This is a genomic window from Streptomyces sp. NPDC050508 (assembly GCF_040655155.1).
Classification (GTDB): Bacteria; Actinomycetota; Actinomycetes; order Streptomycetales; family Streptomycetaceae; genus Streptomyces.
The window spans coordinates 1-411,716 of sequence record NZ_JBFAJJ010000008.1 but is presented as its reverse complement, the minus strand read 5'-3'; the positions used below and the strand labels follow the sequence as shown (position 1 = coordinate 411,716).

Below are 411,716 nucleotides of genomic sequence, written 5' to 3'. Positions count from 1 at the left end.
AGCCGCCAGCCGCCAGCCGCCAGCCGCCAGCCGCCAGCCGCCAGCCGCCAGCCGCCAGCCGCCAGCCGCCAGCCGCCAGCCGCCAGCCGCCAGCCGCCAGCCGTCAGCCGCCAGCGCGCACGTCCGTCCGCCCGCCGAGCCGACAACCCGCGCCCGTCACCCCCGGCAACCCACTGACCTGCATATTCGTCCAGTCGCTCGCAAGTCCCCGCCCCGCCCGACCGCTCGCCCCGCCCATCCCTCCTGGAGCCTCTCCGAAACCGACTGGCGCGCACGAAGTTTTACGTATAACCTCACCCGTCAATCCCATCGAACGGAACCGCACGGAGACCCCCCGATGAGCCGTATCGCCCTGGTCACCCTCGTCGTCGACGACTACGACGAGGCGATCCGTTTCTACACCGAAGCCCTCGGCTTCCGGCTCGTCGAGGACGCGGCCCGCCCCGACGGCTCCCGCTGGGTCGTCGTGACTCCGCCGGGCGCCGACGACTTCGGTACCGGGCTGCTGCTCGCCCGCGCCAAGGGCGAGGACCAGCGTGACCGGGTCGGCGACCAGACCGGTGGACGTGTGGGCTTCTTCCTGCACACCGAGGACTTCGCCCGCGACCACGCCCGCATGCTCGCCGCGGGCGTGACCTTCCTGGAGGAGCCGCGCCATGAGCCGTACGGCTCGGTCGCCGTCTTCCAGGACCTGTACGGAAACCGCTGGGACCTGCTCCAGCCCGCCGCCTGACCCGCCGCACCCCTCACTCCGCTCACCGAACGACGACCGAGGAACGACCGCACATGTCATCTACGCGCATAGACGCCGACACCCTCCGCCGGCTCCCCAAGGCCGTGCTGCACGACCACCTCGACGGCGGTCTGCGCCCCGCCACCGTGGTGGAGCTGGCGGAAGCGGTCGGGCACACCCTGCCCACCACCGACCCGGACGAGCTCGCCGCCTGGTACTTCGACGCCGCCAACTCCGGTGACCTGGTGCGCTACATCGCCACCTTCGAGCACACCCTCGCCGTGATGCAGAACCGCGAGGGCCTGCTGCGCACCGCCGAGGAGTACGTCCTCGACCTGGCCGCCGACGGTGTCGTCTACGGAGAGGTGCGCTACGCCCCCGAGCTGAACACCAACGGCGGGCTTGCGCTTGCCGAAGTCGTCGAGACCGTCCAGGAGGGGCTCGCGGCCGGTATGGCCAAGGCCGCGGCAGCAGGGACACCGGTTCAGGTACGGACGTTGCTGTGCGGGATGCGGATGTTCGACCGGGTCGGCGAGGCCGCCGACCTCGCGGTGGCCTTCCGGGACGCCGGTGTCGTCGGCTTCGACATCGCCGGTGCCGAGGACGGTTTCCCGCCCGCCGACCACCTCGCCGCCTTCGAGCACCTGCGCCGCGAGAGCGTCCCGTTCACCATCCACGCCGGCGAGGCGCACGGCCTGCCCAGCATCCACCAGGCCCTCCAGGTGTGCGGTGCCCAGCGCATCGGGCACGGCGTCCGCATCACCGAGGACATCGTCGACGGCAAGCTCGGCCGCCTGGCCGGCTGGGTCCGCGACCGCCGTATCGCCCTGGAGATGTGCCCGACGTCCAACCTCCAGACGGGCGCGGCCAGTTCGATCGCCGAGCACCCCATCACCGCCCTGAAGGACCTCGGCTTCCGCGTCACCCTCAACACCGACAACCGCCTGGTTTCCGGTACGACGATGACGCGCGAGATGTCCCTCCTGGTGGACGAAGCGGGCTGGACGGTCGAGGACCTGCGCACGGTCACGGTGAACGCCCTGAAGAGCGCGTTCATCCCGTACGACGAGCGCAAGGCCCTCATCGAGGACGTCGTCCTGCCGGGTTACGCCTCCGCGCTCTGAAGCAACCCGCGTACATACGCGGCCTGTCCGACGTGCTGCAGATCGTCGGACAGGACGCTGACCAGCCGTACGCCCAAAGTGACCGGCGGATCCCAGCGCTCGTCCACGATCCGCTCGTAGTCCTCCGGGGCAAGCCCGCGCAGATACTCCAGCGACTGCTCGTGCACGGCGTCGTAGTACCCGGTCAGCTGTCCGGCCGACTCGACCCGTACCTTGGCGACCTTCGCGGAAGTGTGGCCGTATCCGATGTCCCGGGGCGGCAGATCGAGCCCGAAGCGCTTCTCCCAGCCCTGGGTGAGCCACACCTGGTCGAGGCCGGCGGCGTCGGCGACATGGTCGTCCTGGACCCGGGCGAGATGCCAGATGAGCCAGGCGATGGAGTTGGCGTCGGCGGCCACGCGCGCGTGCAGTTGGTCCGGTGTCAGGCCGTCGACGGCGGCATGGACTTCTTCCTGGATACGGCCGTACGCGTCAATGAGGATGTCGTTGGCATGCATACGACCACCATCGCGCATCGCCCTCCGTCATGCGGCCGGAGCCCCGGATTCGAGCAGAGCCATCAGCGCCCGGGCCGCCGGACTGGTCGCCTGGGGAGGCGGCAGCAGGGCCACCGTCTCGTACACCTCCTCGCCGGTCCCCTTGAGGGGGAGCGCGGTGAGTGCCTCGTGCTTGTGGCGGAAATGCTGGGGGACCACCGCGATGCCGAGGTTCTCGTCGACCAGGTCGAGGAGGCTGTGCACGTCGTTGACCTCCAGCGTGACCGTCCGCCGTACGCCCGCCGCCGCGAAGACGGCGTCCGTGGTGCGGCGCGAGGCCCAGTCCGGGTGGAAGTCGACGAAGACCTCGCCACCGAGGTCGTCCGGAGTGACCGCCGCGCCGGTCTCCGCGAGCCGGTGGCTGGGATGGCACAGCACGGTCATCGGCTCGCTGGTCAGCGATACGGAACGGAGCTGGTCGGTGTCCGCCTGGGTGCGGTAGGCGAAGGCCAGGTCGAGGCGACCGGCCGCGACCTCCTCCGCCAGCGCGCCGGAACCCGCCTGCCGCAGCCGGATCTCCACGTCGGGATGCCGGCGCCGGAACGCGGCGAGCAGCCCTGCAACATGCACCCCGGCGATGCACTGCTCGGTGCCCAGCGACAGCGTCCCGCGCAGCACGCCCTGCACCGCGGCCACCGCCTCGTGCGCCGACCGCACCTGCGCCAGAATGCGTTCCGCCTCGCCGAGCAGCGCCCGGCCGGCCTCCGTGAGCGTGACCCGGCGGGTGGTGCGCACGAACAACGGGGTCTGCAACTCCCGCTCCAGGGCGCGGATCGACGCCGACAGACCCGACTGGGACACCATCAGCCGCTCGGCCGCCCGCGTGAAGTGGTGGTCCTCGGCTACGGCGATGAAATGCTGGAGATGGCGCAGTTCCATGATTGAGAAGCGTAGCCGCTGAATTCCATCGGATTCTTCTGTTGGACCACTGCCCGCAGGTCGGACAGAGTGGAGAGCGGTTCCCTGGAACCGGTATCCCGTGTACCAACCCCTCTGGAGTCGCGTTGTACACCGCACACCCCGACCGCTACGCGGACCTGCCCTACCGGCGCACCGGACGCAGCGGTCTGAAGCTGCCCGCGATCTCGCTCGGCCTGTGGCACAACTTCGGACCCGACCGCCCCGTCGACACCCAGCGCGCCATCCTGCGCCGCGCCTTCGACCTCGGCGTCACCCACTTCGACCTGGCCAACAACTACGGCCCGCCGCCCGGCGCCGCCGAGTCCGCCCTCGGTGAGGCGCTGAAGGCGGACTTCGGGTCGTACCGCGACGAGCTGGTGATCTCCACCAAGGCCGGCTATCTGATGTGGCCCGGCCCCTACGGCGAGTGGGGTTCGCGGAAGTACGTGCTGTCCTCGCTGGACCAGAGCCTGACGCGCATGGGCCTGGACTACGTCGACATCTTCTACTCGCACCGCCCGGACCCGGAGACTCCCCTGGAGGAGACGATGGGCGCCTTGCACTCCGCGGTCCAGCAGGGCAAGGCGCTCTACGTCGGCATCTCCAACTACTCGGCGGAGCAGACCCGTCAGGCCGCCAGGATCCTCGGCGACCTTGGCACCCCGCTCCTCATCCACCAGCCGCGCTACTCGATGCTCGACCGCCGCCCCGAGGACGAGGGCCTGCTCGACGCCCTCGACGAGCTCCAGGTCGGCTCGATCGTCTTCTCCCCGCTGGAGCAGGGGCTGCTCAGCTCCCGCTACCTCGACGGCATCCCGGAGGGTTCCCGGGCGGCGAGCGACAGCCCGTTCCTGAACTCCGACGCGGTCACCGAGGACCTGGTGGGGCAGCTCCGCGCCCTCGACGACATCGCCAAGGGACGCGGTCAGACGCTGGCCCAGCTCGCCCTCGCCTGGGTGCTGCGCGGTGGCCGGGTGACCTCCGCGCTGGTCGGCGCGAGCAGCCCGCAACAGATCGAGGACAGCGTCGCGGCCACCCGCAACCTGGACTTCGACGCCGACGAACTGGCCCGCATCGACGCGATCGTCAGGCCGTAACGAGCCGCTCGCTGACCTCCCAGAGGCGGGCGGCCGCCTCTGGGTCGACGGCGTAGGGCAGCACGCCCGGGGTGTTCTCCCCGGCGTACCAGGCGGCCTCGTTCTCGGGGGCGACCAGCGGGCTGATGTCGACGTTCTCGCAGTAGACCCCGCCGAGACCGTCGAGTTGCGGGCTGGTCGCGCACCAGACGCTGGTGGCCGCGCCCTGCTGCACGGTCTTCATCTGGCGCTCGGGGTCACGGACGGGCTTGCCTTCGCCGTCGAGCGCGCCCGCGGCCTGGAGCATCGCCGGGTCGATGTGCTTGGCCAGGCCGGTGTCGATGATCAGGCCCGGGTGCACGGCGAAGGCCCGGATGCCCTGCGCCTGTCCGCGCCGGTCCACCTCGACGGCGAACAGAGCGTTGGCCGTCTTGGACTGGCCGTAGGCGAGGAACGGCTCGTAGGTCCGGTGCTCGAACTGCAGGTCGTCGAAGTCGACGCCGGCGAAGCGGATGCCCCGCGACGACAGCACCACGACTCGCGCGCCGTTCGCGGCGACCAACGCGGGCCACAGCCGGGTGGTCAGCTGGAAGTGCCCGAGGTGGTTGGCGGCGAACTGCGCCTCGTAGCCGCGCGCGTCCCGCGCCAGCGGCGTCGCCATGATCCCGGCGTTGTTCACCAGAAGGTGCAGCGGACGCCCGGAGGCCAGGAACTTCTCCGCGAAGGCGTCGAGCGACGCCGGGTCCAGCAGGTCCATGTACTCGACCTCGGTTCCGGGGAGGACCGCGAGCGCCGTCCTGGCCCGCTCCACGTCCCTCGCCGGTACGACGATCTGGGCGCCCGCGCCGTGCAGTACCCGAGCCGTCTCCAGGCCGATGCCGGAGTAGCCGCCCGTGACGATCGCGACCTTGCCGGTCAGGTCGATGCCCTTGATCACCTCTTCGGCGGTGGACGGGGCGCCGAAGCCGGAATTCAGGGGCTGCTGTGCGGTGGTGGTCATGTCTGCTCTCTCCTCGTCAGCTTGAGCTGTTGAGACCACCGTAGGTCGGCCGATCCGTACGATGAATAATTGAAAATCCGCATTACTTGCGTGATAGTTCGAGCATGACCGTGGATCCCCTGTCCGATGCCCTCGCCGTCGCCGACGCCCGCAGTGTGTTCTCCGGCGGGTTCACGGCTGGCGGTGACTGGGCCATCCAGCTGCGCGGACGCGACCGGCTGAAGGTGAACGCGGTGGTGCAGGGCAGCTGTCTGCTGGTCCGGGACGGCGGCGGCGAACCCCTGCGTCTCGCCGAGGGGGACGTCGTGATCTCCGACGGCGGCCAGCCGTACACGCTGTGCAGCCGGCCCGGCGTCGAGCCGACCGACTCCGCGGACGTCGTCATGGACCCGGCGACCCGGATGGGGCGGCTCGGGCAGGGCGAGGCGGTGGACGTCGCCTGCGTGTCCGGGCACATCGACCTGAGCCGGGACCGCGGCGACCTGCTGCGCCGGGCGCTGCCGGAACTCGTCCACGTGCGGGCCGACTCGCCCGAGGCCGGTGTACTGCGGTGGCTCATCGGACAGTTGGCGGCCGAGATGCGCACGCGCCGGGCCGGGGTCGAGTTCGTCTCGGCGCAGCTCGCGCAGCTGATGTTCGTCCAGGTGCTGCGGGTCTGTCTGGTCGAGTCGGACGGGCTGCCGCCCGGCTGGCTGCGCGCCCTCGCCGACGAGCGGCTCGCCCCCGCCCTGCGCCTGATGCACGGCGACCCGGCCCACCCCTGGCAGCTGGAGGAGCTGGCCCGGGCGGCGGCGATGTCCCGCACCACGTTCGCCGTGCGGTTCAAGGAGGCGGCCGGTGTGCCGCCCCTGACCTACCTGCTCAACTGGCGGATGAATCTTGCCGCCCGGGCCCTCCGGCAGGACGCCGCCCCGGTCGGCGCGCTGGCCCGTTCCGTCGGCTACACCTCCGAGAGCGCCTTCAGCAACGCCTTCAAGCGGACGGTCGGGGTGGCGCCGCGGCGGTACCGCGAAGAGGCCGCCGCTAGGAGCTGAGCCGCTCTTCGAGCCGCACGGTGACTTTGTCCCCCTCGCCCTTTTCGATGGCCTTTCGAAGATCGGCTTTCACGGGGAGTTTGTGCATACCGTCCCCGAGGGCCATGAACGAACTGCGGAAAGGGTGTCCGTCGATCGTGCCGCGGACCTTGACCAGACCGCGGGTGCCGAAGAAAGCGACGGAATCGGGCCAGACGAGATAGGTCCAGCCGCTGTCGTTCGGGCTTTTGATCAATTCGGCGGTGAATTCCTCGTTCAAAGGGGTGCCGGTGCTCATGGTGCGTCCTCCGCTCGGGGTGACCTGTCGTAGAAGGGACCGCCCCGAGCGGGGAAACTCATCGCGGACGCCGGCCTCAGGCCCCGGCGGGCACCCGGTCGAGGAAACCGAGCACGGAGCGGATACGACCGTCCGCGTCGAGCGTGATCACGTCGAACCCGGCGACGGGCGCCGAGCCTCCCCCAGAGGGGGTGCCCTCAGCCTCACTCACCAACTCCCAAGAGAAGCGCGCGGTGTTGTGATGCCCGTCGACGGCGCCCAGCGGACGGAAGGCGAACCCCGGGAACTGCTCGTGCGCCCCGGCGATCAGGCCCGCGATCTCCGTGTGGCCGGTGACTGTCGCCAGCGGGTCGGTGTACGTACCCTCGACGGACCAGGCGGCGGCGACCGCCTTCGCCAGCGCCTCCGGGTCGCCCGCGTTCCAGGCCTCGAAGTAGCGGGCGACGGCACTCTCGTATCGGTCGGTGTTCGCGGGCATGGTGAATCAGCCTCCATCGAGGTCGTTCGTACTGGTCAGGGCCCGGATCCCGATGCGTGCCGACCCGGTGCCTCCACCATGCCGGGGCCCGCGAGAAGCGTCGATTACCCCTCGGGTAATGGCGGCGGGAGATCACCGCAGAAGGGGCTCCGAAGCTTTTCGGCCAAAGGGGGCTGTGAATATGCCAAGAGACTGGCTAAAAAGTCGTGGTGACAGTGTTTCAGGAGTGAACATACTCGTCTGCTAGGGCATAACTTCCCGAATGCCAGGGCATAGCTTCACGAGGCAAATCCGCCATCGTGCGCACCACCTGAGCCACCCGAGCCGCCATCAGAGCCGCATGGAAAGCGAGGCCCGACCGGCAATCGACACGCGACGGGGGAGTGATCGTGCACGACGAATTCCTGTGCCATGTCACCGCGTACGGTACCTGCGGCGGACAGCGCGTCGGGGTGCCTCTGGGAACCTACCGTGCGCCGACTCTGGCACTCGCCTTGTGGTGGTTACGGGACCGGGCGGTCTGGATGGCCGACCGGCTCGACCCGCAACCGGAGAACCCGCGCTTCCCCAGGGGTGCCCTGGTACCGGTTTCCGACACGGCCCCGGACGTGCCCCGGGCGTTACGCACCTGGTCGCGTGACGTCGGCCAACAGGAGCAGGTCGCCTACGAGTTGGCGGCCGGCCGGCTGGTGCAGATCGCCATCAGCGACGAGACGACCGAGTACGAGCTGCTCGCCGAGTCGGTCGACGCCCTCCGGATGCAGCGGACCGTGCCGGCACTGGTCGTCCCTGTCGCCTGACACGTGTCGCTCACCGCACACCCCTGACCGCTGACCGGGCGCACGGGTGAACGGATCGGTAGAATTCGGGGTATGCCAGAGCGGCCGATCGCGCCGACTGCGCCCGAACTCCTCCTGAAGACGGAGTCGGGCTCCACGGTCATGACCCCGGGCCGCGACTACCACGTAGGCCGCGATCCGCTCAGCGACATCGTCATCGACGACGCCCGGGTCTCGTGGCACCACGCGGTTCTGCGGCCCGACGCCGGCCACTGGACGCTGGAGGACGAGCACAGCACGAACGGCACCTACGCCGACGGCCGCCGCGTCCACGCCTGGGGCGTCGGCCCGGGGAGCGTGATCCGCTTCGGCAATCCGGCCGACGGCCCGTGCGCCGTCCTGGCCGACCGTCCCGCCCCGGCCCCGGAACGTCCCTCGGCCGTGTCCATGCCCGCCTTCACCGGCACCTTCCGTCAGCCGACCACCGTACGACCGCTGCCCAGCCGCACGGTCCGTATCGGCCGGGCCGGCGACAACGACCTCGTCGTCGACGACCTGATCGTCTCCCGCCGCCACGCCGAACTACGGGCCGTGCCCGACGGGACGTACGAGATCGTCGACCTCGGCAGCCACAACGGCACCTACCTCAACGGCCAGCCCGTCGCCCGCGCCCCGGTCGGGCCGGGGGACATCGTCGGCATCGGGCACTCCGCGTTCTGTCTCGTCGGCGACCAGCTGCAGGAGTACGTCGACACCGGCGAGGTCTCCCTCGACGTACAGGACCTCACCGTCGCTGTCGACCGCGGGCGCAAGATTCTCCTCGACCAGGTGTCGTTCCCGGTCGGCGAGAAATGTCTGCTCGCCGTCGTCGGACCCAGCGGCGCCGGAAAGTCCACCTTGCTGAACGCGCTCACCGGCCAGCGCCCCGCCGACCGCGGCACCGTCCTGTACGACGGCCGAGACCTCTACCGCGACTACGCCGAGCTGCGCCAGCGCATCGGCCTCGTCCCGCAGGACGACATCCTGCACGCCCAGCTGACCGTGCACAGCGCCCTGTCCTACGCGGCCGAGCTGCGCTTCCCGCAGGACACGGCGAAGGCCGAACGGCGGGCCAGGGTCGACGAGGTCGTACGGGAACTGGGCCTGGAACAGCGTGCCGGGCAGCCCGTGCACAGCCTCTCCGGCGGCCAGCGCAAGCGGGTCAGCGTGGCCCTCGAACTGCTGACCAAGCCGTCGCTGCTCTTCCTCGACGAACCGACCTCCGGCCTCGACCCGGGCATGGACCGCTCGGTGATGCACATGCTGCGCGGCCTCGCCGACGACGGCCGCACCGTCATCGTCGTCACCCACAGCGTCCTCAGCCTCGACGTGTGCGACCGACTCCTCGTGCTCGCGCCCGGCGGCAAGGTCGCCTACTACGGGCCGCCCGCCGACGCCCTCGCCTTCTTCGGATTCGAGCACTGGCCGGAGGCGTTCGAGGCCTTCGAGCGGGACCAGGACCGGGACTGGGCAGGGGAGTTCAGGGAATCGCCCTTCCAACGCCAGTACATCCGCAACTCGACCGCGCAGCCCCACCAGGTCGGCTCGGGCCCGGTCGCCGTGGCTCCACCGCCCCGGCCCCGCAGCCGTGGCGCACAGCTCGGCACCCTGGTCCGCCGCTACACCGCGGCCCTCGGCGCCGATCGGACCTTCCTCGCCATCATGATCGCGCTGCCGTTCGTGATGGGTGCGATGGCCCGCGCGCTGGCCGGGAGCAAGCTGACGCAGGAGACGGCGATGAACGCGTTGCTCATCCTGTGCGTCGGCGGCGTGCTGACCGGCGCGGCCAACGCCGTGCGCGAACTCGTCAAGGAACGCGCCATCTACCGGCGCGAGCGAGCCGTCGGCCTGTCCAGATCGGCGTACCTGCTGTCCAAGGTCGTCGTCCTGGGCACGATCACCGTGGCGCAGGCCGTGGTGCTGACCCTTGTCGGCCTGTTCGGCGTCGACCTCAACGCGCCCGGCGGCAAAGGGGTGTTGATGCCCCCGCTCATCGAGATCGCCGTGGCCGTCGCGCTGTTGGCCTTCACGGCGATGATGCTCGGCCTGCTCGTCTCCGCGACGGTGCGCAAGGAGGAGGTGACGATGCCGCTCCTCGTGCTGCTTGCCATCGTCCAAGTGGTGTTCTGCGGCGCCCTGTTGAAGCTGCACGGCGTGCCCGGTCTGGAACAGCTGTCCTGGCTGGTGCCCTCCCGGTGGGCGCTCGGCGGCATGGCCGGCACCATCGGACTGGCCCGGATCGTGCCGGGCGAGCTGACCGGCGATCCGATGTTCCGGCACTCGGCCGGGGTGTGGCTGCTCAACATGGGCATGCTCGTCGTACTGTCGCTGCTCTTCGGCTTCCTGGTGTCCCGGCTGCTGCGGCGGCACGAACCCGCCGTGATGCGGAAGTAGGGGCCGCCACGATGACGACCTCGACCCCCGGCTTCCGGCCCACGCACGTCGTCCCCGAGCACGGGATGCCCGCCTGGGAGGCCCCGGACCCCGCCCGCCCCACCGTGCCGCTCGACGCCCTGCTCCCGGTCCAACTCCTCGAACGGCGCGGCGACTGGGCCCACGCCCTCTGTTCCAACGGCTGGTCCGCCTGGGTCGACGGACGCCATCTGATCTCCGTCTCCCAGGACCCGCCCGCGGCCGGCGGCCCCCTCACCCGCACCGCCGACCCGCGCCCGCTGCTCGCCCGCGCCGAACAGGCCCTCGCCCGCTACCGCAGCGCCGTCGAGGAGCTGGCGGGCGGTGGCCTGGACGGCGCGTCCTTCGAGGCCCGCACCAAGGGCCTGCGGATCGGCGTGGTCGTCGACGGCGAATCCGTCTGGCTCTACGACTCCGACCACGAGCGCTGGGTCCACGGCGACGGCACCCGGCTCAGCACCTACGCCTCGGACGACGGACCCCACGCCGAACCGGCCGACCCCGGCCACGCTCCCACCCAGGTCGTGAGCCCCGATGGCCCGTGACGCGAGCCTCTTCTCCGGCCGTCCCTCCGAGCTGATCGGCCAGCAGATCGCGGGCTACCGCATCGAGGACGAGATCGGCCGCGGCGGCATGGCGGTCGTCTACCGCGCCCACGACCTGCGCCTCGACCGCACCGTCGCGCTCAAGCTGCTCGCCCCCGAACTGGCCCGCAACGACACGTTCCGCAAACGCTTCACCCACGAGTCCCGGGTCGCCGCCGCGATCGACCACCCGCACATCGTGCCCGTCTTCGAGGCGGGCGAGACGGACGGCGTCCTGTACATCGCGATGCGCTACGTCTCCGGCAGCGATCTGCGTCATCTCCTGGACCGGGAAGGTCCGTTGGCGCTCCCCACGGCCGTGCGCATCGCCACGCAGGTCGCGTCCGCGCTGGACGCGGCCCACGAACACGGGCTGGTCCACCGGGACGTGAAACCCGGCAACATCCTCGTGGCCCGCGGCACCGACAGCGACCACCCGGAGCACGTGTACCTCACCGACTTCGGTCTGACGAAGAAGTCGCTGTCACTCACCGGGTTCACGACCGTGGGGCAGTTCGTGGGCACGCTCGACTACGTGGCTCCCGAGCAGATCTCCGGGCGGCCGGTCGACGGGCGGTGCGATGTGTACGGGCTGGCGTGCGTTGTGTACGAGAGTCTGGCGGGGCGGCCGCCGTTTCGGCGGGACGACGACATGGCTCTGTTGTGGGCGCATCAGTACGACGTGCCTCCGGCGGTCAGCGAGTCCCGGTCCGATCTGCCGGGACATGTCGACGGGGTTTTCGCGAAGGCGTTGGCGAAGAGTCCTGATGATCGGTACGAGTCCTGTCTGGCGTTTGTGACGGAGTTGCGCGGGGGTGAGTCCGGGCATGCGCCGACCGAGGTGGACCTGAGGGTGGTCCGGGGGAAAGACGATCGGCCTCCTGCGCCGCCGCGGTGGGCGGAGCCGGTGTTCAGGCGGCTTGGCTAATGGTTCGTCTGCGGGTTCGTGGGGGCTGGTCGCGCAGTTCCCCGCGCCCCTGAAAGGGGCGCTGCCGTCCCCGGCGTCAGGCCGTTGAGGGGTACGCGTCGTGCCGTGACCTTGCGACGTGCGATCCGCCAACCCGACCCCACTCGCACCGCCGTGTCCACGTACGTCACCGATCCGCACGAGCCGTCTGCCCTGATGCCCAGCCCCTTCGACCGCACCCGGACCTGGCCGTCCGCCAGTTCCTCCACCACCACGTTGGTGACGTGATGCGCGACGGGGTTTCCGGCACCCAACGCGAAGGCCGCGTCCACGAATTGGGTGAGGTCGGTGAGTGTGCCCTGGCCGAAGTCGGTGAGGTCGTACTCGACGTCCGGGGTGAACACCTCGGCCATGCGGTCGAGTTCGCCCTCGTCGGCCAGGTGGCCGTGCAGTGCGATCAACTCCCTGATGGCCAGGCGGTCTTCGAGAGGCAACGCCATGTCTGTCCTTCCCTGGGCTGCGCGCACACTCTCACGCCGGGCGCTGCGGCTGCTCGGGAATTTCGGTCTCGCCCCGCCGATGCACCGGCCTCGCCAGCAACCCGCCGAGGAAACCCGCGACCAACCCCCACAGCGCGGCCAGCCCCACCGCCGACCACAGCCGGGGCTTCAGGAACAGGTCTCCGGACAGGCCGCCGCCCACGTCGCCGATGCCGAGGAGGGAGAGGCCGTAGTGGGCGGAGACGCGGCCGACGAGGCAGATCATGAGGACTGCCAGGGCGAAGGCGATTCCCAGGTGGACGGCGTGCTGCCAGGCGCGTACGCGGGCCGGTGAGCGGACGGCCATCAGGAACGCGGCGGCCAGCAGCAGGACCGCGTCCGCGACCAGGAGCCACCACACCCTGCCGTCGTGGGCGGCGAGCGAGTGCAGGTTCAGGGTGGAGACGTCCGGGGTGCGCAGGACCTCGTCCAGGAGGCGCGGGACGGGCAGGCCGAACGGGCCGTCGACCCGGCCGTTCCAGGTGGCACCCAGGCCGATGGTGAGCGTGAGCCAGACCAGGTTCGGCATGCCGAGCAGGATCAGCGCGAAGGTCTGGGCGGCGTACCCGCGTGTCACCGCGACGACCAGGGCCATGACGACGCCGAGCGCGACGTACGCGAGCAGCAGGGCGACCACGGCGTACGCGGCCGGGCGCACCGACGCGTGGAAGCGGAGGAGGCGGGCGGGCAACGGGGCGCCCGGCGACACCAGGAGGGCCAACACCAACACCCCTGCCAGCCACAGCAGTCCGAACAGCACCGTCTGCGGTACGTCCGCCTCGAAGCCGACCTCGGGGGAGGCACCGAGCAGGCTGCCGATGTCGCCAAGCGTTCCGGTGCCGAGGGAGATCGAGAACTTCTGGCGCGCCCCCAGGGCCAGGCCGATCAGGCCGAGCAGCCACAGGACGGCGATGCGGGCGGCCCAGCCGGCCAGTTCCGCGGCCGAGGCGACCGCGCGGTGCCGCAGGGGCCGTAGGAAGCCCGCTGCGGTCGTCAGGGCGCCGGTCAGGGTCACCGACAGGGGGATGACGGTGAGGGCGGCTTTTGTGTCGGCCAGTGAGCCCGCGTTCCCGGCGAGTCTCACGGTACCGCCGACGGCCGTCACCACCGTTGCCGTGACGACCCGGGGGAACGCGCCGTCCGGGAGGTCCGTCGCACCCGCCGCCCACAGGCCGAGCGCGGCGACGACGCCCATGGTGAGCAGTCCGGCCAGCACCGTGCTCAGGGCCTGGAGCCAGCCGTGGCGGGCGACTGCCTGGTCAGAGGGGGTTCGCGGGGTCACGCTGCCACGCTAAGCAGCGCCCGGGGAGCGCGCCCGCCGGGAGGGCCGTCCGCGTCGGCTTGCGAGCGGGGCGGGATCGGAGCACACAATGGGTGCGTTGTGGATAAAAGCGGCATAAGCCATCAAATGCCGCGAGAGCCCACGTCGGGAAGAAGAGCTCGTGAGCGTCGAACCGCCGTCTTCAGGCCGCCCCACAGGACCGCCCTCCGGCCCGCTGTCGGGACCCTCCCAGCCGCCTTCGGGCCCACCCTCGCAGCCCTCGGGCAGCGGCGGCGCCGGGGCACCGGAGCCGCACCGCCCGTGGTGGAGGTCGGCGCCACGCGTCGCGATCCTCACCACCGCCGTGGTGGCCGCCGTCGTCCTGGCACTCGTCTTCACCCGCTCCGACGGCGGCTCGTCCAACACGGCGAGCAAGGGCGAGGTCTTCCTGCAGTCCGCGGCCAAGACCGGCCCCGATCCGTTCACGGGCTCCACGGCGACCGAGAACTCCGCCCCGCCCGTCTCCGCCTCACCCACCGCCTCGGAACCGGTGAACGCGGTACGCGGCGTCGACGGCGGCGCACCCGGCCTCTACGGCGGCACTCAGAACGTCTCCAGCTGTGACGTGGAGAAGCAGATCAAGGCCCTCCAGGCGGCCCCGGCGAAGGAAAAGGCCTTCGCGTCCGTCGTCGGCGTCCAGCCCGCCGGAGTCCCCGCCTATCTGCGCTCACTCACCCCCGTACAGCTGCGCATGGACACCCGCGTCACCAACCACGGCTACCGCGACGGTGTCGCCACCAGCTACCAGGCCGTCCTCCAGGCGGGCACCGCCGTCCTCGTCGACGGCCACGGCGTGCCCCGCGTGCGCTGCGCCTGCGGCAACCCGCTGTCGCCGCCCGTCGCCCAGCAGACCACCCCGAAGCGGACCGGCGACACCTGGTCGTCGTACCGGCCGCAGAACGTCGTCGTGGTCACCCCCGCACCGCAGATCATCAACATCTTCGTGATCTACGACCCCGACCACGACGACTGGTTCGGCCGCCACCACGGCGACACGGGCAAGCACGACCACAAAACCCCGCCGCCGGTGAACCCGGCCAGCCCCTCGGTGACCGTGTCCCCGCCGACCTCACCGTCCTCCAACTCCCCTTCGCCGTGCGCCTCCTCGGCCCCTGGTACACCGGGAACGCCGGGAACACCCGGCCCGTCCACGAGCCCGTGCCCGCCGACGTCGAGCGCTCCGTCCTCCTCCTCGCCGTCCTCGTCCTCCCCGAGCTCGGAGTCGCCGTCCTCCGAGCCGCCGTCGACCGAGTCGTCAGCGGCCTCCTCGGCCTCGTCGTCCCCTCCCGAATCGGTCGCCTCGGACACGACGACGACGTCCGCGTCGACTTCGGCGTCCACCTTCAGCGCGCCGGTTTCCCCGGCGACGAGTTCACCGTCACTCTCATAGGGGGGACTGCCGGGCGTGGGGCTGGGTACGAGCACTGGTGCGAGAGCATCAGTCCGGCGCCTGCTTCCGAGAGAGACACGCATGATCGACCACCGGGACGGGGTAGTGATACCGACTCGTTTCGACGTGCCCGTGGAACCGCTGAGGCGGGCGGCGCACTACACCGGAGAGCCGGGCTGCATCGCTGCGGCCCGGCACTTCACCCACCAGTTCCTGGAGCAGCTCAGGACCGAGTGGTGCGCCACGATCGACGACCGGGCCGACGGTGAACTGCTCCTCGTGGTGAGCGAGTTGGTCACCAACGCGGACCGGCACAGCAACGGGCCGTACATCCTGGAGCTGGAGGGCACCGACGCCGCGGTGACGGTGTCGGTCTGCGACAGCAGCGTCGCCCTGCCCCGGCTCTTCGCCCGGGACCCGGAGCGCATCGGCCGACACGGCCTGGAGATCGTGCACGCCCTGGCCGCCAAGGTGTCCGTCGAGCGGGTGCCGGTCGGCAAGCGGGTGCGTGCGGTGGTGCACCTGGGCGGTGAGGCGGGCTAGGGCTTCATGCCCCGGTCCGGGTGGCCGTGATCAGCTCGTGGAGGTACCGCTTGGTGACTCGGCCGCCGTACCGGTCCTCCAGCAGCTCCCGGAGGCACGCCAGGAGGCCGTGGCGCGAGGGCTCGTCGAGGGCGAGATGGTTGGAGTACGTGAGCACGACATCGAGGTACTCGTCGGTCGTGTACGTGATCTCCTGGGCGCCGCGCCACACCGTGACGTCCTCGAAGTGCGCGGAGCGCTCGAACTCCCCGGTGTCCGTCGCCGATTCGTCTTCGGTGGGACTTCTGAATCCCGGCGTGGTGGTCGGATCCCACCGCTCGTAGCAGCGCTGCATCCGGTCGAAGAAGTCCTGGGTGCCGCCCGCCACATGGTGGGTGGTGACGAGCGCGAACGTCCCGCCGGGACGCAATGCGGCCGCGACTTTCGCCACGCGCGTCCCGGGGTCGAGCCAGTGGTACGCGGTCGCGACCGCCACCAGGTCGAACGGCTCGGCCGGCAGCTCCCACCGCTCGAAGTCCGCGACCTGTACGTCCACCCGTGGGAACGCGCTCAGATTGCGCCGGGCCACCGCCGCCATCGACGGCCCCAACTCCACGGCGGTCAGCCGACAGCCGAACTCGGCCAGGGGGACGGTGAGTTGACCGGTTCCGGGGGCGATCTCCAGAACCCGGCTGTCCGGGCCGAGGCCGGCGGTGCGGGCCAGTGCGTCGATCAGGGGTCGCGGATACCGGGGCCGGACCCGGTCGTACCTCTCGGCCACCCCGTCGAACGTGTCGCGCAGCACTGTTCCCGCACCCTTCGCATCGGCGATTCCACCCAGGGCAGAATGCTGATCCCTTGCCCTCACGTCCAACGCTTTTAGTCTGAGGGGGTGAGCAACCAAGCGCCGAACCAAGCCCGCGTGATCCCCCTGCGCCCGCACGAGCCGGCACCTCACCTGCCGGAGCCCACGGTTCCCGCGCCCAAGGAACCCCTGTGGCGCGACCTGGTCGGTGACGTCCTACGACGCGAACGCCTCGCCCAGGAACGCACCTTGAAGGACGTGGCCGACGCCGCCCGGATCTCCATGCCGTATCTCTCGGAGGTGGAGCGGGGCCGCAAGGAGGCCTCCTCGGAGGTCCTCGCAGCCGCCGCCCACGCCCTCGGTCTCGACCTCGGCGACCTGCTGTCGCTGGCCCGGAGCGAATTCACCCAGCATCGCAACAGGCGTCAGAGCAGGGTGAGTTCGCCGTACAACGGGCTGTGCCTGGTCGCCGCCTGACGGCGCCGCTCAGGACGGGCCGAGGCGTCGGCTGACCACCTCGTCGGCCAGGCCGTACGCCACGGCCTCCGGCGCGGTGAACACCTTGTCGCGGTCCATGTCGGCGCGCAGCGTGGCGATGTCGTGGTGGGTGTGCCGGGACAGCACCTCCTCGACCTGGGAGCGGATCCGCACCATCTCCTTGGCCTGGAGGGCGAGATCGGAGACCATGCCGCGCTGCCCGCCGCTCGCCGGCTGACCGAGCAGCACCCGCGCGTGCTCCAGGACGAACCGCCGTCCGGGGTCCCCGCCGGCCAGCAGCACGGCCGCCGTCGACGCGGCCTGACCGACGCAGAACGTCGAGATCGGGGCCTGCACGTACGTCATCGTGTCGTAGATCGCCATCAGTGAAGTGAACGATCCGCCGGGCGAGTTGATGTAGATCGCGATCTCGCTCTCCGGCGACGACGACTCCAGATGGAGGAGTTGCGCGATGACGACGTTGGCGACGCCGTCGTCGATGTCGGTGCCGAGGAAGATGATCCGCTCGGACAGCAGCCGGCTGAACACGTCGTACGACCGCTCGCCCTGCGAGGTCCGCTCGACGACGTTCGGAATCGTGTACGTCCCCATGTCAGAGCCCCATCCGTCGCTTCGAGGCGGCCGGGCGCACGTCGTCCAGCGAGGCGACGACCCGGTCCACCATGCCGTACTCCTTGGCTTGTTCGGCCGTGAACCAGCGGTCGCGGTCGCCGTCGCGGGAGATGGTCTCCTCGCTCTGACCGGTGTGCTGTGCGATGAGGCGCTCGACGGTCCTCTTCGTGAAGTCCAGGTTCTCCGCCTGGATCTCGATGTCGGCGGTGGTGCCGCCGATGCCCGCCGACGGCTGGTGCATCATGACCCGCGCGTGGGGGAGGGCGTAGCGCTTGCCGTGGGTGCCGACGCTGAGCAGGAACTGGCCCATGCTGGCCGCGAACCCCATGGTCAGGGTCGAGACGTCGTTCGGGATCAGCTGCATCGTGTCGTAGATGGCGAGGCCCGCCGTCACCGAGCCGCCCGGGCTGTTGATGTACAGGCTGATGTCCGTGCGCGGGTCCTCCGCGGACAGCAGCAGCAACTGGGCGCAGACCCGGTTCGCGGAGACCTCGTCGACCTGCGTGCCGAGGAAGACGATCCGCTGTCCGAGCAGCTGGGCGGCCAGGTGGTCGTCGAAGCGGGAGGACGGGGTGTCGCCCTCCTCGGCGCGGGGCATGAGGGCCGGTGCGAAACCGGCCGTGAGCGGAGACATGGGCACTCCTTGTCGAGGGTGTCGAAGGTGTCGTGACCTGTCTCCACTGTCGGCCGACAACGCCCCGGCCTGGGGATTTCTAGGCTTTCAGCAGATTCGCCGTGAGCAGACGGGTCAACTGGCGTCCTTCTCGCGCAGCTGTCGGAAGAAGGCCCGCACGTCCGCGGCCAGCAGGTCCGGTTCCTCCATGGCGGCGAAGTGGCCGCCCCGGTCGAGCTTGGTCCAGCGGACGATGTTTTCGGTGCGCTCGGCCTTGTGGCGGAGCGGGATCTGGAGCTCGGCCGGGAAGAGGGCGAGCGCGGTCGGGGCGGTGGACGGGAGGGTGGGAGCGGCGGCCCGGGCGCCGGTGGCGTGGGCCCGCTCGTAGTAGATGCGGGCGGCCGAACCGGCCGTCCCCGTCAGCCAGTACAGCATCACATTGGTGAGCAGCCGGTCCCGGTCGACGGCCTCCTCGGGCAGCTCCTCCGAGTCGGTCCACTCCCTGAACTTCTCGACGATCCAGGCGAGTTGGCCGACCGGCGAGTCCGTGAGGCCGTACGCCAGGGTCTGCGGGCGGGTGGCGTGGAGGACGGCGTATCCGGTGCCCTCGCGCGACCACGCGGCCCAGCGGCGCCAGGACTCCTGGGTGTCCTCCCGCTCCTCGGGGGTGAGTGCGGCCAGCTCCTCGGGAGTGGGCTCGGTGAGTGCCTGCGCGCCCGGCAACAGGTTGAGGTGGACGCCGATGACACGGTCGGGGTGGGCGCGGCCCAGCTCGCGGGAGATCGCCGAGCCCCAGTCGCCGCCCTGCGCGCCGAACCGCTCGTAGCCGAGCCGCCGCATCAACTCGGCCCACGCGTCGGCGATCCGGCCCGCCTCCCAGCCGGTGTCGGCCGGTGGCCCGGACAGCCCGAAGCCCGGGATGCCGGGCACGACCACGTGGAAGGCGTCGGCGGGATCGCCGCCGTGGGCCGCCGGATCGGTCAACAGGCCCACGATGTCGACGAATTCGACGATCGAGCCCGGCCAGCCGTGCGTGATGATCAGCGGGGTGGCGTCCGGTTCCGGGGAGCGGATGTGCGCGAAGTGGACGTTCGATCCGTCGATGGTGGTGGTGAACTGCGGCCACGTGTTCAGCTCGGCCTCGGCCGCACGCCAGTCGTACTCGTGCCGCCAGTACCGCACCAGCTCGCGCAGATAGTCGGCCGGTACGCCGTACGCCCAGCCCGTGCCGGGCAGCTCGTCGGGCCAGCGGGTGCGGTCGAGGCGGGCGTGCAGGTCGTCGAGGTCGGCCTGCGGGATGTCGATGCGGAACGGGTGGACGCTGTCTGCCTGCGAGGACGTCATGGAATCGCAGCCTAAGCGCTCCGCTGGTAGTGCCGCGATGTGCCGTCTGACGGCTGCGGCGCCATCGTGGCTGGTCGCGCCCACGCGGCGGTAGCCGCACATCGATACAGCCCCGCGCCCCTTCGGGCGCTGCCGGACCGCGGCGGACTTCGCCCGACCTGCTTGGTTCGGGGCCGGGGATCGCCCACCTGGATTATTCGACGGGCCGACCGATGAGTTTCGCGGCGCGGACCGGTCGATACAGATGACTGTGTTCGATGCCCCCGGAGCCCATGGAGGAGCTCATGACCACCGACGGATTCACCACCTGCCTCTGGTTCGACGGACAGGCCGAGGAGGCCGCCGAGCACTACGTCTCGATCTTCAAGAACTCCAGCATCGGACGTGTCGGCCGCAACGTGGAGGGCGGCGCGGGCCCCGCCGGATCGGTGCTGGCGGTGGAGTTCACGGCCAACGGCCAGAAGTTCGTCGCGCTGAACGGCGGACCGCAGTTCAAGTTCAACGAGTCGGTCTCCTTCCAGATCTTCTGCGCCGACCAGGAGGAGATCGACTACTACTGGACGAAGCTCCTCGACGGCGGCGGCGAGCCCGGCCCGTGCGGCTGGCTCAAGGACAAGTACGGCCTGTCCTGGCAGGTCGTCCCCGAGCACCTCATCGACATGATCAACGACGCGGACCCGGAGAAGGCGGCCCGCGTGACCAAGGCCTTCATGGCGATGGGCAAGTTCGACATCGCCGCGCTGGAGAGGGTGTACGCGGGCGAGTGACGGCCAAGTCCTCGACGGCGCCCTGCAGATACGGATCGGGGGGGAGGAACATGTTGGCCGAGACGCCGGTACCGAGGTCGACCATCCGGCTCCAAGCCCCCGGCGGTCCGTCCGACTGGGAGACGGGCGTTGCCCGTGGGGTCAGTCCTCGCTGTCCAACAGCAGCGCGTGCAACTCCGCTGCCCGGCGGGCCAGTTGCTCCGCCTGATCGGGCTTGGCGCGGGTGCGTGGCCGGGGCAGGGTGATGTCGAGGACCGTACGGATCCGGCCGGGGCGGGGCGTGAGTACCACCACCCGATCGGCGAGCATGACCGCCTCGTCCACGGAGTGCGTGACGAGGACGACGGTGGACGGATGCTCGCGGTGCGTCCGCTGCAACTCGGCGCACAACTCGTCCCGGGTGAGCGCGTCGAGCGCGGAGAACGGCTCGTCCATCAGCAGCACCCGGGGTCGCTGCATGAGCGACCGGCACAGCGCCACCCGCTGCTGCATCCCGCCGGACAACTCGTGCGGCAGGCGTTGTTGGAAGCCGTCGAGGCCCATTGTCTCGATCAGCCCGAGTGCCAGTTTCCGCGAGCCGTCGCGCCGCTCGCCCGAGATCTCCGCAGGCAGCAGCACGTTGTCCAGCACCGACCGCCATGGCAGCAGCGCCGGCCGTTGGAAGAGAACGGCACAGTTGCGGCGCGGCCCGGTGACGGCACGGCCGCCCATCAGGACCTCGCCCCGCGTCGGCGGCACCAGCCCGGCGATCAGCCGCAGCAGCGTCGACTTCCCGCAACCGGAACGCCCGACGACCGCCACGAACTCACCGTCGGCCGCCTCCAGTTCGATGCCCTGAAGCGCTTCGACGGAGCCCCGCCGATGCGTGAACTCCTTGGACACACCCCGTAGTTGGATCACGCGTCGACTCCCGTCGGCCGCCGTGCGCGGAGTACCGAAAATCGCTCTGCTGGATTGTGACATGCGCGCGTACGATTTTCCGGATCGCGACCCCGGCGATAAAGCCCCACCGAGTGCCGCCGTCCCCCCACCCATTCCCCCTCCGGGGAGGTCGCATGATCCGCTCATACCGCACAGCGACGGTGTTCTGTACCGCGGTCACGCTACTGGCCGCCGCAGCCTGCGGCTCCAACTCATCGTCCAAGAGCACGAGTTCGGCCAAGGACCACATCACCTACGTCACCGCCTTCGGCGCGGCGGGACGGGACGCCTTCGCCTGGGTGGCCGAGCAGAAGGGCTATTTCCGGCAGGCGGGAATCGACGTACAGATCGAACTCGGAAAGGCCACCGGCGAGAACCTCAAGGCCCTCGCCTCCGGAAAGGCGCAGTTCACGAGTTTGGACCTGACGGGCGCGATGATTTCTGCGGGCGCCAAGAACTCCACCGCCTACCGCGACTTCCGTGCCGTGCTCGCCGTCCATCAGCGCACCCTCGTCTCCATCATGGCGATGCAGGGCTCGGGCATCACCACCCCGAAGGACCTCAAGGGCAAGCGGATCGCGGCCGCCGCCAACTCCGTGAACCAGTTGCTCTTCCCCGGCTATGCCAAGCTCGCCGGCATCGACACCGCCGGAATCCACTGGATCGCGGTCCAGCCCGTCCAGCTGGGCCCGGCCCTCGCGAGCGGAAAGGCCGACGCGCTCAGCACGTTCCTGATCGGTCGGCCCACCATCGAGAAGGCCACGGTGCAGGCCAGGTCGAAGCATGTCGTGGTGTTCCCCTACAGCACCTACCTGCCCGACCTGTACGGCAACGCGACGGTCACCACGGCCTCCCTCGCCGCGAAGAAACCGGACCTGGTCAAGCGCTTCCGCGCCGCCCTGCTCAAGGGGCTGAAGTACACGATCCAACACCCCGACGAGGCCGGGAAGTTGTTGCACGCCAAGCACCCGGAGACGGACGCCACGGCCGCGACCGCGGAGATCAAGCTGATGACACCGTCCGTGACGGCCGAGGGCGAGTCGTCCATCGGCCTGATCACCGAGGCACGGATGCAGCGGGCCCTCACCAGCCTGCAGAACGCCGGTGTCATCCAGCTAGGCATGACACCGCAGGACCTCGTCGACTTCGCCGCCATGAAGACGAGTTGACGGCCGTGGAGACACCGCTCTCGTACGCCTTCGACAACGACGACCCGGAGGCCGCCGCGCGGCACGGCCAACTCCCGGCGATCCTCGACGAGTTCACGATCTCGCGGTTGTCGTCCCTCGGCGACCTGACCGGCCGGCGCTGTCTGGAGACCGGCGCCGGGGGCGGCAGCATCGCCGACTGGCTCGCCCTCGCGGCGGGACCCGCGGGACGGGTGCTGGCCACCGACGTCAACACCCGGCATCTGCCGCCGAGTCCGCCGTACGACGTGCTGGTACACGATCTGGAGCAGGAACCGGTGCCCGACGGGCCCTGGGACGTGATCCACGCCCGGCTGGTGCTGGCGCACCTGCCCGGACGGGAGGCCGTTCTCCGCGGGCTCGCCGCCGCGCTCGCGCCCGGCGGCGCCCTCGTGGTGGAGGACTTCGCGTCCGTCTTCCGCAGGCTCGTGCTGGCGGCCCCCACCCCGCAGGCCGCCGAACTGGTCGACCTCTACCACGAGTTGCTCGTCGAACGCGTCCTGCCCGCCCACGGCAACGACCCCACCTGGGCCGGGCGGGTACCCGCCGCCATGCTGGAGGCGGGCCTGACCGACGTCGACACCGTCATCCATGCGCGGTCCTGGCGGGGTGGCACCGCGGGCGCGCTGCTGATCGGCGCGAACATCGCCCAGGCACGGGAGGACTTCCTGGCGGCAGGCATGACGCAGGCGCAGCTGGACGAGCTGGGCAGACTGGTCGCCGATCCCCGGCTGATGGTCCGTGACCACTTCACCTACTCGACCATCGGCCGCAGGCTCCCGGCGTGAGACGCCTCCTGTCGGCGGGACCGCCGGTCCTGGCGGCCGTGTGCGCCCTCGCCGGGTGGTGGCTGGTGACCGTCGCCTTCGACATCCGGCCATTCCTGCTGCCTGCGCCGCCCGATGTCGTCGACGCCTTCGAGCGGCTGCCCGGTTATCTGCTCCGGCAGACCTGGCAGACGTTCACCGAGACGGCCGTCGGCTTCGGCCTGGCCGTGGGCGCGGGACTGGCGACCGCCGTGCTGCTCACCGCGTCCCGCGGCGTGGAACGCGCGGTCATGCCGCTCCTGGTCGCCGTGAACGCCGTACCCAAGATCGCGGTGGCACCGCTCCTCGTGGTCTGGCTCGGCTTCGGGACCGCCCCGAAGGTGTTCATGGTGGCCCTGCTCGCCTGGTTCCCCGTGGTCGTGTCGACGATGGCAGGACTGACCTCCGTCCCCCTGGAACTGACCGAACTGGCCCACTCGCTCACCGCGTCCCGCTGGCAGACCTACCGCAAACTCCGCATCCCCTGGGCCCTGCCCCAGGTCTTCACCGGCCTGCGCCTCGGCGTGACCCTGGCCGTCGTGGGCGCGGTCGTCGGCGAGTTCGCGGGCGGCGACCAGGGCCTCGGCTACGTCATCGTGGCCTCCGGCGGCAACGCCGACACCCCCCTCGCCTTCGCCGCGATGGCCCTGCTCAGCGCGATGAGCGTGCTGCTCTTCTACGTCGTCGTCCTCGCGGAGCGGGCGCTGCTGCCCTGGGCCCGCGAGATCACCGGCTGAGCGACCGCACGGGCCGTACCGGCAACCCCTGCGCGACGCCTCCGCGTAACCAGTGCGTTTCGGACGTTAATTTCCGGGCCCAAAGGGTTGGCGGGAAACCATCCCCTCGTTATCGTTCACGCACTTCACTCAATCGTTCCGCTGAACGAATAGCTGAACGAATAGCGACAAGGACGGTCGGTACATGTCCGACATCCACCACCCGGGCCGCCGGTCGGTGCTCGCCGCTGGCGCCGCCTCGGCCGCCGCGCTCGGCGGGTCCTGGCTGCTGACCGGCTGCAGTGGGGCGGAGGCCGCCCCCGTCCTGCCGGCCGCTGCCCAGAAGGGCGCCCCCGACCGCGGCGGCACCCTGCGCATCGCCCGGCCGCCCGCCTCCGACGCCGAGACCCTCGACCCGGCGAGCTCGCTGTCCGCGTACGAGTACCTGGGCGCCCTCTACAACCGGCTTGTCCGTGTCGCCGCGAACGGCGAGCTCGCCCCCGACCTCGCCGAGTCCTGGGAGACCGACGCCAAGGCCCGCACCTGGACCTTCCGGCTCCGCAAGGGCGTCGCCTTCCACAACGGCCGCGCCTTCACCTCCGCCGACGCCGCCTACACACTGCGCCACATCCTCGACAAGGCGACGGCGTCCCCGCAGGCCGCGGTCCTCGCCCCCCTGATCGACCCGGCGAAGCTGGGCACGCCCGACGCCCACACCCTCGTCGTCCCGCTGAAGAGCCCGAACGCCGAGTTCCCGAGCCTGCTGACGCACTACAACTGCTACGTCATCCCCGACGGCAGCGCGAAGTCCATCGGCCGCACCGGCATCGGCACCGGCCCCTTCAAGCTGGAGTCGTTCGCACCGGCGGGCCCCGGCCGCGTCACCGCGTACAAGGACCACTTCGCGGGCCGCCCCGTCCTCGACGCGATCGCGTTCTACTCGGTCGCCGACATGTCGGCCCGCTCAAATGCCCTGCTGGCAGGACAGGTTGACCTGCTCTCGCAGACCAACCTCGACTTCGCGACCGCCCGCGTGGTCGCCGCCTCGGACCGCGCGACCATCGCCCGTGTGAAGAACGCCCAGTGGTACGTGCTCCCGATGCTCACCACCGACAAGCCCTTCACCGACGTCCGCGTCCGCCAGGCGATGAAGCTCGCCTACGACCCCGAGCACGTCGTGAAGGTCGCCCTCCAGGGCGCGGGCACGCCGGGCTGGGACAATCCGGTGCCGCCGAGCGACCCGGCCTACATCTCCGCGCACCCGAAGCACGACCCGGAGAAGGCCAAGTACCTGCTGAAGCAGGCGGGCCACGAGGGCCTTGCCATGGACCTCTACACCTCCTCCTACGACCCGCTGTTCACGCCGATGGCGCTCGCCTACCAGGACTCGGCGAAGCGGGCCGGCATCCGGATCAAGGTCAAGACCGCCTCCGCGGACTCCTACTACACACAGATCTGGATGAAGAAGCCGCTGATGGCCACCTACTGGTTCACGGGCCGGCCCGTCGACCAGCTCTTCACCCAGATCTTCCGCAGCGGCTCCTCGTACAACGAGACCGCCTGGTCCGACAAGCAATTCGACGCGGTGCTCGACAAGGCCCGCGCCGAGATCGACGACACCAAACGCCGCGAACTCTACGGCGAGGCGCAGACGTTGGTGATCGAGAGAGGCGGGGCGATGACCCCGATGTTCGCCGACCGGCTCGTCGGCATCTCCCGCAAGGTGCGCGGATACGCCGAGCACGGCTTCGAGTTCGACTACCTCAACATCGGCCTGAAGGGAGCCTGACCATGCTCTCCTTCATAACCCGCCGTATCGCGGCCGCAGTTGGCACCCTCTTCCTCTCCTCCGTCCTCGTCTTCCTCGCCGTCCAGGCCCTGCCCGGAGACGTCGCCACCCAGATCCTCGGCAAGGACGCGACCCCGGACGCCGTGGCGGCCCTGCGCGAGAAACTGAAGCTCGACCGGCCGGCCTGGGAGCGGTACTGGGACTGGGTCCGGGGCGCCCTGCACGGCGACTTCGGTACCTCCCTCGTCTCCGGCAAGGCCGTCGGCGGCGAAGTGTCCATGTACCTCGGCAACTCCGCGCTGATCGCCGTCGTCACGGTCCTCTTCGCGGTCACCGGATCGATCGTCCTGGGCATCCTCGCGGGCCTCTACCGCGACCGCTGGCCCGACCACGTCATCTCCACCGTCAGCCTGGTCGGCATGAGCGTCCCCGAGTTCGTCGTGGCCACCGTGCTCGTCCTGTGCTTCTCGGTCGCCCTCCCGTGGTTCCCCGCGGTCGTCCTCTACGGCCCCGACGCCACTGTCGGTCAACTCCTGCCCGCCGTATGGCTTCCCGCACTCGCGCTCGCCGTGGTGATGGCCGCGTACATCGTCCGCATGGCCCGCACCTCGGTGATCGACGTGATGGCCACCGAGTACGTCACGACGGCCCGCCTCAAGGGCCTGTCCACCTGGCGGGTTGTCACCCGACACGCCCTGCCGAGCGCCCTGTTGCCCACCCTGCACGTCATTGCGCTCAACGTCGCCTGGCTGGTCGGCGGGGTCGCGGTGGTCGAGAACGTCTTCAACTACCCGGGCATCGGCAAGCTGATGCTCTCCTCGGTGCAGAACCGCGACCTGCCCACCATCCAGGCCATCGCCCTGATCAGCGCGGTCGTCTACGTCGTCTGCAACCTCGCGGCCGACCTCGCCACCATGGCCCTCAACCCGAGGCTCCGCACCCGAGGGAGGACCCGATGACCACGCTCGACACCGTCCCGCCGACGACCGTACGAGGCGCCCGCACCGTCCGCGCCTGGCGCACCCTGAGCAGCTCCCGCACCGCACTCGTCGGCCTCGCGATCGTCGCCGTACACGTCCTGATCGCCCTGCTCGCCCCCCTCCTCACCTCCTACGACCCCATCGCCAACGACGCCAACCACGCCCTCCTCGGCCCGAGTTGGAGTCACTGGGCCGGAACCGACCAGTACGGCCGGGACGTCCTCGCCCGCGTCCTCTACGGCGGCCGGTACGCGCTCGGCGTCTCCGTCACCGCCACCCTGCTGACCGTCGCCCTCGGCACGGTCATCGGCTGCGCGGCGGCACTGCGCGGCGGCTGGTTCGACGACGTACTGGGACGAGTGCTGGACGCGATCCTGTCCATACCCGCGGTCCTGGCCCTGCTCGTCGTCGTGACCGCCCTCGGCACCGGCCCCGCGGTCATCGTCCTCGCCGTCGCGATCGTCTACGTCCCGCAGGTCGTCCGCGTCGTACGCGGCGCCGCCCTCGCGGTCGTCCCCGCCGACTACGTGACCGCGGCCCGCGCCCGCGGTGAGAGCACCTGGTCGATCCTGCGCCGGGAGATCCTCCCGAACATCACGGACGTGGTGTGCGTGGAGTTCGCGATGCGGGCCTCCTGGGTCGTGCTGCTGATCTCCTCGCTGTCCTTCCTCGGCTTCGGCGCCGACCCGCCAACTCCGGACTGGGGCCTGATGGTTGCCGAGAACCGCACCGCCATCACCGTCGTCCCGATGGCCAGCCTCGCCCCCATCATCGCCCTGGCCACCCTCGTGGTCGGGCTCAACCTCGCGGCCGACGGCCTGTCCAAGGCGTGGGGCGTCGACCGGATCAGGGAGGGCTCCTGATGGCCTCGATCGTTACCGTCAACTCCCTGTCCGTGGCCTACCGTTCGGGCGGCCAGGACGTCCCCGTCGTGCACGAGGTGTCGCTCGACGTCGCCGAGGGACAGACCCACGCCCTCGTCGGCGAGTCCGGCAGCGGCAAGTCGACCATCGCCGCGACCCTCCTCGGTCACCTGCGACACGGATCGCGGATCACCGGAGGCTCGGTCCAGGTGTCCGGCGCCGACGTCTTCGCCCTGCCCGCACGGGCGTTGCGACGACTGCGCGGCGGAACGGTCGCCATGGTCGGCCAGAACGCCGGCCACGCCCTCACCCCCTCCATGCGCATCGGACGGCAGATCGCCGAGGCGGGCGGTGACGTGCCCGTCGTCGACCTCCTCGAACAGGTCCGGCTCCCGCGCCCGGCGGAGTTGGCCCGCCGCTATCCGCACGAACTCTCCGGCGGCCAGCAACAACGCGTCGCCATCGCCATGGCCATCGCGGCCCGCCCCAAGGTCCTGGTCCTCGACGAGCCGACGACCGGCCTGGACGTCGTCACCCAGCGCAGCGTCCTCGACCTGATCGCCGCCCTGCGCGACGAACTCGGCCTCGCCGCGGTCCTGGTGAGCCACGACCTCGGAGTCGTCGCCCACATGGCCGACGAGGTGACCGTCCTGCGGTCCGGCCGCGTGGTGGAATCGGCGCCCACCAGGCAGCTGTTCGCCCAGCCCCAGGACCCGTACACCAAGCGCCTGTTGGCGAGCGTGCCGCGCCTCGACGACACCGGGCTCGCCGTCGTCGGCGAGACGGGGGAGCGGGAGGTCAGGCCCCGGGCGGAAGTCCCCGCCGACGCCCCCGTCGCCGTCTCCGCACAGGACATCACCATCGACTACGGCAGCACCCGAGCCGTGCACGGTGTCTCCTTCGACGTCCGGCGCGGCGAAGTCCTCGCCCTCGTCGGCGAGTCCGGCAGCGGCAAGACCACCCTCGCGTGGAGCCTGGCCGGACTGCGCACCCCGTCCGGCGGCACGATGAACCACGCGGACGGCGACCTGGCCCGCCCCGCACAGCAACGACCGCTGTCCCTGCGCCGCCGGGTACAGCTCGTCTTCCAGAACGCCGACACCTCGCTCAACCCCCGCCGCTCCGTGGGCGACGCGGTCCGCCACCCCCTGCGCTTCTTCGGCACGGTGCCGGACCGCACGGAGGCGACCGAGCGGGCCCGCCAGCTCATCGCCGACGTACGCCTCGACCCGGCCCTCGCCGACCGCCTGCCCGCACAACTCTCCGGCGGCCAGCGCCAACGCATAGGCATCGCAAGGGCGTTGGCAGGCGAGCCGGACGTGCTGATCGCCGACGAGATCACCACCGCCCTGGACGTGTCCGTCCAGGCCGACGTACTCCGGCTCCTCGACGACCTGCGCCGCGAACGCGACCTGGCCTGCCTGTTCATCAGCCACGACCTGGCCGTCGTACGGGGCATCGCCGACCGGGTCGTCGTCCTGCGCCACGGCGTCGTCGTCGAAGAGGGCCCGACGGAAGCCGTCTTCGCCGACCCCCAACACCCCTACACCCGGCAACTCATGGCCGCCGCCCTCGAACCCGACCCCGACGCACAGCCCTACGTCGACGACACCGCCGACTGGGCCGACGCGGCGGACGGGGACGACATCTGGACCGGCCACGCCGACGACGGCCACCGCGTCCGACGCTGGCGACCCCTCAACGCCCCTGTGGCGGAAGGAGCTTTGTGAAGTACCGCGAGCAGTTCGAGCGCCGGGTCGTCCGGGAGGACGTCTGGATCCCCACCCGGGACGGAAGGACCCGGCTGCACGCCCGCATCTGGCGGCCCGCTGACGCCGAGTCGGACCCCGTGCCCGCGCTGCTCGAATACCTCCCGTACCGCAAGAGCGACTGGACCGCACCGCGCGACGCCCAACGCCACCCCTGGTACGCCGGACACGGCTACGCCTCCGTCCGCGTCGACATCCGGGGCCACGGCGACAGCGAGGGCCTGCCCGGCGACGAGTACGACGCGCAGGAACTCGCGGACGGCGTCGACGTCGTCAACTGGCTTGCGGCGCAGGCCTGGTGCACGGGCAAGGTCGGGATGTTCGGCATCTCCTGGGGCGGCTTCAACTCCCTCCAGATCGCGGCTCTCGCACCCGAGCCGCTCAAGGCGATCGTCACCGTCTGCTCCACCGACGACCGCTACGACAACGACGTCCACTACATGGGCGGAGCCGTCCTCGGCATCGACATGCTCGCCTGGGCCGGCACCATGCTCGCCTTCGCCTCCCGGCCGCCGGACCCTGCGAACGTCGGCGCGGACCGCTGGGTGCCGATGTGGCGCGAGCGCCTCGACGCCCTCGACCCCTTCCTGCACACCTGGCTCGCACACCAACAGCGCGACGACTACTGGAAGCACGGCAGCGTCTGCGAGGACTACACCGCGATCGACGCGGCCGTCCTCGCGGTCGGCGGCTGGAACGACCCGTACCGGGACACGGTGTTGAGGCTCGTCGAGCACCTGCCCGGCGACCGCGTCCGGGGGATCGTCGGTCCTTGGTCGCACCAGTACCCCGACCGTGGTCTGCCGCCCGGCCCGGCGATCGGCTTCCTCCAGGAGACGCTGCGCTGGTGGGACCAGCACCTCAAGGGCATCGACACCGGAGTCATGGGGGAGCCGCTGCTGCGGGCCTGGATCACCGACCCGGTCCCGCCGGCGACGTCGTACGACGTGCTGCCGGGACGTTGGGTGGGGGACGCCAACTGGCCCTCCCCGAAGGTCGGTTGGAGCGAGCGCCCGCTGGGTACGACCGCCGCCCCGATCGTCGTACGCTCCCCGCAGCACACCGGCCTCGACGCCGGACGCTTCTTCCCCTTCGGCAACGCGAGCGACCTGCCGCCGGACCAGCGCGAGGAGGACGGCCGTTCGGTCTGCTTCGACTCCGAGCCGCTCACCGCACGCGTCGAGATCCTCGGCCGACCGCGCGTCCGGCTCCGCCTCGACAGCAGCACCCCGCGCGCCCATGTCATCGCCCGCCTGTGCGACGTGGCGCCGGACGGCTCGTCCACGCTCGTCACCCGAGGCGTGCTCAACCTGCTGAGCAGGCACGGCCGTGACCGGGCCGTCGAATGGACACCGGGCACGTACGAGGACGTCGAGTTCGAGCTGACCGGCATCGGCTACGCCGTCCCGCCCGGCCACCGCATCCGGCTCGCCGTCTCCGACACCTACTGGCCGTGGGTCTGGCCGCACGGCGAGCGCGGAGAGCTGCGCGTCGTACCGGCCGACAGCGCCGTACTGCTGCCCGTCCGGGAAACCGGGGCCGAGCCGACGATCGGTTTCGAGGAGCCCGAGCAGGCCACCCCGCTCGCCGTGACCTACGACCGGCCCGCCGAGCCGACCCCCGAGCGACTCGTCACGCACGACGTCGCCAAGGGCGAATGGACTCTGGAGGTCGACCCCAACTACGGGGGATCGCGGACGTATCCGGACGGGCTGCGCTACGAGGAGAGCGCGCGGGAGACCTACCGCATCCGCGGCGACGACCCGCTGTCCGCGAACGCGGTGTCGGAGTGGCGCATCCGGTTGCGGCGCGGGGACGACTACGACGCTGAGATCATGGCGCGGACGGAGCTGCGCGCCACGGCCGCGGACTTCGTCATGGACAGTCGTGTCGAAGCACGGGCGAACGGAGAGACAGTGGCCAAGCGCGCATGGCACCGCACCACCCCGAGGACGTCGGGATGACGGCCGCCAAGCAGCCTCAGCCGGCCGCCAAGTCCCCGCGTCGCGCCGTCGCCGCCGCCGACCGCACCCGGCAGCCCACCGAGGTGCGCCGCCGGCTCATCGTCGAGGCGGCCGTCCCGCTGATAGCGGAACGCGGCTACGCCTCGGTCGGCGTCCGGGACGTGGCGGCGGCTGCCGGAGTCTCCGTCGGCACCGTCACGTACCACTTCGGCAGTGTGCAGGAGATCCTCTCCGAGGCCATGGTCCTGCATATCGAGCGCTACTACGCCGAGTTGAGCGAGGCCGCCGAGCAGGCGACGAGCGGTGCCGAGGCGCTGCGGCTGCTCGTCGACGCGCTGTTCACCGAGGACACCGACCGGCACTGGCGGATGTGGTTCGACTACTGGAACGCGGGCGAGCAGGGCACGGACGAGGCCTTCAGCGGCGGGCAGGCCCGGCGCTACGAGACCTGGCACCAGCAGATCCGTGCGTTGGCCCAACGGGGCGTCGCCGACGGCGAGTTCGGCTCCGACGACCTCGACGGCTTCACGGTCCGCTTCGCCGCCCTCGCCGACGGCCTCGCCCTCCAACGGCTGCGCCAGGCACCCCCGTTGAGCACCGAGGACGCCCGCCGACACCTCAAGCGGCTCATCGAGACGGAGCTAGGTCGCCGATCACCCGAGTGATCTCCCGGGCGATCCGCAGGATCCCGGGGGAGCGGACCGGGCACGGCCTGGGCGTCGATGTCGTCGGCGCCAGGCAGAAGTGCAGGTAGTCCTTGTCGAGGTGCAGGGCCGTGCGGCCGTTGCCCGGCTGGGTGCAGTAGTCGGGGTGGGCGCGTTCGTAGGCGGTGCAGGGCAGGTACTGGGTCCAGGTGTAGCGGGCTCCGGCGGGGCTCACGGTCCGGCCGGCGTCGGCGACGATGTCACCCGTGGACTTGGCTTCCCTCTTGTAGAGCGCGTTCACGGCCTCGACCCGCTCGGGGGTGATCGGGTCGGGCCCCTGCAACACCCAGACGATCGTGGGCCGTTGGGCGCCTCCGGCGGTCGCGATCTGCGCGGTGAGCTTGCTGAGGTCGGCCCTGTACCGCTGGAAGTACGTCGTCCGGTCGGCGGTGTAGGTGATCCCGTCCATGCAGGGGGTGTAGGCCCAGGCGTTGCCCCAGAACTGCAGCACCACGAAGTCCGGGTGCAGCGAGCGCACGAGGGCGGCCGCCTTGTCCCCGTCCGGGACCAGCGAGTTCACCTTGGTGCCCTCCAGGTAGTCGCACAGCGTGGTCCCCGAGTACGGGGCGCTCGTATACGTCGCGTCCAACGTGCCGCGAAGCTCCTGGCCGAGCACGTTCTGGCTCTCCATGGCGAGGGAGTCCCCGAGATACAGCACACGGGGCGCCGACTTCACCGGGGCACTCGGCGAGACGGGCGCCCGCTGTCGCGTGGTGGTGGCCGACGCGCCCGGCACGGAGGGGGTGGGCGGGGCGGCTTGAGGCCCGGACGCCGGGTCCGTGCACGCGCCGAGCAGCACTCCGGCCAGCAGTACGCTCACGATCCACGGTTTCCGCATACGGCAACTCCCGCCCCGGGCACCGGAAAACGGCTCCCCAGGCAAGCACAGCCGGGCAGCAGGGGGAAGACACCCGACTACTCCAGACGCGCCAGCAGGTCCAGCAGATCGGTCAGTGGGAGCGGCTTGGCCAGATGGGCGTCGAAACCGGCCGCCCGGGACAGCGAGCGGTCGGTGCCCTGACCGAAACCGGACACCGCGATCAGGCGCGGCCGGTCGCCGTGTGGACGGGCACGCACCGTACGGGCCACCGTGTAGCCGTCGGTGTCGGGCAGACCCAGATCGCACAGCACCACGTCGAAGACGTCGGACTCGGTCGCGGTGAGCGCGTCGGCGCCGGTGTGGACGGCGGTGACGCGGTGGCCCTGCCGCTCCAGCAGGGTGTGGTAGGTCGCGGCCAGGTCGGTGTTGTCCTCCACGATCAGGATGGCCAGTCGACGCCGTGCCCGGGGTGGCGCGGACGGCCGTACCGGTTCCGGCGCCGCCTCGTCGGCCGTCGGCAGCAGCACGGTGAACACCGCTCCCTTGCCGGGCCCCTCGCTCCACGCGCTGATCCGGCCGCCGTGCAGTTCGACCACCGTCCGCGCGACCGCGAGCCCCAGACCGAGCCCCTCGGGCGTGTTGGGGCCCGCCGGTGCCGCCCGCATGAACACCCCGAACAGGTCCTCGGCCTGGGCGGGTTCGAACCCTGTGCCGTCGTCCCGCACGGTGAGCCGGACCTGCCCCTCCTCGACCGCGAGCCGCACCTCCGTACGCCCGCCGGGCGGGGTGTACTTGAGCGCGTTGGACAGCAGGTTCGTCAACACCTGCGCCAGCCGCAGCCGGTCCCCGTCGACCACAACGGGCGTGTGCGGCAAGGTGACTTGGAGCGTTCGGTCCTCATGTCCGAACAGGCTCCGGATGTCCGCGCACGCGCCCTCGACCACGGACCGCACGTCGACCCGCTCCGGCACCAGCGCAAGGCGCCCGGTCAACGCCCGTGTCCCGTCCAGCAGATCGTTGCTCATCCGCACGAGCGTGCCCAACTGCCGTTCCAGGACGGACAGTGCCGGATGGCCACCGATCGGCAGGTCCAGTGCGAGCAGTTCCACGGCCGCCGTGGCGGCGGCGAGCGGGTTGCGCAGCTCGTGCGAGAGCGTGGCGATGAACTGGTCCTTGGCCCGCTGCTCCTCTCTCAACTGCCGCCCTGCAGCGTCGAGTTCGGCGTTGGCGCGGCTCAGCTGCTCGTTGACCTCGTGGATCTCCCTGGCCCGGACGAACAGGTCGATCTCCATGCCCTCCGCCCGCATCTGGGCCTCGGCGACGGCCCGTTCCTGCTCCCGGCCGACCCGGCGCAGATGGACGAAGTCCGTGACGTCCTCCACCCGGTGGATGATGTGCGTGACCCGTCCGTCGGCGTCCAGGACGGGGGAGTTGACGGGACTCCAGTACCGCTCGTCGAAGGTGCCGGCCTCGCCGCCGGGGATGTCGTAGCGCTGCAACGCCATCGTGTCCTTGCGGCCCGTCGCCACCACGGACTCCAGCGAGCGGCGCAGATTGGCGACCCCGTCGGCCGACGGATCGTCCGGGTTGTCGGGGAACACGTCGAAGATCCGCTGCCCGACGATCGCGCGTTCCGTACGAGTGGCGGCGAGGTACGCGCGGTTGACCTCGACGATCGTGAAGTCGGGGCTGAGCACCAGCAGTGGGGACAGCGAGGAGTCGAAGAGCAGCCGGAAGTCCGGGGTGGCGAGGGGCGGCATGACGGCTCTCAGGGGTCGAGACGGTAGCCGTAGCCGCGGACCGTGGTGATCCGGGGCGCGGGCGTGGGGAGTGCCGCGAGCTTGCCGCGCAGGCGGTACACGTGCTCGATCACGGTCGCGGGCTGTTGCCAGGAGGCGCCCCAGATCCGTTCCAGCACCTGCTCGGTGGAGAACACCCGGCCGGGCGCCTCGCCGAGCATCTCCAACAGGGCGTACTCCTTCGGCCGTAGCGTCAGGAAGACGCCGTCGGCGGACGCCTGGCGGGCCGCCGTGTCGATCCGCAACGAGCCGACCTGCAACACCGCAGGGACCTCCGGCGGCTGCGACCTGCGCAGCACGGCCCGGATGCGGGCCACCAACTCCCGTTGCGAGAACGGCTTGACGAGGTAGTCGTCGGCGCCGATCTCCAGTCCCGCCACCCGGTCGGCCTCCGCGCCGCGCCCGGTGACCACGATGACCGGGAGGCGGCTGGTGGACCTCAGTGCCCGCAGGAGTTCGAGGCCACTGCCGTCCGGCAGGCCCAGATCGAGTACGGCGAGATCGACGCGGCTCTCGTAGAGGACGGACTTTCCGGCGCGGGCGTCCATGGCCCAGGTGACGGTGAATCCCTCGCGTTCCAGATAGGAACGGCACATCAGTGCGAAATCGGGTTCGTCCTCGATCAGGGCGAGGTGCGGACGCATTCCGGATCACCTGGCCCAACTGCTGCCCGCTCGTTGTGTCGCTGATGAGCGGGCGTTGATGCCCCGACCATGTGGCGAAGGTAGAACAGTAAGCACCCACGGTTCAAGGGGGAGCCGCTCGGGGGGAGTTCCGGCGCGGGCTCGTGCGGTGCGGGGATGTCGAAGCCGCCGTACGAACCCGCGCCGGATCGCGCGCCCGCGCGCGGAAGGCACGGAACGGGGACGGAACACCTTGCACGAGAACAGCCTGTTGTCCGAGAACGGCCTGTCGCACGACAAAAGCCTGGAGCCGGTGCCCACCTCGGCCTGGCCCGCGCCCGGCGAACACGCCCTGCTGGGCGCACGGGACGGCCTGCTGGTCGTCGACCTGCACGGCGACCTCGACCTCGCGACCGCCACCCCGCTGCGCGAGTGGCTGGACTCGGTGGTGGCGTTGCGTGCGCCCGCCTACGTCGTCGATCTGCGCCGCACCACGTTCATCGACTCCACCGGGCTCAACCTGGTGCTGCGATTCCGCCGCCGGGTGCGGGAGGGCGAGGCGGGGTTCGCCGTGGTGTGCGCCCCGCGCACCGTGCGCCTGTTGCGGGCGCACGGCACGCTGGACGTACTCGATCCGGTACCCGGCCTCCCGGAGGCGGCCTCCAGGATCGCCGGGCGCTGAGACTCAGACCCGGTCGGCCGCGATCAGCAGATACTGGAAACTGCCATTGCGATAGGCGGTCAGGAAGGTGTCCTCGATCCCGGTGACCAGATGGTCGGCCTGTCGGCGCAGCGCCCAGTAGGGGATCGTGTCCTCGGTGAGGTCCCGGACGTGGACGGGCACCAGCCGGTTGCGGGCCATCGCCCGGAAGTACTCCGACCTGGGGTGGATGTCGCAGATGTAGTGGGCGTTGATGAGGGACACCTCGCGCGAGGCCCGGCCGTAGGTGTCGTTGTAGCAGCCGGTGATCACCACATAGCGTCCGCCGCGGCGCAGCAGCCGGGCGTGCTCGGCGAACAGCAGGTCCAACTCCACATACATCGTGGACTCGTTGTTCCACGACGCGGCGAACTCACCTGTCGGGAAGCCGGTGTCGAGCATGTTGCGGTGGTGGTAGCGCACCTCGCCGTCGATGCCCCGCTTGCGCGCCTGCGCGTTGGCGAACTCGGCCTGCTTCGCGGAGATCGTGACTCCGTCGGCCCGGCAGCCGTAGCGCAGATGCGCCACCACGCTGCCGCCGCCGCGCCCGCAGCCTGCGTCGAAGACCCGGTCGGCGGGGGAGAGTCGGCCCAGGTGGGAGGCGAGGAGGTCGGCCTGCGCGTGTTCCAGGCGGTGCAGTTCGGCGGTGAGCCGCTCCCGGCGCCGGACGGGGTCGGGCTCCTCCAGCACGGACTCGTCGGCCCCGCCTATTCCGTAGTGGTGGTGGTACAGGTCGTCGAGCTGTCCGAGGTCGAGGTTGACCGGGTTCTCTTCGGCGTTCCAGTAGTCCGCGACACGGTTCTGGTACGTGGACTGGGTCGGCACCGGTGCTGCTGTGGTGCCGGCGTCGGCGGTGGTCAACGGTGACTCCTAGCGTGGTACGTCTGACAGGACGTCAGGGGCCGGTCTGTTACCAGTAGTTGGGCAGGTGGTAGCGGTGGGTGTTGGTCGCGTGCCACTCGTGATTGCCGGCCACCCAGGCAGCAAGGCCCTGGGTGTAGCGCTCGACGAGGGGCGAGGCGGCGGACAGCACCGCGGACTCCTCCTCGAAGGCGTCCATGATCCGGTTGTGGATCTCGACGGACCTCAGATAGGCGGCCTTCAGCCCGCACCGCTCGTTGGCGGCGACGACCTGCGGAAGGTTGAGGTGGTCGGGGTCGGCCAGCTCCTTGGTGAAGGAGTAGAGGTCGTTGACGACCGTGGTGGCGTTGCCGGCGAGGGCCGTGATCCGCTGGATCTCGGGCCGGGCGTAGACCTGCTCGGGCAGTTCGTAGCCGTCGACGGCGTCGACGACCGCCAGACAGGGCCGGAAGTTGTTGAACTGCCGCATCACCAGGTACTCCCAGACACGCGGTACGTACCGGATCTCCATCCAGGCGGCCTCGCCCAGGTAGCCCAGGTGCAGTCGGGCGAGGTCGTGCACGAGCCGGTCGGTCTGGCTGGGGGTGGCGACGAGGGCGTAGTCCTTCAGCGCGAAGTGGTACGAGCGCAACGGCCCGTCGGCCTGCACACCGTGCCGCCACTCAGCCTCCAGCTCGGGGGTGCTGTGCAGCGGGTCGAGAGCCGACTGGGCCATGACCAGCGGGCCGCCCAGCCCGCGGTGCGAGCCGCCTCTGTCCTCGTCCTCCTCGCAGTAGCAGTTGTCGACGATGTTCTCGGCGAGCAGCAACTTGCCGGCGGCGGTGAGCCGTTCCAGGTCCGGCGCCGCCGGGTGCTGGAGCACGATGGCCCGGCCGAACTGGAACCCGGCGAAGTCCCCGTCCCACGCGGCGGGGAACAGTTCGTGCCCGCGGGCCCAGGCCTCCAGTCTGCGGTCGATCTCCGCGGCCTTCTCCGGGTCGGCGGGTGCGGCCGGTCGGTACTTGAGCCCGGGGATCGCCCCGGTGCGGCGGGCCCGCACGGTGCTCGCCAGGTTCGGCGGGCCGGGCAGCGATAGGGATGTGGTCATGGAGTGCTCCACGCCGTCATTCGGCGGTCCGGCCGATCTGGACGTTCTCCAGGATTCCCGCCGCGTCGGGGACCAGGATGGCCATCGAGTAGTACGCGGTGACGAGGTAGCGGATGATCGCGGCGGAGTCGATGCCCATGAAGCGCACGTTCAGACCGGGCTGGAACTCCTCGGGGATGCCGGTCTGGAACAGTCCGATGACACCCTGGTCGGCCTCACCGGTACGCAGCGCGATGATGCTGCTGGTGTGCTGCGGGGTGATCGGAATCTTGCCGCACGGGAAGAACGGGACACCGCGCCAGGCGGGGATCTCGTGCCCCTCGACGTTCACCGTGCCGGGCACAAGACCCCGCCGGTTGCACTGCCGGAAGAAGGCCGCGATCGCCTTCGGATGGGCCAGGAAGAGCCGGGTCTTGCGGCGCATGGCGAGCAGTTCGTCGAGGTCGTCCGGGGTCGGCGGTCCGGTGAAGGTGCTGATGCGCTGGGTGTAGTCGACGCTGTGCAGCAGCCCGAAGTCCCGGTTGTTGACCAGCTCCCACTCCTGGCGCTCGCGGATCTCCTCGATGGTGAGCCGCAGTTGCTGCTGGGTCTGGTCCATCGGGTCGTTGTAGAGGTCGGCGACCCTGGTGTGCACCCGCAGCACGGTCTGGGTGAGGGACAACTCGTACTCGCGCGGGGCGAGTTCGTAGTCGACGAAGCCGCCGGGCAGCGTCGGCTCGCCCACATGACCGGCCTGCACCGGGACATCGGCCTCGCCCCTGCGGTTCATCGGCAGCCGCTGCCGCTCGGCGTACGCCTCCAGATGGGCGGCCAACGACGGTACACGGGCGGTGAGTTCGACCACGACGTCCCAGGGCAGCACGAGGAGGACGCCCGCGGTCTCGGCGCGCACGGAACTCAGCCACAGCGGGTCGGACTGGCCGATCGCCTCGTCCCCCATCTGGTCGCCGTCGGTGACGACCCCGAGGACCTCCTCCTCGCCGTACTTGCCGGCGGTGTAGCGGGTGAAGCGGCCGTGGGCGACCAAGTAGGCCTCGGTGACGGGCTGTCCGGCCTCGAAGAGGATCTGTCCGGCCCGCACCTCCCGGACCCGGAACCGGCCCGCGACCTCCTTCAGGACCTCCGTGTCGGAGTACCCGCGCAGCACGGGCAGTTCGGTGAGGGTCTCGGGGATGACCTTGATGTCGTCGGCGCCGTTCTGCTCGAACCGCACCCGGCCGCGGCCGATGCTGAGCTGGAGCCGCCGGTTGACCCGGTAGGCACCGCCCCGCACGTCCACCCAGGGCAGCATCTTCAGCAGCCATCGCGAGGTGATGGCCTGCATCTGCGGTTCGGACTTGGTGGTCGTGGCGAGCTGACGTGCCGCCAGGGTGCTGAGACTGGTGGGTAGTTGACCGTTGCCGGGGGTCGCGGGGTCGGGTTCGTCGGTGGCGGGTCCGTGGGCGCTTTCCGGAGTGGACACATTCCCTCCCGGGAGGTGAACAGGGGTGAGCGCGTCGTCGGTGTACAAGCCAAACAGTCCTGCCCAGGACCGGTAACCGCGCGAAAGGGGCGGCTTCACGCCCCGGTGGTGTAAACCCGCCGATCGAGGCGGGGAGAGGAAGAGAGCGTTCCCGCACCCCGGCGCACAGGGCGTGGAACCGCCTCACCTGCGCGAACCCCCGCGCGCCGCCTACCCGTTGAGGTCGTTCACCAGCACCGCGGCCCCGTCGAAGCGGCCGGCCTTCAGATCCGTCAGCGCCTGCGCGGCCCGCGACAGCGGATACGTGTGGGTGGTCGCGCGCACGTCATACCGGGCGGCGAGATCCAGGAACTCCCTCGCGTCCGCACGGGTGTTGGAGGCGACGCTGCGCAACTCCTTCTCGTAGAACAGCTCGTGCTCGTAGTTCAGGGGCGGTGTGTCGCTGAGGTGGATGCCCGCGACCGCGAGGACCCCGCCCCGGTCGAGCGCCCGCAGCGCCACCGGCACGAGATCACCGACGGGCGCGAACAGGATCGCGCTGTCCAACGGCTCCGGCGGCGCCTCGTACGCGTCACGCGCCGAAGCCGCCCCCAGGTCGAGCGCGAGCCGCTGCGCCGCCCGGCCCCGGGTCAGCACATGCACGGTGGCCCCCTCGGCGAGCGCCACTTGGGCGCACAGATGGGCGCTGCCCCCGAAGCCGTAGAGACCTAGCCGTCCGCCCGGCGGGAGCGCCGCCCGGCGCAGCGCACGGTAGCCGATGATGCCGGCGCACAGCAGCGGTGCCAGGGCCACGTCGTCGAGGCCGGCGGGCAGCCGGTGGGCGAACGCGGCCGGTACGGTCGTGTACTCCGCGTAACCGCCGTCGGCGTCCCAGCCCGTGTACTCGGACCGCGGGCACAGATTCTCGGCCCCGCGCAGGCAGTACACGCAGGTGCCGTCCGTACGACGCAGCCAGGCGACGCCCACCCGGTCACCGACCGCGAACCCGCTCACCCCGGCCCCGAGCCCCGCCACCACCCCGACGACCTCGTGCCCCGGCGTCACCCCCGGGCGGCGCACCGGCAGATCCCCCTCGGTGACATGCAGATCGGTACGGCACACCCCGCAGGCGCGCACGTGCACCAGCAGTTCGTCGTCACCCGGCACCGGGACCGGCTTCTCCACCCACCGCAGGGAGCCCTCCTCGACCGGTCCCGGCTCGCCCACCGCCCACGCGCGCATCGTTGTCGCATCCGCCATACGTCCAGTGTGGAACGGACCCCGGCGTTCGGCGCGCGCCTCGCACTTCAGGTGACTAGCGTGAGAAATCGGACAACCCGACCTACCGGAGAGGGCCGCAGCCATGGCCGTACAACCTGAGGGAACCCCCTGTTGGGCCGACGCGATGTTCAGCGACGTCGAAGGAGCCAAGCGCTTCTACGGCGAGGTCCTCGGCTGGACCTTCGGCGACGCGTCGTCGGAGTACGGCAACTACACCCAGGCCTTCGTCGACGACAAGGCCGTGGCGGCCATCGTGCCGCCGATGCCCGGCCAGGAGGGGCAGTCGCAGTGGTGCCTGTACCTCGCGTCACCGGACGCGGCGGCCACCGCGGCGAAGATCCGGGAGAACGGCGGCCAGGTGCTGATGGAGCCGATGAAGGTCGGCGACTTCGGGACGATGTGCCTGGCCAGTGAGCCCAGCGGCGCCGTCTTCGGCGTCTGGCAGGGCGGCGTCCACGAGGGCTTCGAGGCCACGGGCGTGCCCGGCGCCTACGCCTGGGCCGAGTTCTTCACCCGTGAGCCCGCGAAGGCGGACGGGTTCCTCCCGGCGGTCTTCCCGTACTCGGCACAGCAGGTGGACGACAACAACGTCGACTTCCGCGTCTTCAAGCTCGGCGAGAACCCGGTCCTGGGCCGGATGAAGATGGGCGACGAGTTCCCGCCCCAGGTGCCGTCGTACGTCAACGTGTACTTCGCCGTCGACAACTGCGACGACGCCGTGGCCACGGCCACCAAGCTCGGCGGCATCCTACGCTTCGGGCCCATGGACAGCCCCTTCGGACGGTTCGCGGCCCTGAGCGACCCGCAGGGCGCCTCGTTCTCGGTGATCGACATGACCGCGACGCAGGGAGAGATGCCGTCGATGACGGACGTCTAGCCGAGCAGGCCGTACGTCATCGGCCGTCGGCCGCCCACCAGGCGGGTGCGCAGGCGACGGCCGCGTCGACCATGTCGTCCTTCGTGACGGACGCGTCCTTCAGCCATGCCCTGATGGCACCCGCGAAACCGTGTGCCATGAACTGCGCGATCATCCGCCGGTTGGCCTCGGGCAGCCCCGGGTGGTCGCCCTCGGCCATGAAGGTGAGGGCGTAGTCGCTGAAGTGGCGCACGAGCGCGTCGTAGACACCACTGTCCGCGGGGTCGTCGAGGGCGTGCCGGTATATCGGCAGATACCGCTCGACGTGGTCGGCCACCTCCGCCGTGGACATACGCAGCAGTTCGTGGGCCGAGTACCCGCCCCGCGCACGGTGCTCGGCCTCCCGGCGGTGGCCGCGCTCCAGGTCGTCGTAGAGCACCTGGATGAGCAGGTCCAGGGGGGAGCTGTAGCGGTTGTAGAACGTGGCACGGGTGACCCCGGCGCGGTCGGCCAGTTCGCCGACGGTGATCTGCGAGACGGGCCGTCGGCCGGCCAGGTCGACGATGGCCTCCTCGAAGGCACGGGTCGTGCGGGTGATGCGTGGATCGATCCGCTGGTTCAGCGCTCCGCCCTCCTCGGGTCCACGTTGCACTCTGCCATGAGGAGTGATTTTATACACATGTAAAATAGTGCGGCGAAAGGGAAAGTCATGGCCTCGCACAGCGAGATCTCACCCCGGGAAGCCGCCGACCGGCTGGCCATCCGCGAGCTGGTCGACGCGTACGCGCACTGCGCGGACCGGCGGGACGCCAAGGGCCAGATGAGCCTGTTCACCGAGGACACGCGCTTCCTGGTGTTCATGGACGCCACGGCCGCCGAGCCGACGCAGACCCTGCACGGGCGCGAGTCCCTGGCCCCGGTGTTCGACAACCTCAACACCTACCGGGCCACCACACACTTCAACGGGCAGAGCACCGTCTCCCTGGACGGCGACCGGGCGACGGGCGAGAGCTACTGCCTGGCGCACCACATCGGGGTCGACGAGTCCGGGCAGCGCACGCTGATGATCGCCTCCATCCGCTACCTCGACGAGTTCGCCAAGCAGGACGGCGACTGGTACTTCGCCGAACGCCGGCTGATGGTCGACTGGACCGAGACGCGCCCCTCGACACCCTGACGCCGGTGCGCGGTCACGTGGCCGGCTCTTCCTCGTAGTGGGACACGCGGTTGGCGACGGCGACTCCCCAGGGGATGCCGAAGAGCAGCACGAGCGCCAGGCCGAGGACGAGCGGGGCCGGGCGCAGGGCGCCGACCGCCACACACAGGACGGCCATGGCGACACACGTGCGGGCCAGGGGCCGGTAGAGCCCGAGGTTCTCGTTCCAATGGCGCAGGGACGCCGCGAGCACCATCGTCGCGCAGAGCACGACGGCCGCGCCCCCGCAGAGCACCCAGGCCGTGGCCGCGGGGGTCCGGCTGTCGTGGGCGTGCTCGACGAGGCCGACCATCGCGGCGCCCATGGCCGCCACCGCGGCCGTGATCGGCAGATGGACCACCATCCATTGCAGGGCACCCGCGCGCGTGGGCTTCGGCAACCGGTGCCCCGCGAAGTCGAAGTAGGTCCACCAGGCGCCGAACCCGACGACCACGGCGACGAGCCCGACGGCGAGGGTGAGCGCGTTCGTCGGCTCGTGGGCCAGCCCGTCGACGACCCCGGTCACGTTCTCGCCGAGCACGATGATGATGAACAGCCCGAACCGTTCCGTGAGCGCGTCGGTCACGCTGAACGCGACCACCCGCTCCGGGATGGCCCGCCCGATGACGACCACGAACCCCACCAGGTAGACCACGGCCAGTACACCCCACGTCAGCACGCGGGCGTCCGCGGGCAGGGCGGAACTCGCCGCCAGCACGACCGCGCAGCCCGCCGTCCCCGTCACGTACAGCATGCTGGGGCGCCGGAATTCGGGCGTGTCACTGCGCGAGGCGAGCAGCCACAACAGCGCCAGGACCCCGAACAGCACGCCCGCGTCCACGGCGAACGCGGCACCGCGCGCGTCGCCCGCCCCAGGAATGAACGCGCCCAGCGGGACGAGCACGAGGATCTGCAGCAGGAACATGCTCCGGCCGCGGGCGTCCTCGTGACCGTGCAGTTCGTGGTGCAGGCTGCCGTTGAGCCAGGCGATCCACACCAGCGCGAACACCGCCGCGAACAGGCCCAGTCCGCGCCAGTCGAGTTCGCCGGACAGGTGATGCGCGGCCTGCGCGACCAGGACGACCACGACCAGGTCGTAGAAGAGTTCCAGCGGCCCGACCACCCGCTCCCGCGGCTGCTCGCCGTGGGGGCGCGGAGGTCGCCACAACTGGTGGCGCACCCGGGCCCATTGCTCTTGTCGCGAGGTCATGCGCGCAGCGTAGAGGGCTAGTGGACGAGATCTTCGGATACGGTCCACAGCCGGGCCGTGTTCTCCCGGTCCAGGGCGTACGGCGCGACGCCGGCGACGGCACCGGCCCGCTCGGTGACCGGCTCGGACGGGGCGCAGTCCTCGAAGTAGCGGCCGGTGACGCCCTCGACGGTCGGCGAGGCGGCCAGCAGCACCGAGGTCGCGGCGCCCTGCTCCACCGACTTCTGCGGCGGCAGGGCCAGTTCGCCCGAGGCCATGAACGCGGCCACCTGGTCCATGTCCATGTGGCGGGCCAGGGACGTGTCCGCGATGTTGCCCGGCATCAGCGCGTTGGCGGTGATGCCGTCGTCGGCCCAGCGCTCGGCGGCACCGACGGCGAACAGGGCGTTGGCGGTCTTCGACTGCCCGTACGAGGTCCAGGGGTCGTAGGGGCGGAAGCGGTAGTCCAGGTCGTCGAAGACGACGGGGGAGAAGAGGTGGCCGATGGAGCTCACGGACACGACCCGCGCGCCGTCCGCCGCTGCGAGGGCCGGGTGGAGGCCGGTGGTGAGGGCGAAGTGGCCCAGGTGGTTGACGCCGAACTGCCATTCGCGGCCCTCAGGCGTGCGGGTGAGTGCAGGCGTCGCCATCACTCCGGCGTTGTTGACCAGGATGTGCAACGGGCCCTGCCAGGCCGCCACGAACGCCGCGATCGTGGACCGGTCGGCCAGGTCGAGCCGCCCGACCGTCAACTGCCCCGATCCGGGCGGCAGTTCCTTCTCCAGGCGCTCCGCGACCCGGGCACCCGCGTCGGTGTCCCGCACGGCCAGCGTGACATCGGCACCCGCCGCGGCGAGCGCCCGGGCCGTCTCCACCCCGATCCCGGAACTGGCCCCGGTCACCACGGCCCGGCGGCCGTGCAGGTCGACGCCGTCGATCACTTCGGCGGCGGTTGTGTTCGCGCTGAACATCGGGCACCCCACAAGGTGGACTAATTGACACTTGTATATTAGCAGGCATGGCATGATCGGGCGCATGCGTGAACGTGTGGTGGCCGCGTGTGACGGGGCTTCGAAGGGAAATCCCGGGCCCGCTGCCTGGGCCTGGGTCGTTTCGGACGACAAGGAGAGCCCGGCCCGCTGGGAGGCCGGCCCGCTCGGCAAGGCCACCAACAATGTCGCCGAACTGACCGCGCTGGAGCGCCTGTTGACGGCGACCGCACCGGACGTGCCGCTGGAGATCCGCATGGACTCGCAGTACGCCATGAAAGCGGTCACCACCTGGCTGCCCGGCTGGAAGCGCAACGGCTGGAAGACATCCGGCGGAAAACCCGTCGCCAACCAGGAGCTGGTCGTCCGCATCGACGAACTGCTCGACGGCCGCTCGGTCGAGTTCCGTTACGTCCCCGCCCACCAGGTCGACGGCGACCCGCTGAACGACTTCGCCGACCGCGCGGCCAGCCAGGCCGCCATCGTCCAGGAGCCCGCGGGCAGCGACCTCGGCTCCCCGGAGCCGCCCCCCTCGCCCGACACCCCGAAGAAGTCCTCGCGGCCCGCCGGTGCCAAGTCGCCACGCAAGAGCGGCAGTTCGTCGGCGCGCACGATCAAGGCGAAGTTCCCCGGCCGCTGCCTGTGCGGTCGCGCCTACGTGGCCGGCGAGCCCATCAGCAAGAACGCCCAGGGGTGGGGCCACCCGGAGTGCCGTACGGCGGAGTCCCAGGTCTAGGCAGTGGAGCCGCGCTGCTCGATGCCGTCACCGGACTTTCCTGTACGGAGGCGGGTGATGTGAGTGCCAGTCAGGGCGCCTGTGAAATAGCGGAGATCGCCCGCACCCGCCTGCCCTCCAGGCTCGGACCCGTTCCTGCACCGTGGTCGTCACCGGCACCCCGGGCATCGAAGGCCTGCTGCTCAGGTCGGGCCGGATCAGCGAGGAGGCGTGGTCGACGGTCCGCGCCTGCGACACCACCCACGAACACCTCGCCACCGAACTCGTCGACCGCGGACTCGTCGGCACCGGCGAACTCGAAGTCATCAGCCTGAGCGCGCTCCCTCGTCGCACCCGACTCCGTTCGCTCCCGCGTCGCCGCCCCGGCCGGACCTCCGCACCGGCGTACCGGCCCCACGGCTGAACCACCTGCCCGCCGGCCCCGAGCCGCCCGACGGACACACCCGCCCCGACGTGACCGGACCGGCCGCACCCCAACTGGCCTGCCCACCCGTCCCGTTGCGCGCGGTGCAGCACCGGACACGTGATCGTGACGGCCGTCGGAGAGCGCGCGCTTCATTCCTCCCCTTGGCAGGAGTGTTTCCGGTGTTCTCTCCCGACGGGCGTCCAGGCGGGTGGCGTGGCTCCCGCGCCCCGGTCGACGCGAATTGTCCTGTCGCCCCATCCTGCTACTCTGCGGTTCCACTTGACCACTTTGAGTAAAACCCAGGGGTGTGCGCGTGAAGGTCGCCTGTGTCGGAGGCGGGCCCGCAGGCCTGTATCTCTCGATCCTGTTGAAGCGGCAGGACCCGTCCCACGACATCACCGTCTACGAGCGCAACCCCGAGGGTTCGACCTACGGCTGGGGCGTGACGTACTGGAGCGGACTGCTCGACCAACTCCGGGAGTACGACCCCGAGTCGGCGCAGGCCGTCGACGAGCACTCGGTGCGCTGGAGCGACGGCGTCGCCCGCATCCGGGACCTGACGACCACTCAGCCCGGGGACGAGGGCCACGGCATCGGCCGCCACCGCCTCCTCAAGATCCTCGCCGAGCGGGCCAGATCCCTCGGCGTACGGCTGGAGTTCGACCACGACATCACTGCGGAGGACCTGCCCGACGCGGATCTGGTCGTGGCCGCCGACGGCGTCAACAGCGCGCTGCGCACCCGCCACGCCGACCACTTCGGCAGCGAACTGAAGCCCGGCCGCAACCAGTACATCTGGCTCGGCACCAGCAAGGTCTTCGGCTCCTTCACCTTCGCCTTCGTGGAGACCGACCACGGCTGGATCTGGTGCTACGGCTACGCGTTCGGCCCCGAGGGCAGCACCTGTGTCATCGAGTGCGCCCCCGAGACCTGGACCGGCCTTGGCCTCGACAGCGCGCCCGAGGCCGACGGACTCGCCCTGCTGGAGAAGCTCTTCGCCGACCTCCTGGACGGCCACTCCCTGATCGGCCGCGCCTCGGCCGACGGCAGCGCCCAGTGGCTGAACTTCCGCACCCTCACCAACCGCACCTGGCACCGCGACAACCTCGTCCTGCTCGGCGACGCCGCCCACACCACCCACTACTCCATCGGCGCCGGCACCACCCTCGCCCTGGAGGACGCCATCGCGCTCGCCGACGCCCTGCGCGACCACACCGAACTGCCGCAGGCCCTCGCCGCCTACGAACTGCGCCGTAAATCAGCCCTGTTGTCCATCCAGAGCGCGGCCCGCTACAGCGCCCAGTGGTACGAGAACCTGCAGCGCTACATCCACCTGCCCCCGCACCGCATGTTCGCCCTGCTCGGCCAGCGCCACTCGCCCCTGCTGCCGTACGTCCCGCCCCAGGTGTACTACGGCATCGACAAGGCAGCCGGACGGCTGGAGGCGCTGCGGCGGTTCAAACGCTGGCTGGGCCCCAAGGTCGCGCGGACCGTGCACGCGCGGGCGCTCGCCTCCCGCAAGTAGGGCGCCTTGTCTCCCCAGCACGTTGGGTGAATGGCTATTCACCGGATAGGGTGAATAGCCATTCACCTTCTTTTACGTGTCCGCTGGAGTGCCAATGGGCCAGCCCGTCCCGATACCCGACCAGCCCGGCACCACCGGACGGTCCCCCTTGCGGGACCGGCTCACCGTTCCGGTGCTGGCCTTCGGCGGGATCCTCATGGCGGTCATGCAGACCGTGGTCGTACCCCTGCTGCCGTCCCTGCCCCGGCTGACCCACTCCTCCGCGGGCGCCGTCTCGTGGATGGTCACCGCGACTCTGCTCTCGGGCGCCGTCCTCACCCCCGTACTCGGCCGGGCCGGCGACATGTACGGCAAGCGGCGGGTCCTGACGGGCGCCCTGAGCCTGATGACCGTCGGCTCGGTCATGTGCGCCCTGTCCTCCGACATCCGCGTGCTCATCACGGCCCGCGCCCTCCAGGGCGCCGCCTCCGCCGTCGTCCCCCTGTCGATCAGCATCCTGCGGGACGAACTGCCCGCGGAACGCAGGGGCAGCGCGGTGGCGCTGATGAGTTCCACCGTCGGCATCGGCGCCGCGCTCGGACTGCCCCTCGCGGCACTGATCGTCCAGTACTCCAACTGGCACGTCATGTTCTGGGCGACCGGCGCCCTCGGCGCGATCGGCGTCGCGGCGATCTGGTGGGCGGTGCGCGAGTCGCCAGTCCGTGAACCCGGCCGCTTCGACGTGCTCGGCGCGCTCGGCCTGGCCGTCGGGCTGGTGAGCCTGCTCCTCGGCGTGTCCCAGGGCGGCCAGTGGGGATGGGGCAGCCCGCGGATCCTGGCGCTGTTCCTCGGCGCGGTCGTCGTGCTCGCCCTGTGGTGGTGGCAGCAACTGCGCACCGAACTCCCGCTGGTGGACCTGCGGTTGGTGTCCCGGCCCAGGGTCGGCCTGTCCCACGTGGCGGCCCTGCTGACCGGCTTCGCGTTCTACGCCAACTCCCTGGTCACCGCCCAGCTGGTGCAGGCGCCCAAAGCCACCGGGTACGGGCTCGGACTGACCATCGTCCAGACCGGCCTGTGCCTGCTGCCCGGCGGCATCACCATGCTGCTGCTCTCGCCCGTCTCGGCCCGGATCTCGGCGGCCCGCGGCCCGCGCATCACGCTCGCCCTCGGCGCCGCGATCATCGCGCTCGGCTATGTGGTGCGCATCGCCGACAGCCGTGACCTGTGGACGATCATCCTCGGCGCCACGATCGTGGCCACCGGCACCACCTTCGCCTACTCGGCGCTGCCCACGCTCATCCTGCGCGCCGTCCCGGCCGGCCAGACCGCGTCCGCGAACGGCGTCAACGTCCTGATGCGCACCATCGGCCAGGCCGCCTCCAGTGCCGTGGTCGCTGCCGTACTGGTGCACCACACCAGCCTGGTCGGCGGGCTCCCGCTGCCCACGCTGCACGGATACCTGATGGCGTTCGCCATCGCGGGCGTGATCGCCCTGGTGGCGAGCGCGGCGGCACTGACCATCCCGGGCGACCCCTCGCCCGACGACACGCGGCGCGCCGGGGACCGTACGGAGGGCGCGCGGGACGAGGCGCTGGAGGGAGCATGAGTGCCGTGAGCACCACTCCACCCACCGCGTCCCCGCCCGCACGCCGGGACGCCGAGGCGACCAAGGCAGCGATCCTCAGGGCCGCCCGCTACCTCCTCGCGCGGAACGCGCACGCCGACATCACCCTCAAGGCCGTCGCCGAACGCGCCGGTGTCAGCGCGCCGTTGATCCTCAAGTACTTCGGCAACAAGGACGCCCTCTTCGCCCGCGTCATGTCCTTCGAGGCCGACGCGGAGAACCTGCTGGACGCCCCGCTCGACGAACTCGGCCGCCACATGGTCCGCCACGTCCTGGTCAGCCAGCGCGAACGGGGTGCCGACCCGCTGCTGCGGATCGCGTTCGCACCCCTGCACGGTGACCACGGCGACATCCTGCGCGTCAACTTCCGCGCCCACGTGGTCGACCGCCTCGCCGAACGGCTCCCCGGGCCGGACGCCGCCCTGCGCGCCGAACTCGCCGTGGCGACTCTCCTCGGCCTCGGCGTCATGTACGGCATCGCGCGCGGCACGCGGCTGCGCGCGACCGCGATCGACACCATCGTGGACCGCTACGGACCCACCGTGCAGGCCCACTTGACGCCCCGCTGAGCTTGGCCCTGTCGTCAAATTCCCGCCTGCCTCGGGGCGGACGACGGGAATGTGACGACAGGGCCTAGCGCGCCCGACGTCGCTCCGCACGCGCGCGACGGTACCCCCGGGCCAGGACACGCAAGGAGGCGAAGGCCGCCGGGCCCGCCCCACGCAGCAGGAGCCTCCCACCCGCGCGACGCACCGCGCGCAGTCGCAGTTCCTGGACGGCGATCAGGGCGTCGAGAAACGGCCGGTACTCGGCCGCGACGAGACCGGGAAGCAGACGGCCCTCCGTGAGCGTGGCCTCGGCGAGATCGGCCTGTGCCCGGACCAGCCGCTCCAACGCGGGCACGCACCCCTCCGACCGGTTCCGCAGATCCTCGAACTTCAGCCCGTGCCGGACCAGTTCGTCCTCCGGGATGCCGATACGGCCGTTCGCGGCATCCTCCGCGAGATCGGCCAGGAAGTCGGCGCGCTGCAACCCCTCGATCAGGGCACGGCACCCGCTGACGAACGGGTCATCGGCTCCGGCGTCGGGATCGGGCGCGAGCAGCGACGCGGTGAGCATCAGGGCAGGCAGCGCGTAACTGTCCACGTACGCCTGGAAGTCGGCCTCCGTCTCGAAGCCCGTCCAACTCGCCTCGACCCGAGCGCCGTCGAGGAAGGCACGCACCCGGGCCACCATGTGCGGGTACCGGCGCGCGGTGTTCCGGAGCGCCAACAGGGTGTCCTGGTCAGGCGGTTCGCTGCCCGCAAGGGCCGCCGTGGTCTCGGCGTCCCAGGAGGCGAGGGTCGCCGTACGGACATCGACGTCACCGGTGTCGATCAGCTCGTCGGTGGCGTGCATGTAGGCCACCGCTGCGACGGCCGGCGGATGCAGCTCCGCCGGCAGCAACAGCCGTACCGCCACGTACTCGTGCGGCGCGAACCTGCGGACGAGCCCGCGCTGGGCGTCGTAGGCGCGCCGCAGTCGCGGGTCGGCGATACCCGCCGTCTTCAGAGCGGTGGACCAGCGGGTCACGACTCTCCTTGTTCTTCCGTCCTCGACCGTCCGGCACGGCGAGCCACTCCGGAAGCCTAGCCAGTGCCGGGACGTGACCCCGCTATGCCAACTAGCGCCGTCGTCCGCGTCCGCCCTGGTGCTTGCTGGGGCGTCTGCCCTTGGCCTTGCCGCCGCGTGTGTCCGGCGCCTGTACCGGGCGCCCCTGCCAGTCGACGCTGTTGTCCTTCGACAGGCTCGCCGCATACGACAGCGCATGCTGGACCAGCAGCGACAACAGGCGCTTGGACTCCGCCGAAAGAAGCTCGCTCTGCCAGGGGCAGACCGAATACCAGCCCTGGCCCGGATCCGTCAGGGGCGGACAGGGCCCCGCGGGCTCCAGGGGTTCGGGCGGCGCTTCGGGAAGACGCACCAGCAGCACGCCCGTGCCCCGGGCGACAACCGCGGCGATGCCCTTGGCCGCAAGCACCGGCACCCCGAAAGTCGCCAGGACGGGCCAGCGCGGAGCGAGGTCCTCAAGTCTCTCGACCAGATCGGGGTGGGTATGCAGCTCCCACCCCTCGTAGGCGTAGGCACCGTGCACCTGCCCAACACCCTGCTCCCGCAACAGGCCCAGCAGCGCGGTGTTCTGAGGCAGGTCCGGCAACAGCGTCATGCCCCGACACGCTACGCGCCGTCAGGCGGAGGCGGAGGCCACGAAGAACGGAACGCCGCGCACGCTGCCGTCGGCGAACGGTAGTTCCTCCGCCCCCGCCTCGCGGAACTCGACCTCCGGCCGGACCGGCCCCCGAATGGCATCAACCTCTTGAGACGCCATACCTAGCCGAACAACCGGTCCAGGAAGGCGTTCCCGAACACCCCGTGCGGGTCCAGCCGGTCGAAGGTCCCCGCCGCCTGTCCCCACACGGACTCCCCGAACGAGCCCGGGATCGCCGTGCCCAGCACTTCCTCGTCGCTCCACGCGGCCTTCTCCGTATAGGCCCAGCCCTTCGACCACTCGACCCGCGTCAGGGCGTCCGTGCCGTCGTAGGAGCGGTACAGGAACTGCTCCAACTCCCGTAGGAACTCCTCCGCGTACGGCGTCCCGGGCAGCGTCAGGACGTCCAGCCAGACCGCCGTGTCCCACTCGGGGTGTTCGGTGCTCGGGCGCAGCGCGGACAGCAACGGGGCGCGGGCGTCGGTGAGTTCGGTGTCGGTGGGGTGGTCGAGGCCGGTCACCCGGATCTCGACGGTGCCGTTGACGGGGAACCGGCCGAGCGCGGCGTACGCGGTGAGCCGCTCCTGGTAGAAGTCGGTGAACTCGTGGACCACGCGCTGCACTTGGGCCCGCGAGGTGAGCACCGCGTAGCCGTTCGCGGTCTCGCGCAGTGTCGTCGGCTTGATGTAGAGCAGCGTGTTCTTCGACGGCCCCCAGATGTCCGCCGACAGCGTCGTCGTCAACCCCAGCGCGGCGACGTCGAGTTGGGCGTTCCCGAGCACCGGCGCCAGATACCACGCGCCATCGGACAGGATCCGCCCGACGAGATCCGCCACCGGCGTCGGCACGTTGTCGGAGAACGGATAGTTGTACGGCGACGAGACGCGCCGCGAGGTCAACGGCCGGGTCGGTGCGACGCTCCACACCTTCAGCCAGGGGAACTCGGTGAACGCGAACCAGATCGCCTCGGCCCGCCCCGACTCGTCCAGGAAGCTCGCGAAGGTCCGCCCGCCGGACCCGGGCGCCGCGAACAACTCGGTGGCCGGGATGTCCGTACGGCTCAGGCAGCGCAGGTTCGCGTTGGCCCCGACCCGCAGCACGACCTCGGTGACCAGCGCACGCCCCAGATGAGTGAGCAGCGCCGCGCAGTCCGCCTCGTCTCGGGTGTAGGTCCGCAGCACGTACGCGCCGGTGTCCGTGTCCCACACCACCGCCGTCAGCGACAGCACCAGATTGCTGAGCGACCCGAACGTGTGCCCGGCCGTCCGCTCCTCGCCGTTCGCCGGTACGGCGGTGCCGTGCGCGTCGATGGCCAGGGCGCCGCCGAGCGTCAGGTCGCCGGGTGCGGGCGAGGCGGTGACACCGAGGCCGTGACCCTCCAGGAACGTGAGCAGCGCCTCCAGGGTGACACCCGTACCGGCCCGCACGGCGGAGGTGGAGTCCAGGGTCAGGGCGGTGAGGTACGGGGCGGTGTCGACCAGCAGCACCGGCGCCTCGGACGTCGTACCCGACTCGATCGTCAGCGGCGACCAGCCGTGCGAGGAGCCGCGGGCGCGGACCCGCCAGCCGTGCTGCCAGGCCCAGTTGACGACGGACACCACCTGGCCGGCGTCGGTCGGCGCGCACGCCCACAGGCCGTCGGCGGTGATCTCGCCGACCCAGTTCCGGTACGCCGAGCGGTAGAGGTCGACGTCCGCCGGGAAGTCGGGCAGCTCGGCCGCCGCGACGGCCGGATCGGCCGTCAGGAGTACGGGTACGGCGGCCAGGGCCGCCGCCGAGAGGAGGAAGCCGCGACGGGTCCAGGGAGCGGAACTGCCGTTCCCCGACTGGAGGTTGTTCGCCACTTGATCGGTCACGCGCACACGCTAGGCGGGAGTTGACACGAGTAGGCATCCTGTCGAACCGGTTCACTCGTGTGAGTGAAAGATTCACAGGTCGCGACCCTGAGGAGCCCGATCCGCGCATGTCAGTGGCGGATGACAGACTGACGGCATGGACGAACGTGTAATCGGCAGGTCGAATCAGCAACTGTCCGTCGTAGGTCTCGGTACCTGGCAGCTGGGTGCCGACTGGGGAGACGTCGACGACAAGGAAGCCCTCGCCGTGCTGGAGGCGGCGGCGGAGTCGGGGGTGACCTTCTTCGACACGGCCGACGTGTACGGCGACGGGCGCAGCGAGCAGACCATCGCCACGTTTCTGAGCGGTCGGCCCGATCTGCATGTCCTGGTCGCGACGAAGATGGGCCGCCGCGTCGACCAGATCCCCGAGAACTACGTCCTCGACAACTTCCGCGCGTGGAACGACCGTTCGCGCCGCAACCTCGGCGTCGACCGCATCGACCTGGTGCAGCTGCACTGTCCGCCCACGCCGGTCTACTCCTCGGACGAGGTGTTCGACGCCCTCGACGCCCTGGTCGCCGAGGAGCGCATCGCCCGGTACGGCGTGAGCGTGGAGACCTGCGAGGAAGCCCTCACCGCGATCGCCCGGCCGAACGTGACCAGCGTGCAGATCATCCTCAACGCGTTCCGTATGAAGCCGCTGCTCCAGGTGCTCCCGGCCGCGCAGGCGGCGGGCGTCGGCATCATCGCGCGCGTGCCGCTCGCCTCCGGCCTGCTGTCGGGCAAGTACACCAAGGACACGGTCTTCCCGGAGAACGACCACCGCACCTACAACCGGCACGGCGAGGCCTTCGACCAGGGCGAGACCTTCTCCGGCGTGGACTACGCGACGGGCGTCGAGGCCGCCGCCGAGTTCTCCGCCCTCGCCCCGGAGGGGTACACCCCGGCCCAGTTGGCCCTGCGCTGGATCATCGACCAGCCCGGTGTCACCTCGGTGATCCCCGGCGCCCGCTCACCCGAACAGGCCCGCGCCAACGCTGCCGCCGCCAAGCTGCCCGCCCTGTCCGAGGACACGCTCACCGCGATCCGGGACCTCTACGACCACCGGATCAAGGACCAGGTGGAGGGCCGCTGGTAGACCCCGGCCCCGCTGTGCCCCGGCTGGTCGCGGGCGGGGTGGTCACCTGGCACCCGCTGTGCTGGTTCGTACCGCCGCTGTGGGCGCGGCAGCGGCGTACGAAGAGGACCCGATGACCTCGAGCCGCGCCATGTGCCGGTCGTGGACCCGGCTGAGCACCAGCACTGACACCGTGGCTCCGATCAGCGCGCAGAACATGTCCCACTGCGTGTCCCACACATCCCCCTGCGTGGCCAGGAAGGCGTCCGCGCCGTGCCCGCCGATCACGGCCGCCGCCCACTCGAACAGCTCGAACAGGGCGCTGAAGGCGAGACACGCGCACACCGTGAGCGGCGCCAGCCAGCGGCTGCCGGGCAGCGGTGAGGTGCGGGTGAGCAACTCCCGTACCAGGACCGCCGGTACGAAGCCCTGCATGAGGTGGCCGAGACGGTCGTAGGGATTGCGGCTGAGACCGAACGTGTCCCGGACCCAGTCGCCCGCCGGTACCTCCGCGTACGTGTAGTGGCCGCCCACGGCGAGGACCAGCGCGTGCGCGGCGAGCAGACAGCACAGCAGGCCGGTCATGGGGAAGCGGCGCCAGGTCAGGACGATCACCGGGAGTCCGACGAAGACCCACACGGTCTCCAGGAACCACGTCGTGCGATCGTGCGGATGCCAGGCGGAGAGGGCCATGCCGACGACCACCAGCGCGACCATGGCGGCGGGCAGACGGCGCCGCGGTGCGGAAGCAGGAACGGACACGATGGGGCTCCCTTGTCGTGGGGAGGCCCATCGTGTCCGAAGGCCGAAGTCGCTACATGAGTACGGCTACTCAGCCGGAGTGGTGGTCTTGCGCAGCGCGGTGAGGCAACTGTCGATGGCCTGCTGGAGCTCCTCCAGACGCTGCACCATGTCGTCCTCGTAGAAGTCCTGGGCGTCGTCGAAGGTCAGCTCCTCGAACGCCTTCGTGGCCTTCTGCAGGCTGCTGTAGAACTTGGTCCGCTTCTCCTGGACGCGCAGTTCGGGGTCGGCCTCGACCGCCTCGACGACCAGGTTCTTCATCGTGTCGTAGGCCTCGGTGGCCCACCCGCCGGTGTCCTCGCCGTCCTCCAGTTCGTCGAGGAGCGACAGGTGGCGCTCGGCCTCCTGGCGCAGGTCGACGGGTGCGTCGACGGTCTGGCCGGCCGGGGTCTTGATCTGGCCCGACTCGGCGATCTGGCGGACATAGCCGATCCGGTCCGCCGAGCGGCTCTCCGTTGCCACGGCCTTCTTCAGGTCGTCGGTGCGTACGACGTCCCGGGCCAGCTCGGACTGCAGCTCAGGGTCCTCGCGGACGCGATCCAGCAGAGCCTGCCGGGCGGCCCGCGCGGTGGACGGGTCGGCGAGGATCGCGGCGCGCAGCGCGGTCGGGTTCTCCGCGACCTCCAGCGCCTTGGTGGGCCGGATGCCCTCGGCCTCGGCGGCCTCGGAGATGGCGGTGCCGCGCTCGGAGGTGGCGCTGGAACGGGAGACGTAGTAGTTCAACCACACGTCGGCGTCCGGGAGTTCGACCTCCTGGCCGGGGGCCAGCTCCTCGAAGTGCGGGACGAGACCGTCGTCCGCGGCCCGGTCCCAGGCCTTGTAGTAACGCATGACACGCTCGGGGGAGCAGTCGGCGAGTTCGGCGAACTCCTTCGCGGACACCTTCTGTGTCTCGTCCGCGCTCTGCCCGCCGGGGCGTACGCTGCGCGCCACCTTGAGGCCGAAGGCCCAGCCGCCGGTGCGGGCGTAGGCTCCGAACTCGTGCGCGTCCCGGGCGACGAGGCCGGCGTCGTCGAGGGCGGTGAAAGACGTCTCGGCCTGGTCGATCACTACGGTCAAGGCGGACTCTCCTGGGCTTGTGATGAGGCATGGTGCGAACAGGCAGCCTATATCCACCCATTGCCGTTGGTTTGAGTGCCCGGCCCTCGCGTCGCCGTCAGTTCGACTCCCGCCGGAAGGTCTTGAAGAAGGTCTGCAACGCCTGGCGGTTGGCCGCGTCGTTCCATTCGTCGGCGGGCGTCGTCCACCGTAGCGAGAAACTGCGCCCGCCGCCGATCAGGAAACCGCGCCCGAGCGTGCGCACCCGGTCGTCGCCCGTTCCGGAGAACCACTCCAGGTCGGCCGCCTTGTCGCCCTGGAACGTCGTGGCCCGGATGTCGCCGATCTGCTGGAAGCCCTCGGTCTGCTTCAGCCCCGGCAGGACGTCGTCGCGCCAGATGGCGACCGGGTCCGGACCCGCCTGTGTGCTGTACGTCACGGCCAGCGTGCGCGGGTCGCCCGTCGCGCCGAAGGTGACCCGGTAGGCGTTGGACACCTGCTGGGTCTCCAGCACCTTCCAGCCCTTGGGGAGCGCGACGGAGAAGCCCTCCGGAGCCTTGAACACGCGGAAACCGGCGGGCAGTACCGAGGTAGTGGGGGAGGGGGACGAGGTGGCGGAGGGCGTGGCGGACGCGGAAGGGGAGGCGGGCGAGGTGGGCGAAGGTGTGGTGGACGGGGTGTAGGCGTGCCCGTCGACGTTCTCGCCCGGCGTGCTGACCGGGGCCGAGGCCGAGGCGGACGGGCGGGGCGAGGGGCTGGTGGCCGCCGAGGACTGGGTGCCCGGCAGTTGGTGAGTGGCGGCGAGGACGGCGACCGTGACGGTGCCGACGGCCAGGGCCGTCCCGGCGGCCATGCCGCGTCCGCTCCAGGTGGTCCCCGCCCCGAGGAAGGCGTCGTAGGCCCGTCGCAGCCGGGGCAGCGGGATCGGTTCCCGGTCGGCGTAGGGGTCGTCGTTGAGGATGCGGGTGAGGGACTCGCGGACCACCGGGCGGGTCAGCCGCTCCCGCGAGTTCTTGCGCAGCAGTCCCTGGATGACCTGTGCCAACGGCCCGGCGCGCGACGGGCTGCGCATCGGGAGCCGGTCCACGCCCTTCAGGGTCGCCTCGGGCCGGCCCCGGTCGCGGAACGGCGGGTGTCCCTCGACCAGTGTGTAGAGGATCGCGCCCAGCGCCCACAGGTCGGCGGCCGGCCCGATGCGCTCGTCGCGGGCCTGTTCGGGCGAGGCGTACGACGGCGCGGTGATCCGCGGGGCGAGGGTGGCGCCCGCGAGTCCGAAGCCGGTGAGGACGACACTGCCGCGGTCCGGTACGAACACCTGGCCGGGGCTGAGTTCGCCGTGGGTGATGCCCTCGTTGTGCGCCTCTTCCAGCACGTCGAGCAGTTCGAGTCCGATGCGGGCCGCCCGCACGTAGTGGAACGTGCCCTGCTGGGCGAGGAGTTGGCCCAGTGGTGTGCCGTCGATCCAGTCGGTGACGGTCCACAGGGTGCCGGACTCCTCGACGGCGTAGACGACCGGGGCGACCCGGGTGGGACAGAGCAGCACCATGATCTCGGAGGTGCGCAGGACGCCGGCCGTGATCCGCTGGGAGCTCTCCCCGTCGAGAGTGGCGGGGAGGGTCACCTGCGTGAGGAGGCAGGGACGTTCGGCGATCGTGTCCTCGCCGTACCAGGAGACACGGTTCGTCTCGCGATGGGCGACCTCCATGAGCCGGTACCGGCCGCCGACTGACTCGTGTACGGAGACGTGCGTCTCGACCATGGCCATCCCTCGCGCTGAAACCCTGGCTCTCACCTTTCCCAGAGGTACGGGGGCTGTGATGGCGTGGTTCAAAGGAAACCCAATTCCCCACTGGTTCTTGCCTTTTATTCAATCGCGCCGAGCAGGTGTGCGAGGAAATGGAGCCATGGAGGAGGCCCCCAGGTCGCGGCTCATGTACCGGGGGCGACGAATTCGCCTCGGAGCCTTCCGTGCCGAAATCCCCACGTTGACCTGGTGGTAACCGGAGGTAAGACAGAACGCGCTTCCTGTCTCCACCCGCGAGTTACCGGGAGTTTCCGTGGATGTGTGCGCGGGTTGTGTGCACTGGAGCCGGGGCGGCCGGTGCGCATCGTGATCTGCGGGCTCCCGCCTGTTCCTTCGGAGGCCTTGCGCAAGAAGCCGCGTGTGGGGGCGAGGCGGGCGCGCCGCGGCTGGGCTGTCGGGCCCATGCCGCGGCGGTGGTCGGTGCTCCGGTCAGGCGTCGCCGGCGGCGAGCGCGGCCAGTTCGCGGTCCACGGCGTCCTGGTGGGCCTGGGCGTCCTCGCGGGCCTTCTTCGGACTCCAGCGGCCGGCCATCACGAACACGAAGGGCAGGAAGAGGAGTTGCCCGCCCACGCAGATCCACCACCAGGTGCGCCACTCCCCGGGACCGTCCTTCACGGCCTTCTGCACCTTCGGCCCGTACTCCTTGAGCACCTTGAGCTGAGGCTGCGCCTTCTGTACGACGGCCAGGTCGGCGGCGCCGACTTCCTCGACCGCTCGGGCGGCCAGGGCGGGAGGCGTCGTGGTCGGCGTGTACTTGCCCAGTTCGGCGAAGAGTTGGGGGTGGGCGTCGACGACGGCCAGCGCCGGGGCGGCCTGCTGCTGTGCGACTGCCACCTGGGCGCCGTGTTCGACGAGCGGGGTCACCGAGGTGACCAGTACCGGAATGAACGCCGCCGACACGGCGACCACGATCCGTACTGTCCAGCCCCAGACCGCGAGACCGGCGGCGGTCGCGGCCGGGTTCCGTTTCTCCACGGTCTCGGTGAAGCTCGCCATCCAGGGGGCGTAGGCGACTCCGCTGAACACACCGATCGCGACGAACAGCCAGGCGAAGGTGTAGTAACCGGTCGTCGCATGGGTGGCCAGCGAGGCGAAGACGGCGGTCGCCACAATCGCCCCGATCCCGCCGACGATCATGAAGGGCTTGCGCACCAGCAGCCGGTCCGAGAGCAGACCGGCCACGATCAGCGCGAGGGCGTTCGCGGCCCAGTACCAGTTGGCCAGGCCGTTGGTGCGCTGCTCGCTGTAGCCGAAGGTGGTCGAGAAGTAGACGACGAAGTTGCCGACCGCGGCGTAGTAGAGCAGCAGGAAGACCGCGATGGCGAAGGCGGAGCCGAGGATGTCCAGGCGCAGCATCTGCCGCCACTCGCCGCGTCGTACCGCCTCCGTGTCCAGCCCCTTGGCGCGTGCCTCGACCAGCGCCCGGTCGTGCAGGCTCACCATGATCTGGTCGCGCAGTCCCGGCGACAGCTCGCGCAGGGCGAACAGGGTGACGACGAACACGACCAGCCCGGCCGCCCCGGAGTAGCGCAGTTCGTCCTGCCAGCCGGCGGTGTCGAGCGTGCTGCTGGTCACCGACGTGACGACCAGGCTGCCGATGACCGGGCCCATCGTCCAGTAGCCCATCGCGGTGGCCCGGCCGAGCTGCGGTGAGAAGTCCCGGATCAGCGCGGGGGTCGCGACCAGCACGATGCCCTCGATGAGGCTCACGACGGCGAACAGCACCAAGTAGGTCGTCTTGTCACCGGCGTTGGGCAGTCCGAAGAAGACGAGGAGCGCGGCGACGAGCAGGCCGTAGACCACGAGGTTCGCCCGCCCCCACCGGTCCGCGAGGCCGGCTACGAGCGAGGCGAAGGCCCCGACCGCGTTGCCGATGACCGAGACCCACACGAAGTAGCGGTAGGTCATGTCGAAGTGCGTGATGATCGACGTCGCCACCGCGTACTGGATGTAGAGCATGTAGTAGAGCACGACGGTCGTGACCACCACGATCGCCAGATACGACATGCGTCGCCCGGTGGCCGGATATGCCGCCAGGTCGCGGCGGTACAGCCGGGTGAGCGAGCCGCGTGCGCCGGCGCCGGGCGCGTCGGCACCGGGGCCTCGCGTGTCGAATGGTGCGGAGGCGGAAGACATACGACTCCCTTTGGAACGGCCGGGGACGGAGTGGGCGGCGGGAGGTGGGGGCTCCTTCCGTTCGAGCGGAGGCTAGTACCGACTGGTCGGTATGACTAGATGTGCGACACGACTTCGGTGACGTGGGCATTGTCGGCCGCGCGAAAGGGCGGGACGTCGCTGACCACCGACGACGTCCCGCCTCACACCCGACAGGGCGGCAGCCTCAAAGGCAGGGGCCGCCTTTCAGTTCAACGCGTCCGGCGCAGGAACTCGACGACCAGGTCCGTCGTCGCCTGCGGCTGCTCTTCCGTGATCCAGTGCCCGCAATCCGGGATGACCGCGTCTTCGACGTCCTCGGCGACACACCGCAGCACCTCACCGATGCCGGGGCCGAACGTGGCCTCGCCGCCGAAGGCCAGGACCGGCATCCGGAGCTTGCCCTGGGCGAGGAACTTGCTGTTGTCGGCGGCGTCCTGACTGAACGTCAGGAACTGCGCGAAGCTCGCCCGCATCGCGCCGGGCTGCGCATAGAGCGCCGCGTAGTGCTCGCGCTTCGCTTCGTCGAACCGCTCCGGGACCACGGAGAGCTCGTTCCAGAAGCGGTCGAGATAGATGCGCTCCCGACCGTCGACCAGGCGCTCCATGTCGTGACCACCGAAGCCGAAGTGCCACATGGCCGGATCCTGCGTGATCTGGTCCCAGGGACCGATGCCGGGCAGCGGCGCGTCGATCGCCACCCATCGGCTGACGCGCTCGGGGTGGGTGGCGGCGACCGCGTAGCCGACCATGATGCCGATGTCGTGCGTCACCAGTTCGATCGAGCCTACGCCCAGGGCGTCCAGGACGCCCCACACGTCCGCCGCCTGGTTCTTCTTGTCGTAGCCGCCGTCGGGCTTCGACGAGAGACCCAGCCCACGCAGGTCGGGTGCGACGACTGTGCGGTCTTCGACGAGGGCGCTCGCCAGATGCCCCCACATGTCGCCCGTCGTGCCGAAGCCGTGCAGCATGACGACCGCTGGACCGTCCCCGCCGACGCGTACGTGGATCTTGGCGCCGTTGGTCTCGATCTCACGTGACTCCACGCCGGCAGGGAAGGGGTGGATGCCGTCCTGACGTCCGTTGTCGTTCATCGCTGTGCTCCGGGTTCGAAGGGGACGGGGCTTCAGGGACTGGATCGGATGCGGATCCGAACCATGCCTCTGAAGCTAGCCGACCGGTCATCTAGGTTCCATCGCGCGCCGGACGCCGTTCCCAGCGGGGCAGACCGCTGACCTGTGATGGAAGGAAGGGGCTATCAGCAGAGAGGAAGCCGGTCGTGAGGTCGACCCGTCCGGAGCGCAAAGAAACGCACGTGCTTCGCGCCCAGGACGATCAGCACCGTGGTCATGATCGCGGTGTTGTGCGTGGCCGGTTCGGCTCCCGCTGGTCGACGAGCCGCGTCAGGGCAGGATCGAGTCGATGTATCCGCCGTCGACGCGCAGGGCTCCGCCCGTCGTGGCCGAAGCCTGGTCGGAGCTGAGGTAGACGACCATGTGGGCGATCTCCTCGGGCTCGATCAGCCGTTGCAGGAGGGACTGCGGCCGGTGCTTCCGCATGAACTCGCGCTGGGCCTCGTCCCAGGGCAGGTCGCGGTCGACGAGTTCGTGGACGAAGTCCTCGACGCCGCCGGTGTGGGTGGGGCCGGCGATGACCGAGTTGACCGTCACCCCCGTGCCCGCCGCCTGCTTCGCGAAGCCGCGGCCGACGGCGAGGAGCGCGGTCTTGGACATGCCGTAGTGGATCATCTCGGCCGGGACGACGACCGCCGAGTCGCTGGCGATGTACTGGATCCGGCCCCAGCCGCGTTCCGTCATGCCGGGCAGGTACATACGGGTCAGCCGTACCGCGGCCAGCACGTTCACCTCGAAATAGCGCCGCCACTCCTCGTCGCTGATCTCCAGCGGGTCGGCGGAGCCGAAGATCCCGAGGTTGTTGACGAGGATGTCCACCTCCGGCAGCGCCTCCAGGACGCGCTGCGCGCCCTCCTCGTTCGCCACGTCGGCGGCCACGGGAACGAAGTCCGCACCGGGGACCTCCACCGCGAGCCGCGCCACGCCCTCCGCGACCCGCTGCCCGTTCCGGCCGTTCACCCCCACACGGGCGCCGGAGCGCGCGAGTCCGGCGGCGATGGCCGCGCCGATGCCCTGCGTCGAGCCCGTGACCAGGGCGGTGCGTCCCGTCAGATCGATCTGCATGTGGAACCAGTCCCCTTGTCGCGTCTGTCCGTCCTGCGTGCCGGTACGCCCCCCTGCCAGCCTGGCGGCAGGGCGATCAGGCCGCCACTCCGCTCGAAGCAACACCTGAGCCCCTAGATGTGCATGGCGACGACTTCACGAGCTCGAACCCCCGCGTCGAATTCGGTGACCGTAGACCGCTACGGGGCGTTCGACGACTTGGTTCACCGCGGGAGGGGGGTGTACGGACCCGGACCGCTTGTCCCGCGACGCGCCGACAAGCCCCTCGGGCCGTTCGACCGCCCACGGCACAATGGCGGCCATGCGTTTTCGACTGCTCGGCCGCCTGGAGCTGGTGAATGGCAACGGCGCCGTCGTCCTTCCCGGCGCCGTGTCCCGGGCGATCGTGGGACGGCTGCTGCTCGCCCACGGTGCGGTCGTACAGCGCGACACCCTCGTCGACGAGTTGTGGGAGGAGCGACACACCAAGAACCCGGTCGGTGCGCTCCAGGTCCAGATGGCCAAGCTGCGCGCCGCCTTCGCGGCGCAGGGCGAGGAGGCTCGGCTTCTGTTCGGCCACGGCGGCTATCGGATCGTCCTGGGACCGGATGACGAGGTCGATGTGCCCGCCTTCGAGGCCGCGGTCCGGGACGGCCGTGAGCACCTGGCGGCGGGGGAGTACGAGAAGGCAGAGAGCGAGCTGCGGCTGGGGCTGTCGATGTGGCGCGGCCGTGCCTTGGACGGCTTGGAGGGACGGGTCTTCGAGATCGAGCGGACGCGCCTTGAGGATCTGCGGCTGGGCGCTCTGGAGGACGTCGCCACCGCGGGCCTCGAACTCGGTCGTGCGGCGGAGCTGATACCCGAGCTGAAGGTCCTTGTGTCCCTCGCACCGCTCCGCGAGCGGTCCAGGGCCCGTCTCATGCTCGCGCTCTACCGCTGCGGGCGGTTCACGGAAGCACTGGAGGTCTACGAGACGGGCCGACGGCTCCTGAAGTCGGAGCTCGGCGTCGTGCCCGCGTCGGAGCTGCGCGCCCTGCACGCCGCGATGATCCGCCACGATCCGTCCCTTCAAGGGGCGGCCGGGGACTCCGACCATCTGGCATTGATGCGCCCGGATGCCCGGCCGGCATCCGGCGAAGGCAATCTGAGCCGGCCACTGGGCCCGTTCGTCGGCAGGCGCAAGGATCTGAACGCGCTGCGTGAAGTCGTCGACCGCGAGCGGCTGGTGACCGTACTGGGACCGGGAGGCGTCGGCAAGACACGCCTCGCGCTGGAGGTGTGCGCGTTGGTCCCACCGTCCCGCGGCACCGTCTGGTGGGTCGACCTGGCACCGGCCGACGACGCGAACGTCCTCGCGGTGGTCGCCTCCGCGCTCGGGCTGTCCGACACCTCCGTACGGCCGGACCAGCCGCCGCACGACTACATGCACCGGCTCACCTCGTTCCTGGCCGGACGGTCGGCCGTACTCGCGCTCGACAACTGCGAGCACCTGCTCGACGCCGTCGCCCCGCTCGTGGCGACGCTGCTGGGCCGCTGCCCCGCGCTGACCGTCCTGACCACCAGCAGAGCACCGCTGGAGGTACCGGCCGAGGTGCTGTACCCCTTGGCGCCGATGCCGGACGAGGAAGCCGCGGACCTGTTCGGTACCCGTGCCGTCATGATCGACCCGTCGTTCGCCCCGGACGCGGTGGCGCTGCACGACATCCGCCGCCTCTGCCGCAGGCTCGACGGCCTGCCGCTCGCGGTGGAACTCGCCGCCGCGCACGTCCGGCTCCTGACCGTCCGTGAGATAGAGGCCCGCCTCGACAACCGCTTCACCCTGCTGATCAAGGGCGAGCGCACCGCGCCGGCCAGACACCGCACCCTGCGCGCCGTCCTCGACTGGAGCTACGCCCTCCTCGACACCACCGAACAGAGAGTGCTGACGGAACTCGCCCTGTACGTGGGCGGCTGCTCCCTCGAACTCATGGAAGCAGCCGCTCCGCTGCCCGGGGCGGACAGTGCCGAACTGCTCCATGTACTGGGGCAGTTGGTCGACAAGTCCCTCCTCGTCCCCGTCTCCACGCCCGACGGGAACCGCCTGCGGATGCTGGAGACGGTCCGCGAGTACGCGCTCGCCCGACTCCGGGAGGAGGGCCGGGCGCCGGAAGCCGAAGAGCGCCTCATGGCATGGGCCGCACGCTTCGTCCGTGAAGGCAGTGCGGGAATCTCGTCCCGCGACCAGCGGGAGTGGGCCAGGCGGCTCACGGAGGAGTCCGCCAACATCAGGGCGGCGTCGGACCTGATGACGGCCAGGTCCAGGCTGTCCGAGGCCCTGTTGCTGGAGGCACGGCTGGGCTACTTCTGGTTCATCAGCGGTCGCGAGGAAGAGGGAATCGACCGACTCCAACGCAGTCTTCAGGCCTACGACGCGACGGCGGGCCGCCGGACCGCGGAGCCCACCGAGGAGGACGAGTGGGCACTGTTCTACACAATCGCCTGGCTCACCTGGCTCAACCACGTCGCCGGACATCACACGGAGGCCAGTTCCTACGCGGAGAGGCACAGGGCGGCGTGGCAGTCCGCGAAGAACCCTGATCTCGCCGTCCTGGGCCTCTGCTACGACGCGCTCCACGCGATGCTCAACGGGCACGACGACGTGGAGGAACTCTTCGCGGTGGCGGAGGCCGCCGTGGTGGGCACGGAATTCCACTGGGACCGGGCGGTCCTGCAGACGAACTGGTCGACCTACTGCCTGCAACACGGGGACATCGAGGGAGCCCGCCGCCACGGTCTGATCGCCGTGACGGCGTCACGCGCGGCCGACGACGACTTCGCCCGGGTCTTCTCACTGACCCTCTGCGGCGACGCGGACGAGAGCGACGGCCTCCGTACCCGGGCCCGCGAGCAGTGGGCGGAAGCGGCCCGGATCCTCCGCGCTGTCGGGGCGCGTACCCGCTGGGCGTATGTGCTGCTCAGGCTGGTCTGCCTGGACATCACCGAGGGAGAGCACGCCCTGGCCGAGCAGCGGCTGGCGGACGTGAGCCGGCTCGCCGACGAACTGAGTGCGGACGATCTCCAGGCGGCCGTGGCCAACCTGCGCGGCGTGCTGGCGGTCCGGAGCGGTCGCTTCGCGGACGCGGAGCGGATTCTCCACGGTGTCTGGCGCTGCCCGGGAGCGCCGCCCGACCGCAGGGCGGTCTCGGCCGTCGGGCTGGCCGTCCTGGCGACGTTCGGTCCGCCGAGCCCCACCGCCTCGGGCGACGCGCGGCACTGGATCGACCGGGGGCGTGAGACACACGCCGGACTGCTGGAACCGCTCGCCCGACACGCGGTGGGTGTGCTGCTCGACAGACTCGACAGCCACCACCGGTCCGGGGCGAACGAGCGGGGCGGGACGGACCAGATGTGCGACTGGCTCGCGAGCAGCCCCTCCGTGCTGGCCGCCTTCTCCTGAGCGCTCCCGGCCGCGCCCGGCGACAGACCGTGCGCGGACGGTGAACCTCTTCGGGTTGTGCGCCGTAGCAGCGACCAGACGGCACCTGGTCCTGCGGGATGCCTCCGCCACCGTGTCGCGTCGCGGAGCCGTGTCCCCTGTTCTCCCGAGTGACCGTCGGTCAGGGCCACCTCTCCGACGAAAGGCACAGCACCATGACCGAGCACCAGGGGCGGATCGTTCTCGGAGAGGACACCGTCACCGAACTGGCGGGCCGGATCGAGGGATCCGTGTTCGCCCCGGACGACACGGGCTACGTGGGGGCGATCGCGGGGTTCAACCTGCGCTCGCAGCAACGGCCTTGCCTGGTCGTCGCGGCGGCCGGCGCCGCCGATGTGCAGGCTGCGGTCGCGTTCGCCGCCGCTCGTGACATACCCGTCGGAGTCATGGCCACCGGCCACCAGCCGTTCCCCGCCGCGGACGGCTTCCTGCTCGTCACGACACGTGCGATGCGCACGGTCGAGATCGACACCGAGCGTGGCGTGGCCCGGGTGGGTGCGGGCGCGATCTGGTCGGACGTCGTGGAACCCGCTCAGGCGGAAGGGCTGGCACCGCTGAACGGGTCCAGTCCGCTGGTGGGAGTCGTGGGCTTCACGCTCGGCGGTGGACTCAGCCCGTTCCTGGGCCGGTCCTACGGCTGGGCCGCCGACCACGTCGTAGCCATCGAGGTCGTCACACCGGACGGTGAACTGCGCCGCGTCTCCCCGGAGTTGGAACCGGAACTGTTCTGGGGCCTGCGCGGCGGACGCAGCAACTTCGGGATCGTGACCGAGCTGGAGATCGGCCTGTTCCCCGTGACCTCCTTCTACGGCGGCGGGATCCACTTCCCCGCCGAACACGTCGAGGCCGTGCTCCGCGCCTTCCCCGAGGTGGTCCGCGACGCGCCCGACGCCTTCACCTGCTCCGTGGCGCTGCTCAACTTCCCGCCGGTCCCGGAGATCCCCGAACTGCTCCGAGGCCGGTTCCTCGCCCACGTCCGGGTGACCCACCTCGGCTCCGACGAGGAGGCCGAGAAACTCATCGCGCCCCTCCGGGCCATCGGCGAGGGCATCCTCGACACGGTCGGCCGCCATCCCTACGGCGCGTTCGCCCTCGTGCACACCGACCCGGCGGATCCCTTCCCGTACGAGGAACAGGGCGCCCTGCTGGCCGAGTTGTCGGCCGCGGCCGTCGACTCCCTCGTGGAGAGCGCCCAGGTGGCCGCCGGGGGACTCGTCACGGTCCTGGAGATCAGGCATCTCGGCGGGGCGCTGGCGGATCGGCCGGTCGCGGCGAGCCCGGTCGCCGCCCGGGACGCCCTGTTCAGCGTGTGGGGAGCGACCGTCGGGCCGCCGGAGGTCGTCGACGCCGGTACGGCCATGCTGGGCGGGATGGTCGAGCGCCTGAGCCCCTGGTCCACGGGTCTCGCGTACACGAACTTCGCCGGACGTGACGACCGGGCGGAGAACGTCTTCACCGCCGACGACCTGGAGCGGCTGCGCCTCCTGAAGAGGCACTACGACCCGCGCAACCTGTTTCGGGTCAACAACCACAACATCGCTCCGGAATAGGACTCCGCCGGCCCGCCGGCGCACAGCAGTCGAGTCGTGGAGCAGCCGAGCCGCCGGGATACCGACTTGATTCCAGGAGACCGCCCAGTGAAATGCGAGCAGGAGAGAACCCGACTGGCCGCCTATGCCATGGGAGCACTCGATCCCGGAGAAGCGGCACCCGTCGACGGTCACATACAGGATTGCGCGGCCTGCGCGGCCGACGTGGACGAGATCCGTACCGCTGTCGCCGCCGTCCGGCAACTGCCCGCGGAGGACATCGTCGGCAACTGGTCCGGCAAGCTTCCCGAACTGCGGGAAGCAGCGGTCCGAGCCGCCCTGACCAGGACGCGGGGCTCCGGCTGACGGAGCCCGTCACAGGCGGGAGCCGGTGCCGCAGACGCACCGGCTCCCGCCCGTTCGGCAGACCTGCGTGCCTGCCGTCGGCGCCCTTTCCTACGCCTGTCCTCGCAGGTGCAGGTCGGGCAAGCGGAGATTAAGCGGCCGGCAAGAGGGTCCCCCTGAAGGTTTCCCCGTTCAGCTTTCAACGAATTGGCGCGCCGTGTATCGACCCACGGCGCATCGGGGGAACGTGGCAATGAGGCACAGCGCAGGAATCCGGGACACACAGCCGGGCCGGACCGGCGGAACCGGCGACAGGGCACGTGACGAGGCGTTCATCCGCGCCGTCTACGACAAACACGGTGTGTTCCTGCTGAGAGTGACCACAGGCCTGCTCTGGGGCGACAGCCACCAGGCCCAGGACCTGGTCCAGGAGGCCGTGCTGCGCGCCTGGCAGAACGCCGACATCCTCGATCCCGAGGCCGAGGGCATACGGCCGTGGCTCATCACCGTCGTCCGCAACCTCGTCATCGACGGCTACCGTGCCCGGAAGGCCCGCCCGCCGGAGACGATCGACACCCCGCTGAACGACATGCCCGGTCCGGAACACATGGACTCCGCCCTCACCAAGAAGATCGTGCGCGAAGCCCTGGCCGACCTGACGGTGCAGCATCGCGAGATCCTCGTCCACGTCGAGTTCCTGGACCAGTCCGTGGCACGGACCGCGAAGACGCTCGGCATACCGCCGGGCACGGTCAAATCCCGGACCCACCTGGCCCTCAGGGCCCTCCGCGCCGCGCTGGCCGAACGGGGATACACCCCCTGAGCGAAGAGGGAGTGCCGACAGCCCGGCACTCCCTTCCTCGGCACACAGCCCGTCCGGCACATAGCGCTCGGACACACCTCGTTACTGGGCTCTCAGACTCCCCGCGGTCTCGCGCCGAGTCGCCCGCCGACGTGCCGCGTCAATCGCGTTTCTCTCTTCCGCGGTGAGGCGATTCATGAGTCTCTCGTTGTTGACCCAATCGTTCAGAAGGGCGTGAGAACCCCCCAGACTCAGGGAGTACGCCCACATACTTCGTCCTCGCCTCGTTCCGTTCCATTCGCTTGCCCAGCTGAGCAGATGGCCTGTTCTCTGCTCCGGCGTGAACCTCATAAAGGGCATGCCCGTCACCTTTCGATGATTACGAGAAGGCCTGGCCTTCATCCGCCCTGTAAACGGGGCGGAGAAGAAAGAGGTTCACAGCAGGCTCAGAATCCAGTGAGCGTCACCTTGCCGATGGCGCTGCCGGACTCCAGGATGCGATGCGCCTCGCGCAGATGGGCGGCGTTGATCGTGCCGAGGTCCTGGGTGGCCGTGGTCTGCAGGGCGCCCTCGTCCACGAGCCGGGCGATCCGGTCGAGGATGTGGTGCTGCGCCACCTGGTCCGGGGTCCGGAACAGCGAGTGCGTGAACATGAACTCCCAGTGGAAGGAGATGCTCTTCGACTTCAGCAGTCCGATCTCCACGGGACCGAAGTCGTCGATGGCCACCAGCCCACCGAACGGCTTGAGCATGTCGGCGTACGCGGCGAGGTTCCGGTCCGTACCGGCGGTGCCGAAGATGTGGTCCACCCCGCCGGGCGCCACCTCGGCCACCTGGGCCGGCAGCGGGCGATGGTGGTCGACCACGTGCGTCACGCCCATCCGGCGGGCGAACTCGACGGTCTCCGGGCGGGACGCGGTGCCGATCACGGTCAGACCGGTGAGGGCCCGGGCCAGTTGAGCCACCATGGCCCCTACGCCGCCGGCCGCCGCGGTCACCAGCAGCGTGCCGGTCTCCTCCGCAGCGCCCTCGCGCAGGCCGAGGCGCTCGAACAGGCCCTCCCAGGCGGTGATGGAGGTCAGCGGCAGCGCCGCCGCTTCACCGAAGGAGAGCGTGGTGGGCTTACGGCCGACGATGCGCTCGTCGACGGTGTGGAAGCGCGAGTTGGTGCCCGGTCGGTCGATCGCGCCGGCGTAGAAGACCTCGTCGCCGACCTCGAACAGCTCGACCTGCTCACCGACCGCGACGACCGTGCCGGCGGCGTCCCAGCCGAGCACCTTGGGCTCGCCGCCCGGGTCGTTGCTCTGCCGGACCTTGTAGTCCACGGGGTTGACGGCGACGGCCTCCACCTGGACCAGCAGATCGTGCGGACCCGGCTGCGGCACGGGCAGTTCGACGTCCACCAGGCTCTCGTCGTCATCGATCGGCAGGCTCTTGCGGTACGCGACGGCGGGCATGGTCGTCGCCTTCAAGGTCTCGCTCATCATGGATCTCCTCGATGTGCACGATCGGCCGACGAGGATCGGCGGCCACGATCCGCAAGGTACCCATCAGGAGGTAGTAACCATCAAGGGATCCTACTTCCCAAGAGGAAGTGTCGAGGTGGGGGATCTGGAAGGAGTCCAAGAGGCCGCGGAGTCAGTCGGATTCCGGGAACCGGTCGATGTTCTCCTCCACCCAGGTGCGCAGGTGGGAGAGCGGGGCGCAGGCGTCCTTGCCGAGAGGGGTCAGGCTGTACTCGACGCGGGGCGGAACCTCCGCGTAGATCTGACGGTCCACCAGGCCGTAGTCCTCCAGGCGGCGCAGCGTCTGGGTGAGGACCTTGGGGCTGACCCCTTGCAGTCGGCTGCGCAGTGCTCCGAAGCGCCGCGGCCCGTCCTCAAGGGCGCCCAACGCGAGGGCGCTCCACTTGTTGGCGAGCAGGTCTAGCATGTCGCGGCAGGGGCAGGCGGCGGAGTACACACTCTTGGGATCGTCGCAGACGCCCGATGTCTTGGTCATACGGCAATAGTACCTAATGGGTACTAGCATCCCTTGCGGGTAACCACCGCTTGCCTCATACGGTCACGGACGTGCCCGGAACCCGGGTTTCGAGCATCGGAACCGCCGATGAAGGCTGAGACATGAACGACGACGCCCTGCACCTCCGACTGCTCGGCCGCCTGGAGTTGGCCGACGGGAGCGGTGCCGTCGCTCTGCCGGGCGCTGTCTCCCGCGCGATCGTCGGCCGGCTGCTGCTGGCCGGGGGAGCGGTCGTGCACCGCGACACCCTCATCGACGAACTGTGGGCGGAGCGCGAGGCGAAGGACCCGGTCAACGCGCTCCAGGTCCAGGTGGCGAAGCTGCGTGCGGCGCTCGCGACACGGGACCAGGGTGGGCGTCTGGAGTCGCGGTACGGGGGATACCGGTTCGTACTGGCGCCGGAGGACGAGCTCGACACGGTCCGTTTCGAGGCGACGGTCCGCGAGGGGCGTGAGCACCTGGCGGCGGGTGCGTACCGGCAGGCGGAAGGTGTTCTTCGACAGGGGCTGGCGCTCTGGCGGGGCCGCGCGCTGGACGATCTGAAGGGCCGGGTCTTCGACGCCGAGCGGCTGCGTCTTGAGGAACTGCGCCTGAGCGCGCAGGAGGACGCGGGTGCCGCGGGTCTTGAGCTCGGCCGCGCGGCGGAACTGGTCCACGAACTCACGGCACTCGTCTCCGGCGCACCGCTGCGCGAGCGGTCCCGGGCGCGTCTGATGCTCGCGCTCCACCGCTGCGGGCGGGACGCCGAGGCGCTGGACGTGTACGAATCGGGCCGGGTAATGCTGAGGGCCGAGCTGGGTGTCGATCCCTCCCCGGAACTGCGCTCCCTGCATGACGCGATACTCGCGGGAGATCCGTGTCCGGCAACGGCGACCACGGACTCCGCACGGCTGTCCTCGGCGCACGCCGCTTCCCGCCCGGCGCCCGGCGAAGGCGGTCCCGACCACCCGCTCGGCCCGTTCGTCGGACGCGGTCAGGAACTCGACGGGTTGCGTGCGGTCCTCGACCGCGAGCGGCTGGTCACCGTCGTAGGACCGGGCGGTGTCGGCAAGACCCGCCTCGCGCTTGAGGCCTGCGTGCTGACGCAGTCCTCGTACGACGGTGCGTGGTGGGTCGACCTGGCCTCGGCCGACGACGCGAACGTCCTCGCGGCGACGGCCGGAGCCCTGGGTCTGTCGGACGCCTCGGTGCGGCCGGACCAGCCACCGCACGACTACGTCCACCGGCTCACCTCGTTCCTGTCCGGACGCCGGGCGATCCTCGTGCTCGACAACTGTGAGCACCTGCTCGACGCGGTCGCCCCGCTCGTGGCGGTCCTGCTCGGCCGGTGCCGCTCACTGACCGTCCTGGCGACCAGCAGAGCACCGCTGGCCGTCGCGGGCGAAGCGCTGTACCCCCTGGCGCCGATGCCCGACGGCGAAGCCGCGGATCTGTTCAGAACCCGGGCCGTCATGATCGACCCGTCCTTCACCGCGGACGAGACGGCGATGCACGAGATCCGTTCGCTGTGCCGCAGGCTCGACGGTCTGCCGCTCGCGGTCGAACTCGCCGCCGCTCACGTGCGGTTGCTGCCCGTACGCGAGATCGAACTCCGCCTCGACAACCGCTTCGCCCTGCTGGCCAAGGGCAAGCGGACCGCTCCCGCCCGGCACCGCACCCTGCGTGCCGTCCTCGACTGGAGCTACGCACTCCTGGACACCACCGAGCAGCGGGTGCTGACGGAACTCGCCCTGTACGTCGGCGGCTGTTCCCTCGACGTGGCGGAGACAGCGCTCCCACTGCACGCGACGGACCGTCACGAGATCCTGCAGGTGCTGGCCCAACTCGTGGACAAATCCCTCCTGTTCACCGTCTCCACGCCCGACGGAAGCCGGCTGCGGATGCTGGAGACGGTCCGCGAATACGCGCTGGACCGGCTCCGGGACGAACGGAGGGCTCCGGAGGCGGAGGAACGCTTCATGGCATGGGCCCTGCGTTTCGTGCACGAGAGCACCGACGCCCTCGCGCCCGGCGACCAGGGGGAGTTGATCAGGCGGCACACCGCGGAGTCCGCCAACATCAGGGCGGCCTCTGATCTCATGATGGCCCGGTCGAGAACAGCTCAGGCCCTGTCGCTGGAAGCGCGACGGGGCAGCTACTGGATCATCAGCGGCCGTGAGGAAGAAGGGGCCGACCGCCTCCAGCGCAGCCTGCGGGCCCATGACGCCGCAGCGGGGCAACGGGCTGCCGTGGAACCCTCCGAAGAGGACGAGCGGGCACTCTTCTACGCCCTCGCCTGGCTCGTCTGGCTCAACCACGTCGTCGGCCGGTACGCGGAGGGCAGCTACTTCATCGACCGGTACAAGTCGGCCTGGCGGCAGGCGAAGAACCCCGACCTCGCTGTCCTGGGGCCCTGCTACGAACCACTCCACGCCATGCTGAACGGGCAGGACGACGTGGCGGAACTCTTCGTACGGGCAGAAGAAGGCATCGCGGGCACCGAGTTCCACTGGGACCGAGCGATCCTCCTGACCAACTGGACGACGTACTGCCTCCAGGTCGGCGACATCGAAGGTGCCCGCAGCCGTGGCGAGGCTGCCGTCTCGGCGGCACGAGCCTCCGGCGACGACTTCGCCACGGCGTGCACCCTCACGCTCCGCGGCGACGCCGAGGAGAGCGGCGGCCTGCGCGACCGCGCCCGCGCGCACTGGAGCGAAGCGGCGCGCATCCTCCGTTCCATCGGCGCGCGTGGGCAGTACGCGTACGCCGCACTCAGGATCGTGGGCCTGGACATCGCGGACGGAGCGGTCGAGACGGCCGAGCACCGGCTCTCGGAGGTGGTGCGGCTCGCGGACGAACTGAGTGCGGACGACCTCCGAGCCGCGGCAGCCATCCTGCGCGGAGCACTGGCGTTCCACGCGGGTCGCTTCTCGGAGGCGCAGACGATCTTCACCGGCGTCTGGGACAGCCCCACAGCACCGCTCGACCGCCGAGCGATGTCCGCCGTCGGCCTGGTCGCGGTCGCGACGTTCGGCCCACCCACCCCCTCGGCGGCCGGCGACGTGCGGATGTGGATGGACCGCGCCGGGGAGGCGCTCGACCGGGTACGTGAACCACTGGCCCGCCGAGCGGTGGGCGTCCTGCTGGACAAGCTGGACGCCTACCTCCGCTCCGGTCCGAGCGGCGCGATCAGGGCGGACCATGTGCAGGCATGGCTTGCCGACAACCCTTCCCTGCTTGCCGGTTTCACCGGGGTGCTGAACGGCCCCGGCCGGCATCGGTGATACCCACCTTCCTCAACAGAAGGCGGCCGGCACGGACGACCAGCCCTCGCGGAAGACGGTCCCGGCCTCGTCGAATCGTGCCTGGGCGCGTTCCTCGGTGTCGCCGCAGGTGAGCGAGTAGTCGGACCAACCGGAGGCCGTACGAGCCTCGGCGCCCCGGACCCCTGTGTTCCCGGTGACGAGTGAACCGAGTCCGGGAGCGGCGCGTAGACCGCAGTGCGACGAGCCCGGTGAAGGGCCGTCGCCGCTGACAGGCATCCGCAGGACGCGGGTCGTCCCGGCCGAGGCTCCCTGAGCGTTCGTCTTCTAAGGAATGACATGCCGAGCATTTCCCCAGACCAGACCCTGGCCGTCCGGGTCGTCGACAGCATGGAGCGCATGAGCGGGAGGCACCCGGGATACCGCCGGTCCAGTGCCCGGGGAGCCTGCTTCCGGGCCACGTTCACTCCCACCGGGGACGCCGCCGCCCTGACCACGGCCGCGCACCTGCAGACGCGGACGGTTCCGGTCACCGTGCGGTTCTCGAACTCCGAGGGAAATCCCCACACGCCCGACACCGCCCCGGTCACCCGTGGCATGGCCGCCCGCTTCCACCTGCACGACGGCAGTGACACCGACCTCGTCGCCCTCACCGTCCCCCGATTCGTCGCCTCGACGCCCAGGGAGTTCCTGGAGTTGACCGAGGCCCTGCGCCCCGACCCGGTGACCCACCAGCCCGATCCGGCCCGGGTGCATGCGTTCCTCGGTGTCCACCCCCACCTGACCGAAGCCGTCGCGCAGCAGCCGCCCATACCCGTCAGCTACGCCTCCGCCGCCTACTGGGCCATCCATGCCTTCATCTGGGTCGACGCGGACGGCGGCAGGCGGCCCGTGCGGTACCGCTGGGAACCGGAGGCCGGACGCACCGCCCTGACCGCCGCCGAGGCGGCCACCCGCACCGCCCACTACCTGACCGACGAACTGCACCAGCGCCTGGAACACGCACCGGTGGCGTTCGACCTGCGGATCCAACTCGCCGAACCCGACGACCCCACCCACGACCCCAGCACCGTCTGGCCCGATCACCGCAAGGAGTTCACCGCCGGCCGACTGGAGATCACCGCACCCGCCGACGACCAGGATCCGTGGCACACACAAGCCTTCAACCCCACCCGTCTCACCACCGGCATCCACCTCTCCGACGACCCGGTCCTCGCCTTCCGAGCACACGCCTACGCCGAATCCCACCTCCGGCGCAGCCACAACCAATAGGCCTTACCGCGTGGGTTGTCGGCCGCACGGCTCGGGCCGGTCGGGGGCGGAGCGGTCGCCACCGGGACCGCCGTAGAAGCGAACGACGCGCAGCAGCCGGGACGCGCTCCTGAGTGAACCCCCGTGGTACGCGCGCCGTCTGACGTCTCGCCAGCACAACGCCCCCGCACCCGACACCTGTTGTCGGAGCGACGCGACCAGCGCTTCGGGGGCCCGACAAATGGATGGAATGGACTTGAACAAGCAGAGCAAGAGATCTCTCGGCCGGCGGGGCCTGCAGCGAGGCGCCGTGGTGGCGTGTTGCGCGATGGCCCTCTCCACCGCGGGGGCTACGGCCGCGAGCGCCTCGATACCCACCGCGCGCAGCGTGAACTACGCCGCGCTGGGCGACTCGTACGCCGCAGGCCCCGGCATCCCGACCCAGGTCGACTCCGCGTGCGCGCGGTCCGACCAGAACTATCCGTCCCTCCTCGCGGCGGCGAGGAACTGGCAGTTGACCGACGTGAGTTGCTCGGGCGCGACCACGACGGCCCTCGCCGGAACCCAGGGTTCGCAACCGCCGCAACTGGACGCACTCGGCGCGGACACGGACGTGGTCACCCTGACCATCGGAGGCAACGACCACGGCTTCTCCAGCAATCTGGCCACCTGCGCCGGACTGACGTCCAAGGACCCGACGGGCAACCCGTGCCAGGCCTTCTTCACGAGCGACGGCACCGACCGGCTGGCGCAGCGCGTCGACGACATCGCTCCCAGGATCGCCGCCGCGCTGGACGCCGTACGGCAGCGGGCCCCGCACGCCAAGGTCCTGGTGGTCGGCTATCCCGACCTGTTCCCGGACGACGGGGTCGGCTGCACCAGCTCCGCCGTACCGCTCGCCGCCGGTGACTTCGCCTATCTGCGGGACACCGAGAAGAAGCTCAACGCGATGATCGCGGAGCAGGCGTCGGCGAACGGCGCGCGCTACGTCGACACCTACACCTCGACGGTGGGGCACGACATGTGCAAGCCGGCCGGCGAGCGCTGGATCGAACCCCTGGTCGCGGTGGCCCCGGCCGCACCCGCGCACCCCAACGCCCAGGGCCAGCAGGCCATGGCCGCCGCAGTGGAGCATGCCCTGCACTGCGGCCCGCGCCGCCGCTGAGCCGATGACCTGAGCGCAACGGGGGCACCGGCCGCCCTGGGGAGCGCCGGTGCCCCCCTTCTACGACGGCCCAGGCCGGTACCGAGGACGCCGTCACGCGGTCCTGAAGTGCCGGGCAGACAGGGCGTGATCAAGGGCCTGCGGCGCCGTCCGGTTTCGTCCATGAGCTCGTCAACGAGCCCACGGACGTGAAGTCAGCGCAGTCCGAAGCGCTCCGACCAGGCCGCGATGTCCCCGACCGTCGAGTTGCCCCCGCACACCACGAGGCCCAGCCGCGCGCCGTCGCCGACCCGCTCCAGCACCTGCCGGGCGGCGGGCAGCAGACAGCCCGCGGCGGGCTCGGTCCACACCTTGGCATGGTCGGCCAGGTCGAGACAGCCCTGCACGGCCTCCCGGTCGGAGACGGTCAGCACCTCGGTGACCAGGGCCGACACATGGTCGTACGTCAGCTGCGACACGGTCGGCGCGCTGAGCGTGGTCACGATCGACGACGGCGTGACCGGCACCGGGCCACCCGCCGCGAGCGCCGCGGACATGGCCTCGGCGCCCTCGGTCTCCACACCCCAGACCCGGATCCCGGGCCGCCGGGCGTGCAGGGCGGCGGCGACCCCGGCGATCAGCCCACCGCCGCCGATACTGACCAACACGTCCGTCAGTTCACCGGCGTCGTCCGCGAACTCCAGCCCTACGGTGCCCTGTCCGGCGATCACCACCGGGTCGTCGAACGGGTGGACCAGGGTCAACCCCTCGTCCCGCAACCGGTTCACCAACTCGAACGCGCTCGGCATGTCGTCCGTCAGCCGCAGCGACGCACCCGCCGCCTCCACCAGCTCGACGGACCGCGCCGGCGCCGAACGGGGCATGACCACCGTCGCCTTCACATCGAGCGCCGCCGCCATGACCGCGAGCGCGATCCCGTGATTGCCGCCGCTGACCGCCACCACTCCGGCGGCCAGCTCGGCCTGGCTCAGCGACAGCAGCTTCGCCGTCGCCCCGCGCGCCTTGAAGGAACCCGTGCGCTGCAGCAGTTCCAGCTTCGTGGTGACCGGGACCCTGAGCAGCTCCGAGAGCCCGGGGCTCGGCACGGTCGGAGTGCGTACCACGTGTCCGGCGATCCGCTCGGCGGCGGCTTCGATGTCCGAGATGCCGATCAAGGCAGTCATCCTTCCGGCACGGGGACAGGTGTTCCGTGCCGCTTCGACCCTGACTCGGAAACGACGTGCAGGTCAACACGTTTCAGAGATCACGGCGCACCAGGAAGTCCAGCAGTGACCGGAGGTCGTTCGCGGGGCCCGCCTCCAGGGGAACAGCGGCGAGAGCCGTCTCCACGGCGGCCGTGTGCCGACGAGCCTCGTCCAGCGCCGCCGTACGGCCACCGGCGTCCTCGATCAGCTCCGCCGCCACGGCGGGTTCCGCGTCCGACTCCAGAACGGTGGCGAGGTGCCGGGCGCCGGGGCCGGGGGAGGAGAGCGCGGCCAGCACCGGGAAGGTCTTCTTGCGCTCCCGCAGATCGCCGTGCACGGGTTTGCCGGTCACCGCCGGGTCGCCCCAGATCCCCAGCACGTCGTCGACCAGCTGGAAGGCGATTCCCAGATGCCGTCCGGCACGGTCGAGCGCGGTGACCGTCGGCGGCGGCGCTCCGCCGAGCACGGCACCCAGTGCGGCCGCGCAGCCCAGCAGCGCACCCGTCTTCCCCTCGGCCATCGCCCGGTACTCGTGGAGCCGCACCCGCTCGGGTCCCGTCCAGGGACGCGCCGCGAACAGCAGGTCGTCCGCCTGCCCGTGCACCAGGTCGCCGAGTGCCGAGGACAGCAGGCGCACCCCGCCCGCTCCGCCGGGGGTCTCGGCGAGCGTCTCGACGGCCAGCGCGAACAGGGCGTCGCCCGCGAGAACCGCCGGTCCCGTGCCGTACGCCTTCCACACCGTGGGGCGGCGGCGCCGGGTCGAGTCGCCGTCCATGATGTCGTCGTGCAGCAGCGAGAAGGTGTGCACCAGCTCCACCGCGACGGCCGCGGCGACTCCGGCCCGCCCGGGCGCACCGGCCGCCTCGGCCCCGAGCACGGCGAGGGCCTGCCGTACGCCCTTGCCGCCCGGCGCGGCCACGGGCGCACCGCCCACCTCGCACCAGCCGAAGGAGTACGCGGCCATCTCGCCCATCCACGGATGCAGCCGTTCCACGGACTTCACCAGCGCGGGGCGTACCAACGCCCGGCAGCGGTCGAGGACTTGGGGAGCGGTCGGGGCCGCTACGGCCGAGGGGAGCGCCGTCATCGCCCGACCTCCGTCGTGATGCCCAGCTCGTCGTGCGCCCGGGCCACCATCTCCCGCGCGTGCCGCAGGCCTATCCGCTCCAACGTCTTTGCGAGATCGGCCAGTTCGGTCGCCGTCTCGCTGCGGTCGCGGCCGAGCCGGGCCAGGGACTTGGCCAGGCCGAGCCGGGAGAGCGCCTCGCCGCGCGGCTCGCTCATCGCGTGGAACTCGGCGAGCGCCTGCTCGTAGAGGTCTCGCGCCTCCGGGTAACGCCCGGCGCGGTAAAGGACGTTGCCGCGCATCTTGTGGTTGTAGGCGAGCGCGCTGGACAGGTTCATCGCGCGGCAGGTCTCCTCCGCCTCGGAGAGCAGACCGAGCGCCCGCTCGGTGTCCTGGTCGCGCACGGAGACGATGTCGGCGAGTCCGCGCAGCGCCCAGGCGTGCCCGCGCCGGTCGTCGGCGCCCGCCGCGATCTCGGCCGCCTCCTCGAACATCGCGTACGCGGTGTCGTAGGAACCGGTGTTGCGATGGATCTGTGCGATGCCCTCCAGCGCCCACACGGTGTGCCGGGCCTCGCCGCGCTTGCGGGCCTCGGCCAGCAGCTGTTCGTGCAGCCGGGCGACGGCCTCGTAGTCGCCCTGGATACGGCCGGTCTCCGCGAGGCCGGCCAGTGAGTAGCCGCGGACGACGATGTCGTCGCCGCGCTCGCCGAGTTCGGCTGCGAGCCCCAGCAGCCGCCAGGCCAGCGGGAACGCGCCGCGCTGCCGGGCCAGGGTGCCGCCGCTCCACAGCGCCCAGGCCATCGCGGCGGTGTCCCCGGCCTCCCGGGCCGCGCGGTAGCTGGCCTTCCACGCCTGGTCCGCCTGCCGCACCTGCCCGAGCCTCCGGTGCGCCTCGGCGACCGCGAGTCCCGAACGAGCCGCCTCGCCTCGCTGCCCGGACCGCTCGGCCGCCTCCAACTGCTCGGTGCCGGCGGCCAGTACGTCGACGAGCGAGGAGTTCACGGACAGGGTGGTGAGGGCGCCCTGGTATTCCGGGGCAGATGCCTTGCCGTACATGGATGCCTTTCTGTCCCTATACCTTCCGTGTAGACACTGTGTGTATACATGGAAGGTATAGTGCGTCGAAAATCAGCCCTGGCCGTGGGGGCCAGGGCATCGTCAGTTGTTGTGGATCAAGACGTCGACGCGGACGGCGAGGTTGCCTGTGAGGCGCAGATCACTTGCCGGGACCTCAGTGCTGCTGCACCTTCTGCGGGGTCACCTCGCTGGGCCGTACGACGACGAACCCCTCGCCCTGAAGCATGAGTTGGACGGCTTCGCCGGAGCCGCCGCGCAGCATCGAGCCGATGGACTGCGAGCGGTGCAGCGAGGTCTGGAGGTTGGCCGACCAGCCGACCACCGCGTCCGTGTCGACGAACACCGGGTACTGCGGCGAGACCGGTATGACCAGCGGGTTGCCCTCGCAGACCAGGCCCAGCTTGCCCTGCCCGGTGAAGACGCTGTTGAAGAGACCGCCGCCCGCGATGCCGGAGCCCTTCACCGTCTTGATCGCGTACGACAGCGAGGCGTCGAAACACAGCACGTTGCGGCCGTTGACGGTGAACTCGTCGCCGGGGTCGATCTCGACCACGAAACAGTTCTGCGCCTCGTGCGCGAACCACGCCTCGCCCTGACCGCGCACCGCCATCAGCGGCAGGCCCTCACCGGTGACCGCGCGCTTGAGCATGCCGCCCACGCCCTGGCCCTTGCGCTCGAACTGGAGGTTGCCGCGGTAGGCGATCATCGCCCCCTGGCGGGCGAGCATCTCGCCGTTGACCGCGTACCTGATGCACTTGGCATTCTCGACGGTCATGCCCGGCGCGGTGGCCGGCTGCACCATGTGCTCACTGGAAAACAGATCACCCTTCATGCGGGCATCCTGACCCGGAAGATCTCATTCCGCCAAGATCGTGGTGGGGGTTGACCGTCCTGAGCGGTCAGGCGCCGAAGAGTTGCGTCCAGTACGTCCCCATCTGTCCGCCGCCCGCGAAGCCGATGCCTATGTGGGTGAAGTCCGGCTTGAGGATGTTGGCGCGATGGCCGGGGCTGTTCATCCAGCCCTCCACGACCTCGGCGGGGGAGCGCTGACCGCAGGCGGTGTTCTCGCCGATCGTGCGCCTGCGCGAGCCCGCGGCGGCGGCCCGGTCCCAGGGCTGGGAGCCGTCGGGGGAGGTGTGCGAGTAGAAGGCGCGGGCCACCATGTCCGTGCTGTGCGCCTGCGCGGCGGCGGCGAGCAGCGGATCGACGGCCAGGGGAGGCAGTCCGGCCCCGGCCCGCTCCCTGTTGGTCAACTCGACGACCTTGTCCGCCGTCCCGGCCAGGTTGCCTGCGGTCAGCGGCCTCGCCCACAGCGCGGTCCAGTAGATGTCGCCGGAGCGGGGGTCGACGGCCTGGGCGAGGCCCGCGTGGGTGAAGACCCGTTCGAGCAGTGTGTGGCGGGCCTGTTCGGTGCGGAGGCAGTAGGCGACGAACTCGGCGGGGGAGCGTGGGCCGGAGACCAGGTGTTCGCCGACGGTGAGATAGGCGTATCCGGCATGGATCACGCGCTGGTACACGGAGGTGCCGTCGCGGCTCTCGGTGCTGAGGTGTCCGGCGGCGGCCATGTCGGCGACGTGCGCCTGCGCGGCGGCGGCGAGCCGGGCGTCGAGGGAGACGGGTGGCGAACCGGCCTTGGCGCGGGCCGAGTTGACCAGCGCGAGGAAGCCGGTGGGGTCGGGTGCCGGGGAGCCGGGAGCGCCGGGGCGCGGGCCGGTGGGAGACTCCGACCGGGGTGCGGGGACGGACGCCGGTCGGTGCGGGTCGGGTGCGGCCGAGGGGCGCGGGCCGGTGCCGGGGCGGTGTGGGGGCGGGCCGGCCGTGGGGCGGGGAGAGGTGCCCGGTGTCGGTCGTGCTGGGGCGGAAGCCGCTGCCCGTGACGAGCCCCTGGCGGTCGGGCCGCCCGGCCCGGTGGAGCTCGCCCCTGCCGTCCCTCGTGCGGGAGCGGGACTCGCGTCCTCGACGATGTCCACGCCGAAGTCCCGCGCGACACCGGCGAGTCCGTCGGCGTAGCCCTGCCCCAGTGCGCGCAGCTTCCAGCCGGTGCCGCGTCGGTAGAGCTCGGCGAGGAGCAGCACGGTCTCCCGCTCGGGGCGGGATGGGGTGAAGCGGGCGAGCGGCCGGCCTCCCGCGTCGGTGACGTGCAGGGTGGGCGCGGGCAGCCGGCCCAACGGGGTGCCGGGATCGGCGGGGCTGATGGCAACGGTGACCCGGGCCGCGCCGGTGCGCAGGCGGGCCGGGTCGACGGTCAGGGTGTCGCCCCGGAGACGCACTCCGGGCGCCGTCGGCTGGTTGTAGAACACGAAGTCCACGTCGCCGCCGACCTTGCCGCTCTCGTCGGTGACCAGCGCCGACACGTCGAAGGGACCGGGCACCCGCAGGGTCAGGGCGCCGCCGGGGAGGGGCAGATTACCGCCCGGCACCAGCTCGTTCATGGCACCGCCCTTGCTGTTCGTACCCGGTGGGGAGTCCTGGGGAGTCCGTCGCCCACTCAACGTCCCGCCGGGGCGGGAGGGTTCCCGCAGCACGCGGTGGGGACCGGTGAGTGCGTCCGCCCGGTCCCCAGCGCCGCACGCACTCAGTCCCGGGCCGGGATCGCCTTCGTCCGCTTGCCGCAGAACGCCGACTCCAGGGTGCCCGCCATCGCGTTCAGCACCGCCCCGTTGTTGGAGGTGTTGGCCAGCGCGGTGAGGCTGCGGCGGCCGTCCTTCGAGGTGAAGGAGTAGGTGTAGAAACCCTGGACCGCGCCCGTGTGCCCGTACACGGAGATGCCGCAGGACAGATCGCGGCGCCGCAGCCCGAGGCCGTAGCGCGTCGTGCTGTTGACCGGAGTCCACCGCTGCATCTGTGCGAGCTGGGCGGCGGAGGTGAGCCTGCCGCGGAGCAGCGCGGAGAAGAAGGTGTTCAGGTCGCGGGTGGTGGAGATGACCGCCCCGGCGCTCTGCGCCCAGGACACTGTCTGGTCGGTCGCGTCGATCAGCTTCGCGCCCGCCCGGTCCGGGGTGAGGTAGCCGTGGGCGTGGCGGCCAGGGATCTTCGTGGCCGGGTGGACGTAGAGGGTGTCGCGCAGCTTGAGCGGCCTGACGATGCGGTCGCGGTACTCGGTCCCCACGGAGTGGCCCGTCAGCTTCTCGATGAGCATCCCGGCCACGACGAAGTTGGTGTTCGAGTACGAGTAGGCGGCGCCCGGCGCGTTGGTGCGCGCGTGCCGCAGCGACAGCTGCACCAACTGCCGGTAGGTGAAGACCTTGTTGCGTACGGCCTCGAAACCGGAGACCGAGCCGGCGAACATGGTGTTCGTGTAGTCGTACAGACCGCTGCGATGGCTCAGTACGTGCCGCACGGTGATCCGCCTGTCCGGCAGCAGGCCCGGCAGGTAGTGGTCGACCGAGGTGTCCAGGTCCACCTTGTGCGCGTCGACAAGTTGGAGCAGGACGACGGCGGAGAACGACTTGGTGATGCTGCCGATGCGGAAACGGTCGGCGTTGCCGATGGCCCGGCGTGTCGTGCGGTCGTCGATGCCGACGGCCGCCGTACTGACGGTTCCGTGGTCGTCGATCCGGGCGATGGCCCCGGGCGCGCCCTGCGTCGTGAGCGTGCGCAGCACGGCACGGAGACCCGCCATGTCGGGGGCCGGAAGCGCGGCTGTGCCGCTGTTCCTCGTGGTGTCCGACCCGTGGGTCGCGGCATGCGCCGGTACCGCCGCGAGCGTCAGCAGCGCCGCCGCCGACGCCGTGGCCCTGCGCACCGTTCTTGAGACCATGCGGTTCCCTCTCCCGTTTCTGTGTATGCGAGATCCGTCACAGTCGCGCGAGGCAACCTTCTCGCAGCCCGTCACATCTCCACAGCTGACGCACAGTTGGTCACTCGCTGATCACTGAGCGATGCGGATTCGCAAAGTATTGCCATGAAAGCCACGAAAAACGATCATTTCGGGTTTACATGCGCATGACCGATCCATAAGGGTTTCGTCTCGGGGCCCGACCAGCCCCCTGGGCACGTTCAACCGTGCCCGGTCTCAAGGCGGTTGGTGATCCCGGCCGTCTCGAAACGAGGAGCCCTCATCCATGCGTAGACCCCACATACGCAGCCTGGCCGTCGCCGTCGCCGTGACGACGGCCGCCACGGGGCTGGCCGGAACAGCCTTCGCGGGACCGGCCGCGGAGACGGACCACGCGGTGGCGGCCACCGGCACCACCGCAGCATCGGTGGTCACGGCCGCGCGCGCCGCGGCCTTCGCCCACGCGTCCGCGACGGGTGTCACCCAGAGCGACGAACTCCGGGCCCAGGACGTGATGATCGACCCAGAGGGCGCGCGCCATGTGCGATTCATACGCACGCACCAGGGCATGCCGGTCCTCGGCGGCGACCTCGTCGTCCACCTCTCCCACCGGCTGGCCTACACCGGCGTCACCCGGGCGGCCGACCAGGGCGTCAGGCCCGCCACCACGCAGGCCAGGCTGACGGCCGCTCAGGCCGAGGCGAAGGCCGCCACGGTCGCCAAGGGCGACGCGGGCACCGCCGAACTCGTCGTCGACGCCCGGGACGGGGACGCCGCCCTCGCCTACCAGGTGCCCGTCAGCGACAGCACCACCGCCGAGGCCGCCGGCACCCGCACGGTCGTCATCGACGCCGTCACCGGCAAGGTCCGCAGCAACACCCCCAACAGCGACGAGTTCCTCTCGCCCAAGCTGATCGACACCCTCCGCGAGCGCGGCGAGACCCTGGACCCCGCCACCGGCACCGCCGCCCAGACCACGGCGCTCACCGGGATCGCCGCCGTGAAGCGCGCGGTCCACTACCCGGTCACCGCCGTGGGCACCGGCGCCTCCCTCTTCCTCGGCAAGGTGCCGCTGACCACCACCCGCACGGCACGCACCAGTTACCTCCTCAAGGACCCGACCCGCTGGGGCACCGAGACCCGCGACGCCAAGGGGCAGGAACTGGAGAACTTCGCGCAGGGCAAGAAGTTCACCACCACCGACAACAAGTGGGGCAACGGCGCCGTCTCCCACCGCGACAGCGCCGCCGTCGACGCCCAGTACGGCATCACCCAGACCCTGGACTTCTACAAGAAGACCTTCGGCCGCAAGGGCATCGAGAACAACGGCAAGGCCGCCCGCGGCATGGTCCACTTCGGCGACAAGGTGGCCAACGCCTTCTGGGACTCGACCTGCGACTGCATGCTCTACGGCGACGGCGACGGCGACATGTTCAAGAAGCCCCTTGTGGTCCTCGACGTCACCGGCCACGAACTCACCCACGGCGTCGTGGACGCCACCGCGAAGCTGGAGCCGACCCGCGTCGACGCGGACGGCAACCAGTACGGCGAGGCGGGCTCCCTGAACGAGTCGCTCGCGGACATCTTCGGCTCCAACGTCGAGTTCAGCGCCAACAACGCGAAGAACCCGCCGAACTACCTGATCGGCGAGAAGCTCGGCCTCGCCCAGAAGTTCCTGCGCCGACTCGACCACCCCTCCCTCGACAAGCTCGAAGGCACGATCGACTACTGGTCACCCCAGACGTTCGACGCCGAGGTGCACGCCGGTTCCGGTGTCTCCTCGCACGCCTACTACCTCCTCGCGGAGGGCAGCGGCCGCAAGACCGTCGGCGGCTTCGCCTACGACTCGCCCACCTACGACGGGTCCACGGTCACCGGCATCGGACGCGCCAAGGCCACCGCGATCTTCTACCGCGCGCTCACCCGCTACATGGTGTCCACCACCGACTTCCACGACGCGCGCACCGCGACGCTGAAGGCGGCGGCGGACCTCTACGGCGCGAGCAGCACGGCGTACCAGACCGTCGACCAGGCCTGGGCCGCCGTGAACGTCACGGTCGCCAACACCCCTGCCGCCGGGCGCTGATGAACCTCCGGGTGCCCTGCCACGAGCGGGGCACCCGGACGCCCGGTCTCAGATCCACTGCTTCTCGACCTCCTCGGACACGGTGAACACGGCCTCGCAGGAAGGGCAACTCGCCTTCCCGAACACGTACGTCAACGCCGTCGCGACCTCCGTCTGCCCGAACGCGACCGCCTCGCCGTGCAGTCGCGCACCCATGCCGTCGAGCCGGTCGGGCGTGGCCGGCACGAGCTCCGTCCGGCCCTCCACGTTCTCCTTGCCCGCGCCCGTCACATAGTCGCCCGCCGAGGTGAAGACGCCGTAGGAGCCGAACGCGACGAACAGGCCGTCCTCGCACTCGGGGCATTCGAGGTCGTACTCCTCGCTGTTCACGCCCTCCAGTGCCTCGGCCCACACCCCGCCGTCCTCGAAGGCGAGCACGGCCATCTGCAGGTAGACGAAGGTGTGCGCGTCCTGCGTGGGGTCGGCGCGCAACACCCGTGCCACATCGAGCAGTTGGCCGATCTCGCGCGCGTACCGCGCACGGCACTCCTCGTCCGGGTCCGTGGTGATCAGCCCGGCCATCGTGACCGCCTGTATCGCCCCGCCCGGCGCCCGGCCCAGTGCGATGTCGACGAGCACGGGCATCGCCGCCCAACTCGCGTCGTACACCGACCCCTGGTGGCACAGCGAACCCCACAGCTCCTGCCACACGGCGTCGTCCTCGGCGCCGCCGAGCCGCGCGAACAGGCCCGGAATGTTCTCGGCGCTGCCGTAGGCGTGGGTCAGCCCGGACCAATCGATCGTCGTCATACGGCGATTGTGCCGCCCGGCACTGACAACGAGGCCTCGGCAGACATCAACTCCGCTCAGGCGACCCACAACTTGTGTTCGACAAATCCTGCTTCTTTTATTGACGACGGAAAAGAAGGGATCTAGGTTCCCGCCATGCGCTCGATCCCCCGTACCGAGACGTTCCCGGCCCACACGCCGGCCGTCTCACAGGTCTTCACGACCGTGCTGTCCCACGGCCCCCTCACCCGTCTTGAGGTGGCCCGCCGGGCAGGGCTGTCGGCGGCAGCCGTGACCAAGGCGGTCCGGCCGCTGATGGAGGCCGGATACCTGGCGGAGGGCGCCGACCAGGACGCGCCCCCGGCCCTCGGGCGGCCCGCGAACCTCGTACGGGTCGACGGCGGGCGCGCGTTGTTCATCGGGGTCAAGGTGACCGGCGACGAGATCATCGGCGTCCTCGCCGACCTGTGCTGCCGCATCCGCGTCGCCCGCCATGTGCCGCTGACCGACCACGACCCCAAGGCGGTGCTGGCGTCGATCGCGGACCTGGCCCAGGAACTCCGCACAGTGGCGGACGACTTGGGGATTCGGGTGCTCGGCCTTGGCCTCGCCGTCTCCGGGGACGTGGACCGCGGTGAAGGCGTCGTCCGCTACTCGCCGTTCCTGGAGTGGCGGGACGTACCGCTCGCCGAACTGGCCGCCATGACCACGGGGTTGCCGGTCACCGTCGACAACGACGTGCGCGCGCTGACCGTCGCCGAGCAGTGGTTCGGCGCCGGCGCGGGGCTCACGGACTTCGCCGTGGTGACCGTCGGCGCGGGCATCGGCTGCGGACTGGTCGTGCACGGCCAGGTCGTCGCCGGCGCCCACGGGGTGGCCGGTGAGATCGGGCACGTGGTCGTCGATCCCGCCGGACCCCTGTGCCACTGCGGCAACCGCGGCTGCGTCGAGGCGATCGCCGGGGACGCCGCGATCGTCGCCCGCGTCCGGGAGGTGACGGGGGTTCAGGTCGCCGACACCTCCGAGGCCGTTGCCCTAGCCCACCGGGGCGACGCCGGAGCCCGCGAGGTGTACGCGCGGGCCGGTGAGGCCATCGGCCGGGGCATCGCGACCGTGGTCAACCTGTTCGGCCCCGAACGCGTGATCATCTCCGGCGAAGGCCTGGCCGCCTACGACCTGTTCGCCGAGCAGATCCGCGACTCCTTCGCCGCCGCCGCCTTCGGCTCCGCCGCCCGCTGCGACGTACAGACCCGCCCCCTGCCCTTCGACGAATGGGCGCGCGGGGCCGCCGCCACCGCGATCCAGTCCTTCATCCGAGCCGCCGACTAGCCCGCCCGACCGCACTCGACCCCCGCCACACTCCTAACCCGCACGAGGAGCCCGACGATGTACTCCCTCACGCCTGTCCGCGCCCTGAGAGCCATGGTGGTCCTGGCCCTCACCGCCGGCTTCGCCACCCACCTCCCCACCGCACACGCGGCCACTCCCACCGCGGACACGTCCACGGCCGTCGCCGCCAAGCCCTATATGGGCTGGTCGAGTTGGAGCATGCAGTCGTCCAAGTACCCCGGTCTCAACCCGGACGGCGACTACAGCTACCTCACCGAGGCGAACGTCGACAAGCAGACCGACGCGCTCGCCACCAAGCTGAAGAAGTACGGCTACGACCACGTCAACATCGACGCCGGCTGGTGGATGGACAAGACCTGGAAGACCGGATACGACCAGTACGGACGCCAGAAGGCCGACCCGGTCCGCTTCCCCAGCGGCATGAAGGCCGTCGCCGACCGCATCCACTCCAAGGGCCTCAAGGCCGGCATCTACCTGCCCGCCGGCCTGGAGAAGGGCGCCTACGGCGACGGCAGGACGCCCATCTGGAACGCCGACGGCTGCACCACCGCCGACATCGTCTACAGCGACCTGCGCACCACCAACGGCTGGGACAGCGCGTACAAGATCGACTTCTCCAAGCCCTGCGCCCAGAAGTACATCGACTCCCAGGCCCAGTTGATCGCCGGCTGGGGCTACGACTTCCTCAAGCTCGACGGTGTCGGTCCCGGCTCCGGAAAGAGCGGCGACCAATACGACAACGTTGCCGATGTGGCCGCCTGGAACAAGGCCATCACCGCCACCGGACGCCCCATCCACCTGGAAGTCTCCTGGTCCCTGGACTACGGACACGCCGCCGACTGGCAGAAGTACTCCAACGGCTGGCGCATCGACACCGACGTCGAGTGCTACTGCAACACCCTTGTCACCTGGGAGAACTCGGTCGACGACCGCTGGGACGACACCCCCGCCTGGACCGACAAGGCGGGCCCCGGCGGCTGGAACGACCTCGACTCCCTGGACGTCGGCAACGGCGCGATGGACGGCCTGACCAAGGCGGAACGCCAGAGCTACGCCACTCTCTGGGCCGTGGCCAAGTCCCCGCTCTTCACCGGTGACGACCTCACCAAGCTCGACGACTACGGCGTCTCCCTGCTGACCAACCGCGAGGTCATCGGCGTGGACCAGAGCGACGCACCGCCCGCCCGCCCGGTCACCCCGTCCGACGCCCAGCAGGTGTGGGCCGCGAAGAACCCCAACGGGACATACACCGTCGCCCTGTTCAACCTGGCCGACTCTCCCGCCGCCGTCTCCGCGAACTGGACGACCCTCGGCTTCACCGGCAAGGCCGCCGTCCGTGACCTCTGGAACCACGCGGACCTCGGCACCTACACCAACAAGGTGACCCAGGCCCTGCCGGCCCACGGCTCCCGCCTCTTCACCGTCACCCCGCACGGCAGCGCCGTCACCACGACCGCCTACGAGGCCGAGGCCACCGGCAACACCCTCTCCGGCAACGCCTCCGTCGCCGACTGCTCGGCCTGCTCCGGCGGCCACAAGGTCGGCAACCTCTACGTCGGCGGCAAGCTCACCATCAACAACGTCGTCGCCGCCAAGGCCGGCACCTACCAGGTGAAGATCGCCTACGTCAGCGGTGACTCCCGCTCGGCGAGCATCTCCGCGAACGGCAACGGCGCCACCAGCCACAAGTTCCCGTCCACCGGCGACTGGGGGACCGTCGGGACGGTCAGCGTGCCGGTGACCCTGAAGGCGGGCGCCAACACGATCACCTTCGACAGCGGTTCGGGCTACGCGCCGGACATCGACCGGATCGACGTGCCCACCTCCTCCTCCTGAGCCGACCTTTTCGGAGACCGCCATGTCCAGTGCACCGTTCGACCTGCCCAGACGCAACCTGCTCGCCCTCGCCGCGGCCACCGGCGCCCTCGTCGGCCTGCCCGCCTTCACCGCCTCCGCCGCACCACAGCGGCCCACCAACACCTCGTACGCCAGCGGTACTTCACGCAACACCCTGTGGTGGCAGGCCCCCGCCGACGGCAAGTCGATGATCGAACAGGGCCTCCCCGTCGGCAACGGCCGGCTCGGCGCCCTCGCCAGCAACGACCCCGGCCACGAGGTCCTGCTCGTCACCGACGCCACCATGTGGACCGGTGGCCTCAACGACACCCTCGACTCGGACGGCCAATTCCCCTACGGCCGCGACGACTTCGGCTCCCTCACCCTGCTCGCCCGGCTCACCGTCGACATCCCCGACCACGACCTGGGCGCGGTCTCCGGCTACCGCCGCACCCTCGACCTCGAACAGGGCCTGGCGACCACCTCGTACGTGCGCTCCGGAGTCACGTACCAGCGGCAGCTGTTCGCCAGCCGTCCCGACGACGTGATCGTCCTGCACTTCACCCAGAACGGCGGCGGACGCTACACCGGCACCGTCGACCTGGCGGGCACGCACGGCGAACCGGCAGATGACGCCCGCTCGTTCGGCGGCACGCTGGGCAACGGTCTGCGCTACGGCGCGGCCGTCACGGCGTACGGCAGCGGCGGCAGCGTCACGGTGAACGGCACGCGCGTCGCCTTCTCCGGCTGCAAGGACGTCACCGTCGTGCTCAGCGGCGGCACCAACTACGCGCCCGACGCCGCCGCCCGCTACCGCGACACTTCCCTCGACCCGTTGAAGCTGGCCCGCGCCAAGGTCGCTGCCGCCGCCAAGTACACGGCGGACACCCTGCTGCACACCCATGTCGCCGACCACGGCGCGCTGTTCGGGCAGTTGGACGTTGCGCTCGGCACCTCGTCCGACGACCAGCGCGCCCTGGACACCTGGGAACGCATCCAGGCCCGCGCCACGGACGGCGAGCCCGACCCCGAACTCGAAGCCTCCTACCTCCAGTTCGGCCGCTACCTGATGATCGCCGGCTCCCGCGGGAGTCTGCCGATGGGCCTGCAGGGGAACTGGCTCGACGGCAATGACCCCGACTGGATGGGCGACTACCACACCGACATCAACATCCAGATGAACTACTGGATGGCCGATCGCGCCGGACTCTCCCAGTGCTTCGACGCGTTCACCGACTACTGTGTCGCCCAGCTCCCGGACTGGACCGACCTCACCCGCAGACTCTTCAACGACTCGCGCAACCGCTACCGCAACTCCAGTGGCAAGAACGCCGGTTGGACCGTCGCCATCTCCACCAACCCCTACGGCGGCGGGGGTTGGTGGTGGCACCCGGCCGGTAGCGCCTGGCTGAGCAACACCCTCTGGGAGCACTACGAGTTCACGGGCTCGCGCGCCCACCTCGCGAAGATCTACCCGCTGCTCAAGGGAGCCGTCGAGTTCTGGGAGGCGCGGCTGCTCACCACCACCCTGCCCGGCAGCTCGAAGGAGGTGCTCATCGCCGACAGCGACTGGTCGCCCGAGCAGGGCCCGCTCGACGCGAAGGGCATCACCTACGCCCAGGAACTGGTGTGGGCGCTGTTCGGCAACTACTGCGTCGCGGCTGCCGAGTTGAAGAAGGACACCGGTTACGCGGGCACGATCGCGGGACTCCGCAAGAAGCTGTACCTGCCGGTGGTCAGCCCCAAGACGGGCTGGCTGGAGGAGTGGATGTCCCCGGACAACCTCGGGGAGACCACGCACCGGCACCTGTCCCCGCTCATCGGACTCTTCCCCGGCGACCGCATCCGCCCCGACGGCTCCACCCCGAAGGACATCGTCGACGGCGCCACCGCCCTGCTCACGGCCCGCGGCATGGACAGCTTCGGCTGGGCCAACGCCTGGCGCAGCCTGTGCTGGTCCCGGCTCAAGAACGCCGACAACGCCTACCAGCTGGTCATCAAGAACCTCCGCCCGTCCACCAACGGCACCAACGGCAGCGCACCGAACCTCTTCGACATCTACCAGGTCGAGGAGGGCCGCGGCATCTTCCAGATCGAGGCCAACTTCGGCACCCCCGCCGCGATGATCGAGATGCTGCTCTACTCCCGCCCGGGCCACCTGGAACTCCTCCCCGCCCTCCCCGACGCCTGGGCCGCGTCCGGCTCCGTCAAGGGGGTCGGCGCGCGCGGCGGCTTCGTCGTCGACCTCCACTGGCGGGACGGGAAGCCGACCGAGGTGAAGATCCGCAGCATCAGCGGCCGGACCACGACGGTCGCCTTCGGCGACACCTCCCGGACGGTGCGTCTGACGCCGGGCGCGTCCGTCACGCTGAGGGACTTCGCCGGATGACGGCCCGACGGGCACGACTGCGCCGTACGGCGGCTCTCCTCCTGCTCGTTGCCGCCGTCCAGGCCGCACCCGCGCACGCACAGACGCAGGTGAAGTCCGTGAACGACCAGAAGGACGTCATCGCCCAGAAGGACGTCATCACCTGGGGCGCGAGCGCCGACCACCTGGGTGACGGAGTCGCCGACCGCAGCTACCGGCTGATCGTGCACACCAGCGTCGCCGGCGGCGATCTGCGGATCCGGCTCTCCAACGCCTTCGGCGACCGGCCGCTGACCTTCGACGACGTCTACGCCGGTGTGCAACAGACGGGCGCCGCGCTCGTGCCCGGCTCCAACCGGCGGCTGACCTTCGGCGGCGCGGGGTCGGTCACGATCCCCGCCGGCGCGGTCGCCTACAGCGACCCGCTGTCCGGCAGGCTGCCCGCCGCCAGCAACCTGGTGGTCAGCATCCACACCCCGGACGCGGCGGGCCCGGCGACCGGTCACGGCATGGCCATGCAGACGTCGTACGCCACCCAGGGCGACCACACCGGCGAGGAGGGCGCCACCGCCTGGACGGACACCACCGGTTCCTGGTACTACCTCGACGCCGTCTCCGTACGGCCGAGCGCGGGAACCGGAGCCGTGGTCGCACTCGGGGACTCCATCACGGACGGCTGGGACTCCACGAGCGACCTCAACCGGCGCTGGCCCGACTACCTGGCCCGACGCCTCCAGCGCTCCGACACGGCCGTCAAAGGAGTCGCCAACGAAGGGATCTCCGGCAACAAGGTCCTCGCGGACGGCGCCGGGCAGAGCGCCCTCAACCGGCTGCAACGCGATGTGCTCTCCCAGCCCGGCGTCCGCACCGTGTTCCTCTTCGAAGGCGTCAACGACATCAAGGCCCACTCCGGCGTCACCGCCCAGGACCTGATCGCCGGCTACCGCCAGATCATCGACCGGGCCCACGCGGCCGGGAAGTGTGTCGTCGGCGCCACGGTCGGCCCGTTCGAGGGATGGCCCGAATGGGACGCGGCGGGCGAGGCGGTACGCCAGGAGGTCAACCAATTCATCAGGAGCAGCGGGGAGTTGGACGCGGTCACCGACTTCGACCACATTCTCCGCAGCCCCTACGACCAGGAGAGGATGCTCCCCTTCTTCGACAGCGGAGACCACATTCACCCCAACGACAAGGGGATGGCGGCCATGGCCGACGCCGTCGACCTCAAGAGCCTCGACTGCGCGAAGTGAACCTCAGCCGGACGCCGTGGCCTCCGGGGTGATCAGCCCCTGGCGGTAGGCCACCGCCACCGCCTCCGTGCGGCTCGCGGCGCCCAGCTTCGCGAGGATGTTGGAGACGTGGACGCTCGCCGTCTTGCCGGTGATGAACAGCTCCTCGCCGATCTGGCGGTTGCTGCGGCCGAGCGCGAGCAGCCGCAGCACGTCCTGCTCGCGGGCCGTCAACGGCGAGGGGCGGTCCCCGGCGTCCTGCGCCGGGTCGCCCAGGCGGCCACGGCGCACGAGCGTGTCCACCTGCGCGAGCAGGGGCGCGGCACCGAGCCGGACGGCCGTCTCCCGTGCCGCACGGGCCTGGGCGGCCGCCTCGTCACGGCGGTCGGCCGCCAACAGGGCCTCGGCGAGCCGGAATCGGCAGCGCGCCAGTTCGTAGACATCGCCGTAGTCGAACGCGGCCACCACCTTCTCCCAGGCCGCCGCGTCCGGTCCCGTGGCCGCGCGTATCCACTCGGCCTCGGCGCGGGCCAGCCAAGCGAGGCCTTCCGGCCCCTGTGACCGGCCGTCGCCGCCCTTGTCCGCCACCGACCGGGCCAGCTCGACGAGTTCCGTCGCGGTGTCCGTCCAACGGCGCACCCCCGCCTCGTCGCCGGTCAGCCGCAGTGCGACGGCCCTGTCGGCGACCGCGGCGAGGGCGAGGGCGGCGAGCCGGACGGTGAGGTCGGGACGGCGGCCGGAATCATCGGTGAGCGCGGCGACCGAGGCACGCACCCGCTCCACGGCCGCCTCCGGATCGCCCTGGAAGGAACCGGCGTCGGTCAGCACGATGCCCGCCACCATCGCGGCCATCCAGTCGAACGGCCCGTCCAGCAGGGCACGGGCCCGCTCCACCGCCCCCAAGTCGCCGCGCGCCAGCGCCACATACAGCGCGGGCCCCCTCGTGAAACCGCCCGCGTGCGGCAGCGACACCGCGTCGCTCGCGACGGCCTCCAGACACTCGTCCCAGCGGCCCAGCGTGTACAGCACCAGGAGTTGGAGATAGCGCATCTCCAGCGGATACGGCGACGACAGCAACCCGGCGCGACGGGCCCGGTCCAGCCCCTCGGTGAGCCAGGGCAGGGACTCCGCCAGCTCCCCGGACTCGAAACTGCCGATGGCGAGGTGGAACAGGGCGCGCATCTCCACGGGCGCGTGCCCGGCCCGCCGGGCCAGCTCGCGTGCCTCCGCGAGCCGCTCCCGGCCCTCCCGGGTGCGCCGGCCGCCCTTTTCGAGAGTGGCCAGCGAGATCAGCAGATCGGCCCGGGCGTCGGTCAGTTGAAGTTCCTCGGCGGTGCGCAGGGCCTGGCGGGCGACCCGTAGCGCGATCTCGTCCTCGCCGACCTGACGCGCCGCCAGCACATGCGTGGCCGCCGCCCACACCCAGGTCCGCGAGGGTGGTTCGGCGGGGATCATCGCCAGGGCCTCGCTGCTGTACGCGAACGCGGCCGTGAGGCTGTCGACGCCCATGAGATTGCCGGCCAGCGTGTAGCGGACCCGGGCGGCCAGCTCGGAGTCCGTGTCCTGGCCGATGCCGGCGAGTGCGGACCGGGTGAGGGAGACCGCGCGGTGCGCGTCCCCGGCGTGGGCGGCTGCCGCCGACGCGCGCAGGGTGAGGGTCACGCTGTCGGTGCCCTCACCGGCGGGCCGGGCGGCCGGGTCCACCGACGTCCACAGGTCGAGGACGGTCTCCAGATGCCGTAGCTCCTCGGCGGGTGCGCCGACGCGCTGGGCGTGGTCGGCGGCCTCCAGCGACGCGGACAGCGCCTCGGCCAGGTCGTGGCTCTCGCGGTAGTGGTGGGCGCGCTCCGCCGCGCTCTCGGCCGGGTGCCCGCGCCCGGCGAGGAGGCGGGCGAACCCGCCGTGCAGCCGGGAGCGCTCACCGGGAAGCAGATCGGCGTACACCGCCTCGCGGGCGAGGGCGTGCCGGAACGAGTACGTGTCGCCGTGCCCGGGCACGAGGAGCTGTCGCTCGACGGCCTCGCGCAGTGCCGACTCCAGCTCGTCCTCCGGGAGTTGGACCGCGTCATGCAGCAGGTCGTACTCGACGCGGCGTCCGGCGACGGCGGCGGTGCGCAGTACCTGCTGGGCGGTGTCGGAGAGTTGCTCGAAACGGATCAGCAGGACGTCGGCCAGCCCGCTCGGCACACCGCCCGCATCCATGTCGCTCGCCGCGAGCAACTCCTCGGCGTAGAAGGCGTTTCCCTCGGCGCGCTCGACGATCCGGCGGACCGTGCCGTCCGGCACCGGACCCGTGCGCAGCGCGCGCACCAGCCGGGCGACCTCCGCGTCCCCCATGGGCCGCAGCTCCAGGCGCTCCACGGCGGGCAGCCGGACCAGCTCGGCCAGCAGAGGCCGTAGGGGATGGCGGCGGTGGAGGTCGTCCGCGCGGTACGACGCGAACACCGCGAGGCGGTGGGTCGGCGCTCCGCCCGCCGGACGCTGGAGGATGCCTCGGCTGAGCAGGAAGCGGAGGAGGTCGCGGGAGGACTGGTCGGCCCAGTGCAGGTCCTCCAGGACCAGGAGCAGGGGAGCGATGTCGGAGAGGTCGGCGAGGAGTCCGGCGATGCCCTCGAAGAGCCGCAGCCGCCCGCCCGCGTCCCGTGCCGCATCCGTGCCGGCGCCGAGCAGCCGGTCGACCGCCGGATGCGCGGCCAGCGCGCCCGCGAAGCGTTCGTCGTCGGCGAGCACACCGAGGATCTCGGTGAAGGGGAGATACGGCAGACCTACGTCACCGAGGTCGACGCAGTGCCCGGTGAGCACGGTCATGCCCGCGCCCGCCGCCCGCGCGGCCACCTCGTCCAGGACTCGTGTCTTGCCGACGCCCGCGTCCCCGGCGATCAGCACGGCCCCGGCCGTACCCCCGCGGGCACGCTCCAGCACACCGGCGAGGCGGGTGAGTTCCTCGTCCCGGCCGATGAGCGGCGCTGCTGCTACGGATTGCGACACGCCCCCATCCTGGCACGCGCCACTGACAACGCACCTGGCCACCGGGCGGGAGACGCCTCCCGCCCGGCACGCCGGTTCAGCGCAGTGTCTCGGCCCAGTTCGCCGGAACGCGTCCCGCGGGACCCGGCACCGGCTGGTCCTTCGGGTGGCTCACCGGGGCGGCGAGCTCGGGACCGGAGTCGTACAGCTCGGAGGTGCTGAAGTTCCAGAACCAGTCCTCGCCCGGCTCGTAGCTCTGGATGAACGGGTGTCCAGTGGACTGGTAGTGGGCCGTGGCGTGCTTGGCGGGGGAGTCGTCGCAACAGCCGATGTGACCGCACTGCGCACACCGCCGGAGATGGAACCACCAGCCGTCGGCGGCGTCGCACTCCACGCACCCGGCGCCGCTCGGCGGGACACTGGGGTCGATTCCGGTGATGTCGTTCATGCGGACTCCTCGGGCGTCTCGTTGTCGGTAGCGGTGAGGGGGAGCAGGACCTGGAAGCGGGTGTCGCCCGGCACCGACTCCACCTGGAGGGTGCCGTGGTGCTTGTTGACGACGATCCGCCAGGAGATGTCCAGACCGAGTCCCGTGCCCTCGCCCACCGGCTTGGTGGTGAAGAACGGATCGAAGATACGGCTGCGGATCTCCTGCGGCACACCGGGCCCCGTGTCCCGGAACTCCACCATGAGCTGGTCGCGCACCAGCGCCGTGCGCACCGTCAACGTGCCTTCCCCGCCGGTGCTGTTGACGGCCGAGACCGCGTTGTCGATCAGGTTCGTCCACACCTGGTTGAGCTCGGCCGGATAGGCCGGGATCTTCGGGAGCGTACGGTCGTAGTCCTTCACGACCTTGATCCGGTCGCCGATCTTCGCGCCGAGCATCAGCAGCGTGCTGTCGAGGAGTTCGTGCACATCGGCGACCTGGTAGGGTGCGCGGTCCAGCTGCGAGTACTGCTTCGCGGCGCCGACCAGGTTGGAGATACGGGTCGTGGAGTCCTCGATCTCCGTCATCAACAGCTCTGTCTCGACCGTGTAGTTGAGCCAGCCGATCGCCCCCGGCAGGATCTCCTCGTCCACGGCCGCCGCGACCTGGTCGAGCCACTCGACGTCGAGACCGGCCTGCACGAAGGTCGGCGCGATCTGCCAGGACTCCGTGACACCGTGGTCGTCGAGCCAGTCCGTGAGCTGGTCCTCGCGGTCCGAGGCCTCCAGCGGGCTCAACGTCTGTGCCTTGGCGACCCGTTCGGCCGTGCGCTCCTGGATGTCGATGAGGTTGGCGAGGTCCTCCCGCGAGTACGGGCCGGAGGAGATGACACGAAGCTTGTGCCGCATCTTCGCCACCCGCTCCCGCAGCGTCGAGGTGGCACGGACGGCAGCGGCGGCGGGGTTGTTGAGTTCGTGGGTCAGCCCGGCGGACAACGAGCCCAGCGCCAGCAGCCGTTCACGCTGGCTGATCGCCAACTGGCTGCTCTTCTGGCCGAAGAAGAGCCCCTCCAGCAGATGGACCGCCATCGGGAACCACTCGCTCATGATGGCCGCGAACGTCTCGGCGGGCAGCACGAAGAACCGCGTCGTCTCCGTCACCCGCATCGAGTTGAGGTACACCTGCTGCACCCGGTCCCCGATGTAGGCCTGCATCGCGCCCGTGTACACCCCGCGTTGCGAGGTGCGTGCGACCTCCACGTCGTCCTCGCCGACGCGGCGCGAGAGCACCACGGTGCCCTCGATCATCACGTAGAAGCAGGTGGCGGGATCACCTTCGGTGTAGACGGGCCCGGCCTCGAACTGCTCCACCTGCCCGTCGCAGCACAGCCTGCCGAGTTGCTCCGGCGTCAGCTTCTCGAACAGGAACAGGGTGCCGATCTCCTGCGGGCTGCACGGCAGCACTTTCCCGCTCATGACTGCTCCAGGTAGCGGTGGACGAGCATCACGGCCATTGCTCCCTCTCCGACGGCGGACGCGACACGTTTCGCGGACTCGGCGCGCGCGTCGCCCGCCACGAACACGCCGGGAATGTTGGTCTCCAGGTGGTACGGCGGCCGGTCCAACTCCCAGCTCGCGGGCGGCTTTCCGTCCGGTGTGAGGTCGGGCCCGGACAGGATGAACCCGCGCTCGTCCCGCAGCACCGACCCGTCCAGCCAGTCGGTCAGCGGGGCCGCGCCGATGAACACGAACATCCACTGTGCGTCGACGAGTTCGGTGTTCCCGCTCGCGGTGTCCCGCAGCGTGAGCTGCTCCAGGTGGTCGGAGCCGTGCGCGGCCTCGACGACCGTGCCGGTGCGGACCGCGATGTTCTCCGCCTCGTTGATCTGCTGGATCAGGTAGTACGACATCGACGCGGTCAGCGAGGGCCCGCGCACCAGCAGCGTCACCGACTTGGCGCCCCGGGACAGGTACATCGCCGCCTGCCCCGCTGAGTTGGCGCCGCCGACGATGTACACGTCGTGCCCCTGGCAGGAGGTCGCCTCGGTCAGCGCGGAGCCGTAGTAGACCCCGCAGCCCGTCAGATCGGGCATGCCGGGCGCCTCCAGCTGTCGGTACGACACACCGGTCGCCAGGATCACGGCGTGCGCGGCGACCGCCGAGCCGTCCGCGAACCGTACGACGCGTGCGGAGCCGTTGACCTCAAGTCCCGTGACCTCGCGGGCGGTCAGGATCTCGGCGCCGAACTTTCCGGCCTGCCGCCGTGCCCTGTCGGTGAGTTGAGCCCCGGACACGCCGTCGGGGAACCCGAGGTAGTTCTCGATCCGCGAACTCTGCCCGGCCTGCCCACCGGTCGCCGACCGCTCCACGAGAACCGTCCGCAGCCCCTCCGAGGCCCCGTAGACGGCCGCGCCGAGCCCGGCCGGACCACCGCCGATGACGACGAGGTCGTAGAAGTCGGCCGTGGGCGTGGTCGCGAGCCCGACCTCGGCGGCCAGTTCGGTCGCCTCCGGCTCGACCAGCACGTTCCCCTCGGCGGTGATGACGAGCGGCAGCCGCTGCCCGTCCTGCCCGGCGGCCGACAGCAGCCGCAGCCCCTCCGGGGTGTCCGCCGAGTACCAGCGGTACGGCACCTGGTTGCGGGCCAGGAACTCCCGCACGTCCGAGGAGCGCGCCGACCAGCGGTGCCCGACCACCTTCGTGGCGGGCACGGGCCGGTAGTCGCTGTGCCGCCAGGCCTCCAGGAGGTCGTCCAGGACCGGGTAGAGCTTCTCCTCCGGCGGATCCCAGGGCTTCAGCAGATAGTGGTCGAGGTCCACGACGTTGATCGCGTCGATCGCCGCGTCCGTGTCCGCGTAAGCGGTCAGCAGCACGCGACGCGCGCCGGGATAGACATCGAGGGCCTGCTCCAGGAACTCGATGCCGTTCATCTGCGGCATGCGGTAGTCGGCCAGGATCACGGCCACGAGATCGCCCCGCAGTTTCAGCTCGCGCAGCGCGTCCAGCGCGGACTCGCCGGACTCCGCGCGCACGATCCGGTACGACTCGCCGTAGCGTCGCCGCAGGTCACGGGCGACGGCACGGGAAACTCCCGGGTCGTCGTCCACGGTCAAAATTACACTTACGGTGGAGTTGGAAGCGGACCTCGAAGGCGACATACGAAAACCCTAACGGCGTAGTGAGGGGCGGGCCATGGCAACAGTGGTGGGGACCCGGACAGCGCGTGAGTACCTGCGGGTCAGCAAGGGCAAGGGCAAGACCGCGCGCAGCATCACCGACCAGCACACCGACAACCTGGCGGCCGAGGCCGACCACGGCCCGTGGACGTGGGGCGAGCCGTACAAGGACACCGGCTCGGCCTCCAAGTTCGCGACCAAGGTCCGCGACGACTTCGAGAAGCTGCTGGCCGACCTGACGTCCGGCGCGTTCGGCGAGCCGGGTGACGTGCTGGTGCTGTGGGAGGTGTCCAGGCTCGCCCGTGAGACCGGCCGGGGCGTGGCCCTGGTGGACGCCTGCGAGACGGGCGGCTACCTGATCCACATCACCAGCCACGAGCGCACCTACAACCCGGCCAACTACCAGGACCGGCACTCCCTGATCTCCGGCATCAACGACGCGGAGAAAGAGGCCCGGCTCCTGTCGGCCCGTACGCTGCGAGGTGTGAACTCCGCAGTCGGCGACGGTCGCCCCCACGGCAAGATCCCCTTCGGCTACTGCCGCACGTATGAGCTGAGCGACGGTCGCCCCCGCCCCGTGTCTCAGGAGCCGCACCCGGCCGAGGGCCCGCTGGTGGTCGAGCTGTTTGAGCGGGTGGCCGGGTGGAACGGTCGCAAGCGCGAGTCGATCCGCGCCGTGGCCGTCGACTGGGAGAAGCGGGGCATCCGCAGCCGCGAGAAGGGCGTGGTGCTCACCCGCCAGAACCTGGCACAGACGCTGAAGCGCAAGGCGTACGTCGGCATCCGCGTGCACGGCGACAGCGAGACGCCCGGCAACTGGAAGCCGCTCATCGAGCGCGAGCTGTGGGACGCCGTACAGCGTGTCCTCGCCGACCCGAGCCGCAAGACCCACACCGGCACGCAGATCAAGCACGTGCTCACCGGCGTGCTCCGATGCGCCACCTGCGGCGGCAAGGTGTCGCTGCGCCCCGGCGGGAAGGCGTACGACGGCCGCCTGGTCTACAGGTGCTACGACCGCGACTGCTTCACCGCCGACAAGGCGCAGACCGACGCCTACCTGATCGGCACCGCCGAGCAGCCTGGCGAACTGCTGACCTACCTGTCCCGGCAGGACGTGGCCGAGGCGCTGGCCGAGTCCGGCGACGACTCGGAGGTGTCGAGCGTGCGCGCCGAACTGGCGAGGCTACGTGGCGAGTTGGAAGAACTGGAAGCCGCCCCGGCACCCAAGACCGCACGGGCCCGCATCCAGCGGACCAACGACCTGGAGGAGTACGAGACGGACATCGCTGTCCTGGAGCGCAAGGAGGCGGACCTCATCGCACCCGACCCGCTGTCCGACGTGTTCGAGACCGGTCCCGGTGCGGCGCAGCGCTGGGCCGCCCTGGACGTGACCGCGCAGCGTGCTGTCGCGTCGATCATCTTCGCTCCGGCTGGGCCGCTCGGCCAGCCTCGGGTGTGCCGTGTCGCCGACAGTGTGTCCACGGACGTCCGGGACCGCATCCGCTGGTATTCCGAGGGCTGATCCACCACGCACACGCGACGAAGCCCGGCCGGTGAAGCTGCCCGGCCGGGCTTCGTGCTGTCTACCGCGTGAGCCGGGTCAGGAAGCTGTCCACGAACTTCTCGACCTCGGCCCGGCTGCTGACTTCCTCGACGTTCAGGCGGTCGACGTACCTCACCCCTGCGTTCAGGAGCAGACGACTTCGGCTGTGGTCCCGCCCGGCGTGGCCTTTGTGGTGGGGCCCGTCGATCTCGATCACTCCGGCGTACCCGCGATACGTGATCAGCAGGTCGGGCTCGAACGTCCAGCCCCTCACCCGCATGCCACCCAGAGGCACGATCCCGATCGTCTCGTCGTCCGGCAGGGACTCCTGCCGTTCCCGGAGCACCCGGTACACGTCCAGCTCCCACTCGTTGGTGAAGCGGAGCTGGTCCTCAACCGGGTGGCTCGGTTCGAGCTGCACCTTGCGCCCCTGGTTGCTCGGCTTGGGGCCGTCGGCGGTCTTGATCTGCCTGCGCCAGTCCGGGCCGAGCCGAGGGATCGATGGCCGGGCGACGAGGGTGTCGACCTGCTTTGCCGACCCCCACAGCACCTCGCGCATCACCTCGACGATGCCCTCCATGGCATCGTCGTCATACATCGGGTACAGGCCCGGCTCCACCACGAGCACGATCCGGTAACCCTCCTCGTTGTACTCGGTGTTCCAGAGCCGAACCTCCACCGACGACGCATCGGCGATCATCCGGGCGACGTCGGTCTTCCCGAGGTGATACGCGAGCACAGCGCTCGTGCCGAGCAGCCACTCACTCACCAGCGGGGCGTTCTCTGGTGTGTCGAGGGCACGGGACATGTCAGGCGACGGCAGCTCATCACTCATGCACGAGATTGTGACAGTCGCTGCTGACAACGGAGGGGCCCCGGATCGCGCGGGGCCCCGTCAACTTGGTCAGCCGGCAATGAAGTTGAGGGCTACGCCGCACGCAACGAAGCCCGGCCGGGCGTCATCACCGGCCGGGCTCCGTGCTGTTGGGGACTACTCGGGCCTGTGGCAGGTGCATCCGCAACGCCGTTGGAGTAGCAGGCCGCCGCCGTGGGGCAGGGGGATGTCCTGGGTCTGCCTGCACTGGTCGTGCAGGTCCTCATAGCCGGGTTGCTGGGCGACCGCGCACTCTGCGGACATGGCCGACGTGTCCACAGCAGGCGCGCTCACGGTGTCTCACCCCGGCTGCGGGCGTTCGCCAGGGCCACGCCTGCCGACAGCCCCTCCGCCGCCGTAGCGGGCCGCAGGGGGCCGTGTGCATCCCACTCCAACCCGCCGCCGACCGGCCTCAGTTGCCAGTACGGCCCCTCGTTCCCCATCACTCGGCCGACCTTGCGCGTGGCTTCGTCGTACACCAGCTCGCCGGGCTCCGGCGCGTACGTGTTCATGCACACCCCCGCTGGATCACGTCGGCCAGCCGGAGGGCGACGTCTGCCCGCACCCGGCCGAGGGTGATGAGGTTCAGGGCGGGCGACGCTGCGTCTGCTCCCAGGGACGGCAGGACGATCCCCGCCGACGTCAGTGCTTCCCGCAGAGTTTCGACCGCCGCTGTGACATCCGAGGTGCCGGGCTCTTGCTGTGCTGTGACCATGAACTCAGCGTTCTGGTGGGCCAGTTGAGAGGGCTAGCGCCTATACCTGATTATTCTCGGGTAGGGACTGTCTATAGCCGTTTATATCCACGAGGACCCAGCGAACCCGTACCGCCCACCCCCGGGCACGGTGATCATGAAGGCGTCAGTACCCGGCGAAAGGAACTGATCATGGCGCGACGGCTGCGCTTCAACGGCACAGGCAGCGGCGTGAACGGCTGCCCGGCCGTGCACGAAGACCTCGACACCGGTGAAGTGATCATTCACGGACCGGCGCTCACCGACCCCGACGACATCGCCCGCCTGCGGCACCTCGGTGACGGCGAGGTGCCCATCGTCGTCCCCCGCGAACTACTGGTCGACTTCGGCCCCAAGGAGGTCGTACGCGTGCCGGACATCATCGGCCTGGATGAATTCGACCGGCTGTTCACCCAGTTCCAGCACACGGCGTGGAGGCTGGAGACCCGGCGCCGGTACGCCTCAGACGAAGTCACCGACACCTACACGCAGTTCCTCCGGGGCGAGTCCGTCGACTGGGAGGGCAGGGACCCCGAGTGGTGTGCCGAGCGCCGCGAACAGACCGCCCTCGGCAAGCGGTTCGAGCGCGTCCGCGTCGTTGACAACCCGCCGACCCCGGGGCAGCTCTACCTGCTCGACAACGCCCGGCGGAACAGCTCCGTCGGTGAGGACATTCGGCAGATCTGGCGGCCCGAGGCCGAGCGCCTCCAGCTTCCCGACGAGGACTTCTGGCTGTTCGACTCCCGTCTGGTGGCCCGGCTCAACTTCGACGACGCCGACGACCTCGTCAGTGTGGAACTCATCACGAAGCCGGTGGAGGTCAACCGCTACGCACAGGCGCGCGACGCCGCCACGCACTACGCCGTGCCGTACGAGGAGTTTGCGGCGAGGCTCGCCGCCAGCGAGTAGCAGGGAGCGGAACCGGTGACCACCGACTACCAGCAGGCGCGCGAAGCGCTCGGAGTCCGGCTGCGTGAGCTGAGGCTCACCGCGCCGGACGGTCGACTCACCGGTTCCGCGCTCGCCCGGCGGCTTGGCTGGCCACAGCCCAAGGTCTCCAAGCTGGAGAACGGTCGCCAGACCGCCACCCCCGACGACCTCCGAGCCTGGGCCGAGGGCACCGGCCAGCCAGACGCGTACGACGAACTCCTCGCCCGGCTGAGGGGGTTCGAGTCCCACATCCGCTCATGGCGGCGGCAACTCGCCTCGGGGCACAAGCCCGTGCAGGACACACACCTGGCCGCCCACGGTGACGCCTCCGTGTTCCGAGGCTGGGAGTCGTCCATGGTCTTCGGGATCCTCCAGACCCCCGACTACGCCCGGTCGATCTTCACTCGGTACGCCGAACTCCAGCAGTCGCCCCGGGACACGGAGGAAGCTGTCCGCTCCCGCATCAAGCGGCAGGAGGCGCTGTACGACCCCACCAAGCGCTTCCACCTCCTGTTGTGGGAGGCCGCGCTTCGGGCCCTGGTGTGTCCGCCGTCGGTCCTGGCCGCGCAGCTCGACCGGCTGTCCGGAGCCGTCGGCCTGGACACGGTCGAGCTGGGCATCGTCCCGCTCAGTGCCTCGCTCAAGATCCCGCCCGCCACAGCCTTCTGGGTCTACGACGACAGCCGCGTGATCGTCGAGACGTGGCACTCGGAATTCTGGGTGGAGGACGAGACCAGCGTCAGCACCTACCTCCGCACCTGGAACACCCTGCGGGAGTCGGCCGTCTACGGGGCCGACGCGCACCGGCTCATCAGTGACGCGCGCCGGGCGCTCAACGTCTGACCCGGGCCCACTGCCGGCGGTTTAGCTAAATCGGCTGAAGTCCCAGCTCAGTTGGGTTGCAACCGGACTCACCGGAATCCCCGAAACCACCCGAACTGTGGCAGACTGGTGCTGACCACAAGACCACGGACCAGCAACACGGTCCGTGGTCTTTTCCGTGTGCTGAGCCGGGTCATGACCTGGAGGAGCACACATGGCCCCAACCCCCACCGACCTGATCGGCCTCACCGAGGCCGGGCGGCGCCTCGGCATCAGCAGGTGGTCCGTCCGCGCGATGATCGGCCGTGACGAGCTGGTCGGCTACCGCGTCGGCCGCCTCATCAAGGTGTCGGCCCGTGACGTCGACCGCTCCGCCCGGCGCATTCCTCCGGCGGGCGGTGCGTCCTCGTGAGCCTCGCCCTCGTGCTCGTCGCCGTCGTCGGCTTCTTCTACGTCCGGGCCCGGTACCGGGCGTGGCGCCTCATGCGGCGCGAGGCCGCCAAGCTCCGTGCCCAGGGTGCCGCGAAGACCCGCCGCCCCGTCCTTCAGCGGGTGCTGAGCGTGCTCCCGCTGACGCTCAGCCAGAACCTGTTCCGGTGGCGCTCCGAGGTCCGTACGCGCCCGTTCACGGCCCCCGTGGCGCTTGCCCGGCGGGGTCCCCTCGGCCGCAGGGAGCGCATCCGCCTGACGCAGCACATCCTGCTCGCCGGACAGACCGGCTCCGGCAAGTCCAGCACGCAGCGGGTCATCGCCGGGCACGTGCTCCAGGCGCCGGATGCGTGCCTGGAGGTGTGGGACCTCAAACGGATCTCTGCCCTGCGGGACTATCGGGGCCGGGCCCGTACGTGCGTTACGGCGGCCGAGGTGTCCGCCCGGCTGAGGGATCTGGTCGGCCGGGAGTTCACCGAGCGGGCCGACCGGCTGATCGCTGGTGAGGACGTGGCGTATCTCGTCGTGCTCGTGGACGAGGCCGCGACGCTGCTGCGAGAGCTGGACGCCTACGCCGAACGGGACTTCTTCGGGGCCGTGGAGATGGGCCGGGAGCTGCGGGTGTTCTTCGTGCTCGCGGTACAGCACCCGCTCGCCCTCACCATCCCGACTCAGCTCCGCTCGCAGCTCGCCTGCGTCATCAGCCACCGGCTCAAGTCGGCCAAGGAGTCCGAGGTCGTGTTCCCGGGCCTCGGGTCGGCCGGGTGGGCGCCGCACCTGCTCGGAGGGCCGGGCACCTGCCTGGTCTGGGAGCACGACCGCAGCCCGCGCACCCTGTACGGCCTGTGGCTCTCGCCGGGCCGTTTCCGGGCGCTGCGGGTGCACGGACAGGTGACCGCGCTGGGCTCACCCGTCAGCCTGCACAAGCGCGTTGCGCCCGTTGCCGTTGCCCGTCCGGACACGCGCCTGACCTCGCATGATGCGCCCGCAACGGCAACACGCAACACGCGCACGGACGCCTTCGCCGAGGAGATCGAGCGTGCGCTGCTCGGGCGTCCGGCGGGCGTGCGGGAGATCGCCCGCGCCACCGGCCGCAACCCCGGCTCGGTCCACCGCAAGATCCGCCAACTGGCCGTCCGGGGGCTGGTCGAAGAGACCCCGGACGGCTTCACCCTCCCCCACGTGAACGCACAGGAAGAGGACTACTCATGAAGCTTCGCACCCCGCCGCCCGAGCGGCGTCGGGTGACCGTCGCCCGGCCGGACGGCTCCACGTTCGAGACGCTGAAGACGGTCGAGTTCGCCCCCGAGGCCGTACCGCCCCGGGACTGGGACGTCATCAGCACGCGCGCCGGGGTCGGCCTCGTGCTTGCCCTGACCGCCGTGGCCGTGGCCTGGTCGACCTGGAGCATCGGCAGCCTGCTGCACGGTGGTCTCGGCTTCCTGGCCGCGACGGTGTTCGACCTGAGCTGGGCCACCTGCCTGATCCTGGAGTGGAAGGCCCGGTACGACCCCGACAAGCGCGCCTTCCCCCGGGCGCTGGGGTGGGCGCTGCTGGTCGTGACCATGGGCGCCATCTTCTGGCACGGGGCACCTGACTGGCGGATGGCCACAGTCGGCGCCCTGACGAGCGCCATAGCCAAGGTGCTCTGGCTCGGGATCATGAAGCACATCGAGCGGGAGCTGTCCCAGCAGGACCGGGACGACCTCGCCGACCGGCTGAGCAAGGCGCACGTCCGGCAGGCCGTGGCCCTGGTGGACCGGCAGACGCTCCGGGTCGACGCGCACACCGAGGCGCTGCGCCGCTCCCTGGAGGGGGCCCGGCCGACCGTGCTGGAGCTGTCGGCCAGCACACAGGACACCGACCGGGCCGAACTGGCGAGCGCGGGCGAGCAGTTCGCCGAGCAGCTCACCCAGGCTGAGCCCCGGCTGAGCCGCGTTGAGCCGGTGGCTCAGGTCACCGCGTCCGTGCAGGCCGCACCCGCTGAGCCCGAGCTGAGCCCGTCCGAGCCGCACCCGCCCTTCGGGTTCAGCGCGGCCTCGGCACAGCGGGTGCAGCGCACCGAGGCGGTGACCGAACTGCTCAGGGCTGAGCCGGGGCTCACGGGGGCTCAGGTGGCTGAGCGGCTGGGGGTCTCCCTGGCGAGCGGCAAGCGCTACCTGGCCGACGCACGCAAGGAGGTCCAGTCGTGATCGAGTTCGCCGCTCTCGTCGCCCTCGGGGTGATCATCGCCGTCGCCAAGCAGCACCGCGTGCCCGTCCTGATCGCGGCCGCCGCCGTGGTGATGCTCATGGGCGGTCCGCAGGAATTCGTTCAGGCGGCCGTGGCCGCCGTACCTGGTCTGTAGGAGGACCCCATGGGAAAGGGAAAGCTCAGCCCGTCCACCGTGATCTGCCTCGGGATCATCATCTGGGCTCTGGCCGGGGGTGTGCTCGGGGCGAACGTCCCCGGCTACTCCAAGGTCTTCTGCCCGCACGCCAGCACCCGAGCGCACTGGTCGGCGGACGACCAGAAGGTGGCGCAGGACCCTCGCTGCGCGTCCATCTCGCACAAGTAGGCCGACCGCACAGGAGCCCCGCCGGGTACGTCCCCGGCGGGGCTCCTTCGTCACCGACCAATGTTGCGACGCTCCAGCCTATTGAGCTGGGTGAGGGCCGCCTTCAGGTGATCCAGACCCGTATGCGCGGACGCGACCTGCTCGGCGAACCGGCGCTGGTCCGACTCCCTCTCCTGCCTCAATTCCGGTGTGACTTCGATGCCCGGAAACCAGTCACTCATGCGCATGGGTGGTGCCACGGCGAACGCCTTGTCCCAGGCGTCGGCCACCGCCCTCAGCTCCCGGCAGAGGATGCGGTCCTTCCGGCGCTCGGCGAGGTCCCGAAGCGTTCGACTGGTCTCACGGCGCCCCTCGTCCTCGAACCAGTCGACCGTTTGGTGTCCGTTCGAGGTGATGTCCTCAAACAGCGTCCGCGTTATGGTCAGAGCCTCGCGCAGCACGTCGTCTGCGGCCCCGAGGGCGACGTGGTGTCGGCGTAGCCAGACCTTGCGCGCCCCGATGCCGAGGGTCCAGGCGAACGCGAGCCAGCCGGGCAGGAACTTGGGCCAGTCGGCCAACCAGGGGTCAGTAGCCGCAGCAATCATGCGGAGAGTGTGGCCGATCAGCCCGCTGACGACGCCGATTTAGGTTAATCGGCCGGCAAGTCATTCCCTCAGCTCAGGCGGGCCAGTACCGCCCGTCGTCGTCCTGGCGGACCATCGACCTGTGCACCACCTCGGTCAGGCCGTCGGTGATGAGCATCCGCATGCGGACGCGGTCGGCCTCGGCCATCAATTCGGGCCGGGTGAGGCCCGGATGCTCCGTGACGAAGGCGGCCAGCATCTGCCGCTGTCCGGGGTTGATCCGAGGGGTATGAGTGCTCAACTGATCCCCGCCTTAACGAAGTTGTCCGCGATCTGCTCCCGGACGTCCTCGGGCAGGTCGGGCATCAGCTCCCCGAGTGTCCGGGCGTCGCCCCAGTGCCACCTGCGGATCAGCTCCACGGCGGCGAGGGCGTGACGGGCGCGGCGCTCCGCGTCGGCTATCTGGTCGGGCGTCGCGTCCATGATGCTCGGGCCGACCGGGGGCCCGAGGGTGACGCCGGTCTGCTGCTCGATCACTCGCACCACGGCGGCCGAGGCGTCGGCCGAGACACGCTGGATGTCGGCCAGCGCCTCCCGCCCCGCCTGCACGAACCGCTCGCGTTCTCGGTCCAGTTCACCGGCCATCGTTCGCCCTCCTCGCCCGAGTGATCCCGAGCCGTATGCGCGCGGTTCTGCTCGGCCGCCGACAGGAAACTGAAGTGGTACAGGCAGGGCCTCCAGCCCTGTCCCTCGCCGATGCAGGCGCACACCGACGGGGCGCTCACCGGTGGGCCTGGGAGCGGTCGTAGGTGCCGAACGCAGCGGCGTGCTGCGGGCAGTAGACGGTCTGGCTGCACCCGCACGCGAGGTCACCCGAGGCCGTGAACCCAGCCTGTCGGCGGGGCTGGACGGCCGCCTGACGGGCGACCGCAGGGTCTACGGCCGCTACCCGCCGGGCGGCGCTCCGGACGCGGGAAGCGGCAGCCTCCGCAGTCGTACGGGCCACCTGGAACTCTGCCCGAGCGGCTGAGCGTTCGGCCTCGGCCCGGCGGGTGTTCTCGGCCGCCCGCAGCCGAGCCATGGCGACCCGGTTCGTCTCGGTCTCGGCCCGCCAGCGCTCGCGGTCGGCCGGGCACGGCTGCCCCAGCAGGATCTTGTACGGGGCCGAGTCGCGCGGCGGGTGGGTCTGGTGCACCTGCGCGCTCATGTGCGCCCAGCAGGTGGGGCAGCCGCCCTCGTGCTTGATGCGGTCCCGGCTGGCCGCCGCCTCCAGCACGTCCCGGCCGAAGAGGGCGAACGTGTCGGCGGACAGGGCTCGGAGCGCTCCCCGGCCTGCCGGGGGCAGGTACTCGCTGCCCGGCGGTGCGTGCAGGATCGAGTCGGCCTGCCGGGCCAGCGCACACAGGTCGCTGTGCCGTCGCTGCGCCTCGGCCCGCCGGTCGGCCGCCATCCGCTGCACCGACGCCAGCGTGACCCGGGCCGGACCGGAGACAGGTGCCCTCTCCAGACGGCCTGCCCTCATTGCCTCGTAGACGGCGACGTCGGAAATGCTGAGCCGCTGCGCAGCCTCGGCGACTGGAATTATGTCCATGCTTTCGCCCCTCATCTGCGGGCTCTGGTTTGTTAAGGAAAAGGTACAGTGGAAATGGCTCCGCCCCTAGTGCCGACCGGCACCGGCTGATCACTGGACAGGGGGCGGGGCCCTTTTATTAAATCGGGACCCGATTCGAATAAATAGGGAGCTGCAAACTTCGCCGCCGGGCCTATCGGCATGTTTGTATCGGTATCCCGTACGGGTAAGCTGAAAGCAGACCAACGACCAAGGACCAGCCCCGCAGGGGTCTGGTCCTTTCTGCGTTCCGAGGAGGACGAATGGCCCGGCTGATCAAGCTCCAGAGCCTGGAACTCGGGCGGCTGCGCACGGCCATGGCCCGCAACGACTGCCCCGAGACCCGGGCCGCGTACTGGAAGGCCGTTGCCGACCAGGCCCGGCGCGAGGCCGACCGGCTCGACGCCGAGGCCGAGGCGCTGCTGACCGGCGGCCCGGTCGCGTAGCCGATCAAGCACCACCGCCGGGTGATCCAGGCGCCCCGCCCGGCGCGCACCACGACCAGAGACCACGGAAAGGAGGCGCACGGCACCCAGTGTGGAAAGGGGCCCGGAGATGGCCCAGGAAAAGCCGATGCGAGCGGAAACGGCACGGCCGCTGACCGCCGCCGAGGCGGAGAAGATCCGCAGCCTGTACCGCTCGGTCGGGGGTGCGTCGGAATGAGTGAAAACAAAACCCTCCCGGTGACCGGCCGGGAGGGCTCAGAGACGTTGGAGGCAACCAGTTCGTCTGCTGTCCAGGATACCCACCCTGAGGGCGGAACAACCGGTGCGAGTAATTCGGCGCCGCGTATCGACCCGTTCACCGAGCTGCCCATGACGGAGCCGACAGGCGGTCTCCGCATTCCCGACGTCGCCGGGCTCAGCACCCTGGAAGCGGCCCTCGCCTACGCCGAGGCGGGCTGGTACATCGTCCCCCTGAACACCTCCACATCCGAGACGGCCAAGAACCCCGGCGGCGTGGTCGGCAAGGGTTGGCCCCAGAAGTCATCCCGCGACCCGGACCAGATCCGGCGCTGGTTCCGGGTCGCGAACCGGGGCATCGGCCTGCACGTCGGCCGGTCGGGAGCGGTCGCCTTCGACGTGGACGACGCGGCGTCCCTGCCGGACACACTCCGGGAGATCCTGACGGACGACGTCCCGTTCCAGTCCAGCCGCAGCAACGACCCCACGCGCGGCGCCTACGTGTTCGCGCTGCCCGAGGGCGTCACGCCGGGCAACGGGCAGGGCGGGTTCAAGGGCGACTGGGGCGACGTCCGGGGCTACAACGGCATCATCGCCGTGGAGCCGAGCAGGCATCAGAAGGCGGACACCGGCGGCCGGTACGCGTGGGTGCGCGGGGGAGTGCTGCCGGTACTGGGTGACGATGCGGCACGGAGGCTGAGCGAGGGCGGAGAGCGTGGCTCAGCGGCCTCTCACGCGGTCGTGGCGGAGTTCCTGGAGGAGCACACCGGGAACCTCCGTACTGCTTGGCTGGGGGCCGCCCTGCGCCGTATCGAGGAGGCTTCGCCGGGCACGCGGCACACCGTTGCTTCGGGGGTCACGCCGCAGCTCGCCCGCGAGGCGGCGGCCGGTGCGTATCCGCCTCAACTGGCCTACGCCGCAGGGCTGTCGGTGTTCTGCGCAGCGCTCAACGGGGAGGCTGGACGCGACCCCGAGGGCGAGTGGGACAGTCTGTTCGCCTGGGGAGTGGGGCAGAAGACCGACGAGCGTGTGGCCGAGGTGCGCGCGAGGCTGGAGGCAGCCCCCGCTGCCGTCACCCCTGCGGCGCCGGTCCTGTTGCCGGAGGAGTTCTGGACGGCCCGGCCGGTGCTCGCGCACATCCGGCAGGCAGCACACTCCCGGCTGGAGTCCGCTGACGGCGTGTTCTACGGCGTGCTGGCACGGCTGGCGTCGATGGTGCCGCACACGCTGCGGGTGGACACCGGCATCAAGTCCCCGCTGAGCCTGAACCTTCAGGTGATCCTGCTGGGGCCGTCGGGTGCGGGGAAGTCGTCGGCCTCGGGCCCGCCGCGCGTTCTGCTGCCGGTGCCTCCGCACCTGGACCGGCGGGACGACGACGGCAACCCGCTGTACCGGGACGGCCTGCCGCTGGGCAGCGGCGAGGGCATCGCCGAGGCGTTCATGGGGTCGCAGACCCGGGCGACGGCCGAGACCTACAAGAGCGGGGACAAGAAGGGCGAGCCCAAGACGGAGAAGGTCCGCACCCAGGTGCGGCACAACGTGCTCTTCTACGCCGACGAGGGCGAGGCACTGGCCAAGCTGATGGAGCGCTCCGGGGCGACCATCGGCGAGACGCTGCGCCGCGCCTTCACCGGCGAGACCATCGGCCAGCAGAACGGCCGCCAGGACACCACGCGGCTGATTGAACGGGGCACCTACGCAATGTCGGTCGTGGTGGGGTTTCAGCCGGATACGGTTCTGCCACTGCTGGCGGACAGGGCGGGCACACCGCAGAGGTTCCTGTTCAGCTCCGTCCGCAAGGATCTCCCCGCCATACGGGCGGCGTGGCCGGGTGAGCTGCCCGCCGACCCGTGGACAGCGCTACGGGGCCTGAACGGACAGGACCCGTTCGGTCCGATCGGCTCCATTCCGGCGGGCGCGGTGATCACCTGCGTAACGTCCGTGCTGGACGAGATCTACGCCTTCGAACTGAACCGGCAGCCGGAGAAGGAACACCCCCTGGACGCGCACAAGCCGACCGTGCGGGCCAAGGTGGCCGCCCTGCTGGCGCTGCTGGACGGTCGTCTGGAGGTCTCCGCCGAGGACTGGGAACTGGCCCTGGTCGTATGGGAGACGTCGTGTGCGGTCCGTGCCTCGGGCGTGGAGTACGGCCGGTCGCTGTCGGCGGCCGAGACCGAGGCGCGGACGGTCCTGCACGTGCAGCGGACCGCACGGGCCGAGGTCGCCAAGGTAAACGCCGTGGCCGACGACGGCGCGGAGCGGGTGGCCCGGCTCATCGGAGACAAGGTGCACAAGGCGGGCGGGCCGGTGAGCCGGTCGGCGTTGCGCAGGCAGATCGCCGCCGCACGCCGGGGCTCCTTCGACGACGGGCTGGCGCTCGCGGAGAGCCGGGGATGGGTGGTGACCGACGCCGAGGGCAAGACCGCCCCGGGTGCTTCGAGGCCGTCATGACCGCCGGGGTGTACATACACGCCCTCCAGGGGTGTACGGGGTGTACGTACACCCCTCCGCCTTGGAATCGCTCTAAACGCGTGAGTCCTTTGAACTCCTTCTCTTCTCTATATATGCAGGTCAGAGACCTGAGCCGTGGAGAGGGACAGGCACCGAAAAAGTCCATCGACACGGCGGAGGGGTGTACGCGTACACCCCGTACACCCCCTCAGCAAGATCGAGAAGACAGGAGACGATCATGACCGCAACCCCCGTCCTGCCCGCCTACCGCTCGCCGGGCGGAGCCCAGCTCTGGGCCTGGTGTGAACACGAGAGCCGGTGGCACTACCACGGAGCCGTCGGCCCCGAGCCGGGCGACGGCGACGGCGAGCGCTTCTCGCACTGCGCCTGCCCGTGCTCCCCGCTGCGGGACGGCTACGAGCTGCGCGAGGTCGGCCCGCTCACCCGGCAGATCGAACGCGAACACCGCCAGAGCCGGAGGCAGCACGCCTGCCCCGAGCCCTGCCCGGCCGCCGCATGAGCCCCACCAGCCCCAACTGACCGAGCACTGAGAGGCAAGCATGAGCGCACCACCCCAGCGCCGCCCCAACACGGCGGCCCACGCCGAGCGGGACGCTGCGATCTACCGTGCGAAGGTTGCCGGGCTGACCGAACGGGCCATCGCCGACCGGTTCGATCTCTCGCCCGCCCGCGTGCACGAGATCATCGACCGGGGCCGCCGGGACCTGCTGACGCCGGGGGCCGAGGCCCTGCGGCAGATGGAGGCGGACCGGCTGGACGACGCCCGGCGGGCCGCCTCGGTCGTCCGCTCGCGCGTGCACTGGGTTGTGCAGGGCGGGCAGGTCGTCACCGGCCCCGACGGCGAGCCGCTCCGCGACGACGCCCCGACCCTCAAGGCGAACGAACAGCTCGTCCGTATATCGGAGTCGTGGCGGAAGCTGTTCGGACTGGACGCCCCGGAACAGCTCAACATCGCCCTTGAGCGCCGGGTGGACGAGGAGTCGGCCGACATGGCCGAGGTGCTGCTCAAGGTGATCCCGGAGGTGCTGGAAGCAGTCGACCTGGACGGCGCCTTCCGCGCCCGGCTGACCACCTACGCCCTGGAACTGGCCGGGTGGCACCTGCGCTCCATCGACGGGGAGGACCCCGGCGCACCGCGCCCCGAGGCGCCCCGGCCGCAGCTCGCCCTGCCACCGGGCCCGTCGGCTCCTGATCCGTCCACGCCCCGGCGCTGGCGTGAGCGGGACGGCGTGGATGACGTGCTGACTCAACTGGCGAACTTCGAGGAGGAGTTCGGAGACCTGGAGGACGACGATGAAGGCTGACAAGAAGGGCATCCGTGCCCGGCTCCGCGAGCTGAAGGCGCACCCTGACCGGCCGGGCGCAGCCGCCGAGGCGCAGCGCCTGGCAGCCGCGTACAGGCGCCTTCAGTCGGCCGGGCGGAGCAGTGGACCCGAGGCGCATGAGGAGCCCGCACAGGGACGCTCACGGGCCCCCGTGCCGGTGCCCGACGGCCTGACCGAGGCCGACCAGGCTGCCGTGGAGACGTGGCCCCCGGAGCTGCGCGCCCGGTTGAACGAGTCGGCCTTCAACCAGGTGGTCGACCGGGCGTCCTCGGTCAGCGATCCGGACAACTGGGGAGCGAAGAACGACCTGCGGCGCCGGGGTGCCCGCCCCTGAACTGGGCTTCTGTGCTTCGTGGGTGCTGCGGCCCGTCCGCCTGTGTTTCCTGGCAGGCTGGCGGGCCGTGATCATGCCCGATTAGCGACCGTAAATCTGCCTGACCTGGGGCGATGCGCCTAGGAATCAAAGGCCGGAGGTGACACCTTGTCCACTGTCATGATGACGGTCCGCGCGGCTTCGGCGGCCTGTGCCATACGTCTCCCACCCCGAGTGGTCGGCTTGACGGCACGGCGGCGCCGTTGTCACCGCGCCGGCTCCCGACCATCGTATGTTCGATCGCCCCGTCGCGCTCCGCTACATCCGAGACGGGGGACTCAGGGGCGCCGGGAGCGCAACACGCAGAACTCGTTGCCCTCCGGGTCCAGCAGCACCACCCACGACTGCTCGCCCTGCCCGACGTCCGCGGTCCGCGCGCCCAGGGCCAGCAGCCGGACCACCTCGGCCTCCTGGTCGTCGGGCCGGAAGTCCAGATGCAGCCGGTTCTTTACCGTCTTGCCCTCGGGCACCGGCACGAACAGCAGCCCCGGCAGCCGGTCCGGCTCCGGCCGGATCTCGAACTCGTCCGGTGCCTCGCCCACCACCACCCACCCGAGGGCCTCGGCCCACCAGCGTCCCAGCGCGACGGGGTCGGCCGCGTCCACCACTACCTGCTCCCACTCCAAGGTCATGCGGGCACCGTAGTGAAGACTGGGCCCGACGCACGTGACCGCACCACCGGGAGGCCACCGCATGACACGACCGATCACCGCAGGGGTCGACGGATCGGCGGAGAGTCTCGCCGCACTCGCCTGGGCGGGCCGGGAGGCCGTACGGCGGGGGCTGGCGCTGCGTGTGGTGCATGTCTGGCGGTACGAGGAGCACCAGGCTCTCGACGCGGGGGACCGGGACACTCAGGACCGCTGGGTGCGGGACGCGGCGGCCGAGGCCGCCCGGGAGGTCGCCGAACGCCACCCCGGGCTGGACATCACCACCGACGTCCTGGAGGGCGACCCCGTCGACGCGCTGACCGCCGCCGCTGCCGACGCCGAACTGCTGGTCCTCGGCTCACGCGGCCACGGACCTGTCGTCGGCTTCCTGCTCGGTTCCGTCGGGCAGCAGGTCATCGCCGAGGCTGTACGGCCGGTCGTGCTCGTGCGCGCCGGGGACGAGGCCTCCGTGGAGGCCGCCGGCCGGGAGATCGTCGTGGGTCAGCACGGCGACCCCGAGGACAGCGCCGCCGCACTGGGCTTCGCCTTCGAGACGGCGGCGGCGCGTGGCGCGACGGTCAGGGCCGTACGGGCGTGGACACTGCCGCCGGTGTTCGCCTACAGCCCCGGCTCCATGAAGCTCCTCGACGAGGCCGGCGGTCTGGAGCCGTACGAGAAGAAGGGCCTGGCCGAGGCGCTGGAACCGTGGCGGGTGCGGTTCCCCGACGTGCCCGTGGTCGAGCACGTGGAGATCGGCAGCGCGGGGCAGGTGCTGCTGTCGGTGGCGGGGCGCGCTCAGTTGATGGTCGTCGGGCGTCGCGCCCACCGTACGGCGGTGGGCGCGCGGATCGGCTCGGTCGCGCACGGGGTGCTGCACCATGCGGAGTGCCCGGTTGCCGTGGTGCCCGCTCCCTGAACTCAGGCGGACTCGGTGCGGATGTCCTCAATGCGCACCGGGATCCCCTTCTCCACCGACCGGATGGCCGCCAGCGCGATCGTCAGCGCGGCGCGTGCGTCCTCGCCGGTGGCCGACGGGGTGCGGCCGGTGCGGACGTTGTCGGCGAAGTCGGCGAGTTCGGCGACGTACGCGTCGTGGAACAGGTCCTGGTCGTAGGTGACGGTGTCGGCCGCGATGCCGTCCGCGCCGTAGGACGTCAGATGGGTGCGCCGGATGTCGCCCATCGTCAGCATGCCCGCCGAGCCGAAGACCTCGCCGCGTACGTCATAGCCGTACACCGCTTGGAAGTTGGCCTCGGCGGTGGCGAGGGCGCCGTTGTCGAAGCGGATCGTGACGACGGCCGTGTCGAGGAGACCGCGGTCCTTGAAGTCGGGGCGGACCAGGGCGTCGGCCATGGCGAAGACCTCGACCGGTTCGGAGCCGGGGTTGAGGTGGCGCAGGGTGTCGAAGTCGTGGATGAGGGTTTCCAGGAAGATCGTCCACGGCGGGATCGGAGCCGGGTCGGCCAGCTTCGGGTCACGCGTGAGCGAGCGCAGGAGTTGGGGGGTACCGATCGCGCCCGCGGCCACCTTCTCGTGCGCGGCCCGGAACCCGGCGTCGTAGCGGCGGTTGAAGCCGATCTGGAGCGGTACGCCCGCCTCGGCGGCTGCCGCGATGGCGCGGTCGGCGTCCGCGAGGGTGATCGCCATCGGCTTCTCGCAGTAGACGGCCTTGCCCGCGCGGGCCGCCGCCTCGACCAGGTCGGCGTGGGTGCGGGCCGGTGTCGCGATCACCACCGCGTCGACCCGCGGATCCGCGAACAGGTCGCCGATCTCGGTGTACGCCGTCGGGCAGTCGAGCCGGTCGGCCAGGCGCCGTGCGGCGCCCGGGGCCGGGTCGGCGACGGCGGCGAGACGGACACCGGGCAGGCGGCGGGCGAGGGTCTCGGCATGGAAGGAGCCCATGCGGCCCGCGCCCACGAGGCCGATGGCGAGGGGCAGTTGGGTGGTCATGGGGGTTCTCCTCAACGCCGTGTGATGCCGGGGCGGGTCAGACCGTGAACGCGGTGCGGAAGCGGTCCAGGGCGCGCTCGCTCTCGCCGTTCGAGGCCCACGCCTCCATCGCGACCGTGCCGTCGTAGCCGATGTCGGCGAGGGCGCGGGCGATCGCCGGGTAGTTGATCTCGCCGGTGCCGGGCTCCTGGCGGCCGGGTACGTCCGCCACCTGGATCTCGCCGATCAGGTCCAACTCGTGGGCCTTGCGGACGAGTTCGATGAGGTTTCCCTCGCCGATCTGCGCGTGGTAGAGGTCCAGGTTCATCCGCAGACCCGGCCGGTTCACCGCCTTGACCAGGGCCAGGGTGTCGGCGGCTGTCGCGAACGGTACGCCCGGGTGGTCGACCGCGGCGTTGAGGTTCTCCAGCGTGAAGGTGACCCCGGCGCTCTCGCCCAGTTCGGCGAGGCGGGTCAGGGTGCGGTGCGCGGCGATCCACATCGGGCCCGTGGGCTCACCGGTCACCGGAACCACCGGCAGGCCCTCGGAGTCCAGCCCGGTGCCGTGCAGGTTGAGCCGGGGGCAGCCCAGTTGATCGGCGGCCTTCACCGACTCCTCGGCGGTGCGCAGGAGTTCGGCGGCGCCGTCCTCGTCGGTGAGGCTGCCCCGGATGTAGCCCGTCATCGACGAGAACTCGGCCGGGGTCCGCGTCAGCGCGTCCAGATCGTGCCGGGTCCAGTCCCAGATCTCGACCTGGAAACCGGCCTCGTGGATGACCCGCGCCCGCTCGTGGATGGGTAGGTCCCGGAAGACCATCTCGGCACAGACCGCCAACGTGTACATGACTGCTCACCCTCTTCTAGAACGTTCTAGATGGCAGTAGTACCCCACTACTGGATTCCCGTGTCAAGCCTTCGCCGGGCATGTTTCTAGAACGTTGCAGTACCTTCGGAGCAGCGACGTTGCACGCTTCTCGGAGCGGCTACGATCCCGGAGCCGAACGACATCCCGACCGGAAGGACAACCGTGCCGACCACCCCCGCGGTCCCCGACGGCAAGCGGCCCACCCTGGCCCATGTCGCGGCCCGGGCGGGCGTGTCCGTCGCGCTGGTCTCCATCGTGATGCGCGGGGCCTACGGCGCGAGCGCCACCACCCGCGAGCGGGTGCTCAAGGCCGCCGAGGAGATCGGCTACCGCCCCGACACCCGGGCCCGGGTGCTGCGCAGCAACCGCTCACGCCTCCTCGGCGTGCAGTTCGGGCTGCGCCATCCCTTCCACACCGACCTGGTGGAGGGCATCTACGCCGCCGCCGAGCCCGCCGGCTACCAGGTGGCCCTGAGCGCGGTCGCCCCGTCCCGCAGTGAGCGGCAGGCAGTGGAGGCGCTGCTCGCCGACCGGTGCGAGGCCCTCGTCCTGCTCGGCCCCGAGATCCCGGCCGCCCGCCTCGCCCAGCTCGCGACCCAGGTGCCGGTGGTCTCGGTGGCCCGGCGGCTACGGCCCGCTCCGCCGGCCGTGGACGTCGTCCGCACCGCCGACGACGAGGGCGCCCGGCAGGCCGTGGACCACCTGGTCGCGCTCGGCCACCGCGCCGTCGCCCACGTCGACGGCGGCAAGGCGCCCGGCGCCGCCGACCGCCGCCGCGGCTACCGCACCGCGATGCACCGCCACGGCCTCGACGACCACGTCCACGTCCTGCCCGGCGGGCTCACCGAGGACGACGGCGCGCGGGCCGCCCGCACCCTGCTCGCCGCAGCCCGGTCCGCCCGGCCGAGCGCGGTCCTCGCCTTCAACGACCGCTGCGCCACGGGCGTCCTCGACACCTTCTTGCGGGCCGGTGTGTCCGTCCCCGGCGAGATCTCCGTGGTCGGCTTCGACGACACCAGTCTGTCCCGGCTCGCGCACATCGACCTCACCACCGTCGCCCAGGACATCCCGCGCCTCGCGGAACTCGCCGTCGGCCGGGCCATCGCCCGCCTGGACGGCGAGACCGTACCGGACGGCGAGAGCGTCGTCCCGCCCCACCTCGTCGTCCGCGGCACCACGGCCCCGCCCGCCCCGGACTGAGCACGGACCGAGCACGGACCGAGGCGGGTCACTCCGGTGTGGTCGGCTCCAGCGTCTCGCGCGCCTTCGGCAGGATGTTCTTGAGGTAGTCCTCGACCGCCGTGTCCAGACCGATGTCGTGCTGGGCGTGTTCGGACATGTACCAGCGGTGTTCGAGCAGCTCGTGGTAGATCTCGGCCGGGTCCATCGAGCCGCGCAGTTCGAGCGGTACGGCGCGCACGGTGGGCCGGAACACGTCCCGCACCCAGCGGTGCGCGAGCACCTCGGGCCGGGCGGCGAGAGGATCGCCCGGGGCGTAGTCGTCCTGGGTGGCCATCCAGGACTCCAGGTCGTTGAGCAGCCGCCGCGCCTGGTTCTCCTCGGCGTCCAGGCCGGTCAGGCGCAGCAGTTGACGCTGGTGGTGGCCCGCGTCGACGACCTTCGGCACGAAGGTGACCGTGTCGCCGTTGGAGGAGTGCTCGATCTGCATCTCGGCGACGTCGAAGCCGAGTTCGTTCAGGCGGCGGATCCGGCGTTCGATGAAGTGGTACTTGCCCACCGGGTACACCGAGACGCGGGTCAGCTCCTCCCACAGACCCTGATAGCGGGCGCAGATCTCCATGCCGAACTCGATCGGGTCGACGGACGGGTGCAGGGCCCCGGACGCCTCCAGGTCGAGCAGCTCCCCGCTGATGTTCACGCGGGCGAGGTCGAGGTCGTAGTCGCGCTGTCCGTCGCTCAGCCGCGGGTGCAGATCGCCGGTCTCCGCGTCCACCAGATACGCGGCGTACGCGCCCGCGTCCCGCCGGAACAGGGTGTTCGACAGCGAGCAGTCGCCCCATGCGAACCCGGCCAGGTGCAGCCGCACCAGCAGCACGGCCAGCGCGTCCATCAGCCGGTGCATGGTGGCCGGGCGCAGTGTCGTCTCGAACATCGAGCGGTACGGCATCGAGCCGCCCAGGTGCCGGGTGATCAGTACCGGTTCCAGCGGCTCGCCGTCGGCATCGGCGCGTCCGGTGACCACCGCAAGGGGGTCGACCGCGGGGATGCCGAGCCGGTCCAGGTCGCGCAGCAGCTCGTACTCGCGCAGCGCGGGCCGTTCCGCGAGCTCCTTGACGGCTATGACCTCGCTGCCGGCCCGGGCGTAGCGCACGACGTGGCGGGAGATACCGCGCGGCAGCGGCACCAGGTACTCGTCGGGCCACTCCTCCAGGGGAACGTCCCACGGCAGTTCCAGCAGGAGGACCGGATGCTCCGGGTTGGTCGCGTTGATCTGCAGTGCCATGGGGTGACCTTAGATCGCGTGTTCGCGGGCGCGCCGCGCCGCCGCACGGACCGGACCGGTGTGCAGGGGGCCGTGGCCGGGCAGCAGGGTGTCGGCGTCGAGTGCTTCGAGGACGTCCAGCGAGGCCACGGCGCGGTCGCGCTCGTGATGGAACATGTCGGGCAGCAGCTGCGGTCCCGTGATCCGCGAGGTGGGGTGGCCGCTCACCAGGGCGTCCCCGGAGATCACGATCCCGCTGTCCGGGAGATGGAAGGCGCAGTGCCCGCTCGTGTGGCCGGGGGTGTGCACGGGGACGGGCCGGCCGGGCAGGTCGAGCGGGCCGTCCGCGGCTGGGAACGCCTCGGCCGCGGCGACGGGATGCTGCTCGGTGCCGCCGACGCGAATCGTGTGCACCATCCATGGCAGCACTCCGGGACGCCAGACGTTTTTCAATACGCCCCCGACGGTCACCTGTTGGAGGAACTCCCGGCGGGCGTGCGGCACTTCGGTCTCGTGCAGCAGGATCGGCGTGCCGTAGGTGCTGTGCAGGTACTCCGCCGAACCGAGATGGTCGTTGTGCGCGTGGGTGATCAGCACCGCCGTGACCGCCTTCGGTGAACTCCCCACCTGTTCAAGGGAGTCGAGCACCAGCTGACGGTCCCCGGGATACCCGGTGTCCACCAGCGTGGCCGCGTCGCCGTCCGTGAGGATCACCCAGTTGGTGTTGCTGCCGTGCACCAGATAGGTGCCGTCGGCGACTTGGCGTACTTCTGCCCGCATGATCGTCCCTTGCGTGGTGGTGCTGTTCGAGGAACAGCCAACCAGACGCGTTCGGTCATGGCGCGCGCGGGGGAAGCCGCCTCCGGCGCCGTCCGCCGGGGGCGGCCCCCGCGCGCATCCGAAGCGGCCGCCTCTCCGCCTCAGTGCACGCCGTGCGGGCGGAACTGCACGCTGATGCGCGGTCCCGCGGCGCGGGTGGTCTTGGGGACGCAGTGCTCCCAGGTCCGCTGACAGGAGCCGCCCATCACGATCAGGTCGCCGTGCCCGAGCGGGCGCCGTACCGACTCGCCGCCGCGCAGCGGACGCAGCAGCAGGTCACGGGGTGTGCCCACGGAGAGGATCGCCACCATCGTGTCCTCACGGGCACCCCGCCCGATCCGGTCGCCGTGCCAGGCCACGCTGTCCCGGCCGTCCCGGTAGTAGCAGAGCCCGGATGTGGTGAACGGCTCGCCCAACTCCCGTGCGTAGTGCTCCGAGAGCGCCTCCCGGGCCTCGGCCAGCACCGGGTGCGGCAGCGCGTCGCCCGCGCCGTAGTACGCGAGCAGTCGCGGTACGGCCACGACCTGGTCGTACATCTGACGGCGCTCGGCGCGCCACGGCACCTCGGTGGCCAGCTCCTCGAACAGGGCGTCGGCGCCGCCGAGCCACCCGGGCAGCACGTCGATCCAGGCGCCGAGCCCCAGTGTCGTACGGCGTATCCCGTCGAGGGGGGCGAGGCGGAGCTGGTCGGTCTGGTCGAAGAGGGAGCCCTGGAGGTGGTGCGCGGTCATGGGACCAGCGTACTCCTTATTCGAATATCTGTTCCAATTCGAAGTGAACCCCTTTGGATACACCGATGTATCGGATACATTCACGTATCTAACGAAGGACGCGGAGGTCCGGACATGGTGGCGGAGGCGACGGCCAAGCGGGTTACCAGGCGCCGGGTGCGTACGCGCGCCAATCTGCTGGACGCCGCGTTCGTCGTGTTCGCCGCGAAAGGCTTCGGGCGGGTCTCCATCGAGGAGGTCTGCGAGGCCGCCGGCTACAGCAGGGGCGCCTTCTACTCGAACTTCGACAGCCTGGACGGGCTGTTCTTCGCGCTCTACCAGGAGCGGGCCGACCTGATCGCCGAGCAGGTGGCCGGCGCGCTCGCCCTCGACGGTCCCGACCTCGACGTCCCCGCCGCCGTGGACCGCGTCACCGACGTGTTGCTCCTCGACCTGGACTGGCTCCTGGTGAAGACCGACTTCCTGGTGCACGCGGCCCGCGACACCGCCGTGGCGCAGACCCTGCTGGGACACCGGGCCCGGCTGCGCGGGGCGATCGCACACCGCCTCGCCCGCGCCGAACTCCCCGCTGTGCTCGGTGACTTGGACACGGCGGCGTACGCCGTGGTCGCCGCGTACGACGGCGTCACCACTCAACTGCTGCTGGACAAGGACGTGGAGCACGCCCGCGTCTGGCTCAAGCAACTCCTCACCGCCCTGCTGACGGACGGCAGCGGCGCCCCCGGGCAACTCCCTTGAGAAATCCCCTGATTACCAGCTGCACCCCCAACTGAACTCAACGAGAAGGGCAATGGTCGCCATGGATGCGGACGTCATCGTCGTCGGAGCCGGTCTGGCCGGTCTGGTCGCGGCCCATGAACTGACCAGCCGGGGACGCCGGGTCGCGCTCGTCGACCAGGAGAACGCCAACAACCTGGGCGGGCAGGCGTTCTGGTCCTTCGGCGGACTGTTCCTCGTCGACTCGCCGGAACAGCGTCGCCTGGGCATCAAGGACTCCTTCGACCTGGCCTGGAACGACTGGCAGGGCAGCGCCGGCTTCGACCGCGTCGACGACGAGGACTCGTGGGCGGTGCGCTGGGCGCGCGCCTACGTCGAGTTCGCGGCCGGCGAGAAGCGGACCTGGCTCGACGGCCACGGCATCAAGCTGCTGCCCACGGTCGGCTGGGCGGAACGCGGCGACCTGCGCGCCCACGGACACGGAAACTCCGTCCCGCGCTTCCACGTCACCTGGGGCACCGGCACCGGAGTCGTCGAACCCTTCGTGAACCACGCCAGGCAGGCCGCCCGCGACGGACTGCTCACCTTCTACTACCGCCACCAGGTCGACGAGTTGGTGGTGGAGGAAGGCGAGGCACGCGGCGTACGCGGCACGGTCCTCGCAGAGGACAACGCGGCCCGGGGCGTCCCCTCAAGCCGTGAGGCGATCGGCGAGTTCGAACTCACCGCGCAGGCCGTGATCGTCACCACCGGCGGCATCGGCGCCAACCACGACATCGTCCGCCAGTACTGGCCCGAGCGCCTGGGCACCCCGCCCGCCGAGATGGTCACCGGCGTACCGGCGTACGTCGACGGACGGATGCTCGACATCAGCGCCGAGGCGGGCGCACGACTGGTCAACCGCGACCGCATGTGGCACTACACCGAGGGCCTGCAGAACTGGGACCCGGTCTGGCCCGGCCACGGCATCCGCATCCTGCCCGGCCCGTCCTCCCTGTGGTTCGACGCCCTCGGCCGCCGCCTGCCCGACCCGTGCCTGCCGGGCTACGACACGCTCAACACCCTCAAGTACCTGCGCACCACTGCGGACTTGGCGGAGCACGACCACTCCTGGTTCATCCTCACCCAGAAGATCATCGAGAAGGAGTTCGCGCTGTCGGGCTCCGAGCAGAACCCCGACATCACCGCCAAGGACAAGAAGGCGGTGCTGCGCGACCGGTTGCTCGGCAAGGGCGCCCCGGGTCCGGTGGACGCCTTCCTGCGCAAGGGCGCCGACTTCGTGACCGCCGGCAACCTGGAGCAACTGGTCGAGAAGATGAACCAGTTGACCGACAAGCCGCTCCTGGACGCGGCCGTGGTGCGTCGCCAGATCGAGGCCCGCGACCTCCAGATGGCCAACCCCTACAGCAAGGACTCCCAGATCCAGGGCATCCGCAACGCCCGCCGCTACATCGGCGACCGCCTCGGCCGCGTGGCGACGCCGCACCGCATCCTGGACCCGGCCGCCGGCCCCTTGATCGGCGTCAAACTGCACGTCCTCACTCGCAAGACCCTCGGCGGCATCCAGACGGACCTCGACTCACGGGCCCTGGCCGCCGACGGCAAGCCGATCGGCGGACTGTACGCGGCGGGCGAGGTAGCCGGCTTCGGCGGCGGCGGCGTGCACGGCTACAACGCGCTCGAAGGCACGTTCCTCGGCGGTTGCCTCTTCTCAGGGCGAGCGGCGGGCCGAGCGGCGGCGAAGCAGACGGCCTGACGGAGCGGCATGACTCGTGGGCGCTGCGGCCCGTCTCCTCACCCCTCTCATCCCTCCAGGAGGCGGGCCAGCACCGAGGCGTGACTCTGCTCCGGCGACCTGACCGCCGTCACCAGGGTCACCGATCCCATACGAACCAAGTTCCGCAAGGTGTGCAGGAGTTGAGCGGCCTCGGGCTCGGCGAGCTCGGCTTCGTAGCGGCTGCTGAACTCGTCGTAGGACCCCTCGCTCGCGTGGTACCAGCGGCGGAGTTCGGTCGACGGGGTGAGTTCCTTGGGCCACTCGTCGACCCGGGCCGCGTCCTTGGACAGGCCACGCGGCCACAGCCGGTCGACCAGGACGCGCACGCCGTCCTCCGGCTCGGGCGGATCGTAGACACGGCGCACACGAACGGTCACGGGCAGGGCTCCCTCGGGCGGCGGTGGTGCCGCGAGCCTACGTCCGGACGGGCGCCTGGGGCGGGGCGACGCGGCGTGCCCTATGCCCAGCAGCCGTTGACCGTGGCGGCGAGGCCGTCGAGGGCGTCCTTGGTGGCGTCAGGGGCGGCGGTGGAGTTGTTCTCGATGAAGGAGAAGATCTTCCACCGTCCGTCTCCGGCCTCGGTGAGTCCGCTCAGTGCGATCACGCCGGTGAGCGTGCCCGTCGTGGCGCTGACCTTCCCGACGGCGCACTGGGAGTTCACGGTGTCGAACCGGCCCCACTCGGGGCCCAGTGTCGAGCCCGCCTCGCTCGCGACGGGCAGTCCGTCCACGATGTACTTCAGGGTCCGGCTGTTGGCGGGGTCGTCCGCCAGGTGGAGGATGTCGGCGATGGTCTGGGCCGGGATGCGGTTGGAGCGGGACAGCCCGCTGCCGTCGTGGATCGCGAGGTTGTCCAGCGACACGCCGTACCGGCTGAGGACCTGACGTACGACCGCCGTGCCGTCCTCGAAGGTGGCCGGGCGGCCGGCGGCGAGCGCCGTCATCCGCAGCAGCGTCTCGGCGATATCGTTGTCACTCACCTTGAGCATGTGCTCCACGATGGCTGACAGCTTGTCGGACTCGTGCTGTGCCACGGGGACGGCTCCGGTGCCCGCGGTGCCGTGTGCGACGGTCCCGGTGACGGTGACACCTTGCTGGGTGAGGAGCCTCGCAAAGGTCTGGCCGGCGTCCAGGGAGGTGTCCGTGACGTGGCGGCCGTCGACCACCAGTGCCCGTACGGGCGCGATGGTGTCGGGGTAGTAGCCGTCGTTCCAGCCGGTGGCCAGGGTGGGCGCGGGGAAGAGGCTGTCGTCGACCGCCACCTTCACCGAGGTCAGGCCCGCGTTCTTCAGGCCTGCGACGGCGGTCGTGGCCATCGTGGTGAGGTCGGCGGAGGTCAGGGTGCGGTCCCCGCCTCCGACCAGGGTGAACGTGCCGTTGTCGTGGACGACCTTCGTGGTGAAGCGGTGATCCGGGCCGAGGATCGTCAACGCGGCGGTCGAGGTGGCGAGTTTGGTGTTCGACGCGGGCAGACGGGTGTCCTGGACGCGGGAGTCGAGGTTGTCCGCGATCTTCTGCTCGGCGGTGTCGAGCGTGGTGGCGGTGGTCTTGGAGACGGTCTTCTCGGCGGCGAAGGCGGAGCTGCCGAAGAGGATCCAGGGAATCTTGAAAGGGAAAGCAACAGCTTCGAGTTGTGTTGCTCATGGATTCGCTGTGAAGGGTCGGAGCGTGGTGGTTTGTGACGGTGCCGTACGTCTGGGCGAGACCACGGTGGGCGCTTTCGACGCGGTGGTTGGACGTCCCTTTGCTCAACGGGGAGGGATTCCGAGGGAGTGGGCGGCCTAGTCTCTGAGGCGAATGATCACCCCCCTCATTTTGTAGGAGCGCATGTGACGCAACCCAGGCAGCAGTCCACAAGACGCATCGCTGTCCTCCGCCGCAGCGCCGTCGTGGCCACCGTCCCCGTCGCCGTCGCGGCCCTGCTCGCAGCCGCCGCGCCCGCCGGCGCCACGACGATCGGCTCGGCCGGCGCGGGCGACCCGTACTTCCCGCTCTCCGGCAACGGCGGCTACCACGTCGCCCACTACGGTCTGACGCTCCGTTACGACCCGACAAGTCGACACCTCGACGGCAGGGCGGTCCTCACCGCCCGCGCCACCGAGAAGCTCACCCGCTTCGACCTCGACTTCAAGGGCCTCAAGGTCACCGGTCTCACCGTCGACCGGGTCAAGGCGGACTTCCGCCGCGACGGACAGGAACTCGTCGTCACCCCGCGCCGGGCCCTGCGCAAGGGGCAGCGGTTCCAGGTCACCGTCACCTACAACGGCACCCCGAAACAGGTCACCGACCCGGACGGCTCGGCGGACGGCTGGATCGCCACCGACGACGGCGCCTTCGTGGCCGGCGAGCCGCAGGGCGCGATGACCTGGTTCCCGGCGAACAGCCACCCCAAGGACAAGTCGTCGTACGACTTCACGATCACGGTCCCGCAGGGGCGCACCGCGGTCGCCAACGGTGTGCTCCTCGGGCAGAAGACGGCTCACGGGAAGACCACGTTCCGCTGGCACGCGCCGGAGCCGATGGCCGCGTACCTCGCCACGGCGACGGTCGGAAAGTTCAAGGTCGAGCAGTACACCACCCGCGACGGGATCAAGGTGTACAACGCCGTCGACCCCCGCGAAGCCACCGCCGCCGCGCCCGTGTTGAAGAAGCTGCCCTCCGTCCTGGAGTGGGAGAGCAAGCTGTTCGGCCCGTACCCGTTCCGCTCGGCCGGGTCGATCGTCGACCACGCCCCGGACGTCGGGTACGCCCTGGAGACCCAGGGACGGCCGATCTACGACTCGGCGCCGGACCTCAGCACCCTCGTGCACGAGAACGCCCACCAGTGGTTCGGGGACTCCGTGTCCCTCACCTCCTGGAAGGACATCTGGCTCAACGAGGGCTTCGCGACCTACGCGGAGTGGCTCTACAGCGAGCAGCACGGCGGCAAGACCGCCCAGCAGACCTTCGACGCGCTGTACGCCCGCAAGGCGACCGACGGCCTGTGGGCGTTTCCGCCCGGCGACCCGGGCAGCGGCGCGAACATCTTCGGCACGCCGGTGTACGCCCGCGGGGCCATGGCCCTGCACGAACTGCGCCTGGCCGTCGGTGACAAGACCTTCTTCGCGATTCTGCGGGCCTGGGCGGGCGGGCACCGCTACGGGCACGGAACCACCGCACAGTTCATCAGCCTTGCGGAGAAGATGGCGGGGCAGGGGTCGGTGAAGGAGGTGGACGTCATGTTCCACATCTGGCTGTACACGAAGGGCAAGCCGGCCCAGCCGTAGGAGCTGACGAGTTCCTCACATGTGTCGGTCATCGTCGACTCATGATCACTCGTTTTCCCTCGGTCGCACTGGTCGCCGCATCCGTTCTCCTCACGGGATGCGGCGGCGGTGCGGTGGCGGCGACGGACCACACGTCCGCCCCCTCTCCCGCCTCCTCGTCCGTGCCGTCGCCATCGCCGTCGTCGGAGATATCCGCCGAGGCGGCTCCCCGGCAACTGCCGGGCGTGGGGCGCAAGATGCTGGCCCGCATACCGGCCGGCACCGAGCAGGTCGTCCTGGTGACCGGCCGGGGCGAGGACTCGCCCCTCTCCACCCTCGCCCTGTACGAGCGCGCCGACGACGGCTGGGAGCAGACCGCGAGCTGGGCCGCGCACAACGCGCTCAAGGGCTGGTCGGACCACCACATGGCCGGTGACCTGCGCTCGCCGATCGGTGTCTATTCGCTCACCGACGCGGGCGGACTGTTCAAGGACCCCGGCACCAAGCTGTCGTACGACCACGGGACGGGCTTCGTCTCGCCCGGCACCGGCTTCGAGGGCGAACCGCTGTCCGGTTCCTTCGACTACGTGATCGCCATCAACTACAACCGGCAGCCCGGCACTTCGCCCCTCGACTGGACCCGCCCCCTCGGCTCCTCACGCGGCGGCGGCATCTGGATCCACGTCGACCACGGAGGCCCCACCCACGGCTGCGTCAGCATCGCCGAGGACCACATGAAGGAACTGCTGCGCACCCTGGACCCCGCCCGGCACCCCGTCGTCGTCATGGGCGACGCCGCCGCCCTCGACCACTGACCGCTTAGGATCCGCCAGGTGTGCGCACATGTGCTGGTCGCCGAGGACGACGAGATGCAGGCCGAGCTGATACGACGCTCCCTGCTGACGGAAGGCCACACCGCGACCGTGGTCCACGACGGAGCCGCCGCCATCGCGGCGGCCCGGAAACTGAGACCCGACCTCGTGGTGCTCGACCTCATGCTGCCCGTGGTCGACGGCTTCGGCGTGTGCCGGGCGCTGCGCGGTGAGGACGACATCCCCGTCCTGATGCTGACCGCCCGCTCCACCGAGGACGACGTCCTGCTCGGCCTGGAACTCGGCGCCGACGACTACATGACCAAGCCCTACAGCCCGCGCGAGCTGATGGCCCGCATCCGCACGGTCCTGCGGCGCAGCGGCCGGACCACCGAGGACCGCCAGGAGGACACCGTCCTACGGGCGGCAGGGCTGTCCGTCGACGCGGTACGGCACGAGGTGCGCTGCGACGGGGCGCCGGTGGACTGCACACCGGCCGAGTTCGAGATCCTCCTCGCCATGACCGCCGAACCCGAACGGGTCTTCTCCCGGCGGCAGTTGCTCCAGTACACCCGGGGCCTGGACCGGGCGTCCACGGAACGGGCCGTCGACGTCCACATCATGAACCTCCGCAAGAAGATAGAGGTAGACCCGCGCCGCCCGGTCCGGCTGCTGACCGTGTTCGGCGTCGGCTACAAGCTGCGCGGCGGTCGGACGTGAGGCCCCGGATACCGCTGCGCAAGCGGCTGTTGGTCCGGCTGCTCGTCGCCACCGTGCTGATCGCGCTCTGCTCGGTCGGGGCGACGGCCTGGCTGGCGGTGCAGACCACCACCCGGGCCATCCGGGAGGAACAGGGCCAGGACCTCGCCGACGACATGCGCATCCTCGCGCAGCTCAGCGGATACGCCGCGACACACCCCGACTGGAAGGGCGTCGCGCCCACCGTCCGCGCGCTGTCGAAGAAGATGGGCCGCCGCATCGCCCTCACGACCTCCGACCGCGCCCTCATCGCCGACTCCGCACCGCACGGCACCTCACTGCCGCCCCGCGCCGCCGCGAACGTCGACCCGCTGCACACCGACACGTACACGGAACCGGGCGCACAGCTCAGCGGTCTCGACCCCCGGGTCGTCGGACCGTACCGGGTGACCGCGAAGGAGCGGGTCCGGCTGGCGGGGCTGGCGAAGGACCGTCAGGCGTGCTTCAAACAGAGCGGCATCGACACGACCATCACGATGACGCCGAGCGGCCGTCCCGTCCTCACCGACGCGGACGGCAACAATGCCAATGATTCTGTGCCCACGCCGTGCGCCGACGGGAAGCTCAACACCCCGACCGCCACCGAGAGCAAGGCGTTGAACAACCTGATCGTGCGCGCCCAGCCCTGCCTGCTGCAGGGAGGCGTGAGCTTCAAGGTTCCGTACTTCGGTGTCGACGTCTTCGACAAGAGCCTCGGCTCCCGCTACGTCACGGGCGCGTACACCAAGCTGGGCGACGCGGCCGCCATACGAAAGGCCGAGACCTGCACCGACAACGCCCGCCGCGCCCAACTCGACCCCTACGTAGCGCCGGTGGCCGAACTCTTCCTCGGCGGCGGGGACACCACCGCACCCCGCTTCGACGTCTCCCCGGCGAACAAGGCCAAGGTCGTCGGCGCGGCGGCGGCCGTCCTGGCGCTCACGGTCCTCGTGACGGCGGTCGTCGCCACGAGACTCGTACGACCCCTGCGCGCGCTGACCGAAGCGGCCCAGCAGCCACCGGAGTTGCACGTCCGCGTGCCGGTGCGGACCCGGGACGAGACCGGCATCCTGGCCGAGGCGTTCAACGACCTCACCGAACGCCGGGAACGCATGGAGGCCCAACGCAAGGCCATGGTCAGCGACATCGCCCATGAACTGCGCAGCCCCCTCACCAACATCCGCGGCTGGCTGGAGGTCACCCGGGACGGCTTCGTCGAACCCGACCCGGCCCTGCTCGGCTCCCTGCACGAGGAGGCGATGGTCCTCCAGCGGGTCATCGACGACCTCCAGGACCTCGCGGCGGCCGACGCCGGCACCCTGCGCCTGCACCGCGAACCCGTGCACGTCGAGGACCTCGTCGACCAGGTCGTCGCCGCGCACCGGGTCACCGCCGACACGGCCGGGGTCGCGCTGACCGGCAAGGCGGACAACTCCCTCTGGCTGGAGGCGGATCCTGTCCGTATGCGCCAGGTCCTCGGCAACCTGGTGTCCAACGCGCTGCGCCACACACCGGCCGACGGCACCGTCACCCTGACCGCGTGGCGCGACGGCGACGACATCGTCCTGACCGTCGCCGACACCGGTATCGGCATCGCGCCCGAGGACCTTACGCACGTCTTCGAACGCTTCTGGCGCGCCGACCAGTCCCGCAGCCGCCGCACCGGGGGCAGCGGCCTGGGCCTGTCCATCGTCCGGGACCTGGCCGCCGCCCACAGCGGCACCGTCGAGGCGGCGAGCGAACCCGGCGCGGGGTCCGTGTTCACACTGCGGCTGCCCAACTCCGCGGCACCGGAAGGGGATTAGCGGCTTCTCGTTCGCGTCCGCTGGGCTGGGTTGTTGGTGACGGCTCGACCCGCGTCCACCGGACGGAGATCGTCGACCGCTCAACCCGCTTCCGCCGGCCGGGAAATTGGCGACCGTCCAACTCCAGGCCGCTGGAAGGGGTTTGGTGACCGACCGACTCGCGTCCACCGGCCGGGGATCGGTGCCAGTCCAACTCCCGTCCGCTCGGTGCTGACTGACGCCCCCTCAACTGCCCGCCGCCCCCTCCGGTGATTGAGCGGGATCACTGCTCCCGCAGCCCCCACGGCGACCCGTACGCCGTCAGCAGGTCCAGGAACGGCCCGGCCGGGAACGCCTCCGGGCCCAGCACCCCCGAGCCGGTCCACGCGCCCGTGGCCAGCAACTCCAGGGCGATCACCGGGTTGATGGCGGTCTGCCAGACCACGGCCTGGGAGCCGTACTCCGTCATCGACCACTGGTTGTCGACCACGTGGTAGAGGTACACCTCGCGCGGCGCCCCGTCCTTCGTGCCGCGCACCCACGTGCCCGCGCACGTCTTGCCGTGCATGCGGTCGCCCAGCGTCGCGGGGTCGGGGAGACAGGCGGCGACAACATCCCTCGGCGACACGGCAGTCGGCCCCGACGCGCTCGGCACGGTGACCGGTTCGGTGCGGTCCAGGCCCAGCAGGTGCAGGGTCTTGAGGGTCTCTATGAAGTCCCCGCCGAGGCCGTACTTGAAGGTGACGCGGCGTGCGTCGACCCAGCGCGGGACCAGCAGCACCTCCTCGTGCTCCACGTTCACGCACTCGACCGGACCGATGCCCTCGGGGAAGTCGAACACCTCGGGCTCGCTGAACGGCTCGGTGGTGAACCAGCCGCGGTCGGCCTCGTAGACGACCGGCGGGTTCAGGCACTCCTCGATCGTGGTCCAGATGCTGAAGGACGGCGCGAAGTCGTAGCCGTCGACGGTGAGGTTCGCCCCGTCGCGGACGCCGATCTCCTCGATCTCGTCGAAGAGTTCATCGGCCGCGTACCGCGCGAACAGGTCCGAGAGCCCCGGCTCCACACCCATCCCGACGAGCGCCAACGCACCCGCCTTCTCCCACTCCTCCGCCTCCGCGAACTGCGCGTCCCCGAGCTTGACCCCGCACTCCTCGTACGGCCGCTCGGGATGCGGCCGGGACAACGACATGGCCATGTCGAGGTAGTTGGCCCCGGCGGCACGCGCCGCACGGAACAGGGGCAGGACGAAGCGCGGGTCGGTCGCGTTCAGCAGCACGTCGCACTCGTGCGTCCGCAGCGCCGCCACGACGGCCTCCTCGTCACTCGCGTCCAGCCGCTCGGCACGGAACCGGACGCCGTCGGCCCCGAGCGCCGCGACCGCCGCCTCCGCCCGGGACAGGTCGTAGTCGGCGACCACCATCGCGTCGAAGAACGGACGCCGGGCCGCGATCCGGGTGACCGCGGTACCCACACCACCGGCTCCCACGAGCAGTACACGCATGACAAGAACTCCTTCACTGCCGAGCTACGAACGTCAGCGGGCCCCGCCGGAGATACAACGCCGGTCGCGCGGATAAGGTCAATGGCGTTGGCATAAGGACGCACAGGGACGCGCAAGGGGGCCGTGATGCCGAAACCGGTGGTGTCCGAGGAGAAACGGCGACGGCGCCGTCCCACCAAGAGCGGCACCGTCCTGTCCGAGGAGCTGATCGTCGACACGGCCCTGCGCATGCTGCGCGAACACGGCAGCGCCGGCCTGACCTCCCGCCGCCTCGGGCTTGCCCTGGACGCCGACCCCAGCACGCTCTACCGCTACTTCCACGGCATGGACGACCTGACCCTGGCCATCGGCGACGCCCTCGTCGGACAGGCACTGCGGGGCTGGGAGGCGACGGGGGAGTGGCGGGCCGACCTGCGCGCGATCGGCCTGCGCATCCACGCCGCGTACGTCGCCCACCCGCAGGCCGCCCAGCTCACGGCGAGCCGGGTCACCGGCCGCCCCAACGAACTGGCCGCAGACGAGGCTGTGTTGGACGTCCTGCGCACGGCCGGGTTCGCACTCCCGGACACCGTACGGATCTACCACGCGTTCATCGACCAGACCCTGGCCTTCGCCGCCCTCGACGCGGCCTCTCTGGCCCTGCCGAGCGCGTCGCTCCGCGCCGACGAGGCGATGTGGCGCTCGACCTACGCCCGCCTTCCCCGCACCACCCATCCCCGCATCGCCGAGGCGGCCCCACTCCTGGCCACCCGCATGGTCGACAGCGCGTATCCGACGGCCCTGGAGATGCTCCTGGACAGCGCGGCCCTCCGGCTGACTAACCTCGCAGCGTCTCCGCCGCCGTCTCCGTGACCGCCCCCGCCACGGCCGCGAGCGCCGGCGAGTCCAGCTTCCACTGCTGCCAGTACAGCGGTACGTCCACCGACCGCTCCGGCGCGAAGTTCACCAGCCGCCCGGCACTCAACAGCGGAGCTGCCTGCATCTCCGGCACCATGCCCCACCCCAACCCCGCGGCGACGGCCTCGACGAAGCCCTCTGAGGTCGGCACGAGATGCCGTACCGGACTCGCACCGCCCTGCCCGCGCCGCAGCCGCCGTACAAAGGAGTCCTGGAAGTCGTCCCGCCGGTCGAAGGTGATCACCGGTGCCTCGGCGAGCGCGTCCCGCAGTGGACCGTCGACCAGATACGTCTCCCTGAACTCCGGGCTCGCCACCGGCAGATAGCGCATTCGCCCCAGCGCCCGCACCGAGCACCCCGGCACGGCGTCCGGCGACGAGGTCACCGCCGCCATCACCAGCCCCTCGCGGAGCAGGGCCGCCGTGTGGTCCTCGTCCTCGCGGCGCAGTTCGAAGCAGACCCGGAGTGCGCGCGGGACGCGGGTGAGCGCGCCCAGGAACCAGGTGGCCAGGGAGTCGGCGTTCACGGCGACCGACACCCGGGTCGGCTCGCCTGCGCCGCTCATCCCGAGCTCGGCGCGCGCGTCCCGTTCCAGGCGGGCCAGTTGGCGGGCGAACCGTACGACCACCTCGCCGGACTCGGTCGTCCGCACCGGCTTCGTGCGCAGCAACAGGACCCGGCCCGTGCGCTGCTCCAGGGCCTTCACGCGCTGGCTGACCGCCGAGGGCGTCACATGCAGCGCGGTGGCCGCCGCGTCGAACGTGCCCTCGTCCACCACGGCGAGCAGCGTGCGGACCTGGTCGAGGGGCAGCTCGGAAATCATCACAAGCACTAATGTTACGTAAGAATCTTTAGCTGTACTCCTGATGCTGGCGTCCCTAGCGTCGACGTCGTGACCAACGCACTCTCCGCCGCCGCCGCGGGATTCGGCACCGGCCTCTCGCTCATCGTCGCCATCGGCGCCCAGAACGCCTTCGTCCTGCGCCAGGGCATCCGCCGCGACGCGGTCCTCGCCGTGGTCGGCATCTGCGCCCTCTCGGACGCGCTCCTCATCGCGCTGGGCGTCGGCGGGGTCGGCGCGGTCGTGGTCGCCTGGCCGGGCGCGCTGAAGGCGGTCGGGCTCATCGGCGGCGCCTTCCTGCTCGTGTATGGCGTTCTCGCCGCCCGCCGGGTCTTCCGGCCCGCCGCCCTGCACGCCGAGGGCGAGTCGACCGGCTCACGCCGCCGGGCCGTCCTCACCTGTCTGGCGATGACCTGGCTCAACCCGCACGTCTACCTGGACACCGTCTTCCTGCTCGGCTCGATCGCCGCCGCCCGCGGCCCGCTGCGCTGGACCTTCGGACTCGGCGCCGTCTGCGCCAGCCTGTGCTGGTTCGCCGCACTCGGCTTCGGCGCCCGACTGCTGAGCCGCTTCCTGGCCAAGCCCTCGGCCTGGCGGGTCCTGGACGGTCTGGTGGCCGCGACGATGATCGGTCTCGGCGCAACGCTCGCCGCCGGGGCGTGAGATGGCGGATTCGGCAGCCACAGCCGGTGCTGCGATAGTGAACCCCGGTCGATTAGATGTAGCGAGCAACCAGGAAGCCAGTGGACACCAGCGAGAGCACCGACAGCGGCACGGAACCCGATTCGGAGAAGGACCGGGAACCGGCGACGGGCCCCCGGCGCGGCTGGCGCCGCTGGGCGATGGACACCCGCCCGCTGCGCATCCCCGCCTACCGCCGCCTGTGGTCCTCGACCATCGTCACGGCCGTCGGCAGCCAGCTCACCGCCGTCGCCGTACCCAAGCAGATCTACGACATCACCGGCTCCTCGGCCTGGGTCGGCGCCGCCAGCATGGCCGGCCTGGTGCCGCTCATCGTGTTCGCGCTGTGGGGCGGCTCGCTCGCCGACAGCATGGACCGCCGCAAACTGCTGCTGATCACCAACAGCGGCATAGCCGTGACCTCGGTGCTGTTCTGGGTGCAGGCCGTCACCGGGCTCGAATCGGTGGCCGCGCTGATGGTGCTGCTCGCGATGCAGCAGGCCTTCTGGGGCCTCAACGCCCCCGCCCGCAACGCCTCCATCGCCCGCCTCGTCCCCGCCGAGCAGCTGCCCGCCGCCAACGCCCTCGGCTCGACCGTCATGCAGACAGGGCAGGTCCTCGGACCGCTCCTCGCGGGCGCCCTCATCCCGGTCATCGGCCTGCCCGAGCTGTATCTCATCGACGCGCTGGCCCTGTGCGTCACGCTCTGGGCGGTCGTCCGGCTGCCCTCGCTGCCGCCCCTGGAATCCGCGACACCTCGGCGCGCGGGCTGGCGGGAGATCGTCGCCGGGTTCCGCTACATCTCGCTGCACAAGGTGCTGCTGCTGTCCTTCCTCGCCGACATCATCGCCATGGTCTTCGGCATGCCCCGCGCCCTGTTCCCCCAGCTCGCCGCCCAGACCTACGCGCCCTACGGCGAGGGCCTCGCCCTCGGCATGCTGTTCGCGGCGATCCCCATCGGGGCGGTGGTCGGCGGACTGTTCTCCGGCACGTTCTCGCGGGCGCGCCGCCACGGCTGGATGGTGATCGGCGCGGTCGTCGCCTGGGGCGCGGCCATCACCGGGTTCGGACTGAGCAGCAACCTGTGGATCGGCGTGGTGTTCCTCGCCGCCGCCGGAGTCGCCGACATGGTCTCCATGGTGTTCCGCGGGGCGATCCTGCTGTCCGCCGCCACCGACGAGATGCGCGGCCGTATGCAGGGCGTCTTCACCGTCGTCGTCGCGGGCGGGCCCCGCCTCGCCGACGTCCTGCACGGCACGGCGGGCTCGGCCCTCGGCCCGCGTACGGCGGTGGCAGGCGGCGGCATCCTGGTCATCGTCATCATGCTGACCCTGGCCGCCACGGTCCCGGCGCTGCGCCGCTACCGCATCTGAGGGCGCGCTCAGACAGGCCGGTGGAGCGAGTAGTGCTCCATCAGCTTGCCCCGGGTCAGCTCCAGCCGGTGCGCCAGGATCTCCGCGACGATCCGCACCAGGGAGAGCCCGAGCAGCGGATCCTCCACGCACAGGGCGAGGACGGCCGCCGCGTCGAACTCGTAGGCCCGCACGGCACTGAACGCCTCCGCGCCGAAGTCCCACTGATATGGCGGGAACAGCCACGACCAGCCGAGCAGGTCGCCCGCGCCGAGAGTGCCCACCGTGATCCGTTGCTGGGGTGTCACCCGCTGGTCGAGCGAGACCGCGCCCGAGCGGATCACCCAGAAGCGGTCGGCCGTGCCGCCCGCCTCGAAGATCCTGGAGTCCTCGGCGAACGAGACCTCCTGCGCGAGCTCCATCAGCCGCTCGCGCTGGGTCTGGGGCAGGGCGGTCAGCAGTTTTATCGCTTTGGTCATCGCTCGGGGCTCCTCGCCGGCAGCGGTTCCGGAATTCTCCCTACGCCCATTTCAGCCTCTGCCGACGTCCCAGGCACCTCGGGGGACCGAATCGGGGCATGAAAAAGCCCTGGCTGGACGGGGGAGACCAGCCAGGGCCGTTAAGCGGTGGCGCCGGAGGACGGTACGGTCGACTCCGTGACCACGTATGAATGAACCGTAAACCATCAGCGGGCATTTCGTACCCGGCTGAACCGGTCGCGTGACCGGTTTCACTTCGCGGCATGCCGTCCGGGGGCCACGATCTCGTCCAGCACCCGCAGAACGGCCTCGTAGGCCACTTCCCTCACGGCGTCGCCCTGTACCGACCACGTCTGTACCTCCTGGGCGGCGAAGGCCCGGGCCCGCTGGATGCGCCGCAACAGTTCGTCCGAGTCCACGACATCAGTCATGTCCCTCGCCTACCCCGGCTCGCGGAGTTCACCGCGCCGGGGCGGCGATCGGTACGCCGAGCGGCCGGGCCAGGCCGACCACGGCCTCGTCCAGGCGTTGCAGATGCCGTAGCACGCGGTCGGTGACCCGCCCGTAGCGCGGGGTCCCCGGCGTCCCGGGCCGCAGCAGGGACGCGATGCTCGGCCCGGTCTCGATCTCACCGACACTGTCCCCGTCGCCGACGTACGCGCCGATCACCCCGATGTTGCGCACGATCCGGCGACCCGCCTCCCGCAGCCGCGGATCCGCCGCTATCGACGGATGCGTGGGCAGCAGTTCGGCGGTCGCCGCCAGATACCGCGCGTGATAGGCGCAGGTCTCCAGGAGCGCGACGACGTACCGTGCCGTGTCCCGGCGCGCCCGCAACGGCGTGATCGGGTGTGTCAACGGCTGTGTCGAGGCGCTCAGGTCGGCCAGCGCCTGGTCCAAGTCCCTTGCCTTGTCGAGCAGTTCGGCCGGGGCCCCGCCGCTGAGCTGGTCGACCGCGGCCTCGGTCACGTCCGTGAGCCGCGCCAGCACGGTACCGAGGAGTTCGTTCGTACGGCGGTCCGTGTGCACCGGCAGCACGAGCGCCGCGGCGACCACTCCGCAGGCCGCGCCGAGCGCCGTCTCCTCGATCCGCAGCACCAGCACGGACGCGCTGTAGGTGTGCAGCAGCGTGTAGAGCAGGCCCAGCATCGCGGTGACGAAGAAGGACATCAGGGTGTACGACAGCGGTGCCGTGTAGAACATCGCGAAGATGAACAGCAGCACCAGCGCGAACGCCGTCCAGGTGTGGTGCCCGACCAGGCCCGCGAGTCCGATACCGGCCACGACACCCAGGACCGTGCCCAGCAGCCGCCGGTAGCCCTTGACGAGGATCTCGCCGGTGGACGAGGTGTTGATGAACACGATCCAGCAGGTCAGCACCGCCCAGTACCAGCGCTGACTGGACAGGAACTCGCCGCCGATGATGGCCAGCGAGGACCCGACGGCCACCTGCACGGCGGCCCGTGTCGTCGGGCGCCGCAGCCCGGTGCGCTCCGCGTCCTCCCGCTCGGTCTCCTCGCTGCCCGCGATGGCGACGTCCTCGGCGTCCAGCTCCTCGCGCGAGCGGGTCGTCGCGGGCGTGTCCTCCGACTCGTCCTGCGGCCCGTCGACGGCGATCCGCAGCCCCAGCACCGCACGCCCGGCCTCACCGATGCCCCGGAACACGTCTTGGACGGCGTCCGAGGCGGGCGGCAGGTTCTCCTCCTCGCGATAGCCGAGCAGCCGGTTGCGCACATGGGCCAGCGCGGTGCCCGAGTCCGAGCCCGAGGGCCGCAGCACGAGCAGCCGCAGTGCCTCCAGATCGCGGCGCAGCGTGTCCGTCGCCTCGTCCCGCTCGGGCAGCAGGTCACCGGCGGGTACGGGTGCGCCCGGCAGATGCAGGGTCAGCGTGTGGCCGCGCTCGGCGCTGCGCACGGTCAGCAGCAGAAGCCCCAGCCGCTCGGCCGCGACCTCGGCGTCCGCGATACGGCGTTGCACGAGCCGCGCCACCGTTTCGTCGGAGGTCCCGTCCTCCAGTCGGCCCTGGATCAGCAGTGCCGTCTCGTGCAGCCGTGCGGTGCCCTCCCGTACGTCGTCGAGGGCCTTCTCCATGTCGTCGGGACCGGCGTCGAGCAACGCGAGCTGCGCGGTGACGAGTTGGGCGAACCGCGCCCGGAACGCCCGCCGCAGCCGGTCCAGCATCCCCGTGGGCGTCTCCGGCACGAGCGCGAACCGCACCAGCGCGCTGCACACGAAGGCGACGCCCAGCACGCCGTACAGCCGGGGCAGCGCGGAGAGCGTCACGCCGACGAACAGGGACAGGAAGTAGATCTGGAAGCCGATCAGGCCGAGCGCCGTGCCGCGGTCGCCGAACCGGCGGCTGTAGACGGCACCGAAGATCAGCAGGACGAAGAAGACGTCACCGGCGACCACCCGCGAGTTGAGCAGCGCGCTCAGCGACACGGAGGCCAGGGCGACCGGCAGACCCAGCGCGAGCGTCACCGCCTGCCGGCCACGCTGCTTCTCGCGGATGGCGAACGTGGAGACCATCGCCGACATCGCCCCGGCCACCAGATGCGGCACCGAGGCACCCAGCAGGGAGAGCACGGCCAGCGTGAGCGCGATCGCGGACACCGTCCGCAGCCCGGCCGTCAGCCGCAGCAGTCCGGGATCGGACGCCGCGACCCGATCCCTCACTCGTGCCCACGCCGCCCGTCCCGCTGCCCTCACGCCGCCGTACTCTCCCCAGGTTCACGCCAAGATCCGTGACACCGATGCTACGGCTCCTGGGTCCCGGTCCCTTCGATGCGGTCCCGCACCTGCTCCGGCGACAGATACGAGTCGGTGTACTCGAAGTCCTTCAGCGTGGCCGGTTTGCGGGCCTGGAAGCCGGTGCGCACGAAGTCGTCGCCGGCCAGCGCGTTCAGCGTCCAGTTCGTCGCGACGCGGACCTTGGCGACGTTGGTGCGCAGCGCCGACCAGTGGTAGCCGCGGGCCACGACCTGGGCGGGAAAACCGCGCAGTTCGATGCCCAGCGGCTTGGACACCGCGTCCGTGCCGCCGAGGTCCACGACGAGCCCGAGGTCCTTGTGGACGTACGGCTTCAGCGGCTGGTTGCGCAGGGTCGCGATCACGTTGTCGGCGACCACCTTGCCCTGCCGCATGGCGTGCTGCGCGGTCGGCGGGCAGATCGCGCCGTCCCCGCCCTTGGCCTCGTCCGGCACCGCGCCGGCGTCACCGAGCGCGAAGACCCCGTCGTGGCCGGGCAGGTTCATGTCGGCGGTGACCGCGAGCCGCCCCCGCACCGTCTCCGCGCCCAGCGTGGCGATCAGCGGGCTGGCGACCACACCGGCCGTCCAGATCAGCGTGCGGGTCGGCACCACCCGGCCGTCGGTGAAGGTGACCTCCTCCGGCCCCGCCTTCGCGATCGAGACGCCCAGGGAGATGTCGATACCGCGCCGGGTCAGGATCTCCTGCGCGCTCTTGCCGAGCTTGTCGCCCAGTTCGGGCATCAGCTTCGGCGCGATGTCGATGAGGTGCCACTTGATCAGACCCGGGTCGATCCGCGGGTAGCGCTTGACCGCGGCGTGCGTCAGCTTCTGCAGACAGGCGGCCGTCTCGGTGCCGGCGTAACCGCCGCCCACCACCACGAACTGGAGCCGCGACGCCTTCTCCGCCGGGTCGTCGCTCGCGTCCGCGAGGTCCAGCTGCGTGATGACGTGGTCGCGGATGTACGCGGCCTCCGCGAGGGTCTTCATCCCGAAGGCGTTGTCGGTCAGCCCGGGGATGTCGAAGGTGCGGGTGATGCTGCCGGGGGAGAGCACGATGTAGTCGTAGGGCTCGTTCACGATCTCGTCGTTGATCGTGCGGATCACACAGACCTTGGCCTTGATGTCCACACCGATCGCGCCGCCCGGGATGATCCGGGTGCGGTACTTCTTGCTGCGGCGCAGCGAGACGGCGATCGACTGCGGGGTCAGGACGCCGGAGGCGACCTGGGGCAGCAGGGGCAGATAGAGCTGGTAGGAGAACGGCGTCACCAGCGTGACGTCGGCCTCCTCCGGGGTCAGTTTCCTCTCCAGGCGGCGAACGCACTCCACTCCTGCGAAGCCTGCGCCAACCACCAGGATCCTCGGTCGTGTCACGGTGTTCATCCCTTCTGCGGCTCCAGGCGGTCTGCCTCGACGCCGTACGCCTGCCCTGGATCGCTGCCTCGCACCACATCGATCCCACCGTGCCGGGAGCCGTTCCGCCAGCTGAGCGCGGCAGGCAGACGAACGCGTGGGCACCAGCATGCCCCGCCGACGCCCTCCGTACGCCGCGGACGTGTGAACAAATGGCGTACCTGAATGACCTTTGACCGACCCGACGACGATCGCTCCGGACCGTAGAGTGCACGCCATGTCGCACACTCAGCCCGAGCCGGGGTCAGGCTTCCGCACCCAGAACATCGACGCCGGCAACGTGACCCGGCTGGTGGCCGCGCTCGACATCCAGGAAGCCAATCCCGGCGTACGACGACTGCGCGCGTGGGCGCACGAGGCGCTCGCCCCGGGCAGTGGCGAACGTGCCCTCGACATCGGGGCCGGTACCGGCTCGACCACCCGTGAACTGGCCGCTGCCGTCGGCTCGAACGGGTCCGCGCTCGGCGTCGAACCCAACCCCGGCCTGCGCGCCGTCGCCGAGGAACGGGCCGCGTCGGCCGGCAGCCCGGCCCGCTTCACCGACGGCGACGCGCTCTCCCTGCCCGTGCCCGACGCCTCCGTGGACGTCGTCTGGTGCGAACGGGTGCTCCAGCACCTCGCGGAACCGGACAAGGCGGTCGCCGAGATGGCCCGCGTCCTGCGCCCCGGCGGGCGCGTGGCGCTGCTCGACACCGACTGGGCGACCACGATCCTGCACCCGGGCGACCCCGAGGTCACGGCCGCGTTCACCGCCGGCGCCCTCACCGGCGCGGCCAACCCCTACTCGGGACGCCGGCTCGTCGGCCAGCTCAGCGCCGCCGGACTCGTCGTCGACGACCGCGGCTCGCAGGCGCTGCTCCAGGACCACCGGTCGGTGGCCTGGCCGCTGATCCGCATGCTGGGCGAGTCCGCGGTGCGCCGCGGCGCACTGACCGAGGCCCAGCGCGACCGCGCCTACGCCGACCTCACCGAGGCCGCCGAGCAGGGCGCGCTGCACATGTCCGTGACGATGTTCGCGGTCGTCGCCCACCGCCCGGAGTGACCCCCGGCCGGTGACGTGACGTCACCCGAACACGTTGTCCGCGTCGTCCCAGCCCGCCAGCTGCTCCTCCGCCGACTGCTGGGGGACACGCGCGCGTGCCTGGTACATCGCGTCGAGCTCGAACGCGTAGTGCCGCACGATCGCGTCCCTGCGCAGCTTCATCGACGGCGTCAGCAGCCCGCCCTTGACGTCGAACGGCTGCGGGAGCACCCGGAACACCCGGATCGACTCCGCGCGCCCCACAGGGCTGTTGGCGGCCGCGACGGCCCGCGTGATCTCCTCCCGCAGCGCGTTCTCCTCCCGCGCCTCCCGGCCCCGCGCGTCGCTCTGCAGCGCAAGACCGGCCCGCCAGTGCGCCACGAACTCCGGGTCCAGCGTGAGCAGCGCCCCCACACAGGGACGGTCGTCGCCGACGACCACCGCCTGATGGATCAGGGGATGCATCCGCAGCCGGTTCTCCAGCGCGGCCGGCGCGACGCTCTTGCCGCTGCTGGTGATGATGATGTCCTTCTTGCGGCCGGTGATCGTCAGATACCCCTCGGTGTCCAGCCGCCCGATGTCCCCGGTGGCCAGCCAGCCCGCGTGCAGCGCGGCCCGGGTCGCCCGCTCGTCGTTGATGTAACCCTGGAACACCGACGGGCCGTGCACCAGGATCTCGCCGTCCTCCGCGACCCGGATCTCCGTACCCGGCAGCGCCTGCCCCACGGTGCCGATCTTCTCCCGGCCCAGCGGCTGCATCGTGATCCCGCCTGCGGTCTCCGTGAGGCCGTAGCCGTCGTGCACGAGGATGCCGATACCCGAGAAGAACAGGGACAGTTCACGGCTCAGGGGCGAACCGCCCGACGTCGCGCCGACCACCCGGCCGCCCAGCCCCGCGCGCAGCTTGCGGTACACCGTCCGCTCGAACAGGGCGTGTTGGAGCCGCAGGTCGAAGCTGGGGCCCGAACCCCGGCCGAGTCTGTGCCGCTCCTCGGCCGTGGCGAACTCCCGCGCGGTCGACGCGGCCCGCTCGAACACGGCGCCCCGGCCGGTCTGTTGGGCCGTACGGAGAAATGTCTTGTAGATCTTCTCGAAGATCGACGGCACGGCGTACAGGTAGGTGGGCCGGAACGAGCGCAGCGCCGACACCAGCGCCGCCTCCGTCATCTCCGGCTCGTGGGCCATCAGCCAGCCGCCGCGCATGCACAGCCCCTGGACCATCAGCCCGTACACATGGGAGAAGGGCAGGAAGGCCAGCACGGCCGGCTGTTCCCCCGGCGGCGCCGCCGTGTGCGACCAGCCCGCGAGCAGCGTGTCGCAGGGGTTGGCCAGGCTGCGGTGGCTCAGCGCGCAGCCCATGGGGCGGCCCGAGGTGCCCGACGTGTAGGCGATGACCGCGGTCGAGTCCGGCATCACGATCCGGCGCAGCGAGTCCACCGTGGTCTGCGGGATGTACGTGCCCCGCTCGACGATCTGGGCCAGCGCCCCGGAGTCCAGCTGCCAGACGTGCCGCAGCAGCGGCAGCGCGGCACACACCGTGCCGACGGTCATGATGCCCTGCTCGTCCTCCACGACCACGGCCACACAGTTGGCGTCCCGCAGTATCCACTCGACCTGCTCCCGCGAGGACGTCGGATGCACCGGCACGACCTCGGCGCCGACCGCCCACAGGGCGTGGCTGAGCACCGTCCACTCGTAACGCGTACGGGCCATGATCGCGACCCGGCTGCCCGGTGAGATCCCGCAGGCGATCAACCCCTTGGCCAGATCGACGACTTCGTCCCGCAGCTCGACGGCCGTCACGTCCTCCCACACCGGGGAGGAGGGGTCGGGCCGACGTGCGATCAGCGGAAGGGTGGGATTGACGACCGCGGTCTCGAAGATGCTGTCGGCGAGGCCGCCGGTCAGGGTGGAGGTGGGGGGTGGAGCGACGGCGAAGTCGCGCATGCGCTGCTCCTGGGTTGTACGGGGCGTGACTCCGCCGATCATTACTGTTATCGACGGTGCTCGAATCTAGCCCAGGTGTGAGTGTTTGGTGAGGGGAACAGGGAAGTGCCCTTGCGGAGTTTGGTGGTTGAGTGGAACAGACCTGGCGAAGCGGGGGGTACGAGGACGTGAGCGCGGTGGATCTCGGCGAGTTGAGGGCACGCGACTTCGGCTGTCTGGACGCCGAAGGCCACACCTATCTCGACTACACGGGCGCGGGACTCGCCCCGAGTTCCCTGGTCCGGGCCAGCGCAGAGCGGATCACGGGAGGCGTCTTCGGCAATCCCCACTCGGAGAGCCCCGCCTCCCGGGCCTCGGGTGACCTGCTCGCCCAAGCCCGCGCCACGGTGCTGCGGCACTTCCACGCGGACCCGGCGGAGTACACGGTCGTGTTCACCGCGAACGCGACGGCCGCACTGCGCCTGGTCGGCGAGTCGTACCCGTTCGCACCAGGCAGCAGGCTCCTGATGCTGCTCGACAACCACAACTCCGTGAACGGACTACGGGAGTACGCCCGCGCCGGCGGCGCCAGGACCGAGTATGTCCCCATCCACGGCCAGGAGTTGGCCATCGACGAGGAGCGGCTGCGCACCGCGCTCACGGCCCGCAGACGCCGCCGCGGACTGCTCGCCTATCCGGCGCAGAGCAACTTCACCGGCGTACGGCACTCCCTGGACTGGATCGCCACAGCCCAGGAACACGGCTACGACGTCCTGCTGGACGCCGCCGCGTTCGTACCGGCCAACCCCCTCGACCTCTCCCACCACCACCCGGACTTCACCGTGGTCAGCTGGTACAAGGTGTTCGGCTACCCCACCGGCATAGGCAGCCTGATCGTCCGCCGCGAGGCACTCGCCCGGCTGCGCCGGCCCTGGTTCTCCGGCGGCACCATCTACGCCGCGAGCGCCCAGGCGCAGTGGCACGTCCTCGCGGACGGCGAGGCGGCCTTCGAGGACGGCACCGTCAACTTCCTCTCCATACCGGACATCACGGCAGGCCTGGAGTGGATCGACGCCATCGGCATGGACCGGGTGCACGACCACGTGGCCCGACTGACCGGCCAACTCCTCGCGGGAGTGGCCCAGTTGCGACACAGCGACGGCTCCCCGATGGTGCGGGTCTACGGCCCCACCGACAGCGGACCCGCACGCGGCGGCACCGTCGCACTCAACCTCCTCGGCGTGGACGGCCGGGTGATCGACGAACGGGTCGTCGCCCAGGACAGCGCCGAGCGCCGCATATCGCTCCGCTTCGGCTGCTTCTGCAACCCGGGCGCCGGGGAAGCCGTGTTCGCCCTGCCCCTGCGCAGCCTGCGCTCGGCGGCCCGTAAACCGCTGGGCTCGCTGGAGGACTACCTGGACGTACTGGGGCTGCCGTCCGCAGGCGCCGTCCGGGTCTCGGTGGGCGTCCCCTCGCAGCCCAAGGACGTGGAAACGTTTCTGGAGTTCGTCGCGGACACCTACCGCGACCGCGTACCGACGGTGGCGGGCCTCGCGGACCGGGCAGGGTGCTGAGCGACGGCGTGACGCCTCACCGCCCGGAGCGCGCCGCGGCCACCCCCTGACGGCACTTGCGCACCAGCACCACCCAGGTCGCCGCGAGAAACAGCACGGCGAACCCGGCCAGGATCAGCCAGCCGCGCCCGGCCGGATGCGCGAACGAGTCCCCGTACGACCGCAACAGCGGTGGTCCCGCAGGGGAGTTGCCGTCGCGCCACAGGCTCTCCAGGCCGATCGCACCGCCCAGTGCCTCGAACGCCCAGCGGTTGGTCATCGCCCAGCTGATCGCCTCCCCGGCCGACGCCATCCGCGGCACCGGCACGAACGCCCCCGAGAACAGCACCTGGGGGAAGCAGAGCAACGGCAGCATCAGGGTCGCCTGGCCCGGATCCGTGACCGCGGCCGAGGTGAGCAGCCCGAGGGCCAGTGCGGCGGCCGAGGCCAGCACGCTGGTGAGGAACAGCGAGGCGTACGTGTCCCAGCCCGCCGCCGGCAGCCGGTCCAGCGCGCGCAGCACCGCCAACAGCAGCGCGTCCGCCGCGGCCAGCACCGGCAGGACGGTCGTCAGCTTGGACGCGACGTACGGACCGATCCGCACCCCGGCCAGCCACTCACGGCGCAGCACCGCCAACTCCGTGCAGATCTGCAGCAGTCCGTACGTCAGCCCGAAGAAGAACGCCCCGAACGCGATCCAGAACATGATCATCGCCGTGGACCCCGGATCGGGCGCCGCCGGATCGAACGCACCCGCCCGGAACAGCACCGCGAACATCGCCACGATCATCACAGGCGAACCCACGAACACGGCGACCGACAGCCAGTTGTGCACCAACAGGGCCGTCGTACGACGGGTCAGCAGCGCCCACTGGCGTACGGCACCGACGCGCGGCGGGAGTTGGGCGAGAGGCGCCGGTACCCGCTCCGCACGCGGCACCGCGGCGGCCCGCTCGGCACGCTTCCCGTCCGCCACCGCCGCGTACACGTCCTCCGCCGTCTCCGCACCGAACGCTCCGAGCAGCGCGTCCGGCCGCCCCACGAACGCGACCGCCCCACCCGGAGACAGGAACACGACCTGATCGCAGCGCGGCAGATCGGCCAGCACATGGGTCGTCAGTACGACGGTGGTACCGGCCTCGGCGAGCGCGCGCAGGGTGGCCAACAGGGCGGCCCCCGTGACCGGGTCGAGGCCGGAGGTGGGCTCGTCGAGAAAGAGCACCCGGGGCCGGGTGAGCAACTCGGCGGCGATACAAGCCCGTTTGCGTTCTCCGCCGCTCAGCGCGCGCACGGGAGTGTCGGCACGCTGAGCCAGCCCGAGGACGTCGAGCACCTCCGTCACCCGCGCCGGAACCGCCTCACCCGGCATCCGCAACCGCCCCGCGAACTCCAGCGTGCGCCGCAACGGCAACTCACGGTGGATGACATCCTCCTGCGGCACGAACCCGAACTCCGGCCCGGGCGGCCCCGGTCGGGCACCGTCGTGCAGTACGTCCCCCGCGGTCGGGCTCTGCAGTCCCGCGAGGGTCTGCAACAGCACCGTCTTGCCCGCACCGCTGCTGCCCGCGATCACGGTCAGCTGCCCGGCGCCGACCTCGAACGACACCTCGTCCAGCACCCGTCCGGCGGCCCGCACTTCCTGCGTGACGCCCCGCAACTCCAGGTGCAGGCCCGCTACTTGGGGTGCGGCAGCGGTGGTGTCAGGGCGTATGGGGGTAGACATACGAGCAGGATGTCACCCCGGTGTCAGCCACACCGTGGCGAGGGGCGGGAGCGTGAGCCGGATGTGGCCGTCCTCCGGTTTGACCGGGTCGGGATTGACGACATCGCTGCCGCCGTAGACCGCGGCGTCGGTGTTGAGGGTCTCGTGCCAGGCGGGAATCTCGCCGGAGACACCGAGGCGGTAGTCGTGCCGCACGACCGGAGAGAAGTTGCTGACCGCGAGGAGCGGCGAGCCATCGGCATCGAACCTCAAGAACGCGAAGACGTTGTCCTCGGCCGCGTCACCCGTCACCCATCGGAAGCCGCCGGGGTCGGTGTCACGCTGCCAGAGGGCGGGGGTCGCCCGGTAGGCGGTGTTGAGGTCGCGGACGAGGTCCTTGACGCCCCGGTGATCGGGTGCGGCCTCGTAAGCGGGGTCCAGGAGCCACCAGTCGGGGCCGTGGGTTTCGGACCACTCCGCGCCCTGGGCGAACTCTTGGCCCATGAAGAGGAGTTGCTTGCCGGGGTGGGCCCACATGAAGGCGAGGTAGGCGCGGTGGTTGGCGCGTTGCTGCCACCAGTCGCCGGGCATCTTCGACACCAATGAGCGTTTGCCGTGGACTACTTCGTCGTGGGAGATGGGGAGGACGTAGTTCTCGCTGTAGGCGCACACCATGGAGAACGTCATCTCGTGGTGGTGGAACTTGCGGTGGACGGGCTCGTGCGACATGTAGTCGAGCGAGTCGTGCATCCAGCCCATGTTCCACTTCAACCCGAAGCCCAGCCCGCCGGTGTCGGTCGTCCGCGTCACCCCGTCCCAGGCGGTCGACTCCTCGGCGATCGTCACGACACCGGGCACCCGGCGGTACACGGTCGCGTTCATCTCCTGGAGGAAGGCCACCGCGTCCAGGTCGTCGCGCCCGCCATGGACGTTCGGGGTCCACTGGCCCGAGTCGCGTGAGTAGTCGAGGTAGAGCATCGAGGCGACCGCGTCCACGCGCAGGCCGTCGACGTGGAACTCCTGGCACCAGTAGACGGCGTTCGCCACAAGGAAGTTGCGCACCTCGGTCCGCCCGAGATCGAACTCGTACGTCCCCCAGTCCGGATGCTCGGCCCGCCGCGCGTCCCCCGGCTCGTACAGCGGCTCCCCGTCGAACCGGGCCAACGCCCAGTCGTCCTTGGGGAAATGAGCCGGAACCCAGTCCATGATCACGCCGACACCGGCCTGGTGGAACGCGTCGACGAGGAACTTGAAGTCGTCGGGGGTGCCGAGGCGGGCGGTCGGGGCGTAGAAGCCGGTGACCTGGTAGCCCCAGGAACCGCCGAAGGGATGCTCGGCGACCGGCATGAACTCAACATGGGTGAAGCCCAGTTCGTTCACGTACGCAGGGAGTTCGACAGCGAGTTGACGGTACGTCAAGCCAGGTCGCCAGGAGGCGAGATGGACCTCGTAGACGGAGAAGGGCGCCTCGTGGACCGGGGTCTCCGTGCGCCGTGCGAGCCAGTCCTCGTCGCCCCACTCGTAGTGCGAGGCCGTCACGATGGATGCCGTGGCGGGCGGTACTTCCGTGCGACGTGCCATCGGGTCGGCCTTGAGGAAGCGCTCGCCACCCCGGGAGGTGATCTCGAACTTGTAGCGCGCGCCCTCGCCCACACCCGGCAGGAACAGCTCCCACACCCCGGACGAGCCGAGTGACCGCATGGGGAAAGCCGTCCCGTCCCAGGAGCTGAAGTCCCCGGCGACGCGCACTCCTTGGGCATTCGGCGCCCACACCGTGAAACGGGTGCCCGTCGCCCCGCCGTGCGTCATCGGCTCCGCGCCGAGCGCCTTCCACAGCTCCTCGTGCCGCCCCTCCCTGATGAGGTGCAGATCGAGGTCGCCGAGGGCGGGGAGGAAGCGGTACGGGTCGTCGGCCTCGTGCTCGTCGCCCTCGGTGTACGACACCAGCAGCGTGTACGCCGGGACTGCGTCGAACGGCAGCACTCCGGAGAAGAGGCCGCCCCCTTCCGAGGTGAGCGGGCTGTGGAAACCGTCGATCACGACGCTCACGGCACGGGCGTACGGACGCAGCGTCCGGAACGCGATCCCGCCGGGCACCGGGTGCGCGCCGAGCAGCGCGTGCGGGTCGTGGTGGGCGCCCGCGAGCAGGCGGTCGCGGTCGGCCGGGTCCAAGGAGGCGGATGCCATCGGCCAACCCGCGCCCAAGGGAACCGGAACGGTCGTGGGCGAGCCGCTCGTCTCCGGTGCGGTGGGTCCGGTCGGTTCGCCCGTCTCCGGGCCGGCGGTCGAAGGCGGACCGCCCGCCTCCTGAGGTGAAGTGTCGCGCAGGGCCACGGAGTTCAACCTCCTCGGACGGCGAGACGCTCGATCGCCGCCATGGGTACGGGAAGCCAGTCCGGACGGTGCCTGGCCTCGTACAGCACTTCGTAGACCGCGCGGTCCGTCTCGTAGGCGCGGAGCAGGGCGTGTTTGGCGCGGGGGTCCCAGCCGGCCCGGGCCGCATAGCCCGCGCAGTACGCCTCCCGGCAGCGGCGAGCCCACTCCGGGCGCCAGGGGCGGCGCTGCCGGGCCGCGTAGTCGAAGGAACGCAGCATGCCCGCGATGTCCCGCACCGGGGACTGCGCGCTGCGCCGCTCGGCCAACGGCTTGGACGGCTCGCCCTCGAAGTCGATGACGAACCAGTCGCGGCCCGCCCGCAGCACCTGCCCGAGATGCAGATCGCCGTGGATGCGCTGGGCGGGCGGCCCGGCATCGCGGCCGACGAGCCCGCCGAACGCGGTCCGCAGCCCCGGCACGAACGGCCGCAGCGCGGACACGGAATGCGCGGCGGCCTCCAGACGCTCGGTCATCGCAGCCGCCGTACGGTCGTTCTCGGCGAGGGGCCGGCCGTCGGCCGGAAAGGCCGCGGCCAGCGCGAGATGGACATCGGCGGTGGCCTGCCCCAACTCATAGGCCTCGGTGGTGAATTCGTCACCGTCGGCGAGTGCGCGCAGCGCGAGCGCCCAGCCGTCGGAGGCATCCGGAAGGAACGGCTGGAGCACACCGAGCGTCGCGGCCCGCGGCTCCGCCGTCCGGAACCACGCCACCGGCGCCGGGACCCGCTTGCAGCCCTGCGCGGCCAGCGCCCCCGGCAGCTCCAGATCCGGATTGACGCCCGGCTGGATGCGCCGGAACACCTTCAGAATGAACCGATCGCCGTACACCAGCGAGGAGTTGGACTGCTCGGCGTCCAGCAGCCGAGGCGAGAGTCCTGCGGGCACGGACGTCGACGGGTCCGCCTCGAAGTGCAGGGGACCCGCCGCACCAGGATGGCGCAGCCGCTCCAACAGCAGCTCCGCCGACCGAGGATCCTGCAGCGCGTCGTAGACCGCGAGCCCGGCCAACGGACCTTCCTGCACACGGCCGATGTAGGCACGAGCGAGGCGCGGGGAGACGTGTTCCCTTACGCCGAGCAGGAGTTGATAGCAATCGCCGGGCGGGGGAGCGCCACCCGGCGAGGGAACCGCCGTATGCGAGGCGTGGACCAGCAGATGAAGGCAGCCCGGGAAGAGTTCCGTCGTGGACAGCACATCGAGGTCGGCCACCGGCCGGTCCTTGCCGGCGAACCAGCGCTGCCCGGGCAGCCATTCGCGCAGCAGCCCGGCGAGCGTGGCCGGAGGCCTGTCGACGCCAGGGCTGCTCAGTCGGAGGGGTGCGGTCTTCGGCATGGTGACGCGTCCTTTCTCCGGCACATCCTCAAAGTCGTCGGCCGATGCGGGAAGCGGCTCGCGAGAGCCGGAACCAGTAGAAGCCGTGCCCCGCGAGCGTCAGCAGATACGGCAGTTCACCGATGGCAGGGAACCGCACCCCGCCGATCAGCTCCACGGGATGCAGGCCGTCGAACTCCCGCAGGTCCAGTTCCGTCGGCTGCGCGAACCGCGAGAAGTTGTGCACACACAGGACGAGATCGTCCTCGTACTCGCGCAGGAACGCGATCACCGCCGGGTTCGACGAGGGCAGTTCCGTGTACGAGCCGAGGCCGAACGCCGGGTTCTGCTTACGGATCTCGATCATGCGGCGGGTCCAGTGCAGCAGCGACGAGGGCGACGACATCGACGCCTCGACATTGGTGACTTGATAGCCGTAGACGGGATCCATGATGGTCGGCAGGAAGAGACGGCCCGGGTCGCAGGAGGAGAAGCCCGCGTTCCGGTCGGGCGTCCACTGCATGGGGGTGCGGACGGCGTCGCGGTCGCCGAGCCAGATGTTGTCGCCCATGCCGATCTCGTCGCCGTAGTAGAGGATCGGCGAGCCGGGGAGGGAGAGAAGCAGGGCTGTGAACAGTTCGATCTGGTTGCGGTCGTTGTCGAGCAGGGGGGCCAGGCGCCTGCGGATTCCGATGTTGGCGCGCATACGCGGGTCTTTGGCGTACTCGGCCCACATGTAGTCGCGTTCCTCGTCGGTGACCATTTCCAGGGTCAGCTCGTCGTGGTTGCGCAGGAAGATGCCCCACTGGCAACCCGAGGGAATGGCGGGGGTCTTGGCGAGGATTTCCGAGACGGGGTAGCGGGATTCGCGGCGTACGGCCATGAAGATGCGAGGCATCACGGGGAAGTGGAATGCCATGTGGCATTCGTCCCCGCCGCTCTGGTAGTCGCCGAAGTAGTCGACGACGTCCTCGGGCCACTGGTTCGCCTCCGCCAGCAGCACGGTGTCCGGATACATCGCGTCGATGTCTCGGCGGACGCGCTTCAGGAAGTCGTGACTGGCGGGCAGGTTCTCGCAGTTGGTGCCCTCGGACGCATAGAGATAGGGGACGGCATCGAGACGGAAGCCGTCGATGCCGAGGTCCAGCCAGAAGCGGAGGGCGGCCAGGATCTCTTCCTGGACGGCCGGGTTCTCGTAGTTGAGGTCCGGTTGGTGGGAGAAGAAGCGGTGCCAGAAGTACTGCTTGCGGACCGGGTCGAAGGTCCAGTTGGAGGCTTCGGTGTCGACGAAGATGATGCGGGCGTCGGGGTACTGCTTGTCGTCGTCGGCCCACATGTAGTAGTCGCCGTACGGCCCGTCGGGGTCTTTCCTGGACTCCTGGAACCACGGGTGCTGGTCGCTGGTGTGGTTCATGACGAAGTCGATGATGACCCGCATGCCCCGCTGGTGGGCGGAGTCGACGAACTCCACGAAGTCGGCCAGATCCCCGAACTCGGGGAGGACGGCGGTGTAGTCGGAGACGTCGTAACCGCCGTCGCGCAGCGGTGACTTGAAGAAGGGGGGCAGCCAGAGGCAGTCGACGCCGAGCCACTGGAGGTAGTCGAGTTTGGCGGTGATGCCCTTGAGGTCACCGACGCCGTCGCCGTTGCTGTCCTGGAAGGAGCGGACCAGGACCTCGTAGAAGACGGCGCGTTTGAACCACTCGGGGTCCCGGTCCTTGGCGGGAGTGTCCTCGAAGGTGTCGTGGACCGGTTCGTTGACTGTCATGAAGCTCTTGACCCTCCGCTCTGAGTGGACCGCCGGACGTGGAGCACGTGCGCGGGTGCCCGACCGGGTTCCAGGCGCACATAGTTGGTCCTGCCCCACTGATAGGACTCACCGGTCAGTTCGTCGTACACCGACATGGATTCGTTTGATTCCAGGCCGAGTTGCGGCATGTCCAACGAGACCGTGGCCTCCTGGGTGTGGTGCGGATCAAGGTTGACGACCACCAGAACCGTGTCCACGCCCGTGGTCTTGCTGTACGCGATCAGCGCGTCGTTGTCCGTCCGGTGAAAGCGGAGATTCCTGAGCTGGTGCAGCGAAGGGTGACGGCGCCGGATGTCGTTGAGCTTGCCCAGCAATGGCGCGATGCTACGTCCTTCTCGCTCGGCGGACTCCCAGTCGCGGGCGCGGAGTTGGTACTTCTCCGAGTCGAGATACTCCTCGCCGCCTGGCCGGAGAGGGGCGTTCTCACATAGTTCGTAGCCACTGTAGACACCCCATGTCGGGGAGAGCGTCGCGGCGAGCACCGCTCGTAGTTCGAAGGCGGGTCGGCCGCCGTCCTGGAGGAACTCGTGGAGGATGTCCGGGGTGTTCACGAAGAGGTTGGGCCGCATGTAGGCAGCCGCCTCGCCCGACAACTCGCTCAGGTACTCGGTGAGTTCGTCCTTCGTGTTGCGCCAGGTGAAGTAGGTGTACGACTGCTGGAACCCGACCTGCGCGAGGGTGTGCATCATCGCGGGGCGGGTGAAGGCCTCGGCCAGGAAGATGATGTCCGGGTCGGTGCCGTTGATGTCCGCGATCACCCGCTCCCAGAACATGACCGGCTTGGTGTGCGGGTTGTCGACGCGGAAGATCCGCACCCCGTGGTCCATCCAGTGCCGCAGCACCCGGACGGTCTCGGTGATCAGGCCGTCGAGGTCCCGGTCGAAGGCGATCGGGTAGATGTCCTGGTACTTCTTCGGCGGGTTCTCCGCGTACGCGATCGTCCCGTCCGGGCGGTGGTGGAACCACTCCGGGTGCTTGTCCACCCAGGGGTGGTCCGGCGAGCACTGGAGGGCGAAGTCGAGCGCGATCTCCATGCCCAGTTCGGCGGCCCGGGCGACGAACGCGTCGAAGTCCTCCAGGGTGCCCAGCTGGGGGTGGATCGCGTCGTGGCCGCCCTCCGGCGAACCGATCGCCCACGGGACGCCGACGTCCTCACGCCCCGCGGACAGGGTGTTGTTCGGCCCCTTGCGGAAGGTGCTCCCGATCGGATGGATCGGCGGCAGGTAGACGACGTCGAAGCCCATCGCGGCGATGCCGTCCAACCGCCGTGCGGCCGTACGGAACGTGCCGTGCGGGATCTCGACCGTCCCCTCGGAGCGCGGGAAGAACTCGTACCAGGCGCCGTACAACGCCCGTTCCCGCTCGACGAGAAGCGGCCGGGGCTCGGAGGCCGTCACCAACTCCCGCAACGGATATCGCTCCAACACCCCCTCCACCTCCGGCGTCAACGCGGCCACGAACCGTGTCCCCACCGGCAGCGTGTCGTCGCGCAGCGTCTCCGCGGCGGCCAGCACCGTGGCGCGGGCCGGTACGTCCGGCACTCCGGTGGCGGCTCGGGCGTACAGCTCCGCGCCCTCCTCCAGCATCAGGCCGATGTCGATGCCGGCCGGGATCTTGATGCGGGCCGCCCGGCGCCAGGTCGCGATGGGGTCGCCCCAGGCCTCCACGACGTAGGACCAGCGGCCTGTCGTGGTCGGGGTGACCTCGGCGCCCCAGCGGTCGCTGCCTGGGGCGAGTTCGCGCATCGGGGTCCATGGACCCGGGCGGCCGTCCGGGTCGTAGAGGACGACGTTGGCGCCGATCGTGTCGTGGCCCTCGCGGAACACGGTGGCGGTGACCTCGAACGTCTCGCCGACCACCGCCTTCGCGGGGCGCGCGCCGCTCTCCACGGCTGGGCGTACGTCACGTACCGGAATGCGGCCGATGGCTGCCGGGGTCGCGTTCATGGGTCTCACCTCCGTCGTGCCGGAGGCCGGGCTGTTCGCCCGGCCGTGGGTGCGAGCTGCGCCGGAAGGGGGACTACCTTCCCGCCGGGGAACGCCGGTCGACGGCGACGGGCGGCCCGCGGTGCACGACGGTCGTCGTACGGGGGCGGGCGTTCTGCTCCTGTTGGTACGTGCCCTGGCTGCCGCGCAGATAGCGTTCGGCGGCTTCCGCGGCCTCGCGCGCGCAGCGTTCGCCCATCAGCACGCACAAGGTGTAGCCCGAGTCCTCGAAGGTGGCCCGCACCGTCCGGTCGCCCGGCGACGCGAGCATCACGCGTTCCCACGCCCGATAGCGCCGCAGTTGGCGGGCGACTTCGGCTTTGGCGGGTAGCAGCATGGCGCTGTTCACCTTTCGCCTCGGCGGACCGCGGTTCCCGACCGTCGGGTGGCGGCCGTGCCCGGAGCGTCATGGCTCCGTCACGGCAGTCGAGGCTTTCACTCATGGTGCACAGGTGATGACCAAGCGTCTTGTTGGTTCTTCAACTACCTCACTCGTCGCTCGTGTTGCACGAATGGCCTAGCGCTCGCACTCTGGAGCTGACTCAGAAGCGATCAGTGCTCACGCTTCGTGTTCGGGGCCGGGCCCCGCAGGGGCAGAGGTGAAGTGAAAGCTTCGCCGGTGAGGAGCCAACGAAGATGAAGACCGCAGTGCCGTGCTACTACCACCTCGATGTGGACGTCAGTCCGGAACGGGTCGGGCAGGTCAGGCGCATCCTGGCCGCCCACCTCCGGCTGTGGGACCTGGAGATCCTCGTGGAGCCCGTCTGTCGCGGCGCCGAGCTGCTGCTGCGGGCCATCGACGAGCACGCCACGGACAAGCAGACGTCCATAGAGCTGTGGTGGAACGGCCAGCACCTGATCACCGCCATCGGCGACAACGACCGCGATCTGCGCCCGGACCAGGACCTGCGCGCCTGCCTCGCCCGGATCGCCGCGATGAGCGACGGCTGGGGCTGCTGCGCCACCGACACCGGAAGCAAGGTCATCTGGTTCTCGCAGCGCGCCCGCAGCGGCGAACGCGTCCCGCGCGTCCCCAGGACGCCCGCGCCGCGCCTGCGGGAGACGCTCCAACTTCCCCGCGAGGTACCGGCCGCCCTGCCGGCCCGCCCGACGCACGGGGTCCTGGAGGACGCCAAGTGACCGCGCGCCCGTCCCGGAAAGGGGTGCCCGTCTGGAACGGGCACCCCTTTCCCTTGGGGGCCGCATACGACGGGACGGGCACCAACTTCGCCCTGTTCAGCGAGGTCGCCGAACGCGTCGACCTCGTCCTCGTGGGCGACGACGGCCGACACCACGACATCCGCCTCACCGAGGCCGACGGCTTCGTGTGGCACTGCTATCTGCCGGGCGTCGGGCCGGGACAGCGCTACGGCTACCGGGTGCACGGTCCGTGGGCTCCGGCCGCCGGACACCGCTGCAACCCGGCGAAGCTGCTCCTCGACCCGTACGCCAGGGCGGTGGACGGACAGATCGACAACGACCCCTCACTGTACGAACGTTCGGCCGGCCCGGCACCTGGTGACAGCGCCGGGCACGGCATGCTCGGCGTGGTCACCGACCCGGCCTTCGACTGGGGCGACGACCGGCCGCCCCGACGCTCGTACGCCGACACCGTGATCTACGAGGCGCATGTGAAGGGGCTGACCCGCACCCACCCGGAAGTCCCCGAGGAACTCCGCGGGACGTACGCGGGACTCGCGCACCCGGCCGTCGTCGGGCATCTCGTCCAACTCGGGGTGACCGCCGTCGAGTTGATGCCGGTGCACCAGTTCGTGCAGGACGGGGTGCTCCAGGACCGCGGCCTGTCCAACTACTGGGGCTACAACACCATCGGCTTCTTCGCGCCCCACAACGCCTACGCCGCGCACCGTGAACGCGGGCGGCAGGTCACCGAGTTCAAGTCGATGGTGAAGGCGCTGCACGCCGCCGGGCTCGAAGTCATCCTCGACGTGGTCTACAACCACACCGCCGAAGGCAACGAGAAGGGCCCCACCCTGTCCTTCCGCGGCATCGACAACGCCTCCTACTACCGTCTGGTGGACGGCGATTGGGGCCACTACTACGACACGACGGGCACCGGCAACAGCCTGCTGATGCGGCACCCCTACGTCCTTCAGCTGATCATGGACTCGCTGCGCTACTGGGTCACCGAGATGCACGTCGACGGCTTCCGCTTCGACCTCGCGGCCACGCTGGCCCGGCAGTTCCACGAGGTGGACCGGCTGTCGGCCTTCTTCGACCTCATCCAGCAGGACCCGGTGATCAGCCGCGTCAAACTCATCGCCGAACCGTGGGACGTGGGCGAGGGTGGCTACCAGGTGGGCAACTTCCCGCCGCTGTGGTCGGAGTGGAACGGCAAGTACCGGGACGCCGTACGGGACTTCTGGCGGGGCGGCGAGCACACGCTCGGCGAGTTCGCGTCCCGGCTCACCGGGTCCTCCGACCTGTACCAGCACAGTCGGCGCCGACCGCGCGCCAGCGTCAACTTCGTCACCGCGCACGACGGGTTCACCCTGCGCGACCTGGTCTCGTACAACGACAAGCGCAACGAGGCCAACGGGGAAGGGAATCGGGACGGTGAGAGCACCAACCGGTCCTGGAACTGCGGAGTCGAGGGGGAGACGGACGATCCCGCCGTGCTGGAGCTGCGTGCGCGTCAGCAGCGCAACTTCCTTGCCACGCTGCTCTTTTCGCAGGGCATCCCGATGCTGAGCCACGGCGACGAACTGGGCCGTACGCAGGGCGGCAACAACAACGCCTACTGCCAGGACAACGAAGTCTCCTGGATCGACTGGGAGTTGAGCGCCGAGCAGCGTGAACTCGCCGACTTCACGCGGTATGTCATCGGGCTGCGCGCCGCGCATCCGGTGCTGAGGCGCCGCCGGTTCTTCCGGGGCGAGACCGCCGTGCACGCCGGACAGCCGCTGCCCGACCTGGTGTGGCTGCTGCCCGACGCGCGCGAGATGGCCGACCTGGACTGGCAGCGCTCCGACGCGCACTGCGTGGGCGTGTTCCTCAACGGCGACGCCATCGCCGAACGCGACCCGCACGGCGGGCCCGTCGTCGACGACTCGTTCCTGCTCCTGCTCAACAGCTACTGGGAGCCCGTCGACTTCCGTCTCCCCGACGTCACCTACGGCGAGCGCTGGACGACCCTGATCGACACCGCCGAGCCGCAGGGCACCCCGGACGAGACGGAACACAAGGCCGGCACCGAGATGGCCGTAGCGGCGCGCAGTCTGGTGTTGCTGTCGCGGCCCGCCAGGCAGGGCGGCGAGGTCAGGGGGCGTCGCGCGAGGTGACCGTGAAGCGGGCGCCGTCGGGGTCGCGCAGGACGGCCTCGGTGCGGTTCTCCCGCAGGACACTCCCGCCGTACGTCTCCGTGGCCCGTGCGCACGACCTGATGTCCGAGACCGCGAAGTGGACCTGCCAGTGCGGCCGGACCGTCGGGTCGGGGGCCGCCTCCAACGCGCCCGACTCGATGCGGGCCACGACGTTCCCGCCGCTGCGCAGGACGACCTCGCCGCCCTCGTACTGGACCTCGCAGCTCGCCGGGTCCGCCGAGGCCCAGTCGAGGACCTCGCCGTAGAAGATCGCCGCGTCGAAGGCGTCGCGGGTGCGGAGCCGGACGAAGGCCGGGGCCGAGCGGCGCCAGGTCTCCCAGCCGCGCACGAGGTCGCCCTCCCAGACCCCGAAGGTCGCGCCGTCCCGGTCGCCGAGCAGGGCCGCGCGGCCCGGCGGGAAGGAGAGCGGTCCCACGGCGACCGTGCCGCCGCGCTCCCGGACCCGGGCCGCAGCCACATCCGCGTCGGGTACGGCGAAGTACGGCGTCCAGGCCACCGCGACCTGCCACATGGAGGCGACCGCGGCCAGGCCGGCCACCGGAGTGTCGTTCGCCGTGGCGATCCGGAAGCGGTCGCCGAGGCTGGCCGAGCGCCACTTCCAGCCGAACACGGCCTCGTAGAACGCCTCCGTGGTCTCCACGTCACGGCTCGTGAGACTCACCCAGCAGGGGGCGCCGAACACCGAACGCGTGGAGACGGCGTCCGGCTCACCGGGGGACGGATTCCAGTCGTGGTTCATGGCAGTCGCGTTCCGATCTCGTGGACCGGCGGCCACCGGTCTCCACCCAGTGTCCAACCGGAAGCGGTCCCGCTGCCTCCCGAGCACGGGTCTTGACCATCCTTTTGGGTTAGTTACCTCTGCTAAAGAGGTAATCTCCGCATGTGGAGACGGAGAACTTCCCGGAAGAGCTGGCCGACGCGCTCGTCGGTGTCCAGCGGCTGATCCGCAGGCGACTGCGCAGCGAGATGACCATGCCGCGACTGCGCGGCGCCGAGGTGGAGCTGCTGCGCCTGGTCGAGGTCCGGCCCGGAATCGGCATCTCGGACGCGGCCAAGGAGCTGTTCCTCGCGAGCAACTCGGTGTCGACGCTCGTCAACCAGCTCGTCCGGGACGGCTTCATGATCCGCGAGACGGACCCCGCCGACCGGCGTGCCGCCCGCCTCCAGCTCACCGAGACGGCCAAGACCCGCCTCGGCGACTGGCACGCACGGCGCGCGGCCCTCGTACGAGGACAGGTGGACCGTCTCGACCAGGCGGACCGGGACGCGCTGCGCGCGGCGATCCCGGCCCTGCTCCAACTGGCCGTCAATCTGCACGAGGAGGCCGAGGAGTCATGACGACGCACACCGACACCGCCACCGGGCGGTCCGCGGCCGTCAGCTGCACCCGGCTCGCCTATTCCTTCGGCGAGACGACCGCGGTGGACGGGCTCGACCTGTCCGTGGGGGAGGGCGAGGTCTTCGGACTGCTCGGCCCCAACGGCGCCGGAAAAACCACGGCCATCCGCTGTATCACCACCCTCCTGCCGGTCCCGGCGGGCATGGTCCACGTCTTCGGCCACGACACGGCCAAGGAGCAGATGTCCGTACGGCGGATGCTCGGCTACGTCCCGCAGCAACTGTCCGCCGACAGCGGGCTCACCGGCCGCGAGAACGTCGCTCTCTTCGCCCGCGTCTTCGACGTCCCGCGCAAAGAACGCGCCGCACGCGTCGCCCAGGCGCTGCGCGCGGTCGACCTCACCGACGCCGCCGACCGGCTCGCCAACACCTACTCCGGCGGCATGGTCCGCCGCCTCGAACTCGCGCAGGCCCTGGTCAGCGCGCCCCGCCTGCTCATCCTCGACGAGCCCACCATCGGCCTCGACCCGATCGCCCGCACCAGCGTGTGGGAGCACATCAACGCCGTGCGCGAGGCCACCGGCATGACCGTCCTGGTCACCACCCACTACATGGACGAGGCCGACCAGTACTGCGACCGCGTCGGCCTGATGCACCGCGGCCGGATCCGCGCCCTGGGCACCCCGGAGCAGCTCCGCGAGGGCCTCGGCGAACGCCGGCGCGCCGACGGAGCGCCCGCCACCGATCCGCTGCCCACTCTCGAAGACGTCTTCCGGGACATGGCCGGCAGCGGTCTCGAAGACCAGTCAGGAGGTTTCCGCGATGTCCGAAGCACCCGCCGCACCGCGAACCGCGTCGGCTGACCCCGCCGTTGAGAACGACCTGAACCTTCTCCTGACCCCGCCCCAACCCCGGGCAGGCTGGCGACTGATACCCGCCCGCGTCATCGCGATGTGCGCGGTCGAACTCCAGAAACTCCGCCACGACCGCACCGAGTTGTACACCCGCGCCGTCCAACCCGCCCTGTGGCTGCTGATCTTCGGCCAGACCTTCACCCGCATCAAGGCGATACCCACCGGCGGCATCCCCTACATCGACTACCTGGCCCCGGGCATCATCGCCCAGTCCGCGATGTTCATCGCCATCTTCTACGGCATCCAGATCATCTGGGAACGCGACGCGGGCATCCTCAACAAGCTCCTCGTCACCCCCACCCCGCGCTCGGCACTGATCACCGGCAAGGCCTTCGCGGCCGGTGTGAAGTCGCTGATCCAGGCCGTCGTCGTGGTGGCCATCGCGGCGATCCTCGGAGTGGCGCTGACCTGGAACCCGCTGAAGCTGATCGGCGTCGGGGCGATCGTCATCCTCGGCTCGGCCTTCTTCTCGTGCCTGTCGATGACCATCGCCGGCATCGTGCTCAGCAGGGACCGGCTGATGGGTTTCGGGCAGGCGATCACCATGCCGCTGTTCTTCGGATCGAACGCCCTCTACCCGGTGGCGATCATGCCGGGCTGGCTCCAGGCGGTGAGCAAGGCGAACCCTCTGAGCTACGAAGTGGACGCCCTGCGCGGGCTGCTGCTCGGCACCCCGGCCCATCTGGGCACCGACTTCGCCGTCCTGCTGGTGGCCGCCGCACTGGGTATCGCCGCCGCGTCCTCCCTGCTGGGACGGCTGGCCCGCTGATCTTGCCGGGGACGTGATGTGCGGCACGCCCGCGACTGCGGTTCGGCGGCCGGAACGCGGATTCTTCCTGCGCACGGCTTGATCAGTGATCAAGCGGACGAAAACGCTGGCCACAGCGCATTCTGCTCATTTGACAGTGCGCTGAGCACACAGATAGGAAGCAGCTCTCTGAGGTCGAGAGGGTGCACTGTGTACGAGCCGAACGTGGTCGGGGACTGGCACGAGTACGACGAACATGCCGGTCTGCGTGTCCGCGTCCACAGCCTGGCCGCCGCCGAGCCGCCACGCGGACGCGACGACGCCGCCGAGGGGCTGACCTACTTCACGCTCCGTGTCACCGTCGAGAACCGCGGCGCGCGGCACTACGGCATCCACCTGGAGGACGGCCAGATCGACGTCAGGGTCGGCCCGGACGGCGAGAGCGCCTTCATCGACTGGCGCAGCTCGCAGTTCATCGAGGGCTTCGACGTCCATCCGCTGCGCCGCGCCACCGCCGTCGTGTACGCGGCCGGTCCCGAGGCCTCCCTGACGCAGGTGGACGTGCAGGTCCAGCTGCGGGTCGAGGAGGAGTGGACCGACCGGCGCCTGTGGGCGGGCGGCATCGGGCTGTGCGAGGAGACCGTCGCCACCTGTGCCGGGCGGGACGGCCTGGCACACCAGGTGAGCAACTTCCTCAGGGACCAGGCGGAACCCGGCACCCCCTGAGACTCCCGGGTCAGTGCGGGATGCCGTCGATGATCTCCCGGGCACCCTGCCGCAGCAGCGCCACCGCCACCGACGTGCCGAGCGTCGCCGGGTCCAGTCGGCCCGCCCACTCGTGGGCGTTGAGCCGGGTCTTGCCGTCCGGGGTGAACACACAGGCGCGCAGCGACAGTTCACCGCTCCGGTCCACCTGCGCGTACCCGGAGATCGGGCTGTTGCAGTGCCCCTGGAGGACGTGCAGGAACATGCGCTCCGCGGTCGCCTCGCGATGCGTCTCCGGGTGACCGAGCGCGCTGACCGTGTCGATGACGTCGGTGTCGCCCTCGCGGCACTGCAGGGCGAGGATGCCCGCGCCGATCGGCGGCATCATCACCTCGGGGGACAGCACCTCGCTGATCACGTCGCGCCGGTCGATGCGGTCCAGGCCGGACATCGCGACCAGCAGCGCGTCGGCCTCACCCGCCGCCAGTTTCTCCAGCCGCCGGTTGACGTTGCCGCGGAACGGTACGCACTCCAACTCCGGGTGCGTGGCGGCGAGTTGCGCGACCCGCCGGACCGACGAGGTGCCGATCCGCGTCCCGGCCGGCAGCTCGTCGAGGGTCAGCCCGCCCGGGTGGACCAGGGCGTCGCGGATGTCGTCGCGCTTCAGGAACGCGGCGAACGTCGTACCGGCGGGCAGCGGACGGTCGGCGGGCACGTCCTTCACGCAGTGCACGGCGAGATCCGCCTCACCGGCGAGCAGCGCGGCGTCCACCTCCTTGGTGAACGCCCCCTTGCCCTCGACCAGGGCCAGATCGCCCATCCACTTGTCACCGGTCGTCTTCACCGGCACGACTTCGGTGCGCACGTGCGGATGAAGGACGGCCAACTCGGCGCGTACACGCTCCACTTGGGCCAGCGCCATGGGCGAGTCGCGGGAGACGATACGGATCAGTTCGGGCACGGACATGCGGACACGATAGACCGTCCGGCACGGCGCCGTTGACCGATGTGCGTACCTGGCAACACGTTCAGGCCTGCCCTCGGACAAGGGGCACGCTGATCTCCACGGCCCGCAGAGCGGCGGCGAGAGCCTGCTCGTCCCCGACATCCAGGGCCGTGTCCGTCAACTTGATCACGTGCTCGTCCCCATGCTCCAGGGCCCGCTCCATCACCTCTTCGGCCGAGAGCCGCACGGGCGGAACGTAGTCGATCGCCTCCTTCGGGGCGTACATCGCGGTGACCGCCGCGGACGCCGTCCACGCCGCGTGCAGGCTCGGTGCCCACAGCTCGCGGGGGAGCGCGTCCAGGGCGCGCAGGACGGCGTTGGGGGCCGTTGCCGCGTGCACCAGCATGGTCGGCTCGCCGTGACCGTGGGTGGCATAGCGATGGGTGGCGGCGCGCACCAGCTCGGTGAGCCGCTCCCGCGCCGCGTCCGGCTCGGTCACCTCACCCGCCCAGACGGGCAGTTGACGTACGGCGTCCAGCCGGGCCCGGAAGCCGACCACCCCTCCGGCGATCGGCGGCACGGCGTCGAGGGCACCGGCGGCGGTGGGACCGGCGGGCAACGCCGCGATGCCGGCCACAGGTTGGTGCCGCGCCGCCCAATAACCCAGCCCGTGGGCGAGTTCGGTACGACGGGGCTCGTTCTCGTCCACGCCGAGGGCCCGTACGGCATGCCCGACGCGGATGACCGGATGCGTCGCTCCCGCAGCGATCCCGGGCAGCAGCCGCGGCCACCACACGGCGAGCACGTCCTGCCAGGGCCGTTCGGCGAGGGCCCGCGAGAAGTAGCCGATCCAGTCGGCGGCCCGGCGTGAATCGCCCAGCGCGGCAGGCCAGTTGGCGTCCGTCACGGGAGCCACCGGATCGGGGAAGTCCTCCAGCTTGTCCCGGTAGAGGTCGAGCCAGCGGTGGACGGCCCCCGCCTGCCCGTGTGCGGCGAGCGCCTCGGCGACCATCGGGGCGTGGTTGCTGAGCCACCCCTCGCGCTCGGGTCCGGTGGAGTGCAGCCGTTCGAATGCCTCTTCCAACGTTCCGCTCGTGTCCATGCCCAACACGCTAGGCGCGGGGCTGCGTCCGCAGAACAGACCGGAGGAGGAAGAGGCACCCACCTCCGGACCTAGTCCCGAGGACCGAAGCGGGCCGGGCGCGGGGCTGTGTCGTTTTGCGGCTCCGCCGCATGGGCGCAAGCAGCCACGATGACGCGGCAGCCGCCCGCGGACCGAGGCGGCCCAGGTGAAGCCGGCCGCGCCTCGGCAAATCCCTGGACCATAAGGGGCGCGGGGAACTGCGCGACCAGCCACAACGGCGCGGCACCCGAACGGCGACCCATCAGGGCCCCGCGGCGGAGCCGCACATCACCCCCCAACCAGTGGATCGCTCACTCCGCCAGCACGATCGAAATCACCTGCCGCCCCCGCCCGCCCGCGGCCACGACCGGTGAGCCCGGCGCCCCGTCGACCGTGCACGACTGCACCCGGCTCCCGCCCCCGCTCAGCGTCACGTCGAGCGTCATGCCCCGGTACGGCAGCCCGCGCAGACTCACCGCCCCCCAGTTCGCCGGCAGACACGGGCTCAGCCGCAGGGCGTCGTCCGTGAGCGTCAGGCCGAACAGGCCGTCGTGGACCAGGCGCAGATAGGCCGTCGCCGACCAGGTCTGGTCGGGCTGGGACACGAAGTGGTCGGCGTGTCCGCTGCTGCCGCCCTGCCAGCCGCCGTCCACGGTGCCGGTCGCGGAGTCGTACAGCTCGTAGAAGCCGCCGCTCGCGGTGATCAGTCCGGCGAGGGTGTCGACGGCGAGGGCGAACGGCTCGGTGCGGCCCGCGTCGGCCGCGGCCTGGCCGTACAGCCCGTGGACCATCGGCCAGACCATCACGTTGTGCCGTCCCGGATGCCGGTCGTCGAAGCGCGGGAAGTGCGGCCAGACGTTGACGATGCCGTACGGCTGCCAGTGCGTGGAGTCGAGGATCCGGCCGGCGCGTTGGCCGTCGGCGACACCGAGGAGGATCGCGAGGGCCAGTCCCGCGCCCTCCTGCGAGGTGTCGACGTGTCCGGCATGGGTGCCCTCGCCGTGCACGAGATAGGCGTAGGTGCCGGCGTCCGCGCGCCACAGGTGGTGGTCGATCGCCGTGCGCAGGTGCTCCGCGTCCGAGCGGAACGAGGCGGCCTGCACCGGGTGGCCGAGGGCCTCGGACATGGCTGCGAGGGCGAGATGGGCGCCGTAGTAGAGGCAGTTGGTCGACAGGCACATCAGCTTGTCGGTGTGCGGGTGGTCGAGGACGAAGGAGGAGTGGACGGACGTCGAGGCGGGCGGGCTCGGGTAGCCGGAGATGCCGTCGTTCATGAAGCCCGGCCCTTCGAAGAGGCCGAACGACGGGTTGAAGTGCTCGGCCCGGCGCGCTGCGAGGGTGTGCGCGGAGGTGTCGTAGGCCTGGGTGAGGAAGTGCCGGTCGCCGGTGACCAGGTAGTGGTGGTGGGCGGCCAGGACCCACACGATCTGGTCCCACCACTGGTTGTCCTGCTGGACGACGAGCCCGCCCTGCTCGCGGTCGACCACGGACCACAGGGTGTTGCGGCCGACGTCCGGCGCCAGCAGGCTGACCCCGCTCCACGCGTTGACGGCCGCGTCCCGTGTCCAGCGCTGCGGCGCGGGATAGCCGCCGCCCGCCCGGACGACGGTGCCGGGCGGGTAGCTGAGCAGGCCCGCCTTGTCGTACACCGAGCGGTCGGCGCCGATGGTGTTGGCGCCGGACACGGATCCGAGCGCGGACGCGTAGACGCTGCCGAGGCGGCGTTGGACGGCCTGGTCGTCGAAATCGAGGGTGGGCATGGTGTATCCGTTCCCGGGTGCCGGGCCCTGCGCACCCGCCGGGATGGCCGTCGCCCCGGCGATACCCAGGGCGATGAGCAGAGCCCTGCGCGAGATCCCGCGTTCAGCTGCCACGTTCCGTCCTCTCGGCTCCCGGGGTCGAGATGACTCCGGGAGCCCTGAGAACGATGGTGCCCCCTGGACGGTTCGGTCAGGCGGCCGGGTCGAACGTGATTCCGGACGGCTCGGCCGACGTGAGGTGTGCCACGAAGTTCGCGTCCTTGAGTCCGAAGTTGGCGCTGCCGAAGTCGTAGGCGCTCAACTTGTCGCGCAGGCCCGCCGGGTAGCCGTTCCAGCCGACGAGCGGCGGGTACTGCCAGGTGTGCTTGTCGTTCTCCGGCGGCTCGTCATTGGCGTTCGCGAGGCGGAAGTCGTGCGTGCCGATGCCGTCCTTGTGGTAGACGATCTTGGCGTGCGTGCCGTCGAAGCGGACGTCGGACGCCGCGTGCACGGTGAACGAACCGTGGTTGGACGTCGACACGTACTGGATCGTGCCGTTCTGCACCCACACCACGACGTGTTCCCAGTCGTTGCGGTGCCCGCCGATGCTGGAGTTGGCGACGGCCTGGTCCTTCTCGAAGTACAGGCCGTACATGTACGCGCACCAGCCGTTGTTGCACTTGTAGCGCGAGTAGCTGTTGGTGTTGTCGAGGTCCGAGGCGTCATGGCACTCGCCGCTGAGCGAACCCGTCGGGTTGAGACCGCCGTTGATCGTCCCGTCGGGGCCGATCGCCGGCGTCGGGTAGCAGCCGTCCGTGTCGTAGTCGAAGGCGGGCAGATACGTCTGCTCCGCCGCTTCGGCGTTCGCGGGCAGCGCCGTGGGCGGGGCGGCGAAGGCGGCGCTGGGAAAGGCGATGACCAGGGCGGCGGCACCGCCGAGACCGGCGAACCACCTTGTACGGCGGGTTCGGGACTTCGGGGACGACAATGCGTCCTCCTCTCGGGCGCAGCCCGACGGCTGTGGGGGGAAAGGGCTTTCATGGTGCCGACTTTCCATGTACGCGCCAAGGGGGTGGGGTGTCACTCCGGTAACGGATCACCCAATACTTGATCTACGCAACTTCCTCAGTTCTCCGGCATGTCCTCCGGTACGTCCGCCGCCGACTCCTCCGGCGCGAGGTCCGGCCGCAGCCGCAGCCAGGACGGCTGGCGCAGCATCCCGGCCCGGGTACGGGTGCTGTAACGGACCTCGCCGACCAGCCGGGGCACCACCCAGCGGGCCTCGGCCACCGGCGGCACCGGATCGAAGGGGCACACGTCGGTCCCGGCGGCCCGCAGCAGTACGGCGAGTTCGGCGCGCTCGGCCTCGCTCCAGCCGGTGCCCACATTGCCGACGTACCGCAGCCGCCCCGCCGCGCGCTGCCCCACCAGCACCGCGCCCGGCAGGCCCGTGAGGCGCCCCTTGCCGGGCACCCAGCCGCCGACCAGCACGTCCTCGCTGCGCAGGTTGCGGATCTTGATCCAGGCGCGGGAACGCACCCCGGGCTCGTACACCGAGTCCAGCCGCTTGCAGACCAGGCCCTCCAGTCCGTGCTCGCGGGTTGCCCGCAGCGCCTCGGCGCCATGTCCGGTGAGTGCGGCGGGAGTCGACCAGTACGGGCCGTCCAGACCGAGCTGTTCCAGCGCGGCGCGTCGGCGGGCGTACGGGAGGGCGAGGAGCGGCCGTCCGAGGTGGGGAATGTCGAACAGCACGAGATGAACGGGCGTGTCGGCGGCTCGGCGTGCCGCCAGCGCGGGCGACCGGGCCAGGCCCATCCGGCCCTGCAGCAACTGGAAGTCGGCGCGCCCCTGTTCGTCCAGGGCCAGCACCTCGCCGTCCAGGATCGCCGCAGTGGTGCCCAACTCGCCGCCCAGGGGCCGCAGTTCGGGATAGGCGCCGGTGATGTCCTCGCCGGAGCGGGCGAGCAGCCGCACACTGCCGTCGCCGGGGAGGTACGCCAGCACACGCTGGCCGTCCTGCTTGGTCTCGTAGGCCCACTGGGAGTCGTGCGCGGCGGGCGGGAGAGCGCCGGGGGTGGCGAGCATGGGTGGGATGTGGGGGAGGGGCGGTGGTGGGGTCACGGCAGAGATGTCGACGAGGTCGGGCGGTGGCACGCGTGGTTCGGGGCGGGTTCGCCTGAACGGCCGCGATCCCCATGGGTGGCCGTCGGCTCAGAACTCGGGGACGGGTGTGGGCGGTGCCTGCACCAGCCCCGTCTGGTAGGCCATCACGACGAGTTGGGCGCGGTCGCGGGCGTCGAGTTTTGTCATGGCGCGGTGCACGTGGGTGCGTACGGTCAGCGGGCTGACGTACAGCTTCTCGGCGATCTCGTCGTTGGAGTGGCCCTCGGCGGCCATGGCCATGATCTCGCGCTCCCGGGCGGTGAGGAGGCCGAGCCGCTCGGGCGCGGCCAGCCGGGCGCCCTGTGCGGGCGTGGCCAGGAAGCGGGTGATCAGGGTGCGGGTGGCGAGTGGGGAGAGGAGCGACTCGCCGGAGGCGACGGTGCGGATGCCGGACAGCAGGGCCTCGGCGGTGACGTCCTTGCCGAGGAAGCCGCTCGCGCCCGCCCGCAGTGCCTGCGCCACGTACTCGTCGATCTCGAAGGTGGTCAGGATGAGGACGCGCGTGTCGGACAGCGCCGGGTCGGCGCAGATGGCGGTCGTGGCGGTCAGGCCGTCGGTGCCGGGCATGCGGATGTCCATCAGGACGAGGTCGGGGCGGTGTTCACCGGCCAGCAGGATCGCCTCGGCGCCGTCGGCCGCCTCGGCGACCACCTCCATGTCCTCGCAGGTGTCGATCAGGATCCGGAAGGTGGCCCGCAGGAGGGCCTGGTCGTCGGCGAGCAGTACGCGGATGGTCATGGGGTTCTTTCTTGCGGTTGCGGGGCGCTGGGGTACAGCGGCAGATCGGTGGTGACTTCGAAGCCGCCCTCGACACGGTGCCCGGCCCGGAGGGCGCCGCCGACCGACCGGGCGCGCTCGCGCATCCCGATCAGGCCGAAGCCGTGGCCCGGGGTGGGGGCAGGGGTCGGGTTGACCGCCGGCGCCGTGCTCGCCCCGTCGTCGGTCACGGTGACGGTCAGCCGGTCGTAGGCGTAGCGCAGCCGCACGTGCGCCGACCGGGTCGTGGCGTGCTTGCTGACATTGGTGAGGGCCTCCTGCACGATCCGGTACGCCGTCAGGTCCACCCCGGGTGAGAGCGGGCGCTTCTCGCCCTCCGTCGTCACGGTGACCGTGAGACCGGCGGCTGCGAACGCGCCGGTGAGTTCGGCGAGTTGGGCCAGCCCGGGGCTCGGGGCGAGAGGTGTGCCGGGGTCGTCGGACTGGCGCAGCAGACCGACCGTGCCCTTCATCTCGCACAGTGCGGAGGACGTCGTACCGGCGAGTTCCGTCAGGATCCTCTGCACATGGTCGGGGTGCGTGCGCGCGAGGTGGGCCGCGGTACCGACCTGGGCGTGGGCCAGGGCCAGATGGTGGGCGACGACATCGTGCAACTCCCGGGCGATACGCATCCGTTCCTCGGCCACCCGGTGCCGTGCCTCCTCCTCCCGGCTGCGCTCGGCGTACTCGGCCCGCGCCTGCACCGCCTCCAGATAGGCGTCCCGCAGCCGGACCGCGTTCCCGGCGACGACCGGCAACAGCAGCCAGGCCGCCGGGCCGACGGTCCTGAACGGCCAGGGGTGATGCGCCGGGTCCACCGCCGTGGCCGTGGTCACCACCAGCACGACCGAGGCGAAGAAGTAGCGGCGGGCCGTTCCGCGACCGGTGTGAACGGCCAGCCGGTACAGGGCCAGCATCAGCGGCCCCAGCATCAGCGGGGTGAGCAGGTGGCCCAGCGCGCCGGCCCATGCGGCGGCCGACGCCGTGACCGTGACGACCGTACGAGGACGGCTCCGCTGCCAGAACAGGGCCGCGCAGGACACCGCGGCGAGCGCGATCGTGGGGCCCACCGCGTCCGGCCGGGGACCGTCGGGGATGCCCAGCTCGCTGCCGAAGAGGAACATGGCGAACAGCAGGACGGCCGACATGGTGTCGACGGTGCGGATGTGCTCGTCCGCGTAGCGCTGCCAGCTGTCGTTCATGGTTGTCTCCGATGAGGCCCGGTCAATCGAGGGAAGTGGCCACGGGACCGAGTACTCCACATCTGCGGCTGCTCTCGGGGACCGCCCCAGACTCCCGTGCGGACCCCCGTCCCGTCGTCGTACGGCTGCCGACAATCGCGACTACTGAGAACGCGGTACGCACCGCAGGTCGTGTCATCCCTGAGTACGACCGGCGGTGCGCGTGTCACACGTTCTGCAGATACGCCAGCACGGCCAGCACCCGGCGGTGCCCGCTGTCGCTCGGCGGCAGGCTCAGCTTCAGGAACACGTTGCCGATGTGCTTGCTGACCGCGCGTTCCGTGACGACCAGGGTCTTGGCGATCGTCGTGTTGTCGTGGCCCTCCGCCATCAGCTTCAGCACCTCGCGCTCGCGCGGGGTCAGCGAGTCCAGCGGTGAGTTACGGCGCCGGGTGAGCAGCTCGGTCACCACCTCGGGGTCGAGCGCCGTACCGCCGGCGGCCACCCGGTCCAGCGCGTCGAGGAACTCGTCCACGCGCCCGATCCGGTCCTTGAGGAGATAGCCGACCCCGCTCGCCCCGACCCCCAACAGCTCGGCGGCGTACGACTCCTCGACGTACTGCGACAGCACCAGCACCGGCAGCCCCGGGATGCGCTCTCGCGCTTCGAGCGCGGCCCGCAGGCCCTCGTCGCGGAAGCCCGGCGGCATTCGCACGTCGAGCACGGCCACGTCCGGCCGGTGTTGGAGCAGCGCGGGCAGCACCTCGGGTCCGCTGCCGACGACGGCCACCACCTCGTGCCCCGCTGATGTCAACAGGAGGACCAGACCCTCCCTGAGCAGGGCGTTGTCCTCGGCGAGCAGCACTCTCACGACAGTTCCGCCTCAACTACGCTCACCAGACGCACGGCAGCTCCACTTCGATCACGGTAGGTCCCCCCACGGGGCTGGTCACAGTCACACTGCCGTCGAGCGCGGCCACCCGGCGCCGCATACCGAGCAGCCCCGATCCGCCCGCCTCTCCCCCAGAGCCAATAGCCTGGGAGGGGCCCCCAGCTCCGCCCCGCCCCTCGTCGCGCACCCGGACGTGCAGTCCGGTGCGGGCGCGGGCGAGATGGACGTCGGCGCGGTCGGCGCCGCTGTACTTGGCCGCGTTGGTCAGCGACTCGGCGATCACGAAGTAGGCGGCAGCCTCCACCGCCGCCGGGGCGCGCGGCCCGTGGTGTCCGTCGGTCAGCCCGTCCACGGTCACGGTGACGGAGAGCGCGCTGCTGGCGGCGAGCGCGCGGACCGCGCCGACCAGGCCGCGGTCGGTGAGGATCGGCGGATGGATGGCGCGTACGACATGCCGCAGATCCGTCAGCGCCTCCTCGGCCAGCGTCTGCGCGTCGTCGAGCATCCTGCGCGCCGCCGTCGGGTCCTGGTCGTAGGCCCGCTTGGCGAGACCGATACGCATGGAGAGTGAGACCAGCCGGGCCTGGGTGCCGTCGTGCAGGTCGCGTTCGATCCGGCGCAGTTCGGCCTCGTGCGCGGCGATGGCGCCCGCCCGGGTCTGCACCAACTCCTCGACCCGTACGGCCAGTTGGGCCTTGGGTGAGGGTTTCAGCAGGACGGTGGACCAGTGCGCGTCGAGGTCCGCGAGCCGGCTGATCAACGGCAGGACGACGGCCCGGCGGCGCAGCAGCCCGCACCACACACCGTCGACGACCAGACCCAGCGGCCACAAGGGCAGCATCAGCACAGGCAGCGTGCCGTAGGCGTAGTAGGCGATCATCCAACGGAAGTCGGTGAGCGTGCCCGGGTCGCGGACCGCGGTGCGCACCCGCTCCCGCACGGTGCCGGTGAGCGGCTGGTACGCCTCCGGGATCTTCCGGCCCGTCCACGCGCCCGCCTGCTGCCGCTTGGCCCCGGCGATCCGCCGTATCAGCAGCACCGTCTCGGGCAGCATGAAGGCGCCGACCACCGCGGCCGTGGCGATCGCGGTGATCAGGAGCACGGTGACGAAGATGTACGACCCGAAGGTCATCGCGGCGGAGACGACCAGCTGGACTGTCGCCCGGGCGGCCTGCCGCACGGTGGCGCGCATGAAGATCAGGTTAGGCGCATCTGTCCGGGTGTGGGGGAGCGGACCGCCCGGCACGGGTGTAGCCCGCTCCACCACGGGTCCGGGAGATCGCTCCCTCGTGGCGTCGGGCGGACGACGGAATCGTTGAGGCAACACGTCAGCCAAGATCCAAGTCTTCTCGATCCGGAGGAACCACCCATGACGCCGCTGCTCGCGTCGAGACCCGTGCTGTGGTTCCTGTTCCTGTTCAACCTGCTCGTCGCTGTGGCCGCGCCCTTCGTCGCCGACGGCGCGCAGGCCGTCCTGACCGCCGTGGGCATGGGTACCGTCGCGATCGGGGCGGGCGTAAGCCTGTACCGGACCCGCAGGCGGACGGCCTGACGGTCGCCTGCCCGGCGGGGCGGTACGTGGCCGGAACGCGACGATGTTTAAGTCAGCTGCTCGACCTGAATGAGGTATTCCGTTTGCCTGGAGTCCGTGTCCGGGAGAACGGCGATGACGGACAAGGCGACAGCACAGGCCGAACAGGTCGGCAGTACCCGGGAGTTGATCCTCACCACGGCAGAGCGGCTGTTCGCCGAGCTCGGTGTCCACGCCGTCTCCAAGGTTCTCCGGGTGCGCGACCCGCACGCCGGGCGCGGGAACGGGGTTTGTCCACGGACCCGGCGCCGATCCGGGGGAGTGGCCGGCGGCCGGGTCCGGGACAGCGCCGACCCCCGTCCCCACGGGTTCGGCGCGGGAGTCGCCTTCCGCTCAAGGCGACCCCGGCTCTGGTGAGCGAGAGGCTCAGCTGTGCTCCTGACTCCTGGCGGCCCGTCCTCAGGGCGAGCTTCCTTGAGTTAGGCAAGCGTATCTGACTTACTTGAGTCAAGCAATCGAATGTATATTGCTTGAGTCAGGCAAGCAGGACGGTAGGGTGACGCTCATGTCCACGTACGGCAGCATCGGTGAGACACGCTCGCTCGCCCGCGGTGGCGGGCAGCACCTGCTCGTCGCCGTGGACGAGCCGGACAACGCCGAACTCCTCTCCACGACACTGGAGTTGGCGGGCTACCACATCAGGACGGCCGGCAACGGCACCGAGGTGGTGTCACGGCTCGCGGAGCAGCGGTTCGAACTGGTCGTCATCGACGCGGAGTTGCCCGAGATGGACGCCCTCGCGCAGGGCCGCCGACTCGTCACGCACCGCCCGCCCGTCCTTCTGCTCACCGGCTGGGACGCCCTCGACAAGCTGCTGCCCGAACTGGGCGCGGGGGAGCGGGACTACGTCACCAAGCCCTTCCGGATCGCCGAAGTGCTCGCCCGTATCCAGGTGTTGCTGCGCGGCCGGGGCGGCGGACGCGACGGCGCGCTGCACTACGCCGACCTCGTCCTGGACGACACCACCTGCCAGGCGCGGCGCGGACGGCGCACCCTCGACCTCACGCCCGCGGAGTACCGGCTGCTGCGCCACCTCCTCGTCAACGCGCACAAGGTGCTGTCCAAGGAGCAGATCAGCCGGTATGTCTGGGGCGACTTCCGCGGTGACAACGCGATGGAGCAGCTCGTCTCCCGCCTCCGGCGCAAGGTGGACCAGGAAGGCGCGGCGCTCATTCATACGCGCCGGGGCTTCGGCTACTGGCTCGGGCGGGCGGCCAATGAGGTGTGAGCGCGCTAGTGCCCGCCGGGGGAGTTGCAAGGGATTCGCGGAGCAAATATGTGCACCCTGTGAAGCGGGGTGTGGGGCGGTGTCACGGTGACGTGGTGCCGCCCTTCTTTTGTTGCGTTCGCGAGTCGGTGGCGTCACGTCCCTGTCGGTCAACTCGCTTGTAATTCACCTGAGTTGACCCTCCCTGGCATCTCTGTCCGGTTCATGGCAACAGCGTCGACATGTGATCTGAGCCACGTCAGGTTGTTGTCAGGAAACCGACCGGAAGGAGTCAGCCCGCTCTGTTTGCATGTGCTCATCGAGGCCTCGATCCCAGTACCCCGGCGCTCCGCCCCCACGCAGAGCCCCCCACCACCGAGGAGAGACATGGCCGACACCCCGACCGACACCGCGCCCGACACGGCGACGGCGGTCCCCGAATACCCGATGCAGCGGGACGCGCGCTGCCCCCTCGCCCCGCCGCCCGCCGTGCACGGGCTGCGCGACGGGAAACCGATCGGCCGGGTCCGCATCTGGAACGGCAGCACGCCTTGGCTGATCACCCGCCACGCCGACCAGCGCGCCCTGCTCACCGACCCCCGCGTCAGCGACGACGACCTGGAAGCCGGCTTCCCCTACGTCAACGCGCACCGCGCCGACATCGCCCCGCACACCCCGCGGATGATCACCAACACCGACGCGCCCGAGCACACCCGGCTGCGCCGCACGGTCAACGCGCCGTTCGTCGTCAAGCGGATCGAGGCCATGCGGGCCCCCGTCCAGAAGATCGTCGACGAGCTGATCGACGACATGCTGGCCGGCCCCAACCCCGCCGACCTGCTCACCGCGCTCGCCCTGCCCGTCCCCTCGCTGGTCATCGCCGAACTGCTCGGAGTGCCGTACGAGGACCACGACTTCTTCCAGCGCAACAGCAGCATCGCGCTCGACAGCGCCGCGTCGCCCGAGGAGGCACGGGCGGCGAGCGGCGCGCTGGCCGCCTATCTGGACAAGCTCATCGGGCTCAGGCTGGAGAACCCGGCCGAGGGCGTGCTGTCCGAGATGGCCGGGCGGGTCAACAACGGTGAGATGACCCGCACCGAGGCCGTCCACATGGGCGTCGCCATGCTCATCGCCGGGCACGAGACCACCGCCACGATGATCAGCCTCGGCACGCTCGCCCTGCTCCAGAACCCCGACCAACTCGCCCTGGTGCGCGACACAGACGACCCCAAGGTCATCGGCGGCGCGGTCGACGAACTGCTCCGCTACCTCACCATCGTGCAGACCGGCGTCCGCCGCGTCGCCAAGGAGGACATCGAGATCGGCGGCGTCACCATCCGCGCCGGCGAGGGCATGATCTTCGACCTGCACGCCGCGAACTGGGACCCCGAGGCGTTCCCCGAGGCCGACCGCCTCGACATCACCCGCTCCGCCCGCCAGCACCAGGGCTTCGGCTACGGCCCCCACCAGTGCCTCGGGCAGAACCTCGCCCGCCTCGAACTCCAGGTCGTCTACGGCACCCTCTACCGCCGCATCCCGACCCTCCGACTGGCCGCCCCCGTCGAGCAGTTGGCCTTCGACCGCACCGGCACGACCTACGGCGTGGCCTGCCTGCCCGTCGCCTGGTGACCACCCCCTCACGAACGAACACGAACGAACAGAGAGCAGAGGACACAGCCATGAAGGTCGAACTCGACGAACCGAAATGCGTCGCCTCCGGGCAGTGCGTGGTCGCCGCCCCCGACGTCTTCGACCAGCGTGACGACGACGGCGTGGCGATCCTCCTGGAGGAACAGCCCGGCGCCGAACTCCTCGACGACGTACGGGAAGCCGTGGCGGTCTGCCCGGCCGCAGCGATCCGACTGGTGGAGCAGTGACCCGGATCGTCGTCGTCGGAGCCTCGGCCGCCGGACTCGCGGCGGCCGAGACCCTCCGCCGCGAGGGCTACACCGGCACGCTCACCCTCGTAGGGGACGAACCTCACGCGCCCTACGACAGGCCGCCGCTGTCCAAGCAGGTCCTCGCCGCCGAGTGGGAACCCGACCGGGTGGCCCTGCGCACCCCGGCCGACCTGACCGGGCTCGACCTCGACCTGCGTCTCGGTGTCGCCGCGACCGCGCTGGACCTCGCCGCGCAGGAGGTGTGGCTGTCGGGCGGCGTACGGGTGTCGTACGACCGGCTCGTCATCGCCACCGGGGTGCGGCCCCGGCGGCTGCCGGGCGAGGGCGCGCATGTGCTGCGCACGCTCGACGACGCGCTCACCCTGCGCGAACGGCTCGGTCCCGGGCGGAAGTTGGTGGTGGTCGGCGCCGGGTTCCTCGGCGCGGAGGCCGCCGCCGTGGCCTGGCGCCTGGGTGCTGAAGTGACCCTGCTGGAACCGGCGCCCGTGCCCCTGGCGCACGCCGTCGGCGAGCAGGTCGGGCGGGTACTGGCGCAGGCGCACGTGGACCACGGCGTGAACCTGCGCACCGGCGTCTCCGTCACCGAGGTGACCGACGAGGGCGTACGGCTCGGGACCGGCGAGGAGATCGAGGCCGACGAGGTGCTCGTCGCGATCGGCTCGCTGCCGAACACCGAGTGGCTCGCCGACAGCGGACTCTCCGTCGGTGACGGCGTGGTGTGCGACGAGTACTGCGAGGCCGCGAAGAACGTATACGCGGCCGGTGACGTCGCCCGCTGGTACAACCCGCTGTTCAGCACCTCGATGCGCATCGAGCACCGCACCAACGCCGCCGAACAGGGCATGGCCGCCGCACGCAACCTCCTGAACTCCGAGGCGCGCAAGGCGTTCGCACCCGTGCCCTACTTCTGGTCCGACCAGTACGACATGAAGATCCAGGCCTACGGCTATCTGCGCGGCCACGACGAAGTCGCCATGGTGGACGGGGACTTGGGCGAGCGGCGGTTCGTGGCCGCCTACCGCACCGGCGACCGGCTCACCGGTGCCCTCGCGGTCGGCATGCCGCCCAAGGCGATCCGCGTATGGCGACAGGCCATCGTGGCCGGAGCGAGTTGGCAGGAGGCCGTCCATGGCGCAACGACCGTCTGAGGAACCCCGCGACGTCGTCGTGGTCACCGGCGCCGGAGGCATGGGCACGGCGATCGCACGCCGTATCGGCAGCGGCCGGACCCTGTTCCTCGCCGACGCCTCACGCGGCCAACTCGACCGCACCGTGGCCGCGTTGACCGCCGAGGGCTACCCGGCGCACGGCGTCCTCACCGACATCTCCGACCGCGCGGCCGTCGACAAGCTCGCGCGGACGGCGGCCGGCGAGGGCCGGATCGTCGCCGTTGCGCACACGGCCGGGGTCTCCGCCTCGATCGCCTCGGCGCGGACGATCCTGGAGGTCGACCTGCTGGGCACGGTCCATGTGATCGACGCCTTCGAGCCGGTGGCGGGGCGCGGCACCGCGCTGGTCGCCGTCTCCAGCATGGCCGGGCACTACGCCTCACTCAGCCCCGAGGACGAGGCCGCCCTGGCGAGCGCCCCGGCGGAGGAACTCCTCTCCCTGGACGTCGTCAAGGCCGTGGGGGACGACTCACTGCGCGCCTACATGGTCGCCAAGCGCGCCAACCACGTGCGCGTGGAGGCCGCCGCGCTCGCCTGGAACCTGCGTGGCGCCCGCATCAACACCGTGAGCCCCGGCGTCATTTCGACCGCGATGTCGAAGGCCGAGGCCGAGTCGCCGCACGGCGGGCACATGCTCAAGATGCTCGACGACTGCGGTTCGGGACGCACCGGGACACCGGGCGAGATCGCCGACGCGGTGGCCTTCCTGACCGGCCCGCAGGCGCAGTTCATCACCGGCACCGATCTGCTCGTCGACGGCGGGCAGGCCGCCTGGGTCCGCCGGCACATGCGGCACTGACGTCCCCGCCCCGGACGCCGGCCACCCCACGGACACCGGCGTCCGGGCCTGTCGTACCGCATCACATCTCTCGACGACCGCAGAGACGACTGCAGAGAGGACCAGCATGTCCGTCACCCCCCACACCGACCTCGGCTTCGACCCGGAGACGCTGCGTGCCAAGTACCGGGCCGAGCGGGACCGCCGTATCCGACCGGACGGAAGCGCCCAATACCGGGGCGCCACCGGTGAGTTCGGCTACTACGCGGACGACCCCTACGCCGGCACCGCGCTCACCCGTGAACCGCTCGACGACCGCGTCGAGGTCGCTATCGTCGGCGGCGGCTTCGGCGGACTGCTCGCCGCCGCACGGCTGCGCCAGGCCGGAGTCCAGGACATCCGGGTGATCGAGAAGGGCGGGGATTTCGGGGGCACTTGGTACTGGAACCGCTACCCCGGCATCCACTGCGACATCGAGTCGTACATCTACATGCCGCTGCTGGAGGAAGTCGGCCACGTCCCCGAGTGGAAATACGCGCCGGGAGAGGAGATCCGGCAGCACGCGCGGGCCGTCGGGCGCCACTTCGACCTCTACCGGGACGCCTGCTTCCAGACCCAGGTCACTGAACTCACCTGGGACGAGGACGAGTTGGAGTGGGTCGTCGCGACCGAGCGGGGCGACCGCATCAGGGCCCGGTACGTCGTCGTCGCGCTCGGCACGCTCAGTCGTCCGAAACTGCCCGGCATCCCGGGGATGGAGACCTTCCGGGGCCACACCTTCCACACCAGCCGCTGGGACTACGACTACACCGGCGGCGACGCGAACGGCGGTCTGACCGGGCTCGCCGACAAGCGCGTCGGGCTCATCGGCACCGGCGCGACCGCCATCCAGGTCGTACCTCATCTCGGGCGCGACGCCCAGCAGTTGTACGTGTTCCAGCGCACCCCGTCCTCCGTCGACGTACGCGGCAACCGGCCCACCGATCCCCAGTGGGCCGAGGCGCTCAGCCCCGGCTGGCAGCAGCGTCGTAGGGACAACTTCCTTGCCCACGTGGCCGGTGGGGGCGCGGCCGAGGACCTGATCGACGACGGCTGGACCACAAGTGCCGCCCTGCTGCGGACATTTCTGCCGGGCAGTGGCACAGTCGTTGCGGGAGAGACGGCCGAGGTCGCCGACTTCCGGAAGATGAACGAACTGCGCGCCCGGGTGGACGCGCTCGTCGAGGACCCGGCGACGGCCGAGGCGCTCAAGCCCTGGTACCGGTACATGTGCAAGAGGCCCACGTTCAGCGACAGTTACCTGCAGACCTTCAACCGGCCCAACGTCACGCTGGTCGACACGGCCGACCAGGGCGGCGTCGAGAAGGTCACCGAGAACGCCGTCGTGGTGGGCGGAGTGGCGCACGAGGTGGACTGCCTGATCTTCGCCACCGGCTTCGACCTCAGCGTCGGGTCCGCCCAGCGCATGGGCATCGGCATCCGGGGCCGGGGCGGGGTGTCCCTCGCCGAGCGGTGGGTGGACGGGCCGCGGACGCTGCACGGGGTGACCGTGCACGGCTTCCCGAACCTGTTCCAGTTCGGCGCGGTGCAGGGCGCCTCCGCGGTGAACATGGTTCACATCCTCGACGAACGCGCCACACATGTCGCCGGGGTCGTCGCCGAGGCCCGCAAGCGCCAGGCACGGTACGTCGAGCCGACGGCCGACGCGGAGGCGGCCTGGATCGCCACGATCCGTGAAAAGGCGCCGGACACCTACGCGTTCCTCGCCGAGTGCACGCCCGGGTACTACAACAACGAGGGCAAGCCGTCCGAGCGCAGCGAGTCGTACGGCGGTGGTCCCATCGAGTTCCACGCGCTGCTCAGGCAGTGGCGGGAGAACAGCGACATGGGCGACATCCTCGCCGAGTGAAAGGGTGGGCGGGCTTCCGCAGTTCAGTCCCGCGTCGTGAGGATGCTCAGCGCGTTCGCGGCCACGACGGCACCGATGCCCGCCCACTCCGCCCAGCCCAGCCGCTGCCCGAGGCCGATCCACCCGACCACGGCGGCGAGCACGGGGTTGACGCTCATGAACAGCCCGAACGCCGGAGCCGGCACCCGGCGCAGCGTGAACAGATCGGCCAGATACGGCACCGCGGAGGAGAGCACCCCGGCTGCCACGGCGCACCCGGCCGCCGTGAGGGTCGGCGGGTGGCGGACCGCGACGACGATCCCGACCGGCAGGAACATCAGCGCGGACACTCCGGCCGCTGCTGCCGGACCCTGCGCCCCGGGGATGCGCCGGCCGACGGTCCGGTTGAGCAGGATGTACGAGGCCCAGCAGGCGGCGGCCAGCAGCCCGAGCCCCATGCCCGGATAGTCGGCCGAGGGGCGTGGCCGCATCAGCGTCACCACGCCCGCCGCCGCGATCAGGGCGCAGCAGGCGTCCACGCGGCGCCGGGTCGCCGCCAGGGCGATGGACAGCGGCCCCAGGAACTCCAGCGTCACCGCAAGACCGAGGCCGACGCGGTCTATCGCCGTGTACAGGGACAGGTTCATCGTCCCGAACACCACGGCCAGCAGCAGCACCGGCCACCACTGCCGCCAGACGAACTCCCGCAGCCGTGGCCTGCCCACGGCGAACAGGACGGCGGCGGCGACGTACTGGCGTACCGCGACGACTCCCACCGGCCCGATCACGGGGAAGGCGAGGGAGCCGATCGCCGCACCGGTCTGGTTGGACAGCCCGCTGCCGGCCATGGTGGCGATCCCGGTGAGTCCCACCCGGGACTGGCGCGGGGTGCCATGTGACGTGGTGGGCAAGGGAGTTGTGGTCGCTGAAGCTCCAGGCATGGTCCGATCGTGCTCCCCGCCCGCACTTGCGCAAAATGCAACAGTGGGACGATCCATACGCTTGAGTCATGGATATGGAGCTGAGGCAGTTGCGGTGTCTCGTCGCGATCGTCGACGAGGGCACCTTCACCGACGCCGCCGTCGCGCTCGGCGTCTCCCAGGCGGCCGTCTCCCGCACCCTCGCCTCGCTCGAACAGGCCCTGGGAGTAAGGCTGTTGAGGCGCACCTCCCGATCGGTGACCCCGACGAGCACCGGACTGCGGGTGGTCGCCCACGCCCGGCGGGTCCTGGCCGAGGTCGACGAACTGGTCCGGGACGCCACCTCGGGCCACGCTCATCTGCGCATCGGCTACGCCTGGTCGGCGCTCGGTCGGCACACGCTCCCCTTCCAGCGCCGTTGGGGCAGGGCGCACCCGGAGACCGACCTGCACCTGGTCCGCGTCAACTCGGCCACCGCAGGACTCGGCGAAGGCGCCTGCGAACTCGCCGTAGTCCGCAGGCCGTTGGACGACCGGCGGTTCGAGTCGGCCATCGTCGGGCTGGAGCGGCGGTTGTGCGCCATGGCCTCCGACGATCCCCTCGCCCGGCGCCGATCGGTCCGGCTGGCCGACCTCGCCGGGCGCACGCTTCTCGTCGACCGCCGTACCGGCACCACGACCGCCGACCTGTGGCCGCCCGACTCCCGCCCGGCCACCGAGGACACCCACGACGTGGACGACTGGCTCACCGTGATCGCCACCGGCCGCAGCGTCGGTATGACCGCGGAGTCGACCGCCAACCAGTACCCACGGCCCGGGGTCGTCTACCGGCCGGTGCGCGACGGCGAGCCCGTCGCCGTACGGCTCGCCTGGTGGAAGGACGACCCGCACCCCGCCACCCAGGCCGTACTGGAACTGCTCACCGCGCTCTACCGCGAGGCCTGACCGACGTCACCCACTCGGCCCACGGCGGTGGCCTCCCGCCGGGGCCGACTCGACGCTGAGGCCATGAGCTCTGGTCATGCCCGCTCGTCGAAGCGGACGAGGATCGTCATCCTGGTGGCCGTCGTCGCCGCGGCCCTCGTCACCGGCCTCGCGCTGCTGCCCGACACGTTCTCGGCGGACGCCGGCGCGAACGTAACAAAGGTGTCCATCGGCCACACTGCCGCAGGAGACGTGGGCAAGAACCTGCCGGTCACCAAACCGAGGATCTCCTGCGCCGACCTGCTCCAGAAGGACTTCGGCGGCCTCGACGACGCGGCGACGTCCGTCGCCTCGGCGAGCGTGGTGGCGAAGGGCGACGCGAACGCGTACGAGTACTGCGACGTCAAGGGCACCGTCGCCCCGCAGATCCAGTTCGAGCTGCGGCTGCCGACCCAGACGTACCGGCAGCGCTACCTCCAGGAGGGCTGCGGCGGCTACTGCGGCATGGTCGGCGTCAGCGCCCAGCCCGCCGCCTCCACCGGCTGCGCCCCCGTCACCGACGGGTCCTTCGCCCTCGGCCAGGACAACCAGGGCCACGTCTCCACCTCCGGCATGGGCGGCGGTTCCGCCGAGGTCTGGGCGACCGACCCACAGCTCAAGGTGGACTTCGGCTACCGCTCCGAGCACGCCTTCGCCACCGCCGCCAAGGCGATCACCAAGACGTTCTACGGCGCCGAGCCGACGTACTCCTACTACGACGGCTGCTCGGACGGCGGACGCGAGACGCTGATGGAGGTCCAGCGCTACCCCGGCGACTTCAGTGCCGCCCTGGTCGGCGCCCCGGCCTTCAACCAGACCGCGCTCAACGCGATGCAAGAGGCGTACCTCTCGACGATCGACTTCCGTGCGGACGGCTCGACGATCCTGCCCGCCTCGAAGCTCGGGATGCTCCACAAGGCCGTCCTCGCGAAGTGCGCCGACCTTAAGCTGAACAACGACCTCATCCAGGATCCGGCGACCTGCGCCTTCGACCCGGCGAGCCTCAAGTGCGGCGACAACAAGGACAGTTCGAGCTGTCTGACCTCCGAGCAGGTCGACGTCGTACGAAAGGCGTACGCGGGTGTGACCGCCCCGGACGGCACCCACCTCTACACCGGCGGGCAGCCCTACGGCTCCGAGACCGCCTGGGAAGGCCTGTTCATCCCGAAGGCCGGTCAGGGGCAGAGTTCGGTCCAGCTGTACGGGATCGGGCTCGGGTTCCTGCGCTGGGTCGGGAAGTGGGAGGCCGATCCCACGCTGAAGCTCGACGCGTCGCTGTTCACCGTGGACACCTTCAAGGCCTACCAGCGGGAGGTCTCCGGGATCTACGACGCCACCGACCCCGACCTCACCAAGTTCCACGAGGCCGGCGGCAGGATCGTCCAGTGGCACGGGCTGACCGACCCCAACATCCCGCCCACCGGTACCCGCGTCTATCGCCAGGCCATGATCGACAGCATGGGGCAGGACAAGGTCGACGACTTCTACCGCCTGTACCTGTTCCCCGGCGTCAACCACTGCGGTGGTGGTGACGGGCCCGACAGCTTCGACCTGCTGAGCAAGCTGATCGACTGGCGGGAGACCGGGAAGGTACCGGGCGCCGTCATCGCGTCGAAGACCAGCGGCGGCACCGGGCCCGGGGGACCGGCGGGCGGTCAGCTCGGCGGTGGCGACACGAAGGCCTCCGCGAGCAGCAGCGCGCCCACCGTCGAGTACACGCGGCCCGTCTACCCCTACCCGCAACTGGTCGCCTACGACGGCTCCGGCGACAAGAAGGACGCGGCCAACTACCGTGCCTACACGCCCGACAAGCTCTCCGACGATCATTACAATTGGGCCGGATCCTTCACCTCCGGCTACCAGGAGTGGTGCGGGACGAAGGACGGCAAGTCGATGAGTTGCACCCGTCACAAGCCGTAGAAGAAGCGGGTTCACCGCCCGTCCATGGCCGGTCCATGGGCGGGCGGCGGCATGTCTGGGGTAAGTATGGGCGGAAGCATGCCTGCAATACGGCGGACAAAATTGTTGACAATCTTGTTTGGCTAGATTTAGGTTCGACAGGCACTCACTCAGGGAGGGCAACGATGCCGAAAGAAGCCCGTCCGAGCACCGGGGAGCAGGCCAAGCAGCATGCGCTCACGCAGCTGCGGCAAGCGATCCTGCACGGCGACATGGCACCGGCACAGCGGCTGGTGGAGAACGAGCTCGCCGAGCAACTCGATGTGACGCGGGCCAGCATCCGCGCGGCGTTGATCGATCTGGCGGCCGAAGGACTGGTCGAGCGGATCCGCAACCGGGGTTCCCGGGTGCGGGTGGTGACCGTGGAGGAAGCGGTCGCCATCACGGAGTGCCGCATGGTCCTGGAGGGACTGTGCGCGGCCAAGGCGGCCGTCGCGGCCGGCGACGACCAGCTGACCGAACTGGCGGACCTGGGCCGGGCCATGACCAAGGCCGTGGCCGACGGCGAGCCGGTGACCTACTCCGAGCTCAACCACGAACTGCACGACAAGGTGCGGGAGTTCTCCGGCCAGCAGACGGCCGTGGCCCTGCTGGAGCGGCTCAACGCCCAACTGGTGCGGCACCGCTTCCAGTTGGCGCTCCGGCCGGGGCGTCCGCAGCAGTCCCTGAGCGAGCATCTGGCGATGATCGAGGCGATCACGGCCAGGGACCCGCAGGCGGCCGAGGCGGCCGTCCGCGCCCATCTCACCAGTGTGATCGAGGCGTTGCGCGACTGACGCGCGGCCGATCGGCGCACCTGGGGCGGGCGCACACCTGTCCACCAAGGAGATTCCAGTCATGACGCACGGCAACGCGCCCGCCACCCCACGATCGACACTCGTCGTCACGGCGCACGCCGGGGACTTCGTCTGGCGGGCGGGCGGAGCCATCGCCCTCGCCGCCGCCCGCGGCGAGAAGGTCACCATCGCCTGTCTGACCTTCGGCGAACGCGGCGAGTCCGCCAAGGCCTGGCGTGAGGGCAAGCAGTTGGACGAGATCAAGGCGATCCGCCGGGACGAGGCCGAGCGCGCCGCGGCCACCCTCGGCGCCGAGGTCCTCTTCTACGACGCCGGCGACTACCCCCTGGTCGCCACCGCCGAGCTGACCGACAAGCTCGTCGAGGTCTACCGCGCCACCCAGCCGGACGTAGTGCTCACCCACCCCACCGAGGACCCGTACAACGGCGACCACCCGGCCGCCAACCGGATGGCGCTGGAGGCCCGCGTCCTCGCCCAGGCCATCGGCTACCCCGGCGAGGGCGAGATCATCGGCGCCCCGCCGGTGTTCTACTTCGAGCCGCACCAGCCCGAGATGAGCGGCTTCAAGCCCGAGGTCCTCCTCGACATCACCGAGGTCTGGGACACCAAGCGCAAGGCGATGGAGTGCCTCGGCGCCCAGCAGCACCTGTGGGACTACTACACCGACCTGGCCGTCCGCCGCGGCGTCCAGCTCAAGCGCAACGCCGGCCCGAACCTGGGCCTGGCCCACAAGACGATGGCCGAGGCGTACATGCGCCCGTACCCGCAGATCGCGAAGGAGCTGGCATAACCATGGGCGGCGTGATCGTCACCAACCCCCCGAAGGCGGACGCCAAGGACGTCGAGGCGCTGGCGGCCTTCGGTGTGGCCACCGTCAGCGAGGCCATGGGCCGCACCGGTCTGCTCGGCCCGTCAATCCGCCCTGTCCAACAGGGAGTTCGGGTCGCCGGCACCGCCGTCACCGTGCTCAGCTGGCCCGGCGACAACCTCATGATCCACGCGGCCGTCGAGCAGTGCGGCGAGGGCGACATCCTGGTCGTCACCACCACCTCCCCGTGCACGGACGGCCTCTTCGGCGAACTCTTCGCCACCGCGCTCCAGAAGCGCGGGGTGCGCGGAGTCGTCCTCAACACCGGCATCCGCGACACCCAGGAACTGCGCGACATGGGCTTCGCCGCCTGGTCCCGCGCCGTCTCCTCCCAGGGCACCGTCAAGGCCACCGGCGGATCGGTCAACGTGCCGGTCGCCATCGACGGCCAGGTCGTCCGCCCCGGTGACGTGATCGTCGCCGACGACGACGGTGTGGTGGTCGTACCGCGCGAGAAGGCCCGCGAGACCGCCGAGAAGTCGGAGGCTCGCGAGGCCAAGGAAGCGGCCACCCGCGCCGCCTTCCTGGAGGGCCAACTCGGCCTGGACCGCTACGGGTTGCGCGACACCCTCAAGCAACTCGGCGTCGAGTACCGGTCGTACGAGGAGTACACCGGAGCCGGGTCGTGACCGGGCCCGCGGAGGTGCGCTGCATGCTGATGCGCGGCGGCACCTCCAAGGGCGCCTACTTCCTGGCCGAGGACCTCCCCACCGACCCCGCCGCACGCGACGACCTGCTGCTGCGTGTCATGGGCAGCCCCGACCCGCGCCAGATCGACGGCCTGGGCGGCGCCCACCCCCTGACCAGCAAGGTGGCCGTGGTCGCCGCCTCGGACGATCCCGAGGCCGACGTCGACTACCTGTTCCTGCAAGTCGCGGTCGACCGGCCCGAGGTGACGGATCGTCAGAACTGCGGGAACATCCTCGCCGGCATCGGCCCGTTCGCCGTGGAGCGGGGGCTCGTGGCCCCCGGTGACGGCGAGACGTCCGTCCGGATCCGGATGCTCAACACCGGGGAACTGGCGGTAGCGAGCTTCCCCACCCCGGGCGGGCGCGTCGACTACACCGGTACCGCCGAGATATCCGGCGTGCCCGGCACCGCCGCACCCGTGGTGATCGAATTCCCGCAGGGCGGAAACCCGTTGCTGCCGACCGGCCGCGTCCGTGACGTGATCGCCGGCACCGAGGTCACCTGCGTCGACAACGGCATGCCGGTCGTCCTGATCCCGGCCGCCGCACTGGACATCACCGGCTACGAGAACCCCAAGGACCTGGAAGAGAACCTCGCTCTCGCCGACCGGCTCCGGGAGATCCGCCTGGAGGCAGGCAAGCTGATGGGCCTCGGCGACGTCGAGGGCACCACCGTGCCCAAGCTCACCCTGCTGGCACCCCCCAGGGACGGCGGCGCGGTGATGACCCGCACCTTCATCCCCGTGCGCTGCCACACCTCGATCGGCGTCCTCGGCGCCGCGAGCGTGGCGGCGGGACTGCTCCTGCCCGGCGGGGTGGGGGAGGGCATCGCGGAGCTTCCCGCACAAAGTGACCGAATTCGCATCGAGCATCCCAGCGGATTCCTAGACATCGAAACTAGCGTGAGCGCCGGAGCCGAAGGTTCGGCTCCTGTGGTCCGCGGCACCGCCGTGGTGCGCACCGCACGCAAGATCTTCGACGGCACGGTCTTCCCCAGGTCTGCCGACCCCGCCCCCACACCCGCACTCGTACGACCCCTTGGAGGCAACGATGGCTCCGCCGCTCGGTGACATCGCCCATATCGGCCACGCCCAGCTCTTCACCCCGGACCTGGACGCCAGTGTCGCCTTCTTCACCGACTACCTGGGTCTCACCGTCAACGGCCAGGACGGTGACACCGTCCACCTGCGGACCTACGACGACTACGAGCACCACAGCCTGGTCCTCACCGCCCGCGAACAGCCCGGCCTCGGCCGCCTCGCCCTGCGCACCTCCAGCGAGGAGGCCCTCCAGCGCCGTATCAAGGCGGTCGAGGAGGCAGGCGGCACCGGCAAGTGGGTCGAGGACGAACCCGGCCTCGGCAAGCTCTACGTCACCACCGACCCGGACGGCCACGAGCACGCCCTGTACTGGGAGAGCGAGTACTACCAGGCCCCCGACGAACTGAAGCCGGCCCTGAAGAACCAGCCGCAGGCCAAGCCCAACCGGGGCGTCGGAGTTCGGCGTCTGGACCACATCAACTTCCTTGCCGCGGACGTGCTTTCCAGTGCCGAGTTCCAGCAACAGGTGCTGGGTGCCCGGCCGACGGAGCAGATCCAGCTCAACAGCGGCCGGATCGCGGCGCGTTGGCTGACGTACACCAACAAGTCGTACGACGTCGTCTACACCGAGGACTGGACCGGTTCGACCGGGCGGCTGCACCACATCGCCTTCGCGACCGACACCCGCGAGGACATCCTGCGCGCCGCCGATCTCGCCATCGACACCGGTGTGTTCATCGAGACGGGCCCGCACAAGCACGCCATCCAGCAGACGTTCTTCCTCTACGTCTACGAGCCCGGCGGCAACCGCATCGAACTGTGCAACCCGCTCACCCGACTCGTCCTGGCGCCCGACTGGCCGCTGATCACCTGGACCGAGGACGAGCGGCAGAAGGGGCAGGCCTGGGGCCTGAAGACCATCGAGTCCTTCCACACCCACGGGACTCCGCCGGTCGCCTGAGCGACGCGCAGGGCCCACCGGAGCCACCCTCACGCGATTGTCGATGAGATTGTTGACAAAAACGTTGACTATCCAGGGGGTGGCTCCTTAGCGTCTAGCGCACCAAGCACGAGAGGTAACCAACGATGTCTTCCTCCCCCTCCTCATCCCCGTCGCCCGCCCTGTCGGCGCGCGCCAGCAGACTGGCCCTCCTGGTCATCGGTCTGTGCTGGCTGGCCGTCCTCTTCGACGGCCTCGACATGTTCATCTACGGCTCGGTGCTGCCGCACCTGCTGGAGACGAAGACCTTCGGTCTCACCGCCGACCAGGCCGGTGACCTCGGCAGCTACGCCACCTTCGGCATGCTGGTCGGCGCCCTGACCGCGGGCACGGTCGCGGACCGGATCGGCCGCAAGCAGCTGATGATCGGCTGCGTGACGCTGTTCTCGCTCGCCTCCGGCATCTGCGCGGTCTCGGGCAGCGTCGAGGTCTTCGGCCTCGGCCGCACCCTCGCCGGAGTCGGCCTCGGCGGTCTGCTGCCCACCGCGATCAGCATGGTCTCCGACTACGCCCCGCGCGGCCGTACCGCCCTCACCATCGGCATGCTGATGACCGCCCACCACGCCGGCGGCATCCTCTCCGCCTATGTGGCCAAGTGGCTGGTGGACCCGGTCGGTTGGCGCGCCGCCTTCTGGGTCTGCGTCCTCCCGCTGGTCTTCGTCCCGGTGCTGCTGAAGTTCCTGCCCGAGTCGCTGAGCTTCCTGGTCGCCAAGGGCCGCACCGACGAGGCCCACGCCCTCGCCGAGCGCTTCGAGGTCCAACTGCCCGCCGCGGCAGGCAAGAAGACGGCGGCCGACCGCTGGGACGCCCTGCTCGGCCTCTTCCGCGGCGGCGAGTGGCTCCAGACCCTGCTGTACTGGTTCGCCTCCTTTGGTGGCCTGCTCCTCGTCTACGGTGTCGCCACCTGGCTGCCCACCCTGATGCGTTCCGAGGGCTACGCGCTCGCCGACGCCCTCACCTTCGTCGTCGTCTTCAACCTCGGCGGCATCGTGGGCATGCTCGCCGCCGGCCGCGCCGCCGACCGCTTCGGCGCCCCGCGCATCTCGTCGATCTGGTTCGCGCTCACCGCCGTCGGAGTCTTCCTGCTCGGTGTCCACATGAACCAGGCCGTGACGATGCTGGTCGTCTTCCTCACCGGCGTCTTCCTCAACAGCGCCCAGACGATGATCTACGCGACCGTCTCCATCCGCTCCACCCCGGACAACCGTGCCACCGCGGTCGGCTGGACCTCCGGCATGGGCCGCTTCGGCGCCGTCTTCGGCCCGTGGCTGGGCGGCCAGCTGCTGGCCTCGGGCAACGGCGACTGGGGCTTCACCTCCTTCGCCATCGCCGGTCTGTCGTCGATGGTGTTCATCGGCATTGCGGCACTGCGCAGCTCCAAGCAGGCCGAACGGACCGGCGTGGAGCAGGAGTTGGTCGCCAGCCACTGAGGCAGGACGCTCGTCCCGCGTGCGCGGGGGCAGGACCGGACGCCGGCCACCGCAGGGGATGCGGGGGCCGGCGTCGGTCTGTCGTGACACACGAAAGCGCCCGCGTCGAGGGGCGCGGGCGCTGGTGTGCCGTGGGTCAGTCCTTGCCCATCTGGTCCTCCGCCGACAGGTGTTCCACCGTCTTCCCCGTCTCGGTGAACGTCCGGGTCACATACCCCGACGAGTACACCCACAGGATGCGCAGCGGGGTGTCGCCGATGTTCCGGAACAGGTGCGGGATCGGCGAGGGGACGTACGTGGTGTCGTACTGCTCCAGCTTCGTCACCTCACCGTCGACCACCACCTCCGCCCGGCCCTCCAGGATCGTCACGTGCTCGTCGCAGTTGTGCGAGTGCAACGGCGCTCCGGAGCCCACCGGATACACGCTCATCCCGCTGGTGATCCGGTTCTCCCCGCCCGCCGACGGCGTCGTGACGAGGGGTGTCGTGACGACGGCACCGCCCCGGTCGAGCACGGGCACGGACGCGACCTTGATGATCGTGGTCATCCGGTGTTCCTTTCCACTTACACGCTTCTGCGTCGCACGACGTTAGGCGCCGCGCGCGGGAATGGGTGCCCTCTGGCGTGCAGTTTTACCTTGCATTTCAGGAGGGGTGAGCTTCCCGAACGCGGATGTAGCGTCGGCACGCATCGCACGGATTCACGAACCGTGCACGTAACGCGCCGGAAAGAAAAGGCAGGTACAGGCCCCATGAGGCTCCCCGTTCTCACCGAAGAGGAAATGGACCCGCGCCAGCAGGAACTGGCCGCCCGTATCGCCGGCCGGCGCGGTGCCGTCCGCGGACCCTTCCGGGTCTGGCTGCACAGCCCCGAGATGTGCGAACGAGCCGAATCCCTCGGCGCGTTCGCCCGCTTCGACTGCAGCCTCCCCAAGCACCTGCGGGAACTCACCCTGCTGATGGCCGCCCGCAACTGGGACGCGCAGTACTCCTGGAACGCCCATGTGCACCAGGCGATCGAGGCCGGCATCCCGGAGGCCGCCGTCAAGGCGATCGCCGAGAAGCGCGACGCCGTCTTCGACAACGAGGCGGACCAGGCCTTCTACCGGTTCTGCCGGGAGATCCTCGACGAGCACTTCGTCACCGACGAGACCTTCGCCGACGCACTGGCGCACTTCGGCTCCAAGGGCCTGGTCGACACCATCGGCGCACTCGGCAACTTCACCATGCTCGGCATGTGCCTGAACACCTTCCAGGTGGACCTCCAGGCCGACAAGGAACCCCCGTTCCCGGACATCCGCGGCTACGGCCGGGTCTCCCCGGACGGTTCCGTCGGTTCCGGGCCGCGCCCGTGACAACCCCGGGGCAGGACGCGGTACTTCGCGTCCGAGGGGTCACCAAGAGCTTCGGTGGCGCGGCTGCGCTCAAGGGCGTGGACCTCGATCTGTTCCCGGGCGAGGTCCACGCGCTGATGGGCATGAACGGGGCCGGCAAGTCCACGCTGGTGCAGGTCCTTTCGGGGGTCCACCAGTCCGACGCCGGCACCGTCGAGGTCAACGGGCAGGCGCAGCACGGACTTACGGTCCGCAAGGCACGCCGGCTCGGCATCGCGTCGGTACCCCAGCGCCGGGAGCTGGCGATGGGGCTCACCGTCGCCGAGAACGTGATGCTGGGCGACCTGCCGACCCGCGGCGGCGCCGTGCGCTGGAAGGCGGTCAACTCCGAGGCCCGCAAGGCCCTGGAGGGGCTCGGCATCGACATCGACGTGAAACGGACCGCGGGTTCGCTCACCGTCGCCGAACAGACCATGGTCGAGGTGGCCCGCGAGGTCCGCCGCGGCGGCCGCATCCTCGTCCTCGACGAACCGACCGCCTGTCTGAGCGCCGAAGCGGCCCATCAGATAAGGGAGTTGGTCCGCACCCTGCGTGACGAGGGCGTGGCCGTCGTCTACATCTCGCACTACATCGACGAGGTGCTGGCCGTCGCCGACCGGATCACGGTGCTCCGCGACGGAGCGGTCGTACGCAGCGCCCCGGCCGCCGAGTTCGACGCCCCCGGTCTGGTGCGCAGCATGGTCGGCCGGGACGTCGTATCGCAAAGGTCCCAACGGCCCGCCCCCAAGGACGAGATCGGGCTCACCGTGCGCGGCCTCACCGACGGCCGGGCCGTACGGGACTTCACCGTCGACGTGCACAAGGGCGAGATCGTCGCCGTGCTCGGACCGGCCGGGGACGCGCAGTCACGCCTCTTCGACCTGCTCTCCGGCCGTCGCCGCCCCGACACCGGTCAACTCGCCGTGGACGGCGCCCCGGTGGCCTTCGGCCGGGTCCACGCCTCGCTCTCCAGCGGCCTGCGCTGCGTCACCGGCGACCGCCGCGCCCTGGGCCTGGTCCCGGAGTTGTCCCTGGACGAGAACCTGATGCTGGCCGACGACCGCTTCGCCCGCCGCCGCACGCACCGACGCGCCCAACTCGCCCGCCGGGCAGCCCCGTTGCGTCGCAGCTACGGCGTGGTCTCACTCGCCGGGAACCCGCCCGTGGGCGCGCTGTCCGGCGGCAACCAGCAGAAGGTGCTGCTCGCCAAGTGGCTGCAGACCGAGCCGGTCGCCTGCTTCCTGGAGGACCCCACCAACGGGGTCGACATCGCGGCCATGGCCGACATCCACGCCCTCGTCGACGACCTCGCCTCGCGCGGCGTCGCCGTACTGCTGGCCTCCTCGTCCGCCGAGGAGGTCATGCGCCTCGCCGACCGGGTCGTCGTCGTCAGCGCCGGCCGGACGGTCGCCGAGCACGACATCGACGCCATCACCCACGACGAACTCGTCGCCACCGCCCTCGGAGGTCAACCGCAGTGAGCGTCAAGACACTTCCCGACGCCCCCGGCGTCTCGGACCCGCCCGAGAAGGCGCGCCCCCGCCTCTCGTTGGCCGCGCTGCGCGGCGCCCCGCACACCGGCCTGATCGCCGTCCTCATCGTGGTGATCGTCGCGACCTCGATGCAGACCGACTCGTTCGCCACCGACACGAACGTGATCAACATCCTGCGCCAGGTCAGCGTCGTCGCCGTGATCGCGGCCGGCCTCACGCTGCTGATGACCGCGGGCGGCATGGACTTCTCCATGGGCAGCAACGTCGGTGTGACGACCGCGGTCGGGGCGCAGCTGCTGGCCCACGGCCACTCCACCCCGTTCACCGTCGTCGTCTCCCTGGTGCTGGCCACGCTGATCGGTCTGGTCAACGGCGTGGTCGTGACGTTCACGAACGTGGCCCCCTTCGTCGCGACCCTGGCGTCGGCCACCCTGCTCGACGGTGTCGCCCTGCTCGTCCTCAACAGCGTCAGCGTGTCCATCGGCACCAAGATGTTCGCCCTCGGCAACAACAAGATCCTCGGGGTGCCGTACCTGCTGGTCGTGGCGATCCTCGTACTGGTGGCGACCGCCCTGGTCATGCGGTTCACCGTGTTCGGCCGCGATGCCTTCGCCATCGGCGGCAACGAGCACGTCGCCCGGCTCAGCGGCATCAACGTCACAGCCCGCAAGCTCTCGCTCTACGCCCTCACCGGCGCCCTCTCCGGCCTGGCCGGCCTGATGCTGCTGTCCCGGCTCAGCGGCAGCAGCCCCGGCACCGGCGGACTCTCGCTCCAGCTCCAGGCGGTCGCCGCGGTCGTCATCGGCGGCACCGCACTGGCCGGAGGCTACGGCACGGTCATCGGCACCGCGCTCGGAGTGGTCCTTCTCGGCGTGGTCGCCAACGCGCTGAACCTGCTCCAGGTCTCCAGCAACTACCAGTCGGTCTCCGTCGGCGCGGTGCTGCTCATCGCGGCCATCGCCAACGAGATGCACAAGGCACGTTCCGCACGGCACTGACCGGCCCTGCTCACTTCTTCCTTACTCACTTCCTCCTTGAATGGCGGTTCACCATGAGAATTTCGGTCCGTTCCCGCGGAGCCATGCTCGCCGCGCTCGCCGGTACCACTCTCGTACTGAGCGGTTGCGGAACGAGCGACGACAGCGGGAGTTCCGGCGATGTCACCCTTGGGTTCGTCAACGGTGGTGACACCGAGTTCCACAGCTGTCTCCAGAAAGCGGTCGAGCAGGAGGCGAAGACGGAGAACGCCAAGATCTTCACCGCCGACTCGCACCAGAATTCCACCACCGAGCTGTCCAACATCGAGGACATGACCTCGCGCAACGTGAGCGCGCTGATCGTGCAGACGGTCAACGTGGACGCCTTGAAGACCGACATCGCCAAGGCGAAGGCCGCGAACATACCGATCTATCTGACCTCCGTGGCCACCAGCGACGTGAACGACATCCTCGGCGCGGCCGTCGTCGACCTGGGGAAGCTCGGCGCCCTGGACGCGGGCTGGATCGCGCAGGACGCGGGCGGCAAGAGCGTCCAGGTCGGCGTCATCGCGGGTGCGCCCGGTGCCGCCTCCGACCTGATGGTGGGCGGCTTCACGAAGGCGTTGCCGAGCACCGCGAAGGTGGTCGCGAACCAGCCGGGGATGTTCAACCCCGTGAAGGCGCAGGACGTGGCGGAGAACATGATCCAGGCGCATCCCGACCTGCAGTACGCGTTCGTGGCCTCCGAGGACATGGCCCTCGCCGCCCGTAAGGCGTTCGACGCGGCCGGCAAGAAGGACGTGAAGATCGTCACCGCCAACGGCACGGACGAGGGCCTGGCCGCCGTCAAGGACGGCCGACTCTCCGCCACCGTGGCGAACTCGGCCATGTTGATCGGCCAGACCGCGGTGAAGAACGCGGTCGGCCTGTTGGCCAAGAAAAAGGTTGACAAAATTGCCAACATTCCTCTTTTGTTGGTGACCAAGGACAACCTGAGCAAGGCCCCCCAGTACTGCCCGAAGTAGACGGAGTCCGGTGCCGGGTGCGACACCTGCCTCATTGTTGACCGAGCCGCCTGTCCGCCACATCGCCGGAATGTCCAAGTGGAGCCGCTACAAGGACATCCCGGCAGGGGTCGGACCCATCAGTACGACCGGCACCGCCGCCGGGGCCCACCCCTGGCATACGTGGGCCTCCGGAGGAATCATGGATCGACTGCTCCTCATGCACAGCTTCGTCACCGTCGCGCAGGCCGGGAGCTTCAGCGGCGCGGCGAAGAAGCTGGGCTCGTCGGGCTCGCTGGTGTCGCGGCACGTCGCCGAGCTGGAGCGACAGGTGGGTGTCCGCCTGGTCAACCGCACCGCCCGCTCGGTCAGCCTCACCGAACCGGGGCTGAAGTACGCCGAGTTCGCGGCCCGCATCCTCGACGAGATCGAGGCCGAGGACGCCGTCATCTCGCACCTCCACGACCGCGCCGAAGGCACCCTCAGCATCATCTGCCCGAAGTGGATAGGCAGCCTGGACCTCGGAGACGCGATCGCCGCCTTCTCCGCCGCCCACCCCAAGATCCACGTCCGCTTCGAGCTCGGCGGCATGTCCGACCGGACGTACGACTTCCTGGACAGCGGCTTCGACGTCGCCTTCCACACCCGCGACCTGCGCGACTCCAGCGTCCGCCTCAAGAAGATCGCCTCGCTGCCCTTCGTGCTGTGCGCCTCCGAGAAGTACCTGGAGCGCGGCGGCCCGCTCACCGAGCCCAACGGCCTCGCCCACCACGACTGCCTCGTCCACGTCAACGACCCGGTCTGGCGCATCGGCCACGGACACGCCTCCACCCTGCACAAGATCCGCAACATCGCCTTCTCGTCCAACTCGTACATCGCCCTCCAGAAGGCCGCCGTCCACGGCCGAGGCATCGCCCTGCTGCCCCAACGCCCGGCCTACGACGACCTGATGACCGGCGCCCTCCAGGTCCTGCTCCCCGAACTCGCGGTCCCCGACCGCCCCCTGTTCGCGATCTACGGCCCCGGCCAGGCGACCCCGCGAAAGGTCAGCGTGTTCCTGGACTTCCTCTCCGAATGGTTCTCACAGAATCCCATTCCGGCCATCGAGTCGTAGGGCCCGTCCGGCGGATCAGGTCGCAAGAAACGATTGCGAATTAAGACGAGCCCGGACCATTGAACGCTTCACGACCCGAAATCTAGGCTCGCCGGGCGACCCGCGAAACGAGGCATCCATGGGAATCCAGAGAATCGAATCCGTCACCTACGGGATCGACGACGTAGACGAATGTGTCCGTTTCTTCGGCGACTTCGGGCTGTTCCTGCTGGAGCGGACCGAGGAGCACGCGGTCTTCGAGACGCTCACCGGGCAGACCCTCCACCTGGACACCGTGCCCGGCCCCCTGCTGCCGCCGCCGGTGGAGGCCGGGCCGACGATCCGCGAGGTCGTGTGGGGCGTCGACACCCCGGAGGAACTGGCCCGGCTGGTCACCGCCGCGGGCCGCGACCGCAAGGTCCACGAGAGCGCCGACGGCGTCCACCACACCGTGGACGAGAGCGGCTTCGGCGTCGGACTCACCCTGGCCCGCCCGAAGGACGCGGACGTCACCCCGCGCCCCGCCAACGCACGCGGCAGTGTCGACCGCTGGAACACCGCGCTGGAACCACTCACCCGGGCCTTCCCGCTGCGCATGTGCCATGTCGCACTGAACATCGTCAAGGAGGGCCGCGAGGAAGCCGTCGCGTTCTACACCGAGCGGCTCGGCTTCCGGCCCACCGACATCGTCGAACCGATGGGCGTGTTCATGCAGGCACCCGGCGACGACGACCAGCACACCATGCTGCTGTGCCACCGCCCCGACCGCGCCGGCGTCAACCACATCGCCTACGAGGTCCCCGGCTTCGACGACGTCATCGAGGGCGGCAACTACATGATCGAGCGCGGCTGGCGGGAGGCCCGCAAGCTCGGCCGCCACACCGTCGGCTCGAACGTCTTCCGCTTCGTCCACGCCCCGTGCGGAGGCCGCGTCGAGTACGCGGCGGACATGGACCGGGTCGACGGCACCTACGAGACCCGCGTCCACGAGACCACCCCGCCCCACCACATCTGGGCGCTGCGCTCCAACCGCGACCAGCAGGACGCCCCCGCCAACTGACTCTCCTCCCGCCTTTCCAGCCTGAGAGGGCACCCACTCATGACCTCCGACCACGGCTACCCCGCCGTCCGCATGTACATCGCCGGCGAGTGGTGCCAGGGCGGCACCGGACGGACCGCCCCGATCGTGAACCCGGCCACCGAGAAGGTGATCGGCGAAGTACCCCTCGCCACCACCGCCGACCTCGACCGCGCCCTCGACGCGGCCACCGAGGGCTTCCGCACCTGGCGCGCCACCCCGATCGCCAAGCGCTCCGCGATCCTGCACGCCGCCGCCGACCTGATCACCGAACGCGCCCCCGACATCGGCCGGATCATGGCCCAGGAACAGGGCAAGCCCCTCCGCGAGGGCACCACCGAGGCCCTGCGCACCGCCGACACCCTGCGCTGGCACATCGAGGACGCCCGCCGCGCCTACGGCCGGATCATCCCGTCCGCACCCGGCACCGTCCTCACCGTCCGCCGCGAACCGGTCGGCCCCGTCGCCGCGTTCGTGCCCTGGAACTTCCCCGTCGGCGGCCCCAACCGCAAGCTCTCCTCCGCCCTGTCCGCAGGCTGCTCGATCGTCATCAAGGCGTCCGAGGAGACCCCGGGCACGGCTGCCGCGCTGGTCGCCTGCTACGCCGACGCCGGACTCCCGGCCGGTGTCCTCAACCTCGTCTTCGGTGAACCGGCCGAGGTCTCCGCCCACTTGATCCCCTCACCGAAGATCCGCCTGGTCGCCTTCACCGGCTCGGTCCCCGTCGGCAAGCTCCTCGCCGCCCAGGCCGGCGAGGTCATGAAGCCCACCCTGATGGAACTCGGCGGCCACGCCCCGGTCATCGTCTGCGCCGACGCCGACCCCGTGAAGTCCGCCCGCAAGGCGGCCCAGGCGAAGTTCTTCAACGCCGGCCAGGTGTGCACCTCCCCGAGCCGCTTCTTCGTCCACGCGAGCATCGTCGAGGACTTCACCGCCGAGTTCGTGAAGGCCGCCCAGGAGATCACCGTAGGAGACGGCCTCGACGCCGACACCACCATGGGCCCGCTCGCCAACGAGCGCCGGCTGCAAGCCATGGAGACCCTGGTCGCCGACGCCGTCGAGCGCGGCGCCAAGGTGCTCACCGGCGGCCAACGCCCAAGCCGCGACGGCTACTTCTACGCCCCGACCGTCCTCACCGACGTACCGGCCGACGCGAAGCTGATGCACGAGGAACCCTTCGGCCCGCTCGCCCCGATCGTGCCCTTCACCGACCTCGAAGAGACCCTCGCCATCGCCAACTCCCTTGCCTACGGCCTCGCCGCCTACGGCTTCACCGAGTCCGCCGCCACCGCCGAGAAGCTCTCCGGCACGCTGGAGGCCGGCATCCTCTCCATCAACCACTGCGGCGGCTCTGTCGCCGAGGCCCCCTCCGGCGGTGTCAAGGAGAGCGGCTACGGCAGGGAGGGCGGCCCCGAAGCCCTCGACGCCTACCTGATCACCAAGCGCGTCTCGCACCAGCTGGCGGGCTGAACCGCCATGAGGTACACGCGCGTTGCGGTCGGCGGCCGGGCGGTCTGGGGCCGCGTGGGGGAGGAGGACATCGAGCTGCTGTCCGAGTCCCCGATCGACGGTGACCCGTCCGTGATCGGCATGGTGGCGATGGCCGACGCCCACTGGCTGCCCGTCGTCGTGCCGCCCGTGTTCTACGCCGTCGGCATGAACTACCCGCGGCACATCGCGCACGTGCACGCCGAGACTCCCACCCGCCCCGAGGTCGGCTACCGGGCCAACAACGCGCTCACCGGCCACCGTTCACCCATCGTCAAACCGGCCGAGGTCGAGGGCCGCTTCGAGGCGGAGCCGGAACTCGTCGCGGTCATCGGCCGCACCCTGAAGCACGCCTCCTACGACGAGGCCCGCAAGTCGGTCTTCGGCTGGACGATCGGCAACGACGTGAGCGCCCGCACCTGGCAGCACCAGGACCGCTCTTTCTGGCGCAGCAAGAACAGCGACACGTTCAAGCCGATGGGCCCCTGGATAGAGACCGACGTCGACGCGCTCGCGCAGACCACGACACTCCGTGTGAACGGGGAGGTCCGCGCCTCGTTCGCCACCGGCGACATGGTCTTCGACCCCTTTGACCACATCGTCGAACTCACCAAGCACATCACCATGCACCCGGGGGACGTGCTGTGGATGGGCGCCGAGTCCACCTGCCAACTCGAACCCGGGGACACCGTGGACATCGAGATCAGCGGCATCGGCGTCCTGTCCAACCCCGTACACAGCGAAGGGAATCCGTCATGAGCAGCGCACCCCGCTACATCCACCACGTCAACTTCCCCACCACCGACCCTGACCGGACCGCCGAGTGGTACACGAAGGTCTTCGGGATGAAGCGCATCATGCCCAAGTCCAACTCCCGTGTGGTGCTGATGACCCGCGGCAACTTCGACCTCCACTTCACGCCGGTCGAGGAGATGGAGCGCATGGCGCCCTATCACTTCGCCGTCGAGGTCGACGACTGGGACGAGTTCCTCGCCCACATCACGGACCTGGGTATCCGGCACACCAGGCCGATCGAACGCCCCGAGAACCAGTCGAAGTTCTGCTACATCCACGACCCCGACCACACCATGATCGAGCTCGTCTTCCACGGCCGCCGCCCCAACTAGCCACGCGCGTACAGGAGTTCACCCCCATGCCCCTCGCCGACTCCGACGGCACCTCCATCTACTACGAGCGCCACGGCAGCGGTCCGGTGATCCTGTTCGTGCACGGCAGCGGCGGCCACCACGCCGCCTGGTGGCAGCAAGTGGCGGCGCTGCGCGAGGAGTTCACGGTCGTGACCGTGGACCTGCGCGGCTTCGGCAAGTCCGACTCGTCCATGCCCGAGTTCGACGGCCAGGACTTCCCCGGTGACGTGGTCGCCGTACTGGACCAAGAGAACCTGACCGACGCCATGCTGGTCGGCCAGTCCATCGGCTCCGTCGCCGCCCTGCGCGCCGGACTGCTCCGCCCCGAGCGCGTCGGCTCCGTCGTCCTCGGCCACTCGCTGGGCGGCATCAGCCACCCCGAGCTGAAGGAACTCGCCGCCGCCGACCGCGCCGAGGCCGTCAAACTGCCGGTGATCGACCGCCTGTTGACGAAGCGGTTCCAGCAGGAACGGGCCGATCTCACCTTCCTCTTCCAGCAGATGGGCACGTTCAACGTCGCCAAGATGCAGGACCTGCGCAACCTCGACACCGACGGTCCGACCCTGGACGACATCCAGAACTCCGGCGTGAAGGTCGCGTTCCTGGCCGGCGAGAAGGACGCGGTGCTCAGCGTGAAGACCGTGACCCGCGCCCACGAACTGCTGCCCGGCTCGCACCTGGAGATCGTCCCGGACGCCCCGCACTCCATGTACTGGGAGACGCCCGCGAAGTACAACGCCGCCGTCGCCCACCTGCGCCGCACCCTCACCGCACCGAAGGAAGCAGCATGAGCAGCCTCACCCTGGACGCCGCCGAGGAGATCATCGACGCCGCCCACAAGCGCGCCCAGTCGATAGGGAAAGCGGTGAGCGTCGCCGTCGTGGACGCCGGCGGCTTCCCGATCGCCATCCGCCGCCCGGACGGCGCCCGCCCGCTCACCCCGGACATCGCCCGCGCCAAGGCGTACACGGCGGCCATCATGCAGCGGCCCGGCAAGATGCTGAAGAAATGGCAGGAGAGCCAGCCGGTCTTCTTCTCCCAGCTGTCCCAACTCCCCGGCGCCGCCATGCCGATCATGGCCACCGAAGGCAGCCTCACCATCAAGAAGGACGGCGAGATCATCGGCGGCCTCGGTATCGCGGGCGGCACCGCGGACGAGGACCAGCAGATCGCCGAGGAGGTCCTCGCCTCCCTCGGCTACGAACTGGAGTTCGCCGCCTGGGGCGTCGCGGGCAAGCCGGCCTCGCCCTCGTCCTCGTCCGGAAAGGACGCATAACTCATGGCGGACACGTTCAACTACCGCATCGACCACCAGGGCAGCCTGGTCCGCCCCGTCGAGCTGACCGCCGCCCGGGCCGCCGGAGACCCCGAGGCACTGAAGGAGGCGGAACTCCAGGCGGTCAAGGACGCGGTCGTCTTCCAGCGCAAGCTGCGCTCCACCGTCGTCACCGACGGCGACTTCCCCCGAGAAGACTTCCGCAGCGCGATTCTTGACGGAGTGTCAGGTTTCCGGCGCACTGACGAGACCGACGCCGACGGCCTGGTGCGCTGGGTCGCGGAGTCCCTCCCCAAGGCGAACGGCCCGCTGCTCGCGGACTGGGCCGCACGGCTCACCGAACTGACAGTGATCGCCCCGAAGGCCTCGCTTCCCTCGCCCGCGTACCTCGCGGCGACCACCTTCCAGCCCGGCCACGGCCCCTCCTCCGCACGGGAGTTGGGGGAGGCGCTCGCGGAGATCGTCCGCGCCGAGACAGAGCTGCTGGTCTCCAGGGGCGTACGCCTGATCCAGCTCAACAACCCCCTTCTGCTGGGCCAGTTGGCCACCGACCCGGCCGACCCCGGCGCCCTCTCCTTCGAGGACGCACTCGCCGTCGACGCCCTCGCGGTACGCCTGGACGAGCGCCCCGAGGGCGTACGGATCGGTCTCGCCCCCGGCCCGGTCGCTCCCGCCGCCGTGGACTGGTCCCGCGCCGAGAAGCTCTACGGCGGGATCGGCGCCGACCGCTGGATCCTGCCCTTCGACCAGGGCACCCCGGCCGAACTCGCCCTGGTCAAGGCCCTGCCCGAGGACCGTGACTTCTGCCTGGGTGTCGTCGACGCGACCGTGGCCGCGCTGGAGGACATCGACACGGTGATGGCGAGGCTCGACGCGGTGGGGGAGTTCAAGGACCTGGAGGACGGGGCCGTAGCACCGTCCCGAGGTTTTGCGGACGTGGCGAGCAGGCCGCTGCTGACCACCGAGGAACAGCGCCGGAAGATCGAGCTGGTGGAGACGATCGCCCGGTACGTCTGGGGCAACGAGTTCTGACGAAGACCGACGAGCCGGGAAGCGCTGCGACGTGCTTCCCGGCGGGATCCGTCAGAGGACCTCGGCGAACGTCACCCTGCGATCGGTCAGCAGCGGCCAGATCGTCTGCACGATCAGCTCGTTGAAGTGCTCGGCCGCCTTGTGCGCGTCGAAACCGGCCCGGTCGGCGTACTGCTCGTACAGCACGAAACTCCCCGGTGCCTCCGTCTCGGCGTGCACCTCGTACGCCAGGTTCGCCGGCTCGGCACGGGTGTGCTCGCGCACCTTCAGCAACGCGGCGCGCACCGTGGCCTCGTCGGCGGGCTCGCAGAAGTAGTGGGCGATGACTGCGTAGGCCATGTCGTGTCTCTCCTCGACGAATCCTCGATCGGATCCTCAGCGGATCCTCGGCTCCCGGCGGCGTGTCACATGCCGTCCGGCCTGGCGATTCCAGCACGGATCAACCCTCCGCCGACCTGCGCGCGGCGCAAGCAATGCCTGCCTCCGCAGGGCTGGTGGCACGGCCCCCACATGGTGTGTTGTCGCATCCGGCCCACTGCGGCCGCTGACTGTGCAGACCGCGGACCCGCACCGCGGCGGACGAAGGAAGTGATCTTCATGCGAAGCCTGGAAACCCTCTCCGGTGGAGAGTGGGTGACGACCGGCGAGTGGATCGAGGTGCACAACCCCGCCGACGTCCGCACCCCCCTCGCGCGCATCCCCGCCCTCGCCGCCAAGGACGTCACCCGCGCCTACGACCACGCCGAACGCGGCTTCGCCGTATGGAAGCGCACCAGCCCCTTCGAGCGTGCCCGTGTCTTCACCGAGGCCGCCAGGCTGATCCGCGACCGGGTGGACGAGATCGCGGCCGACGTCACCGCCGAGAACGGCAAGACCGGCGCCGAGGCCCGCGGCGAGACCCTGAAGGCCGCCGACTTCCTCGACTACTACGCCGGCCTGGCCCGCCAGGGCTACGGCACCCTCCTGCACGACGCCCGCCCCGACACCCGCGTCCACACCCAGCGCGAGCCGATCGGCGTGATCCTCGTGATCAGCCCCTGGAACGACCCTCTGATCACCCCGGCCCGCAAGCTCGCCCCGCTGCTCGCCACCGGCAACGCGGCCGTGTTCAAGCCGGCCACCGAGACACCGTTGTCGGGCCTGCACTTCGCCCGCGCCCTGCACGACGCGGGCCTCCCCGCCGGTGTCCTGAACGTCGTCACCGGCCGCACCGCCGAGATCGAGGAAGCCCTCCTCGACGACCCGCGGATCGTCGGCATCACCTTCACCGGCTCCAACGAGATCGGCAACCGCATCCGCCGCCGCCTCGCCGACCGCAACGTCCGCTTCCAGGGCGAACTCGGCGGCAAGAACGCCTCCGTGGTCCTGGCGGACGCCGACCTTCCGTTCGCCGCGAAGACCGTCGTGGCCGCCTCCTTCGGCCAGGCCGGACAGCGCTGCACCGCCACCAGCCGTGTCGTCGTCGAGCGGCCCGTGTACGACGAGTTCACCCGGCTCCTGGTCGCCGAGGTCGAGGCGCTGAAGATCGGCCCGGGCAGCGACCCGGCGACCACCCTCTGCCCGCTCTCCAGCCCGAAGCAACGCGACAGCGTCCTCGCCCACCTCGCAGGAGCCGTGGAACAAGGCGCCACCGTCCTCACCGGCGGCAGCGCGGACACCGAGGGCGACCACGCGCACGGCTGCTTCGTCCAGCCGACCGTGCTGGCCGACGTCACCGCCGAGACGGCGATCTGGCGCGAGGAGGTGTTCGGACCGGTCCTCGCCGTGCGCGCCGTGGACGACTTCACGCAGGCCGTCGTCGCGGTCAACGACTCTCAATTCGGCCTCGCCGCCGCCGTGTTCACCCGCGACCTCGCCTCCGCCTACCGCTTCGCGGACGAGGCCGAGTGCGGGCAGATCGCTGTCAACGCCACCACCCCCGGCTGGGACGTGCACCTGCCCTTCGGCGGGTTCCACGACTCCGGCACGGGCTACAAGGAGCAGGGTGACGAGGTCCTGCGCTTCTCCACCCGCGTCAAGACCGTTGCCATCCACTTCGGCGCCTGAGCAAGTCGGTACGACAGAGATTCGGTACGACAGAGAGGAGGATGCCGATGGCTGACGAGACGATCGGCATCGTCGGCGCCGGCATCGTGGGACTCGCCACCGCCCGTGAGATCGCCCTGCGCCGCCCCGGTACCCGGGTCGTGGTCCTTGAGAAGGAACACGAGGTCGCCGTCCACCAGACCGGCCACAACTCCGGCGTCGTGCACGCCGGCATCTACTACGCGCCGGGCAGCCTGAAGGCCGACCTGTGCGTACGGGGCGTATCGATCCTGCGCGAGTACTGCCAGGACCGCGGGCTGCCGTACGAGGAGATCGGGAAGCTCGTCGTGACGGTGCGCCCGGACGAGCTGGGCCGGATGGAGAGCCTCTACGAGCGGGCCAGGAACAACCACGTGCCCGAACTCCGGAAGATCTCCCAGGAGGAGATCAAGGAGCTGGAGCCCCACGCGGGCGGCATCGCGGCCCTGCACTCACCGCGGACCGCGATCACCGACTACCCGGCGATCGCCCGGGAGTTCGCCAAGGACATCGAGGCCTCCGGCGGAGAGGTGCGGCTCGGTTTCCCGGTCACGTCCATCACCAATGTGCCGGGCGGTATCGAGGTCGCCTCGGGCCAAGTACGCGTCCGTGTCGACCGGTTGATCCTCTGCGCGGGCCTCCACTCGGACGCCGTGGCGAAGCTCGCGCAGGACAAGAGGGAACCGAAGATCATCCCGTTCCGGGGCGAGTACATGCTCCTGAAACCGGACCGCACGAACCTGGTGCGCGGGCTCATCTACCCGGTGCCGGACCCCCGTTACCCCTTCCTCGGCGTGCACTTCACCCCACGTGTCGACGGCAGCGTCGAGGTCGGCCCGAACGCCGTCCTGGCCCTCGCCAGGGAGGGCTACCGGCTCGGCCGCGTCTCCCTGAAGGACCTCGCCGGACTCGCCGCGTACCCCGGCTCCTGGAGGATGGCCGCCCAGCACTGGCGGACCGGCATCAAGGAGTACCGCGGCTCGCTGTCCGCGACGGCCTTCATGAAGGACGCGAAGCTCTACGTCCCCGGAGTCGGCGCCTCCGACGTCGTACGCGGCGGAGCGGGCGTCCGCGCCCAGGCACTCGATCCCGACGGCACGCTCGTGGACGACTTCCGCATCCATCAGGTGGGCCGGATCACCGCCGTCCGCAACGCGCCCTCGCCGGCCGCCACGGCCTCCATGGCGATCGCCGAACACATCGTCGGCGCGGTGTTCGACACTCCGTCCGCAAACTGAGAATGCCCTGCGTACAGCGGTGTTTCGCGCAACTAGTGCTTGCGCTCCCGGGGCTCGGCAAGGCCCCGCGGCCCGCCTAGCGTTCCTTCCGCAACACCACCGCACGACCCCCTTCCCCAGACCTTCCAAAGACCTTCGATGGACCTTCGAGAGAAAGAGCTCAGGACATGTTCGTTGTCGACACGCAGATCCACATCTGGAAGGAAGAGACCCCGGACCGCCCCTGGGTCCCGGGCGCGCGGGAGCGCATCCGCCTCAACGGACACCGCGAGGACCCCTTCTCGTACGAGGAGGCCCTGGAGCTGATGGACGAGGCCGGCGTCAACCGGGCCCTGATCCTGCCGCCGTCCTGGGAGGGCGACCGTATCGACTACGCCCTGGAGGCCTGCGAGGCGCACCCGGACCGCTTCGGGATCATGGCGCGCATTCCGCAGAACAAGCCCGAAGAGGGCAAGGCCATGCTGACGGACTTCGCGCAGAACCCGCATGTGAAGGGCACGCGCCTCACCTTCCACCGGCCGCAGGACCGCAACTGGATGATCGACGGCACCAACGACTGGTACTGGCCGATCGCCGAGGAGCTGCGCGTTCCGACCATGGTCCACGCGCCCATCTGGAAGCGGGAGTTGGGCGAGATCGCCGCCAAGCACCCCGAGCTGAAGATCATCATCGACCACATGGGCATCATGGCCCGCTGCGTGGACGACTCGATCGGCTACTGGGTCGCGGAGACCGCCGACCTGGCCGCCCACCCGAACATCTACGTGAAGCTCTCGGCGCTCCCGGGCTACTCCACGCAGCCGTTCCCGAACAACAACATCCAGAAGTACGTGCGCGAGATGGTCGACAAGATGGGCCCGCAGCGCTGCTTCTACGGCACCGACATCACCCGGCTGCTCGGGCACGGCATTACCTACACCGACACGATCGAGCAGTTCACCAAGCACTGGGAGTTCACGCCCGAGGAGCTTGAATGGATCATGGGCCGCGGTATCTCCGAGGTCCTGAACTGGCCGATCGAGGGCTGAGGAAACACGAGAGATGACCGACACGACCAACACCCCGGGCGCCGACGGCGGCGATGCTCTCGTTACCGCCTTCAACGCCGTCGGCGCCGACTACATCTTCTGCTCGTCGGGCTCAGAGTGGGCCCCCGTCTGGGAGTCCCTCGCCCGCCGCCACCGCGACGGACTGCCCTGCCCGCGGTACCTGGACCTGACCCACGAGACCGTCGCCGTCGGCATGGCCACCGGCTACGGACTCATCGAGCGCCGGCCGCAGGGCGTGCTCCTGCACGCGGCCCCCGGTCTGCTCCAGGGCTCGATGGCCGTACACGGGGCGCTGCTCGCGGGCGTCCCGATGGTGGTCAGCTCCTCCGAGTCGACCACCTACGGCGACGGCCCCGGCCAGGACCCGGGCGGCCAGTGGTACCGCAACCTGTCCGTCGTCGGCGGCCCGCACCAGATCGCACAGCCCTTCACCAAGTGGTCCAACGAGGCCGCCAGCGTCCACACCCTTCCCACGATGGTGACGCGGGCGGCGGAACTGGCCTGGCGGGCCCCGGCGGGACCGGCGTACCTCAACATTCCGCTGGAGATCCTGCTGGAGGAATGGGACGGGCGTGAAGCCAAGCCCATTGTGCAGCCCGGCTCCACGCACAGCTCGCCCGAAGAGGTCGACCCGGTGGCCCAGTTGATCCGCGAGGCGGCCAACCCCGTCATCGTCACGGAGACAGCGGGCCGCGAGGCAGGCGGCTTCGAGGCGCTCGTCGCCTTCGCCGAGGCGTGGAACATCCCCGTCGTCGAGCCCGACTCGGCAGTGTGCAGCAACTTCCCGCGCACCCACCCGCTGCACGCCGGCAGCGACATCGGCCCATGGATGGACGAGGCGGACCTCATCCTCCTCGTCAACTGCCGCGCACCCTTCTACCCGCCCTCGCGCCGCCCCTCCAAGGCGACGATCGTCGTCATCGACGAGGTACCGCAGCGCCCGCACGTCGTCTACCAAGTCCTTTTCGCCGACAGGTACTTGGAAGGCAACGTCACCAACACCCTGCGCCAGCTGGCCAAGCGGGCGAAGGACCTGGACGCGGAGGCAGTCGCCGTACGCCGTACGGCCCAGGAGCAGCGGCACGCCGACGAACAGGCCGCCATCGCCACCGCCGAGGCCAAGGCGAGGGAGACCGAGGGCATCGACCCGGTCCTCGTCGCCGCGACCCTGCGAGGGCTCCTGGAAGGCCGCGGCGGAATCGTCGTCGACGAGACCATCACCCACAGCCGCGTCGTCAAGCGCCACGTCCAAACCGCCGACCCCGACTCGTACTTCTACGTACAGGGCGGCCTCGGCCAGGGCATCGCCGTCGCCCTCGGCGTCAAACTCGCCGCCCAGGAACGCCCGGTGGTGCTCACCATCGGCGACGGCGCGTTCACGTACAACCCGGTGATCCCGTCGTACGACGCGTCCAACGCCTACGAACTCCCGTTGCTGATCGTGGTGTTCAACAACCGCGTCTACAAGTCGATGAACCTCAACCACCGCAGGTTCTACCCCGAGGGCGCCGCCGCCGACACCGGCGAGTGGCTCGGCACCGATCTGCACCGGCTGCCCCGACTCGCCGCGTTCGCCGAGCCGTTCGGGATGCACACCGAGACCGTCGACGCACCCGAGGCCCTCGCCCCCGCGCTGGAGCGAGCGCTCAAGGCCGTGGCCGAGGGCACCACCGCCGTCGTCGACGTCCTCGTCACCCGCTGAACCAGGAAGGCACCCGCCACCATGTCCGACACCGCAACGCCCAAGCCGGGCAAGGTCCTTGTCGCCGCCGACGATCTGCGCACCTTCTCCGCCGCACTCCTGGAGAAGGGCGGCCTGAACGCCGAGCAGGCGCGCACCACCGCCGACGTGTTCGTGTGGGCCGCGCTGCGCGGCGTCGACTCGCACGGCATCGCCCGCGTCCCCGCCTACCTGGAGCTGCTGGCCAAGGGCGTGGCCAACGCCGACGCCGACATCAAGATCGAGTCCACCGCCCCGGCCGCAGCCGTCCTTGACGCCGACCGCGCCCCCGGCCCGGTGGCCCTCAGCGCCGCCGCCGACGAGGCCGTCACCCGGGCCAGGATCAGCGGCGTCGCCGCCGTCGGAGTCCGCCGTACCGTCCACACCGGTGCCATCGGCTACTACGTGTCGAAGATCGCCGAGCAGGGCCTCGTCGGCATCGGTTACGTCGCCGGGATGCCCAACATGGGCTACACCGGCGTCAAGGGCGCCGCCGTGGCCACCAGCCCACTGGCCATCGCCGTACCGGCCGCATCGCACGCACCGCTGCTCCTCGACATGGCCACCGCCACCATCGCCCTGGGCAAGATCCGCCAGGCGAAGGCGAGCGGCACCCCACTGCCCGAGGGCGCGGCGGCCACCGCGGACGGCACCCCGACCACCGACCCCGAACAGGCCGTCATGCCACTGCCGTTGGGCGGTGCCAAGGGCTCCGGGATGTCCCTCGCCTTCGAGCTGCTCACCAGCGTGCTGGTCGGTGCGCCGATCTTCGCCGCGTTCCACTCGGACGACCCCCAGGGCCGCAAGCACCGCCAGAACGCCCTGCTCATCGCCCTGGATCCGGCGGCCTTCGGCGACCCGGCCGCCTTCACCCGGGCGGTCGACGAAACACTGGACACCCTCAAGCAACTGCCGCCGGCGGACGGCGCGGAGGGAGTCTTCTACCCCGGCGAGCGCAGCGCGGCGGTGGCCGAGGGGCGCGGCGCGAAGGGTATTCCCGTGGCGCCCAAAGTGTGGCGTGAACTGACCGAGGCCGCAGGGAAGTTCGGCCTCACGCCGCCGGAGCCGGTGCCGTCGGCGTGACCCAGCAGCACTTCGCCGACCGTCCGAGGGGGATGGCCGGCGAAGTGCGTTGTCCGGGAAGGGAGTTCAGGCGGTGCCCACGGCTTCCCGTATCTGACGGGCAATCAGGGAGTAGGTCCGCAGGGCCCGTTCGTCGTCCTTGCCGTCGTAGCCGTGGTCGGCTCCGGCGACGTCGACGTACTCCACCAGGGCCCCGGCCGTACGCAGCCGGTCGGCATAGCGCACGCCCTCCGCCTTGAGCAGGTCGTACTCGGCCGTGACGACCAGAGCCGGAGCGATGCCCTTCAGGTCCGCGGTGTCCGACGGATGGGCGGGCGACACCAGCCGGTCGCCGCGCACCTTGGGATCCGGGACGTACGACGTGTCGAAGACCTCGGCCATCCAGGGCCGCAACACGGGCTTGGCGATGGCGGCCTGCTTGTCCTTGGCGCTGGTCGCGAGGTCCAGCGGCGGATAGTGCAGCACTTGGAGCGCGATGGAGGGACCGCCCTCTTCCAGCGCCTGCCGGGCCACCGCCGCAGCGAGTCCACCTCCGGCACTCTGCCCGCCCACGGTGAGCCGGTCGCCGTCCCAGCCCTGCTCACCGCCGTGCTCCGCGATCCACCGGACCACTTCGAAGGCCTGCCGGGGCGGCGCGGGGAACGGGTGCTGCGGTGCGACGACGTAGTCGACGTTGACGACCACGACGCCCGCCTCCGCGGCGAGGAAGCGGCACAGCGGGTCGTCCAGTTCGGTCAGCGGCACGACATAGCCGCCGCCGTGGAAGTTCACGTGCACCGGCGGAGGCGGGCCCTCGCCGGCGGGCAGGTACACGGTGACGCGCGCCGGGGCGATGCTCGTCGGGATCGTCAACTCCCGTGTCCGGCGCGGAAATTCAGGCAGCCGCTGATGCGAGGACGCGGCGGAGCCGCGCCCGCTCGGGCGCCGGTCGGCCATCACGGCGAGACGCTGGAAGGACTTGGCGGCGAGGGCGGCCACCGCCGGCCGGGCCAGAACAGACATGCCGCTCCATTCGTGGAGTGCGCGCGACGGGGGTTCCCTTCCGATCACCAGGGTCAATCAACAGGAATCCTGGCGATGGGTAGGGCGACGATAACACGGGTGCATGTGGGGTGGATTCCGTGATCGGCGCTGTTCAGGGGTGTTGGGGGATTCGCCCGGCGATGCAGTCGTGGGGTCGGCCTGCTGGTCAGCGCCGCTGGAGGGGCCCGTCCGGTGGTCCGTGTTCACAGCACAGCCCGTGCGACGGGACCGACGACGCCGACACGGCCGTGGCCTCCGCCGCTTCGCACGCCGCATGCTGGGCCGTCTCGATCATCTGCTCGCTGTCGTTCGCGGCGTCGGCCAGGCTCGCGCAGCACACGACGAGCAGGGCCGCGCCCGCGACGAACGGCAGGGCCCGGCGCGGGGGAGGGGGCGCCAGCAGCGCCCGTACCCGCTGCGGCACCGCCCCGCCGGTCGCGGCCAGCGCCGGACGGGAGCGGTTCGCCGAAGTGGCGAGGGCGGCCCGGCCCACGGCGCGGGCGACGACCGTACGATCGCCGACGCGCACCGCGGCCTCCTCGTCGGCCCAGCGCTCCAGGGCGAAGCCGCCGGCGTCGGACAGCGGTCGTAGCAGCGGATTCACGGCGGCGGAGAGCCGCCAGAGGGTCTGGAAGAGATGGTGCCGACCGCGCAGATGCGCCCGCTCGTGGGCGAGAAGCGCCTCGCGTTCGCGGTCGCCGAGGCAGCGCAGCATCCCGCGTGACACCACGATCCGCCCCGGCGCCCCGGGCAGCGCGAACGCCTCCGGCAACTCCATGTCCAGGACGGCCAACTCCGTGTCGCCGGGCAGCAGTCGGCATTCGCGGCGGGCCCAGCGCAGGTGTTGTAGCTGACGTGTCGCGGCGACGGCGAGGCCCGTGAGGGACGCGAGGAGGGCGAGTGCGGCGACCCCGGCGACCGTGAGGTACACCGGGTCGGAGGCGCGCACGGCGGCGACCGACCACCGGCCCTCCTCGGCGACCTGGGGGATCTGCGCCAGCCCGGCGAAGGCCAGCAGCGCCAACGAGCCCAGCCAGCCCAGCGACGCCACCAGCGCGGCGGAGGCCAGCGACCGGGCGGCCGGGCGCGGGGCCAGTCGACGGGAGGCGCGGGGCGCGAACACCGCGACGACCATGGTGATCAGGAGGGGGACGTACACACTGATCAGCACCGGCTCACGGTCCTTCGTCGGTGCGGCCGGAGAGCAGTCGCTGCAGCAACTGCTCGTCCTGTTCGGACAGTTCGGAGACGAAGCGGGTGAGCACCGCCTCGCGGTCGGTGCCGTGCTCCAGCAGCGAGCGCATCCGCTCCGCGGTGTGGGTGGCCTCGTCCCGGGCCGGCGCGTACGCGTAGCCGCGGCCCGCGTGGTGCCGGACGAGCATGCCCTTGTCGTAGAGGCGCGACAGGATCGTGAGCACGGTGGTGTAGGCGAGGTCTCCCGGCAGCCGGTCCCTGACCTGGCGTGCGGTCTGCGGCTCGTCGGAGTCGTAGAGCGCGGCGAGAACACCGCTCTCCAGCTCGCCGCGCGCCCGCCTGCCCGATGTCGAGCCGGGTTCGTCGCTCGTCCGGTCGTGCACTGTTCACCCCACCGCCTTTCACCGCTCGGCGTCACAGCCTACCCGCCGACCTACTACGCCCTGTAGGAAGTGCGCCAAGGGCTCGAAGGGATCGGTCGAGGGGCTGGTCAAGGGCTTTGCGAACGCGACCTACTACATGTTGTACGACCTTACCTACTACATGTTGTAGAGTTTCGCCGCTCCACTCCACCTGCGGAGGAAAAAGCCCATGCCCTACCTCGGAAGCACGGTGCATCTGCGCGCCCTCGCGGCCGCCACCCTGCGCCCCAAGCAGACGATCCCGCCCAGCCGCCCGTCGGCGGCCGAGCGTGTCGTGATCGTCTCGGCGAGCGTCGGAGCCGGTCACGACGGCGCCGCCGCCGAGTTGGAACGGCGCCTGGTGGCGGCCGGACTCACGGTCGACAGGTTCGACCTGCTGGACGTACTGCCCGCGCGGCTCGGCCGGCTCGTACGGGACGGCTACCACCGCCTGCTCGTCCGGGCGCCGTGGGCCTACCAGCGGATCTACAGCAGCACGGAACGCGCCGGTGGCGGCGGCCCCGTCGCGCGGGCGTTGCTGCGCTCGGCCGAGGAACGGCTGCTCCGCGCGCTGCCCGCCGACACGGGCGTCGTCGTCTCGACCTACCCGGGCGCGAGCCGGGTCCTGGGCAACCTCCGCCTCTCGGGCCGGCTGACCGTCCCCGTCCTCACCTACCTGACCGACTTCTCGGTGCACCCGCTGTGGGTGGCCGACGGCGTCGACATCCACCTCGCGCTGCACGCCGTGCCCGCCACGCAGGCCCGGGCCGCCGGCGCGCACGACGTCCGGGTGTGCGGCCCGGTGGCCGACCCGCGCTTCCACCCGGTGGACGCGACACAGCGCGGCGCCGCCCGCGCCCGCTTCGGTCTGCCCGCGAACGCCCCGCTGGCCCTGCTGGTCGCCGGCTCCTGGGGCGTGGGCCCGGTCCGGCAGGTGGCCCGTGACCTGCGCGACTGCGGTGCGGCCGTACCGGTCGTGGTCTGCGGCCGCAACGAGGCGCTGGCCGACCAGCTCCGCGCGGACGGCGTCGAGCACGTCTACGGCTGGGTCGACGACATGCCCGGCCTGATGCACGCCGCCGATGTCCTGGTCCAGAACGCCGGCGGACTGACCTCACTGGAGGCCTTCGCCGCGGGCCTGCCCGTCGCCAGCTACGGCTGCATACCCGGCCACGGACTCACCAACGCGGCTGCCCTGGACGAGGCGGGCGTGGCCGCGTGGATCCGTGATCCGGCCCAACTCAAGTACGTGCTGAGCGAGTTGATAGACGGCCCGCGTGGGCTGTTGCAGCGGGAGGCGGGCCTCGCCCTGTTCGTGGGCGAGCCCGTCGGCTCGGACCGCGGCCCGGCCGCCGAGACCGCCCGGGTCTGCCGGGCGGGCGTCGGCCCCACCCCACCAGCCGCCGCCCGGCGGGTCGCCCGCCCGGCCGCCCGACGGCTCGCGACCACCACCGCCCTGGCCTGCGCGGTCTGGGCAGGCGCGGTCGGCACGGCGGTGGCCACGACCGACGGCGCCCCGCACCTGATACACGTCATAGGACAGGGCCTCGACCTCGACGACCTGGGCCACGGACACCATGAGGGTCACGCGTTCCACGTGGCTCACGCGGGCTATGCGAAGGGCGGCCACCAGTGACGGCCGTACGCCTTCCCCTTCCCTCTACGACCGCCTGCGTCGCGCTGCCGGTCCCAGCCGCCGCGCACACCGCGTCCGTCGAGTCCGTCGCATCCGTCGCGGGCTTTGCGAAGGGCCGCCGCTCATGACCGCCGTACGCCTCCTCCGCGCAACCGCCCGCGTCGCGCTCCCCGCGCTCCCCGTACTCGCCGCCGTGTACGCCGCCCCCGTCCTCTCCACCTACGGGCCGCTCCGCAACCGCGTCATGCCCCGCCTCTCCGGCCGCGGCCGGACAGACCACGTGGCGCTCACCTTCGACGACGGCCCGGACCCGCTGTCCACCCCGCTGTTCCTGCGCCTGCTCGACGAGCGCCGGGTGCACGCCACCTTCTTCCTCCTCGGCAACCAGGCCGTACGCGCCCCGGGCCTGGTCCGCGAGATCGCCGCCGCCGGACATGAGATCGCCGTCCACGGCTGGCTCCACCGCCCGCTGCTGCTGCGCGGCCCCCGCGCCACCCACGACGACCTGGCCCGCGCCCGCGACACGGTCGGCGACCTCACCGGACGCACACCACAACTCTTCCGCCCGCCCTACGGCGTGATGTCGACCGCCGCCCACCTCGCCGCCCGCCGCCTGGACCTCACCCCGGTGCTGTGGACGGCCTGGGGCGAGGACTGGAGGGCCCGCGCCACACCGGAGTCCGTCCACCGGACGGTCACCGCGGACCTGCGCGGCGGCGGCACCGTCCTGCTCCACGACTCCGACTGCACCTCGGCACCCGGCTCCTGGCGCGCCACCCTCGGCGCCGTGCCCCGCATCCTCGACACCTGCGCGATGCGCGGGCTGTCGGTGGGGCCACTGCGGGAGCATGCTGTGGATCTGCTCTGAAGTTCACAATATTGTTGGCACTCCTGGTCGGCGGAATTTACGTTCGCAAGTACCTAGACCAGGGAGCCCCCCATGCTGTCGAACGCCATGAACCGCCGCACCTTCCTCAACGGGTCGCTGACCGTCGCCGCGACGGCCGCACTCGTCGGCGCAGGAACGAGCGCCGACGCGGCGGATCGCAAGACCTCCGGAACCCCACTCACCGGCCCGCTCCGGATCGACACCGGCCGAGTGTCCGGTGTGGCCTCCCTGGTCTCCGGCGTCACCGTGTTCAAGGGACTGCCGTACGCGGCGAACACAGCGGGCGACAACCGCTGGCGCCCGCCGCAGCGGGCCAAGTCCTGGACGGGCGTGCGCGTCGCGGACACCTTCGGAGACATCTGCCCGCAGCAGATGATGGGTTCGGCCTCGGTCACCATGAGCGAGGACTGCCTCAACCTCAACGTCTGGACCGGAGCGGCGAGTTCACGGGAGAAGCGCCCGATCCTGGTCTGGATCTACGGCGGCCGGTTCACCGGCGGCTACGCCTCCGACCCCGGCTTCGACGGCGCGGGCCTCGCCGCCAAGGGCCTGGTCGTGGTGACCCTCAACTACCGCACCGGCGTGTTCGGTTTCCTCTCCACGCCCGAACTCAGCGCGGAGTCCGGCCACCGGGCATCCGGCAACTACGGTCTCCTCGACCAGATTTCGGCCCTGCACTGGGTACGCCGCAACATCGCCTCGTTCGGCGGCGACCCGGACCGCGTGACCATCGCCGGCCAGTCGGCGGGCGGCGCCTCGGTGATGCACCTCATCTACTCCCCGCTCGCCAAGGGCCTGTTCCAGGGTGCGATCTCCGAGAGTGCCGGCGCCCGCGCCACCGGTGACCCCGAAATCGCCGCGCTGGCAGCGTCGTACCGCACGCTGGAAACAGCCGAGAGCCAGGGCACCGCGTACGCCGAAGCACTCGGGGCCACCTCGCTGACCGCTCTCCGGGCCCTGGACAGCGCCAAGTTGATGGCGGGTCAGAACGCCAACGACACCACGGTCGGCGGACCGGTGAACGGCAACCCGCCGGAGTTCCGCCCGGTCCTCGACGGCTGGGTCAAGCCGTGGACCTACGAACAGGCCCTGGCGGGTGGCCACTTGAACGACGTGCCCGTCCTGGCCGGCGGGAACAAGGACGAGAACGGCGCCTCCCCGAGCCCGACCGTGAAGCTCGCGGACTACGAGAGCGTCGCGGAGAAGGAGTATGGCACTCTCGCCGACGAGTTCCTGAAGCTCTACCCCGCCACCACCGACACGGAGGCGGGCCAGGCCCGCAACGCCTCCGCCCGCGAGGGCTCACGCGTCTCCGCGAACCTGTGGGCGGCGGAGTGGGCGAAGACGGCGAAGAGCCCGGTCTTCACGTACTACTGGGAGCACGTCCCGCCGACTGCGACCGGCGCCAACTCCCGTGGCGCCTACCACGGTTCGGAGATCAACTACGTCTTCGACAACCTCTACGCCACGAACCTGCCCTGGACCGACGCGGACCGCATGGTGGCCGACACCCTGTCCGACTACGTGGTGAACTTCGTGACCCACGGCGACCCCAACGGCCCCGGCCTCACCCGCTGGCCCGCGGCGAACCACCGCTTCGCGACCACGATGGAACTCGGCGACCGGTTCGGCCCGCTGTCCCTCGCGGACGCGACCAAGGTGGACTTCTTCGAACGGTTCTTCGCGAGCCAGAAGCCTTGGTGACCGGAGGACGTAGGCTGTCGGCAGTAGGCGTGGTAAACGTCGGCAGTAACTTACTTGAGTTACGCAACAATATGGTAAAGTGGGTTCCATGCCCACACCATCGGTCCCCACCACCCCCGCCTCCCCGGAGGTGACCGAGATCGAGCGAGCCCTCACTCGGATCACCTACCTGAGCACCCGAGCCCGCCAGCACGACCGGCTCATGGCCCTCGCCGGTGTGCCCCTGGACCGTGCGGCGGTGGCGTTGCTGCGGCAGGTCGCCGACTCCGAGCCGCTGCGCCCAGGGGAACTGGCCAACCGCCTCGGGGTCGAGGCCTCGCATGTGACCCGGACGGTGCAGCAGCTCCAGAAGTCCGGCTACGTCACCCGAGTGCCCGACCCCGACGACCGCCGTGCCCAGCGGATCGAGCTGACCCAGGCCGGACAGAAGGCCGTCGACAGTGTGCGGGACGCCGGTGCGCGCGGAATGCAGATGGCCCTCTCGGAGTGGTCGACGGACGAACTGCAGCAACTGGCCACGCTGTTCCACCGCATGGTCGACGACTTCCTGAACTACGCGATCGACGAGGACGGCGAGCCGGAGGTCGCAGCGCCGGCCGGCACCGCCTGAGTGTCGGGTACGGGTCGGGCCGGCTTCATTCGAGGTCGGCGACGATCTGGGGAAGGTCGGCCGTGGTACGGATTCCGGGGGGTGCCGCGCAGACGAACGGTACGGCGTTCACCGCGCGGTTCGCGGTGTAGGACGGGGACATCGCGGCCATCCGGTCGAGGGGCACGGGGAAGCGCAGGTCGATGTCGAGTGGTGCGTCCCCTTCTACTGCGACATGCCAGCCGGTGGCACGGAGGTTCCAGGCGGGGTCGAGGTCCGTGGTGCAGTACCAGTTGGCCCGGAACCGCAGCAGGGGCTGGCCTTTCCGCAGTCCGGAGACCGTGATCCGCTGCGCGGCCACCGTGCCCACCGGCAGTGTGCCCGCGGCGATGCGGGTGGTGTGCCGGGCGGTCGCGACCTCGCCGATCGCCTCCACCGAGTCGAGCGGTGTCCTGAGCGCCTCGGCGAGCAGACGCAACGACGGGCCGAAGCTGTCACGCAGTCCCGCCAGCCGCTGCTCACCGAATGCGGTAGGGGGCTGTCCGAAGCCCATCACCTCGAACAGCAGCCCGGGGGAGTCCCGTTGGGAGAGGTCCGCGAACTCGTCGATCGTCAGCGCGTCGAGCCGCCGCTGGATCGAGGTGAGCGCGAGAGGCAGGGCCTCCGTGATGAATCCGGGGCTGCTGCCCGTGCTGTGGACCGAGGTCCCGCCGCGCTCGCACGCGTCCTCGATCCGCTTCCGCGTGGCCGGTTCGAGACTGGGCGCGTGATGGAACTCGGCCCGCGTCGACACTACGTTCACACCTGACGAGAGCAGCGTGCACACCTCGTCGAAATCACAGCTGCGCGGGGTGTAAAGGACACAGTCGGCGCCGAGCGCGAGGATCTCGTCGACGTCGTGGGTGGCTACGACTCCGGTCGTGCCGAGCCCGCCCCCGCTCAACTCGCCCGCGTCCAGGCCCGCCTTGGCCGGTGCATGGACATACACACCGGCCAAGGTCAGGTTCGGATGCTCCAGTACTGCACGCAGGGTGCGGGCACCGATGTTCCCCGTGGCCCACTGCACGACCCGGTAGCGCTGCACGTCACGCCGTAGCGGCTCGGTCATCGCCCACCTCCCGTTTCGGTGGGCGAGAACCGTACTCTCCGCTATGGGGAGCGTCAATTACGCAGGGGAACCCTCAACTACGTACCGGGGACCGTCAACTGCGCACCGGGACGCCCGAGAGGCCGCCGAGACAGAACTGCCAGACCTCCTCGGCGTTGACCGCCGCCGCGTGGCTGCCGGCCGGAACGCCGTTGCCCTGCGCGACGAACATGACCGTCTGCATCAGGATCGAGGCCTGACGGCGAGGCTTCCCGGCGGGGATGACACCGGCGTCCTCGGCCTGCTCGACCAACTCCGTGAACACCTGGTGCAGGGGGAGATGAGCGGTCGCCACCTGTGCGGGGTGCTTCACGAGGAGTTGGAGTGCGAAGTCGCTGAACAGCGGGCGCTCCACACCGGGGTTGGACAGCGACTGCTCGAAGAGCATCGTCACGGCGAGCCGCAGCGCCTGGAGCGGATCCGACTGGGCGCCGGCGGCTTCGCGGATCTCGGCCGCCGACTTGGACAACGCATCCTCGAACAGGGCGAGCAGCAGCTCGTGTTTGCCGTCGAAGTGCTGATAGAAGCTGCGGAGTGACTGTTTGGAGCGGTCCACGACCTCCTGGACGGTGAAGTCCGTCGTCCGCTTCTCCGCGATGAGTTCCTGCGCCGCGTCCAGGAAGCGCTGCACACGTTGTTCGGCGCGGAGCTTGGCGGCGCGGGTGGAACGCTCAACGGCGCGCTGGCGCCAGGCTGGTTGTTCTTCGGGGACAGCTGTCACATGAAGAACGATACTCCACTTCAGCGGTAACACCTCGGCTTCCCCTACCGAAGCCCACACTGCAGGTTTCGAGACCCTTACTTGCGTGAGATGAGAATGATATTCTCATCGGCATCCGTCCGGGTTGGCAGGAGGTTCGTCTGACATGGCATGGGACTTTTCCACCGAGCCGGAGTTCGAGGAGAAGCTGGAGTGGATCAGGCAGTTCCGCTCCGAGCGTGTGGAGCCACTGGACCTGCTGTATCCGGACCGGGCCTACCACCCCCTCGACGACGAACTCGGCCCGATTGTCCGGGCATTGAAGCAACAGGTCCGCGACGAGGGCCTGTGGGCACCGCACCTCGGCCCCGAGCTCGGCGGGCGCGGCTTCGGCCAGGTCAAGCTGGCGCTCATCAACGAGATCCTGGGCCAGTCGAGTTGGGCCCCCGTCATCTTCGGCACGGCCGCACCCGACACCGGAAACGCCGAAATTATCGCCCGTTACGGCACCGACGAACAGAAGGAGCGCTACCTCCAGCCGCTACTGGAGGGTGAGTGCTTCTCCTGCTTCTCCATGACCGAGCCGCAGGCCGGCGCCGACCCCACGATGTTCACCACCCGCGCCGTGCGCGACGGTGGGGGCACCTCCCGCTCGAGCGGAGCCGAGAGTGGGGGAGACTGGGTCATCACCGGCCGCAAGTTCTTCTCCTCCAACGCCCGCACCTCGAAGTTCGTCATCGTAATGGCCGTGACGAACCCCGACGTCAGCCCCTACAAGGGCATGTCGATGTTCCTCGTGCCCAGCGACACCCCCGGCGTCCGCATCGAGCGCCACCTCGGCATCATGGGCGAGGCCACCGACGAGGGAATGCACGCCCTCATCGCCTACGACGGCGTCCGCGTCCCCGCCGACGCACTGCTCGGCGGCGAGGGCCAGGCCTTCGCGATAGCCCAGACCCGGCTCGGCGGTGGCCGCGTCCACCACGCGATGCGGGTCGTGGGCCAGAGCCAGAAGGCGCTCGACATGATGGCCGAGCGGGCCCTGTCACGCGAGACCCAGGGCGAGCGGCTCGCGGACAAGCAACTCGTGCGCGCCGACCTCGCCGACTCCTACGCCCAACTCGCCCAGTTCCGGCTGTTCGTCCTCTACACCGCCTGGCAGATCGACCGCTACCAGGACTACAAGCGGGTCCGGAAGGACATCGCCGCCATCAAGTTCCTCACCCCGAAGGTGTTGCACGACATCGTGTACCGCTCGATGCATCTGCACGGCGCCCTCGGCGTGTCGAACGAAATGCCGTTCGCCGACATGTGGAACGGCGCTGCCGTCATGGCGGTCGTCGACGGCCCCACCGAGGTCCACAAGATCACGGTCGCCCGTGACGTGCTGCGCGGTTACGAAGCGGCCCCCGGCCTGTGGCCCACCCAGCACCTGCCCACCCGCCGCGAATGGGCCCGGAAGCAGTTGGAGGACCTGCTGTGACGCTCGCCAACACGGAATTGCTCGCCCGCTGGCTGGACGACCGGGGCATCGCCTCCGGCGAACCCGTCGAGACGTCGTACATCTCCGGAGGCACCTCCAACGAGATCTACGGCATCCGGCGCGGCGAGATGAGCATGGTGCTGCGCAAACCGCCGGAGAAGGTTCCGCCGGGGCGCAACGAGACCATGCTGCGTGAATACCGCGTTCTCAAAGCCCTCAACGGCACGGACGTCCCGCACCCCGAGGCGATCGCCGTCTGCGACGACACGAGCGTGCTCGGCTCCTGCTTCTATCTCATGGCGCACGTCGACGGCTGGTCGCCGATGAACTCCGACGGCTGGCCCGAGCCCTTCCTCAGTGACCTGTCGCTGCGTCCCGGCCTCGCGTACCAACTCGTCGAAGGCATCGCCAAGTTGGGCAACGTGGACTGGCGGGCCCAGGCACTGGAGGGCTTCGGCCGCCCCGACGGCTTCCACGACCGGCAGGTCGACCGCTGGCTCGCCCACCTCGCCAAGTTCAAGTTCCGCGAGATACCCGGCCTGGAGAACGCCGCAGCCTGGCTGCGAGAACACCGTCCCGCCCACTGGGAACCCGGCATCATCCACGGCGACTACCAGTTCGCCAACGTCATGTTCCACCACGGCGCACCCGCCGAGCTCGCCGCCCTGGTCGACTTCGAAATGGCCACCGTCGGCGACCCGTTGCTCGACCTCGGCTGGGTCGTCATGGGCTGGCCGGACGCCGACGAGGACCGGACCCAGAAGGGGTACGTCGACTACACCGGCATGCCCGACCGCGCCGATCTGCTGGAGCACTACGCCAAGGTCAGCGGTCGCGACGTCAGCGAGATCGACTACTACGTGATCCTCGCCCGGTTCAAGATGGCCGTGGTCCTCGAAGGCGGCTACGCCCGGCATGTGAGGGGCGAGGGCGGCAACCCGAAGATGGCCCACTACGGCGACGTCGTCCTGCAGATGGCCGCCCAGGCGGCCGAACTCGCCGCGACGACCCGGCTATGAGAGCCGCCCGCTGCAACACCGTCGGCGGCCCGGTCGTCGTCGAGGACATCCCCGAACCGGCCCTCCCCGGACCGGAGTTCACCGAGGAAGAGAACGGCATTCCGGTCGACGTGCACTACGCCGCCGTCAACTTCGCCGACGTTCTCGTGATCGACGGCGCCTATCAGGTGAAGGCGGAACCGCCCTTCACCCCCGGCAGCGAGTTCGCCGGCGTCGTCGCCGCCTCCGCGAGCGGATTCGAGAAGGGCGAGCGGGTCTTCGGCTCGATGTTCGTCGGCGCCTTCGCCGAACGCGTCACCGCCCGCCCGGCCGGCCTGAGCCGCATCCCCGACGGCATTCCCACCGAGCGCGCGGCGGCCTTCGGGGTCAGCCACGCCACCGCCTTCGACGCACTCCGCCTGGTCGCCGACGTACGCCCCGGCGAGCGGGTCGCCGTCCTCGGCGCGGCCGGTGGCGTCGGCCTCGCGGCCGTCGAACTCGCCGCGCTGCTCGGCGCGGAGGTCGTCGCCGTCGCCTCGACGGAGGAGAAACGGACGGTGTGCGCCGAGCAGGGCGCGCGCCTGACCCTGCCGTACGACGATCTGAAGCGGACCCTGCGGGACGCGGGCGGCGCCGATGTCGTGATCGACCCCGTCGGCGGGCCCTACGCGGAAGAGGCGTTGCGGGCCATGCGCTGGGGCGGACGGTTCGTGAGTGTGGGGTTCGCGAGCGGGGAGATCCCGCGTATCCCGCTCAACCTCCCGATGCTCAAAGGGGTCAGCCTGCACGGCTTCGACCTCGGCGGCTGGGCGCGGCATCAGCGGGACGACCTGGTCGCCGCCCGCACCGAACTCCACGGACTGTTCGCCGCCGGGAAGATCCGGCCCCGCGTCCACGCCGTGTATCCGCTCGCCGAAGTCGCCGATGCCCTCAGCCTGGGGCGCCGCGCCATCGGCAAAGTCCTTCTGGAGGTCGCGCATGGAGTTTGAGTTCGACGACGACCAGCGGCTGCTCCAGCGAGTGGTCCGCGAGACGGTCACCAAGTCACGGTCACTGCCCGAGAAACAACTCTGGGACACCTACCTGGAGTTGGGCTGGCTCGAAGCCCCTCCGGTCGAACTGGCCATCGTTCTGGAGGAGTTGGGCTACGCCGCCGATCCGACGCCCTTCCTCGCCACGGCCACCTGGTTCGCGCCGCTGGCCGGGCGGCTGCCACGCGGCTCCGGCACCGGGGTCTTCGACGGGGAGGGACGGTTCGTCCTCGACGCCGACCGTGCGGACGAGATCGCTCTTCTCACCTCCGACGGCGTCGTCGTACGGGACGGAAAGGAGCTGGCGGCCGAGCGGCTGTCCGTCTTCGACCCGACCCTGCACATCGCCCGGGTGGACATCCCCGACCTGGTCGCCGGTGTACCGGACCTGGCCCTGATGGGCCTCGCGGTCACCACCGTCGGCAGTTGCCGGCGCATCCTCGACCTGGTCGTCGCCCATGTGAAGCAGCGGCACCAATTCGGTGTTCCCATCGGCTCGTTCCAGGCCGTGAAGCACAAGGCCGCCGACATGTACGTCGCCATCGAACGCGCCAAGGTCCTCGCCTACTACTCCGCACTCACCATCGCCGAGGACGACCCGCGCCGCGGCCGGGCCGCCGCGATGGCCAAGGCCGCCGCCGGAGACTGCCAACGGGTCTGTTTCCGCAACGGGTTCCAGCTGTTCGGGGCCATGGGCTACACGTGGGAGAACGAGCTGCAGATCCACCTCAAGCGGGCCAAGGCCGGGGACCTGCTCCTCGGTACGGCGTCCGAGCACAGGAAGGCGCTGCTGGTATGAAGCTGGCCCCCGACCCCGAGGTCGAGAGGTTCCGCGCCGATTTCAGCGCCTTCCTCGACGCGCACCTGCCCGCTCGCGAAGAGGCCACGGTCCGCTCCAAGTCCAGTGCGGACATACCGGATTGGGCCCGGCGCTGGCAGCGCAAGCTCTTCGACGAGGGCTGGCTGCTGCCCGCCCGGCCGCCCGAGTACGGCGGTCGCAACGCCACCCTGCCCCAAGTGGTAGCCCACCTTGAGGAGTTGTCCCGGCGTCGCATCTACCACAGCTTCAACCCGCAGGGCCTCAACATCATCGCGGCCTCGCTGCTGACCTTCGGCACCGAGGAACAGAAACGTGACTGGGCCATACCCCTGCTGCGCGCCGAGATCACCGCGTCGCTCGGTATGAGCGAGCCCGGAGCCGGCTCCGACCTGGCCGGGCTGCGCACCCGCGCGGTCCTCGAAGGCGACCACTTCGTCGTCAACGGGCAGAAGGTGTGGACCTCGGGCGCGCACGACGCCGACGTCCTGCTCACCTTCGTCCGCACCGACCCCGAGGCCCCCAAGCACAAGGGGATCAGCGTCCTGCTCATCCCCACCGACTCCGAGGGCCTGGTCCGGCGGCCGTTCGGATCGATCGCCGCGCCCGACGACCTCGACTTCAACGAGGTCTTCTTCACCGACGTCCACGTCCCGAAGGAGAACCTCGTCGGCCCCCTCAACGAGGGCTGGCGCGTCGCCAACGGCTCGCTCGGCCACGAACGCACCCTGCTGTGGGTGCACTACGCCGAGCGGATGGACGCCCTGATCAATGACGCGGCCTGCGACGAGGAGTGGTACGCGACCCTCCAAATGGACGTCCAGGCACTGCGGTTGCTTGGCTACCGGCTGCTCGGCCCCGACCGGAACCCCGTGGAGATCTCGGTGCTCAAGCTGCTCGGCTCCGAGGCCGCGCAGAACGCCGAACTGCACGCCCTCGAACAGCACGGAGCCGAGTCACTGTTGCATCCGGTGCAGACGGGGCCATACACCCATATGAACCTGGAGACGTTCAACGCCAGTTGGTTCGAGCGGTACGCGCGCAGCTTCGGCGGGACCATCGCCGGCGGCACGTCCGAGATCCAGCGCAACATCATCGCCGAGCGCATCCTCGGCCTGCCCCGCTAGGCCGTGTCCGCAAAATCCCGGCCCGCCCTTCGGGCGGACGGCGGGACTTCGCGGACACGACCTAGACCCGCCGGCCCAGCGAGCCGACATCCCAGAGCCGACAGAGGACGAAACGCATGGACGAGATCCTGTACGAGGTCGACGGCCGGGTGGGGATCATCACCCTCAACCGGCCGGAGGTCGCCAACGCGCAGAACAGCGTGCTTCTCGACGCCCTCGACGCGGCCTGGAGCCGGGCCGCGGCCGACGAGGACGTGAAGGTCGTTCTCCTGAAGGCCAACGGCAAGCACTTCTCGGCGGGACACGACCTGAAGGACCGCTGGCCGGCGCCGAAGGAGATCACCCTGGAGTGGATCTACAGCGCCGAGACCCGCCGGTACCTGGAGTACACCCTGCGCTGGCGCAACGTGCCCAAGCCGACGATCGCCGCCGTGCAGGGCAAGTGCATCGCGGGCGGGCTGATGCTGTGCTGGCCCTGCGACCTGATCGTGGCCGCCGAGAACGCCGAATTCTCCGACCCCGTGGTGCACATGGGTATCGGGGGAGTCGAATACCACGGTCACACCTGGGAGTTGGGCCCACGCAAGGCGAAGGAGATCCTCTTCACCGGGCGTGCCGTCACCGCCGAGGAGGCGGAGAAGGTCGGCATGGTGAACAAGGTCGTCCCGCTGGACCAACTGGGCACCGAGGCACTGGAGTTGGCCCACCAGATCGCCCGGATGCCATCCTTCGGCCTGCGTCAGGCGAAGCGGGCCGTCAACCAGAGCCTCGACGTCCAGGGCTTCTACGCCGCCATCCAGTCCGTGTTCGACATCCACGAGACAGGACACGGAAACGCGCTGAGCGTGAGCGGATATCCCATTCTCACGCAGCTCGACGCCATGAAGGAGCGCATCAAGGGGCAGTAGGCCGCGCCGGTTCGATGGGCCGGACCGGGACCGTCACTGCTCCTTGTGCGAGGTCGCGCCCCGGCTCATCGCCAGCACCGCGTCGCGGCGGCTCAACGCCCCGAACGGTGAACCGCCGGTCGGCGTGGGACTGCCGCAGATCCAGGTCGGACCATCGGAGAGATGGTCGAGCGCCTCGGCGGCCACCTCGTCCGGATCGGCCAAGTCGCCGCCGTAGGACCCCCCTTGGGCGCCTTCGGTCCGGCGCAGGGACGGGGTGTCGGTCCTGCCGAGCACCAGCCCCAGGACGTCCACCCCACTGCCCTGCCACTCCGCCCACAGGCTCTCGGCCAGGATGAGGTCGAACGCCTTCGACGCACCGTAGGCGGCGAGCGTGGCGCCACCCGCCCACGCCGCCCCCGAGGTCACCAGGACCACGGCTCCCCGCTTCCGCGCCACCATCGGGCCACCGAAACGGTAGGCCGCTTCGAGTACGGCCGTGCAGTTGCGCCGCACCAGCCCGAGGTGGGTGTCGAGGTCCTTGTCGAGGAACGGGACGCTGCGGTCGTCGCTGCCCGCGTTGTACACGAACAGACCCACCTCCAGACCGGCGGTCGCCTGCTCCAGCTCCGACAGGGCGCCCGGGGAGCTGAGATCGAGCGCGACTGAGCGGACCTCGACGCCGTACCGGGCGCGGATCTCGTCGGCGGACGCCTCCAGCACGGGCAGGCGCCGGGCCACCAGCACGACGTTCATCCCCTGCGCGGCCAACCGGTGGGCGAACGCGGCACCCACCCCGTCCGACCCGCCCGCGACGACACCCCACGGCCCGTACTTGCTCGTGAGAGATTCAGCCACTTCGCACTCCTCGTCCAGATCCAGGTAATCGCGATGAATACGTCAACAGGGCTGCGTGGGGGCGGAGTTCACGGGTCGGCGTCACGGCGACGGCCGTTGGAGAACCTTCTTCTCTACCGCGTCCGACGACAGCACGGTCCCGATGATCCCGAGGTCGGCGCCGGTGCTGCGCGCCACCTCGCGCACCACGCGGACGTCCTTGCTCATCAGGTCCGCCAGCCGCACCGCGACCGAGTCGACCGAGCCCCCACTGGCGACGACACCCAGCGCCCGACTGGCACCGCTGCCGTGCTGCAGAGCCGCGAGAATCGCCTTCTCGTCGATCCCCAGCGACCCCGCCACCCGCACCGCGTCGACCGCGAGACCGACCTGCGCCACGAAGAGGGCGTTGTTGACGAGCTTGACCCGCTGACCGTTGCCGACCGGTCCCACGGACATGACCGGCGAGGCGTACGTCTCCAACAGCGGGCGCGTCTCCTCCAGGAGGGCCTCGTCCCCGCCGACCCACAGGGTGAGACGGCCCGCCGCGATGTCGTGCGGGCCGCCCGAGAGCGCGGCGTCCAACACCCCGACACCGCGCTCCGCGCCCGCCTCGAAGAGCAGACGGGCGGTCCCGGGGTCGGAAGTGGTGTGCTGGACTAGCGTCGTCCCCGCCGTCATGGCCGCGATGGCACCGTCCGGGCCGAGGCACACCGACCGCACCTGCTCGTCCGTCAGTACGACGACGAACACCACGTCGGCATCGCGCACGGTCGCCTCGACCGTCTCGGCCCAACTCGGCCCGTCCGCACGGGCGGTGGCGCGCGCCTCCGGCCTGCGCGAGTGGACGGTGACATCATGCCCCGCGGCCACGAGACGCTCGACGATCGGCTGCCCCATACGACCGGACCCGATGAACCCGATCCTCAACTCTCCTCCAAGGACAGTGAGGTGGAAGACGGCGCCAGCATCGCTCGGGGGCCCTCGGTGCCGTCGAGGTTGGCGTTGACCCGCTCGGCGATACGCCAGCCCTCCGAAGTACGCACCCAGCGCCAGGTGTTCGCGGAGACCTGGAACACCCAGAACCGGCCGGCGTCGGCGTCCCAGCGCAGGTGCAGCGCGTGGCTGCGGCCGGTGGCGTGGTCGCCGTCGACGACGACGTGCGGCGCGGTCAGCACATGACCGCAGCCGTTGTGGATCACGCTCTGGTGGTTGGGGCCGTGGACCATGCCGGCGATGCCGTCCCGGCCCTCCATCCGCAGATGGGGGACCGCGTCGAAGACGCCGTCCTCGGTCCACAGCCCCGCCGCGGCGTCTCCCGAACCACTGTCGACCGCGGGCCCGTACTGGGCGACGAGCTGCGTGATCTCGACCTGGTCCTCCAAGGCGCGCACCTTCGCCGCCAACGATTCGACGGTGGCGCGCAGTTGGGCAAGTTCATCGGCCTCGCTCATGAGTGATCAGCTCCCTGGTACGACGATGATGCGGGCCGGCCCGTTGGCGTCCCGTGCGGCGTCGAGCGCGGCCGGCACCCCGTCGAGCCCGACGGTGTGGCCGAGCATCGGCCCGACATCGAGGCCGCCGGAGCAGACCGCCCGGAACGCCTCGTCCCAGTGGTCCATCGACGGGCCGCCCCCGAACTGGATGCTGATGCCCTTCCGCTTGGCGGTCAGGGTGTGCAGATGGTCGCCCTCCGGCGGACCGCCGACGGAGAAGATCCGTGTCCCGCGCTCACACCCCTTGATGATCGAGTCGAGAACGCCTGGAACGCCGACGCACTCGAACACGACACAACTCGCCCGGCTACCGGCCGCGTTGCGCCACGCCTCGTACGGCGAGACCTCGGCCGGGTCGACGACCACGTCGGCGCCCATGGCCAGCGCGGTCGCGCGACGCGACGCCACGAGGTCGGCCGCCACGATCGGGCCGACGCCGAGGTCCTTGAGCCGGCCGATCGCCGAGAGGGCGATGGCGCCGCAGCCGATGACCAACGCTGCTTCGTTCACGGTCAGTTGGGCGCGGGACGCGGTCGACCAGCCGACCGAGATCGCGTCGGCGACACACACAATCTCGCTCGGCAGATCCGACACCACGACCCGGGTGATGGCCTCGGTCAGCAGAAACAACTCACCGAACCCGCCGGGCGAGTCCGGGTTCTGCCCGATGATCCTGCGGCCGGCCGGAGTGGCCAGGACGGGCAGCGAACTCACCCGCGTCCCGACCGGGATCCGCCGCTCGGTGCCGGGGCCGTAGTCCACGACCTCGGCGCAGTACTCGTGACCCATCACGATGTCGACGTCCTGGTCGTACGTCGACATCCCGCTGTCGTCGTCGGCGCCCGCCTCCGGATGGTCCATGAAGTGCAGATCCGACGCGCAGATCCCGCACGCCAGCGAGCGGACAAGGAGCTGGCCCGGTCCGGGGACCGGATCATCGACGATCCGCGTCTCGACCGTCCCGCCCCGGAGTACAGCAGCACGCATCAGACTCTCCTCCGATCTCCGAAGCCGTCCCCTTCGGGACTGTAGCCACACAAAGGGAATTACAGAAGACGGTCTCCTATAATTAAGGGAACATGGCCCGGTCACTACAATCACCGGCATGGCAGATCCACGCCGCGCCCCGGGCCGTCCACGGGACACGAGCATCAACGAACGGGCCCTCGCGGCCACGCGCGAACTGCTCGTCCAGCGCGGCTTCGACGCGACGACGATCCAGGCGGTCGCGGAACACTCGGGCGTGCACGCCTCCGCCATCTACCGCCGCTGGCCGTCCCGGATCGAACTGATCGAGGAGGCCACTTTCCCGGGACTCAGCCCGCTGAGCGTCCGACCGACGGGAGACCTGCGCCGCGATCTACGGCGGTTCATCCGCGCGTACTTGGCGGCCTTCGGCGCGCCCGCGGCTCGTGCCGCCGCGGCCGGTCTCTTCGCGCACTCCCGGACGTCGAACGCGCCCCGGCCGCCGGAGATGCTGCTGCGCGTGTCGGCGCGACCGCAGTTCCAGGACATCCTGCGCGCCGCGCCGACCGGGAGCGTCGACCCCGCCGTGGATCCGGACGATGTCTTCGACATGCTCCTCGGCGCCGTACTGACCCGCACCCTCCTGTCCACGGTCACGGCCCGCAACCGTCCCGTCGAGCGCACGGTCGACATGATCCTGCGGATGCTACGGCCCCTCGACGGGCCGGTGTGATCAACTCCCGTGTCTGGCCCGGGCGTTGGTGTCAGCGGCGCTCGTCGCGGAACACCTTCCCGCCCTTCATCACGAACCGGACGTCCGCCATCACGGTGACGTCCTCCAGGGGATTGCCCGGCACCGCGATCAGGTCGGCGAGCAGTCCCTCCGCGACACGGCCCCGGTCGTCGGCGTCGATCAGCTCGGCCGCGTTGACGGTCGCCGCCTGGAGCGCCTCCAGAGGAGTCATCCCGCGGTCGACCAGGGCGATCAGCTCCTGGGCACCGCGGCCGTGCGGGATCGCCGGCGCGTCGGTGCCCAGAGCCATCCGGACACCCGCCTTTCCGGCCCTGGCCACCACGGTCTTCGCCCGGGGGAAGATCTCGGCGGCCTTCTCCTTCAGCTCGGGCGCCGCATGGGACATGTCCATTCCCTCGATGAGAGCGGTGGTCGGCACCAGGAAAGTGCCCCTCTCCGCCATGAGCGCGATCGTGTCGTCGTCCAGCAGGAAGCCGTGCTCGATGCAGTCGATGCCCGCCTCCACGGCCGAGCGGACGGCGTCGGCCCCATGGGTGTGGGCCGCCACCTTCAGTCCGCGCCGATGGGCCTCGTCGACGATGGCGCGCAGTTCCTCGTCGGAGTAGTGCTGCGCGCCGGGGGTGCCGGTGTGGGACATGACGCCCCCGGACGCGCAGACCTTGATGAGCCGTGCCCCGTGCTTGATCTGGTAGCGGACGGCCTTGCGCACCTCGTCGACACCGTTGGCAATGCCCTCTTCCAGGGAGAGAGGCATGATTCCGGGGGCGTACGCGGCGAACATCGTGGGGTCGAGGTGGCCGCCGGTGGGTGTGATGGCGTGTCCGGCCGGCACGATGCGCGGGCCGTCTATCCAGCCGGCGTCGATGGCCTTCGCCAGCGCGACGTCCAGCAGATAGCCGCCCGTCTTCACGAACAGGCCGAGATTCCGGACGGTGGTGAACCCCGCGCGCAGGGTCCGCCGGGCGTTGCCCACCGCACGGAGCATCCGCAGCGGGGGATCGTCCTGGACGGGGGAGAGCGCGAGTGTCTCTCCCCGGCCACCCATCAGGAGGTTGACCTCCATGTCCATGAGACCGGGCAGGAGAGTCACGTCACCGAGATCGAGAATCTCGCTGTCGCCGGTGGCGCGGCCGTGCACGATACGGTCGCCGTCGACCGTGACCAGGCCCGGTTCCTCGAACTCACCCGTTTCCACATGCAGTACACGCGCTGCTTTGAGCGTGAGCACGACGGGTCAGACCTTCGGCTCGACGACGAGGTCCATGTAGGCGGCCCCGCTGTCCGGTACCCGGGCCTGCTTCCAGACCTCGACCGGGAACGACACGTTCACCAGGGAGAACATCAGGAGCAGCAAGTTGCGCTCCTGCTCCGGGAGTTCGGTGAGCGGGAACTTGTCGAGGTGGTCGGAGGCCTGTTCCAGGAGCGGGAACGCGGCGTCGTAGAAGGCCTGCATGTCGTCCATGGAGCTGGCCAGGCGCTTGCTGTACCGGTCGCGCTCGGACTCCAGGACCCACTCGCTGAACGGCTCAAGTGCCGCGAACTCACTGGGCAGCATCGGTGTGCTCCTTGACGTAGTCGGCGACCGTCTTGTGCAGGTGGCGGAGCAGCAACTCCTGGTCGCAGAGCGGGAAGTCGGTGACGACCCGGCTCTTGAGCATCGTCTGGGTGGCTTCGAGGGTGTTGCCGTCCTGGAGGGCGTACTCCTTGAACGTCACCGCCGCCAGCTCCTGCTTCAGCCGCTCGCGCGCCGTCTTGGCGGGCACGAAGTACAGGTTGGCCTCGAAGAGGTGCTTGTCCACCGCCGTCGGCCAGTAGTGGTATGTCAGGTACCAGCCGGGCTTCCAGATCAGCAGGGTCATGTTGGGGAAGAACTCGAAGGAGTCGTTGCCCCACGCGCGGTGCCGGCCCGGGTTCAGGCCCGTCGGCAGGTTGTCCAGGCCCTCGATGTCGGGCGCCTCCCACGGCCCGAACAGGCCGCTGCGCAGGGCGCGTTCGATGGGCTTGACGATGCTCAGGTCCTTGGGCGGGGACATGCCTCCCCAGGAGGAGATCATCGAGTGCGGGGAGTGGATCTCGTAGTGCAGCGCCTCGTACCCGACGTTGAAGAGCTTGTCGGCCTCGTCCTTGACGGCCTGCTTCATGTGCAGGACGGGCGCGTGGTAGAACTCCGCGAACGCGTCGATGAACAGCTTCCAGTTGCTGCCGATCTCGGCCTTGTACGTGAAGACCTCGGTCATCTCGTGGAAGGGGTAGCCCTCAAGTCCCTTGGCGAACTCGCCGAGATACTCCTTCAGCGGCTGGGCGTCGGGGTCGAGGTTGACGAAGATGAACCCCTCCCAGACCTCGCAGCGGACCAGCTTGAGGCCGTAGTCCGCCTTGTCCAGGTCGAAGAACTCCTGCTCCTGCTGGACGAAGGTCAGATCGCCGTCGAGGCTGTAGCGCCAGGCGTGGTACTTGCAGGTGAACTGGCGGCAGGTGCCCTTGACCTCCTCGCCCGGGTAGTCGTTCCACACGAGCTTGTTGCCGCGGTGGCGGCAGACGTTGTGGAAGGCTCGGATCTCCTTGTCCTTGCCCCGCACGATCACCAGTGAGGTGTCGGCGACGGCCAGCTCCTTCGTGAAGTAGCTCCCGACCTTGGGCACTTGCTCGACCCGGCCGACGTTCAGCCAGGTCTTCTTGAAGATCGCTTCCTTCTCGGCCTCGTAGTACGCGGGGTCGATGGAGTCCTCGTAGTTCACCGGGCTTGTGCCCAGCTCGGGGTAGTTCTCGGTCCAGCTCCCGGCCTCGGGCTTGGTGAAGTGTGGCATGGGATCACCCCTCTCGTTTGTGAGAATACCATTCTCGTTTTGGGAAACTGAAGTTCTCTTCCGAGATCACGGGGTCGAGTTCCACGCCGAAGGTGTTGAGGGCCATCGTGAGCATCGTGTAGGCGCCGATGGTGAACACCAGGTCCATCAGCTGGTGTTCGTCCAGGTCGACGGCGAGCGCCGCGTAGGTCGCGTCCGACAGACCCGAGTCGGTGTCCAGTTCGTCCACCGCCCGGTTGAGCAACGTGTCGGCGCCCGTGCGGACTTCGTCGATCTCGGCCTCGGTCACCCCGGCTTTCCGGCTGATCAGGACGTGACTCGCCCACTCGTACCTGCTGCCCCGCCGCCACGCCACACGCAGGACCGCCAGCTCGCGGACGCGCACCGGCAGGGTCGTGGTGTTGAGGTGCATGTTGAACGTCAGGAACGCCCGGGCCAACGCCGGATGCCGCTGGAAGATCCCCAGGACGTTGGCCTGCGGCAGCTTCCGGTTGGGGTTGATGACCGAGAACACGTCGTGGTCCCAGTCGTCGTACGGCACCGGGGGGATGCGGACGGCGTTCTCGCCGGCGGTCCCCTCGTGCCCGCTGTGCTCGGTCACGTGTTCCGCCCGCCGTTCACGCCCAGGATCTGGCCGGTGATGTAGCCGGCCTCCTCGGAGGCGAGGAAGGCGCAGGCCGCGGCGATGTCCTCCGGGCGCCCGACTCGCCGTACCGGAGTGCGCTGGATGTGCTCCTCGACCGTCCCGCCGAGCAGTTGGCGCTCCTCCGAGCGGCGCAACATGGGCGTGTCGATGAAGCCGGGCGGAACCGCGTTGACGGTGATGCCCTGCGGACCCAGCTCCAGGGCCAGCGACTTGGTCAGCCCGTTGACCGCCGACTTGGCGGCCACGTAGTGCGTCATGAACTGCTGGCCGGACTGCGCGCTGGAGGAGGAGATGTTGACGATCCGGCCCCAGCCGGCCTCCACCATGTCCGGCAGGACGGCCTGGACGCAGTGGAAGACGCCGTGGAGATTGACGTCGATGACCCGCTGCCAGGCCTCGAAGGTGAGGTTGGCGAAGCGCTTGTAGCCCTCCATGCCGGCCGCGTTGACCAGGACCGTGACCGGGCCGAGCTGCTCCCGGATCTCGGTCAGAGCCTCGTCCACCTGGGCCCGGTCGGAGACGTCGGCCTTCCGGGAGAAGCCCCTGTCGGACGGATTGAGGTCGAGGGTGGCGACCTGGAGACCGTCGGCCTCCAGGCGCTGTGCGATGGCTTGTCCGATGCCGGAGCCGCCGCCTGTGACGAGAGCTGTCCTCATGCCGGAACCCCCTTCGTCTCGATCATGAAAATCTCCCTTCCGGATCTGAGAAGCGTATTCTCGTCTCCAGTGCTTCCGGAAGTCCCGCGCAGGCGGGGGCTGTTCGTCAAGGTCCGTGGGCCTGTCAGCAACCGGTCAGGATCACATTCTCGCTGCCGGATGGTTGATTCGCGTATAAGGAGAATGTAGTTTCCGCTTCATTGGAGCAAGCCGCCCATCCATGCGAGGAGAACAGGATGCGGTTCCAGGACAAGGTGGCGATCGTCACCGGAGCGGGACAGGGAATCGGCGAGGACTACGCCCGGGCGCTGGCCGCCGAGGGAGCACGGGTCGTGGTCGCCGACATCAACGAGGAGCAGGGACAGCGGGTCGCCAAGGAACTGGACTCCGCGCTCTTCGTCAAGGTCGACGTCGGAGACCCCGCCTCGGCCGACGCGCTGGCCGCCACCACCGTCGCCGAATTCGGCCGCATCGACTACCTGATCAACAACGCCGCGATCTACCACAGCATGCGGCGCGAGGGCCTGACCACCGTCGACCTCGACTACCTCAACCGCTTCATCCAGGTGAACCTGATGGGCGCCCTGTACGTCACCCGGGCCGTCGTCCCGCACCTGACCGAGGGCGCCGCGATCGTCAACCAGTCCTCCGCCGCCGCCTACATGGCCAGCGGCTACTACGGACTCGCCAAGATCGGCATCAACCACCTCACCGCGTCCCTCGCCGCCGAACTCGGCGGCCGGGGCATCCGCGTCAACGGCATCGCCCCCGGCCCCACCGACACCGAGGCCACGGCCACCGTCGTACCGGTCGAGTTCCAGGAGCGGATGACCCAGGCCCTGGCCCTCAAACGGATGGGCACCCCAGGCGACTTGACCCCCACCGTGCTGTTCCTGCTCTCCGACGACGCGGGCTGGCTCACCGGCCAGACCATCAGCGTGGACGGCGGACAGGTGGTGCGGCTGTGACCCGCCTGCTCATCGACGGCCAACTCGTCGACGGGGAGCGGACGTTCCCCTCCCTCAACCCCGCGACCGGCGAGGTCTACGGCCACGCCCCGGACGCCACCACCGCCCAGGCCGAAGCGGCCGTAGCAGCGGCCCGCACCGCCTTCGACACCACCGCCTGGTCCACCGACGTACAGCTGCGCATCCGCTGTCTCGACCAGCTGCACCAGGCACTCACCGACCACGTCGAGGAACTGCGCGAGCTGACCATCGCCGAGGTCGGCGCGCCCCGCATGCTCACCTACGGCCCCCAACTCGACGACCCCGTCAAGCTGGTGCGCTACTACGCGGACCTGCTGCGCAAGTACCCGCTGACGGAAGAGCTGGGCGAGTCCGAGAGCCGCGGCCAGCGTCACCGGCGCTGGGTGGAGAAGGAGGCCGCCGGGGTCGTCGCGGCGATCATCGCCTACAACTACCCGAACCAACTGGCCCTGGCCAAGCTCGCCCCCGCGCTCGCTGCCGGCTGCACGGTCGTCCTCAAGGGCGCCCCGGACACCCCGCTGACCACCCTGTTCCTCGGCCAACTCATCGCCGAGCACACGGACATACCGCCGGGCGTGGTCAACGTCCTCACCTCCTCCGGTGCCGACGTCGGCGAGGTGCTCACCACGCACCCCGACGTCGACATGATCACCTTCACCGGTTCCACCGCGACCGGCCGCCGCATCATGGAGGCCGCGAGCCGCACGGTGAAGAAGGTCTTCCTGGAACTCGGCGGCAAGTCCGCCATGATCATCCTCGACGACGCCGACTTCGCCACCGCCGCCATGTTCGCGGCCGGCACCATCTGCTCCCACTCCGGGCAGGGGTGCGCGCTCACCTCCCGGCTGCTCGTGCCCAGGGAGCACCACGACGAGATCGTCGAGAAGGTCGCGGCAGGCCTCGGCCGCATCCCGCTCGGCGACCCCGCCGACCCCAAGACCTTCGCGGGCCCGCTCATCAGCGAGCGCCAGCGCGAGAAGGTCGACGGCATGGTCGAGAGGGCCGTAGCCGCCGGTGCGAACCTCGTTACCGGAGGCGAGAAGATCGATCCCGGGTTCTTCTACCAGCCGACCCTCCTCAGCAACGTCGACCCGGACAGCGAGATCGCCCAGGACGAGGTCTTCGGCCCGGTGCTCGTGGTGATTCCGTACGACGACGATGACGACGCCGTCCGCATCGCCAACAACTCCATCTTCGGCCTCTCCGGTGGCATCCAGAGCGCCGACGACGAGCGGGCCATCGCTCTCGCCCGCCGGATCCGCACCGGCACCTTCAGCATCAACGGCGGCAACTACTTCGCGGCCGACGTGCCGTTCGGCGGCTACAAGCAGTCGGGCATCGGCCGCGAGAGCGGTGTGGCCGGTCTGGAGGAGTTCCTGGAGTACAAGGCGTTCGCGGTCGTGGTCCGGTCATGATGCCGCTCGAAGGCATCCGCGTCCTCGAAGTCGCCATGTACGGCTTCGTGCCCTCGGCGGGAGCCGTCCTCTCCGACTGGGGAGCGGACGTCATCAAGGTCGAGCACGCCGTTACCGGCGACCCGCAGCGCGGCCTGCGCCAGACCGGCACGATGCGCGTCGAGGGCGACCCCAACCCAAACGTCGAACATGCCAACCGCGGCAAGCGCAGCCTCGGCCTCGACATCTCCCGCCCCGAGGGGAAGGACGTTCTCTACGACCTCGCCCGCCGCGCGGACGTGTTCCTGACCAGCTTCCTGCCCGGGCACCGGGAGCGGTTCGGTATCGACGTCGACGACATCCGTGCCGTCAATCCCCGCATCATCTACGCCCGGGGCAGCGCCTTCGGACCGCGCGGAGCGGAAGCGCGCAAGGGCGGCTACGACATGACGGCGTTCTGGTCCCGCGCCGGCACCGCCGCGAGCATCACCCCCGAGGGCACCGACGGCATCATCAACCCGCCTTCACCGGCCTACGGCGACACCATCTCCGGCACCAACCTCGCCGGCGGCATCGCAGCCGCGCTCCTGAAACGAGAGCGCACCGGTGAACCGTCGGTCGTGGACGTCTCGTTGCTCGGCAGCGGACTCTGGGCGATGGGCCACGCCACCGCGCTCTCCCTGCACCTCGGCAAGCCCTGGATCCCGCCGCCCGTCGGCACCCACGGCTCTGTCACCAACCCCTTGTCCGGGCTGTACGAGACCTCCGACGGCCACCATCTGGCGTTCGTCATGATGCAGCCCGGCAAGTTCTGGGCCGACGTGTGCCGGCACATAGACCGGCCCGAACTCGCCGACGACCCCCGCTTCGACACGGCCGAGAACATCGCGGCCAACACGGCGGAGGCCGTCAAGATCCTGCGCGAGGTCATCGCCACCCGCACCCTCGCGGAGTGGAGCAGGCGCTTTGCCACCCTGGCCGGGCCGTGGGCTCCGGTGCAGGACTCCCTGCAAGTGGGCGACGACCCGCAGATCAGAGCGAACGAGTACCTCCTGCAGGCAGGAGAACTCGAACTGGTCGCCAGCCCCGTGCAGTTCGACGTGCACGCCCCACAACTCGGGCCCGCACCCGAGTTCGCCGCCCAGACCGAGGAGATCCTCCTCGAACTGGGCCTGGACTGGGACCGCATCATCGCGCTCAAGGCGGCGGGCGCGGTCACCTGATCACCTGCCGGCGGGATTCATTCTCAACGAGGAGAACCGATGAGACGCTTGCTCGTCCCCGCGCTAGTTCTGGCCCTCGCGGCCGCGGCCGGATGCTCCGGCCGCACCAAGTCCGCGGACACCAGCAGCCCTTCCACCACCGGAGCCGCCGACACGGCCACCGCTGACTTCGGCACGCTGAAGTCCGTGTGCGGCAAGGGGACGGCCAAGTCCGTCACCAGTCAGGGCGTCACCAGCTCCGAGATCAAGGTCGGCGTCTTCACCGACGTCGGCTTCACCAAGAACCCGGAGTTCGAGAACGCGTCGAAGGTCTTCACCTCCTGGTGCAATGCTGCCGGCGGCATCAACGGACGCAAGATCACGCCCGTGTCGCACGACGCCCAACTCATGCAGGTCAACCAGCAGATGATCTCGGCCTGCCGCACCGACTTCTTCGAGGTCGGCGGCGGCGCCGCCCTCGACGGCCTCGGCGTCAAGACCCGACTGAAGTGCCTGCTCCCCGAGTTCCCGGCCCAGGTCACCTCCGAGGCCGGCGCCGACCTCCAGGTGCTGACGCAGGGCGCCTCGTCCGGGTACGCGCCCTACGCCGGCTACTACTCCTGGCTGCTCAAGGAGGCGTACCCGTCGTCGGCGAGCGGCGTCGGCATCATCGCCGGAGACGTGGCCGTCACCAAGGGCATCGGCGCCCAGGACAAGGAAGTCCTCACGGCGCTGGGCGGCAAGGTCAACTACTTCGACCTCTACCCCGCGCAGGGCGTCTCCGACTGGACGCCGTACGCCCAGTCCATCAAGACGAAGAAGGTCAAGGGCCTCGTCTTCCTGGGGGACTTCACCCAGTTGGCGAAGCTGGAGCAGGCGCTCACCAACATCGACTACAAGCTCGACTGGGTCGACGCCAACAACAACGCCTACGGCCCCGCGTTCCTCAAGCTGGCCGACACCGCGTTGAGCTCCCAGACCAACTTCGCGAGCATCGACGGGACTTACCCGCTGGAGAAGGCGGACGACAACCCGGCGACGAAGGAAATGGTCGCCCTGTTCAAGAAGTACGCGCCCGACGCGCAGATCACCCTGCCCGCCGTGCACGCCTTCTCCGCCTGGCTGCTGTTCGCCACCTCGGCCGCCGACTGCGCGGAACTGACGAGGAGTTGTGTCCTGGCCAACGCCAAGAAGCAGACCGAGTGGACCGGGGGAGGGCTCCAGGCCCCGGTGAACCTGTCCTCGCCCGACGAGGCCGTGAAGTGCTTCAACGTCGAGAAGGCCACCACCACAGGCTGGGTGCCCGCCGATTTCAAGCCGACCGACGGCGCCTACCGCTGCGACGCACCCGTCTACAAGTACAAGGGCAACTACGGCAAGCCGCCGACACTGGCCGACGTCGGCAAGTCGCTCGCCGACCTCAAGTAGCCACACCAGGACCCCCGTTCACCACGGCGTTCACCACGGCAGGAAGGAAGGACCGTGAAGGTACGAGTCGACCCGGAGCGCTGTCAGGGCCACACGCTCTGCGCGATGCGCGCTCCGGACACCTTCGAACTCAGTGAGATCGACGGGCACTCCTCGGTCGTCCAGGAGGAAGTCCCCGCCGACCAGGAGGCGGCCGTCCGCGAGGCGGTCCTGTCCTGTCCGGAGCGGGCGATCTCCCTGATCTCCTGACCCCCACCTCATCCACCGAGCAGGAGAGGACTCCGCATGACCACGGAAGACGCGGCCGTCGACGACGGTGGCCGCAAGCACCCCCAGGTGCACTTCGACCGGCACACACCCGACTACCGCGACCGGTTCGAGGACATCACCCACGAGCTGCACGGGCAGTGCCCGATCGCCTGGACGGAGAGCCACGGCGGCCACTGGGTCGCCAGCGGCAACCGTGAGGTGTTCGAACTCGCGAGGTCCGCCGAGTTCCTCTCCAACGACCATGACGTGAAGGGGGAGCGGCGCGGCTACAAGGGCATCTCCATCCCCCCTCCGCCCCGCGCCAGCGAGGCCCAGGGCGGCTTCCTGGAGATGGACCCGCCCGAGCAGCGCTACTACCGGCAGACACTCAACCCGTATCTGTCACCGGCGGCCATCCAGCGCTGGATCCCGTTCGTCGACGAGATCGTGCGTGCCAGCATCGACGAGAAGATCGAGTCCGGGCACATCGACTTCGTCGACGACCTCGCCAACATCGTCCCGGCCGTGCTCACCCTGGCGATGATGGGCATCCCGGTGGAACGCTGGACCATCTACAACGAGCCGGCCCACGCCTCCGTCTACACACCCCCCAACTCACCCGACAGGGAACGGGTGTTGGACCTCAGCCGCAAGATGGGCATGGATCTGATGGGCCAGCTCATGGAGATCCGCAACAAGCCCCGGCCGGGCCTGGTGGACGCGCTGGTCCGCGCCGACATCAACGGCCGCAACCCGGACGACGGCGAACTCCTCGGTGTACTGGCCCTGTTGATCGGCGGCGGCTTCGACACCACGACCGCGCTCACCGCCCACTCCCTCGAATGGCTCTCACAGCACCCGGAGGAACGCGACCGGCTCAGCCGGGACCGGAAGAACCTGCTGGACTCCGCCACCGAGGAGTTCCTGCGCTTCTACACCCCGGCCCCCGGCGACGGACGTACCTTCTCCGCCGACTGCGAGATCGCCGGCACCGAGTTCAAGGAGGGCGAACGCCTGTGGCTCTCCTGGGCGATGGCCAACCGGGACCCGTCGGTCTTCCCCGACCCGGACACGATCGACATGGAACGCAAGGGCAACCGGCACAGCAGCTTCGGCCTCGGCATCCACCGCTGCATCGGCTCCAACGTGGCCCGAACTGTGTTCAAGCGGATGGTGACGGCCGTACTCGACCGGATGCCCGACTACGCGTGCGATCCCGAAGGCGCCGTGCACTACGAGACCATTGGCGTCATCCAGGGCATGCGTCACCTCCCGGCGACCTTCACCCCGGGCAGGCGGCTCGGCGCCGGACTCGACGAGACGCTCGCCGAACTGCAGAAGGTCTGCGACGAACAGCGGCTCGCCGAACCGGTCACCGTCCGCAAGTCCAAGGCGCGGATCGACACATGACGGAACGTCAGCGACCCGGGCCGGTGGTCACGGAGGAGAACGAGTTCTTCTGGACCTCCGGCGCGGACGGCCGGCTGCGGCTGGCGGAGTGCGGGTCCTGCGCGGCCCTCATCCATCCGCCGCAGCCGGTCTGCCGGTACTGCCACGGGCACGACATCGGCGTCCGGGCCGTCTCCGGCCGCGCGACGCTGATCGGCTTCACCGTCAACCACCGCTTCGCCCTGCCCGGACTGCCTGCTCCCTACGTCGTGGCGCAGGTCGCCATCGAGGAGGACCCGAGAGTCCGGCTCACCACCAACGCCGTCCAATGCACCCCGGACGAGCTGGAGTTGGGCATGCGGATGGAGGTCGTCTTCGAACAGGTCGAGGACGCCTGGTTGCCCCTGTTCCGCCCGGCCCGCGACCGCCCGGCCACCGACCCCCTGCCGCTCGCCGAGGTCGAGGCCCACCAACTCGCCCGCCGTGTACGGCCGATGGTGACGACGGAGAAGTTCGAGGACAAGGTCGCGATCACCGGCATCGGAATGTCGGAGATCGGCCGCCGCCTCCTGGTCCCACCGGTGTCCCTGACAGTCCAGGCCTGCGAACGCGCGATCGCCGACGCCGGCCTCACCGCCGACGACATCGACGGCCTGGCCACCTACCCCGGCGCCGGCCCCTACGGCGGCTTCGGCGAAGGCGGAGTGACCGCCCTGGAGTCCGCCCTCGGCCTGGAACCGACCTGGTACAACGGCGGCGGAGAGACCTTCGGCCCCGGCGGTTCACTCATCTCCGCGATGCTCGCCGTCGCGGGCGGCCTGGCCCGCCACGTGCTGTGCTTCCGTACGGTCTGGGAGGCGTCGTACGGCGAACTCGTGCGCCGCGGCCGGATCGCCCAGGAACCGCCGCGCAAGCTGGACGGCTGGATGAAGCCGTTCGGAGCGATCTCGGCCGCCCACACCCTCGCCCAGAACGCCCAACGCCACTTCCACCGCTACGGCACCACCCGCGAGACCCTCGGCTGGATCGCCCTCAACCAGCGGGCCAACGCGGCACTCAACCCCACCGCGGTCTACCGCGACCCGATGACCATGGACGACTATCTCAACGCCCGCCCGATCACCACTCCGTTCGGCCTCTACGACTGTGACGTGCCCTGCGACGGAGCGGTCGCCGTCATCGTGTCGGCCGTGGACGCGGCCCGGGACCTCGCACAACCCCCCGTCTACGTCGAGGCAGTGGGCACCCAGATCCTGGAACGGCTCGAATGGGACCAGAGCACCCTCACCCACGAACCCCAAGTCCTCGGCCAGTCCGCCCACTTGTGGTCACGCACCGCGCTGCGCCCCGAAGACGTCGACGTCGCCGAACTGTACGACGGCTTCACCTTCAACTGCCTTTCCTGGCTTGAGGGACTGGGGTTCTGCGGCATCGGCGAGGCCAAGGACTTCCTGGACGGAGGCAAGAACATCGCACGGGACGGCGTACTGCCCCTGAACACCCACGGCGGACAGCTCTCCCACGGCCGCACCCACGGCATGGGGTTGGTCCACGAGGCGATCACCCAACTGCGCGGCGCGGCCGGGGCACGCCAGATAGCCGGCGCGCGAGTCGCGGTGGCGAGCAGCGGCGGACTCACCCCGAGCGGCGTGATCCTCTTCCGGGCGGACGGATGAACTCCCGGACCACGGAGGTCGTTTCCCGCGTCGTCGACGTCGACGGCATCCCCATGTCGGGGCTGCTGTGCGAGGTCCGCAACCCGCGCGCGGTCGTCGTCGCGCTGCACGGGGGAGCGGTGACGTCGAGCTACTTCGACTACCCCGACCAGCCCCGCCTGTCCCTCCTGCGCACCGCGGCGGCACTTGACTTCACCGTCGTCGCCATCGACCGCCCGGGATACGGCAGTTCGGCTCCGCACAGCGAGACCATGGCGTCCCCCGCACGACGCGTCGACCTCGCCTACGGAGCGGTGGACAAGCTGCTCGCCTCGCGTCCACGCGGAGCGGGACTGTTCCTCTGGGCGCACTCGATCGGCTGCGCGCTGGGTGTGCACATGGCCGGCGACGAACGCCGGAACGACCTTCTCGGCCTGGAGATCGCCGGTACGGGACGCCATCACGCTCCCGGCGCCGTCGAGATCCTCGACTTCCGACGGCGTGACCCGGCCGTGCCCAGACGCTCCGGATCCGGCCTGCGCGACCTGCTGTGGGAACCGTCCCGCCTGTACCCGGACGAGATCATCGGCGCCCCCCGCATCCAGTCACCGGGCCCGCCGTACGAGTCGACCGTCGCCCGCCGCTGGCCACTGGAGTTCCCCGAAGTCGCCGCCCGTGTACGGATTCCCGTCCACTACACGCTCGGCGACCACGAACGCGTGTGGAGCTCCGGACCCGAGGCCATGGCCGACATCGCGAGCCTGTTCACCGCCTCCCCGCGGGTCGTCACCGACGAACAGGCCGACAGCGGGCACAACTTGAGCATTGGACACACCGCGACCGGATACCACCTGAAGATCCTCTCGTTCGTCGAGGAGTGCGTTCTCGGATACGAGAACGGTGGATACGACAACGACGGTTACGACAACGACGCGATCGACCGTCTGCCGAGGAGGGCCGGATGAGTGACGCCGACAGCGCGGTACTGCTGCTCGTACGCGTGGTCGTAGGACTGATCATGATCATGCACGGGCTCAATCACTGGCGGGGCGGCGGTCGCATCGAGGGCACGGCCCGCTGGTTCACCGGACTCGGCCTGAGACAGGGCGTGTTGCAGGCCTGGGCGAGCGTGCTCACCGAGGTCGGCGCGGGCGTCCTGCTCGTCCTCGGCCTGCTCACCCCGCCGGCCTGCGCGGCGGTGATCTCCGTGATGCTGGTCGCGGGGCTGCTGGCCCACCGGCCCAACGGGTTCTTCGTCTTCAAGGACGGCTACGAGTACGTCCTCACGCTCGCCGTCGTCGCCCTGGCACTCGCGGTACTGGGCCCCGGCCGTTGGTCCGTCGACCACGCGGCAGGCATCGACCTGACCGGCTGGACCGGCGGCGGAACCGCGCTGGGTGTGGCCGTGGTGGCGACCGCGGGCTTGTTGGGCACGTTCTGGCGACCGGAGCCCGAGGCTGCCGCCGAGAACAGGGCTGACGCCGAGCCGGAGTCCGAGAACACCCCCGAGTCGGTCGATCAGGAGGCCCGCTGATGCGCGTCGGATTCATCGGGCTGGGCAGCCAGGGCGCTCCCATGGCACGTCGAACAGTCGAGGCGGGCTTCGCCACCACGCTCTGGGCGCGCCGCCCGGCCACCCTCGCCGCGTTCGCGGACACGGTGGCGCAGCGGGCGACCTCGCCCGTCGAACTGGCCGCGGCCAGCGACCTGGTGTGCGTCTGCGTCGTCGACGACGCAGACGTCGAACAGGTCGTCACGGGCGAACAGGGCGTGCTGAGAGGACTGCGCCGGGGCGGTGTGATCGCCGTACACAGCACCGTCCACCCCGACACCTGCAGGCGGCTCGCCGAACGCGCCGAGGTACACGGCGTCTCCGTGGTCGACGCACCCGTCAGCGGCGGCGGAAAGGCGGCGGCCGAGGGCCGCCTGCTGGTGATGGCCGGCGGCGAGTCCGGCACGGTCGCATACTGCCGCAAGGTGTTCGAGACGTTCGGCGATCCCGTCGTCCACATGGGCCCGCTCGGCTCGGGACAGATCGCCAAACTCCTCAACAATCTCCTCTTCACCGCCAACCTGGCGACCGCGGCCGACACACTGGCCCTTGCACCGGAGTTCGGCATCGACCGGGGCGCCCTCGCCGAAGTCGTCCTCCACGGCAGCGGAGCGAGCTTCGCGCTCGACCGGGTGAGGGCCGCCGGCGGCACACTCGACCGGCTCGCTGAACGCGCCGGACCACTGCTCCGTAAGGACGTGAGGCTGTTGGCCGACCTCGCCGACACGGTGGGCGCCCCGACGGGCACCGTACTGACGGCGGCCGACGCGGCCCTCGACCACATGGGCCAAGGGCGCCTGACGGCACCCGCAACTCCCGCTCCAGGAAAGTGAAAACGACCTTCTCGCCCCCGGAGAACATTGATATCGTCGCTCGTCGTCAGACTGGTGACGGAAGGGAACCGTACACACCGTGAAGGACTTCGAGGCGATCGACTTTTTCCAGGACGACGAAGTCGTCGCGGACCCCTATCCCTACTTGGCGGCCCTGCGCGGGAAGTGCCCGGTGCATCGCGAGAGCCACCATGACGTGACGATGGTGACGGGGTACGACGAGGCGATACAGGTCCTCAACGACTCCGAGACGTTCTCGTCCTGCCTCTCGGTGACCGGCCCCTTCCCCGGGTTCCCGGTCCCGCTCGAAGGCGACGACGTGAGCGCACTGATCGAGCAGTACCGCGACCAGCTCCCGATGAGCGACCAGTTGCCGACGCTCGACCCGCCCATGCACACGGATCACCGCGGACTGCTGATGCGGTTGATCACCCCGCGGCGCCTGAAGGAGAACGAGGCGTCGATGTGGCACCTCGCCGACGCCCAGCTGGACGCGTATCTCGCCGCCGGCGAGGGCGACTTCATCAGCGGGTTCGCCGGCCCCTTCACCCTGCGGGTCATCGCCGATCTGCTCGGCGTGCCCGACGAGGACCGCAACACGTTCGTGGAGGGCCTGGAGCACCAGCCGCGGGGCGGCATCGGGAGCACGGACGGCGAGGTGGCGTACTCGCCACTGGAGTACCTGTACGGGCAGTTCTCGGCCTATGTCGAGGAACGCCGCCGCGAACCCCGCGAGGACGTGATCACGGGTCTCGCCACCGCGAAGTTCTCCGACGGCTCGACCCCTGACGTCTCCGACGTGGCCCGCGTCGCCACCAACCTCTTCGCGGCCGGCCAGGAGACCACCGTCCGGCTGCTGAGCAACGCGCTCAAGATGATCGCCGAAGACCCCGATCTGCAGCACCTGTTGCGCACCGAGCGCGACCGCATCCCGAACTTCGTCGAAGAGGTGCTGCGCACGGAGAGCCCCATCAAGGGCGACTTCCGGCTGTCCCGCGTACCGTCCACGGTGGGCGGCGTCGACATCCCCGCCGGCACCACCCTCATGGTCCTCAACGGCGCCGCGAACCGCGATCCGCGCCACTTCGAGGACCCCGAGACCTTCGACCCGGCCCGCGCCAACGCCCGCCACCACCTCGCCTTCGGCCGCGGTCCCCACACCTGCCCGGGCGCCCCGCTGGCCCGCGCCGAGGGCAGGGTCGGCATCGAGCGCATGCTCGACCGTACGACGGACATCAGGATCTCGGAGAGCGTGCACGGCCCTTCCGACGCGCGGAACTTCCGCTACCTGCCGACGTACATCCTGCGCGGACTCACCCATCTCAACCTGGAGTTCACGCTCGCCGAGGAGCCCGAGAAGTCCGAGGAGTCCGCCCGATGAAAGCCGTCGTCGACACGGATCGGTGCCGAGGCCACGGAATCTGCTGGTCGATCTGCCCCGAGGTGTTCGACCTGACCGACGACGGGTACGCCGAGGTGCTGACCCCCGAGGTCCCCGCCGAGTACGAGGACCAGGTCCGCACGGCCATCGGCAGCTGTCCCGAGCGCGCGATCACAGTGAGCTGAGGAGAACCGGATGCCCAAGGGGTACGTCATCCTGACCGAGTGCATCAACGACCCGGCCGGGATGGACGCCTACAGCCGGGCGGCCGGTCCGTCGATGGCCGAGGGCGGCGCCTCCGTCCTCGCGGTCGACGGCCGGCCGGAGCTCCTCGAAGGCGAGTGGCACGGCGACCGGACCGTCGTTCTCGAATTTGAGAGCGCCGAAGCCGCGCGTGCGTGGTACGAGTCGGAGGCGTACGAGCGGGCGAAGCCCTTGCGGCAGGCCGCGGCCGACACGAACGTCGTGATCATCGCGGGCTTCGAGCCGCCGTCCCGGGGTGAGTGAGAGGGCACTGTCCGGAGTGTTGTCACCGGGCCCCGGCTGCTGCTGCCGGCGGCCCGGTCCGCGTACACCCGCCCCCCCGACACCCTCAGGCCGCGACGACCGGCCCCGGCGCCGCCGTACGGTCAATGGTTCCGCAATGGCCGGAAGGGTCGCCCGATCGCGACGGCAACCGTAATGTCACCTGGGTGTTGCCGTGGTGGAAGGGGTGCTCAATGACGACGGCCCGATACGAGGAGATCCTTGTCGCCGCGCTGGGGGTGTTCGCCGAGCGAGGTTACAAGAAGGCATCCATCGACGCCGTGGCCGAGCGCGCCGGCCTGACCAGACAGGGCGTACTGCACTACTTCCCGAGCAAGAAGCGGCTTCTCCTCGCCCTCGTCCAGCTCCGCGAGGACCTCGCCCGCGAACACCTGGCCGCCCTGCACGCGGACGCCGGCGAGGACCTGCCCGGACTGCTCGCCGAGGTCATCACCTACGACCACAAGAATCCCGGTCTCGCCCAGATACACAGCGTTCTCGTGGCCGAGGGCGTCACCGGCAGCGACGAGGCACAGCGGTTCTGCCACGACTACTACCGGTCGATCCAGGACCACACCGTCGAGCACCTCACCGCGCTCTACGGCGACCGCGTACCCAGCGGCCTGACCCCCCGAGCCGCCGCCACCGCCGTGGTGGCGATGCTCGAAGGGGTCCAGCAGCAGTGGATGCTCGACGAGGAGCAGACCGACTACCCCGAGATCATCCGCGATGTCATGGGCGTGCTGCTCGGGCCCACGCCTGTATGAAATCGGCCATGGCCGTGACGCTCTCGGGATGCAGACTCACCGCGTCCGGCCGTACCCGAAGATCCACCGTGACACCGGAGTGGGCCGCACGTGCGGCGAACGACAGCGAGTCGTCCAGCAGTGGGTCGGTTCCCGCCACCAGCAGTTGGATCGGCGGCAGGCCGTGCAGGTTGGCGTACAGCGGGCTCAACAGCGGGTTCGTACGGTCGGTGCCGGCCGCGAACCGGGCCGCGTGCAACCGGAGTTCGTCGATGTCGAAGCCGGGATCGGCCGCCGCGTTGAACAGCAGACTCGGCGCGTCCAGCGTGAGGTCGAGCAACGCCGAACTCAGCACCGCGCAGTCCGGCTCCGGCGCCCCCATGTCCCGCAGCCGCACCAGCAGCGAGGCCGCGAGTCCGGCCCCCAGCCGCTCACCGGCCAGCGCGACCGGGCCACGGGCCTGGCACGAGCTGTATACGGCGTGCACGTCGTCCAACGCCCCCGGGAACGACGACCGATAGCGCGGGCACACCACAACTGCCCCCGTCCGCAGCGCGAGCCGCTCAGCCAGGTCCACCGCCGAGTCCGAGGAGCCCGACAACTGCCGGTCCCCGTGCAGATACAGGATGACGAGATCGGTCGCGTCCGGCGGCCGGACGATCGGCCCGACCGGACTCGACTCGACCCGCACCCGACCGTCGCCGGCCGCCGCACGGTCCGTGTCCGCCCGTACGTCGGCCAGGTCGGCGCTGCCCAGGTCGGTGTCGGCTCCGCTCGCCCCAACTCGTGTGTCACCCACGGGACATCACCCTTTCCGCTGCCTGCCAGTGCTCGTCGGCCACCCAGAGGCGGGCGAAGGCGCGCGCCGCCTCCTCCTCCGGGACGGCTCCGCTCATCACGCGTTTGATCTCCCGCGCCGGATTGGTCGCGAGGGATCTGGCCAGGGTGCGCCAGCCCTCGGCGAATTCGGCGCGGGGCAGCACCAGTTCGAGCAGTCCGACGCGCTGGGCCTCGGCCGCGTCGAGAACCGTCCCGGCACCGGCCAGCATCAACGCCCGCCCCTTGCCGACCAGTTGGGCGAGCCGCTCGGCACCGCCCCACGCGGGCATGATGGCCAGCGCCACCTGGTTGAAGCCGATCCTGATGTCGTCGGCGGCCACCCGGATGTCGGCGGCCACCGCGACCTCGGCGCCGCCGCCGAACGCGTGCCCGTTCAACGCGGCGATCACCGGTCCCGGGAAGGCCGCGATGCGATCACAGATCCCCCTCATCCGCAGGGCCATGGCCATCGCGTCCTCCTCGGTCCGGATCGCACTCAGCTGCTTCAGGTCCCCGCCCGAGACGAACGCCCGGTCCCCGGCCCCCGTGATGACCAGGGCCTTGGCGCCCACGGCCGCGTCGAGCGCCTTGTCCAGTTCGTCCATCGTGGTCGGAGCAATGGCGTTGCGGGCATGCGGGCGGTCGATGGTGACGACCGCCAGGCCCTCGTCGAGTTCGAGATCTACGTCCATGGCCTCAGTCCTCGTATTCGACAGTGACGTGCGGTGTGGTCGGCTCGCCCTGGCAGGTCAGGACCCAGCCCTCGGCGATCTCGTCCTCGTCGAGCGCGTTGTTGACGCGCATCTTGGCCTCGCCTTCGGTGACTTGGGCGATACAGGTGGCGCAGTTGCCCGCCTCGCAGGAGAACGGCGGGGCCAGACCAGCCCGACGCGCGCTCTCCAGGAACGTCTCGCCGGAGCGCTGCGCGAGCGTGTGCCTCTTGCCGGAGAGCACGAGCGTGAGGGTGCCGTCCTGTTCGGAGGGCTCCTCGCGTTCCTGCTCGGGGTTCCCCTGGACCACGGGGTCGGCGGCCTGCGCGAATCGCTCGACGAAGATCTGCTCCGGGGTGACCCCGTGGGCGAGAAGGGCGTTCTCCACCAGCTCCATGAAGGGCGCGGGCCCGCAGAGGTAGAAATCCGCGCCCGTGTCGCCGCCCGCGAACTCCCGTACCTGGTCCGCGGTGACGAACCCCTGCCGGTCGTCGAGGTGGCGCCGGACCTCGAACCGGTCCGGATACCGCTCGGTCAACTCGCCCAGCGCGGCGGCGAAGATGACGGCCCCGGCGTCCCGGTCGGCGGCCAGGACCCGCACCGGGCGCCCGGTGCCGGCCAGTGCCGACTTGGCGAGCGACAGGATCGGCGTGATCCCGCTGCCCCCGCAGAACGCCACCACCGGAGCGACGATCTCGCGGATCTCGCCCGCCTCGGCGCCCTCCCGCAGACAGAACACCCCTGCTGGAAGCGTGGTTTCGACGACATCGCCGGGCGCGAGGTGGTCGTGCATCCAGTTGGACACCAGGCCCCCCGGAACCCGCTTCACCGTCGTCATCAACTCGGCGTCGGTCTCCGGCGAACTGGACATGGAGTAACTGCGCAGCGTGCCACAGGCCTTGATCGTCACGAACTGGCCCGCCCGGTACGGGAAGGGCGCGTCGAGTACGTACGTCCGTGTGTCGGGCGTCTCCTGGATGATCCGTGTGATCCGCACCGGGTGGAACCCGTGGTCTCGTCCCATGTATGGAATTTACCTTCTCGCTCTGAGAGAGTGCAATTCTCAATGACGAGAGGAAGTTCCTGTCGTGCGAACGATCCCCGCTGAACTGGTCGACCGCTACGAGGCGGAGGGCTGGTGGACCAGTGAGACGATCGGTGACCTACTGGCGCGGGGACTGACGGCCGCCCCGGAGGTCGCGTTCAGGGTCCACTCAGCGGTACGGCCCTGGGAAGGGACCTTCGGCGAGGTCGAACTGACGGCCCGCCGCCTTGCCGCCGGACTGCGCGAGCGGGGCGTCGGCCCCGGCGATGCCGTGGCGCTGCAACTGCCCAACTGGATGGAGGCGGCGGCGGTCTTCTGGGCGTCGGCCTTCCTCGGCGCGGTCGTGGTGCCGATCGTCCACTTCTACGGCCGCAAGGAAGTCGGCTACATCCTGGACACGGTCCAGCCGAAGGTCTTCGTCACCGCCGAACGATTCGGACATCTGCGCTACGACCCCGAGCTGAGCGCGAAGGTCCCCGTGGTCGGCGTCGTGGGACGGGACTTCGACGAACTGCTCGCCGACGAACCGCTGTCCGGCGTCGTACCGACGGACCCGTCCGGACCCGCGCTGATCGCCTTCACCTCCGGAACGACCCGAGACCCCAAGGGAGTTGTGCACAGCCACCGCACCCTGGGCTTCGAGACCCGTCAACTCGCCGGCCGCTACCCGCCCGACCGCGGCGACCAGCTCACCTCCGCGCCCGTCGGCCACTTCATCGGGATGGTGAACGCCTTCCTGATCCCCGTCCTCGACGGCAGCCCGGTGAACCTCGCCGACACCTGGGACCCGGGCCTCGCCCTGGAGTTGATGGCCCGCGACGGCCTGACCGTCGGAGGCGGCGCCGCCTACTACATGACGAGCCTCCTCGACCACCCCGACTTCACGCTCGGCCACCTCACGCGCATGAAATACGCGGGCCTCGGCGGCGCGGCCGTACCGAACGTGGTGACCAGACGCCTCGCCGACCTCGGCATCACGGTCTTCCGCGCCTACGGCAGCACCGAGCACCCCTCGATCACCGCCTCGGCCCACACCGCGCCCGAGGGCAAGCGGCTCTACACCGACGGAGACGCGCTGGCCGGGGTGGAGATCCGGCTGGCCGACGACGGCGAGATCCTCAGCCGCGGCCCGGACCTGTGCCTCGGATACACCGACCCGGCCCTCACCGAGCGGGCCTTCGACGAGGACGGCTGGTACCGCACCGGCGACATCGGTGAACTCGACGAGGACGGCTACCTCACCATCACCGGCCGCAAGGCGGACATCATCATCCGCGGCGGCGAGAACATCGGCGCGCTGGAGGTGGAGGAGGTTCTCCTCGCCCTGCCGGCAGTCGCCGAGGCCGCGGTCGTGGCCGCGCCGGACGCCCGCCTGGGAGAGCACGCGGCAGCCGTCGTACGACTACGACCCGGCCACCCCGACCCCACCCTCGACGACCTGTGCGCCCACTTCGCCGCGGCGGGTCTGGCCCGTCAGAAGTGGCCGGAGGAACTGCACATCGTCGAGGACTTCCCACGCACCGCCAGCGGCAAGGTCCAGAAGTTCGTTCTCCGCAAGGATATTGCCGCCCATCAAGAGTGAGAATAGGATTCTCGCAATCTGCGAAGGAGGATCTCATGCCATCGCGCGTGCCGCCGTATCCACTGTTCGACGCGGACAACCACCTGTATGAGACGGAGGATGCGCTCACTCGGTACCTGCCCAAGCAGTACGCGAGCGCCATCCAGTACGTGCAGGTCAAGGGCCGTACGAAGATCGCCATCCGCGGTCAGATCAGCGACTACATCCCCAACCCCACGTTCGAGGTCGTCGCCCGGCCCGGCGCGTGGGAGGACTACTTCCGCGAGGGGAACCCGGAGGGCAAGTCCCACCGGGAGCTGTTCGGCGAGCCGATGCGGTCGATCCCGGCGTTCCGCGAGCCCGGCCCACGCCTGGCGCTCATGGACGACCTGGGCATCCAGCAGACCCTGATGTTCCCGACACTCGCCAGCCTGGTCGAGGAACGGATGCGGGACGACCCGGAGTTGATCCACGTCGTCGTCCACGCCCTCAACCAGTGGCTGCACGAGACCTGGCAGTTCAACTACAAGAACCGCATTTTCACCACCCCGGTGATCAGCCTGCCGATCCTGGACAAGGCCATCGCCGAACTGGAGTGGTGCCTGGAGCGGGGCGCGAGGGCGATTCTCATCAGGCCCGCCCCGGTCCCTGGCTACGGGGGCTCGCGGTCCTTCGCACTGCCGGAGTTCGACCCGTTCTGGAAGCGGGTCGAGGAGGCGGGCGTGCTCGTGGCCATGCACTCCTCCGACAGCGGCTACTCGCGCTACTCCAGCGACTGGGAGGGCAAGAGCCAGGAGATGACGCCGTTCCAGGCGCAGGTCTTCCGGATGATGTCCGAGTGGCGGCCCGTCACCGACGCGGTCGCGTCCTGGGTCTGCCACGGAGCCCTGTTCCGCTTCCCGGAACTGAAGGTCTCGGTCATCGAGAACGGCTCTTCCTGGCTGCTGCCGCTCCTCGACCAACTGGGCAGCACCTACAAGAAGCAGCCGAAGGGCTTCCTGGGCGACCCGGTCGAAGAGGTCAGGAAGCGGATCCACATCAGCCCGTTCTGGGAGGAGGACATGGCCGCGCTCTCCGAGGTCGTCGGAGTCGAGCGCGTCCTGTTCGGGTCCGACTATCCGCACCCCGAGGGTCTGGCCGACCCGGTGTCCTACATCGACGCGCTCCAGGGCATGAAGGAGGCCGATCAGGCCAAGATCATGGGCGGCAACCTCGCCCGGTTGATCGGCGTATGACCTGGGAGAGCATCCCGCAGATGGTGCTGAGCGCGGCCGACCGCTTCGGTGATGCCGAAGCCGTGGTGGACGGCCCGCTCCGCCTCACGTTCGCCGAGCTGGTCGAGCGGGTGCGTGTGGCTGCGGGTGCGTTCGCGTCGGCCGGGGTGGAGCAGGGCGACCGCGTCGCGATCTGGGCGCCCAACTCCGCCGAGTGGATCGTCGCCGCCTTCGGTCTCATGACCGCGGGCGGTGTGGTGGTGCCGGTGAACACCCGCTTCAAGGCGGACGAGGCGCACGACATCATCGTCCGCAGCGGGGCGAAGGCCGTTCTCGTCCAGGAAGGCTTCCTCGGCCTGGACTTCAAGGCACCGCCCGGGGTGCCGGTCATCGACCTCAAGTCCGGCTTCCTGGCCAGCGGTTCACCCTTCGAGCGGAAGGTGACCGGCGACCAGGTCAGCGACATCGTGTTCACCTCGGGCACGACCGGCCGGCCCAAGGGCGTCCTGATGACCCACGCCCAGACGCTCCGGCTGTACGCGGAGTGGTGCGACCTGGCAGGGGTCAGGGAGGGCGACCGCTATCTGATCGTCAACCCGTTCTTCCACATCTTCGGCTTCAAGGCGGGCATGGTCGCGTCGCTCATCCGCGGCATGACCATCCTCCCCGTGCCCGTCTTCGACGTGGACACCGTCCTCGACCTGGTCGAGCGCGAGAAGGTGACCGTCCTGCCCGGCCCGCCCACGCTGTACCACTCGTTGCTGACCGACCGGGGCACAAGGGACCTCTCCTCACTGCGAGTTGCGGTGACCGGCGCCGCCGACATCCCCGTCGAACTGATCCGCCGCGTGATGACCGAACTGCCCTTCACCTCGATCATGACCGGCTACGGCCTGACCGAGGCGGGCACCGCCACCGCCACCCGCCCCGGCGACTCCTTCGAGGACATCGCCACCACCGTCGGCACCCCCTGCGACGGCGTCGAGGTCGAAATCGCCGACGACGGCGAGGTGTTGGTCCGCGGCTACAGCGTGATGCGCGGCTACTTCAACGACCCCGAAGCCACCGCCGAAGCCATCGACCAGGACGGCTGGTTGCACACCGGAGACCTCGGCACGCTCGACGAGCGCGGCTACCTGAGGATCGTGGGACGCAAGAAGGACATGTTCATCGTCGGCGGCTTCAACGCCTACCCGGCCGAGATCGAGGGCTTCCTGATGGAACACCCCGCGGTCGCCCAGGCCGCCGTGATCGGCGTCCCCGACGAACGCATGGGGCAGGTCGGCAAGGCCTTCGTCGTCCTCCGAGAGCCGCTGACCGCCGACGAGTTGATCGAGTGGAGCCGGCTCCGGATGGCCGGGTTCAAGGTGCCCCGGACCGTGGAGTTCCTCACGGAACTACCGCTGAACGCCACCGGAAAGGTGATGAAGGACCTCCTGCGATGACGCCTCCCACACCGCCCCAGGGCGACGACCTCGTCCGGACCGCGTCCGGCCTGCCCCTCAAACCGGTCTACGGCCCCGACGACGTCGACGCCGCGCCACCCGCGCCGGGCAACTTCCCCTTCACGCGCGGCAATTACGCCACCGGCTACCGGGGACGGCTGTGGACGCTGCGCCAGTACTCCGGCTTCGGCACCGCCGAATCGTCCAACCTCCGCTACCACTACCTCCTCCAACAGGGCGGCACCGGACTCTCGGTGGCGCTCGACCTGCCCACCCAGTGCGGTTACGACTCCGACGACCCCGAAGTGGGCGAAGAGGTCGGCCGGGTCGGCGTGGCCGTCGACACGCTCGCCGATGCCGAAGTCCTCTTCCAGGGCATCCCGTTGGACAAGATCAGCACCAGCTTCACCATCAACGGCACGGCCGCGATCCTGCTCGCCTTCTACGTCGCCGCCGCCGAACGGGCGGGCGTACCTCGGGCGAAACTCACCGGGACGATCCAGAACGACATCCTCAAGGAGTATGCCTCCAGGGGCACTTGGATCTGGCCGGCCGAACCCTCCCTCCGGCTCATCGCCGACACCATCGAGTTCTGCGCGGCCGAAGTACCCCGCTTCAACGCGATCTCGGTCGCGGGCTCGCACTTCCGCGACGCCGGCGCCAACGCTGTACAGGAGATGGCGTTCACGCTCGCCGACGGGGTCACCTACTGCGACACGGTGCTGGCCCGCGGCCGTATGACGATCGATCAGTTCGCCCCGCAGGTCTCCTTCTTCTTCTACACGCACGGCGACTTCTTCGAGGAGATCGCCAAGTACCGTGCCGGACGCAGGCGTTGGGCCACCATCGTGCGCGAGCGGTACGGGGCGGACAGCGACAAGGCCGCCATGTTCCGCTTCGGCTGCGTCGCCGGAGGCGCCTCCCTGTACGCGCCCCAGGCGCAGAACAACACCGTACGGGTGGCCTACGAGGCGCTCGCCTCCGTCCTCGGCGGCGTTCAGTCGATGTTCACGGCCGCCTGGGACGAACCGTTCGCCCTGCCCAGCGAGGAGTCGGCGACACTCGCCCTGCGCACCCAGCAGATCCTCGCCCACGAGACCGGCGTCACCCGGGTCGCGGACCCGCTCGGCGGCTCGTACTTCGTCGAGGCGCTCACCGACGCCACCGAGGCCCGCATCGTCGAGATCATGGACGACCTGGAGCGCTACGGCGGCATGGTCCGGGCCATCGAGGACGGCTATCTGCAGACCCTCATCGCCGACGAGGCCTACCAGTTGCACCGCGAGGTCGAGGCCGGCACCCGTCCGGTCGTCGGCGTCAACCGCTTCGTCGCGGACGAATCCCCGCCCGACCTCGCCACGTACGAACTCGACGCGGAGGGCCGCGACCGGCAGCTGAAACGGCTCGCCGACGTCAAGGCCACCCGAGACGCGGCTCTCGTACGGCAACGCCTCGCCGAACTGGCCCGCGCGGCGGAAGGTACCGAGAACCTCATGCCCATCCTGATCGACTGCGCCAACGCCTACTGCACGGTCGGCGAGATGGTCGCCGCGCTCAAGGCGGTCTGGGGCGAGTTCCAGCAACCGGTGGTGTTCTGATGAAATCCCGCGTACTGGTCGCCAAGCCAGGGCTCGATGGACACGACCGCGGGGCCAAGATCGTCGCGCGGACACTGCGCGACGCGGGCTTCGAGGTCATCTTCACCGGGATCCGGCAACGCGTCGACGACATCGTCGCCGTCGCCGTCCAGGAGGACGTGGCCGTCGTCGGCCTCAGCATCCTCTCCGGCGCGCACCTCGCGCTGACCACCCGCGTGATCAAGGCGCTGCGTGCCACCGGGGCCGAGGACATCGCCGTGGTGGTGGGCGGCACCATCCCACCGGCCGACGTACCGAAACTGCTCACGGCGGGAGCCGCCGCGGTCTTCCCCACGGGCACACCGCTCGACGCCCTCGTCACCAAGATGCGCGCCCTGACATCCGTCAACGCGCCATGAGCCGGCGGCGACCCGAATACCTGGAGGCAACGTGCGTATCGGAGTGATGATCGGACCCGAGCGCGGGGATTCGGTCCGCAAGGTCACGCGGATGATCGACGACGTGACATGGGCCGAGAAGGCCGGCTTCGACACCGTGTGGGTGCCGCAGATCCCGACCGACTTCGACGCGCTCACCGCGATCGCGCTCATGGGCGCGCGGACCGAGCGGATCGAACTGGGCACCGCTGTCGTGCCGTTGCAGGCCCAGCACCCCATCGCCCTTGCCAGGCAAGCCATTTCGGCCCAGGCCGCGACGGGCGGACGCCTCGCCCTTGGCCTCGGACCGTCCCACCACTGGATCATCCGGGACATGCTGGGGCTGCCGTACGAGAAACCGGCCGCTTTCACCCGCGACTACCTGGACGTCCTGGACGCCGCGTTCGACGGAACGGGCGCTGTCGAAGTCGAGAACGACACTTTCACCGTCCACAACCCGCTCACCCTCGCCCCCGTCTCCCCCCTGCCGGTCCTGATCGCGGCCCTCGGCCCGGTCATGCTGCGCCTCGCCGGGGAACGGGCCGACGGGACCGTGCTGTGGATGGCCGACGAACGCGCCGTCGCCGAACACGTCGTCCCCCGCATCACCAAGGCCGCCGAGAGCGCCGGACGCCCGGCACCCCGGATCGTGGCGGGCATCCCGGTCTGCCTGTGCCGCCCGGACCAGGTCGACGAGGCCCGCGAGCGCGCCAACCGGATCCTCGGCGAGGCCGAGATCTCGCCCAACTACCAACGCCTGCTGGACTACGGCGACGCCCGCGACGTCGGCGACCTGTGCGCGGCAGGTGACGAGAACGCCATTGCCGCCCGCTTCAAGCGGTTCGCGGACGCCGGGGTGACCGATCTTTCCGTACGGCTGCTGCCCATCGGCGACAACCATGACGAACTGGTCGCCTCCAAGTACCGCACCCGCGACACGCTCGCCGCCCTCGCAGCGGACCTGCGATGACCACCGGACCGCTGAAGGGCATCCGCATCCTGGAGGTCGGCCACATGCTGGCCGGCCCCTACGCCACGATGATGCTCGCCGACCTCGGCGCCGAGGTCACCAAGATCGAGCCGCCGGGCGGGGACATCTCGCGCCAGGTGAGCGCCGCCTACTTCGCCAGCCTCAACCGCGGCAAGCGCAGCGTCCGCCTCGACCTCACGACCGACGACGGACAGGCCCGACTCGGTGAACTCGCCGCCGACGCCCACGCGTTGCTCGTCAATCTCAAACCGTCGGCCATCCACCGGCTGGGGCTGACGTACGACGTGCTGCGCAAGTGGAACGAGCGGATCGTGTGCGTCGCGCTCACCGGATACGGACTGGAGGCGGGCGACGAGCCCGCCTTCGACTACGTCGTCCAGGCGGCCACGGGAGTCGCCGCCCTCACCGGCGACCCGGAGGCGCCACCGACCCTGCCCGGTTACTCTTCGGCCGACAACTCCTCAGGCCTGACAGCCGCGTTGGGACTTCTCGCGCAGATCGTCTCCGGGCGCGGTGGCCAAGTAGAGGTGTCGTTGCGGGACGTGATGCTGTCCCAGCTCAACTACCGTGCCTCCGCCTACCTCAACGAGGGAGTCGAACCACGTCGGCTACCGCTCGGCGCGCACTCCTACTACGTGCCGGCCCAGCTCTTTCCCACCGCCGAGGGCTACTTGGCGCTCTTCATCACCCACGACGGCTTCTGGAAGTCCTTCGCCGCCGAAGCCGGCGTCCGAGGATTTCCCACCATGGCCGAACGTGCGGAGCGCCGCGAGGAAGTACTCACCGCCGTGACGGATGCCCTCGCCGGCGACACCGCCGCGGCCTGGGAGGCGCGGCTGCGCCCGCTCGGGGTACCGGCCGCCGCCGTACGGACGCTGCCGCAGGCACTGGCGGCGACACCGGAAGCCGTGGTGACGGCCGGGGACTTCCAACTGGTCCGCAGTCCCGTCCTGGTCGCGGGATACGAGCCCGCCTACGGGCCGCCGCCCCGCCTGGGCGAGCATGACGCTTCCGGGGCGGTGGCCGAGTCATGAGGGCCGAGGACCAGTTCCATCTCGGGCTTGTCGTCGAGGACTGCGAGGCCACGCTGGCCGAGTTCTCGGCCGCGTTCGGATACGAGTGGTGCGCCGAGATCGGCGGGGCGGTTCCGCTGACGCTTCCGACCGGAAACGCCGTTCTCGACATCAGTTGCGTCTACTCCCGGACGCTGCCCCGACTGGAGATCGTCCGCCGTGTCCCGGGCACCCTGTGGGAACCGGTGGTCGGCGGCGGTGTGCATCACGTCGGCTACTGGTCCGACGACGTCGCCGCGGACGTGGCCGAACTGACCCGGCAGGGCTTCGTGACCGAGGCGCGCCGGGCCGGCTCCGGCGGCGCGCCCTTCGCCTTCCTGCGCGGTCCGAGCGGTCTGCTCGTGGAACTCGTGGACCGGGTGGCGCAGCCGGGACTGGAGAAGGTCTGGGGTCATGAAGGAGGGCACGTATGACGACCGTAGGCATCGCGACCGGGGCCGGGCGGGGCATGGGGCTGGCCTGCGCGCGGCGGCTCACCGACCTGGTGGACACGCTGCTGCTGGTGGACCGCGACGAGCCGGCCGTGACCACCGCCGCGAAGGAACTGGCAGCCGCGGACGAGGAGATCGAGGTCGAACCCTTCGTCCTCGACATCACCGACACCGCCGGACTGGCCCGACTCGCCACCCGTGCGGCCGAGTTGGGTACCCTCAGGGCCGTCTCCCACGCCGCCGGGATCTCGCCCACCATGGCCGACTGGCGGCGCATCTTCGAGGTCGACCTGGTCGGCACCGCACGGCTCGCCGAGGCACTCCGCCCCCTCGCCACCGAGGAGACGGCACTGGTGTGCTTCGCCTCGATGGCACCGCTCCTCGGCAACCTGGAAGCCGATCCGACCGTGGCGGCGATCCTCGACGATCCACTCCGGGACGACTTCCTCGACCGACTCCGTGAGGCCCTCGGGCCGGCCGTCGAGAACACGGGTCTCGCGTACGCGTGGGCCAAGCACGGAGTGCACCGGTTCGTACGGCGGGAGGCGGTGCGGCTCGGGCCGTACGGCGCCCGGGTGTGTTCCGTGTCGCCGGGCGTCATCGACACCCCTCAGGGGCAACAGGAGGCCTCGGCCCAGCCCGCCATGGCGGCTCTGGTGGAGCAGACGCCACTCGGACGGGTGGGCCGGGCCGAGGACGTCGCGGCGGCGGTGGCATTCCTGCTGTCGGACGAGGCCGCATTCATTTCCGGAATCGACGTTCTCGTCGACGGTGGGGTCTGCGCGGCGGTGCGAGAACGCGCCGGACGGTGACCGGTCAGGGGGTATGGAGGCGGCGTGCCACGGAGGGAGCGCGCCGCTTCCTCAGCGCCGACGTCCGCTGCTGCGCCGGGCGGACCAGCCGGACCCCATGCCGGCCGAATGCGCGGCGAGGAAGGCGAGCCCGAGAAGCATGAGGCTCGTCGAACTGAAGACGATCTGGGTCGACGTCTCGGTGACACGGATGATGAAGGCGATGAAGAAGAGCGCTGCCGCCACGAATGCGAGCATCTGTTGACCCCTACGGATAGACGGCGAGCCACCGGTGATCCCGGTGGCTGCGCCGTTGTCTCCCGAGTGCCCCGGATGATGCCGAACAGTCATGGGGATCCCGCGTGGCGTGCAGGCCAACTGCCTTTCACGCAAGGGATTCCGAGCGCTGGACGGTCCCCGTGAGACCGGTCGCGTCCTGGCCCGCGAGGAGGACGGCGGCCCGCGCCATCGCCTCCGGCGGCTCCACCATCTCCGGCGGAATCTCCCGGCCCCCGCCACCCGCCTGCCAGCCCTCTGTGAGCACCACCCGTGACGGAGCAAGGCAGTTGACCGCGATGTTGTCCTTCCTCAGATCGGCGGCGAGGCCCAGGTAGAGACGCTCGACCGCCGCCTTGGACACCCAGTACGCGTTCGCCCCCCGGTCCGTCATGCCCACCCCGCCGGTCGTCACGGCCACCAACGAGCCACCGCCACGCGCCCGTACGTGCGGAATCACCGCGCGGGTCACCAGGAACACCCCGGTCAGATTGACGTCCAGGGAAAGCTGCCAGCGCTTCAGCGGCGTCGACTCGACCGGGCCGAGCCACAGCACCCCGGCATTGGCGATGAGAATGTCGATTCCGCCGAACTCCGCGACCGTGGCGGCGACGGCCGCGTCGACCGAGGCCTCGTCGCTCACGTCACAGGGCACCGGCAGGGCGCGTCCGCCCGCCGCGGTGATCCGGTCCGCGACCGAGTGGATCGTCCCGGGCAGCCGCCCCTCCTGCTCGGAGCGCGCGGCCACGGCGACCGCCGCCCCGGCCTCGGCGAGCGCCAGCGCGACCGTACGGCCGATACCGCGGCTGGCGCCCGCCACGAACGCGACCTTGCCCTTCAACGGGCCGCTCACGTCGGTCACTTCACTCACTGCGCACTCACTTCGGAGGGAACCGGAGGGCGCCGTCGAGACGGACGACCTCGCCGTTGAGATAGTCGTTCTCGACGATGTGCTGCACGAGACCCGCGTACTCGACCGGCAGCCCCATGCGCTTCGGGTACGGGATCTGCGGCCCCCAGTAGGCCTCCAGCTGGTCGCCCGCCTTGCCGTAGGCCGGTGTGTTGAAGGTGCCCGGCGCGATCGTGACGACCCGGATGCCGAGCGGGGACAGGTCGCGGGCGGCGACCAGGGTCATGCTGACGACCCCGCCCTTGGCCGCTGCGTAAGGGAGTTGGCCGATCTGGCCCTCGTACGCGGCGATCGAGGCCGTGCTGACGATGACACCCCGGCCGCCCTCGGCGGGCTCCTGGCGGGCGATGGCGGCCGCGGCCAGGCGCATCACGTTGAACACGCCGGTGAGATACACGTCGATCGTCGTACGGAAGCCCGCGAGGTCGAGGGGCGAGCCGTCCTTGCCGACGAGCCGGCCACCGCTCGCCGGACCGCCGTGCGCGTCCACCGAGATGCGGAGCGGTCCCGCCGACTCCGCCTCGGCCAGCGCCGCTTGGACGTCCTCCTCGGAGGTGGCGTCGGTGCGCACGTAGCGGACACCGAGTTCCTGCTCCAGGGCCTTGCCCTTCTCGTCGGCCAGATCGGCGACGACGACCTTCGCTCCCGCCGCGTGCAGTCGACGGACGGTGGCCTCGCCCAGGCCGCCCGCCCCGCCGACGACCACCGCGGAGCTCCCACTGATCTGCATCAAGGATTTCCTCTCTTGCGAACAGCGCTCTAGTGAGACGAGAATAGCATTCTCATGAATATAACCATGATTCTGGAGATGGTGGCCTCGGGCGGCGACCGACCGGTGGTCACGGCGAACGGCCGCTCCCTGACCGCCTCGGACCTGCTCGCCCGCGCCCGTGCCGCCGCGCACCGCTTCCAGGGGCACTCTGCCGTGCTGTATCTGAGCCCCAGTCATCTCGCCTACCCGGTCGCCCTGTTCGGCGCGGCCCTGGCGGGTATCCCGTTCATCCCCCTCAACTACCGCCTCGGCGAACACCAGTTGACCCGCCTCCTGGCTCGCCACCCCGGCGCGCTCGTGCTGCGCCCCGCCGACCTCGACCCGCTGCTGAGCGCCGAGGAGGGCGCCGAGGTGCCCGAGGCGACCGCGGACCAGGATGACGTCGCGGTGGTCCTCTACACGAGCGGCACGACCGCCGAGCCCAAGGCGGCACTGCTGCGCCACCGGCACCTGATGGCATACGTCCTGAACACCCAGGAGTTCGCCTCCGCCGAGGAGGGCGACGCGGCACTGGTGGCCGTTCCGCCGTACCACGTGGCGGGGTTGATGAACCTGCTGACGAACCTCTACTCGGGCCGCCGCCTCGTATACCTGTCCGCCTTCGACGCGGGGGAGTGGCTGGAGACCGCGCGCCGCGAGCAGGTCACGCACGCGCTGGTCGTGCCCACCATGCTGGCCCGCATCGTCGCGGAGGTCCGGTCGGACGACGCCGGGACGCCCATGCTCCGGAGCCTCGCTTACGGCGGCGCGAGAACCCCGCGGCCCGTGGTGGAGCGGGCGTTGGAGATCTTCCCCGGCACGGGGTTCGTGAACGCGTACGGCCTGACGGAGACGGCCTCCTCGGTCGCGGTCCTCGGGCCCGACGACCACCGCGAGGCCCTCGCCGCATTCGACCCGGCCGTACGGGAACGACTCGGCTCCGTGGGACGGTCGTTGCCCGGTGTCGAGATCGAGATCCGTGACGACGGCGGAAAGCCGGCCCGTGCCGGGGAGACCGGGCTGGTGTTCGTGCGCGGGGAGCAGATCTCTGGCGAGTACGGCGGGCGCAGCGCCCTGGACGCGGACGGCTGGTTCCCGACCCGGGACCGGGGCCGACTGGACGCCGACGGCTATCTGTTCATCGAAGGACGCGCCGACGACACCATCATTCGCGGCGGCGAGAACATCGCTCCCGCCGAGATAGAGGACGTTCTCGTCGCCCACCCCGGGATCGTGGAGGCCGTGGTGATCGGCGTGCCCGACCCCGAGTGGGGGCAACGGATCGTGGCCGTCGTCGTCGGCGAGGGCGATCCGGCGGAGGTCCGCCAATGGGTCAAGGACCGACTGCGCTCCTCCAAGACGCCCGACACCATCGTCTTTCGCGCCGAACTCCCCAAGACCGAGACCGGAAAGCTGCTGCGCCGCACCCTGCTGGCCGAGTTGGAGACCACCCATGCCTGAAGCAGTCCTCGTGTCCGCCCTGCGCACCCCCGTCGGCACCGCCGTCAAGGGCACCCTGCGCGACACCACCGCGTTCGACCTGGCCCACCACATCGTCGCCGCCGCGGCGGCCACGGACGGCCTCGACCCGGACGCGGTCGACGACGTGATCCTCGGCGAGGGCCTGTACGGCGGCGGGGTCGTGGCCCGGCACGCGGCACTGACCGTCGGCCTCACCTCCGTACCGGGCCTCGCCCACAACCGCCACTGCGCCGCCGGACTCGCCGCCGTGCAGAGCGCGGCGGCGAGCATCCGCGCGGGCATGGACGAACTCGTCATCGCCGGTGGCGTCAACTCGGCTTCCACCTCCCCGAAACAGCGTTTCCGCGTCGACGGCGAGTGGGTCGAACCCTGGAGCCCGCCCACGCACCCCGACCGGCCCGACGCCCCGAACCTGGACATGTCGATCACCGTCGGCTGGAACACCGCCGTGCGGGCCGGCCTCAGCCGCGCCGACATGGACGCATGGGCGTTGCGCTCGCACCAGAACGCCATTCGCGCCATCGACGAAGGCCGTTTCGACGCGGAGCTGGTGCCCATCGACACACCGCACGGCCTGTTCTCCGTCGACGAACACCCCCGTCGCACCACGAGCCTGGAGAAGCTCGCCTCGCTCAAGCCGCTCCACCCGGAGATAGACGGCTTCTCCATCACGGCCGGCAACGCGGGCGGAGCCAACGACGGTGCCGCCGCCCTGGTGGTGGCCAGCGACCGGCTGGGCCTGCCCGCACTCGCCGTCGTCCGCTCGTGGGCGTCGGTCGGCGCCGACCCCGCCGAGACGGGCCTCACCCCGGTGAAGGTGATCCCCAAAGCCCTTGCCCGCGCGGGACTCTCGACGTCCGACGTCGACCTCTTCGAGATCAACGAGGCCTTCGCCGCCGTGCCCGTCGCCGCGGTGAAACTACTCGGCCTCGACCCCGACCGCGTGAACGTCAACGGCAGCGGCTGCTCCCTCGGCCACCCGGTGGCCGCGACCGGCGCCCGGATGCTCGTCACGCTCGTGCACGAACTGCGTCGCCGCGGTGGCGGCATCGGCGTCGCCGCGATGTGCGCGGGCGGCGGTATGGGCTCGGCCACGGTCATCGAGGTACTGGCGCCGTAGTCCGTCAGCGATCGGTTGGGTCCGTTGGTGGAGAGCGTCGACGACGTAAAGGGAGCAGCGTGGAGGGCTTGAAGGAGAAGATTGTTCTCGTCGCCGGCGCGGCCACCGGGCTGGGGGCCGCCTCCGCCCGGCGGCTGGCCGACGAGGGCGCCAGAGTGGTCGTCGGGGACCTGGACCTCGACGGAGCCCGGCGGACCGCCGAGGCCATCGGTGACGCCGGTGGCCAGGCGGTCGCGGTGGGCTTCGACATCGCCGACGAAGCCTCGGTGGGCGAACTGGTGACGACCACCGTGCGGACGTACGGCGGTCTGGACGCCGTGCACATCAACGCGGGCGACATGGGCGCGGTCTCCCAGGACACCGATGTAGTCGACATGGACCTCGCGGTGTGGGACCGGACCTTCGCCGTCAATCTGCGGGGCCATATGCTCGTCACCCGGTACGCCGTTCCCGAGCTGCTGGCCCGGGGCGGCGGGGCGATCGTCTACACCTCGTCCATCGCGGCCTTCACCGGGGAGGCCGCGCGCCCCGCGTACTCGGCGACAAAGGCGGGCATCAACGCACTCGCCCGCCATGTCGCCTCCCGTTGGGGCAGGGAGGGCATCCGCGCCAACGCGGTCGCACCGGGCCTGATTCTGACGCAGGCCATCCAAGACGGCGCCGCGCCAGACCTGTTGGAGGTGCTGCTCGCCCGCACCCGCAGCACCCGCCACGGCCGTGCCGACGATGTCGCCGGCATGGTGGCCCACCTCATGTCCGCCGACGGGGCCTGGATCAATGGCCAGGTCATCAACGTCGACGGCGGCACCGTGATGCGCTGAACGCGCTGCGGGGACGGCCCGTCATACGCCAAGTACCGGGCGGAGACGGGTCGTTGTGCGCCGAGGGCCCTCGCGGACACGGCCCGTCACGCGATCGCACGGAAGCGCAGCAGCGCCTCCTGCGCGAACGAGGCGACCAAGGACCCCTGAGCGGTGAGCACATCGCCCCGGCCGTAGCAGCGGCCGTGGGCGAGCAGCGGGCTCCGGTGGCGCAGCAGAAGCCAGTCGTCCGTCGTGAAGGGGCGGTGGAACCACACCGTGTGAGCGGTGACGGCAGAGGTGAACGCCGTTCCCGACTCGTGCTGGGTGACTCCTTCGAGTGGTCGAAGCGCTGTACCGATCAGATTCAGATCGCTCGCGTACGCCGTCAACGCCGGGGCCAGCTCCGGAGCGACGGTCGGTGTGCGCATCCACAGGTCGTACTCGGGCGGCTCCGACTTCGGCGAATCCACGTCCACGGTGGCCCGGGTGTCCCAGGGAAGCAGCGAGAGATCCACGTCGTGTTCCGCTCCCGGTACCGAGGGCATCGGAAACGCGATCTGCTGGTCCGGGCCCTCCTCGCGGGAGTGCAGCGACACAGCCGCTACGGCCGCGACGCCCTGCGTCTGCCGCGCCACGACCGTCAACGTGGCGAAGGAACCGCCTTCATGATGACGCGTCACCTCGTACCGCACCGACTCCTGAGGCCGTCCCGCACGCGCGAACTGCACATGAAGGCTCTTGACCGCCTTGTCGGGGCAGGCCAGTTGGGCGGCGCGGACGCTCTGGGCGAGCAACTGCCCGCCGAAGATGCGGTGATAGCCGAGTTGTTGGTTGCGGCCCTCGAACACGGAGTCCGGCAGGGTGTCGAGGTCCAGGCAGGAGAGCAGGTCGCTCCACAGATCGGTCACTGATGTCACTCCTCGGTCGATCACAGGTGGACGAGCCGTGGCGCGGACCCGCCGGCCCGCAGCAGGGCCCCCGCCTCGTGCGTCAACTCCCGTGCGCTGCCCAGCAGTCCGTCCAGCACCATGGCCCGCCGGACGTGCCGGTGCAGATCGTGTTCGGCGGTGAATCCGATCCCGCCGAGCACCTGCTGGCAGTGCCGGGCCGCTGTCAGCGCCGCCTGCCCGGCCGCAGCCTTGGCCAGCAGCGCGCCCAGCTCGTCCGTGGCGGCCACCAGGGTCGCCTCGGCGCCGTCCAGCGCCACGAGGGTCTCGGCGAGCCGGTGCCGTACGGCCTGGAAGGAGGCGAGGGGGCGGCCGAACTGCACGCGGTCCACGGCGTGTTGGCGAGCCAGCGCGAGCATGGCGCGGCCGGTCCCGACCAGCCACCAGGCGAGCGCGACACGGCCGGCGGCGAGGGGGACGGGAGCTCCGACGGGCCCGGTGTGCAAGGGCAGTTCGGCGTCCAGCGTCGTGCCGGCGGCACCGTCACCGCGCTCCCAGACGACCCACGAACCACCCGTGAACGGCAGCGGCAGTGTGCCGCCGACCGGACGGCCCGCCGCGCTGAGCAGGACGTCGTTCAGGAGCGGCGCGTGGGCGCCCGTCTCGCCGAGCAGGCGGAAGGTGAGAGGCACGGCGATGTCCGGTTGCTCGGCGAGCAGTTCGGCCCAGCCCAGGTCGGTCAGGGCGGCATTCAGCGCCTGCCCCGACGCCGCCGTCATCGTCTTGCGCAGCGTCTCGGCGAGCAGATGCCGTTCGGCGGCGTCCACGGCTACTCCCTCCCCAGGTCGAGCAGTCGGCGCGCGATGATGTTCCGCTGGATCTCGGCCGTACCGCCGTAGATGGTCGCGGCCCGCGCGTACAGGTACTCCGAGCGCCACGGCGTGTCCGTCAACTCCAGTACGCCGGGCAGCAGATTCCGTACGGTCTCGAAGAGTTGCTGCTCGGCCGTGGCCAGCAGGACCTTGTCGACCGATGTCTCCGCGCCCAGGCGCTCACCCGCGGCCAGGCGTCGCTGGGTGGCGTGGGAGCGGCAGCGGACGGTGTGCAACGCCAGGTAGGCGGCGCCGAGTTCGGCGTCGTCCGGGATGTTCGTCTCGGCCAGCAGGCGGTCAAGTCGCGTGTAGAGATGGGCGATCCGGTGCCAGAAGCAGGAGGAGCGCTCGTGCGGGAGCAGGTCCATCGCCAACTGCCAGCCGTCGCCGGGGCGGCCGAGCATCCGCTCGGCGGGCACCATCACATCGTCGAAGAACACCTCGGCGAACTCGTCCACGCCGTGCATCGTGCGCAGCGGCCGGACGGTGATGCCGGGGGTGTCCATGTCGACGAAGAACGCGGTGATCCCGTTGTGGCCCGGCGCGGTGCGGGTCAACAGGACACAGCGGGCCGCGAATTGGGCGAGGCTCGTCCACACCTTCTGGCCGCTGATCTCCCAGTGGTCGCCGCGCGGCACGGCCCGGGTGGTGAGGGAGGCGAGGTCGCTGCCCGAACCCGGCTCGGAGAAGCCCTGGCACCACTGCTCGCGCCCGCTCAGCAACCGCGGGACCATCTCGGCGGCCAGCGCGGGAGGGGCGTACGAGATCATCGTCGGGGCGAGGACCTCGATCATCGAGTAGATCCCCGGCTCGGCCAACTCCCTTGTGGCGACCTCCTCACCGAGCACCGCCCTCAGCACCGCGGGCCCGCCGAGCCCCCTCACCTCGGCGGGCCAGCCGTACCGCATCCAGTCCGCGTCGAACAACGCCCGGCGAACCCGGGCCAGTTGGGCGACCTGGGCGTCCAGGGAGTGGTCGGGGCCGGGGGACAGGTCGTGCTCGTCCAGCCAGGCGCGCAGGCCCGAGCGGAAGTCGGCGACGTTCATGTTCCCGGCCGCTGAGGCGACGTTCATGTACCTGGGCGCTGATAGGCGTGCGGGCGGCCGGAGTCGTGTGCTCCGCTGCGGCGGATGAACGTCATGGCCCGCGTGCGCAGCCGCCAGCCCTCGTCCGTGCGGACGTAGGTGTCGTTGTAGTAGCCGATCCGCAGGTCGTGCGTGGAGTGGTCGACGAAGCAGAGCGGCTGGCTGCCGGTCGCCGTGTCGCCGGACAGGTCGACGGCGGGCGTCCCCGTGAGGAACAGCCCTTTGGGTGCGGCGGCCACGAGCGCCGGGAACTCGTCGAGGCCGTAGGAGTCCCCGAAGGCGCTGTACGTGCCGTCGGGCGTGAAGACCGCCAGCACCCCGTCCAGGTCACCGCGGGTCATGCACACCGCGTAGCGGGCGAGGAGCTGCTGGATCTCCATCAGGTCGTCGGTCGGACCAGGGGGAGGAGCCGGAACGGGCAAGGAGGACAAGGACTTTCCACCCTTCACCATGAGTGAGAATGGCATTCTCTCAGATGAGTGGCAGATTTCCATGGTGGGTGAGGCGACGTCAACAGTCTCTGTCTGAATGGTTGATTCTCCGTAGATGAGAAGCTAGTTTCCAGCGATGGAGAGGGGAGATCCGACACGATGGACCAGTTCCTCACCTTCGGGATCGTCGGCCTGAGCACGGCCGCGATCTATGCCGTCATCGGCAGTGGGCTCGTGCTCACCTACACCACCACCGGCGTGTTCAACTTCGCGCACGGCGCGGCCGGCATGCTGTCCGCGTTCATGTACTGGCAGCTGACCGTCGGCTGGGGCTGGCCCGTTCCGGTCGCCCTGGCCGTGGTGCTGCTCGTGCTCGCCCCGGGCTTCGGGCTGCTCGTGGAGCGGTTCGTCCTACGACCCGTCCAGGCCCTCGGCGAAGCCGAACGGCTCGTCATGACGGTCGCGCTGCTCAGCGGACTCATCGCGGCCGCGCGCTGGATCTGGGACCCGAACGTGGCGCGGCCCCTGCCGATGTTCTTCGCCGCCCGCAAGCCCATCCACCTCGGCCCGGCCGTCATCACCTGGCACCAGGCCATCACCATGGCGGTGGCCGTCGCCGTCGCCGTCGGCCTGCGCATCCTGCTCTACCGGACCCGCGCCGGAGCCGAGATGCGCGCTGCCGTCGACGACCGGGCACTCGTCGGCCTCACCGGCGCCGATCCGGTCCGGGCAGGCCGGGTCTCCTGGATCCTCGGCACCCAACTGGCCGCGATCGGCGGCATCTTGATCGCCCCGACCGTCACCCTGGACGCCGCCCAGCTGTCCCTGCTGATCGTCAGCGCCTACACCGCGGCCGTCTTCGGCAGGCTGCGCAGCCTGCCGCTCACCTTCCTCGGCGCCGTCGTCGTCGGCTGCATGGAGAGCTATCTCACCGGCTACCTGCCGCAGAACGAGTACCTCCCCGGACTACGGCTCGCCGCCCCCGCCCTGCTGCTCTTCCTCGCCCTCCTGGTCTTCCCGCACCGACGCCTGCGCGGGCGTGAACGACGGCTGGCCCGCGTCCCGGTACCGAGCGCGCGCGGCACACTCGTGTTCGCCGCGGTCGTCATCGCCTTCGGCGCGGTACTGGCCTCCCTGCTCGGAGAAGCCGACCTGATCACCTACGGAGCGATCTTCTCGCTGGGCGTGGTGGCACTCTCGTACGTCCCGCTCGCGGGGTACGCCGGACAGGTCTCCCTGTGCCAGCTGAGCATGGCCGGCATCGGCGCGGTCGTCTGGGGACACCTCGGTGCCCACGGCCAGCTGTGGGCCCTCGGCGCTGCGATCCTCGTCTCGGCGGCGGCCGGAGCGCTGGTCGCACTGCCCGCACTGCGACTCTCCGGCGTGTATCTCGCCCTGGGGACAGCCGCGTTCGCCGTGATCCTCGACCGGTGGATCTTCACCATCCCGGCGTTCCACGTCTTCGGCCTGCGGATCGCCCTGTTCGACCAGGGCTCGGTCGACGTCTCCGGTCCCCACCTCTTCGGCCTACGTCTCGACAGCGGGCGGGAGTTGATGGTGTTCGCCGCCGTCTGCCTCGCCCTCGCCTCCATCGGTGTGGCGACCCTGCGCCGCAGCCGCTTCGGACGGCGACTGATCGCCCTGCGCGACAGCGAGGCCGCGTACGCCACCCTCGGCGGCAACCTGCTGGTCGCCAAGGTCGCCGTGTTCGCCCTCGCCTCCGGCATCGCCGGACTCGGCGGAGCACTGTACGGAATGCAGCAACGCACCGTCACCGCCGACCAGTTCAGCCTCATCGCCGGCCTGCCCATCTTCCTCGTCGCCGTGATCGGCGGACTCGGCGCAGTCGGCAACGGGCTCTTCGCCGGCACCGCCTTCGTCGCCCCGACGAACGCCCTGATCGCCATCGCCCCCGGCACCGCGAACCTGGTCGCCCTGCTCCCCGGCCTCGCCGGTGTCGGACTCGGCCACAACCCCGACGGCATCGTCTCCCGCTTCCGCCGCCAGTGGGAGCCCCTCGCCCGCGACCGCATCGCCCTGCCCGCCCTGCTCTGCGCCCTGGCACTGGCCTGGGCACTGCGCTTCACCGACGTGATCAACGACTGGACGTACTACGGCGGTTCACTGCTTCTCGCCCTGGCACTCCGCGCCTGGGCTGACGCCCGGCAGGCCGAACCGGGCGAGCCGGAGATCCCCGTCGAGTGGTGGGGACTACGGCGCGACTGGCGCCCCGAGGACGAGGAGGTGCTGGCCCGTGGCGTCGCTGCAGGTTAGCGGAGTGACCGTCTCCTTCGGCGGAAACCGCGCTCTCGACGGGGTCGCCCTGACCGCCGAGGCAGGCAGGGTCACCGGACTCATCGGACCCAACGGGGCAGGCAAGAGCACCCTGTTCGACGTCGCCTCCGGACTGCGCAGGCCCTCCTCGGGACAGGTCCGGCTGGACGGCCGGGACGTCACCAGGGCCAGGCCCTCCGCGCGAGCCCGGCACGGACTGGCCCGCACCTTCCAGCGCCTGGAACTGTTCGGCCGGCTCAGCGTGCGCGACAACCTGCTCGTCGCTGCGGAACTCGGACCCGAACGCCGCCGGGCCGAGCGGGTCGTCACCGAGATCCTGCACCGCCTGGGGCTCACCGGCCTTGCCGACACGTCACCCGATGCCCTCCCTACCGGAGTCGGCCGTCTCGTCGAGGTGGGAAGAGCGCTCGCGATCCGGCCGAAGGTGCTTCTCCTCGACGAACCCGCCGCCGGACAGGACGCGGAGGAGACCGAACGCTTCGCGGAACTCCTGCGCGCCCTCACCGAGGACGGAACCGCCGTCGTCCTCGTCGAGCACGACATGAGCCTCGTGATGGCCGTCTGCGACGAGGTGTACGTCCTCGACCTCGGCAAGATCATCGCCGTCGGCCCGCCCGAGGTGATCCGCAGCGACGAAACGGTTCTCGCCGCCTACCTGGGGGACGCGTGAGCGCACTTCTTGAACTGCGCGGCATCCGCGCCGCCCACGAACGCATCACCGTCCTGCACGGCGTCGACCTCGACGTCGCCGCCGGACAGGTGGTCGCCCTGCTCGGCCCGAACGGCGCAGGAAAGACCACCACCCTGCGCGTCGCCGCCGGAGTCCACCCCGTCGAATCGGGCCAACTCGTGCTCGGCGGACGGGACATGACCGGCGCCGCTCCCCGCGACCTGGCCCGTGCCGGAGTCTGCCTCATCCCCGAAGGACGAGGCGTCTTCCCGAACCTGTCCGTCCGCGACAACCTCCTCATGATGACCTTCACCGGCCGCAGCCGAGACGAGATCGAGGAGTTCGCGTTCGCCCGCTTCCCCGTCCTCGCCAAGCGCGCCGGACAGGCGGCAGGCACCCTCTCCGGCGGCGAACAGCAGATGCTCGCCCTCGCCCGCGGCCTCGCCACCGACCCCGCCGTACTGCTCCTCGACGAACTCTCCATGGGCCTCGCCCCGTTGGTCGTCGGCCGGCTCTACGAGCAGGTCGGCGAAATCGCCAGGCAGGGCGTCGCCGTGCTGGTCGTCGAGCAGTTCGCCGCCGCAGTCCTCGACATCTGCGACCACGCCGCCGTCCTCGTACGCGGCAGGGTCGAACGGCAGGGCCACCCCGACGGCGGCTTGCGTGCCGAACTGTCCGCTCTCTACCTGGGGAGTTCCACATGACGTCCACCGAGACGCGAGCGGACCGCTTCGTCCGCGAACTCACCGTCCTGAAAATCCCCGACCCCGCCGCCGGAAGGGCCGCTCTCTGGCTGCGCGCGGGCGCCGCCCTGATGACGATCGGCGTCGTCCTCGGCGTGTGCGCCTACTTCATCTCGCACAACACCAGCGATCCGCTGGTGCAGAACGACGCTCTCACGCTCGGCCTGGCCGCGGTCGCCGGAAGCGTCGTCGGTTCCGCACTCTTCCTGCGGTACTCGCTCACCGGCTTCCTGCGGTACTGGATGGCACGTCAGTCCTACGACGTGGAACTCCTCGCCGACCGCCTGCTCGAAAGGGAACTCCGCCATGACCCCACCGGCACCGACGCTGCACCCCGGTGACCAACTCGCCAGCACCGTCTGCGGCACCCGCGTCGTCGTCATCCGTGCACCCGCCGCCGCCCAGCCACAGCCCCAACTGGCCTGTGGCGGCAGCCCGTTGGTGCCCGTCGCCGACGCGCCCCCGGCGAAGCCCGGACCGGCCGGCACCACCACCCTCATCGGCAAGCGGTACGTCGACGCCACCGGGACGCTCGAACTCCTCTGCACCGCCTCCGGCGCGGGCGAACTCACCTGTGACGGCGCCCCCATGACCCTGAAGGCGGCCAAGCCGCTGCCCGCCTCCGACTGACCGACCCACCCCCGAAAGGAGCCGTCATGGACCGCGACGACCTCATCCTCATCAGCGTCGACGACCACATCATCGAACCCCCCGACATGTTCGTGAACCACCTCCCCGAGCGCTACAAGAAGGACGCGCCCCAACTGGTGCACCGGGACGACGGAACCGACGTGTGGCAGTTCGGCGGCGCCACCATCACCAACTCGGCGCTCAACGCGGTCGCCGGCCGGCCCAAGGAGGAGTACGGCGTCGAACCGCAGGGCCTCGACGAGATCCGCCCCGGCTGTTACGACGTGCACGAGCGGATCAAGGACATGAACGCGGGCGGCATTCTCGCGCAGATGAACTTCCCGTCCTTCCCCGGCTTCTCGGCCCGCCTGTTCGCCACCAAGGACGTGGACTTCTCCCTCGCACTCGTGCGGGCGTACAACGACTGGCACATCGACGAGTGGTGCGCCGCCTACCCGGGACGCTTCATCCCGATGGCCCTGCCCGCCATCTGGGACGCGGAGCTGTGCGCGGCCGAGGTGCGCCGGGTCGCCGAGAAGGGCGTTCACTCGCTCACCTTCACCGAGAACCCCGCCGTCCTCGGCTACCCGAGCTTCCACGACCCGTACTGGAACCCGCTGTGGCGCGCGCTGTCCGACACGGACACCGTCATGTCGGTACACATCGGCTCCTCCGGCAGGCTCGCCGTCCCGGCCGCCGACTCGCCGCCCGACGTGATGATCACGCTCCAGCCGATGAACATCGTCTCGGCCGCGGCCGACCTGCTCTGGTCGCCCCCGATCAAACAGTTCCCGAACCTGAAAATCGCCCTCTCGGAAGGCGGAACGGGCTGGATCCCGTACTTCCTGGAGCGCCTCGACCGCACCTACGAGATGCACTCCACCTGGACCCTCCAGGACTTCGGCGGCAAGCTGCCCTCCGAGGTCTTCCGTGAGCACTTCCTGACCTGCTTCATCACCGACAAGCTGGGCGTACGACTGCGCCACGACATCGGCATCGACAACATCTGCTGGGAGGGCGACTACCCGCACAGCGACTCCCTGTGGCCGGACGCCCCCGAGCAGCTGCACGACGTGCTGTCGAGCTGCGACGTCCCCGACGAGGACGCCCGGAAGATCACCTACGAGAACGCGATGCGCTGGTACTCCTTCGACCCCTTCGCCCACATCCCGCGCGAGCAGGCCACCGTGGGCGCGCTGCGCAAGGCGGCCGAGGGCCACGACGTGAGCACGCGCTCCCGCAGCCACCAACTCATCGAGCCCGCCGAGAAGTTGGAGGCCTTCCGTTCCAAGGCCCGGGCTGCCGTGGCGGCGGCCCGATGAGCGACCTGGTCCTGACGGAACGGACAGGGGCCGTCCTCGTGGCGACCCTGAACCGTCCGGAGGCCCGAAACGCCCTCAACCCGGAGCTGATCGACGAACTGTCAGCCGTGCTCCGGGAAGCGGACGCCGACCCGGCGGTCCGAGCGATCGTCCTCACGGGCGCCGGAACGGTCTTCTGCGCCGGCATGGACCTCAAGGCGTTCGCGAAGGGCGGCGGCAAGTTCGACGGCCTGGTGTGGTTCTTCCGCGAGGGCATCGCCACACCCGTGATCGCCGCCCTCAACGGCTCGGCACTCGCCGGCGGCTTCGAACTCGCCCTGGCCTGCGACCTGGTGGTCGCGGCGGAGGACGCCGAGCTGGGGATCGCGGAGGTCAAGCGGGGTCTGTTCGCAGCCGGAGGCGGTACGACCCTCGCCGACCGGGTGCCGCTGGCCGTCGCCCTGGAGATGGGGCTGACCGGCGACCTCGTCACCGCCGCGGACGCGAAGCAGTTCGGCCTGGTCAATCGCGCCGTTCCGGCAGGGCAGGTGCGGGAGGCGGCACTGACCCTGGCCGCACGTATCGCCGAGAACGGTCCTCTCGGCGTCGCGATGACGAAGAAGCTGATGCGAGAACGCCGTTGGGCCGAACCGGCGGAGGTCGAGTCGGTGTTCAGGAGCGCCGACGCGGCCGAGGGAGCACGGGCCTTCGCCGAACGCCGTGCGCCGGTGTGGACGGGGAAGTGACGGAACTCCGCAGTGCCCCCGGGGCCAGGGGCTGTTCCCGGGGACACCGGAGTGAGGATCGCCGTGCTCTGGTGAGGATCGTCGTGCTCAGTGCCGGAGGGCTTCCTGAGGATCCGAAGTCACGTCGTCCACCTCACTGATCGCGTCGACGAGCCCCCAGTGCAATGCCTCCCTGACGCTCAACTCCACCCCGGACAGGGCGAGATACGCCGTCCGCTCCCGACCGACCCGAACCGGAATGCTCGCCGTGCCACCCGCACCCGGAATCAGCCCCATCCCGATCTCCGGCAACCGGATCACCGTGTCCGGCGCGGCGACCACACGCCCCGCGAAGGCCGCGAGCTCGATCCCCGCGCCGACACACGCACCGTGCAGATGCGCGGTCACCCGGGGAGCACAACGGTGCAGCAGCGCGCCCGGACTGCGTTGGACCCGCACCAGATGGGCCTGCGCCGGATCACGCGACGTACCGAACTCGGCGAGGTCGCCTCCGCCGCAGAAGGCAGGACCGTTGCCGTACAGATCGACTCGGCCGATCGACGGGTCGGCCACGGCCACCTGGAGCGCCTCGCACAGCGCGTCCCGCGTCGCCGCGTCGAACGCGTTGCGCACCCAGGGCCGGTCGAGGGTGATGGACAACCGGGGGCCCTCGCGGTCGAGCCGTACGGGGGTCTCGGCCGGGCGGGGTGTGCGTCGGGGAGCAGTGGCCAGCCAAGCCCGGAAGCCCGCTCCACCCTGAAGTGTCGAGTACGCGAGGGATTCGAGAATCAGCCTGTCGGGGATCGAGAGCCCGGCGCCCATGCGCAGCACCTGGATCAGCGCGGCGGACGCGGCGGGCCGAGTCTCGACGATGTGACCCAGCTGCCGGGCTGTGGCATGCGGATCCGCGCACCCCACCCACGGCCCGGGCGGATCGGGGACACCGGTGAGCAGGATGTCGAACCCCTCGACCGCATCCTTGGGTTCCGCGGCCACGCCGACCACGACACGGTCACGATCGTGTACCTCCGCTTCGGACGCGGACGCGGACGCGGGGGCGTGGTCGAGGTCGACGATCACGAAGAGCGACTCCACTGTGATCTCCCTCCAGGAGTGAACCGGAGTGTAATTTGAGATCGCCTTTGGAGAGAAGGGGGTTCGGCTCATGGAGAATGTCGCTCTCCAATCCTGGATGGACTCCGTAGATCCGGTCCTGGCCCCCCTCGCCGAGGTCGCCGGCTCCTTCACCGACCTGACGGGCGTGCCGGTCGACCTGCCGAGCGCTCTGTTTCTACGGGCCCGACTGGCCGGTCTGGAACGCCCGGGAAGGACATCGGCCAACGGCTCCTGTCACCTCCTCCACACCGCCGACGGGTGGGCCGCCGTGAACTTGGCCCGCCCCGACGACCTGGCCGCCGTACCCGCACTGCTGGCGCTCCTCGGCTCACCGGGGGACAGCGGGGGTCTGCATGCGGCGGCACGAGGGGTCACAGCGGCGGAACTGGCCGATGCCGCGCAGTTGCTCGGCATCGCCGCCGCGGTACGGGGATCGGCCCGAGGTGTACGGCCTGCGGTTCGCGCCGAGCGGTGGGGTGAACGGCGGGTCCGCGCGATGGCCGACATACGGATCGTCGACTTCTCCGCGCTCTGGGCGGGACCGCTGTGCGCGCGGCTGCTCGGGCTGGCGGGTGCACGGGTGGTGAAGGTGGAAAGCGCTACGAGACCGGACGGCGCGCGCTTCGGGACGCCCGCCTTCTACCGCTGGCTGCACGACGAGCACGACAACGTGGTCGTGGATTTCGCTCCCGGCGCGCTGGACGAGCTCGTCGCGGAGGCCGACGTCGTCATCGAGGCGTCGCGACCGCGTGCGTTGCGCCGCCTTGGCCTTCGCGCCGAGGAGTTCCTCGCCGCCCGGCCCGGCCGGGTTTGGGTCGGCATCACCGGATACGGACGCGAGAACGACCGTATCGCCTTCGGAGACGACGCTGCCGTGGCCGGCGGTCTGACCGGCGCCGACCCGAACGGCGACCCCGTCTTTCTCGGTGACGCGCTCGCCGATCCCGTCACCGGCGTTTTCGCCGCCCACGCAGCGGCCCGTTCCCTTGCCGAGGGAGGCGGAGAACTGCTCTGCGTCTCCATGGCGGCCTGTGCCGCGACACTCGCGGACGCCCGTACCGGGACCCACCGGCCGTGCTGATCAGAAACGTGGAGGTGGAGGGCCACGGAGCGGTGGTGGACGTACGGATCGACGGCGGGCGGATCACCGAGATCGGCCCCGGGCTGACGGGGCCGAGTGATGTGGACGGTCGGGGCGGTGCGTTGTTGCCGGGCCTGCACGACCACCACGTTCACCTCGCGGCGCTGGCCGCCGAAGCCGCCTCCGTGCGCGTCGGACCGAAGGACCTGCGAGGCCGTACGGCGCTTGCGGCGGCCTTGGCCGGTGGACCGCCGGGGGAGTGGGTGCGGGCCGTCGGCTACCACGAGAGCGTCGCGGGGGAGTTGGACCGATGGGTGCTCGACGCGCTCGCGCCCGATTGCCCGGTGCGGGTGCAACATCGCACCGGTGCGCTGTGGGTGTGGAACAGTGCCGCGCTCCGGGCGGCCGGGCTGGAGGGCGACGGGCGGTTCTGGCGTGAGGACGAGCGGCTGCGCGGGTTCGTGCCGCCAATTCGGTTGGATCTGGAGGGTGTTGGGCGGCGGGCGGCGGCGCTCGGCGTCACCGGGTTCACCAACGCCGACCCGCATCCCGCGAGCGGGCTCACCCAGATGCTGTCCGTCCTCCCGCAACGGCTCCTGGTGATGGGCGTCGACGAGCCCGTGAAGTTGATGCTCGACGACCCGACACTCCCCACCCCCGCCCAACTCGCCCGCACCATATGGGAGATCAGACCCCGGCCGGTCGCGGTGCACTGCGTGACCCGGGTGCAGCTGCTCGTGACGCTGCTCGCCCTGGACGAGGTGGGACCGGCCGACGGTGACCGGATCGAGCACGGGTCCGTGATCCCGCCCGAGACGATCCCGTGGCTGCGGCGGCTCGGGGTGACGGTCGTGACCCAGCCGCACTTCCCGGTGGAGCGGGGCGCTGCGTACGCCACCGACGTGGACGCCGACGACCGCCCTCACCTCTACCGTTGCCGGACTCTCATCGAGGCGGGAGTTCCGCTCGCCGCCGGCACCGACGCGCCGTACGGCACCTCGGACCCCTGGGCGGTCATGCGGGCCGCCACCGAACGCGATGACGCGGAACGACTCCAACCCCGGGCGGCGCTACGGCTGTTCACCGGTGAGCCACAACACCCGGCGCGGACACGCCGGTTGACGGTCGGGTCGGCCGCCGATCTGTGCCTGCTCCACGTACCGCTCCGAGAGGCTCTCCACGCACTGTCCGGGGAACTGGTCCGTACCGCCTACGTGGCCGGCCGACGCATCAGCCCCTGGTGACCTACACGCTGTATCCGCCGTCAACTCCCAACGCCTGCCCGGTGATGAACCCGGCCCGGTCCGAGGCGAGGAACGCGACCGCCTCCGCGATGTCGCTCGCATCGCCGAAACGGCGCAGCGGGATGTTGCGCCGGGTGACGGCGAGCGCGGCCTCGTCCAGCTCGCCGGAGCTGATCAGACGGCCGGCGATACCGTCGTTGAGCATGCCGGGTGCCACGCAGTTCACGCGGACGCCGTACCGGCCCTCCTCGGCGGCCAGCGCCCGGGCGACCGCCTCGACCGCGCCCTTCGCACCCGACGAGAGTCCGTCCCGTACCGGGAAGCGGCGGGTGGCGACGGTCGTCACGGCGACGATGCTGCCCCGGCTCTCGCGCAGCAACGGCAGTGCGGGATGCACCAGGTTGAAGAACGCCACGGCGTCGCCTTCGAGTTGGGCGCGGTACTCGCTCGGCGACACCTTGCTCAGGTGTCTCATCGGTACGTGCGGGCCCGCCGCGTACACCAGCGTGTGGATGCCACCGGCCGTCTCGGACACCGCCTCGGCCGTGGCGGACTCGTCGGTCAAGTCCAGTCGTAGCGAACGCACTTGACGGCCCAGCTTCGTGACCTCGGCGGCCACCGCGTCGGCCGCCTCCTGGTTGGCGCGGTAGGTGAGGACGATGTCGCTGCCCCGCTCGGCGAGGAGTCGGACGATCGTCGCACCGATACCGCCCGAGCCGCCCGCCACGAACGCGACACCTGGTCTGCTGGAGAAGTCCGGCACCGTGACCGCCTCACAATCCGAGGGACTTGGCGATGATGACCTTCATGACCTCGCTGGTCCCGGCATAGATGCGGGTGATGCGTGCGTCCGCATAGAGCCGGGCGATGGGGTATTCCAGCATGTAGCCGTAGCCGCCGAACAGTTGCAGGCAGCGGTCGACCGCCCGGGCCTGCATCTCGGTACAGAACAGCTTGACCTTCGCGGCGTCGGGACCGCTCAGTTCCCCGGCGACGAGTTCGAGCACCGCCCGGTCCAGCATCGCCTGCGCGGCCTCGATCTCGGCGGCCACCGCGGCGAGTTCGAACTTGGTGTTCTGGAAGGACGCGACCGTCTTCCCGAACGCCTTGCGCTCCTTGACGTACGCGATCGTCGTGTCCATGGCCGCCCGTGCCTGCGCGACCGAGCCGACCGCGACGGTCATGCGCTCCTGCGGCAGGTTGTTGCCCAGGTAGCCGAAGGCGGCGCCCTCCTCGCCGAGCCGGTTGGCGACCGGGACCCGTACGTCGTCGAAGGCCAACTCCACCGTGTCCTGCGCCTTGATGCCCAGCTTGTGCAGCACCCGGCCGCGCGTGAAGCCGGGCATGCCGTCCTCGACGACCAGCAGGGTGAGCCCGGCGCGGCGGTTGTCCGGGTCGGCCGACGTACGGGCCACGACGATGACCAGGTCGGCGAGCAGGCCGCCGGTGATGAAGGTCTTCGCGCCGTTGAGAACATACGCATCCCCGTCGCGCACGGCGGTCGTACGGATCCCGGCGAGATCGGATCCGGTGCCCGGCTCGGTCATCGCGATGGCGGTCAGCAGCTTCCCGGACGCCAGGCCGGGGAACCAGCGCTCGCGCTGATCCCGGTCGGCGTACGTGAGGAAGTACGGCAGGACGACGTCGAGTTGAGTGCGCACCGTGCCCAGCGTCACCAGGGCGCGGGCCGACTCCTCCTGGAGGACGACGTTGTAGCGGTAGTCGGCGAGACCCGTACCGCCGTACTCCTCGGGGACCGCCATGCCCAACAGGCCCAGCGAGCCCAGCTGTTCGAAGAGCGCGCGAGGGAGTCGGCCGGTCTCCTCCCACTCGGCGTAGTGGGGGACCACCTCTTTGGCGATGAAGTCCCGCGCGAGCCGGCGGAACTCCTCGTGGTCGTCGGTGAAGACGTCTCGGCGCACAACATCCCCTGTCAGGAAGCGAGTTCGACGACGGTGGCGTTGGCGGTGCCGCCGCCCTCGCACATGGTCTGCAGGCCGTAGCGGATCCCGTGGTCCCGCATGTGGTGGATCATCCGTGTCATCAGGACGGCACCCGACGCGCCGAGCGGATGCCCGAGCGCGATGGCGCTGCCGAGCGGGTTGAGCAGCGCCGGGTCCGCGCCGGTCTCGGCCAGCCAGGCGAGCGGGATCGGCGCGAAGGCCTCGTTGACCTCGAAGACGCCGACCTCGGAGAGTCCCACTCCCGCCTTGCGGAGCACCTTCTCGGTCGCCGGGATCGGCCCGGTCAGCATGAGGACCGGATCGGAACCGGTGACCACGCCCGCCCGATAGCGCACGATCGGCGTCAGCCCCAGCTCACGGGCCTTCTCCGGGGTCGTCACCAGCAGGGCCGCCGCACCGTCGGAGATCTGGGAGGAGTTGCCCGCGTGGATCACCCCGTCCTCCTGGAAGGATGGTTTGAGCTTCGCGAGAGTGTCGACGCTCGTACCGCGCCGTATGCCCTCGTCTGCGGTCACCGTGTTCGTGCCGTCGGTCACCGGCACGATCTGCGCGTCGAACGCCCCGCCGTCCTGTGCGACCGCCGCCCGCTCGTGCGACAGCGCCGCGAACTCGTCGAGCACACCCCGACCCAGCCCCCACTTCTGCGCGATCTTCTCGGCCGAGACACCCTGGTTGAAGGAGAAACCCCCATAACGGGCGAGTACTTGGGGGCCGTACGGCGTCCCGCCGGTCCGCGCCGCCCCGAGCGGCACCCGGCTCATCACCTCGACGCCGCCCGCCACCACGACGTCCTGCTGACCGGACATGACCGCCTGGGCGGCGAAGTCCAGCGCCTGCTGGCTCGACCCGCAGGCGCGGTTGACCGTGGTTCCGGGGATGGTCTCGGGCCAGCCCGCGGCCAGTACCGCGTAGCGGCCGATGTTGCTCGACTGGTCGCCCAGCTGGCCCACGCAGCCCCACACCACGTCGTCGACCACCTCGGGGTCAAGACCCGTGCGGTCGACGAGGGCGTTCAGGACGACGGCGGAGAGGTCGGCCGCGTGCACACCTGCCAGCCCGCCGTTCCGTTTGCCGACGGCGGTGCGGACCGCCTCCACCACCACTGCCTCACGTATCACATGTCCTCCGTAGCTTTCGGCGCGGCCGTTCCTGGCACCGCTGTTCCCGGCACCGTCCAACGCCCCGTGTAGCGAGGCGGGCGCTTCTCCACGAAGGCGGCATACGCCTCCGGGACGTCTGCCGTGGCGAAGTTCATGGCCTGTGCCCGCGCCTCGCCGGCAAGGGCCTCGCGCAGGGTGCGATCGGCGTTCTCATTGAGGAGTGCCTTGTTCTGGGCGAGCGCGACAGGCGCTCCGTCCACCAGCCGGGCGGCCAGGTCGTCCACGAAGCCGTCGATCTTGTCGGCGTCCACGACCCACGTCACCAGGTTCAGTGCCCGTGCCTCCTCGGCGTCGATCGTCTCGGCCAGCAGTACGAGCCGCTTGGCCTGCTGCAACCCGACCAGCTTCGGCAACAGCCACGAGCCGCCGCAGTCCAGGGACAGGGCGCGGCGCGCGAAGATCTGCGAGAACGTGGTTTCCGGAGTGGCCACGACGAAGTCGCAGCCCAGAGCGAGGTTCCAACCCGCGCCGACCGCCACCCCGTTCACCTTGGCGATGGTGGGGATCGGCAACTCGTGCAGCAGCAGCGTGACCTCGCTCAGGGTCCGCATCCGATACAGGGGATGTTCGCTGCTGACACCCTTGCGGATGTCGGCCCCGGAGCAGAACGCACCGTCGGCACCGGTCAGGACCAGCGCGCGCACCGTACGGTCGCCGCCCGCCGCGGAGAGTGCCGTGCGCAGGGCGTCCCACAGCTCTGCGTCGATCGCGTTCTTGCGGTGCGGCCGGTTCAGGGTGAGGGTCCGAACGCCGTCGGTGTCGCTCGTCAGGAGAACCGGATGAACCGGCCGCTCACTCATCGCACCGCCCCCTGCGCCCGGAGAAGGGCGATCTCCTCTTCGGCGAGGCCGAGTTCGGCGAGTACGGCGTCGGTGTGCTGACCGAGAGCGGGAATCGCGCCCATCGGTGGGTCGTACCCGGCGATGACCGGGGGCGGCAGCAGCGCCGGGACCGGACCGGACGGCGTGCCGATCTCGCGCCACCGGTCGCGGGCCCGCAGATGAGGGTGGGCGATGACGTCGCTGGGCGTGTTGTAGCGGGAGTTGCCGATCCCGGCCGCGTCCGCGCGCTGCTGCACCTCGGCGAGGTCGTGGCGGGCGCACCAGGCGGAGATCTCCGGCTCCAGCACGGCACGGTGTTCCACCCGTCCGGCGTTGCTTCGGAAGCGCGGGTCGTCCGCCAGGTCGGGTCGGTCGATCAACTCCCGTGCCAGGCGCTGCCATTCAGGGTCGTTCGTCGTGCCGAGGACCACGGTGTGCCCGTCGGCGGTGCGATGGGCGCCGTACGGTGCGACGGCGGGGGAGCTCATGCCGAGCGGCTGTTGGTCGATGCCGGAGTGACGGGTGTAGGTGAGCGGATACCCCATGAGTTCCGTCATCGTGTCGAACAGGCTCACCGCGACGGACGAGGCCGCGGGCCCCACCCCGCGTTCCCTGCCGCACAGCAGCGCGACGACCGACAGGGCGGCGTACAGGCCGCTGCACACGTCGGCCACCGGAGGTCCCGGCTTGGCCGGTGCTCCGGGATGGCCCGTCACCGCACAGGCACCTGATTCGGCCTGTACGAGGAGGTCGTAGGCGCGCTTGTGGGAGAGCGGGCCGCCGGGGCCGTAGCCGTCGATCTCGACGGCGACGAGATCGGGGTGACGGGTCCTCAAGTCCTCGGGGGAGATGCCGAGTTTGGCCGTGATGCCGGGCGTGAGGTTGGAGACGAGGACGTCGGCGCGCTCCAGCAGACGGTGCAGCACACTCATGCCGCCGGGTGTCTTCAGGTCCACCGCCACCGACTCCTTGCCCCGGTTGACCCAGACGAAGTGCGCGCCCAACCCCTTGACCACGTCGTCGAAGTGGCGGGCGAAGTCGCCGCCCTGGGGGTTCTCCACCTTGATCACGCGGGCGCCGAAGTCGCCGAGCGTCCGGGTGCACATGGGCGCCGAGATCGCCTGCTCCAGCGCCACCACGGTGATTCCGGCCAGCGGCCCGGTCGTTGTCATGTCAGCTCGCTGCGGTGAAAGTGGCACGGAGTTCGTCCTTCAGTACCTTCTGGCTTGCGTTGCGCGGGAGTTGGTCGACGAAGCGGACATGCCGGGGGACCTTGAAGTTGGCCATGTGCTCGCGGGCCCAGGCGATGACGTCCGTCTCGGTCGGCGCGTGCCCCGGTGGCGCGACGACGAAGGCGCAGCCGACCTCGCCGAGCCGCTCGTCGGGAACCCCGATCACAGCGACCTGTTGGACGGACGAACAACCGAGAAGCAGCTTCTCTATCTCCGCCGGATAGGCGTTGAAGCCCCCGACGATGTACAGCTCCTTCTTGCGGTCGACGATGGCGAGGTTGCCGTCGTCGTCGAGCCGCCCGATGTCCCCGGTGTGCAGCCAGCCCCCGGCGTCGATCGTCGCCGCGGTGGCGTCGGGGTCGTCCCAGTAGCCCCGGGTGACGTTGAAGCCGCGGACGAGGATCTCCCCGTCGAGACCGATCGGGACGTCGAGACCGTCGGCGGCGACGATCCGGACCTGGACACCGGGAATGGCACTTCCCGTGGTGTGGGCGACCGTTTCCTCGGAGTCGCCGACGCGGGTCGTGGTCACCAGCGCCGTCGACTCGGTCAGGCCGTAGGCGCTCATCACGATGTCGAACGACAACTCCGTTTTCATGGCGCGGATCAGCGATTCCGGAATCGTCGTACCGCCCGTCATGGAGACCCGTAGCGACGACAGGTCGTGCGTGGCGCGGTCCGGGTGGTTGACCAGGTCGTGGAAGATGGTCGGCGGCCCGAGGAGAATGCTCACCCGCTCTCTCGCGATGAGGTCCAGCGCGCGTCCTGCGTCGAAGACCGGCATGGGGATGACGGTCACTCCGTGCATGAGCGAGGCCAGCCAGCCGGCCTTGTATCCGAAGCAGTGGAAGAAGGGCGGGATCACCAGGAAGGTGTCGGAGGCCTCGAAGGTGTACTGCTTCGCCATCCACCCGTAGGCGCGCAGGGATTGGCCGTGCGAGAGCATCACGCCCTTCGGATGGCCGGTCGTGCCGGAGGTGAACATCACGTCGGACACGTCTTCCGGCGTCAACCGGTCGATCGACTCATGTGCCGCGGACGCGGAAACGCCCTCTCCGGCGCCGAGAAAGTCGTTCCAGGTCAGTTCGGCAGCCCCTTGCGGGCCGAGCACGGACACCGTCTTCTGCAGGGCCGGCAGTTCCGGATCGGCATTCCGGAGTTCGCCGATGTAGTCGCTGCCCAGGAAGGGCGAGGCGAAGACGGCCGCCGCCTCCGACTTCCGCAGGATGTACGAGAGCTCCTGCGCCTTGAACCGCGTGTTGAGCGGAACCAATATCGCCCCGGCACCGTGGATGCCCAGCGCGGCGAAGATCCACTCCGCCGAGTTGGGGGCGCACAGCCCGACCCGGTCGCCCGGCTTGATGCCGAGTGCCATGGTGGCGCGGACCGATGCGACCATCTGCACTTCCAGCTCCCGGAACGTCCACCGGCGGTCACCGTCGATGAGCGCCGTGGCGTCCCCGAAACGCCTGGCCGCGAGCCTGATGACGTTCGGGATGCTCAGGAATTCGTCGTCGTAGCGCATCAGTTGGCTCCAGGGCTAGCCGTTCGAGGGGAGATGCAGGATCCGCTTGGCGATGATGTTCCGCTGGATCTGGGAGGTACCGCCGTAGACGGAGGCCGCACGGGAGTAGAGGTAGTCGCCGAACAGCTCGCCGCCCTCCCGCGCAAGTTCGACCGGGAATACCTCAAGTGCCGTGTCGTAGAGCCGCTGTTCGGTTCTCGTCATCAGCAGCTTGTCCACGGACGACTCCGGGCCGGCGACCTGCCCGGCCAGGCGTTCGGCGGTGCGGCGGCGGGCGTGCGCGACCAGGACCTCGTAGTCCACGACACAGCGGCCGATCCGGGACAGCAGCCCGTCGGGCAGGCTGCCGCGCTGCTCGGCGGCATGACGCCGCAGCCGCTCGACGAGCAGCCCGTACTTCGAGATGTGCCCGGTGTCGAGGGCGTTGCGCTCGTACGACACCGTCGTCATCGCCAGCGCCCAGCCGACGCCCTCGGCGCCGATGCGCTCGGACTCCTCGATGCGGACGTCGTCCAGGAACAGCTCGCAGAACTCGTCGTCGCCGTTGGCCGCGCGCAGCGGTCGTACCGTCACGCCGGGACGGTCCAGGGGCAGGACGAACGCCGAGATCGACTTGTGGGCCGGTGTCGAGCGGTCGGTGCGGGCCAGCAGCAGGCACAGGCCGGAGTGCTGGGCGTAGCTCGTCCAGAGCTTCTGCCCGCGCACCGTGTAGTGGTCGTCGTGCCGTTCGGCGAACGTGCTCATGCCCGCTAGGTCCGAACCGGCACCCGGCTCGCTGAAGCCCTGGCACCACACCTCGTCACCGGCCAACATCCGTGGCAGGAAGCGCAGTCGCTGTTCCTCCGAGCCGAACTCCAGGAGGGCGTGGGCGAGATAGCCGATCCGGGGGACGCCCGGGGCGCGGCAGGCGCCCAGTTCGTCACTGATCGCGACCTGGTGCAGCGCGGTCAGGCCCCGGCCGCCGTAGCGCTCGGGGACGTCCAGGCCGACCCAGCCGCCCGAGTGCAGCAGCTGGTGCCAGCGGCGCAGGAAGACCGGTACCGGTTCGCCCGACTGCCGCTCAGGGAGCGGGTGTTCGGCCAGCCAGGCACGGAACTCCTGCCGCAGCCGGTCCAGTTCGGCCGGGTTGCCGAAGTCCAGCGGGGTGTCGGTCATCGCGCCGCCTCCGGTACGGCCAGCGCGGAGAGCAGGTCGTCCGTCGTGGCGAGCAACGTCGCGCCCAGGCGCACTTTGCGCAGATACAGGTGCGCGACGTGCTCCCATGTCTGCGCGATACCGCCGAAGACCTGCATCCCGGCGTACGCCGCCTCCAGCGCCGAGGAGTTGGCCTCCGCTTTGGCGACACGTGCTGCCGCAAGGGCCCGCTCCGGGGGTTCGTTGTCGAGACACCAGGCCGCGTAGCGCGTGACGCTGGTACACGCCTCCACCAGGACCGTCGCGTCCGCGAGGAGATGCTGTACGGCCTGGAAGGAGCCGATGGCTTGTCCGTACTGGCGGCGGTCGCGGGCGTACTGGACCGCCTGCTCCACGAACGAGCCCGCAGCGCCGACGAGTTCGGCGGTGACGATGACGAGTGCGTAGGCCTGCCAACGGAGTTGGTCCGGTGCGGTGAGTCGGCCGATGACCTCTACGGGAGCCTCCGGCGGCACCGCACGCACTGCGCGCACGAGGTCGGTGCTCGGTGCCGTAGGGCCCAACTCGACCCGGCTGACCGTCCCGTCGACGGTGACGCAGAGCGCGCTGTCGGCTCCCTCGCAGTCCCAGGCGACGAGATCCGTCGGTGTCCGGCCGGGGAAGCGGAGCTCTCGGGTGAGCGCGACCGTGGGGTTCGCGTGTGTGTCCTGACCGGCGTGGAGGAGGCGGAGCAGCTCGGGAGCCAGCAGGACGGTGCCGAGCAGGGACGTCGTGAGCGGGTGGCGGCCGTGTTCCTCCGCGAGCAGCGCGCACTCCTGTGCGGTCGCGGCCGGGGGAGACGAACGCCGTAGGTCCGTCAAACCCAGTTCGTCCAGGGCCTGTTGGGCGGCTGCCCGGGTCGACGGCTTGACCTCGTCCGCCGAGGTCACGCCGTGCCGGGGTGCGAGCGAGCGCACCATGTCGCGGACCAGGACGAACTCCTCGCGCTCCACGCTCAGCGCTCCTCAGGGGGGTTCGCGCGCCGTTCGGCGCGGGCTGCGAGTTCGGTGATGATGCGGATGTGGTCCGGGCTCGTCATCGTGGCCCGCTCAGCCATCAGCGCCGCTTCCATGCCGCCGCGCGAGACCTGTTCGACGACCGCGGCGAGGGCCAGCTTGGTGGCGCGGAGAGCCTCGGCGGGCTGGGCCGCGAGCCGGTGGGCCAGGGCGAGTGCCTCGCGCATCAGGTCGTCGGGCGGGACCGTGCGGTTGGCGAGGCCGAGTTCGACCGCCTTGGACGCGGGGATGCGGTCCCCGGTGAAGAGGTACTCCTTCACCCGCAGCAGGCTCGTGAGCATCGGCCAAAGGGTGACTCCACCGTCGCCGGCCACCAGGCCCACCGAGATGTGCGGGTCCGCGAAGTAGGCGTCCTCGGAGATCAGCACGAGGTCGCAGGCCAGGGCGAGGCTGCAACCCAGGCCCACCGCCGGGCCGTTGACGGCGGCGACCACGGGCAGCGGGAAGCGGATCATCTCGGTCTGGATGGTGCGGTCGAGACGGATGGACCGCTCCCGCAACTCCGGGTCGGTGTGGTGCCGTAGGAGATGGTCGAAGTCGCCGCCGGCGCTGAACGCCCGTCCCGCGCCCGTCAGAACGACGGCCCGGGCCTTGGTGTCGTCCGCGAGTTCGCGCCACACCTCCGACAGTCGGCGGTGCAGTTCCTCGGACACGCCGTTCAGCCGGTCGGGGCGGTTCAGGGTGACGATGCGGACGTCTCCGTCGGCGGCCACGGTCAGTACGGGACTCACCTTGCTCATACCGCGATGGTATTAAAGGTCAGACCGAAACTGTCAATGGTGTTGCACGAAGAAGAGAATCACATTCTCGCGCTCGGGTGGGTCAGTTCTCCGGATCCGTGAGCGCGACCCCGTCCCGTCGGTCCACCTCGGCGGCGGCCCGGGCGAAGCCGCACACGTGGCGCGTCATACGGCGCATCGCCGCCTCGCTGTCGCGGTCCCGGATCGCCTCGGTGATCCGTGCGTGCGCGTGGGCGGTGAGTTTGCGGATGTCCGCGTCCATGAACTGCTCGATGTCGGTGGCCGCGTGGATCGACTGCGAGAGCGCGCTCATGAACCCGATGAGAAGCTCGTTCTCGCCGGCCCTCGCGACGGCGTTGTGCCAGCGGATGTTGGCGCGCAGGAAACGCTGGATGTCCTCGCCCGCCGCGACGAGGTCCGTGTGGGCGTCGTCCAGTTCCGCGAGGTCGGCGTCCGTCCGGCGCCTGGCCGCCAGTGCCGCGCAGGCGGGCTCGATCGCCTCCCGGGTCTCGTGCAGGTCCTCCAGGCGAATGCGCTGCCCCCGGATCACCAACCGCACCGTGTTGGCGAGCGACTCGCGCCCCGGCCGGTGCACGAAGGCACCGCCCCCGCGCCCCGGCCTGATCTCCAGGAGCCGTTCGACCTCCAGGATGCGCAGCGCCTCGCGCACCGTCGCCCGGCTCAGCCCCGTCTGCTCGACCAGTTGCCGTTCCGGCGGCAGCGCGGTCCCCTCCGTGAACTCCCCGGAGAGGATCCGCTCGCGCACCTCGGTCGCCAGCACGTCCGACGCCTTGGGGACCGAGAGCGTTTCGAAGCGTGGCCGGGGCTCACCGGCCGCGGCGCGCCCCCGGACGGCGCGGGAAGGATGCTCGGCGCTCTGCACAGGTTCAGGCCTCTCGTCGCAGGCCGTGCTCTTCGGCCTCTTTGGCTGAACCATTCAACACAGCACGCGCGTCGGCTGCCACCGGGTGCCTCTGAGGAAGCCCCGGTCTTCAGGTTCGCTCTCAGGGCGATTCGGCGTCCTTCGCGGCGGTGTCCCATTCGCCCTCCAGTCGGTAGACGATCTCGGAGTTGAGAGACCTGCGGGCGGATTTGGCCTGAGCGGTGAGCCACCGGTGGAGTTCCGTGGGGAGCCTGAGCGTGATCTTTGTTTCTTCATCCATGCCCCTATCATAGTAGTAGAGTGGTGGCATGACGCCCCTAAAGGAAGCCGAGGATGCCGGGCATGCCCGGTACACCTACCGGCTCCGCGTGTCGTCGACCGCCCGCACCGCGCTGGACGCGGAGTGGGCGCGCTGCCGGTGGATCTGGAACGAGTGCTGCGCCCGCTCCAAGAGGGCGCACGCAGTCAAGGAGAAGTGCGGCCCGGCCCGCCTCGACAAGATGCTGACCGAGGCCCGCACCGCGAACGCGTGGCTGCGCGAAGGCAGCTCGGTGCCACAGCAGCAGATCATCCGCGACTTCGCCAAGTCCCGCGCCAAAGCCCTGAAGGACATCAAGGCACGGCTGCCGCAGCACCAGCAGGCCGGGTTGCCGAAGTGCAAGAAGAAGCACGCCGTCGACCCGACGCTGAACTACACGCAGCGCGGCTTCCGCCTCAAGGACGGGCGTCTGCACCTCGCGGGCGGGATCGTGCTGAGTGTGGTGTGGTCGCGGGACCTGCCCAAGCCGCCGTCCTCCGTCCGCGTCTATCGTGACAGCCTCGGACACTGGTACGCCTCGTTCGTCGTAACGACCACCACCGAGGCCCTGCCCGCCACCGGACGGGACATCGGTATCGACTGGGGTCTCAAGGAGACCGCGACCACAACCTCGGACATCCACGACCTCCCGCACGCCCAGCACGGCAAGAACGCCGCGCAGCGCCTGGCCTGCTACCAGCGCAGGATGGCCCGCAGGAAACCCAATCGTGGACAGGCCGGATCGAAGGGCTACCGCGAAGCGAAGCGTCAGACCGCGAAACTCCACAAGAAGATCGCACGGCAACGCGAGGACACCGGCCGCAAGTGGGCCAAGCGCGTGGTCCGTGACCACGACCGCCTTGCGGTAGAGGATTTCCACCCGAAGTTCCTCGCCAAGTCCACCATGGCCCGCAAGGCCGCTGACGCGGCGATCGGCGTGACCAAGCAGGCCTTGATCCGTATGGCCTCCAAATACGGACGCGAACTGCACCTCGTACACCCCGCGCACACCACCATGGATTGCGCACAGTGCGGAGCGAGAACCAAGCACGCACTGCCTCTCTCGGAACGGACCTACACCTGCACCGCGTGCGGAACCGTGTCCCCCAGGGACAAGAACTCCGCCCGCGTGATGCTCGTCCGGGCTGGTCTCAACCCGGCTGGTGTTGATCGTGTAAGAGCTGCCGGACCGCCGGTCCACAGCCAACGTGAGCCAGGAATCCCCCACCCATTAGGTGGGGGAGGTTTCAAATCACCATGCCGCCGTCCACCGGCAGCACCTGACCGGTGATGAAGGAGGCCGCGTCGGAAGCGAGGAACACGAAACTGCCCGCGATCTCCGCCGGCTCTGCCCACCGGCCCAGCGGAATCCGGGCGAGCATCTGGGCCGAGAACTTCTCGTTGGTGCGGATGGTCTCCGTCATGGGCGTGGCGGCCAGCGGCGCAAGGGCGTTGACCAGTATCCGTCGCCGCGCCAGTTCGCGGGCCAGGGACTTCGTCAGGCCGATGATGCCCGCCTTGGCGGCCGAGTAGTTGACCTGCCCGAGCGTGCCGACCAGGCCCGCGGACGAGGTGACGTTGATGATCCGCCCCTTCCCGTCGTCCGGCAGGAACGGCAGCGCGGCCTGCGCGCAGTGGAAGGTCCCCATCACATGGATGTCGAGGACACGCCGGAACGCCTCCTCCTCCAGCTTGTCGAACATGGCCGGCGCGATGACCCCGGCGTTGTTCACGAGGATGTGCAGCGTCCCGTCGGCGAGCGCCGCCGCGCGTGCCACGGCCGCGTCGGCGGCGGACCGGTCCCGTACGTCGAGTGCGGCGCTGTCCGCCGTCAGACCCGCGGCGTTGATCTTTCCCGCGACGGCCGCGGCGGCCGACTCGTCGACGTCGGTCACCAGGACCGCGGCACCCGCGCGCGCCAGCGCCTCGGCGACCGCGGAACCGATCCCGCCCCCGGCGCCTGTGACCAGCGCCGACCGTCCCGTGAGGTCGAACAGGCCTGTGCTGTCGGTCATTCAGTAGCTCCTCGGGAGTCCCAGCGTGTGTGATCCCAGGTAGTTCAGGATCATTTCCTGACTGATCGGTGCGATGCGCATGAGGCGGGCCTCGCGGAAGTAGCGGGCCACGGCGTACTCCTCGGAGTAGCCCATGCCGCCGTGCGTCTGCACGGCCCGGTCTGCGGCCGTGAACCCGGCGTCCGCGCACAGGTACTTGGCGGTGTTCGCCTCCCGCCCGCAGGGCCTCCCGTTGTCGTACAGCCAGGTCGCCTTGCGCAGCACGAGTTCGGCGGCGTCGAGGCGGGTGAGGGAGTCCGCGAGAGGGAACTGGATGGCCTGGTTCATGCCGATCGGGCGGCCGAAGACGATGCGCTCCTTGCCGTACTGGACGGCCTTGTCGAGCGAGGCCCGGCCGATGCCGAGGGCCTCCGCGGCGATCAGCATGCGTTCGGGGTTGAGGCCGTCGAGGAGGTAGCGGAAGCCCTGGCCCTCCTCGCCGACGCGGTCCTCGACCGGGATGCGCAGGTCGTCGATGAAGAGTTCGCTCGAGGTGACGGCGTTGCGGCCCATCTTCGGGATCGGGCGGATGTCGATCCGGTCGCGGTCGATGTCCGTCAGGAAGAGGGTCATCCCGTCGGTCTTCTTGGCGACCTCGTCGGCCTTGCTGGTACGGGTCAGCAGCAGGATCTTCTCCGACTCCATGGCCTTGGAGATCCACACCTTGCGGCCGTTGACGACGTAGTGGTCGCCGTCCCGTCGTGCGTACGTCGTGATGCTCGCGGTGTCGAGTCCCGCGCCCGGTTCGGTGACGCCGAAACAGACGTGCAGGTCGCCGTCGGCGATCCGGGGGAGTGTGCGGCGCTTCAGCTCCTCGGAGCCGTGCACCACCACCGGATGCATGCCGAAGATGGACAGATGGATGGCGCTGGCCGCGTTCATGCCGCCGCCCGACCGTGCCACCTCTTCCAGCAGCAGGCTGGCCTCGGTGATGCCGAGGCCGTGTCCGCCGTACTCCTCCGGGATCGTGATCCCCAGCCAGCCGCCGCCCGCGACGGTCTCGTAGAACTCCGTCGGGAACTCGTGCGCCTGGTCCTTCTCCATCCAGTACTGGTCGTCGAAGTCGCGCAGTAGTCCGGCGACGGACTTGCGGATCGTTTCCTGGTCCTCGGTCAGCTCAAAGTCCATGGAATGTGGACCCTTCTCCGGTTCCGATTGCGAAACATATCAAAGGTCAGACCGAAACTGTAGGGTCCAGATAGGAGCTGATCCGCGCGACCGTCTCGTCGGGGAGCGAAGTCGTCGACGACCAGCCGGTCGAATCCGTACGCCGTGGTCTCCAACTCGCGTGCACCCACGGCACCCCGAACACGGAACTCATCGACTACGTGGCGGGGCTGCGCCCGCGTTGCTGACTCGCGGCCACCTGCTCGTGCACCTCGTTCTCGGTGATCGCCCCGACCTCGCCGGCCGCCCAGACGTCGGTCAGCCGTCGGTCCGCCGTGCCCGGTGGGAGACCGAGGTGCTCGTCCCAGCGGGCGAGCCAGCCCGTCCGAGGCGTGAGCTCCAGGACTCCGCCGATGTCGAGAATCAGACAGCGCGCGTTCATGAGGGTTCCTCTCGTTCGTGTCCGCACGACTGTCGGGCCTCACCTTTGGACAAGGTCAACCGCACCACGCCCTCCTACCGTCGAGTAATATCGCGCGGCAGGCCATCAGAGGAGGAACCGTGCCACGGTCCGAACGCTCGTCGCTGCTGCTCGCCGGTCTGCTGGCGACCGCGGGGGTCGCCCACTTCGCCTCGCCGAAACAGTTCGACGCGACGATCCCGAGCGCCCTGCCGGGGACACCCCGGGCATGGACGTACGCGAGCGGGGCCCTCGAACTGGCGCTGGCCGCGGGGATCGCCGCGCCGCGGACCCGGCGTACGGCCGCGCTGGCCGCGGCGGCCTTCTTCGTGGGCGTGTTCCCCGCCAACGTCAAGATGGCGCTGGACTGGCGGGACCGCCCGGCCCCGCAGAAGGCGGCGGCTCTCGGACGGCTGCCCCTGCAGATACCCCTCGTGCTGTGGGCCCGTAGTGTCGCGAAGAACAATGGGGAGGGACAGTCATGACAGGACGCCTGAACGTCGGCGACAAGGTCGAGGACTTCACGCTGCCGGACGAGACCGGCGCCGAGCGCAGCCTCACGGAACTGCTCACCGAGGGGCCGGTGGTGCTGTTCTTCTATCCGGCCGCCCTGTCCGCCGGCTGCACCGCCGAGGCCTGCCACTTCCGTGATCTGGCCGCCGAGTTCGCGGCCGTCGGCGCGCGGCCCGTCGGCATCAGCGGCGACTCCGTCGACAAGCAGCAGGAGTTCGCGGGGAAGCACACCCTCGGCATGCCGCTCCTCTCGGACGCCGACGGCACGATCCGGGAGCGGTTCGGGGTGAAGCGCGGGTTCTCGCTGGCGCCCACCAAGCGGGCCACGTTCGTCATCGGCGAGGACCGCACGATCCTGGAGGTCGTCTCCAGCGAACTGCGGATGAACACCCACGCCGACCGCGCCCTCGCCGCACTCCGCGCCCACCGGAAGTGACACAGGGGCCACAAATGCCGTAGCGCGGTTGTTGCGACGCGGTACAGGGACCATCCTGGACGATATGGAGCAGGCCTCCGCCACGGCGGTCATCAATGCCCGAGGCATCGTGACAGGGTGGAGCGAGGGTGCCCGGACACTGACGGGATACCCGGCCGAGGAGGCCGTGGGGCGGTCGGTGGGGGCACTGCTCGCCGAACCCCCGTCCACCGCGGCCGTCGCCGCGCTGGCGGGCCCCTTGGTTCTACGGCACCGGGACGGAACCCCGCTCCGGCTCGCCGTGCGGGCGTGCGCGATGCTCGGCGCGGACGGCGCACCGGACGGATACGTCCTCACCGCCGACCCCCAAGCCGCACCCGCACCCGCACCCGCCTTGGCCGAGCAGGCCTTCCAGCAGGCGTCGATGGCGCTGTCCGTCTTCGACACCCGACAGCGCTACCTCCGCCTCAACGACGTCGCCTGCCGCGTGATGGGCGTGCCCGAGGACGTCCTGATCGGCCGGTTCTTCCCGAAGAGCGTCGAGGACGCCGAGCACAGCGAGGGCTTCCTGCGGAACCTGCGCCTGGTCGCCGAGACGGGCAGACCGGTCCGCTACGAGAGTTGGGCGGGCGCTCCGGCCCTGAACCGGGAACACGCCTGGAGCATCGAGATGTGGCCCCTCAGGGACTCCTCCGGTGAGCTGACCGCGGTCGCCCTCGCGGCGTTCGACAGCACCGAGCAGTACCTCGCCCAACAGCGACTGGCCCTGCTGAACGAGGCGGCGACCGGTATCGGTACGACCCTCGACGTGGTCCGCACCGCCGAGGAGCTGGTGGAACTCCTCGTGCCGCGCTACGCGGACTTCGCCAGCGTGGACCTGCTCCCGTGGGTGCTCGGCGCGGACGAGCCCCCGCCGGCCCCGGACGGCGAGATCGTGCTGCGGCGCGTCGCCCACGGCTCCGTCACCGAAGGCACGCCGGACGCCGCGGTACCCCTGGGGCAGACGGACGTCTACCCACCGTTCTCGCCACCCGTGCGTGCCCTGCGCGAGGGGCGGGCGGTGCGCAGTCAGGCGGGCGAACCCGACTTCGTCCGCTGGGTCGACGACCGCAACGCCCGCTCGCCGGAAGGGAGTTCGCACCGCAAGGGCGTCCACTCGATGGTCGCGGTGCCGTTGCGGGCGCGGGGCACCACACTCGGCGTGGCGGTGGGCGTCCGCATGGCCCACCCGGACGACTACGCCGCCGACGACGCCCTCCTCGCCGAGGAACTCGCCAGCCGGGCCGCCGTCTGCATCGACAACGCGCGCCGCTTCGCCCGCGAGCGGTCCACCGCACTCGCCCTCCAACACAGCCTGCTCCCGAGGGACTTGCCCGGACAGGCGGCCGTCGAGGTGGCCCACCGCTATCTGCCCTCCGGCTCGCTCGCGGGAATCGGCGGCGACTGGTTCGACGTGATCCCGCTGTCCGGCAGCCGCGTGGCCCTGGTCGTCGGCGACGTCGTCGGACACGGCATCGCGTCCTCGGCGACCATGGGCCGCCTGTGCACGGCCGTCCGCACCCTCGCCGACGTCGACCTGCCGCCCGACGAACTCCTCACCCACCTCGACGACTTGGTCACCCACCTCGCGGCGGACGACACCGGCGACGAGGTCGCGGAACTCGGTGCCACCTGCCTCTACGCCGTCTACGACCCCGTCTCGCGCCGCCTCACCATGGCCACCGCCGGGCATCCACCGCCGGCCGTCGTCCTGCCCGACGGGACCGCGAGCCTCGTCGCCATGACCGCGGGACCACCTCTCGGCGTCGGCGGACTCCCTTTCGAGGCGGTCGAGTTGGAGCTGCCCGAGGGCGCCACCGTCGCCCTGTACACGGACGGTCTGATCGAGGACCGGGACCGCGACGTCGACCACGCCACCGCCGAACTGTGCCGCGCCCTCACCACGTCCGCCGCATCGCTCGACGCGCTGTGCGACTCGGTGCTGAAGGCCGTGATGCCCGAGGAACCCAGCGACGACGTGGCCCTCCTCCTGGTGCGCACCCGTGCGCTGGGCACCGACCGGGTCGCCACCTGGGACATCGAACCGGACCCCGCACATGTGGCCGGGGCCCGGCAGGCCGCCACCGAGCAACTCGCCGCCTGGGGACTGGACGAGGAGTCCTTCGTCACCGAACTCGTCGTCAGCGAACTCGTCACCAACGCCATCCGGTACGGCCAACCGCCCGTCCAGCTCCGCCTGATCCGTGACCGCGCCCTCATCTGCGAGGTCTCCGACGGCAGTTCGACCTCACCGCACCTGCGCCGCGCCCACGTCTACGACGAGGGCGGACGCGGACTCCTCCTCGTCGCCCAGCTCACCCAGCGCTGGGGCAGCCGGCAGACCGGCAGCGGCAAGACGATCTGGGCGGAACAGCCGCTGCCGACGGACTGACCGGCGGGCCTACTGGAAGGGACACCCGGGGTTCGGCGCGTCCTCCGAGAACGGCGATCCGTGCGGCAGGACGTACAGCACGTCGAGGACGAGAGGGACGTTTCCCAGATTGCGGCCGATGTGCACGTTGCCCGAACCGGCCGGCTCCTGGATGCGGCTGCCCGCCCGGTACACGCCGTCGGAGGCGCAGCTGGAGTCGAAGTGGCTGAGCGTGCCCTGCTTGACGATGCCGTAGAGAGGGCCGTCGTGATAATGCCAGCCGGTGGCCTGGCCGGGCGGAATGGTGATCTCGCGCAGGGTGTAGTCGGTGTCGCCGATGGTGGTCTGGCTGATCAGGCGGGCGGTGACTCCGGGGCCCGCCGGAGTCGCCTGGGCGGTGCCGCCGACCAGCAGAGCGGCGGCGGCCACCGAGCCGGTAACGGCGGTACGGAACGCGGTGCGCATACGAGAACCTTCCGGTGAGATCTTGAACCTCCGCCGTGAACATAGAGGCAGGGAAGGCGAGTTGGGGGCGGAAACACGCAACTTCCACCCCCGGGACGCTCAGAATTCCTCGTGCGTCTCCGGGTCCCCGCCCAGCCGCTTCGGAGTGTGCTCGGAGAGGGCGGCCAGTTGGGCCGGGCCGAGTTCGAAGCCGAAGATGTCCAGGTTCGCGCGCTGCCGGTCGGGGTCCGCCGACTTGGGGATCGGGACGGCCCCGAGCTGGGTGTGCCAGCGCAGCACCACCTGGGCGGGCGTCACGCCGAAGGCCTCGGCGACCGTCACGACGGTGGGGTCGTTCAGCAGCTCGGAACCGCGCCCGAGAGGACTCCAGCTCTCGGTGAGAACGCCCTTCTCGGTATCGAAGGCGCGCAGTTCGTCCTGCGGGAACAGCGGATGCAGCTCGATCTGGTTCACGGAGGGCAGCACGCCGGTCTCCTTCTCCAGCCGCTCGATGTGCCCGGGCGTGAAGTTCGAGACGCCGATCGACCGGACGAGACCATCCTCGCGGAGCTTGATCATCGCCTTCCACGCGTCGACGTACTTGTCGACGCGGGGCAGCGGCCAGTGGATCAGATACAGGTCCACGTACTCCACGCCGAGCCGCGCCCGGGACTCCTCGAAGGAGGCGAGGGTCTCCTCGTAGCCATGGTGGCGGCCCGGCAGCTTCGTCGTCACGAGGATCTCGTCGCGGGGCACGCCGCTGCGGGCGATGCCACGGCCGACGCCCGTCTCGTTGCGGTAGTTCGTCGCCGTGTCCACCAGGCGATAGCCCATGCGCAACGCACCGGCGACGGACTCCTCGGCCGTCGCGTCGTCCATCGGCCAGGTGCCCAGGCCGATGGCGGGGATCTTCGTTCCGTCGTTGAGCGTGTGCGTCGGGATGCTGACCACGGGCGGACCTTCCCTCGACTGTGCGGCACACCCAGTATGGGCGAACAGGACCCCTGTCGCCCTGTACGGGGATCGCTGACACGATCTTCCTTGGAACCCGTACGACCTGGGTACCACCCGGTAGGGAGGACCTGGTACGGACGACCGGCCGGGCACGTACGACGACGGAGCGGGCATGACGACGGACAGCAGCGGAACGACGACGGACGAGACGGTGCGGGCGCACGGCATGGAGGTGCGGCCGGCCGCCGGGCACATCGGGGCCGAGATCACCGGTGTCGACCTGGCCGGTGCACTCGACGACGCCGTGGTCGCCGCGATCCGCGCGGCGGTGCTGCGCTGGAAGGTCGTGTTCTTCCGCGGGCAACGGCTCGACCACACCGGGCATGTCGCCTTCGCGCGCCGCTTCGGGCAACCGGTCGTGCTCGGGCGGCGCGGCAGTGCGTCACCGTCCGGCTTCCCCGAGGTCGAAACGACCGCCGACCGGCTGGAGTTGGGCGGCCGGTTCGGCATGGAGCACGAGGAGTGGCTGGAACGGCGCCGGCACACACTCCTGCGCGGCTGGCACTGCGACCACGGCGCCCGCGTCGACCCGCCCGCCGCGACCATCCTGCGCGCGGAGACCGTCCCGCCGTACGGCGGCGACACCACGTGGTCGAACCTGGCCGCCGCATACGCCGGACTCTCGCAGCCGGTACGGGAGTTCGTGGACGGGCTGCGGGCCGAGCACCGGCTCGGCGTCGGCTACCAGCCGCGGCCCGGCGACGACGCGTACGTCCGCCACCTCCTGGACCACCAGGTCGCCTCGCTGCACCCACTGGTACGAGTGCACCCCGAGACCGGTGAGCGGGTGCTGTACGTCAACGGCTACTACCTGGAGCAGATCACCGACATCTCCCGCGCGGAGAGCGCCGCGATCCTGGAGATGCTCCTCGCACAGGCGACCCGGCCCGAGTACACGGTCCGCTTCCGCTGGGAGCCGGGCAGCGTGGCCTTCTGGGACAACCGGGCCACCATCCACCTCGCCCCCAGCGACAACGCCCAGCTCGGCTTCCCCCGGACCATGCACCGGGTCATGCTGACCGGCGACATACCGGTCGGCGTGGACGGCAAGCCCTCCGAGCCGATCGTCGGCACGGAGCCGGGACGCTGGTGAGGAGTGCGGTCAGGCCGAGGCCTGCCAGCCGAGCGCCGGTCCCAGCTTCGTCGCCATGTCCGTGAGGATCTGCACGTAGTCCTCGTGCTCGAACGTGAACGGCAGCGCGAACGCCACCTCGTCGATCTCCCTGAACGCGACGTGCGCGTCCAGGAGTTCGGCGATCTCGTCGGAGGTGCCGACGATGTCCGGCGCGAACATCAGCCGGGCCGGACCCTGCGGTGATGTCGTCCGGGGAGTGCGCTTGCGGGCGAACTCCTCGTACTTCGCCCGCTGTTGGGGCGACGCGGAGTCGGTCGGGATGACCACCAGCCCCTGGGAGACGCGGGCCGACTCCCCATCCGGGTGGTGGGCGCGGAACGTGCGGATGTGGGAGAGCTGGATTTCCGCGAAGTCCCTTGACTCGTCCGGCCCTTCGGCCTTGACGACACTGCTCGTCAGGAAGTTCATACCGTGCTCACCGGCCCACTTCGCCGAGCCCGCGCTGCCGCCGCCGTACCAGAGGCGACGGCCCAGACCGGGGGAGTGCGGCTGGACCCGGTCGGAGAACACCTCGAAGCCCTCGACCCCGCTGAAGTCGGTGGCCGGCTTGCCGCGTACGAAGTCCAGCAGCCGCCGCACCCGCTCGTAGCCGAAGTCCTCGACGTCGGCAGTGTCGGGGTACAGCGCCTCCTTGAGCTGGTCGAAGTGCATCGGCGGGCCCACGCTGACGCCCGGGTTGATGCGGCCCCCGGACAGGATGTCGACGGTCGCCAGGTCCTCCGCCAGCCGCAGCGGGTTCTCCCAGCCGAGCGGGATCACCGCCGTGCCCAGCTCGATACGGCTCGTACGCTGCGAGGCCGCCGCCATGACCGCGACGGGGGAGGAGATGCCGTACTGGAGATGGCGGTGGCGCAACCACGCACTGTCGAAGCCGAGCCGCTCGCCCAGTTCGATGATCTCCAGCGTCGACTCGTGGCCCCGGCGCGGATCGGCCTCGTCGAAGAGGCCGATCGTGAGGAAGCCCAGCTTCCGCAACGGGCGTGAGGTGGGCGGCACGGGCTCCTCCGGCGGTCGTACGTCAGTTCTGTTCTGTCCCTATTGTGGCAGGCGAACGTTGCGGGCGTGTGATCAGCTCAGCGGGATGGTGATCTCGTCCTCGACCGGCGGGTCGATCTCCTGGGCGTGGTTGCCGGTGGCCGCGAAACAGCGCAGGCGGACCGCCTCCGGGCTGACGTCCAGCCGCAGGAAGCACTTGAAGAAGGGCGGGCTGTACGTCACCGAGCTCGGCGAGAAGAGCTGGGTGTAGATCTTGCGCACCGGGAGGCGGAAGCGCGAGCGGCGGTCGGGACGGCTCCCGGCGCCCAGCAGACTCGCGACCAGGCGGACGCGCCGGGTGATCCGGACGGGCGGGCCCGGGGTGCGGGTCGGCGGGATGCCGAGGCGCTCGCAGATCACGGCCGACGCCTCGGCCTCGGTGAGGGTGAAGAAGCGGCGCAGGTGCAGGCGGCGCCCGTACAGCCGGCTGTAGAAGGCCAGGGAGTCGCCGCGCAGCGGGTAGCAGCGGAAGTCCTGCTCGGTCACGTGCGCGATGTCGACGCGCGGGACGGTGTGGGTGGCGTGCATGAACGCGCCGCCGCCGCCCGAGACGACGTACTGGAGCGTGCGGCCGTCCGCCAACTGGACCGGATAGCGCTGGTAGTTGTGGATGTCGCCACCTATCGCGGCGACGAAGTGGTGGGCGGGATCGCTGACGATGTCGTCGACCGTGCCGCCGCCCTCGATGGCGCAGGGGTGGTGCTCGCCGTCCACGTACAGCGGTGAACCGGTGATGAGGATCTTCGGCGTGGGGCCCTTCGCCACCTCACGCAGCCAGGCGCCCTGTTCGGCGTCGATCGTGCCCAACAGGCCCGTGTCGATGCCGATGATCCGCACCGGTCCCGAGTCGATCGCCCAGTACGGGCCCGGCTGGACGGCCTGTTGGACCGGCGAGGAGCGCAACTCCCGTGCCTTGGCCAGGTGTTGGCCGTCGGACGGGCGGGGGTGGTGCCACAGCAGCGAACGCCACCAGGCCCGCGTCAGCGGGCGCGGCTTCGACCGGGGTGCGGGCAGTGCGGGCGCGTCGTCGCAGAAGACGCGCATGAAACCGCCGAGGCCCTCGTACCAGTCGTGGTTGCCGGGTATCGCGTAGATGGGCGCCGGATAGGCCTCGTACGGGCGGAAGAACTTCGTCTCGTAGTCGTCCGCGGTGCCGACGGGATAGATGACGTCACTGGCGATGACGGCGAAGTCCGTTCCCTGACTGGCCCTCAGAAAGCCCGGCACGACCGCGTATTGGGGGTCGTCGCCCTCGCCCGTGTCGCCGATGACCATGAAGGAGAAGGTGTCCGGATCGTCGCGCCGGATCACCTTGTCGGCGGCTGCTCCGGCGGCCGTGCGCTGCGCCACCCAACGGCCGCGGGTGTCGCCGGTCGGATCCCCGAACCAGGAGGCCAACACGCCGTTGCGCGCGGCCCACAGGGTCTTCGGGCTGAGCCACGAGACCTTCTGGACGTGGGACGGCATGAGCTGCTGGTACGCGCCGCGTTCCGCGGTGCCCCAACCGGCGCCTTCGGGGGTATCGCGTGAAGATTCAGACACCGGTGAACCGTAACAACGAGCCATGGCGGGGCGAGCGGCAGGGGCCTGGCAACATCAACTCGACGATGCTCGACCGAAAGGCCCCCGTATGCCCGGCGAAGCCGACTTCCTCGACCTGCTCCCCGATCCCGAACTCCGTTCGGACCGCCTGCTGTTGGGCATCCGCCACTTCGACGAACCCTTCCTCCTCACCGTCTCGCTCTCCCAGGGCCTGGGCTCCAGCGACCTGTGGCTGGACCGGGGCAGGGCGGGCAAGGCGCGGCTGGCGGAGTTCCGCCGGGTCGGCGACCGGGTCCTGTTCGCCGTACGCAACAAGCACTTCCTCACGTCCGGCGACGAGGCCGCGGTCCGGGCCGGGGAGGAGTCGTTCGCGCTGTCCGTGGTGTGGAGCGCGCCCGTGCTGCGCGAGGAGAACGGCGCGGCGGTCGTCGACGCCACCGGGCTCGTCCTCGCCGACCACGACCGGGTGGCCGAGCATCTGTACGCGCACGAGCAGGGCGACTACACGATCGACGAGTCCGCGAGCCTCCCGCTCGTCGCCGACTGCCGCACCGGGCCGGGTGCCGTCCGGCTGCCCGCGCTGCTCACCTTCCGGGGCCCCGGCCGCGGCCAGGCGGTCCGGGCCGTCGCCGCCGACCCGCGTGCCCTCACCGTCGTCCAGCAGCTGAACCTGATGCGGCTGCCCGCGTCTCCGCTGCCCGTACGGCGCTACCACCCCGCCTCGGGCGGCTACGGCATCGGCTACGCCGACCACGGCCTCGTCGGCCGGGCGGGCACCCAGGTCAGGTTCCAGCCCCGCTTCCGCGCGGAACCCGGTGGCGACCCGATCGTCTTCCAGGTCGACCCGGCCGTCCCCGAACCCTTCCGCTCGGCGGTCGTCGCGGGCGGGAACTGGTGGCAGCGGGCCTTCGCCCGGATCGGCCTGCCGGATGCCTACCGGGTCGAGCCCGGCGGCGACGGCTTCGACCCGTACGACCCCGACGTCAACGGTGTGGTCTGGGTGCACCGGGCCGGCCGCGGCTGGTCCCTCGGACAGGGGCTGACCGACCCGCGCACCGGCGAGATCCTGCACGCCCGGGTACGGCTCGGCTCCCAGCGCGTCGAGCAGGTGCGCGCACTCGGCGAGGCCCTCCTGGCACCGTACGGCCACCCGGACGAGGCCGAACGCCTCGCCGCCGTCGAGGAGTTGGTGCTCGCCCGACTGCGCCAACTCGCCGCGCACGAGATCGGCCACGCCCTCGGCTTCATGCACAACTTCGCCGGTACGCAGCACCCCGAGCCGTCCGTCATGGACTACCCGCACGCGCGCATCCGAGTCACCGAGGAGGGCACCCTCGACCTGACCGCCGCGTACGGCACGGGACTTGGGCCCTGGGACCACTTCCTGGTCGCTCATGCCTACGGCCGGTTCGGCGACGCGGACGAGGAGACCGCACTCGCCGAACTGCGCCGCGAGGCCGCCGAGTCGGGCCTGACCTACCTCTCCGACGAGGACGCCCAGGGCCCGAACGCCGCCCACGCCGATGCCGTGCCTTGGGTGAGCGGGCCGGACGCCCTCCAGGCACTGGAGACGATGCTGCGGGTCCGCCGCATCGCACTCGACGGATTCTCCCGCGGGGTGCTGCCGCCCGACCGGCAGACCGGCGAACTGGAGGAACGGGCCGTCCAGTTGCACCTGCTGCACCGGCACGAGGTGACAGCCGTGGCCCGGCTGGTGGGTGGGGTGCGTTACGCGTACGGCCTCGCGGGTGAGGACGGCCGGGGCGCGCCGGCCGTCGACGCGGTCACCCAGCACACGGCGCTGACCCGACTGGCCGAGCTGCTGCGCGCCGAGCAACTCGCCCTGCCGCACGCGGTGTTGGACACCCTCACCCCGCCCGCGATCCGCTACGACCGGACGGATCAGTACCTCGACACGGGCGCCGGACGGCTCTTCGACCCCTTCGAAGCAGTCCGGGTCGCGACCGCCCTGGTCACGCAGCAGCTGCTGGATCCGGCCCGGCTCAACCGGGCGGCCTGGCAGCACGCAGCCGACCCCGCCGCGCCCGGAGTAGCCGGCATCGTCGACGCGCTCCTCACCGCGACCTGGCGCCGAACCGACCCGGTGCCCACGGAGCTGCCCGGCGGGGCCGCCGTACAGCACACGGCGGACTGGACCCTCCTGAACCATCTGCTGACCCTGCTCGACGACACCGCTCTCCACGCGCCGGTGCGCATGTCGTTGCGCGGCGCGGTGCGGCGGCTCGCGGCGGAGTTGCGGTGCCAGGGCGACGAACAGGCCGGTGAGGCAGGGGAGTTGATCCGGGCCTTCCTCGCCGATGCCGGGTCGGTGCGGGTCGATCCACTGCCCCGGGTGCCGCCGGGCGCGCCCAACTGAGGTCGCCGTAGCTGCAGATGTCGTACGGCCGCTTCTCGCACCTCGGCGTCAGGGTGAGCGCCGGGTGGTCACCACTGCCCGGGCCGCTCCGGGGTTCGGCGGCCGGGTGTCGGGGCGGTGGGGCTCCGGCGTGTGGTCCGGCGGCTGCCCGGTGGGGCGGCCGGGTTCTCGTATCGGCTCTGGCGACCGGCTACCAGGCGGTCCGATGTGTCGAAGAGGGAGTCCGGGTGCTGCGGCGGCACCTTGGCTGCGGTCTTGGGGCCGACGGGGTGCCGGGTGAAGGAACGGTCCCAGTTGCCTTCGCCCATCACCAGCAGCGGGTCGAACATCACGACGACCCCGGCCAGCAGCAGGAAGACGATCGGCCCCAGGAGCATGGGAAGCAATAACGAGGTGGCCGAGTCGCCCGTCCACGCCCCGTCGGTGCCGTGCAGATGGACGCTCACGGCGGCCATGGCCGTGTAGTGCATCCCGGACACCGCCACGCCCATCACGAGGCTGGCGCCCAGGCTCGCCAGGAAGCCCCGGATGGAGACGGCCGCCCACAGGGCCGCCGTCGCGGCGACGATCGCGATCACCACGGAGAGGGCGACCGTGCTGGTCCGGTATTCGATCCGGCCGTTCAACTGCAGGGCGGCCATGCCCAGATAGTGCATCGCGGCGACCCCGAGGCCGGTGATGACACCGGCCGCGGAGAGCGTGCCGGCGGTCGCGCCGCGATAGCCCACCGCGAACACGCCGATGGCGACCACGACGATGGCCACGGCCAGACTCAGCACCGTGAGGCCTACGTCGTAGCCGATCCGGGTCTCCTCGACCTGGAAGCCGATCATCGCGATGAAGTGCATCGTCCAGATGCCGCTGCCGATCGACGTCGCGCCGAGCGCGAGCCAACCCGCCTTCCACGAATGTCTGTTGTGCAGGGACCGCACCACGCAGCGCAGTCCCAGAGCCCCGCCCAGGCAGGCCATCAGATAGGCCGCCACCGGGGTCACCGCACCGTAGCGGAATCCGTCGATCGTGCCTTGCATGAGCCAACTCCCCCCAGAGTTCTGGCTTCTTGTGGGGGGAGTATGTATGGATCGAGGCCCAGCCGCACAACCTTTCCACAACAGTGGTTGGTTAACTCTGTGCTTTCAGGGCGTTACTTGGGGCGTATCGCGGGCGATACGGGGACAGAAGCGGTCAGGGCTGTTGCGGCTTCTCGCGGTCGATGAAGTCCTTGGCCTTGTCCTGCGCCATGTCGACCTGCTTGGCGTGCTTGCCGCCCGTGCGCTCGTCGATCATGTCTCCCGCCCGGTCCACGCCCTCCTTGGCCTTGTCCGAGTGCTGGCCCAGCATTCCCTTGACCTTGTCCATGATCGACATGGCTGTCCTCCTTCGGACGTGCGTTGGCCCTCTCAGCATCCCCCGCCTTTCCGTGTGCCGCATTTCGGTGGGTTTATGGCCGGGGTCAGGCAGGCACGAGAGGCTCGAAGTCATCGGTGGCGCGGGCCTTCCGTGTGCGGGACCCGGCGAGCAGGAGTGCTTGAAGGACCGCACCTGACAGGCCCACCCACAAGGCGAACCGATAGCTGATCCGGTCGGCGAGGAGTCCGCCCAGCGGTGCCCCGACCGCCACCATCCCCCAGTTGAACGAGCGGATCGTGGCGTTCATCCGGCCCCGCAGCCGGTCGGGCGTGACCGCCTGGCGGTAACTCATCTCCACGGGGCTCTCGACCGAGATCGCCAAGGAGACGACGAAGAAGGCCAGCGACACCGAGACCAGGGCCCACGGCCCGCTCTGGGCGAGGACCAGTGGCAGCCAGCCGACGGCGGCGACCACCCGTCCGGCGATCAGGGTGACGCCGACATCGAACCTCCGCGCCACCCGTTCGGAGAACGCGCCGCCGAGTACCCCGCCGAGTCCCGCGCAGGCGTACGTCACGCCCAGACCGAAGTCCCCGATCTTCAGCTCACGCAGCGCGAAGACCACGAAGACAGTGCTCACGACGGTGTTGAAGAGGAGCATCAGGTGCGAGGTCAGGGCGATGGACGCCAGGATCCGGTGACGGTAGACCCAGGCCACCCCCTCGCGCAGCTCGGTGAGGAGACTGCGCCGCGCGCCCCGGTCGGGGACGGGATCGTGGGCCCGCACCGAGGTGAGCAGCAGGCCGGACACCAGATAGCTGACGGCGTCCACCAGCACGGCGAGTGGCGCGCCGATCAGCCTGATCAGCACTCCGGCGATCAGCGGCCCGGTCGACCCGGCCGCCGCGTCGGCCTGCCCGACCCGGGCGTAGCCCGCGTTGAGGAGTTCCCTGGGGACGAGCTGCGGCACGTAGGAGTGGTTCGCCGCGTCGAAGAACAGACACAGCACGCCGAAGGCGAAGACGCACGCGCACAGGGTGGCGATGCCGAGCCGGTCCAGGGCGTACAGCAGCGGGATCGCGCCGAGCAGGGCGGCCCTGCCGAAATCCATCGCCACCATGACCGGCTTGCGCCGGCAACGATCCACCAGTACCCCGGCGACGAGGCCGAAGAGCAGATAGGGAGCCCAGCGGGCCGCGTTGACCAGACCCACCTCGGTGGCGGACGCGCTCAACGTGACGGCGGTGAGGATCTGGAGCGCCAGCCCTGAGATCTGCGAACCGAATGCCGAGACCGCGGAGGCGGTCCAGAAACGTGTGTACCCAGGGACATCCACCAGGCGCGCCATGATCGGACCGTATCAAGGAAGTGCCGTCGCGCCGTGGGGTGTTGGCCACTTGGCCGGTCGGCGACGCATCGGTGGCCGGGAAGCCGATCACGCGAGCACCGCCGCAGCCACCGCCCTCCCCGCCCGCAGCGCGGCGACCGGATCGGCCGCCTCGTCCAGTTCGATGAGGACCGTGTCCGCGCCCGGAGTGCGGGACATCGCGTCGGCCCAGCCCTTCCAGTCGACGATGCCCGTGCCCAGTTCGGTCATGTAGGGCTGCTGTCGGGCGAAGACCGTCTCGTCGATGGTGAGTTCCACGTCGATGGGCCTGATCGCGTCCTTCCAGTGCGCCAGAGCGATGCGTGGGGAGTGACGGCGGGCCAGGGCCACCGGGTCGCCGCCGCCGAGCGCGATGTGGCAGGAGTCGGGGCACAGCCAGACGTAGCGCGGATCGGTGAGAGCCATGAAGAGGTCGATGTCGCGCTCGTACCAGAGCGTGCTGTTGGACTCCGTGTGGAAGGCGAGCCGCACGCCCTGCCGGGAGACGGCCTCGCCCACCGCGTGGGCGATGTCGGCCATGCGCGTCATGTACGCGGCGTCGACGAAGAAGGGCGGCTGCGAACCGAAAGTCGTCCGCATGGGCAGTCCCGTGACGAGGAGTTCCGCCCCCACGTCGGCCAGGAAGGCCGCGCGTCGCTCGGCGTCGGCGACGATCGCGGACAGGTTGCCGGCCACCCGCCAGTCGGGGCAGTCGCTCCCGGCGACGAACGCGCTCACGACGGACAGGCCCCGGGCCGCGAGTGCGCGGCGGAACGCCGGCGCGCTGCCGAAGGCCCGCAGGGCCGACTCGATGTCGCCCGGCGCGAAGGTGAGTTCGATGCCCGTGACACCCGCCTCGGCCAGTGCGTCCATCACCCGGCCCCAGAAGTCCTCGGGGTGCGCCGACGCCCAGTCGCGTACCGCGTCCGCGGAGGGGAGGCCCCAGAACTCCGGGTGGTAGAAGGTGACGACGTCGGTGGCGAAGCGCCGGGTCACGCGGTACCTCCGCGGGCGTTGTAGACGACGATGCCGTCGGCCCCGTCGACGGCCTTGCGGTAGTTCCGGAACACGGCCAGCGCCTCGTCCCGGAGCACGTCCCCTACGACCTCGATGCCACGCGCCTCGAACTGCTCGGCCCAGTCCGCGCCGAGCGGGCCCTCGTCGAACGTGGTGATCTCCTCCAGTTCCGGGCCCTCGCCCGCGACCACCAGTCCGCGCACCCCGGACCACATGGTGGCGCCGTAACACTGGATGCAGGGGCGCCAGTTGACGACCAGTTCGTGGGCCGGGAGGCCGGAGGCGCCCAAGTCCCAGCCGCCGGTCGCCGTTTGGGCCAGACCGAGCGCCACGACCTCGGCGTGTGCGCTGGAGACTCCTGAGGCGAGGACGACGTTCACACCGACCGAGACGATCCGGCCGGTGTCGCGCTCGGCGACGAGAGCCGCGAACGGACCGCCGTTGCCCTCCCGCCAGTTGCGGTCCGCGAGCCGGTGCACGAGGCGCATCCGGTCCTCGCGGCCGGGGACGACGGCGGGCACGTCGGACAACTCGTCGTCGATCCACGCGGGCAGCGCCACCCGGTATTCCCTGGCGATTGCGATCATGATCGGACTTCCTCTCGGCGCGCGGCGAGCGACGCGGTGCGGGTGCTGACGGCTCGGGTGGCGACGGCTCGGGCGGCCCGAACGGCCGTCACCGCGCCCGTGAGAGTCACGTTGGCGGCCATCGCGGTGGGGATCACGCCGTTGCCGGCGACGTACAGGTTGTCGAAGCCCCAGACCCGGCCGTCCGGGTCGCAGACGCTCGTCCCGTCGTCGGCGGTGCCCGAGCGGACGGTGCCGGTCAGATGCAGCGACGAGCCGGGCGGGAGCAGGGCGAGCTCGGTCGTGGGGTCGAACGCACCGAACTCCTCGGCCAGTGAACGGACTTCGGCGAGTCCCCGGTCGATCAGCGTGCGGTCGTCCTCGGAGTAGGCGAACTCGACGCCGATGCACGGCAGTCCGGCGAGGTCGGTCTCCGACTCCGAGAAGACGAGCCGGTGTTCGGGGCGCGACTCGACAGGGACGAGGAGCGAGAGGCCCACGGCGTGGGCGAGGGGGCGGCCGTGCTCGTCGACGTACGTCCGGTTCATGATCTGACCGTGGAACGGCTGCGCCGAACCGTTCTGCGGCAGCCACAGCGAGTCCGTGCTGAACTCGCCGGGGCGGGGGAGCGGCAGGTCGTCCAGGGCGATGCCGAACCGGTCGGGATCCAGGAGGACTTGGGCGGTGATGAACGCGTGCTCGTTCAGATACCGGCCCAGCGCCTCGGGGCGGATGCCCGACGCGAACAGCAGTTGCGGGGTGCGCAGCGCGTCGGCGCACACGACCACGGTGTCCGCGTGGACTTCGGTCTCCGAGCCGTCGGTGATGCGGCGCAGCCGGACGCCGGTGACCCGGCCGTCCGTGACGAGCAACCGGGTGGCGAGCGTCCCCGTCATCAGGGTGAACGCCGGGTCGCCGCCCGTGGCGATGGCCGGGAAGATCGTCCCCGGCGCGGTGCGTGGCATGGGGCCCGAGGGCGTCGCCGTGACGGCCATGGGCATCGGCTGCGGGCGTCGGTCGTCCGGTGCGGTGGCGTCGTAGCGGCGGCGCAGTACGTCGAGTACGGCCCGGCCGACCTCGGTCGGGCCGATGGGGGAGGGGGTGACGGCGAGCAGACGACGCGCGGTGTCCAGGTCGGCCGCCCACTGGGCCGGGTCGCCGAAGTCGAACACCTCGGGTCCGGCGGGCCACGGGGTCGCGGCCGTCCAGTGCACGCCCATGCCGCCCGCGTTCCAGGCGAGCGCGGTCGCGGGCATCGCCTCGGCGTCCTCGCCGAAGGCCAGCGCGTGGAACATGCCGGGTGTCAGCCCGGCGAGGCTCTCCGCGACCTCGCGCACCACCTCGGCGCCGGTGTACATGCCCTGGATGCCGGTGTCGACCCGTTCGTTGTACCGCGACCAGAGGGCCGGGTCGGCCACGTCGTGCAGATGCAGGCCGGGTGCCTTGCCGATCGCGCTGCCGCCGTCGACCATCGTGATGTCCAGCCCCGGATCGCTGTCCCGCAGCAGCCGGGCCACGCCGGAGCCCATGATGCCGCTGCCCACGATGAGGACGTCGGTGTGCGGGGTGTGGGTCACAGGCAGACTCCAAAGTCGGGTGGTGTGGGGGGAGTTACGCACCGGGGACGAGCGGGCCGAACAGCTCGGTGTCCATGCGGTCGAGCACCAGCTTCACCGCGCCGATCAACGGGGCGTCGCGGCCCAGGCCGGTGGCGCGCAGCTCGATCGCGGGGGTGCGGGCGACGCGCATCGCCTCGCGTACCCGGGGCAGCAGCACATCGGCCGCGTCCTCCAGACCGCCGCCGAGCACGATGAGCGAGGGCGCGACCGTCCACGACAGGGTGGTGAGGATCGAGGTGATGTTCTCGACGAACTCGTCGACCTCGGCGAGCGCTTCCACGTCTCCGGCCCGGGCCGCGGCGAAGCGCTCCAGGGCGACCTTGCGCTGGGTCGCCTCCGGTGAACTCAGCCACGCCACCGGGCGGTTGGCGATCGTGCCGGTCGGGATCGACTGGGCCTCGACGATCTCGCCTGCCGCACCGTCCAGACCCCGGTGCACGGCTCCTCGGATCAGGATGCCGAGACCGGTCCGGTTGCCGAGGTGTGCCCATACGACGTTGTCGTGGTCGCCGGCCACACCCCGCCAACGCTCGGCCAGCGCACCGAGGTTGGAGTCGTTGTCGGCGAACCAGGGCATCCGGATGCGGCGTCCGAGCTCGGCGGGCAGATGCACTCCTTCCCAGCGTGTGGTGTGCACCAGCCGTCGTACGACTCCCTCGTCGTCGATGGCGCCGCCGCCCGCCACCGCACCGGCGCGCAGCCGCTCCGGAGACCCGCCCGCGTCGTCGAGCGCCTCCCGGACCAGCGCCGCCGCGTCGTCGAGCGTGGTCGCCGGGTCCTGGTAGGCGCGCAGCGGGCGGTGCGCCCGGCCGACGATCCGGCCGCGTACGTCGGCGATGACCGCGGACGCGTCAGCGGTGTTGATGCAGACCGCCGCCAACAGGGCGTGTTCCGCGCACAGTTCGTACCGCCGGGCGGGGCGTCCGGCGGAGCCGCTGGTCGGTATCCGCTCCAACTCGGCCACCCAGCCCGCCTGGACGAGCGAGTCCAGGATCAGCTCGATGGTACGGCGGGACAGACCGGCCTGATCGGCGAGCGCGGTGAGCGTCGTCGGCCCCGCGGCCACCGCGAGCGCCCGCAGGATGACCGAGGTGTTGACGCGCCGCACGGCACTCTGGTTCAACCCTGACATCAACACCCCTCCGCCTCCTCGGACTTGCCCCGCATGACGGGATCGAACACACCGTTGGTGCCATGGCGGGAGGTGTCGTAGGGCCGGGTGGACCGGGTTCGGGGGACGGGAGTCTGCACGATCTCCGTCATGTAGGTCACCGCATTCCCGATCCGGCGATGCCCTGCACGAAGTACCTCTGGAGGAACAGGAAGAGCACGAGGACCGGCAGCATCACGACGATCGCGCCGGCGAGGACCAGGCCGTAGTCGGTGACGTGCTGGGCTGCCTGGCTGGTGGCGGCGAGGCCCACCGGGAGGGTGTAACTCGATGTGCTCTGGGCCACGATGAGCGGCCAGATGAAGTTGTTCCACGAGGTCAGGAACGACATGATCGTGATCGTGGCGACCGCAGGACCGGCCAGCGGAAGGAAGATCCGGAAGAAGATGCGGAACTCGCCCGCGCCGTCGATGCGCGCCGCCTCCAGCAGTTCGTCGGGGACCGACTGCGCGTACTGCCGCATGATGAACACCGACAGCGGCAACGCCACGCCGGGCAGCGCGATGCCGGTCAGGGTGTCGGCGAGGCCCATGTCGACGGTGATGACGAACTGGGTGACGAACACCGTCGTGAACGGCACCATCATCGCCGCCATGACCGCCCCGAACGCGAGCCGTTTGCCCGCGAACTCCAGCTTGGCGAGCGCGTATCCGGCCGCCGAGGCCGCCACGACGTTGCCGATCACCACCATGAGGGCGACCAGAACACTGTTGGTGAGGAAGCGCCCGAAGCCCTCGGTCCGGAACAACCGCACGAAGTTGTCGAGCGTGACGTGCCGCGGCACCCATGCCCCCGGGTCGGAGCGGATCTCGTCGAGGCCGCGCAGCGAACCGCTGACCACCCAGTAGAAGGGCAGCAGCGTGAGCAGCGCGCACAGCACCAACGCCCCGTACAGCAGGGGCCGGCCAACGGACCGCGTGCGTACGGCGATCCGGTCCTCGGTGGCGATCAGGTCGGCGTCGGCGTCGGCGTCGTTCAACGACGCGGCTACGGCGGTCATGTGCGGGGCCTCAGCAGTCGGAACTGGACGACACTCACCAGCAGCACGAGCAGCAGCATCACGAAGGACGCGGCCGAGGACATGCCCAGCTGGCCGGACCCGAACTGGTGGTAGGTGTACAGCGACACGGACTCGGTCGACCCCAACGGACCGCCGTCCGTGAGGAGATAGGGCTCGTCGAAGACCTGGAGGTAGAAGACGGTCAGCAGCACCGACACCATGAGGGTGGTCGGGAGCAGCAGCGGCAAGGTGATGTGCCTCAACTGCCTCCACCTGCCCGCCCCGTCGAGCGCGGCGGCCTCGTACACATCCTCCGGGACGGCCTGAAGCCCGGCGAGGAACAGGACCATCGCGGTGCCGAAGTTGCGCCAGACGCCGAGCAGGATCACCACGGGCATGGCGAGATGCGGGTCGTCCAGCCAGTTCGGTCCGGCGAGACCCACGGCGGCCAGTGCCTTGTTGACGGTGCCGCCCGCGTTGAAGGCGTACTGCCAGATCAGGGCGACCGCGACGACGTTGGTGACGACCGGTGCGAAGAAGACCGTGCGGAACACCCCGCGCATCCGCCGGATACCGGAGTTCAGCGCGACGGCCAGCGCGAAGCCGATCGCCATGGTCGACGGGACCCCCACGGCGACGAAGACGGCGGTGTTCAGGATGTCGCGCAGGAAGGTCGGGTCCTGGAACAGGCGCAGGTAGTTGTCCAGGCCGGTGAAGTCGACCGCGAGGGGATGGCGCAGGTCCGAGCCGCGCAGGTCGGTCAGGCTGAAGCCGAGCGCGGCCACCGTGGGAATCGCGGTGTAGAGGACGAACACGACGGTGAACGGGGCGAGGAACAGCCACGCGACCGCCGTACGACGGGAGTTGCGTGCCCTGCCTCGCGCTCCCGGGACGAGCGTGCTGGTCATCCGCCGCTCACCCCGCGCCCGTGCCGAGACTCTTGGCGTACGCCTGGATGCTCGCGGCGGCCTTCTCCGCGGTCTGTGTGCCCTTGGCGACGGCCTCCACCTCCTTGCCCAGCCGGGTGGCGACCTGCTGCCAACTGCCCACCTGCGGAAAGGCCTTGGTGTTCTTCAGCTGAGTGAGGAAGGCGTCGAGGAGCGGCTGCTTCTTGACGGCGGGGTCGTCCCAGGCGGAGATCACGGCGGGCAGCGAGCCGTATGCCGAGTACTGCGCGACCTGGGTGCTCGGCTTCGAGACGTACCGGACGAACTTCCACGACGCGTCCGTGTTCCCGCTGTCCGCGAGGACGCCCCAAGTGCCTCCGGCGGAGAAGGAGATGCTGCCCGAGGCACCGGCCGGCAGCGGTGCCGTGGCGACATGGGACGCCGTCCAGCCGGTCTTCTTCGCGGCGGTGTCGAGCTGCCCGAGCACCCATGGGCCCGTGATCATCGTGGCTGTCTTGCCGGACACGAAGTACGGCTGTGCGTCGAGGAAGGTGGGGGTCGCGGTGTCGGCGGAACCCGAGGTGAAGAACGACGCGTTGTACTTGAGGGCGTCGACCACCGCCGGTGTGTCGAGGGTCCAACTGCCGTTGGGCGAGAGCAGGTTGCCGCCCGCCTGCCAGGCGTACATCGCGACGTCCTGGCCGTTGAAGATGTCCCAGCCGTTGTCCGCCCCGAGCCCGCGCACGGCGCCGGCACTCTCCAACGCCTTGAAGAACGGCACCATTTCGGCCCACGTGGTGGGTGCCTTGACGCCCGCCTTCTCGGCGAGGTCGGCACGGTAGACGAGCGCGTACGTGTAGGCGTACCAGGGCACCGTGTAGGCCACGTCCTTGACCAGACCCGCGTCCCACAGGCTCTTGAAGAAGGCGCCGGAGTCGACGAGCCCGTCCGGCACGGGCCGCAGGATCGACGGGTCGAGGAACTGCGCCTGCGACTCGGGGAAGAACTGGGCCACATCCGGGCCCTTGCCCGCCGCGACCGCCGCCTGGAGCTTCGTGTAGTACTCGGAGTTCGGTATCAGCGTGAACTTCACGGTGACGTCCGGGTTCGCGGCCTTGAAGGGCTTGATCACCTTGGCGAGGACGTCGGCGTCGCCCTGCGCGGCCCAGACGTTGACGCTGCCGGTGGCCGGCTTGTCGTCGATCGGCTTGGCCGTGGCCTTCGCGGTAGCGGTCGCGGTGTCGCCGCGCCCACAGCCCGCGAGGGCGAGGGTGCCGAGCAGAGCGGTGCCTGCGGACAGTCTGAGGACGCCGCGTCGGGAGGGATCGGACACTCGGGGCTCCTGTCTCATGGGGCGCTGAGGACAGTGAAGGGATTTTCGGGGAAAGCAGCGTTATCGGTCCGGCGGCCGTAATGCGGCTGATGGGACCTCTGTGGCTGACTGCGACGTTAGGAAGGGTCTGTTTCGCCGGCGTGGCTCAGCCGTCACGAATAATTTCGGAACTTGTAGCGAAATCCCTGACAGAGGGAAAACCCTTGAGTGCCCCTGACCTGGGTGACATGGACGGGTCAAGACTGTCATCCTCCACCCAGCCACCCCCACGGATCCTTCACGGATCGGTCAAAGTTCCGTACGCCCCGCACAGCTCAGCTCTTCCCGGACAGCAGACCCGGCTGTCCGGTCTGTCACCGGCCGCGTTCGCGGTCGTCGCAGTAGGAGTAAGAGTGAGACGCATCCCCCGCAAGCGGATGGCGGTAGGAGCCCTGGTCTCCACCGCCGCCTTCCTGGCCGTCGGCATCCAGTCGGTGCCCGCGACAGCGAAGCCCGCCTCCCCCCACCCGAGCCCGCTGCTCACCGGCAGCCTGGAGGCGAAGCTCACCCCGGCCCAGCGCTCCGCCCTGGTGAAGAGCGCCACGCAGAACACCACGGCGACCGCCCGCACCCTCGGCCTCGGCGCCAAGGAGAAGCTGGTAGTCCGGGACGTCGTCAAGGACAACGACGGCACGCTGCACACCCGTTACGAGCGCACCTACGCGGGCCTGCCGGTCCTCGGCGGCGACCTCGTCGTGCACACCCCGCCCGCCACCGTGGCCACGGGCACCGTGAGCGCCACGTTCAACAACAAGCACACCATGGCGGTCGCCTCCACCACCGCGTCCTTCACCAAGGCGGCAGCCGAGACCAAGGCCCTCACCACGGCCAAGGCCCTCGACGCCAAGAGCCCCGCCGCCGACAGCGCCCGCAAGGTCATCTGGGCCGGCAGCGGCACCCCGAAGCTGGCCTGGGAGACCGTGGTCGGTGGCTTCCAGGACGACGGCACGCCGAGCCAGCTGCACGTCATCACTGACGCCTCAAGCGGCAAGGAGCTCTACCGCTACCAGGCGATCAAGACGGGCACCGGCAACACCCAGTACAGCGGCACGGTGTCCCTGAGCACCACGCTGTCCGGTTCGACGTACCAGCTGTACGACACCACGCGCGGCGGCCACAAGACGTACAGCCTCAACAACGGCACGTCGGGCACCGGCACGCTGATGACCGACTCGGACGACGTGTGGGGCACCAGCTCCGGCTCCAACACCCAGACCGCCGGCGCGGACGCCGCCTACGGCGCCCAGGAGACCTGGGACTTCTACAAGAACACCTTCGGCCGCAGCGGCATCAAGAACGACGGCGTCGCCGCCTACTCGCGCGTCCACTACAGCACGGCGTACGTCAACGCCTTCTGGGACGACAGCTGCTTCTGCATGACGTACGGCGACGGCACCAGCAGCACGCACGCGCTGACCTCGCTGGACGTGGCGGGTCACGAGATGAGCCACGGTGTCACCTCGAACACCGCCGGGCTCGAATACACCGGTGAGTCCGGCGGCCTCAACGAGGCCACCTCGGACATCATGGGCACCGGTGTCGAGTTCTACGCCAACAACTCCACCGACGTGGGCGACTACCTCATCGGCGAGAAGATCGACATCAACGGCGACGGCACGCCGCTGCGTTACATGGACAAGCCGAGCAAGGACGGCGGCTCCGCGGACAGTTGGTACTCCGGCGTCGGCAACCTCGACGTCCACTACTCCTCGGGCCCGGCCAACCACATGTTCTACCTGCTCTCCGAGGGCAGCGGCACCAAGGTCATCAACGGCGTCAGCTACACCAGCACCACCTCCGACGGCGTCGCCGTCGCCGGTATCGGCCGGGCCGCGGCCCTGCAGATCTGGTACAAGGCGCTGACGACGTACATGACGTCCAGCACCACGTACGCCCAGGCCCGTACCGCGGCGTTGAGTGCCGCCGGCGCGCTGTACGGCACAAGTTCCGCCCAGTACGCGGGAGTTGGCAACGCCTTCGCCGGTATCAACGTCGGCAGCCACATCACCGTACCGACCAGTGGTGTCACGGTGACCAACCCGGGCAGCCAGTCCTCCACCGTCGGCACCGCGGTGAGCCTGGCGATCACGGCCAGCAGCACCAACAGCGGCACCCTGACGTACGCCGCGACCGGACTGCCCACCGGCCTGTCGATCAGCAGCTCCACGGGCGCCATCACCGGCACCCCGACGACTGCGGGCACCTACAGCTCCACCGTGACCGTCACCGACAGCACCGGGGCGACCGGCACCGCGTCCTTCACCTGGACCGTGAGCACCAGCGGGGGCGGCGGAACCTGCACCTCCACGCAACTCCTCGGCAACCAGGGCTTCGAGTCCGGCAGCACCACCTGGACCGCCACCAGCGGAGTCATCACCAACTCCAGCAGCGAGTCCGCACACGCGGGCTCGTACTACGCGTGGCTCGACGGGTACGGCTCGACCCACACCGACACGCTGTCCCAGTCGGTGACCGTCCCGAGCGGCTGCACGGGCACGACGTTCACCTTCTACCTGCACGTCGACACCGCGGAGACCACCACCAGCACGGCCTACGACAAGCTGACGGTCACCGCCGGATCGACCACGCTCGCCACCTACTCCAACCTCAACGCGGCCAGCGGGTACGTCGCGAAGTCCTTCAGCCTCTCGGCCTTCGCCGGTACCACCGTCACGCTGAAGTTCAGCGGAGTCGAGGACTCCTCGCTCCAGACCAGCTTCGTCGTCGACGACACCGCCGTCACGACCAGCTGATCCGCTCTCCCTGTTCCATGTTTCATCCGGCACCCCGCACGCGCCCCAGGCGTGCGGGGTGTTCCGGTGTCCTCAGCTCAGCGGGTCCAGCGTCAGATAGGCCTGCTGCGGGTTGCCGTCGTTCACCAGGGACTCCTGGGCGCCGACGTCGTCGAACGCGAACGCGTAGGCCTTGCCGTCGGCCATCTGCGCGTGGATCTTGCGGGCGTAGTGGTTGGTCACCACGTCCTGGTAGAAGTTGGCCGTCGTGGTGTCCGGCTGGTTGGGGTTGACCAGGAGCGTGGAGCGGTTGAAGCCCGCGCACAGTGTGCGTGAAATCGGGCCGCGCACCAGGTCGTTGGGGGCGTCGAGGTACTTGGAGCAGCCGAAGATGCTGGCCGCGTCCGGCTTCTGGAAGGTGGTGACGACCGCGCCGGAGCTGTTGGTGAAGTTCATGACGTTGCCCGAGACCCGGCCGTAGTATTTGGTGTTCGGCTGGTCGGCGAACGGCGTCACGGTCAGGGTCGACGACGCGTACTTCGTCCAGACGCGGTTGATGTAGTCGTCCATGACGGTGCTCGGCAGGGCGCCCGTCTCGATCCCGTACGTCGGTGAGAGCGCTCGCAGAACCGTGCCGTCGGACCGGGTCTGGATCAGGTTGGCCCAGCCGCCGGGCTGCCCGCGCAGCGCGTTGAAGAACCCGGTGTAGCCACCCGACTTGAGATGCCCGGTGGTTGCCGTGCTCCCGTCGGAACGCTGCACCCCGACCGCGTACGGCGCGGAGAACATGTCCACCTGGGTGCTGTTGATCCACAGCCCGGAGTCGTTCAGCGTGTACTCGGACCAGTTGAAGAGGATGTTGCGGTTCGGGTCGGTCGGGTTCTGCACGGCCGGCTGCACCAGGCCGCCGGTGGTCAGCTTGAACACCAGCTTCTGGCCGTACGAGAAGTAGATGCGGCCGGAGAACTTGGGGATCCGGATGGTGCTGGACTGCCCGGCCGCCGGGCCCGCGATCGAGGCGTCCGGCGCCGGAGTGGGCGGGTTGCCACCTGCCGGCCAGGCGTGGAACGTGCCGTTGGCGTCTGCCCAACCCTGCTGGCCGGTGGCCAGGTTGGTGCCCAGGTCGTAGATGTAGACCGCGTCGCCGCGGCCCGAGTTGTTGGTGATCTTCAGCGGGATCGTGGCGGGCACCGCGGCGTCCGCCGTCACCGGTGTGGCCAGCGCGAGCATCGTGGCCACCGCGGTCGCGGCACCCAGTCGACGTGCGAGTCTGACGAGCACTACTCACCTCCGTGTGGGGGGTGTACGAAAATTGGTCCGTACCTATGTGAGAGCGCTCTCAGAATCGCGCCGAGCCGCGTTCATGTCAATGAGTTGAACGAAAGGTGCCCACGGCAACTCGCGCCGTGGGCACCTGGATTGAATCAGTGAATGCGGTCTGTCGATCAGAACGTACGGTCCAGCAGGTCGAGCAGCGCGATCCAGTGACGCTCGTCGGCCTCCGCGTCGTACGAGGAGGTGTCAGCCTGTGTGTAGCCGTGCTGGGCACCCGGGTAGACCTCGCAGCGGTGCCGGACACCGGCCGCGGTGAGCGCGTCCTCGAACCGCTTGATCTGCTCCTCGGGCAGCGAGGAGTCCTGGTCGGCGTGGCCGAAGTACAGCTCGGCGGTGATGTGTTGGGCGGCCAGGTGCGGGCTGGTCGGGTCGTCGGTGGCCAGTCGCCCGCCGTGGAAGCCGGCCGCCGCGGCCACCCGGTCCGGGTAGGCGCCGGCGGTGTACAGCGCCAGCCGGGCGCCCATGCAGTACCCGGTGACCGCGACCGGCCCGTCCGCGACCAGCGGGGACTCGGCCAGCCAGCGGAGGTAGGCACCGGCGTCCCGCTCGACCAGGTCGGGGGTCAGGCCCCCGATCAGCGGGCCGACCTTCTGGAAGATGTCCGGACGCGCCTCGGGGTCGATGAACTCCGGCAGCTCGACCACCGGCGCGCGACCGTGCCGGTAGAACACGTTCGGCACCAGGACCGTGTAACCGGCCTCGGCCAGCCGGTCGGCCATGGACTTGAGGTGGGGGCGGAGCCCGAAGGCGTCCTGGTAGAGCAGCACGGCCGGACGGGGGAGGTCGTCGCCGGGATGCGCCAGATAGGCGTCGGCGATGCCGTCCTCGGTGGGGATGTCCACGGCTGTGCCCTGTACGACGGTCATGGCGGGGGGTGCCTCCGTGCGGATCGGCGCCGGACCACCTGCCGGCCCGGCGCGGCGTGTTCCGATCATCGTGGCACGCCCGGTCACGGCCCCTCCGCCGGGGTCACTCGAAGCGGGAGACGTCGCCCGCCCCCTTCCGCACGATCTCGGCCTCGCCGTTCGAGAAGTCGATGACAGTCGTCGGTTCCGTACCGCAGTCCCCGGAGTCGACCACCGCGTCCACCACGTGATCGAGCCGGTCCTTGATCTCCCAGCCCTGCGTCATCGGCTCCTCCTCGTCGGGCAGCAGGAGGGTGCTGGACAGCAGCGGCTCGCCCAGCTCGGCCAGCAGGGCCTGGGTGACGACGTGGTCGGGGATGCGCACGCCCACGGTCTTCTTCTTCGTGTTCAGCAGCTGGCGCGGCACCTCCTTCGTCGCCGGGAGGATGAAGGTGTAGCTGCCGGGCGTGGAGGCCTTGATGGCGCGGAACACGTCGTTGTCGATGTGCACGAACTGGCCCAGCTGGGCGAAGTTCTGGCACACCAGCGTGAAGTGGTGCCGGTCGTTGAGATGCCGGATCGTACGGATCCGCTCCATGCCGTCACGGTTGCCCAGCTGGCAGCCCAGCGCGTAGCAGGAGTCGGTCGGGTACGCGATCAGCGCACCCGAGCGGACACTGTCCGTGACCTGGGTGATGGTGCGGGGCTGCGGGTTGTCGGGGTGCACGTCGAAGTACTTGGCCACCCGCCGAGCTTATGCCGTGCCCGCGCGGGTCGCCGCGCGGGCCTGCTGAGGGTGGTCGGTCCGGCGGGTGTGTACCCCGGCGAATCGGGGGAAGCCGACGAGAGCGCTCGGGTCTCTCCCCCGAACTCGGGCAGGACTGCTCCGCCCGCGGCCCATCCCCCGTGGCCGCGGCGGAGCGGTTCCACCGCGCTTGCCCGGCTGACCGGCTCAGCCGTGCAGCCGTACCGGCACTTCCTGCCAGCCGAAGGCGATGAAGGACGGCACCTGCCGCAACTCGTCCGGGTCGACGGCGAGCCGGGCGTCCGGGAAACGGTCGAAGAACGCGGGCAACGCGGTCAGGGCCTCCACGCGGGCGAGCGGTGCCCCGATGCAGCGGTGCACGCCGATGCCGAACGACAGGTGGTCGTCGGCTCCGCGGGCCGCGTCGAAGACGTCCGCGTCCGGGCCGTAGTGCGCGGGATCGAGCCCCGCCGCGGCGAACGTCGTGATGATGGCGTCCCCGGCCGGGACGGTGACGCCGCCGACGGTGAGGTCAGTGACCGCGAACCGCAGCGGCAGCGAGGCGATGGACGGGTGGACGCGCAGGGTCTCGTCGACGACCGCGTCCCAGCCGATCTTCCTGGCGCGCACGTCCGCCAACTGCTCGGGACGCTTGAGCAGGGCGATGATCGCGTTCCCGATGAGGTTGACCGTCGTCTCGAAGCCCGCGCCGATCACCAGCAGCAGTGTGTACAGGAGTTCCTCGTCGCTGAGCCGGTCGCCGTCCTCGTCGCGCACCCGGATCAGTTCGGTGGTGAGGTCGTCGCCGGGGTGCTCGCTGCGGTGGGCGATCAGCGCGGGCAGCACCGTGCCGATCTGCTGCTGCACGAACGCCGCGTGCTCCGGTGACGGGTCCGAGGTGTCCATGATGGCCGCGATGAGGCGGCCGGTGTCGTCCACCAACTCGTCCGGTACGCCGAACAAATCGCAGATGATCCGCATCGGCAGGGGGTGGGCGAGTGCCGCCCTGATGTCGACCACCTCGGCGTCGTCGGCCGCCACCGCGTCGAGCAACTCGGCCGTGATCGCCTCGACCCGGGCCCGCATCGCCTCGGTGCGCCGGTGCGTGAAACTGGGCGCCACGAGTTTGCGCAGGCGCGCGTGGTCGGTGCCGTACGTCGAGAGCATGTTGATCACGCCGACCCAGCCCAACACCCAGCCCCAGGAGGGGTGTTCGTCGATCTCCGACCACAGGTTCCAGTGCAGCCGGGGGTCCTTGCTGACCTGTGGGTCGAGGATCAGGTCCTTGAGGGTGTCGTAGCCGGTGGGGGCCCAGGCGGGGATGCCGCCGGGCAGTTCGACGGGCACGATCGGGCCGAGGGCACGCAGCTTGGCGCTCTCGGCGGCCATGTCGGCGCCGAACGGGTCGAGGGCGATGCGGTCGGACACGGTCACGACGGGTCTCCTGGCTGGTCGGGGGAGCGGGGGCTGAACCGGACGGGCAGCGAGGTGAGCGAGCGATGGAAGGGGCCGGGACGCCAGCTCAACTCCGCGCGCGGTACGACGGGTTCGAGGTCCGGCAGCCACAGGGTGAGCCGCTCGATCGCCTCCGTCGCGATGAGCAGGGTGTGCTGCTTGACCGGGCAGGCGTGCGGGCCCGCCGACCACGACAGGTGCGAGGCGTCCTTGGGATGCCGGCCGCTGACGACCTCCTGCTCGGCGAAGTGCGCGAGCGCGCCGTACGAGACGACGACCGGGACGGCCGGCCTGATCCACGCGCCGTGGAACGTCACGGGTGAACGGGCGTAGTGGATGCCGTAGTTGGCGAGCGGCGTCTCGTGGTGCAGGACCTCCACCACGGCGTCCATGACCGGTCGGGCGCCACTGGTCAGAGTGGAGTAGTAGACCGAGGTGCCGAGGATGCGGGACAGGGCGTTGGACACCAGGTTCGCCGTCGGCTCGTGGCCCGCGCCCAGGGTGAGGAACACCTGCCAGGTGACCTCCTCCGGGGTGAGCCCGGCCGGATGGTCGAGCAGCCAGCTGGGGAGATCGTTGCCGCGCGACTTGGCCTTGGCGGCGATGAGTTCGAGGACGTAGCCGCCGAACTCAGCCTCGCCCTCGGCGGCTTGGGCGCCGCCCTCCATCATCATGCCCAGCGCCCGGTCCAGCCGCTCGCTCTGGCTGTCGGGCAGCCCGAACAGGCTGTTGAACACCAGCGCCATCAACGGCCGCGCGAACTCGCCCACCAGATCGGCCTGTCCGCGCGGCCCGATCCGGCTCACCAGCACATGCACGGCCCGGTGCACCCGCGCCCGCAGATCGTGCGGCTCGATCCGGTCGAAGGTGTCGATGAGCGAGGCACGGTAGCGGACATGCGCGGCGCCGTCGGCGAACAGGGAGTTGGGCCGCCAGCGCATCATCCCGAGCACCGGCGAGTCCTCGGCGACCGTCGACTCCCACGGCCTGGGGTCGTGCGAGAACGTGTCGGTGTCGCGCAGCAACTCCAGCGCCGCCCGCCGCTCGGTGACGACGTACGCCGGTACGCCCGGGGCGAGTTCGGCCCAGCCGACCGGGCCCTGGGCGCGCAGGGCGGCGTAGTAGCCGTAGGGATCCAGCGCGAAGCCGTCCTCCCACAGGTGGACGGGTCGGGTGGGCGAAGTGGTGGTCACCGGTGCTCCGGAGGGTCGCGGTCGATCAGATGCTGGACCAGGGCGAGCAGCGCGTCGAGGGACGAGTTCGCGTCCCGGGCGTCACAGGTCACCAGCGGCGTGCCGGGCTCCAAGTCCAGGGCGGCGCGCAGCTGGTGCTCGGTGTGGTGCCGGGGCGCGTCCGGGAAGGTGTTGACGGCGACGGCGTACGGCAGCCCGCTCTCCTCCACCAGCCCGAGCACGTCGAACGAGGCGTCGACACGACGGCTGTCGACCAGGACGAGCGCCCCGAGCGCGCCGTACGCGATGTCCTCCCACAGTGCCCGGAACCGCTCCTGCCCGGGTGTGCCGAACAGGTACAGCACGATCCCGCCCGGCAGGCTGATCCGCCCGAAATCGATGGCGACGGTCGTCGTCGACTTCTCCCGCACCCCGGCGAGATCGTCCACGTGGACAGACGCCTCGCTGAGCCGCTCCTCGGTGTGCAGCGGCCGAATCTCCGACACGGAGTCGATGAGGGTCGTCTTGCCCACCCCGAAGGGACCCGCGATCAGGATCTTGACCAACTCGCGGGCGCTGTCCGGCAGATGGAGGCCGCCGGTGGTGCTGCCGCTAGTGGTGCTTGAGGGCGCGTAGGCCATCTGCGACTCTCTTCAGCAGGTCGGGGTCGAAGCGTTCGGCGGGCGGGATCGGGGCACGGGCGAGCACCAGGCTCCGGTCGACGAGACCGGCGGCCAGGACCCGCACCGCGGAAACCGGCAGCTCCAGCAGGGCCGCCGCCTCCAGTACCGTCAGTGAACCGGCGTACAGGGCGTCCAGCAGGGCGAGTTGGGCCGCGGGCAGACCGGCCGGGGCGGGCTCGCCGCTGCCGCTGAGCACTGTCAGCCGTTCCAACTGGGGGCGGCTCGGCCGGGCCACACCGCCGGTCGACAGATACGCGGGAACGAGAGGACGGCCGCCGCGGCGGCCCGTCATGCCGGCGCGCCGCCGTCAACTCCCCGCGGAGCGGCGGCCATCGCCTTCTCACCCAGCCGCGCCACCTGCGAGTGCACCCGGTGCGCCAGCAGATCCAGCCGCACCTCGGTGTCGCCGTAGGCCGCCACACAAGTCCCGTGATCCGTAGGGACGATGAGCACATAGCCGTGGTCCGACTCGATGACCACCTGCCGTATCTCGGCCCCTTCCCGGTCGGCGAAGGCCGCCGCGGCCGTACGGCACGCCCCCTGCACCGTGCTGGTGATCGCGGCCACCCGCTCGCCCGAGGCCTGGGACAGCGCGTCGGTGTACCCCCGCACCAGCCCGTCCCGGGTCAACAGCACCGCGGCCAGCACATGCGGCACCTCCAGGATCGCATCGAGCGCCCATGCCGTGTCGCCCCCATCGCGGCTGGTCATCTAGCCGCTCCCCCCTCGTAGTCGGTCTGTTGCGTGTCGTGCGCTGTCGCTGTTCCGGGTGCCGCAGTGCGCTCTCCTACGGTGGTCCCGTCGTCGTCGTTCGCGGCGCGTGCGGCGGCGGTGCCGGACTGGAGGGCGCCGAGCGCGGCGGCGGCCTGCTCCGGGCGGCGCTCCGGCTGGTGTGTCTGCGGGGCGGTCGGCGCGACCGGTGCGGCTGGTGCGGCGACCGGGGTGCGCCGTCGTCGACGCGGCAGGCCGCCGGCATCGGGTAGGGCCTGGTGCCCGGGCACGTCGGCCACGGCCCGCTCGTCGCGCTCCGAGCCGTAGGAGTGGGTCGGTGCGGGTGCCGGCGTGCGCGTGCGTGTGGGGGCCCGGCGGGTCGAGCGCGGGGCGCTGGCCGCGGGCGGCTGCCGCTCGGGGTCGATCCGGCTGAGGAGGTGGCTGTCGATCCGCAGGACCGCGCGGACGCCGCCGTAGGGAGAGGGCGAGGAGACGTCGACGCTCAGGTCGAACTGCCGGGTCAGCCGGCCGATCGCGGCGAACCCCATGCGCGGTGGGTCGCCCAGGTCGGTGAGCAGGATCGGGTCGGAACCGGCCAGCAACCGCCGGGCGTGGTCGCGTTCGTCCTGGGTCATGCCGAGCCCCGCGTCGTCGACGGTGACGCAGGCCCCGTGATGGACGTGCTCCAGGTTGACCACGACGTCGGTGTCCGGGGCGGAGTGTCGCAGCGCGTTGTCGAGGAGTTCGGCGACGATGACGGCGACCGGCTCGACGGCGTGCGAGACGAGCGCGGTGCCCGCTTCGAGGTGGTTGTGCACCCGCACCCGGTGATAGCCGGCGAGCCGGGCCTGCCCGCCGGTCACCGCCTCGACGAGGTGCGACTCCTCACGCGCGAGCCCGACCCATGCCCCGCACACGACGGCCGCGACCTGAGCACGGCGCAGCGACTGCTCGTTCTCGTGGTCCAGCATGAACAGGGTCTGCGCCAACTCGGGGTCGTCGTAACGCTGTTGGAGGGAGCGCAGGGCGTCCTGCAACCGGTAGAGCGCGGCCTGGATCTCGCGGGTGGCCCCGCGCATCCCGGCCTGCGCGGCGGCGTCGATGCGGGTGCGCTGCGCGGCGAGTTCCGACCGCACCGCGTGCAGCACGCTTTCGAGGGCGATCCCGAGCGGTGAACCGATGAACTGCGGCTGCGCCGGGCCCGGTACGGCGAGCCGCGAATGCGTCAGCTGCCGGGCGGCGGCCGGGATCCGCTGTGCCGCCAGATGCTCGGCCTCGGCCACCAACGCCGCCTGAACGCCGTCCAGTCGGCTTCGCAACTCGGCGATCTCCGCGCGCTGCAGGGCACGTTGACGCCGCGACCGCAGCAATCCGGCGCCGAGTGCCAGCGCGGACAGTGTGCCGGCGGCGAGCGCACCGGCCACCAGGTCCGGTAATTCGGTCATCGAATCGAGTCCAAGCGACGTCGGGCAGGGCTGAGTTCGGCCCCTGAGGCGGGGCGCCCGGAGCACAGTACACACCGTCATCGACCGCTCTCGCACGGTGTAACAGGACTTCCCTCCGAAACTGACCGGCCTCTGTTCGCTTCTGTGCCAAGTGTCTGAAATGGCGTGTGGGGAAAGGGAGTTGAGTCGTCGGGGTGTGGATGGGATCGGCGGGCCGTCCCGCGTACGCCGACCCCAGCCCGAAGCCCCGGCATGCCCGAGATGCCGGAGTGATCCCGTAGGCGTCTAATGGGGATGTCGGATGTGTCACCCGGCGGAAGAGGCCGAGGCCATGGCGCCCACGGAATCCAGCGCAGGGGACGGACGGACGGCTGCCAAGGGGGTGCTGCGGCGGCTGGGGGAGTGGTGCGCCCGGCACTTCGTGATCGTGATCGTCGCCTGGCTCGTCGCGCTGGCCGCGCTCCAGGTCCTCAACAGGTCCTTCGGGGGCGACTATTCGGACGACTTCTCGCTGTCCGGCGTACAGTCCCGGCACGGTCTGCAGATTCTGAAGGAACACGATCCGGCGGCCGGGGGCTACAGCAGCCAGATCGTCCTGCACGACAAGGACAAGCAGCTCACCTCGCTGACCTCGCAGATGTCCGAGACGGTCGGCGACCTGCAGAAACTCCCGCACGTCCTGTCGGTGCAGAACCCGCTGCCACAGCCCGGCACGCAGACGCCGACGTCCACCGGCCCGAACGTCGGCCCCCTCTCCTCCGACGCGAAGGCCGCGTACATCACCATCCGCTTCGACGTGCAGCCGTCGACCCTCGGCGACGGCTACCTCCACGGCGTGGACACCTCTGTGAAGCCGCTGCGCGCCGCCGGCGCCCAGGTCGAGTACGGCGGACCGCTCGGCGAACTCGCCCGGCCCGCCGCCGACGACCGGATCAGCGAACTCATCGGGTTCGCCGTGGCGATCGTCGTCCTGCTGATCGGCTTCGGCAGTGTGATCGCCGCCGCGATGCCGCTGGTGACCGCGCTGATCAGTGTGATCGGAGGACTCGCCTGCCTCGGGCTGCTGGCGGCGGCGTTCACTTTCGCGACGGTGTCCCCGACCCTGGCGACGATGATCGGGCTCGGCGTCGGTATCGACTACGCCCTCTTTCTGATCACCCGTCACCGGCAGAACCTCATGAACGGGGACGACCCCGTACGCGCCGCCGGGCAGGCCACGGCGACCAGCGGCCGGGCCGTGCTCGTCTCGGGCTGCACTGTGATCATCGCGCTCGCCGGACTGTTCGTGTCCGGTGTGCCCTTCATCGGCAAACTCGGGCTCGCCGCCGCCGTGACGGTGGTGTCGGCGGTCGTCGGCGCGCTCACCCTCGTACCCGCCCTGCTCGGGCTCCTCGGCAAGCGGATCGACCGCTACCGGGTGCGCCGCCCGGTGGCCGAGACCGACGCCGCGCCAGGCACCGAACCCACGGGCACCTGGCACCGCTACGCGCAGCGCGTGGAATACCGGCCGTGGACGTTCCTCGCGGCGGGCGTCGCGGCCGTCGTCGTCCTCGCGATCCCGGTGTTCTCCCTCCAGCTCGGCCACATCGGCGACGGCGCCGACCCCACCTCGTTCACGGACCGACGCGCCTTCGACCTGATGACCGACGCCTTCGGTCCCGGTGCCAACGGCCCGCTCACCATCGTCATCGACCAGACAGGCGTCCCGTCCTCCCAGCGCTCGGCCCTCGCCGGCCAGGCCCAGAAGACCCTCGACGGGGTGCAGGGCGCCGCCAAGGTCACCCCGCTGACGACCACCAAGGACGGGGACGTCCTGGTCGGCACCGTCTACTCCAAGCAGTCCCCGCAGAGCGCCGACACCACCGACCTCACCAACCGGCTCGTCCACAACACCCTGCCCGACGCGGTCTCCGGAACCTCCGCCAAGGGCTACGTCACCGGCACCACGGCCGCACAGGTCGACTTCCGCGACATCGTGTCGAGCCGGCTGCCCCTGATCATCGGTGTGGTGGTCGCCCTGGCCTTCCTGATCATCCTCGCCGTGTTCCGCGGCCTGCTCGTAGCCGTCAAGGCCGCCGTCCTCAACGTGCTCTCGATCGCGGCCTCCTACGGCGTGGTCGTCGCCGTCTTCCAGTGGGGCTGGGGCGGCCCCGCGCTGGGTGTCTCCGGCAAGGTCCCCATCGAGAGCTACGTCCCGATGATGATGTTCGCGATCATCTTCGGCCTGAGCATGGACTACGAGATCTTCCTGCTCTCCCGCGTCCACGAGGCCTGGCTGCGCACCGGCGACGCCGAGGCCTCGGTCGCCCACGCCCTGGAGATCACCGCACGCGTCATCACCTGCGCCGCGCTGATCATGGTCAGCGTCTTCGCGGCCTTCGTCCTCAGCGACAACATCGTGGTCAAGATGCTCGGACTCGGCCTGGCCGTCAGCGTGCTGATCGACGCCACGGTCGTACGCCTGCTGATGGTGCCCGCGGTCATGACCCTGCTGGGCCGCCACGCCTGGTGGACACCCCGCTTCCTGGACCGGATCCTGCCGCACATCGACGCCGAGGGGGAGCAGGACGCGACGTGACCGTCAGTCGTCAGTCGTCAGTGGTCAGGCATCGGGCGTCAGGACAAGCATCGTGACATCGTCCCGGACCTCTTCGGAGTGCCGCAGCACATCGGCCCACACCCGCTCCGCCAGGTCGGCGCAGTCGCCCTCGGCGAGCACGGCCAGCCGACCGGTGAACGGGTAGAAGGCGCCGGCCCCGTCCCGTGCCTCCCACACCCCGTCGGACGCCAGGAACAGCCGGTCCCCGGGCAGCAGCGGCACGGTGACGGCGCCGAGCGGGCCTGAATCGGGCAGTCCGAGACCGAGCGGTGTCCACGGCACGATGCCGATCTCCGTCACCTGCCCCGCGCGCAGCAGCACCGGAGCCGGATGCCCGCAGGCCACGATCCGCACCGCCCGCGCGTTCGCCGAGAACTCCAGCAGCACGGCCGTGGCGAACAGTTCCGCGTGCCGCGACCGCGCGGAGTCCACCACGAGCCTGCGGTCCAGCCGTGCCGCGACCGCCTCCAGGTCCGGCAGGTCGAGCACCGCCTCCCGGAACGCGCCGAGCAGCGAGGCCACCGTCGCCACGGCCGACAGCCCGTGCCCCTGCACATCGCCCATGACCGCCCGCACGCCGTACGGCCCGTCCCGCACGTCGAAGAAGTCCCCGCCGACCAGCGTCCCGCGCTGTGCCGCCCGGTACAGCCCCGCACAGCGCACCGGCCCCACCCGCTCAGGCAACGGCGGTACGACGGCCCGCTGCGCGGCCTCGGCGACCGTGCGCTCCAGGCCGAGCTGGGCATCACGGCGGCTGCGGACGAAGGACACGAACACGCTCAGCACCGCGACGAACAGGACCGTCAGCAGATCGGTCTCACCGGGATCGTTGAGATGGAACGCCGGAACGGTCAGCAGGGCGACCGTGGCGCCGCCCATCAGCGCGGTCGCGAGCGGGCCGTAGGACAGCCCGGCCAGCGGCGGGATGGCGCCCAGCAGGAACCCGATGTCGAGCGAGTGCGGGCTGACCAGCGTCGCCACGCCGACACCCACCACCAGAGCGCCCGGCAGCACCCGCACCCACCGCGGCGCCGGCGCGCCCCGAAGCCACCCCCGCCGGGCCGGCTCCCGGTCCCGGCGGAACGACGGAACGCGCACCTTCGCCACAGCACCACGCTCCTACGGCGGGACCCGACCCGCACTCCGAGCGGCTGGAGCTAGGCCGTGTCCGCAAGGTCCCGCCTGCCCCGCGACGCCCGGCACGCACTCTCGCCGCACCGGGCGAAAGCCCAAGTACGCCCAGTACGAGGGCTCCCGCCCGGCACTCCCCCAGCCTTCGGCCGGGGGGACCCCCAGAGCACGCACCGGACGCCGCGGGGCCCGCCCTTCGGGCGGACGACGGGACCTTGCGGACACGACCTAGAACGGCGTGAGCGTCAGCCGTATCCCCGTCGGCGCCGTGTCCTGGACGTACGACGCGAAGTCCGCCACGTCGTCGAAGGCGAAGCCGTACGCCTTGCCGTCGGCGGTCGCCGCGTGCACGGCTTTCGCGTAGTGGTTCGTGAGGTCGGTGGCGTAGAAGCTCGACGGGTCGGTGGTCGGCTGGGCGCTGTTCGACAGGAGTGTCGAGCGGTTGAAGCCGGCGCCGAGCACGGCCGCGACCGGGCCCGTGGTGCCGTCGTTCGGGGCGGCCAGGTTGCCGTCGCAGAACAGCACGTCCCGGGTCGACGGCTTGGCGAACGAGACCGAGGCCGGTCCGGTGAAGGTGAATCGGTCGGCGCGCACCCGCCCGGTGAAGGCACCCGCGTTCGTGGTGACGGTGAGGTCCTTGCCGGTGTACGTGCTCCACACCTCGTCGATGTACGGCGCGAAGTAGTCCGCGGCGAACAGGCCCGCGTCCAGCCCGTGCCCCGGCGCGATGACCCGTGTGTCGCCGACGATCAGCGGGGCGAACGCCTCGACCTTCCGTACGGCGTCGAACACCGACGCCCGCCCGTCGTCGCGCAGCGTGCCCGTCGTCTGGTCCTGCGCGCCGGTCAGCCGGATGCTCAACGGCACGCTGAACATGTCGACCATCGTCGTGTTGCAGAACATGCCCGACGCGTTGTGCGTGAACTCGGCACAGTCGTGCAGCACCCCGTAGTTGGGGTCGGACGTCACCCAGCCGGCCGGGTACTGCAACGCGGGGTTGCCGTTGCCGTCCGCCACGGCCTTGAACTTGAGCTTCGCGCCGAGCGAGACGTAGATGCGGCCCGACAGGTACGGGAGCGAAATCGTCGTCTCCGTACCGGAGTTGAGGCTGATCGCGTAGTCGGTGAAGCCGTCCGCGCCGTTGTCCGAGAGCGCGATCGGCGCGAGCGTCCCGTCGGGAGCGACCCGCACCTGCTTGCCGTCCACGTTGCCGACGATGTACACGTGCACGTTCGCGTTGTCGAACGAGCCGCTGTTGTTGACGAGCGTCAGCGGGAGCGCGCCCGCCTGATCGGCGCTCGTCTCCATGGACTTGGTGTCCGCGAGGGCATGCGGTGCGAGCGCCGCGACGACGGGAGCGGCCACCGCCGCGCCACCGAGGGCGAAGAGGAGCTTGCGGCGGCCGAGCGTGCGCTGGTGACGGGGAGTCATGTGGGGGGACCTCCGGGCGAGTCGGGCTGTTCGGAGCGGACGGTGCCGACACATTGAGAGCGCTCTCACAGCGTGCGCCAGCACCGCCGCCGGGGCCCGATGTTACGCACGACGACCGCCCCGGCCAATGGTTCGGCGAGAAGTCCCCGCGGCGCTGACCTGCGGAGACGCGGGGAGTCGGGTGGCTTAACCGCCGCTTAAGGGCCACTTAAGCGCAGGGCGAAGCGTTCACCCCTGCTTCACCACCCGTACCCGGGAGCCTCTTCCCTCCCCTCACGCGGCCTTCTAGCCTCGCCACAACCCATGTCTCTTTGTTCCCCCTGTCCCTTCCCTATGTCCCTTCACCGAAAGGCGACTTGACGCATGCGTCACCAACTCCTGGGCACGGCAAGACGGTTCGGCGTCAGGGTCGCGGCCGTGGCGGTCACATCCGCGCTCGCCGCGTCCGCCCCGCTCCCCGCCGTCGCGGTGAGCGGCCCGGCCGTCCGGCCGTCCGCACTCGTGGACCCGCTGATCGGCTCCTCCAACGGCGGCAACACCTACCCCGGCGCCACCCTCCCGTACGGCATGATCGCCTGGTCCCCGACCAGCACCACCGGCGACCAGACCAGCACGGGAGCCGCCAACGGATACGAGTACGGCGCCACCCGCATCCGCGGCCTGAGCCTCACCCACGTCAACGGCGCCGGCTGCAACCCCGGCGCGGCGGGCGACGTACCGATCATGCCGTTCGTCGGCGACGTCACCTCGTCACCGTCGGCGGACACCAAGGACGCCGTGTACGCGTCGAACTTCTCGCACGCCGACGAGAAGGCCACCCCCGGCCGGTACACCCTGGGCCTCGCCTCCGGCGCCACCGCCGACCTGGCCGTCAGCAAGCGCGCCGGAGTCGCCGACTTCACCTTCCCCGCCGACCGCCCGGCGAGCCTGCTCTTCCGCGTCTCCAACTCCCTCAACGGCAGCCAGGACGCGCACATCGACATCGACGCCGCCCACCAGAAGGTGACCGGCTGGGTGTACACGGGAGCCTTCTGCGGGCGCCGCGCCAACGGTGGCGTCAACAACCGCAAGAGCTACTACAAGCTCTACTTCAGCGCCTCCTTCGACCGCGCCTTCTCCACGGTCGGCACCTGGCACGACAGCACCGTGTCACCCGGGTCGACGACCGCCTCCGGAGGCGAGGGATACGCCACCGGCGCCGACCGCGCGGGACGCGGCTCCGGCGGCTGGGTCGGCTTCGACACCGCCTCTGACAACGATGTCCGCATGCGGATCGGCATCTCCTACGTCAGCCTCGGAGGAGCCGAGTCCAACCTGCGACAGGAGATCGCCCCGCACGCGCGCGTGGCCGATGTGGCCGAGGCCGGTGCCCGCGCCTGGGACCGCGAACTGAGCACCGTACGCGTCGACGGCGGTACCCCCGCCCGCCGCCAGACCTTCTACACGGCGCTGTACCACGCCCTCATGCAGCCCAACCTGATCAGCGACGAGGACGGCCGCTACTGGGGCATGGACCAGGCCGTGCACCGACTGGCACGCGGGCAGCGGGCGCAGTACAGCAACTTCTCCGGCTGGGACCAGTACCGCGCCCAGATACAGCTGCTCGCCCTCCTCAAGCCCACCGTCGCCGGTGACTTCGCGCAGTCCCTCTACAACTTCGCCCAGCAGAACGGCGGAGTCTGGGACCGCTGGGTGCACATCAGCGGCGCCACCCACGTCATGACGGGCGACCCGTCCGCCGCGACCCTGGCCACCTTCTACGCCATGGGCGTGCGCAACTTCGACTACGAGGGTGCCTTCGACTCCCTTGCCCACCAGGCCACCGTCCCCAACCCGGACGAACTCTCGGACGCCGGCTGCCCCGGCCAGTGCGTGGGCCAACGCCCCAACCTGGCCCAGTACATGGCCTCCCACTACGCGGCCCAGGACGCCTGCCACTGCTGGGGCGGCGCCGCCGAGACCCTGGAGGACGCCGTCGCCGACTCCGCCCTCGGCCAGTGGGCGAAGCTGCTGGGCAGGGACGAGGAGGCGCAGACCTTCGCCGCGCGTGGCGCGTACTGGCGCAATGTCTTCAACCCCGCCACCGGCTACATCCAGGCCCGCAAGCTGGACGGCTCCTGGGTGACCCCGTTCAACCCGGCGAGCGATCTCGGCTTCGCACAGGGCTCGGCAGCCGCCTACGTCTGGATGGTCCCGCAGGACGTGCAGGGACTGGCCGAGGCGATGGGCGGACGCGAGACGACGGCGACCCGGCTGGACGGCTTCTTCCACACCGCGGACGGCGCATGGTCGGTCCGGGGCGGCGACGCGCTGCGCTACGACCCGACCAACGAGCCCGACATCCACGCCCCTTGGCTCTACAACTCCCTCGGACAACCCTGGAAGACCCAGGCGACCGTCCGCCAGATCCTCGACACCGCCTACGGCACCGGCCCCAAGGGCCTGCCCGGCAACGACGACCTCGGCACCATGTCCGCCTGGTACGTCCTCTCCGCCCTCGGCATCTATCCGCGCACCCCGGGCAGCGCCGACCTGCTGCTCGGCGCACCCCTCTTCCCGAAGGCGGTCGTGGACCGGCCGGGCCGCACGGACATCGTCATCACCGCACCCGACGCCGACGACACCCACCAGTACGTCGACGCCGTACGCCTCGACGGCCGCGACCTGACCCGTTCGTGGACCGGCGCGGGCCTGACGCTCAAGGGCGGCAGGCTGGACTTCCGGCTCGCCACCGAACCGAACACGAGCTGGGCGACCGACCCGGGACAACTGCCGAAGTGACGTGCACCGGCCCGGCGGAGTCCCGCTCCGTCGGGCCGGCCCGGAAATACGTTGGACGGGTGGGAGATCAACCCCCTAGCGTGTGCGTGCACGCCTTGAGACCAACGAAAGGAGGCGAGTGCCATGAGCTTCACAACACCCCAGCGCTCCCTCCCCGTTGACCCGGCGTGCCACGACTGACCCGACCGGGAGCGCTCCACGCGGTACCCCTCCCGGAGGAAACCCATGACCGATCTGGTCATCCGCTCGCTCGACGAGAGCGACACCCATCTTTTCGACACCCTTCCCGACTCGCTCGGCGCCCGAGCCGCGCACCGGCTGACGACCTGGCGGCCCGACTGGCAGCGGGTGGCCCTGCGCGACGGCACGGTCGTCGCACGCGGCGCCTGGTGGGGCGGCCCGAACGACACCGAACCCCTCACCATCGACTGCTTCGACGTGATCGAGGGAGAGGAGGAGGCGGGGGCCGAACTCCTGCGCAGCGCACCCTGGCGCGTCGGCGCGGAACTGAACCTTCCCACTGGCTGGCGCGACAGCCCCGAGCTGCGCGCCGCCGCCGAGACACGCTTCACCGCCCTGCGCGCGGCCGGGTACGACCTTCTGGTCGAGCGTTTCATCTACCGATGGACCCCGGAGTGCGGACTGCCCCAACGCCCCGGACGCCTCGTCTTCGCCCCCGAACCGGACGACGCCGTGTTCTTCGACGCGCTGCGCCGCATCCACTCCGTCACCCTCGACGCCCACGCCCAACTGGCCATCCGCCAAGGGGGAGTCGAAAAGGCCGCACAGGAGGAGATCGACTTCTTCCGCTGGTGCCCGTCCCCGCGTGAGTGGTGGCAGGTCGCCCGTACCCCCGAAGGCGACCTCGCGGGCATCCACATCCCGGCCCACAATCCCTCGGGTCCCTGTATCGGCTTCATCGGAGTCGTGCCGGAACAGCGCGGCCACGGCTATGCCCGCGACCTGCTGGCCGAGTGCACCCACTATCTCGCCGAGCGCGGTGCCGAGTTCATCGCCGCCGCCACGGACCAGGGCAACTTCCCGATGGCCGCGCACTTCGCCGCGGTCGGCTATCCGGTCATCCGCGAGCGCGCCAACTTCCAGTTCGTCGAGTAGCCGTAGCAGCCCGTAGACCTGCGGGACAGTCGGCCCGGTCCGTGATCCGTGCCGGGCCGACTGTCAGTGCCGGGTGCCATGCTGGCGGCAGGTCGATCTACGGCCGGTCGGTCCACGGTGGGACGGAGGCGCGATGGGTTTCGTGGGCGAGGTCTGGCAGGTGCGCAGCGGCGAGGAGCCGGTCGGGGACATCCTGATCGACGACGCCGACTTCCCCTGGCTGTCGGGCAGGTTCACCGCCGGTCCGGCGTTCGGCGGGGTCGAGGAGCTGTTCGCGCGGGAGCTGGCCCTGACGAATGCGGACGACGACGGGCACTGGATCCGCTGGGAGGAGGCCTACGACGAGATCCGGCGGCAGGTGACGCTGACCTCGCCGGACGGGCCCGTGCCCGAGTTCCTGCTGCACATCGAGGGCGACCGGGCCTGGTTCCGGTGGAGCGACGAGCCGTTCGGCGACGACGAGTCCGACAGCGAGGCCGACAGCGCATGACTCAGGCGGTCCCGCTGTCCACCATCGCTTCGGCCTCGGCCAGGATCTCGGTGACCCGCTGCCCGAAAGCCGCGTCGCACGGATGCGGTCGGCCCGTGCGGACGGCCTCGCCCAGCGCGTCGGCGGCGCGCACCAGGGCGGACACCGCATCGCCCGAGCTGTCCGGAAGGCTGGTCACCCCGGCCTCGCTGCGCAGTTCGACCGCGACTCCGGCCGCCGCGGTCGGCGCGGTCAGGCTCAGCGTCAGGGTGCTCGACGCACCGCCGACGTGGTCGAGGATCAGCAGCGCCGTGTCCCGGGGGCCACGCACGGCAGCCGCCACCCGGCGGACGTCACCGAGCACCGGCAGCAGCACGGACAGGGCGTGCGGGCCCACGTCCCACAGCGCGCCCTTCTCCTGCCGCCAGGGCGAGGCGGCGAACGGGCTGTCGCTGGTGAACACCGATCCGAGCCACTCGGCCCGAGCGGTGAACCAGCCCTCCGCGGCGGCCTGTTCGGTGATCCACGCGTCGGTCTCCGGCTGGAAGCGGGTGGTGAAGAACACGACCGACGCGACCCCGGCCTCCTGGACCGCGTCGACCACGGCCCGCCCCTGCTCCACCGTCGGCGCGAGAGGCTTGTCCAGCAGCAGATGACGGCCCGCCCGCGCGGCCCGCACCGCCAACTCGGCCTGCACGGACGGCGGAAGGGCCACGGCGACGGCGTCCACGTCCGCGAGGAGGGCGTCGACATCGTCGTAGGCGGGCACGCCGTGCCGGTCCGCCAGTTCCTTCGCGGCGTCCGGGCGGCGGCCCCACACGCCCGCGAACTCCCACTCCGCGTGCCCGCTGAGGGCGGGGGCGTGCGCCATCTGTGCCCAAGGGCCGGTGCCGAGCAGTCCGATGCGCATAGCGCTGCCTCTCCACGGGTCGAACCTGGTGACGACCGGAGTCGATCCGACCGGCCGGTCGCCGGTGAGCGTGCCACACGGACGGGGCAGGTGCGCAAGCCCTTCCCCGGACTCGCCGATTGAGCAGTCCCGCTGCTGGATGCGTTCGATTTCTTCTATTGGACCTGCGGACCCGGGTCGGAGAGGCTGGAGAGTGCGTCCTGTCCGCCGGGACCCGATCGGTCGTCCGGCGGCGTCGGACGGCACGGTTCTGCGCGACAGCCGGAAGACCGGAAGACGCGACAGCCGGAAGACCCGAAGAGGAGCACGAGCAATGGACACCCGCCGTATCGGTGACGTCGAGGTCAGTGCGATCGGCCTGGGCGGAATGCCCATGTCGATCGAGGGACGGCCGGACGAGGCACGCTCCCTCGCGACCATCCACGCCGCGCTCGACGCGGGCGTGACGCTGATCGACACCGCGGACGCCTACCACCAGTTCGCCGACGAGGTCGGACACAACGAGACCCTGATCGCCAAGGCCCTCGCCTCCCACGACCGGGGCGCGGACGTCCTCGTCGCCACCAAGGGCGGCCATCTGCGCCCCGGGGACGGCAGTTGGACCCTGGACGGCAGCCCCGCGTACCTGAAGGAGGCCTGCGAGGCATCCCTGCGGCGGCTCGGCGTGGAGGCCATCGGGCTCTACCAGTTCCACCGCCCTGACCCGAGGGTCCCGTACGCGGACTCGGTGGGCGCGATACGGGAGTTGCTCGACGAGGGCAAGATCCGTATGGCCGGCATCTCGAACGCGAACCCGGAGCAGATCCGGCTGTCGAACGAGATCCTCGACGGCCGACTGGTCTCCGTGCAGAACCAGTTCTCCCCGGCCTTCCGCTCCAGCGAGCCGGAGCTGGACCTGTGCGACGAACTCGGCATCGCGTTCCTGCCCTGGAGCCCCCTCGGCGGCATCGCGCGCGCCGGTGAACTCGGCTCCGCCTACGCGCCGTTCGCCCGGATCGCCGAGAAGCACGGCGTCAGCCCGCAGCGCGTGTGCCTGGCCTGGATGCTCGCCAAGTCCCCGGTCGTCGTACCGATCCCGGGTGCCAGCCGCCCCGAGACGATCCGCGACTCGGCCGCCGCACCCGAACTCACCCTCTCCGCCGAGGAGATCGCGGAGCTGGACGCCGTCTGAGAAGGCCGTGACGCCGGAGGCGCAGCGCATGGCGGGCAAGGGCGGAAAGCGCTTGCCCGCCGGCCGTGCACCGGGGGAGGATCACCGTTCATGGCGTCGTCCACGGAGAAATCGCTCGACCATCGCTACCGCGACGAACACCCGATCCGCACCCTGGCCTACCTGTTCCGGGCCGACCGCAGGCGACTGGCCCTGGCCGTCGCCGTGTTCACGGTCAAGCACAGCCCCATCTGGCTGCTGCCCCTGATCACCGCGTCCATCATCGACACCGTCGTCCAGCACCAGCCGGTCAGCCGGCTCTGGACGAGCACCGGCATCATCCTGTTCATCCTGCTGATCAACTACCCCCTGCACGTGCTCTACGTCCGCCTCCTCTACGGCAGCGTCCGCCGCATGGGCACCGACCTGCGCTCGGCACTGTGCACCCGGATGCAGCAGCTCTCCATCGGCTACCACTCCCGGGTCAGCGCCGGAGTGCTCCAGGCCAAGGTCGTACGCGACGTGGAGACGGTCGAGCAGATGGTCCAGCAGACCGCAGAGACCGGGCTCGGCGCGATCACCGTACTCACCGGCGGACTGGTCATCATCGGCTTCCGCACACCGGAGTTCGTGCCCGTCTTCCTCGTCGTCGTACCGGTCGCCGCACTGCTCGTCTCCCGGCTGAAGGCACGCCTTCGCACCCACAACGAGCTCTTCCGCCACGAGGTCGAGACCCTGTCCACGCGCGTGACGGAGATGACCCGCCTCATCCCGGTCACCCGCGCCCACGGCCTGGAGGGCAAGGCCCTGCACCGCATGGACGGCACCCTGCGCCGCCTGCTCACCTCCGGAAACCGCCTCGATCTGCTCAACGGCCGCTTCGGCTCACTGGCCTGGGTCGTCCTGAACGTGGTCGGCGTCCTGGTCCTCGCCGGCGCGGCCCTGGTGTCGTACTACGGCGTCTGGGGAGTCACCGCCGGCGACGTCGTCATGCTGAGCGCCTTCCTGACCACCCTCACCAACTCCACCACGACCCTCACGACCCTTGCCCCGGTCATCACCAAGGGCCTGGAATCGGTCCGTTCGGTCGGCGAGGTGCTCCAGGCACCCGAGTTGGAGGACAACGAGGGCAAGGCGGAGGTCACCGAAGTGCGCGGAGCCGTCGCCTTCCACGGTGTCGGCCACACCTACGACGAACAACTCCGGCCCGCCGTCCACGACTTCACGCTCACCGTCACACCCGGCGAGACCGTCGCCCTTGTCGGCGCGTCCGGCGCCGGGAAGTCCACGGTCCTCAACCTCGTCATCGGGTTCATCCGCCCCACCTCCGGCCGACTGCTGCTCGACGGCACCGACATGAACACCCTCGACCTGCGCACGTACCGCCGCTTCGTCTCGGTCGTCCCCCAGGAGTCGATCCTCTTCGACGGCACGATCCGCGACAACGTGGCCTACGGCATGGACGACGCGGACGAGGAGACGGTGCGGGCGGCACTGCGCGACGCCAACGCCATGGAGTTCGTGGAGAAGTTGCCGCAGGGCCTGGAGACCCTGGTCGGCGAGCGCGGGGCCCGACTGTCCGGCGGCCAGCGCCAACGCCTCGCCATCGCGAGGGCGTTGATCCGTGACCCCAAGGTGCTCGTCCTGGACGAGGCGACCTCGGCCCTGGACACCCGCTCGGAGGCCCTCGTCCAGCAGGCTCTCGGTCGGCTGCTGCGCGGCCGTACGACCTTCGTGGTGGCGCACCGGCTGTCCACCGTCCGGGGCGCCGACCGGATCGTGGTGCTGGGGGAGGGGGAGATCCTGGAGGTCGGCACGCACGACGAACTCCTGCGCCGGGGTGGGGCGTACGCGGCGTTGCACAGCGGGCAGGTCGCCTGACCGGATCTCGCGGCGGGTTGGTCGGATCGGCGCGGGCTGGGCACAGGCAGGGAAAAGCGAGAGAGGGGCGCTCCGTGCTCGTGCCGGACCCGAAGGCCGTCAGGAGAGCGCCGGCTCGGACACCGTCCTGCCGTGGAACGCCGAACGGTAGGCCTGCGGGCTGGTGCCGACCACCCGGCGGAAACGCTCGCGGAACGCGGTGGGGGAGCCGAACCCGGCCTGCTGGGCGATGCGTTCGACGGTGTGGTCGCTGTTCTCCAGGAGGTACTGGGCGCGTCGTACGCGGGCCCGCAGCAGCCACTGAAGAGGTGTGCTGCCGGTCTGTTCGCGGAATCGGCGGCTGAACGTCCGCTCGCTCATGCCCGATCGCGTCGCCAGCGCCCCGAGTGTGACCTCGTGGGAGAGGTTGTCCTCGATCCAGTGCAGGAGCGGTTCGAGGGTCGAGCCCTGGGGGACCGGCGGGTGCCGGTGGACGATGAACTGGGCCTGCCCGCCCTCCCGTTCGAGCGGCATGACCGACAGCCGGGCCGCGTCCGCGGCGACCGCCGATCCGTAGTCCCGCCGGATGAGGTGCAGACACAGGTCCAGTCCGGCGGCGGCCCCGGCCGAGGTGAGGATCTGCCCGTTGTCGACGTACAGCACGTCCGGCTCCACCTCGACCAGCGGATAGGTGCGGGCCAGCAGATCGGCGGCCACCCAGTGCGTGGTGGCGCGCAGCCCGTCCAGCAGGCCGGCCTCGGCCAGCACGAAGGCGCCCACGCAGATGGACACGATCCGGGTGCCCGCCGCTGCCGCCTCCCGCAGCGCCGCGAGCACCCGGGTGGAGGGCGGCGCGGCCTGCTCGGAGCGGCCCGGGACGACGACGGTGTCGGCGTCCGCCAGCGCTTCGAGGCCGTGGTCGACCCGCAGGGCGAACCCGTCCGTCCGCACGTCCGGCGTCTCGCCGCACACCCGCACCCGGTAGGCGTTCCGGCCGTCGGGCAGCCGGGTACGGCCGAACACCTCCATCGGTGTCGCCATGTCGAACGGCACCACATGATCGAGAACCAGGATCGCGACGGTGTGCATGAACACCACGATAGGCGGATTCCCGCCAGGCGTGTGACAGGGGCATCCACCACACTCCGCTGGTCGGAGGCATTGGCGAGAATCCGTTGGAAACTGTCATTCCAGCCTCTGTGCTCCCGCGCCGGACGTCCCTAACCTGGGCCGGTGACCAAGATCCTTCTCACTCTGCACGTCCTGGCCGCCATCGTCGCGGTCGGTCCCGTCACCGTCGCCGCCAGCATGTTCCCACCGGCGGCCCGCCGCGCCCTCACGGCCGCGGACGGACCCGACGCGGGGGTGACGACCGTACGACTGCTGCACCGCATCTGCCGCCTCTACGGCGCGGTCGGACTGGCGGTGCCCCTGTTCGGCTTCGCCACCGCTTCCGCCATGGGTGTCCTCGGCAGCGGCTGGCTCATCGCCTCCATCACCCTCACCGCGGTGGCGGCCGGCATCCTGATCGCCTTCGTCCTGCCGCGCCAGGACGAACTGCTGGAGGAACTGGGCGCACAGCGGCCCGTGGAGCGTGCGGGGACCGTTCAACTCGCCGTGTTCACCGGCATCTTCAACCTGCTGTGGGCCACCGTCACCGTCCTCATGATCATCCGTCCCGGTTCGACCACGGGCGCCTGACCGGTCAGCCGGTGACGCGGACCAGCAGAAGCGCGACGTCGTCGTCGGGCTCCGGGCGCAGCGCGTTGAGGAGCATGTCGCTCGTCTGCTCCAGGGGACGGCGGGAACTCTGCAACAGCCGCGTCAGCGTGTGCAGCCCCACGTCGATCGACTCGCCGCGGTTCTCCACCAGCCCGTCGGAGTACAGGGCGAGCAACGCGCCCGTGGTGAAGGGGACTTCGGCGGTCCCGAAGTCCACCCCGCCGACACCGAGCGGGACTCCACCGGGAATGTCGAGGAGTTCCGCCGAGCCGTCCGGCCCGATCAGCACGGGCGGCAGATGACCCGCGCTCGACAGGGCGCAGGTGCCCCGGTTGAGGTCGACCACGCCGTACGCGCACGTGGCGATCGCGTCGCCGAGGGAGCCGGTGAGGTCGTCGAGATGATGCAGCAACTCCGCGGGCGGGAGATCGAGCCGGGCCAGCGCGCGGGTCGCGGTGCTCAACTGCCCCATGATGGCGGCGGCTTGCACACCCTTGCCCATCACGTCCCCCACGACGAGCCCGGTCCGGCCCGGTCCCAGCGGCAGCACGTCGTACCAGTCGCCCCCGACCTCGCTCAGCGCCGGCAGGTAGCGGGCGGCGATGTCGAGGCCCTCCTGCCGGGCCGGGGCCGACGGCAGCAGGCTGCGTTGCAGGGTCAGCGCGGTGGTGCGTTCGCGGCCGTAGAGGCGGGCGTTGTCGATGCAGATCGCGGCGCGCGCGGCGAGCTCCGAGGCGAGGACGCGGTCCTGTTCGTCGAAGGGGCGGTCGTTGACGGTGCGGTAGAGGCTCAGCGTGCCCAGGACCTCGCCGCGGGCCATCAGCGGGACGGCCAGGTAGGAGTGGACGCCCGCCATGCGCAGGGTCTGCGCGGCGCGCCCGTCCCTGGCGATGCGGCGCATCATCGGCGGGTCGACCCGCTCGACCAGGATCGGCCCGGCCTCGCGGACGCACCGGGTGATGATGCGGTTGGGGCCGTAGGTGGCCAGTTCGCCCACCGGGTCCGCCGCGTGGATCGCGTCGGTGAGGTAGCCGGCGGCGACGGCCAGCGCCCGGAACTCGACCTGCGCGTCCTCGGTCACCGGAGTGATCGTGCCGTCCGTGACGACCGATTCCAGTACGTCCACGGCGGCCAGGTCGGCCACATGCGGCACCGCGACCTCGGTCAGCTCCCGCGCGGTCTGCTGGAGGTCCAGCGTCGTCCCGATCCGCACCCCGGCCTCCGCCACGACGGACAGGTGCTGGCGCGCCTGCGCGACCTCGGAGGCCGCCTGCTCCCGCTCGGTCACGTCCAGGACGGCCATCGCCAGCCCGAGCACCCGGCCCTGCGCGTCCTCGATGCGGTGATACGACTCCGAGTACGCCCGGTCCACCACGTCGGCCGCCGTCCGGCCCACGGTCTGCTGGTCGAGCAGCGGCTTGCCGGTGATCAGCACGTGCCGCATGCGTGACTCGATGGCGGCCACGTCCAGACCCGGCAGCACCTCGCCGACCCGGCGCCCGACGACCTCGTCCTCCGGCACGCCGTTGATGCGCTCCAGGGCCGGGTTGACGCCGACCCACCGCAGATCGGTGTCGAACACCGCGATGCCCACCGGCGTCTGACGCACCAGGCTGTGGGACAGCGCCAGGTCCCGTTCCACACCCCGTACCGTCGTGGCGTCCGCCGCCAGCCCCAGCAGATGCGCCTGACCGTGGCTGTCGCGCAGCCGCATCGTGCGGAACTCCACGGGCCGCTCCGTGCCGTCCCGGTGCAGCAGCGGGAAGACCCCCGCCCAGCGGGCGCCCGAGCCCACCTGGGCGAACAGCTCACGTGCCCTGACCCGGTCGTCGGGCGACACCAGAAGCCGGTCCGCGCGCTGCGTCAGCGCCTCCTCGGGGGAGTAGCCGAGCAACTGCTCCGCCTCGGGACTCCACAGCGCGATGTACCCGCCGGCGTCCAGGACCACCGCCGCGACCTGCAACAGGTCCAGCAGCCCTCCCGGGGCGGCCGTGACGCCGTCTCCGGCACCGTACGCGTCCATCCCAGCCGCTCCTTCCGGTGCGGCACGGCACCGCCAAGATCCGCACCGCGGGTCATCCGATTACGGCACAGCCCGCCCCGAGGGGCAACACCGCGGGGCGGGACAGGGGGAGGGGGCCGTATGGAGCACATGCCCGCGCGGGCGCCGACGTGCCCCCGGATTCTGGTCGTGCCCCCCACTGCCCCCGCCCCCACTGCCCCAGGGACACTCCATGCCCTTCCCGCTCCGCCTCGTCTCCCTCCTGGTCGCCACCTGCATGGGCGCCCTCGTGCCCGCGTCGCCCGCCGCGGCCGACGACCACTCCCTGCAGCGCGGCCTCGACGAACTGGTCGCGGCCCCCGACGGCCCGCCCGGCGTGATCGTCGTGCTCCGCGACGGCGACCGACAGCGCGTCCTGCGCGCCGGCACCGCCGACATCACCACCGGCCGCCCGCTCGAAGCGCGCGACCACACCCGGACCGCGAGCACCAGCAAGGCGTTCAGCGGGGCGGTGGCCCTGCATCTCGTACGACAGCACCGGCTCGCCCTCGACGACACGATCGGCGCCCGGCTGCCCCACCTGCCCCGGGCCTGGCGGTCGGTGACCCTGCGCCAGCTGCTCCAACACACCAGCGGCCTCCCGGACTTCAGCCAGAGCACACGGTTCCGGAGCCTCATCGCGGCCGACCCGCGCCGGCACTTCGACTCGCGGCGCCTGCTCGACTTCGTGGCCGGTGAACCGCTGCGCTTCACCCCGGGCTCGCAGTACCGCTACTCCAACTCCGACAACATCGCCGTAGCCCTGATGGCCGAGGCGGCGACCGGCGCGCGCTACGAGGACCTGCTGCGCCACGACGTGTACAAGCCGCTCGGCCTGCACGACACGAGCCTGCCGCAGGGGTACGGGATGCCGGAGCCGTACATGCACGGATACGCCGTCGGCGGACCATCCGGACCGGAGGACGTCAGTGAGGCGATCGGCATGTCGGGCGTGTGGGCCTCGGGCGGCATCACCTCCTCGCCCCGCGACCTGACGGCGTTCATCAGCGGCTACGCCGCCGGAGCCCTCACCTCGGAGGCGGCCGTCCGGGAACAGCGGCACTGGATCCCCGGCGCCTCCGAACCGGCCGGCCCGGGCCGCAACAGCGCCGGGCTCGCCCTCTTCCGCTACGACACCCGATGTGGGGTGGTTCTCGGACATACCGGAAACACCCTTGGTTACACACAGTTGATGGCGGCGACCCCCGACGGCCGACGCTCGCTCACTTTCTCATTGACAACTCAGGTGAACCGGACGGGGAACCCGGAACTGCTGCGCAAGGTGCGCGCGGTCGAGGAGGACGCCGTGTGCAGTCTGATGGGAACGTACGGGTCGTAGCCCCCGTTTCCTGTGTGCCGCACCATGAGTGCGTGCACACGCGACTATTGTATCAACCGCCGGACGAGCGGGCGGCGTTCGCGCTCGCGGACGCGCTGGGACGGGCCGGGGCCGACGTCGTACTCGGCGCGTGGTCGGCGGACGCGGACGGTGCGCCCGATCAGGAGGCCGTCGTCGTCCTGCTGTGGTCGGCGGCGTGGGACCGGACGTTGAGGGAACCCGTGCTGTCCAGCGCATTCGTGCCCGTCCGGCTCGACGACACACCGCTGCCGTCCGTCCTGGCCGGGCTGCGCCACGTACGGCTCGCTCAGGGCTGGGGTCGTGTGTCGGACGAGGCGGCGGCGATGGTCGTGCGCCTCGGCTTCCCGGCCCTCGTGCCGCCGCTCCCCGTTCGGGGCAACCCCACCGAAAGCACCTTGGTGATCAGCGACTTCGGTCCTCTGGGGCTCTTCGCGACCTGCCCACGGTGCGGCGGGAGCAGCGAACGGCTGCGCCCGTACGTCACGGTCGACCATCAGTACGACCGGGCCCTGCGCCTGGTCATCTGTGGTGCGTGCGATTGGCAGGACGGCTGCGAGCTGTGACTCCGGTGAACCGTTTCCGCTACCTCAAGTGACCGCGCTGTCCGACCCGTTGACGAGGCCCTCCCGCTCCGAGGTGGCGGTCAGGGCCAGCCACTCCGCTATGGTCCGGGCGATCGGCTGGCCGGTGTCCGCCTCGACGAAGCCGAACTGGCCCGACTGGTTGCACTCCAGGAACCACCAGGTCCCGTCCCGGTCCTCGGCGAAGTCGAAGGCGCCGTAGGCCAGTTCGGCGTCGCGCAGGTACGTCAGGACGGCGTCCGCGATGCGGGGCGGGACGTCGGTGGGGCGCCAGGGCTGCGCCGGGGTGGCGAAGCGGACGTCGACCTCGGCGGGGTCGGGGTCCGGGGCGGTCTCCATGCGCGCGGCGAGCAGCCGGTCGCCCACCACGGTGAGGCGGATGTCGGCACGCTTGGCGATCCGGCGTTGCAGCAGGGTGGGGCCGAACGCGACGGCCGAGAAGTCGGTGTCCGGCGCGACGCGGCTCGTCGGCACGGCCCTGGGCGGATCCTGCGGGTGGGCACCGGAGACCGGCTTGACCACCAGGTCCGGGAAGCGCTGCGAGAACTCGCGGGCGGCCTGCGGGAACGTGGTGATGAGGGTGGCCGGCACGGGCAGTCCGCTGCGTTGGGCGAGACGCAGCTGCCAGGGCTTGTGCCGGGCGCGGCGGGACGCGTCGGGGTGGTTCATCCAGCGGGCGCCGGAGCCGCGGAGCATGCCGTAGAGCGCCTGCGAGGCCTCCTCGGTCAGCCACTCGGAGGGCTGGGGGGCGCGGGTCGCCGGGGTGCCCGGTCTGCGCACCCAGATGGACCGCAGTCCGCTCACACTCACCAGCCGCCCCCCGGCGGACAGATGGCCGCGGAAGGCACCGTGGACGTACTCGCCGGAGAGCGCGACTCCGCCGGTGAGGTCGGCGGGATCGATCCGGACCACGGGGACGCCGGACGCGTGCAGGTGGACCACCACCATGTCCGCCGTGACGTCCTCTTCGCAGGTAAGGACCAACACGGTCATTTTCGTCGTTCCGTGTTCAGTCGTCGAAGTGGGTCTTCGATCCGGCGGTGGACGTCGTGGTCCCCAATTCCCTCAGCAGGGCGAGATCGTGGGCGGCCACCCGTCCGTCGGCGAGCACGTTCAACTGCAGTCCGGAGTCGTAGCTGTACGGAGCGGTAACCTCCAACTGTGCTGCCGGGCGAGCGTAGTTGAGCGCGAACGGTTGCATCGTCTCTCCCTCGTCGGTACTGCCTCGTGCAAGCGGTGGCCACCCTGCGAGGTCGCTTGGCCCGCTGACTTCCGTCTGCTTCCAGAGACTTATACGAATCGAACGAGTGAATGGTTTCCTTACTCTGCGTAGTCACAGTAAGGAAGGTAAGACGCTCGCCGGGCTCAGCCGGGGTCGCCCGGCCGGCCCTCCTCCTGCTCGCCGAGGGAGTTGCGCATCGTGCGAAGAGCGAGGAGAAGTACGGCGATGTCGTCCAGATAGACGGGATCGGGCATCAGGTCGGTCGGCAGTACGAAGTAGAGGACCGCACCCCAGAAAACCCATTTGGGGCCGGTCGGAAGCCCTGCGCGCCGCATGGTGCGCCGCGTACGGACGAGCCGCACCAGCACTCCGACGGCCACGGCGAGCAGCACCGCCGCGAGCACCGCGGCGATGACGATCACGGTTGTGGTCGAGTCCACTGGCGCCCCTTTTCCCGGTCCGGCCACACGGCATGTGCCCTATCCGGATGCCCGGTTACGGCCCCGGTATGGCCGACGAGGGGAACATCACACCCGAACGCCCGGAAGAGTATTGACAGTCGCCGACCGCCCGCCGGGCACTGGTACGTTTTCACCGTGAGCGCGACCATCGGGAAGGGAACCCACGTACGGATCGGGCTCGACGCCCCACCACGCGTGGCGAGCCTCGGCGTCGGGGTGCACGGCACGGTGAGCCCGCGTGACGTGTTCCGGCTGCCGGACCTCTGGCAGTTGCACCTGTACCGCTACGAGGCGGAGTTGACCGTCGACGGGGTGGCGCACGAGATCAGACCCGGCCATGTGAGCCTGGTGCCGCCCGGCGCGCTGGTGCGGTTCCACTACCGGGGCCGATCCGAGCATCTCTTCGCCCACCTGGAACTCCCGTCGGCCGGTGAGCGGTTGACCGTTCCCGTGATGCAGGACGCCGGTACGCAGACGCCGGTGCTGACCGACCTCATGCAGCGGGCCGTCGCGGCGGCACCGCGCAACCCGGCCCGTGCCGCCGCGGAGTTGTGGACGGTGCTGTGGCGCGTGGCGGACCTGGCGACCCCGGCCGCCGACGGGACCACCGGCCCCCACCCCGCTCTCGCCCTGGCCGTCGCGCACATCGAGTCGCACCTGACGGCACCTCTGACGGTGCCCGAAGTCGCGCACGCGGCAGGCGTCTCGCACAACCACCTCATCCGCCTGTTCCGCAGCGAGACCGGCACCACGGTCGTCGCCTACATCCGGCACCGGCGCATGGAACGCGCACGGCATCTGCTGCGGGAGTCGACCCTGTCTATCCCCGCGGTCGCGGCCGCCGTCGGCATCGGCGATCTACAGGCCTTCAACAAGACATGCCGACGCGAACTGGGCGCCTCGCCCAGGGCGGTTCGCGCCGGCACCGCGTGAAGCGGACCCGCACCCCCACGGGCCGGTCCCGCACCGCGGACGTCAATCCCGGCCCGCGCCCCGGTACAGGTCCAACTCCCCGTCCAGCTCGACCGCCAGGACTGTCGCCCGCTCGTCCACGTCTGCCGCGCCCGGGGCGTCGATCCAGGTCACGCCCGGCACGTCACCGAGCCCGCCGATGACGTCGTGCCCGAGTTCGGCGCCGGTGCCGAGAACCGTGACCCGCCTGACTGGCGTACGCAGGCCGCGCACCGACACCGACTCGCGCGGCGGATCGAAGCACACCAGGTACAGCGTGCGGCGGTCGGCGGAGAGGGTGCTGGGGCCGTAGTGGTGCCCGGCGGGCAGTCCGGCGATCGTGCCGTACACCGCTTCGGAGTGCCGGGCGATCCACGCGCCGAGCCCCTCAAGTCGCTCCGTCTGCGCGGGCGTTATCGTCCCGTCTTCCCTCGGGCCCACGTCGAGCAGCAGATTGCCGCCCATCCCGATCGTCTCCGTGAAGTAACGCACCAGCTGCCGCACCGACTTGTGGTGCTGGTCCCCGTGCTGGAAACCCCACGAGTCGTTCACCGTCAGGCACAATTCCCAAGGCCCGTCCGGCGCTTGCAACGGCACCCCCTGCTCGGGTGTCGCGTAGTCGCCGTGGCTGAGCATGCGGGCGTTGAGGACGGTGTCCGGGTTCCCGGCGAGAATCAGCTCGGCCAACTCCCGCATGCCCCACTGCTCTTCGCTGCGCTCCCACTCGCCGTCGAACCACAGCAGGTCGGGCCGGAACCGGTCGACCAACTCGCCGACCTGTCCGTCGCGGTAGGCGAGATAGCGGGCCCAGGCGGCCGGGTCCTCGTGGCCGGGGCGTGCGGAGGCGTACGGGTTGGCGCGTATCTCCTCGTCGGGCGGGTGCGGGTGCACCGTGCTGGCGTAGTCGGGGTGGTTCCAGTCGGAGTGCGAGTAGTAGAGCCCGACCTTGAGACCCTCCTTGCGCAGCGCGTCGGCGTAGGGCCCGATCAGGTCGCGGCCGGCCGGGGTGCGGCGGACCACGTCCAGGTCGCCGTGGGCCGAGTCCCACAGGGCAACCCCGTCGTGGTGCCGGGCGGTCAGCACCGCGTATCTGGCACCCGCCCGCGCGAACAGCCGGGCCCAGGCGCGCGGGTCGTAGTGCGCGGCGGTGAATCCGTCCAGCTGCCGCATGTACCGGTCGTGCGGGACCTGACCCGTGTAGAACGACCAGGACTCCGGGACACCGTCGACGGCGTAGATCCCGTAGTGGAGGAAGATGCCCAACTTGGCATCGCGGAACCAGGGTTGCATCGGCATGCCGCCAAGCTAGGTCGGCGGGTGCGGAGGGCGCGTGGGCGGTGATCACCACTGGTGGTCCATTTTCACCACCGGGACTGCGCTGCGTAGGCCTTCGGCATGGCCGAGGGCGGAAGCCGGGTCCGGGGACAAGGAATCCTGGTCGCCGACCGCGCGTGCCGACGGGGGAGCGCGCAACGCCTCGGCCTTGTCACGGAGTTGCGCATGCTTCCCTCGGATCCGCTGCCTCGGCGGCGACCGCCTACCGCTCCTCGGCCGACCGGCCACCGTCACGCGGCGGATCATCACGTTCGCCGGGGGCCGGTGCCGCGGGACGCAGCGCCTTCGTCGCGTTCCTGAACCGGCCGAACGTCCGCTGGAACGGCGACCCGGTCGACTCGGGCGGCTCCCCGGGCACGGCGGCACCTCCGGACTCGCGCAGCGCCGCCAGCGCCTCGTTGGCCCGGTCCGCGGACTCCCGGTACAGGTCCCGGGACTTGGTCATCGCCTCCAGCGCCTCGGCGTACATGGCCACGAGCCTGCGCTCCCGGGCCAGTTCCTCCTCCAGCGTCATCAGGCGCCATTGCTCGCGCAGCGCGGTGACGGCCGCTTCGGCGCCCTCCGGCATCGGGCGCGGCGAGGCGGCGTAGCGGCACAGCACGTCCACGAGTTCGGTGGGCTCGGAGCCGTCGAGGAAGACGCTGCGCACGGAGAAGTCGCGTACGTCGTAGCCGGGCGCCGCGGGGTTGGTGGGCAGCACCACGGCACCGCCGCGCGGCACCTGGAAGTCGAACTCGCGCAGCAACGCCCAGTTCACGGACCGCAGTTGGTCCGGCGTGGCCCGATGCTCCACCACGCGGTGCCGGAGACTCGCGGGCAGCAGCCGGGCCAGGGGCAGCCGACCGTGCGCGTCCGGGGTCATCGCCTCGTGCACGACGACGTGCACGCTCCAGCCGTCCTGCGCGCAGCTCCTGAACAGCCGCCGCAGCTCCTTCTCGTCGGAAGGCAGCGGATTGACCTCCCGGAAGCGCAGACCCGGGACCGGCGCACGGTCCCAGCCGGTGTCCGCGTCCTCGGGCCAGAACATGGTCGCGGGGGAGGGCCACCGAGGATCCCAGACCCGCTCGGCCTCCGCGACCAGGACCCACTCCCGCCCCTCGGCCGAAACGGAGCCGGCAGCGCCCGAACCCGGCTCCGGAGCAGGCGGGAACGTCAGCCGCGCCCGCACGGTGACCGTGCCCTCGACCCGCCACCGCGCCTCGAAGACCGGCTCGCGGGAGGCATGGACCTGATCCTGACCGGAGTCCTCGTCCGGTTCCAGGTGGTCGTCGATGACCTCGCGGTCCTTGAGTCGCTGCAACTGTCGCCGTACGACATCCGCGGCGTCCTCGGACCCGACGTGGCGGCCGCGAGCCAGCCACACCGTGTGAGGGATCGTGGGCGGAGCTGTGGAGGAGTTCGACATAAGCCAATCTGCGGGCGGGAGCGATGCTGGCCCACCAGTATCACCGTGGGAGATCTTGGCGGGTCGAGCGGGGGGTGGAGCGGGGGTCGGAGAGTCTCGTATGCCCGAATTTCCCGCGATACCGCGTGAGCATACGCGCGGGGTGTGATCGGTCCACTCCGGGTGGCCGGGTTTCACGCGTGCCTTTGACATGCCCCGGTCCGCAGAATGGTGGGGCGGACGGGACCCGCCCACCATCCGCTCGGGGTGGGTCCCGTCCGTGTGCCACCGGCCCTCACCGCCGCCGGCGCCCGTCCACGGCGCCCGGCCGGGACTGGAGGCCCGCCTCGGGCGCGGGCGCACTGAATCCGGCCGGAACCGAACGCGCGCTCGTGGTGGCGGGAGCCTCCAGGGGGACGACCGTCTCCTCGCGCGGCGGGCGGGTGCGCGGCAGGGGCCGGCCGACGACACGGGTGTGCGTCATCCGCGCGGCGCAGGCCGCACAGACCTCGACCAGGGTCCACACCTGGCCGACCGCGGGATCGTGCCGCAGCACGAGGAGCACCGAGCCCGAGCAGTCGACCCGGGTCCCCTCGTGCGCCGCGCACCGCTGCCGACGGCAGCCGCAGGCCGCGTCGGGGCGTACGGTCGCCGCTCTGACATGGGCCGCCGCATGGGCTTCGGCGAAGCGGCGCAGGGCCGCGATGTCACGCGACCGGGCGGGCATGCCGCACCCGGAGGAGCAGCTGACCGACGCGGTACGGTCGCGGTGACCTGTGATGCGAATAGTCCAGGTACGCCCGGGCCTGCGGGCTGATGGGGCGTCAGGGTACGCGAGAGCCAAGGCCACAGTTCCTTTGGGTGGAGGTGTTCACGCGGAGGAGGTGCTGAGTTAAGAACTACCCGTCGTGGGGCAGTTCACAGCATTTACGGCCCTCAAGTATTCGTTCGACACCGCGATACGGTCGGCGCATGGCTGACGCGCGGCTGACCACGCCCTCGTTCCTCGTCCTCGGCATCATCGACAGACTGGGCGAGGCGAGCCCGTACGACGTGAAGGTGGAGGCCGCCCGCACGGTCGCGCCGTTCTGGTCGGTGCCGCACGCCCAGGTGTACGCGCAGTGCGACCGGCTGCTGGAGGCCGGGCTGTTGTCGCAGGTACGGCAGGAAAGCGGCCGTAACCGCCGGGTGTTGACGCTCACCGACCAGGGCCGGGCCGTCCTCGGGCGCTGGCTCGACGACCCGGAGTTCGTGCCGGTCGAGGCCAGGGAGCGCGGCATCCTCAAACTGTGGTTCGGCGGCCGGCCCGACGTCCTCGCCCCGGTCCAGCTCGGCGAGCACGAGAAGACCCTGCACGGCTACGAGGAACTCGCCGACAGCGCGGGCGAGTTACTGACCCCGGGCCAGCGGGAGGCGCTGGAGTTCGGCATCCGGTACGAGCGGATGATGGTCGATTTCTGGGGATGGGTCCAGCACCGGGACGAACGCACGCAGGACCGTTGACCCCGGCGGCGACGGCCTCTACGGTCTCGATAGTCCAAACGGGACCATCACTGGCCGGGTCGAGGCCACGAGCCGGCAGGGGGCCGCAGTGCGCCGTCCGACGAACAGCACCTGGCGCCGCGGCGCGATGATCGCGGTGACGGTCGTGTGCGTGGCGTACGCGCCGATCGCGATGACCGAACTGTGGCCGTACGCCCGCCCCGGCGCCCCCGCCCTCGGCGAATGGGTCATGGGCCGCGTCGTCAATCCGCGCTACGTCACCGACGCCCTCGCCGACCGGGTCGCCCCCTACCGGCACAGCCTCGTACCGATGATCGTGCACTCGGTGCTCGGCGGCGCGCTCATGCTGCTCGGCCCCGCCCAGCTCCTCACCGCCTCGCGCCGCCGCACCCGCCTGCACCGCGCACTCGGCGTGGTCTTCGCCGTCACCGTGTACGTCTCGATGGCGGGCGCCGGGATCTACCTGGCGCGCACGGCCCCCGAGGACGCGTTCAGCGGCCCGGCGTTCTGGATCGTGCTCGCCACCCTCCTGGTCGGCACCGTCCTCAGCGTGACCCTCGGCATCCTCGCCGCGGTCCGTGGACTCCTCGACCTGCACCAGCGGTGGATGCTGCTCTGCTACGGATTCCTCCTCACCGCACCCCTGCTGCGCCTGGAATGGGGCTTCCTGCCCCGGCTCCTGCCCGGCCTCACCATGGAGCAGATCAACCAGGTGGCGATCATGCACCTCGGCTCGGTGGTCGTCTTCGGCGCGCTGATCGCCGCGCGTGTCCGTGACCGGCGTACGGCGGTCGACGGGGTGTCGGGGTCCTGGGTGCCACTGCCCGTGCTCGCCGCGGCGCACCTCGCCGGAGCGGTCGCCCTGGTGTGGATCGCCCGCTCCTACCTCGACCTCGGCGCGACCGGACGGCGACTGCTGTGGGCCTATCTCCTTCCCTACGCGGTCGGTTACGCCGTGATGGCCCTCTGCGCCCGCCGCGCCGGCAGACAGGGACGCCTCTGGGCCAGGGAGGAGTGGCGGCTGCATCTGACGGCCCTGTGCCTGGCCCCGGTGCTGTCGACCGGCGCCGCCCCGGTGTTCCAACACGGCCTCGGACTCGACCGGTTGACGGCGCTGTCCGCCGGCGTCGCCATCGGCTGCGGAATGCTCGCGTTCGCCGCGACCGCTGTCGTGAGCCTGCGCGTCATCCACGGCCTTGAACTGCTGAAGCGCACCGCCACCACCGTGCCCACTGCGCCCCGCTTGTCCGCACCGGCCGCGTAGCCCACCAGGGGCTCCGCCGGTACGCAAGGCGCCCGGTTGTTGGCGTCCGGGCAGGGGAGCACACTGATCCCATGGAGCCCTCGCGCGGGGACGACGACGAGCGCGCGCTGGTGGAGCGTGCGTTTCGCCAGGCGTCGTTCTCGATGTCGATGTTCGACGCCGCGCAGCGGTATCTGCGGCTCAACGAGGCTGCCTGCGAGGTGATGGGGCTCGGCGAGGAGGCCCTGCGCGGCCACCCCTTCCCGTACGGGCTGCCGGAGGACGTCGACCAGCTGGGCACGCTGCAGGCGTTGCGCGACGTGGCGGCGACGGGCAAGCCCGCGCACTACGAGAGCTACACCCGCGCTCCGTCCGGAATCCGCGAGCACGCCTGGAACCTGGAACTGTGGCCGGTCCGGGACGCGCACGGGGAGGTGTGCGCGGTCGGGATGGCCGGGTTCGACAGCAGCGAGCAGCACTGGGCGCGGCAGCGCCTGGCGGTGCTCGACGAGGCCGCGGTCTCGGTCGGCACGAGCCTCGACCTCGGCCGCACCGCGCAGGAACTCGCCGAGCTGGTCGTCCCGCGGTTCGCCGACTTCGCGAGCGTGGACCTGCTGGAAGCGGTGATGCACGGCGAGGAACCCGCCGGCGACAGCCCGGACGCGACCGTGCTGCTCCGCCGGGTCGCGCATCTGTCCACCGAGCAGGGAACCCCCGAGGCCGTCATCGGCCTGGGCACCACCGACGCGTACCCGCCGTACTCCCCACCTGCACGCGCCCTGCACACGGGCAGGCCGGTGCTCAGCGGGAGCGGGGACCCGGACTTCGACCGCTGGATCGCGAGCGTGCCGGCGCGGGCCGAGAAGATGCGTGGCTTCGTCGTCACCTCACTGATGGCCGTACCGCTCATCGCCCGTGGCACCACGCTCGGTGTCGCCGTGCTCCTGCGCACCCGGCCCGACACCTTCACCCAGGACGACTTCGCCCTGGCAAAGGAACTGGCCGGCCGAGCCGCCCTCTGCGTGGACAACGCCCGCCGGTACACCCGTGAACGCACCACCGCGCTCACCCTCCAGGAGAGCCTCCTGCCGCGCGGAACGTCCCCGCAGTCCGCGGTGGACGTCGCCTGCCGCTACCTGCCCACCGACTCGCGGGCCGGCGTCGGCGGGGACTGGTTCGACGTCATCCCGCTCTCCGGCGCGCGGGTGGGCCTGGTGGTCGGCGACGTCGTCGGCCACGGCATCCAGGCCTCCGCGACCATGGGACGCCTGCGCACCGCGGTGCAGACCCTCGCAGACGTCGACCTTCCACCCGACGAACTCCTCGCGCACCTCGACGACCTGGTCCTGCGCCTCGGCGACGACGGCAACGGCGGCCGGGGTGGCGCCGGTGAGACCGGGTCGACCTGCCTGTACGCCGTCTACGACCCCGTCTCGCACACACTGACCGCCGCGAGTGCCGGCCACCCTCCTCCCGTCCTCGTCCTGCCGGACGGCACCACGAAGTTGGTCGACATCAGCGTCGGCCCGGTCCTGGGAGTGGGCGGCCTGCCCTTCGAGACCACCGAGATCGAACTGCCGCAGGACACGCTGGTCGCCCTGTACACGGACGGTTTGGTGGAGACCGCCGACCATGACCCCGACGTCGGCATCGCCCGGCTGCGACAGGCGCTCGCGAGCTCGCGGTCCACACTGGAGGACCGCTGCGACCAGGTGCTGTCCGCCCTGCTGCCGAAGCACCCGGGCGACGACGTCGCCCTGGTACTGGCGCGCACGAAGGCCCTCGACGCCGACCACGTCCAAGTCTGGGACCTGGCAGCCGACTTCGAGGTCGTCTCCGAGGCCCGAAGACTCGCCGCCGCCCAACTGGACGCCTGGGGACTGACCGAGGAGGGCTTCGTCACCGAACTGGTCGTCAGCGAACTCGTCACGAACGCGATCCGCTACGGCGCCGAGCCGATCCAACTCCGCCTGATCCACGACCGTACGCTCATCTGCGAGGTCTCCGACGGCAACTCCACCTCGCCTCATCTGCGCAGGGCGCGGATCTACGACGAAGGGGGCCGGGGTCTGCTCCTGGTCGCCCAGCTCACCACCAGCTGGGGCACCCGGCACACCGCGACCGGCAAGACCATCTGGGCCGAACAGGCGCTGACACCGACCACTGCCTGACCGGTCCGGCCGGACGGTGATCCGTCGTCCGTCAGGACTCGGAAGGCAGGCAGCCGCAGGATTCGCGGTGCATGAACGCCGGGTTGATGGTGACCTTGCGCGGCGGCAGCGTGGGGGAGGTGATCCGGGACAGGGCCATGGAGACGGCCTGTTCGCCGATGGACAGGGCGGGCTGGGCCATGGCGGTCAGCCGCGGGTGGAAGAGGTCGGCCCACTCGAAGTCGTCGAACGACACGAGGGCCACGTCACCGGGGACCGTCAGACCGGCGTCGCGCAGGGCGCGCATGGCACCGATCGTCATGCGGTTGTTTCCCACGACCAGCGCCGTGGGCGGCTCCGGGAGCGAGAGGAGCCGTCCGATGGCCGCCTCCGCACCCTCTTCGCTGGAGTCGCCGTCCGCCTCGTAGGACGGGTCGGCCTCGATGCCGTTGCGGCGCAGTCCGAGCCGGTAGCCGTCGCGGCGCTCAAGGGTGGTGGTGAGGCCGTCACGTCCGACGATCATGGCGATGCGCGTGTGTCCGACGGAGGCCAGATGGTCCACGAGGATCGCGGTGGGTTCGGTGTTGTCGACGGCGACCTGGTCGACGGCGGCGGGAACGAACCGGTCGATGGCGATGACGGGGACATCGACCTTGTCGGCGTACCGGATGGCCTGGGCCCCGTCACCGGAGGCGGCCAGGATGATCGCGCTGACCCGGCGGCGCAGGAGTTCGCTGACCGCCTTGATCTCCGTGTCGGCCTCGTCGTGGGTGTCCGCCATCAGCACCGAGTACCCGGCCGCCGAGGCGTGCCGGTCGATCCCGTGGACGACGTTGCTGAAATAAGGGTTGGACAGGGCGGACATGGCCAGACCGATGGTCCCGTACCCCGTGCTGTCCAGGGCCCGGGCCACCGGGTCGGGAACATAGCCGGTCTCGGCGACGGCATCCAGCACGCTGCGTACCGTCGCCGACGCGACCGGGCGGGTCTTGTTGAGCACATGCGACACCGTCGACACGGATACGCCCGCCCGACGGGCCACGTCGGACATGGTGGGTGTCTGTCGGGGTGCTCTGCCTGCCATGTCCGGATCTTATCCAAGCTCACTGAGCACGAGATCCGCCCGTGAGACCGTGCTGCGGATGAGGACACTGGTGTCCTCGTCGACTCCGAGGGCCTTCGCGCGTGCGGCCTCCGGGGTGAAGCCGTAGCTGATGTAACGGCGGATGAGCCGCTCGCGGCGGGGCTCCGGGAGGGCGTCCAGGAACCAGCTCTCGTCCAGCAACTCCCTGGCCTGCCGCCAGGGATCCCGCGTGGCCAGGAGGAAGTTGCCGTCCACGACGACCAGCCGGTGGTGTGGCGCGATTTCGATCGCCCCCGACACGGCGTCTTCGAGGTCGCGGTCGAACTCCGGCCACCACACGGTGTGTTCGGTCTCGGCGCGGGTACGGCGCAGGAGGGCGAGGAAGCCGTCGGCGTCGAAGGTGTCGATCGTGCCCTTGCCGGCCACCTGCCCCCGGGCTTCGACGACCTTGTGGGCGAGGTGGAACCCGTCCATGGACACGGCGACCGCCCGCCCCGGCTGCTCCTTCTCCAGCCGGGCCAAGAGCTGTTCGGCGAACGTGGACTTGCCGGCGCCGGGCTCCCCGACGATGCCGAGGAGCGCCCGGCCGTCCCGGGCCAGACGCAGCGCCCGCTCCGTGAGGGCGTCGAGGGAGGGGTTCCCGTAGAGCGGGGTGCTGCCCGGGCCGGTGTCCCCGTCGGTGCGGTCGCTGCCGGTGATCGTCATTCGGGGGACTCCGACGGGTGGTGGGAGGCGGGCCTCTCCTCGGGCATGTGCTGCGTCGTGCTTTCCAGGAGTGTGCCGTCGGCTCCCATCTGGAGGGCACCGGTCATCAGGCCCACCACCTCGGTCATCGTGCACGTCCTGGGCGTGACGACCGCGACGCGCCTGCCCAGTCGGTGCACATGGATGCGGTCGGCGATCTCGAAGACCTGTGGCATGTCGTGGCTGATGAGGACGACGGGGACGCCCCGGTCGCGGATCCGGGCGATGAGGTCCAGGACCTGACGGGACTCCCGCACGCCGAGGGCCGCGGTCGGCTCGTCCATGATGATCAGCCGGGTGCCGAACATGGCCGCCCGGGCCACCGCCACCGCCTGCCGCTGGCCGCCGGAGAGGGTGCCGACCAGCTGGGTGATGTCCTGGATGGTGGCGATGCCGAGCCGGTCGAGCTGCTCGGCCGCCTGAGCACGCATCCTCTTGTGGTCGAGCATCCGCAGTCCCGAGCCGAGGAAACCCTCACGGCGCAGCGGCCGGCCGAGGAAGAGATTCGTGGCGATGTCCATCTGCGGGGCGACGGCGAGGGTCTGGTACACGGTCTCGATGCCGGCCGCGCGGGCGTCGCGCGGCCCGTGGAAGTGGACCGGCCGACCGTCCAGTTCGACGGTTCCCGCATCCGGGACGAGGGCTCCGGTGAGGGCCTTGATCAGGCTCGACTTGCCCGCACCGTTGTCCCCGACGACGGCGAGGACCTCACCGGCGCGGATCTCGAAGTCGGACTCGTTGATGGCCACGACATTGCCGTAGCGCTTGACCAGTCCGCTCGCGCGCATCACCACGTCGGCGGTGGGCGACGCGGGCGCCTGGGCGGACGCGGCGTCCGATCGGGGCTGGTTCATGCTGCCCTCCTGCGGACCACACGGTCGACGGCGACGGCGACGATGACGAGGATGCCGGTGGCGACCTGCTGGTACAGGCTGTCGATGCCGGCCTGGGTCAGCCCGTTGGTGAGGACGGTGACGACCAGGGCGCCCAGCACGGTGCCGGGGATGCCGCCGCGCCCGCCGAAGAGACTGGTGCCGCCGATCACCACGGCGGTGATGCTGTCCAGGTTGCCGGTCTGGAAGGCGTTCGGGTCGGCGTTGGGGATGCGGCCCAGCGCCTGCCAGGCGGCGATTGCGTAGACGAACCCGGCCAGGACGTACACGCTCAGCAGGGTGCGCCGGGTGTTGATGCCGGTCAGCCGGGCGGCTTCCTCGTCGTCGCCGACGGCGTACACGTTGCGGCCCCAGGACGTCTGGGTGAGCAGGAACCACAGGCCGACGATGAGGACGATCGCGACGCCCATGCCGTTGGTGACCTCGATCTGGCCGAACAGGTAGGAGCGCTTGCCCAGGAAGGTCAGCACACCGGAAGTGACGGCGAAGCTCTCGCCGTTGGCGAACAGCTGGCCGGTCGCGGTCAGCACGCTGAGCACACCGAGGGTGACGATGAAGGGAGGCAGCCGCAGCCGGGTCACCAAGGTGCCGGACACGGCGCCTATGGCCGTGCACAACAGGACACCGACAAGGAGGGCGAGGCCCCCGGGCATGGAGTGCTGGCCGAGCTTGGCGATGACGAGGGTGCCCAGGACCATGATGGCCGCGTTGGCCAGGTCGATGCCGGCGGTCAGGATGATGAGGGTCTGGCCGAGGGCGAGCGTGCCGACGACCAGGAACTGCTCCACGATCAGCGACCCGTTGTCGAGGTTGAAGAACGTGTCGGTGGTCAGCGCGAACACGACGACGGCGATGACCAGGGCGGCCAGCGGGCCCGCCGCCGCGTTGCCGATCAGCCGCGCGAGAAGGGTCTTGCCCGGGGGCCGGGCGGCGGGGGCCTCGGGCGGCGCGGGGGAGGTGTGCGTGGTGGTCACGGATCAGCCCCAGCAGTTCTTCAGACCCCAGGCCGTGTCCTTGGAGTCCAGTCCGGAGACGGGCTTGTCGGTGATCAGCTGGGACCCGGTGTCGACGAACCCCGAGGGCTTCTTGTTCGTCTTGGCGAAGTTCACGACGGCGTCGACGCCGTCCTGCGCCATCTTCTTCGGGAACTGCATGACCGTGGCGGCGAACTTGCCGCTCTTGACGTTGCCCACACCCGTGCACGAGCCGTCGATCGAACCGATGACGACACCGGTCTTGCCGCTCAGTGCCTGAGCCGCGCCGGCGGCGGCGGGCTCGTTGATCGTGTAGACGGCGTTGATCCCGTGATCGCGCTGGTACAGGTTCTCCATCGCGGTCTGCGCCTTGGTCTGGTCGCCGTTGGTGACGGCGGTTCCCTTGATCTCCGAGGAGCTGCCGGTGATGCCGAAGCCCTCCAGGAAGCCCTTGTGCCGCAGGTCGTCCACCGTGGAGCCGGGCGTGCCGTCGAGCAGGACGACGGCGGGCTTCTTGCTGCCCAGGGCGGCCTTGACGTACTTGCCCTGCTTGACGCCCGCGGCCTCGTTGTCCGTGGCGTACGTGGCGTCCACTGCACTGGCCGGATCGGTCGCGGTGTCCAGCGCGATGACGAGGATGCCCTTGTCGCGGGCGGCCTTGATGGCGCCGAGTACGCCGGTGGAGTTGCTCGGGGTGATGAGGATGCCCTTGACGCCCTGGGTGACCAGGTTGTTGATCGCGTCGACCTGCCCCTGGTTGTCACCGTCGAACTTGCCTGCGAGGGCGATGAGCTTGGCCCCCTTCGCGTCCGCCTCGGCCTGCGCGGACTCGCGCAGCTTGACGAAGTAGGGGTTGGAGTTGGTCTTGGTCACCAGCCCGATGGAGACCTTGCCACCGGAGGAGGCGCTGGTGTCGGACCCGCCGCTCTTGGTCGACGTGCACCCGGCGACCAGCAGGGCCGCTCCTGCCACGGCGATGACCGGCACTCTTGCGGGGAGACGCAGATGTCCCATGATCTGCTCCTTTCGGCCGTACAAGTCTCCGTCGACCTGCGGGCTGCCGCACAAGCTAGCCGGTCGAAACGCGTCTGCATAGGCATTGCGCAAAGCTTTGCGGTGCTTGTCGTGTGCCCTTTCGGTGAAGGAGGCGGTCGATTTCAGGCGGTCAGTGGGGGTAGGCGCGCGGTGGCCGCTGCCGGGGCAGTTCGTCGCGGAACTCCTCGATGAGCGAGCTGACCTGCCGGATGAGCGCGGTCCGCTCCAGCCGGTCGAGGTAGAGGTTGCGGCGCGCGAGTCCCGGCGCGTCCACGCAGAAGTACAGAGACATCAGCGGGTTGATGAACAGCTCGCCGCCGCGTGTGCGTTCGGTGAAACGGACGTCTCCGAAGTCCCCGCGCACGGCCGCCGCCACGGAACCGTTGACGATGCTCGGGTGCCCCGGCGTGCACTCCTGGGCGTGGGCCACCGCATCGAGGTACAGCTGCCCCTCGCGGCTCTCGCGCGGCAGGGAGAACGCGCCGAGGTAGGCACCCTCGCGTTCGAGCGCGGCCAGATTCTCCAGGACCAGCGAGTGGTTGACCCCGTGATAGGCGTTGATGCCGAAGCCGAGGCACGCCACCGACCGCATCGGCACCTCGTCGAGCCCGTTCACCGCCGCGAGGCTGACCATGTCCTCCTCCGGCGTACCCAGCCCGTGCTCGTCACCCCGCATCAGGATGTCGGTGCCGCCGTCGACCAGCACGACGGCATCGACACCGCCGAGATGCCCGATCAGCGTGCGGTACGCGTCCCGCAGCGGCTGTACACCGGTCAGGGGGAACGCGTACACCGTGGACGGCATGCCCTGCCGGTCGAGCCAGCGGGCGAGGGACCGCTCGGGGAAGTAGTCGCCCCGAGCCTCCGTGCCGGGGCGTACGGCGGCGACGTCTCGGTCCACCCATACGTCCTGGTCGAGGCCGTACAGGTCGGCGAAGGACAGGTTGGCGAGATGCACCTCCTTGCCGGCCGAGCGCAGGGCGAGGGCCAGCGGCAACCCTGCGTAGATGTCGAAGCCGCCGCCCGCACAGGCGACGAGAATCCGGCGCGCGTCGCGCAGGCGGCTGAAGAACGGGGGTTCGAGGAGAGAGAACACCGAGGGACGCCAGCAGTCCCGTTACGCCATGATGGGCGGGTGGACTTCGAGTCGTACCGGGGCGAGTTGGTGGCGTACTGCTATCGGATGCTGGGCTCCTTCCACGAGGCCGAGGACCTGGTGCAGGAGACGATGCTGCGCGCGTGGAAGGCCCGCGACCGGTACGACCCCGCGCGCGCGTCCGTGCGGACCTGGCTGTACCGCATCGCCACCAACGTGTGCCTCACCGCGCTCGAAGGACGGGCGCGCCGCCCGCTGCCGTCCGGCCTCGGCGCACCGGGCGAGGACCCCGGGACACCGCTCGTCCCGGCGACCGACATCCCCTGGCTGCAGCCGTTTCCCGACACGCGCTACGACGTGGAGGTGCGGGCGGACATGCGGCTCGCCCTCGTCGTCGCCCTGCAGCGGCTGCCTGCTCGGCAGCGGGCGGTGCTCGTGCTCCGCGAGGTGCTGCAGTTCAGCGCCGCCGAGGTCGCCGACCAGCTCGACACCACCGTCGCGGCCGTCAACAGCACACTCCAGCGCGCCCGCGCCGCCCTCACGGACGTCGGCGACGGCGACGCGGTCGCGGAACCGGACGACCCCGAGGCACGCGAGGTGGTCGACCGCTACCTGAGAGCGTTCGAGGCGGCCGACGTCCCCGCCCTGGTACGGCTGCTGGCCGACGCCGTGGTCCTGGAGATGCCGCCGGTCCCGCTCTGGTTCCGGGGGACCGAGCACTACGGCGCGTTCATGCGCCGGGTCTTCGAACTCCGCGGCACGGACTGGTCGTTGAGGCGACTCGTCGCCAACGGGCAGCCCGCGCTCGCCGCGTACGCGCGGGACCCCGACGGCGCGGACCGCCGGCTGCACAGCCTTCAGGTGTTCACAGTCACCGGCGGGCGCATCACCCGCAACGTGGTCTTCACCGATCCGCGGGTTCTTGAGGCTTTCGACCTGCCGCAACGGATTTCCTCGGACTGACCGTATCCGCAGCGATGAGTTCGGCCGACGCCGCCGGTACGTACCGGTGAGCACCGACCGAAAGGACAACCGTCATGAGCGTCATCGTCATTCAGTTCACCACCCTGGACGGGATCGTGTCCGACCCCGACGGGTCCGCCGGCACCCCGAACGGGGGCTGGATGTTGCGCTACGGCCGCGAGGAGATCAGCGGCGACAAGTTCCGGCTGGGCAGCACCCTCGACGAGGGGGTCATGCTGCTCGGCCGCAACACCTGGGAGGCGTTCTCGCGGCTGTGGCCGGGCCGCGACGAGCCGTTCGCCGCACGGATGAACGCAGGGGCGAAACTGGTCGCGTCCCGCACCCTGACCGATGTGTCGGCCTGGGCGAATTCGAGCGTCCTCGACGGCGACCTCGTGGATGCCGTGAAACGCGAGGAGCGGGACGTGATCGTCATCGGCAGCCTGGGCGTCGTACACACGCTGATGGCGGAGGACCTGGTCGACGAGTACCGGCTGATCACCTTCCCCACGATCCTCGGCACCGGCGAACAGCTCTTCCCGGCGGGCGGTCCGCCCGTCCACCTGGAGTGCCAGGAGATCGAGAAGGCGGGACACACCGTGTTCGCGCGGTACGGGAGGGCGACGCGCTGACATGCGCGAGGGGCCCGGCGGTCGTGACCGCCGGGCCCCCGACTTCCACTGTGTGGGAGCGCGGATCAGGCGCCGCTCGCCCTGAGCATGTCCTCACGCTCGACGATCTTCACGCGCTCGCGGCCCTGCGGCTCGCCCAGCGCCTTCTCGGCGGCGTCCAGTCGGTACCAGCCGTCCCAGGTGGTGTACCGGACGTCGCGCTCGGTGAAGAACGCGTCCACGGCCTCCGGGTCGGGCGAAACAGGCGTGTGCAAACGGCCGTTGACGTGGTCGTCGAGCAGGTTGGCGACTGTCTCGTTGGCGTCGCCCTTGGTGTGTCCGATCAGGCCGACCGGGCCGCGCCGGATCCAGCCGGTGACGTACGTCGACTGCAGGTGCTCGCCGGTCTCCTGGATGACCCGGCCGCCCTCGTCCGGGACCGTGCCCGAGTCGATGTCCCAGGGGAGCTTGGGGAGCTTGTCGGAGAGGTAGCCGACCGCGCGGTAGATCGCGGTGACGTCCCAGTCCTTGAACTCGCCGGTGCCCTTGACGTTGCCGGTGCCGTCGAGAGCGGTGCGCTCGGTGCGGAGGCCGACGACCTTGCCGTCCTCGCCGAGGATCTCGGACGGGGACTCGAAGAAGTGCAGGAACAGCTTGTGCGGGCGGTCGCCGACATCGCGGATCGCCCAGTTCTCCAGGGTCTTGGCGACCATGTCGGCCTGCTTGTTGCTGCGCCGGGTGGTGATCGAACCCTCGTCGTAGTCGATGTCCTCGGGGTCGACGATGACCTCGATGTTGGGGGAGTGGTCCAGCTCCCGCAGCTCCATCGGGGAGAACTTCGCCTGCGCCGGGCCGCGGCGGCCGAAGACGTGGACTTCGAGGGCCTTGTTGGCCTTGAGGCCCTCGTGGACGTTCGGCGGGATCTCGGTCGGCAGCAGCTCGTCGCCGGTCTTGGCGAGGATGCGGGCCACGTCGAGAGCCACGTTGCCGACACCGAGAACGGCGACCTTCTCGGCCTCAAGCGGCCAGGTGCGCGGCACGTCCGGGTGGCCGTCGTACCAGGAGACGAAGTCGGCGGCGCCGTAGGAACCGTCCAGGTCGATGCCCGGTATGGACATGTCGCGGTCGGCCGTGGCGCCGGTGGAGAAGACCACCGCGTCGTAGAAGCTGCGCAGGTCGTCGAGGCTGATGTCGGTCGGGTAGTCGATGTTGCCGAAGAGGCGGATCTGCGGCTTGTCCAGGACCTGGTGCAGGGCGGTGATGATGCCCTTGATGCGCGGGTGGTCGGGGGCGACGCCGTACCGGATCAGGCCGAAGGGCGCGGGCATCCGCTCGAAGAGGTCGATGGACACGCCTGGTTCGGCGGCCACCTCGGACTTGAGCAGGGCGTCGGCGGCGTAGATCCCGGCGGGGCCGGCTCCGACGATGGCTACCCGCAGGGGGCGCGGCATGATCAGGTTCCCTTCGAGCGATGACAAGCGACTCGACGGGAAGCCTAAGCTAAGGCATGCCTAAGTCGGTATGCGGGTCCGGTCTATGACCTCATAAGGCCGACTTATGGGGTGGCGAAGGCGGGCGTGCGGTTCGGTTCGGAGTGCTGGGCACGGGGCGACCGGGGTGTGGCGCAGGGGCTCGGGCCGGGGCCCTCAGCCTGCCGGGCGAATGTGCACCACGTCCTGGGCGACCTCGGGCGGTGTGCTGAGCAGCTGGAACATGACCCGGGCGACGGTCGCGGAGGGGAGCGGCTTCATGGCGCCCACCCTGGCCAGATAGCCGTCCGCCTCCCACACCGGTGCGGCGCGCTGCCGGTCCTCGCCGGGGAAGTTCTCGTAGAACGCGCTGTCCGAGATCGAGCCGAGGATCACCAAGGCGACCCGGATGCCGTCGCCGCGCAGTTCCTTGTGCATCGCGGCGGTGAAGCCGTTCAGGCCGTGCTTGCTGGCCGCGTACATCGCCATCAGCGGCATGTGGTCCAGGGTGATCTCGGAGGAGATGTTCAGGATGTCGCCGCCTCCCGCCGCGCGCAGCAGGGGCACCGCCGAGCGGATCGTGTGGATCGGGCCCAGGAGGTTGGTGCCGATACAGGCGTGGATGTCGTCGTCGGCGGTCTCCTCGATGGCGCGGATGCGGGCGACACCGGCGCTGTTGACCAGGATGTCCACCCGCCCGAACCGCTCCTCGATCTGGGCGAACGCCGATCGGACGCTGTCGCCGCCGCTGACGTCGGTCGGGATCGTCAGCACTGCCCCCTCCATCTCCCGCGCGGCTGCCTCCAGCCGGTCGGCGCGCCGGGCGAGCAGGACCACCTGCGCCCCGTTCTCGGCGAGCAACGATCCGACGGCCCGCCCCACGCCGGTCGAACCTCCGCTGATCACGGCGACCTTGCCCTGCATCGTGCCTGCCATGACGGCCTCCCCGGCGAGACGTGGCGAACAAATGAGAGGCTACCTATCGAAATATGAGAACGCCATATCCGTGAAGAGAGATCGTCGATCTGTCGGACGTGGGGCGCCCGGAACCGGCAACAGGGTGCTTCCCTGCGGGAAACGGGGCCGTAATCGCAACGGAGTTTCCTGATGGGAAATCGAGATTCACATCAGGAAACACCTGGATGCCGGGAGCCTCCCATGGCGATGGACACCGCAGCCGCACCGCCCACGACCACCGACCCGGCACCAGCAGCCGACCCCGCACCCGATCTCGCCGCCCAAGTCCGCGCGGACGGCATCGAGTTCGTCCTGGCCGTCTTCGTCGACCTCGCGGGCAAGCCCTGCGCCAAACTCGTCCCAGTCGAGGCGGTCGAAGAACTCCAGTCGGACGGGGTCGGGTTCGCGGGCTACGCCGCCGGCGCGCTCGGCCAGCAGCCCAGCGACCCGGACGTCATCGCGCTCCCGGACCCCGCCTCGTACACCCCGCTGCCCTTCGTGCGCCCCGGCCTCGCCCTCGTGCACTGCGACCCGCACGTCGAGGGCAAACCCTGGCCGTACGCGCCCCGCATCATCCTGCGCGCCGTACTGGCCCGTGCCGCCGAACTCGGACTGTCGCTCGCGGTCGGCGCCGAGATCGAGTACTTCCTCGTCCACCGCGACGAACACGGCACGCTCACCGTCGCCGACAGCCGCGACACCGCCGCCCAACCCTGTTACGACGCCCGCGGGTTGACCCGCATGTACGACCACCTCACCGCCGTATCCAAGGCGATGAACTCCCTAGGCTGGGGCAACTACGCCAACGACCACGAGGACGGCAACGGCCAGTTCGAGCAGAACTTCGCCTACGCCGACGCCCTCACCACCGCCGACCGGGTCATCACCATGCGGTACTTGGTGTCGGTGCTGGCCGAACAGCGGGGCATGACAGCCACGTTCATGCCGAAGCCGTTCACCGACCGCACCGGCTCCGGGATGCACATGCACCTGTCGCTGTGGCGGGGCAGCGAGCCCGCCTTCCCCGACGCCTCCGACGCTCGCGGCCTCGGCCTTTCCCCGCTCGCCTACTCCTTCGTCGGCGGCATCCTCGACCACGCCCGCGCCCTCCAGGCGGTCATCGCGCCCACCGTCAACTCGTACAAGCGCACCGGCGCGGTCTCCACCCGCTCGGGCGCCACCTGGTCGCCCCGCAAGGCCGGTTACGGCGGCAACGACCGGACCCACTTCATCCGCGTCCCCGACGGCAACCGCGTCGAACTGCGCGGCGGCGACGGTTCCGCCAACCCCTACCTCGCGGCAGCCGCGGCCCTGGCCGCAGGGCTCGACGGCATCGAGCGCGCCCTCGACCCCGGTGAACCGGGAGACGCGGCGGCCACCGCGTCCCGCCCCGAACTCCCGCCGACCCTGCTGCACGCCGTGGAGGCACTGGCCGCCGACCCGGTGATCGGCGGCGCCCTCGACGCGGCGGGCCCCGGCGTCAGCGAGTACTTCGGCGAGGTCAAGCGCCAGGAGTTCTTCGACTGGCACGGCACTGTCGGCGCCTGGGAGTTGGACCGCTACCTCACCGCTTTCTGACCCATCCGTTCCTCCGCATTCCTCCTCGTGGGAAGAGAGCCGCATGTGCGGAATCGTCGGGCTCCATCTGCGTGAGCCCTCCCTTGAACCCCGGCTCGGTGAACTGCTCACCGCCATGCTGGGCCAGGTCGTGGAACGCGGCCCCGACTCGGCGGGCGTAGCCGTGTACGGCGACCCGCGGCTGTCACCGCCGGGGCGCGCTGTCGTCTCGCTGCTGGGAGTGACCCTGGAGGAGGCGTCAACCGCCTTGCCGGACGCGGTGGTTGTAGCCGCCGACGCTACGACGGTCGTCCATGCGGAGTCGCCGGTCGCCGAGTTGCTCGCCGCCATCGCGACCGCGCTGCCGCGGGCCACCGTCATCGGCTCGGGGGAGGGGTTCGCCGTCCTCAAGGGCACCGGAAATCCCGTCGAGTTGGCCGAGTCGTTCGGGCTCGCCGGAGTGACCGGCCACCAGGGCGTCGGTCACACCCGGATGGCCACCGAGTCGGCCGTCACCTCCGAGGGTGCGCATCCCTTCTCCGTCGGGCCCGGTCAATGCCTGGTCCACAACGGGTCGTTCGCCAACCACGCCACCATCCGGCGCGAACTCCGCGCCCAGGGCGTCGAGTTCGACAGCGAGAACGACTCCGAGGTCGGTGCCCGCTTCGTCGCCCACCACCTCGCCCGGGGCGCCGACCTGGAGAAGGCGCTGCGGCTGCTGTGCGAGCGCTTCGACGGCTTCTACACGCTGCTGGTCTCCACCACCGACTCCTTCGCGGTGGTCCGTGACGCCATCGCCTGCAAGCCCGCTCTTGTTGCCGAGACCGATGCCTGGGTGGCGATGGCTTCCGAGTACCGCGCCCTGGACGTCCTGCCGGGTATCGAGCACGCCCGCATCTTCGAACCCGAGCCGGAAGAGGTGTACGTATGGCAGCGCTGACCGGGGCGGAAGTCGTCGACCTCGCGGCCTCCACCGTCCGCGACCTCAACCAGGCGCTTCACGCTCCCCAACCAGCCGCATCCTGGCGGGTGTTGAACCCCCGAGGTGCCCACAGCGTCGCCTGCGGTCTCAAGGACGAGGTGACCGTCGACATCGAGGGCCACGTCGGCTACTACTGCGCCGGCATGAACCAGCGCGCCACGGTCACCGTGCACGGCAACGCCGGTGTCGGCGTCGCCGAGAACATGATGTCCGGCACGGTCCGGGTACGCGGCGACGCCTCCCAGTCCGCCGGGGCCACCGCACACGGCGGACTCCTCGTCATCGAGGGCAACTCGGCCGCCCGGTGCGGGATTTCGATGAAGGGCGTCGACATCGTCGTCGGCGGGAACGTCGGCCACATGAGCGCCTTCATGGGGCAGGCGGGCCGACTGGTGGTCTGCGGCGACGCGGGTGACGCCCTCGGCGACTCCCTCTACGAGGCCCGTATCTACGTCAAGGGCACGGTCAAGTCCCTCGGCGCGGACTGCGTGGAGAAGGAGCTGCGGGACGAACACCTCACGGAACTTGCCGAGTTGCTGAAGGCGGCGGAGTGCGACGCGGACCCGGCCGACTTCCGACGCTACGGCTCGGCCCGGCAGCTGTACCACTTCAAGGTCGACAACTCGACGGCGTACTGAGGGAGTTGCAACATTCATGGACTTCGCATCGCACGGCCTGCGCGAGTCGGCCACCTTCGACCGCGCCACCATCCACGCGATCCAACGGGCCGCCGCAACCGGGGTCTACGACATCCGTGGCTGGGGCGCCAAACGCCCCCTCCCGCACTTCGACGACCTGCTCTTCCTCGGCGCCAGCATGTCCCGCTACCCGCTTGAGGGTTACCGCGAGCGCTGCGACACCGACGTCGTCCTCGGCACCCGCAACGCCAAGTACCCGTTGCACCTGGACATCCCGGTCACCGTCGCCGGCATGAGCTTCGGCGCCCTGTCCGCGAACGCCAAGGAAGCGCTGGGGCGTGGGGCGAGCGCGGCCGGCACCTCCACCACCACCGGCGACGGCGGTATGACCCCGGAGGAACGCGGCCAGTCCAAGCACCTCGTGTACCAGTACCTGCCGTCCCGCTACGGCATGAACCCCGACGACCTCCGGAAGGCCGACGCCATCGAAGTGGTCCTCGGCCAGGGCGCCAAGCCCGGCGGCGGAGGCATGCTGCTCGGCCAGAAGATCACCGACCGGGTCGCCGGGATGCGCACCCTGCCGGTCGGCGTGGACCAGCGCAGCGCCTGCCGTCACCCCGACTGGACCGGTCCCGACGACCTCACCATCAAGATCGGCGAACTGCGCGAGATCACCGACTGGGAGAAGCCGATCTACGTCAAGGTCGGCGCCACGCGCACCTATTACGACGTGAAGCTCGCCGTCCACGCGGGCGCCGACGTCGTGGTCGTCGACGGCATGCAGGGCGGTACCGCGGCCACCCAGGAGGTGTTCATCGAGCACGTCGGCATCCCCACCCTTGCCGCGATTCCCCAGGCGGTGCAGGCACTTCGGGAACTCGGCGTCCACCGCGAGGTGCAGCTCATCGTGTCCGGCGGCATCCGCACCGGCGCCGACGTCGCCAAGGCCATCGCGCTCGGCGCTGACGCCGTCGCCATCGGCACCGCAGCCCTGATCGCCCTCGGCGACAACCACCCCCGGCACGACGCCGAGTACCGTCAACTCGGTTCCGCAGCAGGCTACTTCGACGACTTCCAGGACGGCCGTGACCCGGCCGGCATCTCCACCCAGGACGAGGAACTCGCCGCCCGCCTGGACCCGGTCGAGGGCGGACGCCGACTCGCCAACTACCTCCGCGTCCTCACCATGGAGGCCCAGACCCTCGCCCGCGCCTGCGGCAAGGCCCACCTCCACCACCTGGAACCCGAAGACCTCGTCGCCCTGACCATCGAGTCCGCCGCCATGGCCCGCGTCCCTCTCGCCGGCACCGACTGGATACCAGGCACTTCCGGAGCCGCCCTGTGATCGCCGTCGTAGGAGCAGGCCTGATGGGCGCGGCCACGGCCTGGCAACTCGCCCGGCAGGGCCACGAGGTCACGATCGTCGAGGCGTACGACATCGGCCACAAGTACGGCAGCTCCCACGGCAGTTCGCGCATCTACCGCCGCGCCTACGCCGACCCCCTCTATGTCCGCCTGACCGGCGAGGCCCGCGAACTCTGGCAGGAACTGGAGCATGACACAGGCGCCCAACTGCTCTGTCCCACCGGCGGCTTGGACTTCGGCGCGGGCCGCGACGCGGAGGGCATCGCGGGCCTCCTGGCCGCAGCCGCCGTACCGCACGAACTGCTGACCGCGACCGAAGCAACCGGCCGTTGGCCGCAGTTCCGCTTCGACGGCCCCGTGCTCCACCACCCGGACGCGGGCACCGTCGACGCCGACGCGACGGTGGCCGCCGCGGTACGGCGGGCCGCCGAACTGGGCGCCCGTGTACGCACCGGCGTCCGCGTCACCGGCGCGGACATCCGCGAGGACGGCCGCGTGACGCTGCGCACGGACGGCCCCAGCCTCGTCGCCGACACGGTCGTGGTCGCGTCCGGCGCCTGGCTGCCCCAACTCGCCGCCCCGCTCGGCATTTCCGAGCCCCTGCCACCCCTCCGGGTGACCCAGCAGCAGGTCTTCCACTTTCGCCGCCGCGACCCGTCGGCGAACTGGCCCGTCTTCGTCCACAAGGACGAACTGAACCTCTACGGCCTCCCCTCCGGCAGCGACGCCGGCCCGCTCCCGGCGCTCAAGGTCGCTCAGCACGACGAAGGCACCCCCACCACCGCGGACACCCGGACCGGCACCATCGACCCCGCCTCGCGCCACAAGGTCACCGAGTGGGTGGCACGCACTCTGCCGGGCCTCGACCCCACCCCCGTCGCCGAGGCCAGCTGCCTCTACACCACCACCCCCGACGAGGACTTCGTCCTCGACCGGACAGGCCCCTTCGTCGTCGTCTCCCCGTGCTCGGGCCACGGCGCCAAGTTCACCCCCCTGATCGGCAGGATGGCCGCCGACCTCGCCCTGGGCCGCACCGAGCCCCACCCGCGCTTCGCCCTGAGCCGTTGACCACCGACCCGCAACTCCCGGCAAACACGGGCCCATCAGGCAGAATGACCGGCATGGGCACCGACCACGACCAGGCAGCCGCGCTGCCCGACCGGGAGATCACCCCCGAACAGGCCGACGGGCCAGTGGACTTGGAGACCGCCATCGCCCGCCAGGTACGCCGCTACCGGATCGCGGCCGGACTGTCGGTGGCGGAGATGGCGGCCCGGGTCGGCATCTCGAAAGCGATGCTCTCCAAGATCGAGAACGCGCACACCTCGTGCAGCCTCACCACCCTCGGCCGCCTCGCCACCGGCCTGAACGTGCCCGTCACCGCCCTCTTCCGCGGCGTCGACACCGAACGCGAGGCCGTCTACGTCCCCTCCGGCCACGGCGCCCAGATCGTCCGCCGCGGCAGCCGGGTCGGCCACCTCTACGAACTCCTCGGCGCCCTCCGCGGCCCGCACAAGCGCATGGAAGCCGTCCTGGTCACCCTCACCGAGTCCAGCGAGGTCTTCCCCCTCTTCCAGCACCCCGGCACCGAACTGCTCTACATGCTCGAAGGCGTCATGCTCTACGGCCACGGGGAGGCGGCTTACACCATGCGCCCCGGCGACGCCCTCCAGCTCGACGGCGAGGGCGCGCACGGCCCCCAGGAACTGATCGAACTCCCCATCCGCTTCTTGTCCGTCACCGCCTACGGCGACCACACAGGGGACTGAGCCACCTCCGCCCGGACCGCGGTCGGGCGACGGCGATGTGCGGATCAGGTGTTCCGTGGACAGGTGGGAACCATGGACTCGGCAAGAGACTGGACCGTCACTCCCCTCACCCCGGACCTCCTGCGCGGTGCGCTCGACCTGGAGCGCACCGAGCACGGGCTGCTGCCGCACCGGCTGCCCGCCCGGGCCCGCGCCCAGTGCGCCGACGGGCAGCTGGCGATGGCGGAGTCCCAGCCCTCGGGCATACGGCTGGTGTTCCGCACCCGGGCCACCGCCGTAGAGCTGGACACACTGCGCACCAAGACGGCCTACCAAGGCGTCCCGACCGGCCCGGACGGCGTGTACGACCTGCTCGTCGACGGGCGGCTCGCCGGCCGGGCCAGCGTGACCGGGGGCAACGTCCTGATGGTGGACATGACGACCTGGTCCGTGGAGAACCGGCCCGGCCCGGTCGGCACCGTCCGTTTCACCGGCCTGCCCGACCGGGAGAAGGACGTCGAGATCTGGCTGCCGTACAACGAGATGACGCACCTGGTGGCCCTGCGCACCGACGCCCCCGTCGAGCCCGTACCGGACCGGGGCCGCAGGGTGTGGCTGCATCACGGCAGTTCCATCAGCCACGGCTCGTTCGCCGCGAGTCCCACCACGACGTGGCCGGCGCTCGCCGCCACCCTGGGCGGGGTGGAGCTGATCAACCTCGGTCTCGGCGGCAACGCCCTGCTCGACCCGTTCACCGCCCGCACCCTGCGGGACACCACCGCGGACCTGCTCAGCGTCAAGATCGGCATCAACCTGGTCAACGCCGACGTGATGCGACTACGCGCCTTCGGCCCAGCCGTGCACGGCTTTCTCGACACCGTCCGAGAAGGGCATCCGACCACTCCGCTGCTGGTCGTCTCGCCCATCCTGTGCCCGATGCACGAGGACACCCCGGGACCCTGTGTCCTCGACTTCGCCGCTCTCGGCGAGGGGAAACTGGAGTTCTGCGCCCTCGGCGACCCCGCCGAACGGGCCGCGGGCAAGCTCACCCTCAACGTCATCCGCGACGCACTGGCCCGCATCGTCGGGCAACGCGCGGCGGACGATCCCCACCTCCACCACCTCGACGGCCGCGAACTCTACGGCGAGCAGGACTTCGCCGAACTGCCCCTGCCCGACCGGCTCCACCCGGACGCCGAGACACACCGCCGCATCGCCGAACGCTTCGCCGCGCTGGCCTTCGCCACGGACGGACCGTTCAGCCTCCGGGCATGAGCGGCGGCGCCGGTCTGGTCGCGGGCCCGTCCGCTCGCTAGGCTGCGCGGCAGCACAGGGATCGTCAACGCGTCGGAGGCCGGGGTAGCGCGTCTCTCCGACGTGTCATGGGAGACGCCGATGGCGTACCGATCCCTGTTCCGTGTTCCCGGTGCCGGATTCTTCCCGCTCGGTTTTCTGGCCCGGCTGCCCTACGCCACCTCGTCCCTCGCGACACTCGTCCTCGTCCACGCGGCCTCCGGCAGTTACGCCTTCGCCGGCCTCGCCGCGGCGGCCCAGGGCAGCGCCAACGCGCTCGGCGCCCCGATCGCCGGAGCCCTGGCCGACCGCCATGGTCACCGCCTCGTCGGGACGGTCACCGCACTCACCAACGCCGTCGCCCTGACCGGCCTCGTCGCGGCAAGCCGTACCGGCCGCGCGAGCATGATCGTCGCGGCGTCACTGGCCGGACTCACCCAACCGCCGGTCGGCCCCCTCGTCCGCGTGCACTGGTCACGGCTGCTCCACGCCCGCGCCCGGCCCGACCTCATCCCCACCGCCCTCTCGTACGAGGCGACCGCGGACGAGATCAGCTTCGTCGCCGGACCCGCGATCGTCGGACTGCTCACCTCCCTGGGACCGACGGCACCGACCATGGCGGCCGTCGCCCTCCTCGTCCTGGCCACCCTGCCCTTCGCCCTGTCCCTCGCCCCCGGCGGAGCCGAACACCGACCGGCACCCGGCGCACCGCGAACTCCCCTGCCACGACTGCCACTTGCCGCCATGTTCCTCGCCATGGCAGCGATGGGCACGGTGTTCGGTGCCGTACAGACGGGCGTCACCGCCTACGCCGACGACAGCGGGCAGCCCGGCAGCGCCGGACTCCTCTACGCCGTCTTCGGTATCGGCAGTGCCCTGGCCGGCGCCGCCTGCGCCTGGCTCCCCGCACGCTTCACTCCGAGCGGCCGGTACGTGACCTTCGCGGCGACCCTGCTGCTGGGCACGATCACCCTGGTCGCCGGGGACAGGCTGCACGCCGTCCCCGCGGCCATGGCCGTCGCGGGCGTGACCGTGGCCCCCTACCTGATCAGCCTCTACGCCCTCACCGAACGACTCGCACCCGCCGACCGCGCGACCGTCGCCCTGACGATCCTGTGCGCGGGCGGACCGCTCGGCACCGCGACCGGGCAGGTGGTGGCCGGACACCTCGCCGACAGCCACGGCAGCGCCGGAGCCTTCCTGGTGGCGCCGATCGCTGCGACGGCCGCTCTGCTCCTCGCCGTTGCGGTGTTCCTGACGGACACCGACGCCCTCCGCCCGGCTGTTCGTGTTGCCGTCGGGTCCGGGACACCCGAGTCTGGGGGAATGGGTCGGGCCAAGGGGAGGACGGGCGATGGGGACGAGCGCTGAAACACCGGACGCCGAGCGGCGACGGCTGGCCGAGGCCGACGACTCCGGGGCGCCCTGGCGCCGTTGGGGTCCTTATCTGAGCGAGCGCCAGTGGGGGACCGTACGGGAGGACTACAGCCAGGGCGGCGACGCCTGGTCGTACTTCACCCACGACCAGGCACGCTCCCGCGCCTACCGCTGGGGCGAGGACGGCATCGCCGGTGTCAGCGACGGCAAACAGCGACTGTGCTTCGCGCTCGCCCTGTGGAACGGCCGCGACCCGATCCTCAAGGAGAGGATGTTCGGCCTCACCAACGCCGAGGGAAACCACGGCGAGGACGTCAAGGAGTACTACTTCTACCTCGACAGCACACCCACGCACTCGTACATGAAGTACCTCTACAAATACCCGCAGTCGGAGTTCCCCTACGAGGACCTCAAGGCCACCAACCGGGCCCGGGGACGCGGTGACTTCGAGTACGAACTCCTCGACACCGGCATCTTCGACGAGGACCGCTACTTCGACGTGTTCGTCGAGTACGCCAAGGCCGGCCCCGAGGACCTGCTGATCGAGATCACCGCGCACAACCGCGGCCCCGACGAGGCACCTCTGCACCTCCTGCCGACCCTGTGGTTCCGGCACACCTGGTCCTGGGCGGGTGGGACCGCCGTCCCGTCCATCCGCCAGGAACCGAGCGGCCCGCTCCGCGCCGACCACGAGGAACTGGGCCCGCGCTGGCTGTACTGCGACGCGGACGCGCAGACCCTGTTCACCGAGAACGACACCAACAACGAGAAGATCTTCGGCAGTTCGAACACCTCCCCGTACGTCAAGGACGGCATCGACCGGTACGTCGTCGGAGGCGAGACCGGAGCCGTCAACCCCGAACAGACCGGCACCAAGGCCGCCGTCCACCACGTCCTCACCATCCCCGGCGGTCAGAGCGCCACCGTCCGCCTACGCCTCACCGCCACCGAACTACCGGACTGGACCGGCGACTTCGACACCGTGATGGCCCAACGCCGCACGGAGGCCGATGAGTTCTACGACGGCATCACCTCCGCAGACACGCCGGTCGACGAACGGCGGCTGGTCCGGCAGGCGTTGGCAGGCATGCTGTGGAGCAAGCAGTACTACTACCTCGACGTCGAGCGCTGGCTCTCCGAGCACGGCGTCGACCCGCTCGCCTCCGACCCCCGGGTGCGGAACAGCAACTGGTACCACATGGTCAACGACGAGATCATGTCGATGCCGGACACCTGGGAGTACCCGTGGTTCGCGGCCTGGGACCTCGCCTTCCACACCGTCGCCCTGTCGATGATCGATCTCACCTTCGCCAAGAGCCAGTTGGACCTGCTGCTGCGCCGCCTCTACCTCCATCCCAACGGCCAGATCCCGGCGTACGAATGGAACTTCGGCGACGTCAACCCGCCCGTGCACGCCTGGGCCACCCTGTTCCTCTACGAGTTGGAGAAGCACCGCACCGGCAAGGGCGACCGCGCCTTCCTGGAGAACGCCTTCCAGAAGCTGATGAAGAACTTCAGCTGGTGGCTCAACCGCAAGGACACCGACGGCAACAACGTCTTCCAGGGCGGCTTCCTCGGCCTCGACAACATCGGCGTCTTCGACCGCAGCGCCCCGCTCCCCACCGGCGGCCACCTCGACCAGGCGGACGGCACCGCGTGGATGGCGCTGTACTGCCAGAACCTCCTTGAGATCGCCATAGAGCTGGCCGTCGACAACCCCGTCTACATCGAGCAGGCGCAGTCCCTCTTCGAGCACTTCGCGTGGATCGCCGTCGCCATGAACCGCATCGGCGCCGACAACGCGAGCCTGTGGGACGAGGAGGACGGCTTCTTCTACGACGTGCTGCGACTGCCCGACGGCACGGCGACCCGCCTCAAGGTGCGCTCCCTCGTCGGACTGATCCCCCTCGCGGCCACCAGCCTGGTCGGCGGCTGGGCCGACCAGCGCTTCCCCGAACTGGTCGCGGGAGCACGGGAGTTCCTCGAACGCCATCCGGCGGTGGAGGCCACCATCTCCTCGCACGAGGCGCTGGGCCCGAACGCCGACGGCCGCTATCTGTTCGCCCTGTTCGGCGAGGACCGGCTGCGGCGCATCCTGTCCCGGATGCTCGACGAGAACGAGTTCCTCGGTCCGCATGGCATCCGTTCCCTCTCCCGTTTCCACGCCGAACACCCGTACACCTTCGAGGTGCACGGGGAGACGTACGGCGTCGGCTATCTGCCCGCCGAGTCCGACTCCGGGATGTTCGGCGGCAACTCCAACTGGCGCGGCCCCGTGTGGTTCCCGGTCAACCTGCTCCTGATCCGCGCCCTCCTCAACCTGCACGCCTTCCACGGCAGCGACTTCACCGTCGAGTGCCCCACCGGATCCGGCCGCCAGCTCACCCTCTACGAGGTCGCCCGCGAGATCTCCGACCGGCTCACCGCCACCTTCCTCAGCGACGCCGACGGACACCGCCCGGTGCACGGCGCCCAGGCCAAGTTCGCCAAGGACCCGCACTGGAAGGACCTGATCCTCTTCTACGAGTACTTCCACGGCGACAACGGCGCCGGCCTCGGCGCTTCCCACCAGACCGGCTGGACCGGCCTGTCCGCGGTCACCGCCACCCTCTTCCACATGCTCGGCGACGAGGAGTGGTCGGCAAGGGGCCGCGAGAGCCTGCGCCCCACCGGCGACCGAGAGGAGCCGCTGTCATGACTGCCTGGCCCGAGCACCCGGTGATCTACGAGATCAACACCCTGATCTGGCTGGGGGAGTTGAGCAGCCGCTACGGCCGCCCCGTCACCCTCGGCGAGGTGCCCGCGGCGGCCTGGGACGAGGTCGCGCTCCCGGGCGTCGACGCCGTCTGGCTGATGGGCGTGTGGGAACGCAGCCCGGCCGGACTGGAGATCGCGCTGCGCGACTCCTCGCTCCAGGCGTCGTTCCGCGCGGCACTGCCCGACCTCCGCCCGCAGGACGTGGCCGGATCGCCGTACTGCGTCCGCAACTATGTCGTGGACGCATCCCTCGGCGGCCCGGAGGGACTGGCCGCGGCCCGCGCCCAACTGGCCGACCGCGGCGTCCGGTTGATCCTCGACTACGTCCCCAACCACGTCGCCCCCGACCACCCCTGGCTGACCGAACGCCCCGACTGTCTGGTCCAGGGCACCCCGGACGACCTGGCCCGCGACCCCGCCGCCTTCCTGGAAGCCGGCGGCAAGGTCTTCGCCCGAGGTCGCGACCCCTACTTCGCGCCCTGGCCGGACGTCGTCCAACTCAACGCCTTCAGCGACGAGTTGCGTACGGCGGCCGTCGACACCCTCGCCTCAATCGGCGACCAGGCGGACGGCGTGCGCTGCGACATGGCCATGCTGCTGATGACCGACGTCTTCGCGAAGACCTGGGGCGAACGCGCGGGCACTGCACCGGCCGAGGACTTCTGGCCGTACGCCATCCCGAAGGTCCGCGAGCGCCACCCCGACTTCCTCTTCGTCGCCGAGGCCTACTGGGACCTCGAATGGGCCCTGCAGCAACAGGGGTTCGACCACTGCTACGACAAACGCCTCTACGACCGGCTGCTGCACGAGGGCGCCGATTCGGTGCGCGGCCATCTTCAGGCCGACCTCCGCTACCAGCGCGGCCTGGTCCGCTTCCTGGAGAACCACGACGAACCCCGGGCCGCCGCCACCCTGTCGCCCGAACGGGAACGCGCGGCGGCGGTCACCATCGCGACCCTGCCCGGCGCGACGCTCTGGCACGAGGGCCAGTTCGAGGGACGCAAGGTGCGGCCACCGGTCTTCCTCTCCCGTCGGCCGGAGGAGCCCGTCGACAAGGAACTCCTCGCGTTCTACCACCAGTTGCTCGCCGCGATCGGCTCCTCCGGCATGCGCACAGGAGGGGAGTGGCAGCTGCTCGACTGCACGGGCTGGCCGGACAACCCCACCCACGAGAACCTGATCGCGTGGTCCTGGACCACCGATTCCAGCCGTCACCTCGTCGTCGTGAACCTTTCCGAGCAACCTGCCCAGGGCCGGGTCCGCCTCCCGTGGTCCGACCTGCGCGGCGGCCCCCGCCAACTCACCGAACTGCTCACCGAGGTGACCTACGACCGGGACGGCGACGAACTGGTCGACCCCGGCCTCTACGTCGAGTTGGAGGGGCTGCGCTGGCATCTGGTTGCGGTGATGTCCTGATCTTGACATGTGGTCAAGTGGTGAAGGAGTGACGGGAGTTGTGAAAGGTGACAAGAATTCAGCTTGCTTCGCTGTGTCTTGGCTAAGCGGAGCATCTGCGAGCGGTCCGGTCGCGCACGCCCTCGATCGTTTCCTTTCGTGCGCCCGCCGCTCGCGATCTGCCACCTCCCACACCTTTCACCATCGTCGAGGCTCACTTTGTCGCGTTCGCACCACCTCCGATCCCTCCCCGCCCTCGCAGCCACCGCCTTCATCGCCGCCGCGCCCGTGCTCGCGGCCGGCCCGGCGAGCGCCACCGACGCCGCCGCATGCCAGTCCGCCACCGTGCAGTACCGCATCGTCGGCGCCGATGGAAACGTTGTCGGCACGGACTGGACCTCGCAGGGCGGGTTCCTCCAGTGGGACACCGTCCCCGGCGCTGTCCAGGTCCGGCTGGCCCCCGGCCAGAGCGTCGGAGACGGCTGCAAGTACCCCGTCTCCCTCGCCGAGTACACCGCCGAGGGCCCCAACTGGTACACCTAGGGTCACCAGACCATGGTCGACAAGGCCACTGTCTACCTCACCGCCAAGGACGTCGCCGGTGCGGACGACGCGCAGCACACCTGGCAGCAGCTGAAGGTCAAGTCGCCCGACTGCTATGGCCAGATCGACCTGTACGGCGACGACGTCACCTACGACGGCGGAACGGGTGAGGGCCACGGCCCGCTCCCTTACCAGCCCGACAACATCATGACGCCGTACCACCTCATCGCGGCCTGGAACGGCGGCGACAAGGAGTGCACCCCCAGCACGCCGGACTCGTCCACCCCGACTCCGATCCAGCCGGCCTCGGCCCCGCCCGCGACGCCGTCGACCCCGGCCGACAGCACGCCGCCCGCCGAGGAGTCGACCCCGCCGGCCAGCCCAAGCCGTCGACGACGCCTCCCACGTCCGCGCACGTTCCGCCGCTGCAGTCGACGCCGTCCGCCACTCCGAAGCCGACCCCCAACGGTGGCAACCAGCCGCTGGCGGAGACGGGTTCCAACGCGCCGGTCGGCCTCATAGCGGGCGGAGCGGCCCTGGTGATCGCCCTCGGCGGCGGCGCGGTGTACATGGCCGGCCGCGCTCGCCGCTCCTCCTGACACAGACACGCCCGGCGTGAACTGACCGCCCCGCCCCGTGAGTTGTCACGGGGCGGGGCTCACGGCCGTGGCCAGGGACGCCCGCCGAGCCGCTCGATGTCGGTGTTGAAACGCCGTAGAAAAGCCGCGAAGGCGTCGATGTCCTCGTCCGACCAGCCGTCCATGATCTGGTCCAGGGACCGGACGAGCCCCTCGCGTTCCTCGTCGAGCATCCGCGCGCCCTGGTCCGTGATGCGGAACTTGCGGGCCATGCCGCCCTGGGGATCGGGGATGCGCTCCACCAGCCCGGAACGCATGGCCGCCGCCGTCTGCCGGTTGAGGGTGGACGTGTCGAGACCGAAGGCGTCGCTCAACTCGCCGATCGACATGGGCCCTTGGATGCGGATCCGGCTCAGCAGGATGTAGGCGCTGCGCTCCAGCACGCCGTCCTTGCGGCGACCGCCCTTCTGTGCGAGCAGCCCGTGCCGGCTGAGGAGCATCTGCTCGTACTCGACCTCGCGCGTGCGCCTGTCCATCGGTCCGCTGCCTCCTGCTTCCCGCCGATGCCGCCGCCGTGTCATGCGGTTCGGGGCGGCCGGGCCCATCCTCGCACGAGGGTATGCATCATCCCCATCACATGGCTGATACATACGATGTGTACGATGCACATTCCTTCACGTCCCGACCGAACAGATATGCCGAGGAGTCCCGTCATGGACGCCCCCCAGCCCTCAGCCCGCGCAGGCGGCGTGATCGCCACGCTGGCCTTCGCCGGCACCACGGCCGCGATCATGCAGACACTGGTCACGCCGCTCATCGCCGACCTGCCGGAGATGCTGCACACCTCGTCCTCGAACGCCGCGTGGGTGATCACGGCCACCCTGCTGGTGGCCGCGGTCTGTGTGCCGGTCGTCGGCCGCCTCGGCGACCTGCTGGGCAAGCGCCGCATGCTGCTCGCCTGCTCCGTCCCGCTGATCGTGGGCTCGGTGGTCTGCGCGCTCTCCTCGTCCGTAGTCCCGATGATCGTCGGACGCGGTCTGCAGGGCATGGGCATGGGCATGGTCCCCCTCGGCATCGCCCTCCTCCGGGACGTGGTCCCGCAGGAGCGGCTCAGCCCCTCCATCGCCCTGGTCAGCGCGTCCATGGGCATCGGCGGCGGCCTCGGCCTGCCGATCGCCGCGGCCATCGCCCAGTACGCCAACTGGCGTGCCCTGTTCTGGGGTTCGGCCGCCCTCGCCGCGGTCGTCGCCGCGCTGATCTGGTTCCTGATCCCGGACGTACCGGCCGCCGCCAAGGGCCAGCGCTTCGACGCTCCCGGCGCCCTCGGCCTCGCCGTCGGCCTCGTCTGCCTGCTGCTCGGCATCTCCAAGGGTGCCGACTGGGGCTGGGGTTCGGCCACCGTGCTGGGCCTGTTCGCCGTCGCGATCGTGGCCTTCCTGTCCTGGGGCGTGTGGGAGCTGCGCACCGGTGACCCGCTGATCGACCTGCGCACCACGGCCCGACCCCGGGTCCTGATCACCAACATCGCCTCGGTCTTCGTCGGCGTCGGCATGTACTCCAGCATGCTGGTCGTACCGCAGCTGCTGCAGTTCCCCGAGGCCACCGGCTACGGCCTGGGCCAGTCGATGCTCGCGTCCGGCCTCTGGATGGCGCCCGGCGGCATCATGATGATGATCGTCTCCCCGCTCGGCGGAAAGCTCACCAACGCCCGCGGCCCCAAGTTCACCCTGACCAGCGGCGTGCTCGTGATCACCGCCGGCTACGCCCTGGCGATGGGTCTGATGGGCTCCGCCTGGGGCCTCATGATCGTCTGCATCGTCATCAACAGCGGCGTCGGCCTGGCCTACGGCGCGATGCCCGCGCTCATCATGAGCTCGGTCCCGCTCTCCGAGACCGCCGCGGCAAACGGCTTCAACACCCTCATGCGCTCGCTCGGCACGTCGATCGGCGCCGCGGTGATCGGCGTCGTCCTCGCCCAGATGACCAACACGGCGGGCGGCTACACCTTCACCTCCGAGGGCGGCTTCCGGACCGGCCTGATCATCGGCGGCGGCGTCGCCCTGCTCGCGGCTCTCGTCGCGGCGGCGATCCCGGCGGCACGGCAGACCGCGCCGAGCGAGGAGAAGGCCGAGGCGGTCGGCGAGTTGGAGGACGCGGGGGTCGAGTCCTGAACTTGGTGGGCTGAACGTACGGGGGGTGTGCTGCCCGTGTCGGAGGAGTGGGGGATCGCTCCTTGGCGCCGGGCAGTGGGCTGTCTGGTGGTCAACTCGCCGGTGGGCTACGGGAGTTGCGCTGAGTCGGTTGCTCTGTGCCGCTCCTGGGTGCACCGCGGCCCTCTCATCACCCACCCGGGATCGACCGCGGCCGGAGACCGATCCGAGCCGCTCAACTCACACCGCAATCAGCTCAGTTGCGCGGTCCAAGGCCCTGCAACGCGTCGTTGAGTTGCGTCGCGGTGAGGGCGGGAGCGGGGAGCGTGACCGTAGCGGGCGTGGCGCGCAGGCCGTCGAGAAGGAGGGCAAGGGGGCGACGCCAGGCGTCGCCCGAACCCGACCGCTTCGACCTACGGCGCAGGGGCCCCGGACACCTCGCCTTCGGCCACGGCCTCCACCACTGCCTGGGAGCACCCCTGGCCCGTACCGAGGCCGCCATCGCCGTACGCCTCCTCCTGCACCGCTGCCCGGACCTCGCCCTCGCCGCCGACCCCGCGACACTGACGTGGCGGACGAGCGCGCTGCTTCGGGGCCTGAGCGAACTGCCGGTGCGTATCGGCCCGTCGGGAGATCCGGGCCGCTCCGACTAGTCCAAGTCCAGCACGCCGGTGGGTAGTTGGGGGTCCGGCCAGTGAGGTTCGTAGCGCCACTTCCCCAACCCCCGTTCCACAGCGAACGGCCCGACACCCCCCTCGATCATCGCGACCGCCTCCTCGCGAGCCTTCTCCACCGCCCGGTGATCGGCCTCGCTGACCACCCCCAACCGGCGGCCGTGGGTGTACTCGTCCTCGTCCTTCCAGTCCCACCGCGACAGATCGGGCGCGACCACCAGGTCCAGCAGCAGGTCGAAGGTGTCGAAGCCGATGGACGTCCGGCGCATCGGACGCTGGAAGTTGACGTACCAGTGCGTGAGCCGGCCGTCTCCCGCGGCGTCGAAGAACGCGTTGACGCTGAACCACGTGTCGGGCGGCACCCATTGGAGCAGGGCCGTGTCCCGCCAGGACCACCGACCGAGCTGCCAGTCGCCGTCGGCCAGGGTCGGCAGGGCGCGCAGCCGGGCGGTCTCGTCGCCGGTGAGGAGCCAGTCGATCCAGGTCGTCGGGGCCAACAACTCCGCGCCCGGCCGGCACCCCAGAACCAGCGCCTCGGCGGTGTCCTCGACGACCCGCGAAGCCTGAGCACTCCACACCTTCCGCCGGAACACGTCACGCCGTACGGCGGTCTCACTCGGCTGGAACTCCTGCATGCGCACCTCCGGTCGCTCGGCTGACTCATGTCTGCCCGCGCGCCACCGCCCGGAACTCCAACGGCGTACGACCCTCCCGCTTGCGGAAGAACTTCGCGAAGTCGGTCGGATCGCCGAAGCCGAGGGTGCGGGAGATGTCCGCCGCCCTCGCGTCGGTGTGGACGAGGAGGCGCTTGGCCTCCAGGAGGATGCGGGCGTCGAGGAACTGCTTCGCGGTCGTGCCGGTGGCCGCGAGAGTCGCGCGGGTGAGGGTGCGCGGGCTGTAGCCGAGGGCGGCGGCGTAGTCGGCGACGTGGTGGCTGGTGCGGAAGTCCCGTTCCAGGGCCGCGCCGTAGCGGCGGAACGTGTCGTCGGCCGGTGCGGACGACACCGGGTCCGGGCGGACGTGGGACAGCCGGAGCAGCAGGACGGCGAGGAGCATGCGGAGGGTCTGGAGGTGGGCGTCGAGGGGGAGCGAGGCCAAGTCGGCGTACTCATCGGACAGGTGACGCAACGTCAGACCGGCAGCGTGCGCGTGCGGGCCCGTCGGGAGCAGCGGTGACTGGTCGAAGGGCGGCTCGGCCAGGACGAAGCCCGGCTGCCAGATGACGATCGTGCCGCGGGCCGTGGTGAGGTCGTCGGGGACGTACTGGTGCACCTGTCCGGGGCGCACCCACAGCCAGCCGCCCGTCTCCACCACGCAGTCCGTGAAGTCCACCCGGTGGCGAAGGGTGCCTGCCGTGACGTGGATCAGGTGATGGAAGTCCGGGCGCTGCGGCGCCGACAGGTCGATGCCCCGGCGCGCACCGCGGGCAAGCAGCTCGGTGAAGTCCAGGACGTCCATACCGATGGGCGCGCTCAGCGACGGACGGTACGACACGTCGGTGATTTCGGTGCGATGCTGACCGTTTTTTCCCATGGTGAGTCCTGAGCCTACCCTCGTCCGGCAGCGAACCGCTCCTACGGTCGAAAGCACAGAGACCGGACTGGGCAAGGAGCTGGACGACGTGCGACTGATCGTGGGGATGACCGGAGCGACCGGGGCCGTCCTCGGTGTCCGGCTGCTGGAGCAGCTGGCCGAACTGCCCGAGGTGGAGACGCATCTCGTTCTCAGCCGCTGGGCCCGTACGACGGTCGAGCTGGAGACGGGACGCACCGCCCGTGAGGTCGCCGAGCTGGCCGACGTCGTCCACAACCCGGAGGACCAGGGAGCCACCATCGCCTCCGGGTCCTTCCGCACCGACGGCATGGTGATCGTGCCCTGCTCCATGAAGACCCTGGCCGGCATCCGCACCGGCTACGCCGACGGGCTGATCGGACGGGCCGCGGACGTGATCCTCAAGGAACGCCGCCCGCTGGTGCTCGTGCCGCGCGAGACACCCCTGAGCGAGATCCACCTGGAGAACATGCTTGACCTCGCGCGCAAGGGCGTACGGATCGTGCCGCCGATGCCCGCCTTCTACAACCACCCCGCCTCGGTCGACGACATCGTCACCCACATCACCTCCCGCGTCCTCGACCAGCTCGACCTGCCCGCCCCCGCCGCCAAGCGCTGGGAAGGCATACGGCCCGCCCGCGACGCACGCATCCACCCCGCCGCCTGAGACAACAGTCCCCTCACGTACGGAGCCCACCCATGCCCTACGACGACCTGCGCAGCTTCCTGGACACCCTGGACAAGGAGAACCAGCTGCTCCGGATCACCGAACAGGTCCTCCCCGAACCGGACTTGGCCGCCGCCGCCAACGCTGCCGGACGCATCGGTGAAGGCGCCCCCGCCCTCTACTTCGACAACGTCAAGGGCTTCACGGACGCCCGCATCGCGATGAACGTGCACGGTTCCTGGCGCAACCACGCCCTCGCCCTCGGGCTGCCCCCGGACACCTCCGTGCGCGAACAGGTCGAGGAGTTCGCCCGCCGCTGGGACGCCTTCCCGGTCGCACCGGAGCGCCGCGAGGACGCGCCCTGGCGGGAGAACACCCAACAGGGCGCCGACATCGACCTGTTCAAGGTCCTCCCGCTGTTCCGGCTCAACGACGGCGACGGCGGCTTCTACCTCGACAAGGCCGCCGTGGTCTCCCGCGACCCACGCGACCCGGACCACTTCGGCAAGCAGAACGTCGGCACGTACCGCATCGAGGTCATCGGCCGCGACCGCCTCGCCTTCCAGCCGGTCCCCATGCACGACGTGGCCCAACACCTGCACGCCGCCGAGGAGTTCGGCGAGGACCTCCCCATCGCGATCACCCTCGGCAACGACCCGGTCGTCACGATCGTCGCCGGCATGCCGATGGGCTACGACCAGTCCGAGTACGAGATGGCCGGTGCCCTGCGCGGAGCCCCCGCCCCCATCGCCACCGCACCGCTCACCGGCTTCGACGTCCCCTGGGGTTCCGAGGTCGTCATCGAGGGCGTGGTCGAGAGCCGCAAACGCCAAATAGAGGGCCCCTTCGGCGAGTTCACCGGCCACTACTCCGGCGGCCGACGCATGCCGACGATCCGTATCGACCGCATCTCCTACCGCACGAACCCGGTCTTCGAGTCCCTCTACCTGGGCATGCCGTGGACCGAGGTCGACTACCTCGTCGGCCCCAACACCTGCGTCCCCCTCCTCAAGCAACTCCGCGCCGAGTTCCCGGAAGTCCAGGCCGTCAACGCCATGTACACCCACGGCCTCGCGGTGATCGTCTCGACGAAGAAGCGCTACGGCGGTTTCGCCAAGGCGGTCGGCATGCGCGCGATGACCACCCCGCACGGCCTCGGCTACGTCACCCAGGTCATCGTGGTGGACGAGGACGTCGACCCCTTCGACCTGCCGCAGGTGATGTGGGCGATGTCCGCGAAGGTGAACCCCCAGGACGACGTGGTCATCGTCCCCAACCTGTCGGTCATGGCACTGGCACCCGCTGCCAACACCCCAGGAATCACCAGCAAGATGATCATCGACGCCACGACCCCCGTCGCACCGGACAACCGGGGCCACTTCGACACCCCGGTACGGGACTTGCCCGAGACCCCGGAGTGGACAGACCGGCTGCGCGCCCTCATCGCCGCCCGCTGACCCGATCCACGAACCATCGTCAGGAGTCACCCCTCATGACCTGCCCCCGTTGCGCCCACGACACGCTCGACACCGTGACCACCTCGCCGGTCCCCGGCGTATGGGACGTACTCCAGTGCGTCCGCTGCCTCTACATGTGGCGCACCACCGAACCCGACCGCCGTACGCGGCGCGAGGCCTACCCCGTTGAGTTCCGCATGACGCAGGCCGACATCGAGGCCGCGCCGGAGGTGCCCGTCGTACCGCCCTTGGCAGCCGGCCGAGCCCACTGAAAACCTGGTCAGATGGCCAGGATCGCGCGTACCCGCTTGCCGCCCCCGGTGAGCGGGGTGACATCGAGGCGGTGGGCCAGGCAGCGGACCATGGCCAGGCCGCGTCCGCTCTCGCCCTCGGCCGTCAGCGGCCGCACGCGGGGAGGGGTCGGATTGTCGTCGTAGACCTCGACCGTGACACGCTCGTCGGACAGTTGGAGGCGCAGTCGGCACTCGCCGCGCCCGTGCTCGGTCGCGTTGGCGACCAGCTCGGAGACGATGAGCGTCGCGTCGTCGATCTGCTCCGCGTCGACCCGGGCCATTCGATGACGGGAGCGGGCGAGGAACTCCGAGGTCAGCCTGCGTGCCTGCCCCGCCGACGCGGCCTCGTCCGGCAGCAGGTACTCCACGCGTACGGAACGCCTATGGGTACGCCGATGCGCACGCATGGCGAATCACTTCCCCTCCTAGGACACCCGGTATCCCCGCGGCGCCACACCGCACCGGGGCCGCTGCATGTCTCGCGCGGCGGGTCCTGCACAGTTCACTTGCCCGGTGTCCGTGATCGCCAACCAGTCGGCGCCAGTTGGTTGTCGCCGATCAGGAAATGTCCGTTCTCGGACTCAATTGGGTAAAGCGGCGGGCACGGCAAGGGGATTGCCTGGCAGCCTTGCGATGTCCAAAGGTGGGGGAGGGGCCCCTGCGCGGAAGGCGGCTCCCGGATGCCGCGACGCCGTTGGAGTGGACCATGGCCGCAACGAAGCCGCAGCGCAGTCTCTCCGTGCTGACCTGGCTGCCCGCCGCGGTGATGGCGGTGGTCGCGGTCGGGGACCTCGTCACGGGGCCGGGCCTCGGCTTCCTCCCGCTGGCCTCCCTCGGGCCGGCCTTCGCCGGACTGGTGGGCAGCTGGCGTCGTACCGCGTGGTTCGGCGCGGCAGCACTCGCGCTGTGCGTCGGGCTCGGCCTGTACGACGGACTGTTCCAGGAACGCAGGGGCTTCCTGGCCATGGTGTCGGTCGTGGGCGTGACCGGCGCGGGCATCGCCGCCGCCGTGATGCGCGGACGCCGCGAGGCCGAACTCGCCAGCGTGCGGTCCATCGCGGAGGTCGCGCAGCGAGTACTTCTACGACCCGTGCCGCTGACCGCGGGACCCCTCCAGGCGGCCGTGTCGTACACCTCGGCCGTCGCGGAGGCCCGTATCGGCGGTGACCTCTACGAGGTGGTCGCCTCCCCGCACGGGGTGCGGGTGATCGTCGGCGACGTGCAGGGCAAGGGCCTGGCCGCCGTCGAGACGGCCGCCGTGGTGCTCGGCGCGTTCCGGGAGGCCGCGCACGATGAACCCGACCTGGTGGGGCTCGGCGAGCGCCTGGAGCGCAGCGTCTCCCGGGTGCTGTCCGACGAGAAGTTCGTGACCGCCGTCCTCGCCGAGATCGGCACGGACCACGAGGTGCTCTTCCTCAACTACGGCCACCCGCCCCCGATGGTCGTACGACGCAACGGCGCCGCCGACTTCCCCGTGCCGCCCTCCTACGCCCCGCCGCTCGGCCTCGGCGGCGCCCAGGGCAGCGAGACCCCGAAGCCGTTCTCCGTACGCTTCGCACCGGGCGAGCAGTTGCTCCTGTACACCGACGGCGTCACCGAGGCCCGCGACGAACGCGGCACCTTCTATCCGCTCGGCGAGCGGGCACACCTGCTGAAGGAGCCCGACGCGCAGAGCGCGCTGGACTCCCTGCGCGAGGACCTGGTTCGCCACACGGCCGGACCGCTCCACGACGACGCCGCGATGCTCCTGCTGCGCTATCACGGCCATGCGGCCACGACAGGGGACGCGCCCCCCACCCGGTAAGCACCACGGGACGTGCGTGGCGGGCGCATCGATCCGTCCACTTCCTTGTTTCGTCAATCAAGTAAACTGGTGCCATGAGCACGCCCGAGCAGCCACTGCGCCCCATGAGTCCGCACGAGGAAGAGCTGGTGCGCGAACTCGCCCGGGTGATGCTCGTGCTGCCCCGCGCGGTCGACGCCGACATGATGCGGGAGCAGCGCCTGCCGCTGTCCGAGTACACGACCCTCATGCACCTGTCCGAGGCCACGGACCGACGGATGCGCATGAGCGAGCTGGCGTCCGTCTGCAACCTCTCGCTGAGCGGCATGACCCGCATCGTCACCCGCCTGGAGACACAGGGCCTGGTCGAACGGGAACGGTGCGCCGAGGACGCCCGCGGCTGGAACGCCGTCCTCACCGACCAGGGCCTCGCCCGCCTCCAGGAGGCATGGCCCGCCCATCTGTCCAGCGTCCGGCGCCATGTCCTCGACCACGTCGACGCCGCCGACCTGACCCGGCTCCTCGGCCTGATGCGCCGTATCGCCAACTGACACACCGAGCAGATCCAAGGAGTACGAGATGACCACCCCGACCGCCCCCTTCGCCATCACGCTCGGCCTGGACACCTTCGGTGACGTCACGAACGACGCCGAGGGCACCCCGCTGACCCACGGCCAGGCGATCCGCCGCCTCGTCGAGGAAGGCGTCCTCGCCGACCAGGTGGGCGTCGACCACTTCGGTATCGGCGAGCACCACACCGAGGCGATGCCCTTGTCGGCCGCCGACATCGTCCTCGCGGCCATCGCCGCGCGCACCGAGCGCATCCGCCTCAACTCGGCGGTGACCGTGATCAGTTCGGACGACCCCGTCCGCGTCTTCCAGCGCTACGCCACCCTCGACGCCGTCTCCGCGGGCCGCGCCGAAGTCATCCTCGGCAGAGGGTCGAGCACCGAGTCCTTCCCGCTCTTCGGCTACGACCTGAACGACTACGAGGAGCTGTTCGAGGAGAAGGTCGCCCTCTTCGCCGAACTGCTCAAGGAGAAGCCCGTCACCTGGTCCGGCACCACCCGCGCCGCCCTCGACGGTCTCTCCGTCTACCCGCACAGCGAGACGGGCTCGATACCCACCTGGATCGGCGTCGGCGGCAGCCCCCAGTCGGTGATCCGCACGGCCCAGTACGGGTTCTCCCTGATGCTGGCGATCATCGGCGGAGACGTGGCCCGCTTCGCCCCGTTCTCCCAGCTGTTCCGGCGGGCGCTGGCGGAGTTCGGCCACCCCGCACGGCCGATCGGCGTACACGCGCCCGGCCATGTCGCCGCCACCGACGAACAGGCGGTGGAGGAATTCGTGCCGGCCTTCCAACAGCTGATCGCGAGCGTGGCGCGGGAGCGCGGCTTCCGCACCCCGACCCGCGAGAGCCTCATGCAGGACGTCGGCCCCGGTGGCGCCCTGCACGTCGGATCGCCCGAAACCGTGGCCCGCAAGATCGCGGACACGCTCAAGACCCTCGACGCCACCCGCTTCAACCTGAAGTACGGGATCACCGGAATGCCCCACGACACCCTCATGACCAACATCGAGCTCTACGGCACGAAGGTGGCACCGCTGGTACGCGAACTGATGGCAGCCTGATGCCCCAGGCCGAGCAACCGGTCGATCAGACCGGGCCCTCGGCAGTCGGCGAAGGCATCGCGTGCGGACGCAGGACCATGAGCTCACCTTCCAGTGTCGCCACCATGGCGAAGGGGAACCGGTCGACCTCAAGGCAGAGCGCGACGTCATCGGGATGGGCTCCCTGACGCACCCCCTGCCTGAGGTCTGCGGCGGCCTGCGACTCGGCAGCGCGGCGGACGAAGTCAGCGGGGTCCGTCCCGGCCTCGGTCGTCCTCCGGGCTATGTAGTGAGCACACGCCAGATCTTCCTCGGCCCGACCGTCGTCGCCGGTCACCACGAACGTGACACTGCCACTCGCGCGCGTCCGCAGGAGCTGAGCCGTCGCCCCCGCCACCACGAAGCCGGCGCACAGCACCAGCGACGCGTCCTTGACCGCGAGGGCGCCGACCGTCCCTGCCGTGGTCTTCTGCACAACGGTCCGTCCGCCGAGGTCCGTCGACCGCAGCAGGCCCGGGGAGTTGACGGCGTCGAACCCCGGCGCGGGCGGACCGTCCTTGAGCGTCACCCAGTCCGGGTGGCGGGCCTTGAGCGCCAGGGCCTCGTCCAGCGACCCGGCGAGAACGATCTTCTCGGCCCCCCGGGCAAAGGCCCAGGCCGCCACGGTGAAGGCACGCATGACGTCGACCACGACCGCCACGGACGGGGTTTCGGTCAACTCGGCGATACCGAGGAAATGAGAGTCCATTCCGACCATGATCGCGCATGCCCGGCCCGAAGTACCCACCCGGGATGAGGTTCTCGCCGCCCTGGGGGAGGCGGCGACCCCTACGCTGCCGAACCGTCAGTGGATGTCGTAGCCGCGCGTGAACGACTTGAAGGTGTGGCTGAAGTACCAGGTGTCCTGGGCGATCCCGGAGCAGTTGTTGGTGCCCCCGGTGCCCACACAGTTGCCGTTGTCGCGCTGGAGTGCCCAGAAGGCGAGCGTGTTGATGCCCTGGGCGACGGCCCACTTCTTCACGGTGACGGCGTTCTGCGTGGTGAAGGTCTCCGCGGGGCCGAAGTCGTCGATGCCGGGCATCTCGGTGACGCCGATCATCTTCCACAGCTTCGCCGGGTTCTTCTTCGGGTAGAGCGCGGCGAGTTGGGCGTGCAGGCCCGTGGCGGCGGTCTTGGTGTCGGCCGCCATGTCGTGGGTGGCACCGTCGTAGTAGTCGAACGTCATGATGTTGACGACGTCCACGCGCGCGCCGTTGTCGACGGCGTTCTGCAGCAGGGCCACGCCGTTGGGGGCGAGACCGGTGGTGGTGGTCGGCAGCGTGTAGGAGAACTGCACGCTGCGGCCGGTGCGTTCGGCCCAGCGCTGCACCTTCGCGATGGCCTTGTTGCGGCGGTCGATACCGGCCGTGTTGTTGATGGAGTCGGCCTCGATGTCGAGGTCGATCCGGCTCACGCCGTAGGTCGTGACCAGGCTTTCGTAGACCTTGGCGATGGCGTCGACATCGGTGCAGCTGTCGGCCAGTTCGGTGTTGGTGGTGTCCGCGCTGTAGCCGCCGAAGGACGGTATGACGTTGCCGCCGCGCGCCTGGATCGTGGCGATGTCCTTGCCGAAGGTGGACTGGGCGATCGGCTGGGCGGGCAGGCCGTTCCAGTACGCCGTGCAGGAGCCGGCCGCCTCGGTCTGCAGGAACGCCATCGTGAGGTACTTGTTGCCCGAGGCGGCGGCGAGCGCGGCCGGGCTCTCACCGGTCCACGCCTCGAAGTACGGCGCCGCCACGTGGTCCGGCATGGGCTGCGCGCGGTGCGAGGCGTCCGCGTCACCCCCGCCGAGAGCAACAAGCCCTGCGGACAAGGCTGTTACGGCCGCGCAGGACAGCGACGCGCGAAGAGGCCCAGGTCGTCTCATTGACGCTCCCATGGTGAAAGGAGAGAAGTCGCCCCTGACCGGGACGAACAGCGACCATAGTTGGACTAGACCAATCGCCTGTCAAGGTTCTTTGCAGTGAACTGACCGGTACGGCGCGGGAATTCGCTGAGCGGCGCGCACCCGCGCTAGTGGTGGTTGTGGTGTTCGTGTTCCTGTTCCTGCTCGCCGTGATCCAGTGAACCGCCCATCATCCGCAGCATGGCCGGGCCGCCGCTGCGCAGGAACCGTACGACGAGACTCGCGGCCAGCAGCAGGAAGGCGATGTTGAGCCAGGTCGTGTAGTTCCAGGTGATCCCGTCGTCGGGGATCTTGGCGTCGGCCTGGTCGGGGATCAGGCCCAGGCCGCCGAACGCGAACTCGACGATGTACCCGGCGACGGCCATCGCCGTGAAGAAGGTGACCAGCAGGAAGCCTGCCATTCGGGCGCCGTAGTACTTCCGGTAGATGTTCAGGATCGGCAGGATCAGCAGGTCGGCGTAGATGAAGGCGATCACCCCGCCGAAACTGATGCCGCCCTTCCACAGCACCACCGCGAGGGGCACGTTGCCGATCGAGCAGACGAAGGTCGCGATGGCCACCAGGGGGCCGACGAGCGGTCCCACCAGCTTCGCGGCGAGGGGGTGGTCCGCGAGGAAGAACGTGTGCCAGAAGCTGTCCGGCACCCAGGCCGCGATCGCCCCCGCGATCAACAGCCCGGCCACCAGGTCGCGCAGGATCGCCGCCCACTCCATCACGAAGATGTGCGCGACGGACGTGAACCCGTCCCGCGAGAACAGCCTGCGGACGAAACTGCCCTCACCCCCGATCGACATGTCCATCGCCGCATGCCCCTCCATGGAACCGGCCACCCCACGCTCCGCCTGCTCCTGCGCCCGATCCAGCAGGCGCTGACGCAGGAAGAGACGGAACAGCACCGCGAGTACCACGATCATGATCGGCCCGCCGACGAACTCGGCGGCGGTGAACTGCCAGCCCATCAACAGGGCCAGGATCACGCCGAGTTCGACGACCAGGTTGGTGGAGGCGATCTCAAAGGCCATGGCCGCGGTGAAGTTCGCGCCCTTGCGGAACAGGGAACGGGCGAGGGCCACGGCCGCGTACGAGCAGGAGGACGAGGCGGCCCCGAGCCCGGCGGCCAGGGTGAGCGTACGCGGCCGGTCGTCACCGAGCAGTCGTACGACCGTCGACCGACGCACCACCGCCTGCACGACGGCGGAGAGCGTGAAGCCGAGGATCAGCGCCCAGGTGACCTCCCAGGTCATCGAACCGGCAATCGACAACGCGTGCCCGATCGCTTCCATGAACCCGCCCCTCTCCGGTGTACGTCGGCCAGGACTATACCCGTAGGGGGTATCCAGCGCATGCATTGCGGCCGGACGCGAGGGGAGTGACATCAGGCATCTCGGCCGACCGGATCGCCGCGTGACCGGACCTATCCGGTGCGGCGCCCGTGGCGACGCAGGGCGAGCCCGCCCACGAGAGCCGCCTTCGCCACGACGACCGTCACCAGGAAGCCGACGGCCCAGCCGGTCCACGACGTGTGGGCCAGGACGGTTCCGCCGAGCGCGAGGTGTACGGCTACGGCGACGACTGCCACGCCGATGAGGAGGAACCTGGTCCGGCCGCCGGGCCGTCGGCGCGTTGGAACCGCCTCGCCGGGCGCGTCGACGGACGCCTCGGACGACTGCCATTCCACCCGCAACGGATCGCGCCTGCTGAACCTGCCGAGGTGCGTGGTGACGAGATCCCGAAGCCGGCCCAGGTTTTCCTGGTCCTCGGCCTCGACGCGCACCCGCAGTGCGCCGGGGACTGCCCGCAGGATGCACTGCCCCCAGGGCAGGCGGAGCAGCCCGTCGTTGTCCGACCACTCGACCTGGATCTGGTCGGGCCGAACCTCCGGGAGCGCGTGTGTCCGCGGACGATGGCTCAGGTGACGGCCCTTGTTGTCGAAGTGCTTGCAGAGTTGGGCGAGATACCGGCCGGGGCGGTCGGTGGCGATGTGTGCTTCGGCGGTGAGCATGGGTTCCTCGGTTCGGTGGGGCCTGGGGGTTGGGGATTCAGGTGCGGGTGAGGGTGGCCAGCCAGGCCGGGATGCCGTCCGGGTCCGTGGTGATCTCGATACGGTCGGCCTCGATGGAGTCGGCCTGCCAGCCGTCGCCGAACGCGACCTCGATCTCCCGCCGGGTCACCGCGTGCGCGCGCCCCCAGGACCCCGGCGCCCGATCGCTGAAGCAGAGGACGAAGCAGCGCCCGCCCGGCGGGAGTACGGCCCGCAGTCCGGTGACGTACGCGGCGCGGTCGGCGGCGTCGAGGACATGGAAGAGCCCGCAGTCGAGCACGGTGTCGAACTGCTCGTCCAGGTCCGCCAGTCGGCGGGCGTCATGGCGGAGGAAGCGGGCCTTGCGACCTCGTTCCCGTGCCTTGGTCCCGGCGGTGCGCAGGGCGCGGGCGGCGAGGTCGATGCCGGTGGCGTCGAGACCGAGGTCGGCGGCCAGGAGCGTGTGTTCCCCCGTCCCGCACCCGGCGTCGAGGACCCGGCCGTGCAGGGCACCCGACTCGGCGAGGGCGAGAAAGGCGGGTTGGGGGCGTCCGATGTCCCAGGGCGGTCGACCGACGTAGAGATCGTCGGGCAGTCGCGGCGCCTGGCGGTCGGGCCCGTGGAGTGGAGGATCGGTCATGCGATGTCCTTCCGTGGCGGGCGGCTGCGAGAGGTGCGTGTGGTCGCCCAAGTCCTCGTCGTCTGCCGCCCCGACAGCTTTATCGAGACACTGTGTCGCTGTCAATGCATGGTGTCTCGACAGTGGCGAGACGTATGCTGAGGCCGTGCCGAAGCTCTGGAACGAGACCATCGAGGAGCACCGCCGCGCCGTACGCGACGCGGTGCTGGAGACCACGGCGGTGCTGGTGACCGAGCGTGGGCTGCGCTCGGTGACGATGTCGAAGATCGCCGAGGAGAGCGGGATCGGCCGGGCCACGCTGTACAAGTACTTCCCGGACGTCGAGTCGATCATGACGGCGTGGCACGAGCAGCAGATCGCCGGGCATCTCCACGAACTCGCCGAACTGCGGGACGGTTCCGGCAGTGCGGGGGAGCGGCTCGGAGCGGTACTGGAGGCGTACGCGTTCATCCAGCAACGACGCCACGGCCACGGACCCGAACTCGGCGCGCTGCTGCACCAGGGCGACCACGTCGTCGGCGCCGAGCAGCACCTCCACCGCTTCCTCCGTGAACTCCTGGCCGAGGGCGTCCAGGCCGGCGACATCCGCGACGACGTCTCCCCGGACGAACTGGCGACCTACTGCCTCCACGCCCTCGCCGCGGCCGGCGTCCTGCCCTCCAAAGCGGCGGTACGACGACTCGTCACGGTCACGGTCACGGGGCTGCGCCCGACGCCGGAATGACGGGATTTCCGGCGACCTCCCGTTCAACCGATCGGTTGAACGAGGCTTCAACCTCGCGCACGTACCTCGCTCCGTACGGACGACGCGAACGCTCTCTGGGCGGCTGAAGAATCACCCATGGCCATGGCGCCGGGTTCCCGGCCACGCAGCCCATGGCCTCACCCCCCCATCAGAGAGGCCTCGTATAGTGTCCAGCTTTCTCAGTAGGCGACGTGTACTTGCCGGTGGAGCCGGTGCCGCCCTCGGGATGAGTGTGCTCGGTGCCGCAGCCACTCCCGCCGCAGCCGCCTCGCCCGGGCGGTCTTCCCGGAGCGCCTCCGGAGCCGAGGAGACCAGGACGCTCGACGAGCTGTACCGGGCCGCGCTGGCGGACGGCGGCAAGCTGGTGGTCTACGCCGGTGGTGACACGCCGACCCAGCAGGACGCCACCAAGACGGCCTTCCGGAAGCGTTTCCCGGACATCGATCTGACGCTGATCGTCGACTACAGCAAGTACCACGACGTACGCGTGGACAACCAGTTCGCGACCGGGACCCTGGTACCCGACGTCGTACAGCTCCAGACCGTGCAGGACTTCACGCGCTGGAAGGAGCAGGGCCGCCTGCTGCCCTACCGGCCGGCCGGGTTCTCGAAGGTCTACGACGGCTTCAAGGACCCGCAGGGCGCCTGGGTCGCCATCGCCGCGGTGGGCTTCAGCTTCCTGTACGGCGTCGACGCGGTCGGTGCGGATGCCCCGAAGACCCCGCTCGACCTGATCGACCCGAAGTGGAAGGGCAAGATCGCCTCGCCCTTCCCGCACGACGACGACGCGGTCCTCTACCTCTACTCGCTGTACGTGCAGCAGTACGGCTGGGAGTGGGCCGCCGCGCTCGCCGGACAGGACGTGCGGTTCGCCCGCGGCGCCGACTCCCCGATAGGCGCGGTCCTCCGCGGGGAGAAGCAGATCGGCCTCGCCACGGCGGGCACGCTGGCCTCCACGTCGCCCCTGAAGTGGGTCGTCGCCGACGGCCACCCCTTCATGGCCTGGGGCCAGCGCGCCGCGATCCTCAAGCAGGCCAGGAACTCGACGGCAGCGAAGCTCTACCTCAACTGGCAGCTGTCCGACGCCCAGCAGCAGGCGTCCTTCAACGGCTGGTCGGTACGCACCGACACCACGCTCCCGGCGGGACTGAAGCCGATCTGGGAGTACCCGAACGCGCACCTCGACGGCTTCCCCGCCTTCATGGCCGACCGCGCCGCCGTCGAGCGCTGGAAGCAGACCTTCGCCCTCTACTTCGGTGAGGTGAAGGGCGATCCCACACCGGGCTGGCTGGGGCTGCACCCGGGGGCGTAGCGGGCCCCGCTGTTCACACCGCTCATACAGGTGGCGGATAGACTCGGCGGCCCTGTCCGGATCGTTCGTCCCAAGGGGATCTGCCGTGTCCGCTCGCGCTCCGCTGACCGCTCGCGGCAGTCGGCTCACCCTGGAGCACGTCTCCCACCTCGCGTTGTTCCTCGTCGTCGGGGCGGGCTTCGTACGGCTCGCCCTGGTCGACGTCCCGCTGTGCTGGTACATCGTGAGCCTCAGCGGAGCGCTGGCACTCGTGTACGCGGGCGGACTGACGTGGTGGGACCGGCTCGGGTCGCTCGGCCGACGGACGTGGATCCCGCTCCTGCTCCTGCTGTGGACCGTTCTCACCCTCCTCACCCAGGCGCCGCTGACAACCGCCTACGTGTGGTGCGCCCTTCCGATCGCCTGCGCGGCCCTTCGCGTGCTCGGCCGACGCGCCGCCGTGATGACCGTGGCCGCGATCACCGTCGTACTCGTGGGGTCGCTCGTCCGGTCCACGGGCCGGTTCGATCCCGAGGTCGCGTTGGTCCCCGTGGCGGCGGTGTGGGCGACCGTCGGCCTCTACCGGACGCAGCAGCGGGACGCGGCACTCCGGCAGCGCCTGGTGGAGGAACTGCGGGACACCAGGGACACCCTCGCCAAGCAACAGCGTCAGGCCGGAGTGCTGGCCGAGCGGACCCGGATCGCCCGCGACCTGCACGACACCCTGGCCCAGGAACTCGCCGGCAGCGTGATGCTGTTGCAGGCGGCCGAGCGTGACTGGGACGAGCGGCCGGACGTGGCGCGCACCCGGGTCCGTGCCGTGGCCGACGGCCTCGGCGGGAATCTGGCGGAGACCCGGAGGATCATCCGCGATCTCACTCCCGCCGCCGTCGCCGAGGCAGGCCTGGAGGGCGCGCTGCGTCTGCTGTGCGCCCGCTCCCGCACCGAAGGCTCCGGGGTCCGGGTCCAGTTCCGCGCGGTGGGCGCATATCAGCCGGTACTCGACGACCACGCGGCCACCACCCTCTTCCGTGTCGCCCAGAGCACGCTGGCGAACGTGCGTGAACACGCCCGTGCCGGGAGCGTGTTGGTCACCTTCCGACGGCACAGGGACCGGGTGGAACTCGAAGTGAGCGACGACGGGCTGGGCTTCGACCCCGCCGCGGCCCTCGCGGCCGGTGCCGGCACGGACCGCGGATTCGGATTGCCCGCGGCCAGGGCGCGACTGCGCGAATGCGGCGGAGACCTCGACGTCAGCAGCGTGCCGGGGCGGGGGACCCGGGTCCGCGCCACGGTGTCCGCCGCACCCCGGATCCAGCCGCTCGCGCCGCTCACCGCGGCGAGCGCCTCATGACCGCCGGACCGCTCCGCCTCCTGATCGCGGACGACCACACCGTCGTACGGGCCGGACTGCACGCCCTCCTCGACGGCGAACCGGATCTCGACGTGATCGCCGAGGCCGGCAGCGGTGAGGAAGCCGTACGCCTGGCAGTCCGGTTGGCGCCCGATGTCGCGTTGATGGACCTGCGGTTCGCCGGACCGGGCAGCGGGATCGATGGCGTCGAGGCCGTCCGTCGGCTCGCTCTGCAGGCGCCGGGCGTGGCCGTGGTGATGCTGACCAGCTATGCCGGACGAGCCGATGTCGTACGGGCGTTGGAGGCGGGCGCCCGCGGCTATGTGCTCAAGGCCGGGCCGCCGGAGGAACTCTTCCAGGCGGTCCGTACGGCCGCCGCCGGCTCGGTGGGGCTTGCGGCGGAGATCGTCGGTGAACTCGTCGGCCAAGTCGTCAGCCCCGCCCAGGAGTTGACCCTGCGCGAGGTCGAGGTCGTCCGGCTGATGGCCGAGGGGCGCAGCAACCGGGCCATCGCCGAGGCGTTGTTCCTCAGCGAGGCCACGGTCAAGACCCATCTCGTGCGGATCTACCGCAAGTTCAAGGTCGACAACCGGGCGGCGGCCGTGTCGGAGGCCGTCCGCCGCGGGCTGCTCGAACTCACCTGACGGGCTGGCGTACCACAGCGACATCCCTGGGGGAGAGGACGGGGAAACCGTCCTCGCCCGCGCTGCCGACCAGCAGGTCCCCGGACAGGCCGGTCAACGGCACTGTCCCGTCGGTCCGGTTGACCAGGAACAGATAACGGCTGTCGGCGTCCCGGCGCACGGTCAGCTCCACAACTCCCCTTGCGGCGTCCGGCAGTTCACTGCCGACACCGGCGGGCGCGAGCAATCGGGGCAGCAGCCCGGTGAGGCCCTCACGGCCCAGTCGCGTGGAGACGTACGCGGCCGAACCCCCGCCCACCGTACGGCGGGTGACGGCGGGGCGGCCGGTGTACGCACCGCTGCGGTAGTGGGCCAGCACCTCCACCTCAGGGTCGGTCACCGTGATCCGGTCGGTCCACAGGGAGCCCGTGGCGGCCCCGTCGAGGTCCAGCTCGACTGTGTCGCCGTCGAGCAGCGGGCCGAACTCCTCGATGCGGATGCCCAACAGGTCGCGCAGGGCGCCCGGGTAGCCGCCGAGCCAGATGTGGTCGTTCTCGTCGACGACACCGGAGAAGTACGTGGAGACCAGGTGGCCGCCCTGCTCGACGTACCGCGTGAGTTCCTTGGACAGGGCCGCCGGGATCATGTGCAGTACCGGCGTGATCACCACGTCGTAGCGGTCGAGGGCGGTCTGCGCGGTGACGATGTCGGCCCGCACGCCGAGGTCGAGGAGGGCGGAGTACCAGTCCAGCGCCTCCTGGCGGTAGTCGAGCCGGTCGGTCGGGTGCGAGTCCTGCTCGCTCGCCCACCAGGACTCCCAGTCGAAGACGATGCCGACCCGGGCCGTCTCGCGGTCCGAACCGGCGACCGGAGCCAACGTCCGCAGCGTGCGACCGAGTTCGGCCACCGCGCGGAAGACCTCGCTGTCGGCTCCGGCGTGCGGCACCATCGCGGAGTGGTACTTTTCGGCGCCGGCCGCCGACTGGCGCCACTGGAAGTAGCAGACGGCGTCGGCGCCGTGCGCGACGTGCAGCAGCGAGTCACGGGCCAGGTCGCCGGGGCGCTTCGCCACGTTGACGGGCTGCCAGTTGACGGCGCTGGTGGAGTGCTCCATCAGGAACCACGGACGGCCGGCGGAGATGCCGCTGACCAGGTTGGCGGAGAAGGAGAGCTCGTCGCGGTCCTGCGAACCGGGCGTGACGTAGTGGTCGTTGGAGACGAAGTCGATCTCGGCGGCCCAGTCGGCGTAGTTCATGCCCTTGGTGTTGCCCATCACCATGAAGTTCGTGGTGACCGGCACGTCCGGCGTGATCTCGCGCAACAGGTCGCGCTCCGCACGCAGATGGTCCTTGAGCGCGTCGGAGGAGAAGCGCTTGAAGTCGAGCTGCTGGGTGGGGTTCGGGAAGGACGCGGCCAGCCGCGGCGGCAGTATCTGCTCCCAGTCGCTGTACCGCTGGGACCAGAACGCCGTGCCCCAGGCCGAGTTGAGCGCGTCGATCGTGGTGTAGCGGGCGCGCAGCCAGTCGCGGAAGGCGCGGGCCGCGTCGTCGGAGTAGTCGTAGACGTTGTGGCAGCCCAACTCGTTGGAGACGTGCCACGCCACCAGTGCGGGATGATCCGCGTACCGCTCGGCCAACTTCCGCACCAGGCGCAGCGCGTGCTCACGGAAGACCGGCGAGGTGGGACGCCAGTGCTGGCGGCCCCCCGGCCACAGGGTCTCGCCGGCGGCGGTCACCGGGAGGATCTCCGGGTGCTCCGTGCTCAGCCACGGCGGCGGGGACGCGGTCGCGGTGGCCAGGTCGACGCCGATGCCGCCCGCGTGCAGCAGGTCCATGATCTCGTCGAGCCAGCCGAAGTCCCACTCGTCCCGGGCCGGTTGGATACGGGCCCAGGAGAAGATCCCCACGGAGACGATGTTGACGCCGGCCTCGCGCATCAGCCGGATGTCCTCGTCCCACACCTCGCGAGGCCACTGCTCCGGGTTGTAGTCGGCGCCGTAGGCGAGGCGGGGTGTGGCGTCACCGTCCGGCCCGTGCCGCAGCTGGGACAGGAGGGTGGAGATCATGGTGGTCCTTCCGGTTACTGCACAGGCGGTACGAGACGCGTGGTGGATTCCGGAGCCGACGCCGAGCGAACTGCTGCTCGGCGTCGGCTCCGGAGGAGGTGCCGGTTACTTCTTCGAGCGGGTCACTTGTTGACCGTGAAGCCCTGCTCGTTGCCGTACTTGACGGAGGCGTCCTGCCAGCTCTTCAGACCCTGAGCCAGCGTGGTGCCCGAGATGTAGGCCTTGCCGACGGTGTCGTTGAAGATCGAGTTGGCGTACTGCTGGAAGGGCAGGTACGACCAGTCGGAAGCGACCTCGGACGCGGACTGGGCGAAGATCTTGTTGGCCTGCTGCCCGCCGAAGTACGGGAACGCCTTGTCCTGGAACGCAGCCGACTGCTGCTCCGCCTTGGTCGCCGGGAAGGCACCCTGGTCGACGCGGGTCTGGACACCGGCGCCGGCGTTGGCGTACTCGACGAACGCGTAGGCGAGTTCCTTGTTCTTGCCCAGCGTCGGCAGGGCGAGGGACGAACCGCCGTTCTCCGCGCTTGCCTTGGCGCCCGCGGTCCACTGCGGCATCGGGGCCGCGCGCCAGTCACCGGAGGCACCGGCCACGCCGCTGACGAAGTTGGCGGGCATCCAGGCACCGGTGGTCAGGGTGGCGATGGTGCCGTCACCGAGGCCCTTGTACCAGTCGTCGGTCCAGCCGTTGATGGGCGAGACGAGCTTCTCGTCGAGGAGCTTCTGCCAGGTCTCCGTGTACTTCTTGGCGCCCGCGTCCTCGAAGTTGACCGTCACCTTGGTGCCGTCGACCTTGTAGGGGCGCGAACCGGCCTGCCACAGCATGCTGGTGGTGAAGCCCGCGTCACCGGCGTCGTTGGCGATGTACGCCTTGGGGTCGGCCTTGTGCAGCTTGCGGGCCGCGACGACGTACTCGTCCCAGGTGGTCGGGACGGCGATCTTGTACTTGTCGAAGACCTTCTTGTTGTAGAACATCGCCATCGGGCCCGAGTCCATCGGCAGGCCGTAGACCTTGTCGCCGTCGCTCACCGCGTTCCACGGACCGGCCGTGTACTTGGAGGCCAGCTTGGCGGCGCCGTACGGCGCCAGGTCGCTGAGACCCTTGGTCAGGGAGTACTGGCTGAGCGCGAAGTACTCGACCTGGGAGACGTCCGGGACGCCCTTCCCGGCCGCGATCGCGTTCGACAGCGCGGTGTAGTACTTGTCACCGGACTTGTCGCTGACCAGGTTGACCTTGACCTTGGGGTACTTCTTCTCGAAGTCGGCGGCGACCTTCTTCAGCGTGGGCTCCCAGGCCCAGACCGTGACCGAGCCGCCCTTCTTCAGGGCCGCCTGGATGTCCGAGGCGGAGACAGCCTTGGTGCTGGAGCTGTCGTCGCCCGAACTGCCGCACGCGGTCGCCCCGAGGGAGAGGACGGAGAGGAGGGCGAGGCCGCGCAGCAGGCGGCCGGTGGTTCTGCGCATGGAGATGCTTCCACTTCTTCGTGGGTGGGACTTCTTGAGGGTGGGGTTATTCCTTGACGCTTCCGGCGGCGAGACCGGACTGCCAGTACTTCTGCAGCAGCAGGAACGCGGCGATCAGCGGCACGATGGTGAGCAGCGAACCGGTGATCACCAGGTTGAAGATGACGTCGCCGCCGATCGTCTGGGCCTGCGAACTCCAGGCACTCAGGCCCAGGGTCAGCGGGTACCAGTTCGGATCCCTGAGCATGATCAACGGCAGGAAGTAGTTGTTCCAGGTCGCGACCGTGGTGAACAGCAGCACCGTGACGACACCGGGGGCGAGCAGCGGCAGCGAGACCTGGAAGAAGGTGCGGACCTCACCGGCTCCGTCGATGCGGGCGGCTTCGAGGAGTTCGACCGGGATGGCCTCGGTGGCGAAGACCCACATCAGATAGAGGCCGAACGGCGAGACCAGCGAGGGGATGATCACCGCCCACGGAGTGTCCGTGAGCCCCACCTTGCTGAACATCAGGAAGGTCGGCACCGCGAGGGCCGTACCCGGGACCGCCACGGCACCGATGACCACGGCGAAGACGGCGCGCTTCCCGGGGAAGTTGAACTTCGCCAGCGCGTAACCGCCGAGGATCGCCAGGAGGGTGGCGCCGCCGGCGCCGAGCACGACGTAGAGCAGGGTGTTCAGCAGCCACCGTACGAAGATGCCGTCGTGGTAGGTGAACGTGTCGTGGATGTTCGACCAGAGGGCGAAGCGGTGCGCGAACCACAGGCCGTGCGAGTCGGCGAGCCCCGACTGGGTCTTGGTGGAGCTGATGACGAGCCAGATCAGGGGCACCACGGTGTAGACCAGGATCAGACCGGTGAGCACGGTCAGCAGCACGCTGCGCTTGGGGCGGCCGGGTGTGTGCTTCTTGCGGGGCGTGCGCAGTCGGGGCGCGCTCCGGGAGCCGCCGCCGGACGGTGCGGGCGCCGACGGGGAGTCGGTGGTGACGGGGGTGCTCATGGCTCAGGCTCCCTTGCGCATGCCGCGAAGCTGCACGACATAGGCGATGACCATGGTGATCAGCCCCATGATGATGGCGACCGCCGCGGAGTAGTTGTGCTGCTGGCCGTTGAAGGACAGCGAGTACGTGTAGAAGTTCGGGGTGTAGTCCGTGGTGATGGCGTTGCGCGCGATCGGCCGCAGGATGCTCGGCTCGTTGAAGAGCTGGAAGCTGCCGATGATCGAGAAGATCGTCGCGATGACCAGCGCGCCGCGGATCGCAGGCAGCTTGATGGCCGTGATGACGCGGAACTGCCCGGCACCGTCGATCTCCGCCGCCTCGTACAGCGAGTTCGGGATGACCCGCAGGGCGGAGTAGAAGATCAGCATGTTGTAGCCGACGAACTCCCAGGTGACGATGTTGCCGATCGACGCCAGCACCAGGTGCGTGGAGAGCGGGTCGGGCAGGGTCACGTCGAAGGCGCTGTTGATGTCGCCCACCAGACCGAACTGGGTGCCGTACATGAAGCCCCACATCAGGGTGGCGACCACCGCGGGCACGGCGTACGGCAGGAAGATCGTGATCCGGAAGAAGTCCCGGCCGAAGAGCCGGCCGCTGTCCAGGGCGAGGGCCACGAACAGGGCGATGCCGAGCATGATCGGCACCTGGATCAGCAGGAACAGCGAGACCCGCTCCAGGGAGGACCAGAACTGGTCGTCCTGGAAGGCCTGCTTGTAGTTGTCCAGGCCGACGAAGTGGTTACCGCCGATGAGCTGGTTGCGGTACAGGCTGAGGTAGATCGAGTACACGATCGGAGCCAGGAAGACGAAGGCGAAGACCACCGCGAAGGGTCCGATGAAACCCCACCCTGTCCAGGACCGGCGGTCTCGTTTCGCCGATGGCCGGATAGGGGGCCGAGTCGCGGCCGCAGGGGGCTGAAGCGTCGTCATGTAGTTCCTCGCTCGTCCATCTCGGAACCGGCGTCACACGCCGTCGCGATGGTTGCGTAAACATCCAGGTCCGGGAGCGTCTCGGCCTGTTATGTTTACGTAAACATCTGATGGCGGCATGTCTACACTGCCCCAATGTCGGTGGTCAAGGGCCGTTTGGTGAAACGTGCCCCAGGCAATCGGATCGATAGGGGAAGGAGACGGGTGGACACAGCGCACGGTGCCTCGGCCGGCACCGAGGAGCCCCGTAGACGCGGGGGGAAACGGGTCACGCGGCGCGCCCCGAGCGCGTCGATGGCCGATGTCGCACGCGTGGCCGGCGTCTCCTCGCAGACCGTCTCCCGGGTGTCCAACGGTTACGCGGGCGTGAACGAGGAGACCCGGCAACAGGTGCTCGCCGCCATGAAGGAACTGGGGTACCGGCCCAACAGTGCCGCCCGGGCCCTCAAGCGCGGTGAGTTCCGCACCATCGGCGTGATCACGTTCAACCTCTCGACCACCGGCAACATGCGCACCCTGGAGGCGATCGCCACCTCCGCCGCGCACGAGGGCTACGCCGTCACGCTGCTGCCGGTCGCCGTCCCCACCCAGGACGAGGTGCGCGGCGCCTTCTCCCGGCTGGGCGAACTCGCCGTCGACGCCGTCATCGCCATCATGGAGGTCCACCTCCTCGACGCGGCGACCATCTCGCTGCCGCCCCACGTCCAGGTGGTCGTGGCCGACTCCGACGCGGGGGACCGCTACAGCGTGGTCGACACCGACCAGAACGGCGGGGCGCGGGCCGCCGTACGCCATCTCCTCGACCTCGGTCATCGCACCGTCTGGCATCTGGCGGGACCCGAGGAGTCCTTCGCGGCCCAGCGCCGTGCGGATGCCTGGAGCGCCGAACTCACCGACGCGGGGCGGCCCGTGCCACCCGTGGTGCGCGGCGACTGGTCCGCGGAGTCCGGCTACCGCATGGGCCTCGACCTCGCCGAACAGGCCGACTGCACGGCCGTGTTCGCCGCCAACGACCAGATGGCCCTGGGCCTGCTGCGGGCCCTGCACGAGCGCGGCCGACGCATCCCCGAGGACGTCAGCGTGATCGGCTTCGACGACATCCCCGAGGCCGGCTCCTTCCTGCCGCCCCTGACCACCGTCCACCAGGACTTCGCCGAGGTCGGCCGCCTGTGCGTGGAGGGTGTCCTACGGCGGATGCGGCAACGCGGGGACGAGCACGGCACCACACTGGTGCCGACCGAGCTCGTGGTGCGCGCGAGTACGGCGGCGCCCGCTCTCGCCGTGGACGAGTAGCGGGCGCGGGGGTGCTCCGGCCCGCCTGAACGGGCGGGCCGGGAACAGGCGTCGGTCAGGCGGTCGTCTCCGGGCGGCCGGGCCGGGACCAGTGGGTGTGGAACATGCCGGTGCGGTCGGTCCGGCCGTAGGTGTGGGCGCCGAAGAAGTCGCGCTGGCCCTGGAGAAGGGCCGCCGGCAGACGCTCGGCACGCAGCGTGTCGTAGTGCGACAGGGCGGCGGAGAAGGCCGGGACGGGGATGCCGCGGCGGGCCGCGGAGGCGACGACCTCCCGCCAGGGGACCTGCGCGTCACCGATCTCCTGCGCGAAGGCCTCCTCGCCCAGCAGGCTGACCAGACCCGGGTCGGCCGTGTAGGCGGCGCGGATCCGGTCGAGGAAGGAGGCGCGGATGATGCAGCCGCCCCGCCAGATCCCCGCGACCGCGGCGAGGTCGATCGTCCAGCCGTACTCGGTGGCCGCGTCCTGGATCATCTTCCAGCCCTGGTCGTAGGCGATGACCTTGGAGGCGTACAGCGCCTGTTCGACCTGCGCGGTGAACCGGTCGGCCTCGGTGCGGCTGAGCGGGGGAGTGGTGCCGCCGGGCAGTCCGCGATAGGCCGCGCGCAGGTCGCCCTGGCTGGAGGAGGCGCGGGCGAAGGTGGCCTGGGCGATCGCGGTGACCGGCGAACCCAGCTCCAGCGCGGTCTGCACCGTCCAGCGCCCGGTGCCCTTCTGCCCGGCGGCATCGGTGACGATGTCGACGAAGGCCTTGCCGGTCTCCGCGTCGGTGTGGGCGAGGACTTCGGCGGTGATCTCGATCAGATAGGACCCGAGCCGTCCCTCGTTCCAGCGGCGGAAGACGTCCGCGATCTCGGCGGGGGTGTATCCGCCGACCTGGCGCAGCAGGTCGTAGGCCTCGGCGATGAGCTGCATGTCGGCGTACTCGATGCCGTTGTGCACCATCTTCACGAAGTGCCCGGCACCGTCGGTGCCGATGTGCGTGGAGCAGGGCTCCCCGTCGACCTTGGCGCTGACGGACTCGAACATCGGGCCCAGCACGGCGTACGACTCCGCCGATCCGCCGGGCATGATCGACGGCCCGTTCAGTGCGCCCTCCTCGCCGCCGGAGACCCCGGCGCCGACGAAGTGCAGGCCCTGTTCGCGCAGGGCGGCCTCGCGGCGGCGGGTGTCGGCGAAGTGGGCGTTGCCGCCGTCGATGATCATGTCGCCGGGCTCCATGAGCGCGGCGAACTCGTCGATGACGGCGTCGGTGGCCGGGCCGGCCTGCACCATGATCATCAGGCGGCGGGGGCGTTCGAGCGCGGCCACGAACTCCTGTGCCGTCTCGGCCGGGACGAAGGCGCCCTCGTCGCCGTACTCCTTCATCAACTCATGGGTGCGGTGCGGCGATCGGTTGTGGACGGCGACCGTGTAGCCGTTGCGGGCGAAGTTGCGGGCCAGGTTGCGGCCCATCACACCCAGGCCGGTGACACCGATCTGGGCGGTTCCGTCGGCAGCGGGGTTGTGCGGTGCGGATGCGTTCATGGGGTGCCTGTTCTCCGAGTCGGTGACGTGGCGGGTCGGCGCGGGGCGCCCATGACCGCAGGTACGTCTGTGATCGCGAATTGACTCGAAATCCGGGAACCCGATTCGCGATCGGCTCCGGCAGCCCGCCGTCGGACCGTGGTCTCAGCAGCCCGTGCCGGTCGGGGCGAACTCCATCCGCGCGTGCTCGTCCGTGCCGACGGCCTGGTCGTAGGTGACGCGCGTGACCTGGTACCAGACGTCGTCCCTGCCCGTGTCGCCGCCGACGTCGTCCAGGCTCACGCACCACTGCTCCTTGCGGACGAGCCGGGTGTACGTCTCGGTGCCACTGCGCACCTTCGCGCACTTCCGGTACCGCTCTGTGGTGTACCAGGTGCGGGTCTTCTTCTTCGTGCCCGTTCCCGAACTGCTCGTGTGCCGGACCTGCTTGGTGGCCGACGAGCACTTCGTGACCGTGTGCGGTCGAGTGGCCTTCACCGTCTTCTTGGCGAGATGACGGACCGAGTCCCTGAGCCCGGTCACGGTGTCGGGTGTGGGCTGGGCCTTCTGCGCCGTGCTGCCACTGCTCTGACTGGCATCGGTCGCGGAATGCGTACTCCCGTCGATCCCGCCCCCGCCGCCGCACGCGCTGAGTGCGCCGATCAGAAGTGCCGCCAACGCGCCCGATATCACTCGCCTGTTGAACATGTCCCCCGCCGAATGTGTTGTGGAAGCGGTCAGCGTAACTGATCACCGGGGGACACCTGCGGGCCTCGGGCCTGCGCTTTCGCCGCTACAAGGCCCCCGCGACGGCCGGAGCCGCCGACCTCACCGATACGAGGGAGGGATGCCCGGGTTTCCACGACTCGCTCGCCGCAGTGGCCGCCCTCGCCGGGAGCGGGAAGCCGCCGTGCCGGTTGAGCGCCCGGGCGGGCCGCGGGGCTGTCGTGCGCACGGGAACCGGAATCAGCACCGGCACCGGCACCGGCGAGGACACCGTCTCGATCGTGTCCTTCGTGCGGTCGCGACCGGTGGCGAAGACGTACAGGCGCAGGAGCAGGAAGCGGGCGAGGCCGGCGAGACCGGAGGCGCCGAGGTAGACGATCTGCTCGGTGAGCATCCCGGGCGACGACTGCACCAGGTGCAGGACGAACATCGCGGCGCAGGTCACCGCGTAGGCCGCCGCGGCCGAGCCCGCCGACTGCCAGTGCCCGCGCCATCCGGCGGGCCGGCCCGACCCGAAGGTGAAGCGGGCGTGCAGCTCCGTGCACAGGAGGGTGGAGGCGACGGTGATCAGCGCGTTCGCCACCGCCCAGGGCAGCTGCTCGGCCAGCAGTGCCACGGCGCCGCTGGAGAGGAGTCCGACACCTCCGCCCAGTGCCACGAACCGGGCGAAGGAGGCCAGCGGGCCCGGGGCCGCCGGGGTACGGGGCGCGTCGTCCATGGCGGTCTCCATCCGCTCCGTACGCTGCGCCTCCTGATACGGCCGCGTAAGTTTGCTTGACTTACTCAACTATAGCGGTTTGCTTGAGTTACGCAAGTAGAGTTTCCGGGGTGGTGTTCCTGAGCCGCACCCCGGAAACCTCGGCCCATGCGAAGATCGCTACCCCTGCCCGCCGACACGCAGGGGGACGACAGGATGACGACGGCCCGGCCGATACGCGAACCCATGGCCCTGCCGACCGGCATGGGCTGACCGGAGGTGATCATGGGTGACTTACGGGTGAGGTGCGCGACGTTCAACGTGCTGCACGGGCAGTTGGTCCGGCCGGACGGCCGCCCGGCGCCCGCACACCCCGACGATCCCTCGGCACCGCTCGCCGAAGCCGTCGCGGGCCTGGACGCCGATGTGATGGCCCTCCAAGAGGTCGACCGCTTCCAGGAACGGTCCGGTGGCGTCGATCAGGCCGCGGTCGCCGCCGACGCGCTGGGCGCACGCGACTGGCGTTACGCGACGGCGCTGCACAGCCGTTTCGTGCCGGGCCGGTGCTGGGTCCTCGACCCGGCCGAGCCCGAGATGCGCGTCCACGGCCCCCAGGCTCAGGAGCCCGAAGTCCCTTCGCAGGGCGTCGCGTTGCTGTCCAGACTCCCGGTCCACGAGTGGCGGGCCCTACGGCTCCCCGCGGGGCCCTTGGCCGTGCCGCTGCGGGTCGCCGGGCGGGCCGCTCCGACGCTGGCCCGCGACCAGCCCCGGGCCGCGCTGGCCGCCGTGCTGGAAGGACCGCACGGCCCGTTCACCGCGGTGGCCGTCCACCTCTCGTTCGTACCGGGCTGGAACGTCGGCCAACTGCTCACCGTCCGCCGCTGGATCGCCGGCCTTCCCCAACCCCAGCTGCTGCTGGGCGACTTCAACCTGATCGGCGCGCTGCCCCGGGTCGCCCTCAACGCGACCGCGCGGCGCGGCTGGCGGGGTCCCGCCCGGCAGGCGACCTTCCCCTCGCACCGCCCGCGCGTCCAGTTCGACCACATCCTGGCGAGAGGGCTGGGTGCGGACGCCATAGGGGCAGCGCATACGCCGAGCACGGCGATCTCGGACCACCGGCCGCTGGTGGTGGAGCTGTCCCTCTGAGTCAGTTCCACAGGGGATAGGTCACGACGTGCGCGAACTGGTCCGGCCTCCCGGCGGTGTACGTCAGGCTGATCCGACCGTACTGCCGCACTCCCGGATGCCGCTTCCACTGCTGCGGGTCGTCGAGCCGGACGACGACCGGGTACGAGTGGAACTTGCCTGCCGCACAGTAGGGCTTGCAGTCGTTCACCACGTTGAAGCCCGTGGCCGTCGCGGAGTTGTCGTTCCAGTACGACCAATGCAGCGATGTCAGACGGCTGTTGCCGTCGCCGCAGGCGAGCATGAAGTCGGTCGGACGCACCTCGGGATGCCAGAGGCAGTCGACGAGCACGGGGTCTTCGAGTTGCCGGTGGGCGGCCGGTACCGCGCGCACTGTCGCCGGGGCCGCGGACGAGGTGCCCACGGCCGGTGCGAGCAGGGCGGCGGCACAGACCGTGACGACTCCCACCATGGTGTGTTTGTACATGTCCGCTCCCGGCCGCCTGTTCGTACTCGTCGCTCCACACCCGCACAGCGGTGGACCCGCCTGCCGAGGCACGGTCGTCGTCTCTCTTCTCGTTCGACGCTACGACCGTGTCCGGGGTTCCACCACTCCTGTGGACCAACGACACGGGCCGCCGAGAGTGTCGGGGTGTGGGCGACCGGGGCCGGAGATGCCCGGCCCCGAGCGGATCAGGCGGGCCGTACGGCGCCCCGGATGGCGGCGGAACCGGCGTAGAAGATCGACTCCTCGCGGATGGGTGTTCCCGGGCTCGGCGCGTGGATCATCAGGCCGTTGCCGGTGTAGAGGCCGACGTGGTCGATGCTGTCGTAGAAGAAGATCAGGTCCCCGGGGCGGATGTCCGCGAGGGGGACGAGCGCGCCGGCGCCCGACTGTTCCTGGGCGGTGCGCGGGAGCAGGACGCCCGCGGCCTTCCAGGCGGCCTGGGTGAGGCTGGAGCAGTCGTACGCGTCCGGTCCTGCGGCGCCCCACAGGCAGGGCCTGCCGATCTGCGCGCGAGCGAAGGCGAGCGCGGTGCCGGTCTTGCTGTGCGTGGTGGGGTCCTGCACCGCGACGGGTGCCGGGCTCATTGTCGGGGCCGGGGGGAGGTTGATCTCCGGGGCCATCGTCGGAGCTGTGGGCAGTGTGAACTCGGGGGCGGCGGGCGGGGCCGCGGCGAAGGAGACTTCGGCGGCGGGGGCGGTCGGCTGCCACTCCTGTTGCGGCGGGCGCCAGTCCGGTTCCGGTGTCGTGTACCAGGTGGGCTGCTCGGGCACCATCGGAATCTGCCCGGTCGACCAGGCAGGCTGTTCGGTAACCATGGGCATCTGCCCGGTGGACCAACTCGGTTGCTCGGTGACCACGGGCATTTGGCCGGTGGACCAGGCAGGCTGTTCGGTAACCATGGGCATCTGCCCGGTGGACCAACTCGGCTGCTCGGTGACCACGGGCATTTGGCCGGTGGACCAGGCGGGCTGTTCGGTAACCATGGGCATCTGCCCGGTGGACCAAGTCGGTTGCTCGGTCACCATCGGTATCTGGCCGGTGGACCACGTCGGCTCCGGGGCGGGCCAGGAGGTTTCCGGGCTCGACCAGGGGGTGTTCGCCGGGGCGGGTTCGGTGCGCGGAGCGGCGATGTACGGGAGCAGCTCCAGGTCCGCGGTGAGCGGGTCGAACACAGGCGCCGGGGCGGCCGCCACGGCGAATTGCTGCGGCTCCATGGCGGGCGTGCGAGGCACCTCGATGGCGGGCACGGGCGACAGGTCGAGGACGGTGGCCTGCGGCATCTGAGCCATCTGCTGCATCTGGGGTGCTTGCGGCGCGGCAGGCGGTAGTGCGGCGACGGGGCCGGCCGTCAACTCCGCGACAGGAGCGGCGAATTGCGGGGCGACTGGCTCCGGTACGGCAGTCCCCGCGGTCAGCTCGGCCACGGCGCGGCCGGGCTGTGCTTCGAGTGCTCGGCCGCCGCCTTCGGGCTCGGGGCGTCGTTCGGATCGCTCGGGCGGGGCTTCCGCCGAGCGGGCGGGAGTCCTGCGGGGCGGCAGGATCGCCGGTACGGTCGGACCCAGTTGAGCGCGAGCACGGTCGAACAACTGCCGAGTGACGGCGTCTTGAGCGGGGTCGGAAGGACGCGACGCGCTGGGACGGGGCTCGACACGCTGGCGCGGAGCCCCGGACATCTTGCGTGTGGCGTTGTAGTTTCCGGTGGCCGTCTCGGCCCTGTCGTAAAGGGAGTTGATCCGCCGCTGGACTTCGTCACGGCTGGGTCGGTCGTCCACGGTGGGGCCACTGCCTCCGGTGCGCGTACTTCGTTCTGCCGGCATGGCAGACGTGCTCCTTCCGTATCGCGCCTACCGAGTTAGCTGTCGGGTTCGGGCGGTCGATCACGGAAGGATTGCCCTACGACCCTTGCCCGGAGGGGCAGTTGGGCCGATTCACCCCAAGTCGGTTGGGTCCTCGGCTCCGGCTGTCGCGAGCGACACGCCGGACTCGGCGCAAACCGTGCGGCCCGGCGCTGCTCGCCGGAGTAGGTCGTACGGTCTGAGCGTCAACTTAGCCAACGTGTGTGCCTCGTGTGAAGGTTGAAGCGCGATATGTCCGATACGTTTTTGTGACCTTTACCTCTCCCAAACGTGTCACGGGCTCATGAGCCCGCCGGGTCGGGTGATCCATATGAGGTCGCTATGAATTTTTGGGACGGTTGAACACATCGGCATCCGGCTCCGTATTGGGACGGGGGATTTCCATGCCGGGACGATCCGGGCCGACCGATACGTGTAGGAGCAACTTCCTTGGCACGCAACACGCGCAGACGCCCCACGGGCGCACGACGCGCGACGATGGCAGCAGTCGCCCTGATGCTGGGCGGCGGAGGACTGGTGGCGGCGAACGTCTACGCGTCGGCGTCCGAAGGCGGTTGGGGCGGTGACTCGTCCCAACAGGGGTCTCCCGATGCAGCATCGAGTGGCGCGACGATCGACTGCCCGGACATCGGCACCCAGTTGACGACGGTCCCCGACGAGGCGAAGACCGAGGTCGACGCCCAACTCGCGCTTCTGGACCAGCAGATAACCGAGGCCTACCAGAAACTGAAGGACTCGACGGAGTCCATACGCCAGGACGCCTCCTTCGCCGACAACGCGATCATGAATCCGTTGAAGGAGAAGCGGGCCGCGACCATCGGACGGATCGACGACGCCATCGCACGCGTCGGGGACCGTCCGGAGGGACTCGACGCGCTCGCCGGCTGCACCCTGATCGCTCCCACGAACGGCGACCAGAACGGCAGCTCCAGCGGCGGCGACCAGAGCGGTAGCGCCGCCCCGACCGGCCAGGGCCAGCAGCAGTCCACCAACGGGCCCGTCGCCTCGGACTACGCGGACATCACCTCCGTACAGCCCAACGTGAACACTCCGCAGGAGCAGGCCGACGCCTCCCGCGGCACGTTCGTCACCGCGTGTGGCGTGAACGAGAACGGCCTGTTCAACTCCGACAACGTGATCGTCGCCCCCGGTGTCACCAACGGCGCCCACCACTTCCACGACTACATCGGCAACCAGTCCAACAACGCCTTCGCCAGCGACGACGATCTGGCGAAGGCCGACACGAGCTGCGAGAACCCGGGCGACAAGTCCACTTACTACTGGCCCGTGTTGCGCCTGCAGAACGGCAAGCAGGAGCGGGACGCGGACAAGCCCGGCGGTGGCACCGAGGGCAACTCCGGTCAGATCGTCACGGCCAAGGCGGCCACGCTGACGTTCGTGGGCAACGCGAAGAGCAAGGTCGTCGCGATGCCGCGCCTCCTGCGCATCATCACCGGCGACGCGAAGGCCTTCGTGAACGGCCCGGCCAATGCCAACGCCTCCTGGAGTTGCACCGGTTTCGAGGACCGGCAGCTCAAGGACAAGTACCCGCTGTGCCCGGCGGGCAGTGATGTGGTGCGCACCTTCAAGTTCCAGAGCTGCTGGGACGGCCGCAACATCGACAGCGCCAACCACCGCACCCACGTGGCCTTCGAGGCCGCCGACGGCTCCTGCCCTGCGGGCTTCGAGGCCATTCCGCAGCTGGTGCAGCGGATCGTCTACGACGTGGAGGCGCCGAGCCTCCAGGACGGCGGCAAGACGACCCCGCTGTTCGCGGTGGACTCCTTCCCCGAGCAGCAGCACAAGCCCGTCACCGACCACGGCGACTTCATCAACGTCTTCGACGAGGGCCTGATGAAGGACATGGTCAACTGCATCAACAACGGCGAGAAGTGCGGCGCCGGCACGAACAACGACCCCGGGGGCTCGGGTTCCGGGTCCGGTTCGGGTGGCGGCTCCGGCACGGGTGGTGGCTCGGGTTCGAGTGGCGGCTCCGGTTCGGGCGGAGGTTCGGGTGAGCCGCAGGAGTCCCCGACGGCCACCGACACTGCTACGGCGTCGCCCACCGCGACCGCGTCCGACGAGCCCGGCGGCAACGAGGGAAGTGGCGGCAACGGCGGCAACGGTGACCAGCCCACCGCGGATCCCGCGACGAGCGCCCCGGACACCGAGACAAACGCCCCCGAGCCCACCGACACCCAGACCACCGACCCCGGTGACTTGACGACCGCCGTCTCGATCCCCAAGGCCGACACGAAGACCGAGGGGTCCAAGTCGACCGAGACGCAGGGGAGTTCGGACAACGGCTCCGGCGGCCAGGTCGGCAGTGCCGCGGCGACACCGCCCGCTTCGTCCTCGGGCGGGGAGAGTTACGCCGCCGTGGGCCCGAACCAACCGCAGGCGCAGGGCGGGTTGGCGGAGACCGGCGCGAATCTGTGGCCCGCGGTGGCCGGAGCGCTGCTGCTCGTCGCCGGATTCGTGGTGCTGTACCGAGGTAAGCGCATGACACGCTGACACAGCGCCCGTCTGTGACAACGGCGGCCCGGCCACCCTCACTTGGGGGTGGCCGGGCCGCCGTACGTTCAGCGCGCCCGGGTCAGACGGCCGGTGCGGGATACGTCGGGTACTCGACCCCGGAGACGTGCTGGACGACCCGGATGACCTGGCAGGAGTAGCCGAACTCGTTGTCGTACCAGAGGTAGAGGATCGCGTTGTCGCCGTCGACCTTGGTGGCGCCCGCGTCGATGATCGAGGCGTGCCGTGAGCCCATGAAGTCGCTCGACACCGCGTCGGGGGCGGTGGTGAAGTCGATCTGGCGTTTGAGCGGGGACGTCAGCGAGACGTCGCGGAGGTAGTCCAGGACCTCGGCGCGGGTGGTTTCGCGGCCCAGTCGCAGGCTGAGGATCGCGATCGAGACGTCCGGCACGGGGACACGGATCGAGCTGCCGGTGATCGGGGCCTTGAGGTCGGGCAGCGCCTTGGCGACGGCGGACGCGGCACCGGTCTCGGTGATCACCATGTTCAGCGGCGCCGAACGGCCACGACGGTCGGCCTTGTGGTAATTGTCCAGCAGGTTCTGGTCGTTGGTGAACGAGTGCACGGTCTCCACATGGCCGCGCAGCACACCGTACTCGTCGGCCATCGCCTTCAGCGGCGGCACGATCGCGTTGGTGGTGCAGGACGCGCAGGACAGGATCTGCTCGTTCGGCTTGATCGTGTCGTGGTTGACGCCGTGCACGATGTTGGGGACGTCGCCCTTGCCGGGCGCGGTCAGGACGACCTTGTCGATGCCGGGCCGCAGATGCTGCGAAAGGCCTTCCCGGTCACGCCACTTGCCCGTGTTGTCGATGAGGATGGCGTCCTTGATGCCGTACGCCGTGTAGTCGACCTCCGACGGGTCGGCCGCGTAGATCACCTTGATCTCGTTGCCGTTGGCGATGATCGTGCCGTTCGCCTCGTCGACGGTGATCGTGCCCTGGAACTGGCCGTGGATCGAGTCGCGGCGCAGCAGGGAAGCGCGCTTGACGAGATCCTCGACGGCCCGCCCCCCTCCCCGGCGTACGACGATGGCGCGCAGCCGCAGACCGTTGCCCGAGCCGGCCTTCTCGATGAGCAGGCGGGCGACCAGGCGGCCGATGCGGCCGAAGCCGTAGAGGACGACGTCGCGGCCCTCGCGGCACTCGATCTTGTTGGCGCCGGTGGCACCGGCGACGGCCTCGGCGGTGAACTCCTCGGCGGAGAGGCCGCGTTCGTCGGTCCGGTGGGTCGCGGCGAGCATGCCGATGTCGATCTGCGAGGGGCCCAGGTCGAGCACGGTGAGGGCACGCAGATACGGCAGGGTCTCGGTGACGGAGAGTTCCTCGCCGTCGATCTGGCGGGCGAACCGGTGGGTCTTGAGGATGCTGACCACCGACTTGTTGACCAGGGAGCGGCTGTGCAGCAGGACGGTGACGTCCCGCTCGCGGTGCAGCTTCCCGATCATCGGGATCATCGACTCCGCGATCTCCTCGCGGGTCTTCCAGTTGGTGAACGAGTCCTCGTTGACAGGCACAGGTTTCTCTTTCGAGCTAGGCGGCGCTCATATGCTAACCCGCTGTTCATCTGCTCGTTCAGTGGGGTGCCGCCCGGCCCCTGGAAGGCCCGGAACGCCGTGAGGGCCCTGCCGACGCGCGTCGGTTCCTGATCAACATCCCCATCGGCGTGCTGACGCTGGTCGTGGGTGCGCGCATCCTGCCGGACCGTCGCAA

The 411,716-nt window shown here is 70.3% G+C and carries 388 protein-coding genes, 3 pseudogenes and 1 riboswitch; of the genes and pseudogenes, 203 read left to right on the top strand and 188 right to left on the bottom strand.

The features are described from left to right. The first annotated feature begins 337 nt into the window (after positions 1-337). Together AB0I69_RS25000 and AB0I69_RS24995 are read left to right on the top strand one after the other, a co-directional pair. Positions 338-733, top strand: coding sequence for a VOC family protein (locus AB0I69_RS25000; RefSeq protein WP_363097892.1), 396 nt, complete (start codon positions 338-340; stop codon positions 731-733). A 53-nt stretch (positions 734-786) separates the two neighbouring features. Continuing rightward, positions 787-1,857 carry an adenosine deaminase gene (locus AB0I69_RS24995; RefSeq protein WP_363097891.1) on the top strand — a complete coding sequence of 357 codons (1,071 nt, stop codon included), beginning with the start codon at positions 787-789 and terminating at the stop codon, positions 1,855-1,857. Here the strand turns inward: AB0I69_RS24995 and AB0I69_RS24990 are convergent. After that, positions 1,839-2,354 (bottom strand): DUF664 domain-containing protein, encoded by a 516-nt coding sequence (locus AB0I69_RS24990; protein WP_363097890.1) that lies wholly within the window; start codon positions 2,352-2,354, stop codon positions 1,839-1,841. The two genes, AB0I69_RS24995 and AB0I69_RS24990, sit on opposite strands and share 19 nt — an antisense overlap. 27 nt (positions 2,355-2,381) lie before the next feature. Then, positions 2,382-3,272 carry a LysR substrate-binding domain-containing protein gene (locus AB0I69_RS24985; RefSeq protein ID WP_363097889.1) on the bottom strand — a complete coding sequence of 297 codons (891 nt, stop codon included), beginning with the start codon at positions 3,270-3,272 and terminating at the stop codon, positions 2,382-2,384. Positions 3,273-3,397: 125 nt separating this feature from the next. Between AB0I69_RS24985 and AB0I69_RS24980 the strand changes: the two genes are divergently transcribed. Beyond that, entirely contained in the window at positions 3,398-4,390 is a 993-nt protein-coding gene (locus AB0I69_RS24980; protein ID WP_363097888.1) for an aldo/keto reductase, read from the top strand. On the opposite strand, the gene AB0I69_RS24975 is transcribed toward AB0I69_RS24980, so the two are convergent. Beyond that, positions 4,380-5,369 (bottom strand): oxidoreductase, encoded by a 990-nt coding sequence (locus tag AB0I69_RS24975; protein WP_363097887.1) that lies wholly within the window; start codon positions 5,367-5,369, stop codon positions 4,380-4,382. The genes AB0I69_RS24980 and AB0I69_RS24975 overlap by 11 nt on opposite strands. A 104-nt stretch (positions 5,370-5,473) precedes the next feature. Here AB0I69_RS24975 and AB0I69_RS24970 point away from each other — a divergent pair, with 104 nt between their 5' ends. Continuing rightward, positions 5,474-6,403 (top strand): AraC family transcriptional regulator, encoded by a 930-nt coding sequence (locus AB0I69_RS24970; protein WP_363097886.1) that lies wholly within the window; start codon positions 5,474-5,476, stop codon positions 6,401-6,403. Here AB0I69_RS24970 and AB0I69_RS24965 read toward each other — a convergent pair. Beyond that, positions 6,393-6,680: a DUF1905 domain-containing protein gene (locus tag AB0I69_RS24965; protein WP_363097885.1), complete on the bottom strand. Its 288-nt coding sequence runs from the start codon at positions 6,678-6,680 to the stop codon at positions 6,393-6,395. The genes AB0I69_RS24970 and AB0I69_RS24965 overlap by 11 nt on opposite strands. Before the next feature lie 76 nt (positions 6,681-6,756). After that, a complete protein-coding gene (locus AB0I69_RS24960; protein ID WP_363097884.1) occupies positions 6,757-7,158 on the bottom strand; it encodes a nuclear transport factor 2 family protein in 402 nt (133 codons plus the stop codon). Positions 7,159-7,547: 389 nt separating this feature from the next. Between AB0I69_RS24960 and AB0I69_RS24955 the strand changes: the two genes are divergently transcribed. The 4 genes from AB0I69_RS24955 to AB0I69_RS24940 all read left to right on the top strand — a co-directional run bounded on the left by AB0I69_RS24955 (position 7,548) and on the right by AB0I69_RS24940 (position 11,900). Then, a complete protein-coding gene (locus AB0I69_RS24955; RefSeq protein ID WP_033280890.1) occupies positions 7,548-7,958 on the top strand; it encodes a hypothetical protein in 411 nt (136 codons plus the stop codon). A gap of 72 nt (positions 7,959-8,030) precedes the next feature. Beyond that, on the top strand, positions 8,031-10,370 hold the full coding sequence (locus AB0I69_RS24950) for an FHA domain-containing protein (protein WP_363097883.1): 2,340 nt from the start codon (positions 8,031-8,033) through the stop codon (positions 10,368-10,370). A gap of 11 nt (positions 10,371-10,381) precedes the next feature. After that, positions 10,382-10,933 carry a hypothetical protein gene (locus tag AB0I69_RS24945; protein WP_363097882.1) on the top strand — a complete coding sequence of 184 codons (552 nt, stop codon included), beginning with the start codon at positions 10,382-10,384 and terminating at the stop codon, positions 10,931-10,933. Then, positions 10,923-11,900 (top strand): serine/threonine-protein kinase, encoded by a 978-nt coding sequence (locus AB0I69_RS24940; RefSeq protein WP_363097881.1) that lies wholly within the window; start codon positions 10,923-10,925, stop codon positions 11,898-11,900. Before AB0I69_RS24945 ends, AB0I69_RS24940 begins: the two co-directional genes overlap by 11 nt. Here the strand turns inward: AB0I69_RS24940 and AB0I69_RS24935 are convergent. Beyond that, positions 11,897-12,379, bottom strand: coding sequence for a nuclear transport factor 2 family protein (locus AB0I69_RS24935; RefSeq protein WP_363097880.1), 483 nt, complete (start codon positions 12,377-12,379; stop codon positions 11,897-11,899). The two genes, AB0I69_RS24940 and AB0I69_RS24935, sit on opposite strands and share 4 nt — an antisense overlap. 31 nt (positions 12,380-12,410) lie before the next feature. Further along, a complete protein-coding gene (locus AB0I69_RS24930; protein WP_363097879.1) occupies positions 12,411-13,700 on the bottom strand; it encodes a streptophobe family protein in 1,290 nt (429 codons plus the stop codon). Between the two features lie 160 nt (positions 13,701-13,860). Here AB0I69_RS24930 and AB0I69_RS24925 point away from each other — a divergent pair, with 160 nt between their 5' ends. Next, positions 13,861-15,129 (top strand): DUF6777 domain-containing protein, encoded by a 1,269-nt coding sequence (locus AB0I69_RS24925; protein WP_363097878.1) that lies wholly within the window; start codon positions 13,861-13,863, stop codon positions 15,127-15,129. Between the two features lie 81 nt (positions 15,130-15,210). Beyond that, a complete protein-coding gene (locus tag AB0I69_RS24920; protein WP_363097877.1) occupies positions 15,211-15,672 on the top strand; it encodes an ATP-binding protein in 462 nt (153 codons plus the stop codon). 4 nt (positions 15,673-15,676) lie between these two features. Here AB0I69_RS24920 and AB0I69_RS24915 read toward each other — a convergent pair whose 3' ends face one another. Beyond that, a complete protein-coding gene (locus tag AB0I69_RS24915; RefSeq protein WP_363097876.1) occupies positions 15,677-16,456 on the bottom strand; it encodes a class I SAM-dependent methyltransferase in 780 nt (259 codons plus the stop codon). Between the two features lie 87 nt (positions 16,457-16,543). Between AB0I69_RS24915 and AB0I69_RS24910 the strand changes: the two genes are divergently transcribed. Then, positions 16,544-16,933, top strand: a complete 390-nt coding sequence (locus tag AB0I69_RS24910; protein WP_363097875.1) for a helix-turn-helix transcriptional regulator — start codon at positions 16,544-16,546, stop codon at positions 16,931-16,933. A gap of 9 nt (positions 16,934-16,942) precedes the next feature. On the opposite strand, the gene AB0I69_RS24905 is transcribed toward AB0I69_RS24910, so the two are convergent. From AB0I69_RS24905 to AB0I69_RS24895, 3 genes are all read right to left on the bottom strand, one after another. Continuing rightward, positions 16,943-17,545 carry an ATP-dependent Clp protease proteolytic subunit gene (locus AB0I69_RS24905; RefSeq protein WP_363097874.1) on the bottom strand — a complete coding sequence of 201 codons (603 nt, stop codon included), beginning with the start codon at positions 17,543-17,545 and terminating at the stop codon, positions 16,943-16,945. A 1-nt stretch (position 17,546) separates the two neighbouring features. Then, positions 17,547-18,200, bottom strand: coding sequence for an ATP-dependent Clp protease proteolytic subunit (locus AB0I69_RS24900; protein WP_363097873.1), 654 nt, complete (start codon positions 18,198-18,200; stop codon positions 17,547-17,549). A gap of 114 nt (positions 18,201-18,314) precedes the next feature. Further along, positions 18,315-19,523: an epoxide hydrolase family protein gene (locus AB0I69_RS24895; protein WP_363097872.1), complete on the bottom strand. Its 1,209-nt coding sequence runs from the start codon at positions 19,521-19,523 to the stop codon at positions 18,315-18,317. Between the two features lie 284 nt (positions 19,524-19,807). On the opposite strand from AB0I69_RS24895, the gene AB0I69_RS24890 reads away from it, so the two are divergent. Continuing rightward, on the top strand, positions 19,808-20,290 hold the full coding sequence (locus AB0I69_RS24890; RefSeq protein WP_363097871.1) for a VOC family protein: 483 nt from the start codon (positions 19,808-19,810) through the stop codon (positions 20,288-20,290). 141 nt (positions 20,291-20,431) lie between these two features. Here the strand turns inward: AB0I69_RS24890 and AB0I69_RS24885 are convergent, their stop codons facing one another. Further along, positions 20,432-21,190, bottom strand: coding sequence for an ABC transporter ATP-binding protein (locus AB0I69_RS24885; RefSeq protein WP_363097870.1), 759 nt, complete (start codon positions 21,188-21,190; stop codon positions 20,432-20,434). Positions 21,191-21,345: 155 nt separating this feature from the next. Here AB0I69_RS24885 and AB0I69_RS24880 point away from each other — a divergent pair, with 155 nt between their 5' ends. From AB0I69_RS24880 to AB0I69_RS24840, 9 genes are all read left to right on the top strand, one after another. Then, entirely contained in the window at positions 21,346-22,380 is a 1,035-nt protein-coding gene (locus AB0I69_RS24880) for an ABC transporter substrate-binding protein (RefSeq protein WP_363097869.1), read from the top strand. A gap of 5 nt (positions 22,381-22,385) precedes the next feature. Then, complete coding sequence (locus tag AB0I69_RS24875) at positions 22,386-23,186, top strand: class I SAM-dependent methyltransferase (protein WP_363097868.1); 801 nt, start codon at positions 22,386-22,388, stop codon at positions 23,184-23,186. Beyond that, complete coding sequence (locus AB0I69_RS24870; RefSeq protein WP_363097867.1) at positions 23,183-23,941, top strand: ABC transporter permease; 759 nt, start codon at positions 23,183-23,185, stop codon at positions 23,939-23,941. Before AB0I69_RS24875 ends, AB0I69_RS24870 begins: the two co-directional genes overlap by 4 nt. Before the next feature lie 184 nt (positions 23,942-24,125). Beyond that, positions 24,126-25,709 carry an ABC transporter substrate-binding protein gene (locus tag AB0I69_RS24865; protein WP_363097866.1) on the top strand — a complete coding sequence of 528 codons (1,584 nt, stop codon included), beginning with the start codon at positions 24,126-24,128 and terminating at the stop codon, positions 25,707-25,709. A 2-nt stretch (positions 25,710-25,711) separates the two neighbouring features. Next, positions 25,712-26,668, top strand: a complete 957-nt coding sequence (locus AB0I69_RS24860) for an ABC transporter permease (protein ID WP_363097865.1) — start codon at positions 25,712-25,714, stop codon at positions 26,666-26,668. Beyond that, complete coding sequence (locus AB0I69_RS24855; RefSeq protein WP_363097864.1) at positions 26,665-27,552, top strand: ABC transporter permease; 888 nt, start codon at positions 26,665-26,667, stop codon at positions 27,550-27,552. Before AB0I69_RS24860 ends, AB0I69_RS24855 begins: the two co-directional genes overlap by 4 nt. Then, complete coding sequence (locus AB0I69_RS24850; RefSeq protein ID WP_363097863.1) at positions 27,552-29,282, top strand: ABC transporter ATP-binding protein; 1,731 nt, start codon at positions 27,552-27,554, stop codon at positions 29,280-29,282. The genes AB0I69_RS24855 and AB0I69_RS24850 overlap by 1 nt, the downstream gene beginning before the upstream one ends. Further along, on the top strand, positions 29,279-31,285 hold the full coding sequence (locus AB0I69_RS24845; RefSeq protein ID WP_363097862.1) for a CocE/NonD family hydrolase: 2,007 nt from the start codon (positions 29,279-29,281) through the stop codon (positions 31,283-31,285). Before AB0I69_RS24850 ends, AB0I69_RS24845 begins: the two co-directional genes overlap by 4 nt. Next, positions 31,252-31,950: a TetR family transcriptional regulator C-terminal domain-containing protein gene (locus AB0I69_RS24840; protein WP_363097861.1), complete on the top strand. Its 699-nt coding sequence runs from the start codon at positions 31,252-31,254 to the stop codon at positions 31,948-31,950. The genes AB0I69_RS24845 and AB0I69_RS24840 overlap by 34 nt, the downstream gene beginning before the upstream one ends. Here AB0I69_RS24840 and AB0I69_RS24835 read toward each other — a convergent pair. From AB0I69_RS24835 to AB0I69_RS24825, 3 genes are all read right to left on the bottom strand, one after another. Continuing rightward, positions 31,913-32,827 (bottom strand): SGNH/GDSL hydrolase family protein, encoded by a 915-nt coding sequence (locus tag AB0I69_RS24835; protein ID WP_363097860.1) that lies wholly within the window; start codon positions 32,825-32,827, stop codon positions 31,913-31,915. The genes AB0I69_RS24840 and AB0I69_RS24835 overlap by 38 nt on opposite strands. A gap of 77 nt (positions 32,828-32,904) precedes the next feature. Next, a complete protein-coding gene (locus AB0I69_RS24830; RefSeq protein ID WP_363097859.1) occupies positions 32,905-34,569 on the bottom strand; it encodes an ATP-binding protein in 1,665 nt (554 codons plus the stop codon). Between the two features lie 8 nt (positions 34,570-34,577). Beyond that, complete coding sequence (locus AB0I69_RS24825; protein WP_363097858.1) at positions 34,578-35,252, bottom strand: response regulator transcription factor; 675 nt, start codon at positions 35,250-35,252, stop codon at positions 34,578-34,580. A 232-nt stretch (positions 35,253-35,484) separates the two neighbouring features. Between AB0I69_RS24825 and AB0I69_RS24820 the strand changes: the two genes are divergently transcribed. Next, the gene (locus AB0I69_RS24820) at positions 35,485-35,913 is read left to right on the top strand and encodes an STAS domain-containing protein (protein ID WP_363097857.1); all 429 of its coding nucleotides are present in this window, start codon (positions 35,485-35,487) and stop codon (positions 35,911-35,913) included. Between the two features lie 3 nt (positions 35,914-35,916). Here the strand turns inward: AB0I69_RS24820 and AB0I69_RS24815 are convergent, their stop codons facing one another. From AB0I69_RS24815 to AB0I69_RS24800, 4 genes are all read right to left on the bottom strand, one after another. Then, positions 35,917-36,792 (bottom strand): geranyl diphosphate 2-C-methyltransferase, encoded by an 876-nt coding sequence (locus tag AB0I69_RS24815; protein ID WP_363097856.1) that lies wholly within the window; start codon positions 36,790-36,792, stop codon positions 35,917-35,919. Positions 36,793-36,841: 49 nt separating this feature from the next. Beyond that, on the bottom strand, positions 36,842-37,879 hold the full coding sequence (locus tag AB0I69_RS24810) for a family 2 encapsulin nanocompartment cargo protein terpene cyclase (protein WP_363097855.1): 1,038 nt from the start codon (positions 37,877-37,879) through the stop codon (positions 36,842-36,844). A gap of 16 nt (positions 37,880-37,895) precedes the next feature. Further along, entirely contained in the window at positions 37,896-39,341 is a 1,446-nt protein-coding gene (locus tag AB0I69_RS24805; protein ID WP_363097854.1) for a family 2B encapsulin nanocompartment shell protein, read from the bottom strand. Positions 39,342-39,551: 210 nt separating this feature from the next. Beyond that, complete coding sequence (locus AB0I69_RS24800; RefSeq protein WP_363097926.1) at positions 39,552-40,562, bottom strand: zinc-binding alcohol dehydrogenase family protein; 1,011 nt, start codon at positions 40,560-40,562, stop codon at positions 39,552-39,554. Between the two features lie 121 nt (positions 40,563-40,683). Here AB0I69_RS24800 and AB0I69_RS24795 point away from each other — a divergent pair, with 121 nt between their 5' ends. Then, a complete protein-coding gene (locus AB0I69_RS24795; RefSeq protein WP_363097853.1) occupies positions 40,684-41,478 on the top strand; it encodes a VOC family protein in 795 nt (264 codons plus the stop codon). A gap of 16 nt (positions 41,479-41,494) precedes the next feature. Here the strand turns inward: AB0I69_RS24795 and AB0I69_RS24790 are convergent, their stop codons facing one another. Further along, positions 41,495-42,109: a TetR/AcrR family transcriptional regulator gene (locus tag AB0I69_RS24790; protein WP_363097852.1), complete on the bottom strand. Its 615-nt coding sequence runs from the start codon at positions 42,107-42,109 to the stop codon at positions 41,495-41,497. 57 nt (positions 42,110-42,166) lie between these two features. Here AB0I69_RS24790 and AB0I69_RS24785 point away from each other — a divergent pair, with 57 nt between their 5' ends. Next, positions 42,167-42,634: a nuclear transport factor 2 family protein gene (locus AB0I69_RS24785; protein WP_363097851.1), complete on the top strand. Its 468-nt coding sequence runs from the start codon at positions 42,167-42,169 to the stop codon at positions 42,632-42,634. A gap of 13 nt (positions 42,635-42,647) precedes the next feature. On the opposite strand, the gene AB0I69_RS24780 is transcribed toward AB0I69_RS24785, so the two are convergent. Continuing rightward, positions 42,648-43,862 (bottom strand): low temperature requirement protein A, encoded by a 1,215-nt coding sequence (locus AB0I69_RS24780; RefSeq protein WP_363097850.1) that lies wholly within the window; start codon positions 43,860-43,862, stop codon positions 42,648-42,650. 17 nt (positions 43,863-43,879) lie between these two features. Then, entirely contained in the window at positions 43,880-44,812 is a 933-nt protein-coding gene (locus AB0I69_RS24775) for an SDR family NAD(P)-dependent oxidoreductase (RefSeq protein ID WP_363097849.1), read from the bottom strand. A gap of 52 nt (positions 44,813-44,864) precedes the next feature. On the opposite strand from AB0I69_RS24775, the gene AB0I69_RS24770 reads away from it, so the two are divergent. The 5 genes from AB0I69_RS24770 (at position 44,865) to AB0I69_RS24750 (ending at position 49,669) form a co-directional block, all read left to right on the top strand. Next, positions 44,865-45,566: a ribonuclease H gene (locus AB0I69_RS24770; protein ID WP_363097848.1), complete on the top strand. Its 702-nt coding sequence runs from the start codon at positions 44,865-44,867 to the stop codon at positions 45,564-45,566. A 142-nt stretch (positions 45,567-45,708) separates the two neighbouring features. Beyond that, positions 45,709-45,969, top strand: coding sequence for a hypothetical protein (locus AB0I69_RS24765; protein WP_363097846.1), 261 nt, complete (start codon positions 45,709-45,711; stop codon positions 45,967-45,969). Between the two features lie 316 nt (positions 45,970-46,285). Then, positions 46,286-47,497: an FAD-dependent monooxygenase gene (locus AB0I69_RS24760; RefSeq protein ID WP_363097845.1), complete on the top strand. Its 1,212-nt coding sequence runs from the start codon at positions 46,286-46,288 to the stop codon at positions 47,495-47,497. Positions 47,498-47,591: 94 nt separating this feature from the next. After that, positions 47,592-49,082, top strand: coding sequence for an MFS transporter (locus tag AB0I69_RS24755; protein WP_363097844.1), 1,491 nt, complete (start codon positions 47,592-47,594; stop codon positions 49,080-49,082). Beyond that, positions 49,079-49,669 (top strand): TetR family transcriptional regulator, encoded by a 591-nt coding sequence (locus tag AB0I69_RS24750; RefSeq protein WP_363097843.1) that lies wholly within the window; start codon positions 49,079-49,081, stop codon positions 49,667-49,669. Before AB0I69_RS24755 ends, AB0I69_RS24750 begins: the two co-directional genes overlap by 4 nt. A 64-nt stretch (positions 49,670-49,733) precedes the next feature. Here the strand turns inward: AB0I69_RS24750 and AB0I69_RS24745 are convergent, their stop codons facing one another. From AB0I69_RS24745 to AB0I69_RS24735, 3 genes are all read right to left on the bottom strand, one after another. Beyond that, positions 49,734-50,672 (bottom strand): squalene/phytoene synthase family protein, encoded by a 939-nt coding sequence (locus AB0I69_RS24745; RefSeq protein ID WP_363097842.1) that lies wholly within the window; start codon positions 50,670-50,672, stop codon positions 49,734-49,736. A gap of 91 nt (positions 50,673-50,763) precedes the next feature. Further along, positions 50,764-51,306 (bottom strand): hypothetical protein, encoded by a 543-nt coding sequence (locus AB0I69_RS24740; RefSeq protein WP_363097841.1) that lies wholly within the window; start codon positions 51,304-51,306, stop codon positions 50,764-50,766. 164 nt (positions 51,307-51,470) lie between these two features. Next, entirely contained in the window at positions 51,471-53,204 is a 1,734-nt protein-coding gene (locus AB0I69_RS24735) for a cholesterol oxidase substrate-binding domain-containing protein (protein WP_363097840.1), read from the bottom strand. A 136-nt stretch (positions 53,205-53,340) separates the two neighbouring features. Between AB0I69_RS24735 and AB0I69_RS24730 the strand changes: the two genes are divergently transcribed. Beyond that, the gene (locus tag AB0I69_RS24730; RefSeq protein WP_363097839.1) at positions 53,341-54,324 is read left to right on the top strand and encodes an aldo/keto reductase; all 984 of its coding nucleotides are present in this window, start codon (positions 53,341-53,343) and stop codon (positions 54,322-54,324) included. Between the two features lie 42 nt (positions 54,325-54,366). On the opposite strand, the gene AB0I69_RS24725 is transcribed toward AB0I69_RS24730, so the two are convergent. The 6 genes from AB0I69_RS24725 to AB0I69_RS24700 form a co-directional block, all read right to left on the bottom strand. Then, complete coding sequence (locus AB0I69_RS24725; RefSeq protein ID WP_363097925.1) at positions 54,367-55,020, bottom strand: DUF2238 domain-containing protein; 654 nt, start codon at positions 55,018-55,020, stop codon at positions 54,367-54,369. Between the two features lie 111 nt (positions 55,021-55,131). Further along, on the bottom strand, positions 55,132-56,163 hold the full coding sequence (locus tag AB0I69_RS24720; protein ID WP_363097838.1) for a hypothetical protein: 1,032 nt from the start codon (positions 56,161-56,163) through the stop codon (positions 55,132-55,134). Positions 56,164-56,260: 97 nt separating this feature from the next. Beyond that, positions 56,261-57,907 (bottom strand): serine/threonine-protein kinase, encoded by a 1,647-nt coding sequence (locus AB0I69_RS24715; protein WP_363097837.1) that lies wholly within the window; start codon positions 57,905-57,907, stop codon positions 56,261-56,263. A gap of 468 nt (positions 57,908-58,375) precedes the next feature. Next, positions 58,376-60,082, bottom strand: a complete 1,707-nt coding sequence (locus AB0I69_RS24710) for an MFS transporter (protein ID WP_363097836.1) — start codon at positions 60,080-60,082, stop codon at positions 58,376-58,378. A 230-nt stretch (positions 60,083-60,312) separates the two neighbouring features. Then, positions 60,313-61,194 (bottom strand): alpha/beta hydrolase, encoded by an 882-nt coding sequence (locus AB0I69_RS24705; RefSeq protein ID WP_363097835.1) that lies wholly within the window; start codon positions 61,192-61,194, stop codon positions 60,313-60,315. Between the two features lie 309 nt (positions 61,195-61,503). Next, on the bottom strand, positions 61,504-62,298 hold the full coding sequence (locus AB0I69_RS24700; protein ID WP_363097834.1) for an SDR family oxidoreductase: 795 nt from the start codon (positions 62,296-62,298) through the stop codon (positions 61,504-61,506). A gap of 301 nt (positions 62,299-62,599) precedes the next feature. Between AB0I69_RS24700 and AB0I69_RS24695 the strand changes: the two genes are divergently transcribed. The 4 genes from AB0I69_RS24695 (at position 62,600) to AB0I69_RS24680 (ending at position 68,449) form a co-directional block, all read left to right on the top strand. Further along, positions 62,600-65,713: a BTAD domain-containing putative transcriptional regulator gene (locus AB0I69_RS24695; RefSeq protein WP_363097833.1), complete on the top strand. Its 3,114-nt coding sequence runs from the start codon at positions 62,600-62,602 to the stop codon at positions 65,711-65,713. Positions 65,714-65,907: 194 nt separating this feature from the next. Continuing rightward, positions 65,908-67,302, top strand: coding sequence for an FAD-binding oxidoreductase (locus tag AB0I69_RS24690; RefSeq protein ID WP_363097832.1), 1,395 nt, complete (start codon positions 65,908-65,910; stop codon positions 67,300-67,302). Positions 67,303-67,389: 87 nt separating this feature from the next. Continuing rightward, positions 67,390-67,647 carry a zf-HC2 domain-containing protein gene (locus tag AB0I69_RS24685; protein ID WP_363097831.1) on the top strand — a complete coding sequence of 86 codons (258 nt, stop codon included), beginning with the start codon at positions 67,390-67,392 and terminating at the stop codon, positions 67,645-67,647. A gap of 232 nt (positions 67,648-67,879) precedes the next feature. Next, positions 67,880-68,449, top strand: a complete 570-nt coding sequence (locus AB0I69_RS24680; protein WP_363097830.1) for a sigma-70 family RNA polymerase sigma factor — start codon at positions 67,880-67,882, stop codon at positions 68,447-68,449. Between the two features lie 425 nt (positions 68,450-68,874). On the opposite strand, the gene AB0I69_RS24675 is transcribed toward AB0I69_RS24680, so the two are convergent. Together AB0I69_RS24675 and AB0I69_RS24670 are read right to left on the bottom strand one after the other, a co-directional pair. After that, positions 68,875-69,912, bottom strand: coding sequence for a zinc-binding alcohol dehydrogenase family protein (locus AB0I69_RS24675; RefSeq protein ID WP_363097829.1), 1,038 nt, complete (start codon positions 69,910-69,912; stop codon positions 68,875-68,877). Positions 69,913-70,066: 154 nt separating this feature from the next. Beyond that, the gene (locus AB0I69_RS24670) at positions 70,067-70,360 is read right to left on the bottom strand and encodes a helix-turn-helix domain-containing protein (protein ID WP_363097924.1); all 294 of its coding nucleotides are present in this window, start codon (positions 70,358-70,360) and stop codon (positions 70,067-70,069) included. Between the two features lie 191 nt (positions 70,361-70,551). Here AB0I69_RS24670 and AB0I69_RS24665 point away from each other — a divergent pair, with 191 nt between their 5' ends. Further along, complete coding sequence (locus AB0I69_RS24665) at positions 70,552-73,713, top strand: BTAD domain-containing putative transcriptional regulator (RefSeq protein ID WP_363097828.1); 3,162 nt, start codon at positions 70,552-70,554, stop codon at positions 73,711-73,713. 12 nt (positions 73,714-73,725) lie between these two features. Here AB0I69_RS24665 and AB0I69_RS24660 read toward each other — a convergent pair whose 3' ends face one another. Continuing rightward, positions 73,726-73,971, bottom strand: coding sequence for a hypothetical protein (locus AB0I69_RS24660; RefSeq protein ID WP_363097827.1), 246 nt, complete (start codon positions 73,969-73,971; stop codon positions 73,726-73,728). A 60-nt stretch (positions 73,972-74,031) separates the two neighbouring features. On the opposite strand from AB0I69_RS24660, the gene AB0I69_RS24655 reads away from it, so the two are divergent. Next, positions 74,032-74,964 (top strand): catalase family peroxidase, encoded by a 933-nt coding sequence (locus tag AB0I69_RS24655; RefSeq protein WP_363097826.1) that lies wholly within the window; start codon positions 74,032-74,034, stop codon positions 74,962-74,964. Positions 74,965-75,271: 307 nt separating this feature from the next. Beyond that, positions 75,272-76,108, top strand: coding sequence for an SGNH/GDSL hydrolase family protein (locus AB0I69_RS24650; RefSeq protein ID WP_363097825.1), 837 nt, complete (start codon positions 75,272-75,274; stop codon positions 76,106-76,108). 194 nt (positions 76,109-76,302) lie between these two features. On the opposite strand, the gene AB0I69_RS24645 is transcribed toward AB0I69_RS24650, so the two are convergent. The 6 genes from AB0I69_RS24645 to AB0I69_RS24620 all read right to left on the bottom strand — a co-directional run bounded on the left by AB0I69_RS24645 (position 76,303) and on the right by AB0I69_RS24620 (position 83,197). Beyond that, positions 76,303-77,262, bottom strand: a complete 960-nt coding sequence (locus AB0I69_RS24645) for a threonine/serine dehydratase (protein WP_363097824.1) — start codon at positions 77,260-77,262, stop codon at positions 76,303-76,305. Positions 77,263-77,344: 82 nt separating this feature from the next. Beyond that, positions 77,345-78,379, bottom strand: coding sequence for a polyprenyl synthetase family protein (locus tag AB0I69_RS24640; RefSeq protein ID WP_363097823.1), 1,035 nt, complete (start codon positions 78,377-78,379; stop codon positions 77,345-77,347). Continuing rightward, entirely contained in the window at positions 78,376-79,416 is a 1,041-nt protein-coding gene (locus AB0I69_RS24635) for a tetratricopeptide repeat protein (protein ID WP_363097822.1), read from the bottom strand. The genes AB0I69_RS24640 and AB0I69_RS24635 overlap by 4 nt, the downstream gene beginning before the upstream one ends. Before the next feature lie 175 nt (positions 79,417-79,591). Next, the gene (locus AB0I69_RS24630) at positions 79,592-80,269 is read right to left on the bottom strand and encodes an AIM24 family protein (protein WP_363097821.1); all 678 of its coding nucleotides are present in this window, start codon (positions 80,267-80,269) and stop codon (positions 79,592-79,594) included. A 67-nt stretch (positions 80,270-80,336) separates the two neighbouring features. Then, the gene (locus AB0I69_RS24625) at positions 80,337-81,869 is read right to left on the bottom strand and encodes a CAP domain-containing protein (protein WP_363097820.1); all 1,533 of its coding nucleotides are present in this window, start codon (positions 81,867-81,869) and stop codon (positions 80,337-80,339) included. Positions 81,870-82,012: 143 nt separating this feature from the next. After that, positions 82,013-83,197, bottom strand: coding sequence for a serine hydrolase domain-containing protein (locus AB0I69_RS24620; protein ID WP_363097819.1), 1,185 nt, complete (start codon positions 83,195-83,197; stop codon positions 82,013-82,015). 304 nt (positions 83,198-83,501) lie between these two features. On the opposite strand from AB0I69_RS24620, the gene AB0I69_RS24615 reads away from it, so the two are divergent. After that, entirely contained in the window at positions 83,502-85,301 is a 1,800-nt protein-coding gene (locus tag AB0I69_RS24615; RefSeq protein ID WP_363097818.1) for a M4 family metallopeptidase, read from the top strand. Between the two features lie 48 nt (positions 85,302-85,349). Here the strand turns inward: AB0I69_RS24615 and AB0I69_RS24610 are convergent, their stop codons facing one another. Next, positions 85,350-86,090, bottom strand: coding sequence for a hypothetical protein (locus AB0I69_RS24610; protein WP_363097817.1), 741 nt, complete (start codon positions 86,088-86,090; stop codon positions 85,350-85,352). Positions 86,091-86,225: 135 nt separating this feature from the next. On the opposite strand from AB0I69_RS24610, the gene AB0I69_RS24605 reads away from it, so the two are divergent. From AB0I69_RS24605 to AB0I69_RS24590, 4 genes are read left to right on the top strand one after another with little or no spacing between them, the layout of a single operon-like run. Continuing rightward, the gene (locus AB0I69_RS24605; RefSeq protein ID WP_363097816.1) at positions 86,226-87,398 is read left to right on the top strand and encodes an ROK family transcriptional regulator; all 1,173 of its coding nucleotides are present in this window, start codon (positions 86,226-86,228) and stop codon (positions 87,396-87,398) included. A 57-nt stretch (positions 87,399-87,455) separates the two neighbouring features. Continuing rightward, positions 87,456-89,255 carry a CBM35 domain-containing protein gene (locus AB0I69_RS24600; protein WP_363097815.1) on the top strand — a complete coding sequence of 600 codons (1,800 nt, stop codon included), beginning with the start codon at positions 87,456-87,458 and terminating at the stop codon, positions 89,253-89,255. A gap of 22 nt (positions 89,256-89,277) precedes the next feature. Continuing rightward, positions 89,278-91,644 (top strand): glycoside hydrolase N-terminal domain-containing protein, encoded by a 2,367-nt coding sequence (locus tag AB0I69_RS24595; RefSeq protein ID WP_363097814.1) that lies wholly within the window; start codon positions 89,278-89,280, stop codon positions 91,642-91,644. Then, positions 91,641-92,873, top strand: coding sequence for an SGNH/GDSL hydrolase family protein (locus tag AB0I69_RS24590; protein ID WP_363097813.1), 1,233 nt, complete (start codon positions 91,641-91,643; stop codon positions 92,871-92,873). The genes AB0I69_RS24595 and AB0I69_RS24590 overlap by 4 nt, the downstream gene beginning before the upstream one ends. A 3-nt stretch (positions 92,874-92,876) precedes the next feature. Here AB0I69_RS24590 and AB0I69_RS24585 read toward each other — a convergent pair whose 3' ends face one another. The 4 genes from AB0I69_RS24585 to AB0I69_RS24570 form a co-directional block, all read right to left on the bottom strand. Continuing rightward, on the bottom strand, positions 92,877-95,840 hold the full coding sequence (locus AB0I69_RS24585) for an AAA family ATPase (RefSeq protein WP_363097812.1): 2,964 nt from the start codon (positions 95,838-95,840) through the stop codon (positions 92,877-92,879). A gap of 76 nt (positions 95,841-95,916) precedes the next feature. Continuing rightward, positions 95,917-96,267, bottom strand: coding sequence for a UBP-type zinc finger domain-containing protein (locus AB0I69_RS24580; protein WP_363097811.1), 351 nt, complete (start codon positions 96,265-96,267; stop codon positions 95,917-95,919). Further along, a complete protein-coding gene (locus tag AB0I69_RS24575) occupies positions 96,264-97,721 on the bottom strand; it encodes an ATP-binding protein (RefSeq protein ID WP_363097810.1) in 1,458 nt (485 codons plus the stop codon). The genes AB0I69_RS24580 and AB0I69_RS24575 overlap by 4 nt, the downstream gene beginning before the upstream one ends. Next, complete coding sequence (locus tag AB0I69_RS24570; RefSeq protein WP_363097809.1) at positions 97,718-99,403, bottom strand: FAD-dependent oxidoreductase; 1,686 nt, start codon at positions 99,401-99,403, stop codon at positions 97,718-97,720. The genes AB0I69_RS24575 and AB0I69_RS24570 overlap by 4 nt, the downstream gene beginning before the upstream one ends. 34 nt (positions 99,404-99,437) lie before the next feature. On the opposite strand from AB0I69_RS24570, the gene AB0I69_RS24565 reads away from it, so the two are divergent. Then, positions 99,438-100,943, top strand: coding sequence for a recombinase family protein (locus AB0I69_RS24565; RefSeq protein WP_363097808.1), 1,506 nt, complete (start codon positions 99,438-99,440; stop codon positions 100,941-100,943). 61 nt (positions 100,944-101,004) lie between these two features. Here AB0I69_RS24565 and AB0I69_RS24560 read toward each other — a convergent pair whose 3' ends face one another. From AB0I69_RS24560 to AB0I69_RS24550, 3 genes are all read right to left on the bottom strand, one after another. After that, complete coding sequence (locus tag AB0I69_RS24560) at positions 101,005-101,799, bottom strand: hypothetical protein (protein ID WP_363097807.1); 795 nt, start codon at positions 101,797-101,799, stop codon at positions 101,005-101,007. 329 nt (positions 101,800-102,128) lie between these two features. Next, positions 102,129-102,350 carry a hypothetical protein gene (locus AB0I69_RS24555; protein ID WP_363097806.1) on the bottom strand — a complete coding sequence of 74 codons (222 nt, stop codon included), beginning with the start codon at positions 102,348-102,350 and terminating at the stop codon, positions 102,129-102,131. After that, entirely contained in the window at positions 102,347-102,553 is a 207-nt protein-coding gene (locus tag AB0I69_RS24550; protein ID WP_363097805.1) for a hypothetical protein, read from the bottom strand. Before AB0I69_RS24550 ends, AB0I69_RS24555 begins: the two co-directional genes overlap by 4 nt. Before the next feature lie 171 nt (positions 102,554-102,724). On the opposite strand from AB0I69_RS24550, the gene AB0I69_RS24545 reads away from it, so the two are divergent. The 7 genes from AB0I69_RS24545 (at position 102,725) to AB0I69_RS24515 (ending at position 107,309) form a co-directional block, all read left to right on the top strand. Next, positions 102,725-103,480 (top strand): DUF6879 family protein, encoded by a 756-nt coding sequence (locus tag AB0I69_RS24545; protein WP_363097804.1) that lies wholly within the window; start codon positions 102,725-102,727, stop codon positions 103,478-103,480. A 15-nt stretch (positions 103,481-103,495) separates the two neighbouring features. Beyond that, a complete protein-coding gene (locus tag AB0I69_RS24540; RefSeq protein WP_363097803.1) occupies positions 103,496-104,344 on the top strand; it encodes a helix-turn-helix transcriptional regulator in 849 nt (282 codons plus the stop codon). A gap of 193 nt (positions 104,345-104,537) precedes the next feature. Then, positions 104,538-104,735 carry a hypothetical protein gene (locus AB0I69_RS24535; protein ID WP_363097802.1) on the top strand — a complete coding sequence of 66 codons (198 nt, stop codon included), beginning with the start codon at positions 104,538-104,540 and terminating at the stop codon, positions 104,733-104,735. Beyond that, positions 104,732-105,964, top strand: a complete 1,233-nt coding sequence (locus AB0I69_RS24530) for a helix-turn-helix domain-containing protein (protein ID WP_363097801.1) — start codon at positions 104,732-104,734, stop codon at positions 105,962-105,964. Before AB0I69_RS24535 ends, AB0I69_RS24530 begins: the two co-directional genes overlap by 4 nt. Then, on the top strand, positions 105,961-106,944 hold the full coding sequence (locus AB0I69_RS24525) for a hypothetical protein (protein WP_363097800.1): 984 nt from the start codon (positions 105,961-105,963) through the stop codon (positions 106,942-106,944). The genes AB0I69_RS24530 and AB0I69_RS24525 overlap by 4 nt, the downstream gene beginning before the upstream one ends. After that, the gene (locus tag AB0I69_RS24520) at positions 106,941-107,099 is read left to right on the top strand and encodes a hypothetical protein (protein WP_363097799.1); all 159 of its coding nucleotides are present in this window, start codon (positions 106,941-106,943) and stop codon (positions 107,097-107,099) included. Before AB0I69_RS24525 ends, AB0I69_RS24520 begins: the two co-directional genes overlap by 4 nt. 9 nt (positions 107,100-107,108) lie before the next feature. Then, positions 107,109-107,309, top strand: a complete 201-nt coding sequence (locus AB0I69_RS24515; RefSeq protein ID WP_363097798.1) for a hypothetical protein — start codon at positions 107,109-107,111, stop codon at positions 107,307-107,309. A 50-nt stretch (positions 107,310-107,359) separates the two neighbouring features. Here the strand turns inward: AB0I69_RS24515 and AB0I69_RS24510 are convergent, their stop codons facing one another. The 4 genes from AB0I69_RS24510 to AB0I69_RS24495 form a co-directional block, all read right to left on the bottom strand. After that, positions 107,360-107,893, bottom strand: coding sequence for a hypothetical protein (locus AB0I69_RS24510; RefSeq protein WP_363097797.1), 534 nt, complete (start codon positions 107,891-107,893; stop codon positions 107,360-107,362). 73 nt (positions 107,894-107,966) lie between these two features. Further along, complete coding sequence (locus AB0I69_RS24505; RefSeq protein ID WP_363097796.1) at positions 107,967-108,173, bottom strand: hypothetical protein; 207 nt, start codon at positions 108,171-108,173, stop codon at positions 107,967-107,969. Further along, positions 108,170-108,517 carry a hypothetical protein gene (locus tag AB0I69_RS24500; RefSeq protein ID WP_363097795.1) on the bottom strand — a complete coding sequence of 116 codons (348 nt, stop codon included), beginning with the start codon at positions 108,515-108,517 and terminating at the stop codon, positions 108,170-108,172. The genes AB0I69_RS24505 and AB0I69_RS24500 overlap by 4 nt, the downstream gene beginning before the upstream one ends. Positions 108,518-108,653: 136 nt before the next feature. After that, complete coding sequence (locus AB0I69_RS24495; protein WP_363097794.1) at positions 108,654-109,463, bottom strand: hypothetical protein; 810 nt, start codon at positions 109,461-109,463, stop codon at positions 108,654-108,656. A 281-nt stretch (positions 109,464-109,744) separates the two neighbouring features. Between AB0I69_RS24495 and AB0I69_RS24490 the strand changes: the two genes are divergently transcribed. The 5 genes from AB0I69_RS24490 (at position 109,745) to AB0I69_RS24470 (ending at position 114,295) form a co-directional block, all read left to right on the top strand. Next, the gene (locus AB0I69_RS24490) at positions 109,745-109,927 is read left to right on the top strand and encodes a hypothetical protein (protein WP_363097793.1); all 183 of its coding nucleotides are present in this window, start codon (positions 109,745-109,747) and stop codon (positions 109,925-109,927) included. A 369-nt stretch (positions 109,928-110,296) separates the two neighbouring features. Next, on the top strand, positions 110,297-112,615 hold the full coding sequence (locus AB0I69_RS24485) for a bifunctional DNA primase/polymerase (RefSeq protein WP_363097792.1): 2,319 nt from the start codon (positions 110,297-110,299) through the stop codon (positions 112,613-112,615). 238 nt (positions 112,616-112,853) lie between these two features. Beyond that, entirely contained in the window at positions 112,854-113,135 is a 282-nt protein-coding gene (locus tag AB0I69_RS24480) for a hypothetical protein (protein ID WP_363097791.1), read from the top strand. Positions 113,136-113,175: 40 nt separating this feature from the next. Further along, on the top strand, positions 113,176-113,940 hold the full coding sequence (locus AB0I69_RS24475) for a hypothetical protein (RefSeq protein ID WP_363097790.1): 765 nt from the start codon (positions 113,176-113,178) through the stop codon (positions 113,938-113,940). Further along, positions 113,930-114,295 (top strand): hypothetical protein, encoded by a 366-nt coding sequence (locus AB0I69_RS24470; RefSeq protein ID WP_363097789.1) that lies wholly within the window; start codon positions 113,930-113,932, stop codon positions 114,293-114,295. The genes AB0I69_RS24475 and AB0I69_RS24470 overlap by 11 nt, the downstream gene beginning before the upstream one ends. 317 nt (positions 114,296-114,612) lie before the next feature. On the opposite strand, the gene AB0I69_RS24465 is transcribed toward AB0I69_RS24470, so the two are convergent. After that, entirely contained in the window at positions 114,613-114,966 is a 354-nt protein-coding gene (locus AB0I69_RS24465; RefSeq protein WP_363097788.1) for a VOC family protein, read from the bottom strand. A 61-nt stretch (positions 114,967-115,027) separates the two neighbouring features. Here AB0I69_RS24465 and AB0I69_RS24460 point away from each other — a divergent pair, with 61 nt between their 5' ends. Next, positions 115,028-115,900, top strand: coding sequence for a universal stress protein (locus AB0I69_RS24460; protein WP_363097787.1), 873 nt, complete (start codon positions 115,028-115,030; stop codon positions 115,898-115,900). A gap of 2 nt (positions 115,901-115,902) precedes the next feature. Here AB0I69_RS24460 and AB0I69_RS24455 read toward each other — a convergent pair whose 3' ends face one another. Then, entirely contained in the window at positions 115,903-116,934 is a 1,032-nt protein-coding gene (locus tag AB0I69_RS24455) for a Gfo/Idh/MocA family oxidoreductase (RefSeq protein ID WP_363097786.1), read from the bottom strand. 37 nt (positions 116,935-116,971) lie between these two features. Then, positions 116,972-117,757: a TIM barrel protein gene (locus AB0I69_RS24450; RefSeq protein WP_363097785.1), complete on the bottom strand. Its 786-nt coding sequence runs from the start codon at positions 117,755-117,757 to the stop codon at positions 116,972-116,974. Positions 117,758-117,940: 183 nt separating this feature from the next. On the opposite strand from AB0I69_RS24450, the gene AB0I69_RS24445 reads away from it, so the two are divergent. After that, complete coding sequence (locus AB0I69_RS24445; RefSeq protein ID WP_363097784.1) at positions 117,941-118,978, top strand: LacI family DNA-binding transcriptional regulator; 1,038 nt, start codon at positions 117,941-117,943, stop codon at positions 118,976-118,978. A gap of 28 nt (positions 118,979-119,006) precedes the next feature. Here AB0I69_RS24445 and AB0I69_RS24440 read toward each other — a convergent pair whose 3' ends face one another. From AB0I69_RS24440 to AB0I69_RS24430, 3 genes are all read right to left on the bottom strand, one after another. Continuing rightward, entirely contained in the window at positions 119,007-120,242 is a 1,236-nt protein-coding gene (locus AB0I69_RS24440; RefSeq protein WP_363097783.1) for a DUF4032 domain-containing protein, read from the bottom strand. 9 nt (positions 120,243-120,251) lie between these two features. Further along, complete coding sequence (locus tag AB0I69_RS24435) at positions 120,252-121,001, bottom strand: MBL fold metallo-hydrolase (protein WP_363097782.1); 750 nt, start codon at positions 120,999-121,001, stop codon at positions 120,252-120,254. A gap of 140 nt (positions 121,002-121,141) precedes the next feature. Next, positions 121,142-121,771 carry an alpha-ketoglutarate-dependent dioxygenase AlkB gene (locus AB0I69_RS24430; protein ID WP_363097781.1) on the bottom strand — a complete coding sequence of 210 codons (630 nt, stop codon included), beginning with the start codon at positions 121,769-121,771 and terminating at the stop codon, positions 121,142-121,144. A gap of 114 nt (positions 121,772-121,885) precedes the next feature. On the opposite strand from AB0I69_RS24430, the gene AB0I69_RS24425 reads away from it, so the two are divergent. Both AB0I69_RS24425 and AB0I69_RS24420 read left to right on the top strand, forming a co-directional pair. After that, positions 121,886-122,509, top strand: coding sequence for a helix-turn-helix domain-containing protein (locus AB0I69_RS24425; RefSeq protein ID WP_363097780.1), 624 nt, complete (start codon positions 121,886-121,888; stop codon positions 122,507-122,509). Between the two features lie 61 nt (positions 122,510-122,570). Continuing rightward, positions 122,571-124,244 carry an FAD-binding dehydrogenase gene (locus tag AB0I69_RS24420; protein WP_363097923.1) on the top strand — a complete coding sequence of 558 codons (1,674 nt, stop codon included), beginning with the start codon at positions 122,571-122,573 and terminating at the stop codon, positions 124,242-124,244. A 47-nt stretch (positions 124,245-124,291) separates the two neighbouring features. Here AB0I69_RS24420 and AB0I69_RS24415 read toward each other — a convergent pair whose 3' ends face one another. Next, complete coding sequence (locus tag AB0I69_RS24415; protein WP_363097779.1) at positions 124,292-124,642, bottom strand: DUF488 family protein; 351 nt, start codon at positions 124,640-124,642, stop codon at positions 124,292-124,294. An 80-nt stretch (positions 124,643-124,722) separates the two neighbouring features. Continuing rightward, entirely contained in the window at positions 124,723-125,859 is a 1,137-nt protein-coding gene (gene dacB, locus AB0I69_RS24410) for a D-alanyl-D-alanine carboxypeptidase/D-alanyl-D-alanine-endopeptidase (protein ID WP_363097922.1), read from the bottom strand. A gap of 234 nt (positions 125,860-126,093) precedes the next feature. On the opposite strand from dacB, the gene AB0I69_RS24405 reads away from it, so the two are divergent. Genes AB0I69_RS24405 through AB0I69_RS24390 form a run of 4 tightly spaced genes read left to right on the top strand, consistent with a single transcriptional unit; the run spans position 126,094 to position 130,864 of the window. Continuing rightward, the gene (locus AB0I69_RS24405; RefSeq protein WP_363097778.1) at positions 126,094-127,530 is read left to right on the top strand and encodes a M1 family metallopeptidase; all 1,437 of its coding nucleotides are present in this window, start codon (positions 126,094-126,096) and stop codon (positions 127,528-127,530) included. A gap of 41 nt (positions 127,531-127,571) precedes the next feature. After that, entirely contained in the window at positions 127,572-128,324 is a 753-nt protein-coding gene (locus AB0I69_RS24400; RefSeq protein ID WP_363097777.1) for a L,D-transpeptidase family protein, read from the top strand. An 18-nt stretch (positions 128,325-128,342) separates the two neighbouring features. Continuing rightward, complete coding sequence (locus AB0I69_RS24395) at positions 128,343-129,041, top strand: response regulator transcription factor (RefSeq protein ID WP_363097776.1); 699 nt, start codon at positions 128,343-128,345, stop codon at positions 129,039-129,041. Beyond that, entirely contained in the window at positions 129,038-130,864 is a 1,827-nt protein-coding gene (locus AB0I69_RS24390; protein WP_363097775.1) for a HAMP domain-containing sensor histidine kinase, read from the top strand. The genes AB0I69_RS24395 and AB0I69_RS24390 overlap by 4 nt, the downstream gene beginning before the upstream one ends. Before the next feature lie 262 nt (positions 130,865-131,126). Here the strand turns inward: AB0I69_RS24390 and AB0I69_RS24385 are convergent, their stop codons facing one another. After that, positions 131,127-132,347, bottom strand: coding sequence for a saccharopine dehydrogenase C-terminal domain-containing protein (locus tag AB0I69_RS24385; RefSeq protein WP_363097774.1), 1,221 nt, complete (start codon positions 132,345-132,347; stop codon positions 131,127-131,129). A 126-nt stretch (positions 132,348-132,473) separates the two neighbouring features. Here AB0I69_RS24385 and AB0I69_RS24380 point away from each other — a divergent pair, with 126 nt between their 5' ends. Next, positions 132,474-133,199: a TetR/AcrR family transcriptional regulator gene (locus AB0I69_RS24380; RefSeq protein ID WP_363097773.1), complete on the top strand. Its 726-nt coding sequence runs from the start codon at positions 132,474-132,476 to the stop codon at positions 133,197-133,199. Here the strand turns inward: AB0I69_RS24380 and AB0I69_RS24375 are convergent. Then, entirely contained in the window at positions 133,165-134,067 is a 903-nt protein-coding gene (locus AB0I69_RS24375; RefSeq protein WP_363097921.1) for a LysR family transcriptional regulator ArgP, read from the bottom strand. The two genes, AB0I69_RS24380 and AB0I69_RS24375, sit on opposite strands and share 35 nt — an antisense overlap. 69 nt (positions 134,068-134,136) lie before the next feature. Here AB0I69_RS24375 and AB0I69_RS24370 point away from each other — a divergent pair, with 69 nt between their 5' ends. After that, entirely contained in the window at positions 134,137-134,748 is a 612-nt protein-coding gene (locus tag AB0I69_RS24370) for a LysE/ArgO family amino acid transporter (RefSeq protein WP_363097772.1), read from the top strand. A gap of 80 nt (positions 134,749-134,828) precedes the next feature. Beyond that, complete coding sequence (locus tag AB0I69_RS24365; protein ID WP_363097771.1) at positions 134,829-136,139, top strand: MFS transporter; 1,311 nt, start codon at positions 134,829-134,831, stop codon at positions 136,137-136,139. Positions 136,140-136,147: 8 nt separating this feature from the next. Here AB0I69_RS24365 and AB0I69_RS24360 read toward each other — a convergent pair whose 3' ends face one another. The 4 genes from AB0I69_RS24360 to AB0I69_RS24345 form a co-directional block, all read right to left on the bottom strand. Next, positions 136,148-136,597 carry a cyclic nucleotide-binding domain-containing protein gene (locus tag AB0I69_RS24360; protein ID WP_363097770.1) on the bottom strand — a complete coding sequence of 150 codons (450 nt, stop codon included), beginning with the start codon at positions 136,595-136,597 and terminating at the stop codon, positions 136,148-136,150. Positions 136,598-136,848: 251 nt separating this feature from the next. Continuing rightward, entirely contained in the window at positions 136,849-137,028 is a 180-nt protein-coding gene (locus AB0I69_RS24355) for a hypothetical protein (RefSeq protein ID WP_363097769.1), read from the bottom strand. A 28-nt stretch (positions 137,029-137,056) separates the two neighbouring features. Further along, positions 137,057-139,306: an FUSC family protein gene (locus tag AB0I69_RS24350; RefSeq protein WP_363097768.1), complete on the bottom strand. Its 2,250-nt coding sequence runs from the start codon at positions 139,304-139,306 to the stop codon at positions 137,057-137,059. A gap of 47 nt (positions 139,307-139,353) precedes the next feature. After that, entirely contained in the window at positions 139,354-140,730 is a 1,377-nt protein-coding gene (locus tag AB0I69_RS24345) for an NAD(P)/FAD-dependent oxidoreductase (protein ID WP_363097767.1), read from the bottom strand. Between the two features lie 247 nt (positions 140,731-140,977). On the opposite strand from AB0I69_RS24345, the gene AB0I69_RS24340 reads away from it, so the two are divergent. Continuing rightward, the gene (locus AB0I69_RS24340) at positions 140,978-141,802 is read left to right on the top strand and encodes a methyltransferase domain-containing protein (RefSeq protein WP_363097766.1); all 825 of its coding nucleotides are present in this window, start codon (positions 140,978-140,980) and stop codon (positions 141,800-141,802) included. A gap of 21 nt (positions 141,803-141,823) precedes the next feature. Here AB0I69_RS24340 and AB0I69_RS24335 read toward each other — a convergent pair whose 3' ends face one another. Continuing rightward, positions 141,824-143,728 (bottom strand): AMP-dependent synthetase/ligase, encoded by a 1,905-nt coding sequence (locus AB0I69_RS24335; protein ID WP_363097765.1) that lies wholly within the window; start codon positions 143,726-143,728, stop codon positions 141,824-141,826. 167 nt (positions 143,729-143,895) lie between these two features. On the opposite strand from AB0I69_RS24335, the gene AB0I69_RS24330 reads away from it, so the two are divergent. Then, positions 143,896-145,281 carry an aminotransferase class V-fold PLP-dependent enzyme gene (locus AB0I69_RS24330; RefSeq protein ID WP_363097764.1) on the top strand — a complete coding sequence of 462 codons (1,386 nt, stop codon included), beginning with the start codon at positions 143,896-143,898 and terminating at the stop codon, positions 145,279-145,281. Between the two features lie 16 nt (positions 145,282-145,297). On the opposite strand, the gene AB0I69_RS24325 is transcribed toward AB0I69_RS24330, so the two are convergent. The 6 genes from AB0I69_RS24325 to AB0I69_RS24300 form a co-directional block, all read right to left on the bottom strand. Beyond that, positions 145,298-146,983 carry an ATP-binding cassette domain-containing protein gene (locus tag AB0I69_RS24325; protein ID WP_363097763.1) on the bottom strand — a complete coding sequence of 562 codons (1,686 nt, stop codon included), beginning with the start codon at positions 146,981-146,983 and terminating at the stop codon, positions 145,298-145,300. A gap of 12 nt (positions 146,984-146,995) precedes the next feature. Further along, the gene (gene glgB / locus AB0I69_RS24320; protein ID WP_363097762.1) at positions 146,996-149,149 is read right to left on the bottom strand and encodes a 1,4-alpha-glucan branching enzyme; all 2,154 of its coding nucleotides are present in this window, start codon (positions 149,147-149,149) and stop codon (positions 146,996-146,998) included. A gap of 152 nt (positions 149,150-149,301) precedes the next feature. Further along, positions 149,302-150,669: a maltokinase gene (locus tag AB0I69_RS24315; RefSeq protein WP_363097761.1), complete on the bottom strand. Its 1,368-nt coding sequence runs from the start codon at positions 150,667-150,669 to the stop codon at positions 149,302-149,304. 28 nt (positions 150,670-150,697) lie between these two features. Further along, entirely contained in the window at positions 150,698-152,416 is a 1,719-nt protein-coding gene (gene treS, locus AB0I69_RS24310; protein WP_363097760.1) for a maltose alpha-D-glucosyltransferase, read from the bottom strand. Next, on the bottom strand, positions 152,413-154,404 hold the full coding sequence (locus AB0I69_RS24305) for an alpha-1,4-glucan--maltose-1-phosphate maltosyltransferase (RefSeq protein WP_363097759.1): 1,992 nt from the start codon (positions 154,402-154,404) through the stop codon (positions 152,413-152,415). The genes treS and AB0I69_RS24305 overlap by 4 nt, the downstream gene beginning before the upstream one ends. A 73-nt stretch (positions 154,405-154,477) precedes the next feature. Next, the gene (locus AB0I69_RS24300; protein ID WP_363097758.1) at positions 154,478-154,780 is read right to left on the bottom strand and encodes a DUF5133 domain-containing protein; all 303 of its coding nucleotides are present in this window, start codon (positions 154,778-154,780) and stop codon (positions 154,478-154,480) included. Positions 154,781-155,079: 299 nt separating this feature from the next. On the opposite strand from AB0I69_RS24300, the gene AB0I69_RS24295 reads away from it, so the two are divergent. Together AB0I69_RS24295 and glgX are read left to right on the top strand one after the other, a co-directional pair. Beyond that, positions 155,080-155,583, top strand: a complete 504-nt coding sequence (locus AB0I69_RS24295; RefSeq protein ID WP_363097757.1) for a pep a2 — start codon at positions 155,080-155,082, stop codon at positions 155,581-155,583. After that, the gene (gene glgX, locus AB0I69_RS24290) at positions 155,580-157,745 is read left to right on the top strand and encodes a glycogen debranching protein GlgX (RefSeq protein WP_363097756.1); all 2,166 of its coding nucleotides are present in this window, start codon (positions 155,580-155,582) and stop codon (positions 157,743-157,745) included. Before AB0I69_RS24295 ends, glgX begins: the two co-directional genes overlap by 4 nt. Here the strand turns inward: glgX and AB0I69_RS24285 are convergent. After that, positions 157,723-158,526: a VOC family protein gene (locus tag AB0I69_RS24285; RefSeq protein WP_363097755.1), complete on the bottom strand. Its 804-nt coding sequence runs from the start codon at positions 158,524-158,526 to the stop codon at positions 157,723-157,725. The two genes, glgX and AB0I69_RS24285, sit on opposite strands and share 23 nt — an antisense overlap. A 143-nt stretch (positions 158,527-158,669) precedes the next feature. Here AB0I69_RS24285 and AB0I69_RS24280 point away from each other — a divergent pair, with 143 nt between their 5' ends. The 4 genes from AB0I69_RS24280 (at position 158,670) to AB0I69_RS24265 (ending at position 161,513) form a co-directional block, all read left to right on the top strand. After that, positions 158,670-159,125, top strand: coding sequence for a MarR family transcriptional regulator (locus AB0I69_RS24280; RefSeq protein WP_363097754.1), 456 nt, complete (start codon positions 158,670-158,672; stop codon positions 159,123-159,125). Beyond that, complete coding sequence (locus AB0I69_RS24275) at positions 159,122-159,988, top strand: ATP-binding cassette domain-containing protein (protein WP_363097753.1); 867 nt, start codon at positions 159,122-159,124, stop codon at positions 159,986-159,988. The genes AB0I69_RS24280 and AB0I69_RS24275 overlap by 4 nt, the downstream gene beginning before the upstream one ends. Further along, a complete protein-coding gene (locus tag AB0I69_RS24270) occupies positions 159,948-160,808 on the top strand; it encodes an ABC transporter permease (protein ID WP_363097752.1) in 861 nt (286 codons plus the stop codon). Before AB0I69_RS24275 ends, AB0I69_RS24270 begins: the two co-directional genes overlap by 41 nt. 189 nt (positions 160,809-160,997) lie before the next feature. Next, on the top strand, positions 160,998-161,513 hold the full coding sequence (locus tag AB0I69_RS24265; RefSeq protein WP_363097751.1) for a hypothetical protein: 516 nt from the start codon (positions 160,998-161,000) through the stop codon (positions 161,511-161,513). 10 nt (positions 161,514-161,523) lie between these two features. On the opposite strand, the gene hemC is transcribed toward AB0I69_RS24265, so the two are convergent. The 9 genes from hemC to AB0I69_RS24220 form a co-directional block, all read right to left on the bottom strand. Beyond that, positions 161,524-162,459 (bottom strand): hydroxymethylbilane synthase, encoded by a 936-nt coding sequence (hemC, locus tag AB0I69_RS24260; RefSeq protein WP_363097750.1) that lies wholly within the window; start codon positions 162,457-162,459, stop codon positions 161,524-161,526. 61 nt (positions 162,460-162,520) lie between these two features. Continuing rightward, a complete protein-coding gene (locus tag AB0I69_RS24255; protein WP_363097749.1) occupies positions 162,521-163,540 on the bottom strand; it encodes a questin oxidase family protein in 1,020 nt (339 codons plus the stop codon). Between the two features lie 332 nt (positions 163,541-163,872). Further along, complete coding sequence (locus AB0I69_RS24250; RefSeq protein ID WP_363097748.1) at positions 163,873-165,435, bottom strand: glycosyl hydrolase family 65 protein; 1,563 nt, start codon at positions 165,433-165,435, stop codon at positions 163,873-163,875. 76 nt (positions 165,436-165,511) lie between these two features. Continuing rightward, positions 165,512-166,288 (bottom strand): NPP1 family protein, encoded by a 777-nt coding sequence (locus AB0I69_RS24245; protein ID WP_363097747.1) that lies wholly within the window; start codon positions 166,286-166,288, stop codon positions 165,512-165,514. Positions 166,289-166,425: 137 nt separating this feature from the next. After that, positions 166,426-167,385 carry an ATP-dependent DNA ligase gene (locus AB0I69_RS24240; RefSeq protein ID WP_363097746.1) on the bottom strand — a complete coding sequence of 320 codons (960 nt, stop codon included), beginning with the start codon at positions 167,383-167,385 and terminating at the stop codon, positions 166,426-166,428. A gap of 126 nt (positions 167,386-167,511) precedes the next feature. Next, entirely contained in the window at positions 167,512-168,201 is a 690-nt protein-coding gene (locus tag AB0I69_RS24235) for a response regulator transcription factor (protein WP_363097745.1), read from the bottom strand. Further along, positions 168,198-169,421 (bottom strand): sensor histidine kinase, encoded by a 1,224-nt coding sequence (locus AB0I69_RS24230; protein WP_363097744.1) that lies wholly within the window; start codon positions 169,419-169,421, stop codon positions 168,198-168,200. Before AB0I69_RS24230 ends, AB0I69_RS24235 begins: the two co-directional genes overlap by 4 nt. 205 nt (positions 169,422-169,626) lie before the next feature. Further along, complete coding sequence (locus AB0I69_RS24225; protein ID WP_363097743.1) at positions 169,627-170,271, bottom strand: response regulator transcription factor; 645 nt, start codon at positions 170,269-170,271, stop codon at positions 169,627-169,629. Positions 170,272-170,293: 22 nt separating this feature from the next. Beyond that, complete coding sequence (locus tag AB0I69_RS24220) at positions 170,294-171,484, bottom strand: histidine kinase (protein WP_363097742.1); 1,191 nt, start codon at positions 171,482-171,484, stop codon at positions 170,294-170,296. 177 nt (positions 171,485-171,661) lie between these two features. On the opposite strand from AB0I69_RS24220, the gene AB0I69_RS24215 reads away from it, so the two are divergent. From AB0I69_RS24215 to AB0I69_RS24180, 8 genes and pseudogenes are all read left to right on the top strand, one after another. Continuing rightward, positions 171,662-171,844, top strand: coding sequence for a hypothetical protein (locus tag AB0I69_RS24215; RefSeq protein WP_363097741.1), 183 nt, complete (start codon positions 171,662-171,664; stop codon positions 171,842-171,844). 114 nt (positions 171,845-171,958) lie between these two features. Beyond that, positions 171,959-172,066 (top strand): annotated as a pseudogene (locus AB0I69_RS24210) (TetR family transcriptional regulator); the annotation flags it as partial. A 322-nt stretch (positions 172,067-172,388) separates the two neighbouring features. Further along, complete coding sequence (locus AB0I69_RS24205; protein WP_363097740.1) at positions 172,389-173,111, top strand: response regulator transcription factor; 723 nt, start codon at positions 172,389-172,391, stop codon at positions 173,109-173,111. 366 nt (positions 173,112-173,477) lie between these two features. Further along, positions 173,478-174,719, top strand: coding sequence for a cytochrome P450 (locus AB0I69_RS24200; protein WP_363097739.1), 1,242 nt, complete (start codon positions 173,478-173,480; stop codon positions 174,717-174,719). 50 nt (positions 174,720-174,769) lie between these two features. Continuing rightward, the gene (locus AB0I69_RS24195) at positions 174,770-174,967 is read left to right on the top strand and encodes a ferredoxin (RefSeq protein WP_033282886.1); all 198 of its coding nucleotides are present in this window, start codon (positions 174,770-174,772) and stop codon (positions 174,965-174,967) included. Continuing rightward, entirely contained in the window at positions 174,964-176,139 is a 1,176-nt protein-coding gene (locus tag AB0I69_RS24190) for an FAD-dependent oxidoreductase (RefSeq protein WP_363097738.1), read from the top strand. The genes AB0I69_RS24195 and AB0I69_RS24190 overlap by 4 nt, the downstream gene beginning before the upstream one ends. After that, on the top strand, positions 176,120-176,959 hold the full coding sequence (locus AB0I69_RS24185) for an SDR family oxidoreductase (RefSeq protein ID WP_363097737.1): 840 nt from the start codon (positions 176,120-176,122) through the stop codon (positions 176,957-176,959). The genes AB0I69_RS24190 and AB0I69_RS24185 overlap by 20 nt, the downstream gene beginning before the upstream one ends. A gap of 106 nt (positions 176,960-177,065) precedes the next feature. Further along, positions 177,066-178,847 carry an NAD(P)/FAD-dependent oxidoreductase gene (locus AB0I69_RS24180; RefSeq protein WP_363097736.1) on the top strand — a complete coding sequence of 594 codons (1,782 nt, stop codon included), beginning with the start codon at positions 177,066-177,068 and terminating at the stop codon, positions 178,845-178,847. A gap of 23 nt (positions 178,848-178,870) precedes the next feature. On the opposite strand, the gene AB0I69_RS24175 is transcribed toward AB0I69_RS24180, so the two are convergent. Then, the gene (locus AB0I69_RS24175) at positions 178,871-179,767 is read right to left on the bottom strand and encodes an EamA family transporter (protein WP_363097735.1); all 897 of its coding nucleotides are present in this window, start codon (positions 179,765-179,767) and stop codon (positions 178,871-178,873) included. Positions 179,768-179,835: 68 nt separating this feature from the next. Here AB0I69_RS24175 and AB0I69_RS24170 point away from each other — a divergent pair, with 68 nt between their 5' ends. The 8 genes from AB0I69_RS24170 (at position 179,836) to AB0I69_RS24135 (ending at position 188,491) form a co-directional block, all read left to right on the top strand. Beyond that, complete coding sequence (locus AB0I69_RS24170; RefSeq protein WP_363097734.1) at positions 179,836-180,690, top strand: LysR family transcriptional regulator; 855 nt, start codon at positions 179,836-179,838, stop codon at positions 180,688-180,690. A 63-nt stretch (positions 180,691-180,753) separates the two neighbouring features. Continuing rightward, positions 180,754-182,628: a tannase/feruloyl esterase family alpha/beta hydrolase gene (locus AB0I69_RS24165; RefSeq protein ID WP_363097733.1), complete on the top strand. Its 1,875-nt coding sequence runs from the start codon at positions 180,754-180,756 to the stop codon at positions 182,626-182,628. Positions 182,629-182,792: 164 nt separating this feature from the next. Further along, positions 182,793-183,443, top strand: coding sequence for a GntR family transcriptional regulator (locus AB0I69_RS24160; RefSeq protein WP_363097732.1), 651 nt, complete (start codon positions 182,793-182,795; stop codon positions 183,441-183,443). Positions 183,444-183,504: 61 nt separating this feature from the next. Beyond that, positions 183,505-184,254: a PIG-L deacetylase family protein gene (locus AB0I69_RS24155; protein ID WP_363097731.1), complete on the top strand. Its 750-nt coding sequence runs from the start codon at positions 183,505-183,507 to the stop codon at positions 184,252-184,254. 2 nt (positions 184,255-184,256) lie between these two features. Continuing rightward, complete coding sequence (locus AB0I69_RS24150; RefSeq protein ID WP_363097730.1) at positions 184,257-184,961, top strand: 4-carboxy-4-hydroxy-2-oxoadipate aldolase/oxaloacetate decarboxylase; 705 nt, start codon at positions 184,257-184,259, stop codon at positions 184,959-184,961. Further along, positions 184,958-186,091, top strand: coding sequence for a 4-oxalomesaconate tautomerase (locus AB0I69_RS24145; protein ID WP_363097729.1), 1,134 nt, complete (start codon positions 184,958-184,960; stop codon positions 186,089-186,091). Before AB0I69_RS24150 ends, AB0I69_RS24145 begins: the two co-directional genes overlap by 4 nt. After that, positions 186,072-187,022, top strand: a complete 951-nt coding sequence (locus AB0I69_RS24140; RefSeq protein WP_363097728.1) for a catechol 2,3-dioxygenase — start codon at positions 186,072-186,074, stop codon at positions 187,020-187,022. Before AB0I69_RS24145 ends, AB0I69_RS24140 begins: the two co-directional genes overlap by 20 nt. Positions 187,023-187,147: 125 nt before the next feature. Then, positions 187,148-188,491 carry an aromatic acid/H+ symport family MFS transporter gene (locus tag AB0I69_RS24135; protein WP_363097727.1) on the top strand — a complete coding sequence of 448 codons (1,344 nt, stop codon included), beginning with the start codon at positions 187,148-187,150 and terminating at the stop codon, positions 188,489-188,491. 136 nt (positions 188,492-188,627) lie between these two features. On the opposite strand, the gene AB0I69_RS24130 is transcribed toward AB0I69_RS24135, so the two are convergent. Next, positions 188,628-189,038, bottom strand: coding sequence for a cupin domain-containing protein (locus tag AB0I69_RS24130; RefSeq protein WP_033282897.1), 411 nt, complete (start codon positions 189,036-189,038; stop codon positions 188,628-188,630). Between the two features lie 234 nt (positions 189,039-189,272). Between AB0I69_RS24130 and AB0I69_RS24125 the strand changes: the two genes are divergently transcribed. From AB0I69_RS24125 to AB0I69_RS24070, 12 genes are all read left to right on the top strand, one after another. Next, entirely contained in the window at positions 189,273-189,845 is a 573-nt protein-coding gene (locus tag AB0I69_RS24125; RefSeq protein WP_363097920.1) for a carboxymuconolactone decarboxylase family protein, read from the top strand. 77 nt (positions 189,846-189,922) lie between these two features. After that, a complete protein-coding gene (locus tag AB0I69_RS24120; protein WP_363097726.1) occupies positions 189,923-191,344 on the top strand; it encodes a sugar ABC transporter ATP-binding protein in 1,422 nt (473 codons plus the stop codon). Beyond that, positions 191,341-192,354 carry an ABC transporter permease gene (locus AB0I69_RS24115; RefSeq protein ID WP_363097725.1) on the top strand — a complete coding sequence of 338 codons (1,014 nt, stop codon included), beginning with the start codon at positions 191,341-191,343 and terminating at the stop codon, positions 192,352-192,354. Before AB0I69_RS24120 ends, AB0I69_RS24115 begins: the two co-directional genes overlap by 4 nt. Before the next feature lie 53 nt (positions 192,355-192,407). Continuing rightward, complete coding sequence (locus AB0I69_RS24110; protein ID WP_363097724.1) at positions 192,408-193,358, top strand: sugar ABC transporter substrate-binding protein; 951 nt, start codon at positions 192,408-192,410, stop codon at positions 193,356-193,358. 181 nt (positions 193,359-193,539) lie between these two features. Continuing rightward, positions 193,540-194,451: a LysR family transcriptional regulator gene (locus tag AB0I69_RS24105; protein ID WP_363097723.1), complete on the top strand. Its 912-nt coding sequence runs from the start codon at positions 193,540-193,542 to the stop codon at positions 194,449-194,451. 118 nt (positions 194,452-194,569) lie between these two features. Further along, positions 194,570-195,490 (top strand): VOC family protein, encoded by a 921-nt coding sequence (locus AB0I69_RS24100; protein WP_363097722.1) that lies wholly within the window; start codon positions 194,570-194,572, stop codon positions 195,488-195,490. Positions 195,491-195,529: 39 nt separating this feature from the next. After that, a complete protein-coding gene (locus tag AB0I69_RS24095) occupies positions 195,530-196,978 on the top strand; it encodes an NAD-dependent succinate-semialdehyde dehydrogenase (RefSeq protein WP_363097721.1) in 1,449 nt (482 codons plus the stop codon). Between the two features lie 6 nt (positions 196,979-196,984). After that, positions 196,985-197,755, top strand: coding sequence for a fumarylacetoacetate hydrolase family protein (locus AB0I69_RS24090; RefSeq protein ID WP_363097720.1), 771 nt, complete (start codon positions 196,985-196,987; stop codon positions 197,753-197,755). Continuing rightward, entirely contained in the window at positions 197,752-198,123 is a 372-nt protein-coding gene (locus AB0I69_RS24085) for a VOC family protein (protein ID WP_043663869.1), read from the top strand. Before AB0I69_RS24090 ends, AB0I69_RS24085 begins: the two co-directional genes overlap by 4 nt. Before the next feature lie 26 nt (positions 198,124-198,149). Continuing rightward, positions 198,150-198,935, top strand: coding sequence for an alpha/beta hydrolase (locus tag AB0I69_RS24080; RefSeq protein ID WP_363097719.1), 786 nt, complete (start codon positions 198,150-198,152; stop codon positions 198,933-198,935). Then, positions 198,932-199,420: a heme-binding protein gene (locus tag AB0I69_RS24075; RefSeq protein WP_363097718.1), complete on the top strand. Its 489-nt coding sequence runs from the start codon at positions 198,932-198,934 to the stop codon at positions 199,418-199,420. The genes AB0I69_RS24080 and AB0I69_RS24075 overlap by 4 nt, the downstream gene beginning before the upstream one ends. A gap of 3 nt (positions 199,421-199,423) precedes the next feature. After that, positions 199,424-200,452 (top strand): methionine synthase II (cobalamin-independent)-like protein, encoded by a 1,029-nt coding sequence (locus AB0I69_RS24070; RefSeq protein ID WP_363097717.1) that lies wholly within the window; start codon positions 199,424-199,426, stop codon positions 200,450-200,452. 51 nt (positions 200,453-200,503) lie between these two features. Here AB0I69_RS24070 and AB0I69_RS24065 read toward each other — a convergent pair whose 3' ends face one another. Beyond that, complete coding sequence (locus tag AB0I69_RS24065) at positions 200,504-200,791, bottom strand: putative quinol monooxygenase (protein ID WP_363097716.1); 288 nt, start codon at positions 200,789-200,791, stop codon at positions 200,504-200,506. A 258-nt stretch (positions 200,792-201,049) separates the two neighbouring features. Here AB0I69_RS24065 and AB0I69_RS24060 point away from each other — a divergent pair, with 258 nt between their 5' ends. From AB0I69_RS24060 to AB0I69_RS24040, 5 genes are all read left to right on the top strand, one after another. Continuing rightward, positions 201,050-202,498, top strand: coding sequence for an aldehyde dehydrogenase family protein (locus AB0I69_RS24060; protein ID WP_363097715.1), 1,449 nt, complete (start codon positions 201,050-201,052; stop codon positions 202,496-202,498). A 47-nt stretch (positions 202,499-202,545) separates the two neighbouring features. After that, positions 202,546-203,754: an L-2-hydroxyglutarate oxidase gene (lhgO, locus tag AB0I69_RS24055; RefSeq protein WP_363097714.1), complete on the top strand. Its 1,209-nt coding sequence runs from the start codon at positions 202,546-202,548 to the stop codon at positions 203,752-203,754. A 167-nt stretch (positions 203,755-203,921) separates the two neighbouring features. Continuing rightward, a complete protein-coding gene (locus tag AB0I69_RS24050) occupies positions 203,922-204,782 on the top strand; it encodes an amidohydrolase family protein (protein WP_363097713.1) in 861 nt (286 codons plus the stop codon). A gap of 13 nt (positions 204,783-204,795) precedes the next feature. Continuing rightward, complete coding sequence (locus tag AB0I69_RS24045) at positions 204,796-206,505, top strand: thiamine pyrophosphate-dependent enzyme (RefSeq protein WP_363097712.1); 1,710 nt, start codon at positions 204,796-204,798, stop codon at positions 206,503-206,505. A gap of 21 nt (positions 206,506-206,526) precedes the next feature. Further along, on the top strand, positions 206,527-207,606 hold the full coding sequence (locus AB0I69_RS24040) for an Ldh family oxidoreductase (RefSeq protein WP_363097711.1): 1,080 nt from the start codon (positions 206,527-206,529) through the stop codon (positions 207,604-207,606). A gap of 66 nt (positions 207,607-207,672) precedes the next feature. Here the strand turns inward: AB0I69_RS24040 and AB0I69_RS24035 are convergent, their stop codons facing one another. The 3 genes from AB0I69_RS24035 to AB0I69_RS24025 form a co-directional block, all read right to left on the bottom strand. Next, complete coding sequence (locus AB0I69_RS24035) at positions 207,673-208,608, bottom strand: alpha/beta hydrolase fold domain-containing protein (protein ID WP_363097710.1); 936 nt, start codon at positions 208,606-208,608, stop codon at positions 207,673-207,675. 187 nt (positions 208,609-208,795) lie between these two features. After that, the gene (locus AB0I69_RS24030) at positions 208,796-209,800 is read right to left on the bottom strand and encodes a M56 family metallopeptidase (protein ID WP_363097709.1); all 1,005 of its coding nucleotides are present in this window, start codon (positions 209,798-209,800) and stop codon (positions 208,796-208,798) included. A 4-nt stretch (positions 209,801-209,804) separates the two neighbouring features. Next, positions 209,805-210,206 carry a BlaI/MecI/CopY family transcriptional regulator gene (locus tag AB0I69_RS24025; RefSeq protein WP_363097708.1) on the bottom strand — a complete coding sequence of 134 codons (402 nt, stop codon included), beginning with the start codon at positions 210,204-210,206 and terminating at the stop codon, positions 209,805-209,807. A gap of 208 nt (positions 210,207-210,414) precedes the next feature. On the opposite strand from AB0I69_RS24025, the gene AB0I69_RS24020 reads away from it, so the two are divergent. The 4 genes from AB0I69_RS24020 (at position 210,415) to AB0I69_RS24005 (ending at position 215,063) form a co-directional block, all read left to right on the top strand. Next, positions 210,415-211,860, top strand: a complete 1,446-nt coding sequence (locus AB0I69_RS24020; RefSeq protein WP_363097707.1) for a glycosyltransferase — start codon at positions 210,415-210,417, stop codon at positions 211,858-211,860. A 124-nt stretch (positions 211,861-211,984) separates the two neighbouring features. Further along, positions 211,985-212,728, top strand: a complete 744-nt coding sequence (locus AB0I69_RS24015) for a polysaccharide deacetylase family protein (RefSeq protein ID WP_363097706.1) — start codon at positions 211,985-211,987, stop codon at positions 212,726-212,728. 72 nt (positions 212,729-212,800) lie between these two features. Beyond that, entirely contained in the window at positions 212,801-214,453 is a 1,653-nt protein-coding gene (locus AB0I69_RS24010; protein ID WP_363097705.1) for a carboxylesterase family protein, read from the top strand. Positions 214,454-214,541: 88 nt separating this feature from the next. Next, positions 214,542-215,063 (top strand): MarR family transcriptional regulator, encoded by a 522-nt coding sequence (locus tag AB0I69_RS24005; RefSeq protein ID WP_363097704.1) that lies wholly within the window; start codon positions 214,542-214,544, stop codon positions 215,061-215,063. A 25-nt stretch (positions 215,064-215,088) separates the two neighbouring features. Here AB0I69_RS24005 and AB0I69_RS24000 read toward each other — a convergent pair whose 3' ends face one another. Both AB0I69_RS24000 and AB0I69_RS23995 read right to left on the bottom strand, forming a co-directional pair. Beyond that, complete coding sequence (locus tag AB0I69_RS24000; protein WP_363097703.1) at positions 215,089-216,150, bottom strand: dihydrodipicolinate reductase; 1,062 nt, start codon at positions 216,148-216,150, stop codon at positions 215,089-215,091. Between the two features lie 94 nt (positions 216,151-216,244). Beyond that, a complete protein-coding gene (locus AB0I69_RS23995; RefSeq protein WP_363097702.1) occupies positions 216,245-216,910 on the bottom strand; it encodes a TetR/AcrR family transcriptional regulator in 666 nt (221 codons plus the stop codon). Positions 216,911-217,055: 145 nt separating this feature from the next. On the opposite strand from AB0I69_RS23995, the gene AB0I69_RS23990 reads away from it, so the two are divergent. From AB0I69_RS23990 to AB0I69_RS23965, 6 genes are all read left to right on the top strand, one after another. Next, entirely contained in the window at positions 217,056-218,372 is a 1,317-nt protein-coding gene (locus AB0I69_RS23990) for an acyl-CoA dehydrogenase family protein (RefSeq protein WP_363097701.1), read from the top strand. Further along, a complete protein-coding gene (locus AB0I69_RS23985; protein ID WP_363097700.1) occupies positions 218,369-219,391 on the top strand; it encodes a phosphotransferase family protein in 1,023 nt (340 codons plus the stop codon). The genes AB0I69_RS23990 and AB0I69_RS23985 overlap by 4 nt, the downstream gene beginning before the upstream one ends. Then, positions 219,388-220,359: an NADPH:quinone oxidoreductase family protein gene (locus AB0I69_RS23980; protein WP_363097699.1), complete on the top strand. Its 972-nt coding sequence runs from the start codon at positions 219,388-219,390 to the stop codon at positions 220,357-220,359. The genes AB0I69_RS23985 and AB0I69_RS23980 overlap by 4 nt, the downstream gene beginning before the upstream one ends. After that, positions 220,349-221,200 carry an acyl-CoA dehydrogenase gene (locus AB0I69_RS23975; protein WP_363097698.1) on the top strand — a complete coding sequence of 284 codons (852 nt, stop codon included), beginning with the start codon at positions 220,349-220,351 and terminating at the stop codon, positions 221,198-221,200. Before AB0I69_RS23980 ends, AB0I69_RS23975 begins: the two co-directional genes overlap by 11 nt. Further along, the gene (locus tag AB0I69_RS23970) at positions 221,197-222,345 is read left to right on the top strand and encodes an acyl-CoA dehydrogenase family protein (protein WP_363097697.1); all 1,149 of its coding nucleotides are present in this window, start codon (positions 221,197-221,199) and stop codon (positions 222,343-222,345) included. The genes AB0I69_RS23975 and AB0I69_RS23970 overlap by 4 nt, the downstream gene beginning before the upstream one ends. A 116-nt stretch (positions 222,346-222,461) precedes the next feature. Then, a complete protein-coding gene (locus AB0I69_RS23965) occupies positions 222,462-223,253 on the top strand; it encodes an enoyl-CoA hydratase (protein ID WP_363097696.1) in 792 nt (263 codons plus the stop codon). Positions 223,254-223,286: 33 nt separating this feature from the next. Here AB0I69_RS23965 and AB0I69_RS23960 read toward each other — a convergent pair whose 3' ends face one another. The 4 genes from AB0I69_RS23960 to AB0I69_RS23945 all read right to left on the bottom strand — a co-directional run bounded on the left by AB0I69_RS23960 (position 223,287) and on the right by AB0I69_RS23945 (position 226,552). Then, positions 223,287-224,090 carry an SDR family NAD(P)-dependent oxidoreductase gene (locus tag AB0I69_RS23960; protein ID WP_363097695.1) on the bottom strand — a complete coding sequence of 268 codons (804 nt, stop codon included), beginning with the start codon at positions 224,088-224,090 and terminating at the stop codon, positions 223,287-223,289. An 81-nt stretch (positions 224,091-224,171) separates the two neighbouring features. Next, positions 224,172-224,999, bottom strand: coding sequence for an NAD(P)-dependent oxidoreductase (locus tag AB0I69_RS23955; RefSeq protein WP_363097694.1), 828 nt, complete (start codon positions 224,997-224,999; stop codon positions 224,172-224,174). After that, positions 224,996-225,523 carry a nuclear transport factor 2 family protein gene (locus tag AB0I69_RS23950; RefSeq protein ID WP_363097693.1) on the bottom strand — a complete coding sequence of 176 codons (528 nt, stop codon included), beginning with the start codon at positions 225,521-225,523 and terminating at the stop codon, positions 224,996-224,998. The genes AB0I69_RS23955 and AB0I69_RS23950 overlap by 4 nt, the downstream gene beginning before the upstream one ends. Positions 225,524-225,529: 6 nt before the next feature. Next, positions 225,530-226,552, bottom strand: a complete 1,023-nt coding sequence (locus AB0I69_RS23945) for a zinc-binding dehydrogenase (RefSeq protein ID WP_363097692.1) — start codon at positions 226,550-226,552, stop codon at positions 225,530-225,532. 118 nt (positions 226,553-226,670) lie between these two features. On the opposite strand from AB0I69_RS23945, the gene AB0I69_RS23940 reads away from it, so the two are divergent. Continuing rightward, entirely contained in the window at positions 226,671-227,264 is a 594-nt protein-coding gene (locus tag AB0I69_RS23940) for a TetR/AcrR family transcriptional regulator (protein WP_363097691.1), read from the top strand. Positions 227,265-227,295: 31 nt separating this feature from the next. On the opposite strand, the gene AB0I69_RS23935 is transcribed toward AB0I69_RS23940, so the two are convergent. From AB0I69_RS23935 to AB0I69_RS23915, 5 genes are read right to left on the bottom strand one after another with little or no spacing between them, the layout of a single operon-like run. Then, complete coding sequence (locus AB0I69_RS23935; RefSeq protein WP_363097690.1) at positions 227,296-228,513, bottom strand: amidohydrolase family protein; 1,218 nt, start codon at positions 228,511-228,513, stop codon at positions 227,296-227,298. A gap of 6 nt (positions 228,514-228,519) precedes the next feature. Next, complete coding sequence (locus AB0I69_RS23930) at positions 228,520-228,840, bottom strand: hypothetical protein (RefSeq protein ID WP_363097689.1); 321 nt, start codon at positions 228,838-228,840, stop codon at positions 228,520-228,522. After that, positions 228,827-230,092, bottom strand: a complete 1,266-nt coding sequence (locus tag AB0I69_RS23925) for an aromatic ring-hydroxylating dioxygenase subunit alpha (RefSeq protein WP_363097688.1) — start codon at positions 230,090-230,092, stop codon at positions 228,827-228,829. The genes AB0I69_RS23930 and AB0I69_RS23925 overlap by 14 nt, the downstream gene beginning before the upstream one ends. A 4-nt stretch (positions 230,093-230,096) precedes the next feature. Continuing rightward, on the bottom strand, positions 230,097-230,693 hold the full coding sequence (locus AB0I69_RS23920) for a carboxymuconolactone decarboxylase family protein (protein WP_363097687.1): 597 nt from the start codon (positions 230,691-230,693) through the stop codon (positions 230,097-230,099). Next, positions 230,690-231,394 (bottom strand): SDR family NAD(P)-dependent oxidoreductase, encoded by a 705-nt coding sequence (locus tag AB0I69_RS23915; RefSeq protein ID WP_363097686.1) that lies wholly within the window; start codon positions 231,392-231,394, stop codon positions 230,690-230,692. The genes AB0I69_RS23920 and AB0I69_RS23915 overlap by 4 nt, the downstream gene beginning before the upstream one ends. Before the next feature lie 236 nt (positions 231,395-231,630). Here AB0I69_RS23915 and AB0I69_RS23910 point away from each other — a divergent pair, with 236 nt between their 5' ends. From AB0I69_RS23910 to AB0I69_RS23845, 14 genes are all read left to right on the top strand, one after another. Next, complete coding sequence (locus AB0I69_RS23910) at positions 231,631-232,362, top strand: SDR family oxidoreductase (protein WP_363097685.1); 732 nt, start codon at positions 231,631-231,633, stop codon at positions 232,360-232,362. Beyond that, a complete protein-coding gene (locus AB0I69_RS23905; protein WP_363097684.1) occupies positions 232,359-233,798 on the top strand; it encodes an aldehyde dehydrogenase family protein in 1,440 nt (479 codons plus the stop codon). Before AB0I69_RS23910 ends, AB0I69_RS23905 begins: the two co-directional genes overlap by 4 nt. Then, a complete protein-coding gene (locus tag AB0I69_RS23900) occupies positions 233,795-235,000 on the top strand; it encodes a CoA transferase (RefSeq protein ID WP_363097683.1) in 1,206 nt (401 codons plus the stop codon). The genes AB0I69_RS23905 and AB0I69_RS23900 overlap by 4 nt, the downstream gene beginning before the upstream one ends. Before the next feature lie 39 nt (positions 235,001-235,039). Continuing rightward, complete coding sequence (locus AB0I69_RS23895) at positions 235,040-236,407, top strand: ABC transporter substrate-binding protein (protein ID WP_363097682.1); 1,368 nt, start codon at positions 235,040-235,042, stop codon at positions 236,405-236,407. Positions 236,408-236,461: 54 nt separating this feature from the next. Continuing rightward, positions 236,462-236,656, top strand: a complete 195-nt coding sequence (locus AB0I69_RS23890; protein WP_363097681.1) for a ferredoxin — start codon at positions 236,462-236,464, stop codon at positions 236,654-236,656. 36 nt (positions 236,657-236,692) lie between these two features. Continuing rightward, positions 236,693-238,066: a cytochrome P450 gene (locus AB0I69_RS23885; protein WP_363097680.1), complete on the top strand. Its 1,374-nt coding sequence runs from the start codon at positions 236,693-236,695 to the stop codon at positions 238,064-238,066. Next, the gene (locus AB0I69_RS23880) at positions 238,063-239,721 is read left to right on the top strand and encodes an OB-fold domain-containing protein (RefSeq protein ID WP_363097679.1); all 1,659 of its coding nucleotides are present in this window, start codon (positions 238,063-238,065) and stop codon (positions 239,719-239,721) included. Before AB0I69_RS23885 ends, AB0I69_RS23880 begins: the two co-directional genes overlap by 4 nt. Beyond that, positions 239,718-240,665, top strand: coding sequence for an alpha/beta hydrolase (locus tag AB0I69_RS23875; RefSeq protein WP_363097678.1), 948 nt, complete (start codon positions 239,718-239,720; stop codon positions 240,663-240,665). The genes AB0I69_RS23880 and AB0I69_RS23875 overlap by 4 nt, the downstream gene beginning before the upstream one ends. Further along, positions 240,662-241,234, top strand: coding sequence for a DoxX family protein (locus AB0I69_RS23870; protein WP_363097677.1), 573 nt, complete (start codon positions 240,662-240,664; stop codon positions 241,232-241,234). Before AB0I69_RS23875 ends, AB0I69_RS23870 begins: the two co-directional genes overlap by 4 nt. Continuing rightward, positions 241,234-242,085, top strand: coding sequence for an NAD(P)-dependent oxidoreductase (locus tag AB0I69_RS23865; RefSeq protein WP_363097676.1), 852 nt, complete (start codon positions 241,234-241,236; stop codon positions 242,083-242,085). Before AB0I69_RS23870 ends, AB0I69_RS23865 begins: the two co-directional genes overlap by 1 nt. 79 nt (positions 242,086-242,164) lie before the next feature. Further along, positions 242,165-243,466 (top strand): cytochrome P450, encoded by a 1,302-nt coding sequence (locus AB0I69_RS23860; protein WP_363097675.1) that lies wholly within the window; start codon positions 242,165-242,167, stop codon positions 243,464-243,466. Continuing rightward, the gene (locus AB0I69_RS23855; protein ID WP_318022596.1) at positions 243,463-243,651 is read left to right on the top strand and encodes a ferredoxin; all 189 of its coding nucleotides are present in this window, start codon (positions 243,463-243,465) and stop codon (positions 243,649-243,651) included. Before AB0I69_RS23860 ends, AB0I69_RS23855 begins: the two co-directional genes overlap by 4 nt. A gap of 10 nt (positions 243,652-243,661) precedes the next feature. Continuing rightward, positions 243,662-243,973 carry a DUF1330 domain-containing protein gene (locus tag AB0I69_RS23850; protein WP_363097674.1) on the top strand — a complete coding sequence of 104 codons (312 nt, stop codon included), beginning with the start codon at positions 243,662-243,664 and terminating at the stop codon, positions 243,971-243,973. A 212-nt stretch (positions 243,974-244,185) separates the two neighbouring features. Next, positions 244,186-244,758, top strand: a complete 573-nt coding sequence (locus AB0I69_RS23845; RefSeq protein WP_363097673.1) for a TetR/AcrR family transcriptional regulator — start codon at positions 244,186-244,188, stop codon at positions 244,756-244,758. Here AB0I69_RS23845 and AB0I69_RS23840 read toward each other — a convergent pair. Genes AB0I69_RS23840 through AB0I69_RS23830 form a run of 3 tightly spaced genes read right to left on the bottom strand, consistent with a single transcriptional unit; the run spans position 244,724 to position 247,290 of the window. After that, entirely contained in the window at positions 244,724-245,536 is an 813-nt protein-coding gene (locus AB0I69_RS23840) for an alpha/beta hydrolase fold domain-containing protein (RefSeq protein ID WP_363097672.1), read from the bottom strand. The genes AB0I69_RS23845 and AB0I69_RS23840 overlap by 35 nt on opposite strands. Continuing rightward, positions 245,529-246,248 carry an enoyl-CoA hydratase/isomerase family protein gene (locus AB0I69_RS23835; protein WP_363097671.1) on the bottom strand — a complete coding sequence of 240 codons (720 nt, stop codon included), beginning with the start codon at positions 246,246-246,248 and terminating at the stop codon, positions 245,529-245,531. Before AB0I69_RS23835 ends, AB0I69_RS23840 begins: the two co-directional genes overlap by 8 nt. A gap of 4 nt (positions 246,249-246,252) precedes the next feature. Beyond that, positions 246,253-247,290 carry a ferredoxin--NADP reductase gene (locus tag AB0I69_RS23830; protein WP_363097670.1) on the bottom strand — a complete coding sequence of 346 codons (1,038 nt, stop codon included), beginning with the start codon at positions 247,288-247,290 and terminating at the stop codon, positions 246,253-246,255. A gap of 64 nt (positions 247,291-247,354) precedes the next feature. Here AB0I69_RS23830 and AB0I69_RS23825 point away from each other — a divergent pair, with 64 nt between their 5' ends. From AB0I69_RS23825 to AB0I69_RS23785, 9 genes are read left to right on the top strand one after another with little or no spacing between them, the layout of a single operon-like run. Continuing rightward, on the top strand, positions 247,355-248,893 hold the full coding sequence (locus AB0I69_RS23825) for an AMP-binding protein (RefSeq protein ID WP_363097669.1): 1,539 nt from the start codon (positions 247,355-247,357) through the stop codon (positions 248,891-248,893). 35 nt (positions 248,894-248,928) lie between these two features. Further along, positions 248,929-250,107: an amidohydrolase family protein gene (locus AB0I69_RS23820; RefSeq protein WP_033282959.1), complete on the top strand. Its 1,179-nt coding sequence runs from the start codon at positions 248,929-248,931 to the stop codon at positions 250,105-250,107. Beyond that, on the top strand, positions 250,104-251,531 hold the full coding sequence (locus AB0I69_RS23815) for a FadD3 family acyl-CoA ligase (RefSeq protein ID WP_363097668.1): 1,428 nt from the start codon (positions 250,104-250,106) through the stop codon (positions 251,529-251,531). Before AB0I69_RS23820 ends, AB0I69_RS23815 begins: the two co-directional genes overlap by 4 nt. Further along, positions 251,528-253,129 carry a methylmalonyl-CoA mutase family protein gene (locus AB0I69_RS23810; RefSeq protein ID WP_363097667.1) on the top strand — a complete coding sequence of 534 codons (1,602 nt, stop codon included), beginning with the start codon at positions 251,528-251,530 and terminating at the stop codon, positions 253,127-253,129. Before AB0I69_RS23815 ends, AB0I69_RS23810 begins: the two co-directional genes overlap by 4 nt. Further along, positions 253,129-253,527 carry a cobalamin B12-binding domain-containing protein gene (locus AB0I69_RS23805; RefSeq protein ID WP_363097666.1) on the top strand — a complete coding sequence of 133 codons (399 nt, stop codon included), beginning with the start codon at positions 253,129-253,131 and terminating at the stop codon, positions 253,525-253,527. Before AB0I69_RS23810 ends, AB0I69_RS23805 begins: the two co-directional genes overlap by 1 nt. A 31-nt stretch (positions 253,528-253,558) precedes the next feature. Continuing rightward, positions 253,559-254,515: an LLM class F420-dependent oxidoreductase gene (locus tag AB0I69_RS23800; RefSeq protein ID WP_363097665.1), complete on the top strand. Its 957-nt coding sequence runs from the start codon at positions 253,559-253,561 to the stop codon at positions 254,513-254,515. After that, positions 254,512-255,570: a CoA transferase gene (locus tag AB0I69_RS23795; RefSeq protein ID WP_363097664.1), complete on the top strand. Its 1,059-nt coding sequence runs from the start codon at positions 254,512-254,514 to the stop codon at positions 255,568-255,570. The genes AB0I69_RS23800 and AB0I69_RS23795 overlap by 4 nt, the downstream gene beginning before the upstream one ends. Then, entirely contained in the window at positions 255,567-256,022 is a 456-nt protein-coding gene (locus AB0I69_RS23790; protein WP_363097663.1) for a VOC family protein, read from the top strand. Before AB0I69_RS23795 ends, AB0I69_RS23790 begins: the two co-directional genes overlap by 4 nt. Next, on the top strand, positions 256,019-256,852 hold the full coding sequence (locus tag AB0I69_RS23785) for an SDR family oxidoreductase (RefSeq protein ID WP_363097662.1): 834 nt from the start codon (positions 256,019-256,021) through the stop codon (positions 256,850-256,852). Before AB0I69_RS23790 ends, AB0I69_RS23785 begins: the two co-directional genes overlap by 4 nt. Positions 256,853-256,903: 51 nt before the next feature. Here AB0I69_RS23785 and AB0I69_RS23780 read toward each other — a convergent pair whose 3' ends face one another. From AB0I69_RS23780 to AB0I69_RS23770, 3 genes are all read right to left on the bottom strand, one after another. Next, positions 256,904-257,089, bottom strand: coding sequence for a hypothetical protein (locus tag AB0I69_RS23780; RefSeq protein WP_363097661.1), 186 nt, complete (start codon positions 257,087-257,089; stop codon positions 256,904-256,906). Between the two features lie 127 nt (positions 257,090-257,216). Next, the gene (locus AB0I69_RS23775) at positions 257,217-257,978 is read right to left on the bottom strand and encodes an SDR family NAD(P)-dependent oxidoreductase (protein WP_363097660.1); all 762 of its coding nucleotides are present in this window, start codon (positions 257,976-257,978) and stop codon (positions 257,217-257,219) included. 7 nt (positions 257,979-257,985) lie between these two features. Then, positions 257,986-258,747: an SDR family NAD(P)-dependent oxidoreductase gene (locus tag AB0I69_RS23770; RefSeq protein ID WP_363097659.1), complete on the bottom strand. Its 762-nt coding sequence runs from the start codon at positions 258,745-258,747 to the stop codon at positions 257,986-257,988. Positions 258,748-258,801: 54 nt separating this feature from the next. Here AB0I69_RS23770 and AB0I69_RS23765 point away from each other — a divergent pair, with 54 nt between their 5' ends. The 3 genes from AB0I69_RS23765 to AB0I69_RS23755 are packed head-to-tail and all read left to right on the top strand — an operon-like array spanning position 258,802 to position 262,191. Then, on the top strand, positions 258,802-260,229 hold the full coding sequence (locus AB0I69_RS23765; RefSeq protein ID WP_363097658.1) for a fatty acid--CoA ligase family protein: 1,428 nt from the start codon (positions 258,802-258,804) through the stop codon (positions 260,227-260,229). Continuing rightward, positions 260,222-261,370, top strand: a complete 1,149-nt coding sequence (locus AB0I69_RS23760; protein WP_363097657.1) for a thiolase family protein — start codon at positions 260,222-260,224, stop codon at positions 261,368-261,370. The genes AB0I69_RS23765 and AB0I69_RS23760 overlap by 8 nt, the downstream gene beginning before the upstream one ends. Before the next feature lie 59 nt (positions 261,371-261,429). Further along, a complete protein-coding gene (locus AB0I69_RS23755; protein WP_363097656.1) occupies positions 261,430-262,191 on the top strand; it encodes an SDR family NAD(P)-dependent oxidoreductase in 762 nt (253 codons plus the stop codon). 86 nt (positions 262,192-262,277) lie between these two features. On the opposite strand, the gene AB0I69_RS23750 is transcribed toward AB0I69_RS23755, so the two are convergent. Genes AB0I69_RS23750 through AB0I69_RS23735 form a run of 4 tightly spaced genes read right to left on the bottom strand, consistent with a single transcriptional unit; the run spans position 262,278 to position 265,397 of the window. Continuing rightward, the gene (locus AB0I69_RS23750) at positions 262,278-263,081 is read right to left on the bottom strand and encodes an acyl-CoA thioesterase domain-containing protein (RefSeq protein ID WP_363097655.1); all 804 of its coding nucleotides are present in this window, start codon (positions 263,079-263,081) and stop codon (positions 262,278-262,280) included. 20 nt (positions 263,082-263,101) lie between these two features. Then, entirely contained in the window at positions 263,102-263,887 is a 786-nt protein-coding gene (locus tag AB0I69_RS23745) for an acyl-CoA dehydrogenase family protein (RefSeq protein WP_363097654.1), read from the bottom strand. A gap of 2 nt (positions 263,888-263,889) precedes the next feature. Continuing rightward, positions 263,890-265,005 (bottom strand): acyl-CoA dehydrogenase family protein, encoded by a 1,116-nt coding sequence (locus AB0I69_RS23740; protein WP_363097653.1) that lies wholly within the window; start codon positions 265,003-265,005, stop codon positions 263,890-263,892. Next, the gene (locus AB0I69_RS23735) at positions 265,002-265,397 is read right to left on the bottom strand and encodes a nuclear transport factor 2 family protein (RefSeq protein WP_363097652.1); all 396 of its coding nucleotides are present in this window, start codon (positions 265,395-265,397) and stop codon (positions 265,002-265,004) included. The genes AB0I69_RS23740 and AB0I69_RS23735 overlap by 4 nt, the downstream gene beginning before the upstream one ends. 210 nt (positions 265,398-265,607) lie before the next feature. Here AB0I69_RS23735 and AB0I69_RS23730 point away from each other — a divergent pair, with 210 nt between their 5' ends. From AB0I69_RS23730 to AB0I69_RS23700, 7 genes are read left to right on the top strand one after another with little or no spacing between them, the layout of a single operon-like run. Further along, positions 265,608-267,722 (top strand): ABC transporter permease, encoded by a 2,115-nt coding sequence (locus AB0I69_RS23730; protein WP_363097651.1) that lies wholly within the window; start codon positions 265,608-265,610, stop codon positions 267,720-267,722. After that, positions 267,703-268,413, top strand: coding sequence for an ABC transporter ATP-binding protein (locus tag AB0I69_RS23725; protein ID WP_363097650.1), 711 nt, complete (start codon positions 267,703-267,705; stop codon positions 268,411-268,413). The genes AB0I69_RS23730 and AB0I69_RS23725 overlap by 20 nt, the downstream gene beginning before the upstream one ends. Next, positions 268,410-269,117, top strand: coding sequence for an ABC transporter ATP-binding protein (locus AB0I69_RS23720; protein WP_363097649.1), 708 nt, complete (start codon positions 268,410-268,412; stop codon positions 269,115-269,117). The genes AB0I69_RS23725 and AB0I69_RS23720 overlap by 4 nt, the downstream gene beginning before the upstream one ends. After that, entirely contained in the window at positions 269,114-269,497 is a 384-nt protein-coding gene (locus tag AB0I69_RS23715) for a hypothetical protein (RefSeq protein ID WP_043664093.1), read from the top strand. Before AB0I69_RS23720 ends, AB0I69_RS23715 begins: the two co-directional genes overlap by 4 nt. Next, positions 269,463-269,786, top strand: a complete 324-nt coding sequence (locus AB0I69_RS23710) for a hypothetical protein (protein ID WP_363097648.1) — start codon at positions 269,463-269,465, stop codon at positions 269,784-269,786. The genes AB0I69_RS23715 and AB0I69_RS23710 overlap by 35 nt, the downstream gene beginning before the upstream one ends. A gap of 26 nt (positions 269,787-269,812) precedes the next feature. Continuing rightward, entirely contained in the window at positions 269,813-271,108 is a 1,296-nt protein-coding gene (locus tag AB0I69_RS23705; RefSeq protein ID WP_363097647.1) for an amidohydrolase family protein, read from the top strand. Further along, entirely contained in the window at positions 271,105-271,833 is a 729-nt protein-coding gene (locus tag AB0I69_RS23700; RefSeq protein ID WP_363097646.1) for an enoyl-CoA hydratase-related protein, read from the top strand. Before AB0I69_RS23705 ends, AB0I69_RS23700 begins: the two co-directional genes overlap by 4 nt. 87 nt (positions 271,834-271,920) lie before the next feature. Here AB0I69_RS23700 and AB0I69_RS23695 read toward each other — a convergent pair whose 3' ends face one another. Then, positions 271,921-272,907 carry an enoyl-CoA hydratase/isomerase family protein gene (locus AB0I69_RS23695; protein WP_363097645.1) on the bottom strand — a complete coding sequence of 329 codons (987 nt, stop codon included), beginning with the start codon at positions 272,905-272,907 and terminating at the stop codon, positions 271,921-271,923. A gap of 70 nt (positions 272,908-272,977) precedes the next feature. Between AB0I69_RS23695 and AB0I69_RS23690 the strand changes: the two genes are divergently transcribed. Further along, positions 272,978-274,009, top strand: a complete 1,032-nt coding sequence (locus AB0I69_RS23690) for a CoA transferase (RefSeq protein ID WP_363097644.1) — start codon at positions 272,978-272,980, stop codon at positions 274,007-274,009. Continuing rightward, on the top strand, positions 274,003-275,253 hold the full coding sequence (locus AB0I69_RS23685; protein WP_363097643.1) for an amidohydrolase family protein: 1,251 nt from the start codon (positions 274,003-274,005) through the stop codon (positions 275,251-275,253). Before AB0I69_RS23690 ends, AB0I69_RS23685 begins: the two co-directional genes overlap by 7 nt. A 1-nt stretch (position 275,254) precedes the next feature. Here the strand turns inward: AB0I69_RS23685 and AB0I69_RS23680 are convergent, their stop codons facing one another. From AB0I69_RS23680 to AB0I69_RS23630, 11 genes are all read right to left on the bottom strand, one after another. Continuing rightward, positions 275,255-275,980 carry an SDR family oxidoreductase gene (locus AB0I69_RS23680; protein ID WP_363097919.1) on the bottom strand — a complete coding sequence of 242 codons (726 nt, stop codon included), beginning with the start codon at positions 275,978-275,980 and terminating at the stop codon, positions 275,255-275,257. A gap of 46 nt (positions 275,981-276,026) precedes the next feature. Next, positions 276,027-277,175 (bottom strand): acyl-CoA dehydrogenase family protein, encoded by a 1,149-nt coding sequence (locus tag AB0I69_RS23675; RefSeq protein WP_363097642.1) that lies wholly within the window; start codon positions 277,173-277,175, stop codon positions 276,027-276,029. Positions 277,176-277,186: 11 nt separating this feature from the next. After that, entirely contained in the window at positions 277,187-278,332 is a 1,146-nt protein-coding gene (locus AB0I69_RS23670) for a thiolase family protein (protein WP_363097918.1), read from the bottom strand. Then, entirely contained in the window at positions 278,332-279,177 is an 846-nt protein-coding gene (locus tag AB0I69_RS23665; protein WP_363097641.1) for an enoyl-CoA hydratase-related protein, read from the bottom strand. Before AB0I69_RS23665 ends, AB0I69_RS23670 begins: the two co-directional genes overlap by 1 nt. Continuing rightward, positions 279,174-280,370 carry a CaiB/BaiF CoA-transferase family protein gene (locus AB0I69_RS23660; protein WP_363097640.1) on the bottom strand — a complete coding sequence of 399 codons (1,197 nt, stop codon included), beginning with the start codon at positions 280,368-280,370 and terminating at the stop codon, positions 279,174-279,176. The genes AB0I69_RS23665 and AB0I69_RS23660 overlap by 4 nt, the downstream gene beginning before the upstream one ends. 1 nt (position 280,371) lies before the next feature. Then, entirely contained in the window at positions 280,372-281,955 is a 1,584-nt protein-coding gene (locus AB0I69_RS23655) for a FadD3 family acyl-CoA ligase (protein ID WP_363097639.1), read from the bottom strand. 15 nt (positions 281,956-281,970) lie between these two features. Next, on the bottom strand, positions 281,971-283,110 hold the full coding sequence (locus tag AB0I69_RS23650; RefSeq protein ID WP_363097638.1) for an acyl-CoA dehydrogenase family protein: 1,140 nt from the start codon (positions 283,108-283,110) through the stop codon (positions 281,971-281,973). After that, entirely contained in the window at positions 283,107-284,081 is a 975-nt protein-coding gene (locus tag AB0I69_RS23645) for an acyl-CoA dehydrogenase family protein (RefSeq protein WP_363097637.1), read from the bottom strand. The genes AB0I69_RS23650 and AB0I69_RS23645 overlap by 4 nt, the downstream gene beginning before the upstream one ends. 2 nt (positions 284,082-284,083) lie before the next feature. Continuing rightward, entirely contained in the window at positions 284,084-284,884 is an 801-nt protein-coding gene (locus AB0I69_RS23640; protein WP_363097636.1) for an enoyl-CoA hydratase/isomerase family protein, read from the bottom strand. Positions 284,885-284,966: 82 nt separating this feature from the next. Then, positions 284,967-285,665 carry an FCD domain-containing protein gene (locus AB0I69_RS23635; RefSeq protein WP_363097635.1) on the bottom strand — a complete coding sequence of 233 codons (699 nt, stop codon included), beginning with the start codon at positions 285,663-285,665 and terminating at the stop codon, positions 284,967-284,969. A 223-nt stretch (positions 285,666-285,888) separates the two neighbouring features. After that, positions 285,889-286,047 carry an Arc family DNA-binding protein gene (locus AB0I69_RS23630; protein WP_363097634.1) on the bottom strand — a complete coding sequence of 53 codons (159 nt, stop codon included), beginning with the start codon at positions 286,045-286,047 and terminating at the stop codon, positions 285,889-285,891. Between the two features lie 28 nt (positions 286,048-286,075). On the opposite strand from AB0I69_RS23630, the gene AB0I69_RS23625 reads away from it, so the two are divergent. Beyond that, positions 286,076-287,356 carry a transposase gene (locus AB0I69_RS23625; protein ID WP_363097633.1) on the top strand — a complete coding sequence of 427 codons (1,281 nt, stop codon included), beginning with the start codon at positions 286,076-286,078 and terminating at the stop codon, positions 287,354-287,356. Here AB0I69_RS23625 and AB0I69_RS23620 read toward each other — a convergent pair. The 3 genes from AB0I69_RS23620 to AB0I69_RS23610 all read right to left on the bottom strand — a co-directional run bounded on the left by AB0I69_RS23620 (position 287,313) and on the right by AB0I69_RS23610 (position 289,668). Beyond that, the gene (locus AB0I69_RS23620) at positions 287,313-288,080 is read right to left on the bottom strand and encodes an SDR family NAD(P)-dependent oxidoreductase (RefSeq protein WP_363097632.1); all 768 of its coding nucleotides are present in this window, start codon (positions 288,078-288,080) and stop codon (positions 287,313-287,315) included. The two genes, AB0I69_RS23625 and AB0I69_RS23620, sit on opposite strands and share 44 nt — an antisense overlap. Next, a complete protein-coding gene (locus AB0I69_RS23615; protein ID WP_363097631.1) occupies positions 288,081-289,247 on the bottom strand; it encodes an acyl-CoA dehydrogenase family protein in 1,167 nt (388 codons plus the stop codon). Positions 289,248-289,443: 196 nt separating this feature from the next. Beyond that, positions 289,444-289,668: a hypothetical protein gene (locus AB0I69_RS23610; RefSeq protein ID WP_363097630.1), complete on the bottom strand. Its 225-nt coding sequence runs from the start codon at positions 289,666-289,668 to the stop codon at positions 289,444-289,446. Between the two features lie 119 nt (positions 289,669-289,787). On the opposite strand from AB0I69_RS23610, the gene AB0I69_RS23605 reads away from it, so the two are divergent. The 3 genes from AB0I69_RS23605 (at position 289,788) to AB0I69_RS23595 (ending at position 293,045) form a co-directional block, all read left to right on the top strand. Beyond that, positions 289,788-290,171, top strand: a complete 384-nt coding sequence (locus tag AB0I69_RS23605; RefSeq protein ID WP_363097629.1) for a DoxX family protein — start codon at positions 289,788-289,790, stop codon at positions 290,169-290,171. After that, a complete protein-coding gene (locus tag AB0I69_RS23600; RefSeq protein ID WP_363097628.1) occupies positions 290,168-290,635 on the top strand; it encodes a peroxiredoxin in 468 nt (155 codons plus the stop codon). Before AB0I69_RS23605 ends, AB0I69_RS23600 begins: the two co-directional genes overlap by 4 nt. A 64-nt stretch (positions 290,636-290,699) precedes the next feature. Further along, the gene (locus AB0I69_RS23595; RefSeq protein WP_363097627.1) at positions 290,700-293,045 is read left to right on the top strand and encodes a SpoIIE family protein phosphatase; all 2,346 of its coding nucleotides are present in this window, start codon (positions 290,700-290,702) and stop codon (positions 293,043-293,045) included. Between the two features lie 9 nt (positions 293,046-293,054). On the opposite strand, the gene AB0I69_RS23590 is transcribed toward AB0I69_RS23595, so the two are convergent. Continuing rightward, on the bottom strand, positions 293,055-293,489 hold the full coding sequence (locus AB0I69_RS23590) for a cupin domain-containing protein (protein WP_363097626.1): 435 nt from the start codon (positions 293,487-293,489) through the stop codon (positions 293,055-293,057). A 99-nt stretch (positions 293,490-293,588) separates the two neighbouring features. After that, a complete protein-coding gene (locus AB0I69_RS23585) occupies positions 293,589-294,419 on the bottom strand; it encodes an aldo/keto reductase (RefSeq protein WP_363097625.1) in 831 nt (276 codons plus the stop codon). A 175-nt stretch (positions 294,420-294,594) separates the two neighbouring features. On the opposite strand from AB0I69_RS23585, the gene AB0I69_RS23580 reads away from it, so the two are divergent. Further along, on the top strand, positions 294,595-295,575 hold the full coding sequence (locus AB0I69_RS23580; protein WP_363097624.1) for a TauD/TfdA family dioxygenase: 981 nt from the start codon (positions 294,595-294,597) through the stop codon (positions 295,573-295,575). Positions 295,576-295,584: 9 nt separating this feature from the next. On the opposite strand, the gene AB0I69_RS23575 is transcribed toward AB0I69_RS23580, so the two are convergent. Together AB0I69_RS23575 and AB0I69_RS23570 are read right to left on the bottom strand one after the other, a co-directional pair. After that, a complete protein-coding gene (locus tag AB0I69_RS23575; RefSeq protein WP_363097623.1) occupies positions 295,585-296,613 on the bottom strand; it encodes an LLM class flavin-dependent oxidoreductase in 1,029 nt (342 codons plus the stop codon). A gap of 72 nt (positions 296,614-296,685) precedes the next feature. Beyond that, the gene (locus AB0I69_RS23570) at positions 296,686-298,194 is read right to left on the bottom strand and encodes a metallophosphoesterase (RefSeq protein ID WP_363097622.1); all 1,509 of its coding nucleotides are present in this window, start codon (positions 298,192-298,194) and stop codon (positions 296,686-296,688) included. An 88-nt stretch (positions 298,195-298,282) separates the two neighbouring features. On the opposite strand from AB0I69_RS23570, the gene AB0I69_RS23565 reads away from it, so the two are divergent. Further along, positions 298,283-300,571: a zinc-dependent metalloprotease gene (locus tag AB0I69_RS23565; protein ID WP_363097621.1), complete on the top strand. Its 2,289-nt coding sequence runs from the start codon at positions 298,283-298,285 to the stop codon at positions 300,569-300,571. Between the two features lie 68 nt (positions 300,572-300,639). Here the strand turns inward: AB0I69_RS23565 and AB0I69_RS23560 are convergent, their stop codons facing one another. The 11 genes from AB0I69_RS23560 to AB0I69_RS23510 form a co-directional block, all read right to left on the bottom strand. Beyond that, positions 300,640-301,602: an MHYT domain-containing protein gene (locus AB0I69_RS23560; RefSeq protein WP_363097620.1), complete on the bottom strand. Its 963-nt coding sequence runs from the start codon at positions 301,600-301,602 to the stop codon at positions 300,640-300,642. 154 nt (positions 301,603-301,756) lie between these two features. Beyond that, the gene (locus AB0I69_RS23555) at positions 301,757-301,939 is read right to left on the bottom strand and encodes an antitoxin (protein ID WP_363097619.1); all 183 of its coding nucleotides are present in this window, start codon (positions 301,937-301,939) and stop codon (positions 301,757-301,759) included. 85 nt (positions 301,940-302,024) lie between these two features. Next, on the bottom strand, positions 302,025-303,269 hold the full coding sequence (locus AB0I69_RS23550; protein ID WP_363097618.1) for an MFS transporter: 1,245 nt from the start codon (positions 303,267-303,269) through the stop codon (positions 302,025-302,027). Positions 303,270-303,356: 87 nt separating this feature from the next. Continuing rightward, on the bottom strand, positions 303,357-304,283 hold the full coding sequence (locus AB0I69_RS23545; RefSeq protein ID WP_363097617.1) for a sugar phosphate isomerase/epimerase: 927 nt from the start codon (positions 304,281-304,283) through the stop codon (positions 303,357-303,359). Continuing rightward, positions 304,280-304,891 (bottom strand): nucleoside deaminase, encoded by a 612-nt coding sequence (locus AB0I69_RS23540; RefSeq protein WP_363097616.1) that lies wholly within the window; start codon positions 304,889-304,891, stop codon positions 304,280-304,282. The genes AB0I69_RS23545 and AB0I69_RS23540 overlap by 4 nt, the downstream gene beginning before the upstream one ends. Beyond that, positions 304,888-306,447 (bottom strand): GMC oxidoreductase, encoded by a 1,560-nt coding sequence (locus tag AB0I69_RS23535; RefSeq protein ID WP_363097615.1) that lies wholly within the window; start codon positions 306,445-306,447, stop codon positions 304,888-304,890. Before AB0I69_RS23535 ends, AB0I69_RS23540 begins: the two co-directional genes overlap by 4 nt. Positions 306,448-306,481: 34 nt before the next feature. Next, on the bottom strand, positions 306,482-307,621 hold the full coding sequence (locus tag AB0I69_RS23530; protein WP_363097614.1) for an ROK family transcriptional regulator: 1,140 nt from the start codon (positions 307,619-307,621) through the stop codon (positions 306,482-306,484). Next, positions 307,621-307,752 carry a hypothetical protein gene (locus AB0I69_RS23525; RefSeq protein ID WP_363097613.1) on the bottom strand — a complete coding sequence of 44 codons (132 nt, stop codon included), beginning with the start codon at positions 307,750-307,752 and terminating at the stop codon, positions 307,621-307,623. The genes AB0I69_RS23530 and AB0I69_RS23525 overlap by 1 nt, the downstream gene beginning before the upstream one ends. A gap of 5 nt (positions 307,753-307,757) precedes the next feature. Continuing rightward, positions 307,758-308,660, bottom strand: coding sequence for a carbohydrate ABC transporter permease (locus AB0I69_RS23520; protein ID WP_363097612.1), 903 nt, complete (start codon positions 308,658-308,660; stop codon positions 307,758-307,760). Then, positions 308,657-309,568, bottom strand: coding sequence for a sugar ABC transporter permease (locus AB0I69_RS23515; protein WP_363097611.1), 912 nt, complete (start codon positions 309,566-309,568; stop codon positions 308,657-308,659). The genes AB0I69_RS23520 and AB0I69_RS23515 overlap by 4 nt, the downstream gene beginning before the upstream one ends. A gap of 7 nt (positions 309,569-309,575) precedes the next feature. After that, positions 309,576-310,880: an extracellular solute-binding protein gene (locus AB0I69_RS23510; RefSeq protein WP_363097610.1), complete on the bottom strand. Its 1,305-nt coding sequence runs from the start codon at positions 310,878-310,880 to the stop codon at positions 309,576-309,578. Between the two features lie 416 nt (positions 310,881-311,296). Here AB0I69_RS23510 and AB0I69_RS23505 point away from each other — a divergent pair, with 416 nt between their 5' ends. After that, complete coding sequence (locus tag AB0I69_RS23505) at positions 311,297-313,672, top strand: M4 family metallopeptidase (protein ID WP_363097917.1); 2,376 nt, start codon at positions 311,297-311,299, stop codon at positions 313,670-313,672. Between the two features lie 72 nt (positions 313,673-313,744). On the opposite strand, the gene AB0I69_RS23500 is transcribed toward AB0I69_RS23505, so the two are convergent. The 9 genes from AB0I69_RS23500 to AB0I69_RS23460 form a co-directional block, all read right to left on the bottom strand. Then, positions 313,745-314,932 carry a glycoside hydrolase family 64 protein gene (locus AB0I69_RS23500; protein WP_363097609.1) on the bottom strand — a complete coding sequence of 396 codons (1,188 nt, stop codon included), beginning with the start codon at positions 314,930-314,932 and terminating at the stop codon, positions 313,745-313,747. Between the two features lie 164 nt (positions 314,933-315,096). After that, entirely contained in the window at positions 315,097-315,852 is a 756-nt protein-coding gene (locus AB0I69_RS23495) for a dienelactone hydrolase family protein (protein WP_363097608.1), read from the bottom strand. A 103-nt stretch (positions 315,853-315,955) separates the two neighbouring features. Continuing rightward, positions 315,956-316,576, bottom strand: coding sequence for an L-threonylcarbamoyladenylate synthase (locus AB0I69_RS23490; RefSeq protein ID WP_363097607.1), 621 nt, complete (start codon positions 316,574-316,576; stop codon positions 315,956-315,958). A gap of 207 nt (positions 316,577-316,783) precedes the next feature. Beyond that, positions 316,784-318,010, bottom strand: coding sequence for a cytochrome P450 (locus AB0I69_RS23485; protein WP_363097606.1), 1,227 nt, complete (start codon positions 318,008-318,010; stop codon positions 316,784-316,786). Beyond that, positions 318,007-319,224 (bottom strand): cytochrome P450, encoded by a 1,218-nt coding sequence (locus AB0I69_RS23480; protein WP_363097605.1) that lies wholly within the window; start codon positions 319,222-319,224, stop codon positions 318,007-318,009. The genes AB0I69_RS23485 and AB0I69_RS23480 overlap by 4 nt, the downstream gene beginning before the upstream one ends. Then, positions 319,221-319,844 (bottom strand): ATP/GTP-binding protein, encoded by a 624-nt coding sequence (locus tag AB0I69_RS23475; protein ID WP_363097604.1) that lies wholly within the window; start codon positions 319,842-319,844, stop codon positions 319,221-319,223. Before AB0I69_RS23475 ends, AB0I69_RS23480 begins: the two co-directional genes overlap by 4 nt. After that, the gene (locus AB0I69_RS23470) at positions 319,816-320,178 is read right to left on the bottom strand and encodes a DUF742 domain-containing protein (protein ID WP_363097603.1); all 363 of its coding nucleotides are present in this window, start codon (positions 320,176-320,178) and stop codon (positions 319,816-319,818) included. Before AB0I69_RS23470 ends, AB0I69_RS23475 begins: the two co-directional genes overlap by 29 nt. Next, positions 320,175-320,597: a roadblock/LC7 domain-containing protein gene (locus AB0I69_RS23465; RefSeq protein ID WP_363097602.1), complete on the bottom strand. Its 423-nt coding sequence runs from the start codon at positions 320,595-320,597 to the stop codon at positions 320,175-320,177. Before AB0I69_RS23465 ends, AB0I69_RS23470 begins: the two co-directional genes overlap by 4 nt. Continuing rightward, complete coding sequence (locus tag AB0I69_RS23460; protein ID WP_363097601.1) at positions 320,594-322,042, bottom strand: ATP-binding protein; 1,449 nt, start codon at positions 322,040-322,042, stop codon at positions 320,594-320,596. Before AB0I69_RS23460 ends, AB0I69_RS23465 begins: the two co-directional genes overlap by 4 nt. Positions 322,043-322,373: 331 nt before the next feature. Here AB0I69_RS23460 and AB0I69_RS23455 point away from each other — a divergent pair, with 331 nt between their 5' ends. Then, positions 322,374-324,620 (top strand): MMPL family transporter, encoded by a 2,247-nt coding sequence (locus tag AB0I69_RS23455; RefSeq protein ID WP_363097600.1) that lies wholly within the window; start codon positions 322,374-322,376, stop codon positions 324,618-324,620. Positions 324,621-324,644: 24 nt separating this feature from the next. Here AB0I69_RS23455 and AB0I69_RS23450 read toward each other — a convergent pair whose 3' ends face one another. After that, on the bottom strand, positions 324,645-325,739 hold the full coding sequence (locus tag AB0I69_RS23450) for a PP2C family protein-serine/threonine phosphatase (RefSeq protein ID WP_363097916.1): 1,095 nt from the start codon (positions 325,737-325,739) through the stop codon (positions 324,645-324,647). Between the two features lie 261 nt (positions 325,740-326,000). Beyond that, on the bottom strand, positions 326,001-327,203 hold the full coding sequence (locus tag AB0I69_RS23445) for a beta-1,3-glucanase family protein (protein WP_363097599.1): 1,203 nt from the start codon (positions 327,201-327,203) through the stop codon (positions 326,001-326,003). A 363-nt stretch (positions 327,204-327,566) separates the two neighbouring features. Here AB0I69_RS23445 and AB0I69_RS23440 point away from each other — a divergent pair, with 363 nt between their 5' ends. The 3 genes from AB0I69_RS23440 (at position 327,567) to AB0I69_RS23430 (ending at position 331,590) form a co-directional block, all read left to right on the top strand. Beyond that, the gene (locus AB0I69_RS23440; protein WP_363097598.1) at positions 327,567-329,984 is read left to right on the top strand and encodes a GH92 family glycosyl hydrolase; all 2,418 of its coding nucleotides are present in this window, start codon (positions 327,567-327,569) and stop codon (positions 329,982-329,984) included. A gap of 225 nt (positions 329,985-330,209) precedes the next feature. Beyond that, complete coding sequence (locus tag AB0I69_RS23435; RefSeq protein ID WP_363097597.1) at positions 330,210-331,100, top strand: GNAT family N-acetyltransferase; 891 nt, start codon at positions 330,210-330,212, stop codon at positions 331,098-331,100. A gap of 133 nt (positions 331,101-331,233) precedes the next feature. Then, a complete protein-coding gene (locus AB0I69_RS23430) occupies positions 331,234-331,590 on the top strand; it encodes a hypothetical protein (protein ID WP_363097596.1) in 357 nt (118 codons plus the stop codon). Between the two features lies 1 nt (position 331,591). Here the strand turns inward: AB0I69_RS23430 and AB0I69_RS23425 are convergent, their stop codons facing one another. Continuing rightward, a complete protein-coding gene (locus AB0I69_RS23425) occupies positions 331,592-332,479 on the bottom strand; it encodes a Gfo/Idh/MocA family oxidoreductase (RefSeq protein ID WP_363097595.1) in 888 nt (295 codons plus the stop codon). 313 nt (positions 332,480-332,792) lie between these two features. Here AB0I69_RS23425 and AB0I69_RS23420 point away from each other — a divergent pair, with 313 nt between their 5' ends. Next, positions 332,793-333,650 carry an aldo/keto reductase gene (locus AB0I69_RS23420; RefSeq protein WP_363097594.1) on the top strand — a complete coding sequence of 286 codons (858 nt, stop codon included), beginning with the start codon at positions 332,793-332,795 and terminating at the stop codon, positions 333,648-333,650. A gap of 90 nt (positions 333,651-333,740) precedes the next feature. Further along, the gene (locus AB0I69_RS23415; RefSeq protein WP_363097593.1) at positions 333,741-335,510 is read left to right on the top strand and encodes an ABC transporter ATP-binding protein; all 1,770 of its coding nucleotides are present in this window, start codon (positions 333,741-333,743) and stop codon (positions 335,508-335,510) included. A 99-nt stretch (positions 335,511-335,609) separates the two neighbouring features. On the opposite strand, the gene AB0I69_RS23410 is transcribed toward AB0I69_RS23415, so the two are convergent. Further along, the gene (locus AB0I69_RS23410) at positions 335,610-336,578 is read right to left on the bottom strand and encodes a helix-turn-helix domain-containing protein (RefSeq protein WP_363097592.1); all 969 of its coding nucleotides are present in this window, start codon (positions 336,576-336,578) and stop codon (positions 335,610-335,612) included. Positions 336,579-336,722: 144 nt separating this feature from the next. Between AB0I69_RS23410 and AB0I69_RS23405 the strand changes: the two genes are divergently transcribed. Continuing rightward, positions 336,723-337,190 (top strand): hypothetical protein, encoded by a 468-nt coding sequence (locus AB0I69_RS23405; protein WP_363097591.1) that lies wholly within the window; start codon positions 336,723-336,725, stop codon positions 337,188-337,190. A gap of 4 nt (positions 337,191-337,194) precedes the next feature. Here the strand turns inward: AB0I69_RS23405 and AB0I69_RS23400 are convergent, their stop codons facing one another. After that, the gene (locus AB0I69_RS23400; RefSeq protein ID WP_363097590.1) at positions 337,195-339,234 is read right to left on the bottom strand and encodes a SpoIIE family protein phosphatase; all 2,040 of its coding nucleotides are present in this window, start codon (positions 339,232-339,234) and stop codon (positions 337,195-337,197) included. A gap of 211 nt (positions 339,235-339,445) precedes the next feature. Between AB0I69_RS23400 and AB0I69_RS23395 the strand changes: the two genes are divergently transcribed. Both AB0I69_RS23395 and AB0I69_RS23390 read left to right on the top strand, forming a co-directional pair. Continuing rightward, on the top strand, positions 339,446-340,591 hold the full coding sequence (locus AB0I69_RS23395) for a serine hydrolase domain-containing protein (protein WP_363097589.1): 1,146 nt from the start codon (positions 339,446-339,448) through the stop codon (positions 340,589-340,591). Positions 340,592-340,623: 32 nt separating this feature from the next. Then, positions 340,624-341,175 (top strand): hypothetical protein, encoded by a 552-nt coding sequence (locus AB0I69_RS23390; RefSeq protein ID WP_363097588.1) that lies wholly within the window; start codon positions 340,624-340,626, stop codon positions 341,173-341,175. A gap of 24 nt (positions 341,176-341,199) precedes the next feature. Here the strand turns inward: AB0I69_RS23390 and tgmB are convergent, their stop codons facing one another. The 3 genes from tgmB to AB0I69_RS23375 form a co-directional block, all read right to left on the bottom strand. Continuing rightward, complete coding sequence (gene tgmB / locus AB0I69_RS23385) at positions 341,200-342,186, bottom strand: ATP-grasp ribosomal peptide maturase (protein ID WP_363097587.1); 987 nt, start codon at positions 342,184-342,186, stop codon at positions 341,200-341,202. Positions 342,187-342,202: 16 nt separating this feature from the next. Next, the gene (gene tgmA, locus AB0I69_RS23380) at positions 342,203-342,394 is read right to left on the bottom strand and encodes a putative ATP-grasp-modified RiPP (RefSeq protein ID WP_363097586.1); all 192 of its coding nucleotides are present in this window, start codon (positions 342,392-342,394) and stop codon (positions 342,203-342,205) included. Positions 342,395-342,558: 164 nt separating this feature from the next. Further along, the gene (locus AB0I69_RS23375; RefSeq protein ID WP_363097585.1) at positions 342,559-342,855 is read right to left on the bottom strand and encodes a YkvA family protein; all 297 of its coding nucleotides are present in this window, start codon (positions 342,853-342,855) and stop codon (positions 342,559-342,561) included. A 156-nt stretch (positions 342,856-343,011) separates the two neighbouring features. Between AB0I69_RS23375 and AB0I69_RS23370 the strand changes: the two genes are divergently transcribed. Continuing rightward, complete coding sequence (locus AB0I69_RS23370; RefSeq protein WP_363097584.1) at positions 343,012-343,809, top strand: helix-turn-helix transcriptional regulator; 798 nt, start codon at positions 343,012-343,014, stop codon at positions 343,807-343,809. A 42-nt stretch (positions 343,810-343,851) separates the two neighbouring features. Here the strand turns inward: AB0I69_RS23370 and AB0I69_RS23365 are convergent, their stop codons facing one another. The 3 genes from AB0I69_RS23365 to AB0I69_RS23355 all read right to left on the bottom strand — a co-directional run bounded on the left by AB0I69_RS23365 (position 343,852) and on the right by AB0I69_RS23355 (position 347,273). After that, positions 343,852-345,123, bottom strand: a complete 1,272-nt coding sequence (locus AB0I69_RS23365) for an alpha-L-fucosidase (RefSeq protein ID WP_363097583.1) — start codon at positions 345,121-345,123, stop codon at positions 343,852-343,854. Positions 345,124-345,364: 241 nt separating this feature from the next. Beyond that, a complete protein-coding gene (locus tag AB0I69_RS23360) occupies positions 345,365-346,567 on the bottom strand; it encodes a hypothetical protein (RefSeq protein WP_363097582.1) in 1,203 nt (400 codons plus the stop codon). A 274-nt stretch (positions 346,568-346,841) separates the two neighbouring features. Then, positions 346,842-347,273, bottom strand: a complete 432-nt coding sequence (locus tag AB0I69_RS23355; RefSeq protein ID WP_363097581.1) for a hypothetical protein — start codon at positions 347,271-347,273, stop codon at positions 346,842-346,844. A 245-nt stretch (positions 347,274-347,518) separates the two neighbouring features. Here AB0I69_RS23355 and AB0I69_RS23350 point away from each other — a divergent pair, with 245 nt between their 5' ends. The 3 genes from AB0I69_RS23350 to AB0I69_RS23340 all read left to right on the top strand — a co-directional run bounded on the left by AB0I69_RS23350 (position 347,519) and on the right by AB0I69_RS23340 (position 351,463). Further along, positions 347,519-348,049: a PadR family transcriptional regulator gene (locus AB0I69_RS23350; RefSeq protein ID WP_363097580.1), complete on the top strand. Its 531-nt coding sequence runs from the start codon at positions 347,519-347,521 to the stop codon at positions 348,047-348,049. Between the two features lie 88 nt (positions 348,050-348,137). Beyond that, a complete protein-coding gene (locus AB0I69_RS23345) occupies positions 348,138-349,313 on the top strand; it encodes a DUF2306 domain-containing protein (protein WP_363097579.1) in 1,176 nt (391 codons plus the stop codon). A gap of 71 nt (positions 349,314-349,384) precedes the next feature. Next, a complete protein-coding gene (locus AB0I69_RS23340) occupies positions 349,385-351,463 on the top strand; it encodes a SpoIIE family protein phosphatase (protein ID WP_363097578.1) in 2,079 nt (692 codons plus the stop codon). A 31-nt stretch (positions 351,464-351,494) separates the two neighbouring features. Here the strand turns inward: AB0I69_RS23340 and AB0I69_RS23335 are convergent, their stop codons facing one another. The 6 genes from AB0I69_RS23335 to AB0I69_RS23310 all read right to left on the bottom strand — a co-directional run bounded on the left by AB0I69_RS23335 (position 351,495) and on the right by AB0I69_RS23310 (position 357,214). Next, positions 351,495-352,526: a LacI family DNA-binding transcriptional regulator gene (locus AB0I69_RS23335; RefSeq protein ID WP_363097577.1), complete on the bottom strand. Its 1,032-nt coding sequence runs from the start codon at positions 352,524-352,526 to the stop codon at positions 351,495-351,497. Between the two features lie 9 nt (positions 352,527-352,535). Continuing rightward, positions 352,536-353,231 (bottom strand): nucleoside/nucleotide kinase family protein, encoded by a 696-nt coding sequence (locus AB0I69_RS23330; RefSeq protein WP_363097576.1) that lies wholly within the window; start codon positions 353,229-353,231, stop codon positions 352,536-352,538. After that, positions 353,228-354,058, bottom strand: a complete 831-nt coding sequence (locus tag AB0I69_RS23325) for an ATP-binding cassette domain-containing protein (protein ID WP_363097915.1) — start codon at positions 354,056-354,058, stop codon at positions 353,228-353,230. Before AB0I69_RS23325 ends, AB0I69_RS23330 begins: the two co-directional genes overlap by 4 nt. Before the next feature lie 62 nt (positions 354,059-354,120). After that, positions 354,121-355,137: an ABC transporter permease gene (locus AB0I69_RS23320; RefSeq protein ID WP_363097575.1), complete on the bottom strand. Its 1,017-nt coding sequence runs from the start codon at positions 355,135-355,137 to the stop codon at positions 354,121-354,123. A gap of 3 nt (positions 355,138-355,140) precedes the next feature. Then, positions 355,141-356,151, bottom strand: a complete 1,011-nt coding sequence (locus tag AB0I69_RS23315) for a substrate-binding domain-containing protein (RefSeq protein WP_363097574.1) — start codon at positions 356,149-356,151, stop codon at positions 355,141-355,143. Between the two features lie 151 nt (positions 356,152-356,302). Then, positions 356,303-357,214 carry a DUF1152 domain-containing protein gene (locus tag AB0I69_RS23310; RefSeq protein WP_363097914.1) on the bottom strand — a complete coding sequence of 304 codons (912 nt, stop codon included), beginning with the start codon at positions 357,212-357,214 and terminating at the stop codon, positions 356,303-356,305. Here AB0I69_RS23310 and AB0I69_RS23305 point away from each other — a divergent pair. Then, positions 357,125-358,231, top strand: coding sequence for a sigma-70 family RNA polymerase sigma factor (locus AB0I69_RS23305; RefSeq protein WP_363097573.1), 1,107 nt, complete (start codon positions 357,125-357,127; stop codon positions 358,229-358,231). The genes AB0I69_RS23310 and AB0I69_RS23305 overlap by 90 nt on opposite strands. Positions 358,232-358,305: 74 nt before the next feature. Further along, positions 358,306-358,863 carry a dihydrofolate reductase family protein gene (locus AB0I69_RS23300; protein WP_363097572.1) on the top strand — a complete coding sequence of 186 codons (558 nt, stop codon included), beginning with the start codon at positions 358,306-358,308 and terminating at the stop codon, positions 358,861-358,863. Between the two features lie 65 nt (positions 358,864-358,928). Here AB0I69_RS23300 and AB0I69_RS23295 read toward each other — a convergent pair whose 3' ends face one another. Both AB0I69_RS23295 and AB0I69_RS23290 read right to left on the bottom strand, forming a co-directional pair. After that, positions 358,929-360,293 carry an FAD-dependent oxidoreductase gene (locus tag AB0I69_RS23295; RefSeq protein WP_363097571.1) on the bottom strand — a complete coding sequence of 455 codons (1,365 nt, stop codon included), beginning with the start codon at positions 360,291-360,293 and terminating at the stop codon, positions 358,929-358,931. Positions 360,294-360,488: 195 nt separating this feature from the next. Then, positions 360,489-361,247 (bottom strand): SDR family oxidoreductase, encoded by a 759-nt coding sequence (locus AB0I69_RS23290; RefSeq protein ID WP_363097570.1) that lies wholly within the window; start codon positions 361,245-361,247, stop codon positions 360,489-360,491. A 222-nt stretch (positions 361,248-361,469) separates the two neighbouring features. Between AB0I69_RS23290 and glnT the strand changes: the two genes are divergently transcribed. The 12 genes from glnT (at position 361,470) to AB0I69_RS23230 (ending at position 375,522) form a co-directional block, all read left to right on the top strand. Beyond that, positions 361,470-362,846 (top strand): type III glutamate--ammonia ligase, encoded by a 1,377-nt coding sequence (gene glnT, locus AB0I69_RS23285; RefSeq protein WP_363097569.1) that lies wholly within the window; start codon positions 361,470-361,472, stop codon positions 362,844-362,846. Positions 362,847-362,889: 43 nt separating this feature from the next. Next, positions 362,890-363,765, top strand: a complete 876-nt coding sequence (locus AB0I69_RS23280; RefSeq protein ID WP_363097568.1) for a glutamine amidotransferase — start codon at positions 362,890-362,892, stop codon at positions 363,763-363,765. Next, a complete protein-coding gene (locus tag AB0I69_RS23275) occupies positions 363,753-364,445 on the top strand; it encodes a glutamate synthase (protein WP_363097567.1) in 693 nt (230 codons plus the stop codon). Before AB0I69_RS23280 ends, AB0I69_RS23275 begins: the two co-directional genes overlap by 13 nt. A 16-nt stretch (positions 364,446-364,461) precedes the next feature. After that, the gene (locus tag AB0I69_RS23270) at positions 364,462-365,790 is read left to right on the top strand and encodes an FMN-binding glutamate synthase family protein (RefSeq protein ID WP_363097566.1); all 1,329 of its coding nucleotides are present in this window, start codon (positions 364,462-364,464) and stop codon (positions 365,788-365,790) included. Further along, complete coding sequence (locus AB0I69_RS23265; RefSeq protein ID WP_363097565.1) at positions 365,787-366,878, top strand: FAD-dependent oxidoreductase; 1,092 nt, start codon at positions 365,787-365,789, stop codon at positions 366,876-366,878. The genes AB0I69_RS23270 and AB0I69_RS23265 overlap by 4 nt, the downstream gene beginning before the upstream one ends. Positions 366,879-366,931: 53 nt before the next feature. Then, entirely contained in the window at positions 366,932-367,579 is a 648-nt protein-coding gene (locus tag AB0I69_RS23260) for an XRE family transcriptional regulator (RefSeq protein ID WP_363097564.1), read from the top strand. 72 nt (positions 367,580-367,651) lie between these two features. Continuing rightward, positions 367,652-368,833, top strand: a complete 1,182-nt coding sequence (locus tag AB0I69_RS23255; protein ID WP_363097563.1) for a GDSL-type esterase/lipase family protein — start codon at positions 367,652-367,654, stop codon at positions 368,831-368,833. Between the two features lie 120 nt (positions 368,834-368,953). Beyond that, positions 368,954-370,222 carry an MFS transporter gene (locus AB0I69_RS23250; protein WP_363097562.1) on the top strand — a complete coding sequence of 423 codons (1,269 nt, stop codon included), beginning with the start codon at positions 368,954-368,956 and terminating at the stop codon, positions 370,220-370,222. Then, the gene (locus AB0I69_RS23245) at positions 370,206-372,926 is read left to right on the top strand and encodes a glucosidase (RefSeq protein WP_363097561.1); all 2,721 of its coding nucleotides are present in this window, start codon (positions 370,206-370,208) and stop codon (positions 372,924-372,926) included. Before AB0I69_RS23250 ends, AB0I69_RS23245 begins: the two co-directional genes overlap by 17 nt. Beyond that, the gene (locus AB0I69_RS23240) at positions 372,923-374,401 is read left to right on the top strand and encodes an alpha-amylase family glycosyl hydrolase (protein WP_363097560.1); all 1,479 of its coding nucleotides are present in this window, start codon (positions 372,923-372,925) and stop codon (positions 374,399-374,401) included. The genes AB0I69_RS23245 and AB0I69_RS23240 overlap by 4 nt, the downstream gene beginning before the upstream one ends. Positions 374,402-374,599: 198 nt before the next feature. After that, a complete protein-coding gene (locus tag AB0I69_RS23235) occupies positions 374,600-374,923 on the top strand; it encodes a hypothetical protein (RefSeq protein WP_363097559.1) in 324 nt (107 codons plus the stop codon). Between the two features lie 254 nt (positions 374,924-375,177). Continuing rightward, the gene (locus AB0I69_RS23230) at positions 375,178-375,522 is read left to right on the top strand and encodes a hypothetical protein (protein ID WP_363097558.1); all 345 of its coding nucleotides are present in this window, start codon (positions 375,178-375,180) and stop codon (positions 375,520-375,522) included. A 59-nt stretch (positions 375,523-375,581) separates the two neighbouring features. On the opposite strand, the gene AB0I69_RS23225 is transcribed toward AB0I69_RS23230, so the two are convergent. After that, positions 375,582-376,037: a MarR family transcriptional regulator gene (locus AB0I69_RS23225; protein WP_363097557.1), complete on the bottom strand. Its 456-nt coding sequence runs from the start codon at positions 376,035-376,037 to the stop codon at positions 375,582-375,584. 177 nt (positions 376,038-376,214) lie between these two features. On the opposite strand from AB0I69_RS23225, the gene AB0I69_RS23220 reads away from it, so the two are divergent. Continuing rightward, the gene (locus tag AB0I69_RS23220; RefSeq protein ID WP_363097556.1) at positions 376,215-377,672 is read left to right on the top strand and encodes an MFS transporter; all 1,458 of its coding nucleotides are present in this window, start codon (positions 376,215-376,217) and stop codon (positions 377,670-377,672) included. A gap of 235 nt (positions 377,673-377,907) precedes the next feature. Here the strand turns inward: AB0I69_RS23220 and AB0I69_RS23215 are convergent. Next, positions 377,908-378,042: pseudogene (locus AB0I69_RS23215) on the bottom strand (TetR/AcrR family transcriptional regulator); the annotation flags it as partial. Between the two features lies 1 nt (position 378,043). On the opposite strand from AB0I69_RS23215, the pseudogene AB0I69_RS23210 reads away from it, so the two are divergent. After that, positions 378,044-378,304: pseudogene (locus tag AB0I69_RS23210) on the top strand (cytochrome P450); the annotation flags it as partial. Here the strand turns inward: AB0I69_RS23210 and AB0I69_RS23205 are convergent. Then, positions 378,301-378,960 carry a DUF402 domain-containing protein gene (locus tag AB0I69_RS23205; protein WP_363097555.1) on the bottom strand — a complete coding sequence of 220 codons (660 nt, stop codon included), beginning with the start codon at positions 378,958-378,960 and terminating at the stop codon, positions 378,301-378,303. The pseudogene AB0I69_RS23210 and the gene AB0I69_RS23205 sit on opposite strands and share 4 nt — an antisense overlap. A 25-nt stretch (positions 378,961-378,985) precedes the next feature. Continuing rightward, positions 378,986-379,858 (bottom strand): helix-turn-helix transcriptional regulator, encoded by an 873-nt coding sequence (locus tag AB0I69_RS23200; RefSeq protein ID WP_363097554.1) that lies wholly within the window; start codon positions 379,856-379,858, stop codon positions 378,986-378,988. 88 nt (positions 379,859-379,946) lie between these two features. Between AB0I69_RS23200 and AB0I69_RS23195 the strand changes: the two genes are divergently transcribed. The 3 genes from AB0I69_RS23195 to AB0I69_RS23185 are packed head-to-tail and all read left to right on the top strand — an operon-like array spanning position 379,947 to position 382,272. After that, on the top strand, positions 379,947-380,543 hold the full coding sequence (locus tag AB0I69_RS23195; RefSeq protein ID WP_363097553.1) for a non-oxidative hydroxyarylic acid decarboxylases subunit B: 597 nt from the start codon (positions 379,947-379,949) through the stop codon (positions 380,541-380,543). Between the two features lie 32 nt (positions 380,544-380,575). Further along, positions 380,576-382,000 (top strand): non-oxidative hydroxyarylic acid decarboxylases subunit C, encoded by a 1,425-nt coding sequence (locus AB0I69_RS23190; RefSeq protein ID WP_363097552.1) that lies wholly within the window; start codon positions 380,576-380,578, stop codon positions 381,998-382,000. Between the two features lie 35 nt (positions 382,001-382,035). Then, positions 382,036-382,272 (top strand): non-oxidative hydroxyarylic acid decarboxylases subunit D, encoded by a 237-nt coding sequence (locus AB0I69_RS23185; RefSeq protein WP_363097551.1) that lies wholly within the window; start codon positions 382,036-382,038, stop codon positions 382,270-382,272. Positions 382,273-382,280: 8 nt separating this feature from the next. Here the strand turns inward: AB0I69_RS23185 and AB0I69_RS23180 are convergent, their stop codons facing one another. Continuing rightward, entirely contained in the window at positions 382,281-382,700 is a 420-nt protein-coding gene (locus AB0I69_RS23180) for an ATP-binding protein (RefSeq protein WP_363097550.1), read from the bottom strand. A 299-nt stretch (positions 382,701-382,999) separates the two neighbouring features. Here AB0I69_RS23180 and AB0I69_RS23175 point away from each other — a divergent pair, with 299 nt between their 5' ends. From AB0I69_RS23175 to AB0I69_RS23165, 3 genes are all read left to right on the top strand, one after another. Continuing rightward, on the top strand, positions 383,000-384,097 hold the full coding sequence (locus AB0I69_RS23175; protein ID WP_363097549.1) for a PP2C family protein-serine/threonine phosphatase: 1,098 nt from the start codon (positions 383,000-383,002) through the stop codon (positions 384,095-384,097). 74 nt (positions 384,098-384,171) lie between these two features. After that, positions 384,172-384,627, top strand: coding sequence for a MarR family transcriptional regulator (locus AB0I69_RS23170; RefSeq protein ID WP_363097548.1), 456 nt, complete (start codon positions 384,172-384,174; stop codon positions 384,625-384,627). Between the two features lie 28 nt (positions 384,628-384,655). Continuing rightward, positions 384,656-385,708, top strand: coding sequence for an LLM class flavin-dependent oxidoreductase (locus AB0I69_RS23165; RefSeq protein WP_363097547.1), 1,053 nt, complete (start codon positions 384,656-384,658; stop codon positions 385,706-385,708). Between the two features lie 25 nt (positions 385,709-385,733). On the opposite strand, the gene AB0I69_RS23160 is transcribed toward AB0I69_RS23165, so the two are convergent. From AB0I69_RS23160 to AB0I69_RS23140, 5 genes are all read right to left on the bottom strand, one after another. Then, on the bottom strand, positions 385,734-386,435 hold the full coding sequence (locus AB0I69_RS23160; RefSeq protein WP_363097546.1) for a 2-phosphosulfolactate phosphatase: 702 nt from the start codon (positions 386,433-386,435) through the stop codon (positions 385,734-385,736). A gap of 96 nt (positions 386,436-386,531) precedes the next feature. Next, on the bottom strand, positions 386,532-387,539 hold the full coding sequence (locus AB0I69_RS23155) for a chitinase (RefSeq protein WP_363097545.1): 1,008 nt from the start codon (positions 387,537-387,539) through the stop codon (positions 386,532-386,534). Between the two features lie 200 nt (positions 387,540-387,739). Continuing rightward, a complete protein-coding gene (locus AB0I69_RS23150; protein WP_363097544.1) occupies positions 387,740-388,915 on the bottom strand; it encodes a permease in 1,176 nt (391 codons plus the stop codon). Between the two features lie 131 nt (positions 388,916-389,046). Next, positions 389,047-389,634, bottom strand: a complete 588-nt coding sequence (locus AB0I69_RS23145; RefSeq protein WP_363097543.1) for a DUF2218 domain-containing protein — start codon at positions 389,632-389,634, stop codon at positions 389,047-389,049. A gap of 37 nt (positions 389,635-389,671) precedes the next feature. Beyond that, positions 389,672-390,292, bottom strand: a complete 621-nt coding sequence (locus tag AB0I69_RS23140) for a class I SAM-dependent methyltransferase (RefSeq protein ID WP_363097542.1) — start codon at positions 390,290-390,292, stop codon at positions 389,672-389,674. Positions 390,293-390,437: 145 nt separating this feature from the next. On the opposite strand from AB0I69_RS23140, the gene AB0I69_RS23135 reads away from it, so the two are divergent. The 4 genes from AB0I69_RS23135 (at position 390,438) to AB0I69_RS23120 (ending at position 394,326) form a co-directional block, all read left to right on the top strand. After that, complete coding sequence (locus tag AB0I69_RS23135; RefSeq protein ID WP_363097541.1) at positions 390,438-391,016, top strand: TetR/AcrR family transcriptional regulator; 579 nt, start codon at positions 390,438-390,440, stop codon at positions 391,014-391,016. A gap of 247 nt (positions 391,017-391,263) precedes the next feature. Beyond that, a complete protein-coding gene (locus tag AB0I69_RS23130) occupies positions 391,264-392,349 on the top strand; it encodes an extracellular solute-binding protein (protein WP_363097540.1) in 1,086 nt (361 codons plus the stop codon). Between the two features lie 85 nt (positions 392,350-392,434). Then, complete coding sequence (locus AB0I69_RS23125) at positions 392,435-393,682, top strand: sensor histidine kinase (RefSeq protein ID WP_363097539.1); 1,248 nt, start codon at positions 392,435-392,437, stop codon at positions 393,680-393,682. Next, positions 393,679-394,326: a response regulator transcription factor gene (locus AB0I69_RS23120; RefSeq protein WP_363097538.1), complete on the top strand. Its 648-nt coding sequence runs from the start codon at positions 393,679-393,681 to the stop codon at positions 394,324-394,326. The genes AB0I69_RS23125 and AB0I69_RS23120 overlap by 4 nt, the downstream gene beginning before the upstream one ends. On the opposite strand, the gene AB0I69_RS23115 is transcribed toward AB0I69_RS23120, so the two are convergent. Continuing rightward, positions 394,319-396,370, bottom strand: a complete 2,052-nt coding sequence (locus AB0I69_RS23115; RefSeq protein ID WP_363097537.1) for a beta-galactosidase — start codon at positions 396,368-396,370, stop codon at positions 394,319-394,321. The genes AB0I69_RS23120 and AB0I69_RS23115 overlap by 8 nt on opposite strands. On the opposite strand from AB0I69_RS23115, the gene AB0I69_RS23110 reads away from it, so the two are divergent. Continuing rightward, complete coding sequence (locus tag AB0I69_RS23110) at positions 396,369-396,503, top strand: hypothetical protein (RefSeq protein WP_363097536.1); 135 nt, start codon at positions 396,369-396,371, stop codon at positions 396,501-396,503. The two genes, AB0I69_RS23115 and AB0I69_RS23110, sit on opposite strands and share 2 nt — an antisense overlap. Here AB0I69_RS23110 and AB0I69_RS23105 read toward each other — a convergent pair. The 3 genes from AB0I69_RS23105 to AB0I69_RS23095 are packed head-to-tail and all read right to left on the bottom strand — an operon-like array spanning position 396,493 to position 399,760. Further along, positions 396,493-397,833 carry a sugar ABC transporter substrate-binding protein gene (locus AB0I69_RS23105; protein ID WP_363097535.1) on the bottom strand — a complete coding sequence of 447 codons (1,341 nt, stop codon included), beginning with the start codon at positions 397,831-397,833 and terminating at the stop codon, positions 396,493-396,495. The genes AB0I69_RS23110 and AB0I69_RS23105 overlap by 11 nt on opposite strands. Positions 397,834-397,879: 46 nt before the next feature. After that, positions 397,880-398,830 (bottom strand): carbohydrate ABC transporter permease, encoded by a 951-nt coding sequence (locus tag AB0I69_RS23100; RefSeq protein ID WP_363097534.1) that lies wholly within the window; start codon positions 398,828-398,830, stop codon positions 397,880-397,882. Between the two features lie 3 nt (positions 398,831-398,833). Continuing rightward, positions 398,834-399,760 carry a sugar ABC transporter permease gene (locus AB0I69_RS23095; protein WP_363097533.1) on the bottom strand — a complete coding sequence of 309 codons (927 nt, stop codon included), beginning with the start codon at positions 399,758-399,760 and terminating at the stop codon, positions 398,834-398,836. 294 nt (positions 399,761-400,054) lie between these two features. Here AB0I69_RS23095 and AB0I69_RS23090 point away from each other — a divergent pair, with 294 nt between their 5' ends. Continuing rightward, on the top strand, positions 400,055-401,053 hold the full coding sequence (locus tag AB0I69_RS23090) for a LacI family DNA-binding transcriptional regulator (protein ID WP_363097913.1): 999 nt from the start codon (positions 400,055-400,057) through the stop codon (positions 401,051-401,053). A 55-nt stretch (positions 401,054-401,108) separates the two neighbouring features. Here the strand turns inward: AB0I69_RS23090 and gndA are convergent, their stop codons facing one another. The 3 genes from gndA to AB0I69_RS23075 form a co-directional block, all read right to left on the bottom strand. Then, the gene (gndA, locus tag AB0I69_RS23085) at positions 401,109-402,578 is read right to left on the bottom strand and encodes an NADP-dependent phosphogluconate dehydrogenase (protein ID WP_363097532.1); all 1,470 of its coding nucleotides are present in this window, start codon (positions 402,576-402,578) and stop codon (positions 401,109-401,111) included. Positions 402,579-402,722: 144 nt separating this feature from the next. Beyond that, a complete protein-coding gene (locus AB0I69_RS23080) occupies positions 402,723-403,265 on the bottom strand; it encodes a hypothetical protein (RefSeq protein WP_363097531.1) in 543 nt (180 codons plus the stop codon). An 85-nt stretch (positions 403,266-403,350) separates the two neighbouring features. Next, a complete protein-coding gene (locus tag AB0I69_RS23075; RefSeq protein ID WP_363097530.1) occupies positions 403,351-404,013 on the bottom strand; it encodes a GtrA family protein in 663 nt (220 codons plus the stop codon). Positions 404,014-404,265: 252 nt separating this feature from the next. Here AB0I69_RS23075 and AB0I69_RS23070 point away from each other — a divergent pair, with 252 nt between their 5' ends. Then, entirely contained in the window at positions 404,266-405,126 is an 861-nt protein-coding gene (locus AB0I69_RS23070; RefSeq protein WP_363097529.1) for an endonuclease/exonuclease/phosphatase family protein, read from the top strand. Position 405,127: 1 nt separating this feature from the next. Here AB0I69_RS23070 and AB0I69_RS23065 read toward each other — a convergent pair whose 3' ends face one another. Continuing rightward, positions 405,128-405,592, bottom strand: coding sequence for a hypothetical protein (locus tag AB0I69_RS23065; protein WP_363097528.1), 465 nt, complete (start codon positions 405,590-405,592; stop codon positions 405,128-405,130). A gap of 206 nt (positions 405,593-405,798) precedes the next feature. Then, positions 405,799-407,430 carry an NlpC/P60 family protein gene (locus AB0I69_RS23060; RefSeq protein ID WP_363097527.1) on the bottom strand — a complete coding sequence of 544 codons (1,632 nt, stop codon included), beginning with the start codon at positions 407,428-407,430 and terminating at the stop codon, positions 405,799-405,801. A gap of 8 nt (positions 407,431-407,438) precedes the next feature. Continuing rightward, a riboswitch (cyclic di-AMP (ydaO/yuaA leader) is annotated at positions 407,439-407,612 on the bottom strand. 334 nt (positions 407,613-407,946) lie between these two features. On the opposite strand from AB0I69_RS23060, the gene AB0I69_RS23055 reads away from it, so the two are divergent. After that, positions 407,947-409,983 carry a DUF1996 domain-containing protein gene (locus tag AB0I69_RS23055; RefSeq protein ID WP_363097912.1) on the top strand — a complete coding sequence of 679 codons (2,037 nt, stop codon included), beginning with the start codon at positions 407,947-407,949 and terminating at the stop codon, positions 409,981-409,983. 82 nt (positions 409,984-410,065) lie between these two features. Here AB0I69_RS23055 and AB0I69_RS23050 read toward each other — a convergent pair whose 3' ends face one another. Next, positions 410,066-411,520: a glyceraldehyde-3-phosphate dehydrogenase gene (locus AB0I69_RS23050; RefSeq protein ID WP_363097526.1), complete on the bottom strand. Its 1,455-nt coding sequence runs from the start codon at positions 411,518-411,520 to the stop codon at positions 410,066-410,068. Positions 411,521-411,716 lie beyond the last annotated feature (196 nt).

Excerpts from the sequence above, each read along its gene's own strand:
- AB0I69_RS25000 (WP_363097892.1), top strand. The coding sequence starts at position 338 with ATGAGCCGTATCGCCCTGGTCACCCTCGTCGTCGACGACTACGACGAG.
- AB0I69_RS24995 (WP_363097891.1), top strand. The coding sequence starts at position 787 with ATGTCATCTACGCGCATAGACGCCGACACCCTCCGCCGGCTCCCCAAG.
- AB0I69_RS24990 (WP_363097890.1), bottom strand. The coding sequence starts at position 2,354 with ATGCATGCCAACGACATCCTCATTGACGCGTACGGCCGTATCCAGGAA.
- AB0I69_RS24985 (WP_363097889.1), bottom strand. The coding sequence starts at position 3,272 with ATGGAACTGCGCCATCTCCAGCATTTCATCGCCGTAGCCGAGGACCAC.
- AB0I69_RS24975 (WP_363097887.1), bottom strand. The coding sequence starts at position 5,369 with ATGACCACCACCGCACAGCAGCCCCTGAATTCCGGCTTCGGCGCCCCG.
- AB0I69_RS24970 (WP_363097886.1), top strand. The coding sequence starts at position 5,474 with ATGACCGTGGATCCCCTGTCCGATGCCCTCGCCGTCGCCGACGCCCGC.
- AB0I69_RS24965 (WP_363097885.1), bottom strand. The coding sequence starts at position 6,680 with ATGAGCACCGGCACCCCTTTGAACGAGGAATTCACCGCCGAATTGATC.
- AB0I69_RS24960 (WP_363097884.1), bottom strand. The coding sequence starts at position 7,158 with ATGCCCGCGAACACCGACCGATACGAGAGTGCCGTCGCCCGCTACTTC.
- AB0I69_RS24950 (WP_363097883.1), top strand. The coding sequence starts at position 8,031 with ATGCCAGAGCGGCCGATCGCGCCGACTGCGCCCGAACTCCTCCTGAAG.
- AB0I69_RS24945 (WP_363097882.1), top strand. The coding sequence starts at position 10,382 with ATGACGACCTCGACCCCCGGCTTCCGGCCCACGCACGTCGTCCCCGAG.
- AB0I69_RS24940 (WP_363097881.1), top strand. The coding sequence starts at position 10,923 with ATGGCCCGTGACGCGAGCCTCTTCTCCGGCCGTCCCTCCGAGCTGATC.
- AB0I69_RS24935 (WP_363097880.1), bottom strand. The coding sequence starts at position 12,379 with ATGGCGTTGCCTCTCGAAGACCGCCTGGCCATCAGGGAGTTGATCGCA.
- AB0I69_RS24920 (WP_363097877.1), top strand. The coding sequence starts at position 15,211 with ATGATCGACCACCGGGACGGGGTAGTGATACCGACTCGTTTCGACGTG.
- AB0I69_RS24905 (WP_363097874.1), bottom strand. The coding sequence starts at position 17,545 with ATGGGGACGTACACGATTCCGAACGTCGTCGAGCGGACCTCGCAGGGC.
- AB0I69_RS24900 (WP_363097873.1), bottom strand. The coding sequence starts at position 18,200 with ATGTCTCCGCTCACGGCCGGTTTCGCACCGGCCCTCATGCCCCGCGCC.
- AB0I69_RS24895 (WP_363097872.1), bottom strand. The coding sequence starts at position 19,523 with ATGACGTCCTCGCAGGCAGACAGCGTCCACCCGTTCCGCATCGACATC.
- AB0I69_RS24890 (WP_363097871.1), top strand. The coding sequence starts at position 19,808 with ATGACCACCGACGGATTCACCACCTGCCTCTGGTTCGACGGACAGGCC.
- AB0I69_RS24880 (WP_363097869.1), top strand. The coding sequence starts at position 21,346 with ATGATCCGCTCATACCGCACAGCGACGGTGTTCTGTACCGCGGTCACG.
- AB0I69_RS24865 (WP_363097866.1), top strand. The coding sequence starts at position 24,126 with ATGTCCGACATCCACCACCCGGGCCGCCGGTCGGTGCTCGCCGCTGGC.
- AB0I69_RS24860 (WP_363097865.1), top strand. The coding sequence starts at position 25,712 with ATGCTCTCCTTCATAACCCGCCGTATCGCGGCCGCAGTTGGCACCCTC.
- AB0I69_RS24855 (WP_363097864.1), top strand. The coding sequence starts at position 26,665 with ATGACCACGCTCGACACCGTCCCGCCGACGACCGTACGAGGCGCCCGC.
- AB0I69_RS24850 (WP_363097863.1), top strand. The coding sequence starts at position 27,552 with ATGGCCTCGATCGTTACCGTCAACTCCCTGTCCGTGGCCTACCGTTCG.
- AB0I69_RS24840 (WP_363097861.1), top strand. The coding sequence starts at position 31,252 with ATGGCACCGCACCACCCCGAGGACGTCGGGATGACGGCCGCCAAGCAG.
- AB0I69_RS24835 (WP_363097860.1), bottom strand. The coding sequence starts at position 32,827 with ATGCGGAAACCGTGGATCGTGAGCGTACTGCTGGCCGGAGTGCTGCTC.
- AB0I69_RS24830 (WP_363097859.1), bottom strand. The coding sequence starts at position 34,569 with ATGCCGCCCCTCGCCACCCCGGACTTCCGGCTGCTCTTCGACTCCTCG.
- AB0I69_RS24825 (WP_363097858.1), bottom strand. The coding sequence starts at position 35,252 with ATGCGTCCGCACCTCGCCCTGATCGAGGACGAACCCGATTTCGCACTG.
- AB0I69_RS24810 (WP_363097855.1), bottom strand. The coding sequence starts at position 37,879 with ATGACCACATCCCTATCGCTGCCCGGCCCGCCGAACCTGGCGAGCACC.
- AB0I69_RS24800 (WP_363097926.1), bottom strand. The coding sequence starts at position 40,562 with ATGCGCGCGTGGGCGGTGGGCGAGCCGGGACCGGTCGAGGAGGGCTCC.
- AB0I69_RS24795 (WP_363097853.1), top strand. The coding sequence starts at position 40,684 with ATGGCCGTACAACCTGAGGGAACCCCCTGTTGGGCCGACGCGATGTTC.
- AB0I69_RS24785 (WP_363097851.1), top strand. The coding sequence starts at position 42,167 with ATGGCCTCGCACAGCGAGATCTCACCCCGGGAAGCCGCCGACCGGCTG.
- AB0I69_RS24780 (WP_363097850.1), bottom strand. The coding sequence starts at position 43,862 with ATGACCTCGCGACAAGAGCAATGGGCCCGGGTGCGCCACCAGTTGTGG.
- AB0I69_RS24775 (WP_363097849.1), bottom strand. The coding sequence starts at position 44,812 with ATGTTCAGCGCGAACACAACCGCCGCCGAAGTGATCGACGGCGTCGAC.
- AB0I69_RS24770 (WP_363097848.1), top strand. The coding sequence starts at position 44,865 with ATGATCGGGCGCATGCGTGAACGTGTGGTGGCCGCGTGTGACGGGGCT.
- AB0I69_RS24755 (WP_363097844.1), top strand. The coding sequence starts at position 47,592 with ATGGGCCAGCCCGTCCCGATACCCGACCAGCCCGGCACCACCGGACGG.
- AB0I69_RS24750 (WP_363097843.1), top strand. The coding sequence starts at position 49,079 with ATGAGTGCCGTGAGCACCACTCCACCCACCGCGTCCCCGCCCGCACGC.
- AB0I69_RS24740 (WP_363097841.1), bottom strand. The coding sequence starts at position 51,306 with ATGACGCTGTTGCCGGACCTGCCTCAGAACACCGCGCTGCTGGGCCTG.
- AB0I69_RS24730 (WP_363097839.1), top strand. The coding sequence starts at position 53,341 with ATGGACGAACGTGTAATCGGCAGGTCGAATCAGCAACTGTCCGTCGTA.
- AB0I69_RS24725 (WP_363097925.1), bottom strand. The coding sequence starts at position 55,020 with ATGGTCGCGCTGGTGGTCGTCGGCATGGCCCTCTCCGCCTGGCATCCG.
- AB0I69_RS24715 (WP_363097837.1), bottom strand. The coding sequence starts at position 57,907 with ATGGCCATGGTCGAGACGCACGTCTCCGTACACGAGTCAGTCGGCGGC.
- AB0I69_RS24710 (WP_363097836.1), bottom strand. The coding sequence starts at position 60,082 with ATGTCTTCCGCCTCCGCACCATTCGACACGCGAGGCCCCGGTGCCGAC.
- AB0I69_RS24705 (WP_363097835.1), bottom strand. The coding sequence starts at position 61,194 with ATGAACGACAACGGACGTCAGGACGGCATCCACCCCTTCCCTGCCGGC.
- AB0I69_RS24700 (WP_363097834.1), bottom strand. The coding sequence starts at position 62,298 with ATGCAGATCGATCTGACGGGACGCACCGCCCTGGTCACGGGCTCGACG.
- AB0I69_RS24695 (WP_363097833.1), top strand. The coding sequence starts at position 62,600 with ATGCGTTTTCGACTGCTCGGCCGCCTGGAGCTGGTGAATGGCAACGGC.
- AB0I69_RS24690 (WP_363097832.1), top strand. The coding sequence starts at position 65,908 with ATGACCGAGCACCAGGGGCGGATCGTTCTCGGAGAGGACACCGTCACC.
- AB0I69_RS24680 (WP_363097830.1), top strand. The coding sequence starts at position 67,880 with ATGAGGCACAGCGCAGGAATCCGGGACACACAGCCGGGCCGGACCGGC.
- AB0I69_RS24675 (WP_363097829.1), bottom strand. The coding sequence starts at position 69,912 with ATGAGCGAGACCTTGAAGGCGACGACCATGCCCGCCGTCGCGTACCGC.
- AB0I69_RS24670 (WP_363097924.1), bottom strand. The coding sequence starts at position 70,360 with ATGCTAGACCTGCTCGCCAACAAGTGGAGCGCCCTCGCGTTGGGCGCC.
- AB0I69_RS24665 (WP_363097828.1), top strand. The coding sequence starts at position 70,552 with ATGAACGACGACGCCCTGCACCTCCGACTGCTCGGCCGCCTGGAGTTG.
- AB0I69_RS24660 (WP_363097827.1), bottom strand. The coding sequence starts at position 73,971 with ATGCCTGTCAGCGGCGACGGCCCTTCACCGGGCTCGTCGCACTGCGGT.
- AB0I69_RS24655 (WP_363097826.1), top strand. The coding sequence starts at position 74,032 with ATGCCGAGCATTTCCCCAGACCAGACCCTGGCCGTCCGGGTCGTCGAC.
- AB0I69_RS24650 (WP_363097825.1), top strand. The coding sequence starts at position 75,272 with ATGGCCCTCTCCACCGCGGGGGCTACGGCCGCGAGCGCCTCGATACCC.
- AB0I69_RS24640 (WP_363097823.1), bottom strand. The coding sequence starts at position 78,379 with ATGACGGCGCTCCCCTCGGCCGTAGCGGCCCCGACCGCTCCCCAAGTC.
- AB0I69_RS24635 (WP_363097822.1), bottom strand. The coding sequence starts at position 79,416 with ATGTACGGCAAGGCATCTGCCCCGGAATACCAGGGCGCCCTCACCACC.
- AB0I69_RS24630 (WP_363097821.1), bottom strand. The coding sequence starts at position 80,269 with ATGAAGGGTGATCTGTTTTCCAGTGAGCACATGGTGCAGCCGGCCACC.
- AB0I69_RS24625 (WP_363097820.1), bottom strand. The coding sequence starts at position 81,869 with ATGAACGAGCTGGTGCCGGGCGGTAATCTGCCCCTCCCCGGCGGCGCC.
- AB0I69_RS24620 (WP_363097819.1), bottom strand. The coding sequence starts at position 83,197 with ATGGTCTCAAGAACGGTGCGCAGGGCCACGGCGTCGGCGGCGGCGCTG.
- AB0I69_RS24615 (WP_363097818.1), top strand. The coding sequence starts at position 83,502 with ATGCGTAGACCCCACATACGCAGCCTGGCCGTCGCCGTCGCCGTGACG.
- AB0I69_RS24610 (WP_363097817.1), bottom strand. The coding sequence starts at position 86,090 with ATGACGACGATCGATTGGTCCGGGCTGACCCACGCCTACGGCAGCGCC.
- AB0I69_RS24605 (WP_363097816.1), top strand. The coding sequence starts at position 86,226 with ATGCGCTCGATCCCCCGTACCGAGACGTTCCCGGCCCACACGCCGGCC.
- AB0I69_RS24600 (WP_363097815.1), top strand. The coding sequence starts at position 87,456 with ATGTACTCCCTCACGCCTGTCCGCGCCCTGAGAGCCATGGTGGTCCTG.
- AB0I69_RS24595 (WP_363097814.1), top strand. The coding sequence starts at position 89,278 with ATGTCCAGTGCACCGTTCGACCTGCCCAGACGCAACCTGCTCGCCCTC.
- AB0I69_RS24590 (WP_363097813.1), top strand. The coding sequence starts at position 91,641 with ATGACGGCCCGACGGGCACGACTGCGCCGTACGGCGGCTCTCCTCCTG.
- AB0I69_RS24580 (WP_363097811.1), bottom strand. The coding sequence starts at position 96,267 with ATGAACGACATCACCGGAATCGACCCCAGTGTCCCGCCGAGCGGCGCC.
- AB0I69_RS24575 (WP_363097810.1), bottom strand. The coding sequence starts at position 97,721 with ATGAGCGGGAAAGTGCTGCCGTGCAGCCCGCAGGAGATCGGCACCCTG.
- AB0I69_RS24570 (WP_363097809.1), bottom strand. The coding sequence starts at position 99,403 with ATGTCGCCTTCGAGGTCCGCTTCCAACTCCACCGTAAGTGTAATTTTG.
- AB0I69_RS24565 (WP_363097808.1), top strand. The coding sequence starts at position 99,438 with ATGGCAACAGTGGTGGGGACCCGGACAGCGCGTGAGTACCTGCGGGTC.
- AB0I69_RS24560 (WP_363097807.1), bottom strand. The coding sequence starts at position 101,799 with ATGAGTGATGAGCTGCCGTCGCCTGACATGTCCCGTGCCCTCGACACA.
- AB0I69_RS24555 (WP_363097806.1), bottom strand. The coding sequence starts at position 102,350 with ATGAACACGTACGCGCCGGAGCCCGGCGAGCTGGTGTACGACGAAGCC.
- AB0I69_RS24550 (WP_363097805.1), bottom strand. The coding sequence starts at position 102,553 with ATGGTCACAGCACAGCAAGAGCCCGGCACCTCGGATGTCACAGCGGCG.
- AB0I69_RS24545 (WP_363097804.1), top strand. The coding sequence starts at position 102,725 with ATGGCGCGACGGCTGCGCTTCAACGGCACAGGCAGCGGCGTGAACGGC.
- AB0I69_RS24535 (WP_363097802.1), top strand. The coding sequence starts at position 104,538 with ATGGCCCCAACCCCCACCGACCTGATCGGCCTCACCGAGGCCGGGCGG.
- AB0I69_RS24525 (WP_363097800.1), top strand. The coding sequence starts at position 105,961 with ATGAAGCTTCGCACCCCGCCGCCCGAGCGGCGTCGGGTGACCGTCGCC.
- AB0I69_RS24515 (WP_363097798.1), top strand. The coding sequence starts at position 107,109 with ATGGGAAAGGGAAAGCTCAGCCCGTCCACCGTGATCTGCCTCGGGATC.
- AB0I69_RS24510 (WP_363097797.1), bottom strand. The coding sequence starts at position 107,893 with ATGATTGCTGCGGCTACTGACCCCTGGTTGGCCGACTGGCCCAAGTTC.
- AB0I69_RS24500 (WP_363097795.1), bottom strand. The coding sequence starts at position 108,517 with ATGGCCGGTGAACTGGACCGAGAACGCGAGCGGTTCGTGCAGGCGGGG.
- AB0I69_RS24495 (WP_363097794.1), bottom strand. The coding sequence starts at position 109,463 with ATGGACATAATTCCAGTCGCCGAGGCTGCGCAGCGGCTCAGCATTTCC.
- AB0I69_RS24490 (WP_363097793.1), top strand. The coding sequence starts at position 109,745 with ATGGCCCGGCTGATCAAGCTCCAGAGCCTGGAACTCGGGCGGCTGCGC.
- AB0I69_RS24485 (WP_363097792.1), top strand. The coding sequence starts at position 110,297 with ATGACGGAGCCGACAGGCGGTCTCCGCATTCCCGACGTCGCCGGGCTC.
- AB0I69_RS24480 (WP_363097791.1), top strand. The coding sequence starts at position 112,854 with ATGACCGCAACCCCCGTCCTGCCCGCCTACCGCTCGCCGGGCGGAGCC.
- AB0I69_RS24475 (WP_363097790.1), top strand. The coding sequence starts at position 113,176 with ATGAGCGCACCACCCCAGCGCCGCCCCAACACGGCGGCCCACGCCGAG.
- AB0I69_RS24470 (WP_363097789.1), top strand. The coding sequence starts at position 113,930 with ATGAAGGCTGACAAGAAGGGCATCCGTGCCCGGCTCCGCGAGCTGAAG.
- AB0I69_RS24465 (WP_363097788.1), bottom strand. The coding sequence starts at position 114,966 with ATGACCTTGGAGTGGGAGCAGGTAGTGGTGGACGCGGCCGACCCCGTC.
- AB0I69_RS24460 (WP_363097787.1), top strand. The coding sequence starts at position 115,028 with ATGACACGACCGATCACCGCAGGGGTCGACGGATCGGCGGAGAGTCTC.
- AB0I69_RS24455 (WP_363097786.1), bottom strand. The coding sequence starts at position 116,934 with ATGACCACCCAACTGCCCCTCGCCATCGGCCTCGTGGGCGCGGGCCGC.
- AB0I69_RS24450 (WP_363097785.1), bottom strand. The coding sequence starts at position 117,757 with ATGTACACGTTGGCGGTCTGTGCCGAGATGGTCTTCCGGGACCTACCC.
- AB0I69_RS24440 (WP_363097783.1), bottom strand. The coding sequence starts at position 120,242 with ATGGCACTGCAGATCAACGCGACCAACCCGGAGCATCCGGTCCTCCTG.
- AB0I69_RS24435 (WP_363097782.1), bottom strand. The coding sequence starts at position 121,001 with ATGCGGGCAGAAGTACGCCAAGTCGCCGACGGCACCTATCTGGTGCAC.
- AB0I69_RS24430 (WP_363097781.1), bottom strand. The coding sequence starts at position 121,771 with ATGACCGCGCACCACCTCCAGGGCTCCCTCTTCGACCAGACCGACCAG.
- AB0I69_RS24425 (WP_363097780.1), top strand. The coding sequence starts at position 121,886 with ATGGTGGCGGAGGCGACGGCCAAGCGGGTTACCAGGCGCCGGGTGCGT.
- AB0I69_RS24420 (WP_363097923.1), top strand. The coding sequence starts at position 122,571 with ATGGATGCGGACGTCATCGTCGTCGGAGCCGGTCTGGCCGGTCTGGTC.
- AB0I69_RS24400 (WP_363097777.1), top strand. The coding sequence starts at position 127,572 with ATGATCACTCGTTTTCCCTCGGTCGCACTGGTCGCCGCATCCGTTCTC.
- AB0I69_RS24385 (WP_363097774.1), bottom strand. The coding sequence starts at position 132,347 with ATGCGTGTACTGCTCGTGGGAGCCGGTGGTGTGGGTACCGCGGTCACC.
- AB0I69_RS24380 (WP_363097773.1), top strand. The coding sequence starts at position 132,474 with ATGCCGAAACCGGTGGTGTCCGAGGAGAAACGGCGACGGCGCCGTCCC.
- AB0I69_RS24375 (WP_363097921.1), bottom strand. The coding sequence starts at position 134,067 with ATGATTTCCGAGCTGCCCCTCGACCAGGTCCGCACGCTGCTCGCCGTG.
- AB0I69_RS24360 (WP_363097770.1), bottom strand. The coding sequence starts at position 136,597 with ATGACCAAAGCGATAAAACTGCTGACCGCCCTGCCCCAGACCCAGCGC.
- AB0I69_RS24355 (WP_363097769.1), bottom strand. The coding sequence starts at position 137,028 with ATGACTGATGTCGTGGACTCGGACGAACTGTTGCGGCGCATCCAGCGG.
- AB0I69_RS24345 (WP_363097767.1), bottom strand. The coding sequence starts at position 140,730 with ATGAACACCGTGACACGACCGAGGATCCTGGTGGTTGGCGCAGGCTTC.
- AB0I69_RS24340 (WP_363097766.1), top strand. The coding sequence starts at position 140,978 with ATGTCGCACACTCAGCCCGAGCCGGGGTCAGGCTTCCGCACCCAGAAC.
- AB0I69_RS24335 (WP_363097765.1), bottom strand. The coding sequence starts at position 143,728 with ATGCGCGACTTCGCCGTCGCTCCACCCCCCACCTCCACCCTGACCGGC.
- AB0I69_RS24325 (WP_363097763.1), bottom strand. The coding sequence starts at position 146,983 with ATGTCTACCCCCATACGCCCTGACACCACCGCTGCCGCACCCCAAGTA.
- glgB (WP_363097762.1), bottom strand. The coding sequence starts at position 149,149 with ATGGCATCCGCCTCCTTGGACCCGGCCGACCGCGACCGCCTGCTCGCG.
- AB0I69_RS24315 (WP_363097761.1), bottom strand. The coding sequence starts at position 150,669 with ATGCCGAAGACCGCACCCCTCCGACTGAGCAGCCCTGGCGTCGACAGG.
- treS (WP_363097760.1), bottom strand. The coding sequence starts at position 152,416 with ATGACAGTCAACGAACCGGTCCACGACACCTTCGAGGACACTCCCGCC.
- AB0I69_RS24305 (WP_363097759.1), bottom strand. The coding sequence starts at position 154,404 with ATGAACGCGACCCCGGCAGCCATCGGCCGCATTCCGGTACGTGACGTA.
- AB0I69_RS24300 (WP_363097758.1), bottom strand. The coding sequence starts at position 154,780 with ATGCTGCTACCCGCCAAAGCCGAAGTCGCCCGCCAACTGCGGCGCTAT.
- AB0I69_RS24295 (WP_363097757.1), top strand. The coding sequence starts at position 155,080 with ATGAAGACCGCAGTGCCGTGCTACTACCACCTCGATGTGGACGTCAGT.
- AB0I69_RS24285 (WP_363097755.1), bottom strand. The coding sequence starts at position 158,526 with ATGAACCACGACTGGAATCCGTCCCCCGGTGAGCCGGACGCCGTCTCC.
- AB0I69_RS24275 (WP_363097753.1), top strand. The coding sequence starts at position 159,122 with ATGACGACGCACACCGACACCGCCACCGGGCGGTCCGCGGCCGTCAGC.
- AB0I69_RS24270 (WP_363097752.1), top strand. The coding sequence starts at position 159,948 with ATGTCCGAAGCACCCGCCGCACCGCGAACCGCGTCGGCTGACCCCGCC.
- hemC (WP_363097750.1), bottom strand. The coding sequence starts at position 162,459 with ATGTCCGTGCCCGAACTGATCCGTATCGTCTCCCGCGACTCGCCCATG.
- AB0I69_RS24255 (WP_363097749.1), bottom strand. The coding sequence starts at position 163,540 with ATGGACACGAGCGGAACGTTGGAAGAGGCATTCGAACGGCTGCACTCC.
- AB0I69_RS24240 (WP_363097746.1), bottom strand. The coding sequence starts at position 167,385 with ATGCTCGCCACCCCCGGCGCTCTCCCGCCCGCCGCGCACGACTCCCAG.
- AB0I69_RS24235 (WP_363097745.1), bottom strand. The coding sequence starts at position 168,201 with ATGACCATCCGCGTACTGCTCGCCGACGACCAGGCCCTCCTGCGGGCC.
- AB0I69_RS24230 (WP_363097744.1), bottom strand. The coding sequence starts at position 169,421 with ATGAACGACAGCTGGCAGCGCTACGCGGACGAGCACATCCGCACCGTC.
- AB0I69_RS24220 (WP_363097742.1), bottom strand. The coding sequence starts at position 171,484 with ATGCGCGCCACCGTGCGGCAGGCCGCCCGGGCGACAGTCCAGCTGGTC.
- AB0I69_RS24215 (WP_363097741.1), top strand. The coding sequence starts at position 171,662 with ATGACGCCGCTGCTCGCGTCGAGACCCGTGCTGTGGTTCCTGTTCCTG.
- AB0I69_RS24205 (WP_363097740.1), top strand. The coding sequence starts at position 172,389 with ATGTCCACGTACGGCAGCATCGGTGAGACACGCTCGCTCGCCCGCGGT.
- AB0I69_RS24200 (WP_363097739.1), top strand. The coding sequence starts at position 173,478 with ATGGCCGACACCCCGACCGACACCGCGCCCGACACGGCGACGGCGGTC.
- AB0I69_RS24195 (WP_033282886.1), top strand. The coding sequence starts at position 174,770 with ATGAAGGTCGAACTCGACGAACCGAAATGCGTCGCCTCCGGGCAGTGC.
- AB0I69_RS24185 (WP_363097737.1), top strand. The coding sequence starts at position 176,120 with ATGGCGCAACGACCGTCTGAGGAACCCCGCGACGTCGTCGTGGTCACC.
- AB0I69_RS24180 (WP_363097736.1), top strand. The coding sequence starts at position 177,066 with ATGTCCGTCACCCCCCACACCGACCTCGGCTTCGACCCGGAGACGCTG.
- AB0I69_RS24175 (WP_363097735.1), bottom strand. The coding sequence starts at position 179,767 with ATGCCTGGAGCTTCAGCGACCACAACTCCCTTGCCCACCACGTCACAT.
- AB0I69_RS24170 (WP_363097734.1), top strand. The coding sequence starts at position 179,836 with ATGGATATGGAGCTGAGGCAGTTGCGGTGTCTCGTCGCGATCGTCGAC.
- AB0I69_RS24165 (WP_363097733.1), top strand. The coding sequence starts at position 180,754 with ATGAGCTCTGGTCATGCCCGCTCGTCGAAGCGGACGAGGATCGTCATC.
- AB0I69_RS24160 (WP_363097732.1), top strand. The coding sequence starts at position 182,793 with ATGCCGAAAGAAGCCCGTCCGAGCACCGGGGAGCAGGCCAAGCAGCAT.
- AB0I69_RS24155 (WP_363097731.1), top strand. The coding sequence starts at position 183,505 with ATGACGCACGGCAACGCGCCCGCCACCCCACGATCGACACTCGTCGTC.
- AB0I69_RS24150 (WP_363097730.1), top strand. The coding sequence starts at position 184,257 with ATGGGCGGCGTGATCGTCACCAACCCCCCGAAGGCGGACGCCAAGGAC.
- AB0I69_RS24140 (WP_363097728.1), top strand. The coding sequence starts at position 186,072 with ATGGCTCCGCCGCTCGGTGACATCGCCCATATCGGCCACGCCCAGCTC.
- AB0I69_RS24135 (WP_363097727.1), top strand. The coding sequence starts at position 187,148 with ATGTCTTCCTCCCCCTCCTCATCCCCGTCGCCCGCCCTGTCGGCGCGC.
- AB0I69_RS24130 (WP_033282897.1), bottom strand. The coding sequence starts at position 189,038 with ATGACCACGATCATCAAGGTCGCGTCCGTGCCCGTGCTCGACCGGGGC.
- AB0I69_RS24125 (WP_363097920.1), top strand. The coding sequence starts at position 189,273 with ATGGACCCGCGCCAGCAGGAACTGGCCGCCCGTATCGCCGGCCGGCGC.
- AB0I69_RS24110 (WP_363097724.1), top strand. The coding sequence starts at position 192,408 with ATGAGAATTTCGGTCCGTTCCCGCGGAGCCATGCTCGCCGCGCTCGCC.
- AB0I69_RS24105 (WP_363097723.1), top strand. The coding sequence starts at position 193,540 with ATGGATCGACTGCTCCTCATGCACAGCTTCGTCACCGTCGCGCAGGCC.
- AB0I69_RS24100 (WP_363097722.1), top strand. The coding sequence starts at position 194,570 with ATGGGAATCCAGAGAATCGAATCCGTCACCTACGGGATCGACGACGTA.
- AB0I69_RS24095 (WP_363097721.1), top strand. The coding sequence starts at position 195,530 with ATGACCTCCGACCACGGCTACCCCGCCGTCCGCATGTACATCGCCGGC.
- AB0I69_RS24090 (WP_363097720.1), top strand. The coding sequence starts at position 196,985 with ATGAGGTACACGCGCGTTGCGGTCGGCGGCCGGGCGGTCTGGGGCCGC.
- AB0I69_RS24085 (WP_043663869.1), top strand. The coding sequence starts at position 197,752 with ATGAGCAGCGCACCCCGCTACATCCACCACGTCAACTTCCCCACCACC.
- AB0I69_RS24080 (WP_363097719.1), top strand. The coding sequence starts at position 198,150 with ATGCCCCTCGCCGACTCCGACGGCACCTCCATCTACTACGAGCGCCAC.
- AB0I69_RS24075 (WP_363097718.1), top strand. The coding sequence starts at position 198,932 with ATGAGCAGCCTCACCCTGGACGCCGCCGAGGAGATCATCGACGCCGCC.
- AB0I69_RS24070 (WP_363097717.1), top strand. The coding sequence starts at position 199,424 with ATGGCGGACACGTTCAACTACCGCATCGACCACCAGGGCAGCCTGGTC.
- AB0I69_RS24065 (WP_363097716.1), bottom strand. The coding sequence starts at position 200,791 with ATGGCCTACGCAGTCATCGCCCACTACTTCTGCGAGCCCGCCGACGAG.
- AB0I69_RS24060 (WP_363097715.1), top strand. The coding sequence starts at position 201,050 with ATGCGAAGCCTGGAAACCCTCTCCGGTGGAGAGTGGGTGACGACCGGC.
- lhgO (WP_363097714.1), top strand. The coding sequence starts at position 202,546 with ATGGCTGACGAGACGATCGGCATCGTCGGCGCCGGCATCGTGGGACTC.
- AB0I69_RS24050 (WP_363097713.1), top strand. The coding sequence starts at position 203,922 with ATGTTCGTTGTCGACACGCAGATCCACATCTGGAAGGAAGAGACCCCG.
- AB0I69_RS24045 (WP_363097712.1), top strand. The coding sequence starts at position 204,796 with ATGACCGACACGACCAACACCCCGGGCGCCGACGGCGGCGATGCTCTC.
- AB0I69_RS24040 (WP_363097711.1), top strand. The coding sequence starts at position 206,527 with ATGTCCGACACCGCAACGCCCAAGCCGGGCAAGGTCCTTGTCGCCGCC.
- AB0I69_RS24035 (WP_363097710.1), bottom strand. The coding sequence starts at position 208,608 with ATGTCTGTTCTGGCCCGGCCGGCGGTGGCCGCCCTCGCCGCCAAGTCC.
- AB0I69_RS24020 (WP_363097707.1), top strand. The coding sequence starts at position 210,415 with ATGCCCTACCTCGGAAGCACGGTGCATCTGCGCGCCCTCGCGGCCGCC.
- AB0I69_RS24015 (WP_363097706.1), top strand. The coding sequence starts at position 211,985 with ATGACCGCCGTACGCCTCCTCCGCGCAACCGCCCGCGTCGCGCTCCCC.
- AB0I69_RS24010 (WP_363097705.1), top strand. The coding sequence starts at position 212,801 with ATGCTGTCGAACGCCATGAACCGCCGCACCTTCCTCAACGGGTCGCTG.
- AB0I69_RS24005 (WP_363097704.1), top strand. The coding sequence starts at position 214,542 with ATGCCCACACCATCGGTCCCCACCACCCCCGCCTCCCCGGAGGTGACC.
- AB0I69_RS24000 (WP_363097703.1), bottom strand. The coding sequence starts at position 216,150 with ATGACCGAGCCGCTACGGCGTGACGTGCAGCGCTACCGGGTCGTGCAG.
- AB0I69_RS23990 (WP_363097701.1), top strand. The coding sequence starts at position 217,056 with ATGGCATGGGACTTTTCCACCGAGCCGGAGTTCGAGGAGAAGCTGGAG.
- AB0I69_RS23980 (WP_363097699.1), top strand. The coding sequence starts at position 219,388 with ATGAGAGCCGCCCGCTGCAACACCGTCGGCGGCCCGGTCGTCGTCGAG.
- AB0I69_RS23975 (WP_363097698.1), top strand. The coding sequence starts at position 220,349 with ATGGAGTTTGAGTTCGACGACGACCAGCGGCTGCTCCAGCGAGTGGTC.
- AB0I69_RS23970 (WP_363097697.1), top strand. The coding sequence starts at position 221,197 with ATGAAGCTGGCCCCCGACCCCGAGGTCGAGAGGTTCCGCGCCGATTTC.
- AB0I69_RS23965 (WP_363097696.1), top strand. The coding sequence starts at position 222,462 with ATGGACGAGATCCTGTACGAGGTCGACGGCCGGGTGGGGATCATCACC.
- AB0I69_RS23950 (WP_363097693.1), bottom strand. The coding sequence starts at position 225,523 with ATGAGCGAGGCCGATGAACTTGCCCAACTGCGCGCCACCGTCGAATCG.
- AB0I69_RS23945 (WP_363097692.1), bottom strand. The coding sequence starts at position 226,552 with ATGCGTGCTGCTGTACTCCGGGGCGGGACGGTCGAGACGCGGATCGTC.
- AB0I69_RS23940 (WP_363097691.1), top strand. The coding sequence starts at position 226,671 with ATGGCAGATCCACGCCGCGCCCCGGGCCGTCCACGGGACACGAGCATC.
- AB0I69_RS23930 (WP_363097689.1), bottom strand. The coding sequence starts at position 228,840 with ATGCTGCCCAGTGAGTTCGCGGCACTTGAGCCGTTCAGCGAGTGGGTC.
- AB0I69_RS23925 (WP_363097688.1), bottom strand. The coding sequence starts at position 230,092 with ATGCCACACTTCACCAAGCCCGAGGCCGGGAGCTGGACCGAGAACTAC.
- AB0I69_RS23915 (WP_363097686.1), bottom strand. The coding sequence starts at position 231,394 with ATGAGGACAGCTCTCGTCACAGGCGGCGGCTCCGGCATCGGACAAGCC.
- AB0I69_RS23910 (WP_363097685.1), top strand. The coding sequence starts at position 231,631 with ATGCGGTTCCAGGACAAGGTGGCGATCGTCACCGGAGCGGGACAGGGA.
- AB0I69_RS23900 (WP_363097683.1), top strand. The coding sequence starts at position 233,795 with ATGATGCCGCTCGAAGGCATCCGCGTCCTCGAAGTCGCCATGTACGGC.
- AB0I69_RS23895 (WP_363097682.1), top strand. The coding sequence starts at position 235,040 with ATGAGACGCTTGCTCGTCCCCGCGCTAGTTCTGGCCCTCGCGGCCGCG.
- AB0I69_RS23885 (WP_363097680.1), top strand. The coding sequence starts at position 236,693 with ATGACCACGGAAGACGCGGCCGTCGACGACGGTGGCCGCAAGCACCCC.
- AB0I69_RS23880 (WP_363097679.1), top strand. The coding sequence starts at position 238,063 with ATGACGGAACGTCAGCGACCCGGGCCGGTGGTCACGGAGGAGAACGAG.
- AB0I69_RS23875 (WP_363097678.1), top strand. The coding sequence starts at position 239,718 with ATGAACTCCCGGACCACGGAGGTCGTTTCCCGCGTCGTCGACGTCGAC.
- AB0I69_RS23870 (WP_363097677.1), top strand. The coding sequence starts at position 240,662 with ATGAGTGACGCCGACAGCGCGGTACTGCTGCTCGTACGCGTGGTCGTA.
- AB0I69_RS23865 (WP_363097676.1), top strand. The coding sequence starts at position 241,234 with ATGCGCGTCGGATTCATCGGGCTGGGCAGCCAGGGCGCTCCCATGGCA.
- AB0I69_RS23855 (WP_318022596.1), top strand. The coding sequence starts at position 243,463 with ATGAAAGCCGTCGTCGACACGGATCGGTGCCGAGGCCACGGAATCTGC.
- AB0I69_RS23850 (WP_363097674.1), top strand. The coding sequence starts at position 243,662 with ATGCCCAAGGGGTACGTCATCCTGACCGAGTGCATCAACGACCCGGCC.
- AB0I69_RS23845 (WP_363097673.1), top strand. The coding sequence starts at position 244,186 with ATGACGACGGCCCGATACGAGGAGATCCTTGTCGCCGCGCTGGGGGTG.
- AB0I69_RS23835 (WP_363097671.1), bottom strand. The coding sequence starts at position 246,248 with ATGGACGTAGATCTCGAACTCGACGAGGGCCTGGCGGTCGTCACCATC.
- AB0I69_RS23830 (WP_363097670.1), bottom strand. The coding sequence starts at position 247,290 with ATGGGACGAGACCACGGGTTCCACCCGGTGCGGATCACACGGATCATC.
- AB0I69_RS23820 (WP_033282959.1), top strand. The coding sequence starts at position 248,929 with ATGCCATCGCGCGTGCCGCCGTATCCACTGTTCGACGCGGACAACCAC.
- AB0I69_RS23815 (WP_363097668.1), top strand. The coding sequence starts at position 250,104 with ATGACCTGGGAGAGCATCCCGCAGATGGTGCTGAGCGCGGCCGACCGC.
- AB0I69_RS23810 (WP_363097667.1), top strand. The coding sequence starts at position 251,528 with ATGACGCCTCCCACACCGCCCCAGGGCGACGACCTCGTCCGGACCGCG.
- AB0I69_RS23805 (WP_363097666.1), top strand. The coding sequence starts at position 253,129 with ATGAAATCCCGCGTACTGGTCGCCAAGCCAGGGCTCGATGGACACGAC.
- AB0I69_RS23795 (WP_363097664.1), top strand. The coding sequence starts at position 254,512 with ATGACCACCGGACCGCTGAAGGGCATCCGCATCCTGGAGGTCGGCCAC.
- AB0I69_RS23790 (WP_363097663.1), top strand. The coding sequence starts at position 255,567 with ATGAGGGCCGAGGACCAGTTCCATCTCGGGCTTGTCGTCGAGGACTGC.
- AB0I69_RS23785 (WP_363097662.1), top strand. The coding sequence starts at position 256,019 with ATGACGACCGTAGGCATCGCGACCGGGGCCGGGCGGGGCATGGGGCTG.
- AB0I69_RS23780 (WP_363097661.1), bottom strand. The coding sequence starts at position 257,089 with ATGCTCGCATTCGTGGCGGCAGCGCTCTTCTTCATCGCCTTCATCATC.
- AB0I69_RS23770 (WP_363097659.1), bottom strand. The coding sequence starts at position 258,747 with ATGCAGATCAGTGGGAGCTCCGCGGTGGTCGTCGGCGGGGCGGGCGGC.
- AB0I69_RS23765 (WP_363097658.1), top strand. The coding sequence starts at position 258,802 with ATGAATATAACCATGATTCTGGAGATGGTGGCCTCGGGCGGCGACCGA.
- AB0I69_RS23760 (WP_363097657.1), top strand. The coding sequence starts at position 260,222 with ATGCCTGAAGCAGTCCTCGTGTCCGCCCTGCGCACCCCCGTCGGCACC.
- AB0I69_RS23740 (WP_363097653.1), bottom strand. The coding sequence starts at position 265,005 with ATGAACGTCGCCTCAGCGGCCGGGAACATGAACGTCGCCGACTTCCGC.
- AB0I69_RS23735 (WP_363097652.1), bottom strand. The coding sequence starts at position 265,397 with ATGGAGATCCAGCAGCTCCTCGCCCGCTACGCGGTGTGCATGACCCGC.
- AB0I69_RS23730 (WP_363097651.1), top strand. The coding sequence starts at position 265,608 with ATGGACCAGTTCCTCACCTTCGGGATCGTCGGCCTGAGCACGGCCGCG.
- AB0I69_RS23715 (WP_043664093.1), top strand. The coding sequence starts at position 269,114 with ATGACGTCCACCGAGACGCGAGCGGACCGCTTCGTCCGCGAACTCACC.
- AB0I69_RS23710 (WP_363097648.1), top strand. The coding sequence starts at position 269,463 with ATGACCCCACCGGCACCGACGCTGCACCCCGGTGACCAACTCGCCAGC.
- AB0I69_RS23705 (WP_363097647.1), top strand. The coding sequence starts at position 269,813 with ATGGACCGCGACGACCTCATCCTCATCAGCGTCGACGACCACATCATC.
- AB0I69_RS23700 (WP_363097646.1), top strand. The coding sequence starts at position 271,105 with ATGAGCGACCTGGTCCTGACGGAACGGACAGGGGCCGTCCTCGTGGCG.
- AB0I69_RS23690 (WP_363097644.1), top strand. The coding sequence starts at position 272,978 with ATGGAGAATGTCGCTCTCCAATCCTGGATGGACTCCGTAGATCCGGTC.
- AB0I69_RS23665 (WP_363097641.1), bottom strand. The coding sequence starts at position 279,177 with ATGAGTGAGCGGCCGGTTCATCCGGTTCTCCTGACGAGCGACACCGAC.
- AB0I69_RS23660 (WP_363097640.1), bottom strand. The coding sequence starts at position 280,370 with ATGACAACGACCGGGCCGCTGGCCGGAATCACCGTGGTGGCGCTGGAG.
- AB0I69_RS23655 (WP_363097639.1), bottom strand. The coding sequence starts at position 281,955 with ATGCGCTACGACGACGAATTCCTGAGCATCCCGAACGTCATCAGGCTC.
- AB0I69_RS23650 (WP_363097638.1), bottom strand. The coding sequence starts at position 283,110 with ATGACCGACACCCCGCTGGACTTCGGCAACCCGGCCGAACTGGACCGG.
- AB0I69_RS23640 (WP_363097636.1), bottom strand. The coding sequence starts at position 284,884 with ATGAGCAAGGTGAGTCCCGTACTGACCGTGGCCGCCGACGGAGACGTC.
- AB0I69_RS23630 (WP_363097634.1), bottom strand. The coding sequence starts at position 286,047 with ATGGATGAAGAAACAAAGATCACGCTCAGGCTCCCCACGGAACTCCAC.
- AB0I69_RS23625 (WP_363097633.1), top strand. The coding sequence starts at position 286,076 with ATGACGCCCCTAAAGGAAGCCGAGGATGCCGGGCATGCCCGGTACACC.
- AB0I69_RS23620 (WP_363097632.1), bottom strand. The coding sequence starts at position 288,080 with ATGACCGACAGCACAGGCCTGTTCGACCTCACGGGACGGTCGGCGCTG.
- AB0I69_RS23615 (WP_363097631.1), bottom strand. The coding sequence starts at position 289,247 with ATGGACTTTGAGCTGACCGAGGACCAGGAAACGATCCGCAAGTCCGTC.
- AB0I69_RS23610 (WP_363097630.1), bottom strand. The coding sequence starts at position 289,668 with ATGAACGCGCGCTGTCTGATTCTCGACATCGGCGGAGTCCTGGAGCTC.
- AB0I69_RS23600 (WP_363097628.1), top strand. The coding sequence starts at position 290,168 with ATGACAGGACGCCTGAACGTCGGCGACAAGGTCGAGGACTTCACGCTG.
- AB0I69_RS23595 (WP_363097627.1), top strand. The coding sequence starts at position 290,700 with ATGGAGCAGGCCTCCGCCACGGCGGTCATCAATGCCCGAGGCATCGTG.
- AB0I69_RS23590 (WP_363097626.1), bottom strand. The coding sequence starts at position 293,489 with ATGCGCACCGCGTTCCGTACCGCCGTTACCGGCTCGGTGGCCGCCGCC.
- AB0I69_RS23580 (WP_363097624.1), top strand. The coding sequence starts at position 294,595 with ATGACGACGGACAGCAGCGGAACGACGACGGACGAGACGGTGCGGGCG.
- AB0I69_RS23565 (WP_363097621.1), top strand. The coding sequence starts at position 298,283 with ATGCCCGGCGAAGCCGACTTCCTCGACCTGCTCCCCGATCCCGAACTC.
- AB0I69_RS23560 (WP_363097620.1), bottom strand. The coding sequence starts at position 301,602 with ATGCAAGGCACGATCGACGGATTCCGCTACGGTGCGGTGACCCCGGTG.
- AB0I69_RS23555 (WP_363097619.1), bottom strand. The coding sequence starts at position 301,939 with ATGTCGATCATGGACAAGGTCAAGGGAATGCTGGGCCAGCACTCGGAC.
- AB0I69_RS23550 (WP_363097618.1), bottom strand. The coding sequence starts at position 303,269 with ATGGCGCGCCTGGTGGATGTCCCTGGGTACACACGTTTCTGGACCGCC.
- AB0I69_RS23540 (WP_363097616.1), bottom strand. The coding sequence starts at position 304,891 with ATGATCGCAATCGCCAGGGAATACCGGGTGGCGCTGCCCGCGTGGATC.
- AB0I69_RS23530 (WP_363097614.1), bottom strand. The coding sequence starts at position 307,621 with ATGTCAGGGTTGAACCAGAGTGCCGTGCGGCGCGTCAACACCTCGGTC.
- AB0I69_RS23525 (WP_363097613.1), bottom strand. The coding sequence starts at position 307,752 with ATGACGGAGATCGTGCAGACTCCCGTCCCCCGAACCCGGTCCACCCGG.
- AB0I69_RS23520 (WP_363097612.1), bottom strand. The coding sequence starts at position 308,660 with ATGACCGCCGTAGCCGCGTCGTTGAACGACGCCGACGCCGACGCCGAC.
- AB0I69_RS23515 (WP_363097611.1), bottom strand. The coding sequence starts at position 309,568 with ATGACCAGCACGCTCGTCCCGGGAGCGCGAGGCAGGGCACGCAACTCC.
- AB0I69_RS23505 (WP_363097917.1), top strand. The coding sequence starts at position 311,297 with ATGGCGGTAGGAGCCCTGGTCTCCACCGCCGCCTTCCTGGCCGTCGGC.
- AB0I69_RS23495 (WP_363097608.1), bottom strand. The coding sequence starts at position 315,852 with ATGACCGTCGTACAGGGCACAGCCGTGGACATCCCCACCGAGGACGGC.
- AB0I69_RS23475 (WP_363097604.1), bottom strand. The coding sequence starts at position 319,844 with ATGGCCTACGCGCCCTCAAGCACCACTAGCGGCAGCACCACCGGCGGC.
- AB0I69_RS23470 (WP_363097603.1), bottom strand. The coding sequence starts at position 320,178 with ATGACGGGCCGCCGCGGCGGCCGTCCTCTCGTTCCCGCGTATCTGTCG.
- AB0I69_RS23465 (WP_363097602.1), bottom strand. The coding sequence starts at position 320,597 with ATGACCAGCCGCGATGGGGGCGACACGGCATGGGCGCTCGATGCGATC.
- AB0I69_RS23460 (WP_363097601.1), bottom strand. The coding sequence starts at position 322,042 with ATGACCGAATTACCGGACCTGGTGGCCGGTGCGCTCGCCGCCGGCACA.
- AB0I69_RS23455 (WP_363097600.1), top strand. The coding sequence starts at position 322,374 with ATGGCGCCCACGGAATCCAGCGCAGGGGACGGACGGACGGCTGCCAAG.
- AB0I69_RS23445 (WP_363097599.1), bottom strand. The coding sequence starts at position 327,203 with ATGACTCCCCGTCACCAGCGCACGCTCGGCCGCCGCAAGCTCCTCTTC.
- AB0I69_RS23440 (WP_363097598.1), top strand. The coding sequence starts at position 327,567 with ATGCGTCACCAACTCCTGGGCACGGCAAGACGGTTCGGCGTCAGGGTC.
- AB0I69_RS23435 (WP_363097597.1), top strand. The coding sequence starts at position 330,210 with ATGACCGATCTGGTCATCCGCTCGCTCGACGAGAGCGACACCCATCTT.
- AB0I69_RS23430 (WP_363097596.1), top strand. The coding sequence starts at position 331,234 with ATGGGTTTCGTGGGCGAGGTCTGGCAGGTGCGCAGCGGCGAGGAGCCG.
- AB0I69_RS23425 (WP_363097595.1), bottom strand. The coding sequence starts at position 332,479 with ATGCGCATCGGACTGCTCGGCACCGGCCCTTGGGCACAGATGGCGCAC.
- AB0I69_RS23420 (WP_363097594.1), top strand. The coding sequence starts at position 332,793 with ATGGACACCCGCCGTATCGGTGACGTCGAGGTCAGTGCGATCGGCCTG.
- AB0I69_RS23415 (WP_363097593.1), top strand. The coding sequence starts at position 333,741 with ATGGCGTCGTCCACGGAGAAATCGCTCGACCATCGCTACCGCGACGAA.
- AB0I69_RS23410 (WP_363097592.1), bottom strand. The coding sequence starts at position 336,578 with ATGCACACCGTCGCGATCCTGGTTCTCGATCATGTGGTGCCGTTCGAC.
- AB0I69_RS23400 (WP_363097590.1), bottom strand. The coding sequence starts at position 339,234 with ATGGACGCGTACGGTGCCGGAGACGGCGTCACGGCCGCCCCGGGAGGG.
- AB0I69_RS23395 (WP_363097589.1), top strand. The coding sequence starts at position 339,446 with ATGCCCTTCCCGCTCCGCCTCGTCTCCCTCCTGGTCGCCACCTGCATG.
- tgmB (WP_363097587.1), bottom strand. The coding sequence starts at position 342,186 with ATGACCGTGTTGGTCCTTACCTGCGAAGAGGACGTCACGGCGGACATG.
- tgmA (WP_363097586.1), bottom strand. The coding sequence starts at position 342,394 with ATGCAACCGTTCGCGCTCAACTACGCTCGCCCGGCAGCACAGTTGGAG.
- AB0I69_RS23365 (WP_363097583.1), bottom strand. The coding sequence starts at position 345,123 with ATGCCGATGCAACCCTGGTTCCGCGATGCCAAGTTGGGCATCTTCCTC.
- AB0I69_RS23360 (WP_363097582.1), bottom strand. The coding sequence starts at position 346,567 with ATGTCGAACTCCTCCACAGCTCCGCCCACGATCCCTCACACGGTGTGG.
- AB0I69_RS23355 (WP_363097581.1), bottom strand. The coding sequence starts at position 347,273 with ATGCCCGCCCGGTCGCGTGACATCGCGGCCCTGCGCCGCTTCGCCGAA.
- AB0I69_RS23350 (WP_363097580.1), top strand. The coding sequence starts at position 347,519 with ATGGCTGACGCGCGGCTGACCACGCCCTCGTTCCTCGTCCTCGGCATC.
- AB0I69_RS23340 (WP_363097578.1), top strand. The coding sequence starts at position 349,385 with ATGGAGCCCTCGCGCGGGGACGACGACGAGCGCGCGCTGGTGGAGCGT.
- AB0I69_RS23335 (WP_363097577.1), bottom strand. The coding sequence starts at position 352,526 with ATGGCAGGCAGAGCACCCCGACAGACACCCACCATGTCCGACGTGGCC.
- AB0I69_RS23330 (WP_363097576.1), bottom strand. The coding sequence starts at position 353,231 with ATGACGATCACCGGCAGCGACCGCACCGACGGGGACACCGGCCCGGGC.
- AB0I69_RS23325 (WP_363097915.1), bottom strand. The coding sequence starts at position 354,058 with ATGCGCGCGAGCGGACTGGTCAAGCGCTACGGCAATGTCGTGGCCATC.
- AB0I69_RS23315 (WP_363097574.1), bottom strand. The coding sequence starts at position 356,151 with ATGGGACATCTGCGTCTCCCCGCAAGAGTGCCGGTCATCGCCGTGGCA.
- AB0I69_RS23305 (WP_363097573.1), top strand. The coding sequence starts at position 357,125 with ATGCACCTCCTTGCCGGCCGAGCGCAGGGCGAGGGCCAGCGGCAACCC.
- AB0I69_RS23300 (WP_363097572.1), top strand. The coding sequence starts at position 358,306 with ATGAGCGTCATCGTCATTCAGTTCACCACCCTGGACGGGATCGTGTCC.
- AB0I69_RS23295 (WP_363097571.1), bottom strand. The coding sequence starts at position 360,293 with ATGCCGCGCCCCCTGCGGGTAGCCATCGTCGGAGCCGGCCCCGCCGGG.
- AB0I69_RS23290 (WP_363097570.1), bottom strand. The coding sequence starts at position 361,247 with ATGGCAGGCACGATGCAGGGCAAGGTCGCCGTGATCAGCGGAGGTTCG.
- glnT (WP_363097569.1), top strand. The coding sequence starts at position 361,470 with ATGGCGATGGACACCGCAGCCGCACCGCCCACGACCACCGACCCGGCA.
- AB0I69_RS23280 (WP_363097568.1), top strand. The coding sequence starts at position 362,890 with ATGTGCGGAATCGTCGGGCTCCATCTGCGTGAGCCCTCCCTTGAACCC.
- AB0I69_RS23275 (WP_363097567.1), top strand. The coding sequence starts at position 363,753 with ATGGCAGCGCTGACCGGGGCGGAAGTCGTCGACCTCGCGGCCTCCACC.
- AB0I69_RS23270 (WP_363097566.1), top strand. The coding sequence starts at position 364,462 with ATGGACTTCGCATCGCACGGCCTGCGCGAGTCGGCCACCTTCGACCGC.
- AB0I69_RS23260 (WP_363097564.1), top strand. The coding sequence starts at position 366,932 with ATGGGCACCGACCACGACCAGGCAGCCGCGCTGCCCGACCGGGAGATC.
- AB0I69_RS23255 (WP_363097563.1), top strand. The coding sequence starts at position 367,652 with ATGGACTCGGCAAGAGACTGGACCGTCACTCCCCTCACCCCGGACCTC.
- AB0I69_RS23250 (WP_363097562.1), top strand. The coding sequence starts at position 368,954 with ATGGCGTACCGATCCCTGTTCCGTGTTCCCGGTGCCGGATTCTTCCCG.
- AB0I69_RS23245 (WP_363097561.1), top strand. The coding sequence starts at position 370,206 with ATGGGGACGAGCGCTGAAACACCGGACGCCGAGCGGCGACGGCTGGCC.
- AB0I69_RS23240 (WP_363097560.1), top strand. The coding sequence starts at position 372,923 with ATGACTGCCTGGCCCGAGCACCCGGTGATCTACGAGATCAACACCCTG.
- AB0I69_RS23225 (WP_363097557.1), bottom strand. The coding sequence starts at position 376,037 with ATGGACAGGCGCACGCGCGAGGTCGAGTACGAGCAGATGCTCCTCAGC.
- AB0I69_RS23220 (WP_363097556.1), top strand. The coding sequence starts at position 376,215 with ATGGACGCCCCCCAGCCCTCAGCCCGCGCAGGCGGCGTGATCGCCACG.
- AB0I69_RS23205 (WP_363097555.1), bottom strand. The coding sequence starts at position 378,960 with ATGCAGGAGTTCCAGCCGAGTGAGACCGCCGTACGGCGTGACGTGTTC.
- AB0I69_RS23200 (WP_363097554.1), bottom strand. The coding sequence starts at position 379,858 with ATGGGAAAAAACGGTCAGCATCGCACCGAAATCACCGACGTGTCGTAC.
- AB0I69_RS23190 (WP_363097552.1), top strand. The coding sequence starts at position 380,576 with ATGCCCTACGACGACCTGCGCAGCTTCCTGGACACCCTGGACAAGGAG.
- AB0I69_RS23185 (WP_363097551.1), top strand. The coding sequence starts at position 382,036 with ATGACCTGCCCCCGTTGCGCCCACGACACGCTCGACACCGTGACCACC.
- AB0I69_RS23180 (WP_363097550.1), bottom strand. The coding sequence starts at position 382,700 with ATGCGTGCGCATCGGCGTACCCATAGGCGTTCCGTACGCGTGGAGTAC.
- AB0I69_RS23175 (WP_363097549.1), top strand. The coding sequence starts at position 383,000 with ATGGCCGCAACGAAGCCGCAGCGCAGTCTCTCCGTGCTGACCTGGCTG.
- AB0I69_RS23170 (WP_363097548.1), top strand. The coding sequence starts at position 384,172 with ATGAGCACGCCCGAGCAGCCACTGCGCCCCATGAGTCCGCACGAGGAA.
- AB0I69_RS23165 (WP_363097547.1), top strand. The coding sequence starts at position 384,656 with ATGACCACCCCGACCGCCCCCTTCGCCATCACGCTCGGCCTGGACACC.
- AB0I69_RS23160 (WP_363097546.1), bottom strand. The coding sequence starts at position 386,435 with ATGGACTCTCATTTCCTCGGTATCGCCGAGTTGACCGAAACCCCGTCC.
- AB0I69_RS23150 (WP_363097544.1), bottom strand. The coding sequence starts at position 388,915 with ATGGAAGCGATCGGGCACGCGTTGTCGATTGCCGGTTCGATGACCTGG.
- AB0I69_RS23145 (WP_363097543.1), bottom strand. The coding sequence starts at position 389,634 with ATGCTCACCGCCGAAGCACACATCGCCACCGACCGCCCCGGCCGGTAT.
- AB0I69_RS23140 (WP_363097542.1), bottom strand. The coding sequence starts at position 390,292 with ATGACCGATCCTCCACTCCACGGGCCCGACCGCCAGGCGCCGCGACTG.
- AB0I69_RS23130 (WP_363097540.1), top strand. The coding sequence starts at position 391,264 with ATGAGTGTGCTCGGTGCCGCAGCCACTCCCGCCGCAGCCGCCTCGCCC.
- AB0I69_RS23120 (WP_363097538.1), top strand. The coding sequence starts at position 393,679 with ATGACCGCCGGACCGCTCCGCCTCCTGATCGCGGACGACCACACCGTC.
- AB0I69_RS23110 (WP_363097536.1), top strand. The coding sequence starts at position 396,369 with ATGGTGGTCCTTCCGGTTACTGCACAGGCGGTACGAGACGCGTGGTGG.
- AB0I69_RS23115 (WP_363097537.1), bottom strand. The coding sequence starts at position 396,370 with ATGATCTCCACCCTCCTGTCCCAGCTGCGGCACGGGCCGGACGGTGAC.
- AB0I69_RS23105 (WP_363097535.1), bottom strand. The coding sequence starts at position 397,833 with ATGCGCAGAACCACCGGCCGCCTGCTGCGCGGCCTCGCCCTCCTCTCC.
- AB0I69_RS23100 (WP_363097534.1), bottom strand. The coding sequence starts at position 398,830 with ATGAGCACCCCCGTCACCACCGACTCCCCGTCGGCGCCCGCACCGTCC.
- AB0I69_RS23095 (WP_363097533.1), bottom strand. The coding sequence starts at position 399,760 with ATGACGACGCTTCAGCCCCCTGCGGCCGCGACTCGGCCCCCTATCCGG.
- AB0I69_RS23090 (WP_363097913.1), top strand. The coding sequence starts at position 400,055 with ATGGCCGATGTCGCACGCGTGGCCGGCGTCTCCTCGCAGACCGTCTCC.
- gndA (WP_363097532.1), bottom strand. The coding sequence starts at position 402,578 with ATGAACGCATCCGCACCGCACAACCCCGCTGCCGACGGAACCGCCCAG.
- AB0I69_RS23080 (WP_363097531.1), bottom strand. The coding sequence starts at position 403,265 with ATGTTCAACAGGCGAGTGATATCGGGCGCGTTGGCGGCACTTCTGATC.
- AB0I69_RS23075 (WP_363097530.1), bottom strand. The coding sequence starts at position 404,013 with ATGGAGACCGCCATGGACGACGCGCCCCGTACCCCGGCGGCCCCGGGC.
- AB0I69_RS23070 (WP_363097529.1), top strand. The coding sequence starts at position 404,266 with ATGGGTGACTTACGGGTGAGGTGCGCGACGTTCAACGTGCTGCACGGG.
- AB0I69_RS23065 (WP_363097528.1), bottom strand. The coding sequence starts at position 405,592 with ATGTACAAACACACCATGGTGGGAGTCGTCACGGTCTGTGCCGCCGCC.
- AB0I69_RS23060 (WP_363097527.1), bottom strand. The coding sequence starts at position 407,430 with ATGCCGGCAGAACGAAGTACGCGCACCGGAGGCAGTGGCCCCACCGTG.
- AB0I69_RS23055 (WP_363097912.1), top strand. The coding sequence starts at position 407,947 with ATGGCAGCAGTCGCCCTGATGCTGGGCGGCGGAGGACTGGTGGCGGCG.